The 461,373-nt window shown below is 30.4% G+C and carries 388 protein-coding genes, 15 tRNA genes, 2 rRNA genes, 2 other RNA genes and 1 pseudogene (1 of these 408 only partly in view); 168 read left to right on the top strand and 240 right to left on the bottom strand.

The annotated features are described in order from the left end of the window. Positions 1 to 139, bottom strand: the 5' end (the start) of a protein-coding gene (locus ECH_RS01995) for a glutamine amidotransferase-related protein (RefSeq protein WP_006011234.1). Its footprint begins 836 nt before the window's first position; the window shows 139 of its 975 coding nt (coding positions 1–139); it begins with the start codon at positions 137 to 139; the stop codon falls past the left edge of the window. Positions 140 to 445: 306 nt separating this feature from the next. Here ECH_RS01995 and ECH_RS01990 point away from each other — a divergent pair, with 306 nt between their 5' ends. Further along, on the top strand, positions 446 to 1,135 hold the full coding sequence (locus tag ECH_RS01990; protein WP_006011232.1) for a uroporphyrinogen-III synthase: 690 nt from the start codon (positions 446 to 448) through the stop codon (positions 1,133 to 1,135). Positions 1,136 to 1,505: 370 nt separating this feature from the next. Here ECH_RS01990 and ECH_RS01985 read toward each other — a convergent pair whose 3' ends face one another. The 16 genes from ECH_RS01985 to ECH_RS01910 form a co-directional block, all read right to left on the bottom strand. After that, on the bottom strand, positions 1,506 to 3,230 hold the full coding sequence (locus ECH_RS01985; protein WP_011452629.1) for an aminopeptidase P family protein: 1,725 nt from the start codon (positions 3,228 to 3,230) through the stop codon (positions 1,506 to 1,508). A 573-nt stretch (positions 3,231 to 3,803) separates the two neighbouring features. After that, complete coding sequence (locus tag ECH_RS01980; protein ID WP_011452628.1) at positions 3,804 to 4,322, bottom strand: retropepsin-like aspartic protease family protein; 519 nt, start codon at positions 4,320 to 4,322, stop codon at positions 3,804 to 3,806. An 82-nt stretch (positions 4,323 to 4,404) separates the two neighbouring features. Continuing rightward, complete coding sequence (locus ECH_RS01975) at positions 4,405 to 5,232, bottom strand: 3'-5' exonuclease (RefSeq protein WP_006011647.1); 828 nt, start codon at positions 5,230 to 5,232, stop codon at positions 4,405 to 4,407. Next, the gene (gene era / locus ECH_RS01970) at positions 5,222 to 6,112 is read right to left on the bottom strand and encodes a GTPase Era (RefSeq protein WP_011452627.1); all 891 of its coding nucleotides are present in this window, start codon (positions 6,110 to 6,112) and stop codon (positions 5,222 to 5,224) included. The genes ECH_RS01975 and era overlap by 11 nt, the downstream gene beginning before the upstream one ends. Positions 6,113 to 6,659: 547 nt before the next feature. Then, on the bottom strand, positions 6,660 to 8,006 hold the full coding sequence (gene ffh / locus ECH_RS01965) for a signal recognition particle protein (RefSeq protein WP_011452626.1): 1,347 nt from the start codon (positions 8,004 to 8,006) through the stop codon (positions 6,660 to 6,662). Next, on the bottom strand, positions 7,991 to 9,580 hold the full coding sequence (locus ECH_RS01960) for a proton-conducting transporter membrane subunit (protein WP_011452625.1): 1,590 nt from the start codon (positions 9,578 to 9,580) through the stop codon (positions 7,991 to 7,993). Before ECH_RS01960 ends, ffh begins: the two co-directional genes overlap by 16 nt. 616 nt (positions 9,581 to 10,196) lie before the next feature. Beyond that, positions 10,197 to 10,661, bottom strand: coding sequence for a type II toxin-antitoxin system RatA family toxin (locus ECH_RS01955; protein ID WP_006010958.1), 465 nt, complete (start codon positions 10,659 to 10,661; stop codon positions 10,197 to 10,199). A gap of 270 nt (positions 10,662 to 10,931) precedes the next feature. Next, positions 10,932 to 12,839 carry a molecular chaperone DnaK gene (gene dnaK / locus ECH_RS01950; protein WP_011452623.1) on the bottom strand — a complete coding sequence of 636 codons (1,908 nt, stop codon included), beginning with the start codon at positions 12,837 to 12,839 and terminating at the stop codon, positions 10,932 to 10,934. Positions 12,840 to 12,939: 100 nt separating this feature from the next. Beyond that, on the bottom strand, positions 12,940 to 14,760 hold the full coding sequence (locus tag ECH_RS01945) for an Rne/Rng family ribonuclease (RefSeq protein WP_006010962.1): 1,821 nt from the start codon (positions 14,758 to 14,760) through the stop codon (positions 12,940 to 12,942). A 130-nt stretch (positions 14,761 to 14,890) separates the two neighbouring features. Further along, positions 14,891 to 15,226, bottom strand: a complete 336-nt coding sequence (locus ECH_RS01940; protein WP_006010963.1) for a cation:proton antiporter subunit C — start codon at positions 15,224 to 15,226, stop codon at positions 14,891 to 14,893. 40 nt (positions 15,227 to 15,266) lie between these two features. Continuing rightward, complete coding sequence (locus ECH_RS01935; protein ID WP_044147973.1) at positions 15,267 to 15,686, bottom strand: Na(+)/H(+) antiporter subunit B; 420 nt, start codon at positions 15,684 to 15,686, stop codon at positions 15,267 to 15,269. Next, the gene (locus ECH_RS01930; protein WP_044148156.1) at positions 15,679 to 16,224 is read right to left on the bottom strand and encodes a DUF4040 domain-containing protein; all 546 of its coding nucleotides are present in this window, start codon (positions 16,222 to 16,224) and stop codon (positions 15,679 to 15,681) included. The genes ECH_RS01935 and ECH_RS01930 overlap by 8 nt, the downstream gene beginning before the upstream one ends. Continuing rightward, the gene (mnhG, locus tag ECH_RS01925) at positions 16,214 to 16,513 is read right to left on the bottom strand and encodes a monovalent cation/H(+) antiporter subunit G (protein WP_011452622.1); all 300 of its coding nucleotides are present in this window, start codon (positions 16,511 to 16,513) and stop codon (positions 16,214 to 16,216) included. Before mnhG ends, ECH_RS01930 begins: the two co-directional genes overlap by 11 nt. Continuing rightward, positions 16,510 to 16,818, bottom strand: a complete 309-nt coding sequence (locus tag ECH_RS01920) for a monovalent cation/H+ antiporter complex subunit F (protein ID WP_011452621.1) — start codon at positions 16,816 to 16,818, stop codon at positions 16,510 to 16,512. The genes mnhG and ECH_RS01920 overlap by 4 nt, the downstream gene beginning before the upstream one ends. 322 nt (positions 16,819 to 17,140) lie before the next feature. Next, on the bottom strand, positions 17,141 to 19,132 hold the full coding sequence (gene tkt / locus ECH_RS01915; protein ID WP_011452620.1) for a transketolase: 1,992 nt from the start codon (positions 19,130 to 19,132) through the stop codon (positions 17,141 to 17,143). 55 nt (positions 19,133 to 19,187) lie between these two features. Beyond that, positions 19,188 to 20,657: a carboxypeptidase gene (locus ECH_RS01910; protein WP_006011117.1), complete on the bottom strand. Its 1,470-nt coding sequence runs from the start codon at positions 20,655 to 20,657 to the stop codon at positions 19,188 to 19,190. 774 nt (positions 20,658 to 21,431) lie between these two features. Here ECH_RS01910 and ECH_RS01905 point away from each other — a divergent pair. Both ECH_RS01905 and ECH_RS01900 read left to right on the top strand, forming a co-directional pair. Further along, positions 21,432 to 21,929 carry an OmpA family protein gene (locus tag ECH_RS01905; protein ID WP_226988433.1) on the top strand — a complete coding sequence of 166 codons (498 nt, stop codon included), beginning with the start codon at positions 21,432 to 21,434 and terminating at the stop codon, positions 21,927 to 21,929. A gap of 307 nt (positions 21,930 to 22,236) precedes the next feature. After that, the gene (locus ECH_RS01900) at positions 22,237 to 23,529 is read left to right on the top strand and encodes an adenylosuccinate synthase (RefSeq protein WP_006011113.1); all 1,293 of its coding nucleotides are present in this window, start codon (positions 22,237 to 22,239) and stop codon (positions 23,527 to 23,529) included. A gap of 500 nt (positions 23,530 to 24,029) precedes the next feature. Here the strand turns inward: ECH_RS01900 and ruvX are convergent, their stop codons facing one another. From ruvX to ECH_RS01885, 3 genes are all read right to left on the bottom strand, one after another. Continuing rightward, positions 24,030 to 24,500, bottom strand: coding sequence for a Holliday junction resolvase RuvX (ruvX, locus tag ECH_RS01895; RefSeq protein ID WP_011452617.1), 471 nt, complete (start codon positions 24,498 to 24,500; stop codon positions 24,030 to 24,032). A 1,047-nt stretch (positions 24,501 to 25,547) separates the two neighbouring features. Then, complete coding sequence (locus ECH_RS01890) at positions 25,548 to 27,335, bottom strand: ribonucleoside-diphosphate reductase subunit alpha (protein WP_006011033.1); 1,788 nt, start codon at positions 27,333 to 27,335, stop codon at positions 25,548 to 25,550. A gap of 232 nt (positions 27,336 to 27,567) precedes the next feature. Continuing rightward, positions 27,568 to 27,640, bottom strand: a tRNA-Glu gene (locus tag ECH_RS01885). 275 nt (positions 27,641 to 27,915) lie between these two features. Here ECH_RS01885 and ECH_RS01880 point away from each other — a divergent pair. After that, on the top strand, positions 27,916 to 28,719 hold the full coding sequence (locus tag ECH_RS01880; protein ID WP_006011035.1) for a polyprenyl synthetase family protein: 804 nt from the start codon (positions 27,916 to 27,918) through the stop codon (positions 28,717 to 28,719). A 6-nt stretch (positions 28,720 to 28,725) separates the two neighbouring features. Further along, positions 28,726 to 29,634 carry a hypothetical protein gene (locus ECH_RS01875; RefSeq protein ID WP_006011037.1) on the top strand — a complete coding sequence of 303 codons (909 nt, stop codon included), beginning with the start codon at positions 28,726 to 28,728 and terminating at the stop codon, positions 29,632 to 29,634. A 273-nt stretch (positions 29,635 to 29,907) separates the two neighbouring features. Here the strand turns inward: ECH_RS01875 and ECH_RS04835 are convergent, their stop codons facing one another. From ECH_RS04835 to ECH_RS01860, 4 genes are all read right to left on the bottom strand, one after another. Beyond that, positions 29,908 to 30,048 (bottom strand): hypothetical protein, encoded by a 141-nt coding sequence (locus ECH_RS04835; protein ID WP_011452614.1) that lies wholly within the window; start codon positions 30,046 to 30,048, stop codon positions 29,908 to 29,910. A gap of 258 nt (positions 30,049 to 30,306) precedes the next feature. Beyond that, entirely contained in the window at positions 30,307 to 31,371 is a 1,065-nt protein-coding gene (locus tag ECH_RS01870; RefSeq protein ID WP_011452613.1) for an FAD-dependent oxidoreductase, read from the bottom strand. Between the two features lie 912 nt (positions 31,372 to 32,283). After that, positions 32,284 to 33,708 carry a replicative DNA helicase gene (locus tag ECH_RS01865; protein WP_044148160.1) on the bottom strand — a complete coding sequence of 475 codons (1,425 nt, stop codon included), beginning with the start codon at positions 33,706 to 33,708 and terminating at the stop codon, positions 32,284 to 32,286. A 540-nt stretch (positions 33,709 to 34,248) separates the two neighbouring features. Beyond that, the gene (locus ECH_RS01860; protein ID WP_006011887.1) at positions 34,249 to 34,677 is read right to left on the bottom strand and encodes a hypothetical protein; all 429 of its coding nucleotides are present in this window, start codon (positions 34,675 to 34,677) and stop codon (positions 34,249 to 34,251) included. A gap of 154 nt (positions 34,678 to 34,831) precedes the next feature. Here ECH_RS01860 and ECH_RS01855 point away from each other — a divergent pair, with 154 nt between their 5' ends. Beyond that, on the top strand, positions 34,832 to 35,254 hold the full coding sequence (locus ECH_RS01855; protein WP_006011890.1) for a nucleoside deaminase: 423 nt from the start codon (positions 34,832 to 34,834) through the stop codon (positions 35,252 to 35,254). A 63-nt stretch (positions 35,255 to 35,317) separates the two neighbouring features. Here ECH_RS01855 and ECH_RS01850 read toward each other — a convergent pair whose 3' ends face one another. Genes ECH_RS01850 through rpmF form a run of 3 tightly spaced genes read right to left on the bottom strand, consistent with a single transcriptional unit; the run spans position 35,318 to position 37,514 of the window. Further along, positions 35,318 to 36,277: a beta-ketoacyl-ACP synthase III gene (locus ECH_RS01850; RefSeq protein ID WP_011452611.1), complete on the bottom strand. Its 960-nt coding sequence runs from the start codon at positions 36,275 to 36,277 to the stop codon at positions 35,318 to 35,320. 9 nt (positions 36,278 to 36,286) lie between these two features. Then, positions 36,287 to 37,300: a phosphate acyltransferase PlsX gene (plsX, locus tag ECH_RS01845; protein ID WP_006011401.1), complete on the bottom strand. Its 1,014-nt coding sequence runs from the start codon at positions 37,298 to 37,300 to the stop codon at positions 36,287 to 36,289. Between the two features lie 28 nt (positions 37,301 to 37,328). After that, positions 37,329 to 37,514: a 50S ribosomal protein L32 gene (gene rpmF, locus ECH_RS01840; RefSeq protein ID WP_006011400.1), complete on the bottom strand. Its 186-nt coding sequence runs from the start codon at positions 37,512 to 37,514 to the stop codon at positions 37,329 to 37,331. 143 nt (positions 37,515 to 37,657) lie between these two features. Here rpmF and tgt point away from each other — a divergent pair, with 143 nt between their 5' ends. Beyond that, complete coding sequence (gene tgt / locus ECH_RS01835; RefSeq protein WP_011452610.1) at positions 37,658 to 38,848, top strand: tRNA guanosine(34) transglycosylase Tgt; 1,191 nt, start codon at positions 37,658 to 37,660, stop codon at positions 38,846 to 38,848. Between the two features lie 290 nt (positions 38,849 to 39,138). Here the strand turns inward: tgt and pstB are convergent, their stop codons facing one another. Genes pstB through ubiA form a run of 4 tightly spaced genes read right to left on the bottom strand, consistent with a single transcriptional unit; the run spans position 39,139 to position 42,139 of the window. Then, complete coding sequence (gene pstB / locus ECH_RS01830) at positions 39,139 to 39,900, bottom strand: phosphate ABC transporter ATP-binding protein PstB (RefSeq protein WP_011452609.1); 762 nt, start codon at positions 39,898 to 39,900, stop codon at positions 39,139 to 39,141. 19 nt (positions 39,901 to 39,919) lie between these two features. Then, entirely contained in the window at positions 39,920 to 40,723 is an 804-nt protein-coding gene (gene dapB, locus ECH_RS01825; protein WP_011452608.1) for a 4-hydroxy-tetrahydrodipicolinate reductase, read from the bottom strand. After that, a complete protein-coding gene (locus tag ECH_RS01820; protein WP_011452607.1) occupies positions 40,720 to 41,214 on the bottom strand; it encodes a flavin reductase family protein in 495 nt (164 codons plus the stop codon). The genes dapB and ECH_RS01820 overlap by 4 nt, the downstream gene beginning before the upstream one ends. Before the next feature lie 46 nt (positions 41,215 to 41,260). After that, positions 41,261 to 42,139 carry a 4-hydroxybenzoate octaprenyltransferase gene (ubiA, locus tag ECH_RS01815; RefSeq protein ID WP_080502263.1) on the bottom strand — a complete coding sequence of 293 codons (879 nt, stop codon included), beginning with the start codon at positions 42,137 to 42,139 and terminating at the stop codon, positions 41,261 to 41,263. Positions 42,140 to 42,432: 293 nt separating this feature from the next. Here ubiA and rpmH point away from each other — a divergent pair, with 293 nt between their 5' ends. The 3 genes from rpmH (at position 42,433) to ECH_RS01805 (ending at position 44,291) form a co-directional block, all read left to right on the top strand. Next, positions 42,433 to 42,567, top strand: coding sequence for a 50S ribosomal protein L34 (rpmH, locus tag ECH_RS04740; protein WP_011304695.1), 135 nt, complete (start codon positions 42,433 to 42,435; stop codon positions 42,565 to 42,567). Next, entirely contained in the window at positions 42,558 to 42,917 is a 360-nt protein-coding gene (gene rnpA / locus ECH_RS01810; protein WP_011452605.1) for a ribonuclease P protein component, read from the top strand. The genes rpmH and rnpA overlap by 10 nt, the downstream gene beginning before the upstream one ends. A gap of 69 nt (positions 42,918 to 42,986) precedes the next feature. Then, positions 42,987 to 44,291, top strand: a complete 1,305-nt coding sequence (locus tag ECH_RS01805) for an alanine/glycine:cation symporter family protein (RefSeq protein ID WP_011452604.1) — start codon at positions 42,987 to 42,989, stop codon at positions 44,289 to 44,291. Positions 44,292 to 45,340: 1,049 nt separating this feature from the next. Here the strand turns inward: ECH_RS01805 and ECH_RS01800 are convergent. The 31 genes from ECH_RS01800 to ECH_RS01650 all read right to left on the bottom strand — a co-directional run bounded on the left by ECH_RS01800 (position 45,341) and on the right by ECH_RS01650 (position 64,830). Continuing rightward, the gene (locus tag ECH_RS01800; RefSeq protein ID WP_006011144.1) at positions 45,341 to 47,365 is read right to left on the bottom strand and encodes a ComEC/Rec2 family competence protein; all 2,025 of its coding nucleotides are present in this window, start codon (positions 47,363 to 47,365) and stop codon (positions 45,341 to 45,343) included. Positions 47,366 to 47,796: 431 nt separating this feature from the next. Then, entirely contained in the window at positions 47,797 to 50,163 is a 2,367-nt protein-coding gene (pheT, locus tag ECH_RS01795) for a phenylalanine--tRNA ligase subunit beta (protein ID WP_011452601.1), read from the bottom strand. Positions 50,164 to 50,208: 45 nt separating this feature from the next. Then, positions 50,209 to 50,610 (bottom strand): 50S ribosomal protein L17, encoded by a 402-nt coding sequence (gene rplQ, locus ECH_RS01790; protein ID WP_011452600.1) that lies wholly within the window; start codon positions 50,608 to 50,610, stop codon positions 50,209 to 50,211. Positions 50,611 to 50,619: 9 nt separating this feature from the next. Further along, positions 50,620 to 51,690 (bottom strand): DNA-directed RNA polymerase subunit alpha, encoded by a 1,071-nt coding sequence (locus ECH_RS01785; protein ID WP_044147992.1) that lies wholly within the window; start codon positions 51,688 to 51,690, stop codon positions 50,620 to 50,622. Positions 51,691 to 51,767: 77 nt separating this feature from the next. Next, a complete protein-coding gene (gene rpsK / locus ECH_RS01780; protein WP_011452598.1) occupies positions 51,768 to 52,148 on the bottom strand; it encodes a 30S ribosomal protein S11 in 381 nt (126 codons plus the stop codon). 11 nt (positions 52,149 to 52,159) lie between these two features. Continuing rightward, on the bottom strand, positions 52,160 to 52,531 hold the full coding sequence (rpsM, locus tag ECH_RS01775) for a 30S ribosomal protein S13 (RefSeq protein ID WP_011452597.1): 372 nt from the start codon (positions 52,529 to 52,531) through the stop codon (positions 52,160 to 52,162). A gap of 58 nt (positions 52,532 to 52,589) precedes the next feature. Next, the gene (locus tag ECH_RS01770) at positions 52,590 to 53,255 is read right to left on the bottom strand and encodes an adenylate kinase family protein (RefSeq protein WP_011452596.1); all 666 of its coding nucleotides are present in this window, start codon (positions 53,253 to 53,255) and stop codon (positions 52,590 to 52,592) included. Continuing rightward, positions 53,240 to 54,538 carry a preprotein translocase subunit SecY gene (gene secY / locus ECH_RS01765; RefSeq protein WP_011452595.1) on the bottom strand — a complete coding sequence of 433 codons (1,299 nt, stop codon included), beginning with the start codon at positions 54,536 to 54,538 and terminating at the stop codon, positions 53,240 to 53,242. The genes ECH_RS01770 and secY overlap by 16 nt, the downstream gene beginning before the upstream one ends. Before the next feature lie 44 nt (positions 54,539 to 54,582). Then, the gene (gene rplO, locus ECH_RS01760) at positions 54,583 to 55,053 is read right to left on the bottom strand and encodes a 50S ribosomal protein L15 (protein ID WP_011452594.1); all 471 of its coding nucleotides are present in this window, start codon (positions 55,051 to 55,053) and stop codon (positions 54,583 to 54,585) included. A gap of 3 nt (positions 55,054 to 55,056) precedes the next feature. After that, on the bottom strand, positions 55,057 to 55,581 hold the full coding sequence (gene rpsE, locus ECH_RS01755; RefSeq protein ID WP_011452593.1) for a 30S ribosomal protein S5: 525 nt from the start codon (positions 55,579 to 55,581) through the stop codon (positions 55,057 to 55,059). Between the two features lie 17 nt (positions 55,582 to 55,598). Further along, positions 55,599 to 55,964: a 50S ribosomal protein L18 gene (locus ECH_RS01750; RefSeq protein WP_011452592.1), complete on the bottom strand. Its 366-nt coding sequence runs from the start codon at positions 55,962 to 55,964 to the stop codon at positions 55,599 to 55,601. Positions 55,965 to 55,985: 21 nt separating this feature from the next. Then, the gene (rplF, locus tag ECH_RS01745; RefSeq protein ID WP_011452591.1) at positions 55,986 to 56,522 is read right to left on the bottom strand and encodes a 50S ribosomal protein L6; all 537 of its coding nucleotides are present in this window, start codon (positions 56,520 to 56,522) and stop codon (positions 55,986 to 55,988) included. 11 nt (positions 56,523 to 56,533) lie between these two features. Next, positions 56,534 to 56,932: a 30S ribosomal protein S8 gene (rpsH, locus tag ECH_RS01740; protein ID WP_011452590.1), complete on the bottom strand. Its 399-nt coding sequence runs from the start codon at positions 56,930 to 56,932 to the stop codon at positions 56,534 to 56,536. Positions 56,933 to 56,953: 21 nt separating this feature from the next. Beyond that, positions 56,954 to 57,259: a 30S ribosomal protein S14 gene (gene rpsN, locus ECH_RS01735; RefSeq protein ID WP_011452589.1), complete on the bottom strand. Its 306-nt coding sequence runs from the start codon at positions 57,257 to 57,259 to the stop codon at positions 56,954 to 56,956. 8 nt (positions 57,260 to 57,267) lie between these two features. Then, positions 57,268 to 57,801: a 50S ribosomal protein L5 gene (gene rplE, locus ECH_RS01730; RefSeq protein ID WP_011452588.1), complete on the bottom strand. Its 534-nt coding sequence runs from the start codon at positions 57,799 to 57,801 to the stop codon at positions 57,268 to 57,270. A gap of 11 nt (positions 57,802 to 57,812) precedes the next feature. Then, entirely contained in the window at positions 57,813 to 58,142 is a 330-nt protein-coding gene (gene rplX / locus ECH_RS01725) for a 50S ribosomal protein L24 (protein ID WP_011452587.1), read from the bottom strand. Position 58,143: 1 nt separating this feature from the next. Next, positions 58,144 to 58,503: a 50S ribosomal protein L14 gene (rplN, locus tag ECH_RS01720; protein WP_011452586.1), complete on the bottom strand. Its 360-nt coding sequence runs from the start codon at positions 58,501 to 58,503 to the stop codon at positions 58,144 to 58,146. A gap of 13 nt (positions 58,504 to 58,516) precedes the next feature. Beyond that, complete coding sequence (gene rpsQ / locus ECH_RS01715) at positions 58,517 to 58,768, bottom strand: 30S ribosomal protein S17 (RefSeq protein WP_044233236.1); 252 nt, start codon at positions 58,766 to 58,768, stop codon at positions 58,517 to 58,519. Further along, complete coding sequence (gene rpmC, locus ECH_RS01710) at positions 58,737 to 58,940, bottom strand: 50S ribosomal protein L29 (RefSeq protein ID WP_011452584.1); 204 nt, start codon at positions 58,938 to 58,940, stop codon at positions 58,737 to 58,739. The genes rpsQ and rpmC overlap by 32 nt, the downstream gene beginning before the upstream one ends. Positions 58,941 to 58,952: 12 nt before the next feature. Further along, positions 58,953 to 59,363: a 50S ribosomal protein L16 gene (gene rplP, locus ECH_RS01705; protein WP_011452583.1), complete on the bottom strand. Its 411-nt coding sequence runs from the start codon at positions 59,361 to 59,363 to the stop codon at positions 58,953 to 58,955. A gap of 16 nt (positions 59,364 to 59,379) precedes the next feature. Next, on the bottom strand, positions 59,380 to 60,015 hold the full coding sequence (gene rpsC / locus ECH_RS01700) for a 30S ribosomal protein S3 (protein ID WP_011452582.1): 636 nt from the start codon (positions 60,013 to 60,015) through the stop codon (positions 59,380 to 59,382). A gap of 3 nt (positions 60,016 to 60,018) precedes the next feature. Further along, positions 60,019 to 60,363 (bottom strand): 50S ribosomal protein L22, encoded by a 345-nt coding sequence (gene rplV, locus ECH_RS01695; RefSeq protein WP_044148004.1) that lies wholly within the window; start codon positions 60,361 to 60,363, stop codon positions 60,019 to 60,021. Between the two features lie 14 nt (positions 60,364 to 60,377). Continuing rightward, complete coding sequence (gene rpsS / locus ECH_RS01690) at positions 60,378 to 60,659, bottom strand: 30S ribosomal protein S19 (protein ID WP_011452580.1); 282 nt, start codon at positions 60,657 to 60,659, stop codon at positions 60,378 to 60,380. 3 nt (positions 60,660 to 60,662) lie between these two features. Next, complete coding sequence (rplB, locus tag ECH_RS01685) at positions 60,663 to 61,493, bottom strand: 50S ribosomal protein L2 (RefSeq protein ID WP_011452579.1); 831 nt, start codon at positions 61,491 to 61,493, stop codon at positions 60,663 to 60,665. Positions 61,494 to 61,500: 7 nt separating this feature from the next. Further along, positions 61,501 to 61,791 carry a 50S ribosomal protein L23 gene (locus ECH_RS01680; RefSeq protein WP_011452578.1) on the bottom strand — a complete coding sequence of 97 codons (291 nt, stop codon included), beginning with the start codon at positions 61,789 to 61,791 and terminating at the stop codon, positions 61,501 to 61,503. Then, positions 61,788 to 62,405 carry a 50S ribosomal protein L4 gene (gene rplD / locus ECH_RS01675; protein ID WP_011452577.1) on the bottom strand — a complete coding sequence of 206 codons (618 nt, stop codon included), beginning with the start codon at positions 62,403 to 62,405 and terminating at the stop codon, positions 61,788 to 61,790. The genes ECH_RS01680 and rplD overlap by 4 nt, the downstream gene beginning before the upstream one ends. A 7-nt stretch (positions 62,406 to 62,412) precedes the next feature. Further along, positions 62,413 to 63,108 carry a 50S ribosomal protein L3 gene (gene rplC, locus ECH_RS01670; protein WP_011452576.1) on the bottom strand — a complete coding sequence of 232 codons (696 nt, stop codon included), beginning with the start codon at positions 63,106 to 63,108 and terminating at the stop codon, positions 62,413 to 62,415. Continuing rightward, positions 63,101 to 63,427 carry a 30S ribosomal protein S10 gene (rpsJ, locus tag ECH_RS01665; RefSeq protein WP_011452575.1) on the bottom strand — a complete coding sequence of 109 codons (327 nt, stop codon included), beginning with the start codon at positions 63,425 to 63,427 and terminating at the stop codon, positions 63,101 to 63,103. The genes rplC and rpsJ overlap by 8 nt, the downstream gene beginning before the upstream one ends. 7 nt (positions 63,428 to 63,434) lie before the next feature. Next, positions 63,435 to 64,622, bottom strand: a complete 1,188-nt coding sequence (tuf, locus tag ECH_RS01660) for an elongation factor Tu (protein ID WP_006011505.1) — start codon at positions 64,620 to 64,622, stop codon at positions 63,435 to 63,437. A gap of 43 nt (positions 64,623 to 64,665) precedes the next feature. Continuing rightward, positions 64,666 to 64,736, bottom strand: a tRNA-Gly gene (locus ECH_RS01655). 11 nt (positions 64,737 to 64,747) lie between these two features. Further along, positions 64,748 to 64,830: transfer RNA gene (locus ECH_RS01650), tRNA-Tyr, on the bottom strand. 159 nt (positions 64,831 to 64,989) lie between these two features. Here ECH_RS01650 and rlmB point away from each other — a divergent pair. The 10 genes from rlmB to hemH all read left to right on the top strand — a co-directional run bounded on the left by rlmB (position 64,990) and on the right by hemH (position 72,322). Next, positions 64,990 to 65,748, top strand: coding sequence for a 23S rRNA (guanosine(2251)-2'-O)-methyltransferase RlmB (rlmB, locus tag ECH_RS01645; RefSeq protein WP_011452574.1), 759 nt, complete (start codon positions 64,990 to 64,992; stop codon positions 65,746 to 65,748). Continuing rightward, positions 65,729 to 66,370, top strand: a complete 642-nt coding sequence (gene cmk / locus ECH_RS01640; protein ID WP_006011252.1) for a (d)CMP kinase — start codon at positions 65,729 to 65,731, stop codon at positions 66,368 to 66,370. Before rlmB ends, cmk begins: the two co-directional genes overlap by 20 nt. Positions 66,371 to 66,435: 65 nt before the next feature. Beyond that, positions 66,436 to 68,139: a 30S ribosomal protein S1 gene (locus ECH_RS01635; protein WP_011452573.1), complete on the top strand. Its 1,704-nt coding sequence runs from the start codon at positions 66,436 to 66,438 to the stop codon at positions 68,137 to 68,139. Between the two features lie 13 nt (positions 68,140 to 68,152). Beyond that, positions 68,153 to 69,019, top strand: a complete 867-nt coding sequence (gene sppA / locus ECH_RS01630) for a signal peptide peptidase SppA (RefSeq protein WP_006011248.1) — start codon at positions 68,153 to 68,155, stop codon at positions 69,017 to 69,019. Between the two features lie 5 nt (positions 69,020 to 69,024). Then, complete coding sequence (locus ECH_RS01625; protein WP_006011256.1) at positions 69,025 to 69,288, top strand: HU family DNA-binding protein; 264 nt, start codon at positions 69,025 to 69,027, stop codon at positions 69,286 to 69,288. Between the two features lie 44 nt (positions 69,289 to 69,332). Then, a complete protein-coding gene (locus ECH_RS01620) occupies positions 69,333 to 69,611 on the top strand; it encodes a DUF4164 domain-containing protein (protein ID WP_011452572.1) in 279 nt (92 codons plus the stop codon). Further along, positions 69,612 to 69,977, top strand: coding sequence for a cell division protein ZapA (locus ECH_RS01615; protein ID WP_006011247.1), 366 nt, complete (start codon positions 69,612 to 69,614; stop codon positions 69,975 to 69,977). A gap of 214 nt (positions 69,978 to 70,191) precedes the next feature. Next, the gene (locus ECH_RS01610) at positions 70,192 to 70,545 is read left to right on the top strand and encodes a hypothetical protein (RefSeq protein WP_011452571.1); all 354 of its coding nucleotides are present in this window, start codon (positions 70,192 to 70,194) and stop codon (positions 70,543 to 70,545) included. Between the two features lie 2 nt (positions 70,546 to 70,547). Next, positions 70,548 to 71,225 (top strand): hypothetical protein, encoded by a 678-nt coding sequence (locus tag ECH_RS04830; RefSeq protein WP_143485401.1) that lies wholly within the window; start codon positions 70,548 to 70,550, stop codon positions 71,223 to 71,225. 65 nt (positions 71,226 to 71,290) lie between these two features. Further along, the gene (gene hemH / locus ECH_RS01595) at positions 71,291 to 72,322 is read left to right on the top strand and encodes a ferrochelatase (protein WP_011452569.1); all 1,032 of its coding nucleotides are present in this window, start codon (positions 71,291 to 71,293) and stop codon (positions 72,320 to 72,322) included. A 911-nt stretch (positions 72,323 to 73,233) separates the two neighbouring features. Here the strand turns inward: hemH and zapE are convergent. The 5 genes from zapE to ECH_RS01570 all read right to left on the bottom strand — a co-directional run bounded on the left by zapE (position 73,234) and on the right by ECH_RS01570 (position 78,023). Beyond that, a complete protein-coding gene (zapE, locus tag ECH_RS01590) occupies positions 73,234 to 74,289 on the bottom strand; it encodes a cell division protein ZapE (protein WP_011452566.1) in 1,056 nt (351 codons plus the stop codon). A gap of 555 nt (positions 74,290 to 74,844) precedes the next feature. Next, positions 74,845 to 75,183: a hypothetical protein gene (locus ECH_RS01585; RefSeq protein WP_006011471.1), complete on the bottom strand. Its 339-nt coding sequence runs from the start codon at positions 75,181 to 75,183 to the stop codon at positions 74,845 to 74,847. Positions 75,184 to 75,609: 426 nt separating this feature from the next. After that, positions 75,610 to 76,467, bottom strand: a complete 858-nt coding sequence (locus ECH_RS01580) for an SPFH domain-containing protein (protein WP_011452565.1) — start codon at positions 76,465 to 76,467, stop codon at positions 75,610 to 75,612. A 249-nt stretch (positions 76,468 to 76,716) separates the two neighbouring features. Then, positions 76,717 to 77,139: an ankyrin repeat domain-containing protein gene (locus ECH_RS01575; RefSeq protein WP_006009970.1), complete on the bottom strand. Its 423-nt coding sequence runs from the start codon at positions 77,137 to 77,139 to the stop codon at positions 76,717 to 76,719. A 26-nt stretch (positions 77,140 to 77,165) separates the two neighbouring features. Then, positions 77,166 to 78,023 carry a hypothetical protein gene (locus ECH_RS01570; protein WP_226988430.1) on the bottom strand — a complete coding sequence of 286 codons (858 nt, stop codon included), beginning with the start codon at positions 78,021 to 78,023 and terminating at the stop codon, positions 77,166 to 77,168. Between the two features lie 128 nt (positions 78,024 to 78,151). Here ECH_RS01570 and ECH_RS01565 point away from each other — a divergent pair, with 128 nt between their 5' ends. Continuing rightward, complete coding sequence (locus ECH_RS01565) at positions 78,152 to 80,734, top strand: UvrD-helicase domain-containing protein (protein WP_011452563.1); 2,583 nt, start codon at positions 78,152 to 78,154, stop codon at positions 80,732 to 80,734. A gap of 424 nt (positions 80,735 to 81,158) precedes the next feature. Here the strand turns inward: ECH_RS01565 and ECH_RS01560 are convergent, their stop codons facing one another. Both ECH_RS01560 and ECH_RS01555 read right to left on the bottom strand, forming a co-directional pair. Then, complete coding sequence (locus ECH_RS01560) at positions 81,159 to 82,133, bottom strand: quinone oxidoreductase family protein (RefSeq protein ID WP_006009974.1); 975 nt, start codon at positions 82,131 to 82,133, stop codon at positions 81,159 to 81,161. Positions 82,134 to 83,073: 940 nt separating this feature from the next. After that, positions 83,074 to 84,816, bottom strand: a complete 1,743-nt coding sequence (locus ECH_RS01555) for a type I secretion system permease/ATPase (protein ID WP_044148162.1) — start codon at positions 84,814 to 84,816, stop codon at positions 83,074 to 83,076. A gap of 188 nt (positions 84,817 to 85,004) precedes the next feature. On the opposite strand from ECH_RS01555, the gene ECH_RS05010 reads away from it, so the two are divergent. Both ECH_RS05010 and folP read left to right on the top strand, forming a co-directional pair. Beyond that, positions 85,005 to 85,196 carry a hypothetical protein gene (locus ECH_RS05010; RefSeq protein ID WP_011452560.1) on the top strand — a complete coding sequence of 64 codons (192 nt, stop codon included), beginning with the start codon at positions 85,005 to 85,007 and terminating at the stop codon, positions 85,194 to 85,196. A gap of 5 nt (positions 85,197 to 85,201) precedes the next feature. Continuing rightward, positions 85,202 to 86,044, top strand: a complete 843-nt coding sequence (folP, locus tag ECH_RS01550) for a dihydropteroate synthase (protein ID WP_006009976.1) — start codon at positions 85,202 to 85,204, stop codon at positions 86,042 to 86,044. 492 nt (positions 86,045 to 86,536) lie between these two features. Here the strand turns inward: folP and ECH_RS01545 are convergent, their stop codons facing one another. Beyond that, positions 86,537 to 87,592: a hypothetical protein gene (locus ECH_RS01545; RefSeq protein WP_011452558.1), complete on the bottom strand. Its 1,056-nt coding sequence runs from the start codon at positions 87,590 to 87,592 to the stop codon at positions 86,537 to 86,539. A gap of 885 nt (positions 87,593 to 88,477) precedes the next feature. Here ECH_RS01545 and carB point away from each other — a divergent pair. Further along, entirely contained in the window at positions 88,478 to 91,708 is a 3,231-nt protein-coding gene (gene carB, locus ECH_RS01540; protein ID WP_011452557.1) for a carbamoyl-phosphate synthase large subunit, read from the top strand. A 464-nt stretch (positions 91,709 to 92,172) separates the two neighbouring features. Here carB and ECH_RS01535 read toward each other — a convergent pair whose 3' ends face one another. Together ECH_RS01535 and fumC are read right to left on the bottom strand one after the other, a co-directional pair. Beyond that, positions 92,173 to 92,487 carry a hypothetical protein gene (locus ECH_RS01535; RefSeq protein WP_011452556.1) on the bottom strand — a complete coding sequence of 105 codons (315 nt, stop codon included), beginning with the start codon at positions 92,485 to 92,487 and terminating at the stop codon, positions 92,173 to 92,175. A gap of 98 nt (positions 92,488 to 92,585) precedes the next feature. Further along, positions 92,586 to 93,971 carry a class II fumarate hydratase gene (gene fumC, locus ECH_RS01530; protein ID WP_006009983.1) on the bottom strand — a complete coding sequence of 462 codons (1,386 nt, stop codon included), beginning with the start codon at positions 93,969 to 93,971 and terminating at the stop codon, positions 92,586 to 92,588. Between the two features lie 449 nt (positions 93,972 to 94,420). Here fumC and ECH_RS01525 point away from each other — a divergent pair, with 449 nt between their 5' ends. Both ECH_RS01525 and ECH_RS01520 read left to right on the top strand, forming a co-directional pair. Then, positions 94,421 to 95,071, top strand: coding sequence for a phosphopantothenoylcysteine decarboxylase (locus ECH_RS01525; protein WP_006009985.1), 651 nt, complete (start codon positions 94,421 to 94,423; stop codon positions 95,069 to 95,071). A gap of 249 nt (positions 95,072 to 95,320) precedes the next feature. Continuing rightward, complete coding sequence (locus tag ECH_RS01520; protein ID WP_006009988.1) at positions 95,321 to 96,664, top strand: dihydroorotase; 1,344 nt, start codon at positions 95,321 to 95,323, stop codon at positions 96,662 to 96,664. A gap of 515 nt (positions 96,665 to 97,179) precedes the next feature. Here ECH_RS01520 and lipB read toward each other — a convergent pair. The 3 genes from lipB to ECH_RS01505 all read right to left on the bottom strand — a co-directional run bounded on the left by lipB (position 97,180) and on the right by ECH_RS01505 (position 100,363). Beyond that, positions 97,180 to 97,824: a lipoyl(octanoyl) transferase LipB gene (lipB, locus tag ECH_RS01515; RefSeq protein WP_006009990.1), complete on the bottom strand. Its 645-nt coding sequence runs from the start codon at positions 97,822 to 97,824 to the stop codon at positions 97,180 to 97,182. Between the two features lie 267 nt (positions 97,825 to 98,091). Beyond that, positions 98,092 to 98,718, bottom strand: coding sequence for a phosphoribosylglycinamide formyltransferase (gene purN / locus ECH_RS01510; protein WP_006009991.1), 627 nt, complete (start codon positions 98,716 to 98,718; stop codon positions 98,092 to 98,094). A 142-nt stretch (positions 98,719 to 98,860) separates the two neighbouring features. After that, positions 98,861 to 100,363 (bottom strand): leucyl aminopeptidase, encoded by a 1,503-nt coding sequence (locus ECH_RS01505; RefSeq protein ID WP_011452553.1) that lies wholly within the window; start codon positions 100,361 to 100,363, stop codon positions 98,861 to 98,863. Between the two features lie 405 nt (positions 100,364 to 100,768). On the opposite strand from ECH_RS01505, the gene ECH_RS01500 reads away from it, so the two are divergent. Beyond that, positions 100,769 to 101,443, top strand: a complete 675-nt coding sequence (locus ECH_RS01500) for a protocatechuate 3,4-dioxygenase (RefSeq protein ID WP_006010172.1) — start codon at positions 100,769 to 100,771, stop codon at positions 101,441 to 101,443. Positions 101,444 to 101,578: 135 nt separating this feature from the next. Here ECH_RS01500 and clpB read toward each other — a convergent pair whose 3' ends face one another. Next, a complete protein-coding gene (gene clpB, locus ECH_RS01495) occupies positions 101,579 to 104,152 on the bottom strand; it encodes an ATP-dependent chaperone ClpB (protein WP_006010174.1) in 2,574 nt (857 codons plus the stop codon). A gap of 346 nt (positions 104,153 to 104,498) precedes the next feature. On the opposite strand from clpB, the gene ECH_RS01490 reads away from it, so the two are divergent. Beyond that, entirely contained in the window at positions 104,499 to 105,227 is a 729-nt protein-coding gene (locus ECH_RS01490; protein ID WP_006010176.1) for an SDR family NAD(P)-dependent oxidoreductase, read from the top strand. Positions 105,228 to 105,883: 656 nt separating this feature from the next. Here ECH_RS01490 and groL read toward each other — a convergent pair. Then, entirely contained in the window at positions 105,884 to 107,536 is a 1,653-nt protein-coding gene (gene groL / locus ECH_RS01485) for a chaperonin GroEL (RefSeq protein ID WP_011452552.1), read from the bottom strand. A gap of 100 nt (positions 107,537 to 107,636) precedes the next feature. Then, the gene (locus ECH_RS01480) at positions 107,637 to 107,921 is read right to left on the bottom strand and encodes a co-chaperone GroES (protein WP_006010180.1); all 285 of its coding nucleotides are present in this window, start codon (positions 107,919 to 107,921) and stop codon (positions 107,637 to 107,639) included. 266 nt (positions 107,922 to 108,187) lie between these two features. Here ECH_RS01480 and radC point away from each other — a divergent pair, with 266 nt between their 5' ends. Continuing rightward, positions 108,188 to 108,880, top strand: coding sequence for a RadC family protein (gene radC, locus ECH_RS01475; protein WP_006010182.1), 693 nt, complete (start codon positions 108,188 to 108,190; stop codon positions 108,878 to 108,880). A gap of 541 nt (positions 108,881 to 109,421) precedes the next feature. Here radC and ECH_RS01470 read toward each other — a convergent pair. Next, entirely contained in the window at positions 109,422 to 110,216 is a 795-nt protein-coding gene (locus tag ECH_RS01470; RefSeq protein WP_044161111.1) for a phosphoribosylformylglycinamidine synthase subunit PurQ, read from the bottom strand. Between the two features lie 510 nt (positions 110,217 to 110,726). On the opposite strand from ECH_RS01470, the gene mnmG reads away from it, so the two are divergent. After that, positions 110,727 to 112,604 (top strand): tRNA uridine-5-carboxymethylaminomethyl(34) synthesis enzyme MnmG, encoded by a 1,878-nt coding sequence (gene mnmG / locus ECH_RS01465; RefSeq protein WP_006010186.1) that lies wholly within the window; start codon positions 110,727 to 110,729, stop codon positions 112,602 to 112,604. Between the two features lie 704 nt (positions 112,605 to 113,308). Here mnmG and glpX read toward each other — a convergent pair. Then, on the bottom strand, positions 113,309 to 114,232 hold the full coding sequence (gene glpX / locus ECH_RS01460; RefSeq protein WP_006010188.1) for a class II fructose-bisphosphatase: 924 nt from the start codon (positions 114,230 to 114,232) through the stop codon (positions 113,309 to 113,311). Between the two features lie 297 nt (positions 114,233 to 114,529). Between glpX and ECH_RS01455 the strand changes: the two genes are divergently transcribed. The 7 genes from ECH_RS01455 (at position 114,530) to folK (ending at position 121,749) form a co-directional block, all read left to right on the top strand. After that, on the top strand, positions 114,530 to 115,141 hold the full coding sequence (locus tag ECH_RS01455) for a murein hydrolase activator EnvC family protein (RefSeq protein ID WP_006010191.1): 612 nt from the start codon (positions 114,530 to 114,532) through the stop codon (positions 115,139 to 115,141). A gap of 321 nt (positions 115,142 to 115,462) precedes the next feature. After that, positions 115,463 to 115,918 (top strand): PAS domain-containing protein, encoded by a 456-nt coding sequence (locus tag ECH_RS01450; protein ID WP_011452546.1) that lies wholly within the window; start codon positions 115,463 to 115,465, stop codon positions 115,916 to 115,918. Between the two features lie 152 nt (positions 115,919 to 116,070). After that, complete coding sequence (locus ECH_RS01445; RefSeq protein WP_006009952.1) at positions 116,071 to 116,292, top strand: hypothetical protein; 222 nt, start codon at positions 116,071 to 116,073, stop codon at positions 116,290 to 116,292. Continuing rightward, positions 116,289 to 117,269, top strand: a complete 981-nt coding sequence (gene bioB / locus ECH_RS01440; protein WP_006009950.1) for a biotin synthase BioB — start codon at positions 116,289 to 116,291, stop codon at positions 117,267 to 117,269. The genes ECH_RS01445 and bioB overlap by 4 nt, the downstream gene beginning before the upstream one ends. 197 nt (positions 117,270 to 117,466) lie before the next feature. After that, positions 117,467 to 117,804: RNase P RNA component class A (gene rnpB / locus ECH_RS04720), an RNA gene on the top strand. A gap of 240 nt (positions 117,805 to 118,044) precedes the next feature. Continuing rightward, a complete protein-coding gene (locus ECH_RS01435; RefSeq protein WP_006009948.1) occupies positions 118,045 to 121,068 on the top strand; it encodes a phosphoribosylformylglycinamidine synthase subunit PurL in 3,024 nt (1,007 codons plus the stop codon). A 171-nt stretch (positions 121,069 to 121,239) separates the two neighbouring features. Beyond that, the gene (gene folK / locus ECH_RS01430; RefSeq protein ID WP_006009947.1) at positions 121,240 to 121,749 is read left to right on the top strand and encodes a 2-amino-4-hydroxy-6-hydroxymethyldihydropteridine diphosphokinase; all 510 of its coding nucleotides are present in this window, start codon (positions 121,240 to 121,242) and stop codon (positions 121,747 to 121,749) included. 770 nt (positions 121,750 to 122,519) lie between these two features. On the opposite strand, the gene ECH_RS01425 is transcribed toward folK, so the two are convergent. Next, positions 122,520 to 123,128: a hypothetical protein gene (locus ECH_RS01425; RefSeq protein WP_006009945.1), complete on the bottom strand. Its 609-nt coding sequence runs from the start codon at positions 123,126 to 123,128 to the stop codon at positions 122,520 to 122,522. Between the two features lie 84 nt (positions 123,129 to 123,212). Next, entirely contained in the window at positions 123,213 to 124,445 is a 1,233-nt protein-coding gene (locus tag ECH_RS01420) for a M48 family metalloprotease (RefSeq protein ID WP_226988429.1), read from the bottom strand. 283 nt (positions 124,446 to 124,728) lie between these two features. Here ECH_RS01420 and rsfS point away from each other — a divergent pair, with 283 nt between their 5' ends. After that, entirely contained in the window at positions 124,729 to 125,100 is a 372-nt protein-coding gene (gene rsfS / locus ECH_RS01415; RefSeq protein WP_006009941.1) for a ribosome silencing factor, read from the top strand. Between the two features lie 416 nt (positions 125,101 to 125,516). Next, on the top strand, positions 125,517 to 126,401 hold the full coding sequence (locus ECH_RS01410) for a PAS domain-containing protein (protein WP_006009938.1): 885 nt from the start codon (positions 125,517 to 125,519) through the stop codon (positions 126,399 to 126,401). 146 nt (positions 126,402 to 126,547) lie between these two features. Here the strand turns inward: ECH_RS01410 and ECH_RS01405 are convergent, their stop codons facing one another. Continuing rightward, the gene (locus ECH_RS01405; RefSeq protein WP_006009937.1) at positions 126,548 to 127,180 is read right to left on the bottom strand and encodes a histidine phosphotransferase family protein; all 633 of its coding nucleotides are present in this window, start codon (positions 127,178 to 127,180) and stop codon (positions 126,548 to 126,550) included. Between the two features lie 154 nt (positions 127,181 to 127,334). On the opposite strand from ECH_RS01405, the gene purM reads away from it, so the two are divergent. After that, positions 127,335 to 128,363 (top strand): phosphoribosylformylglycinamidine cyclo-ligase, encoded by a 1,029-nt coding sequence (gene purM, locus ECH_RS01400; RefSeq protein ID WP_011452543.1) that lies wholly within the window; start codon positions 127,335 to 127,337, stop codon positions 128,361 to 128,363. A 724-nt stretch (positions 128,364 to 129,087) separates the two neighbouring features. Here the strand turns inward: purM and ECH_RS01395 are convergent. After that, the gene (locus ECH_RS01395; RefSeq protein WP_006009933.1) at positions 129,088 to 130,023 is read right to left on the bottom strand and encodes a tyrosine-type recombinase/integrase; all 936 of its coding nucleotides are present in this window, start codon (positions 130,021 to 130,023) and stop codon (positions 129,088 to 129,090) included. Positions 130,024 to 130,214: 191 nt separating this feature from the next. Between ECH_RS01395 and ECH_RS01390 the strand changes: the two genes are divergently transcribed. Continuing rightward, positions 130,215 to 131,195 (top strand): NAD(P)H-dependent glycerol-3-phosphate dehydrogenase, encoded by a 981-nt coding sequence (locus tag ECH_RS01390; protein ID WP_011452542.1) that lies wholly within the window; start codon positions 130,215 to 130,217, stop codon positions 131,193 to 131,195. A 285-nt stretch (positions 131,196 to 131,480) separates the two neighbouring features. Here the strand turns inward: ECH_RS01390 and ECH_RS01385 are convergent, their stop codons facing one another. From ECH_RS01385 to ECH_RS01370, 4 genes are all read right to left on the bottom strand, one after another. Further along, a complete protein-coding gene (locus ECH_RS01385) occupies positions 131,481 to 132,896 on the bottom strand; it encodes a sigma-54-dependent transcriptional regulator (protein ID WP_044148019.1) in 1,416 nt (471 codons plus the stop codon). 272 nt (positions 132,897 to 133,168) lie between these two features. Then, positions 133,169 to 133,984 carry a cell division protein FtsQ/DivIB gene (locus ECH_RS01380; protein WP_011452539.1) on the bottom strand — a complete coding sequence of 272 codons (816 nt, stop codon included), beginning with the start codon at positions 133,982 to 133,984 and terminating at the stop codon, positions 133,169 to 133,171. A 644-nt stretch (positions 133,985 to 134,628) separates the two neighbouring features. Next, on the bottom strand, positions 134,629 to 135,576 hold the full coding sequence (gene gshB, locus ECH_RS01375; protein ID WP_006009923.1) for a glutathione synthase: 948 nt from the start codon (positions 135,574 to 135,576) through the stop codon (positions 134,629 to 134,631). Between the two features lie 398 nt (positions 135,577 to 135,974). Continuing rightward, the gene (locus ECH_RS01370) at positions 135,975 to 136,565 is read right to left on the bottom strand and encodes a BON domain-containing protein (protein ID WP_043881591.1); all 591 of its coding nucleotides are present in this window, start codon (positions 136,563 to 136,565) and stop codon (positions 135,975 to 135,977) included. Between the two features lie 417 nt (positions 136,566 to 136,982). Here ECH_RS01370 and aspS point away from each other — a divergent pair, with 417 nt between their 5' ends. The 9 genes and pseudogenes from aspS (at position 136,983) to ECH_RS01325 (ending at position 147,589) form a co-directional block, all read left to right on the top strand. Continuing rightward, on the top strand, positions 136,983 to 138,755 hold the full coding sequence (aspS, locus tag ECH_RS01365) for an aspartate--tRNA ligase (protein WP_011452538.1): 1,773 nt from the start codon (positions 136,983 to 136,985) through the stop codon (positions 138,753 to 138,755). A gap of 57 nt (positions 138,756 to 138,812) precedes the next feature. Continuing rightward, positions 138,813 to 138,965, top strand: a pseudogene (locus ECH_RS01360) (hydroxymethyltransferase); the annotation flags it as partial. A 170-nt stretch (positions 138,966 to 139,135) separates the two neighbouring features. Further along, the gene (locus tag ECH_RS01355; protein WP_006009915.1) at positions 139,136 to 139,768 is read left to right on the top strand and encodes an HAD family hydrolase; all 633 of its coding nucleotides are present in this window, start codon (positions 139,136 to 139,138) and stop codon (positions 139,766 to 139,768) included. Beyond that, complete coding sequence (locus ECH_RS01350; RefSeq protein ID WP_006009957.1) at positions 139,765 to 140,256, top strand: RDD family protein; 492 nt, start codon at positions 139,765 to 139,767, stop codon at positions 140,254 to 140,256. The genes ECH_RS01355 and ECH_RS01350 overlap by 4 nt, the downstream gene beginning before the upstream one ends. A gap of 410 nt (positions 140,257 to 140,666) precedes the next feature. Next, positions 140,667 to 143,288 carry a pyruvate, phosphate dikinase gene (ppdK, locus tag ECH_RS01345; protein WP_011452537.1) on the top strand — a complete coding sequence of 874 codons (2,622 nt, stop codon included), beginning with the start codon at positions 140,667 to 140,669 and terminating at the stop codon, positions 143,286 to 143,288. Between the two features lie 295 nt (positions 143,289 to 143,583). After that, positions 143,584 to 144,267: a hypothetical protein gene (locus tag ECH_RS01340; protein ID WP_006011217.1), complete on the top strand. Its 684-nt coding sequence runs from the start codon at positions 143,584 to 143,586 to the stop codon at positions 144,265 to 144,267. Between the two features lie 257 nt (positions 144,268 to 144,524). Further along, a complete protein-coding gene (locus ECH_RS01335) occupies positions 144,525 to 145,994 on the top strand; it encodes a proton-conducting transporter membrane subunit (RefSeq protein ID WP_011452536.1) in 1,470 nt (489 codons plus the stop codon). A gap of 280 nt (positions 145,995 to 146,274) precedes the next feature. Further along, positions 146,275 to 146,793 carry a c-type cytochrome gene (locus ECH_RS01330; protein ID WP_006011211.1) on the top strand — a complete coding sequence of 173 codons (519 nt, stop codon included), beginning with the start codon at positions 146,275 to 146,277 and terminating at the stop codon, positions 146,791 to 146,793. 13 nt (positions 146,794 to 146,806) lie between these two features. Further along, positions 146,807 to 147,589 carry an alpha/beta hydrolase gene (locus ECH_RS01325; RefSeq protein WP_006011209.1) on the top strand — a complete coding sequence of 261 codons (783 nt, stop codon included), beginning with the start codon at positions 146,807 to 146,809 and terminating at the stop codon, positions 147,587 to 147,589. A gap of 506 nt (positions 147,590 to 148,095) precedes the next feature. Here the strand turns inward: ECH_RS01325 and ECH_RS01320 are convergent. From ECH_RS01320 to gmk, 3 genes are all read right to left on the bottom strand, one after another. Continuing rightward, positions 148,096 to 148,168 (bottom strand) — tRNA-Val (locus ECH_RS01320). Positions 148,169 to 148,215: 47 nt separating this feature from the next. Next, positions 148,216 to 149,118 (bottom strand): bifunctional methylenetetrahydrofolate dehydrogenase/methenyltetrahydrofolate cyclohydrolase FolD, encoded by a 903-nt coding sequence (gene folD, locus ECH_RS01315; protein WP_011452535.1) that lies wholly within the window; start codon positions 149,116 to 149,118, stop codon positions 148,216 to 148,218. A gap of 535 nt (positions 149,119 to 149,653) precedes the next feature. After that, the gene (gene gmk, locus ECH_RS01310; protein WP_011452533.1) at positions 149,654 to 150,283 is read right to left on the bottom strand and encodes a guanylate kinase; all 630 of its coding nucleotides are present in this window, start codon (positions 150,281 to 150,283) and stop codon (positions 149,654 to 149,656) included. 419 nt (positions 150,284 to 150,702) lie between these two features. Here gmk and ccmC point away from each other — a divergent pair, with 419 nt between their 5' ends. The 3 genes from ccmC (at position 150,703) to ruvB (ending at position 153,570) form a co-directional block, all read left to right on the top strand. Beyond that, on the top strand, positions 150,703 to 151,407 hold the full coding sequence (gene ccmC / locus ECH_RS01305) for a heme ABC transporter permease CcmC (RefSeq protein WP_006010829.1): 705 nt from the start codon (positions 150,703 to 150,705) through the stop codon (positions 151,405 to 151,407). Positions 151,408 to 151,415: 8 nt separating this feature from the next. Beyond that, on the top strand, positions 151,416 to 151,988 hold the full coding sequence (gene ruvA, locus ECH_RS01300; RefSeq protein WP_006010827.1) for a Holliday junction branch migration protein RuvA: 573 nt from the start codon (positions 151,416 to 151,418) through the stop codon (positions 151,986 to 151,988). 592 nt (positions 151,989 to 152,580) lie between these two features. Further along, positions 152,581 to 153,570 carry a Holliday junction branch migration DNA helicase RuvB gene (ruvB, locus tag ECH_RS01295; RefSeq protein ID WP_006010825.1) on the top strand — a complete coding sequence of 330 codons (990 nt, stop codon included), beginning with the start codon at positions 152,581 to 152,583 and terminating at the stop codon, positions 153,568 to 153,570. 207 nt (positions 153,571 to 153,777) lie between these two features. On the opposite strand, the gene ECH_RS01290 is transcribed toward ruvB, so the two are convergent. From ECH_RS01290 to ECH_RS01235, 12 genes are all read right to left on the bottom strand, one after another. Continuing rightward, complete coding sequence (locus tag ECH_RS01290) at positions 153,778 to 154,986, bottom strand: multidrug effflux MFS transporter (RefSeq protein ID WP_006010823.1); 1,209 nt, start codon at positions 154,984 to 154,986, stop codon at positions 153,778 to 153,780. A 325-nt stretch (positions 154,987 to 155,311) separates the two neighbouring features. Then, positions 155,312 to 156,166, bottom strand: coding sequence for an FAD-dependent thymidylate synthase (gene thyX / locus ECH_RS01285; protein ID WP_044148026.1), 855 nt, complete (start codon positions 156,164 to 156,166; stop codon positions 155,312 to 155,314). Between the two features lie 387 nt (positions 156,167 to 156,553). Further along, positions 156,554 to 157,330: a succinate dehydrogenase iron-sulfur subunit gene (locus tag ECH_RS01280; protein ID WP_011452531.1), complete on the bottom strand. Its 777-nt coding sequence runs from the start codon at positions 157,328 to 157,330 to the stop codon at positions 156,554 to 156,556. 44 nt (positions 157,331 to 157,374) lie between these two features. Then, positions 157,375 to 159,171, bottom strand: a complete 1,797-nt coding sequence (gene sdhA / locus ECH_RS01275; protein ID WP_011452530.1) for a succinate dehydrogenase flavoprotein subunit — start codon at positions 159,169 to 159,171, stop codon at positions 157,375 to 157,377. A gap of 851 nt (positions 159,172 to 160,022) precedes the next feature. Then, on the bottom strand, positions 160,023 to 161,765 hold the full coding sequence (locus ECH_RS01270; RefSeq protein ID WP_011452528.1) for an ABC transporter ATP-binding protein: 1,743 nt from the start codon (positions 161,763 to 161,765) through the stop codon (positions 160,023 to 160,025). A 2-nt stretch (positions 161,766 to 161,767) separates the two neighbouring features. Next, positions 161,768 to 162,097 (bottom strand): iron donor protein CyaY, encoded by a 330-nt coding sequence (gene cyaY, locus ECH_RS01265; RefSeq protein ID WP_011452527.1) that lies wholly within the window; start codon positions 162,095 to 162,097, stop codon positions 161,768 to 161,770. Between the two features lie 158 nt (positions 162,098 to 162,255). Then, positions 162,256 to 163,518, bottom strand: a complete 1,263-nt coding sequence (glyA, locus tag ECH_RS01260) for a serine hydroxymethyltransferase (protein ID WP_006011337.1) — start codon at positions 163,516 to 163,518, stop codon at positions 162,256 to 162,258. A gap of 70 nt (positions 163,519 to 163,588) precedes the next feature. Continuing rightward, complete coding sequence (gene rplI, locus ECH_RS01255; RefSeq protein WP_006011335.1) at positions 163,589 to 164,215, bottom strand: 50S ribosomal protein L9; 627 nt, start codon at positions 164,213 to 164,215, stop codon at positions 163,589 to 163,591. Between the two features lie 18 nt (positions 164,216 to 164,233). Then, the gene (gene rpsR, locus ECH_RS01250) at positions 164,234 to 164,521 is read right to left on the bottom strand and encodes a 30S ribosomal protein S18 (protein WP_006011333.1); all 288 of its coding nucleotides are present in this window, start codon (positions 164,519 to 164,521) and stop codon (positions 164,234 to 164,236) included. A gap of 13 nt (positions 164,522 to 164,534) precedes the next feature. Beyond that, positions 164,535 to 164,864: a 30S ribosomal protein S6 gene (gene rpsF / locus ECH_RS01245; protein ID WP_006011331.1), complete on the bottom strand. Its 330-nt coding sequence runs from the start codon at positions 164,862 to 164,864 to the stop codon at positions 164,535 to 164,537. Positions 164,865 to 164,992: 128 nt separating this feature from the next. Continuing rightward, positions 164,993 to 165,613, bottom strand: a complete 621-nt coding sequence (locus ECH_RS01240) for a CvpA family protein (protein WP_011452526.1) — start codon at positions 165,611 to 165,613, stop codon at positions 164,993 to 164,995. 4 nt (positions 165,614 to 165,617) lie between these two features. Then, complete coding sequence (locus tag ECH_RS01235; protein WP_011452525.1) at positions 165,618 to 168,266, bottom strand: TRAP transporter permease; 2,649 nt, start codon at positions 168,264 to 168,266, stop codon at positions 165,618 to 165,620. A 501-nt stretch (positions 168,267 to 168,767) separates the two neighbouring features. On the opposite strand from ECH_RS01235, the gene radA reads away from it, so the two are divergent. The 5 genes from radA to ligA all read left to right on the top strand — a co-directional run bounded on the left by radA (position 168,768) and on the right by ligA (position 173,457). Beyond that, on the top strand, positions 168,768 to 170,120 hold the full coding sequence (gene radA / locus ECH_RS01230) for a DNA repair protein RadA (RefSeq protein WP_011452524.1): 1,353 nt from the start codon (positions 168,768 to 168,770) through the stop codon (positions 170,118 to 170,120). Next, positions 170,117 to 170,614, top strand: coding sequence for a DsbE family thiol:disulfide interchange protein (locus tag ECH_RS01225; RefSeq protein ID WP_011452523.1), 498 nt, complete (start codon positions 170,117 to 170,119; stop codon positions 170,612 to 170,614). Before radA ends, ECH_RS01225 begins: the two co-directional genes overlap by 4 nt. Before the next feature lie 226 nt (positions 170,615 to 170,840). Then, complete coding sequence (locus ECH_RS01220; RefSeq protein ID WP_006011371.1) at positions 170,841 to 171,062, top strand: BolA/IbaG family iron-sulfur metabolism protein; 222 nt, start codon at positions 170,841 to 170,843, stop codon at positions 171,060 to 171,062. A 5-nt stretch (positions 171,063 to 171,067) separates the two neighbouring features. Further along, positions 171,068 to 171,400 (top strand): Grx4 family monothiol glutaredoxin, encoded by a 333-nt coding sequence (gene grxD, locus ECH_RS01215; RefSeq protein WP_006011361.1) that lies wholly within the window; start codon positions 171,068 to 171,070, stop codon positions 171,398 to 171,400. A 26-nt stretch (positions 171,401 to 171,426) separates the two neighbouring features. Further along, positions 171,427 to 173,457 (top strand): NAD-dependent DNA ligase LigA, encoded by a 2,031-nt coding sequence (ligA, locus tag ECH_RS01210; protein WP_011452522.1) that lies wholly within the window; start codon positions 171,427 to 171,429, stop codon positions 173,455 to 173,457. Between the two features lie 307 nt (positions 173,458 to 173,764). Here ligA and ECH_RS01205 read toward each other — a convergent pair whose 3' ends face one another. The 3 genes from ECH_RS01205 to ECH_RS01195 form a co-directional block, all read right to left on the bottom strand. Then, positions 173,765 to 174,928: a ribonuclease D gene (locus tag ECH_RS01205; RefSeq protein WP_011452521.1), complete on the bottom strand. Its 1,164-nt coding sequence runs from the start codon at positions 174,926 to 174,928 to the stop codon at positions 173,765 to 173,767. 243 nt (positions 174,929 to 175,171) lie between these two features. Beyond that, complete coding sequence (locus ECH_RS01200; protein WP_006010666.1) at positions 175,172 to 177,316, bottom strand: sensor histidine kinase NtrY-like; 2,145 nt, start codon at positions 177,314 to 177,316, stop codon at positions 175,172 to 175,174. 166 nt (positions 177,317 to 177,482) lie between these two features. Further along, positions 177,483 to 177,749, bottom strand: coding sequence for a cold-shock protein (locus ECH_RS01195; protein WP_006010665.1), 267 nt, complete (start codon positions 177,747 to 177,749; stop codon positions 177,483 to 177,485). A 288-nt stretch (positions 177,750 to 178,037) separates the two neighbouring features. Here ECH_RS01195 and ECH_RS01190 point away from each other — a divergent pair, with 288 nt between their 5' ends. From ECH_RS01190 to ccmA, 3 genes are all read left to right on the top strand, one after another. Next, positions 178,038 to 178,856 (top strand): SDR family oxidoreductase, encoded by an 819-nt coding sequence (locus tag ECH_RS01190; RefSeq protein WP_011452520.1) that lies wholly within the window; start codon positions 178,038 to 178,040, stop codon positions 178,854 to 178,856. Positions 178,857 to 179,244: 388 nt separating this feature from the next. Then, entirely contained in the window at positions 179,245 to 179,808 is a 564-nt protein-coding gene (gene dcd / locus ECH_RS01185; protein WP_011452519.1) for a dCTP deaminase, read from the top strand. Between the two features lie 200 nt (positions 179,809 to 180,008). Further along, positions 180,009 to 180,662: a heme ABC exporter ATP-binding protein CcmA gene (gene ccmA / locus ECH_RS01180; RefSeq protein WP_011452518.1), complete on the top strand. Its 654-nt coding sequence runs from the start codon at positions 180,009 to 180,011 to the stop codon at positions 180,660 to 180,662. A gap of 334 nt (positions 180,663 to 180,996) precedes the next feature. Here ccmA and ECH_RS01175 read toward each other — a convergent pair whose 3' ends face one another. Next, a complete protein-coding gene (locus tag ECH_RS01175; RefSeq protein ID WP_011452517.1) occupies positions 180,997 to 182,031 on the bottom strand; it encodes a COX15/CtaA family protein in 1,035 nt (344 codons plus the stop codon). A gap of 316 nt (positions 182,032 to 182,347) precedes the next feature. Between ECH_RS01175 and ECH_RS01170 the strand changes: the two genes are divergently transcribed. Continuing rightward, entirely contained in the window at positions 182,348 to 183,088 is a 741-nt protein-coding gene (locus tag ECH_RS01170; RefSeq protein ID WP_011452516.1) for a DsbA family protein, read from the top strand. A 28-nt stretch (positions 183,089 to 183,116) separates the two neighbouring features. Here the strand turns inward: ECH_RS01170 and ECH_RS01165 are convergent, their stop codons facing one another. Beyond that, a complete protein-coding gene (locus ECH_RS01165; protein ID WP_011452515.1) occupies positions 183,117 to 186,431 on the bottom strand; it encodes a hypothetical protein in 3,315 nt (1,104 codons plus the stop codon). 190 nt (positions 186,432 to 186,621) lie between these two features. Then, positions 186,622 to 187,863: a histidine--tRNA ligase gene (gene hisS, locus ECH_RS01160; protein WP_006011310.1), complete on the bottom strand. Its 1,242-nt coding sequence runs from the start codon at positions 187,861 to 187,863 to the stop codon at positions 186,622 to 186,624. 186 nt (positions 187,864 to 188,049) lie between these two features. Between hisS and purC the strand changes: the two genes are divergently transcribed. Beyond that, positions 188,050 to 188,778 carry a phosphoribosylaminoimidazolesuccinocarboxamide synthase gene (purC, locus tag ECH_RS01155; RefSeq protein WP_006011312.1) on the top strand — a complete coding sequence of 243 codons (729 nt, stop codon included), beginning with the start codon at positions 188,050 to 188,052 and terminating at the stop codon, positions 188,776 to 188,778. A gap of 257 nt (positions 188,779 to 189,035) precedes the next feature. Here purC and ECH_RS01150 read toward each other — a convergent pair whose 3' ends face one another. The 8 genes from ECH_RS01150 to ECH_RS01125 form a co-directional block, all read right to left on the bottom strand. Further along, the gene (locus ECH_RS01150) at positions 189,036 to 190,574 is read right to left on the bottom strand and encodes a hypothetical protein (protein ID WP_011452514.1); all 1,539 of its coding nucleotides are present in this window, start codon (positions 190,572 to 190,574) and stop codon (positions 189,036 to 189,038) included. 550 nt (positions 190,575 to 191,124) lie between these two features. After that, positions 191,125 to 191,331: a hypothetical protein gene (locus ECH_RS04820; protein ID WP_011452512.1), complete on the bottom strand. Its 207-nt coding sequence runs from the start codon at positions 191,329 to 191,331 to the stop codon at positions 191,125 to 191,127. 402 nt (positions 191,332 to 191,733) lie between these two features. Next, complete coding sequence (locus ECH_RS01145) at positions 191,734 to 192,330, bottom strand: hypothetical protein (protein WP_006010896.1); 597 nt, start codon at positions 192,328 to 192,330, stop codon at positions 191,734 to 191,736. Positions 192,331 to 192,894: 564 nt separating this feature from the next. Further along, a complete protein-coding gene (locus ECH_RS01140) occupies positions 192,895 to 196,005 on the bottom strand; it encodes an ECH_0284 family protein (protein WP_044148036.1) in 3,111 nt (1,036 codons plus the stop codon). A gap of 1,293 nt (positions 196,006 to 197,298) precedes the next feature. After that, the gene (locus tag ECH_RS01135; protein WP_011452507.1) at positions 197,299 to 197,973 is read right to left on the bottom strand and encodes an ECH_0282 family protein; all 675 of its coding nucleotides are present in this window, start codon (positions 197,971 to 197,973) and stop codon (positions 197,299 to 197,301) included. Positions 197,974 to 198,649: 676 nt separating this feature from the next. Then, the gene (locus ECH_RS01130) at positions 198,650 to 199,078 is read right to left on the bottom strand and encodes a hypothetical protein (protein WP_143485398.1); all 429 of its coding nucleotides are present in this window, start codon (positions 199,076 to 199,078) and stop codon (positions 198,650 to 198,652) included. Positions 199,079 to 199,907: 829 nt separating this feature from the next. After that, positions 199,908 to 200,033 carry a hypothetical protein gene (locus tag ECH_RS05070; RefSeq protein WP_011452504.1) on the bottom strand — a complete coding sequence of 42 codons (126 nt, stop codon included), beginning with the start codon at positions 200,031 to 200,033 and terminating at the stop codon, positions 199,908 to 199,910. Between the two features lie 472 nt (positions 200,034 to 200,505). Continuing rightward, positions 200,506 to 200,937 (bottom strand): hypothetical protein, encoded by a 432-nt coding sequence (locus ECH_RS01125; RefSeq protein WP_011452503.1) that lies wholly within the window; start codon positions 200,935 to 200,937, stop codon positions 200,506 to 200,508. 77 nt (positions 200,938 to 201,014) lie between these two features. Between ECH_RS01125 and ECH_RS01120 the strand changes: the two genes are divergently transcribed. After that, a complete protein-coding gene (locus ECH_RS01120) occupies positions 201,015 to 201,557 on the top strand; it encodes a DNA-3-methyladenine glycosylase (protein ID WP_011452502.1) in 543 nt (180 codons plus the stop codon). Positions 201,558 to 201,637: 80 nt separating this feature from the next. On the opposite strand, the gene ECH_RS01115 is transcribed toward ECH_RS01120, so the two are convergent. From ECH_RS01115 to rnhA, 9 genes are all read right to left on the bottom strand, one after another. Next, positions 201,638 to 202,192 (bottom strand): hypothetical protein, encoded by a 555-nt coding sequence (locus ECH_RS01115; RefSeq protein ID WP_011452501.1) that lies wholly within the window; start codon positions 202,190 to 202,192, stop codon positions 201,638 to 201,640. Positions 202,193 to 203,077: 885 nt separating this feature from the next. Beyond that, on the bottom strand, positions 203,078 to 203,809 hold the full coding sequence (locus ECH_RS01110; RefSeq protein WP_011452500.1) for a hypothetical protein: 732 nt from the start codon (positions 203,807 to 203,809) through the stop codon (positions 203,078 to 203,080). A gap of 1,501 nt (positions 203,810 to 205,310) precedes the next feature. Next, entirely contained in the window at positions 205,311 to 206,045 is a 735-nt protein-coding gene (locus ECH_RS01105) for a hypothetical protein (protein WP_006010271.1), read from the bottom strand. A gap of 552 nt (positions 206,046 to 206,597) precedes the next feature. After that, positions 206,598 to 207,647 carry a hypothetical protein gene (locus ECH_RS01100; RefSeq protein WP_006010273.1) on the bottom strand — a complete coding sequence of 350 codons (1,050 nt, stop codon included), beginning with the start codon at positions 207,645 to 207,647 and terminating at the stop codon, positions 206,598 to 206,600. A gap of 320 nt (positions 207,648 to 207,967) precedes the next feature. Further along, a complete protein-coding gene (locus tag ECH_RS01095) occupies positions 207,968 to 208,618 on the bottom strand; it encodes a phosphatidate cytidylyltransferase (protein ID WP_006010275.1) in 651 nt (216 codons plus the stop codon). An 829-nt stretch (positions 208,619 to 209,447) separates the two neighbouring features. Further along, on the bottom strand, positions 209,448 to 210,005 hold the full coding sequence (frr, locus tag ECH_RS01090; protein WP_011452494.1) for a ribosome recycling factor: 558 nt from the start codon (positions 210,003 to 210,005) through the stop codon (positions 209,448 to 209,450). 22 nt (positions 210,006 to 210,027) lie between these two features. Next, complete coding sequence (gene pyrH, locus ECH_RS01085) at positions 210,028 to 210,762, bottom strand: UMP kinase (protein WP_006010278.1); 735 nt, start codon at positions 210,760 to 210,762, stop codon at positions 210,028 to 210,030. Positions 210,763 to 211,306: 544 nt separating this feature from the next. Continuing rightward, positions 211,307 to 214,294 carry a DUF3971 domain-containing protein gene (locus ECH_RS01080; protein ID WP_006010279.1) on the bottom strand — a complete coding sequence of 996 codons (2,988 nt, stop codon included), beginning with the start codon at positions 214,292 to 214,294 and terminating at the stop codon, positions 211,307 to 211,309. A gap of 117 nt (positions 214,295 to 214,411) precedes the next feature. Beyond that, entirely contained in the window at positions 214,412 to 214,852 is a 441-nt protein-coding gene (rnhA, locus tag ECH_RS01075; protein WP_006010281.1) for a ribonuclease HI, read from the bottom strand. A gap of 1,034 nt (positions 214,853 to 215,886) precedes the next feature. Between rnhA and ECH_RS01070 the strand changes: the two genes are divergently transcribed. The 8 genes from ECH_RS01070 to mfd all read left to right on the top strand — a co-directional run bounded on the left by ECH_RS01070 (position 215,887) and on the right by mfd (position 229,285). Beyond that, positions 215,887 to 216,681, top strand: coding sequence for a hypothetical protein (locus ECH_RS01070; protein ID WP_011452491.1), 795 nt, complete (start codon positions 215,887 to 215,889; stop codon positions 216,679 to 216,681). Positions 216,682 to 217,239: 558 nt separating this feature from the next. Next, positions 217,240 to 217,596, top strand: a complete 357-nt coding sequence (locus ECH_RS01065; protein ID WP_011452489.1) for a hypothetical protein — start codon at positions 217,240 to 217,242, stop codon at positions 217,594 to 217,596. Positions 217,597 to 218,475: 879 nt separating this feature from the next. Further along, positions 218,476 to 219,078: a hypothetical protein gene (locus ECH_RS01060; protein WP_226988426.1), complete on the top strand. Its 603-nt coding sequence runs from the start codon at positions 218,476 to 218,478 to the stop codon at positions 219,076 to 219,078. A 587-nt stretch (positions 219,079 to 219,665) separates the two neighbouring features. Beyond that, positions 219,666 to 220,682: a hypothetical protein gene (locus ECH_RS01055; protein WP_011452486.1), complete on the top strand. Its 1,017-nt coding sequence runs from the start codon at positions 219,666 to 219,668 to the stop codon at positions 220,680 to 220,682. Positions 220,683 to 221,175: 493 nt separating this feature from the next. Further along, the gene (locus ECH_RS01050) at positions 221,176 to 221,745 is read left to right on the top strand and encodes a hypothetical protein (protein WP_011452484.1); all 570 of its coding nucleotides are present in this window, start codon (positions 221,176 to 221,178) and stop codon (positions 221,743 to 221,745) included. Positions 221,746 to 222,312: 567 nt separating this feature from the next. Next, the gene (locus tag ECH_RS01040; RefSeq protein ID WP_011452483.1) at positions 222,313 to 223,407 is read left to right on the top strand and encodes a hypothetical protein; all 1,095 of its coding nucleotides are present in this window, start codon (positions 222,313 to 222,315) and stop codon (positions 223,405 to 223,407) included. A 1,418-nt stretch (positions 223,408 to 224,825) separates the two neighbouring features. Continuing rightward, entirely contained in the window at positions 224,826 to 225,431 is a 606-nt protein-coding gene (locus ECH_RS01035) for a hypothetical protein (protein ID WP_226988424.1), read from the top strand. A 449-nt stretch (positions 225,432 to 225,880) separates the two neighbouring features. Next, positions 225,881 to 229,285, top strand: a complete 3,405-nt coding sequence (gene mfd / locus ECH_RS01030; protein WP_006009994.1) for a transcription-repair coupling factor — start codon at positions 225,881 to 225,883, stop codon at positions 229,283 to 229,285. Between the two features lie 391 nt (positions 229,286 to 229,676). Here mfd and ECH_RS01025 read toward each other — a convergent pair whose 3' ends face one another. The 5 genes from ECH_RS01025 to ECH_RS01005 form a co-directional block, all read right to left on the bottom strand. Further along, a complete protein-coding gene (locus ECH_RS01025; RefSeq protein WP_043881596.1) occupies positions 229,677 to 229,889 on the bottom strand; it encodes a hypothetical protein in 213 nt (70 codons plus the stop codon). 767 nt (positions 229,890 to 230,656) lie between these two features. Continuing rightward, entirely contained in the window at positions 230,657 to 231,607 is a 951-nt protein-coding gene (locus tag ECH_RS01020) for a hypothetical protein (RefSeq protein ID WP_006009995.1), read from the bottom strand. A 269-nt stretch (positions 231,608 to 231,876) separates the two neighbouring features. Next, a complete protein-coding gene (locus tag ECH_RS01015) occupies positions 231,877 to 232,734 on the bottom strand; it encodes a hypothetical protein (protein ID WP_044170479.1) in 858 nt (285 codons plus the stop codon). Positions 232,735 to 233,399: 665 nt separating this feature from the next. Beyond that, on the bottom strand, positions 233,400 to 234,281 hold the full coding sequence (locus ECH_RS01010; RefSeq protein WP_011452475.1) for a hypothetical protein: 882 nt from the start codon (positions 234,279 to 234,281) through the stop codon (positions 233,400 to 233,402). A gap of 422 nt (positions 234,282 to 234,703) precedes the next feature. Continuing rightward, on the bottom strand, positions 234,704 to 235,180 hold the full coding sequence (locus ECH_RS01005; protein ID WP_011452472.1) for a hypothetical protein: 477 nt from the start codon (positions 235,178 to 235,180) through the stop codon (positions 234,704 to 234,706). Between the two features lie 213 nt (positions 235,181 to 235,393). Between ECH_RS01005 and ECH_RS01000 the strand changes: the two genes are divergently transcribed. Further along, positions 235,394 to 236,002 (top strand): riboflavin synthase, encoded by a 609-nt coding sequence (locus ECH_RS01000; protein ID WP_011452471.1) that lies wholly within the window; start codon positions 235,394 to 235,396, stop codon positions 236,000 to 236,002. A 252-nt stretch (positions 236,003 to 236,254) separates the two neighbouring features. Here the strand turns inward: ECH_RS01000 and ECH_RS00995 are convergent, their stop codons facing one another. Then, positions 236,255 to 237,658: an NAD(P)H-dependent flavin oxidoreductase gene (locus ECH_RS00995; protein WP_006010002.1), complete on the bottom strand. Its 1,404-nt coding sequence runs from the start codon at positions 237,656 to 237,658 to the stop codon at positions 236,255 to 236,257. Between the two features lie 639 nt (positions 237,659 to 238,297). Here ECH_RS00995 and ECH_RS00990 point away from each other — a divergent pair. Next, a complete protein-coding gene (locus tag ECH_RS00990) occupies positions 238,298 to 239,563 on the top strand; it encodes a M16 family metallopeptidase (protein ID WP_006010004.1) in 1,266 nt (421 codons plus the stop codon). A gap of 110 nt (positions 239,564 to 239,673) precedes the next feature. Here the strand turns inward: ECH_RS00990 and ECH_RS00985 are convergent, their stop codons facing one another. Continuing rightward, positions 239,674 to 240,396 carry a DsbA family protein gene (locus tag ECH_RS00985; RefSeq protein WP_006010005.1) on the bottom strand — a complete coding sequence of 241 codons (723 nt, stop codon included), beginning with the start codon at positions 240,394 to 240,396 and terminating at the stop codon, positions 239,674 to 239,676. An 80-nt stretch (positions 240,397 to 240,476) separates the two neighbouring features. After that, a complete protein-coding gene (gene secB / locus ECH_RS00980; protein ID WP_006010006.1) occupies positions 240,477 to 241,004 on the bottom strand; it encodes a protein-export chaperone SecB in 528 nt (175 codons plus the stop codon). Positions 241,005 to 241,116: 112 nt separating this feature from the next. On the opposite strand from secB, the gene ECH_RS00975 reads away from it, so the two are divergent. Next, positions 241,117 to 241,755 (top strand): Tim44/TimA family putative adaptor protein, encoded by a 639-nt coding sequence (locus ECH_RS00975; RefSeq protein WP_006010007.1) that lies wholly within the window; start codon positions 241,117 to 241,119, stop codon positions 241,753 to 241,755. A gap of 536 nt (positions 241,756 to 242,291) precedes the next feature. On the opposite strand, the gene ECH_RS00970 is transcribed toward ECH_RS00975, so the two are convergent. The 3 genes from ECH_RS00970 to fabD all read right to left on the bottom strand — a co-directional run bounded on the left by ECH_RS00970 (position 242,292) and on the right by fabD (position 245,423). Next, the gene (locus ECH_RS00970; protein ID WP_226988423.1) at positions 242,292 to 243,515 is read right to left on the bottom strand and encodes an MFS transporter; all 1,224 of its coding nucleotides are present in this window, start codon (positions 243,513 to 243,515) and stop codon (positions 242,292 to 242,294) included. Between the two features lie 72 nt (positions 243,516 to 243,587). Beyond that, positions 243,588 to 244,196 carry a dTMP kinase gene (tmk, locus tag ECH_RS00965; protein ID WP_006010009.1) on the bottom strand — a complete coding sequence of 203 codons (609 nt, stop codon included), beginning with the start codon at positions 244,194 to 244,196 and terminating at the stop codon, positions 243,588 to 243,590. A gap of 255 nt (positions 244,197 to 244,451) precedes the next feature. After that, positions 244,452 to 245,423, bottom strand: coding sequence for an ACP S-malonyltransferase (gene fabD / locus ECH_RS00960; RefSeq protein WP_006010010.1), 972 nt, complete (start codon positions 245,421 to 245,423; stop codon positions 244,452 to 244,454). Positions 245,424 to 245,598: 175 nt separating this feature from the next. On the opposite strand from fabD, the gene rpmE reads away from it, so the two are divergent. The 3 genes from rpmE to guaB all read left to right on the top strand — a co-directional run bounded on the left by rpmE (position 245,599) and on the right by guaB (position 248,211). Then, positions 245,599 to 245,826 carry a 50S ribosomal protein L31 gene (rpmE, locus tag ECH_RS00955; protein ID WP_006010011.1) on the top strand — a complete coding sequence of 76 codons (228 nt, stop codon included), beginning with the start codon at positions 245,599 to 245,601 and terminating at the stop codon, positions 245,824 to 245,826. A 56-nt stretch (positions 245,827 to 245,882) separates the two neighbouring features. Beyond that, positions 245,883 to 246,674: an NAD kinase gene (locus ECH_RS00950; protein ID WP_006010012.1), complete on the top strand. Its 792-nt coding sequence runs from the start codon at positions 245,883 to 245,885 to the stop codon at positions 246,672 to 246,674. A gap of 79 nt (positions 246,675 to 246,753) precedes the next feature. Further along, on the top strand, positions 246,754 to 248,211 hold the full coding sequence (gene guaB / locus ECH_RS00945) for an IMP dehydrogenase (protein ID WP_011452466.1): 1,458 nt from the start codon (positions 246,754 to 246,756) through the stop codon (positions 248,209 to 248,211). A gap of 508 nt (positions 248,212 to 248,719) precedes the next feature. On the opposite strand, the gene rrf is transcribed toward guaB, so the two are convergent. Together rrf and ECH_RS00935 are read right to left on the bottom strand one after the other, a co-directional pair. Further along, a 5S ribosomal RNA gene (rrf, locus tag ECH_RS00940) occupies positions 248,720 to 248,835 on the bottom strand. A 71-nt stretch (positions 248,836 to 248,906) separates the two neighbouring features. After that, positions 248,907 to 251,699 (bottom strand): 23S ribosomal RNA (locus ECH_RS00935). Positions 251,700 to 252,020: 321 nt separating this feature from the next. Here ECH_RS00935 and ECH_RS00930 point away from each other — a divergent pair. The 4 genes from ECH_RS00930 (at position 252,021) to trxA (ending at position 255,716) form a co-directional block, all read left to right on the top strand. After that, positions 252,021 to 252,827 carry an alpha/beta fold hydrolase gene (locus ECH_RS00930; protein WP_226988422.1) on the top strand — a complete coding sequence of 269 codons (807 nt, stop codon included), beginning with the start codon at positions 252,021 to 252,023 and terminating at the stop codon, positions 252,825 to 252,827. Between the two features lie 209 nt (positions 252,828 to 253,036). Continuing rightward, entirely contained in the window at positions 253,037 to 254,020 is a 984-nt protein-coding gene (pdhA, locus tag ECH_RS00925) for a pyruvate dehydrogenase (acetyl-transferring) E1 component subunit alpha (protein ID WP_006010516.1), read from the top strand. Positions 254,021 to 254,344: 324 nt separating this feature from the next. After that, positions 254,345 to 255,124 (top strand): P-type conjugative transfer protein VirB9, encoded by a 780-nt coding sequence (gene virB9 / locus ECH_RS00920; RefSeq protein ID WP_043881618.1) that lies wholly within the window; start codon positions 254,345 to 254,347, stop codon positions 255,122 to 255,124. A gap of 268 nt (positions 255,125 to 255,392) precedes the next feature. After that, the gene (gene trxA / locus ECH_RS00915) at positions 255,393 to 255,716 is read left to right on the top strand and encodes a thioredoxin (RefSeq protein WP_006010513.1); all 324 of its coding nucleotides are present in this window, start codon (positions 255,393 to 255,395) and stop codon (positions 255,714 to 255,716) included. A 388-nt stretch (positions 255,717 to 256,104) separates the two neighbouring features. On the opposite strand, the gene mtaB is transcribed toward trxA, so the two are convergent. Then, positions 256,105 to 257,343 carry a tRNA (N(6)-L-threonylcarbamoyladenosine(37)-C(2))-methylthiotransferase MtaB gene (gene mtaB, locus ECH_RS00910; protein WP_011452465.1) on the bottom strand — a complete coding sequence of 413 codons (1,239 nt, stop codon included), beginning with the start codon at positions 257,341 to 257,343 and terminating at the stop codon, positions 256,105 to 256,107. 583 nt (positions 257,344 to 257,926) lie between these two features. After that, entirely contained in the window at positions 257,927 to 258,115 is a 189-nt protein-coding gene (xseB, locus tag ECH_RS00905; protein WP_006010509.1) for an exodeoxyribonuclease VII small subunit, read from the bottom strand. Positions 258,116 to 258,160: 45 nt separating this feature from the next. On the opposite strand from xseB, the gene ECH_RS00900 reads away from it, so the two are divergent. Further along, positions 258,161 to 258,475: an ETC complex I subunit gene (locus tag ECH_RS00900; protein ID WP_006010520.1), complete on the top strand. Its 315-nt coding sequence runs from the start codon at positions 258,161 to 258,163 to the stop codon at positions 258,473 to 258,475. A gap of 495 nt (positions 258,476 to 258,970) precedes the next feature. Further along, the gene (locus tag ECH_RS00895; RefSeq protein ID WP_011452462.1) at positions 258,971 to 259,885 is read left to right on the top strand and encodes an AEC family transporter; all 915 of its coding nucleotides are present in this window, start codon (positions 258,971 to 258,973) and stop codon (positions 259,883 to 259,885) included. 414 nt (positions 259,886 to 260,299) lie between these two features. Here ECH_RS00895 and rsmD read toward each other — a convergent pair whose 3' ends face one another. From rsmD to gltX, 4 genes are all read right to left on the bottom strand, one after another. Further along, a complete protein-coding gene (gene rsmD, locus ECH_RS00890) occupies positions 260,300 to 260,851 on the bottom strand; it encodes a 16S rRNA (guanine(966)-N(2))-methyltransferase RsmD (protein ID WP_011452461.1) in 552 nt (183 codons plus the stop codon). A gap of 5 nt (positions 260,852 to 260,856) precedes the next feature. Beyond that, positions 260,857 to 262,044: a SurA N-terminal domain-containing protein gene (locus tag ECH_RS00885; protein ID WP_011452460.1), complete on the bottom strand. Its 1,188-nt coding sequence runs from the start codon at positions 262,042 to 262,044 to the stop codon at positions 260,857 to 260,859. A gap of 312 nt (positions 262,045 to 262,356) precedes the next feature. Then, positions 262,357 to 262,429: transfer RNA gene (locus tag ECH_RS00880), tRNA-His, on the bottom strand. A 96-nt stretch (positions 262,430 to 262,525) separates the two neighbouring features. Continuing rightward, the gene (gene gltX, locus ECH_RS00875) at positions 262,526 to 263,863 is read right to left on the bottom strand and encodes a glutamate--tRNA ligase (protein ID WP_193327833.1); all 1,338 of its coding nucleotides are present in this window, start codon (positions 263,861 to 263,863) and stop codon (positions 262,526 to 262,528) included. Between the two features lie 89 nt (positions 263,864 to 263,952). Here gltX and ECH_RS05090 point away from each other — a divergent pair, with 89 nt between their 5' ends. Further along, positions 263,953 to 264,483, top strand: coding sequence for an Erum7620/ECH_0207 family putative T1SS effector (locus ECH_RS05090; RefSeq protein WP_006011823.1), 531 nt, complete (start codon positions 263,953 to 263,955; stop codon positions 264,481 to 264,483). Positions 264,484 to 264,723: 240 nt separating this feature from the next. Here the strand turns inward: ECH_RS05090 and ECH_RS00865 are convergent, their stop codons facing one another. Next, positions 264,724 to 265,509, bottom strand: a complete 786-nt coding sequence (locus tag ECH_RS00865) for a thiazole synthase (protein WP_011452458.1) — start codon at positions 265,507 to 265,509, stop codon at positions 264,724 to 264,726. A gap of 164 nt (positions 265,510 to 265,673) precedes the next feature. Continuing rightward, positions 265,674 to 265,892, bottom strand: a complete 219-nt coding sequence (gene thiS / locus ECH_RS00860) for a sulfur carrier protein ThiS (protein ID WP_006011815.1) — start codon at positions 265,890 to 265,892, stop codon at positions 265,674 to 265,676. Positions 265,893 to 266,149: 257 nt separating this feature from the next. On the opposite strand from thiS, the gene ECH_RS00855 reads away from it, so the two are divergent. Further along, a complete protein-coding gene (locus tag ECH_RS00855) occupies positions 266,150 to 267,571 on the top strand; it encodes a hypothetical protein (protein WP_011452456.1) in 1,422 nt (473 codons plus the stop codon). Between the two features lie 607 nt (positions 267,572 to 268,178). Here ECH_RS00855 and ECH_RS00850 read toward each other — a convergent pair. Further along, positions 268,179 to 268,739 carry a NifU family protein gene (locus ECH_RS00850; protein WP_011452455.1) on the bottom strand — a complete coding sequence of 187 codons (561 nt, stop codon included), beginning with the start codon at positions 268,737 to 268,739 and terminating at the stop codon, positions 268,179 to 268,181. Positions 268,740 to 268,812: 73 nt separating this feature from the next. On the opposite strand from ECH_RS00850, the gene ECH_RS00845 reads away from it, so the two are divergent. Further along, positions 268,813 to 269,172 (top strand): DnaJ domain-containing protein, encoded by a 360-nt coding sequence (locus ECH_RS00845; protein WP_226988421.1) that lies wholly within the window; start codon positions 268,813 to 268,815, stop codon positions 269,170 to 269,172. A 525-nt stretch (positions 269,173 to 269,697) separates the two neighbouring features. Here ECH_RS00845 and rho read toward each other — a convergent pair. Then, positions 269,698 to 271,083, bottom strand: a complete 1,386-nt coding sequence (rho, locus tag ECH_RS00840) for a transcription termination factor Rho (protein WP_080502271.1) — start codon at positions 271,081 to 271,083, stop codon at positions 269,698 to 269,700. Positions 271,084 to 271,512: 429 nt separating this feature from the next. Further along, positions 271,513 to 272,154 carry a DUF1013 domain-containing protein gene (locus tag ECH_RS00835; RefSeq protein WP_011452452.1) on the bottom strand — a complete coding sequence of 214 codons (642 nt, stop codon included), beginning with the start codon at positions 272,152 to 272,154 and terminating at the stop codon, positions 271,513 to 271,515. Positions 272,155 to 272,512: 358 nt separating this feature from the next. Between ECH_RS00835 and rpmI the strand changes: the two genes are divergently transcribed. From rpmI to ECH_RS00810, 5 genes are all read left to right on the top strand, one after another. Beyond that, positions 272,513 to 272,713 carry a 50S ribosomal protein L35 gene (gene rpmI, locus ECH_RS00830; RefSeq protein WP_011452451.1) on the top strand — a complete coding sequence of 67 codons (201 nt, stop codon included), beginning with the start codon at positions 272,513 to 272,515 and terminating at the stop codon, positions 272,711 to 272,713. Positions 272,714 to 272,738: 25 nt separating this feature from the next. Continuing rightward, on the top strand, positions 272,739 to 273,113 hold the full coding sequence (rplT, locus tag ECH_RS00825; RefSeq protein WP_006010467.1) for a 50S ribosomal protein L20: 375 nt from the start codon (positions 272,739 to 272,741) through the stop codon (positions 273,111 to 273,113). Further along, the gene (pheS, locus tag ECH_RS00820; RefSeq protein WP_006010465.1) at positions 273,100 to 274,140 is read left to right on the top strand and encodes a phenylalanine--tRNA ligase subunit alpha; all 1,041 of its coding nucleotides are present in this window, start codon (positions 273,100 to 273,102) and stop codon (positions 274,138 to 274,140) included. Before rplT ends, pheS begins: the two co-directional genes overlap by 14 nt. Beyond that, complete coding sequence (locus tag ECH_RS00815; RefSeq protein WP_011452450.1) at positions 274,134 to 274,829, top strand: SDR family oxidoreductase; 696 nt, start codon at positions 274,134 to 274,136, stop codon at positions 274,827 to 274,829. Before pheS ends, ECH_RS00815 begins: the two co-directional genes overlap by 7 nt. Positions 274,830 to 275,096: 267 nt before the next feature. Continuing rightward, entirely contained in the window at positions 275,097 to 275,267 is a 171-nt protein-coding gene (locus ECH_RS00810) for a Trm112 family protein (RefSeq protein WP_006010460.1), read from the top strand. Positions 275,268 to 275,658: 391 nt separating this feature from the next. Here ECH_RS00810 and ECH_RS00805 read toward each other — a convergent pair whose 3' ends face one another. Then, a complete protein-coding gene (locus ECH_RS00805) occupies positions 275,659 to 276,927 on the bottom strand; it encodes an MFS transporter (RefSeq protein WP_006010458.1) in 1,269 nt (422 codons plus the stop codon). Between the two features lie 246 nt (positions 276,928 to 277,173). Here ECH_RS00805 and rpsP point away from each other — a divergent pair, with 246 nt between their 5' ends. Beyond that, the gene (rpsP, locus tag ECH_RS00800; RefSeq protein ID WP_006010456.1) at positions 277,174 to 277,437 is read left to right on the top strand and encodes a 30S ribosomal protein S16; all 264 of its coding nucleotides are present in this window, start codon (positions 277,174 to 277,176) and stop codon (positions 277,435 to 277,437) included. A gap of 1,299 nt (positions 277,438 to 278,736) precedes the next feature. Here the strand turns inward: rpsP and ECH_RS00795 are convergent. Together ECH_RS00795 and ECH_RS00790 are read right to left on the bottom strand one after the other, a co-directional pair. Continuing rightward, on the bottom strand, positions 278,737 to 279,780 hold the full coding sequence (locus ECH_RS00795) for a Fe(3+) ABC transporter substrate-binding protein (protein WP_006010454.1): 1,044 nt from the start codon (positions 279,778 to 279,780) through the stop codon (positions 278,737 to 278,739). Positions 279,781 to 280,151: 371 nt separating this feature from the next. Continuing rightward, a complete protein-coding gene (locus ECH_RS00790; protein WP_011452445.1) occupies positions 280,152 to 283,193 on the bottom strand; it encodes a collagenase in 3,042 nt (1,013 codons plus the stop codon). Between the two features lie 233 nt (positions 283,194 to 283,426). Between ECH_RS00790 and ECH_RS00785 the strand changes: the two genes are divergently transcribed. Then, positions 283,427 to 285,118, top strand: coding sequence for a hypothetical protein (locus tag ECH_RS00785; protein WP_011452444.1), 1,692 nt, complete (start codon positions 283,427 to 283,429; stop codon positions 285,116 to 285,118). Positions 285,119 to 285,230: 112 nt separating this feature from the next. Here ECH_RS00785 and ECH_RS00780 read toward each other — a convergent pair. Continuing rightward, positions 285,231 to 285,303, bottom strand: a tRNA-Ala gene (locus ECH_RS00780). 111 nt (positions 285,304 to 285,414) lie between these two features. Then, entirely contained in the window at positions 285,415 to 285,876 is a 462-nt protein-coding gene (gene nrdR, locus ECH_RS00775) for a transcriptional regulator NrdR (protein ID WP_006010521.1), read from the bottom strand. 127 nt (positions 285,877 to 286,003) lie between these two features. On the opposite strand from nrdR, the gene ECH_RS00770 reads away from it, so the two are divergent. From ECH_RS00770 to ECH_RS00760, 3 genes are all read left to right on the top strand, one after another. Beyond that, positions 286,004 to 286,297, top strand: a complete 294-nt coding sequence (locus ECH_RS00770) for an NADH-ubiquinone oxidoreductase subunit NDUFA12 family protein (protein WP_006010522.1) — start codon at positions 286,004 to 286,006, stop codon at positions 286,295 to 286,297. A 23-nt stretch (positions 286,298 to 286,320) separates the two neighbouring features. Next, positions 286,321 to 286,770, top strand: a complete 450-nt coding sequence (mlaD, locus tag ECH_RS00765) for an outer membrane lipid asymmetry maintenance protein MlaD (protein ID WP_006010523.1) — start codon at positions 286,321 to 286,323, stop codon at positions 286,768 to 286,770. 328 nt (positions 286,771 to 287,098) lie between these two features. Then, a complete protein-coding gene (locus tag ECH_RS00760; protein ID WP_226988420.1) occupies positions 287,099 to 287,404 on the top strand; it encodes a hypothetical protein in 306 nt (101 codons plus the stop codon). A gap of 278 nt (positions 287,405 to 287,682) precedes the next feature. On the opposite strand, the gene ECH_RS00755 is transcribed toward ECH_RS00760, so the two are convergent. Next, positions 287,683 to 289,158, bottom strand: coding sequence for a proton-conducting transporter membrane subunit (locus ECH_RS00755; RefSeq protein ID WP_006010524.1), 1,476 nt, complete (start codon positions 289,156 to 289,158; stop codon positions 287,683 to 287,685). 572 nt (positions 289,159 to 289,730) lie between these two features. On the opposite strand from ECH_RS00755, the gene lnt reads away from it, so the two are divergent. Then, positions 289,731 to 291,236 carry an apolipoprotein N-acyltransferase gene (gene lnt / locus ECH_RS00750; protein WP_006010525.1) on the top strand — a complete coding sequence of 502 codons (1,506 nt, stop codon included), beginning with the start codon at positions 289,731 to 289,733 and terminating at the stop codon, positions 291,234 to 291,236. 159 nt (positions 291,237 to 291,395) lie between these two features. Here lnt and ECH_RS00745 read toward each other — a convergent pair whose 3' ends face one another. Together ECH_RS00745 and ECH_RS00740 are read right to left on the bottom strand one after the other, a co-directional pair. Next, a complete protein-coding gene (locus ECH_RS00745) occupies positions 291,396 to 294,038 on the bottom strand; it encodes an AsmA-like C-terminal region-containing protein (protein ID WP_006010526.1) in 2,643 nt (880 codons plus the stop codon). A 174-nt stretch (positions 294,039 to 294,212) separates the two neighbouring features. Next, positions 294,213 to 296,489: an NADP-dependent malic enzyme gene (locus tag ECH_RS00740; protein ID WP_011452440.1), complete on the bottom strand. Its 2,277-nt coding sequence runs from the start codon at positions 296,487 to 296,489 to the stop codon at positions 294,213 to 294,215. A 289-nt stretch (positions 296,490 to 296,778) separates the two neighbouring features. On the opposite strand from ECH_RS00740, the gene ECH_RS00735 reads away from it, so the two are divergent. Continuing rightward, positions 296,779 to 297,486: an ABC transporter ATP-binding protein gene (locus ECH_RS00735; protein WP_006010124.1), complete on the top strand. Its 708-nt coding sequence runs from the start codon at positions 296,779 to 296,781 to the stop codon at positions 297,484 to 297,486. Between the two features lie 339 nt (positions 297,487 to 297,825). On the opposite strand, the gene ECH_RS00730 is transcribed toward ECH_RS00735, so the two are convergent. Continuing rightward, the gene (locus ECH_RS00730) at positions 297,826 to 298,755 is read right to left on the bottom strand and encodes a tyrosine recombinase (protein ID WP_006010126.1); all 930 of its coding nucleotides are present in this window, start codon (positions 298,753 to 298,755) and stop codon (positions 297,826 to 297,828) included. Positions 298,756 to 299,049: 294 nt separating this feature from the next. Between ECH_RS00730 and secG the strand changes: the two genes are divergently transcribed. After that, entirely contained in the window at positions 299,050 to 299,382 is a 333-nt protein-coding gene (gene secG, locus ECH_RS00725; protein ID WP_006010162.1) for a preprotein translocase subunit SecG, read from the top strand. A 5-nt stretch (positions 299,383 to 299,387) separates the two neighbouring features. Next, entirely contained in the window at positions 299,388 to 300,986 is a 1,599-nt protein-coding gene (locus ECH_RS00720; protein WP_006010128.1) for a CTP synthase, read from the top strand. Between the two features lie 445 nt (positions 300,987 to 301,431). Here ECH_RS00720 and trp32 read toward each other — a convergent pair whose 3' ends face one another. Together trp32 and ribD are read right to left on the bottom strand one after the other, a co-directional pair. Further along, positions 301,432 to 302,028 (bottom strand): T1SS effector nucleomodulin TRP32, encoded by a 597-nt coding sequence (gene trp32, locus ECH_RS00715; protein WP_011452439.1) that lies wholly within the window; start codon positions 302,026 to 302,028, stop codon positions 301,432 to 301,434. A 147-nt stretch (positions 302,029 to 302,175) separates the two neighbouring features. Next, the gene (gene ribD / locus ECH_RS00710) at positions 302,176 to 303,258 is read right to left on the bottom strand and encodes a bifunctional diaminohydroxyphosphoribosylaminopyrimidine deaminase/5-amino-6-(5-phosphoribosylamino)uracil reductase RibD (protein WP_006010135.1); all 1,083 of its coding nucleotides are present in this window, start codon (positions 303,256 to 303,258) and stop codon (positions 302,176 to 302,178) included. Between the two features lie 107 nt (positions 303,259 to 303,365). Here ribD and ECH_RS00705 point away from each other — a divergent pair, with 107 nt between their 5' ends. Then, positions 303,366 to 303,977 carry a nucleotide exchange factor GrpE gene (locus tag ECH_RS00705; protein ID WP_006010137.1) on the top strand — a complete coding sequence of 204 codons (612 nt, stop codon included), beginning with the start codon at positions 303,366 to 303,368 and terminating at the stop codon, positions 303,975 to 303,977. A 156-nt stretch (positions 303,978 to 304,133) separates the two neighbouring features. Next, positions 304,134 to 305,135, top strand: a complete 1,002-nt coding sequence (gene trpS / locus ECH_RS00700) for a tryptophan--tRNA ligase (RefSeq protein ID WP_006010140.1) — start codon at positions 304,134 to 304,136, stop codon at positions 305,133 to 305,135. A 734-nt stretch (positions 305,136 to 305,869) separates the two neighbouring features. Here trpS and ECH_RS00695 read toward each other — a convergent pair. Next, on the bottom strand, positions 305,870 to 306,820 hold the full coding sequence (locus ECH_RS00695) for a tandem repeat protein effector TRP47 (protein WP_044233223.1): 951 nt from the start codon (positions 306,818 to 306,820) through the stop codon (positions 305,870 to 305,872). Positions 306,821 to 307,064: 244 nt separating this feature from the next. On the opposite strand from ECH_RS00695, the gene ECH_RS00690 reads away from it, so the two are divergent. Next, positions 307,065 to 307,152, top strand: a tRNA-Ser gene (locus ECH_RS00690). Between the two features lie 327 nt (positions 307,153 to 307,479). Here ECH_RS00690 and ECH_RS00685 read toward each other — a convergent pair. From ECH_RS00685 to ECH_RS00680, 3 genes are all read right to left on the bottom strand, one after another. Then, positions 307,480 to 307,558: transfer RNA gene (locus ECH_RS00685), tRNA-Pro, on the bottom strand. Then, positions 307,549 to 307,929, bottom strand: coding sequence for a MerR family transcriptional regulator (locus ECH_RS04730; protein WP_006010146.1), 381 nt, complete (start codon positions 307,927 to 307,929; stop codon positions 307,549 to 307,551). The genes ECH_RS00685 and ECH_RS04730 overlap by 10 nt, the downstream gene beginning before the upstream one ends. A gap of 11 nt (positions 307,930 to 307,940) precedes the next feature. Then, complete coding sequence (locus ECH_RS00680) at positions 307,941 to 308,243, bottom strand: integration host factor subunit alpha (RefSeq protein WP_006010148.1); 303 nt, start codon at positions 308,241 to 308,243, stop codon at positions 307,941 to 307,943. Between the two features lie 425 nt (positions 308,244 to 308,668). On the opposite strand from ECH_RS00680, the gene ECH_RS00675 reads away from it, so the two are divergent. Both ECH_RS00675 and purE read left to right on the top strand, forming a co-directional pair. After that, entirely contained in the window at positions 308,669 to 309,118 is a 450-nt protein-coding gene (locus tag ECH_RS00675; protein ID WP_226988418.1) for a TlpA family protein disulfide reductase, read from the top strand. Beyond that, positions 309,105 to 309,608 carry a 5-(carboxyamino)imidazole ribonucleotide mutase gene (purE, locus tag ECH_RS00670; protein ID WP_006010150.1) on the top strand — a complete coding sequence of 168 codons (504 nt, stop codon included), beginning with the start codon at positions 309,105 to 309,107 and terminating at the stop codon, positions 309,606 to 309,608. Before ECH_RS00675 ends, purE begins: the two co-directional genes overlap by 14 nt. Before the next feature lie 187 nt (positions 309,609 to 309,795). On the opposite strand, the gene ECH_RS00665 is transcribed toward purE, so the two are convergent. Then, a complete protein-coding gene (locus tag ECH_RS00665; protein ID WP_011452437.1) occupies positions 309,796 to 311,319 on the bottom strand; it encodes a hypothetical protein in 1,524 nt (507 codons plus the stop codon). Positions 311,320 to 311,395: 76 nt separating this feature from the next. Then, the gene (locus tag ECH_RS00660; protein ID WP_011452436.1) at positions 311,396 to 312,718 is read right to left on the bottom strand and encodes a hypothetical protein; all 1,323 of its coding nucleotides are present in this window, start codon (positions 312,716 to 312,718) and stop codon (positions 311,396 to 311,398) included. Between the two features lie 240 nt (positions 312,719 to 312,958). Here ECH_RS00660 and ECH_RS00655 point away from each other — a divergent pair, with 240 nt between their 5' ends. From ECH_RS00655 to ychF, 3 genes are all read left to right on the top strand, one after another. Then, positions 312,959 to 313,669: an IspD/TarI family cytidylyltransferase gene (locus ECH_RS00655; RefSeq protein ID WP_011452435.1), complete on the top strand. Its 711-nt coding sequence runs from the start codon at positions 312,959 to 312,961 to the stop codon at positions 313,667 to 313,669. A gap of 87 nt (positions 313,670 to 313,756) precedes the next feature. Beyond that, entirely contained in the window at positions 313,757 to 314,278 is a 522-nt protein-coding gene (gene ispF, locus ECH_RS00650; RefSeq protein WP_006010158.1) for a 2-C-methyl-D-erythritol 2,4-cyclodiphosphate synthase, read from the top strand. Between the two features lie 787 nt (positions 314,279 to 315,065). Continuing rightward, on the top strand, positions 315,066 to 316,154 hold the full coding sequence (gene ychF, locus ECH_RS00645; RefSeq protein WP_011452433.1) for a redox-regulated ATPase YchF: 1,089 nt from the start codon (positions 315,066 to 315,068) through the stop codon (positions 316,152 to 316,154). Positions 316,155 to 316,541: 387 nt separating this feature from the next. On the opposite strand, the gene tldD is transcribed toward ychF, so the two are convergent. Next, positions 316,542 to 317,969, bottom strand: a complete 1,428-nt coding sequence (gene tldD, locus ECH_RS00640; protein WP_044233254.1) for a metalloprotease TldD — start codon at positions 317,967 to 317,969, stop codon at positions 316,542 to 316,544. A gap of 69 nt (positions 317,970 to 318,038) precedes the next feature. Here tldD and ECH_RS00635 point away from each other — a divergent pair. From ECH_RS00635 to pth, 10 genes are all read left to right on the top strand, one after another. After that, positions 318,039 to 318,122, top strand: a tRNA-Leu gene (locus ECH_RS00635). 31 nt (positions 318,123 to 318,153) lie between these two features. After that, positions 318,154 to 320,172: a hypothetical protein gene (locus ECH_RS00630; protein WP_011452430.1), complete on the top strand. Its 2,019-nt coding sequence runs from the start codon at positions 318,154 to 318,156 to the stop codon at positions 320,170 to 320,172. Between the two features lie 491 nt (positions 320,173 to 320,663). After that, complete coding sequence (locus ECH_RS00625; RefSeq protein WP_011452429.1) at positions 320,664 to 321,662, top strand: pyruvate dehydrogenase complex E1 component subunit beta; 999 nt, start codon at positions 320,664 to 320,666, stop codon at positions 321,660 to 321,662. 514 nt (positions 321,663 to 322,176) lie between these two features. Continuing rightward, entirely contained in the window at positions 322,177 to 322,611 is a 435-nt protein-coding gene (locus ECH_RS00620; protein ID WP_006010616.1) for a CopD family protein, read from the top strand. A 101-nt stretch (positions 322,612 to 322,712) separates the two neighbouring features. Continuing rightward, positions 322,713 to 323,294, top strand: a complete 582-nt coding sequence (locus ECH_RS00615; RefSeq protein ID WP_006010618.1) for a thioredoxin family protein — start codon at positions 322,713 to 322,715, stop codon at positions 323,292 to 323,294. A gap of 13 nt (positions 323,295 to 323,307) precedes the next feature. Beyond that, a complete protein-coding gene (locus tag ECH_RS00610) occupies positions 323,308 to 325,014 on the top strand; it encodes a cation:proton antiporter (RefSeq protein WP_006010620.1) in 1,707 nt (568 codons plus the stop codon). Between the two features lie 441 nt (positions 325,015 to 325,455). After that, positions 325,456 to 326,601 (top strand): succinyl-diaminopimelate desuccinylase, encoded by a 1,146-nt coding sequence (gene dapE, locus ECH_RS00605; RefSeq protein WP_011452427.1) that lies wholly within the window; start codon positions 325,456 to 325,458, stop codon positions 326,599 to 326,601. 4 nt (positions 326,602 to 326,605) lie between these two features. Then, positions 326,606 to 327,298, top strand: coding sequence for a ComF family protein (locus ECH_RS00600; protein ID WP_006010622.1), 693 nt, complete (start codon positions 326,606 to 326,608; stop codon positions 327,296 to 327,298). A 385-nt stretch (positions 327,299 to 327,683) separates the two neighbouring features. Beyond that, complete coding sequence (locus tag ECH_RS00595; RefSeq protein ID WP_011452426.1) at positions 327,684 to 328,316, top strand: 50S ribosomal protein L25/general stress protein Ctc; 633 nt, start codon at positions 327,684 to 327,686, stop codon at positions 328,314 to 328,316. A gap of 14 nt (positions 328,317 to 328,330) precedes the next feature. Next, complete coding sequence (gene pth, locus ECH_RS00590) at positions 328,331 to 328,927, top strand: aminoacyl-tRNA hydrolase (protein ID WP_006010086.1); 597 nt, start codon at positions 328,331 to 328,333, stop codon at positions 328,925 to 328,927. Between the two features lie 3 nt (positions 328,928 to 328,930). Here the strand turns inward: pth and ECH_RS00585 are convergent, their stop codons facing one another. Then, the gene (locus ECH_RS00585; protein ID WP_043881600.1) at positions 328,931 to 329,146 is read right to left on the bottom strand and encodes a hypothetical protein; all 216 of its coding nucleotides are present in this window, start codon (positions 329,144 to 329,146) and stop codon (positions 328,931 to 328,933) included. Between the two features lie 205 nt (positions 329,147 to 329,351). Between ECH_RS00585 and purF the strand changes: the two genes are divergently transcribed. Continuing rightward, on the top strand, positions 329,352 to 330,740 hold the full coding sequence (purF, locus tag ECH_RS00580; protein WP_011452424.1) for an amidophosphoribosyltransferase: 1,389 nt from the start codon (positions 329,352 to 329,354) through the stop codon (positions 330,738 to 330,740). A 423-nt stretch (positions 330,741 to 331,163) separates the two neighbouring features. On the opposite strand, the gene ECH_RS00575 is transcribed toward purF, so the two are convergent. Both ECH_RS00575 and ECH_RS00570 read right to left on the bottom strand, forming a co-directional pair. After that, complete coding sequence (locus ECH_RS00575) at positions 331,164 to 332,000, bottom strand: YgfZ/GcvT domain-containing protein (protein WP_006010091.1); 837 nt, start codon at positions 331,998 to 332,000, stop codon at positions 331,164 to 331,166. A 371-nt stretch (positions 332,001 to 332,371) separates the two neighbouring features. After that, positions 332,372 to 334,309: a heme lyase CcmF/NrfE family subunit gene (locus ECH_RS00570; protein ID WP_006010093.1), complete on the bottom strand. Its 1,938-nt coding sequence runs from the start codon at positions 334,307 to 334,309 to the stop codon at positions 332,372 to 332,374. Positions 334,310 to 334,703: 394 nt separating this feature from the next. Between ECH_RS00570 and ECH_RS00565 the strand changes: the two genes are divergently transcribed. Continuing rightward, positions 334,704 to 337,130: a valine--tRNA ligase gene (locus tag ECH_RS00565; protein WP_011452423.1), complete on the top strand. Its 2,427-nt coding sequence runs from the start codon at positions 334,704 to 334,706 to the stop codon at positions 337,128 to 337,130. A 264-nt stretch (positions 337,131 to 337,394) separates the two neighbouring features. Here the strand turns inward: ECH_RS00565 and smpB are convergent, their stop codons facing one another. From smpB to ECH_RS00520, 9 genes are all read right to left on the bottom strand, one after another. After that, entirely contained in the window at positions 337,395 to 337,844 is a 450-nt protein-coding gene (gene smpB, locus ECH_RS00560; RefSeq protein WP_011452422.1) for an SsrA-binding protein SmpB, read from the bottom strand. A gap of 25 nt (positions 337,845 to 337,869) precedes the next feature. Beyond that, the gene (gene ribB, locus ECH_RS00555) at positions 337,870 to 338,505 is read right to left on the bottom strand and encodes a 3,4-dihydroxy-2-butanone-4-phosphate synthase (protein ID WP_011452421.1); all 636 of its coding nucleotides are present in this window, start codon (positions 338,503 to 338,505) and stop codon (positions 337,870 to 337,872) included. A gap of 18 nt (positions 338,506 to 338,523) precedes the next feature. Then, positions 338,524 to 339,024 carry a transcription elongation factor GreA gene (gene greA, locus ECH_RS00550; protein ID WP_006010100.1) on the bottom strand — a complete coding sequence of 167 codons (501 nt, stop codon included), beginning with the start codon at positions 339,022 to 339,024 and terminating at the stop codon, positions 338,524 to 338,526. A 24-nt stretch (positions 339,025 to 339,048) separates the two neighbouring features. Continuing rightward, a complete protein-coding gene (gene atpA / locus ECH_RS00545) occupies positions 339,049 to 340,578 on the bottom strand; it encodes a F0F1 ATP synthase subunit alpha (protein ID WP_006010102.1) in 1,530 nt (509 codons plus the stop codon). A 12-nt stretch (positions 340,579 to 340,590) separates the two neighbouring features. Then, complete coding sequence (atpH, locus tag ECH_RS00540; RefSeq protein WP_011452419.1) at positions 340,591 to 341,148, bottom strand: ATP synthase F1 subunit delta; 558 nt, start codon at positions 341,146 to 341,148, stop codon at positions 340,591 to 340,593. A 323-nt stretch (positions 341,149 to 341,471) separates the two neighbouring features. Beyond that, a complete protein-coding gene (locus tag ECH_RS00535) occupies positions 341,472 to 341,726 on the bottom strand; it encodes a DUF1467 family protein (protein ID WP_006010112.1) in 255 nt (84 codons plus the stop codon). A gap of 5 nt (positions 341,727 to 341,731) precedes the next feature. After that, positions 341,732 to 342,982: a tetratricopeptide repeat protein gene (locus ECH_RS00530; protein ID WP_006010106.1), complete on the bottom strand. Its 1,251-nt coding sequence runs from the start codon at positions 342,980 to 342,982 to the stop codon at positions 341,732 to 341,734. Next, the gene (locus tag ECH_RS00525; RefSeq protein WP_011452418.1) at positions 342,979 to 343,755 is read right to left on the bottom strand and encodes a hypothetical protein; all 777 of its coding nucleotides are present in this window, start codon (positions 343,753 to 343,755) and stop codon (positions 342,979 to 342,981) included. Before ECH_RS00525 ends, ECH_RS00530 begins: the two co-directional genes overlap by 4 nt. Positions 343,756 to 343,766: 11 nt before the next feature. Continuing rightward, positions 343,767 to 344,999 (bottom strand): lipoprotein-releasing ABC transporter permease subunit, encoded by a 1,233-nt coding sequence (locus ECH_RS00520; RefSeq protein WP_006010110.1) that lies wholly within the window; start codon positions 344,997 to 344,999, stop codon positions 343,767 to 343,769. Between the two features lie 539 nt (positions 345,000 to 345,538). On the opposite strand from ECH_RS00520, the gene holA reads away from it, so the two are divergent. Further along, positions 345,539 to 346,447 carry a DNA polymerase III subunit delta gene (holA, locus tag ECH_RS00515; protein ID WP_230577154.1) on the top strand — a complete coding sequence of 303 codons (909 nt, stop codon included), beginning with the start codon at positions 345,539 to 345,541 and terminating at the stop codon, positions 346,445 to 346,447. 433 nt (positions 346,448 to 346,880) lie between these two features. Here holA and gshA read toward each other — a convergent pair whose 3' ends face one another. The 3 genes from gshA to guaA all read right to left on the bottom strand — a co-directional run bounded on the left by gshA (position 346,881) and on the right by guaA (position 351,904). Then, positions 346,881 to 348,176 (bottom strand): glutamate--cysteine ligase, encoded by a 1,296-nt coding sequence (gene gshA / locus ECH_RS00510; protein ID WP_226988417.1) that lies wholly within the window; start codon positions 348,174 to 348,176, stop codon positions 346,881 to 346,883. A 241-nt stretch (positions 348,177 to 348,417) separates the two neighbouring features. Then, positions 348,418 to 349,668, bottom strand: coding sequence for a citrate synthase (locus ECH_RS00505; protein ID WP_011452415.1), 1,251 nt, complete (start codon positions 349,666 to 349,668; stop codon positions 348,418 to 348,420). A 655-nt stretch (positions 349,669 to 350,323) separates the two neighbouring features. Further along, positions 350,324 to 351,904 (bottom strand): glutamine-hydrolyzing GMP synthase, encoded by a 1,581-nt coding sequence (guaA, locus tag ECH_RS00500; RefSeq protein WP_006010944.1) that lies wholly within the window; start codon positions 351,902 to 351,904, stop codon positions 350,324 to 350,326. A gap of 275 nt (positions 351,905 to 352,179) precedes the next feature. On the opposite strand from guaA, the gene ECH_RS00495 reads away from it, so the two are divergent. After that, positions 352,180 to 352,560: a hypothetical protein gene (locus tag ECH_RS00495; protein WP_006010942.1), complete on the top strand. Its 381-nt coding sequence runs from the start codon at positions 352,180 to 352,182 to the stop codon at positions 352,558 to 352,560. Positions 352,561 to 353,213: 653 nt separating this feature from the next. On the opposite strand, the gene ECH_RS00490 is transcribed toward ECH_RS00495, so the two are convergent. From ECH_RS00490 to ECH_RS00480, 3 genes are all read right to left on the bottom strand, one after another. After that, positions 353,214 to 354,320 carry a DUF3514 domain-containing protein gene (locus tag ECH_RS00490; protein WP_006010940.1) on the bottom strand — a complete coding sequence of 369 codons (1,107 nt, stop codon included), beginning with the start codon at positions 354,318 to 354,320 and terminating at the stop codon, positions 353,214 to 353,216. A gap of 176 nt (positions 354,321 to 354,496) precedes the next feature. After that, complete coding sequence (locus ECH_RS00485; protein ID WP_226988415.1) at positions 354,497 to 355,186, bottom strand: hypothetical protein; 690 nt, start codon at positions 355,184 to 355,186, stop codon at positions 354,497 to 354,499. A gap of 319 nt (positions 355,187 to 355,505) precedes the next feature. Further along, positions 355,506 to 356,522 carry a DUF3514 domain-containing protein gene (locus ECH_RS00480; protein WP_226988414.1) on the bottom strand — a complete coding sequence of 339 codons (1,017 nt, stop codon included), beginning with the start codon at positions 356,520 to 356,522 and terminating at the stop codon, positions 355,506 to 355,508. 45 nt (positions 356,523 to 356,567) lie between these two features. Here ECH_RS00480 and ECH_RS04815 point away from each other — a divergent pair, with 45 nt between their 5' ends. Then, the gene (locus ECH_RS04815; RefSeq protein WP_006010851.1) at positions 356,568 to 356,807 is read left to right on the top strand and encodes a hypothetical protein; all 240 of its coding nucleotides are present in this window, start codon (positions 356,568 to 356,570) and stop codon (positions 356,805 to 356,807) included. Here the strand turns inward: ECH_RS04815 and ECH_RS00475 are convergent, their stop codons facing one another. Then, positions 356,808 to 357,467, bottom strand: coding sequence for a hypothetical protein (locus ECH_RS00475; RefSeq protein ID WP_226988413.1), 660 nt, complete (start codon positions 357,465 to 357,467; stop codon positions 356,808 to 356,810). It lies immediately after the preceding gene. Positions 357,468 to 357,785: 318 nt separating this feature from the next. Continuing rightward, complete coding sequence (locus tag ECH_RS00470) at positions 357,786 to 358,802, bottom strand: DUF3514 domain-containing protein (protein WP_226988412.1); 1,017 nt, start codon at positions 358,800 to 358,802, stop codon at positions 357,786 to 357,788. 4 nt (positions 358,803 to 358,806) lie between these two features. Between ECH_RS00470 and ECH_RS04985 the strand changes: the two genes are divergently transcribed. Further along, on the top strand, positions 358,807 to 359,088 hold the full coding sequence (locus ECH_RS04985) for a hypothetical protein (RefSeq protein ID WP_162465261.1): 282 nt from the start codon (positions 358,807 to 358,809) through the stop codon (positions 359,086 to 359,088). Here the strand turns inward: ECH_RS04985 and ECH_RS00465 are convergent, their stop codons facing one another. The 10 genes from ECH_RS00465 to ECH_RS00430 all read right to left on the bottom strand — a co-directional run bounded on the left by ECH_RS00465 (position 359,089) and on the right by ECH_RS00430 (position 373,781). Then, positions 359,089 to 359,751: a hypothetical protein gene (locus ECH_RS00465; RefSeq protein WP_226988411.1), complete on the bottom strand. Its 663-nt coding sequence runs from the start codon at positions 359,749 to 359,751 to the stop codon at positions 359,089 to 359,091. Between the two features lie 556 nt (positions 359,752 to 360,307). Beyond that, positions 360,308 to 362,839, bottom strand: coding sequence for a DUF3514 domain-containing protein (locus tag ECH_RS04995; RefSeq protein WP_193327832.1), 2,532 nt, complete (start codon positions 362,837 to 362,839; stop codon positions 360,308 to 360,310). A 1,384-nt stretch (positions 362,840 to 364,223) separates the two neighbouring features. Then, positions 364,224 to 364,385 (bottom strand): hypothetical protein, encoded by a 162-nt coding sequence (locus tag ECH_RS04950; protein WP_011452404.1) that lies wholly within the window; start codon positions 364,383 to 364,385, stop codon positions 364,224 to 364,226. A gap of 278 nt (positions 364,386 to 364,663) precedes the next feature. Continuing rightward, positions 364,664 to 367,198, bottom strand: a complete 2,535-nt coding sequence (locus tag ECH_RS04685) for a DUF3514 domain-containing protein (RefSeq protein ID WP_226988410.1) — start codon at positions 367,196 to 367,198, stop codon at positions 364,664 to 364,666. 704 nt (positions 367,199 to 367,902) lie between these two features. Then, the gene (locus ECH_RS00450; RefSeq protein WP_011452401.1) at positions 367,903 to 370,044 is read right to left on the bottom strand and encodes a DUF3514 domain-containing protein; all 2,142 of its coding nucleotides are present in this window, start codon (positions 370,042 to 370,044) and stop codon (positions 367,903 to 367,905) included. Between the two features lie 80 nt (positions 370,045 to 370,124). Further along, complete coding sequence (locus ECH_RS00445; RefSeq protein WP_011452400.1) at positions 370,125 to 370,310, bottom strand: hypothetical protein; 186 nt, start codon at positions 370,308 to 370,310, stop codon at positions 370,125 to 370,127. A 292-nt stretch (positions 370,311 to 370,602) separates the two neighbouring features. Continuing rightward, positions 370,603 to 370,728, bottom strand: coding sequence for a hypothetical protein (locus ECH_RS05065; RefSeq protein WP_011452399.1), 126 nt, complete (start codon positions 370,726 to 370,728; stop codon positions 370,603 to 370,605). Next, entirely contained in the window at positions 370,716 to 370,907 is a 192-nt protein-coding gene (locus ECH_RS00440) for a DUF3514 domain-containing protein (RefSeq protein WP_011452398.1), read from the bottom strand. The genes ECH_RS05065 and ECH_RS00440 overlap by 13 nt, the downstream gene beginning before the upstream one ends. 309 nt (positions 370,908 to 371,216) lie before the next feature. After that, positions 371,217 to 371,402: a DUF3514 domain-containing protein gene (locus tag ECH_RS00435; protein WP_011452397.1), complete on the bottom strand. Its 186-nt coding sequence runs from the start codon at positions 371,400 to 371,402 to the stop codon at positions 371,217 to 371,219. A gap of 1,128 nt (positions 371,403 to 372,530) precedes the next feature. Beyond that, complete coding sequence (locus ECH_RS00430; RefSeq protein WP_011452393.1) at positions 372,531 to 373,781, bottom strand: pyruvate dehydrogenase complex dihydrolipoamide acetyltransferase; 1,251 nt, start codon at positions 373,779 to 373,781, stop codon at positions 372,531 to 372,533. Between the two features lie 369 nt (positions 373,782 to 374,150). On the opposite strand from ECH_RS00430, the gene ECH_RS00425 reads away from it, so the two are divergent. Together ECH_RS00425 and ECH_RS00420 are read left to right on the top strand one after the other, a co-directional pair. After that, positions 374,151 to 375,068, top strand: a complete 918-nt coding sequence (locus ECH_RS00425) for a class I fructose-bisphosphate aldolase (protein ID WP_006010218.1) — start codon at positions 374,151 to 374,153, stop codon at positions 375,066 to 375,068. Beyond that, positions 375,068 to 375,142 (top strand) — tRNA-Cys (locus ECH_RS00420). The genes ECH_RS00425 and ECH_RS00420 overlap by 1 nt, the downstream gene beginning before the upstream one ends. Positions 375,143 to 375,550: 408 nt before the next feature. Here the strand turns inward: ECH_RS00420 and secF are convergent. Beyond that, a complete protein-coding gene (gene secF / locus ECH_RS00415; RefSeq protein ID WP_006010216.1) occupies positions 375,551 to 376,432 on the bottom strand; it encodes a protein translocase subunit SecF in 882 nt (293 codons plus the stop codon). A gap of 355 nt (positions 376,433 to 376,787) precedes the next feature. Here secF and ECH_RS00410 point away from each other — a divergent pair, with 355 nt between their 5' ends. Continuing rightward, on the top strand, positions 376,788 to 377,156 hold the full coding sequence (locus ECH_RS00410) for a YraN family protein (protein ID WP_006010223.1): 369 nt from the start codon (positions 376,788 to 376,790) through the stop codon (positions 377,154 to 377,156). Here the strand turns inward: ECH_RS00410 and hemA are convergent. The 3 genes from hemA to ECH_RS00395 form a co-directional block, all read right to left on the bottom strand. Continuing rightward, on the bottom strand, positions 377,153 to 378,358 hold the full coding sequence (gene hemA / locus ECH_RS00405; protein WP_006010214.1) for a 5-aminolevulinate synthase: 1,206 nt from the start codon (positions 378,356 to 378,358) through the stop codon (positions 377,153 to 377,155). The two genes, ECH_RS00410 and hemA, sit on opposite strands and share 4 nt — an antisense overlap. Before the next feature lie 36 nt (positions 378,359 to 378,394). Then, positions 378,395 to 379,651, bottom strand: a complete 1,257-nt coding sequence (tyrS, locus tag ECH_RS00400; protein WP_006010212.1) for a tyrosine--tRNA ligase — start codon at positions 379,649 to 379,651, stop codon at positions 378,395 to 378,397. A 27-nt stretch (positions 379,652 to 379,678) separates the two neighbouring features. After that, positions 379,679 to 379,751 (bottom strand) — tRNA-Lys (locus ECH_RS00395). Positions 379,752 to 379,957: 206 nt separating this feature from the next. Here ECH_RS00395 and glnA point away from each other — a divergent pair. After that, a complete protein-coding gene (glnA, locus tag ECH_RS00390) occupies positions 379,958 to 381,358 on the top strand; it encodes a type I glutamate--ammonia ligase (protein ID WP_410517894.1) in 1,401 nt (466 codons plus the stop codon). Positions 381,359 to 381,553: 195 nt separating this feature from the next. Further along, positions 381,554 to 382,531 carry a polyprenyl synthetase family protein gene (locus tag ECH_RS00385; protein ID WP_006010208.1) on the top strand — a complete coding sequence of 326 codons (978 nt, stop codon included), beginning with the start codon at positions 381,554 to 381,556 and terminating at the stop codon, positions 382,529 to 382,531. 59 nt (positions 382,532 to 382,590) lie between these two features. On the opposite strand, the gene ECH_RS00380 is transcribed toward ECH_RS00385, so the two are convergent. The 5 genes from ECH_RS00380 to polA form a co-directional block, all read right to left on the bottom strand. Continuing rightward, positions 382,591 to 384,441 (bottom strand): ankyrin repeat domain-containing protein, encoded by a 1,851-nt coding sequence (locus ECH_RS00380; RefSeq protein WP_011452389.1) that lies wholly within the window; start codon positions 384,439 to 384,441, stop codon positions 382,591 to 382,593. 79 nt (positions 384,442 to 384,520) lie between these two features. Then, positions 384,521 to 385,237 (bottom strand): ABC transporter ATP-binding protein, encoded by a 717-nt coding sequence (locus ECH_RS00375; RefSeq protein WP_006010204.1) that lies wholly within the window; start codon positions 385,235 to 385,237, stop codon positions 384,521 to 384,523. Between the two features lie 11 nt (positions 385,238 to 385,248). Then, positions 385,249 to 386,046 carry an MlaE family ABC transporter permease gene (locus ECH_RS00370; RefSeq protein WP_044161081.1) on the bottom strand — a complete coding sequence of 266 codons (798 nt, stop codon included), beginning with the start codon at positions 386,044 to 386,046 and terminating at the stop codon, positions 385,249 to 385,251. Between the two features lie 622 nt (positions 386,047 to 386,668). Beyond that, positions 386,669 to 387,355, bottom strand: a complete 687-nt coding sequence (gene rpe, locus ECH_RS00365; protein WP_011452385.1) for a ribulose-phosphate 3-epimerase — start codon at positions 387,353 to 387,355, stop codon at positions 386,669 to 386,671. A 516-nt stretch (positions 387,356 to 387,871) separates the two neighbouring features. After that, positions 387,872 to 390,706, bottom strand: coding sequence for a DNA polymerase I (gene polA, locus ECH_RS00360; RefSeq protein ID WP_006010754.1), 2,835 nt, complete (start codon positions 390,704 to 390,706; stop codon positions 387,872 to 387,874). 326 nt (positions 390,707 to 391,032) lie between these two features. Between polA and ECH_RS00355 the strand changes: the two genes are divergently transcribed. The 4 genes from ECH_RS00355 (at position 391,033) to recF (ending at position 394,330) form a co-directional block, all read left to right on the top strand. Further along, a complete protein-coding gene (locus ECH_RS00355) occupies positions 391,033 to 391,437 on the top strand; it encodes a hypothetical protein (RefSeq protein WP_006010764.1) in 405 nt (134 codons plus the stop codon). A 167-nt stretch (positions 391,438 to 391,604) separates the two neighbouring features. Next, positions 391,605 to 391,775 carry a hypothetical protein gene (locus ECH_RS04945; RefSeq protein ID WP_011452383.1) on the top strand — a complete coding sequence of 57 codons (171 nt, stop codon included), beginning with the start codon at positions 391,605 to 391,607 and terminating at the stop codon, positions 391,773 to 391,775. Further along, positions 391,768 to 392,679: an ornithine carbamoyltransferase gene (gene argF, locus ECH_RS00350; protein ID WP_006010756.1), complete on the top strand. Its 912-nt coding sequence runs from the start codon at positions 391,768 to 391,770 to the stop codon at positions 392,677 to 392,679. The genes ECH_RS04945 and argF overlap by 8 nt, the downstream gene beginning before the upstream one ends. 532 nt (positions 392,680 to 393,211) lie before the next feature. After that, positions 393,212 to 394,330 carry a DNA replication/repair protein RecF gene (recF, locus tag ECH_RS00345; RefSeq protein ID WP_006010758.1) on the top strand — a complete coding sequence of 373 codons (1,119 nt, stop codon included), beginning with the start codon at positions 393,212 to 393,214 and terminating at the stop codon, positions 394,328 to 394,330. Positions 394,331 to 394,870: 540 nt separating this feature from the next. Here recF and ECH_RS00340 read toward each other — a convergent pair. Next, positions 394,871 to 395,656, bottom strand: a complete 786-nt coding sequence (locus ECH_RS00340; protein WP_006010760.1) for a uracil-DNA glycosylase — start codon at positions 395,654 to 395,656, stop codon at positions 394,871 to 394,873. Positions 395,657 to 395,670: 14 nt separating this feature from the next. Continuing rightward, positions 395,671 to 396,237 (bottom strand): peptide deformylase, encoded by a 567-nt coding sequence (gene def, locus ECH_RS00335; RefSeq protein WP_006010762.1) that lies wholly within the window; start codon positions 396,235 to 396,237, stop codon positions 395,671 to 395,673. 1,027 nt (positions 396,238 to 397,264) lie between these two features. On the opposite strand from def, the gene ECH_RS00330 reads away from it, so the two are divergent. Beyond that, positions 397,265 to 397,897, top strand: coding sequence for a lysophospholipid acyltransferase family protein (locus ECH_RS00330; protein ID WP_226988409.1), 633 nt, complete (start codon positions 397,265 to 397,267; stop codon positions 397,895 to 397,897). Between the two features lie 207 nt (positions 397,898 to 398,104). Beyond that, a complete protein-coding gene (gene rpsT, locus ECH_RS00325) occupies positions 398,105 to 398,392 on the top strand; it encodes a 30S ribosomal protein S20 (RefSeq protein ID WP_006010781.1) in 288 nt (95 codons plus the stop codon). Positions 398,393 to 398,872: 480 nt separating this feature from the next. Here rpsT and ECH_RS00320 read toward each other — a convergent pair whose 3' ends face one another. The 4 genes from ECH_RS00320 to ECH_RS00305 form a co-directional block, all read right to left on the bottom strand. Next, a complete protein-coding gene (locus ECH_RS00320) occupies positions 398,873 to 399,502 on the bottom strand; it encodes an MlaC/ttg2D family ABC transporter substrate-binding protein (RefSeq protein ID WP_006010780.1) in 630 nt (209 codons plus the stop codon). Positions 399,503 to 399,805: 303 nt separating this feature from the next. After that, complete coding sequence (locus ECH_RS00315; RefSeq protein ID WP_006010779.1) at positions 399,806 to 400,726, bottom strand: cation diffusion facilitator family transporter; 921 nt, start codon at positions 400,724 to 400,726, stop codon at positions 399,806 to 399,808. 26 nt (positions 400,727 to 400,752) lie between these two features. Beyond that, positions 400,753 to 400,826 (bottom strand) — tRNA-Val (locus tag ECH_RS00310). A 184-nt stretch (positions 400,827 to 401,010) separates the two neighbouring features. After that, positions 401,011 to 401,673, bottom strand: coding sequence for a heme exporter protein CcmB (locus tag ECH_RS00305; protein ID WP_006010778.1), 663 nt, complete (start codon positions 401,671 to 401,673; stop codon positions 401,011 to 401,013). 112 nt (positions 401,674 to 401,785) lie between these two features. Between ECH_RS00305 and ECH_RS00300 the strand changes: the two genes are divergently transcribed. Continuing rightward, positions 401,786 to 402,244, top strand: coding sequence for a TraR/DksA family transcriptional regulator (locus ECH_RS00300; protein WP_006010777.1), 459 nt, complete (start codon positions 401,786 to 401,788; stop codon positions 402,242 to 402,244). 732 nt (positions 402,245 to 402,976) lie between these two features. Here the strand turns inward: ECH_RS00300 and ECH_RS00295 are convergent. Beyond that, positions 402,977 to 403,939: a complex I NDUFA9 subunit family protein gene (locus tag ECH_RS00295; RefSeq protein WP_006010776.1), complete on the bottom strand. Its 963-nt coding sequence runs from the start codon at positions 403,937 to 403,939 to the stop codon at positions 402,977 to 402,979. 384 nt (positions 403,940 to 404,323) lie between these two features. Continuing rightward, positions 404,324 to 406,363: an ATP-dependent DNA helicase RecG gene (locus tag ECH_RS00290; RefSeq protein WP_011452379.1), complete on the bottom strand. Its 2,040-nt coding sequence runs from the start codon at positions 406,361 to 406,363 to the stop codon at positions 404,324 to 404,326. A 108-nt stretch (positions 406,364 to 406,471) separates the two neighbouring features. On the opposite strand from ECH_RS00290, the gene ECH_RS00285 reads away from it, so the two are divergent. Beyond that, positions 406,472 to 407,014 carry a phosphopantothenoylcysteine decarboxylase gene (locus tag ECH_RS00285; RefSeq protein WP_011452378.1) on the top strand — a complete coding sequence of 181 codons (543 nt, stop codon included), beginning with the start codon at positions 406,472 to 406,474 and terminating at the stop codon, positions 407,012 to 407,014. Positions 407,015 to 407,202: 188 nt separating this feature from the next. On the opposite strand, the gene mnmE is transcribed toward ECH_RS00285, so the two are convergent. Further along, positions 407,203 to 408,522 (bottom strand): tRNA uridine-5-carboxymethylaminomethyl(34) synthesis GTPase MnmE, encoded by a 1,320-nt coding sequence (gene mnmE / locus ECH_RS00280; protein WP_006010697.1) that lies wholly within the window; start codon positions 408,520 to 408,522, stop codon positions 407,203 to 407,205. Positions 408,523 to 408,983: 461 nt separating this feature from the next. Then, the gene (gene dapD, locus ECH_RS00275; protein WP_011452376.1) at positions 408,984 to 409,823 is read right to left on the bottom strand and encodes a 2,3,4,5-tetrahydropyridine-2,6-dicarboxylate N-succinyltransferase; all 840 of its coding nucleotides are present in this window, start codon (positions 409,821 to 409,823) and stop codon (positions 408,984 to 408,986) included. A gap of 192 nt (positions 409,824 to 410,015) precedes the next feature. Between dapD and ECH_RS00270 the strand changes: the two genes are divergently transcribed. After that, positions 410,016 to 410,681, top strand: coding sequence for a zinc-ribbon domain-containing protein (locus tag ECH_RS00270; protein ID WP_006010701.1), 666 nt, complete (start codon positions 410,016 to 410,018; stop codon positions 410,679 to 410,681). Further along, positions 410,678 to 411,844 carry an exodeoxyribonuclease VII large subunit gene (gene xseA / locus ECH_RS00265; RefSeq protein WP_006010703.1) on the top strand — a complete coding sequence of 389 codons (1,167 nt, stop codon included), beginning with the start codon at positions 410,678 to 410,680 and terminating at the stop codon, positions 411,842 to 411,844. The genes ECH_RS00270 and xseA overlap by 4 nt, the downstream gene beginning before the upstream one ends. A 468-nt stretch (positions 411,845 to 412,312) precedes the next feature. Here xseA and ECH_RS00260 read toward each other — a convergent pair whose 3' ends face one another. After that, complete coding sequence (locus ECH_RS00260) at positions 412,313 to 413,497, bottom strand: phosphoglycerate kinase (protein WP_006010704.1); 1,185 nt, start codon at positions 413,495 to 413,497, stop codon at positions 412,313 to 412,315. A gap of 716 nt (positions 413,498 to 414,213) precedes the next feature. On the opposite strand from ECH_RS00260, the gene ECH_RS00255 reads away from it, so the two are divergent. The 11 genes from ECH_RS00255 to ECH_RS00205 all read left to right on the top strand — a co-directional run bounded on the left by ECH_RS00255 (position 414,214) and on the right by ECH_RS00205 (position 425,274). Beyond that, positions 414,214 to 414,645 (top strand): hypothetical protein, encoded by a 432-nt coding sequence (locus ECH_RS00255; RefSeq protein WP_006010706.1) that lies wholly within the window; start codon positions 414,214 to 414,216, stop codon positions 414,643 to 414,645. Between the two features lie 261 nt (positions 414,646 to 414,906). Then, entirely contained in the window at positions 414,907 to 415,710 is an 804-nt protein-coding gene (gene dapF, locus ECH_RS00250) for a diaminopimelate epimerase (protein WP_011452370.1), read from the top strand. A gap of 87 nt (positions 415,711 to 415,797) precedes the next feature. Beyond that, entirely contained in the window at positions 415,798 to 416,277 is a 480-nt protein-coding gene (locus ECH_RS00245) for a hypothetical protein (protein ID WP_044148114.1), read from the top strand. A 74-nt stretch (positions 416,278 to 416,351) separates the two neighbouring features. Then, entirely contained in the window at positions 416,352 to 417,422 is a 1,071-nt protein-coding gene (locus ECH_RS00240) for a methyltransferase domain-containing protein (protein WP_011452368.1), read from the top strand. A gap of 436 nt (positions 417,423 to 417,858) precedes the next feature. Then, positions 417,859 to 417,947 (top strand) — tRNA-Leu (locus ECH_RS00235). A 19-nt stretch (positions 417,948 to 417,966) separates the two neighbouring features. Further along, positions 417,967 to 419,064 (top strand): GTP cyclohydrolase II, encoded by a 1,098-nt coding sequence (locus ECH_RS00230; protein WP_011452366.1) that lies wholly within the window; start codon positions 417,967 to 417,969, stop codon positions 419,062 to 419,064. A 140-nt stretch (positions 419,065 to 419,204) separates the two neighbouring features. Continuing rightward, positions 419,205 to 419,909 (top strand): virB8 family protein, encoded by a 705-nt coding sequence (locus tag ECH_RS00225; protein ID WP_080502270.1) that lies wholly within the window; start codon positions 419,205 to 419,207, stop codon positions 419,907 to 419,909. Next, a complete protein-coding gene (gene virB9, locus ECH_RS00220; RefSeq protein ID WP_011452364.1) occupies positions 419,893 to 420,714 on the top strand; it encodes a P-type conjugative transfer protein VirB9 in 822 nt (273 codons plus the stop codon). Before ECH_RS00225 ends, virB9 (ECH_RS00220) begins: the two co-directional genes overlap by 17 nt. Before the next feature lie 21 nt (positions 420,715 to 420,735). Next, positions 420,736 to 422,079 carry a TrbI/VirB10 family protein gene (locus tag ECH_RS00215; RefSeq protein WP_006010239.1) on the top strand — a complete coding sequence of 448 codons (1,344 nt, stop codon included), beginning with the start codon at positions 420,736 to 420,738 and terminating at the stop codon, positions 422,077 to 422,079. 15 nt (positions 422,080 to 422,094) lie between these two features. Further along, a complete protein-coding gene (virB11, locus tag ECH_RS00210; RefSeq protein WP_006010241.1) occupies positions 422,095 to 423,093 on the top strand; it encodes a P-type DNA transfer ATPase VirB11 in 999 nt (332 codons plus the stop codon). 36 nt (positions 423,094 to 423,129) lie between these two features. After that, on the top strand, positions 423,130 to 425,274 hold the full coding sequence (locus tag ECH_RS00205) for a type IV secretory system conjugative DNA transfer family protein (RefSeq protein WP_011452363.1): 2,145 nt from the start codon (positions 423,130 to 423,132) through the stop codon (positions 425,272 to 425,274). Positions 425,275 to 426,272: 998 nt separating this feature from the next. Here the strand turns inward: ECH_RS00205 and ECH_RS00200 are convergent. After that, positions 426,273 to 427,919 (bottom strand): tandem repeat effector nucleomodulin TRP120, encoded by a 1,647-nt coding sequence (locus tag ECH_RS00200; protein ID WP_011452362.1) that lies wholly within the window; start codon positions 427,917 to 427,919, stop codon positions 426,273 to 426,275. Between the two features lie 263 nt (positions 427,920 to 428,182). Here ECH_RS00200 and ECH_RS00195 point away from each other — a divergent pair, with 263 nt between their 5' ends. The 3 genes from ECH_RS00195 to ECH_RS05000 all read left to right on the top strand — a co-directional run bounded on the left by ECH_RS00195 (position 428,183) and on the right by ECH_RS05000 (position 429,267). After that, on the top strand, positions 428,183 to 428,560 hold the full coding sequence (locus ECH_RS00195) for a ferredoxin family protein (RefSeq protein WP_006010247.1): 378 nt from the start codon (positions 428,183 to 428,185) through the stop codon (positions 428,558 to 428,560). Positions 428,561 to 428,876: 316 nt separating this feature from the next. Continuing rightward, on the top strand, positions 428,877 to 429,026 hold the full coding sequence (locus tag ECH_RS05005) for a hypothetical protein (protein ID WP_226988407.1): 150 nt from the start codon (positions 428,877 to 428,879) through the stop codon (positions 429,024 to 429,026). Next, on the top strand, positions 429,019 to 429,267 hold the full coding sequence (locus ECH_RS05000; protein ID WP_226988435.1) for a phage portal protein: 249 nt from the start codon (positions 429,019 to 429,021) through the stop codon (positions 429,265 to 429,267). Before ECH_RS05005 ends, ECH_RS05000 begins: the two co-directional genes overlap by 8 nt. Positions 429,268 to 429,273: 6 nt before the next feature. Here ECH_RS05000 and nadA read toward each other — a convergent pair whose 3' ends face one another. After that, entirely contained in the window at positions 429,274 to 430,218 is a 945-nt protein-coding gene (gene nadA, locus ECH_RS00185) for a quinolinate synthase NadA (protein WP_006010250.1), read from the bottom strand. Between the two features lie 21 nt (positions 430,219 to 430,239). After that, the gene (locus ECH_RS00180; RefSeq protein WP_006010252.1) at positions 430,240 to 430,989 is read right to left on the bottom strand and encodes a methyltransferase domain-containing protein; all 750 of its coding nucleotides are present in this window, start codon (positions 430,987 to 430,989) and stop codon (positions 430,240 to 430,242) included. 313 nt (positions 430,990 to 431,302) lie between these two features. On the opposite strand from ECH_RS00180, the gene ECH_RS00175 reads away from it, so the two are divergent. Together ECH_RS00175 and ECH_RS00170 are read left to right on the top strand one after the other, a co-directional pair. After that, the gene (locus ECH_RS00175) at positions 431,303 to 432,484 is read left to right on the top strand and encodes a phage portal protein (RefSeq protein ID WP_006010254.1); all 1,182 of its coding nucleotides are present in this window, start codon (positions 431,303 to 431,305) and stop codon (positions 432,482 to 432,484) included. A gap of 124 nt (positions 432,485 to 432,608) precedes the next feature. Continuing rightward, the gene (locus ECH_RS00170; RefSeq protein WP_006010257.1) at positions 432,609 to 433,142 is read left to right on the top strand and encodes an HK97 family phage prohead protease; all 534 of its coding nucleotides are present in this window, start codon (positions 432,609 to 432,611) and stop codon (positions 433,140 to 433,142) included. Here the strand turns inward: ECH_RS00170 and ECH_RS00165 are convergent. Beyond that, positions 433,125 to 434,012 carry a hemolysin family protein gene (locus ECH_RS00165; RefSeq protein WP_011452360.1) on the bottom strand — a complete coding sequence of 296 codons (888 nt, stop codon included), beginning with the start codon at positions 434,010 to 434,012 and terminating at the stop codon, positions 433,125 to 433,127. The genes ECH_RS00170 and ECH_RS00165 overlap by 18 nt on opposite strands. Positions 434,013 to 434,435: 423 nt before the next feature. Between ECH_RS00165 and hemE the strand changes: the two genes are divergently transcribed. From hemE to ruvC, 3 genes are all read left to right on the top strand, one after another. After that, positions 434,436 to 435,440: a uroporphyrinogen decarboxylase gene (gene hemE / locus ECH_RS00160; RefSeq protein ID WP_011452359.1), complete on the top strand. Its 1,005-nt coding sequence runs from the start codon at positions 434,436 to 434,438 to the stop codon at positions 435,438 to 435,440. Between the two features lie 99 nt (positions 435,441 to 435,539). Then, positions 435,540 to 436,364, top strand: a complete 825-nt coding sequence (locus tag ECH_RS00155) for a cytochrome c oxidase subunit 3 (protein ID WP_011452358.1) — start codon at positions 435,540 to 435,542, stop codon at positions 436,362 to 436,364. Position 436,365: 1 nt separating this feature from the next. Continuing rightward, positions 436,366 to 436,836 (top strand): crossover junction endodeoxyribonuclease RuvC, encoded by a 471-nt coding sequence (gene ruvC / locus ECH_RS00150; protein WP_006011656.1) that lies wholly within the window; start codon positions 436,366 to 436,368, stop codon positions 436,834 to 436,836. A gap of 7 nt (positions 436,837 to 436,843) precedes the next feature. Here ruvC and plsY read toward each other — a convergent pair whose 3' ends face one another. Further along, positions 436,844 to 437,431 carry a glycerol-3-phosphate 1-O-acyltransferase PlsY gene (gene plsY, locus ECH_RS00145; RefSeq protein ID WP_011452357.1) on the bottom strand — a complete coding sequence of 196 codons (588 nt, stop codon included), beginning with the start codon at positions 437,429 to 437,431 and terminating at the stop codon, positions 436,844 to 436,846. Between the two features lie 93 nt (positions 437,432 to 437,524). On the opposite strand from plsY, the gene nadC reads away from it, so the two are divergent. Continuing rightward, positions 437,525 to 438,364, top strand: a complete 840-nt coding sequence (gene nadC, locus ECH_RS00140) for a carboxylating nicotinate-nucleotide diphosphorylase (protein ID WP_011452356.1) — start codon at positions 437,525 to 437,527, stop codon at positions 438,362 to 438,364. A 45-nt stretch (positions 438,365 to 438,409) separates the two neighbouring features. Here the strand turns inward: nadC and dnaJ are convergent, their stop codons facing one another. The 3 genes from dnaJ to ECH_RS00125 all read right to left on the bottom strand — a co-directional run bounded on the left by dnaJ (position 438,410) and on the right by ECH_RS00125 (position 442,585). Further along, entirely contained in the window at positions 438,410 to 439,552 is a 1,143-nt protein-coding gene (gene dnaJ / locus ECH_RS00135) for a molecular chaperone DnaJ (protein WP_006011660.1), read from the bottom strand. Positions 439,553 to 439,615: 63 nt separating this feature from the next. Further along, positions 439,616 to 441,727 (bottom strand): glycine--tRNA ligase subunit beta, encoded by a 2,112-nt coding sequence (gene glyS, locus ECH_RS00130; RefSeq protein WP_011452355.1) that lies wholly within the window; start codon positions 441,725 to 441,727, stop codon positions 439,616 to 439,618. A 15-nt stretch (positions 441,728 to 441,742) separates the two neighbouring features. Continuing rightward, complete coding sequence (locus tag ECH_RS00125; protein WP_006010413.1) at positions 441,743 to 442,585, bottom strand: glycine--tRNA ligase subunit alpha; 843 nt, start codon at positions 442,583 to 442,585, stop codon at positions 441,743 to 441,745. A 254-nt stretch (positions 442,586 to 442,839) separates the two neighbouring features. On the opposite strand from ECH_RS00125, the gene ECH_RS00120 reads away from it, so the two are divergent. Next, positions 442,840 to 442,914: transfer RNA gene (locus tag ECH_RS00120), tRNA-Gln, on the top strand. A gap of 75 nt (positions 442,915 to 442,989) precedes the next feature. Beyond that, entirely contained in the window at positions 442,990 to 443,499 is a 510-nt protein-coding gene (locus tag ECH_RS00115) for a hypothetical protein (RefSeq protein ID WP_226988406.1), read from the top strand. Here the strand turns inward: ECH_RS00115 and ECH_RS00110 are convergent. Beyond that, a complete protein-coding gene (locus tag ECH_RS00110) occupies positions 443,496 to 444,668 on the bottom strand; it encodes an FAD-dependent monooxygenase (RefSeq protein ID WP_006010412.1) in 1,173 nt (390 codons plus the stop codon). The two genes, ECH_RS00115 and ECH_RS00110, sit on opposite strands and share 4 nt — an antisense overlap. Positions 444,669 to 444,728: 60 nt before the next feature. Beyond that, positions 444,729 to 444,805 (bottom strand) — tRNA-Arg (locus ECH_RS00105). 298 nt (positions 444,806 to 445,103) lie between these two features. Here ECH_RS00105 and metK point away from each other — a divergent pair. Next, a complete protein-coding gene (metK, locus tag ECH_RS00100; protein ID WP_006010410.1) occupies positions 445,104 to 446,282 on the top strand; it encodes a methionine adenosyltransferase in 1,179 nt (392 codons plus the stop codon). 324 nt (positions 446,283 to 446,606) lie between these two features. Here the strand turns inward: metK and ECH_RS00095 are convergent, their stop codons facing one another. From ECH_RS00095 to ECH_RS00080, 5 genes are all read right to left on the bottom strand, one after another. Further along, positions 446,607 to 447,617 carry an aspartate-semialdehyde dehydrogenase gene (locus ECH_RS00095; protein WP_006010406.1) on the bottom strand — a complete coding sequence of 337 codons (1,011 nt, stop codon included), beginning with the start codon at positions 447,615 to 447,617 and terminating at the stop codon, positions 446,607 to 446,609. A 10-nt stretch (positions 447,618 to 447,627) separates the two neighbouring features. After that, positions 447,628 to 447,933, bottom strand: coding sequence for a YbaB/EbfC family nucleoid-associated protein (locus ECH_RS00090; protein WP_006010404.1), 306 nt, complete (start codon positions 447,931 to 447,933; stop codon positions 447,628 to 447,630). Positions 447,934 to 447,936: 3 nt separating this feature from the next. Continuing rightward, positions 447,937 to 449,415: a DNA polymerase III subunit gamma/tau gene (gene dnaX, locus ECH_RS00085; protein WP_006010402.1), complete on the bottom strand. Its 1,479-nt coding sequence runs from the start codon at positions 449,413 to 449,415 to the stop codon at positions 447,937 to 447,939. Between the two features lie 17 nt (positions 449,416 to 449,432). Beyond that, positions 449,433 to 449,525, bottom strand: an RNA gene (ffs, locus tag ECH_RS04725) — signal recognition particle sRNA small type. A gap of 90 nt (positions 449,526 to 449,615) precedes the next feature. After that, positions 449,616 to 450,425 (bottom strand): pyrroline-5-carboxylate reductase family protein, encoded by an 810-nt coding sequence (locus ECH_RS00080; protein WP_006010400.1) that lies wholly within the window; start codon positions 450,423 to 450,425, stop codon positions 449,616 to 449,618. A gap of 119 nt (positions 450,426 to 450,544) precedes the next feature. Here ECH_RS00080 and elbB point away from each other — a divergent pair, with 119 nt between their 5' ends. Further along, positions 450,545 to 451,210 carry an isoprenoid biosynthesis glyoxalase ElbB gene (gene elbB, locus ECH_RS00075; RefSeq protein ID WP_011452351.1) on the top strand — a complete coding sequence of 222 codons (666 nt, stop codon included), beginning with the start codon at positions 450,545 to 450,547 and terminating at the stop codon, positions 451,208 to 451,210. A gap of 275 nt (positions 451,211 to 451,485) precedes the next feature. Here elbB and gap read toward each other — a convergent pair whose 3' ends face one another. Then, complete coding sequence (gene gap, locus ECH_RS00070; protein WP_011452350.1) at positions 451,486 to 452,493, bottom strand: type I glyceraldehyde-3-phosphate dehydrogenase; 1,008 nt, start codon at positions 452,491 to 452,493, stop codon at positions 451,486 to 451,488. A 193-nt stretch (positions 452,494 to 452,686) separates the two neighbouring features. On the opposite strand from gap, the gene ECH_RS00065 reads away from it, so the two are divergent. The 3 genes from ECH_RS00065 to tsaE all read left to right on the top strand — a co-directional run bounded on the left by ECH_RS00065 (position 452,687) and on the right by tsaE (position 454,957). Further along, complete coding sequence (locus ECH_RS00065) at positions 452,687 to 453,700, top strand: hypothetical protein (protein WP_158298166.1); 1,014 nt, start codon at positions 452,687 to 452,689, stop codon at positions 453,698 to 453,700. 68 nt (positions 453,701 to 453,768) lie between these two features. Then, complete coding sequence (locus ECH_RS00060) at positions 453,769 to 454,470, top strand: Bax inhibitor-1/YccA family protein (protein ID WP_011452348.1); 702 nt, start codon at positions 453,769 to 453,771, stop codon at positions 454,468 to 454,470. Between the two features lie 19 nt (positions 454,471 to 454,489). Further along, complete coding sequence (gene tsaE, locus ECH_RS00055; protein ID WP_011452347.1) at positions 454,490 to 454,957, top strand: tRNA (adenosine(37)-N6)-threonylcarbamoyltransferase complex ATPase subunit type 1 TsaE; 468 nt, start codon at positions 454,490 to 454,492, stop codon at positions 454,955 to 454,957. Between the two features lie 286 nt (positions 454,958 to 455,243). On the opposite strand, the gene infC is transcribed toward tsaE, so the two are convergent. Both infC and thrS read right to left on the bottom strand, forming a co-directional pair. Continuing rightward, entirely contained in the window at positions 455,244 to 455,765 is a 522-nt protein-coding gene (gene infC, locus ECH_RS00050; RefSeq protein ID WP_011452346.1) for a translation initiation factor IF-3, read from the bottom strand. 24 nt (positions 455,766 to 455,789) lie between these two features. Then, positions 455,790 to 457,691 (bottom strand): threonine--tRNA ligase, encoded by a 1,902-nt coding sequence (gene thrS, locus ECH_RS00045; protein WP_011452345.1) that lies wholly within the window; start codon positions 457,689 to 457,691, stop codon positions 455,790 to 455,792. Positions 457,692 to 458,036: 345 nt separating this feature from the next. Here thrS and ECH_RS00040 point away from each other — a divergent pair, with 345 nt between their 5' ends. Continuing rightward, positions 458,037 to 458,522 (top strand): CinA family protein, encoded by a 486-nt coding sequence (locus ECH_RS00040; RefSeq protein WP_011452344.1) that lies wholly within the window; start codon positions 458,037 to 458,039, stop codon positions 458,520 to 458,522. Positions 458,523 to 458,780: 258 nt separating this feature from the next. Here ECH_RS00040 and rplS read toward each other — a convergent pair whose 3' ends face one another. The 4 genes from rplS to ECH_RS00020 all read right to left on the bottom strand — a co-directional run bounded on the left by rplS (position 458,781) and on the right by ECH_RS00020 (position 461,315). Continuing rightward, positions 458,781 to 459,158 (bottom strand): 50S ribosomal protein L19, encoded by a 378-nt coding sequence (gene rplS / locus ECH_RS00035; protein ID WP_011452343.1) that lies wholly within the window; start codon positions 459,156 to 459,158, stop codon positions 458,781 to 458,783. Then, positions 459,151 to 459,819 carry a tRNA (guanosine(37)-N1)-methyltransferase TrmD gene (gene trmD / locus ECH_RS00030; RefSeq protein WP_230577179.1) on the bottom strand — a complete coding sequence of 223 codons (669 nt, stop codon included), beginning with the start codon at positions 459,817 to 459,819 and terminating at the stop codon, positions 459,151 to 459,153. Before trmD ends, rplS begins: the two co-directional genes overlap by 8 nt. A gap of 22 nt (positions 459,820 to 459,841) precedes the next feature. Next, on the bottom strand, positions 459,842 to 460,369 hold the full coding sequence (gene rimM, locus ECH_RS00025) for a ribosome maturation factor RimM (protein ID WP_006010628.1): 528 nt from the start codon (positions 460,367 to 460,369) through the stop codon (positions 459,842 to 459,844). A 157-nt stretch (positions 460,370 to 460,526) separates the two neighbouring features. Beyond that, on the bottom strand, positions 460,527 to 461,315 hold the full coding sequence (locus ECH_RS00020; protein WP_410517895.1) for a ParB/RepB/Spo0J family partition protein: 789 nt from the start codon (positions 461,313 to 461,315) through the stop codon (positions 460,527 to 460,529). Positions 461,316 to 461,373: the final 58 nt, after the last annotated feature.

Here is a 461,373-nt window from a genome sequence, read left to right as displayed (position 1 = left end):
CAGTAGATATCAATCCAACTACAATATCCTTCTGATCATATCTTACACATCCCACTGATACTGATGTACACGGAATAAATAAGATAATAAAAAATAAAACTATAATTATAGCATACTTCATTCTACATATAAATTTCATACAATAATCTTTTTATAACATAGTATAAATTATTGACAAATAATTATTAATAAATTAATGATATACTTAATATAAGTGTTAAAGCTACTACTAAATTAATATAATGTAAAATGAAAACTAGATCTATAGAACAAATCACCTTACTACCACAATTAGCCAAATTTTCACATTATTAATCATAATATTTGTAATTTATACATTAACTTACACTCAATAAATTTCTAAATAGATTTCTTAAACTAAATATTAAGTTGATTGTCTACACATACTGAGATATTTTTTTTAATTAAGTACATAATCTATTCTATGAAATCTTTATTAGTGACTCGACCAAAAAAAGATTCTATCAAAATTAAGGAATATCTTAATAAGCAAGGTTTTAATGTCTACATAGAACCACTGTTTTCAATAAAATACCTGATAACTAAAATCAATATAAACGATTTCGATTTAATCATATCTACAAGCCAGCATAGCATAATCGCTTTGAGCAAGATCACTAAAAATTGGAATATACCCATTGTTACTGTCGGTAATAATACCATGAATACTGCACAAGAATTAGGATTTACATCTGTAAAATCACTCAATGGAAATATTGATAACGTTATATCTTATATAAAAAACCACAACAGAGCTAATATATTATACATAAGAGGCAAAGAAGTTACATATAACTTAAAAAAAAGTTTTAACCATTACCATAACTTTCAAGAGATTATACTATATAATACAATAGACAGAAAATACTTGAGTAAATGTTGTTATAATGCCTTATTACAAAACAAAATATCAGGTATACTACTTTATTCATCAAGAACTGCTAAAATACTTATAGAATTAATAGCAAAACACAATATTCAAGACAAAACAAGAGACATTACAATATACGCTATGAGTGATAAAATCGCAAGTACTGCAAAACAAGCTTGTTGGAAAGCCATAAAAACATCTGACCAACCTACTAACAAATCATTGCTTTCATTAATACCATAGTACATTTAAAAAAATCACCACGCTATAAAAAGCATTTTTTATTTTCTGGAAATATTTTTTATAGAAAGTTATAAAACAATGTCTCTGGTACATTACTTTAGAATATAAATTAGAACAAAAAGCTATATTATCATATGATTATACAATATAATTAAATTAAAATATTATTATATATATCAACAATGTGCATCATACCTACTAAAAGCACCATCATCTCTATATAAAAAGACAGATCTTTATATATTCAGCAAATCATAAAATATGTATATTACAATAGAATACAGCTATTATTTCATACATAAGGTTATGATTTAGATATACCTAAAAAACAAAAATATTCAAACATACAAAAAGTGCTTATAAAACAAATCTACTTACCTTTTAAACTCTGACATGCATGACATAACCAATGTTTTACTTCTTCACTTACATGTGGAGCAATAGTGTTATATACAAAATTATGATACTGGTCTATGTAATTGATTTCCTCATGATTTAACATATCTACATCTATTAATCTTAAATCTATAGGCACACATGTTAACTGTTTAAATCTTAAAAAGCCATTCATATATTCTTCAACGTACATCAGATTTTCAATCCTTATTCCATATTCACCATTTTTATAATATCCTGGCTCATTTGATAGCACCATATTTGGCTGCAATACAACATCATTCTTGTACGAAATAGCACAAGGACCTTCATGAACTGATAAAAAACTTCCCACCCCATGACCCGTACCATGTTGATAATCAAGTCCTGATTTCCACAAATACTGTCTAGCTAATATATCTAACATTCCACCAGTAGTACCTAAAGGAAAGACTGCCATCGCTAAAGCAATATGACCTTTTAAAACTAACGTAAAATTAGTAATTTGCTCAGATGTAGGTTCACCTATAGCAACAGTACGCGTAACATCTGTTGTACCATCAAGATATTGACCACCAGAATCTAATAAATATAATCCATTCTTACATATTAACTTATTTGTATCATTATTCGCTCTGTAATGTATTACAGCTCCGTTTTCTTGAAAACCAGAAATTGTAGAAAAACTTTCACCTTGAAACAAACTTTGCTGTTTTCTGAAATCTAATAATTTTGACTCAACATCCAGCTCTGTAATTTTCTGATTATTATCCAATTGCATATTTAACCAGTATAATAAATTAACTATAGAAATTCCATCTCTAACATGAGCATTAATTGCACCTTGTATTTCAACATCATTCTTTCTGGCTTTCATTAAAAGACAAAAATCTGCATCATTAACTAATACATCCTGTTGTTGTAAAGATAGAAAAATACTCATTGGTATAGTAGATGCATCTACAACTACTGATTTTACAGATTTCAAAACATTAAATAGATTATTCAAAGAACATATATTAAGATGCTCATATTTAACATTTACTGAGTAAACATCATCAATAAATAAATCAACTCTTCCATCCTTATATAAAATCGCTCTAGACAACACTGAAGGATTATAAAGAAACTTTTTATTACGTATATTTAACATCCATGAAATAACATCAGTATTTGTGATTAATGCAGCATCTTTGTCAGACAAATATTTTGCAACTTCACAAGACTTTGTATAACTCTCAACACCAGAATATTCTAAAGAATGCTGTACTATATCATGTTCTATAGCAAAATCACGAATCCACAACTTATCAATCAAAATTTGATCTATTGGTTTTAAAAAAATACCACAATCTTCATACTTTCTTATTTGACTCAAAGTAAACAATGCAGATTCATAAGCTACAACAGTATGAGATAGACAATTTTCTACACACCATTGCCAAGGAGTTAACTCACACACATTATGTATTTGATAATAACTACAGTCCAACTCCCTTGTTGCTTGTAATGTATATCTACCATCAGTAAAAAAATTCTGTTTACCTTCCCTTGATATTATCAAAGTAGCATTTGAGCCAGAAAAACCACACAACCATCTTATTCTTTGCTTGTTAATATGCACATACTCACACTGATATTCATCCGTATTCTGCAATAACAATACATCAATTTCATACTCTTCCATTAAACCAATTAATTGATTTAACCTATTTTTCATAAATTTCACACTTGATAAATAATAAAGATACATATTACTACATAATACAAGGCACAGCAGCCTTTTTTATCAACTACAAACTTACTACTAACAATCTTATATTTTTAAACATTATCCAAAAATCAACAACACAATAGATACAGTTACACATGTTAGCTATTCTTTTATCTAATTCCACATACTGAACAGATACATTTAGAATCAATACTCATGTAGTATTATGATCAATAATTTCCCCCTATCTGAAAAAATAAAACACATTAATAATCAACTAAACATCATGTATCATAACCATGTAAATATTTGCTAACATTCGAGAATCTTCTATACACAAAACTTACCTATTAGAAAAATATTAAGATAAACTCAAGATAGTCACCAATCCAAGTTAGACACTGACAAATTACTTGTTGTATCATTCCTTACAAAATTCACTACTAGAAACATTTATTTAAATCTGTAAATAAAGTACAGCTTAACCTAAAAATCACATGCCATAAGCAATCAGTTGCTTAATACTTATAATAAGTATTTTCGTAAAAATTTATCATTCGATTATATAAGTACTACAGATTAATAAGAATGTAATGTTAACTTATCTCCACTCATATTAAAATGAAAATATTGCAAAAAGCTCATTCCTAAAAGAGATGTACGCATCGGAGAAACATTTACACTAGCCTTTACATTATTAACAACAAATTTTCCAACCTGCATCTCAGATATTTCCACATACAAAGCCTTTACTGTACCATTAGCAGTATGATAAGTTTTCTTCTTATTTAGATATTTCAGATGATGTTTTAATCTCTTTGCATCTTCCACTGATAAGACTACATCAGTAGCTCCAGTATCAACTAAAAAATTAACTGGAATCCCATGTATCATAGCTTCTATATAAAAATGGCCATCCTTGGCTCTATAAAATTCAACTCCTCCTTCAACATAATTAACTTTGTTATTTTGAGTTGCAGCATTAGGAAAAAATTTATTAAAGTATTTATTGCCACCAATATCATCCTTTGTACCACTAAATAGCATGACTAATACTATAAAACCTAACCAAAATAATACATATTTTACATTCCGCATAATGGATTCCAAAAAACTTACTAATACAATAATGATATACTAGCAAATATATAAATTAATTAATTGAATATATTATATATGATTAAAGATAAAAATTTCCACCACAAGATTTATCCCACTCAATTCTAAATTGTTTGAAATGTTCTCTTCCACTGGAATCTAAATACGACAATAAGTCATTTATACTATCATTATAGCTTAGTGTTGTAATCCTATCCTGATAATGCATCATTCTCAAATACACCAAATAGGTATTTATTACATCTGTCTCACAGTAATCTCGAATTTCAGATATTTTACCACTATCATATAGTGCAGTAACCTTTGACCCATCAAGACCAAATTTACCAGGAAAATTTAACACTGAACACACTTCATTCATCTTTATTCTAGCAGAAGTACCAAAATCAGAAAGATAATCTAATAAGTCACAATGCCAGTCGATGCTATAGCGTTGAAAATAATTATTCCACTTATCCCCAATTTTATACAAACACCCTGCTTGTATACCATGTACCATAGCTCTATATTTTAACACTGGAAAATCAAAAGTACGTCCATTAAAAGACACAAATCTTGGCCTCAAAGATGAAACATATTGAAAAAATCCCTTAAGCAAATCTTTTTCGACAGAATCTATTTTTCCACCAGAACGTATTTCTTGCAAATGGAAAGATTCATATTCTCCCATCTTTTTAATATCTGCTTTAAGAAAACTAATTGCAACCACCTTATGAAAAGGTTGCCTTAAAAATGGATTTTTACCATCAGTAATATCTAAATGGTAATTTATTAATGCTTCCCTTTTCTCACTCAACTCAACTGTCTCATCAAAATCACTGAGGAGATTACGGCAAACATCCACATCTGGAATTGTTTCTATATCAAAAACCAATAAACTATTCAACATACCCTACACATTCATCTAAATGGTTTTGCCAAAATTCTCTAACTTTTACAAATAAGAAAAGATGTATCTTTAAATCAAGGATCTTTGCAAGATCAGATCTAGATTCCATGCTAATTTTCTTTATCATCTCTCCTTTTTTGCCTAAAATGATAGTCCTATGACTATCTTTAGTTACATATATTACCTGCTTAACAACTAAACTTCCATCTTCTTTTTCTTCTAATGCTTCAGTCACTACAGATAAAGAATAAGGTAATTCATGGTGTAAAGACAAAAATAACTTTTCCCGTGTAATTTCAGCCATAAAAAATTTTAATGGTGCATCACTAATCTGATCTTCAGGATATAACCAAGGACCATTAGGTGAAATTTCACATAGATAATCAACTAAACGACTTAACCCAATATCATGCAATGCTGATATAGTAAAAGTTTTACTAAAACTATGTAGTGAATACATATGTTCTATTGCTTTATCAACTGAAGATGTAGGAACTGTATCAATCTTATTCACTACTAAGATAGCATTGATATTAGATTGCTTGATTCTACTAATAATCTTCTCAATATGCTTATTCAAATAATTTTTTACATCAAGCAACAGTATTACATTTTCAATACCTTTAAGAGACATCCAAGCATGCTTTACAATAAACTTTTCTAATTTTGTCTTCGGAGAAAAGATACCTGGTGTATCTATAAATATCAATTGAACATTCTCATTATTCAATACAGCATGCATCCTAACTCTAGTAGTTTGCACCTTTGGCGTCACTGCTGCAACCTTTTGTCCTACTAGCATATTAATTAATGTTGACTTTCCTGCATTAGTTGTACCAACTATAGCATTCATAGAACATTTTTTACTTATATGATCCATATTCCCTTGCTAATACTAAGTAATTAAATATACAGTACATTCCTACATTTACAAAAAACATAAAAATTATACAGTATATACTTGAAACTCTTAATGCTACTGTGTAAAACTTTGGCTAATACAACACCAATTCCGTAAGTGAACATTATAAAACCAACTTTTACATTACACACCAAAAACATATAGTATGCAATAAAATTTTTTAACAATTTAAAAGGCTAACTTCAATCATTACAATAAAATTATATAAATATTTATAGACTACTAAAGAAAGTAATTTTCGCTAAAATCCATTATACAATCTTACAACAGACTCTTTATCACATAGATCCCTGATATAAAAAATTCACAAACTATACAACTCATATTATTATATACAATATATAACTATTTTACTAAGGATACTCTAAATCATTAATAAAAGTAATATGCTATAAATTCCCTATTCTACAGAACTTTATTGCACTTTAGCTTTCATATAAAAACTTAGAATTTACAAACACATATCGATAATACTTCTCTATAAATATATACCACCTGATAAAAACTATTCTTTGTTAAACATATTCATGAAGTCTGTATTTTTAATCTTACTATAGTCAACTTTACTAAATTTATTCATCAAGCTACTCATTTGATTAAATTGTTTTATAAGCATATTAATAACATTAACATGTACTCCAGAACCTTTAGCAATTCTAGCCTTACGTGCACCATTCAATATTTTAGGATTTTCTCTTTCTTTTTTTGTCATAGAATTAACAATTGCAATATACTGTTTCACTCTACTATCATTTGCAATTCCAGAAACTTGACGTTTAACATCAGCACCAAAATTAGGCATAAATTTTAAAATATTGGCAATACCACCCAGCTTATTTAACGCCTTCAGTTGTTGTACTAAATCATTTAAATCAAATTTACCTTTCTGAGCTTTTTTTTGCATCTCATCTATAGCATGCTTGCCTACAGCTTCTGTAGCTTTTTCTACTAGAGATACAACATCACCCATATTTAATATTCTTTTGGCAATTCTTTCTGGATAAAAATCATCTAGATCACTTAATTTTTCTCCATTAGCAATGAATTTAATAGGACTACCAACTGACATTTTCATAGAAAGTGCAGCACCACCTCTAGAATCACCATCAATACGGGTTAAAATAATACCTGTAATCCCTATATTATCATTAAATGACTTAGCTACATTTATAGCATCTTGACCTATCATAGAATCAACAACTAAAATTACCTCACTAGGAGAAGTAAGATCTTTTATAGCCCTTAACTCTTCCATCATCACTTGATCAACATGCAACCTTCCTGCTGTATCTAAAATTAAAACATCACAATTAGCCTGCTGAGCATTATCCATTGCTCTCTTTACTATATCAATAGGAGCCTGATTTTCAATAATTGGTAAAGTTTGAACATCTATTTGTTTGCCTAATATTTCCAATTGCTTTTGAGCTGCAGGACGATACACATCCAACGATGCCATTACTACTTCCTTTTTTTTATTTTTAAGTTTTAACGCTAACTTAGCTGTAGTTGTAGTTTTACCAACACCTTGAAGCCCTACCATCATAATCACAGACAAAGGCTTAGAAATATCTAATTCACACTTTTCAGATCCTAATACTTCAATTAAACAATCCTGGATCTTTTTTATTATCATCTGCGTTGGCAATACACCTTTTACAGTAGTGCCACCAACTATTTTCTCTTTTACATTACTAATAAAATCCTTAACTACAGCTAAAGAAACATCTGCTTCAAGCAAAGCAACTTTTACTTCTTCCATCGCAGCATCAAAATCCTCAGAAGAAATAACATGCTTACTCTGCATCTTTTGGATTACATTAGTTAAACTACTAGTTAAAGACTCAAACATAAATATACAACGACCATAATAATAATAAATAACATACCAAATATTATAGTAAATCCTAAAGGATCAATACTTGATATACCTAAAATTTTCCTACCATCTTTAAAATACAATAATATTCTTGTACTTAATACATTGTTTAACATTGTAATAAGAATATTATAAATGCATAACAAAAAATTATTGATAAACAGTATTACACTCATAAACAATACCCTATAGACCCAATCAATGTCCATAGTAAAATTAACTCTCCCTTTAAAAACTGGATGAAAACAGATAAAGAATAATATACTTCCAAATATTAATCCACACTGCAACACAATACTACTTAGCTTTTCACTATCTAGATCATGAAACAAATAGTAACTTCCAAATACTCCAAAAAACGTACAAACTAATGTTAATATCAACATCGATAACTTAGATGCTGCACAAACCTTTCTAACAATAGGACTTTCTATAGCTTTAGATATAAATGCATACCAAAAAAATTTTATTCCAACACTCACAAATAACAATATACTACATATCAAGAACAATTTACCCATCAACACACTTGCAAGATCTACATTGTTTATATTATGTGTAATTAGAAACTTAGAAACAAAACCACCAGTACCAGGTAAAGCTCCCATAGTAAATATAGCAATTGCAGAACATACTGCCTCTACTGGCATTTTATTGAATAACCCACCAATTTCACTAAGATTAAATTTTTGAGTACTATTTATCACAGAAATAGCAACCATAAATAATAAAGTTTGATAAATTATAGACAGGACTATCTGTAAAACGATTATACCATAAATATCAACACCATCATTATAAGAAAACCCTATCGCAGTGATAACCAACCCCATTTGTCCAACTAAATTATAGCAAAGTAAACGTTTAATATTATTTTCCAACATTGAAAAAATTATGCCATAAACAGACGTCGCTATACCTAAAAACAGTAATATTTTTTCTCCTTGAAAAAAGAACAATAATACATATGCTGAAACTTTAGTAGTAAACACAGATAAGATCAAAATACCATTATTCAATGCTGCAGAATAAGCATCTGTCACCCAAGAAGATAAAGGAAAGCAAGCACAATTGATCAATAAACCTATTAAAAAAAATAATTTATAATAATACTCACCATTAATTATCCCTAAAAACCCACCAGATGCCCCAATAAGTAACAGTACACCAGACAAAAAATGAATACATGAATAATGTATCACTGAATTTTTATTAGCTCCAAAAGAGTTTACAGCAACTATCATTAGAGCACTCAATGCCATAAATTCAAATGATATAACTAAAGACAATAAATTTCCTGAAGAAATAGCTGCTATACTACTTAAATAATATAAAAGATATAAAATCGTCTCATGCTTCTTTATATTCCAAATATATAAAAAAATTAGAACAATAATAAAAGAAAATACAAAAAATAATATTAGACTATAATTATATGTTTCAGTCCTTGTATCGTATAACAGGAGCTCTAATACAACAAATACTAAAAAAGCTAATTTAGGTATAAAAGATATAATAGAGAAGCGGTTAGCAAGATACTCAGTCATAATAACTCAAGTTATATTATTATTTTTTCAAGCATATATAACTAATACTAAATCGCATTAAAAATAGCTACTAAATATTAGAAATTAAAATGTACATCATACCAAAATAATTTATTCTTCTGTACAAAAATAATAACAAGTACTATTGCACGATATCATACTACAATTAATAAATAATTGAAACAACATCAGAAAAAATAGACAAGTATTCTTGAATTATTGATATTCATACTGAACATATATATCAACAACAATAAAAACTATTACATAAAAAGATTACACGCTCATTATGTTAATTAGAACTATCAAAGATTCTTTTCTTCCAATGAAGAAATTTTAGTCATTAAATCTACTACATGTAATGATTTATTTTCAATAAAGTATTAAGTTATTATAAAACATGTACTTTCCACTACTTATCTATTTTTTGCTGATACATGATCAATTATATCTTTTTGAATAATAACAAATTATCTTTCAGTTTCAGCACAACTAATACACAGGATTATTAAATATAATCTGTAAAAATAAAATTACAGATTCACCATTTATTTGTTGAATATATTAACTATCCTATGTAACTTGTAAAACATAGTATCAACATTAAATAGATACATTATTTTGGTAATAATAAGCTATTTGCTCTATTTTTAAAAGAAGACATTATCCTCTTATATGCAGTATCGCAAACCAAATTAAATGCGGACTGTAACATAGGTATTTTAAAAGCACAACTTATGTAAAACTGTACTAACGTTTGACTTTCTCCTTTTGGAATAAAAGTCCACTGATTATGTAAAAACTTAAATAATCCTTCTACTGCTTCTACCTTTATCCACCCTTCTTGATCCACAGTAGGCTCTTTAAACATAACATTTGAAGTATATTGACCACTTAATCCTTTAAAACTAGCTAACAAATCAGCTACTATTACATTTCCTCTACGCTCTTTTACGTAAACTGCTTTACACCATGGAAGAAAATCAGGATACTTTTCAACATCTAATACTATATTGAATAAATCAATAGCAGAAAAATTGATAATTTCACTATCATTTAAGTTATATTCATTGTTAGACATAACAAGATTCTGTAAGAAACACAAAACTATACCCCATATGGGGAGAAACCGCCATTGCCGTCTATGCTCTGAATATCCTGAGACTTAAGCTAAGGTGGGCACCATTTATTAGTCTCCATAACTAACAGTGACAGCTCCCTAAAAAAATCAATCGAGCTCGAGGAATTAACTTAACTTCAACGTACAATACAGAAACTCCCAATGCAATCCTAACACAATATAGTGGACCTATCAACTCTATTGTCACATAACTCAATAAGAGTAGTAGTACTATTTGCTATCCTTCTTATCAATCTCTTGATAATCAGAATCAACAACTTTAGAATCTTCTTCTTCGTTATTACTTGCTGTACTGTTCTCAGCAGATGAAGGATTATTAGCAGCATTACCATATAAAGCTTCACCTAGCTTCATTGATACTTTCATCAAATGATCAACTTTTTGCTGTAAAACATCTACACTTTCCATATCACTACTACTGAGACCATCTTTTACATCTCTAATAGCATTCTCAATTTCAAGCCTATCAGAATTTGGAATCTTATCTCCATATTCGTTTAAAGATTTTTCCGTAGAGTGCACTAAATTTTCACCATTATTTTTCAGTTCAATAAATTTCTTACGCTTCTCATCCTCTCCAGCTTTTTGCTCAGCTTCTTTTATCATTCGTTGAATTTCATCATCACTTAATCCTCCAGAAGACTGAATCTTAATAGCTTGCTCTTTACCTGAAGCTTTATCTTTTGCTGAAACATGTACTATACCATTAGCATCTATGTCAAAGGTAACTTCAATTTGAGGCATACCACGAGGAGCTGAAGGTATACCTTCCAAGCTAAACTGACCTAATAATTTATTATCAGCTGCCATTTTCCTCTCACCTTGGTACACCTTAATAGTAACTGCAGTTTGACCATCTTCTGCTGTTGAGAATACTTGAGATTTCTTTGTAGGAATTGTAGTATTCCTTTCAATCAATGGAGTAAATACACCACCTAAAGTTTCTATACCTAAAGATAGTGGAGTTACATCTAATAATAATACATCTCTAACATCACCAGCAAGAATACTTCCCTGTATAGCAGCACCTATAGCTACAACTTCATCTGGATTAACACCCTTATGAGGTTCTCTACCAAAAAATTCTTTTACCTTTTGTATTACTTTAGGAACCCTAGTCATCCCACCAACTAATACAACCTCATCTATTTTATCTGCAGATATTCCAGCATCCTTAAGAGCCTTCTTACATGGTTCAATAGTTCTTTGAATTAGATCATCAACTAAATTTTCAAACTTTGCTCTAGTCAATTTTAAACTTAAATGCTTAGGCCCAGTACTATCACTAGAAATAAATGGCAGATTTATATCAGTTTCCATACGGTTAGACAATTCTATCTTTGCCTTTTCTGATGCTTCCTTAATTCTCTGTACTGCCATAGAATCATTATGTAAATCTATGCCTGTAGTCTTTTTAAAATCATCCATCAAATAGTTCATAATAGCGTGGTCAAAATCTTCACCACCAAGCATTGTATCACCATTTGTTGCTTTTACTTCAAAAACACCGTCAGCAATTTCTAATATTGAAACATCAAAAGTACCACCACCTAAATCATAGACTGCTATTACTTTTTGTTTATCACTTTTATTTAACCCATACGCCAAAGCAGCAGCTGTAGGTTCATTAATTATTCTAATAACATCTAATCCTGCTATCCTTCCTGCATCCTTTGTTGCTTGACGTTGCGCATCATTAAAATATGCAGGTACTGTAATCACAGCCTTCTCAACTTTATGTCCAAGATGTCTTTCTGCTGTTTCTTTCATTTTTTCCAAAACAAATGCACCAATCTGACTTGGAGAATATTCTTTGCCAAGTACTTTTATCCAAGCATCACCGTTTTTAGCAGACACCACATCATAAGATGATTTTATATCTTTCACATCTTGATATCTACGTCCTATAAGCCTTTTACTAGCATATATAGTATTCTTAGCGTTTGTAGTAGCTTGACGTTTTGCTGGATCCCCAACTAACCTTTCTGAATCAGTAAATGCAACTATTGAAGGTGTAGTTCTAGCCCCTTCACTATTTTCAATAGCTTTTGCATCACCTCCCTCCATAACTGCAACACAAGAATTTGTCGTACCTAAATCTATACCTATAACAGCCATAAATAGCCCCCTTACATAAAAATCAAAACTATAATCACAGATATAATAACCAAATCATAAGATTACAACCCCATTTAACACAAGTTCATAAATTTATGAATTAAATATGTGAAAATATGCGGGTCAACCACTTCTTTATCCACATGTTTCCAGTAGGAGTTTTTTGTATTTCCTCTTTTAATTTATTATCTTCAGAAATTTTATAATCAACAGTAAATACATTAACAGCATCCTTACCTTGATTTAACATATCATCATTTTCAACACTAATATTAAAATCAGATACACTACTCGTATTTTGATTCACAGTTAACTTAACTGACACACTGAATTCTTCTTCAATCTCAGCAATATGTTGACGTTTATTATTAAAAAAATACTCTACCATTTGTCCAGCAACAGAAATGTTGATCAATTTATTACGATTCTTATTAGCACAATATCTAATATCACGTAATATATCTCCAGAAGAAGATTCCAAAGACCTAACCCTACCTACTCCTTTACAATGTGAACATTGTACCGTATTCGCTTCTAATATACTTTGCTTGACCCTCTGTCTTGATATTTCCATCAAACCAAATGTACTTATATAGCCAAACTGTACTTTTGCTTTATCATATTTAAAAGCTTCTTTAATTTCAGATTCAACTGACCTACAATAGCGATATTTTAACATATCAATAAAATCTATCACTATTAATCCAGATAACCCTCGCAGGTTTACTTGTCTAGCTATTTCCTTTACAGCTTCCATATTTGTTTTATAAGCTGTCTCCTCAATACTATCCTCTCCTGTCATCTTACCAGAATTAATATCTATTGATACCAACGCTTCTGTTGGAGTAATAACCATATATCCTCCAGAAGGCAAATTAACTACATTTCCATATAGTTCACAAATTTGCGACTCAATTTTGTAATAAGAGAAAATAGGAACACTGCCCTTATAAATTCTAAGACGCACCCTGTTCCTAAACATGAACTTAACACATTCTTTTGCTAACTCATATGCGTAGCTACCTGATACAATAATATCTTGCGTATTCTCATCACAATAATCCCGTAATGTTCTTTTTATTATATCACCTTCAACATATAACAATAAAGGCATAGTAACACTTATATAACTATTCTGTATACTTCGCCAAGTCGACTGTAAATAAGATAAATCCTGCTCTATTTCTTTCTGGTTCTTATTAGACCCAGCAGTTCTAATAATTATTCCTGATTCTTTCGGCAGTTTTATAGCACTTAGAAAATTCTTTAAAATTTTTCTATCATCAGCATCTTCAATACGACGCGATATTCCACTATTCTTATTACCAGAATTTGGCATAAATATACAATATCTACCAACCAGGGTAATAAATGTTGAAAAAGTTGCTCCTTTATTTCCACGCTCCTCTTTTACAATTTGCGCCATTAATTTTTGATCAAGCTTTATTACATCTTGCACTTTATACAATTTGTAAAAAGGTAATTTAGACTTACCATTTCGCAAATTATCTTTCTTCAATAATGTCAACTTGTCATTACAATCACTAACATTATCTTGATCCTTAGTATCACATGCAACAGAGTCATCTACAGATTTTACATCATCATCATTTTTTACATCAGAATCTTCATATAATACTTGATATAATTTTTCTTTCTCTTCTTCAGAAATATTATAATAATCTAATGATATTTCAGAAAAAGGCAAAAACCCGTGTTTATTTGCTCCATATTCAATAAATACTGCTTGTAAAGATGGTTCTATACGTTTCACTACAGCACAATATACATTTCCTTTTAAACACTTTTTATTCTTTGATTCTTGATCAAACTCTACAACCTGTCCATCACGTAATACTGCTACTCTAATTCCATCTTGATATACTGCATCAATTAATATCCTTTTATTATGATTTGACACTAGACTTACACCTAAAACTCACTTAACTATAGCCTTTAATTATAATAGTATAGACAAGATTTCAAAAATAAAAACACCTTATTTTATCTACACTCAAAAAATATAAACAAATAAAACATTAACTATTTGTTTATCTACGTATTTCCTTATTGTTTATTGAAGAAAATGCTCTTCTTATTTTTACAATTATTGACAAACCAACAGCTAAAATTGCAACCCCAACAACAATGGCTGTCAACATCAAAACACTAGGTAAAGGGTTAGTATACAATATTACTTTATCATTTAAAATTGGTACATTACCATCACTAACATAACCAATAGAAATATAAAATAACAATACAGAAGTTTGAAATATATTTAACCCTATTAATTTTTTTACAAGATTTTTATTAGCAGTAGTAACATACAAACCTATAACCATCAATATTATAGACACAATGTAATTAAAACAACTCAAAATCATATACCAGAGTTAAAATAAATAAAACTATTAGAAAACACATTTATTCTTTATAAGAAGATACAAAATTAAAAAAAATAGTCAACATAGAACTACACACAGTCATGCCCACACCTAGTTCTACAAGAAATATCCCTAACTTTTGTCCCAATACTGGATCACTAGCCAAAGTAGAATACGAGAGAAATTCACCACCAAGTAACATAGATGCAATACCAGTACCTCCATATATCAAAATACCAATACCACCAATTAATCTGACAATATAGGGTGATATCACTTTTAAAGTGACCTTTAATCCAAATAATATACCATGTAAAATAATTGCAGATGCAACAATAACACCAGCCTGAAAACCACCACCTGGACTATAGTCACCATGAAATTGAATATACAATCCATACAAAATTATAACAGGTATCATTAAAATAGATACTGTTCGCAACACTGGATCTTTAAACATGATGATTATCCTTAGCAAGCAATAAAGAAATTCCCAAAGAAGCAGTAAATATTACAACCGTTTCACCAAAAGTATCATATCCTCGAAAACTTGCTAAAATTGCAGTAACTATATTAGGAATTCCCATATAAGAGTAAGTGTTTTTTACATAGTAAGATGCAACGTGATTATTTGCAAAAGAATTAGCATCACCAAAAACAGGTAAATCAGGTATTACATACATCAAACTTACAAACACTCCTAATACAACAATAATAGGAAATATTTTTATATTACCACACGTTTGTTTCTCATCTGTATCAATTAATGATAAAGCAACCAACATTAGTATAGTACTTATCCCTGCCCCTACAGCAGCTTCTGTAATTGCAACATCTGGAGCATCCATTACTAAATGCAACAATGCCATCAAAAAGCTAAATATACACATCATTATCACATTCACAGTAAGACTTTTAAATAATACCAAACAAGATGACACGAATACTAAAAATAAAGATAAAATAACATTTATAATAAAATTCACATCAGTCAGCATCATCTTTACCTTTTTTCTCTTTGTAATAAGCAGAACGTGCTAATGCATAAGATGCCGTAGTACCAGTAATCCATAAAAAACAGATTAATAACAAAACTTTAATTGTAAAAATTGAAAACCCAGATCGCATAGCAAGTCCAATTAAAATTAAAGGTGCTCCTAAAGAATCTGTTATACCTGCAGGATGTAATTTTGTATAAAAATCAGGAAATCTCATTACTCCTACTACAGAAGTAATAACTAGAAATATTCCCAATGCTAGCACTACTATACTTATATATTCCATCATTTTTTTATATCTCCAAAAGAACCATGAAGAAAAAACCTCATAAACCCAATAGTAGAAATAAAATTAATACACGCATATACTAAAGACACATCTATCAATAAAGAAAATGTATCATTTATGATTCCGATAACAACAATTAAAACTATAGAATACGTTCCAAACAAATTTGCAGCAAGTATTTTATCATATATGGTTTTACTAGTAACCAAATATACCAACATCATCCCCATACAAAATAATAACACACAAGCTGTAAATACTAACATTTCATCCAACGATAACAATGATAAAATCAATATATACAAATATTATTAATACACAAACATTTAAATTATAGTAACTAAAACTTAGATTAAATCGTAAAACACATACATTAATACTTAGAGACTTAAAAACATACATCTATATTTTTTAAGAAAATGTATTTTTTATTATAACAACATAATTTTTAAAGATTTTTACACTCAAAACTGGATAAATTAAACATAGCAATATAATTGCTAAAGCTCTGTGAATTCTACATTATAATTCAATACTAAAAAATAGATTAAACCAATTAAAGTTTGTTCTACAATGCTTAAAAATTTCGTTTACAAATATTTAATAAAATTGATTACTTATATTCATCTAATTTGTATTAATTTTCAACTTATCAAGTATCTTGTTTACTAAACCTTCCGCAGTGATTCCAAAATGTTTATATAAATCCTTATATGGAGCAGATATCCCAAAATCCTCTAAACCTACAAAAATACCATTTTCTCCTATGTATCTATGCCATCCAAAAGAACTTGCAGCTTCTACCGCAGCTTTAATGCTTTTATTATTCAATAAATTGAATATATACTTTTTATCTTGCTGAACAAACAACTCCCAGCAAGGAATAGATACTACTCTTGTACCTAACCCTTTACTTTTCAAAATATCAGATGCTTTTAGTGCAATCTCCACTTCAGACCCTGTGGCAAAAATGGTAACATCTAAATCCTTCTCATATTCACGTATAACATATGCACCTTTATTAGATAAATTCTCATCAACAGATACACTGCGAACACTGCCAACATTTTGTCTAGATAGTATAAACACAGATGGAGAACTAGTTAACTTTAATGCAATTTCCCAACATTCTAATACTTCAATAGCATCAGCTGGTCTAAAAACATATAAATTAGGGATCGATCGTAAAGATGATAAGTGCTCTATAGGTTGATGAGTTGGCCCATCCTCTCCTACTCCAATAGAATCATGTGTCATAACATAAATAACTTGTTTTTTCATCAATGCAGACAATCTAATAGCTGGTCTACAATAATCAGAAAAAACTAAAAATGTTCCACCATAAGGAATCATTCCACCATGCAATGCCATACCATTCATACACCCTGCCATAGCATGTTCTCTAATACCATAATGCAAATAAGATCCATTAAAATTACTTCTGTTAATAATTGATATTAACTGTGGTTTAGTATTATTAGAATTAGTAAGATCAGCAGATCCACCTATTAATTTACTTGTATGCTTTGCTATAACTTCTAATACTCTACCAGAAGTCCTACGAGTTGCTTCACTTAAGTTTAAAGCATAAAGTTCTTTTTTAAATTCTTTCAAACCTAAAAAAACTGAATCAGGAACACCTTCCTTCATCATATCTACAAAATCATCAAAAGTTTTACTATATTTCGCAGACCTATCAAGCCACATGTTGTATTCATCTTCTGATCTACTAGAAACATTCTTCCATAACTGCAAAATTTCTTCTGGTATATTAAATGGATTACATTGCCAATTTAATTTCTCTTTCATCAACATTACTTCTTCTTCTGAAAATGGCCAACTATGTGCAGCACATGTATTTTCTTTTGAAGAAAGATGCTTTCCAATAACCGTCTTACAACAAATCAAAGAAGGTTTTTCAGATTTCTGAGCATTTTTAATTGAAGATTCAATCTGACCAAAATCATGCCCATCTATTTCAAAAACATCCCACTGATAAGACAAAAACCTAGCTTTAACATCATCTGAAACAGATAAAGAAATTGGACCATCTATTGAAATATTATTGTCATCAAATAATACTATCAATTTATTCAACTGCAAATGTCCTGCCAAAGATGCTGCTTCATGACTAATGCCTTCCATAAGGCATCCATCACCAACCATAACATAAGTAGTATGATTTACAATTTCACTGCCAAATTTTTCAGACAATATTTTTTCTGCTATTGCCATACCTACTGCACACGCTAAACCCTGACCTAATGGGCCAGTAGTAGCATCTACTCCAGGAGTGTATCCATATTCTGGGTGTCCAGGAGTTAAAGAATGAATTTGTCTAAATCTTTTTATTTCTTCTATATCTAAACATCCTAAAAAATATAATATGGAATACAGCAACATAGATCCATGGCCATTTGATAACACAAATCTATCTCTATCAAACCAATTAGGATCTTTAGGATTAAATTTTAAAAACTTTGCAAACAATACTGTAGCAACATCTGCCATTCCAAGAGGCATACCTGGATGTCCAGACGCAGCTTTCTGTATAGCATCTACTGATAACACCCTAATGGCATTAGCCATATTTACCATATCATTATATTCGTTGTCCATATTTCATTCTCATTAAATTAACAATACATAGCTTTAGCTAAACACATACAACGATCTACATGTTGAGATACTTATTTGTAAGATAATTTTTATAGAAATTAACATTCAATTTCTGACCTGTAACTTTTTTTAACAAATCCATGCTACTGTACTTCGTACTGTAATCACATACATTCTTATTTATCCACAGGATAAATGATGATAAATCCCCCTTTTCTACTTGTGACAACACTTGAACATCAGTATTCTTCATAGTAGAAAAAATCTGAGAAGCAATAATAGCAGAAATCATACAACAAGGAAAATATCCAAAAATACCACTCACCCAATAATCATCTTGTAAAAACCCTTCCAAATCATTCTTTGGAGCAACATTAAAATAGTGTTTCATTCCTTGAATCCAAGCATCTGGCAAGTCTTGTACTTGCAAAGAATCACTTATCATTTCCTTTTCCAAAGTATACCGCAGCATAATATGAGCTAGTAGAGTCACCTCATCAGATTTATGCATCAACAAATTAGGTTGCACTTCGTTAAAATATAACTGAATATTCTCATAGTGCCCAACCTTACCTCTAAAAGAAAATCGCTTCTTTAAATTAGGAGATATAAACTTTACAAACTCCTTACTCATCATTAAGTGATTCGATGTTAACAGCCCCAAAATTTCAGATAGAATGTTATTTAAGTTCCACCCTACAGGTTGTTTATGCCACTTCTCAGGTAAATTCAAAGCATACAAAGCATAACCTATTTTTCTGAATAAAGTTTTTAACCCGATTCTGTAATCATCTTCACTATAATTAACTAAAAAAGGTAAATCTTTCCCAAATGAATATCTATTATTTACATAATCACTATTAATAATATTACTGTTTGTCATACCAAAACTCGACAAAGCATCATAACCTAGAAGTATCTGTTTCTCTTCATTAATACCTTTTGGATAACAAATCTTATTGTGTTTCTGCTTATCACCCACCTCAGTGATAAACTGACGGAAAAAAGCTCCTATTTCAGTAAATATAGCATCTACTTTTCTTGTATTCAATTTACTATCTTGTAGTCCTAAAATAACATCATATTTAGAAATCTTTAAACTCTCAGCTTTAATAGAAGCAATATCACTTACCAATCTTACAACATCAGACAATAAAGCAACTATATCTTGTATAGAAGCATCACCATTACGGAATAATACCCAAGAATTTTTACACTTAACTTGCGCTCTATAAAGGTCTAATACCAACTCCACAGGAACTGCACTACTATTCTTATGTATCAGCTCAATATGGTTCAAGTTAGCAATTTCCCAGTCATTTAATTGTGCTTTATTAGCTACAGAATGTTGTATCATATCGCCGATCATCTCACTATTAAGAATCTCATGCTTAATTTCTTTAAGGGTACAAATGTGCTCTATTTTATCGCAAAAATTACCTTCACTAGTTTCTAAAACATTAATAATAGAATTAATATTTCCAATTTTACCAAAAACTTGCTCCAAAAATTTATAATGTTTCATATGTATAATATTCCGTAGGTTAAATTCACTTAGTCAGTTAATCAAAAATTCATTTAAATAATATCAATAAGCATGCTAGAACTTTTCTAAAATATACTAATCACACAACGCATACCAATATACACTACACCAGGTAAAACATTAATACAAAAATATTGATACAGAAAATCATCACACAATTTCCAATAATATAGTTGATAATGATAATTGATTATATTAGCGCAATACAACACAAAATATCAATATTTCTCTGTCTAAAAAATTTAAATAAATTCTATTAAACCAAGACAATAAATACAGTCATTGATTACACAACCTTTGCATTAAGCACTACGCTATACACTACATCAACATTATAAAAACATTTAAACACTCTCACAAAATAACTTGAATGCACGTTTTTTACTATTGATAAATTACAGATTTATCATAACAAATTTCATGTTAAATCCTTTTTAACGTTTTAAAATCAACCACTTTTCTTGAAATAAAAGAATTACTAGAAAATAAAAAAAACAATGAACGTGCAATAACTCAGATACTGAATTTTACAACATAATTTGTATATAAAATACTTGTATATCTCATAATATTTGCTTTTTAATAACATCAAAATTATCAATTTCTAACTAGAGTAAATTATTGTATAAATCCAGTAATATAGCTACAATTTGATTTTTCTCTTGACTTAAGATAATTTTAAGCAATGATCATGATAATCTTGTTTAAAACAATTGAGGCACTATGAAACATAAGTTGGTATTTATTAAATTCATGCTACTATGCTTAATTTTAAGTAGCTGTAAAACTACTGATCATGTTCCATTGGTAAATGTTGATCATGTGTTTTCTAATACGAAGACTATTGAAAAAATATACTTCGGTTTTGGAAAGGCAACAATCGAGGATTCTGATAAAACAATACTTGAAAAAGTTATGCAAAAGGCAGAAGAGTATCCTGATACTAATATCATTATTGTTGGACATACCGACACTAGAGGAACAGATGAATATAATTTAGAATTAGGCAAACAGCGTGCAAATGCTGTTAAAGATTTCATTCTAGAGCGTAATAAGTCTTTAGAGGATAGAATTATTATAGAATCTAAAGGAAAGTCTGAACCAGCAGTTTTAGTGTACTCTAACAATCCAGAAGAAGCTGAATACGCTCATACTAAAAATCGTAGAGTTGTGATAACACTTACTGATAATCTTATATATAAAGCTAAATCTTCAGACAAGGATCCGTCCTCTAATAAAACAGAACAATGATAGATAATTGAAATGATTTTTCATAAACAGTTGTCATTTCAATCTACAAATTTTTAACAATATGCATTACTTTCTACATATGTTTTCAGTATGTAAAAAGTAATGTATTATTGTTTATCCCATACAAAAAGCCTTATACATATAAGCTATGTATTGATTAAAATATTACATACATAATTTCTCAACATTGAAATCCAATACCAGGTTTCTGGGTTGATACTATACACATAGGACACTATGACTACTAAATCATTTGACACAATTTCTTTATTTTGTTAGTGTGGCTTGGGATTTATACAGAAAAGCTATGGTAAATATAGTAGTTGTAGGGTTACAATGGGGTGATGAAGGAAAAGGAAAAGTCGTAGATTGGCTATCCACTAATGCAGACGCTGTCGTGAGATTTCAAGGAGGCAATAATGCAGGACATACTATAGTCATAAATGATAAAGTATATAAGTTAAACCTTCTTCCATCTTCTGTTTTACAAAACAATAAACTGTCCATAATAGGAAATGGAGTAGTTTTGGACCCTTATGCACTTGTTTCAGAAATTGATAACTTGAAAAGCAGTGGTATTAACATTACTACTCAAAATCTTGCAATATCAGAATCTTGTCCACTAGTGCTTAGTGTACACAAACAAGCAGATATACTGTTTGAACAACTTAGACAAGATACTATAGGAACCACAAACAAAGGAATTGGCCCATGTTATGCAGATAAAATCAGCAGAAGAGCTATCAGAGTATGTGATTTACTAGATACAAAAGATCTGCTATACAGCAAAGTTAATCATCTTCTAATCTACCATAATCTATTAAGAAAAAGTCTTAATACCCCACCTATAAAGGCAGAGGATATAGTTAATGAACTGTTGAATATTGCCCCAAAAATTTTACCATTCGTACAACCAGTATGGAAAACCATATATAATTTAACACAACAAAATAAGACAATAATTTTTGAGGGAGCACAAGGAACATTCCTAGATATTGACCATGGAACATATCCTTTTGTTACATCAAGTAATACCATAGCATCACAAGCATGGGTCGGATGTGGTATCAATCCATCTAATAAGTCTTACATACTGGGATTAGTAAAAGCCTATACAACAAGAGTAGGTAATGGTCCATTTTTTACTGAACAAAACAATGATATAGGAAAAATCATGTTTAAAACAGGAAAAGAATTAGGAACTGTCAGTAATAGGAAAAGAAGATGTGGATGGTTTGATGCAGTACTAGCACGACAAGCAATAATGCTATCTGGAGTATCAGGATTAGTTATGACTAAGCTCGATGTACTAGATCAATTCAGTGAAATAAAGATATGTGTAAAATATAAATACGGAGATAAAACATACGATTACCTCCCTGCTTCACCTCACATACAAAGTAATTTAGAACCAATATATGAAATACTTCCTGGATGGCAAACAAGCACATTTGGCAGTGTATCGTATAAGGATTTACCACAAAACGCTATATTGTACATAAAGAAAATAGAAGAAATCCTAAAAGTCCCTATTCATTTGATTTCTACAGGCCCAGAAAGAAATTCTATGATTATACTCAACAATGATTTTCTACAATAGCATATATACTTAAAGATACTTAAGTTTTATTTGACCGTAGATCATAAGAACACAAGAAAAAGTCATGCTATATTACCTTAAATTGTCCATATAAGAGCCCTACTATACAATTTCACTTCATAAAATACTTTAAAAACAAGAAAATATTAAAATCATATTCAATTAATACCTAAAACACGTAGTAAAAAATGTGAATTATTACAAATGTACATTCTGCAAATTAAAAAGAATTATAATAGTCACTCTTACTAAAATAATACTGTCACTTAAATTATTGATGTGGAAATAAGTGATTAAAATCTAATATATCCATTCTTATAACAGAAAATTTATCATGTTATAAAACAGATTATAAAGCAGAAATTTAAGTATATTCATTACTATTGATCATTATAATACTCTTATTACCTTATATCCTATATATAGGTATACAGCATCATCTCTAATAGAGTGGTCACCACATTTACAATATCCACCTGTAAAATATTGATACTACTTTTCTACATTTGATAAACTTTTATTATATCAAGCACTTGTTGTAAAATTAATACAGCTGAAATTTTATCATCAATTGCTTGAGATTCTTTTCTTTTAATATTAGCTAATTTTGCTAGCCTTGTAGCCATAGCAGTGCTATACCTCTCATCATGTAAACAAATATTAATTTTATATCTTGTTATAATCCGATTTGCAAACATCACTACCTTCTGACACAATTCGTTTTCTACACCACTCAATTCAAGCGGCCAACCTATAACTATCGACCCTACATCATTCTCTACAAAAATACTATATAAGCTACCTAAATCTTTTCTACTGCTTCTTCTAACATACACACTGTAAGGTATTGCTATTAAATTTGTTCTATCACTTAACGCTATCCCTATCTTTTTCTCTCCAAAATCTAAACCCATTATTCTTTTTGTCTTATCTATAACCTTTATAAATTCATCAACATTTTTATACAACATACCACTTCCATTCATTCTAGAATATTATGCGTCAGTACATATATTGCTAAACATTACCGCAACATATAACAAACCAATTATGACCCGATATTATTGATATACTTTAGTAAAAAGATAGAAATTTCTTAAACTTTCATACATCCATAAAAATGAACTATAATAACGCACTTAATTTTTTAAGCTGATCATCTTTTTGTCTTATCTATATAACCTTTATAAATTCATCAATACTTTTATACAACATACCACTTCCATTCATTCTAAAATATTACGCGTCAGTACATATATTGCTAAACATTACCTGAACATATAACAAACTAATTATGACCCAATATTATTGATATGCTTTAGTAAAAAGATAGAAATTTCTTAAACTTTCATACATCCATAAAAATGAACTATAATAACGCACTTAATTTTTTAAGCTGATCATCTTTTTGTCTTATCTATATAACCTTTATAAATTCATCAATACTTTTATATAACATACCACTTCCATTCATTCTAAAATATTACGCGTCAGTACATATATTGCTAAACATTACCGCAACATATAATAAACCAATTATGACCCGATATCATTGATATACTTTAGTAAAAAGATAGAAATTTCTTAAACTTTCATACATCCATAAAAATGAACTATAATAACGCACTTAATTTTTTAAGCTGATCATCTTTTTGTCTTATCTATATAACCTTTATAAATTCATCAATACTTTTATATAACATACCACTTCCATTCATTCTAAAATATTACGCGTCAGTACACATATTGCTAAACATTACCTGAACATATAACAAACTAATTATGACCCAATATTATTGATATGCTTTAATAAAAAGATAGAAATTTCTTAAACTTTCATACATCCATAAAAATGAACTATAATAATACACTTAATTTTTTAAGCTAATCATCATAAATATGAAACACTAACTTTTCATTTATAACATGCACTAGTAAAATAAACGCTCAGTATGATATAGCAGCAGTATACTAACTGCAAATAATGAAGAACAGTAATTACTTAATAATAAGATCTACTACTGACAAGATAAACACTCATTATAATCAAAGTTTGTAATTTGCTTATATTGTTCAATTGATTTTTCTAATGCCCCATGAGATACTTTATCTGCACGTTGGATTGATTTTGATCTACAGTAATACAAACTTTTCAATCCTTTCCTCCAAGCAAGAAAATGTATTTTATGCAAATACCTTTTGTGAACATTAGCAGGAAGAAAAATATTTACAGATTGTGCCTGGCATATATATTTTGATCTATCGCTTGTATGCTCAATTATCCACCTTTGATCAAGTTCATATGCAGTTTTAAATATTAATTTTTCTTCTTCAGTTAAAAAATCCAAATGCTGTACAGATCCCTCATTAGTTGATATAGAAGACCATACCTGTTCATTATCTTTACCTTTTAGCTTTAACAATTTTTGCAAAAACTTATTTCTTACAATAAAAGAACCAGTTAAAGTTTTATGTGTAAAAACATTTGCTGCATATGGTTCAATACCAGGAGAAGTATTTCCAGCAATAATAGAAATTGATGCAGTAGGAGCAATAGATAACTTATTTACAAACCTCTCTACAATACCAGCATCTTGTGCATCAAGACAAGAACCTTTTTCCATAGCAATATTATAAGACGCAGCATCTGCATGTTTTCTTATATGAGAAAATATCTTTTTATTCCATATTGTAGCTGCTACAGATTCAAAGGGTATCATTTTACTTTGCAAAAATGAATGGAACCCCATCACTCCAACTCCTATACTACGTTCACGCATCGCAGAATATTTTGCTCTTTCCATTTCACTAGGAGCTTTTTCTATAAAATCAGTTAGCACATTATCAAGAAACCTCATAACATCTTCAATAAACAACGAATTGTCCTTCCATTGTTCATAATATTCAAGATTCAATGATGCAAGACAACATATAGCAGTACGTGACTTATTTAAATGATCATATCCAGTAGTGAGAGTTATTTCTGTACATAAATTAGACATTTTTATGTCTAAATTCAGTCTTTTATAAATTTCAGGTTTATTGTTATCAACTTGGTCAATAAATAATATATATGGCTCACCTGTTTCAACTCTTGTTGTCAAAATTTTTATCCATATATCACGTGCTTTTATAGTAAAAAGTACCGACTGATCTTTAGGGCTGATCAAATCCCATGGTTCATCATTTTCTACACATTTCATGAATTTATTTGATAATACAACCCCATGATGTATATTTAATGCTTTTCTATTAGGGTCACCACCTGTTGGTTTTCTTAAATCTAAGAATTCTTCAATCTCTGGATGCCAAACAGGCAAATATACAGCAGAACTACCCCGACGTAATGATCCTTGACTAATTGCCAAAGTTAAAGCATTTTGGACTACAATAAACGGTATAATACCAGAAGTTTTACCACTACCACGTACTTTTTCACCTATAGAACGCAAATTTCCCCAATAACTTCCTATTCCACCACCCTTAGATGCCAACCATACATTTTCATTCCATAAATTAACAATACCTCTTAAACTATCTTCTGTTTCATTGAGAAAACATGAAACTGGCAACCCTCTATTTGTACCACCATTACTTAGTATAGGAGTAGCAGGCATAAACCATAGTTGACTCATATAATCATACAACCTTTGTGCATGTTCTGGATTGTCTGAATAATATTCAGAAATTCTTACAAACAGTTGTTGATAATCTTCATTTTCAAGTAAATACCTATCAGACAATACAGCTTTGCCAAAAGCTGTAAGATTATTATCTCTTTCATAATCAACAATTACTGTCCCCATAATCTCTACCTTTCTTATTATTCAAACCCTATGCATAATAGGAATTATTGCTCACGCATACATATTGTATATATTTACTATATAAAGCACAATATATAGAAATGCAAAACATCTATTAAAAAAAATTGTACTGCAAAATCATCTAATAATTGTGATTAATATAACAAATGCCCCCAATAGGAAAGCAAGTTTTTATTTAAAACTACGAAAAATACAAAAGAAAGAACAAAAGTGACTCCCACGGGAGTCGAACCCGCGTTACCACCGTGAAAGGGTGGGGTCCTAGACCACTAGACGAAGGAGTCATGCCAGCTGATTATAAAAGTGAATATCAGCATAGTCAAACATTATTCTCAGCAATTTACTTATTATGTAAATATACATACTAAAATATGTTCATTATATAAAATATCTATTAAAAGAAATGACAAAATAGCTAAAAAATTAAATAAAAGATAATATAAATCTTTTATAACAACCACTATAAATTACATTGCATATTATTCTCAGACTTTTATAATCTTTGATACAAAGGAAACAACATATAGAGGGAAATTTGTACTGCAATATATCAGATTTAATGAAACATCATAGTAGCTTACTCGTCAAACAACTAGAAAGTATTCTACCAGAAAATAATCAAGATATATTATTAACATCCATGAGGTATTCTATGTTTGCACCTGGCAAGCATATACGTCCTTTTCTCGTTAATGCTTCTGCCCAAATATTCAACGTTAATGTAGATAGAATTCTACCTGTCAGTGCAGCTGTAGAAATTATACATGTTTATTCATTAATACATGATGATTTACCAGGTATAGATAACGAAAACATACGTCGAGGACAAGCAAGTTCCCACAAAAAATTTAACGAAGCAATTGCAATATTAACTGGTGACGCACTATTAACTCTAGCATTTGAAATATTATCAACAATTGATGAATCACCATTTATACGTTGCTGTATGATAAAAGCATTAGCTAAAGCTTTAGGTTATCAAGGCATGATACAAGGACAAATACTTGATACAGAAACTATAGCAAAAGACACAAATGATATACAAGCCATCCACGTGTTGAAAACAGCCCAATTTTTCTCTGTAGCATGTGAATTAGGAGGAATATTAGGGAATGCATCAAATATTGAATTAAATGCTCTAGCTAACTACGGATTAAACCTTGGACATGCTTTTCAAGTAAAAGATGACATTGCTGACGCAAATCAGGATAAATCAAAAAACAACATCCTCAATATATTAAATAACGAAGATGCTCAAAACTATCTTAATAGCTTGATAGACAAATCTATCGAACATTTAACTATTCTTTCACATAAAGCAGATATCCTACACAGTTTAGCTGAGTTTATAAGAAATTTATAAAAAAACATGAAGAAAATATTTTATAGATTATTATATGTCTGTCTTACCATAGTAGCTATAACACTTGTAGGAAAAGCATTAACAATATTATACACAAAAACAACACTCAACCAACATACAAATCTTTCTAATAAACCATACAAAATTAATGTTAATCATTCTCTGACACACATTATAGGATATGATTTATTAAGACCAATCATTGAATCTCGTATTGATTACTACATAAAAATAAATGGATTAGTTGATTACCTTGAGCACATTAAACATAAAACTATAAAACCAGATCTCTTTAAAATACACGATATTGTAGAAGGAAATGGTAAAAAAGCACTATGTGGACAAAATATTTCCGCAATAATACATAAATTCCTATATGATTCAGAAAGCAAAAACATCCTTTCTCAAGCATTAAAAAATATTCCACAGGAAGTAACATTTAAATTAGGAGAAAGTATTATAAAAGAACTAAATTATACAATAGCAGGTATGGAAGAAGAAGGTGAACGTATTATTATACTAACAGACCAAGAAGGCAACTTAAAAGAACAATACTATGTTAAATTAATATCCATTAATTCATCATATCCAGATGAAGTCAATGATATATTAATTTTTAACAATACTATTGAAAATTATGAAGGTACTGTCAATAAGATACACTGTGGAGATAGTGTAAGCGTAAAATATACAGTACGAGAATCAAATGGAAAAGTATTACTAGAAGATCAAGAATTAAAAGTAGAAATTGGCAAAAATGAAGCTCCTCTTGCGATAGAGTTAGGACTCATTAATATGAGATCAGATATGACACGATCCATGATTGTATCTCCTAAACTTTTTACTAATTTCGAAAAACCTGAAAATTTTGATGAAAATAGTATTAAAATAATTGATATGAACATTATTGAATAATATTTCCAAAAACTATTAGAACTATACATCACATAAAGTGACTATTAAAAATCAAACTCTTCTTATATAAAATTGTGGATTATTAACATAAAGATCAGATATAATATAGCTTTTTGCTTACCTTTTTGAAAAGCACAGAAATAACATTAAAATAATTAACACACTATCTAATGACACTCTAAAAAATTATTAACACCATAATCCACATTTAACTAAGAATCATAAACCATAAGTATATGATCATCTATAAAACAAAATCATTATTACTCTATACTAGCTAACCATTTCAATAATTGAAGAATGAGTATTCAAATTTCCATTAAGCAACAACACTATTTCTTCTACAACGACGGAGCTAATAAAAATACCTATGCCAATACAGACCATTAATCCTGATAAGATTATTATGAACATATATTTTAGGTAAACTATCAGAATATGACTACCTAAAACAAAATCATTATTACTCTATACTAGCTAACCATTTCAATAATTGAGGAATGAGTATTCAAATTTCCATTAAGCAACAATACTATTTCTTCTACAACGATGGAGCTAATAAAAATACCTATGCCAATACAGATATTAATCCTAATAAGATTATTATGAACATATATTCTAGGTAAATTATCAGAATATGACTACCTAAAACAAAATCATTATTACTCTATATTAGCTAACCATTTCAATAATTGAGGAATGAGTATTCAAGTTTCCATTAAGCAACAATACTACTTCTTCTATCAACGACGGAGCTAATAAATACCCATGCCTATACAGACCATTAATCCTAATAAGATTATTATGAACATATATTTTAGGTAAATTATCAGAAAAGGCTGCTCTACAATTCACTGACATATCTATAATTCTTGCTTCAGCAAAACCCTTATGCACTGAATAAGCAGCAGATAGTAACTCTAGTACAGATTGTACTGAAACTTCAGACATATCACAACTTTCTATTTCAGTAGCTCCAATAACAAATTGAAAATTCTGTCTAGGAACTATATATATACTATACCTGGGATGCACCATTCTAATTGGTCTGTTTAAATTAACTTGTGGAGCATGTAATAACAATACTTCACCTCTCACCCCTCTTATATTAGGCAAATCACTTTTTGCTCCTATACCTCGACAATCAAAAACAAAATCAAACCTATATTCTTTACCACTTTCTATAACCACAATTTCATCTATAATTTTATCAACAACAACATGTTCATACCAAGTAACATTATATTGTTCTAAAGTACGCATTATATTATAAAAGAGCTGAGAGCTATCAATTTGTGCCTCTCCTGGTATATATAATCCATAAGGAAAAGAGAGATCAGGTTCAAATATTTTTAAAGCATTCTCATCTATTATCTCTAAATTACTAACATGTGATTTTCTTTTTATAAGCATCATCATTCTTTCAAGGTCTGACATGTCATTTCTGTGAGCTACTACTATACTGCCAAGCATCTTAAAAGAAGTATTACCCAACATACTATTGAGAATTTTTGGCCACAAATTTAATGACTTTATACCTAAATCAAAAACTATTTGCTCCATTTTTTCTGATTCTGAATATAAAGCAAGCATACCTGCAGCAATAGCACCACAACTTCGTCTATCATTTTTACCAAATTTATCAAACAAAGTAACTTGCCAACCATCATGTAATAGCCTTAACGCTAATAATCTACCTACTAATCCTGCGCCTACAACCCCTGCTTTTTTATTCATGATCAAATCTAGTATAAAATTTCCAAACAATAATCTTTATAGTAACATAATTTCTCATTTCATACCTTAAAAGCATCTTAATAAAAACATGAAATCCTACATAAAAAGTACTTCATTACATTAAAACTAATATTTAAACACCAAACTCCACCTACAAATCACTTTTTCAAAAGTAAAACCACACTACATCTTAATATACTAATACAAACTCTCTTGTATTTTTCATGATAAAAAATTACCATGAAATCCTATATAAAAAGTACTTTATTATAAAAACTAATATCTAAACATTAAACTACACTTACAAATCACTTATTTAAAAGTAAAACTACACTATATCTTAAATATACTAATTGAACTCTCTCCTACCTTTCATTATAAAAAATTACCATGAAATCCTACACAAAAAAGTACTTTATTATAAAAACTAATATCTAAACATTAAACTACACTCACAAATCACTTATTTAAAAGTAAAACACACCACATATTAAATACACTAATTGAACTCTCTCCTACCTTTCACTATAAAAAATTACAATCATACAATTTTGAATATTTCACCATATACAAATAATCATCATTTATAGTAAGTTAGACACTTACTACATTACATATCCAGTGTATAGGTGAACATTTGATCAAATATTTTCATTGAGAATGAATTACATAGTTTTTGTTATTAGGAAAATTTCTACACATTTTAGTATACAAGACCAATAATGTATTAAACTGTTTCATACTGTAGAAATTCCTTTAAAAATATCTCACACATATATTTCTATTTATTATAGCAAAATTTCAACGTATATCTTGTACGTAAGATCACTACTACTACTATTTGCAAAAATAAACCTACTCATTTTATACAGTGATCTCTATCTAGAAAGCCACAGTATAAAAAAACGAATTTTAAAAATTAAAATCTGCAGGATTATATTTTGCTGTGTAATCCCTAAATCTACCTTTTTCTGCTTCAAAAAATAATTTAATATTTCCAATTGGACCATTACGCTGTTTTGAAATCAATATATCTGCAACATTACTTATTGAATTCATCCTTTCTTGCCATTCAACATGTTTAGCTGTACCTTCAGATGGCTGTTTTCTAAGTTCATAGTATTCTTCTCTATATAAAAACATTACAACATCAGCATCCTGTTCTATACTACCAGAATCCCTTAAATCCGATAACTGAGGCTTTTTATCATCACGCTGCTCAACTAACCTTGATAATTGAGATAAGGCTACAACCGGTATATTTAATTCTTTTGCAATAGCTTTTAACCCTTGTGTAACTTCTGATACCTCCTGAACTCTATTTTCCCCACTGCGTTTAGTCGTACCCTTGACTAATTGCAAGTAATCTATAAAAACAGCTTCCAAATTATACAGCTGATGCATCCTACGAATTCTAGTTCTTAAGCTACTTATAGAAATACTAGATGAATCATCAATAATTAACGGCAAATTACATACCTTCGTACTAGCATCAAGTACTTTTTTAAGTTCTTCCCCACTAATTTTTCCAGATAATGCTTTATAAGAACTTACATCTGATTCAATTGCTATTACCCTAGAAGCCAACTGCTCCGCTGACATTTCTAATGAAAAAAAACCAATATGTTGCCCATTGTACTGACTACTATTACTTAAAATTTTACATGCATTTAATGCCATATTTAGTGCTAAAGCTGTCTTACCCATAGATGGACGTGCAGCTAAAATAAGTAAATCAGACTTCTGTAATCCATTTAGCAGCTGATCTAAATCACGAAACCCTACAGACACACCTTGCAATGTCCCTTCATTATTTTTTGCAAATTCTATTCTTTTCTTAATATTTGCAACTAAAAGTGCAAATTGATGATAAGTTTTATCAGATTTTCCTTGATTGCCAAGTAAGAATAACTTTTGCGCAGCACTTTCTATTTGATAAACTGCAGAATTATCAACATCATAATTATATGCACCACTAATTAAATCTTGCCCAAATGAAATCAGGCATCTCCTCAAATAAGTATCAACAACTATATTTGCAACATTCTTAATATCAAAAATAATACTAGCTTTTGCTGCAATTTTTGCTAAATAGTCAACTCCACCAGATTCAATTAAATCTTCATCATTATCAAAAAACATTTTTAAGCTAACTTCATTAGCGACCAATCCACGCTTATTAATTTTTACTATTTGTTCAAAAATACGCCTATGAAGACTATCAAAAAACACATCACTTGTTATTATATCTTCAACCGCATCACAAATTCTATTATCACGCAACATTGAACCCAATAGTATTTGCTCAGCTTCAATATTACAGGGAAGCTCAGACATTAATTGGCCAAAATTCTTACTAGTGTTTGATTTTAATTCCAAAATACCCTCTCAAAATAACATTACTACAATTTAGATAAAAACTCGATTATAACTATTTATAACATCTTACAGTCACTAACAACTTAAAAAAACCCAATTAATATATTTCCAACTTCACATTACAATTTCTTCTCTAACACACTTATTTAGCAACAATAAGAATACATTAAATTCTTGTAATAATTAGAGTTTTATTTATAGCACAACTTCATGAATAAAATTTCTCTATAATTTATTGCTTGATAAACATACTAAAAATTACTATGCTTCATTACTCATATATTTAAAAAAATGAAATCTTACATTTGATAACATATAAATGCTACTTATATATCAACACTTACAAGTATGATAGTGTACAAACTTTCTCAATATAATAATTAAACAACCTTATTTATCAGACTTATAATATCACACAACATATGTATTATAACAACTATTATCGATATGTAGATTTATCGTTACTTTTAGATTTTATAAAGAGAAAGTACTGATTAACTATTTAGATCTTCCCCTATACTTTCCTTGAGATAAGGATCTCATACTAACAAACATTTGCCAAAAGCCTGTTTGCTCTTTATCAAACTTCAATCCAGCAAACCTTTGTAATTTCTCTGACATCACAAGCTTAGTCCACTGGCCTATTGGCTCCATAACATTAATAATTTTAATATTACTTTTATACTCTACTTGATCTCTAGCAACATCATTTATTAACATCTGATGTTTTATAAGCTCTTTTTGTTTTTTCTCTATATACCTTTTATATTTCTCTTCATCTGTTAGTTGATCTTCATCATAATCATTATCAACAAATATTTTAAAAATACTCTCACGTATATAACTTTTATAGAAGGTAAATAAAGCAATACAAATGCCTAAAATACCTAAAGCTAGGACTAAATAAATAAGAATATCAAAATACATAAAAATATATAAAAACTCTACGTGTATATTATATCACAATTTTACCACAATGGTAACCACCCCCTTTATCAAAATATATAAATACTAATCAACTCCTTTCTATTATATAATACTCCTTTAACTAAAAAATAAAACAGTGTTTAACTATACATACATGAAATTAGCTATATCAAAAGCACAAGAAGATCTGCTAGAAGTACCTGTAGGAGCAGTTATAGTACATAACAATGAAGTAATATCTTCTGCTAATAACTCAAACATACATGATATAGATCCAACTGCTCATGCAGAAATTTTAGCTATACGAAATGCATGTAAAATATTATCTACTCATATATTAAACCAATGTGATATATATGTAACCTTAGAACCATGTGCAATGTGTGCACAAGCAATATCATTTTCTAAGATACGTAGATTATATTTTGGAGCTTACAACAAAAAATATGGAGCAATTGAAAATGGAGCTAGAATTTTTCAATTTTGCCATCATGTCCCAGAAGTATATGGTGGAATATTAGAAGCAGAAAATACAAAACTTATAACAGATTTTTTTAAAAAACTAAGAAAAGAGTAATTTATAGATAACTTAATTTCCACTAATCAAAAATACATCACTGTTTTTAATACAATCTAACAGCTAAATACGTACTAAACATGTTCCCCAAGTAAAACCACCACCTATTGCTGCCAATATAGCAATATCGTGTTTCTTTAACTTTCCAGAACTCTTTGCATAAGATAGCGCTAAAGGAATTGATGCTGCAGAAGTATTACCGTGCCAATTAACACTAACAACCATTTTTTCATAAGGTATTTTCAGTCTACGTGCTACCAATTCAATAATACGGATATTAGCCTGATGTAAAACAAACCAATCAACATCATTTATTTCTAAATCATTTTGGTCTAAAATTTCAAGTATAGAAGCGCTCAATTTTTCAATTGCATGTTCAAATACAATAGTACCATTCATACAGATTGTCCCAGCATGACCATTATATGCAGTACCACCAGTGGTATACAATAAATCACAAAAAGCTCCATCAGAATGTAAAATAGTTGATATAATACCACTATCCTTTTCAGAATTGTTACCTAAAACTACTGCACCTGCTCCATCACCAAATAAAACACACGTTGATCTGTCTTGCCAATCTAAAATTCTAGACATAATTTCAGCCCCTATAACTAAAGCTGTATTTACCTGACCAGATTTAATAAAATTATCAGCAATAGATATTGCATATACAAACCCAGAACATACTGCTTGAATATCGAAAGCAAATGCATTTTTACATTCTAATTTATCTTGCACTATAGTAGCACAACTAGGAAAAGTTCTATCTGGAGTAGTAGTAGCAACAATGATTAACCCAATGTCATCCTTATGAACACAAGCATCAGTCAAAGCTAACCTTGCTGCATTTGCTGCCATATCTGATGTCATTTCATTATTCTCAGCAATATGCCTTTGCTTTATACCAGTCCTTTTTACTATCCACTCATCACTAGTTTCAACAGTTAAAGCAAGTTCATCATTTGTTACTATTTTTTTAGGCAAATATGAGCCTATTCCCAGTATAGTAGATCTTTTCATAGAATAACATTAACTTAATTCATGAATAATTTTAGCATTGATATCATTACGCACAGCATTTACAGTCACTTTAATAGCATGAGCAAAAGCTACCTTATCAGCATTTCCATGACTTTTCACCACAACACCATTTAGACCTAATAACATAGCCCCATTATACATTTTAGGATTAAACCTCATAAAATCTTTTTTCATCTGGGATTTTAGCAATAATCCTGCAAATTTTGATATTATAGAACTAGTAACGGACTTTTCAAAAACTGACTTAAAAGTATATGCAATAGACTCAGCTACCTTTAATACAATATTCCCACAAAATCCATCAGTAACTACAACATCAACTTTATCTCCTAGTATATCAATAGGTTCAATATACCCACAAAAATTTATCCTACCTTCAGCTTGTTTCAATAATAAAAATGCTTCTCTGATAACATCTGTGCCTTTAACTTCTTCTTGGCCAACATTTAGTAATGCTACTTTAGGGCTAGCAATATTCAACACAGCTTTTGCAAAAGCACTCCCCATAATAGCAAATTGAAATAAAGCATTTGAACTGCTTTCAATATTTGCACCCAAATCTAATAATACAAAATACTCCTCACCTCTAGAAGGAAGAGCAGTACAAATCGCTGGACGATCTATGTTAGGAAGTGTTCCCAACAAAAAACGTGAAATAGCCATTAAAGCACCTGTGTTACCAGAAGATACAACTCCAGAGGTTACACCACTTTTTATACTATCAATTGCACACCACATACTAGAAGATCGACGTTTTCTTAGCGCAAAGGATGGTTTATCATTTGCTAATACTACTTCTGGAGTATCAATAAATACACTATGTTCTTTTAAATCCTTATATTTATCTAATATAGGCAACACTTGGCTTCCCTGCCCGTATATATTAAAAGAAACATTTTGGTCATCTAATAAATTTGTTAAAGCAAAATCCAACCCGCTTACTACTGCTTCAGGAGCAAAATCTCCACCCATAGCATCCACTGCAATTGATATTATGCTCATTTACATACTTCCCAAAAAATTAAATTAACTATACATTACTACTATCTACTTCTAATACCTGTTTCTCATTATAATATCCACCTAAGCATACATGATGAGATAATTTATACTCCCCTGTTGTCTTATCAATACCAATATTAGGAACTTTCAATCTACAGTGTGAACGGTGCATATTACGACGTGACTTTGACTTCTTTCTTTTTGGTACAGCCATTAATATAACTCCAAAATTAAAAATACTAGCCTACATTATTATTGAAAACACGCAAATTAGCAAATATTTTTCAACTAACACCTAGCAAAAATTTAGAAAATAATTTAAATATTATCATTAACTACTGAATCTCTTACTTACTTATGTACAAAAATTTTAACTTCAAAATTATACATCAACACAATAACGCACGACTAGGTACCATACTTACTCCTCACGGTATAATCAATACTCCAGCCTTTATATTCTGTGCTACAAAAGCAGCTATAAAATCTGTTGATATATCAAAAATTAAAGAATCAAATACACAAATCATATTATCTAATACTTATCACCTAATGTTACAACCTGGTGAAGACATTATTGAAAAATTAGGAGGCTTGCATAAAATTACTGGTTGGAATAAACCAATGCTTACAGATTCAGGTGGATACCAAATATTTAGTTTAGGGTATGGTTCAGTGTCACATGAAATTAAAAGCGCAGGAAGAAAGTACACTTCAAAAACCCTAGTTTCCATTAACGAGGAAGGAGCTATATTTAAATCCTATATAAACGGTAGCACATATCACCTAACTCCAGAAAAATCTATACAAATACAACAAAAACTAGGAGCAGATTTAATTGTTGTACTAGATGAATGTACTCCATTCCATGTTAGTTATGATTACACAAAAAATTCAATGAATATGAGTCATAGATGGGCTGTCAGATGCATTGATCAATTTAAAAAAAATAACAATTATTCTCAAGCATTATATGGGATAATTCAAGGTGGAATTCATGAAGATCTTAGGATTAATAGCTGTAGCTTTATAAATGATATGCCATTCTTTGGACATGCAATTGGCGGTTCATTAGGAGCATGTAAACAACAAATGTATGACATCGTTTCATTAACAACAAGCAACCTAGATAAAAATCGCCCTATTCACCTATTAGGAATAGGCAATATTGATGATATCTTTCAAGGCGTAAAAGCAGGTATCGATACTTTCGATTGCGTATACCCAACAAGAATAGCTAGGCACGGTGGGGCATTAGTAAAACCAAACCACAGAAAAGAAGAAACCCGTACTAAAGAACATATAAATCTACGAAATGAAAGATTTAAAATAGATACAAACCCTATAGAACCAGATTGCTTATGTTTTACATGTTGTAATCATTCAAGAGGATATATACACCATCTTTTAAAAGCACAAGAATTATTAGCTTACAGTTTAATTAGTATACACAATATATATTTTATGAATAACTTAATGGAGTCTATTAGAAAAGCAATACTTAATAATACACTAGCAGAAGAACAAAACCAATGGGTTATAAAATAAAAACTCAGTCTTAAGAGAATTAAAAAAATTCTCCTTAATTAACACTATCAAATTACTTCCTACATTTTACTCACTATGGGTCTTGAAAAAATTTTTCGAATGATTTAATATCCTAATATATGCAATAATCCAGCTTCATATTAACATATAATTTATCTATTATTTTTGTATCTTATCCAAGCCTTCTAAGCCTTACTTTCATTAGCCATTACAGTAAAAAATGCTATTCCATTTACATCTTCATAGATACAATAAATCCCAAACTTACCATGTGGTTATATAAAATATTACTATAACTGATCTACTATATACCTCTGAGTTTTACTTGACTGTGGATTTTGAAAAATCTCTTGAGTAGTATTATATTCAACTATTCTTCCAGAATCAAAAACTGCTACTCTATCAGATATTTTCTTAGCTTGCTTCATAGAATGAGTTACTACAATAATGGTAAAATTTTTCTTTAAGTTTTGTATTAAATTCTCAATTACATTTGTAGCAACAGGATCAAGAGCAGAACATGGTTCATCCATAAGTAACATAGTTGGCCTCACTGCAATAGCACGCGCTATACATAAGCGCTGCTGTTGTCCACCAGATAATTCAAAAGCATTATCTTTTAATCTATCACATAACTCTTCCCACAAACCAACACTTGTTAAGCTTTTTTCTACAATTTCATCTAACTTTTTCTTATTCTTAGCCAACCCGTGTAGTTTTGGACCATAAGCAACATTATCATATATAGACTTGGGAAAAGGATTAGGTTTTTGAAAAACCATACCAACTTTTGCACGAAGAAGAACCACATTCGTATTAACAGAATAAACACCTATGTCATCAACATTTAAACTACCCTTAATTTTACAATTTGATATAAAATCATTCATACGATTAAAACATCTCAAGAAAGTAGATTTACCACATCCTGAAGGACCTATAAAAGCTGTAACTTCTCTTTTATATACATCCAAATTTATATCATATAAAATTTGGTTAGTATCATACCATAAACTTAAATTTCTAGCTGAAGCATGAATTCGTTGTGACATATTAACCCTAATTAAATAACTACTCTACAGCAGCCATCATATCTGACATTGTGTATACACCAGGAGGTTGCTTGACTAACCATAATGCAGCTTTTAAAGCTCCTTTTGCATAAAGGTTTTTATTTAACGTTCTATGATTAAAGTCTATCATTTCCTCATCACTGACAAACATGACTCTATGATCACTTAAATCAGCACCACCTCTAGATACAGAATATCCAATAGTATTCACATCTTTTCTAGCTTCCTGTGGAGTACCTCTCACATATTGAGCCATTTGGAAAGGAACATTTCTTCCCTTAGCTGCAGCTTTTCCTAAAATTAAAGATGTACCAGATGGAGAATCCTTCTTATATCTATGATGCATCTCCCATATTTCAATATCATAATCAAACAGCTTCTTTGCAGCCTCTTGAACCAATTTTGCAAGTATATTAACACCAAAACTTACATTTGTAGTCCATAAAAATGGTATACTCTTAATATAATCTTCAAAAACCATTTCTGTAGCAGCTGGACCAGTAGTACCACTTAATAAAGGCTTTTTCTTCTGTTCAGCCATTTTGATACACTCTAATAACATGTCAGGATTAGTAAATTCTATAACAATATCTGAAGTTTCAAAAAGATGTTCCAAAGAATCAGTAATTTTGACAGAACAATCACATCCTACAACTTCTCCTAAAATTTGCCCAACATGTGGATTTCCTGAACGAACAAGCCCCCCACTTACTTGAGCATAAGGACTCGCTGATATTTCACTAACCAACCTTCTCCCTTGTTTACCCAAACAACCAACTATACCTATATTTACTCGTGTCATAACACACCTCCTATAACCATATATTTACCTTTGTAGTACGCCAATGGTTTATCATCATTATTTAGTTTTGCACAATTTATGACCTCACCAACTATAATCTTATGATCTCCACCATCATATACATATTTCTTAGCACAGTATATATAAGACATGATCCCATTAATGATTGGAATACCATCCAGAACACTATAACTAAAATCTTCCCAATTTTGCACATCACACTCTGCAAAATTTTGAGATATACTTTTCTGTTTATCACTCAATATGTTCACAATAAACTTTGAACATGTATGAAATATTTCAAACCTAGAAGCAGATTTCTCAATTGAAAACAATACCATAGGCGGCACTAAAGAAACAGAATTAAATGAATTCACAGTAATTCCATGCATACTACCATTTTGACTCACTGTAGTAACAACTGTTATACCAGTAACAAACTCACTGAAACAAGATTTTATATGAGTTTTAGACCAATCACCAATCTGCATTTATTTAAATTACCCACCACACAACTACAGCACTATTTCACATTGCTTATAATATTCTACCAAACACAGTGCCTAAAAATAAAATCAACCCTACATATATATTTACTTTAAACATATACATACATTTTTCTGGGTTGTCAAAATCTGATTTTTTATACTGATAATAAAAAATTGCAGCAATAATCAGAATTGCTAGATAAAAAATAGGATGCAACACAGCAATTATTCCAGCAGAAAGCCACATTGTAACAGTAATCATATATAGCCGTCCAATCCATAATCGAATATCATTACCAAATTTTATTGCAGTAGATTGCAATCCTAATTTTATATCATACTCCTTATCTTGCGCAGCATATATAGTATCATAACCTACCGTCCAAAAAATACATCCTATATAAAGTAGTACACAACTTAATGTTAAATGACCAACAGTCATAGTACATCCCATCAATATTCCAGTATTAAAGACTATTCCAAGCAATAACTGTGGCCAAGCAAAATATCTCTTAGCTAACGGATATAAAACAATCAATACCATTGATACAATAGCAATTTTAATAGTATACATATTAGTCAACACAAGTAATACACACGCACACAATAAAAGTATTGCTAATATTTTCAATGCTTGAAAAACACTTAAACTATTATTTGCCAATGGCCTATTTTGTGTCCTTTTTACCTCTGAATCTATTTTTCTATCAAAAATATCATTAATTATACACCCAGCTGGTCTCATAATAAATGCTCCTATGGAACATAAAAACATATAACCACAAGCACGTAATACACTATGAGATACTAGGGCTATACTAGCTAAACTAGGAAATATCAATAATAAAATTATTTCTACACTATGTAACCTCAATAGCAAATGATATTTCCTGAAATTAGATATAATATCCTTTATTTTACACAACATACATCCTCCTAATATGACCAGACATAGAAGTAGCAACATGCGTAACTATACGCACACTACCACTTTAACAAAAATAAAAAAAATTATAGTACCATTACATTAGATGACTACTTTCTTTATCTTTTATAATTCACCATGAATTCACAGCTGTAATTTTAATATTTGAAAACAATTTCAACCAAGAACTAAATTTACAAATTATTATTTCCATTAATCAAATATCCTTCTTGACAAATATTACAACACCATGTAGCTTATAGACATGGTTTTGACATTTATTAGGAAATTCTGGTATGAAGGGGACTTTTCAGCCTAGTAGAATTGTACGCAAGCGTAGACATGGCTTTAGATCAAGAATGTCAACTAAGATGGGGAGAAGGATTTTAAATCGCAGGCGTGCTCAAGGTCGTCGTGTTCTATGCGCTTAAAGGGTGTAGTCACAGTAAAAAAAAGGAAATGTTTTTTATTTGCAAGGAATAATGGTACCTTTGTAGGTGGAAATGGGTTGTTTTTACAGGTCGCCAAAGAGCCTAATGGTCTTTTAGAGGATGGGTGTGTTAGAGTTGGGTTTACAGTCAGTAAGAAAGTTGGTAAGGCTGTTGTGCGTAATAAAGTTAAAAGACGTTTTCGCGTGTTAGCACAAAGTGTTCTTGTTAAATATGCTATTAAGGGATATTATTATATATTAATTGGTAATAGGTATACACCAAAGGTAAATTTTAAAGAAATGTCATTGAGATTAAAAAGTTATTTAAATACTCCAAGTTTATATTCTTAAGAAGTCTTGAAGTTTTAGGTAACTGGCTATTCCTATAAGTTTTTTCTTGTATAACGTGTGTGAATTACTATGAGTATATTAAATTTAGTATTATCTTTTCCAGCAGTTTTTCTGTTGCTGTTTACTGGTATTTACTTATCAATAAAATCTAAATTCTTACAAATTACAAAACTTCCAAGTGCGATTTCATTAATCACAATGAAGAAGTATCGTGACAAGTCTTTTTCTATTGGTGCATTATGCACAATAATAGGGGGGAATTTAGGTGTTGGTAATATTTCAGGCACAGCAGTTGCATTAAAATCAGGAGGCCCAGGATTTGCTTTATGGATGATAATCATAGTAACTCTCTGTTCAATTATTAAATATGTAACTTGTTATCTAAGTATAGAGACACGGGTTAAAGTCAATAAACAATATATTGGAGGGCCCGCTATATATTTTAAAAATGCATTTAAGTCAAAAAAAGCTGTCATAGTTTTCACCATACTCATGCTCATATGTTCTATTGCAATAGGTAATTTTGTTCAAGTTAACTCTCTATCAATACCAATGGAATTAATTAACAAACCACCAATAATAGCAGGATTATTCATGTGTGCAATGTTCTTTGCCGTTACAATATTAAGGTTGGAAATTATTACAGCATTAATTTCAAGACTTGTACCAGGAATGGCTATAGCATATATAATACTAGCATCTTTTGTACTTTATAAATTTAATGACAATATTATACCTTCTATAAAGTTAATGTTTGCTAATTTCCTAACTTTTGATAGCTTTAAATCAGGAATGATAGGGGCATTCATACTAGAAACATTTCATATAATTCAAGTAGGCACTTTTAGAGGTATATTTGCAACAGATATAGGATTAGGGTTAGAGGGTATGGTTCATTCCTCTATCAATAGTAATAGTAAAAACTTCAATACACATCAAAGTATGATTTCTTTAATTTCACCATTTATAGTAGTGATTGTCACATTAGTTACAACCCTAGTTATACTGGTAACTAATGCATGGTCTGGCCCTCTTGAAAGTACAAACATGTGTATTGCTGCATTTAAATCTGCATTCGATTCAGAATACATAAACTATGTTATCATACTAATCATGTTTTGCTTCTCATTCACAACTGTTTTCACATGGTTTGTTTGTGCTAAAAGCACTTTATATTGTCTTACAGATGGAAAAGATAGTTTACTTATCAAAATGTGGAAAATTTTATACACTATAATAATACCAATAGGAGCATTAGGAAAAGTGCAGCTTCTATGGGACATAGCTGACATTTCCATATCACTAATATTAATTAGTAACACTATTGCTATACTAATATTACTACCAAAATACAAAAACATATTTAAAGTGTAGCAGTAACAAAAAACTAACTAATATAGAAGAACGTTGTCAATACATGTTCATTTATTAGGTGATTTATTTAGAAACAAATCATGCTTAATAACAAAAATGTAATGTACCTAATAATAAAAATCCACGTATTTTACTAAAATACCTTATCAATTTTGTTCTTCTTATGTCACAACTTATATTTAAGTAACATTTTATGTTGACAGAGAAGAGCTCATTTGATCCAGGTGTTTAGAAACAAATTATGCTCAATAATAAAAATGTAGTGTACCTAATAATAAATCTACGTATTTCACCAGATACTTCATCAATTTTGTTCTTTTTTGCCACAACTTATATTTAAGTAACATTTATATTGACAGAGAAGAGTTCATTTTATCAGGTGTTTAGAAACAAATTATGCTCAATAATAAAAATGTAGTGTACCTAATAATAAATCTACATATTTCACTAGATACCTTATTAATCTTGTGCTGCTTTGTAACAACTTATATTCAAGTAACACTTCTTAGTCGAGAGAGAAGAGTGCATTTTATTAGGTGTTTAGAAACAAATTATGCTTAATAATAAAAATCCACGTATTCCACCAGATACCTTATCAATTTTGTTCTTCTTATGAACAACTTGTATTTCAGTACACTTTTATACTGAGAGAGCAGAGTTCATTATATTAAAATGGATGTACTATTAACGAGGTAAACTAGTTTTTTAACAATAACATAATATCACTAACAAGTATCAAGAATAAATATTCTGATTAGTATATATAACAACTAAAATTCATTTAAAATTGAATTCATTTTATACACAATAAATTACAGTACAATCATGCGGAATTCCATGATTTTTTATCCTTTCCTATCCCCCATCAATTTGCAATCTTAACTGTAGAGAGATATGAAAAGAGTAGAATTACTAACAACTTGATTACCGACACATTTCATTACTCGTATACCAACAATGCATAAATCATGAATAAGTATATTCCATACATTACAAGTAAACGGCAACTATTCTATCACTAAAATTTACTACTCCTAATTCATTACTCCTTATGTATTCCATATTCTGTTACCAAACATCCCATCAATCTTTATCTCATTATTTGTTATCCAAATAACATATGACTTACTAGTATTATTATAATTAATATGCTGTGTTAAACATTCACTCGGATACATAAACTTCTTAGCCTGTATAATTAAGTCTACATCCTGACAATTTTGCATTACATAATCAGCATTATAAGCAATCAAAACATTCCTTCCCAATTTGTTATATATACACCCTGCTCTCTCACAGGATAAGTATTGATTATTTCCAGAATAATGTTTTAACATTTTCTTCTGACCATTTTGTCTTGCCCATGTTAAATTTATAAAACTTGTCAAATGAGCCTTTTGATTAATTGCATATAATTTACCATTTAACTCTTTAACTACAATATTGTGTTGATTAAACATAATATCAGGAGTTACATAACTAATACCAACAAAAAATCCCAGTATAACTAATATTAATCCACAAAATCTCATATTTCCTTTCCATAAACACAAAAATAAAAATCCTAAAGTAATAATTAATATAGATACTGAAGAAAAAGCATGAAACAATACTACTAATCCATCTATTTTAGCAATATACTTAACTATATATATAAGTAAATTTACTGTGCTTTCTAGCATCCACGAAACACAAAATTCCAAATTGACAATACCCAATACAATATATAACAATCCCAATGGCATTATAAAAAATGTTGTAATTGGAATTGCAAGCAAATTAGCAAAAACTCCTGCTATAGAAAAATAGTTAAAATGATATACTACATAAGGAAGTGTAGCCAAACTTGCAATCAGCGAACTCAAAACAATTGATGAAAAATACTGTACTATATTATTCATAACTACTAATCTTAAAAAAATATTATGACTAGCAACAAGAGCAAGTACAGCAGCAAAGGACATCTGAAAACTTGGGCTTAGCAATGATTCAGGATTAAACAATAATATAATAAATGATGCAACCGCTATAGAACAAAAATTATTATGATTTCGATCAATCAATATACCAATAAAAACACAACTTACCATAATAAAAGCACGTTGACCTGAAACAGGCATCCCAGCAATTAACAAATAAATTAGGCTCACCACAATAGCTATAACAGAAGAGATTTTCTTTATGTCATAGCTTTCAGCAAATTTTGTAAACAATACTAATAAACTTCTTGATAAAGAAAAAAATAACCCAGCAATAAAAGATAAATGCAATCCAGAAATAGCAAAAAGATGAGCTATTCCTGTATTTCTAATAGTATCCATGATATCACTTTTAATACCTTCTTTTTTCCCTATTAGTAGTGCACTTAATATATTAGCACTATCTTCCGTTAGGCTACGCAGAAGCACCTTATATATATTCAATCTTATAAGTTCTATATATTCTGTAACTCGTCTACTTCTGCTTTTTTTGAATAAGCATATATTACTAACTGCAAAACCTACTGCACTGATATTTTTAAAATACGCTATACGAGAAAAGTCATAAGAAAATGGAGATACAGCAACTGATGGAGGATAAATAATTGCAGAAAATTGTACCATGTCACCTATTGTAATATTATCGTCTAATTTGGTACGAACTCCTAACCTAATACACTTTATTCCATATTTGCTACCTTTGATGTCACACACAACTAATCTTTTGTTTGACTGTTGAATACTTATTTCTTTAACTGTAGCAATAACATCTCTTACATACACCTGATGTCGTAATACACTACCTACAAAATAATGTGCTTTTATTTGCACACTAACAAATCCTAATAAGATAAAAAAAACTGATATAAATAAAATACTATACTTCCTTAAACAAATAAAAACCAAACCGACCAATAATAAGAAAGCAATGTATACTAATACATCATCCTGCGGTTCATTAGTCAAAGAAAAGTATATTATTATGCCAATTCCCTGTAATATTGGTACCCAAATTATAAGAACATCTCTATTATCGTTAAGATTCTTGCATAACAATAATGTTATTTTGCGGATAATTATACTAACCAATAGCATATAATTTAATAATAATTAAAATATTAACATATGTTAATACATATTATTTTATAAACAACCTAATCTTGACTACATATTCCCTTAAAAGACTATAACCCACAATAAATTGAGAATTTTATTTTCCTATCTTATAAAATTAGTCTGCATTAGAAAATGCTTATATATTAGATACTAAAAGTAAATCTGCTATTGTAAATAAACGAAAATTAATAAAATATCCACTTTACTCTTTTAAAACACATCTGATTAGATAATCACGGATTACAACTAATTACAAGGTAAACAACATCAGCCCATAGAAAAACAAAATTTTCATCTTGTTCACTTTAAAAGTAAAATGCACAATTATAAAAACTACATACTGACTTATGTACTGTAGTGATTAAATAACATCTAAAAAATATATATAAAACGAATAGCACACTACACACTTAAAAAGATCTAAGAACTCCACCTAGCTCCTGGGCAACAGCACTAATTATGCGATCAGATGCATCTTTTATCTCTTGATCATTTAATGTGTGGTCAACAGGCCTAAAAGTAACTGACAATGCAACAGATAATTTATTATCACCTATATTATCTCCTTCATATAAATCAAACACTACAACATTATCGATTAAAGTACTATTGCTATTTTTAGTAACATCTACTAAACACTGTACACTTATATTTTTATCAATTAGAAAGGCAAAATCACGTTTTACTAACTGATAACATGATTCAACAAACTCTTTACTTATCACATTGATTTGAGGAATTTTATATAAAAATACTTCAAAGCAAACTACTGGACGTTTGATTTCGTACAAATGTATAATATCAGGATGTAACTCCCCAAAATACCCTAGCAAAATATTGTTAAAATACACATCTGCAGATTTTACAGGGTGAAGATATGGTTTATCAGATTTTTTAAATTCTACAGCATCGGAATTAATATTCAATTCCCGTAATATGCTGATAACATCAGATTTGACATCAAAAATATCAACAGATCTATCAAGTTTATAAAGATTACGCGGGAAATTATTCCCATACCTAACACCACCTACTACATAACTATTGCCACTACATACATTATCAATATTGTAAATTTGACCTATTTCAAAAATAGCTACTTCACTACTTCCATATGCTTGGTTGTCAGAAACAACCTGTAGTAAATTTAATAAAACACTAGGACGCATTAAATTCAACTTGTCATTAATAGGGTTATCAAGTAGCAACAATTCTGAATCATATCCTAACTTTTTAGCAAATGTCATACTTGTAAATGACCAAGTAATAACTTCCATCAAACCTTCACTCAACAGTACTGACCTCAACCTATCATAAGAGTTATCAACTACATCAACATGAGAAATAGGTATAGGTTCTTCACATATTTTATCATACCCATATAATCTAAGTACTTCTTCAACAATATCAGAAGAATGCTGAATATCAGACCTCCATGAAGGAACAGTAACTTTCCACACATCTTCATTACTATTATCTACAAAAAAACCAAGCTTAACTAAAAAATCAAAAATTTGTTTTGTTGCAATATCAACATTTCCCACTTTTCTTACAGATTCTGGCAAAAAATCTAACCTTATATCATTAATTAGATAATTTTCATCAGAAACAACATCAAAAAATTCCCCTCCACAATACTCCAATATCATTTTTGTAGCTAAATCTAGCCCAGTCTGTAAAAACTTAGGGTCAACAAACCTTTCAAAACGATAACTAGCATCAGTAGACAATTTAATTTTTCTTGAAGATAAAACAATATCCATAGGGTTAAACCATGCAGATTCTAAGAAAATATCTTCTGTTTCCAATGAGCAACTACTTAACTGAGAACCTATTATCCCAGCAACACTATGAATATTATCATTTGAGTCAACAGCTATAATGTTTTCTGTCCCTAAAATATACTTCTTATCATTAAGAGCAGAAAATTCCATTTGACTATCTGCCTTCTTAAAAATTAACTTCTTCTTTATCTTACTTGCATCATATACATGAAGTGGTCTATTAAAAGACAGCATTATATAGTTTGTTATATCAACAACAAACGAAACTGAATTTATCCCACATACTAACAGATTATCCTTTAACCATTTAGGACTTTCACAATTTTTTATTCCCTTAATATATCTCCCCTTAACTATTCCTTCAGCTTGCATACAAATATCAACTGGAGAAGAATTAGAAGCAGTAGAATCATTAACAATATTATTATCTATGCATTTCAACTTCCCCATACCAGCAGCAGCTAAATCACGAGCTATCCCATATACTCCTAAACAATCCCCACGATTTGGAGTAATACTAACTTCTATAATTGGATCACAAGAAAAGAAAGTATTTCCTACATTATAAGCGGATGACAGTTCAATTATCCCATCATTAGAATTACTATGATCTACTATTCCTAATTCATCCTTAGAACATAGCATACCATAACTTTCAACACCTCGCAGTTTTACTACTTCAATCACAGATTGATTTTTTGGTATTATACTGCCAACACGTGCTAGTACAGACTTTATCCCAGCTCTTACATTAGAAGCACCACACACAACTTGAAAAGTTTCCTTTCCATCAAATACTTGACAAACCTTTAACCTATTAGCTGCATGATGAGGAACTACTTCCAATACCTCAGCAACTACAAAAGTTTTTAAGTGTTCACAATAATCTACGTTATCTACTTCTATACCAATATCACTAAGCTTATTAACTATTATATCTAAAGAAACATCTGTATCAAGATACTGCATTAACCACGAAAGTGTAAATCTCATAATAAGTCACTTGAGATAAAAAACATAATAATACTTAAAATAAAACTAGGAATTCTTGTTACTCTCAACAGTTATTATCTGCCTATCAACAAGTTCTATAATTGCCATAGGTGCACTATCACCTTTACGAAATCCATTTTTTATAATTCTAGTATACCCACCATTTCTACTTTTATAGCGCACTGATAATATACCAATCAGCTTATCAGCTATATCAGGATTTTTAATCTTAGAAATTAGTAATCTTTTCCCATAAACTAAGTTCTTTTCCTTATATACTTTACCAATAGTAATAAGTTTTTCTACATAAGGACGTATTTCCTTTGCCTTAGGCAAAGTAGTAGATATCCTTTCATGCTTAATTAAAGATATACACAAATTTAAAAGCATAGACATTCTATGAGCACTGGTACGAGAAAACTTTCTATGAGCAACACGATGCCTCATAATATAACCTCATTCTTCACTATATTGTTTACTTAAACTCTCAATGGATTCAGGAGGCCAATTCGCAATTTTCATTCCTAAATGCAAATTCATACTTGCTAAAAGCTCATTAATCTCATTAAGCGACTTTCTACCAAAATTTGGAGTTCTTAACATATCAGATTCAGTCTTTTGGACTAAATCTCCTATATAAGTAATATTATCATTTTTCAAACAATTATAAGACCTTACTGAAAGTTCTAACTCATCAACTTTACGTAACAGATTAGAATCATAAGGCAATGTATCTTTAGCATCAACTTTCTTATGAGGCTCATCAGTTTCATCAAAATTAATAAATGGTTGAAATTGATCTTGTAAAATTCTTGCAGCTAATGCTACTGCTTCATCAGGTAAAATAGACCCATCTGTTTCCACAGACATAATCAATCGATCATAATCTGTAAATTGACCAATACGACTACTTTCTACTTTAAAAGACGCCTTTTTTATAGGGCTATAAAGAGCATTAGTTGCAATGAAATTTATTGGTATATCACCAAGTTTATTAACTGACTTACGCTTTACAGCAGGAACATAACCTTTACCAGCATTTACATACATTTTTATATTAAAATCTACACCTTGATCTAAAGTGCAAATTAACAAATCCTTATTGAGTATAATGCAATCATCAGTGTCAGGTATCATTCCAGATCTTACTTCACATGGTCCTTTAACTTTAAGAGACAAAACTTTACTATTCATACCAGAAAGCTTTACTCTCATCATGCTAATATTTAAAAGAATATCTGTTACATCTTCTCTAACCCCAGAAATCGAAGTAAATTCGTGTAAAACATTCTCTATTTCAACACCATAAACAGCAAAACCACGCAAAGAAGACATCATAACTCTTCTTAAAGCATTACCTAGAGTTAAAGCAAAACCACTCTCAAGAGGTTCAATAATTAAATCTGCCTTATTTGGAGAAGCACCACTAGGAACTACCTTAATAGAAGAAGGCTTAGTTAATTTACTCCAATGATCACTCATTGATATATAACTCACTCCATTAGAATATGCATTTCCTACTGCCATATAACCCGAATCTTGTGCAATAGAATTAGAATCCTCATCGAAAATCACAATAGAACCTCACATAGTAACAAATATACTTAAACTCTACGTCTTCCTGGAAGTTTACACCCATTATGTGGAAGCTTTGTAGTATCTTTAATAGAAGTAACATTTAAATTGCAAGCTTGCACAGCTCTTATAGCTGATTCCCTACCTGCACCAGGACCAGAAACTTTAATAGATACTGTCTTCATCCCATTTTGTTCAACAACTGTTTTAACAGCATGACTTGCAGTCTCTTGTGCTGCATAAGGAGTAGCTTTCTTAGATCCTTTAAAACCACATGCTCCAGCAGAAGTACATATTAACGAATGTCCTTGCTGGTCTGTAACTGTTACAATGATATTATTATAGGTAGCATGAATATAAACTACCCCAACTACAACATTTCTCTTTTTCTTTTTATAAACTACACTCATAATATACCTTGTTATTTCTTTTTAGCAGCAACTGGCAATTTCGATCTACCTTTACGAGTCTTAGCATTAGTATGAGTTCTTTGACCACGAACAGGTAGCCCTCTCCTATGCCTTAACCCCCTATAGCACCCTATATCAGTTAAAAACTTGATATTCATGCTAACTTCTTTCCTCAGATCACCTTCTACTATATAATTCTCTCTAATAAAATTCCTAATTCTAATAATTTCATCATCACTTAAATTCACAACGCGAACATTATGATCAATATTACAACCTTCACAGATTCTATTAGCTAAAGAAAGCCCAATACCATATATATAAGTTAAAGCAATAACTATACGCTTATTTGTAGGAATATTTACTCCAGCTATACGCGCCACTAACTTTCCTCCACAAGATAATAAATGCTTTGTAATATAGCAAATATGCAAACTAACGTCAACCAATAATTAAATGGGCTATTTTGTCTTTTATATCACAAGTAACCTCTTCTATTGGCTTACCTGCATCAATGCACACAATCTTATCACGATAATAATTTTCTAATTTTTTAATCTCTCTATCATACTGATTAACCCTTTTTATGATAACTTCTACTTTATCATCATAACGATAATCTAACTGACTACTTTTACAAAACTTACAAACAATTTCATCTATTGCTCTATCAAAAAAATTTAAATTAGAAACTTGTCCACAATTTTTACACACAATACGTCCATATAACCTATTCTTTATCGTCTCTAAATCTAATTGCAACTGTATCACTATATCAATACGGCTATTATATTCCTCTAGAATTTCCGTTAAAAATTCTGCTTGACTTAAATTTCTTGGAAATCCATCCAATAAAAATCCACTCTTTACTCTACTAATAGACTTAGCAAACATCTTACACACTATATCATCACTTACTAAATCACCAGATTCAATAACCTGCCTAATTTTTCTACCATCATCAGTATCAAGTTTTGCTTCACTCCTTAACAAATCACCTGTTGAAATTACAGAAATAGTACTATAAATTTTTGACAAAATATGACATTGCGTACCTTTACCAGACCCAGGAGGACCAAAAATTAACATATTTATTTTATTTTCCATAACTCAGACTTTTTAATTAATGTACTATATCTGCTTGAATACAAATGTGTCTGCACCTGAGAAAACGTATCAATTATTACGTTGATTATTATCAAAAAACTAGTACCCCCTAAAGTAAAAGAAATGGAATAATTATACCTTATTAACTCAGGAATTATACAAATAACCGTTAAATAAATTGACCCTAAAACAGTTAATCTCTTTATTACATAATTAAAATACTCACAAGTACCATTCCCAGGCCTCTTCCCAGGAACAAAACCTCCATTTTTTTTTAATATCTCTGACGTCTCTTTTGAATCAAAAACAAAAGTCGTATAAAAAAACGCGAAAAATATTATTAATAATGCATAACACCCCATATATAGTAATTTACCAGATGAAAAATGCATTAATATAAAATCAGACCATGGAGATCCTTGATGAAAATTTGCAACTGTAATCGGAGATAATAATAAAGCATTAGCAAAAATAGGTGGAATTACTCCAGAAATATTAATCTTTAATGGAATATAAGTAGAACTACTACCATATAACTTATTCTTAACTTGTCTTTTTGGATACTGCACCAGTATTTTTCTATAAGATTTTTCAATAAAAATAATTAATAACAATAACGCAAAAAATACCAATAACATCAATAAAATTACAAATATTGGAACATTTCCATTTTTCCCTAATAAAAACATAGAAGAAAAAGAACCAGGTAATTCAGCTACTATACCCGTAAATATAATCATAGATACGCCATTACCTATGCCATTTTTATTAATTCTTTCTCCTAACCATAGTAAAAACATTGTCCCACCTAAAAGACTGCTAATACCCACTATACGAAATAACAGACCAGGCTCAATAACTACAATACTAGTTTCAGTATTCATCTTTTCTAATCCAAGCAAAATAACAAAACCTTGAACCATACAGAAAAAAATAGTCATATACCGTATATAACTATTAATTTTAATCCGCCCTAATTCACCATTTTGCCTCAGCTCATTTAATTTTGGAATAGTTACTGATAATAACTGAATAATTATAGAAGATACTATATATGGCATAACATTTAATGCAAAAACAGTCATTCTACCTAAAGCACCACCAGAAAATACATTAAAAATTCCTAAAACACCTACAGAATGTTTTGTAACTACTGCATCTATTACATCTGGATTAATACCAGGAATAGGTATATATGTACCCAAACGGTATATAATAAGACAAAATAAAGTAAACCAAAGTTTACCCAATAAATTATCCTTATTCCAAGATAGTAAATCCATTTTTTGTGACATAATATTACTTAACTATGAACTTAAATACTATTCTATTCTTTACTTGCTGATACATTACTTAACAAAGTAACCTGTGATTCTGCTGATTTTGAAATAAAATCATATTCTATTGCTACCGCAGTATTTAATTTACCATTTCCAAGAATCTTAATTTTTTCTTTAATAGAAGAAATAACTCCTAAATTATATAGAACCTCTTTTGTAATAGCAGAAACATCTTCAATCTTTTTACTATCAATCAACCTTTGAATCGTCGATAAATTGACTATTGAATACCTATGCTTAAGCAAGGAATTAAATCCCCTCTTAGGTAATCTAGTAAATATAGACTGTTGCCCACCTTCAAAACCATTTATAGAAACCCCTGACCTTGCCTTTTGTCCCTTGTGTCCACGACCAGAAGTTTTACCTTTTCCGCAACCTATACCTCTACCTAATACTTTAGACTTCTTATTTTTAGGTAACCCGCTAAATATATTATTCAATTTTACAACTGTATCCATAAATTACCTATTTTCAATAATATCACCTATCTTTCTACTCCTTTTATTAGCTACCTGCTTTGGCGATAGCATTTTCCTAAAAGCAGCAAAAACAGCATATACAACATTATGCGGATTTGAGGAGCCTATAGACTTTGCTACAACATCTTGCACTCCTAAAACTTCAAAAATTAAACGTATAGAACCACCAGCTATAATACCTGTACCTACCTTAGCTGATCTTAACATAACTTTACTTGAACAAAACTTAGCTTTTACATCATGATGTAAAGTTCTAGATTCACGTAAATGTACCCTGATCATATTTTTTCTAGCAGCATTAACAGCTTTAATTTTAGCTTCAGATACTTCAAGATGCTTTCCTATTCCACAACCAACTTTACCTTTTTCATCACCTATCACTACTAGAACTGAGAAAGAAAACCTACGGCCACCTTTTACAACTTTCGCAACTCTCCTAACAGAAACTATCAACTCAGAAAAATCATTAGAACCATGAACATTTCGTGATTTCTTTACAACATCCATATTATAAAACCTACTTATTAAAACTCAAAACCATAACTCCGTAATTCATTTGCAAACTCAGAAACTATCCCTGTATACTTATAGAGACCTCTATCGAAAATAAATTTCTTACAATTATCTAACTTATTCAATCGATCAGACATTAATTTTGCAACAATTTTTACAGAATCACTATTAACCCTCCTATTCGTTAAAGCAACAACTTCACGTTCTAAAGTAGATGCTGAAGCAAATGTTCTCCCACACTTATCATCTATTAATTGAACATAAAAATGCCTATTTGATTTAAAAATAGATAACCTTAGTAAAGATGAATTTCTCTTTAACTTTAATCTAACACGTTTTTTACGTCTTTCAAGTCTAGTACCACAATTATACACCATAACCTTAACTATTACCCCACTTTACTTCTTCTTATTAACTTCTTTCCTATGAACATATCTACCTTTAATAGAAATACCTTTACCTTTATATGGATTATATTTTCTAATTGAACATATATCAGATGCTACCATATATACTTTTTGCTTATCAAAACCCTTAACTAATATTTGAGTAGGTTTAACACACTGAATAACAATGCCTGTAGGAATTTTATACTTTACCCCATGACTAAAACCCAATGATAAAGATAAATATTCACCGTTAACTTCAGCCTTATAACCAACACCATTAACTTCAAGTTCAACTACTAATCCTTGAGACAAACCTATAGCATAATTATTAATTATACTTCTATAAGTTCCCCACATTACTCTTGACTTGATAGATTTATCATTAACATGCAACACAATTTTACCATCAGTAATATCACAAAGCACACCATAATCTAAAGTCAATTTCAATGAATTCTCATTATTCTTTAAGATAAGCTGATTACCAACCAAGTCTGCCTGAACATTACTAGGAATTGCTATAGGCATAGAGCCAACTCTTGACATTAATTAATCTCCTAAAAAACACCACATAAAATTTCTCCACCAACACCAGATTTACGAGCATTATAATCCGACATAATTCCTTTAGATGTAGATATTATATACAAACCTAACCCATTATAAAATTTCGGCATATCCTTAGCTGAACAATAACACCTTTTACCTGGCTTTGATATTCTAGCTATCTGACTAATTACAGGTGCACCATTATAATACTTAAGCTTCACTTCAAAAAATTTTATATTAGAACCTTTTGATTTTTCAGTAAACCCATCTATATATCCTTCCGAAAGTAAAATTTGTAGTATAGCATGAATAACATAAGAATAAGAAACTACTATTACCTTATTCATACTTAATTGTCCATTACGTATACTTGTTAAAAAATTAGCAATAGGATCTGACAAAGACACTACTAACCCCTCCTTTCAATATTACCAACTAGATTTAGTCAATCCAGGTATTTGTCCAATTGAACCTAATTGACGTAACACAATACGAGAAACTTTAAACTTTCTATAACATCCTCTAGGCCTTCCAGTAATCAAACATCTATTCCTAATTCTAATGTAAGATGAATCCCTAGGAAGCTTAGATAATTTTACCTGAGCTAAAAACCTATCATTCATAGAAATAGATTGATCTTTAATTATAGCTTTTAATTCCTCTCTCTTATTCTTTAATCTATTACAAATAGATATACGTTTTAGATTCCTTTGTATAACAGATTTTCTTGACATGAATACCCTTAATTAATAAACGGAAAACCGAATTCCATTAACAACAATTTAGCATCATTATTGTTAACTGCATTCGTGACAATATTAATATCTACCCCTAGTATCTTATCTATTTTATCATAATCTATTTCTAAAAACGAAATATGCTCCTTTATACCAATCGATAAGTTACCACAACCATCAAACTGACTCACAGATAATCCTTTGAAATCTTGTTCCCTAGGAAGAACAACATGAATAAGCCTCTCTAAAAACTCATACATTTTATTATTTCTTAATGTAACCTTACATCCAATAGGAAATCCTTTACGTATTTTAAATCCAGCAATAGATTTTTTTGCATAAGTTGCCACAGGCTTCTGACCAGCTATTAATGCAAGATCACGAACACAAGAATTCATAACCTTACTATCAGAACCCCTTATACCTAATCCTATATTTAAACACACTTTTACAATTTTAGGAACCTGCATCACATTGCTGTATCCAAGCTTAGTCTTTAAAGATGGCACAATATGACTTTTATATAAATCCTTTAACATAAAAAAACAACCTATTCTATAACTTTGCCAGAAGACTTCATAAAACGCACTTTTTTCTCACCTATAAATTTATACCCTACTCTTGTTTGAATTCCAAGCGTAGAATCAAATAATGCAATGTTTGAAAGATTTATAGGCTTTTCAACACTTATAATACCACCATCACTTTTTTGAGTTGCCTTAACACTCTTTCTACATACATTTACTCCTGAAACTATTGCAAAAGAAACATCTTTACCACAATGCTTTTTTTTCAAAACTTTTATTACTTTTCCCATCTTCCCTTTATCTTTGCCACTGATTACTATAACATCATCACCAGCAATAATCTTCATACCCATTTTATAACACCTCTACAGCCAAAGACATAACTTTTGAAAAAAGACCAAAAGGTAATTTCTTAATTGGACCAAATACACGAGTCCCTAATGGATCACCTTGATCATTAATTAATACAACAGCGTTACTTGAAAACTTTATAACACTTCCATCTAACCTACGTACTGCTTTCTTTACTCGAACAATTACTGCCTTATAAACCTTCCCTTTACTAACCTTTCCTCGCGGAGTAATTAACTTAGTAGAAACAACAATAACATCCCCAACTGAAGCAGACTTCTTACCATTTAACAACCCTATACACAACACTTTACGCGCACCAGAATTATCTGCAACATCCAATAAAGTATTCTTCTGTATCATAAAATATCACCTTTTAAATTACAATCCACCTTTTAGTAGCAGATATAGGTATATGCTCCTGTATCTTCACAACATCACCACACTTATATTGATTATGCTCATCATGCACTACATAATTCTTACGTTTCTTTACTATCTTCTTATACGTTTTATGCATTATCATACGAGAAACCATTACCTTTATAGTTTTATCACATTTTGCATCAACTACAATCCCTGTTAAAACTTTCTTATTAGACATGTTTTTCCTCTTTCCTTCTCTCATTTAATACTGTTAATACTCTGGCTATATCTTTTTTTATATTTCTACAATAAAAGTGGTTTGTTGATTTATCAACTTTCCTATTCAATACAGCATTAACTAATTCTTTCCCTAAATTTACTAATAGTTCGCGCAACTCATCATTACTCTTAGACCTTATATCAACAATATCCATAGCTCAATACCTTTACAATTCATCACTAACAAATTTACACTTCATTGGAAGCTTAGCTTGAGCTTTATTCAATGCCTCCCTAGCTAAATTTAATGGCACTCCACCTATCTCAAACAATATCTTGCCAGGTTTTACTTTACATACCCACATCTCAACACTTCCTTTCCCTTTTCCCATACGAACATCCATGGGTTTCTTACTAACAGAAGTATGACAAAATGCCCTAATCCATACTTTACCAACACGTTTTAAAGTCCTTGAAATACTTCTCCTTGCAGATTCAATTTGTTTAGAAGTTAATCTACTTGGCTCTAAAGCTTTCAACCCATGGGACCCAAAAGATAAAGTATATCCACCTTTTGCATTACCACTAATACGTCCTTTAAAATCCTTCTTATACTTAGTTTTTTTAGGTATAAACATAATCTCTACTCACTCATTATTCATTACTTGACTTCGTATCACCAAGGTAGACCCAAACCTTAACACCTATTATTCCATAAATTGTTTTTGCTTCAGAAAAACCATAATCTATATTAGCTCTGAAAGTATGCAATGGAACACTTCCTTCTTTATACCATTCAGTCCTAGCAATTTCAGCCCCACCTAATCTACCAGCACAGCTAACTTTTATTCCTTTTGCACCTATTTTTAAACAGCTTTGGACACTTCTTTTCATTGCACGTCTAAAAGATATCCTCTTTTCTAATTGCTGTGCTATATTTTCTGCTATTAAAACTGCCTTTAATTCAGGTTTTTTCACCTCTATTATATTCAATTCAATATTATTATTTATCATTTTAACAATCTGCTGTTTTACTTTATCAATATCAGCACCTTTCTTACCTATGATCACACCAGGCTTAGCAGAATATACATTAACCATAATTACATCTACTTTTCTAGCTATAACAACCTTACTAATTGAAGCATGATAGAAAGCTTTCTTTATAAACTTACGCAATAAAAAATCCTCATGTAACTTTGTAGTATAATCCTTATTTGCATACCACAAAGAATCCCATGTATTGATTATCTTTAACCTTAATCCAATAGGATTAGACTTCTGACCCATAAATTATATCCTCTCAAATAATTTTATGATAACATTACCATAATGCTTATACACCCTACATGCTTTACCTCGTGCACGAGCATGAATCCTACGTAAAGAAAAAGACTTACCAACTAAAACTTCTTTTACGTAAAGATTATCAAGATCAATATTATAATTAGCTTGCGCATTAGCAACAGCAGATTTTAAAACTTTACTGATATATCCAGCAGACTTTTTCCTACAAAATTTTAAATACATCATAGCAACAGACACATCTTTCCCTCTAATTAAATCAGCAACTAAATTTAACTTAGAAGGAGTAGACTTCAACCCCATACCTTTAGCTACTATCAATACTTTACTCATATAACCTAACCAATTTACTTCCTAGATACCTTCTTATCACCCACATGTCCAGTGTAACGACGAGTTGGAGAAAATTCGCCAAATTTACGTCCCACCATATTATCATTAACTTTTACAGGAACATAAGTCTTACCATTATAAACCCCAAAAGTTAAACCTATAAATTTATTTAAGATTACAGAAGACCTAGAGTGAATATTGATAATAGAATTTAATTTATTTTGAGCTATAGCCTTATTTACTAACCGTAAAACATGTGGCGCACAAAAAGGAGGCTTTTTTATAGATCTAGACATATTCTACCCTTTATCAGATACACGCTTAATATACTTATTACTAGACTTATTTCTCTTTCTAGTCTTCTTACCTTTTGTTGGCACACCCCATGGAGTAACAGGATTTCTACCACCAGAAGTTTTACCTTCACCCCCACCATGAGGATGATCTATAGGGTTCATCGCAACACCACGCACAGTGGGCCTAATACCTAACCACCTACTCCTTCCAGCTTTACCTAACTTTACATTTTGATTATCCAAATTAGATACTATACCTATAGTAGCACGACAATCAGATAATACCTTCCTTATTTCCCCTGAACTTAATCTCAATAAAACATACATACCATCTTTACTCATCAATTGAGCATAAGTACCAGCAGATCTTGCAATCACTCCACCATTACCAGGTCTTAACTCAACATTATGAACAAATGTGCCTACAGGAATTGATTTTAATAGAAGACAATTTCCAGGTAATATATCAGCTCCATCACCAGATATAACTACATCACCTTTCTTTAACCCATTAGGTGCAATTATGTAAGATTTTTCACCATCATCATAAGATAGCAATGCAATAAATGCTGTTCTATTTGGATCATACTCTAATCTTTCAACAGTTGCAGAAACCCCAACCTTATTCCTTTTAAAATCAACAACTCTATACAACCGCTTATGACCCCTACCACGATGGCGTACAGTAATAACACCACGAGAATTCCTACCTCCACGAGAAATTTTATAACTAACTAGAGACTTCTCTGGCTTACCTTTCCATAGCATTGATTTATCTAATAATACAGTACCACGCAAAGATGCTGTCACTGAATTCAAGTTTTTAATACCCATATTAATTCTATTTCATTCCCATATATTTAAAATTTTGATCTTTTGGCAAAGAAAAATAAACCTTTTTCCTATTTTTCCTACGTCCAAATACACCTTTGAAATACTTTTTCTTTCCTTTCTGATTCAAGATATTAATACGAATAACATCCAAACCAAATACTACTTTTAAAGCTTTTTTGATTCTTTGCTTATCAGCATCAACAGAGACATATACAGCATACTTATTAAATTTCTCATTCAACAATACTGCCTTCTCTGTAATAATAGAGGATTGTATAACGTTAAAATAATTAATCATAATAACCTTTCTTCTAAATATTTTACAGCTCCAACAGTTAAAATTATGCAATCATGTCTTAAAATATCTAAAACATTTGTTCCAATTTGCTTTAACAAAGTTACATTATGCAAATTTCTACAAGAGCAAACTACACTTTTATTATAATCCTTATCAATAATCAGAAACGACTTATGCTCAAAATTCTTAATAAATTGTAACACTTGTGTAGTCTTCACAAAATTAACATCAATACTGTCTAAAATCAATAATTTATTACAAGAATTCTTTAATGATAGAGCAACCTTTAACCCCAGATTGCGAACTTTTTTATTCAATGAATAAGCATGACTTCTTACTACAGGTCCAAAAATAACAGCACCACCTCTAAATTGTGGACTACGTAAACTACCTTGTCTTGCTCTACCAGTATGTTTCTGTCTATGAGGCTTAGCAGTTGTACCAGAAATATCACCTATAGTTTTTGCTTTATGTGTCCCAGCACGCCTCTTAGATAATTGCCAATCAACTACCATCTTTAATATATCTGGTCTATAATTCACAGAAAATATTAGAGGATTTAAATCAATCGTCCCAATCCTATCACTATTTACATTTATTATATTAACTTCCATATTGATCTCACACAACATTATCTAACTTTAAATCTTCAGCACATATAGGAAAAGAACCCTTTGGAACTGATTTTTTTACAGCATCTTTTACAAAAACATAAGAACCTTTCGCCCCAGGAATATTATTACCTCTTACACCTAATAAAGATCTCTCCTGATCAACTAAAATAACCTTAAGATTCTGTACTGTGACTTTACTATTCCCTAATTGACCAGCCATTTTCTTCCCTTTATATACTCTACCAGGATCTTGACACTGACCTGTTGAGCCTTGAGATCTATGAGCAATAGAGACACCATGAGATGCTTTTAATCCTTTAAAATTATGTCGCTTCATAACACCAGCAAAACCTTTCCCTAAAGAATACCCAGTAATATCAACATATTGATCCTTGACAAAATGAGTAATAGAAACTTTAGCTCCCTCTACTACATCACCTAAATTATCAACCCTAGATTCAAAAATCTTACATTTAGCAGTAATTTTGCTTTTCTCTAAAATCTTTGATTGAGGCTTCTTTAAATTAATAGAAGCTTCTACCCCTAATACCACTGCATCGTAACCATGAATATCTTTAGTCTTTTTAGAAATAATAAAAGAATCTCGTAAATGTAATAAAGTAATTGGAATCCTTTTACCTTCATTATCAAAAATTGCCGTATGGCCTACTTTTTCTAGAAATAATCCTATTCTCTTAGCCATTGCTGCCCCCAATCACTTTAACTTTTACATCTACACCAGCAGGCAATTGCAAACTCATTAATGCCTGAATAATTGTAGAATTAGCTTTTGGCAAGCTAATTAAACGTTTATGTGTCCTAATTTCAAACTGTTCTCTAGACTTTTTATCAACATGAGTAGATCGGTTAACAATAAATTTCATAATCTTACGAGGAAAAAAAATTGGGCCATTAACACGTGCCCCACTCCTCTTAGCAGTTAAAATGATACTACGTGCAGATCTATCCAGTAAACAACTATCGAATGCTTTAAGCTCAATATATATTTTTTGCGTTACCATAAAATACCTACTCCAAAATTTCAGTAATAATACCAGAGCCTACAGTTCTACCACCTTCACGAATTGCAAATCTCAATCCTTTATCAATAGCAACAGGCTTATCTAAACTTACTTCGATACTTATATTATCCCCAGGCATTACCATCTCTACCCCCTCAGGTAATTTTATACTACCTGTTACATCAGTTGTTCTAACATAAAATTGTGGCTGATAATTTGAGAAAAACGGTGTATGCCTTCCTCCCTCTTCTTTCTTTAATATATATACCTCTGCTTTAAATTTCTTATACGAATGTATTTGACCAGGCGCACTCAATACTTGCCCTCTCTCTACATCCTCTTTCTTTATTCCTCTTAACAATATACCTGCATTATCCCCTGCTTCTCCTGCATCTAATGCTTTATGAAACATTTCAACACCTGTACATACTGTGCTCTGTATATCTCGTAACCCTACTATCTCTATTTTATCTCCTACTCTAATTACTCCTCTCTCTATTCTTCCTGTTACTACTGTACCTCTTCCAGGTATTGAAAATACATCTTCTATTGACATTAAAAATGGCTTATCTTTTTCTCTTGTTGGTAAACTTATTTTTTCTAAGGCATTCATCAATTCCATTATTTTTTCACTCCAGACTCCTGAACCTGTTTCTTCTTCCAATGCCTTAACTGCAGATCCTCTTACAACATCTATATCATCTCCTGGATATCCATATTTTGATAATAATTCTCTTATTTCCATCTCAACTAATGACAACATTTCTTCATCATCTACAACATCACACTTATTCATCCATACTACTATATCTTTTACTCCAACTTGTTTTGCTAATAGTATATGTTCTCTTGTTTGTGGCATTGCTCCATCTGTTGCAGATACTACTAATATTGCTGCATCCATTTGTGCAGCACCTGTTATCATATTTTTTATATAATCAGCATGTCCTGGACAATCTACATGCGCATAATGTCTATTCTCTGTTTCATATTCTACATGTGCTGTTGAAATGGTTATTCCTCTTGCTTTCTCTTCTGGTGCTTTATCTATTTCGTCATACTTTACACTTTTATTACCTTCTCCACTCAACCTCTTCGCTAACACTGTTGTTAACGCTGCTGTTAATGTTGTCTTACCATGATCAACATGCCCTATTGTCCCTACATTTATATGTGGTTTCCTTTCTTCTACCATAAACAAATACCTTTAACATCATTAAACCATTTCAAAAATAAAGAGCGGATAGTGGGAATCGAACCCACGTAGCCAGCTTGGAAGGCTGGGACTCTACCATTGAGCTATACCCGCATAATCTCCCGTGGAGGAGGTAGGATTTGAACCTACGTACACGCTAGTGGGCAGATTTACAGTCTGCTGCCTTTGACCGCTCGGCCACTCCTCCTAAAAACACTAACGCTAACCTAACATCCTTGTATTAATTAACACAAAAAAACAAAAAATGATACCAAAAAAATTTAGATTAGAATTGATTTAACTAAATTAAAGATTACAATATGTCAATACCTAATTAAAAAAAGTCAAAATTAATAGTCACATTTTTATGGACAAAAACAAGATATGGATTTACGGTAAACACCCATGTACCGCTGCTTTACAGAATAAAAATAGAAAATGTCATGAACTTCTGGTAACAGAAAATTTTATGAAAAATAATAATGAAATATCCAAAATTTTAAGATTATGCAAACAAAAGAATATAAACTTAAAACAAGTTAATCCTAATTATATCAATTCAGTATTACCACATAACAGCAATCATCAGGGTATTGCTTTAAAAGCCTCAGTTATTGATTCAACAACAGTAGAAGAGGTATTAAATACATCCAAAGAAAGTTCAACAATAATACTTTTAGATCAAGTTACAGATATTCATAACGTAGGATCCATTATTAGATCAGCTGTGTGTTTCAATGTGGATGCAATTATATTACCTTACCACAATTCACCATCTGAAAACTGTGGTATGTCAAAAACTTCAAGTGGCGCTGTCGATATGATTCCCATTGTATATGTGATCAACATCGTCAACACAATAAAGTTACTCAAAAAAGCAGGATATTGGTGCTATGGATTTGATGCAAAAGAAGGAGAATTTCTACACAAAACAAAATTGGACAGCAAAAAACTAATTATCTTTGGATCAGAAGATAAAGGGATGCGTAAACTAACAAAAGAAAATTGCGACTTTTTACTAAAAATTGCAATATCAAAAAAAATTGATAGCTTAAACGTATCAAACGCAGCAGCTGTAGCACTATATTCCATTTTTATACAAAATTATGACCAAGCATTGCAATAATTTCGTTATAACAATTGATGGTCCTTCTGCTTCAGGAAAAGGAAGTTTAGCAAAAAAATTAGCAAATTTTCTTAACTTTCAGTATTTAGATACAGGAAAATTATACAGGATAATAGCTACAATATTTGGAACATCAGCACAAAACCATCTAAAAATTGACAATAAATTAGAGGACAAAATATTATCACTGCTCTTAGAAGATAATAATACTATATACAATAATGAAGACATAGGCAAAACTGCTTCAATTTTAGCAAGATATCAACACATTAGACTTGCATTATTACCTATACAGCGCAAACTTATCCATCTAGCAGAACCAGGTATAATCCTAGATGGCAGAGATACATCTTCTACAGTATTTCCTGAAGCAGACCTTAAAATTTTTATTACAGCACAAGCATCTATTAGAGCACAGCGAAGGTTTAAAGAAATGTTATATCACAAGAAAGAAATGTATAAAAAAATACACAAACAAATACTAGAAAGGGATATTAGAGATACCTATAGAAAATTTTCTCCTTTGGTAAAAGTAAAAGATGCCCTATACATTAACACTTCATACATGAATAAAGAACAGGTACTTTTATACATTAAAGAAAAAATAAAAACCTACTTGTAAAGTATGGTAAATAATAATAATATGATTTTTACCGCTTTTGCTAATTTTAAAATAGGCTATATTTTATGGAAGACCTTCAAACAAAAACAAATTTAGGATCAGAAAATTATTTACATAATATAAAGAAAATAAAATCCAACAAGTTTATTAGCCATAATCTTGAAGTAGAAGATTCCGATAATGATAGTAGCTCAGAGTTTCAGCATGCGTTAAAAGAATTTATTGATGACAGTGTCAAAGAAGGACAAATAATAGAGGGCACTATTATATGCATAGATAAGGGGTATGTAACAATAGACTCAGGATTAAAATCCGAAAGTATTGTTTCACTTAAAGAATTTGAGCTTGGTGATGATTATCAGAATATTAGTATAGGATCAAAAGTAAAGCTATACTTAGAGAAAATCGAAGGTCGTAATGGTAGTGTAGTATTAAGTAGAGAAAAAGCTATCAGAGATGAACTATGGCAGAAACTTGAAGAAGCTGCAGAAAAAAAAGAAGATGTTGAAGGAGTAATATTTAGCTCAATTAAATGTGGGTACACTGTAGACATAAAAGGTGTTGTGGCATTTTTACCAGCAAGCCATGTAGCTCTAAGACAAGTTAAAGACATCACTCCCCTATTAGGTAAAAAGCAAAAGTTCCGTATATTAAAGATGGATAAAAAGCAAGGTAATATTGTAGTCTCAAGAAAAGCTATATTAGAAGAATCACTTGCAGATGCTAAAAGTTTATATCTCAGCCAATTAAATGAAGGAGATATTATTGAAGGTAAAGTTAAAAGCATAACTAAATATGGTGTATTCATAGAAATACATGAATCTCCTTCAGTAGGTGTAGTTGACGGGCTATTGCATATAACTGATATATCATGGAGCCGTGTAAGTCATCCTTCAGCTGTTTTCTCATGTGGCCAAACTGTCAAAACAAAAATTATAAAAATTGACCGTGAAAATAAGAAAATTTCTCTTGGTGTAAAGCAATTAGAGGAAAGTCCATGGTCAAATATTGAGAAAAAATATCCTGTTGATAGTATCCATAAAGGTATTGTCACAAGCATTGAGGAATATGGGGTCTTTGTTGAATTAGAAACAGGGATAGAGGGGTTAGTACACGTATCCGAAGTAAGCTGGACAAAAAATTCTCTTCCTATAAACCAGTTATTTATGAGAGGTGAAGAAATTCAAGTTAAGGTATTAAGCATAGACACAGCTAAAAGTCGCATGAGTCTTAGTATGAAAAGGTGTCAAGATAACCCATGGCAGGCGTTTACACTAAAGTATCCTTTAGGTTCTATTGTATCAACAAAGATAAAAAATATTACAAATCTTGGTATATTTGTTTCATTTCAGGATAACACACTCAATGATGGCATTGAAGGGTTAATTCGTACTACAGAGTTAAGTTGGTCCTTATCACCAGAAGCAGCAATAAAAAAATATAACGTTGGAGATTCTGTAGAAGCAAAAATACTCATGATAAATCCAAATAAAAGCAAGATAGATCTTGGAGTAAAACAACTAGAGTATGACCCTTTTCTTGATTTATTAAAGAAAATTAACTTAGGAGATAAAATACCAGTTACAGTTACCAAAGTTGTTGAAGATACTGGTATATTAGTTGATGTATTCAATGGATCAAATAGTTTCAACTTACTAATTGAACAAGAATACCTACCTGATAATAAAAAATTCTTCCCAGGAGATAGGTTAGAAGCTGAAGTATTGCTTATTGAAACTTATAATATGATACTATCATTAAAGCACTGAATAGGTTTATCTCATGTCTGATCAATTACTAAAAATAGAAGTATTAAATTCTAAAGTAAAGTTATGGCGGGTTTTTGCATTTTTTATGATATTCGTATTGTTAATGTTAGTTAACTATATTGACATATCAAAGATTAGTAGTTTTTTAGACAATGAATATATTGCTAAAGTGAATATTGAAGGAAAAATTGAAACAAACGAAGAAATGGATGCATTACTGAAAAAGATTGCCGAAGACAATCATGTTACAGGGTTGATATTAAATATTAACAGTCCAGGAGGTTCAGTTACAGGCAGTGAAATTTTATATCAAAATATACGTAATGTTTCAAAAAATAAGCCAGTAGTCGCACTGTTAAATGATTTTGCTGCATCAGGTGGATACATGACTGCAATCGCTGCAGATTATATAATAGCGCGTCATACCACTATTACTGGATCAATTGGTGTGTTAATGCAATACATTGGTATTAACCCTTTAGCAGAAAAAATGGGTATCTCTTTAAAATCAATAAAATCCTCAAATCTAAAAGCAGAAACATCTCCTTTTGAAGAGTTAACAGAAGAAAAAGAAGAATCTATACGTCGTATTATTAAAAACTCATATGATTACTTTGTTGATATAGTAGCAGACCGCAGAAAAATGGAAAAGGACCAGGTATTAAAGATAGCAAATGGCAGTATATATACAGGGTCTGAAGCATTATCTATAGGGTTAGTTGATCAGATCGGTGGACAAGATGAAGCAATGAATTGGTTCCACTCACAAAATATTAGCACACAGAAAGTCAAAGTATTATCAAAAAAAAAACACAAATCTATAATTGAAAATGTAAGTTCATTTATATCTCAGGTTGTTCATTATTATATTAATAAATAAATATCATGTTAAAATCACATTTAATTCAGCACATATCAAAAAAAAATCCTTCTCTTAGTGAAGAGATAGTATCTAAGATATTAAATATATTCTTTTCATTAATTGTAGATTATTTAAAGAATGATTGTAGGGTAGAATTAAGAGGTTTTGGATCATTTACAGTAAGGAGTTATAATATAAAAACTGCTAATGCAAGGTTAGCAAAAAGTAAGTATAAGAAAGTATACTTTAGAGCTAGTAGTAAATTTATTAAGATTATAAATCAATAAGTTATAACCAAACTAAATATAGACTTATTAGAATGTGGTTTATTATGAATCAAATAAATAACAATTCAGAATTCCAACAGAATTTAGACAAAGCATTTGACAGATTAGAGTCTTTATTAATACAAAAACTAAACAATAAAAATAATATATCCCAATATAAAGCAACTATAGAATTACTTACTGAAGAAAAAAATAAGTTAGATCAACAACTTACAAACAAAACAAATGAATGTAACAGTTGGAAAGAAATATGTCATGAAACTATTCATCGTTTAAATTCTACAATAGAAAATATCAAAGCTATTTTAAAAAGGAGCAAGTAAGTGAATAACTCTAACCCACAAGTTATTGAAATTACTGTCAGAAATAACACATACAGAGTAGCATGTAATAAAACAGAAGAACCACACTTACGCAATTTAGTAGATAAATTCAATGCATTAGTTAACTCAATATCAAGTGCAGAAAAAGGCAAAGGGTCTGATGCTTTAATATTTTTACTAGCAGGATTAACACTAGAAGATGAGAAACACGAACTGAAGACTCAATTAAAAAAAACAAAAGATGAAATGTTAACGTATAAAAAATACTTTGATGATTATTTAAAAATAAAAAACGAAGTAAGTAATATATTATCACATACATTATTAAGAATAGAAAAATTAATTCATAATTTAGAAAAATCTTAGGATATGTACTATTACTTCATTTATCATTTTTTAAATATAGCAATTTAGTTCTTTAGGTATTAATACAATCTTATTATCACTACATACTCCAAATAGCATTGGGGGTTCATGTATGCTATTAATGATAGAAAATACAGGATAACAAATATATTAATATACTACTACAATAAATAAAGTATAATATAATAGTATTTTATCAACAGGAAACATTACCGTGCATACAGCAAAATTAAACTTTTCAAATTTTCATATTAAATTAAAAAACTCATTATTTTGTGGATTAAAGGGATGGACAACTTTTAATCTGGCAGCCATTAGTCTATTGGAAATGTCACTTTATGAGATGCATTATAGTAAACACATGACAAATTTCCAAAGAACAGTGGTTACAGATAATAAAGAGAATGCAAAACATCAAATAAGAAAGCACTTAATCCCATTTTTTGAAGCCATGCTTGTAATGCCTACATTATTTCTCGCAACACATTATTTTGGAAATAAAATATTTCCAACACTAAACCCATTACAAATGCACCTGATATGCTTAGCTGCATGTATTATCTTATGATAATGATTTGTCTAACTTTAAGAATACTAAGTATAAGAAAAGATTGTTGTGGTCCGATAAAACATCCAATATATAGAAACCCTAATTTACATAACAATGATTTTATTAACTTTAAACGACCTGGGTCTATCAATAAGCTTGAAGGAAGTTTTGTAGAATCTACTAACATTGCAGCATGTACTATAAAAACTATCCTTTTTTCTATGCTAATGACTCCTTTAATAGGAATAAAAGCAGCTGCAGAATTCATTCTTTGCATCATAGAAATATTAGAACTCCCATTTAGTTTCTTACTTGATTTATGCATTCTCCTGTATAACACACTAACACATTCTCAAATGGAAAAAAAGTTTTCACATTCTAAAGCAAATCTTGAGAACATAGCTAGTTTATTATATGCAGGAAGTAGAGATTTAATCGTAACATGTAGTTTTGGGATATTAAACGCTAAAATAATAAAACAGGAAGATGGTACTTCAAAATCCCCTATTTCATACCTTGACGAGCTATTGACAATAACATCTAAACAACCTAGATGTAGATCTGTATCAACACTTTTAAGAAGATCAAGTGACAGCTCTGAACATGAAGGATTACTAGAAACAACAAATGAGAGTAGTGTAAACCTTTTTGTAGAACAGCCTGTATCTCAAAGTACATCTTCTTCACAACATAAATAATATAAAGCTATACTGTTCTTTCTTCTTGATAATTAGCATTACATGTGTTATTTTGTTAGCTCATAATGAACAAACAATACGTGTCAAAAAAAGTAGCAGTAGTATTATTTAATTTAGGTGGTCCTCAGTCACTATGTGAAGTAAGGCCGTTCCTATTCAATTTGTTTTATGATAAAAATATTATAAACATATCAAATCCTCTAAGGTTTATATTGGCAACATTACTTTCATTCTTCAGAAAGAGAAAAGCAATAGAAATATATAAACATCTTAATGGACAGTCACCAATATTAAGCGAAACAAAAATACAAGCTTCATCTCTTGAACACATATTAAATAATCACAATGAAAACCAATACAAAGTTTTTATATTCATGCGACATTCAAAACCTTCAGCTAAAAGCACAATAAAATCTGTATGTCAGTATCGTCCAGACAAAATAATTCTAATACCTTTATATCCACATTACTCAACAACCACCACACTATCAGCTATCCAACACTGGAACTATCACATGAAAAAAAGTAGATTTCACTGCCCTACTTCAACGATTTGTTGCTATTATAATAATGAAAATTATATAAAAGCACACTGCCAGTTAATTATAGAAAAATACCGGGAAGCACAAAATTATGGATCACCAAGAATATTATTTTCAGCACATAGTTTACCACTGAGTATAGTACAACGAGGTGACCCATACCAACATCAAATAGAACAAACCGTATTATTAATTACCAAGTCTTTAAATATATCATCATTAGATTATAAAATATGTTATCAAAGCAAAGTTGGCAACATAAAATGGTTAGAACCCAGTACAATATCAGCAATTAATCAAGCAAAACAAGATGATGTACCTATAGTATTAGTTCCTATATCGTTTGTATCAGAAAATTCTGAAACTCTAGTAGAATTAGATATAGAGTGCAAGAAAATCATATCAAAAGAAAATATGTTCTTCAGAGTACCTACATTAAGCAACAATGAATATTACATCAAGTGCTTACAGGAAATGTGCACACAAGCACATCACAAAAATACATGCCCTGTGCAATGTAAAATGTGTTTTGAAACTTTACATTATTCCTCGTAAGCAAAGTTATAAACAAATACTAAAAAGCAATATCAAAAGATAACAGTAGTTACCATCACAATTAGATTCTTACAAGAAATATGCACACAAACCATCACAAAACATATACTCTGTTCAATGTAAAATGTGTTTTGAAGCTTTACATTACTCCTTGTAAGCAAGTTATAAACAAATACTAAAAAGTAATATCAAAAGATAACAGTAGTTACCATCATAATCAGATTCTTAAAAGAAATGTACACACAAGCACATCAAAAAATATATGCCCTTTTCAATGTAAAATGTGTTTTGAAGCTTTACATTACTCCTTGTAAGCAAGTTATAAACAAATACTAAAAAGTAATATCAAAAGATAACAGTAGTTACCATCATAATCAGATTCTTAAAAGAAATGTACACACAAGCACATCAAAAAATATATGCCCTTTTCAATGTAAAATGTGTTTTGAAGCTTTACATTACTCCTTGTAAGCAAGTTATAAACAAATACTAAAAAGTAATATCAAAAGATAACAGTAGTTACCATCATAATCAGATTCTTAAAAGAAATGTACACACAAGCACATCAAAAAATATATGCTCTGTTCAATGTAAAATGTGTTTTGAAGCTTTACATTACTCCTTGTAAGCAAGTTATAAACAAATACCAAAGTAATACAAAAGATAACAGCAGTAACCATCATAATTAGATGCTTAAAAGAGACTATATACAAGGACATAACAAAATCCATGTCCTATTTTCATTAAAATATATTTTTAAATTTTAATTACTCCTGTTAGCAAAAACTATATAATAAATCACCAGGACATTTAAACAACATAATAAAAATGATCTTATTTATCAATCTACATAAATGCTTACTAAACAATGCTAAGTATTTCTAACAATAAAAAACATAATTTATAACAACTTAAATATTATAGTAAGATGGTGACCGCATTTCCATTAAACGCGAAATAGTACGTTGAAAATCCACAGGTACCTCTTGCAAGTAATATAACAACTTAGGCTCTACAGCAAGAGAACAAAAAATTTTAACTTTGTTTTCATATAATTCATCTATTAAAATAGTAAATCTACGCATCTCATTTTGATTATAATGATTAAACACAGGAATATTTGCAATAAATATTACTGAAAAATTACGTACTATTTCCTGATAATCTGATACCCATAATGCTTTTCCACATAACTCATCAAAATCAAACCATGCAACATTATCAAAAGTTTTATTCACTTTAATATTTCTCCTACAAACATGTAATGTTACAGGTTCTACCCTCCTACCATTTGCCATTTCAAAAAACAATTGAGATAACTTTATATAAGAATCATCTCCTATAAAATATATATCACTTATCCCTAAATCCTTAATAGCCCGATAGTCTTGTTTACCAGATAAATGTACAACACACATTCTCTCAATTATTAATGATATTGTAGATTCAAAAGATTGCCTTTGAATACCATCCTGATACAGATCTACAGGAGCATAATTTGAAGTCATCATAACAATAACTTTCTGATCAAAAATAATAGAAAATAATCGACCCAATATCATAGCATCACAAATATCATATACCTGTATTTCATCTAGACATAATAAATCTACACCATGAACCATTGTTTTAGCAACTTTATGCAGTGGATCTTTGACACGAGATGATTTAAACTCATGTAATAAAGTATGCACTGTCTTCATAAACTGATTGAAATGTTGTCGTTTCTTCCTTTCTATTTTACAAGCATTATAATATATATCTGTAATCATAGACTTCCCTCTGCCTACTTCTCCATATATGTATACCCCAACCTTCTGTAGTCTCTTTTTTATAGGCAAAAAGCAACAAATTTTCTCAACAGATAAATATGGTGTTAATTCGTTTAATAGCTTAACTTGCTGCTCATCATAAGTGATTTTACCACTATCCACCATAGAATAATAGTGATCAAAAATTTCTTTCATTTTTTTCATTATTCATAAAACATTAGCACACTTTTTAAGAAAATTTATATAAAAAACCACATTTATTACTTTCAATACTTCATTCTATATTTAGAATAAAATAAAATCTCAACTTGCAGATTATTTAACAGCAAAATTAAAAGTTATACAAGTTGAGATTTCCATGTACGATATAACATAATAATCATTAACTTAGCACGTTGACAAAAATAAACTCTTTTTTAGAGTAAACTTAACCAATAGAATGATAAAAAGCAATATATACTATTACTAGTACTTACATAAATTACAAATCTTAACTTTCAGATTATTCAACAGCAAAATTAAAAGTTATACAAGTTGAGATTTCCATATATGATATAACATAGTAATCATTAACTTAGAACTTTGAAAAAATAAACCCTTTTTTATCATAAACTTAATCAATAAAATGGTAAAAAACCAATATATAACAAATATTAATTACTATCACTAATACTCATATAAATTAAAAATCTCAACTTGCAGATTATTTAACAGCAAAATTAAAAGTTATACAGTTGAGATTTAGTTTATCTAACCTCTAATTTTATCCTCATTTAAAATTTTATTATCTGAGATAATTCTCTTTGCTTTATTTCGGACACTTAAAGGATTATATCCCGCAAAATGACAAACAGTTATAAAATCTCTCGAAAAGTCATTAAGCCAATTAGTAGCTTTTATTTTCTCAAGCTTATTTTCCATCCTTCTATAATTAGATGTCGAATCAATTATTGCTTGAAGTATAACTGCTTTCCACATTGACTGATAAGATATATGTTCCTCTAACACTCCATTACTACATACATAATCTGCACAATCCACATCACATGTATCATAATATTCATAAAAATTTAATGTATCATAATTCATAATTAACCTATCTTGTTAAAATATTTTTATTCAAAACTTAGGAGAAATAAAAAGCAAGAGTTGGATAAATCATTTACATGTGTTATTTCTATGAAATATCTTTTATATATCTAAACACTATTCTAATACACTGAGATTAGTCACAGATTCTAAAGTAACTATTTTGAAACACAAAATTAAGTACTCATATGAAGAAAAATCTTATTAATAAAATTATTAGTAATACATATACTACTTAAATTTTCTGCATAATAAATAACAGGACTCTTGCATTACAAATTATATAACATATACGCTTTAAAGCTGATCACATTTTTAGCAACATTACAAAAAATGATATAGTATTTATGTAAACTTGTTCAGGATTATAAACTATTTAAAATGCATTACACACATTGAGTCTTATTGAAAATATACTAATACATATTATTCTATATTAATAGTAGGTTGAGTTCCTTGCTCTGAGATTAAAGATACTAAAAGGTTATTCACAAGTTTAACTTTTTGCTCATCAGAAAGATTAATTTGATATTGCAATTCAAAATGCTTTAATATCTCGTCTACCATAATGATTGCATTTCTTACTATATATCCTCTAGCATTAGTAATAGCTTTTGCTTGCTGCCTTCTTAACATAATTTGAGCTATCTCAGAAGAGTAAGCTAAATGTGATATTCGTGCATCCTCTACAATAACACCTACCAAATCTAATCTATTCTGTAACATATCACGTAACTTAGACGAGATCTTTGTCGAATTATTACGTAAAGATTCACTATTATCTTCAGCATCATATGGATAGCTACCAGCTAATTCCCTAACCGCAGCTTCATTTTGAATATTAATAAACTCTTGATAATCACTCACATTAAGACAAGCTTTTGCAGGACTCACAACTCGCCACACAACTACTGCAGCTATCTCTATTGGATTACCATTAAAATCATTTACTTTGATCTTACTTGTATTAACATTTCTCACCTTTAATGAAATTGACCTCATGCGAACAAAGGGAATAGTCCAAAAAAAACCTGACTTAAATATAGTCCCAATATAATTTCCAAAAAATTCAACAACTTTTGCTTCATTAGGATTATTCACAAAAAATCCACTTGGAATAATAAATGTACAAATTAACGACACTAGAGACATTGGTAACACAATAAAAAAATTTCCATAGTATATACCAGACAACAACAACAAAATAAAAACAATACACCAAAATATCATTGAAAATCCATTAATGTGCACTAATTTCTTATCACAAAATTCTTTACTATTCACAATACGCCTCCCATAAGCATTGAATATTGCTTTCAATAATCCAGTAAATATTGATGATACATAAAAACATCAACATAGTACACTTATGTATATCAAATTAACTAAGTAAAATTAATGACGTTAAACTAGCACATCATCAAATTGAATTATAAAATTCCAAAAACTGTTAAACATTATAAAAAACCTACATAATTAAGATCGAAACATACAGCATATATTAATGTCTGTAACAACTTATGTAGAAAACTTTTACTGCGCAACAAGTATAGCATGAGCTATGTCCATACTACCATTTTCTATAGATATACTTAAAGGAGTTTCATTATTATAATTTGCAACATTTGAATTAGCACCTATTGATAATAGGAACCTCACTATATCCAATTTTTTTTGTTTTACAGCATAAGTTAATAAATTATCTCCAACATCTAAAGTCCGTACTTCATATAGTATAGTTGATAAACTTACACCTAATTCTTGCAATTTATTAATTAAAGATCTCAATCCAGAAACATCACTTTGCATTATACAGTAAAAAATTTGTATGTAATAATCCTCAACAGTATATATTTTTGGAAGATGTTCATTCATTTCATCATATTTCGATCTTTCAATCTCTTCTATAACATTTCTTGTAAACGGCCATTTGTATGAAACATTACTTTTTTCCACTTTATTTTGTACTTGAAATGCATCTTTTAATACTTCAGGAGTTTTTTTTTACCATCAGTTTCATTTGTAGCATTCTTATCTGGAGCTTTTAACTGCTGATCTTTTGCATTACCAGACTTGAGTAAAGTCTTATCATCTACTTCTTGATTTTGGTCAGCAACATCTTGACCATACTGAGGTACATCATATTCCTCTAGGAATACATTTTTACCTTCATCGAGACTTTCATCATCAAGCAGTTCATCACCATCTACCTGACCATAATCATCTTCCTCATACAAAATATCATCATAATCCTCTTCTTCCTCATCCGGATCATATTGTTCATTGTCATCATACTGCTCATCTTCATCCGAGAATTCTTCCTCATAAGAATCCTCTATATCTTCCATTCTAGCAGTATAAATAGCACCATCTACGTTTTCCTGAATATCAATTATCTCATCTTCATAATAAATATCATCTAGATCATATTGTTCATCATCATCCAAGAATTCTTCCTCATAAGAATCCTCTATATCTTCCATTCTAGCAGTATAAATAGCACCATCTACGTTTTCCTGAATATCAATTATCTCATCTTCATAATAAATATCATCTAGATCATATTGTTCATCATCATCCAAGAATTCTTCCTCATAAGAATCCTCTATATCTTCCATTCTAGCAGTATAAATGGCATCATCTACGTTTTCCTGAATATCAATTATTTCATCTTCATAATAAATATCATCTAAATCATATTCCCCATCTTCATCATATTGTTCACCATTATCTGAAGATTCATCTTCATCAACATCTCCTATCCCAGCAGTATAAACATTACCATCAGCACGTAAACTACGAGCAAATCCAACTGTTGCATTGATAAAACTTATTATCATCACAAATAGAAACAACCTTTTCATCAAAGACTCTCTTAACTAATAAAATCTTTTACAACAATAATTACTGTTATTAATATAATTTTTTATTAACATTAAAAATAGAAATATTGTGGATTATACATCAAATGAACAACATTGCAACTAATCCTTTTTACTCGTTTATATGGATATCTGCATCAGCTGGAACAGGCAAAACAAAAATATTAGTCAACAGGGTCCTAAGATTATTAGTTACAGGCCATAAAAATATACTTTGCTTGACATTTACAAATACAGCAGCACATGAAATGACAGAGAGAATACATTCTATCATAAGCACTTGGGCAATATTAAAAAATGAAGAATTAAAAAAAGCATTAAAAGACATTATTCCAACTAATATAACTCCAAAAGAATACAAAAGAGCAAGGGAATTATTCAACAATTTACAAAATGTATCACTTTCAATAAAAACCATACATAGCTTTTGTTATCAATTAATATCTACTTTTCCCATAGAAACAGGAATTGCTCCTGACTGTAGTATTAAAGATTTCTCAGAATCCTTTACAAAAATTTTTCATAAATTATTACATGATCCAACAACAAAACATCATTTATCAGCTATTTCACATGAAATAACAGAAGCTACAATCTATGATTTATTATACAAGTTATTAAATAAACAGCATTACAACTTCAATCAAAATTCAATATATAAAAAACTCAACATTAATAATATTAATAATACAGAAACATACCAATTATTCCCCACTGATAACAACACACTGAATCATTTAACGAAAATTCTAAGTGAAGGAAGTATAAGGGATAAAAAAATTAGTGAGAACTTAGTTAAGTGGAGCAATTTATCACAAAAATATAAACTACAAAAATTAAATAAGTACGTAAAAATATTTATCAATTTACCATCCCTAGAAAAAAAATCTATATCATCAATAATTACAAAAAAAACGTTAACTAATTCTCCTGAAATAGAGAAAATTGTTTCAGATATACAAGAAGAAATACTAAACTTTATAAAAACCTTTCATACTAATAAAATAGCAGAACGCACTATCCATCTTATTGAAATTGCAAAATGCTTTACTAAGCTATACCAACAAGATAAACAAAAACTAAACTATTTAGATCATAATGACATTATAGACCTAGCGTTAAACTTACTAAAAAATCCAACATATAAAGATTGGATATTATTTCACTTAGACAGTAAAATAGATCATATACTCATTGACGAATCACAAGATAATAGTATAAAACAATGGAGTATTATTTTACAACTATGTCATGAATTCTTTTCTGGTATAGGTACGACAGAAGAACTAAGAACTCTATTCATCGTAGGAGACATAAAACAGTCAATATATGGTTTTCAAAATGCAAGACCTGATTACTTTAATCCTATGTGTCATTACTTTACACAACAAAGTACACAATATAAACATAAAGTATTACATCTCACACAATCATTTAGATCAACACCACCCATTTTAAAATTAGTAGATAAAGTATTTAATAATTTTTGCCAAGAAATATCTTTTAGTACAACAAAAATAGAGCATGAAATCTTTCGAAAAAACGATCCAGGATACGTAGAAATATGGCCCATAATTGATATTAAAAATAATAAAAACTTTTCATTGGATTTCGAAAATCGTACTGATTTAGATACCAACCTATTGCTTGCATCAACCATTGCTAATAAAATTCATTCATGGATAATTAATAAAAGAATTCTATTAGCAAAAAATCGTCCTATAACAGCAGGTGATTTTTTAATATTAGTTAGACATAGAACTTGTTTTATAGATCACGTTATAACTTCACTAAAAAAACTCGATATTCCAACATTGGAAAGAGATAAGTTTAAAATAATGGATTACACAATAATACAAGATCTTGTAAATTTAGGAGAATTCCTACTATTACCAGAAAATGACTTAGCATTAACAGGTTTATTAAAATCACCAATTTTTGAATTCAATGAAAAACAAATTTTTGATTTAGCATACAACAGAAATAACACATATTTATGGGAAGAATTACAATCAAAATTCAGTACTATATCAAATTACCTAAAACAACTGATTAGCGTATCACAACTCCATAGTCCTTTAAATCTGTATCACCATATTATATCAGAGCACAAGCACAAATTCACAAAGCGGTTAGGTCAATCAAACACTAAAATCATAGGAGAGTTCATTAATCTATTAATACAATGCGAATCCCACAATATCAATTCATTACAAGCATTTATACACTGGATAAAAAATACTAACCCAGAAATAAAAAGTGATATCAATCTTACAAAAGATTATGTAAAAATCATGACAGTACATAACGCAAAAGGCATGCAATCTCCTATAGTATTCCTATCAGATACAACCACCATTCCAAAAAGTGATACCCAATTAGTATTTGATGAGGAGTATACTCCATTTTGGATACGCAATGATATCAATGATTTCTGTGAAAATCTAAAATCTCAACAAAAGACTAATGAATACAATGAATATTTAAGATTGCTTTATGTAGCCATGACTAGAGCAGAAGATGAATTATATATTACTGGAATCTCACCAATACAAAATAAATCTTGGTATAGTATAATTCGCAATACAGATTATACATGTAAGAAAAAATTTATTGATTTACAACCAATGATACAAGAAAAGGCAGAAGTTTTATATCTTGATGAATAATCCCATTATTTTATGGTAAATACCATTATAATTTTCATCATTACCAATATAAATTGATGTAACAATGCATATTAATTTTAATATACACTAAAACAAGTTTAAATTTTTTACTATTTCTATAATCATATGCTATTACAAACCCAGTACAAACTATGTATTGTCCAAGTACAAAAAACATCAATTTTTAAAGAGATAACGTAAGTAATAATGTTTTAGTATACACATTATCAGTAATATTTCCACACAACACACATTAAAACCAACTTTTTATAGGAAAAAACACCCATTTCTTGACCGTATTGTTTCCCTATATAATCCTCAGCTAGAAAGTAGCAAATTACATATTCACTGAATTAATCACGCACTATAACTTTTCTTATCATAGTAAAAAGGTAAAATATCTTTTTGCTCACTTATAAAACATCTACAGTTCAATAATATTTGAACCAGTAAGTTTTCTATTTTCCAAATCCTGATGTGCAGTTACTATATCACCAAACTTATAAATCTTATTTATCCCAACTTTTATATAATTTCTTCTTATCACTTCAAAAAGCTCCATAGCTGTCATCGCCAAATCAAAACTAGAACGTTTATAGTGGAACACCAAAGGAGAGGTAAAAAACAATGATCTGGAACTTAGCATAGAAGCACTAACATTTGAAATAGGTCCTGATATCTGGCCATAAGAAACATAAATACCAAACATACAAAGAGATTCAAAAGATACTTTACTAGCTAAATCACCTATACAGTCATAAACTACATTAACTCCAGAACCGTGAGTAATTTCCATGATCTGCTCAACAAAATTTTTACTATTATTATTTACTACATATGAACATCCAGCACGCAAGGCAATATTAGCCCTATCATCAGAACTAATTACACCTATAACTTTACATCCTTTATAACTAGCCCACTGACATAATATTTGGCCTACACCACCTGTTGCTCCATGCACTAAAGCAAAAGTATTAGGACGTATAGCATAAACTAAGTGTGTAAGATAATGCGCTGTCATACCTTTAAATAATACCGCAGCTGCTACTTGATCAGTAATATCATCAGGTATTCTAACTAAATATTTTTGTTTAATAAGTCTTTTTTCAGAATAAGCCCCTCCAGATACAGTACAATAACCTACTCTATCACCAATATTAAACACTTCAACATCTTTACCCAATCTCTCTATAACACCTACTGCCTCAACTCCTAAAACAGCAGGAAGTTTTTTATTTTTACGCATACCATTACGGCACTCAAGATCGTAGCGATTTAAGCCAATAGCTGTATGTTTTATCAATACCTCATCATCTTTAGGTTCACCAATATTATGATTAACATATTTTAAAACTTCAGCACTACCAGTTTTATCAATAATAATAACTTTTACCATAACATCACATAATTAAATAGAACGTAATTACATTTAGAATACTTATCAAACAGCTAAATGATATCTTTTTAATTTAAGACATCAATATTAATTAATAACAAACAGCATTATACTTTAGTACATATATTGTAAAATTAGCATAATAATAAAAATATCATCAAAACCACCACAAATTTTTTAAACGTAACAACACAATCTCTTATCTTGACAACTAACTTTAACTAAAATCCAACAAACTACCATGATAAATCAAGATCACATAATTAAAATAATTACAGCAGTCAATATTTCAAAGTTTCTCTTACTGTTAAGTATATAACATGCATTTTTCCTATTTACTATGTAAGAAAAGTTATAGTGTGTGATTAATTCAGTGAATATGTAATTTGCTACTTTCTAGCTGAGGATTATATAGGGAAACAATACGGTCAAGAAATGGGTGTTTTTTCCTATAAAAAGTTGGTTTTAATGTGTGTTGTGTGGAAATATTACTGATAATGTGTATACTAAAACATTATTACTTACGTTATCTCTTTAAAAATTGATGTTTTTTGTACTTGGACAATACATAGTTTGTACTGGGTTTGTAATAGCATATGATTATAGAAATAGTAAAAAATTTAAACTTGTTTTAGTGTATATTAAAATTAATATGCATTGTTACATCAATTTATATTGGTAATGATGAAAATTATAATGGTATTTACCATAAAATAATGGGATTATTCATCAAGATATAAAACTTCTGCCTTTTCTTGTATTATTGGTTGTAAATCAATAAATTTTTTCTTACATGTATAATCTGTACTGCGAATTATACTATACTAAGATTTATTTTGTATTGGTGAGATTCCAGTAATATATAATTCATCTTCCTTGAAAACTTATTTATAAATACTATATCCTCTATAAATCAGAACAATATATAGGTACTTATATACTATGTATTTTCTGACTCTACTAACGGCTTGGTCTGCTGTTTAGGCTGAGAATTTGATGGAGTATAATTAGGAACAACTTTACTTAAAATTTCATCTCTAGCACCAACACCACTAACCATACCATCAGCCATCACTATAACCTTATCAACAGCATTAAGTAACTGTATTTTATGAGTCATAATAAAAGTAGTAATACCATTCTTTCTTGCATAAAGTAATGCATTAATCAAATTTGCCTCTGATTTTCCATCCAAATTAGCATTCGGTTCATCGAGAACTAAAAGCTTTACATTACCATAAAATGCCCTTGCCAACCCTAGCATTTGTTTTTGTCCTCCAGATAATACTACTCCATTAGAACCAATAACTGTATCATACCCATTTGGTAAGCTAAGTATTAACTCATGTACACCAGCAATTTTAGCAGCTTTTACAACTTCATTAGGATCAGGATCTGGCATCATCCTTGCAATATTAACTTTTACCGAAGCATTAAACAACTCAACATCTTGTGGAAGGTAACCAATATAACGTCCAAAATCTTCTCTATTCCACGTATAAACATCTGCACCATCAAGTCTAACAACACCTGATATCGGTTTCCATACTCCTACCAATAACTTTGCTATTGTGGACTTCCCAGACGCACTATGCCCTATAACACCAACGATATCCCCAACCTCCATTGAAAAAGATACACCCTTAATAGTCGGTTTATTGCTACCATAAGGAGTAAAGAAGACACGATCAAATACAACCCTTCCAGAAGGAGCTGGTAAAGACATGCTCTGTTCTCTCTTCGGAGAAGCTAAAAGTAATATCTGCAATCTTTTATAAGATATGCGAGCTGATATTAACATTTTCCAAGTATTAATCAATGCTTCAAATGGAGCTAATGCTCTTCCCATTAAGATTGATGAAGCAATAATACCCCCAGCAGTTTTATGACCAAGAATTGCAAGAAATCCTCCAATACCTATAACTGATATTTGTAATATTGATCTAATAAATTTAGTAATCCCAGAAATTAAATTTGAACGATTTTGTGCTTTTATTTGCATCTCTCTATTTCTATCATTCCTATCTGCCCAATCATCCACAATATAGTTAACCATTCCCATCGCTTCAACTACTTCAGCATTACGAGTTGCAACATCTATTGAGTGAATATTACGTACCCCTTCCTCACTCGCTTCTTGCAATATCTTTTTTGTTGCTAATTCATTCCAAATAGCCATACCAGTTAATAACACTATTCCTACCACAGCAATATAACCTGTCACACTGTGTATCATAAAAATAGTAACTAGATATAACACCGCCCATGGAGTATCAAACAGTGAAAATATACCAAATCCAGTAATAAAGTTTTTAACAACAGCTAAATCACGAAGTACTTCCCCACTTGAAGTAGATGACTTCACCGAAGTTAAGCTAATAGATTTCATAATAAGATCAGGGGTAACAACCTTATCTATCCAATCACCAACTTTAGCCATAACTAAAGATCTACAAATTTCCAATATAGAAGAACAAGCAAAAGCACCAACAGTAATAACACTTAACATAATTAAGGTAGAAACACTACCACTTGAAAGTACTCTATCTAATACCTGAGAAGTATATAGTGGTAAAAACAACATAAGCAAATTAATAGCAGAACTAAACCAGAAAATAAACCAAAAGACACTTTTACACTTTTCTAAACTTGTGTACAAAACACTCTGTTTCAGTTCCTTCATTGTTTGAAAGTTAAAATTTACTCCTTCCACATATCCCTCTAAATAATTAATATATTATACACATATTACAATACGTTCATCTAAGCAAACAATACAGATATTTAATAAATTTTCACATAAATAATTTTTTACTGAGATAAAGTTATACTATTATGATATAATGCAGTGTATTTTTATATTGTGTAAAAATGTTTAGTAATACAACATCGTTAATAGTAATTTCAGTTTTCGTGTCATTAACACTAATATCTTTGATATCTGGAGTAGTGTTAATGGCGATAAGTAATGAATTCTACATTAAACATAGAAATAAAATAATGATAATTAGAGTACTATTGCAATTTATATCATTAATACTCATAGCATTATTTTTCAGATAGATCTCATGAAATTCAATACGAAACTAGTTGGCATATTAAATTATACTCCTGACTCATTTTCAGATGGCGGGCAATTTTTCAGTATAGATAAAGCATTACAACAAGTTAAGCACTTAATCAACGGTGGAGCAGATATAATAGATGTAGGAGGAGAATCAACAAGGCCTACATACCTATATACACAACATGGGAACAATACAATATCTCAAACAGAAGAATGGGATAGATTAAAGTATATACTGCCTAAAATAATAGAAATAGCTCATAATCATAATGTTCAAGTCAGCATAGACACTAGATATGCAAAAACTGCTGAAAAAGCTATAGAATTAAATGTAGATTATGTAAACGATGTAAGTACATTATCAGACAAGAACATGCTTCAGGTGCTACAAAATAGTTCTGTAAATGTTGTAATTACCCATAGTCTAGGTATACCATTAATTAAAAACAATACTATTCCAAAAAACCTTGATCCAATTAATGAAATTATTATATGGGCAAAGAAGTACATTGATAAACTAACAAATGCAGGAATTGATAAAAACAGAATCATTATTGATCCAGGTATAGGATTTAGTAAAACCGCCAATCAAACATTTTATATATTAAACAATATCGATAGATTAAAAGTTTTAAATCAAAAAATATATGTTGGACACTCACGAAAATTCTTTCTTACTTCATACACATCAAATGATCCAACACGTGACAATGCTACACTAGCAATATCAATCTTTCTATTTCAACAAGGTATAGACTTTATTAGGGTACATAACACTCACTTACATAGCGAAGCATTCAACTTACTTAGAAAAATGCATCAAACACACCTAAATAATATTTAAATTTAAAAATTCTATAATTAAGCTTTCTATTTGATAATACAATAAATCTACTGATAATATATGCTATATTGATAACACATTTATTTAAGAATATAGATTTAAGAACACATAATGTTCAATACATAATAAAATCATTTAGAATTAAACAAAGAAGTAAAAAGACATACATGATTCTTTATAGACAACAGAAATTTCCATAATAAGTTAAGTAAAATAACATCAAAAGTAGACTTATAAAAACCTACACAACGATTGCTTGCAGTAATAGAAAAAAAGCACTCTGATATTTTATAAACATATCGACAAGCAATTGATACAGAGCACATTGTTAACTGGTTGATATTATATAATCAGAGAAATATAAAATGAAAGACATACAGACATATAACTTGTTGTTATAATAAAATAAATCATCAAACTTAATAATCATGTTACAATATAAATTGCATTTTTATCAGCTATATCTAATACAAATGACATACAAATAAAAAACTATAAATCTACACTTTCTTCAACAATATTAATACCACTGACATCTATATCCGTTAATAAGGTATCATGATTTTGACTCAGTTGTTTCTTTCCAATACAAATCAACGTAAGAGCAGTAACGGCTAAGAGCATATTAACAACACATATGCCAATAAACCACCAATCATTTTGTGTCTTAAATTCAGACAGCAACATAAATAATAACCCAAATCCATTAAATAGAGCTTGTGCTATAAACAAAGCTATTCCTAAACATATGAATGAATTGCCCTTAACATTACCCCGAGTATAACCAGGTGAAAAACAAGGTAAGTACCTTGCTTGCTCATTAGTATACTCTTTGCCAATAGACTGAGAACATTTATAAAGCATAATATGCTGCATTAATTCTATGTAATTATCTTTAGTTATACTAATTACATTAGTGTTTTGATGTGGAAAGAATCTCATTTCAACAAGAAATTGTACTAACTTAAGATCCAAAATTTCAAATATAAGAGCAAAACTGCATAAATCTATAACTTGTTTCAAAATCTGAGGATCTAAATCTAGATCAAAACAAAGCTTATCAAATCTCCCCATATTCATAGGAAGAAATCTATTCTTATTAATAAAATCCACTACATGCTTACACTTATATGCACTACGTTTTAAGGTTGCATTCCCTACAACCTTAGGAAGAATATCACTTTCTTTAAGAGCATAAGACTTACACCTTACTATTTGATCCAATAAAAGACTAACAGCTACTTTATACTCCTCCATTTTTTCTGCAGACAAGTGTTGTTTTTGATAAGAAATATCAATCTCAAACACCTTCATGAGAACTTTTTTTATTAGATCCTCCATTTCAGCAAATTGGCTATCACTAATTACATGTCCTTTAGCTTCTTTCCCTCTATATATCTTTAATTTCTTTTCTACAGTTCTTAAACTTTTAATACATTTATGTAATACATGTTTTACTGCATCATTTCGCTGATATATATCAAAATATTTACAAACTATTTCCACAGCACTATCGATCAGATTTTCAACCCCAAACTTTATTATCATAGCCATCTTACTTACCTATTTATTATTAAATTAGTATAGTATAATAATTTTTATACTATACAACTAAGAGTTGTAAAAATAACATTTTCTATAAATGTCATAAACATATAAAGTTTACTAATTCTTAATTATTTGTAATAATTTTTTAATATATTTAATTTAGTATTTAATATTGTATTAATAATATGAGAACTTAAAATATTACACTAGTCATATTCTGAAAAAATACAGTAATAATCAGGAAGTTATAAAATGACAATATTACTTTTAACACAAAGGATGCTAAAAAACATATTATATTAAATTCATACCTACCGTACAAAACATTCACATACTAAGCATAGCTTTTCAATATATTCTATTCATTTATAACATTAGCTATACTTTCCTCATAAAAAGAGATAAACATAACACCAATTTACAATCATAGTACTTCTCATCCTAATCAAGAATTTACTACTTTCAATAATACATTTCATATCAACAGTATACCAAGAACATACTCAGTACAGCAGGTATAAAATATCTTGTACCATTAAAGTTTTAAGCATCATGACACCTTTATAAACAGTAAAAATTGCAGTACTGTTATAGTTTAAGGCTTACCAATGATTGTCATTTAACATTATATAAAAATAGGCAAAATTCCTTATTAAATATTAGTTGTGACTTTTTTTATTTTGAAAAAGCTTTGAGTATCATAGCACTCATATAAATAATGAAAATTGCAGTACCGATTATAGTTTAATGCTTATCAATGATTCTCATTTTACATCATATAAAAATAAGTAAAACTCCTTATCAAACATTAGTTTTTACTTTTTTTATTTTGAAGACGAAGCATTAATAGTTATAGTATTAACAGCTAAATTCTTTATATACATCATGCCAAAACGTACAGACATAGAATCAATATTAGTTATTGGAGCAGGTCCTATAGTTATAGGACAAGCATGTGAATTTGATTATTCAGGTACACAAGCTTGTAAAGTTTTAAAACAAGAAGGATATCGAATTATCCTCATTAACTCAAACCCTGCAACAATAATGACTGATCCCGAAATTGCTGATTCAACATACATTGAACCAATTACATCAAACATTATTGAAAAAATCATTATAAAAGAAAGACCAAGCGCAATACTACCAACAGTAGGTGGGCAAACTGCTCTAAACGCTGCAATCAACCTATGTGAGTTAGGAATCTTAGAAAAATATAACGTAAAACTAATAGGTGCAACAAAAGAAGCAATTAAAAAAGCTGAAGATAGGAATCTATTCCGACAAGCAATGGACAAAATAGGAGTAAAATATCCAAAAAGTATAATAATAAGAAGTGTTGATGAAATAAATGACGCATTAGAATACATAGGATTACCAGCAATAATTAGGCCATCATTTACTCTTGGTGGCATAGGGGGTGGTATATCCTATAATAAAGAAGAGTTTCATAAAAATGTAAGCCATGGTTTAAACATTTCCCCAATATCTGAGGTACAAGTAGATGAATCCATCATCGGGTGGAAAGAATTTGAAATGGAAGTTATGCGAGATAATAAAGATAACTGCATTGTAGTTTGTTCTATAGAAAATCTCGATCCAATGGGAGTACACACTGGAGATAGTATAACAGTAGCACCTGCATTGACTTTAAGAGATGTAGAATATCAAAAAATGCGAGACATATCATTTTCTATACTTAGAGAAATAGGAGTAGATACTGGTGGATCAAACGTACAGTTTGCAGTAAACCCAAAAAATGACAATGATTTACTCGTTATAGAGATGAACCCAAGAGTCTCTAGATCATCAGCACTAGCATCAAAAGCAACAGGTTATCCTATAGCTAAGGTTGCCGCAAAATTAGCTATTGGTTATTCTCTAGATGAGATACAAAATGACTGTACAGAAGTCATTCCAGCATCATTTGAACCAAGCATAGATTACATTGTTACAAAAATTCCACGATTCAATTTTGATAAGTTCCGAGGTACAGAAAAAGAACTGTCAACCTCCATGAAATCTGTAGGAGAAGTAATGGCAATTGGAAGATCTTTTCCAGAATCATTACAAAAAGCACTGTGTTCCTTAGAAGCTGGATATTCTGGATTAAACGAGTATTTCGACCAAAACATAGAAATAGACCAACTATATAACTCCCTTGTAAAATTATCTCCAGATAGAATATTTATAATTGCAGATGCTTTACGACACAATATTAGCATAGAAGAAATCAATAAAATTACTGGGTACGATCCTTGGTTTTTAACCCAAATCAAAAATATTATACAATGTGAACAACAAATACAGAAAAATGGATTACCAAAAGAAGCAGAAGGGTTGTTATTACTAAAGAAAATGGGGTTTTCTGATATAAGGTTAGCATATTTAAGCAAGACTACAGTAGAATATATAGAAGATCTGAGGAAATCTTTATCCATAAAACCTGTATATAAACATATAGATACTTGTGCAGGAGAATTTAAAACCAATGCATCATATATGTATAGTTGCTATGAAGGTAATACTATCAATGTCACTGAATGTGAGTCTGTTGTAACAAATAACAAAAAAGTGATAATTTTAGGCAGTGGTCCTAACCGTATTGGTCAAGGTATAGAATTTGATTATACATGTGTACATGCAGCACATACCATAAGACAAATGGGGTATGAGTCTATTATGATAAATTGTAATCCGGAAACCGTTTCAACTGATTACGACATTTCAGATAAATTATATTTTTCTCCTCTAACACGAGAAAGTGTTCTAGACATCATATATAAAGAACAAGAGACAAACTCTTTATTAGGAGTAATAGTACAATTTGGTGGACAAACACCTTTAAAGCTTGCAAAAGTATTACAAGAGAAAAACATTAATATTCTTGGAACATCCTTTGATTCCATAGATTTAGCTGAAGATCGCATGAAATTTCAACAATTGCTTACACAATTAAATTTAAAGCAACCTTCTAATATCACTTGCAATTCAATACATGAAGTATATGAATGCATCAAAGATTTAGTATTCCCTATACTAGCAAGACCATCGTACGTACTAGGTGGACAATCAATGTCAATTATTCGTGATAGTAATGCTTTATCAAATTACTTAACTACTTATAAGAACATATTCGATCATGGATCATTATTGTTAGATCAATTTTTAACTCATGCAATTGAAGTAGATGTAGACGCTATCTGTGATGGAGAAAAGGTATATATAGCAGGGATAATGGAGCACATAGAAGAAGCTGGTGTACACTCAGGAGATTCTGCATGTTCTTTACCTTCATATAGTTTAACCTCAGAAATAACAGATGCTATAGCAGAGCAGACAAAAAAAATAGCACTTGCACTACAAGTCAGAGGATTTATTAATATACAATATGCAATACAAGATGGCGAAATATACATATTAGAAGTTAACCCTAGAGCTAGCAGAACTGTACCTTTTATTGCAAAAGCTACAGGTATCCCTATAGCAAAAATTGCAACAGAAGTATTACTAGGTAAAAAACTTCCTAACGCTCTTGAAGAGAAACTCACACATGTAGCTGTAAAGGAAGCAGTATTTTCTTTCTCAAGATTTCCAAACATAGATGTTTTATTAGGACCTGAAATGAAGTCTACAGGAGAAGTAATGGGAATCGATAAATCATTTGAAATAGCATTCGCAAAAGCACAAATGGCTGCTGGTTACGAATTACCAACTAAAGGTACAGCCTTTATATCTGTTAAAAATTCAGATAAACCACTCATTGTGAAAACAGCACAAATATTAAAAGATATCGGTTTTACTATATTCTCGACTAAAGGCACATCCACTTATTTAAATGAAGCAGGTATTACTACAGAACATGTAAATAAAGTAAGAGAAGGTAGACCACATATATTAGACTTATTACAAGATGATAAAATAAATCTAGTAATTAATACTTCAGAAGGTATCAAGTCCTTTTCAGAAAGTAGTAGCATAAGAAAAACTGCACTGATAAAAAAAATTCCATATAGTACCACAATACCTGGTGCAAGAGCTTTAGCACTTGCAATAAAAACATTAAAAAAGCAAGGTATTCACGTAGAATCTATGCAGGAATACACAAAAAAATAACGAGTTGTCAGAATATCACCGACTATCAAAAGAGCAACAAATTTCATACTTTATAAAAATATCGACAGTACGGCCACATACAATGAATTAAAAACTTATATTGTAAAATTAAATAAGATTAGATATAAATATATTTACTTCTTTGTTATAAATATAAAACTACAGGAACATTAACAAATATGTAGACTTCCCCAACTTTAGGATAATACTACATAAAGCCACTCAATTACTTATAACTTAGTAACAATGACTATACATAATTTCAATTAATAGGTAATCAACAAAGGATAGCCTTCATACAGGAACAAATATTAAATAAACAACTGAAAAACCCTGCTTAATAACACAAGAATAACTTACTCTCCCCTTACTACAGCTACCAATAAAAAAACCAGGTTATTGTAATAAAGAACCCCTATAAATAACTACCAAAAAAAAATATAAAACATATACTACAATAAATCTTATACTTCTTCTTTAGGTTTTAATATTTTACGTTCTAATCTTAAAATACGTTTTTTAATTACCTTAAGTTCCTCCATTAGCTCCTTATACTCAGTATTGCTAATAGATTCAGAAGTAGAAGATCCTATACGTTTTACCTGGTCTCCATTATCAATGACACCATCCTCGTTATTTTGAGCATTCGCCGCCATAACTCTTTCTTGAATTCTTACAACCGATTCAAACATCTGATCAAAGGTTTTGCTATCACCCACAATCTCTTTTACTGTATCTATATATTGCTTTATCACACCTTTGTAATCGTCTTCTGCCATAAAATCACTTTTCATTAAGAACATAATACTTCATGTTATAATAACACGTATTAACTGTCAACACTGTTAGTTATTAAACAAGTTGTATTAAACAATATTTAACCTGTAGGATATATCATATTTTCTGGATTAACGATTTTATCAAACTCCTCTTCACTTATTAAATTCAACTTAACTGCAGCATTTTTTAACGTTATTCCCTCATCAAAGGCAGTCTTTGCAATTTTTGCCGCATTATCATAACCTATATGTTTGTTTAATGCTGTTACCAACATTAAAGATTGACTCAACAAAAACGAAATACGATTTGTATCAGCTTTTATCCCCTGAACGCACTTGTGAGAAAAATTAATGCTAACGTCAGACAATAATCTAATAGATTGTAAAACATTATAAATAATCACTGGTTTAAATACATTCAACTCAAAATGACCATTTGACCCTGCAACAGTAACAGTTGTATGATTCCCCATAACTTGAGCACACACCATAGTAACAGCTTCACACTGGGTAGGATTTACTTTCCCAGGCATTATAGAAGATCCAGGTTCATTAGTAGGCAATATAATTTCCCCTATTCCACATCTTGGACCTGAACTAAGTAACCTAATATCATTAGCTATTTTCATTAAACTTACTGCAAGCACATTTAAAGCTCCACTAAATTCAACCAATGCATCATGTGTAGCTAATGCCTCAAATTTATTAACAGAAGCAACAAAATTAAAACCTGTTAATTTTTTTATTTCACTTGCAAAATGGACATCAAACTGTTTCCTAGAATTAATACCAGTACCTACTGCAGTACCACCTTGAGCTAGCTCAAGTAAATGACCTAACGCTGACTTGACCCTACTCATACCCTGTAAAATCTGATACGCATACCCAGAAAATACCTGCCCTAAAGTCAACGGAGTAGCATCTTGAAGGTGAGTACGCCCAATTTTAACAATATTTTGAAACGCTATAGACTTACTATGTAGAGCATCATATAAATTTTTCAAATTTGGCAACAATGAATTTTCAGTTTCAATAACAGCCGCAATATGCATTGCTGTTGGAAAAGTATCATTAGAGGATTGAGAATAATTCACATGATCATTTGGATGGACAGGATATTTACTACCTTTTTCTCCACCTAATATTTCAATTGCACGATTTGCTATTACTTCATTAACATTCATATTACTTTGAGTCCCAGAACCAGTTTGCCAAATTACTAAAGGGAACTCATCATCAAACTTACCATCTATAATTTCACTTGCAGCATTACAAATTGCATTACCTATTGTTTCACTAATATCACCATTTTTCATATTGACACGAGCTGCAGCTAATTTAACAAGTCCTAATGCCTTTATTAAAGGTTTAGGCATTTTCTCTGAGCCAATCTTAAAATTATCAATAGAACGTTGTGTTTGTGCACCCCAGTAATGGCATGCAGGAACATCTATCTCTCCCAAACTATCTCTTTCCTTTCTCATATTCTAAATTTTCCACCTACATGTGATAAATTATATTAATAAAGTTTTGTATTTATGTCCACCATAACTAACACAACTATATTAGTGCTACACTATATAAGCATCACAAGACTTTTACATATCAATTCTATCTAACATTTCATAACATCAATAATAACCAAGGCAGTACAAATCGAATTGTCCAACCAAACATATAACAGCACACTCAAAAATAGAACATGTACAATCACTTAAAAATATTTGAACTTTACAATTGCATATAATGAATATCCCAGTACACAACAATTATACTACCGCAACAGCAATTCCATATTCTTCTAGGATTAACTGTACAATCAGGTTGTTTGTAACAGTTAATCTAGTAAATATGCATACATAGTTGTTGAAGAAATTATTGTGAATTACTGTAATTTTGTACTAGAATAAAAATTTAAATATTTCAATACTTTATGGTTAATGTATTAATAACAGCTGGACCAACACAAGAAGCAATCGATCCTATCAGATATATCTCTAATAATGCATCTGGAAAACAAGGGTACGCAATAGCAGAATATATGAATAAAATTGGTTGGAAAGTAAACCTAGTATCTGGGCCAGTTACAATTCATAATCATAATATACAAAATATATTACATGTAAAAAACTGCAATGAAATGCTACAAACCTGCATAGAGTTACTGCCAGTAGATATTGCAATTTTCACTGCAGCAGTTACTGATTGGTGCCCTACATATTCTGTCAGAAAAATAAAAAAACATGAAATTACAAATATTAAAGTTACTAACAACCCAGATATTATTCATTGTATAAGTACTCATGAAAAGAGGCCAAAACTAGTCATTGGATTCTCATTAGAGTCAGAAAATGTCATAGAAAATGCAAAAATTAAACTTAAAAGAAAACAATGCGATTGGATTATCAGCAATACAACAACCATTAACAATGAACACGTTATGGGAAATGACTATAATAAAATTACTATCATTACTAAAGATCATTATAAAGAATTCCCTATAATGTCTAAAAAAGAAATAGGTCAATTAATTACAGAAGAAATTATAAATTTTTTAGCTAAGATAAATAATACTAAATCATAATCTAGCAATTCAAAAAAATTTCAAATTACAACTAGTAAATACAAAAAGGATTTATTAAAACTCAAAGCTTTAAAAAAATATCAACATTGCATTATAACTATAAAATAACATAAAAGAATGTATATATGATTTTTAATACTATACATGTTATACATAAATATTGACTATAAAACAATTTACAGATAGTGTTATAATAGATGTATTTATATCAGTTACTCATTTATTCATACTTTCTTAGGCATTTGAAAAATGTATAAACAATCTTGGGAATTGTTAGGCAATGGGCAACATGCAGATTTAACCGTTGCATATATTAATGCAAGAATCATTGACCCAGAATCTAAGTTAGATATCAGAGGTTCGCTACTTACCAAAGGAGATAAGATTATTGATTTTGGACCTGATCTATTTGCTAATGGTATACCAAGTACTATAGATGAGGTCATAGATTGCAATAATAACATACTGTTACCAGGTTTAATTGATATTCATGTGCATTTCCGAGAACCAGGCCAAGAGCATAAAGAAACCATCAATACAGGAAGCAAATCTGCTGCAGCTGGAGGTATAACAACTGTAGTTTGCCAACCCAATACTATCCCTACTATCAGTAGTGTAATCACTGCAAAATACATTAAAATGAGAGCTCTAGAAAGTGCTTATGTCAACATAGAGTTTTATGCTTCTATAACAAAATCAGATAATTCATTATCCGATATGGCACTGTTAAAAGAAGTAGGAGCAGTTGGTTTTACTGATGATGGCATGCCAGTAATGAACGCTTTAACAATGAGACAAGCACTAAGTTACTCAAGTATGTTGGATACCGTTATAGCACAACACGCAGAAGACCTAAACATATCTAATAACGGATGTATCAATGAAGGAATAATATCATATGAATTAGGATTAAAAGGTATACCTGATATTTCAGAATCTATAATAGTAAATCGTGATATTGCTTTAATGAAAAATATCAAAAATGTACATTATCACATTTTACATGTCTCATCCCAAGAGTCTTTACACATAATAAAACAAGCAAAAAGTCAAGGACTAAAAGTTACTTGTGAAGTAACTCCTCATCATTTCACTTTAACTGAAAGAGACATAATGACACATGGTAGTCTTGCAAAAATGAATCCTCCTTTGCGAACTGAAAATGATCGCCTTAGTATGATAGAAGGATTAAAAAGTGGCATAATAGATTGTATAGCAACAGATCATGCTCCTCATGATATCAATGCTAAGGAATTACCATTAGATACAGCTGCTTTTGGAATAGTTGGATTAGAAACAATGCTTCCAATTTCTTTAGAATTATATCATAATGGTACCATGCCTTTAATAGATCTACTAGCAACATTAACATACAAGCCAGCTGATATTATAAAGGTACCAAGAGGGCGTATAAAAAAAGACTATGTTGCAGATCTCATCATATTGGATTTAGATCATGAATGGGTAGTTGACATATCAAAATTTGCAAGTAAATCAAAAAATTCCCCCTTTCACAACCGTAAAGTAAAAGGTAAAGTTTTAAGGACTATAGTATCTGGCAAAACTACTTACAAAGCAGAAATCATAATCTAAAATACTTCTTACTCAGGTATTTATTATTCTTATTAAACTAATATGATTATCAACTTACACAAGTGATAAGTTTTCATAAATCATAAGGATTTTCAAGTTAATTTGTAATATTAAAGCATTTATAAGTAAAAATTAGTACTACCCTTTTCATTACTTTTTACGTTAAAAAAATTATACTAGCTTACATAAAGTAACAAATTTTCACAGAATTCCATATAGTACTAATAAAAACTCTCACCAAGCAAATTCACAACATAAATACTCATTAATAAACACTATCACCACTTATTCAATCATTCCCCATATTAAACATGATCATCAACTTATACAGAGTTATAAATTTTTATATAATACTTTCAATACAAAAGGCCCATCACACCCAACGTAACTACACCAATATGAAAATATTTTTCAGCATTTACCAACTCCAAATTTACATTGATTGCATTAAAAATGCTGCTATTACAAGATAGAAGAGTATATGCCACTTAATTTCAACATATTACAGTGTTCTTTCAATTAAAATTAGAAAAAATTTCATTAAACTTTTCTTGTAGTACAATATCAAATTCTTCATAAGAGATATTAATTCCCAACTTCCTAAGAGAAGTAATACCATAATCTTTAATACCACATGGTACTATGCCTGAATAATGAGAAAGATTTGTATCAATATTTATAGATACTCCATGATAAGTTACCCACTTCCTTATCCTAATTCCAAATGCAGCAATTTTTTTTTCAGTACCACCATGAGTTACCCATACACCTATCAAGTCAGGATTAAAATACGACTTGACTGAAAAATGACTTAAAGTTTCAACAATCCAATTGCCTAAAGTCTCAACATATAATCTAATATTACACTTGTTTCTGGTTTTCAGATTCAACATAACATAAGCAATCCTTTGCCCAGGGCCATGATAAGTATATTTACCACCTCTATTTGTAGCATATACAGGAAATAAATTATCAACTAGTAAATCTTCAACTTTAGCTCCAGTACCAGCAGTATACAACGGAGGATGTTCAAGCAACCAAACTAATTCCTTTTGCACTCCATTATAAATATCCTCTATCCTTTGTTGCATAAAGCATATTGCCTCTTGATAATCTATTTGTAGAGACTCTATTTTCCACTCTATTAAATCATATGACATAGACTTAATCACACATCAAAAAAATCATCATAACACTATACACTCAATAATAGACCAAAACTATTATATAACTTCGACAAAAATGCAGATGTAGTAAGCTAAATCAATTAAAAATTTTCTATTAAAATTCAGAACTAACAAAAATAAAAATTCTTACTAAATTTCAGATAACTTAAAAGTATTACCACACGTATATATAATTTACAAGCTTACTAGAATACATAAAAACAAATTTTTTACTCAGATTTTACGTAACATATAAAAGAATTAAATAGTTTCATCATAAAACATATGCAACAATTCCGCTGATGTGGCTAAATTTTCATTAAGTTGAAGCTGATTCAATGCAATCAACTTTACAGCTTTAGGATAACAAATATGTTCCATTTTTAATATCCTCTCGGAAAGATCTGTAAGATTATCCGATGAAAAAACAGGAACTGCTGCTTGTACGATAATGGGACCACCATCAACTTCTGGATATACATAATGCACAGTACATCCTGCAATTTTAACTCCAGCTTTCAATGCTTGAGACTGTGCATTCAATCCTTTAAAAGACGGTAAAAGAGAAGGATGTATATTAATAATTTTATGAAACCACTTATTAATAAAGCCCTCAGGTACAATACTCATAAACCCTGCAAGGCATATTAAATCTACTTGATGTTGTCTAAGTATACTATCAATAGAATCAAAATCCAATGGACGACCTTGTACTACAAAAGTCTTAATATTTTGTTTTTGTGCAATCAATAAACCATTTGCTTTAGGGTTATTAGAAATCACACAGGATACTTCTGCAGGGAAATCATCCTGTGCACAAGCATTAATTAATGCTTGCATATTAGAACCCCTTCCTGAAATTAAAATACCTAACTTAAGCGGCGTCATATAACTAAGTTACCCATAATATTAACCATGTACAAAGAGCATCGTAAAATAAATCATATTATATCCCAAATTGACTAGTACTCCAGAATCTTTATAAAATCATAACTATATAAATTTGTTAACAAAACACTATTACAATAGTTTAATTAGCCTCATAGTATTTTAAAATCAACCTATTCAGTAACCTTACACCAAACCCAGTTGCACCTTTAGGGCATATTTCATTACCTTCATTATCCCACGCCATTCCAGCAATATCCAGATGCACCCAAGGAGTCTTATTTACAAATCTCTGTAAAAATTGTGCAGCAGTAATGCTATCTGCACCATACCCTTTTGTTGAAATATTTTGCACATCAGCAATCGAAGAATCTATAAGTTTATCATATGCATCATCTAAAGGTAATCTCCACAATTTCTCACCGGACTCATTACCAGCAACAATTAATTGATTGGCAATTGCATCATCGTTTGAAAAAATCCCACCATATTGATTATTTCCTAGTGCTACAACCACTGCACCAGTTAATGTTGCTAAATCTATCATTAATTTTGGAGAAAACATTTTCTGAGTATACCATAAAGCATCAGCCAAAACTAGTCTACCTTCTGCATCAGTATTCAATACTTCAATAGTTTGCCCAGACATTGAAGTTACAACATCACTTGGTCTTTGCGCATTTCCTCCTACAGCATTTTCAACTAACCCTACTACACCTACAGCATTAACTTTTGCTTTTCTTGCTGCAAGAGTCCGCATAATACCTACAACAGACGCAGAACCAGCCATATCATATTTCATATCCCACATACCCCTAGAAGGTTTTAAAGATATTCCACCAGTATCAAACGTCACTCCTTTTCCAACAAATGCTATCGGACTGTCTGTTTCTTTTCCTCCATTCCACCTCATAACCACAAGCCTAGATTTCTTAGCACTACCTTGTCCTACACCTAGAAGTGCCATCATCTGATTTGCTTTCATATAATCTTCATCAAATATTTCAACTTTAACATCTACTTTACTTAATTCCTCATATATCATCTGAGCATAAATTTCTGGATAAAGAATATTAGGAGGTTCTGAAACAAAAGAACGAGCTAAAAATACTGACTCACCTTCGGCTTTTAAATTATCAAACAAAACAGCTGTTTTTTGAGGATTAGTTTTTGAAAAGAACTCTAACTTACGCACATAAGTTGCATTTTCATCTTTTTTCTGAACAAAATATTTATCAAACTTAAAACTGCGTAAAAATGCCCCATAGGCAACATTAGCCATAATATCACTATCATTACTACTTATAATTGAGGCCTCTGATATTTTCATCCTATTAAGTTCAGAATATATAACACCACCAATCCTTAAAGATTTGTTTTCATCAAACTCTTCAGGTTTACCCAACCCTACTACTATTACTATAGGATACCCTGCATCTAATCCAGTAATTGGCAATACTTCTGCAAACTTACCATCAAAAGACTTGTAACCTTCTACCACCTTCATAATTTGCTCACTACGCTCAGCTAAGGCACTATAGTCTTCCAAGTGATTACTACCTTCAAAGATACCCACAACTATTGCTGTTGTCTTTAAAAACAAAGATACCCCTGGCATTAAACTTGAAAACGATATATCTATCATATGGTTATCCTAAATTGGCATTTACATGTAATTTTTACTTTAACTCTTTTTAGAAACTTTTCAAGTAAAATTAAGTGAATAATAATTAATTATTTAATAAAATTTTATAGAATTAAATATTGTATTTATCATGAAAACCATATATTTTTACAATATGACTCATACAGAATAGAAATATGACCTATACAAATTCAAAAAAATTATAAATATATCTTTAAATAGACTACAATCTAGTTTACAAATAGTCACACAAAAAAGTTTTTTTAGGAATTACAATATTTAGTATTTATAATATGCTATAACAAGAAACTATTATGGGTAATATGATCTCTACGTAAGATTAAGTTAAATCATAATAAAAAGTTATCTTGTTTATGACTTAAAGATTTAAATTATGGTAATAAGATGAACTACTTAGCAAAATCATTGTTATGCTTACTCATAAGTATAACATGTACATACGATGCATTGGCAATTGATCCAATTCTCGTTCACTGCCAAAAAACTCCTGAAATCTTTGACCTTAACAATAAACCAAGTAAGTTTTCTTTATCAAACAATTTACGACGCAAGATGAGCAGCCCATTAGCAGCTGATGGAGAACTGATATATATTGTCGGCAAAGTCACTAACACAAATTGTATACCTATAGCAAATGCTAACGTCTTTATCTGGCACACCAATGCACATGGAATATATCAAGACAGCCAAGACGATAAACACAAATCAGAACTTATTCTAGAAGAATTAGATATGTATGATTATCAGTTCATTGGTTCAGGAAAATCAGTAACTGACAATTTAGGAAATTATAGTTTTATAACCATTATCCCTGGTATTAACAAGAAAAACAAAGTTCCTCGTATACATTTTTTGTTACAACATTCAGAATTTTCTGAATTTAATACAACAATGTTTTTCCCAGAATATGACAATTCAATTGATAATCAATTTCAAAACATAGACTTCAATTTACAAGACTTACTAGTAGCACGATACACCAAAAATACACTTGGGATAAAAACTTATTACTTTAACATTACAATTGAGGATAAAAATCCGTATAAGTCTTATAAATAATCACAAAAGTTGTTATCCGTATGTCTTAATAATAACTATTATGCACTACTACAAAGGTCAATAAGCATTTCACTATTGTACAAATGAAACTCAATATACTTTCAGCAAATTCCATATGATAATATTATTATTAATCTATAACTTATTAATAATTAAATCGTCATTCAACAAAACTACTTCTAGCTTATCTCCCTTACTAACTTGATTTGCAAGTATTAACTTTGCTAAACTATTTTGTATTTTTTGTTGTATTAATCTTTTCAAAGGTCTTGCCCCATATAACGAATCATAGCCATTATTCATCAACCAAGATTTTGCCTCCGAAGATAAACTAATCTCTAACTCTTTTTGAGCAACAATTTTCTGTAACAGAGAAAATTGTACATCTATAATTTTCTCTATATGTTCCTTAGTTAATCTATGAAATACAATAATTTCATCTAATCTGTTTAAAAATTCTGGCCGAAAATGATGTTGTAACACACTAGTTATAGATTTTTTTACTGACTCTCCATCAACATCTTCCTTATTATTAATCAGTATTTCTTGTCCTAAGTTTGATGTTAAAACCAGTATTGTATTACGAAAATCAACCAATTTACCATGGTTATCAGTTAACCGTCCCTCATCTAATACTTGCAATAAAATATTAAAAATATCTCCATGTGCTTTCTCTATTTCATCAAAAAGTATAACTTGATAAGGTCTCCTCCTCACAGATTCAGTCAACATACCACCTTGATCATATCCTACATATCCTGGAGGAGCACCTATTAACCGAGATACAGCATGCTTTTCCATAAACTCAGACATATCAAACCTCAATAAAGCAGATTTATCACAAAATAAAAATTCAGCTAATGTTTTTACTAATTCTGTTTTTCCTACTCCAGTAGGTCCAAGGAATAAAAAAGATCCTAATGGTTTATTGGCATCTTGTACTCCTGCACGCGATCTTCTAACAGCATCACTTACTGCTTTAATAGCACTTTCTTGACCAATGACTGTTTTCCCTATCTCTTCTTCCATACGCAGCAATTTTTCTTTTTCACTGCTCATCATGTTTTCAATAGGAATACCTGTCCACCGTGATACAATACTTGCTATATCACTTTCAGTCACTTCCCTTTTCAACATGTTACTACTAGGTTTTTCACATTTTTTTAACTCTTTTTCAAGTTCTGGGATAATTCCATACATCAATTCGCCAGCTTTTGCCAAATTACCAGACCTTTGAGCTTTTTCTAAATCATTTCTTGCATTATCTAACTTTTCCACACATTCTTGCATTTTTAATATCTTCATTTTCTCAGCCTGCCACTTACTATTTAATTCTGTTGCTTGAATACTTAATTTATTCAATTCTTCACTTAATTGGGCTAAACGCTGTTTTGAAGATTCAGTATTTTCTTTTTCTAAAACTCCAGCCTCAATCTTCAATTGAATAATTTTTCTATCTAATTCGTCAATTACCTCAGGTTTACTATCAATCTCTATTCTTACACGACTTGCTGCTTCATCAATTAGATCTATAGCTTTATCTGGTAAAAACCTATCTGTAATATAACGATTTGACAAAGTTGAAGCAGCAATAATCGCACTATCCATAATCCTAATACCATGGTGTACTTCATATTTTTCTTTCAATCCACGCAAAATAGAGATAGTATCATTAACAGTAGATTCAGAAACAAACACAGGTTGAAACCTTCTAGCCAATGCAGCATCTTTTTCTATGTGTTGCCTATATTCATCCAATGTTGTTGCTCCTATACAATGTATTTCACCCCTTGCTAAAGCAGGTTTTAACAAGTTCGATGCATCCATTGCACCATCTGTAGCACCAGCTCCAACTAATGTGTGTAATTCATCAATAAACAATATAACCGCACCATTTGACGCCACTATTTCATTAATTACATATTTTAATCTTTCCTCAAATTCCCCTCTATATTTTGTTCCAGCAACAAGCATTCCAAGATCCAGTGCCATTATTTTTGCATTTCTTAGTCCAACAGGAACATCACCTACCACAATACGCTGTGCCAATCCTTCAATAATTGCTGTCTTACCAACTCCAGGTTCTCCAATTAATACAGGATTATTCTTTGTTCTGCGTGATAAAACTTGCATTGTACGTCTAATCTCTTCATCTCTTCCAATAACTGGATCAAGTTTCCCAGCCATGGCAGATTCTGTAATATCTTTAGCATATTTTTTCAGAGCATTAAATTTATGTTCAGCATTAATAGTATCAGCCTTAGATCCATTACGCATATTAAGTATTAGTGATTCTAACTTAACAGGAGTTACTCCATGTGCAAGTAGTATCTTGTAAACACTAGTGTCTTTAACAACTGCAAGAGCTTGTAATAATCTCTCCACAGTTACATAAGTATCCTGATTCCTTTTTGCTAAACTAATAGCTTCTTCTAAAACCTGAGCCATTTCTTTTGATAAATGTATATGACCACTACCACTTCCACTTACAACAGGTAATTTACTTAAGGAGAGTTTTATATCACTGTATATCTTATCAATATCACATCCACATGAAGTCAGCAACAGCTCAATAAGCTCATCTTTAGTATCTAACATTACTTTAAGTAAATGCTCTGGTATCAAAGATTGATGCCCTGATGCAATTGCTGTAGTTTGCGCCTGCATTATTAAATTCTTTGACATATCAGTAAATTGATTGAGATCCATAACTAGCCTCACCTAAATGATCTAACTTACATATAAACATTATTTATAAAAATTAAAGGTGTTTTTATAATTTTATTACTAAGATATTTTTTTATTAATAACTATATGCCAATACAGATAGTATAAGTATCTTATAATAAATCCATCATCTTAATGTAAGTAATACATATAACTAATAACAATAATATATTAACATTTTTATAGAATATCTATCATAATCAAACATTAACTAAATTCTCTACTAGCAGTAAATTGAATATCTACAATTTACACGTTCTACTGTTTTGCTTGCCAACTTAATTGATACTGCTTATCATCTGAATATCAAAAGATGATAGGGTACTGTATGGAAAAACAATTAGCAGGTAAAGTAGCAATAATTACAGGTGCTTCTGGAAGCATAGGTTCAGCTGTTGCAAAAAGATTTGCTAAAGAAGGAGCTTGCCTTATCTTAGTAGCTAAGAATATTAATAAATTAAATGCTGTATATGACTCTATAAAAGAGTTAGGAGGTGATGCAATGTTAGCAGCAGTTGATCTTCAGGATTTCGATACAATAAAAAATTTTGCAATGTCTATAGGCAATAAGTTTAAAAATATAGATATATTAATATTAAACGCAGCAGTGGTAGGAGATCTTAGCCCTACACAAGATTATGAATATGATACATGGAAAAGGATAATGGATATAAATTTTATAGCTAACTGGCATTTAATAAAATACTTTGATCCATTACTTAAACTTTCCCCAGCTGGTAGGGTAATTGCTGTTACTTCTGAGGTCACACAATCACCATCTAGATATCCATATTGGAGCACATATGCATCAAGCAAAGCTGCTTTAGAAACAATGCTAAGAATATATGCTACAGAAACAAAGCATAGCAAATTATGTGTTAACATGGTATATCCATCACTAATGGACAATGATATATACGCTCAAGCACTACCAATAAAAGAAACTGCACAATCAGTCCTTCCAGAAAATTTTACTGACAAATTCATTGAACTATCATCTAATCAATGCAATGTTACAGGACAGATTTATAAAATAGGATCAGAAGATGAATGCTAGCTCTTTTTCCTAGCAAAATTAGCATTCTGTACAATACAATCAAGCATATATATAACAATCTTATTTTACAATATAGAATAGATTAAAGATAATATTAATTCTGGTTCGCTTTAGTAAATTAACCCTACTATACTTTATTTCATAACAATCAAGACAGATTTTCAACATGTCAATCAATCTCTTATTAAATAAGTTCTTATGCTAAACTAAGGTAAACGATCATATTTTTCTTTTACAGGAACAGAAACAGACTGTTACCATATATTTTGTATAACTATGCTAATCACTTATATTACACATAGTACAAATCTGAAAAGCTTATAATAATATCACACTATACTTTTACCGAATAATGTTTATTAACTAACATATAATCAAAAAGCAAGCCACTACCACAGATTAGGCGCAAGCAAAATGTTTATACTTTATGCAACGCTAAATAGAGAACAAATACAATTATAGAACAATAAGTTTAACGACATTATAAAAATAAAGAATAGCCAAAACATTTTACATATTTGACACAACATATAATAAACTATAGCAGTCTTTTTGTTATTACATAGGCAATATATTTGAAAAACATAAACTAAAAGAAGGGGGCAAAGTCTTAAAAGACTTTACCCCATTAGTCAATATAGAAGATTATCTATTAATTAGAATCCTCCCATACCTCCCATGCCTCCCATGCCTCCAGCACCAGCATTAGCATCATCTTTAGATGGTACATCTACTACAATAGCATTTAGAGTCATAAATACTGCTGCAAGAGATACAGCAAAATCAAATGCTATACGCACTACCTTCAGTGGATCAATAACCCCAGAAGTAAAAGCATTTGCAAAATTCATTGTATCAACATTAAAAATAAGCTCTTTATCATTTTGTTTTAACAAATGAGCAATAACACATGGAGCATTTTCTGATCCAGAGTTTTTAATGATACGTTTAATAGGAGCTTGTAAAGCGCGTTTTACAATATTAATACCTAATTGTTCATCATCATTTTTACTCTTCAAGTTTTCAAGAACTGATAATGTATATAATAATGCAGCACCACCTCCTGGTACAACACCTTCTTCAACAGCAGCTCTAGTTGCGTGTAAAGCATCTTCAACACGGTCTTTACGTTCTTTAACTTCAACTTCACTAGACCCACCAACTTTCAATACAGCAACACCACCTGATAGCTTAGCTAAACGCTCTCTTAATTTTTCTTTGTCATAATCTGATGTAGAAGCTTCAATTTGCATTTTAATTTGATTAATTCTACTTTGTACATTAGCAGAACTATTATCTACACTACCGATAATAGTAGTAGTATCTTTTGTAATACGTATATTTTTAGCAGTACCTAATTCAGCTAAAGTTAGATCTTCCATTTTTATTGCAAGATCATCACTTATTACATGTTTAGCTCCAGTTAAAATAGCAATATCACCTAACATATCTTTTCTTCTATCACCAAACCCTGGCGCTTTAACTGCTGCTACATGTAACCCACCGCGCAATTTATTTAAAACGAGAGTGCTAAGTGCTTCACCTTCCACATCTTCTGCAATAATTAAAAGAGGTCTTCCTGATCTAGCCACATTTTCCAAAATTGGTAATATAGGTTGTATGATATTAAGTTTTTTCTCTGTTAGTAAGATATAAGGATTTTCAAATTCCACTAACATCTTTTCTGAATTAGTTACAAAATAAGGAGAAAGGTATCCACGATCAAACTGCATACCATCAGTTTTTTCAACATCTAATTCTTTAAAGCCTTTACTTTCTTCAACTGTAATAACCCCATCTTTACCAACTTCTTGAACACATTGTGCAATCTTACTACCTATATTCTTATCTCCATTAGCTGAAATAGTAGCAACTTGTGCAATTTCTTCTTCAGACAACACTTCACGCTTCATAGACATTAATGCTTCCAAAACAGCCTCTTTAGCTTTTAGTACACCTTCTTTAATACACACAATATCTGCTCCAGCAGCTTTAGCTTTAGATACTTCTTCTATAACTTTTGCAGTTAAAATAGAACATGTAGTTGTTCCATCACCAACTTTATCATTACATTGAGAAGCACTCTGAGTAATTATATTAGCAATAGCAAGAGCCAATGGATCCTCTGGCTTTATACTCTTAATAACTTTATATCCATCTTTTGTAACTTCTGGAGCTCCATAAGATTTACCAATAGCTACAGTAAGTCCCTTAGGCCCAGCCGTACATCCTACAGCATCTTCTAAAATACGAACAACTTCTCTAATTGATTTATCAAGTTGTTCACCAGTCACAACTACATTTGCCATGTTATTTAATCTCCGTTTAATAAAAAATTAATTAAAACTACTTATACTTAGGCTATTACAAAAAAACACATGTATAGCATATTTAAACTCAATGTAATGACTATGCTTCTTTTGCAATGATATCACTTTCTTTCATAACTATGTATTTTTTATCGTGGAATTCAATTTCATTACCAGCCCACTGACGATAAAAAACTACATCTCCTACTTTAATAGTCATAGGAAGAATATTGCCACTATGATTGTATACACCTGGCCCAACAGCCACAACTTTACCTTGAGTAGGTTTTTTCTTAGCTGAATCAGGAAGCTGTATAGGAGAACTACTATTACACTCCTCCAAAGCCTCAATCAACACATTATCATGTAACATATTTAGATTCATACACTACCTCTATAAAAAAATAAATTATCAGTAGCATCAGATACTACTAGCTAAGATCATATATAATATCAAGAAATCTAATTTCAAGTATCAATCAATAAATTTTATAATACATATTGCACAAATGTTTACAAGGTTAGAACTTTATAGGACCCAGTAGAAATATTATATTACTCTGTAACAGTTTACATAACACATAAAAAATCAATTGACTTGATACTGAAAACATCGTTGATATTTAAGTAGTTAATTTTTTAAGTAAGTTAATGAATATCAAAGATGAACGCCAAAAACAACAAATTGGACATAGAAAAAGGCTAAGACAAAAATTACTATCTAAAGGAAACAAAGGGTTACTAGATTATGAAATTTTAGAATTAATTCTATGTTCTGCACATCCAAGAAAAGATGTAAAACCTATTGCTAAAAAGCTAATTGAACATTTTGGAACTTTTGCAAAAGTTTTTTTTGCTGATTACAGTCAACTCAAGCAAATATCCGGTATAGGAGAAGTTGCAATATCAGCAATTTTTTGTATTAGAGAAGCATTAAACAGAATTCTACGTGAAAATATTGATAAAGGCACAATTATTAATCAATGGCAAAAGTTAATAGAATATCTTAGGATAAAGATAGGTAATGGCAGTGTAGAAAACTTTCATATATTATATTTAAATACAAAATACAAACTCCTTGCAGATGAAACTCAAGATGTAGGCACTGTAAACCAAACTCCTCTATATGTAAGAGAAATAATAAAAAAATCTCTATTTTTAGAAGCTACATCCATTATTATTGCCCACAACCATCCCAGTGGAGATGCTAAGCCTTCTAAAGCAGATATTGAAATTACTAATCAACTTGCCAGAGCATGCAGTGATGTCGGAATAACACTAATAGATCATGTCATAGTTACATCTAATGCCCACTACAGCTTTAAAACCCATAACCTATTATAATAATTACATATCGTACAATAACAATTCACCATCACTACATTCCTTACACAATATTTCTTACACAATCCTGATCTCAAAATACAATAAATTTTGACTACATTCTACAATGTTCCCAATAAAAACATTGAAATTCTAAATAGCACATTCATAAATCAAAAATAGTTAACTAAAATCAACAAATATATCACTGCTTGTAGCTTATACATATTTCTCGATCCCACAAAAGTTTATATAAGCCTATACTGTATATGCAGTAATACCAAAAAAACATAAAAATGATAAACCTGATAAAAATCAACAACATTAAAACTTACAAAATACTTTTTAGATCATTTGCAAAAATATTTCACAGCATTACAAAAAATCTTCATTCCATCTCCATAAGTAGGATAAGCAATATTAGATCTTAAGCACTTATCGATCCCACAAAAGTTTATATAAGTTTATATTTTATATGCAGTAATACCAAAAACATAAAAGTAATAAAATGATAAACCTGATAAAACTCAACAACATTAAAACTTACAAAATACCTTTTAGATCATTTGCAAAAATATTTCACAGCATTACAAAAAATCTTCATTCCATCTCCATAAGTAGGATAAGCAATATTAGATCTTAAACATTGTTCTTTTATCTGTGTCCAGTTATCCTGCTGTGTGAAAAACATTGCTCTCTCTGGATGTGGCATCATAACCAATACTTTACCACTATTGTCAGACAGTGCAGCAATATCGGCAACTGACCCATTAGGATTACAAGGAAATTCTTGATTCGCATAATTACCTTCATTGTTAATATACCTGAACGCAATATTCTTCTCAATAGAAGAAATGACAGAGACATTTTCTACAAAAAACCTTCCCTCTCCATGCGCAACTGGAATATATAATTCATTTAATCCTTTTAACCATGGTGAATTATTTGATAAATTCACTTTCACTTTCACCCATCTACACTGATATTGTCGAACAGAATTATTTAAAAGTGTTATACACGCAAAATCTGATATTAATCTCATCAGTATCTGACATCCATTACATATACCAATTACTAATTTATCACCAGCCAAAAACTCTGATATTTCTTCTCTTAAGTTATGAAAAATTCTCAATGCGAAAGCATTTCCAGCACCAGTATCATCTCCATAGGAAAAACCTCCAGGAATTGCAAGTACATTATAATCTCGCAACAAATTAGGACATGATATTACTTCATTAATATGCACTATTTTTCCCTGCACATCACATGACAATAACTCTCCTGCCTTAACAAAAGCAAACAGGGTTTCTTCTTCACAATTTAAACCATATCCAGATAATACAATGACCTTCATTTTTTTCATCAAAATATATAAACTATTAGCTTAACACAAAAAGTAAACACTTAAACTCCATTTATTGAAAATCATGTAAACAAGTCCTCAACTTTTAGATATAACATCTACTAACTACATCTAAAAAAATTCATTTAAATTCTATGTAACAAATAACCTTATTAATCTACAACAACATATCTAATAAACTTACATAAACAAACACATAATTAACTATATATTCTTCAACCCAAAAAAACACTTAATATACTGAATACAAGCTAACAAAACCACTAAACAATGTTTATATCTAATCAGCAATATCACTATTATAAAAAATTCTTTTCTGAGAATATGTTTAGATATTAAGCTAAAAATACTATTTGCAATCAATTTAAAAAAATACAATAAATTATTTAATATCTTTAAGTAACTTATGATATAAAAACTTTATATTAGAATGCAACTTTATTGACAATTTTAATAAAATTACTACCATTATCTTAGTATTCAACATATTATACTGCTTATATGGATCATTATGATGTAGTAGTTATAGGAGGAGGCCACGCAGGGTGTGAAGCAGCTGCTGCTGCAGCACGTATCGGTGCAAAAACCCTGTTGATTACACATTCTACATCAACAATTGGAGAAATGTCTTGCAATCCAGCCATTGGAGGAATTGCAAAAGGTACTGTAGTCAGAGAAGTTGACGCTCTGGATGGCTTAATGGGAAAAGTCATAGATAAAGCTAGCATTAATTCTAGTATATTAAACAGGAGCAAAGGGCCAGCAGTATGGGGACCAAGAGCACAAGCAGATAGAAAAATATATAAAAACACTATGCAGGATATCATACTAAACTATCCAAATTTAACAGTGTTAGAAGCATCAGTAGAAGACTTTACTATAACAGAAAAAGATGAAAAATTCACCGTCGAAACTGTAATTACATCTGATCAGCAAGTAATATACACAAAAAAATTAATACTAACCACTGGTACATTTTTACAAGGAACCATACACATAGGAAGTTATAATACTCCAGCAGGTAGATTTGGTGAACAACCTTCCATTGGTTTAGCAAAAACGTTAGAAAAATATAATTTTAAGTTAGGTCGCTTACGTACTGGCACTCCACCAAGACTTGACATAAACAGTATAAATTTTTCAGGATTACAAGAACAAAAAGGTGATTCTGAACCATCACCTTTTTCATATATGTCACAATCAATAGATTTACCACAAATTTCATGCTATTTAACTGCAACTAATACTAGAACCCATGAGGTAATAAAAAATAATTTACACAGAGCAGCAGCAAGTAATTCACTAAAAGATATAAAGGCTCCTAGATATTGCCCTTCAATAGAAGAAAAAGTAAGAAGATTTTCAGAACGTAATAGTCATCAGGTATTTTTAGAGCCAGAAGGCTTAGATTCTAACATTATCTATCCTAATGGAATTACCACTTCATCTCCACTCGATGTACAATATGAAATGTTGAAGACCATACCAGGACTAGAAAAAGTCAACATAATCAGAAGTGGTTACAGTGTTGAATACAATTTTATTGATCCAAGAGAACTATATCATACTCTTGAAACAAAAAAAATAAGTGGTCTATACTTTGCAGGACAAATAAATGGTACCACTGGGTATGAAGAAGCAGCAGGGCAAGGGATCATTGCTGGAATCAATGCAGCATTATCTCTCAACTCAAAGTATGAACCTTTCATACTAAAAAGAAGTGATGCATATATTGGTGTGATGATAGATGATTTAGTTACCTTAGGAACATCTGAGCCGTACAGACTTTTCACATCTAGAGCAGAATATAGGTTAAGGTTACGTTCCGACAATGCTGATTTACGTTTAACAGAACTGGGATATCAAATATCAGTTGTATCATCCAAAAGATATACCATTTTAAAGAACAAAAAACAGGAAATAATAACTTTAACAAATATTTTAAAAAATATCATAACAACCCCTACACAACTTGCTAGGCATAATATACCTATATCTCAAGATGGGGTAAGGAGGAGTATTTTCGACCTTCTAGGTCACCCAAATATAAATATGGAAATCGTATCAAGAATATGCAACACAGTAAAAGAATTTAACAAAAATGTTGCAGAACAAGTGGCAATAGAAGCAAAATATGCACCTTATTTTGACAGACAAGATGCAGATATTAAGGCTTTTCTAGAAGAAGAAAATACACATATTCCACACAATATAGAATTTTCACAAATCCATGGCCTATCAAAAGAAATTCAAGAAAAACTAGAGTATATCAAGCCACTTTCCATTGGCTCTGCAAGACGTATACCTGGAATAACACCAGCAGCAATTACTAATATTTTGATCTATTTACGTTATTATAAAAGTAAAAAGACTTCATAAGCTTAACCAACAAACAAAACTAAGCTACATATCAACATGTATAAAAGCATTTTCACCACCAGTTGTTAGTTTATGAAATATGTTTCATACTCATGTATCAGATACAAAAAACCACTTCAGAAGGTTTTACCAATAAACAATACATTTTTTTATGATAAATATATTCTAGATAATTCCTCATTATAAAAGTAAAAAGACTTCATAAGCTTAACCAACAAACAAAACTAAGCACATATCAACATGTAAAAATATTTTCACCACCAGTTATTAGTTTATGAAATATGTTTCATACTCATGTATCAGATACCAAAAACCACTTCAGAAGGTTTTACCAATAAACAATACATTCTTTTATGATAAATATATCTAGATAATTCCTCATTATAAAAGTAAAAAGACTTCATAAGCTTAATCAACAAACAAAACTAAGCTACATATCAACATGTATAAAAGTATTTTCACCACCAGTTGTTAGTTTATGAAATATGTTTCATACCTATGTATCAGATATAAAAACCATTTCAGAAAATTTTACCAATAAACAATACTTTCTTTTATGATAAATATATTCTAGATAATTCCTTCTAATTACAGACTCAACAGCTTCACACTTTTTATAAAAAATTTTCAAATTACACTACAAAGCTCTATTATACATCTCCACAATATTTACATAAGATTGCAATAAGCATTAAAATAACCCACTATACCTCAGGAACAGTATTATTAACATACATAACACTAGCCGGTTTAATGATTATAGACTCTATAATAAAAGACCCTTGCGAATATCTAATACCTTTAACCAAAGCACTATCAGTAATACCAGTAGCTATAAAAATTGATTCAGATTTCACCATTTCTTCTATAGAGTAAATTTTATTTATATCTTTAATTCCAAATTGTTCTGCTCTTGCTCTTAAATACTCTGTATCAAAAATTAGTTTACCTTCCATGTATCCTCCCATCGATGACAAAGCAGCAGCTGCAAGTACACCCTCTGGAGCTCCTCCAGTTCCAACATATAAATCATGAGTTCCTTTCATCAGTGATACTACAGCCGAAACATCCCCATCATCTATAAGCTTTATACGAGCTCCACATTCTCTAATACTTTTAATTAATTCTAAATGTCTTTCTCTATATAAAACCATTACAATCAGTTCATTTACATTACACTTTCTGACCTCAGCTAAATTATACAAATTAGTTTTTATATCATATTTTAAAGAAACCACACCTTTAGGAACATTAGGACCTACAGCAATTTTTTTCATATAAACATCAGGAGCATTTAAAAATTCACCTTTTTTCGCTATTGCGAGAACAGACATAGCTCCATTTTTATAATGAGCACACATAGTAGTACCTTCAAGTGGATCAAGAGCAATGTCAACATCAATTCCTCCAATACCCACTTTTTCTCCAATATATAGCATAGGAGCATTATCTCTTTCCCCTTCTCCAATAACAACAGTCCCATTAATTTCTAATAAGTTTAATGACTTTCGCATAGCATGAACAGCAACACGATCTGCTTCTTTTTCATTACCCATACCAAGACATTTATAAGATGCTAAAGCTGCAGCTTCAGTAACTGATAATAATTTAAATATTAAACTTTGCATTATTAAAATCCATATTGTTATAATACAAACACATCATAATACTATAAATATATTTATAGCAAATTATCATACTACACTTACATTAATACATAACTATACAGACTACAACAATCAAGTAAGTGTTCCTTCAATCTACTTAATAAAAGCACATTCCAAAAGCATCAAAATGTTCTGACAAAATTATTTTCAGGAATTAATTACTAATAAAAATGAATTTTGCATTGCCAAATTCATATAACAGAATAATATATAAAATTAATAGTATAGAACAAGAATATCTAATATTCGTAGGTACATGTGACAATAAGAAAAACACTATTGATTGTCTTATTATGTTTTGGTTGTACACAAAAACCTGCCCCTTCTTTTTTACGAGGAGAAGAATTTCATGGTAAAAAAGAATTAGACGACATCAATGAATATCACCTTGTAAGACATGATGTTAAAAAGGACGAGAACATAGAATCACATACAATTCAAGATAATCATCAAGTAATGAAAGAAATAAAAACCATTGATAAAAAGTGCAATTTTATTATGCCCATAGAAGGTATCATAACATCTAAGTTCTCTATAAACAATCAAGATAGAAATTGTAAAGAGGGAATTAACATCAAATCTAATGGAGCACAACAGGTTAGAGCATCATCTTCTGGAAAAATACTATACGTAGGCAAAGGATCAAAATGGTATGGTAACATGATAATAATAGAGCATAACAAAAACACAATTACTACATATTCTTACCTAGATAGTATAGATGTAAAAATAGGTGATAAAGTAACACAAGGCCAAGCTATAGGATCTATCAAAAGTATAAATTCCCAAAAAAATAAATCATACTTATGTTTTGCTATGCGTAAACATGGACAAGCAGTCAACCCATTACTATACATCAATTGTAAGTAATCAAGAAGCTTGTAAGACATAAATAACTCTTCTTTGAGTAAAACATGTTCCATGTTTTCATACTTAAGCCAACATACACCAGCAATAATACTGTTATATCCGAAAAAATGTTTGTTTCCATTAAAACAGTATTTTTTATTCGCTAAACAATCTTATAGAAGACATAAAACTATCGGTCATTCCAAAACAAATATTATAAAATACCATATTATAATAGAGCAATATACACAGCTTATAATTAAATAAAAATTAGAATAAGTAAGAAAAAATAAAGACATTTACTGTAAGTTTTTTATGTTCATCACAAGATCAAGGTTATAGATGTCAGAATATGTATCAGAAAGAAGAGCAATAAAAATACTATTTGCATACTGGAATCAGTTACGTAATGATAGAATGTTTCCTAAGATAGAAGAAATTGAACAAGAAGAAATCAGGGAAATCTGGCCTAACTGCTTTATCATTGAAGTAAAAAATGATACAGATAACCAAAAATATAATTGCATATATATTGGAGAAAGAGCCATGGAACTGTATCAATCAAATATTAAAGTTTATGCTGAATCCCAAAACATTAAGCTCTTTTTTCCACAAGTCATAGAGAATCTATTTGATTATTTAGAATCAGTTGTAGAGAATCAAGAACCAATTATGGATGAATCAGAAACTGAAAGTGCTGATGGAAATTACATAAAGATAAGACAATGTTTATTACCTATTGGTGAAAACAACGAAGTAACTCACATAATAGGAGTAATAGGAGGAAGAATATATTAAAATATTCATCTTATAACAATCTATAGTCAGTGCTGCAGGTTATCAAAATATTTAAAAAATTAGTTGACTGTTTTACTAAAATTGCATAGCATTTCCTCACCTAGTGAGAGCAAAACATTTGTAAGTTTCATTTAGTTGTAGACAGGTAGTTTATGAGATTTTTTTTACATGATATCTCAAAGATGAGTGTATCGCTCTTTGGAATAGCTATAGGTACACTTGGTATTACTAACAGAGTAGTTAAAAAGTGTTTATCTGCATACTTAAGAAATAGTGGTTTTGTTACTCAAGATGAACTTGACACTTTAAGTAGCTCTGTAAGAGAAATAGCATCAAAACAAAACGAAATCGAAAAACAGTTATCACAAAAATGAATACATGTACTACAATAAGAAACAACTGGCAATTAGATGAAATATTAGAGCTTTTCAATACTCCATTTAATGACTTAATATTACGATCTCATTTAACACATAGACAGTTTTTTAATAACAATGAAATACAACTTGCTGCATTATTAAATATCAAAACTGGTGGATGTCCAGAAAACTGTAGATATTGTTCACAAAGTGCACATTATAAAACAGACCTACAAAAAGAAGCTCTACTTGATGTTGAAAACATAAAAAAAGCTATACAAACAGCCAAAAATAGCGGAGCAGACAGATTTTGTTTCGCAGCAGCATGGCGTCAATTAAGAGATAAAGATATAGAATATATTTGCAATATCATCAACCTAATAAAAAGTGAAAAACTAGAGAGCTGTGCTTCTTTAGGCATGATAACTTTGGACCAAGCAAAAAAATTAAAAAATGCAGGTTTAGATTTTTATAATCATAATATTGATACATCTCGTGATTTTTATTCCAATGTAACTACTACACGCAACTACGATGATAGGCTAGCTAGTTTAAATAACATATATGAAGCAGGAATTAATATATGTTCTGGTGGTATTCTAGGACTTGGTGAAAGTATTGAAGATAGAGCAAAGATGCTATTAACTTTAGCAAATTTAAAGGAACATCCGCGTTCTGTACCAATCAATAGGCTAGTTCCAATAAAAGGAACACCTTTTGAAAATAACATAAAAGTAGATAACATAGATTTTATCAAGACTATAGCTGTAACTCGCATTTTAATGCCAAAATCATATGTACGTCTTGCTGCAGGAAGAAAAGATATGTCAGAAGAAATGCAAGCACTATGCTTATTTGCAGGAGCAAACTCTATATTCTACGGAGAAAAGTTATTAACAACTCCTAATTCTAATTGTGATGATGATAAAAACCTATTATCCAAGCTTGGAATTAAAACAAAAGAACCTGTACTTCTCAATTCACAAAATTAACGCTTCTTACACAATTAAATACGTTTATCTGCAGCAGAAAAACCTAACATTTTGTCAAAAAATTATTTTTTAATTTTCTGCATTGATTGTAATCATAATAGGAAACTGTTATCCAAACTTTCAAACAAAGAGAACCATATTTTCAATCCATATAAATTAATTATTTACTTAATACAATTAGAAATTATAATGGCTTGTCAGGTAAAAAAGTAGTTGCTGTATTGTAAAGTACAGAGGAAAGTCCGGACTCCAAGGGAAAATGGTGACAGGTAATCCCTGTCGGAGGTGACTCTAGGTAAAGGGCTACAGAAAATAACCGCCTTGTTACAAGGTAAGGGTGAAAAGGCGTGGTAAGAGCACACCGTACTTATGGCAACATATAGTAGCTAAGTAACCACCACCAGGAGCAAGACTAAGAAGAGGTATTTGTGTTTTCCCTCACAATTACCCAGGTGAGTCGCGTGAGGTAGGTAGCGATATCTATCCCAGATGAATAACTACATAAACAGAATCCGGCTTATTTTTACCTGGCAAGCTGTTAAATATCTATCAGAAATATTGAAATTATCACTAATCATTATAATGATAAACATATTGCAAGCAAAACCTTAATGGTTCCCCCTATTCTATCCCTATAGATAGAAATAAATTATACAATAAGACCAGTCTATTACCTACTGCAATTATGAATAATTACCAGAAATATTAATAATATATTTGAAATTACACCTAATTATTATACAGTGTAAATATATTACTTAATTAAAAATTACTTATGATTATACGCATCGGCGTAGCAGATAAAGTACTACCAAAAAGCTACAAAAGTAATGATGTCACAGTTTATACAATTAATGTTCAACATAACTTAAGCACAGCAATTATAAAAAAAATAGGTTCTCTGCTAACTAATTCAATAACACAACAATTTTTTGCATTCACATATGATACTACAGAGCAAAATTACAAAGATGTTAGTACTAATACTAACTATAATCTACTCGATACCTTTAAAGCAGACTGGTCATTAGAAAAAGGGTTCTTACCTAGAGTTACTGATAATGTTGGCAATACTACAAAATGCATAATAAATGAAATGCTTGGATATAACACAGCAACAGATGTATTAACGTCCAAAGTAACATTCGGACAAGGACCAATACCACAAGAAGAAAATATTCTGCAGCTATTCAATCCGTTAATAGAATATTGTAAATTGTCCTTTGTAACAGGAAAAACATTCAAAGTAAAATTTTTTGGAAATAAACAGATATCAAACCTAAACAACATATATGCTGACTCTTCTACATGCAGTAGCATATTCATAATACCATATGTCAAGTATGAGGATCTTTTCCCACAAAACAAAAAACAAAACGTTACTGTTACTTCCATAGATCTAAATATTCAAGATCACGAATTAATTCAAATCAGCAAACATGGAATTAATGGTCGCGGAGCTTTAAACTTATCATTAGAGGCAATGAAAGCCATTCAAGCATACTTTAAAAAAATTCAACGCAATCCTAATGATATTGAACTTGAAACACTAGCACAAACTTGGTCAGAGCATTGCAAACATAACATCTTCTCCTCACCTATAGATGAAATTACAGATGGACTCTATAAACATTACATAAAACGTGCAACATATGAAATAAACTCAGAAATATGCGTATCCACATTTTCTGATAATGCAGGAGCAATAGTATTTGATGATAACTTCATTATCGCAGATAAAGTAGAAACACACAATAGTCCTTCAGCACTTGACCCTTTTGGAGGAGCAATTACTGGAATATTAGGAGTAAATAGAGATATAATTGGATTTGGAAAAGGAGCAAAACCGATATTAAATGCTTACTATTTCTGCTTCTCCGAATCAGACGAAGAATTATACAGAGACAAGTCCTGCACAACAAAAGTATTATCATCTAATACAATAATGGATGGAGTAATAAAAGGTGTAAATTATGGTGGAAACTGTTCTGGAATACCAACAAGTCTAGGGTCTGCATACTTTGATAATAGATTTCGCAGTAAACCACTGGTGTTTGTAGGATGTACTGGTATTATGCCACGTACAATTAATAAATCCTTATCACATGTAAAAAATCCCAATAACGGAGATTACATAGTAATAGCAGGAGGCAGAACTGGAAGAGATGGTATACATGGTGCTACTTTTTCATCTAACGCATTAACAGAACATAATAGCAGCAGTACAGTAGTACAAATAGGAGATCCTATTACTCAAAAAAAATTATCTGACGCAATAATAAAAGAAGCTAGAGATTTAGATTTATACAACGCAATAACCGATAATGGAGCTGGAGGATTATCTTCTTCTATAGGAGAAATGGGTAATAATGGTTTTATAGTAGAATTAGATAAAGTGTTACTTAAGCACGATAATATGTCACCATGGGAGATTTGGGTATCAGAATCCCAAGAAAGGATGACCTTTGCTGTTTCCCCTAATAAATTCTCAATATTTGAAAAAGTGATGAAAAAACATGATATTGAAATTAGCATTATCGGAGAATTCAATAATAGCAATAAAGCAGTAGTACTATTTAAAGGGTCTGTTATTATGGATATAGATGTAGATTTTCTACACAATGGTGTTCCAAAAATCCACTTACATACTAGTCCATGGTCAAAAACTACAGAATCAATATTCCCTAAAAAGCACAATAAACCATTAGAAATTGAGTTGAACGAGATGATACAAAGAATGAACATATGCAGTAAAGAATTCATATCTTTACAATATGATCATGAAGTACAAGGTACATCCATAATCAAACCTATTCAAGGCAAAGGAAGAGTCAATGGTGATGCAACAGTTATTAAACCAATATTATCATCAAAAAAAGGAATAGTGAAATCACACGGACTAGGATCAAGTTATGGAGAAATAAGCACATATCACATGGCAGCCTGTGCAATAGACACTGCCATACGTAACTATATTGCAGTAGGAGGAAATTTCAATCACTTAGCATTATTAGATAACTTCTGCTGGTGTGACTCAACAAATCCACAAAGATTATGGCAATTAAAAAATGCAGCACAAGCATGTTATGACTATGCTATAGCATTTAGAACACCTTTTATTTCTGGTAAAGACAGTATGTTTAATGACTTTAAAGGGTATAATAACAAAGGCAAAGAAATTAATATTTCCGCACCCCCTTCATTGTTAATTTCTACTCTTGGAATCATTGAAAATGTTGAGAATGCTGTAACACTTGATGTCAAAAGCCCAGGAGACTTAATATACATATTAGGTACAACTTATGATGAGCTTGGAAGTTCTGAATATCAAAAATACAGTGGTCTAGGAAATAATAATGTACCACAAGTACACGCCGAACATGCTAAAAAATTATACATATCTTATAACAAAGCCATCAATACAAATCTTATAGCATCAGCAATTGCAGTCAACTTAGGAGGCATGATAATAAGTTTAATAAAATCACTTATTGGAGGACAACTTGGAGCTGAGATTAGCTTATCAGCAATACCAACATATAATATTGACAACAACACTTTAAGAGAAAAAGTCATTTTATTTTCAGAATCACAAAGCAGGATCTTAGTAACAATAGGAGAACACAATAAGCAAAGGTTTGAAGCAATATTTAAAGAAGTTCCATATGCAAACATAGGCAAAGTAACCTCTACAAACACTCTTATTATAGAAGATATATGTTCTATTGATTTAAACATACTTGAACACAATTACAAGAAATTCAGTAATATGAAAATACAATCATACACAAATATATGATCAGTAATATATAAAAAAAATAATAATATTATTTAAGTAATACAAACAAAAAAATTAAACCTATAAACAATCCCTTTAAAATTTTTTACATAACACTTTAATGCACCACAATAACATTGAAATTACTTTCAAAATGAAATACCCTGTAATTTTAAACAACTAAAAAAAAATATGTTTAACGATGTTGTAATGTTAGCGTTAGGAAGTAACTGCGGCAACATGCTGGCATATATTAAATCCGCAATTAATATGTTACCTTTACATAACAAAAATTATTCTTATCTTTATAAAACTCCAGCTTTATTACCAGAAAATGCAGCTGATCATTGGGATACACCTTATTTAAATATGGTAGTATCAGGATATACAAACTTGTCTTCATCTGCCATGTTAGAAAGAATTAAATCTATAGAAAAAATGCTTGGTAGAATTAATCATCAACGTTGGGCACCTAGACCTATAGATATTGACATTATATTGTGGGGAAACAAAGTTGTGGATTCACAAACGTTATCTATACCTCATCAACAAATGCATTGTAGAGATTTTGTATTAGTACCATTATGTGATATCTATGCTAGGTTCATTCATCCAGTATTACAAATACCAATATATGAAATGCTTCTAAGTCTAAATAATATTAACCTAATAAAACAAAATTCACATGTATTGCAACAGTAATATTATTTTCTGCTGATATTCAAAAATACACAAAACTACTATAACACCAGTAAATCACACAACTTAGGATGCTGCTATATTAAATATTAACACAACCTAACACACAGAATCTTTTGTATATCTCCTACATCTCACCAAAACACTCATATTCAGAAATATGAAAATTTAATACAAGCACATCCATAACTCATACAATACATGCAATGTAATCTAACACACAGAATCCTTTATGTATCCCCCCATGTCTAACCAAAACATCCATATTCAGAAATATGCAAATTTAATACAAGCATATCCATAATTCATACGATACATGCAATATTATATCAAATATCAACACAATCTAACACATAGAATCCTTGTGTATCTCCTACATCTAATCAAAACACTTATACTCAGAAATATGAAAATTTAATACAAGCACATCCATAACTCTACAATACATGCAATGTAATCTAACACACAGAATCCTTTATGTATCCCCCCATGTCTAACCAAAACACCCATATTCAGAAATATGCAAATTTTTAAACAAGTATATCCATAAAAAGATAAACTTTACATAAATAAAAACTAATCTGCCCTACAGAATCAAAAAACGTAAACTGCACATGCTCATTTATCATAAAACTAAAAAACTTTCATAAATACAAAACAACCACATCAATACTATACTAACAAGGTAATGACAACTTTCATTAACACTAGAAATACAAACTATTTATAAAATTATTCATTAGTTTTATTTATACAATAAAGGTAGAAAATAATTATTTATTTTTATCACAAAATGCTACACACTGTTTATAAGTAATTATTTGTCCACCACAACTAGAAAAACATAAATCATAATTATTTGTACATAATCTATCACATTTATTACTACTGCATAAGCTAATAGAATTTTGTTTTCTTACTGTGATGTTTGCGCTTTTTTTATCTATACTTGAAACAAAGTTATCGTATTTGTCATGACCATTAAAATTTTGCTGAGCATTACACATATCCATATACATATCGCATTGAGTCTTACACATAATATCACTAGAACAAGACTCCTTACATTTTATGTTCTCACTTTTACATGGGTGACCATTATTATTCTTCAAGTTATTATTTTGTTTGTTTCCATTACTATTTATTATACTCACAAGTGGTTGAGAACGCTCTTGAGCATTGATCATTTTTTCAGTTAATTGACAATTTGTCATATCAACTTGGCACTGCCTATAACAGTCATTTCTTACGTAAGCACACTTTACTACACAAGCTTTTCCAGATTCATTTTCCGGTCCTTTATATTCTTTTTTAATACCATAAATAGGGCTACAGGAAGCTTGCAGCATTAGCAAAAAAAATATAGCATTTTGTATCTTCATTAAAATTACCACACCTTAGCATAAGGTAATAAACTACTACATATTTATTAAAATATAAATAATATTATTAGTAATTTAAATAACTTATGTATTACTTAATAAATTTATCCTTAGATCACGCATACGTTCTAAGTGTACGCTATCTTTTGGTAAATACTTTCTTGCTAAGCTAAAGTATTTATCAAAATCTCTTCTATTATTTTCAAAAAAAGATTTATTTGCCAGTGAAAAATACGACATTCCCAAATCCCCTATTTTACCATAAGCTACAGCCAATTGCTTCCAAGCAAAAACATTATCTGGTTCTTGGTATGTCACTTGTTCCAAATAATTTACTGCTTCCTTCTGATCATACAATAACAAAGCTTGTGATGTTTCAAGTTTTATTAAAACATCATCGAAAGAAAACTTAAGCGCTAATTTATAATTTTCTACAGACTTTTTAATGTCACCTGCCTTATACAAAATTTGTGCTTTCAGCTCATAAAGATAAGGATCTTCAGGGGATTGTAGTATTAGATTATCAAGTTTTTCTAAGGCTTTTGAAACATCAGATTGCTTATAAAAAATAATAGATTGTATGTATGGAGATAATTGATTTATATCATTTTTATCATTAACCAAACGTTCTACTGGGTTAAAAAACGCATTAATTTTTTCTACTACTCGCTTAAATTTCTGTACATCTTCATCAGAAAAACCATGAACCTCATTACGATTGCGATAATTTTGTATTTGCAACAGCCTATCATAACTAAGAGGATGCGATAATAAGTATTGATCAATATTTCCTCGATATTGTGCTTCCAGTGAATAAAAATGCTTAAACATTTTAATTAATCCATCGTTGCTATACCCAGCTTCATCTAAATATCTTAATGCACATTGATCTGCAGACGCCTCCTGTAAACGACTATAAAGAAAAAACATTTTTTTACTAATATCATTAGTAGCAAGTGCTATTGCCTGTCCCATATCAGGATTTACTGTAATTGCAGTAATAATACCTAGAACATATCCTATCCCAGACAAAATCATAGAATTTTGTACTTTACTTCTACGGAATAACACATGTTTTTGAGATATATGACCAACTTCATGGGCTAAAACCCCAATAAGTACACTAGGATCATTTGAAAACTCAAATAACCCATAATTCAAAAACACATCATTATTATTACCATCAACATAAGCATTTACCATTTTATCATTAACAATAAACACTCTAACAGTCTCAGGATTAATTTTAGCTGCAATAAATATTGGAAATGCTATTTTCTTTATTACAGCCTCGACTTCACTATCTCTAAATATCATGTAACCATCTTGACAAAATGATACATTGCTATAAAGCAAAATACTTAGAAATAATATCACGCTTTTAATATTCATAAGTTAACCAACTTCCATATTTACTGAAATATATTATACATATTGTAGATCACCTTCTAAGAAAATTAACAATCCACTACATCATTAGCAACTGTTAATAATATAGACAAGTTTTATCATAAACACATTTCTTTTAACATTTTTTAACTGTTTGTATTACATCCAATATGTAATACAATAGATATAGTATACTAAAGAACGATGTAAAATGAATCTCAGTAAATCTAAAAAACCATTTAGTTCTCCAGAAGAGCTAAAAGAGCTTATAGTATTTATCCTTGATAAACATAAAGCTAATAACATTGTTACAATTAATATTAGTAATAAAAGCAACTTAGCAGAACATTTAATAATTGCTTCAGGTGAATCAAGCTACCATGTTAAATCACTAGCTGAAAGAATTAGGAAAGAAATTAAGCCTCATAAAAAACTATCCATTGAAGGCTTAAAAGATGGCAACTGGGTAGTAATAAACTGCTATAACATATTAATACATATCTTCAGACCTGAAGTAAGAGAATATTATCAACTTGAAAATCTATGGAATTCTCAAGTACATGAAGAAAATGAAAAATTGTGATATGTCAACCATAACACAACATTTTTAATACAACGAGTATTTATTAGGGTTAATTAGATAGACCCAATACACGTAATTTTTAACACATTTGATCGATTTCATATTAAGCAGTCCTATTTAAAAATAAATCTTAAAACTCACAAGAAGAGTACAGCATGCAAGGCTCATCTCATTTCTATATTAGTCCTACCCACCAAAATAATAAGCTATATCCTAACTTTTTCTAAACTATACCCATATAAATATTTAAATAATTACATAATAAAAAACATACCAGAACTCATTATGTAATAAAAATACCTTATGAATAATTCATTAACTACAAATCATGAATAAAATAACAAAGAAAAATTTTTATACAAATGGGACAACAAACAGATTTTAATGCAATGTTTAATTGATAAAACGAGAAAAACATGAATCACTTCGTGGTTGCAAGAAGATCTGATGACTCTGTAATATCAGTACAACAAAACAACACTTTGCAAAATTTAACAATTTCTAACCTGAATAAACCAGCAGAAATACTCTTAGAATATACAGTAGAAGAACTTTCTAATAAACCATTATCAACCATACTACATAAAAATATTGTGGAAAATATAAATAGCTATTTAGAATATACAAGTGATGGAACTGACTTATTTGACATTTTATCAAAAACACGCAATTGTTCTTTTATTGGGAAAAATAACAAAGCAATACCAGTCACACCAAAAGTTTTTAGAGTCATAGCTTCTAATCAAGATATAATAAACTATGAAATCCTAATACGAGATATTAGCATATCACAAAAGTTGGATATATTTAAAGAATCAGTAATTTTCAATACAAAATACAATATGCACCCTACTTTTAATATAATGGATGAAGCATCCACAAAGACAGAAGTACAGATCATATTAGATTTTCTCCATAAATATAATACACATGCCGTTATAAGTATGATACAACTAGACCCACCACATAATAGCTCCAATATAGACTCTTTAACACAACAAACTATTAATTTATTACATAAAAACATTAGAGAAAGTGATATAATTGGGTATATAGGGAACCATAAGATTATTTGTATTTTATTAGGATGTAAATCTGAACATGCATATTCAGCAATATCTAGAATACATAAGAACATTAACAATAACCTTCAAGATTCACATGCAAAGATCTCAGTAGGCTATGCTCAAATGTATAACGAAATTGACTCAGTACAACTCTTAACAAATATAAGTAATGTACTATTTATTGCACAACAAGAAGCAGGTGGAGGCACAATTAAAAGTACTAACATTTCATAAATACACTTACTAAATTTTTCATTTAGTAGCTGATACCTTACTTTTATAGTTTTTCTATATTTTACAAAGATAAACTGTACCCCAAAGTTACCATAACTTACATAAATACTGCACAAATGCCTAATGTACTAACAGTAAGTTTATCACTAAATAAATATAGAAAATTTAAATATAGTATCCTGTATTTCATATGTCATTTTTGCATTATAACTCTTTAAAAGCATCATCAGAAAATTTACTTGAACATTTTTTGTATTTAACTCCTGATTAAACATATCTCCATCAAGAATACTTTGAATACTCTCATGTATTTCTATTTTTTGTGCAAAAGCTATTATTTCTATCAAAAAATCATTATTATTTGATTTAGATAATACAACTTTCACTTTAGTTCCATTTATCATAAAGAACATTAATATCATAGTTACATTAATAAGTAACTTATTGATTTTCTCAACCAATTCAACATCAAAAATTTGTGCATTAATATCCCACTCAAGAACGATTTTTTTTCTTTTTAGATAATTTTTTATATTATGTTCAGTAGTATTAAAATCACCATTATCATCAGAAATACTATAAGCTTGCTTCAATAACTTAAACTTATTCATTACATCATTAGCCGCATCAGAAAGTAAAGGTACCATATCTTCAGATACACTTTCATCTTCACTCAAACATTCTATATAATTTACTATTGCTCCTACAGATCCTGCAAGATCATGTAACAGCCTTGCAGATACTAATTCTATATTTGATAAAATATCACTATTTTGCATAAAAACCCTATATTCAACATCACGTTTTCCAATTTTAATATATCAAAAAAAAATAATCTCACTAATTAGTAAACAATTTTTTATATGAAGTTCAAATATTTAATGCTATGCTGTTAATTAAGTGTAAAAATGAGTTTCACAAAGTAAGGCATTTATGAAAACATACTCAAGCGCTGGTGTCAATATTGAATCTGGAAACAGTCTAGTAGAAAAAATAAAACCAATTGCATCATCAACATCTATACCAGGGGTAGTTGACAGTATAGGGTCCTTTGGAGCACTTTTTGACATATCAAGAATAAAAGAATACAACAAACCCGTCCTAGTATCTTCAACTGATGGAGTTGGCACAAAGTTATGTATTGCACAAGGAGTAGATAATCATAAAACTATTGGTATAGATCTCGTAGCAATGTGTGTTAATGATGTTTTAGCACAGGGAGCAGAACCATTATTTTTCCTAGATTATTTTGCAACAGGTAAAGTAAACCATGATACTGCTTTAGAAATCATTAATAGCATAGCAGTAGGATGTAAAAAAGCAAATGTAGCATTAATAGGTGGAGAAACCGCTGAAATGCCTGGAATGTACAGTGACAATAAATATGATTTAGCTGGTTTTGCAGTAGGCATTATCGAAGCAGACAACATTTTACCAAAAAGTCATAATATTAAAGTTGGAGATAAAATACTTGGCTTAGCTTCAAGTGGATTACATTCCAATGGTTTTTCACTAATCAGAAAAATTATCAGTGACAATAAAATTAACTATCATGATGTATGTCCTTGGTCTAATCAAACATGGGCAAACTATTTGCTGACGCCTACACGCATCTATGTAAAATCTTTATTATCTACTATTCCATTAGTGAATGGTTTAGCTCATATTACTGGAGGAGGATTCACATATAACATACCACGTATTATTCCTAGCCATTTGTCAGCAACTATTGACTTAAGTTCTTGGAAAATGCCAGAAATATTTCATTGGCTTAATACTGAAGTACAAATACAGCAAACAGAACTACTCAAAACATTCAATTGTGGTATTGGTATGATACTGGTCACTTCACAAGAAAATGAAGATCAAGTATTGTCACTCCTCAAAGTTACAGATGAAGTTGTATACAAAATTGGAGAAATCACAGAAAGAAATACTGAAGATCAAGTAATATTCAAATAAATACAATTGTATCAACTTTTAAAGGTCTGATATATAAAATTGACAATACTACATGAAAATATACAGAAGATTATGCAATATTTTAATAAGTATTGTGTCAAATATTAAAAATACTAACGATTAAAACACATTAATTCTAAATAACGCAATCGTATCAACTTTAAAAAGATCTGACATATAAAATTGACAATACTACATGAAAATATACAGAAGATTATGCAATATTTTAATAAGTATTGTGCCAAACATTAAAAATACTAATGATTAAAACACATTAATTCTAAATAACGCAATTGTATCAACTTTAAAAAGATCTGACATATAAAATTGACAATACTACATGAAAATATACAGAAGATTATGCAATATTTTAATAAGTATTGTGCCAAACATTAAAAATACTAATGATTAAAACACATTAATTCTAAATAACGCAATTGTATCAACTTTAAAAAGATCTGACATGTAAAACTGACAATATCACATGAAAATATACAGAAGATTATGCAATATCTTAATAAGTATTGTGTCAAACATTAAAAATACTAATGATTAAAACACATTAATTCTAAATAACAAATTTATGTTAGTAATACCAAGCATATAACTAAACTACATAAACTAAACAATGTAACGCATTTTATTACTAATATAAGATACAGAAAAAACTTGTTCCATAATCACTTTTATCAAAACCATACTCTCATTTCTCGACTTGTACTTATCAACTATTCTTTTTTATAACTTGAGGATGGAAATTCTTATAATGATCTATAACACTTTTATGATCTAAATGAGTATAAATTTGCGTAGTTGATAAATTAGCATGGCCTAACAATTCTTGTATTGATCTAATATCCGCACCACCTAGAAATAAATGTGTTGCAAAACTATGACGAAATGCATGAGGAGTTATAACATCAGGCAACCCTATTTCTTTACAAATCTTTTGTATTCTATTTGCAAAATAAGTCCTTTTAAGTTTTTTGCCTCTAACTCCTACAAAAACATATTCATTTTTAACTGAGTTCAATTCCATATGATATGGACAACACCTTACATACTCATCTAAACTTTGACGTACTATAGGCAAAATAGGTAAGATCCTTTCCTTACTTCTTTTCCCAATAATTAAAAGCTCCTCTCTTCTAATATTCTGAAACTTTAAATTCACTGCCTCACTAATTCTCAAACCACATCCATAGAGGAGCACAATTAGTGCAAAATCACGCTTGACTATCCAATCGGTATCTAATAACGCATAATAATCTATTATTTTTTGAATGTGAGATTGAGTTAATGTTCTAGGTAAAGTACTTTTAAGTTTTGGTCTAGATAAACAAAACACTGCTTGACCATCTATATTATAAGTACGTGACAAATACCGAAAAAAATTTTTCAATGCTGACAAAGATCTTGCATTTGTTACAGCTTCTATATTAGCCTGGTATCTAAATGCAAACCATTTCCTTAAATCTGCAACTTTTACACCAATAATATCCTCTAAAGTAACAGGACGCAAAACACACATATACAAAAACTCAATAAACTTATTAACATCTCTTAGATAAGAATCAACAGTATTAGTCGCATATCTTCTTTCTTTTTTTATCCAAGACACCCATTCATTTACAACAATACACAGCTTTTGATCTTTCATATGCTAAAAATTTTAACCTATAATAGACGCAAATTATAAAAACACAAAATGTAGAATATTAAATTATCCCTGCTAATATTTTAAATGTTTATTACCAATATTATAAATTAACCCCCAATTCAGTTCTTAACACCACATAATATATAATATATAATCGCCTCTAACTAAGTTCTTTATAAGTAGACAAAAAAATGAAAACCACTATTTTAGGTGCAGGATCATTTGGTACAGCAATAGCATTTGCATTATCTTCTAATAGTACATCAGTCAACCTATGGGGGCGCAATCATACAGATATGCAATCTATAGCAATTAATCGTAAAAATCTTAAATACTTGCCAACGTGCAAATTACCAGAAAATATAATTGTAAGCAGTAACATAGATGAAGTACTATCAGATTATAGCACTTGTATTATTTTAGCAGTACCTACACAACAATTACGTACATTATGTCTGTCTATACAAGACAAACAACATATATTTGAAAAAACACCTCTACTAATTTGCAGTAAAGGAATCGAAAATATATCTCTCAAATTCCCAAGTGAAATAGTGAAAGAAATCTTACCAAACAATCCAGCATTCATACTATCTGGACCAAGCTTCGCAAAAGAAATTGCAGAAGATCTTCCATGCACCATAGTGCTTGCAGGAGAAAATGAATCTTTAGGTACATCAATAGCACAAAAGATAAGCAACAAGACGTTTAAAATAATCTATAGCCAAGACATATTAGGGGTACAAATTGGAGCCGCATTGAAAAACATCATCGCAATTGCCTGCGGGATAGTAACAGGCAAGAACCTAGGAAACAATGCTATAGCCACTGTTATAACTAAAGGAATGGAAGAAATAAAGACTTTGTATGCTGCAAAAAACCAGAACATTAACCTCTCAACTTTAATTGGTCCATCGTGCCTAGGTGATTTGATATTAACTTGTACAACAGCACATTCCCGGAATATGTCTTTTGGAATAACAATAGGCCAGGGTGCAGATATAAATAAAATGTTAAATAATAACTCAAAAATTATAGAAGGTGTTAGTACTGTAAAACCATTAATATCACTAGCAAAAGAACTTAATATAGAATTACCTATTTGTACATCTATATATAACTTACTTTATAAAAATATACCGTTAGAGAAAACAATATCAGACATATTATAACACTCAACTTGTGCTAAGCTATTATAAAAACAGAATGCATATTTTAGATAAAAAACACATGACTAATAAAATTACATATTTGTATACTTATCTTCGGCGTAAGAACATCACTGAAAATAATATCAGCTATGACATACTAATTTTAGAAACTAGTAAAAAACTACACAAATTATTTAATAAGCTACACTATAAGATGCAGTATTCTTGGTTATATATAACTTATCGTCTTAATTAAAACAACACATACACAGTTAAAAAACTAATTCTAACATCACATAATATAAGTTACTCAGATATACTACACAATCCTAAAACTTTCAATTTGCGATGAAGTGCGGAACGCTCCATACCAACAAATTCAGCAGTTTTTGACACATTACCTCCAAAACGTGACAACTGAGTTTTCAAATACTGTCTTTCAAACTCCTCACGTGCTTGGCGAAGAGGAACAGATATGACTTTAGCACTCAGAACATCATTGATAGGAGAATTCGATACTATATCTACCGGCAAATCTTTTGCAGTAATAATTTCTTTAGGAGATTTCATAATTAATATCCACTCTATAACATTACGTAATTGACGTAAGTTACCTGGCCATTCATAAGATTGCATCGCTATTAAAGCTTCATCACTCAATATATGTGTACACAATCCTATTTTCTTACATATGCTACTCATAAAATATCTACACAGCTCTGGAATATCAGTACAATACTCTACTAGAGACGGTACTCTAATTGGAAGAACATTCAATCTATAATATAAATCCTCACAAAACTTCCCAGCTCTTACTTCATTTTCTATATCTTTTGAAGATGAAACAATAATCCTCACATCTACACTTACAGGAATTTTGCTATTCTCTCTGTATATTTTTCCTTCTTGCAATAACCTAAGTAATCGTAACTGAGTATCATATCTTAAATCTGTAACCTCATCTATAAAGAGTGTTCCATGATTTGCTTGTTCTATTATGCCAATATGAGGTGGTACCCTATGAGACAAAATGTTACTGCTTTCCTCACTACCAAATATATTAACTAAGTAATTATTTGCAGGCAACATAGATGAATACATCGATATAAACGGTGTATCATATCCTTTTGATTTTTTATGTATTAATCTAGCAACTACTTCTTTTCCTACGCCAGGCGATCCAGTGATTAAAATGCGACTGGACGTTGTAGCAGCTTTATTAATCATACTCCTTAGATTTTTTATTACAGGAGAGTTGCCAACTATTTCGTAATCTTCAAATGTTGATTTTAATTCGTCATTTTCTCTACGCAATCTACCAGATTCTATCGCTCTCTTAACTACTAACTTTAATCTACCTTCTGTAAAAGGTTTCTCTATATAATCATAAGCTCCCATGTGCAAAGACTTCACAGCAGTAGCAATATTACCATGTCCACTAATCATAATCACAGGTAAATATGGATACCTTTCCTTTAGTTTCTCTAAAACACTTAACCCATCAATATCTGATCCTTTTAACCATATATCTAGTAAAACAACATCTGGTTCTTTCTCATAAGCCATCTTAATAGCAGACAACCCATCAACTGCTAATTTTGTGACATAATTATCATCACTTAATATATCCTTTATTAAATTCCTAATATCAACTTCATCATCAACAACCAATACTTCAGAAATATACAATCTTTCTTTGGACATTTCAAAATTCTGTGCCATAATTACCTACAATACTGATGAAACACCACAAAACACAGTGTACTCTATATAAGTACACTTAATAATACTACTATACACATTAATGATCAACAACCAATATATAAAATTCGTTATTTTTAATCTATAAATTTTAAACATATAATAAAAATTTATTACAATTATCATTAATTTATCAAACATAGGATTCCTATACATCCAAACGGATAAACAAACATAGCAATATATAATTTATTATCAATTTTATAAATACATTATAACTAATCGTTAATAAATTATTCTATTATATTAATTTGACTAGGGATACGCATATCCACACTCTTCCAAATTAAAAATTCATTAGAAGCTTCATATATACTCAGTAAACTATTCCAAGCATTATGAGGATTTTCCTTAGGTAACTTAATGTTTACTCCGCTAGATAAAACAATATCCCAACGACCACCATCAACATAAGACATAGAAGAAATCATATTACTGAGAACACTATTCTCATTAAGTAGTTTTTTTATGAAATGTAAATCTTTCAACGCTTCATTACCATATATTGATATTAAATCATCTTCTTCTTCTTCACTATCAACAATAACATGTCCTGTATCATCAATAATTGAACTACCATAATTATGATACCAATTCGCAAAAGGCAAATATTCTAGAACTTTTATCTGTAAAACATTAGGTAATAATCGTTTCACTGAAACATCTTTAATCCATTTATTATTACTCTTTATCTTCTTCTGCAATTCACTTAAAGATATAAATAAAATAGATTTATCAATATCAATGAATTTTTCTATATAGTCTGAAGTAACAAATTTATTTCCATCAATAACTACCCTTTCAACAGCAAACCCATAATTAACTAACTGATTCGATAGAACCACAGCACAATTTTGTAACCCATTAATTATTTTTCCTTTAAAAAAATAAGTAAAGAACATACTAAGAATAATGATCACTAAGAAAATAAAATTCTTACGTATAAAAAAAACCCTGGTCGACTTAAGAATATTAAGGCTACTGATACTATTAACATTGCTTAAAGACTGATAATTAACTATATCTTTAAGATTACTAATTTCACTCATAATAACACCATAATTCTTTTAATTAAAGATTTAACAACTTAATTTAAAGCATTAACTATTAAAAGCAAATCATGCCAGATAAAACTTCAATAATAAAAATTAATATATGCATGAACAATCGTTTATACAAGAAACTCAACTCCTAAAAATATCAATAGAACATTTCAGTGATTAAAACATTTATATAAACTTTTCAAGTAATAAATACTATTTATGCAATTAAGGTCAACACAAACCACTACAGACTACACATTACATAAAGCTAAATTATGTACAATATCAAATTAAAACATAACCCTTTACTAAGAGATAATAAAAAATAATACCACAAATATACTTATCTAAACTTGGAATTTTTATAACATAGCAAAACAATCGATATTTATCTTTGATATAAAAAAGTTATAATAAATTAGTATGAGAAGTAAAAATTTAAAGTAATATGTTAATAAAGACGGTATAGAAAATTTTTTAGAACTAATTTCAACTTCTTGATATCAAATAACCATCATCAAAATAAATACACAACATTAAACTAAATGCATTTATCCCTATAGTCAGAAAATTTTTATTAATACGTTATTATATTCAATTCAAATAATAGAAGCACTATTAAAGTTACTAGTTTTTACAAACAGCATAATCTATATACTATTATGTTTTTCATAAAACTTCTCTTCAAAACAATCCCAACATTTTTTTTCTAAAGACACACCATACAACTCATTAATTTGTAAAATACCACATGGAGAAGTAACATTTATTTCTATCAAATACCCATCTAACACATCAATTCCAACAAATACCATTCCTTTGCCCAACAACTCTTGTTCTATAGCTGAACATATAGCTATATCTCGATCTGACAATGTTGCAACTTCTGGAACTGATCCCATTCGCAAATTAGTTCTTATTTCTTCATTAATTCCATTAAATGATATTCTACGTTTAAAAACTCCTATAGGCTTACCATCCAAAAGAATAATTCTCTTATCGTTACTGACATTTGGTATAAATTTTTGAGCAATTATAGGGCATCCATATTTTTCTGTCATTAATTTCGCTATAACCCCAATATCAACATTACTATGCATTCTAGTAACATCATTTCCACCATAACTATATAAAGGCTTTAACACTATATCCTTATGTTTATTATAGAAATCCTGCAACATAATATAATCTTCAGTAACTATAGTATCTGGTATAAATTCAGGGAATGAAAGTGGTAATAATTTTTCTGTATGATCTCTAAGACTTTTAGGGTTATTTATCACAAGTGGTCTTTTTAATCTTTCTAAAATATATGTACTTGTAATATAACGCATGTCAAATGGTGGGTTTTGACGCACAAAAATTATATTAACATCTTCAAGCAACAATTCTTGTACATCAGCAAATCGTAGTTCTTGACCTTCTATAGTTACCAAGCATGCTCTGGCAATTGGCATGTTATCTTTTACTGCTAATTGATTAGGAGAATAAAAGAATACAGTATGCCCCCTATTTTGCGCTTCTTGTATAAATTTAACTGACATATCCTTATCAACAACAACATCTTTATCCATTTGAAAAGCAACAATTAGTGCCATATATTACCTCTTATATTTCTCTACTAAGCCGATAGCTTCTTATAACCCTTACTTTATTGAATGAGAATAACAAAATTCTTAAGATATCGAAATATAAAAGATCATGACGTAAACAACATACTAGTTCATATGCTATCTTATATTAAGCATTCACAAAAAAGACCTTGATTCAGCAAACTAGCATAAAAAACTTGGAAGATATTAAACACAACATTTAAAACTTAAAGACATACTTATATTAAATGAAGAATTAATCACATATTACAATACAAAAGTACATTTTAAACATGTATTAATTATATGTCATACGTATGTAATTCACACATTTATTTATAGTCCTACAGTAATGTAAAATTACTTATTGTAAAAAACAGCGTATATAAAATTGAAGTAGATGATTAATCACGTAACTTGCTATCCTTTAATCTTACATAACTAATAACTTGTTTTACTTTTTTGACTTTTTGCGCTATTGATACAACCTTATCCAACTCCTCCTGATCTTGAGCTATACCCATTAAATAAACAGTCCCATTTATTGTATTAACACTATAATTCATAGACTTAACTTTACTTTGAGAAAGGATCCGTGCTTTTACCTGAGCACTAATCATAGTATCAACAGCTGTTTCTTTTATATTAATTGCATTTTTATCTACAGTTATTTCATTCACCACTTCTCTTACATCCTTCTGCTGCCATGCAACTTTTTCAGCTTTTATTTGATCATCCAATGATTTCACGTGTCCTATCAATAATATACGCCCTTCACTAACCTTAACAGTTACCTGAGGAAATAACCCTGCCTTAAATAGCTCTTTATTAATTCTAATCAATATTGCTGTATCATCTATAGTATCACCAACTGATTTATCTTGTAATGTAATAATTGCACCTGTAGTAACAGCAAGCCCAGCCATTATCCCTGAACAACCAGACTGGCTTATAATTAAAAAAATTAGCAACAAAAAATTTACTAGAAAACGCATATGGAACAGTAAAAGCATAAAGCGACAGGGTTATGCTATACAACTTTTTATAGTGTGTAAATAGTAAAATATTTTATACCTTTTTAAAATATAGTATACTTTAACACTTTAGTAATTATAAGTTTCATTGAAAATTTAGTAAGAACCACACACTAAGGATTACAAAACACATAATAATCAAACTCACTAACTAGATTTGTAGAAATCATATGTTGATTGTAATATTTATAAATACAAATTTTATACTTTAAATACCAATTACAATTTTACAGCAAATACATTTCCTGAAGATTTAGCTTTCTTAAAAAGGAAAACTAAAACACAAATCCCAAAAATTATTTAATAACAATCTTCCAAAAATACTTTTAATGTATGCATTATTGTATAAAATAGATTGACATTAAAAATATAGATCTTATGAACATATATAGAACACATCTATGCGATCAGCTAAGGAAAGAACATATAAATCAGGAGGTTACTCTTTCTGGATGGATATACAGAAAGCGTGACCATGGGAAAATTATTTTTGTAGATCTACGCGATCATTATGGAATTACACAATTAGTATTCAATGAAGCTGATAATCAAAATTTTCAATTAATTACTCACTTAAGATTAGAAAGTGTTATTACAGTAAAAGGAATAGTAGTAGCCAGAGACAGCTCTACTATAAATACCGCAGTCAGTACTGGATTTATTGAAGTTGTAGTAAAACATGTCATTATTGAAGGAGAAGCAGACCCTCTACCATTAAACATTACATCAACACAAGATTATCCTGAAGAAATAAGGCTTAAGTATAGGTTCCTGGATTTAAGACGTGATAAAGTAAAAAACAATATTATTTTAAGATCTAAAATCATTTCAGAACTACGGAAAAGCATGGAAGCCATGGGTTTCATTGAAATACAAACTCCTATTTTAACATCATCATCTCCAGAGGGAGCAAGAGACTATTTAGTGCCAAGTCGCATTCATCATGGAAAGTTTTATGCTTTACCTCAAGCTCCACAACTGTTTAAACAGATATTAATGGTTAGTGGATTTGATAAATACTTTCAAATAGCACCTTGTTTCAGGGATGAAGATGCAAGGTCAGACCGCTCACCAGGAGAATTTTATCAATTAGACATTGAAATGTCTTTTGTTAGTCAAGAAGATGTATTTAATGTGATTGAACCAGTATTACTTAATGTATTTAGCAAGTTTTCAAACAAAACTATTGATAAGGAATTTCCAAGAATATCATACCATGATGCAATGTTACATTATGGATCAGATAAACCAGATCTACGAAATCCATTGATAATTCAGGATGTTACTGAAATATTTAGGGATTCTCAATTTAACATATTTAATTCAAATATAAAACAAGGAATGGTAGTACGAGCAATACCAGCACCTAATACAGCAACCAACCCGCGAAGTTTCTTTGATAATAAGATTGAATTTGCAAAAACATTAGGGGCACAAGGACTAGGATATATTACTTTTAATGATGATTTTTCTGCAAAAGGACCTATAGCTAAGTTTCTAGACGAAGAAAGATTAAATAGAATCAAATCTATTTGTAATTTACAACCCGGAGATAGTGTATTTTTCGTATCAGAAACAGAAGATAAAGCTACAGAACTTGCAGGAGAAGTAAGAACTCTATTAGGAAAAGAACTTAATCTAATTGAAAAAGACACCTTTAGATTTTGCTGGATTATTGACTTCCCATATTTTAAATATGATAAAAAGGAAAAGTCTATTAACTTTTTCCACAATCCTTTTTCAATGCCACAAGGAGGGTTAGAAGCTTTAAATAATCAAAATCCTCTAGATATACTTGCATATCAATATGACATAGTTTGCAACGGTATAGAAATCTCAAGCGGTGCTATTCGCAACCATAAACTCGACATCATGTACAAAGCATTTTCTATAGCCGGGTATACCAAAGAAATGGTAGACCAAAAATTTAATTCCCTAACTCGTGCTTTCAAATTTGGTGCACCTCCACATGGAGGGATTGCCCCAGGAATAGACCGTATGGTAATGTTACTAGCAGACGCAACAAACATTAGAGAAGTAATTTGTTTCCCGTTAAATCAATCCGGAGAAGACTTACTCATGAGTGCTCCATCAGAAATAGATAAGGAACATTTAAAATTACTATCACTAAGCATTACAAAGAAGTCTTAATATTACACAATATTTCCATGTGATGTAGTGTACCATTAGTAGTACATAATCACAACGCCACTAATGCATGTTATTGTTGCTAAAGCTGTAGCATTTGCAGAAGCATTGAAGCCTGAGTTTAAAGATTATGCAAAACAAATAATAAAAAATTCTAAGGCTTTGGGTGAAGTGTTTAAAGAAAGAGAGCTTGATTTTGTGACAGGTGGTACAAAATGCTACACTAATGGTAAGCATATTATTTGTTTTATAAGCAATACACTACATTTATAATTATGATTCTTGTAATTAATGTTCAATTAAACATTGAAAATAATCCTGACTTTCATAGAATCTTAATACATGTATTACAAGAATGGTAATTTTAGAAATCTAAATAAACGATGAAACAACCAACAGCAGTAATATTCGATTGGTACAATACACTAATTGATACCAGTATTAATATCGATCGTACAACTTTTTACCAAGTATTGGATCAGATGGGATATAAAAATATAGATCTGGACTCTATTCCCAATTCTACAATACCAAAATATCTAATCACATTACTAGGGAAAAGGTGGAAAGAAGCAACCATCTTGTATGAGAACAGTCTAGAGAAATCACAAAAATCAGACAATTTCATGCTGAATGATGGAGCTATTGAATTATTAGATACACTAAAAGAAAATAATATCACCATGGCAATTGTAAGCAATAAGAATGGTGAACGTTTACGATCTGAAATACATCATAAAAATCTAACACACTATTTTGACTCTATCATCGGCTCTGGAGATACAGGAACTATAAAACCATCCCCTGAACCAGTATTAGCAGCATTGACAAATATAAATATTGAACCAAGCAAAGAAGTATTTTTCATAGGAGATAGTATATCAGATATACAAAGTGCAATTGAAGCGGGATGCCTACCCATAAAATACGGTAGCACCAATATTATAAAGGATATTCTTTCTTTTAAAAATTTTTATGATATTCGTAACTTTATCTGTCAATTAATAAATATATGACTATAAAAAAAACTAAAACCGCAAATATAATAAAAAGGGTATTGGCAAGCATTATTGACCATGTAATTCTATCATTACTTAACTACCCCATTGTACTGTTAACAAACGATATAACAATTATACCATTTATTTTTAATGTATTAAGTAGTTGTTACTATTACACATATTTTTTATCCTCCAAAACACAAGCATCTATTGGACAAAAAATATTAAACATACACACTATACGTTGTGATCATAAAAAAATTGATATTCGGCTAGCATTTGATAGATCATTATCAGAATTTCTCTGCCCTACTATCCTGATGATGAGCATACAAGCAATAAATATGAACATTAATAATATTTTTATAGTAAGTATTATATTTTTGATTACCATGGTAACATTTGTAACATCAACATGTTGGTATTTAATTGCGTTATTTTCACAAAAGAATCAAACCTTACATGATATCATGTTTAACACCATGGTAGTAGATAATGAGTAACCTCTGATATACTACTCTGTCAACAAAAACATACAAGTCATATCATACTAGTATTATAGTACCATATACAACACACTAATCCTTACACCTACTTAGATTATCATAATTGATAAAGAACACACTTGTTATTTTATATCATTACCACAAGTACAGTATTTATAACACACATGTTACTTTATACGTTTACATAACCTTCACTACCAACGCGTTACTCTTCATAAACACTATATACAAAATATAGCATTTATTGATATACATGAAACATCACTGTTTATTTTGACATTACACATACTTAATTAATTATTTCACAATAGTTGCACTATGGAGAATTAGGTTTTATAGTATATTCAGCGAATGTAGTATAAATGACTATTATAGCATAAAAACACAATTTTTTCGGTTCTCTTCATATGAGTGAAAAATTAATATATTATTTTAGTAAAACAAAGTGTGATGGAAGTCTTACATTAAGTCATATCCTAGGTGGTAAAGGCGCAAATCTAGCAGAAATGTGTAATATTGGTGTAGATGTACCACCTGGGTTTACAGTATCAACAGCTGTATGCAACTATTATTATCAACACAGTAAGTTACCTGATAACATATTCAGCTTGGTAGAAAATGCTATTGAATTTTTAAATAATGAAGTAAATTTAAAATTTGGTGATAACGATAATCCTCTTCTATTCTCAGTAAGATCAGGAAGTGTTAGCTCTATGCCGGGAATGCTAGATACAATATTAAATGTAGGATTAAATGATAACACAGTAATAGGGTTAGCAAAAAAAAGTGGTGAATTCTTTGCTTATGATAGTTACCGTAGACTCATACAGATGTATGCACATACAGTATTACAAATAGAGAGTAATTTATTTGAAGAAGTAATATGTAAAAAAAAAAGAGAAGCTGGTATCCCAGTAAATAGTCAAATATCAGACCCCAATATACTAAAAGAAATAATAATTGAATTTAAAAAAATAGTCAGTACTCATACTAACAAAGATTTTCCTCAAGATGTTCATGAACAACTATATAATTCAATAGACGCAGTTTTCAGATCATGGATGAATAAACGAGCGGTTATATATAGAAAAATACACAACATACCGGATAATTTAGGAACAGCTGTTAACGTACAATCCATGGTATTTGGTAATATGAGTCAAAATTCTGCTACAGGCGTTGTATTTACCCGTAATCCATCAACTGGAGAAAAAGAAATCTTTGGAGAATTTTTAGTAAACGCACAAGGAGAAGATGTAGTATCTGGAACTCATATTCCATTACCACTAAATAAAATGCAGGAATTAATGCCACAACCTTACAGTGATTTAGAAAAGGTATGTCAAAAACTAGAACTACATTACCGTGAAATGCAAGATGTAGAATTTACAATAGAAAACGGTAAGTTATGGATTTTACAGTCTAGACCAGGAAAACGCAGTATTCAATCTGCCGTCAAAATAGCAGTAGACATGGTAGAAGAAAAATTAATTTCAAGAGAAGAAGCAATACTAAGAATTGATTACAAATCATTCAGTAAGTTATTCCATCCAATACTTGAAAATAATACAAATATCAATATTATCGCACGAGGGCTACCAGCATCTCCGGGTGCAGCAACTGGATATGCAGCATTTACCCCTAATGATGCAGAACAATTCAGAAAAGACGGAAAAAATGCTATACTAATACGCCAAGAAACCAATCCAGAAGATATAAATGGAATGAACAGTTCTGTAGGTATTATCACATTAAGAGGTGGAATGACCTCTCATGCAGCAGTAGTAGCCAGGGGTATGGGTAAGCCCTGTATCTGTAGTGCAAATGGGATATTTATAGATAAGAGTGAGCAATTTTTTTATACGAACACAGGACTTAAAGTACATAAGGGTGACAACATCACAATAAATGGATGTAATGGAGAAGTAATTCTAGGAACTATAAAAACAGTCACCCCTAAATTAAGTGAGAGTTTTTACAAACTAATGCAGTGGGTAGATGAAATAAGAATACTCAAAGTAATGGCAAATGCTGATACCCCAGAAGATACAGATATAGCTATGAACTTCCAAGCCGATGGAATAGGATTATGTCGCACAGAACATATGTTTTTTTCTGACAAGAGAATAAGTATTGTACAAGAAATGATTGTATCTGATACAAAAGAAGAGAGAATAGCAGCACTAGAAAAACTTGAAGTTATGCAGAAAGAAGATTTTAAAAAAATCTTCAAATCTACAATCAATAAGCAAGTGACCATTAGATTACTCGACCCTCCATTACATGAATTTCTTCCAGATAATGACAATGCAATAAATGAAGTTTCAGTAAGAACTGGTAAATCTTTAGAGAAATTAAGGAACAAGGTTCTATACTTATCTGAAAAGAATCCAATGCTGGGACATCGTGGATGCAGACTTGCTATATCATACCCTGAAATATATGAAATGCAAGTTAGGGCAATCTTTCTCGCAATAAAAGAACTACAAGAAGAAACAGACATAACAGGAATAGTGCCTGAAATAATGATACCCCTAGTTATGAATGAAAAAGAGCTTGTTATCATTAAAGAATTAATTAGTAATGTAGCACAGCAATTTAATAATCCAAAGTATTCAATAGGGACAATGATAGAGTTACCCAAAGCAGCTCTAATTGCAGATAAAATTGCTCAACATGCTCAATTTTTTAGTTTTGGAACAAACGATCTTACTCAAACTACTTTAGGAGTATCTAGAGATGATTCTGCAAGCTTTATTGAAATATATAAGGATTTAGAAATAATAAAACAAGACCCTTTTGAAACCTTAGATATTGAAGGAGTAGGTAAATTAATATCAATTGCTGTAGATTTGGGTAGGAAATCTTCTCCGAATATTAAAATCGGTATATGCGGAGAACATGGTGGGAACTTTGATTCCATACAATTCTTTGCAAAACTGAATCTAAATTATATTTCTTGTTCTCCATATAGAATTCCAACAGCAAGGTTAATAGCTGCACAAGCTGCTATTATGAACAGAGTGTAGAATAATAGATGGCTATGAGTTTATCCATACCTACTAATTAAGAGACTTTTTTGTGCGTATTTCTACCAGAGACGAAAGTTCCTTTTTCTTTCAATACCATGATATGTTAAAATACAATTACATTTTATAGATGACACTGTAATTATAAAAAATCACATAACTATTTTTTTAATCCTCATTCTATTATCATTGCTTTAATTGTAATACAAACAAAATTTACTTTTTAATCTAAATATTTCCTAAAACCATTCACTGTAGTAACGTTGACACATGTTATCATTCAAGGTAAATAAAAATGCTCATGTTTGTTGCCGATAAAATCATACCACCATATATTCCAGCAGTAGGAACAGGAAGAGGATATAGTACAGATGGCATTGCAATCCCTAGAAATTCAAAAGAAATTTTAAGAAGTAAAATTACTCCAGGCACAAAACCTTTAGTAATATTTATTGGGGGAGCATTAGATGATACAACAAGACTTGTATTACACTTATATGCCAAATATTACACACAGAACCATAATCACCAAGATATAGCATATGCAACTTGGGGATCATCAGCAATAATCCCAATAATAAAAGCCTGGTACGAAGCACAGCAAAAAATTTGCCTTGTGGGACATAGTTGGGGAGGAGACACTGGATACAAAGTCATAAAAACACTTAAAACAAATACCATAGATTTATTATGTACAATTGACCCAGTATCACGTGTAGGAATTGGTGGCAAATTACCTAAACCCCACAATTTAAAAAAATGGTACAACGTTGCAATAGATTATAAAAAAGTTAAATCTTCTATTAATAATATAATTGCACAATTAGGAGGCCCGTGGTCTGATTGCATACATGCAGATAAAAACTTCATAATAGACACAGTAGAAATCGATGGACACCTAATTTCAGCAGATCATGCAATGGCAGAAGTGTTATTCTACATATACTTTAATGAATTTGTAAAAAATTTTGCTATGTAACAAACAATATAGGAACAACTAAACAAACTACATAAAAATATAGATAAACTTATATAGCTTCAAGAATTATAAAAGTAACTAAATTTATTTATAATTTATAACTAATTTTCGTATACATACATGATTTACTACACACAAAATGTTTTCGATGAGATTCCGAGATTAAAATTGATATTGAAAGAAAATACTATATAAGATACTTTACTTTAAAAAGCTTTATTGTTATCTATAGTCTAAATACAGCAATAATAGAATCAATGCATTTTCTTAAGGATTTAACATCAGGATTTTCTTTACTATCTATAGTTTTACTACCATTTACATCTGCTTTTTTAATATTAATATTAAAGAAAACTAAATATGCACAAGAAGTTATAAGTATATTTTCCTCATGTACCTTATTCTACTCAGTATTTGAAACATATAAACTGCAGCTCATGAATAATAATTCAGAGTTATGTATAAAATTATATGAATTCATTGATCCTCAGATACAAATTGCATTAAAAACTGAAACATTAAGCATAATATTTGGCTTGTTAGCTTCATTTTTATGGGTAATCACTACCATCTATAGTATCAGTTACATGAAAAAAAATGATACAAACAACAGCAAACAACCCATATTTTATGCATGTTTTGCAATGAGCATTGGATGTACAATGGGTATAGCATTTTCAGCAAATCTACTCACACTATTTATATTTTATGAATTATTGACCATAAGTACATACCCACTCATTACATACCATATCAACACTCAGTCACAAATTTCTGGCAGATACTATATAGGAATATTATTAGGAACTTCAATGCTGTTATTTTTACCAGCAATTTTAATAATATATAATGTAAGTGGCACACTAGATTTTACCACAAATGGTATATTACCAACAAATATCTCCAGCAGTTTACTCATGGGGTTATTACTACTATTAATTTATGGAATTGGAAAAGCCGCATTAATGCCTACACATTTATGGTTACCACAAGCCATGGTAGCCCCTACTCCAGTTAGCGCATTATTACATGCTGTAGCAGTCGTAAAATCCGGAGTATTTACCATAATCAAAATCCTATTATACATTATAGGATTAGAAAAGTTAAACACACTTGTCCAAGAACACAATAATATAATTATGTATATTTCAGGAATCACAATTATATTAGCATCCTTAACAGCAATTAAACAAACTAACCTAAAAAAGTTACTTGCATATTCAACAATATCACAACTCTCATACATAGTAATGGCAGCATCATTATATACAGAGTATGCAATTAAGGTCTCTATATTCCAAATGATATCGCATGCTTTTGCAAAAATCACATTATTTTTTGCTGCAGGAGCAATATACACAAAAACAGGGAAAAAATACTTATATGAACTTCATGGAATAGGTATATCAATGCCTATTACTATGGTTGCATTTTCTATTGGAGCCATTGCAATGATAGGTATACCTCCTGCTCCTACATTTTGGGGAAAGTTCTTTATTCTCTCAGAAGCATTAAGTCAGAATAATATCACAGTAGCATTAGTATTAGTATCAAGCACTGTATTAAATACAATATATTTTCTCCCTATTATATATAATGCATTTTCTACATCTTATAATTTTAAGTATGCAGAAGCCCCAGTACCAATGCTTATATCTATAGTTACAACCGCAGTATGCACACTATTACTATTCTTTTTCCCGGATATGATTTTTGATATTTTTTAAATAAAAGTCATATACATGTAATTTCACGTCACTACACAGCTAGAGTTATTATTTATATTATAAAGCTATCACTTAATTTAAGTTAACTATAAAACTTAATAAAATTTTAATATGATATAGCATAGTAATTAAAGTACTGCACATTAAGCATATGCCGCTTATAGATTAAGATTATCATCTATATTAATAAAGAAATAATGTTATTTATTGACTACAGTTAATGATTATATTACTCTAAAAGTGTACAGTATATTTCTTATAATCTAGGAATGCAATAGCCATGGACGGATTCCACTTAAACAAGATATTTACAGCCATTTTATTTGCATCATTTATAGTACTGTTTATTAGCAATGTGGTAAATTTATTATACGATCCCGATCCACATGCTGAACAGACAAAAGGTTATAAAATAAATATAGAAGAACATATTCCAACAGAAGTCAATAATACTGAAGAACAAATCGACATTGAATCTCTAATAGCACAAGCTAATATTGCAAAAGGCAAAGATCTCACAAAAAAGTGCATATCTTGTCATACTTTTGAAAAAGGAGGAGCAAATAGAGTAGGACCAAATTTATGGCACATTGTAGGCAACAAAAAAGCACATCTAGGGGACAGCTTCAATTACTCGAAAGCAATGCTAAGCAAGGGCGGCACATGGGAATATCAAGATCTATTTCAGTTTTTAACAAAACCTCAAGCTTATATTAAAGGTACACGCATGGCATTTGCTGGTATTTCAAAGCCCCAAGACGTAGCAGACTTAATTGCATACTTGAAATCTTTGGAATAACTTCAGGTAAAATATGTCTGACCATTACAAGTTAGTATTATCTAATCCACAAGGTTTACACATTACTTATAGGCAATTGCTAGGAAATAAAGCATCCATTATATTTTTCGGTGGATTTAATTCCAATATGCAAGGTACTAAAGCAACTGCTTTATACGACTACTGCAAATCACATAACTTAGGGTTAATTTTATTTGATTACTTAGGGCATGGACAATCAGATGGTCAATTTACTGACTACAACATTAGTGATTGGTACAAAAACTGCATAGAGATCATAACACAATTAACTCCTACTAATAGACCCAAAATTATCATAGGGTCCAGTATGGGAGCATGGCTTATGTTATTAGTAGCAATATCTCATCAAGACAAAGTATCTCACTTAATCAGTCTAGCTGGTGCCCCCGACTTTACTGAATCTTTAATTTTTCAAAAATTAAATACACAACAAAAAGATGAACTATATAAATATGGACAAATCACTCTATCTCAAAACAGCAATAACATGTATTCTTATGTAATAACTCGTAACTTAATAGAAGATGGACGTAAGCACTTATTATTAAATCAAGAATCTATCAACATTACTTGCCCTATCACCCTTATTCATGGAATGAATGATGACACAGTTCCATATCAAACTTCCATAACTGTAGCAGAGAAAATAAAATCAGATAATGTCAACTTACACTTAATAAAGTCAGCTAACCATAACTTATCAGATGATACTTCATTAAATATTATATTTAAGTACATTAAAGAAGCAGTAGAGCAGAGTATACAGGTAAAATAGGAAAATGAAAGCATTAACTATATGCTGTATTCTCAATAAGTACATATTAAATAATCATTTTATTAATACATAACTAACAGATAACACTCACCTCTTTACTAACTTATAAGAATACATACTAATTCAATACATAAGAATTCTCATTATCAATAGTTAAACGTTAGAAACACGTTCACATAAAAATAACTGGAATAAGATCTTACCTCTTTATAAAAGTTTTATAGGCAAATTTGTTCAAAATCATTATCTTTCTTTTCATAAAAATTTTTAAAATACCTTCACAGTATTTAACTTACTATATTAAGTAAATTCCTATAAGTCTTTCATATAAAACTTCCCATAAAAAGTACAGTCATAGTTATCTCTACATACAAAAACATAAGAAACTAAATAATATGTTTCAACTTTTTGATATTAATTTCTAATATACTTACCATTATAGAATAAGAGAAAGTACTACATACCTCTACACAAGACTTAAATAAAACAAAGAAAAAAGAATGGAGTGGGCGATAACAGACTCGAACTGCTGACCCTCTCGGTGTAAACGAGACGCTCTACCAACTGAGCTAACCGCCCTTATTATTTAGTTATAAACCATAAATGAATTTACTGCAATTAAAGAATTACAAATCTAAATACTTTTCAACAAAATTCTCAATACCAGCTTGATTACATGCTGCTATTACAGTATTAACCATTAAAAATGCTATGGTCATAGGTCCTACACCACCAGGAACCGGAGTAATAGCTGAAGCTATATTTCTAGCTTCAGAAAAATCAACATCTCCTACAAACTTTTTAACTCCACCTTCCTCTATAGCATTAATACCAACATCTATAACAATTGCTCCAGGTTTAATCCAAGAAGACTTAACAAAATGAGGTATACCAACAGCAGCTACCAAAACATCAGCTTTAGAACAATAATCAGGTAAGTTACGAGTAGCTGAGTGAACTGTTGTAACAGTACAATTTTCCCCCAACAATAAACAAGCCATAGGTTTACCTACTATATTTGACCTTCCTATAACTACAGCATCACTTCCAGATAAATTACGAGTTACAGTTTTAATCAAATAAAGACATCCTCTAGGAGTACAAGGTATTAGACAATCTTTCTTTTGTCCAGTAAACAACCTTCCAACATTTTCATTATGGAATCCATCAACATCCTTCCTTGGATCAATAGTATTAATTATTAAATTCTTATCAATATGCTTTGGTACAGGAAGCTGCACTAAAATTCCATGAACACTATCATCATTATTTAACCTACGTATTGTATCAATTAAACTGCTTTCTGATGTTGTGCTTGGCAATAACATAGTTTCAGATCTTAGTCCCAACATCTCTGCTTTACGCTGTTTATTGCGCACATACAAATGACTTGCAGGATCATCACCAACAAGTATAACTATCAAACATGGTGTTACATTATGCTGTACTTTTAAATCATTAATACATACAGCAAGTGTACTAGTAATATCCTCAGCGATGACTTTTCCATTTATAATATTCTCTTCCATTAGAGTCCAAAAATTGTGATTATCATTTACAGACTAGTACATTTCACATAAAACTTCAACAAACACTAATAACTAATACCAACTGCAACAATAATTTATATAACTTTTCAAACTATTTTCTTCATATCCATTTTCAACTTAATGCAGTTTTACTCTCATAAATGCCATTTTACATTTACTATCATTTACTTATTATCATACAAAATGTTCCTGATTTACTACATACAGACACAATAATAATTTACATAACTTTTCAAACTATTTTTGTCATATCCATTTTCAACTTAATGCAGTTTTACTCTCATAAATGCCATTTTACATTTACTATCATTCACCTCTTATCATACAAAATGTTCCTGATTTACACACAAATATCAATCAAGTTCAAAATTTCAGAAATCATGTTTTCCTTTATCTAAAAAAACACTACAAACAGAACAAATAATTAGGATTTAGTAAATAACATTTTTTATTTTATCATCTACTTAATAAAATAAATAATAACGTTAGGTTATAAATTTATGATGAGTTACAATCATCTGATACAATTATCAATAAATTGTTTTAGAGATACCCTACGTTGCGTTTTCAATTTTTCTGAAGTAAAAATACATTTAATCTGATAAACACTTTGTTCAATATCATGGTTAACAATAACATAGTCATAACGATAACAATGACTAATTTCAAAAGCAGCTTCTCCTAATCTTTTATTTATTACATCGCTTTCTCCACTACGATTATATAGTCGCCTTTGCAACTCTTCCATAGATGGAGGTAATATGAATATACTCACCACATGTTCTCGCATAATATCAATTAATTTAAACGCCCCTTGCCAATCAATACTAAACAATACACTAACACCATTAGCAATATTATCGGTAACAAACTTACGGGGTATACCATAGTAATTCCCAAAAACTTTTGCATACTCTAGCATCTGATTTGTATTACACAAATTGATAAACTCAGGTTCAGTTACAAAAAAATAATCTTTACCATTGATTTCACCATCTCTAGGTTCACGAGTAGTAACAGAAATTGACCTAACAAGATCATTTTGTAATTCATTAATTAACAAATGAGATATTGTAGTTTTACCACCTCCAGAAGGAGATGATATAACTAACATTATTCCCCTACTTTTTAAACTATCATTCACCTTACATTTCCTAAAAAAAATAATAATTATAATATTGTATATAACTCAACTTAATAAAACTCCATTATATAAATATTAAACAATGTCACTTTCCACACTTATGTAGCAATAATTTTATAAAATAAAATCATTTGTAAGACTTCAGCAATTATATAAAACCTATAGCAAATTTTTCAATACAATAAAAAAACATATTACTGATAAGCACTATAATAGTACACAAAAACACAATATATATTTGATATATAATAAACTCTTCTTACCAATTAATATTCCTTACAAACAAAAAACTATACTAAAATATAAAAATACCAATAACTTATATTATACAATACATCCCATGACTCACTTCTATCATATAGATTGCCTAATGCTGTAATTTATGGTACGTTAAATGATCATGTAATGACTATATACTTATGAGTAAGTTCATCCGTTACACAAGATCGGTTTTACCATATACAGTATTCTTATTCTTTGTTCTTTTAGTATGCAGTTTATACATGATATTCATTTCATCTCCTGCAGATTATATGCAAGGAGAACTTGTTCGTATTATGTATCTACACGTACCAGCAGCATGGATTTCACTTGGCTCATATACACTAATGGCAGTTTTTAGCTTTATAGCACTAATATGGCGAAATATGATTTCAGCAATTATATCACATGCTATTGCTCCACTTGGGCTAACGTTTACATCTATATGTTTAATTACTGGTAGCATATGGGGTAAATGTACTTGGGGAACATGGTGGGTATGGGATGCACGTCTAACATCAATGTTAGTATTGCTTTTTCTTTATTTAGGATATATATCCTTATGGAACTTCTTTGATAATGAAGCCAGATCTATGAAAGCTGCTTCAATATTTGCTATATTCAGTGCAATCAACATTCCAGTAATCAAATTTTCTGTAAATATATGGACAACATTACATCAGCCTGCAAGTATACTACGTACAAATGGAACTACCATTGATATATCAATGCTAATACCTCTTTTTACAATGTTTACTACACTTGGAGTGCTATTCTGTATATTGTTAATACTTAGATCACACACACTAATCAACCTACGTAGAATCAATTCTAAACTTATCTTGTTAAATAATATTTTCTGAGGAAAACGTTGATAGGTAGTCTTACAGGTATTATAGAAGAAATATACAATAACTACATCATATTAAACGTAGGAAACGTTGGATATATAATTTACGTTTCACATAAAGTATTACAAAGTTGCAAAACTGGAAATAACATTAAACTTTACATAGAAACCTATGTAAACAGAGATAATCTAACTCAGTTGTATGGATTCTTAGATAAACAAGAACAAGATTACATGAGAATGCTAGTTACAATAAATGGTATTAACCATAAAACAGCTATCTCAATATTAAGTAAACTATCACCAGAACAAATCTTTTCTGCAGTAGTAAGTAACAACAAAAACGCATTTAGGGGAAATGGTATAGGAGAAAAACTTGCAGGACGTATTACAACTGAACTTCAATATAAGATTAGTAAAATGCCAATAGAAGAAACCCTCATAATAAAAGAAGATGATTCGTTAGCTGCTCTTATAAGTTTAGGGTATGACAAACTAAAAGCTTTCAATGCAATACAAGAAATAAAAGCCAATTTTCCTGATGACAGCATACAAGAAATTATACGAAAAGCATTGCAAAAACTTTCTCAATAGACATAAATCACAAAAAATAAACGATATAAAAATTCCTATACATATAAATATAGCTGGGATTTTTTTTTATAATCATCTCAGATTACAAAAACGCTAGAAACATCAAAAAAACACTTTACTATAACATAAATCAATTATTACCTGACTTGATTACTATAGCTATTATAGAGTTAAATACAGTAAGCAATACACCATTCTAATTTCTATCCATTAGTTTAAAGATATATCCATAATAGTATTTTTCCATATTCAATAATAAAAGTAGCAAATATCGTTTAATATCACTTCAATGTCTTACTTTCAAGTGGAATAATCATCATATTAAACCCAGAAATTTTTGATGCTTTAGCTGTATACAAAAAGTATAAAGATATCATAATTATTTAGAAAAATTACATTTCTTAATATATAAATGTATTAAACACTCATGCATTATGCATATGCTGATACTGATTTCCTATGTCTTTACAGCATGAAAAACATAATAGTTATTACTCTTTTAATTATAAAGTACAAATTTATCTATAATAGAGTATTATACTCTTACACTTTAAGAGAAAAAGTCATATAGAAAAATAATAAAGAGCACTTTATGAAAAATATATTGCAAAGTACCGAATGTTTAGAAGACCAACAAAATGTCTCAATGAGACCTAACCTATTAGATGATTTCATAGGACAAAGCAGTGTAGTTAATAATCTTAAAATTTTCATAAATGCAGCTTATACACGCAAAGAACCAATGGATCATGTATTATTATATGGACCACCAGGACTAGGAAAAACAACACTAGCACACATAATAGCTAAAGAATTAAAAGTAAATTTTCGATCAACAGCTGGACCATTACTAAGTAAAGCAGGAGATTTAGCTGCAATACTTACTAATCTTCAGGCAAAAGACATATTATTTATAGATGAAATACATCGCTTAAATCGCAATATAGAAGAAATATTATATTCCGCAATGGAAGATTTTTGTCTAGACATAATAGTAGGAGAAGGATGTGGAGCACGCACATTAAGAGTAGATTTACCGCCATTTACATTAGTTGGAGCGACAACACGAATTGGGTTATTATCAAATCCATTACGTGATCGCTTTGGCATTCCAATACATCTAGAATTCTACTCAACTGAAGAACTTACAAAAGTAATACAACGTGCTGCAAAAGTTATTAAGACAAATATTTCTAATAGTGGAGCACAAGAAATTTCTTTAAGATCTCGTGGTACACCTAGAATTGCGCTCAGATTATTACGCAGAATACGAGACTTTATGGAAGTAACAGAACATAACAAAATCATCACAGATACATTTGCTGATAAAGCACTACTACGTTTAGGTATTGATAAACTAGGATTAGATAGACAGGATATTCAATATCTCAAATTCATATACGACTCTAACAACCCAACTGGCATAGATACTATATCTTCCGGATTATCAGAAGATACAGGTAATATAGAAGAAACTATAGAACCATATCTGATAAAAATAAATTTCATACAACGTACACCACGTGGTAGAGTAATTACAGAAAAAGCAATCTCTCATCTTAGAGAACAAGAATATATTTAAGAACAAACTAATTAAACATTACTTTTATAAACCTTTTTTAAGTGTAAAAAAACTAAATATTTATTAGTATACAACCTTACTTTTTACTATTAAAACCATAAAATAAGCTAAACATATATTCACACAAATCTACCATTTTTTCCTATTTTATAAATAAAAAACACTTAGAATCACAATTTTACTTCCTATTGTTAAACAGTACAATAATCATGCACTAATGAATTCAGATTTATTATTTTTATCTTTCCTTAAAAGAATATATATCACAATGCAAATTGTAGAACAAATTATTGGAAATAGTATCACTGGAATCAGAGTACCATCATAAAAACATCCTAAAATATAAATACCAAGTGCACCAAAAATTGTTTGCAAAAACAGAATAAAAGCAGAACCTATACCTGGCTCCCTAATTTCAGAAAACGCAGCAGTCATATTATTTCCAAGAATAAAAGCAATACCCATACCAGATGGAAGCCACATAATTTCTGCCAATAAAGGAGTAATTTCAACTATTTGATAGAGTATTAGGACACTTACATCTGATAAAGTAGTTAAAATTAATCCTAAAAGTAACATATTATTTATTCCAAATCTCTCAACAAATCTTTGATTTAGCATTGCACCAACAATATATGCAGCTACATTAATAGCCACAAAATAGCCATAATAACCAACAGGTACACCCATATCTTTTACAAAAATAAATGGTAAATTAGCTATACATGACCAAATCCACATAATAGTAAAACTTTGAATTAAAGCAAAACCACAAAATCGAATATTTAAAACAAGCTCTTTATACTTCCGCATAATTGACAAGCAAGAGATATTACTATTAATTTTCTCAAGAACAATAGTCTCTTTCAAAAACACAAATAGACATATTAGAACTATTATTGCCATTATTGATATTGCTATAAACAGCATATTCCAATGATAACCATGTGCTATAATGGCACTACCTAAAATCGGTCCCAATACTGGAGAAAATGCTACTGCCATATTTACTATAGAAATATTTTTAGCACAGTCACTTCCAGAGTACATATCTTTGATAATAGCATAGCCAACAACTCCAGCTACACCTGCACCAAATCCCTGAATAAAACGCATAATAATTAACACAGTAATATTGCTAGCAAAACAACATGCTACACTTGCTAATGTAAATATTCCCACACCTAACAACATAATAGGTCTACGTCCATAATAATCAGACAGTGGACCATATAATAACCCTGAAATAGATATTCCAGCTAAATTCAAGCTAATTGTTAGCTGTGCGATAGCATAATCTACAGAAAAAAAATCACTAATTTTCGGTAGTCCAGGTAAATATATATCTGAAGATATATCAGATAAAACAATAACGGCAATAATAAGAATTAAAATATTTCTTTTTAAAATTTTCATACACTAAAATGGAATCCTTAATTAATAAACACATTGCTAATATAACATCTCATATAAAATTATCGTAGATAATTAAATAGAACTAAATCTTTAAAACCAACATTTGAAAATATATTTTACCTCTAACTATGATTTATGAAAAAATACCTGAGTTTATAAAATATATAAAACCTGATCAGTAAAAAATACTAATCATATATATTCTATAAATTAATATACAGGCCTATAAACTAAAAATCTCAAGTACTTGAAAACTATAAAGTATTAAACCTTAACAGACGTTTACATAATAACTAAGAATTTACTGATACTAATCCAAAAAAACTCATTCAGGCTTTAAAATAGCCATCAGTTCCCTCCACTCTCTTTTTCCAATATTAGTATCTTCTTGAACTACTTTTTCTCCAACAATTAACTTCTTTACAACATCTAATGCACTTCTTGAAAAGTTTTGCGATTTTAAACAATACTCAACAAAAGCTGCATAAGTTAATGGAACCCATTTTTTTACAATATCCAACATAGTTTCTGCATATACTCTAATTTCATATTGAGCATTCATCTCAGACCTTAATTTCAAGAAGTGTAATAAATTATGTAAATCTATTTTCCAATACCATTCAGTATAATAATTCAAAGTAAGGTTAACACGTGCTATCTCTCTAGAAACACCTTTCTCCAAAAATTTATTATAAGTTTCATATACCATATCAGAATCACGTGTTAAAAGATCAGCAACATACTTTGCATCCTCATCAGATAAATTATTCCCCCTACCCTGAGCATTATCTTCAGACTGCATTGCCACTTGACTATGCTCCGGAATATAGAATTCATGATCTAACACAGAATACCTTGCAGAATATTCATTTACATTTGCAGTACGATGACGTACCCACTGCCTTGCAACAAATATAGGTAACTTAATATGAAACTTAATTTCACACATCTCAAATGGAGTAGTATGTGAATGTCGCATCAAATAATTAATCAATGCAGCATCTTGACTGACACTCTTAGTACCCCTGCCATAAGATATCCTAGCAGCCTGCACTATAGATTCATCAGATCCCATATAATCAATCAACCTAACAAATCCTTTGTCTAAAACTTTATATTCCTTATAAAGGATTTCTTCCAACTCAGGGACAACTATACGTTTTGTAACTGCTGATTCCATAATTCCCTACATTTTAATTACTCATACTCAATACTAGCAATTGTCTACATTAGATCAAGCTTTTAAAATTCTCATTAACTATTCACATGGGAAAAAAGCATACTACAAAATTTCAAACTATTTCACACTATAGATTAACTCAAAATCTCTTGAATAACAGCAAAAATTATTTCAATCTCAATAAAATTCCTCTCAACTGTACTGTAAATCCTAAAAACATTTCCATTAATACAGTGAATTGATGGACTCATAATGTAGAATCAAATATACTTTTACACTTTCCCTTCTCACAATACATGTCAAAAATACAATTGTGCAAACCACATATACCAATAACTTTATTTCACTATGAATTGATTAACCATTGAAATATAACTTTAACGGCATTTATCTTCTTACCATCATTTGTTTTATATGTGCAATTGCTTTTGCCGGATTTAACCCTTTAGGACAAGTTTTAGTACAGTTCATAATAGTATGACAACGATACAATTTAAATGCATCATCAAGTACATCTAACCTACTATCTGATGCTTCATCCCTACTATCAATAAGCCATCTATAAGCTTGCAATAAAGCTGCTGGCCCTAAATATTTATCTGAATTCCACCAATAACTAGGACAACTAGTACTACAACATGCACACAATATACAGTCATATATTCCATCTAACTTGCTTCTATCTTCTATTGTTTGTAACCTTTCTTTATTATGATTAGGTTCTTCAGCTTGTATCCACGGAGTAACTGATTCATATTGTTTATAAAAATTACTTAAATCAGGTACTAAATCTTTTATCACATGCATATGTGGTAAAGGATAAATATTTACATCTGATTTAATATCTGATATTGCTTTTGTACAAGCTAAAGTGTTAGTACCATCAATGTTCATCGCACATGAACCACATATACCTTCTCTACATGATCTTCTGAATGTTAATGTAGAATCAACTTCATTTTTGATCTTTATTAAAGCATCAAGCACCATTTGTCCACATTCATCAAGATCTATAAAGAATGTATCAATCCTTGGATTTTCATCATCATCTGGAGACCATCTATATATTTTAAAACATTTTACATTTTTTGCCCCTTTACGAGCATGATGAACCTTACCGTTCTTATTAACTTTAGAATTCTTAGGTAAAAAAAATTGAACCATAGTCAAACCTTTTAAATAACCACCATATAACTATATAGATAGTATTAATATACTCTTTTTTGTGGAGGAAAATACTGAACATCATCTGTTAAAGTTGCTTTAGCAACATCTTTATACTTTATATGTACAGAACAATCTGTAGAATTATACCATGCTAAGCTATGTTTCATCCAATTCTCATCATCACGATCAGGGAAATCTTCACGTGCATGAGCCCCTCTACTTTCTTGACGATTTGCAGCACATTCCATTGTTACGACTGCTTGCGGCATCATATTAGTTAACTCTAATGCTTCAACCAAATCACTATTCCATATCATACTTCTATCTTTAACCGCAATTTCAGACAGAGACTCAGCAACACTTCTTATCTTTTGCTTGCCTTCTTCAAGCACTTCTTCTGTACGGAAAACAGCTGCATGATTTTGCATTACATTTTGCATGTTACTACGTATTTCTGATACACGTAAACTTCCTTTTGAAAACCTTAACGCATCAAACCTATCAATTATCCACTCTTCTGATGACTTCTGCACTGGAGCATGTAACATTCCGGGTTTGATTAACTCTTTTGCTCTAATTGCTGCAGCTCTTCCAAAAACTACTAAATCAAGCAATGAATTAGACCCTAAACGGTTAGCACCATGTACAGATACACACGCTGCTTCTCCTATAGCAAAAAGCCCAGGTATTATCTGCTCTGTATTATTGCTTAAAGTTACAACTTCACCATGATAATTTGTAGGGATACCCCCCATATTGTAATGAACAGTTGGTAAAACTGGTATTGGCTCCTTTATAACATCTACTCCAGCAAAAGTACGTGCAGTCTCACGAATACCTGGCAATCTTTCACTGATAACTTTTGCACCTAAATGAGATATAGACAAATATACATGATCTTTTTTTGGACCAACACCACGACCTTCTCTAATCTCTAAAGTCATTGCTCTACTAACAACATCACGAGATGCCAAATCTTTAGCTTTTGGAGCATAGCGCTCCATAAATCTTTCTCCCTCAGAATTAATTAAATATCCACCTTCCCCTCTGCAACCTTCTGTTATCAAACATCCAGCACCATATATTCCAGTCGGGTGAAATTGTACAAATTCCATATCTTCCAGCGGCAAATTAATACGGGATACCATACCTCCCCCATCACCAGTACAAGTGTGTGCACTAGTAGCAGAAAAATATATCCTTCCATAACCACCTGTAGCAAGAACAACAATATGAGCACGAAATCTATGTAACGTACCATCACACAAAGACCATGCTAATACACCCTTACACTGGCCTTCTTCATCCATTATTAAATCAATAGCAAAATACTCTACAAAAAACTTAGCATTATACTTTAAAGATTGCTGATACAATGTGTGAAGTATTGCATGACCTGTTTTATCAGATGCAGCACACGTACGTACTGCTGGCTTACCTTTACCAAACTCTGTAGTCATACCACCAAAAGGACGCTGATATATTTTACCATCACTAGTACGAGAAAAAGGAACTCCATAACGTTCAAGCTCAATTACAGCTTCTGCCGCATTTTTACACATATATTCAATAGCATCTTGGTCTCCAAGCCAATCTGAACCTTTGACCGTATCAAACATATGCCATCTCCAGTCATCTTCAGAAACATTACCTAACGCAGCACTAATACCACCTTGAGCTGCTACTGTATGACTTCGTGTAGGAAAAACTTTAGATATACATGCAACTGATAAACCAACATTAGTCATACCAAAAGTTGCTCTTAAACCTGCTCCTCCAGCTCCTACTATTACAACATCATATTCATGATTTATAATATCATATGCAGAACCAGACATTACAATAAATAATACTTAAATAATAAATATAATTAGGCTACCACAATAACACAATGAGTCAATATAATTCCTATGTTAAATAACTTCACAATATAACTTGCAATCTTATTAAAAAACTAATTACAGACAGTATTAACATTTGTTAGTAAAAAATGACTAAAATCTTTACAAAATCTAGAAAATTAATAATTGTAAATTGCTAGTCGCACTGTACCTATTGCCACTACACCTAACAATTATGGACAGATAACATTCTCCAAAAAACATCATCTATGAAGCTAAAAATGTCTTAATAAGTAGTTCCTTCATCGTATAAAAATTCTTATACATATTTTACAGACATCTATAGATTTCACTCCAGTTTACAATACTATTACTTTTAGACCTTATATTTCATATATAAAATAAAGCTAATACTATCCAGCAATAATAATCCAACTTTTATCTTGCAAAAGCATTCTTACACCTAAGATTAAAATATATCTACCCTCAGGTAAAGCAATAGAGTATATTTCTTTCACTTCTATGCTTCCTTTTTTACAAACATTTTGAAAATATATCTATAAATTAACTACATATAAACTTTGTAAAAACAATTCCTACCATTTTAACAAAAACAACTCCTACAAATTTATAGCACAGAAAACTAATGAAAAAATATACTTTTTTTCATACTACTCATTCTAAATGCATCCACTAGATTACAATACCAATAGCACATATACACCACTAAAAACAAACTTTATAAGTCTAAGCATAGTAAATTAAAATATAATTTCTACAAACCATAACAGCCTTATTCATCAGAAGGTTTTAGAATATCACCCCCCAACAGAAGTCATCTTTACTAATTAAATATCCTCTGAAAAACTATCATTTGATAACTGCAATTTTGCTAATTTCGCATACAAACCATTTGGCTTCTGCATTAATGACTTATGAGTACCTATATCATCAATACATCCATTATTAAAAACAATTATCTTATCTGCCTTAAGAATAGTTGACAACCTATGGGCTATAACAAGTATTGTTCTATTATTCCTTAAATTATCTAAAGCATCATGTATGAGTTGTTCATTTTTCGAATCCAAAGATGATGTTGCTTCATCTAATACAAGGACACCTGAATCCTTTAAAACAGCTCTTGCTATAGCAATTCTTTGTTTTTGTCCTTCAGATAAACACAACCCCCTTTCTCCAACTAAAGAATCAAATTTATCTGGTAAACTTTCTACAAAATCAAGAATACAAGCTATTTTTGCTGCATTTCTTACATCTTCGTATTCAGCATTAGTTACCCCATAAGTTATATTATCCCATATTGTTCCGGAAAACATTATATGACTTTGAGGAATAATGCTAAATAGAGAACGTAAATTCATTAAGGATAATTTCTTTATATCCATACCATCAATAGTAATATTACCTATATTCACATCATAAAAACGTAACAATATATTCACTATTGTACTCTTACCACTACCAGATGGTCCAACCAAAGCAACAACTTGACCTTTCTCAATAGTAAATGATACATTTTTTAATGCAGGATTATCAGGTTTACTAGGGTAATAAAAAGTGACATTGTTTATTGAAATTTTATCTTGTACTTCCTGAATTTTATATGGATCTTTTACTTCAATAATATCTGTCTGCATCAACAACATTTTAGAAATATCTTCTGAAATTTTCACAGCTTTCTGTATATCATTAAAATTATCTCCCATATTATTCATTGAACTAGCAGCTATTATTGCATAAAATATAAAAGAAAAAAGAGAACCAACAGTCATATTACCATTCAATACTTCTCTTATTCCAAAAGATAGGACAAATCCTATAGAAAGCATTGTAAGCGTTATAACTAATGTAACTAGTAATGCACGTAAAACAATATATCTATTTGTCATACTTAGTGTATTAGCAAGCAAATTTGAAAACTTTTGCTTTGTTATATCTTCTCTCGAAAAAGATTGGATAACATATATTCCACGACATGTTTCCTCAACAAAAGAAGTTACATTATCCAGATTTACGCGTACCTTACGTAATAATACCTTCACTTTTTTACCGAAGAAAGCTAAGATTATCAGAATAATAGGAGTAATTATCACAGTATACATAGTCAACTTAACATTGGTATGTACTAACATCACAACACTACCAAGCAAAGTTGTTGTATTCCTAAGTATTGTCGACATACTAGTACTTAAAATAACTTGCAGTGTTGCTGTATCTGCCATTAATCGTGTAATTAAACTTGATATACTATTATTTTCAAAAAACCTGGGAGAAAAATGTATAATTTTATTATACAATTTTATTCTAATATCAAGAATAACTTTCTCACTCACATAACCAGTAAGCCATAACCGCAAAAAGGATGATAACCCTACTATTAAAACTATACTAAACAAAAACAACAAGGCATTATTTATGGCTGCAACATCAGAAGTTGCAATACACAAGTCTACTAAATTACGTAACTCATAAAAAAATGCTAAAATTGATATAGAAGAAACAGCTACAACTAAATACGCAAATATAAAGTATAATAAATGAGGTCTTACAAATTGAAATAACACTTTCATTTTTATATCACAATATTAAACAATACTTTCATTTCAGATTTAAACAAATCAAACAACTCATCATTTTTATTACTTATCCACGTACCCGAGCATCTATCATAATTAAATCTTACTGATCCACTAATAGGTGAAGCAATCCAAATTTGCATAGAAGGATCATGTTTGTTAATAACATACACATTACCTTTACTATCGGATATTTTTACTAATCCGTCATAATTTTCACACTCCAACACTCCATCAACATCTACTTTATCTACCATTGCAGTTAAAGTATTTAAGAGATTACAAGATAAATTTTGAAAATCAGATATACATAAAGAATGCGACATGCCCCCTACCATTCAGCTTATAGCAACGTTACTTATATAACATGAACCTTTCTAGCAAATCAAAAATATAGCTAATTATATGTTAATCACATTTAAAAAAGTATGTAAATAAAAACTAAATTATTTACATTTTTAAATATCATTTTACATTGACTTAACTAAATAAAATTAGAAGTTAATTCCTTAACTCTTTTTATTATATCTCTTTCAACAGATAATCTAACACTATCACTAGCTTTTAAACTATCAATAACATCACAAACCATACTGCCAATTTCCCTAAATTCTGATTCTTGTAACCCTCTGGAAGTCTCAGCAGCACTACCAAAACGTAAACCAGAAGTTACAAAAGGCTTTTCTGGATCAAAAGGAATAGCATTTTTATTACAAATAATTCCTAGTTTTTCTAAAGCAAGAACTGCATCTTTACCTGTAACACTTTTTGAACGTAAATCAAGAACAACCATATGAGAATCTGTACCACCTGTCACAAGATCAAGCCCTCTTTCTTTAAATACTTCACCCAAAGCCTTAGAATTTTTTATTATTTGTTTCGCATAATCTTTAAACTCAGGTTTCAATGCTTCTGCAAATGCTACAGCTTTAGCAGCAATAACATGCATTAACGGACCACCCTGCATACCAGGAAAAATAGAAGATTGAATTTTCTTATGGATATCTTCATAATTAGTCATTATCACTGCTCCCCTAGGGCCACGCAATGTCTTGTGAGTAGTAGACGTAATAACATGAGCATATTCAACAGGCGAAGGAAATTCTCCAGCAGCAATTAACCCAGCATAATGCGCTATATCAGCTAGAAGATATGCTCCCACTTTATCAGCTATTTCCCTAAACCTTTTAAAATCTATTACACGAGGATAAGAAGATGAACCAGCAATAATTAATGATGGATTATGTTCAACAGCTAACTTCTCTATTTCATCCATATCTATTAAACCAGTATCACGATCAACTTGATACTGCACAGCATTAAACCACTTTCCAGAAATACTAGGAGCAGAACCATGAGTTAAATGACCACCACAATCAAGTGACATACCAATGACAGTGTCACCTGGCTTTAACAATGCAGCAAATACTCCTTGATTAGCTTGTGAACCAGAATGCGGTTGAACATTTGCAAATTTACATCCAAACAATCGACATAAACGTTCTATTGCCAAATTTTCTACAATATCTGCAAAATGACATCCACAATAATATCTTTTTCCTGGATAACCTTCAGCATACTTATTTGTAAATATAGAACCCTGAGCTTGCAATACTGCCTTACTCACAAAATTTTCTGACGCTATTAACTGTAGTCCAGAATTTTGTCGATTTAACTCTCCAGAAATACAATTAAAAACCTCAGCATCAACTTCCTGTAAATCATCATCTAAGATATACCCAACCATAGAAAGAACCCCGTAATAAATTATAAAAAACTCTTAACAGCGCTATTACAATTAGATACAACTTAAAGTGTTATTCAGAAACGCTATCCTGTTTCTCACTCTCATTACTGTCTACATTACCGCTATTTATATCATTATCAACGCTACCAAGTTCTAAACTTTCACCCTCAGTACAACTTCCTTTTTCAACTTTCCCTTCTTCTATCTTTCTTTTCTTTTCTGCATGCAACTTTTGTGCTTGCATAGCTCCTAAATCATTCTTAACTACATAAAGTGTAATAGGAAGAACTAAATCAGGATGTAATTCTAAATTAACTACATATTCACCAATGTATTTAATTACAGAGTAAAAAAATATATTACGGTAATGTATATTATACCCCTTATCAGATAACAACTTAGATATACACTTTGGGGTTACAGAACCAAAAAGTTTCCCATCATCAGCTGCTTGCCTAGTTATAATTAAGAACTCATCTTCTAAGGATGCTTTTAAAACCTTAGCTGCCTCTAACTTTTCTAAATTTTCTTTTTCAATAAATAAGTACTGCTCCTCTAAGCTTTTTAAATTCTCCTTAGTTGCTCTAACTGCTTTTTTCTGTGTCAGCAAGTACCTAGCATACCCTGGCTTAACTTTAAGAACCATCCCTGCTTTACCAAGATTTCTAACACTTTCTTTTAGAATAACTGATAACATATTAACCTATAAAAAATATCAACAATAAGGCAATAAAGCTAAGTAACGAGCTCTTTTTACAGCAGTAGACAATAACCTTTGTTTCCTAGATGAAACAGAAGTAATCCTACTAGGTAATATGCGCCCATATTCTGAGGTAAATTTAGATAGCAGACCTTTATTTTTATAATCTATATCTTCATTAGGACATTGTTCTAACGGACAAGCCTTAGACCTCTTAAAGTACGGTCTTTTGAGATAAGCTAATGGAGAATAAGCAGTCGCTCCCGAATTATTAGAATTTGCTTTCTTATTTTTTTTCAACATAATAAATATCCAACTATACTTGACTTGCTTGTATCATCAAAGAATCACCTTTTGGTAACTTATCTTTCTTAAGACACAGAAAACGTAAAATATCTTCATTTAACCTGACTTTACGCTTAAACTCATCCATGCTGCTAGGAGTTGCTTTTATATATATCATGCAATAATGCCCTTTATTCATCTTATCTATGGTATAAGCAAAATCTAAAAGCCCCCAATACTCATACTTAAGAAGCTCAGCACCATTTTTTGTTAACAAGGACGATAACCCTTTAACCAACCCTTCTAACTCATACTGAGTCAAACCTTGTTGTGCTATAAAAGTAAATTCATATAAAGGCACGTCTTCTCCTTAACAAAAACTAACTACGCCATTATATAAAATATTACATTATAATCAAGTTAATTATTTTTCTAATCAAATGTTTTTATTATTTGACATACACTAGATAATGCTATCAGCTAATAAGCTTATATTTTCTTAGTCATATCCCTTTCTACACGTTTGTAGTTCTTCTTTTTTACATTACTAGCAGTATATTTTTTCTCAAGAATATCCTGCACTGCAGATTCTACTTCTTGAATCTTCTCATGAGTAGATTCTGGCATTATTTCATCTACATAAGTATTAAAGATATAAAATATATTATAATAATATGAATTCACAAACCAAGTAGGCAATACTTCATCATCTTCTTTCTCTGCAGCAGGTAATAATGCATAACAAGAGGTTTCTATGATAAAAAATAGAAAATAAGAAAAAACTACTCCTTTTATGAACCCTATTAACAATCCACCAAATCTATCAATCACAGTACATCTTGCTGAAGATAAAAGGTGCATAATCCACCCATTAACAACAATAATAGCAACAGTGATCAAAATAAAAACAGTAATTGTAGATAAAATCTCCGATATAATGTCAGAAACAACATATTGACCATACAAGCCAGAAAAATAACTTCGATATCGCATAGTCAACAATATTGATACACAGATACCACATAATCCAAATATTTCCTTAATAAAACCCCTAAAAAGACCAATTACAACTGACAATAATATAATCCCAATTACTGCTATATCTAGCATAAACCTATTCCTGTCTTATAAAATTACTCTTTCTAGTTTGTAAAAAGATCACTGTAGTTAGTAATATAACAGCTATCAAGTAAACATAAGTAACATGATAATGCTTTTTTAACGATAATGCTAATTCTACAATGGAATAACTATCATCCATATCAGATGGTTCTATATAACTCCAACTTGCTATCTCTTTAACTCTTAGATAGCCATCAGACGTGTTATTGAGATCAACAGTAATACCAACATTTCGGCTTAATAAATCAAATAATGTACCGCGATATTCAGAATCTTCTATCTTATCTTTTAATGGAATAATTACTTCTTTCCTTACTTTATCAGGTTGATTACTCGCTTCTACAGTAAGTCTCACAGAACTATCTTTAAAAACTACTAAGGTATCATTTAATTTAGAAAATGGTACAGTATCATAAGGAGATACAAATAATTTAGCAATATAATTAGGCATAATCAGTATTATCCCCAACATTAAAAGCATAATAGACTCGTATAACTTATTTTTCCTAATAAAGTACCCTTGCATTGCTGCAGAAATACTTAATATACCAACCAAAGAGACAAAAATTACAAATATATTATTCCAGATATTTGTAATATCATATAAAATGAGCTCATTATTAAATATAAACAAAAAAGGAACAATCATTGTTCTTATATTGTACAAGAAAGATTGTACTCCTGTTTTAAATGCATTACCTTTCGCAATAGCAGCTGCAGCATAAGAAGCTATCCCTACGGGAGGAGTTACATCTGCCATAATTCCGAAATAAAACACAAATAAATGAATAGCTATCTGAGGAACATACAAACCAGTCTTATGTATAACAGAAGTTAAAATTGGAGCCATAAGCGTAGATACTATAATATAGCATCCTGTTGCAGGCATGCCCATACCTAATACTATACATATTACTGCTGTCACTAACAAAGTAAGGAACAAACTACCATGAGCTATAGAATCAAGTAAGCCACTAATTGATAAACCAAATCCAGTTAATGATACCGCTCCTACTATTATCCCTGCTGCACTAGTTGCCACTGCAATAGCGATCATATTTTTAGAAGCCATGACCATAGCTTCATATACTTGCTTAACACTTCCACAAAATACAGAACATAAGCTTGATAATTGCTTATTAAACAAAGTATATATTACATCTCTAGTAAGCAAGATAAATATCAAAAATAAATTCGTCCAAAAACAAGCTAAAGCAGAAGATAATTTCTCAACAATTAAGCACCATATTAAAATAAAAATTGGAATAAAATAATGAATACCATACTTAAAAGTTTCTGATAATTTTGGATATTTCTTTTCCTCTTCAACACCTTCAATATTACTTCTCTTACCCTTGAACTGATAAAATAATATGGCAACATACACAGACACTATAACCAATGATATACAATATATACTTTTATCTAAAAATATTGCTTTAATACCAGGTACATAGAATCCATATATACTAATCCCTTCTATTAGTACATAAACGATACACGAAAAAACAACCAAACAGGCAATAGCTATAAGAAATCTTAAAACACTTAAATAAATAGATCTTGCTTTAGTTAGGTCAAGTACAGGACGCATATCTAACTTACATGCTTCTAAGTGTACAATATAAAGCAAAGTAACATATACCATAACTGCAGGAACAAAAGCATACTTTACAATAGTAGCATAAGGAATAGATAAGAATTCAGACATTAAAAATGCTGCTGCACCCATAACTGGAGGCATAATTTGTCCATTAACACCAGCTGATACTTCTATCGCAGCTGCCTTTTCAGGACTAAGACCCATTTTTTTCATTAAAGGAATTGTAAAAGAACCTATAGTAATGGTATTAGCAACTGAAGAGCCAGACATCATACCCATAAAACCAGAGGCAATAACTGCAGCCTTAGCTGGACCACCAACAAATCTACCAAGTAAAGCAAAAGAAAGTTTAATAAAAAAATTTCCAGCTCCTGCTTTATCCAGAAAAGCGCCAAACAAAACATATAAAAATACAAAGTTAGATGACACAGCAAGTGCTACACCAAATACTCCTTCAGAAGATAACCACTCATGAGATGCTATAGCAGAAAAATTATGTCCTTTATGTGCAATAATATCTGGCATATATTTTCCTAGATAAGCATACACTAAAAATGCTATAGCAATAATAGATATAGGAATTCCTATCGCTCTCCTTGCTCCTTCTAATAGAAACAAAAGTCCAAAAAATGCTACAATCAAATCAATATCATTAGGCATTGCAATCCTAAATGATAGATCTTCATAAAACGCAACAATATATAATACCGTTACACATGATAATATTGAAGAAATCCAATCTAATGCTCTAAATCCTCGATTAGAATTCTTAGATATTGGCAAAAACAAAAATAATAAGGAAAAGGCAAATGCTAAATGAATAGCCCGAGATTTAATATCAGGAAGTACTGCCCACTCCAACCCACAATTTACTAACCAAAAAGGTAATGGAGATGCTATAAATAATTGAAAACAAGCCCATAAAAACGCTATAAAACTCACTGTATAACCAGTAATTTTATGACCTTCATCAATTGGTTTAGAGGAATCCAACTCTCTATCTATTAAATTTTGTATATGTTGTGCTTCCTTTTTCATTATATAATTAATTCCCTTCATGACACTTTATCAGTTAATAACACTACATACTTTTCACGTCAATAAAATATGACCTCTAAGTAATATCCGCATTTTCCTAAAATATACTTAATACAAAAAAAGTATATGTATATCTCAATTAATCTAAATTAAAACCATTTAATAAATTATGCTACAGTTTTAGTAAAAATCTTTGTTTTTTCCTCATGCATTGATATTTACTTAACTATTTTGGAAATTGCTTTAATGTATACTATATAAGTGCTATTTTAATATTTCACAGGTATTAATTAAAATTATACTTTTGTTGATGTACATCAAAAACACTGTCCACAAACTGTTAATACAATAAGATAATTTAACCTAATAATGAAATATCTACTCTTCCTATATATCCTAACCAAAAGCATAAAATCATATAAAAAAAACTTACAGTAGCGAATATACTTTTTATTTGTTAAGATCAATGTCAAGGACAACACAACTTTATAATCTATAGGTATGTCTACAAAAACCTTCTATGTCTGCCAAGTTTGCGGAAATCAAACACATAGGTGGACTGGTAAATGCAATGCATGTGGTAACTGGGATAGTATTATTGAGGAAACAGGCACAGAACATTTAATCAATACACAACATAGTTCTGAAGTAAAACTGAGTTCATTATCTGACAAAAATACACTAGCTCCATCACGCTTTATTACTAAAATAAGTGAATTAGATAGAGTATTTGGAGGTGGTATAGTATTAGGGAGTAGCACCCTTGTAGGAGGAGAACCTGGTGTAGGAAAATCAACACTTTTATTACAATTAACGGCAATCTTAGATAAACATTTTTCCACATGTCTTTATGTATCAGGTGAAGAATCCATAGATCAGATCAAAATTAGAGCAGATCGATTACAAATCACCCAGTCCAACATTCAATTATTATCTACTTCATCATTATCAGATATTATCTTTTCCCTTAAAAAAAACAAAGATTTTAAATGCGTTGTTATTGATTCAATACAAACTATATATGATACTAGGATATCATCATCACCTGGAACAGTAGTACAGATACGTATGTGTACTCACGAATTAATCACATTCACAAAGCAACACAATATAATACTATTCATACTCGGACAAATAACAAAAGATGGTCAAATAGCTGGACCAAAAACATTAGAGCATATGGTAGATACAGTATTATATTTTGAAGGAGAAAATAATAATCAATTACGTATTTTACGCACAGTAAAAAATAGATTTGGACCTACTAATGAAATAGGTGTATTTGAGATGTCTGATAAAGGACTAATACCTATAAAAAATCCTTCATCTCTTTTTCTAGCTAGGTCACAGAACAACAATATAGTTGGTAGTGCAGTTTTTGCTGGCATTGAAGGCTCAAGACCTATATTAATGGAAATACAGTCACTAATTGCAAATACAAATATGGTCACCCCAAGAAGAGCAGTAGTTGGGTGGGATGTTAATAGGCTAGCAATGATCATTGCTGTATTAAGTGCAAAATGTAACATATTTCTAGGAGATAAAGAAGTATATCTTAACATTGCTGGTGGATTAAAAATATGTGAACCAGCTGCAGATTTAGCCATTGCAGCATCCTTAATATCAAGTTTTATTAACATAGCTATTCCATCTTTAACAATAATATTAGGAGAAATTGCCCTGTCAGGAGAAGTAAGAAATATATCAAATATTGATGCACGCTTAAAGGAAGCCCACAAACTAGGCTTTACAAAAGCTATTATTCCACTTAATAATAAACATATCTTTTCCGATATCAATATCGTAGAAATAGGTCATATAAAAACATTAAAAAAATATCTTATTGAACTATGAGAATAATTGCTACAGCTTTACTAGTATGTTTCTTAACCTTTACCGTGATACTCACAAAAGTTTTATTAAACCAAAATACTATCACTGATACTACAAACAGAGTAGTACTACCTATACTTTTTACAGAAGATCAAGTATTTGATACAAACGACTTAATTGGACAACCATACATACTCAATGTATTCGCCTCTTGGTGCACGACATGCCAAGAAGAACACAGTTTATGGTTAGAAATTGCTGAGAAAAAAACAATAAAAATATACGGAATAAATTACCTTGATACTGAATATAAAGTACAAGAATGGCTAAAAAAACATGGAGATCCATATACCAAAATAGCAAAAGATTATTCAGGTAAAACTGGAAATGTACTAGGAGTAACAGGAGTACCTGAAACTTTTATATTTGATAAAAATGGCAAAATATTACTACACATACACGGTAGTGTATCTAGAGATACATGGGAAAATCAAATACTAAAGATTATACAATAATGCTATGCTCAATGTATTTATGATATTACTCATAAATAATAATATCTTAATACCCAAACATAATATGTACTTTCACAAATTAACAATAAGCATAGCTCTCAACAACTATAAAAGTCATAGGACCATCATATATTACATACAATAGCTTTGCTTTAAAACTATTTACCTCTACACTAAAACATGTTATAGTAAAAAGTTTTATATCAATCTATGATCTTGTTAAATAATGACTGTTACGCAATCTCAGTTGGAGCTTCTAATAAGGAATGCTTTTCCAGAAGCTGAAATAACTGTTACTAGCCTTGTAGGTGATAATAATCACTACTCGATTAAAGTAATTTCAAGTCAGTTTCAAGGAAAGTCAAAATTGGAACAACATAGAATGATATATAAAGTACTAGACGGATTAAACATACATGCAATACAAATACAAACAGGATGTAAGTAATAACTATGACAAATGATATAATGGATAAAATAAAACATGATATAGAAAATAATGATGTAGTTTTATACATGAAAGGTGATGCTGATTTTCCACAATGTGGATTTTCTAGTGTAGTAGTTAGTATCTTAAAAAAAATGAATGTTAAATTCAAGAGCATTAATGTATTAGAAAGCTTAGAATTACGTGAAGCTATAAAAGAATTTACAAACTGGCCTACTATTCCACAGCTATACGTTAAAGGTGAATTTATTGGTGGGTGTGATATAGTTAAGGAAATGTATCACAATGGAGAACTACAAGAATTACTTAGTAAAAATAATTTAATTGTAGCTCAATAGCACAAAATTGTTTATTTATACTAATTATGGTCGACCAGGAAAAAGCTAAATTAGAGTTAGATAAATTAAATAAGCAAATACAGCACCATGATGTTCTTTATTATGTACAGGACAATCCAGAAATCAGTGATGCTGAATATGATGAGTTATGTCGCAAAAGAAATTTAATTCTTAACGCCTTTCCAAAACTCACACAAAGTAACGATTACCAAAACAATATAGGTAGTTCTCCAGACACAAAGTTTGCTAAGGTTAAACATGAAGAGAAAATGTTTTCCTTAGATAACGCTTTTAATCAACAAGATGTAGAGAAATTCATCACAAGAACTAAAAAGTTCTTAAACATCAATGACAATCAATCAATACCATTATCTTGCGAATTAAAAATTGATGGACTATCATTTTCCGTCATATATAAAAAAGGAGAAATCTATCAAGCATCCACAAGAGGTAATGGATATTTTGGTGAAAATATTACAACCAATGTCAAAACTATAAAAAATCTACCACATATTATTCACAATGCACCAGATCTTCTAGAAGTCAGGGGAGAAATATATATAGATCGCTGTGATTTTATACAACTTAATAATGATGGGAATAATTTTGCAAATCCACGCAACGCCGCAGCCGGATCTGTAAGACAACTAGATCATAACATTACTGCCCAACGTAAACTAAAATATTTTATGTATACAATAGTCAACACTGCATGTCTAACACAAGAAGAATTATTATACCAATTAAAAATCTGGGGCTTTTGTGTAAATGAACATACTATTACTACAGATAATATTGAAGAGGCTTTTAATTTTTACAATCAAGTTTATAACAATAGAAGTAATATCAACTATGATATTGATGGTATAATATACAAAGTTAACGATATCAAATCACAACATATCTTAGGAACAACAAGTAAATCACCAAGATGGGCTATAGCATATAAGTTTCCTGCTGCAGAAGCAAAAACCCAATTAAATAAAATTTCCATACAAATTGGCAGGACTGGTGTACTTACACCCATTGCAGAACTTTCTCCTATAAATATTGGTGGGGTCATAGTTACAAGAGCAAGTTTACACAACAAAAATGAAATAGAGCGTAAAGATATACGTGAAGGCGACTATGTTATTGTAAAAAGAGCAGGAGATGTAATACCTCAAATCGTGGATGTAGATAAAAATTTAAGAACTCAAGAACTAACAAAATTCGTTTTCCCAACAACATGTCCATCATGTGGTAGTAGTGTATATCAAGCAAAGCAAGAAGCATCAATATACTGTACTGGTGAATTATTTTGTAAAGATCAAATCCTGGAAAAAATAAAGCATTTTGTTTCAAAAGACGCTTTTAACATTATTGGATTTGGGAAAAAACAGCTCTTATTTTTCTATGAACAAAGATTAATAACAAATATTACCGACATATTCACATTAGAAGAAAAAATAAGTAATAGTGACGTAAAATTAGAGTCATTACATGGGTGGGGTGAAAAATCCATGAGTAACCTATTTTCTGCTATAAATAACAGTAAAGTAATCAGCTTGGAAAATTTTATTTTTGCGTTAGGAATAAGATTCATAGGAAAGTACATAGCAAAAATACTAGCTAACCATTTTTCATCATATGAAACATGGTATAATGAGATGCTCAAGTTAGCACAGAATGAAGATTACTCGCTAAACATACAACAGATAGGGTCCAAAACTATTGGTTCACTCAAAATGTTTTTTAGTCAACCACATAATTTAAATATGATTAATGATTTAGTAAAACACCTAACAATAACAGATACACAGTCTAGCTCTTATCTATCACTCATTCATGGAAAGATCATAGTTTTTACTGGAGAATTATCAAGTATGTCAAGATCTGAAGCAAAAATAAGGTCAGAAACTGCAGGAGCAAAAGTTTCTTCATCATTATCAAAAAATACAGATTTCCTAATTGCAGGAAACAATCCAGGATCAAAATATAAAAAAGCACAATCTCTCAATGTACAGATTTTAACTGAAGATTTATGGTTACAATATACCCAATCAAGTGAAAATTGAATTTCACTCAAACACACAATTTTTAATAATAAGCAATCTCACAAAGTCTTTATAATATATTTGACCGCAACACAAATACTTATTTTACAATATATTATCCCTTTTCAACACGTAAAACAGTAAATTTTACATTACATGAGATTATACAAGATAATGTGGATTTTTCACCATGACACACAATAAACTTTCAACTACTCTGTAACTAGAAACACATACATTTTTTTATGCTATTACTGCACTAACATACGTTTCTCCAGTAATTACAGTATCCTATAATATCTATCAGAGTTCTTACTTTACAACAAGTCTACATTTCCGTCAAAGTAGTTACAATATCCATACAATCATTATCCAGTACTTGTGCTGAGACTATAATCTTAGATTTTCCTTGCATAAATTTCTCAACTTCGCATCCAAAAAATTCATATCTCCAACCTTTCATTACATAACTAAACTTACCGTTAAGAAACCTAATTAGGCCACCTTTAGATGCAACTAACTTCTGTGAGATATTATTTTTGTAACACATATTATATAACAATATAAGCAGCACATTTAAAACAGACTTATTATAACTATTAACACTTACATAATGTAACTCATCAATATTAACAGATTGATTATTATCAATAACTTGTAAAAGATCAGACACTGCATCACATGATAAATATTCTTTCTTTATATACTTACCTAAAGTACTAATATCACTTTTTTTTATAAAATCTCTAACTAAAGATAGCATTACCTTGTTTTTTAATATAAATTCGCGATTAAGATTAAAAAACTTTGCTAATCTTTCTCGCCATTCAATTACAGATCTTACAACAATAATCTCCTCTTTTGTCATATCAGAACCAAAATCAGGAATATCACAAACATCATTACAGTTAACTTCCTGTAACACTATATTATTCATCTCTTCCAAAAACCAAGGTAACTTTCCAGCATCTAATAAATTGTTATATAATATTTGATAAAGCTCATACAAATATATAACATCGTTAAGTGCATACTGGATTTTATCAGCAGATAATGGTCGAAGCGCCCAATTAGATCTTTTCAAGCTCAGCTTATCTAATGAAATACCTAAAAATTGCTCTACTAACTTAGAATATCCAACTGCATTATCATAACAACAACAAAACATGGCAGCAATTTGAGTATCAAATATAGGGCTAGGAATTTCTGGAAATTTTGTTAACAATGCATCTATATCTTGTCTACAATCATGAAAAACTTTTATTATACTTTCATTATAAAAAATATGTCCTAAAACTGATAAATCCATATCTTTCGCTAAAACATCAATAACAAACTGTTCTTTACCATATGCAATTTGAATTAAACATAATTTAGGATAATATTCACTACTACTTCTTACAAATTCAGTATCAACTGCAATAAATTTAGGTTGCAATACAAGCAGCTGATTACACAAACGCTCTAATTCTTTGACAGTATCAATTAACATATACTTATTTTCTTCTTCACAATTTAAACCTTTATAATTTCAGTGCAAAAATACTTAATATAAAATCTTTTTATATCTATTAAAAATAACCAATAAAATACTAACATTTTCACGCATATTATCAATTTATATTAGACCATTATTTCTCTTGAAAACTATCTAAAATTGACCTGAGCAAATTAATATTAATCGTATCTTTAATGATAAACAAAACTGCTAATAATAGGATATTATAAATTTACATTAAATATTTTCACAATCCTGACATTTTACAAATGTCAACTTAACCAGACCACCATCTTCTATATTATAGAAACTTATTGTTGCATTATGTTCATCTAGTATCTTTTTTACTATGGATAAACCTAATCCTGTTCCTTGGACACGAGTTGTAACATAAGGTTCTGTAAGCTTTTCCATAAGTTCTTCTGGAAATCCTACACCATTATCCTGAATTTGCACATTAACACAATCTCTATCATCAACTACACTAATTTTTATCAGTCCCTGTATACTATTAGACTTCATATCAATTGATTCACATGCATTCTTGAACAAGTTAATAAATACATGATTTATCTGATTTTTATCTAATACAACAAAAATTGGATAACTTGGTATATCTAACTCATAATGCACAACACCACGACTAAACTGCCCGGAAAACGCCAACTCTTTTACTACACTACAAATATCATGTTTAATTAACACAGGATCCGACATTTTCGCAAATTTTGCAAACTCATCAACAATACACCTAATACTCGTCACATGGCGAATTATTGTATCAATATATCTTCCAAAACTTTCCTTATCAGAAATAATTTCATGCTGATACTTGCTACTTAATCTTTCAGCAGCAAGATATATTGGAGTAATAGGATTTTTTATTTCATGAGCTATTCTTCTTGCAACATCAGACCATGCAGCTGATCTCTGTGCATCAACTAAACTTGAAATATCATCAAATGTAATAATATATCCTTTATTAACACTACCAAGCAATTTTATTCTCACAGATAAAGTGAAAGACTTTCTATTTCTCAAAACAGTAATTTCATCATGCATTTTAGAGCTTTTAATCAATTCAGATATTTCAGGAAATACATCATCAAGTTCTGCATGTAGGATATCATTAGGAGCTAATAATTCCTTTGCTTTATCATTCATTAAAGTAATTATACCAGCACAGTTTACTGCTATTATTCCAGAAGAAACACCTGACAAAACAGCTTCTATAAATTCTCTTCGTTCATTCATATCTTGATAAAGTTTTATCAATTGTGAACGTTGGCTACTAAGCTGTGACGTCATTTGATTGAATGCACGTGCAAGCGTAGACATTTCTTCTCCAACTCGTCCTTCTTCTATCTTGAAAGATAAATCACCCTTTTGAACTTTACGTGTAGCGTAGAATAAATCCAACAGTGGACGAACTATGTCACCAGAAAAATTAATTCCGTACCAAATAGCAGTCAATAATAACAATAACGATATTAAAATAAATATCATAGAAAACTGTATTTGTAGTGATGATATCTGTGATTGCAGATCTCTATATGATTTAACTGCTCCTTTCGTTGCTGATAAATGAGAAATAACTTTTCTATCTATAATACGACTTACCATGATATAAGTAGATGAGAATCTATCAAGTAAAAGAAAAGCACGTATCATATTTTCTTTTATTATAATAACAATCCTATCATTATCCACTCTATCTAAGTCATTCCATGGGACCATATCAAAATTTAATACAAAACTAAACTTATTACTTGCTACTATCCTACTTGGTTCAAAAATTATTATTTCAGCCAATCCTAATAAATCTGCCCTAGATTGCACAACATTTTGCAATGCTGCTGTATCATAATTTAATATTATCTTGTGATCAGATATATAATGTGAAATAGCTAAAATATCAGAACGAATATTTCTCTTATGCTCCCTTAAATAAGCCTCTGCCACTTGGATAGACTCATGCATTACAGCTTCAACCCTTTTATTAAACCAAGCTTGAATACTATAATTAAAAAACAAAGTAGAAAAACCTGAAATCACAATTGTTGGAATAACAGCTACTACTGAAAACATTAGAATAATCTTTGTTTGCAAATGAGAACCTAAATGTCCCCTTTTTCTTCGTATCCACATATTAATCAACTTATGAGATACACTAGCAATCAACAGTAGAAATAATATCAAATCAAAGAATACTAACTTTATAGCCCTACTATGATCAGGCCCAAGGGGATCATCATGATGAAAAACAACACAGTATGTTATAATCAAAAACAAGAAAACAGATATTGCTAAGAACGAAGCAACGATTTTAAAAAACTGAAATCTACTTATATTACTGTATACCTTTATAAACCAGCCTTTCATTAGGATATCACATGCTGAAGAAATTATTCATAACAAATGTAAAAGATCAGCCCTTATGCTTACATAACCGATAATAATCTAAAAGAACCTACATCTAAAATATTATAAAAAGAACGCTATAAACTTTTCTAATATAATAAAAATATTTATAGCGCATTACATGATTCTAACCTTCTAACAACTCAAGATTAACTGCTGAAAACTTACCATTATTTTTATCAAGCTGATACTTTACCTTTTGGCCTTCTCTTAAACCATCAATTTTGCTTCTTTGCAATGCAGTAATATGAACAAAAATATCCTTAATATCTTGACCAATATTCCTTATCTTATTATTACCTTGATCTTTACAAATAAAACCATAACCCTTTTCTGAACTAAACCACTTCACATATCCAGTGTAAGTTGAATCATCCACTAACCGTTGAGACATTCAAAAATCCTTAAAAATTAAAATAAACGCATAGACTATACTGCTAAGAACATACTAGTTAATAATAACATGTACTAAAACATACAATACCATGTTAGATCAAGGTTAGAGGTTAATATATTTTTTGCAAGAAAAATATTAATTTTTGCACTAGATCAAATATATATTATACAGTTTTTATTACTAGCCAGATGAAGTTATATATTAACGTTAAATAATATATAATAATTCGATTGATTTTTGTTAAAACCAAGTATATAAGCACATACTTTGTACTCAGTTTAAATTATGCATTTATTTTGTTTTGGATATGGATATACAGCTAGATTCCTCGCACAAAAACTTCTGCCCCTAAAATGGAAAATTAGCGGTACATTATTTAACAAAGTAGCACATACAGATAATAAAGATGTTCATTTATTAGATTACAATTTTCCATTACCAGAATCTGTATTCTCTGATGTGACACATGTACTAATATCAATCCCACCAGATGGAGACAATATTCTCCAAAAATACTACAATTTTTTAAAAGAAATCAAATGGTTAGGATATTTATCAGCAACAAATGTATATGGTGACCATAATGGCAATTGGGTTGATGAAACATCTTCAACAAACCCATCAACTCCTAACGGTATTAATCGTCTAAAGCAGGAAAAAATGTGGCATAATTCTAACCTTCCCTCACATATCTTTAGACTCTCAGGTATATATGGTCCAACTAGGAACGTATTACGCAATTTAATACAAGGTAACGTTAAATATACTATTAGTGATACTATATTTTCTCGCATACATGTTGATGATATAGCAAATATTTTATTTACATCAATACATAATCCTAACCCCGGCAGCATATACAACTGCACAGATGATTTACCATCACCATACTCAAACGTAGTTAAGTATGGAGCTGCACTATTAAATATTAATACACCAGAACCAATGGACTTTGAAGATTTATCAGACAACATGAAAAGATTTTATTCTGAAAGAAAACTGGTAAGCAATTTAAAAATAAAAAATGAATTAAACATATCATTACAATATCCTAGTTACATACAAGGGTTACAAAGCTTGATAAAAATCGAAACACTGTTGTAATACCCAACATAGCTAAAGAATTGTAATCTATAACTATCCACAGAAAAAAATTATTGAAAAACCAAATTACCATGCTTATACAAATAAGCACGCCAAAAATTACAGGTTAATGATCTTACACAAAACTGTTAAAATAATAACAACCATAATCAATAAACACAGTGAATTGTTTACCTATATGCATAGTATCTTGCAATATTAATATTCAATATATTCTGACTTTCTAGCATTGAGTATTATTATATAACATTCAAATTATTATTAAAAATCATCTTCGACTACATACACACTATTATAATATACATAAGTAATTTTAACTTGCATTAATCAATGATTAATTGTAAATGTTTTATTCACCATTTAACAAGTGCTATACGAGGAACTAAACATGTCAGTCATGCCAGATCATTGGATCAAAGATAAGGCTATTAAAGAGAAAATGATTGACCCATTTATCGATTATAAGAGGAGTAGCGGAATTTTATCATATGGGTTATCATCATATGGATATGATGCAAGAATAGATAATAAATTTAAGGTATTCACAAATGTTAATTCAGTAACAGTTGACCCTAAGAATTTCCCACTAGGAAGTTTCATAGACAAGGAAGAAGATGTATGCATCATTCCACCAAACAGTTTTGTATTGGCAAAAACTGTTGAGTATTTCAAAATACCAAAGGACATACTTGTAATGTGCGTTGGTAAATCAACTTATGCAAGATGCGGAATTGTTGTAAATGTAACACCCCTAGAACCTGGATGGGAAGGATATGTAACCTTAGAATTTTCAAATACCACACCTCTTCCAGCAAAAATCTATGCTTTTGAAGGAGCGTGCCAGTTTATTTTCTTAAAAGGAGATAGCCAGTGCAACTTATCCTACAATGAAATGCAGGGAAAATATATGAACCAATTAGACGTAACTTTACCAATAGTAAACAACAGTTAGGAATTATGTACCAGGATATAGATTAGAACTCTAATCTATATATCTAAGCCTTTTATCATAGTATATAGCAACCTACTTCTAATGTTTTATAAAATGGCCATAAACATATAATATTTAGTGTTATGATATAATTAATCTACTTGCAAAAATTTATTGTTGGAAGTATAAGTGTAACTTTTAAGTAACACTTACGTAAAAACATGCTAGAATGTACTGACCTTGCTTGCATTAGAAATAATAGATATCTATTCTCCCAGCTTAATTTTAGTACACAACAAAACTTACTAACATTAGTTATAGGGAATAATGGAAGCGGCAAAACAAGCTTACTTAGACTATTTGCAGGACTAGTCCCCATAACACATGGAAACATAAAATATAATGGAAAAAACATCCACGATTCCAATACATATTTTACATCTCTTACTTATATAGGGCACAAAAACTTTTGCAATGACAATTTCACTGTCCTAGAAAATATCCAACTATGGGCTAACTTAAAAAATACCCATGAGTTAATAGCAGCTACAATATGCTTTTTTAAATTACAACCAATACTAGACATAAAATACAAGGATTTATCATCTGGGTGGAAAAGAAGAGTCGCACTATCCAGATTATTAATATATAACACCAACATATGGATTATAGATGAGCCCTTTGCTCACCTTGACATTAATACAAAAGAATTAATATTAGAACTCATTTTTACAAGATTAAAACAAAAAGATAGTATAGTAATTATATCTGACCACAGCGAAGTAAAAACATATGGAGAATGTCAAGTTATCAACCTTGAAGCTTTTAAAAATCAGCAATCTAATAGTTTACAGCATGATCTCTATCTATACTGATTGTAACTTAAAACACCAAACTATACCCTCAAAGCTATATTAAATAATTTAAATTATATATCAATCAGTGACTAAATAACACACTAGAAATACCATAAAAATAGTCAAAAACACATAACAATTTTTAATCTTAGAACTCACAACATATATTTATGCCTTACCCAACAGGAAGCCTATTATTTACTCAATACTTCATCATTACTCTAAAAAACTTCAGAGCTATCTGTACAACAAAAAGTACAAAACTAACTTATAACATATATAACAACTTACTTAATTCAAAGATATGAAATTACAAGCATTCCTTGTATCATCTATCAAGCACACAAACCTCCTATTTAACATATTGTAACTTAGATAATTTCATATAATGTAACAAGTAAGTATTAACAGCAAATAAAATAAAAGCTGTTACTTGATGTAAAGAAGCAAGAACTATAGGAACATTATATATAAATGTTAGTACTCCTAATGTTAATTGAAGACACAAACATATTAATAGTAAATATGCTGGAAAAAGATTCAATCTTAATATTAACAAAGTTATAATAACTACTAAGAAAATAAGAGTTGCTATTAGCTCATGTATAAATTGTACCGTAACAGGATTCTCAAAAATATTATACCACAATGGCTTTATGAATAACAAATCTTCTAACATTAATTTTCCTGCTAAAAAAGGAATAGTTTTATCCAACAATCCAGCATTTAATCCAGCAACTAATGAACCAAATGTTATTTGAGTAACAATTAATACACTAATTACAGAAAAAATTAATGTTCCATTGACTTTAATGTTATAAGTTACTTTAGAAATAGTAGATAATAAAAATTGTCTCCACAAAAGATAGAAAATCAACAATGCTAACAATAAATGAGCTGTTAATTTATAGTGACTTACATGAGGACGATCAATTAAGCCGCTTTTTACCATAAACCATCCTACAACTCCCTGAAACAGTATTAACAAACAAATAACTATGAAATTTATTATCAAATTTCTATGTAGTTTTTTTTTATATGTAAAATATAAAAACGGAATTAAAAATGTTAGTCCAACAATTCTCCCAAGTAATCGATGAAAATACTCTATCAAATATAACTTCCTAAATCCCCGAAGTGTAATATTAAAATTTAGATATTTAAATTCTGGAGTAGCCATGTACTTTATTTTTTCTCTAATCCATGCTCTTTCTCCAATTGGAGGAAATACTCCAATAACAGGATTCCATTCAGTAATCGACAAACCAGAATGAGTAAGACGTGTTATCCCTCCAACTAACACCATAAGCAATATCCCTATACAACATATACATAACCAAATTTTCACACCAACACATACTTCTCTATTATCACTAGCAATTTTCATCATAAACCTATGAATATATCTTCAACATTATAAACAAAAATGAGACTCTTCCTTATAGAATTATGTAAATTTACACAAAAATTTATAGCATTATGACGTAATTTTCACGACTTTAAAAATTACCTGACACTATCTGAACATTTGACGATAAAAGAACCCAATTTACCGATGTATAGTTTACTTATATTACAACTGACAAACATTGAAAAACTCATTAAATATTTTATGATTTACACTATATTTTCAGCTATTTCTCCTATTGACTTCATCAAAAATTTATAGTAGCTTTAGCATTCTATGATTTTTAGGGTTAATAATGCTAAGGATTTTATTTTTATTAAGTTTAGTTATACTAGTAGCAAGCTTTCCGTTAATAAACAATTGGTTATCTAGCAAATCTGGTAAAACTATAATAGATAAAGATACAATTATCTCAATCGTAGAAGAATATATTGCTAATTACCCTCAAAAAGTCATTGACCTCCTAACTAGAGGGCAAGCACAAGCAGAAAATGAAGAAATGAGTAAAAACATAAAAAAGTATAAATCTGAACTTGAGGATAGCTCATATCCTTCTGCAGGAAATAAAGACAGTAAAATCGTATTTGTAGAATTCTTTGATTACTCTTGTGGTTATTGCAAAATGATGTCTGAAGATATGAAACAAATAATACAAGATGGTAAAGTACGTGTCATATTTAGAGATTTTCCAATACTTGGAGAAGCATCACTGAAAGCTGTTCAAGCAGCACTAGCAGTACATCTAATAAACCCAAGTAAATACATCGAGTTCTACCATGCTGCACTAAACCATAAGCAGCAATTTAACGATGAATCTATACTAAGTCTAGTCAAATCAATAGGTATTGCTGAAGAAGATTTTAAAGTTTCATTAGCCAAGAATTCCGACACTATAGAAAAAATGATACAATCTACTAAAGAATTAGCTCAAAACATTAACATAAGGGGCACCCCTGCCATTATAATAGGAGATACATTTATTGGTGGAGCAGCTGATATATCTACTTTAAGAAGTAAAATAGATGAGCAAGGATAAAGGCTTTTTTAAAGCAGAATGTGACTTTCTAATGTGTCTTAGGACGTGTATTAATGTCTACTGGAAAAATTGTTGCATCTTGTGTTTCATTTACAACTTCATTATTTAGTATGCGTTGCGTATCATCATCATGACCTTCATTACGTCCATTTAAGCTACGGATGTTTATACATGTCATAAGAAACATTGATATTGATATAACAAAACAAGTCATAGATAAAGCGATACATGCTATTCGTGCTCCTTCATCATTTACCGCAAAAGCCATTCCCATTAATGTAAGAGAAACAGCAAGTATAGCTGCTGATATTGCAGATGCATAATTACAAATTGAAGACCTCTTCTCTTTAAAAATGTCACTAGTACTTGATTGCACATCACCAGGATCACGTGCGACATAAGAATCTTCATATCTCTGAGTTTGATCTTCTATTGCTACTGTTTGAGTGTCCGAAGTTTTACATTCCACCTCTACTTCTTGGACGTCATCTTTCATTTCTACTATCTCGCTGACTTTATCATCACTAGGACCTACTTCTTTTACATCTGTCTCACATTTCGCATCCACCTGAATTTGTATCTGCAATTTACCTACAGTCGCAGAAGCACTCTCAATACCTGATTTATCTAATAAACCAGTACTATAAACGAGATGAGAAAATGACACAGGTCCTTCCGGATCATCTAGAGCTAATGGATTTGATAATACCGGTAGCAAAACTTCAGATAATGACACAGAATCGATAACAACTGGACTAACTTTACCTGCACAATCAGCATCATCAACATCTTGTATAACATCTTTATGTACTAAATTGTTCGATTTTATAATCCATAAACATGCTGCCCTAAGTATTGAATCTTCAACATTAATACTGCCATCTTCGTTAACACATGATCTAATAAAATTTTCCATAATAACATTATTACCTTGACCAGTCATTATATCGATAGCTTCAGCACTAGATGTCCTAGATCCCCCTATATTACTAATACGATTAAGAAACGCACTTACAGCTTTCTGAGGTGAATAATCTTTCTTTGTCGAAGATTCATAACACATATTTATAAAATTAGCAGCAAATCTAGGAGAGACCAAAATAATAGAGAATAAGAACTGTGGTGAAGATAACTTCGCAGACAATAACTCCTCTTTTATCTCACTTGAATTATATAAATACACATAAGATGCAAGCATCTGTACCAAGGCCATGGACTCTGGTTTACTTATGCCATCACAAGGATTAACTTGCAATTCTGGACCAGATTGCTCACCATGTGGTAATACCGCATTACTAAACAGCTCAGCAAAGCTAACACTAAATCTTGAATTTCTTGCCCTAATAAGATCATCTTGAGATACATTTAACCTACTTGCATAGGATGATAACATATTGTACATTTGACTGTATACTGCACAACTATCACCGTCTAGTCCTGCCACCACTTGCGAACTATAACACATAGGTAAAGAACTACCTGCATATCTGAATAAACTCAAACAAACATCAGCACAAGACATGAAATCTTTCAATAACTCATTGTACATATCCTGTACAGCACCCTGCATTTTATAACGATCACAAGCTACACAAGTAATATCTAACAACTTTAAAATCAGGTTTCTTTCTACAAAATTACCAAAAAGCAATTTTAGAACTATTGCACCCAAGTTTCCTACTTCATAACCATCTACAACACCATTAGATCCCCTGAATGCCTGACACATCATCATTGCTGCTTGCTGAGCTTTTACTTCATTCACTGGTTTACATAACTCAAATATATCAAATGCTAATTTTGAGTCCTCAATCTTTTCTTGCGCAACTTCACCTAATAATAAATGTTGCACTAATATCAAAAGTGTTTCTTTCTTAAAAATAACGTCTGAAGGATTAATTCCAGTACAATGTAATGCTGCTTGTGCAGCATTAAAAGCATCCCTATAACTTTCAATGGCTAACTTACTTCCTGCAACACTTCCTACATTTACCTTATCACCAAGATCACCTAATTTCCCATAACATATATTAAACATTCCTCTAACTACACTCAATGGCTGTCTTGCAACAAAAACAGCATAGTAACACATAGACAGCAACTCACATAACATCTCAAGTCCAGAATTAGGCTCTCCTTTATCTTCAAAGGAAAAATTCATCCTACCTAATCCCGATACAAACAAACAGTGTAAGTCTGATGGGTTCCCTTCTAATGACATCTTGTACATTTGTGTCATAGATTCCAATTTCAATACATTATCAAGTTTTGGGTGATGAAATATCCCATTAACTGCCAAAGTAGCGTCATAATAAGCAAAATGAGTCATACGAGAAGAAAACGGATTGTATGGTACAGGCTCATTAGCAACAATAGCTAACGATCCTCTTGTTGCCAGACATACATCATTAAATACAGATATGTTGTACCTAATTTCATCACCATAACAATCAGATATACTTCCTTGATGAAATACAGAAAATAAATTCTTATAAAAAAGAACAAGTGAAGGTGCCATGCCCATACCAAGACGACTTCTACATGATATAGGTAATTTGTCTGTACCATCACAAATAAATCCATGGAGAACAGAGTAAGCTTTTTTCCTCAATGTTTGGCTGAAAAAATCAGGATTTATGTTCATAAAACAACTTATAGCACTCTTATACACAACAAGAGTAACTAGTTTCATAAGCGTTTCTTTGTCTTGTACTTTATCTAAGCCTTCTATAACTTGTAAGTAACTACCTCTAACACTACAGATCATACTATGCAATATACTGTGCATACTATCCATATCCATAGTCTGTATTCCAAAAAGTCTCTGGACAAACTTGTCACCATACACCTTTAGTGCTTCTGCATTTTCAGGAGTGACTGAACTTGTTTTTCCCCGAGTCATAATAGACATACAAGTTCGACTTAGATCAGATAACAATCCTTCCACTATTTCGTCATCAGTATAATGCCGTGTGGACAGTACATATTGAGCAGCAAGAGAGTGAAGACGCAACAGTAAATACATTTGAACATTCCACAAACGTGTCATAGATGCTAACTCAAGGTGACCTTGAGTCTCTAATTGTTGTGATACATGGTCATAACATCTATAGTTCCTATGATCACAATCTTTCACTACAAAATCTATATGATCATTGCTTTCAACATTACATCTGTCCAAATCATATATCAGGAAAGAAGCTGCGTTTTGATGGAAGGATTCTAGTATTGTCAATAATCCTAATGTGTCTTCACTAGACAATCCCATACTTCTACAAAAATATGCTAAATAACTCATGTTATGAGCCATCACAGCACTTTGTTTAAACTTATTAGTTAACATGCTATACCTCCCACTTTAGAATTATTGAAAAATAGAAAATGATTACATTGTGTCTATACAATACATAAATTCCCAACCAAAAAGACACTCTCTTCTTTTTCAGATGTACTTTAAATAATAACACATTTAAATAAAAATAGAAATTTTTTAACTAAATCCTTACGCTTTTTTCATAACTTGACAAACACTGTTAAATTTTGTTACACAATGTGTCCAATAAATCACATCTAACTATTTCTTGTTGTTCACCAGTTTTCATATCTTTGACTTGTATAGTATTATTTTTTAGCTCTTCATCTCCAAAAATTAACACTATATTATCATCACCTACTTTCCTTAATGCATTTCTCAAATTAGCATTTTTATAATTCCAGTTTACAGAAATACCATTACAACGTAACTCATAAGCAAGCTTCAAAGCATAGGATACTGCATCTTTCCCTATAGGTATCAATACTACACTCCTAGGTTCTTGATGTTTATAATCTATCAACGCACTAACTCTTTCAACACCCATAGCAAAACCAACAGCAGGAGTATCATTTCCTCCCATAGACTTCACTAATCCATCATATCTACCACCAGCAACAACTGCATTTTGTGCTCCTAATTTAGACGTTGTAAACTCAAACACCGTATTACAATAATAATCTAAACCTCTAACTATACTATGATTTACTTTATAAGGAATACAGAGCTCATCTAACCCATATAGAACCTCTGCAAAAAAATCATTAGAGGATTTACTATAAAAATAAGAAATATTAGGAACATTCAATAAAATTTCACGATCTTCTGGAGCTTTTGAATCTAATATTCTTAGAGGATTTGTAATAAGCCTACGCTGACTATCTTCTGATAAATCTTTCTTATATTTGTTTAAATACTCTATAAGACTGAGCTTATATGAGTTCATAGTTTCCTTATCACCTAGAAAATTAATCTCTAACGTTATATCATCTAACAACTTCAACTCATCCAAAATATGATAGCCTAATGCTATCATTTCAATATCTGCAAGAGGAAGATCACTTCCAAAAAACTCAAAATTAACTTGATGAAATTGTCTTTGACGACACTTTTGAGGACGTTCATAACGAAATACTGGTCCACTAGAAAATAATTTGACAGGAATAATTAAATTTTTATTAATTAATACCCTCACAATAGCAGATGTAAATTCTGGCCTTAATGTAATATTTTCACCACTTTTATCCTGAAAATTATACATTTCCTTCATTACAATATCTGAATCATCACCTAAAGTCTTAGTAAACACTTCAGTAAATTCAATGATTGGAGTATCAACAGCTATAAATCCATATCTATGCGCTATTGACTGAGATAAACGATGTATATATTGAAACTTATAAAGTTCAATCCCTAATAGATCCTTGGTACCCCTTACTTCTCTTAACTTATCACGCTGCATAAAACTCTACCTTACATCAATCTACTCGTATTATACTCGAACTACATATTACCATATTAATTAACACACATTTTAAATATTCTAGAATAATGATAACACTATACACTTACTTAAAACTTAAAAAGCCAATTGCTAAATTAACTACAAATATATAAAATGAAAGTTTAATAGACTTTGTAATATATAATGGAAAATAAAGAAAAAATCTATGAAGGAAAAGCAAAAATAATATTTGCAACGTTAAACCCTCTAGAAGTAATACAACATTTCAAAGATGAGATTACCGCTTTCAACAATAAAAAAGCAGCTATTATCCATGAAAAAGGTATATTGAACAACTATATAAGCAGTTTCTTAATGAAAAAACTTATAGATAAAGGTATCAAAACACATTTTATATCTTTATTAAATCAAAGAGAACAACTAGTAAAAAAAATAACAATAATCCCAATCGAGGTTGTAATAAGGAATTTAGCAGCTGGTAATTTTAGTAAAAGATTTCAAATAGCAGACGGTACCCCTTTTAAATCTCCCATCATTGAATTTTATTATAAAAATGATGAGCTATCTGACCCTATGGTAAGTGAGGGACATATTCTGAGCTTCCAATGGCTTACAAATCAAGAGTTAGAGAAAATAAAAATACTATCTCTAAAGATCAACAATATCCTCAGTGAGCTTTTTTTCAACGTTGGAATCAAACTAGTAGATTTCAAACTAGAATTTGGCAAATTGCACAACGATGAACAATCAGATTTATTTTTAGCAGATGAAATAAGCCCAGATACATGTAGACTCTGGGACATATCTACTAACAAAAGACTTGACAAAGATCGTTACCGTTTGAACCTAGGAAATGTAATAGAAGGATATAGAGAAGTAGCACATAAATTAAATGCCATACCAAATCTTTAGTAGCATTTAGCACTAACAATTAAAAACACCTACTTTTAAGAGATAGCAAATTTTATCTACAAATACCTTATATCCCTGATGATTTATTCTATCAATTCTTTACACAAAAATTTCCAAACTTATTATTTACATACTTTCATAATATGATTCACAGTATTCAAAGTCATTATACCTTAAAACACATATCCTATAACACTAAAGTTGCACTAACTCATATCACAGAATTATAAACTTTAAACATCAAAAGATAATCTACTTCATACAATACAAGAACCAGCTCTAACACATCTCCGGGATATTAACATGTTCAAGCTTTCTTCTAATTTTTGTATTTGACTATCTATAACACCTAAATCCTCTGTCAGAATTGTGGCTACACTACTATTTACTCTCTCTCCTGACTTTAAACTTTTCTTTAATTGTGTAATATTATCACATTTTAATAAAAGATCTTCATTACTTACAGGAACATCATGAGAGACAAAATCAGCTACAATATCTTGGTACTTAGCAGCAGAAATAAGTAACTTTTCAACATTAGACATGTGATCTATAATATCATCTCTTTGCACACAAAGGCTCATTATTACAGATTTCACCCTTCTATTTACAAATAACAAATCAGCACAACAACAATCTGCTTCTATTATTGAATAAATTGATTTCAATTGGCAATCATAAAGAGATCTAATAATATCCTTTTTCTTAAATTCTTCAACCTCACCTTTTTCATTACCTATAAATACTGCTATTAATAAGTCCTCTATTTCTTTACTTATCATATTAAAACGCAATGATAATGTGTAATAAATCTCCGTATACATATTACATATATCTTCTGCTGGCATAGAAACCTTAACAAGATTCTTACATATTACACCAATTTGCTCATGTAATTGCACTTGATGTATATCACTACTAGACGACCTAGATTCTCGCACATCAACAAAATTTTCAGCAATTTTACAATAGATATTCTTCAAACAATTTTTTAAGGCACTGAAAAGGAAATTCACCTTTATCACATCAACACTATTTCCCAAAATAATATACTTAAGTAGCATTTCCAATTCTATTGCATCAACACGCGAAATTTCAACAGCACTCCTTATGCTACTACAAATCTCACTACTTCTCAAAACATCACTAGCATCAAATATTTCTGATAAAGAAGGAATACATTTCAAGAAATTAAAACCTTGCTGCTGATCCTTCACTTCAGAAAAAATTCTAACCTGTTCTGTATAAGCACCAAATAATGCTTCATCCATTTTATCATCTTGAGAAACTATTTCCTCTTCTGTAAGATTTTGTATATCTAAACTTTTTCTTTTCTTATTTATATCATTAATAACTTTATAACAAATTTCCCTCGCATACTCTTCTTTCTCAACCCACAACTTTTGAGCTTGCTTTTTATCTATAATAAATCCTACAACTTTATTCACCATACAATTAATAAACTTCCTAGCAAAAGCATCATTAAGCAACACTTTTTTATTCTTTAGCAAGGTAGTAATACCCCTCATTTCAATATGTTTCTGTAAAGTTTGTCTTGACCCATAGTTATTTCTTAACACTTTAAAAAATAGGATGAGCAAACTGTAAAACTGTAAACTATACTCATACATTATTAATGATGTTCTAGCCTCTTCTAGTTTTCGTCTCTCTAGAGTTAATGAATCCACCATTTTCTTTATATATCCAGGCCTTACCAATCTATGATCAACACAAGATGAAATTCCTAAAAATGCACCAGGTTTTAACCTATCACTTCCACTCCTATTCGTAATCATGACTTTCTACCCACATGTTAAAATTTTCTATAATAAATCCATCATCTCCCCAATACACACTAACTCAGGATTAATCTTTGATAAAACTTATAAAAAGGTCTCTAATATATTAATTTTTTTATCTATATTAAAAACTCTTAAAATAAATTTACATATATTAAAAATCTTCTGCAAGAAATTTACTACTAGAATATATGCTTTTTTAATCAACAGAAATCCACAACAATATTAACAAATGTAATATCAGAACTAAACTTTATCTAAATACATATTAATCTTTCTTCAAAAATATTGAAAAATAACATCTATATGCTATAATATTATAATCAACAAACCCCTAAAAACAGTCTATTCAAACAATACAAACTTTTTCCTATATAACGTTATTGAAAAAAGAAAATTAATTTCTATATCCTAGATATATACCAATACATTTCTATCTCTACTTGCTATTGTAAAAGATAATAAGTTAAATACTTGATTTAATAAGAATGTTATATGTTTAAATTTTCAGAACACATAGATAGCATAACAAACAGCATAGCACACCCTAGTTTCTTTTAGCACCACACAAACTGTGTAATTCTATGCTTAAATAATAAGGCTTTCTTTTTGAAAAATTATCTTTGGTTACTTTCCGACCTAAATAACCAGACTTCAACTCCGTACTATGGCCTATCTCTTCAAGAACATTATTATTTTCTTTATCACTTGTCATCCTTCTTGCAGCATTACTACTATTAACATAACTAGACAAACCTTTCGCTTGCGTGGATCTACTATCCTAAAACATTTCTTCTAGTGATTAATAGTTCACACTCACACATATGAGAACTACCAATCCTGCTAACAGTACTACTATAAATGGTACTACAAAAAGAATACTTGAGATCTTTTACATACTGTATGCATAATATTACCGCATAAACATAAAATTAATATATTAAATTCTAAAAACTTTTCATTAACTATTTCAGATCTCAAACTACACATAAATATGATCTGCTATTTTATTTCTACTTAAGTATAAAAGCACTAACACTTTGTTTACAGAAACATTTACATACATACCAAAAACAGTTGTTATTTAGTGCTCTGAGACTATAAAGTATTGCAAGTCATATTAAACGACTTTAGAACACATCCCTCAATATTAATTCTATCTAAAACAAATACTAGATTGTGGTTCTACTGCTATGACACCATTATTACCAACATTTACCATGTGCTGATCTACTGAATGTAACTCTTCTTCCTCATCACCACTTGTTCCTCCTTCTATCACATCACTACCAATACTATTATCAGTATCTATATCACTACCAGAATCAGCACCATCAGTACCCATATTACCAGCACCATCAGCACTCATATTACCAGCACCATCAGCACTCATATTACCAGCACCATCAGCACTCATATTACCAGCACCATCAGCACTCATATTACCAGCACCATCAGCACCCATATTACCAGCACCATCAGCACTCATATTACTAGCACTATCAGCACCCATATCACTAGCACTATCAGCACTCATATTACTACTAGAATCAATACTATTAACAACTCTAGGATTACTAACACCATTGCTCAAATTTCTTTCTGGTGCTTGTACTGATTGTATATCTTCACCTTCCCCAACTGTAATGGCAGCAGTCATATAACATTTTTTACTCATTACATATATCAACAAGGATAACATTATCATTAACAGTATTATTATTACCACTTCTAATAGATTACAATAATTCATAAACTCACTACATAAATATAAAAACCAATAATCTTTATTAATATCTGGCTCAAACAGAAATGTTTACATATCAAATTATCAAGCACATTAACTTAAAAACAGTAGATCATTTGATCTAGTCAACATTATGCTATCAATTACATCAGATTAATTTTAAAAAGTATTTCCACTACCTTAATTAAGATGATGTATAAATAGCACCAGTGATTTACTTTAACCCTGATTTTAAACCACCATAACTAATTCAATATTAGAATTTAACCTCTACAACTATAGAATCATTAAGTCTTTCTAACTAACACTTACTACAAAACATCACTAGATATCAAATAGGTAAACGTACGATAATATAACCTTCAAACCACCACAGACATCTACAATATACTCTGCAAACATCAAAAGCCTAATAATTATTAAATTAATAATTACTTTATTAATAAATTAATCGTAACATAAAAAAGCATCAAGATCTATATAAAAATTTACTTTTTATAATAAATATAAAATATTATTAATAAAAAGTATCATTTTTAAGATCTGATGCTTTTATAATATCTAAAATTATTAACTAAAACTCAGTTGTCCTGCATCAAGCCCACTAACATTTGGTCTACTATTCAATACATGAATTGCATATCTAGCAGCAGTATTAGGAACAGGAGCATTAATTACTGTATCTATACAACAATGCCTAATATCACCAGGAACAATATCAACTTTACATTTTTTCAATTGTTCTTTTACTATTTCCTTAGATTTTACTTGCAGTTGTTTCTTAAAAAATGTACCTAAATCATTTATATGAGTTAATATTTTAGATTGCAACTTACTCTTATGGAATATAGAACAACTCTTTACTACTTGACCTTCCAGCTCTTCTCTCGAACATTTTCTCATTCCTTTAACAATTGACTCATGTGCAACAGACACTTTATGAAGTATAGTAGATGATACCTCAGTAAAAATCTCATCACATGCATTTTTTAAGAATGTATCTCTCACTAAACAAGCAATTTGGTTTTTGACATTGTTCTCCACTTCACTACGTATATCCTGAAGTTTTGCCTGACAATCAAGAGAAGTTTTACCTTGATCTATATAAATCTTCTTAAAAACTTTCTCCAAATCCTTCATACACGCAGTAACTACTTTTTTCCCATGTTTATCCCACAGTGTAGCTCTCTGCGTTAACGCCCATTTATCAACAGCCTCCTGTATAATACTATCTGCATGTTTAATGCGTGAATGTGCTATATAATATACCTCTTTGCATCGAACAACAGCATCTGAATTCTTACTGTATTGTGACAATGAATCATGTAGTACTCTAAAATGTTTACTTAATGTATCATGTAATGTTTCATTAGTCCCACAAATCACTACTTGGCTTACAGTGTTTTCTAGTGGAATAGCAATTTCATTTTCTAACCAGCGCTTATCTCGCCCTTTTTCAGTATCTATAGCATCACTTTTAGTCCTCCTAACGCTTACCCCAGTTTTAGCAGCTGCAGATCTCTTTCCTAGAGTAGCCATACTTCTAGCAGATTTAGAACTTTGCTGATGGACAGAAGATACACTTCTCCTTAATGCTATATCATGACGTGAATCCTTGTGACAAACATCTTCGTACTTATGTTTCACAACATTAGGAACATTCTCCAGAGAACTTCTTGTTACGCTGCTAGGCTCTACACATTCTTGTGTACTACCATGCCTTCCGAGCACAGCTTCACCTTTCCCTGTATCTTGAAAAACCACTCGTTTTTTTCTTAGTGCTACCGTTACTTGCGGAACTATACGTCTAGGCTCACAAGGTTTAACTGAGACATGATCACTACTTTGAGACTCTTTATGCGCTGCCACCCTAGTATGCCCAGGTTCATAAGGTTTGACTGATACAGAACCACCGCTCTGAGATACTCTACGTTTAGTTACATCAGCACGATTAGACTTAGGAGACTGACATAGCATATAATCACCACTTTTAAACTTATATCCAACCAGATTAGGTCGATCATCTGCTGCTACTGCTTGTAACTTTCTCACACCTAAACCTTGACTTTTGGACGTGACACTTAAACTACTTTGCTTAACATCCAATCTTTTCTTCGTAACTACTCTACTTGACTCACCAACCTTAATTGGAATTCTAGATTTGCGAACAACAGAACTACTAGTACTCGGCTCATGCACTTCTGCTTGTACAACTACTACATTTCTTGATGCAGCAGATGTCATCTTCTTATCCTTAGATACACCTTCTCCTAGCAACAATCCCGCACTGTCCTTTCCTTCTTGACATAGATAATTAACATCTGTATTAGCTCCATCAGAAACATTACTAGCCCCTACCATCTGTGCCATAGCTGAAACTGTTGCACAAGACGTACTACTTTGTTCCATATTACGCGTTATCTGTTCAACTTCATCATCAGTCATCTCATCCAAACAAAAATCAGATAACAAATCCATACTATCTTGAATAATCTGAACACTACTTGCAAACATAGCATCCACATCTTGACTAGCAAACACCATTCTAGATCCAGAAGGAACTGCATCCTCCACTACACTAACACCTGTTCCTTGAACAATCCTTTGTGAATTCTCTTCAGTACATTCAGATCCACTTGTTAAACCTACAATCTCTCTAGAACTAGAAATTCCAGGTTTAACATCACTGGGTAAAACATTAGAAATATGATCTTTCATATCTATTAAATCTCCTTGATTAACAACAAAAACTGTATCCTTCCTTAATTTCCCACAAGTTCGTAAACCCAAAATGGCATCCTGTGATATTAAACTGTTAGCACAAGCATGACTTTCTATACCATAAACTCCAGAACTAGGTACTCCACCCATTCTACCTAACATATCTTTTTCAAAATAACTAAAACAGAAGGGATCTATCTTACCAAATTCTGCATATATAGTAGGACTTATTATCAACTCTGAAAAACTAAGATTAGAACTACTTAACACAAGTTTACTACTGGAACGTAATGGGAAACCAAATGTATAAGATGTCAGATGATCACCTTCTCCTCCTAATGAATTTAACCTTATGCGCCCATTTGGCATTACACGACTGACATTTACAGTACTTACATCAGAATTATCAGTACGCAATACCACAAGTTCATGATTAGGATTACTTTTTCTATTCTGACAGTCATAATCAAGCAACATACTACTTTTAGTAGACATATCGTCATCTGAAACATCAGAACATGAAAAACATTCATCAGAGAATTCCCTACTACTAGATTCTTCAATCCATCCAGTCTTTTTTTGCATAAATGTAGGATTATAAGTCTTAGGTATAGCACCTAAACTACAGTGTCCTTGATTCATTGAACTACTATCATCGTGTATCTCAAGGCTATCCGTTTCAAAGTCATCACAGTCACTCAAGTATTGCATTGTATCATCGACTTCCTGTTCCTCATCTACAGATTCACCTTCAGAAAGCGTACTATCGCTCTGAGTATGACACGAACTAGAAGATATGCTACAGTGTTCTTCAAAATCATATAAGACAGGATCTTGTTGATCATCTACTAAACTAGCATTCCTGTTCTGACTACAGATTATTATGAGGCATAGTAACATCACACAAAAAATCAGTAATACTACTATTATCATACTAATTATTAACACATTCGATGTCATAACTTATAAACCTTTTTATGCTATAATTAGCATATATACTACATTTATTAAAAATGCAATATAAAATATGTTGTATATAGCATATTTTAACTAAAATTTTAAAATTATTCTTTAAATAAGAAAAAAACTTACTTTTATAGCAAGATATATCTGTAGTAAATTATCCCCTCTGCAATAAGTATTTTCGTTAATAATTAATTAGGTAAAACAATATACTCAGCAATAATTGTTAATACAAAAAATTACACACCAATTTGAGAAATACGTAACTTAAAATTCGCTGCAACAAAAAGAGAACAATAAATCTATAGGTAAAGACTGGTATCTATCAAATAATCTTTGGCTGAACCAACAAAAAAAGAATGAGTCTATATAACATTAACTACCAGAATATATCCCTAATATTCAATCCACAACAAATACATACGATTTATCTCAGAACAGCAAACCTTAGATACATCCCTTAATAAGAAAAATACAATATACAAGCAGTAATATATTATACTATTAGCTATTTTCAGATACATGCTAACCAACAACCAATAATACACTAAATAAAATCTAATCTATAAGCTAACATTCGTATATAATATACAACCTAACCAATATTTACTTTATAAAAGTACCTCAAAATAGATAAAAAATACCCTTCACAATAAGATACAATGACGATATTAGGTCTGTATTATGAATTATAAACACTCCTTGAGCATTAACACTCTACACAACAGATAACATTAACCAATACGTAATCTATTTTACGTAATCCATTTGTTTAATCATACATATTTCAGCTAACATACCAACCATATATTGAATCTGATTTAATAGCAAATTGCTCCTAATACAATATACAGCAACATACAGTCCCTTATAAATTTCAATATACTAAACACTTTTAAACAACTAATTTATCTGTTCATGCTACTTGCTCCCTGACCATATGAACACGCGAGCCTTCTTCTGTAGGTAACATCTCGGTCTTTTATTGATGTCAAAACAAATAATTTTTAGCTAGATTCAGACATAATAAAAGGTACAACATACAATTCCAGATCTGTATTATGAATTGTAAACACTCCTTGAGCATTAACACTCTATACAACAGATAACATTAACCAATACGTAATCTATTTTACGTAATCCATTTGTTTAATCATACATATTTCAACTAACATACCAACCATATATTGAATCTGATTTAATAGCAAATTGCTCCTAATACAATATACAGCAACATACAGTTATTCTACCCTTATAAATTTCTATACTAAATACTTTTAAACAACTAATTTATCTGTCCATGCTACTTGCTGCCTGACTATGCGAGGCATCTGTAGGTAACCCTAGGTCTCTTATTGGTACCAAAACAAACAATTTTCGTGTAGCTTCAGACATAATAAGTTGAATGCTCATAGTATATGCTGCAACTGTTGTTCTATTCACTTCTATATCAAATATTGAGTGAATACATGCTTCTATTTCCTGTCCAATGTTACACAATGCTTCATAATTACAAGTTACACACGCAATATCTTCTGCATTAGCCATGTCTAATGTAAATTGTCCTATGCTACTTAGCCTATCCTGTATTTGCTCATCAATCGTTTGAGCTCTATACATCAATTCAAGTATTTGTTCCATTATTTCTGGTTGCAATGTATCTTGGTCTTCTTGGATGAGACTAGATAATATATCTCTATAGCACCGAATAGAAGATATTTGAAACTTCATATCTCGTACAATAGAAACCATATTAGCTGCTGTTTGACGTTCAAAATCCATCATAATAAATGAACGCAGATCTCTTTCTGGGTCTACATTTGTCACCACACCCGTTGGAAAAAGATTTGACCTTACATATAATTCAGGCCTTAAAAACGTCCTGAATAAAACATATAATACAAGAGCAATAAGAATTAACAAAAGTATTGCTATAATTATACCAATAATTGCTCCAGTACCCATACATGCCCTAATATAAATTAATATTGATATTATAAGTAGAAATACCACACACTTAGAAAAATCCTGCTATTATATCAGTATTCTCCTGCTCCTGTACATATTAAAAGTATATAACTTAAGTATTAAAATTAAATATACAATAGAATACCTACTATAATCACAAAAGTCCACAACATTTAGTACTTATAAATGCTTCATTATTTAAGAATAATCTCCTTTAATAATTAACAATTAAAATGCCTTTTAAATTTTGAGAAACGTTACATACAACTTGTTCATAGATCTTATTAGTCTTATGGTAAATACCTATTAACAAGTTCCGGAAATGTAATAAGCATATCACAAATTACATACCGGTAATACTTGAGCATCACAACATACTTTACTAGCAATAAATAAACTTGAAAATATTTAAACAATCATATACCCTCAATAACTTCAAATCTTCACTTTCTAAAATTCCTAAAACTCACTATAGAGCTCAATAATGTCGAATTATATTAAATAATTCTCTATTTTTCTAACTTTAACAAAAATAAATATGTAAATTTTAATAAAATAATACCACTACAGCAGAAATCAAATCTCTCAACTACATATTCATAAATTTGATTATTTAAACAGTCAATACCTTACCCAAATACTAAACATTTGGATTTACATATGCTAAAACTCATTAAGCTGCTTGTTTCTCTTGACCACAACAAGACGCTACTGATGTACCTTCCACTTGAGGACTTGGGCTTTGCTCAACCTCCTGTAGATCTTCTTGTCTTTCCACATTAGCTGCAGGTTGTCTAGCAACTTGGTCTGCTATTATTCTCAGGTTAAACAGATGGTATTGTGCTCGCATGCGTGTAATATAGTCAGATTCCAACTTGTTCTCTACCATCAGTTCGTCAAGAGTCAGAGACACAAAAAACATCCAATCCAAACACTCTTCATAAGTACGGTCATTTGTCACCCTTTCTTTGTCTAACATCCGACAAGCAAGCCTTAATTCAGCAACACGTTGTTGTAACTGGAGATAATCCATCTCTTCAAAGTGTTCAAGCACACCTTCGTATTTTGGAATATTTTCACCTTCAAATCGCTCATAGCCCATCTTGCCTGATTTGCTACAAGGCTTAATACAATAATGATAGAGCGCAAAAATAAACAATAGCAAGAGTAAAAAAACTTGTAATGCTATTACAACAATAAGACCCTCTGACATAATCATAACCCCCAATATATTAAAACACACTAATCAAAGAAACTTATGTATTACTTAGATATCTGTTAAAAAGTATTCTTTATAAGAACACTAATAAAGATATATTGAATATATGACGTACCCGAAAGAACGATACTAATTAATTATAGAATAACTTGACACCAAAAGCAACTATTATCAATATTTTAATATTACCACTGCTCCTAGTCAAACACATGACTTATTAACATAAAATAATTACTAACAAAAAACAAATTTGTTTGTCATGATGCATTTTTATTATTTCCACATATAAAAATACAACACTTATGTATAAAAATTTCCCACATTTTTTATATCATTAGTTAGTCAATTCCTAATTCAGTAGACAAACTATTATTATCTAGATACTTTTAGTTGGACATTCTAGCATATAGTATTCTTATTAAATACAATATCTTTCTATATAATAGATAATGTCTTGTCCATGCATTCAATATCAGAACTTACACAAGGAGGATGATTTAATAACACCACACTTATTCATATTATTCACCATATCAAAAAAATCTTTATAAGCCTTTAAAGTGATCTACACTGTAACCATAATGGGCTTATAGAATTTTATAGTTATTATCGTATTCCTAAATCTTCAAAAAATTTCTGCATTATATTACTTTACTCCTGTAGCATTATCCTATAACACATTATTAACTCTTTGCTGGCACGCTAGAATTTATTATATCAATAGTATATCTTCACTTAATGCTAAGCCTTGTTCAGCAAAATTGGTATAAGCACTTTCTGTAACATTTACCATACCACATTGACCAGAACCAGATTCACTATTATTTCTACAATACATCAACAACTGAGGATTTGTTACTCATCATAAAAAAAAACAATAACTTATACTGAAATGTTATTATTTTATTAAATTATGCTAATTATAGCATAATTTTTTAAATAACACTACAATACCAACTGTTATTGTGTTACTTATTATTGACAGTACTCATTTCTCATAAACTACACAGTACAAAACAAGAATTACTACCTACTATCTTAAAATTCCAACAGTAATACAGATATCACACATAATAAACACCATGCTAATACATTAAATACATACTCAATATCACAATATTTACGTGTATATTACATTATCCTACCACCAGTTAGCATACTATGCTTATAACAGTTATATAGAATGTACAAATATCTTATAGTAAAAAAATAACATTCATCATATTAACAAAAATAAAATATTCATTTCAAAATAATCAGCAACATGCTTAATACCAAAATATCTACATTCTCAACATATAATTATAAAATTAAGAACAATAAAGAGAGACAACTCCATCCTTCCATTTGATAAGAATTTCAACTATCAGGTTTGATAATTTAACCAGATTATCCCCATTAAGAATCAACAAGATAATATTAACCAATAAAAAAATCATATGCCAATATAGTAGCTGTTTATTCCTACGCAACCAAAAATTAAACAACCTCTCCAACAGAGTATTATTAATATTCTTCAATTGATTGATTTTTTCAATGATTTTTACCTCTTGTACATTAGTTAACTTCAAATAATCTGTAGTATTATCAACAATATAAGAAAAACTAACCTTATACTCCTTAAGCTGTAAACTTAAACTCTCCCCTACAATAAATTGTGCAACCTTGGATACCGCATTATGAACTTTTTTTAATTTATCCACTTTTTTACCACTGGTATCTGTTTTTTCCTGATCACTCATTCTGAAACCTCATTATTGACAATATAATATATACTATTAGTATAGTATAAATAAGCCGTTTCTAGTAAAAATACACAGTGCCACATTATATACTAAAAAAGTCTTTTTATGAACAATCATCACTTACTGTTGCAGGCAAGTTACTAGGAAAAAAATTACTGTTTAATCAACATCAAGGTATTATTACAGAAACAGAAGCATATATAGGTCAGGATGATCCAGCTGCACATTCCGCACGTGGCTATACAAAACGCACTTCTGTAATGTTTGGTAGCCCAGGATTTTCCTACGTTTATTTTATTTATGGAATGTACTACTGTCTTAATGTTGTTACTGAACAAGAAGGATTCCCTGCTGCAGTACTCATTCGAGGAATAGTATTATTATCTGAAAATAAACCTAATACTATTATTAATGGTCCAGGAAAACTATGCAAAATTCTACAAATAACAAAAGAACATAATAATACAGACATTACACAAAAATACAATTTCTGTATTTGTAACACAGACATTAATATAGACAATTATATATGTACTCCTAGAATAGGAATCAGCAAAGGAAAGGAAAAATTCTGGAGGTTTGTAATACCAGATTTAACATTTCTACTTAATGTCTAAATAAAACATGAATTCGAATTTCACATAATATAAATAACAATTATATACTATTAGACTTACAACAACAAAAATAATATACATTAAGTATATCCTAATGTAGGAGCTAATAAACACTGAATTTGTACATATTCTGTTTTTTCTTTATTAATAGATTGCATACCTTCTTGACAAATTTTATATGCTGCTTTAATGCGGCACAAAATCCACTGTTCTTCTTCATAATACACAAATAAAGTATGACCCCGCACTAAACCGTTAATACAAGAAACTACAGACTGTAGTAACCTAATAATATCATATTGCAAAGACTCTGTAGTATATTCTATACCATCTCTGTACATACTCATTCGTAAACTTGATAACTCATCTTTTTCCTCTGCACTGAAGCCTTCCTCATTTTGATACAAACCCATTATACGTGCTTTTGCCCTCACACAAAACATACTCAACATTGCACATTGAACTCTCAAATTATGTGGATAAGAACACCGTAATAACATTATTTGGTCTCGTATATAATTTATTGCATTAGTAATTTTTAAGAAATCTTTATTATGTGACGGATCAGCTCCTTGAAGTTTCATATCAAGCATAACACTTACCTCTTTCTGAACAACTGGATAAATTTTTGACATGCTTCTACTAAAACATATATTATAAGAAACTATCAGTATTATTAAAAGCATTACAAAAATTGCTATCAACATCAAAACCGCAGTAAAAAAATCGATTTTTTTCAAAACATTACTATCAAACTCACTGATTTCTTTTCTAAGAACATAAAATAACTTTGAGAAAAAATCTATAAATTATTTCTTTATTAGCATTTTTTATTAATATTTATACCTTTATTAGCACACACTATTAAGTAAATTGGCCTTTTATATTCTATATCGAAAAATAAAGTTGTGTAGCAGCAATATTTACTTTAAAGTCCAAATTAGGATTCATTTACATATAATTCAAGTTACTGTAATTTCTCTCAAAGATCTTAAAGACCTAAAATCAAATTCTACAAGCCACCCTCCCCCCCTATAGACTTTCTCTTGAACTCATTAAAAGTAAACATACTACATCAAGTCATGATACTTGATATGAACTTAATACTAACGATGCCCACATTCACAAATATGACTACTATACAACTTATAACTTCCTGTACTTATAACATAGACATACACAACCTCTATATGCCTTTACAAAAAAACTACACAACTCACAGTCGCATGTACAATAACTTTCTTAAATTTCCATCATATTACCCATCACATCAAAATAACTCTGATTAATGTTAATTATGTAATTTATACACCATACAACTTTTCTTTCAAATCATGATATACATATCTAATATTAATAATTTTTATTAAAATAAAAACTATTTACTATATGAGACAGTACCCCTTACATACAGAAATATATTAAAATCTTTACTTGATTATAGAATTCACTATACTAAATAGTTTTCAGAATAAGTCAACATCCCATTATCAATCAATATATCTTAAAAAATCTACCTTTTAATGTGTATAACCTTCGATACTTTTTAAAGATATTGAAGTAAAAGTTAAATAGTCATCATCATACAAGAATCCATCATCACATAGTTCTCGAATACTATCAAATTCATCTAACACTCCAACATCCTTCATAATAAAACCAAGTCCTTTAGCAATAAAAGCTAAACCACAATCTAATTTTGCATGATATGTTTTCATTAACTCAATCTGATCTTTTACTTTTATATCTTTTACTAGATTAAATATATTTCTTAATGAAATACGAGCGTACAATATGTTTTGTAATTCACATTTTATCAAAGCATATCGGTATTCACTGTACGCAAATATTAAGTTTTCAGATTGAGAAATAACATTACCTAACAACAATGCTTTCTTATAAATATCATCATTCTGAATTTCACTAATAAAACAAGCCATTTGATGCTGCACATACTCAAATCCAACTTTAACCATCAAAACACCATATTGAGCAGACTCAGCTTTTATACATTCAACATTATTTCTATCACAAAAATCCTTTAACTGTTCTTTCAATTTTACTTTTAAGTAACAAAGAATAGAATTATGTAATCTACTATTAGAAATACTATAGACATGCTTAGGTAATGTATCAACTCCATTTAGTACTGCTCTAGAAGTTCTACACTTTTTCAATATACCATATAACATTAAAGCAAAAATAATACATATCAAAAGACTAGCCATAGCTAAATAAGTTCCGTATTTCATAATGCAAACTCATAAGTTAATATAAGTAAACTTACACACTACTAACGTTAATAACTACACTAAATGATATATACTTAATATATTAACTAATAATATTAAATAAAATTTAACAAAAAATACCCTGTTATTAAGTGCTATCAGTCACAAAAACATATGCAGAAATTATTAGATAACAAGTTATTACATTGCTCCATATCATCCTAGAAAATACTATCCACACATATTCATAACTAGTTTTTCATAAAATTTCATAACTGATTAATAATGATTAATAATAAGAATTATTGTTTATGTTTAGTAGTATCTAGCAAATTTTACATTTTACACACAATATCTCAGATTATTTTTATACAATAATCAACTTTATTTTCCATTGAGCAGAATACAAAATCACAGATTATAATCCACCAGTAATATGAACACCTACTTCAGCAAAAATATTGAAAAAGTTACAAAATTATATTACATAAAGTCATACAATAATAATAAAACATTAAAATACGAAAAAGTTGCTTAAACCTAGAAATAAAAGAAAACACATTCATAAATCTTTTGTTCTAAATTCCATTTCCCTTTAGAATAACATGTCTAAGACAAGTCTAAAACCCATGATTTTAAGATAAAACATATAAACATGTTTTACGAGAATATTTAGGATAAACTATACATTTACAAATTCATGCAGCTTACTAATAGAACAATTACTTAATACTTCCAGATTTTTAACAAATATACTATTACACTGAGTAAGTATGTACTAAAATTTTCAAAAAGTTAAAAATTAATAATATAGAACAACTTTTACACTAAAGTCATAAGCATTGCTACAAAAATCCAACGGTTCACTTTAGAAATCTTTTATGTAATTCTTCAAACTATTAAAATATCATAAACTATTAATAGAATTTACCTTATAAAAATTCTTCTACCTAATTTAAAATCTAATAAATTTAAATAAAATTTATAAATACAAACTATAATCATTTATAATTTAGTCTTCAATCGCCCATTTCAACTAACACTTAAGCAACATAAATGCTTTTTTAAATTTACACTAACTAACAATCTAGCTACTAAACAATCATACGTTATCTTACTTTACAATCTTTTACATTAATTTAGAACATGTTAAAAATATTAGTATAAGGGTGCTTTAATATTGAAAAATTCAATTTATGTAATTCTTACTACAGGTTAACGTACTTAAAATTATTCTTAATATCTAAATATATCAAATACATAAATAAAAGGTGCTTGAAATTACTATAGTTACTACAAATAAGGACATTTATAATTTAATTCAACCTCACTTTATAATTATCATCAAGAGTATTCATAGTTTCTTAAGCACATTTTCTTTTATACACATCAAATTCGTCTCAAATAATGAATATGAATCATATAAAATTATTCAATATAAATTATATTTCTTATGATATTATTCCTGTTAATGGAGCTTTAGCCCCATTAACAATTCATGTATGGTATACAAAACAATGTTTTAAGCAGCACTTAAACCAGGATTAGAAACTCCATCAACACTAGTATTACATAAACCGTTCCGCTTTGCTGCAGCAATTTCATTTTTTAACATAATTTTAAGCTTTTTTATACAAAACTCACTATTATATTTCACCACTTTACTTGCGTCATGCATTTTTAATACTCTCTCACAGACTTCAGAGCCCTTAACATCCGCATAAATGGCATCAGCTTTTCTCATGAAATCAGAGCTATTTTGATATAATTCTTCGAATAATGCTATAGTCTTTTTTATTTCTTTAATACTATCAGCAGAATCACAATCTTCTTGACCACTACGTATAGAATTACTAACAAATGCATAAGCTCTCATTATAGAACCACGACTTATGACCATCTTCGTAGCTAGTTGTTCTAATGCGCTCAAATGTTCTGAATCATGATAATTACCTATACTATAATGCTCTGTTGTAATACTATATAATGAACGCATAATAAGAGAAGTTGCATATCGAAACCTTAGTCTTTCACGACTATCATGTTTTAACGTATCTTCACTATATTTACTTAACACCCCTTGAACATATCTATTCGCTCCCCTACTAATCTTGCTTCTCTCTTTTTGTACAGACACAGCTTTATTAATTTTTTCACTTAACTTAATATATAAAAAAACTGGTAACATAATAGGAAAAAGTATAATAAAAAGAATTATATTTAAGGTTTTTTCCATTTTACTTAGATTGTCAGCCATAAAACACCTAAAAATTAATAATAAATATTAATATATTTTAGTACTATTTAATTTTTCTTACAAGATATTAAGAAAAAGCTTAAAAAAAACATCTTTTATTACTATTCTTTTACAAAAATAGTATTGATATTATGGTTAGATCATATAGTTATATAATTTAGGTTAACTTTTTTACATAATTTACATTTAAATATCAGCTAATTAGTAATACCCACTTTTTTTAATTAAAATATTTACTATTTGCTAAAATTAACACTATACTTAATATGTAAAATCACCAATAAACTCTTCATCTATGCAAAATTAAAAACAAATTACTAAAGAAAAAGTTTTAATACAAAAATATTTTATATACTACTATTTATATTTTAATAATTTTATTAAAATACTACTAATCATATATTTACAAAACAGTAACCATATAAAATTACAGAATATTTATTTTGAAAATGCATAAAAACAAAAGGCTTAAATGTTGTAATAATCTTTTAGTAATCACAAAATTAGTACTAATAATTACATAAAAAAAGTGTTTCATTACCTGTCAACATATTACTTATTTTTATCTGCACTACCCAAAGAAGTTATCAATTCTTCATCACTACTAGATAAAACAGAATCTGGACTATAAACCCTCCCTTGAGCTTCTTGATCACAACCAGACAACTCTCTTAAACCTATATTAGAGGAAGTACTATAAACAACACCACCTTCAGCTAAAGAAACTATAAACTTATTATATAAAATAAAGCCATCTTTTAGATCATTAATGCATGCTACTCTCCCACAATTTAATATAACTAATCGTGATCCTTTAGAGAAAGGCTGCCTATACTCTTGAGTAGATATCATAACAGATTTGAACAAAAGTGATATATCATATCCATATCTAAGTCCCAAGTCAGTAAGAGATTCATCATATACTGGAACTAATTCAGATATAGCTTTATCCTTCAAATCACATAAATAACGATTCTTATTAAAATCTAAGGGTTCTAATATATTAAAATTTTCACTTGATATTTTTGCTCGTTCTGTAGCAGGAACACTTGCCATACTCATTGACCTACACGGCTCTGATATTGCAGATTTTATATCGTCAACGTACTCCTGTATATTATAAGAAAAAAAATCAAGATTATGAACAGCAAGAGACATATGCAAAAAATCATCTCTTGCAATTACATTACTATACTTTATTAATTTCTGGCATAAACATCTCATCCTATTTAAAGTGTTTTTCACCTCATGTAATAACAATTTTGCAGAAAATACTAAATCATTTGTTTGTTCAGGATGAATACGCATATCAATAACACTATTATATACCTTAATTAAAGAAGTTATAATATTCAATACATCAAATTTTATAATTTCTACAACATCTCGATCTAAATTTACACGTTCCACCACAGCTTGGTCACTTAAAGCATCACAAGCATAACTAGCAAGTCTTAACAATGCTCCTGCATTTAAAGTAAATGGTCTATACAGCTCTGGTTTCTCATCTAATCTAGCACAATGCATACTGTATAACCTTCCACTTATCTCACCCAACTTTGAATAACAAGAGAAATATAAAAGGTTAGATATATTACGCATGAAAACCTCATAAATAAATTTCTAATACTTAAAAAATTAAGTAATTTATCTAATAAAAACATATAATTATAATAAATGCTAGAAATTTATTTAAAAAATTAACTGTATACAGGAAAAAACCTACATACTAACATCCTGCACTACTATTAATTAAATGAAGTTAAGCTTGTGATTTGATCACTTAAATAACCAAACAGTAAAAGGGGAAATATATATTAATTGGGTACATTTATATATGCTATAGTATTAACTAATACAACTAGAATACATGCAAAAAAAAACGTAAAAATTGTAATAAAAAATTAAAAAACTGGCAGCTATTATGCTAGAAAAAATTTAGAAAACTTCTGGACATAATAAGCAACCAACGGTGCAGTAAAAATAAAACTATCCATGCGGTCAAGAATACCCCCATGTCCAGGAATAAAGCTCCCACTATCTTTTACTTTACATAAGCGTTTTACATAAGATTCTGTAATATCACCAACTTGTGCAACAAATGCTATAAGAATACCTGCGATAAATGCATGGAATACAAAAAATATTCCAAAAATTACAGATATAACAACACTAATAAACGCTCCAGCAACTATACCTCCAAACAACCCTGCCCATGTCTTATTAGGACTGATCATAGGAACTATTTTTTTTTCGCCAATATTTTTACCAACAAAATATGCAGCTACATCTGTTCCCCAAATAACAAAAATCAACCATATCAGGATTATCTCTCCATGTAATAAATTATAAATATATACCAAAGATGCATAAGGTATTACTATCATAAAAAATGCAGGAATATAATATAATCTTCTACATTGCATAATATTAAACAACTCAACAGAAGAAACCATAGCAAGAAAAAAACACAAAATATAAAAGGCGATTCCTCCAAAATACAAAGATAAAGATACAACAGCACAAATCAATATAGAAGACAATGACCTTATAAACAAATTACCACTTACCATTGTTTCAACCAAATTATTATTAAACTTATACAAGATATTCTCTAATAAAAACAACCAATTATATCATAAATACAATTTAGTATAATGTTAACTAAAATCATAGAAAAACTAAATACATTTTATTTGTCTTTATTACATAATATTAAATTTATACAGACTAATATTAACGAATATTGCATTAAAAAATATAAAACTTTATGCTTATTATCCTCTATACTAGAGCGTACTTAATATATATTATTTTGTGTTGCAAGTTTAATAGTATGCAATTATTATTACAAAAAGTTCGAATTGATGTTTTTATTTAGACATTAATTAGAAATGTTAAATCTGGTACTATAAACCCTCAGAACTTCTTCATTTTTCTCCCTTCACTGATTCCTCTCAGGAGTGCACATATAACTGTATATTGCCAATACGCTATTGTTATAATAAGAATTATTTTAAAATACAGCTTATACCTTTCTTAAATAAAGAATATATTACGGAGTTATGGAAAAAACTCATGAAGTCTGGTACTACAACCCTCAGAATTTCTTCATTTTTCTCCCTTCACTGATTCCTTTGCAGGAGTGCATATATAACTGTATATTGCCAATACGCTATTGTTATAATAAGAATTATTTTAAAATACAGCTTATACCTTTCTTAAATAAAGAATATATTAGGGGTTATGGAAAAAAAAACTTATGAAGTAAGGATTACATATAAATTCAGATTAAGATAGTACTTCCTAATACTCAAAGTCATGCATCTATCAACTTTTTAAAAATTTATTCTTTGAAATATCAAAACAAAGCAACTGACTTCTGTAAAACCATAATTAGAATTAAACATGTAACAATTCCTTCTCCTTCGAAGTAAAAGCATCATTTACTTTTTTCATAATATCATCTGTGATCTTTTGTATTTCTACTCCAGCTACACGTAAATCATCTTCAGAAATCTCTTTACTATCTTGCATGACCTTTAATCTATCCATGATATCTCTACGTATATTACGGATAGAAACTCTACAGTCTTCTGAAATTTTACCCAATAACTTAACCAAATTTTTTCTCATATCCTGTGTCATATCTGGAACAGTCAATCGAATTGTTGTTGCTTCACAAGAAATCCCAAATCCAAGATTCGAATTCATAATTGCAGTTTTGATAGCCCCTATGTTGTTAGAATCCCATACTTTAATCATCAAGGTTTTATTATCAGATACAGATACACTTGATATTGTATTCAATTTTACACGTCCACCATAAGTTTCAACAACAATTCCATTCAATACAGAAGTTCTTGCTCTTCCAGTTCTAATACCATCAATATCACTTAAATATACAGATAAACTCTTTTCCATTCTACTTTTAGCATCTTGTTTAACTTCACTTATCATTCACTTATACCAATACTTTAACTTAATTATATATTGTCGTATACAAACCATCTCCACGGATTATATCCGCAAAACTACCAGGTTGACCCAGATTAAATACAATAATAGGTACTGAATGCTCTCTAGCCAAAGAAACAGCAGCAACATCCATAATTTTAAGATCTAACGATAATAAATCACGATAAGAAATTTTATCATATCTTACCGCATCAGCATTTTTTTTAGGGTCAGCAGAATATACCCCATCAACCTGTGTACCTTTAAATATAGCATCACAACCCATTTCTATACCACGTAACGCAGCTGCAGTATCTGTAGTAAAGAATGGGCTACCTACTCCGGCAGCACATATAACTACTCTCCCTTTTTCTAAATGACGTATAGCACGTCTTCTAATGTATGTTTCACAGACAGCAGTAATAGGAATAGCTGACAAAACTCTAGATTGAACATTTACTTTTTCCAAAGCATTCTGTAGAGATAAAGCATTCATCATAGTAGCTAGCATTCCTATATAGTCATTACTAGCTCGCTCAAATCCAAAAGATGCTGAGGCTGATGCACCACGGAATATATTTCCACCACCTACAACCAAACACAGCTGTACTCCAAAACTATGGACTTCTTTGAGATCATGAGATAGCTTATCCAGCACCTCTATATCACACCCAAAGCCTTTTTTTCCCATTAACGCTTCACCAGACACTTTTAGTAAAACTCTAGAATACTTAACTTTAGTAGCAGAGGCCTCACTCATTAACTTTCCTTTTCTTAGCTAGTAACTAAAATATAGCAAACACAGATACGATAAATTATATCTTAGCTACAAAAAGATGCAATATACAAATTCCCAATATCATAAATTTATTATGATCAATAGTAGGCACATAATTGCTATTCTTATTTTTCTTATCAGCATTTAATTTATCTTTATCAATCAATTTAAATATCGCAAAAAATCATTTCACATATATACAAACAGAAAAATCAATTTTTCAAATTCTTTTCATATCTATAAGTTCACCATAATAATATTTTCCTACAATCAATTACTTAACTACATGAATTCAGTAATATGTATTTTACATCATTTAATATACTAAAATCCGTTCCCGCATGTAGTTTAGACATCATTCCGCTGATTATTTAATAGTAAACTTTCAATCACATGAACTTTTCCTAATAACATGACACGTCGTTTATATACAACACATATTAACTATGATCTTATATATGAAATTATACCGAAATCTATATAAGTGCTACTAATATTAAAATTAACCTAAACAAGAAAAAATTTTTTATGATACCATTCTCACCTGATTATTTACCTTATTAACAGATGATCTTTTCTTGACATGCTCTTTTTTTAACAATTTACTATCAAATATTTTTAATACCCTTTTTAATAAGTTAGGTGTCAAAATAGACATCAAATTGACTGATAAATCATGATCTTTATCTGTACCTTTTACCTTGTAATCTATAGCGATAACACCACGACTTTGTCCTCCGGTTAACAACTTTCCAATAATTGGAGTTTGCCATATAATTTTATTAATCACATATGCAGGAATTATTTGTCCTTTTATGTTAAACATCTTTGTATTTAGATCAATTTCCCCACCTAAACTAATACCTAACTCAGAACCCTCTATCCAAGACTCATCTATACTTATTAAGTTATCTTGATAAGTAAATGGTGCATTCAATGCATTGAAATATATTCCTTTACCATTTAATGTATTAACTACTCCTTTTAGTGAGGATAATGTTAATATTTGAGCCAAAATGGAAGCATTTACAAGATGAAAATTTGTTAATGAAAACATACCAGAAGTTATTTCACCAGCTTTTACCGGATACATATAGAAAGATAATTTTCCTTTATCTACAACTTTTAAAATATCTATCGCACGAAGAAGTTCCCCTGCATTATCAGTATTTATTTCTAATCCAATAGGCCCATACTCTAAACTAAAATTACTATTATCTAGAAAATTTCCTGTCAATTTTATTTCATTACAAACAGTATCATAACAACTTAATTTGAAATCTACATTATTAGCTACAACATTATTTTTCATCATAACGCGACTTACATTGACATCAATTTTAGTTTGTTGCATCGGAGATTCCCCTTTCATCATCTCAGAAAAATCAACAGTACTTAAATCTAAAGATTCCCCGAATACTTTTACTGTAATAGAATCATTACTCCGCTTTAACTCAGCTGTAATATCTGTATCTTTCAATTTTACCTTATTTAATAATAATTCTAAATTGGCTCCCGTTTTACCACTGAGTTCTATATCTACACCTTTACCAACTATAGATGCACTATCTATTTTAATTTCTTTCTTATCCTGAAATGAAGCAGAAAACTTTACTACACTATCAAAATTATTATGTGTTAATCCATCAAAGTGAATTTTTAACTGAGAAAGATCAACATCCCCTGTAATGACTGTATTATTGGCATTAATATCCCATTGAAGGTTTGACTTCATTACTCCTGAACAATCTCCATATTCAAAAATTCCTAACTCCTTTATATTGTCCGCTGAAATATACCCTGCAAATTCATAGTGAAATTTATAATTATCTTGCAAATTTCTATCCACTTTCAAAGACATAGGAAAGCCATTCATATAACCCTGAGTATTTATATTCACATCGTTATCATGTAATGTAACATCAACCTTAGCATCATAAACATCAAAAGTATTCAAAATACTACCAGCTTTAAAAGATTCAATTTGTGCATGTATATAAGATACATAATCTACAATATCGTCATTTAGTAAATTAAATATCTTAAAATCAAAGTTAGTATGAGACTTACCAAAAATTTTGTTATTATCTAACAGTATAAATTCATCTTTATTTACAGCTTTATATAATTGCTTTACGTCACCCACAGAACTACCACTAATGGTCATCACTGCATTTTCATCTTTTAAATTATCTATTTTTAATATTCCATCTTGAATAACTACACCTTTAAAATCCGAATTATCAGAAGTAATAATAAATTGATTATCACGTAAATATAATTTACCATGCACTATACGCACTGGATCAAAATTATGGTTGAATTTTATCGAAACATTTTCTATATTTGCACTAACATTATAGTTTGAAAGATCATTATAGATGAACATACCATCGCGTTTTCCTTTAATTTGAAGTTTCAGATCAGTAATTTTTCCGTCTGTCACATTAGTACAATACCAACGATTTAAATCAGGATATAAATTAACAAACCAGTAATCACACAGCGTCTTTGGAAATATAACATCAAAATTAAAAGTCAAGTCCACATTTTCGTTATCAATCATTCCAGTAGCAACTATTTTACTTTGATCTAACAATAAAAAAAAATTTTTCACTGATAGAATATCATTTTGATATACTAATCTAGTCCTAAAATCATGGATGTAGCATTTACGAGAAGAAACACAAGGAACAACACCTTTTATTCTTTGAATATTTACATCACCATATGTAATTTCATCATGTTCATCAATTCTCAATACAATATCACCACTAAAATTTAAATTATCATACAGCGGAAGCTTTGCATTTAAATTACCTAAATATCCTAATACCTTAGTATTAAAATTACCATATGATATCTCAAAAGACATTATACCTTTGTAGTGTTCATGCACTGTCATACTGATGAAAGAATTGTCATTTTCGACATTAAAATCAATAGTATTTTTATCATACCCTTTATTCATTTTGACACTAAGTTGTTTTATCATTAGATCTTCCTTACCATGTTTAGCAAGAATAGCATTACTAATAAATACTGGTATATCGAGTTTGATTGCCTTTAACAGCATATCTTTAAGAATTTTTACAGAATTCTCTACAAGATTTATTCCAACTTTTTTTTGAATGTCATAGAACTCAATACGGATTTTAGGAATATCAATATAAGAAAAATCACAATTTCCCCACAAAAATAATATCCCAACTCTAGAATATAACAGGAACTTAGGTATTGTAATATTTGCCCCAAGCTTAGGGCTTTTAATAGTAAGATTTTGTGATGATAATATAAAATTTTCACTCTTATTTTGCCAAGTTAACGTAGTACTACCTATATCTATCTCAGAACCAGGAAAAACCGTAGCAAGTTTATGTTTTACATAAAAATTCAAAAATTTTGCATTAATCTCTATAACATCTCTATCACGAACATACAGGTAGGATACACTACACACAATAGAGATCATCAGTATAAAAAATAATCTTATAAACTTTTTTTTTTTTAGCATAATAAACACTAAATTAATACACAGCGGTGTTATCTATACATATTACTCAAAAGATATATTTACTTTACTACACTGATCTAATGTTCTAGAAATGTAAACATAAGGACATGATAAAATTCACCTGACAATCTGACTACGTGCAAGCATATCTGCTTTCTGATTATACAAATCCCCTACATGAGCTCTAACCCAATACCAAGTAACTTTATGAAAATTAGCGAGACTATCTAATTCTAACCACAGTTCCAAGTTTTTCACTGGCATCTTATTAGCAGTCTTCCATCCATTAACCTTCCATTTCCTGATCCACAATGTAATACCATCTTTAACATATACGCTATCAGTATACAAATCAACATTATATGCTACTTTTAATAACTTCAGTGCCTCAATAACCGCTGTTAACTCCATCCTATTATTTGTAGTATCGGAATCATTACCACAGATTGTCTTTTCATTATCATCAAACAGCAAAACTGCTGCCCATCCTCCAGGACCAGGGTTACCAGAACATGCTCCATCAGTATAAATAACTACTTTATTCAGTTCATCTTTCATGTTAAATATATACAAAACAATCCTGATCTTAAGGATAACATCTAATATTGACTATATCAACACTGAAAACAAGCATCTATTCATACAATAACAAATATACTCTTCCTTATTAAAATTTTATCAGAAAATTTCTTTAATTAGGCAACATAATATAATTATGAATTAACTGTTCTTTAAAAAATATTTTTAAAACATAATTACACTACGTATTCAATAACAACATGTTAAATAATATAACAATCTAAGAATATATAAATTTTGTAATCACATTTTTATATCTCAATACTAAATCTAATGAAAAAATGCTATAAGCTCATGTTGAATTTCATGTCGAAATAAAAAATAACCGCAAAATCAACAATGATTCATCTTACTCAGCATAAAAAACTTCACTTAATTCAACACAAATTAAGCTCTTTGTCAAAAAACACTTTTTCATACCATTAAACTTTAGTAACAAAAAATGTACGCTTACGACATAAATAGTAAGCATTACTTACATGTACTAAAACTAAGCATTATCCTCAAAATCAATAATGTTATCATTGACTATGAATATCTAACAAAACGAGTATTACTATCAAAAAATCAATTTTTACGAGAAAAAGTTTTACTTTAAAAAAATACTAATGTATAATTAATAAGAGGTGTAGGGTTAATTAAATTTAGCCCAAGTAAGCATACTTTAAGTATTATAAATAGCAATTAGCTTATACAGCTAAATACTAAGTAGTGTTTGTTATAGTTTCCTTTAATAAAATTCAGTGTATATCTATAACAAATGCTACTGGTGTTTTTATAGGTAGTTAAAACATTTGGCATTTTCCTAGTACATAATGTTATGCATGAGGTTAAATTAAGTAACTAACTAGCTTTCAATTCAATGAAATCATATTATTTTAGGGGTATGTAGTAAAAATAATCTAACAAATCAAGAAGGAGTTTGCGATTACATACTATTACATTATTATCTATCTAGCAGACCAAAGTTAACTTTACATACTGTGTAATTCTTTCAATTCATAGGTAAAAAAATGCCAACAACACTAGGGACTGTAGCTAGTAGTATTTTAAATACTACTAGTAACACAACAAACGGTACAATAACAGCTACTGCAGAAAGTACCAGTTCTATTCTAGAATCAACAACAAATACCGCATCAAATATTTATAATACAACAACCTCTGCAGTAACCTCAGCAATAGAAACTACAGCCAGCAATGCTTTTAATAACGTTACTAACATAACAAATAGTATAATAACAACTTCCACAGAAAGTATCAGTTCTTTTATAGAATCAGCAACAAGTACCGCAAACAATATTCATAATACAATATTCTCTGGAATAACCTCACCAACAGGGAATATCACAAATACTACTAGTATTACTAATACAACATCCAATGATAACAAACAGGAGACCACCTTAGCGCTCATAGGCATATTCTTTTTTTCCTTATTATTATTAGCATTTATTATCTGTATTCACTCAAAACATACAAGAGCCAATCAACGTCATCAAGACGAAGAGATACCATTAACAGAAGAAAATTCCGACAAAAAAAAGGGATACAAAAAACATGGTGATGTTATTAGGTTTGACGATGGTAGTGTGCTACCAGTATCTGTAAGATGCGATGAGAATACAGATGTTAGGCACGGTCGCTCACCACGTGTTATAGAAACAAACGACTCGGTTACACCTGTGTACAATTTTTCAAACGGACCTAGCTCTCGATTAACAGACCTACTAGATGACTTTGTTCAGAGTGTAGATTATGGTATAGCTCACGCTCGTCAAGCATGTGGTAGATTTTTTCGCAGATAAAAAGAACCTTTTTTTCTCTATAACTATTTACACGAAATATTCTTTTCAAACGACCCACCTAGCTCTCAATTAACAGACTTATTGATGACTTTGTTTACGGTGTAGATCATAGTATAAAGTTAAGCTCGTCAAGCATGTTGTAGGCTTTTCACAGATAAAAAGAATCTTTTTTCTTTATAGCTATTTACAAGAAGTATTCTTTCAAACGGAACACCTGGCTCTCAATTAACAGACTTATTAATGACTTTGTTTACGGTGTAGATCATAGCATAAAGTTAAGCTCGTCAAGCATGCTGTAGGCTTTTTGCAGATAAAAGGAACCTTTTTTAACTATTTACACAAAATACTCGTGATGTGCATTACATACTATTGCATTGTAATATCACAACATTAATCATATACTTAGTCGTTAACTCATTTCCTAAAGTACCAACAAAACAAAATATACCCATAATTAAAAAAAGTTCACTACAGAAGGATTTTTTTATATTTAAATATTGAATTTAATTTATTAACCTATATAAATAAAAATATAAAATTAAGTTTTTTAATATAATTATGAATAATACGAACATAACTAATTCTACACAAAGTAACAATAGTACTAATAGTGATAACTCAGTTACAATCTATGCACCCATTATAGCAATAACGTGTTTATTTATACTGATGATTATTATATGTCGCCGTATGCACAGGAACAGAGAAAATCAAGTAAGTACTACTGCACCATCTCGTAGTACTAGTTTTGAGATTAGAAGACATACTAACTTTACTAACTATGTACTATATGACTCATTTTATGAACCTGAGCTAACTGACAGAGAAGTTATGGCATTAGTAGATGTAGATGCACCACACAATAACACTAGAAGACATAATAATAGTAATTCTACTAACGCTTCAGGAAGATAAGGTAGATAATTTTATTCATTCTGTTCTTATAATGCTTCGATGAAAAATGACATCACAAGTATGATTAACGACAAGCTTATAGATCATTGTAAATGCTAGTTATATAAACAACATAGTAAATACTGTATGATACATATTACTTAGTTTCTATATAGTTAAGGTAGTAAAGACAATTTATAGTTTTATACAGTAACATTATACATACATTCATACAATAAATATCTATTCTATGGAAGGAGTATAAGCGAATTTTTTATACTATCATACTATAGGTTTAATCAGATTATCTCTAATGTTACACTTATTCTCATTATCTTCTATAAAGATCCTTTTGTTGATTTGATGTGTATATTACACATCAATTCTATTTTTTAGAGTACTAAAAATTTTATATATCAATAATAAATCTGATAACATAATTATAAAAACACTAACTAATAGTATGACAGCATGAAAAAATTCACTTGTACTCCTTCCATAGAATAAGAATAGAGATCCATTGTACTATATGACCACTACAAATGCAGATTCTTTCTAAAAATATTCTCCTACTCCTATTAGTTAGCATATATTCCAGTTTCAGCAATACAAAGTAAGAATTACATTTTATAAAGCATTACATGCTTTTAAGTAAAATCATCTTTTGAAGCTTCTATTAAAAGAATTACTTTAATAACTTTTCTATAATTATAGAATTACACACGCAAATCAGGATTCAACACAAATCTTGTTATATCACCAACTCATATGAACTGAAATAAAAAAATTGACTAACAAACAGTACTAACCTACAATCAACAGGTGTACTTACATAAATCTAGAAAGTACATCTCTCTTTTATCAATTAAAGTATATAATCATTATTCAGGTAAGAAAACTATGGTGAATAATACAACAAATGCCACGACAACTACACAAGGCACTCCTACTAATACTTCCCCATTAAGCACAATTGTAAGCAGCGTTCAATCCACAGCAGAAAACCTAAGCTCTGCTATCTCTTCTACAGTTACTGATATTGTCAATGCTACATCAGAAGCTGCAAGTACAGCATTTCAAAATTTTACTAGTAGTGTCACACAATCTACAAGCAGTCCAACATCTTCCACTACAGCAGGCACTTTCACTACAAATAATTCTACATCAAGCAATATTACTGAATCTATATTTAATACTACAACAAATGCTGCTAATACGACAACAAATCAACCAGAACAAGATCAAACATTTCTTATTACTTGTTCTATAATAATGTTGTTAGCAGCAATAATAGTGATGATATATCACTGTTGTTATTTACCTAATGCACATCGTCGACACAGAAGGCTGCGGCACAGCAGCGATGGGACATTAGAAGAATCACTATCGCAGTTCGAACTGCAACTCCATGACTATGATGATACAAACAACGAACTCACCCCCCCCCCCCTCTTCACAACCAGAAGGTCCAATTTTACGTACACCACATTCTCACACAACTGACCAAAACAATGAGAGTGATATTTTCGCTTCATCAGACGAAGATGAGCACGAAGAAATAAGCACAGTATTACAGGCGGTCAACACACAACGGTATCACGATAATAGGGCAAGTAAATCCCAATAATTAACATATATTTCTACAACAGTTCAGGAGGAAGTAAACTACCTAGTGCTCCCTCAGGATGTAGAACATATATAGTTCTAATATATCCCTATTATTATTTAGCTGTTTACCACGAAAAATTTGAGTCAACAGATACATATAAACCTATCTACTAAAACACAATAAATTATCTTTTTTTTTTCAACACTTCAATGTTGTAAATAACTAACAGCTTCTACCAATTTAATTTCTCTTATCAAAAGCTATATATGACAAATAATTTTCCATTAAATCTTACTATAGTTAACTCATACTCACTGAAATAATAAAAAATTGACTAATTAAGTAATATCAACTTATTTATTAATAGGTGTTTTTATCCTAAACTGGACAATGTTTCACTCTTATTAATTAAGTCATTAGATTTATTTATATATATTTTATGGTCAATACTACTACCCCTCCCTCAATAACCACAAATCCTATGAACAGTACAACAAGTAGTGCTACAGTAACCACATCATCTACAAACAGTACACTTCTTAGTTCTACAATAAATGCAGTATCAAGTAGTACTCAATCTATAATGAACAACACAACAAGTGCTATTAGTGAGACAGCGCAAGCTATAGCAGATACAACAAGTAATATCGCTTCTACCATAACTTCTACAATAACTAATACTACTAACAACATAAGAGAAGGTGTGAATTACACATTAAATACAATATCAAATAGTATTATCAACACTACTATAGAAACCACAACAGCATCCACAACAAATTCTACTACACCACTCACTTCTAACACTACATATCCTACAACAAATTCAACAAACAGTACCCTTACACTTAACACTACAAGCAACACATCCTACCTATTCAAAGAACCCTCTGACTACTTTAAGACTGGATTAATGTCATTCCTATGTTTTGTTTCAATAGTCTTTGTACTCTATGTCCTATTGAGTGCCCTATTTAATAATAACCAACAACAAATAAGGCAAAATCCATCAATTGATGAAGGGTATGTATCTTGTAATTCTTCAGCGTTAGCATCAAATAATAGTACATCACATTCATCTAACCTTGATAGTGAAAACAATGAAAATGATGCTCATTCTACTTCAGGTGAAGATGATGAAGAAGCTAGTATAAATCTATCTTTATTAGCCAACAATTCAGTACAATTTCATAATGAAAATGATGCTCATTCTACTTCAGATGAAGAAAATGAAGAAGCTAGTATAAATCTATCTTTATTAACCAGCAATTCAGTACAATTTCATAACGAAAATGATGCTCATCCTACTTCAGATGAAGAAAATGAAGAAGCTAGTATAAATCTATCTTTATTAACCAGCAATTCAGTACAATTTCATAACGAAAATGATGCTCATTCTACTTCAGATGAAGAAAATGAAGAAGTTAGCACAAATCTATCTTTATTAGCTAGCAATGCAGTACAATCTCATGGAGACAATCAAGTCACTAAATTATAATAACTAAACAATTAAATACAATTGCGTCGTATTATAGGTTAAAATTTTTATATCCGTTACTTTTATCCAGCTTAGTAATTTTTAATAATATCACACAGTTTTTAACCAGATGAAGAAAACAAATTAACCCAATGTTCTATAACATATGATTATGTAGTCTTTTTAGAATATAATGCTACTAACTATCACTTTTTTATTTAAGCCTTCATTGATCCAGCTTTTATTGCAAAAAACTTGAGTAATATAGATATACGCTATCTTTTTCTACCATAAACAACCAAATGCAATAGAAAGTTATTGCCCTTGTTATATTATCAGCTCATATGAACTAAAATCATAAAAAAATTGACTAACTAACAGTATTAAGTTATCATTTGCAGGTGTGCTTATCTAAAAATGGAATACATTTGTATTAATCAAGTTATCCATAAGTCACTAGCATAAATAATTCTAGTAAATAGACCTCTTAATTCATTCAATTAAGTAAAAGATTATGACAAATGAAACAAACTTAACAACAAATCCTACTGGAGCACTGACAACAACACAGGGAACATTATCGAATATTACCACTCCTTCCAGCGATACTGCTGAAGACATGGCAACGACGATATTCTATAGTATTATTCTTATAGTTGTTTTTATGATTGCTGTAGTAAAGTTGTTTTTTCCAACGCGCACTGATCCTTATAATAATTTACTTCTTGATAGTGAAACTGAAACTGAAACTGGATATAGTGATAGTGATACCGACCTTGACAGTGAAGAGAACATACCACTGTTGGAGAATGCACATCTTACACTAATAGATGACGAAGAGGAAGAAAACATAATCTCACTTATCAACTTAACAGAGGTTCACGTTACAAACACACACGGACGCAACACAGATACTAATGATACTGAAAGTAATAATGGCCTTGATGATGATGATGAAATACCACTGTTGTTGCATGGAAGTCTTAGACTGATGAATGAAGAGGATAATAATGTAAACCCATCTGTAATCTTAACAGACGTTTGCACTACAAATACACAAGAGAGCGGCTCTATACATAAATAACGAAACTAATGTACAGCTATCATATTATTCAAAATGAATATAACTTATATTACACATTTTTCAAACCTAGCAAGAAATAAACTCTTACTATATTAGAAAAAGAGCAGTATCAAGTAGTACTCAATCTAAGTATGGTAGCTATTATGTTTTACAATAACATGAAAAAGCTCTTTTAGAGTATGATAATAACGATATTTTTTGCTCACAAACAACATGTAATTCACATCAGCATATTTATACTTAGGTATCAACTTACAATGTATTTATTACATAAATACACTATATGATTTACAAAACACACCTATCTATTAATAATAATTTGAAGTACAATAAAAAATTTTTTTCAAAACCAACTCTTTTTCTTACGATATAAGCTTTACATAAGCTTATAATTACAGATCAAGTCACCACAATTATTACACAAACATAAGCTCAATCAAATCAACTAGATAATCATAACCATATAATATATACGAAATACAACTCTAACAATTTTTACTTGTTTTTTAATCAGTAAACGGTTTATAATTAAATAATTTCTATCTATCTTTTTCATGGAGAATAACAGTGAGAAGCATAACAGATCCACGTATTGTTGTACAACAAGAAGCAGATCAACAACAAGAAGTTCAACAACAAGCAGACCAACAACAAGCAGACCAACAACAAGAAGTTCAACAACAAGAAGTTCAACAACAAGAAGTTCAACAACAAGAAGCAGCTCAACAACAAGCAGCAGCTCAACAACAAGCAGCACTACTACAACAAGCACTACAACAAGAAGAAATGCTACGACAACAAGCAGAACGACAAGAAGTAATACTACAACAACAAGAAGCAGAACAACAACAAGGCGGTAGTCCGGTTCCGGGAGGCCGACCATCAACAGTATTTAGTAGACATGCAAAAAACTTGAAAAGAGCTATACTTAACCAATGCTTGATGTTAGTCACAGATCTCTATCTTATACTATTTGTACCAGTCATAGTTGTCGGTATAGTAGTAATGATGCTACGTCAGTTTATGATGATATTCAATGAGACATTTATTCTTCCTTGGGCTCTATCTTGTAATTATGCACGCAGTACTAATCAGGAACCTTTACCAGAAGAGCCAGAATATGATGATATATCTGTTTATGGAGACTCTGATGTAATCTTCCCTTCACCTAGCGTAAGAAATCCGTTTCGCAGACTTTCAGATTCTGCTAGGAATCATCTACAGTATGTCAGCAAAAAGCTATCAGCTGCAGCTCTATGTTTTGTTATAATTATGCTATCACCAATATTCATAGGAATTTTAGCATGTACAATGGTATACCGTCTTGCTACAATATTGATTAACATTGTGGCATTCCTTTTTGCTAAATGTTGTAGTTGCATTGCTGATGCGTATAATAGCAGACAACAACAACAATATATTCCTGTTCCACAAGAAGAAACTTGTGATTCTACAAGTCACGGAGAAGAATGTAGCAGTAGCGATACATATGCTACGCCTTCAGAAGGACACTCTTCAGGATCACAAGAAGCAACAACATCACCACACCCGACAGAACAACCAGAGCCACTATCTACATTAATAACACAACATGGACCAGTAGAATCACTTATACTTAACGCAGCTGAAATCGCACATAGTCGGAGAATAATTTATCCATAATACTGCGCGAAGGTTTGTTGATAACTTTGTAATTTATTGTGTTATGATACATAGTTTGCAAAACGTAATTTTTACTAATAACAAACTTCAACATATAAACTGAAAGATTATGAAAAAAGTTTTATTATTAGCTAATTTTACTCAACCTCTCCTTTTATAAAGCCATTTTTATACAAGTTTAATTTAAATCAATACCTACACCTCATGCATAACTATAAGACTATCAATTAAATACATAAAAGACAAATTTTATATGTACTTAAAATGCATTAACATCACAACAGTAAGCATTACACTAACGGTCATTATGTCATTTTAAAATTACGTATTTTATACATTATCAATAAAAAATATATTTAGAGTACAAGGTTTACAAATTCCAATAACAGTAAGAGGACGTAGCATTACTTAAAACCTTAATAAGTTTTTTAGGTTGTGTGCACAATGTCATAAATAAAAGCAGTATTACAAAACAACAAAGTTAATGCTCTTTTCTTGATTATTTCTTGACTTAGCAATATTTACATCACTCGCTGTAACAGCTGAATAGGTCTTATGCGTATTTAAATAAAAGCAGTACTAAAAAACAGCAAAGTTGATGTTCCCTCTTGATTATTATTTTCTTGACCTAGCCAATATTTGCCATTCGCTGCAGCAACTGAACAGGGCTTATGCGTATCTAAATAAAAGCAGTGCTAAAAATAATAAAGCAGATATCCTTCTCTTGATCATTATTTCTTTAACCACACAATACTTAATCATCCATCATTGTAACAGATGAATAAGGCTTATGCGTACTTTCAGACCATGTTGCACACTACAATACTCACTTGCCTTTTAAAACATGTCATTTACTTATTACCACCAAATAACTTGGAACTAGAGAACAGTTAGCTAACCAATAAAAACTAATGGAAAAAACTTCAAGTATTTGCACACATGGAGAATATATTATCACTTCACCTAATATCAGCACAACAGATATCGATTATACACCATAACATACACGAGCAAGTTCCTGCACAATAGTAAAATCAAATTAACCAACACTCACTAAAATAATGAATACTTCACCATTACAATAGGTAAACTATTACTAGTATTAGCAACTCAGCCAATATACTTTATAAATTAATTTCAGAACAATAACAAAACTCTAAACTTCATCCAGAGTTCATTCTAAGCAATTCAAAATTCTTCTTATTACAGTTAACATCAAATCAATTAACATACATACTTTTTTCTGTATCCATTATATAGCTCATGACTACAATTTGTGAAAATTACCAACAGCAAAAATTCTTAAAATATAAGAATTTCTTGTACAAATCTTACACTTGTCAACAATATATTAACACAATATAATCACAAACATTATACTTGACAGTATATATATAGTTAAAAAATTGAGGGATAAAGTGAAAGATTTATCAAATAATAATAACTCACGCAATTCCAATCCTATATGGAACATATTGCGTTCAATATTTACCACGCTAGGAAACTGGGGAAACATGTTAGCAAATGTATTACCTAGAATACTAATATCAGGAATAGTACCACCAATAATACCAACCAATGCAACGAACAATAACCCCCAACACAATGAAAACAGCTCTACGACGCATTCTAATGAGAACACACAAAGTTCAGACCATAATAACATGGAGCAGCATACCAGCCAAAGCGAGATTCCAGTTTTGCAATCTAGTGCTAACTTAGACAGTCTCAGTGATATAGAAGAAACTCCAAGACGGAATAATGAAGACGAGATTCCAGTTTGGGAATCCAGTACTGACTCAGATGGTATTAGTGATACAGAAAACATGCCAATAGATAGTCATGAACAACATGATTCAGATACGGTAAGTAACGACACTAATTCAGACATAGAATTCATCTCAGAGGAAGATGTCCTAGAAGCATCAGGTTTTTTTATAGTTGATATATGTGATAATCCTAATAGTAGTGTTACACATATAGACTTGCAATCAGGATCACAGGATATGGTATATCGTCCTTAAAGATTAGAAAAATACCTTATTATTGGATTTTCAAACGTAGTTCAAACACTTATACATTTATTAATTCAATGAAAAAAGTATAGGTCTTTATTAGTGGAAAGTTGTAAACTGGGATTTACAAGTGAATTACTTTTGAATATATGTTCAATATAAGGTATTTTTACTAAACAAAAGATACTTACTTATAACTTAAATCAATATAAAACTTTTATGTTATACTGTTATAATGTTAATCAACATTCAAGCTTTTATTTAACCATAAACTTAGAAATTACAATGAAAGAACAATTCCACACAATAAAATTTGATGTATACTACAAATGCAATTCACAAATATAAGTCTTATTATATCAACTATACATGTCTTTGAAATATAGACTTCTTAATACATTTTTATAGACTATATTTTCTGCTTACAATATCAACTATTAAAATCATTAAACTATCATATGAATAATATTAATAAAATCTTCAATATTCCACAAACGCTAGAACCACTTGTCATAATAAAAATGTATATAAAAAAACTAATTCATTCTGCAATATATATAGTCAATCAAGAAACACAACTACATAATCTAGCATCAATATTTAAGTTTTATGTTCCAAATCTTGAAATAATCATATTTCCTGCATGGAATTCAATACCATATAAAAAAAATTCTCCACATAATTCAGTTATGGCAGAAAGAATTAAAACTCTATATTCCCTAATCACTAGACATAATGATAATCCCTATATTATTATTTCAACAATTAATGCAATTACTCAAAAAGTATTACACCAAAATATCATATTACAATCAGTATTAAAAATTACATCTCTACAGAATATTACAAAAAACCATATAGAAGATTACTTAACCAATCACGGATACAGTCAATACTCAATAGTACAAGATATAGGTGAATTTGCCACTTACAACAACATCATTGACATTTTTCCTACAACTTATAAAAATCCCATAAGGATTCATTTAAATAATAATCTTATACAATCAATTCACTATTTCAATCGCCAAACACAATTAATAGATAATAACTCTTCTTTAAATGAGGTTGTTATTTATCCCACTTCTGAAATAATAAAACAAAAAAAAAATATAGATATTTTTTCTAAAACCTATAAAACAAAACCAAACCAAGATCAAAACCTATTAAACACAATAATCTCTGGAAAGAAACACATAGGAGAAGAAAATTTCTTGCCTTTATTTTATAAAGAAGAATTACAAAATATTTTTAACTACATATCACAAAACACAACATTAATATTTAACGATAAGCTTATAAATGAAATAAAAGAATATAATAATCAGATATACCTAAATTACAGATCTCAACTATCCTACCAAGTGCCTCCACCTCAACTTTACGTTGATTCTGAAGAATTTAAAATTATAACTAAACAGTTTCATAAAACTATATTCTCACAATCTGACAACACTAGTAATAATTCAGCCTATACCGATAGAAATATACATACTTCTTCCTTCAACATTACAGAAAAGATACAAAACGTCCCAAATTTTAAAACATTAGTACAAAACAAACAAATCGACATATTTGAAATATTGACACAATATATCAAAACTACATGTCACACAAAAAAATTAATAATAGCTTGTTACTCTACTGGCTCTTTAGAATATATCCAAAATAGACTTAGAACATTAAATATCAAACTATGCAAAATAGAAAACTATCAGGAAATATGCTCTTCATATAATATTGCTATATTACCAATATATCACAGCTTTATCTCAAAATATACTATTGTCATAGCAGAACACGATCTATTATATAAACAAGAAACAACTAATAAAAGTAACATTTCAAATATTATTAGCAATGATACTAACCTAGATATTGGAGATATAGTAATACACAAAGACTATGGTATTGGGAAAATAGTAGCACTTGAAACTACTAAAGTATTTGATAGTTATCATGATTTCATCAAAATAGAGTACTATAACAACGACAAACTATTCTTACCTGTAGAAAATATTAATCTTATATCCAAGTATGGACAACAAAATGTCAATGTTACCCTTGATAAACTAGGCAGTACATCATGGCAACAACGTAAAACTAAAATAAAAAACCATATCAAAAAAATTGCAAAAGAATTATTAACTATAGAAGCAGCAAGAAGACTCTCTACTGGCAAATCATTTTTCCCTGATGAAAATTATAAACACTTCTGTAATGAATTTTCTTATACTGAAACAGAAGATCAATTACAAGCCATAAAAGACATGGAACATGATCTATCAAGTGGTAAAATAATGAATAGATTAATTTGCGGAGACGTTGGCTTTGGAAAAACGGAAATAGCTTTACGAGCAGCATTCTTAGTAGCAAGTCAAAACTACCAAGTAGCAATTATAGTACCAACAACTCTACTGTGCAGGCAACATTTTATTGTTTTTACTGAAAGATTCAAAAAATTTCCTAATATAAAAATCAAACAATTATCTAAAATTGTTGCGAGATCCGAAATAAAAAAAACTAAAGAAAGTTTATCATGTGGACAAGTACATATAATAATAGGAACACATGCCATATTAGCACAGGACGTTACGTTTGCTAACTTAAGCCTATTAATTATAGATGAAGAACAACAATTTGGAGTAAAGCAAAAAGAATTACTAAAAAAAATCAAAACAAACGTTCATGTAATTTCACTATCTGCAACTCCAATACCACGGACACTGTACATGTCACTATGTGGAATAAAAGATTTGAGTTTAATAAAAACACCACCAAAAAATAGATTAGCAGTTACAACTTATACAACATATTATGAAGAAACTATAATAAAAGATGCTATAATACGAGAGCATAATAGAGGCGGTAGAGTATTTTATGTTTGTCCACAAATTAGTAATATAAAAAGCATCAGCGACAAGATAAGAAAATTAGTACCAGAAATAAAAATGAACACTGCCCATGGACAACTTTCCCCTACCCAACTTGACACAATAATGAACGATTTTTTTGATGGCAAATTCACAATATTACTTACTACATCAATTATAGAATGTGGATTAGATATCCCTTTTGCCAATACAATCATAATACACAATGCCGATATGTTTGGATTAGCTCAACTCTACCAATTAAAAGGAAGAGTAGGACGTAGCAGTACCAAGGGTTTTGCATATTTTATATTATCTGAAAAAGCAACCAATAAATCTGCTATAAAACTGGAGATAATACAATCAATAGATTCTATAAATTCAGGATTTAATTTATCATTACATGACATGGATATCAGAGGATTTGGTAATTTAGTGGGAGAAGAACAATCAGGTAACATAAAAGATATAGGCATTGAACTATACCAACAAATGTTAGAAGAAGAACTTAACATTTATAGTGAATATCCTAAAGATCTTGACCATATAAATATCAATATCAATGTTAATATAAGAATTCCTGAGCATTACATTCAAGATATAGGATTAAGAATGCGAGTATACAAAAAAATTGGCAGTCTTAAAACAAAAGAAGACATAGATAATTACTATATAGAGTTAACCAATAAGTTTGGTAAATTGCCAAACGAAGTAGAAAACTTATTGAACACCATATATATAAAACAACTGTGTGCAAATATTGGCATTTATGAAGTCGAACAAATAAAAAACAGCATCCTTTTAAAAATAGATAGCAATACAACTCTTAAACAAAAAATTCTTAATTATTTTATCAATAACCCTCTAACTTTTAAGATACAAAACAATAGTATACTTATGCTAATTAACAACAGTTCCAATTGCATTATAAGTTTTATTATACACCACATTAGCAAAATAAACCTATTAAACAAGAAAGCAATATTATAAATTTATTATTAAAAATATCAGGAAAGTTAGTTAGAAGCTATATATGAATAGTATTAATCTTTATTTCTGATATTAATTTCTTGATATCAAAATTCTAAACGCTAATAACACACACTTTGCATTATTATGAGAGTAATCACTATTATACATCGATAAAATATAGATAGACTATACAATATCTACTCATTACCTCATCTTATAAAAAAGACAATTTTACAGTAATATTCATAATGTAATGAAATGCATACATACATTAATCAATAAAATATTTTATATTTTTAATTTGAGATAAAATTTCACAATAACATCATCTTTTTCAAGTGTACCAATGTTAAAACACACATATTTTGGTAGATATACTGCTGAAAAATATTAGAGCAAACCCACAACATCAAAACCTCAGCTTCTGCTGCTGGGCTACTAATACAACATCATCACTAACATTTTCTAGATCATCTAATTCTGAATTCACATTATTATCCTGTTGATTCGTATTATCCTTTACAGCACGATGACATATTGAAAATAATGGGAAAAAAAAGAATACTAAAGTTACCAATACTATCATACTAATTATGGTAACAACAAATACTTTATCATTCATATAAACACACACTATTATTAATATTATTTAATTTCTCTAAGCATTGCTCCTTTAATGCAAAACAACAATCATAAATAATATCTACAAATAATCCTCCTCAAAGAGAGATATTTACACTATAACTTCTAATTAGCAGATACAATCAAGAGTAGCACTTATATTTACAGTCATATCAAGAGATACAGCCAATATTTTCTAACAGGAGTTAATATTCTTATTATTTACACAATCATAACTTGCATCATTATCATCAAAAACTACTAAAATCAAATAAAGTATAATAACCTTTTAAAATTTGTTATGTAGAGTAGCTTTTAATAAATATACCATTAACCACATCTATGAGATACCTCCCAACTATTATGTCTACCTATTGCTTGACATGTAAGTTACCAAGAAGAAGCGGCAATTCACCTGTATTATTATTACATTGTGACACCTCTATGTCCATACATTTTACACTAGATGATTAAAGTATACAAGTATGACACAAAGCAGTATCATTGACATAATTATTGAACAATGCTCAATGAAAGCACTATTTTTTATAATGGCACTGTATTACATTTGATAGTGTATAGGTATAAACAACATACAGGGTTAATACCCTTTAAATACAAAACAAATTTATATATTAATTACTTGATAAACTTATAAAAGACTTCATAAATTATATACATAACAATATATAAGAAGTACCAAGCCAAATAATATTCTGGCTTTCATTCATAAGTTGAGTATTATGTATTACATCTATTCTATTCAAATTACCTAGGGAATATTCCCTGTAACCTAAACACAGGTCTAACTTGCTCAGCAGAATCAGCAGGATCTTCTTGATGATCATGCTGACACAGCAGAAAAGGTCTATTTTCAACGTTTGAACTTTCAGTCACAACACTAACTTCTCCTATCACATCTAATGCTATCACAGCATCACTCAAATTATCAGGAGGTCCCCCCCCCCCATGCTCTCGTAAATATGCCATCTGTACTCTATGTCTTCGAATATTGCTTCTACAGGTTTGAACACTACGTACACATATCATCACTGAAAACATTAACAGAAATGTACCCATTATCATTATAAATGCTGCAATAAGTGTACTATCATGGAGACTATTATTCCTAGTACTACTAGTAACCGTATTATTTAATACAGGAAAAATTGTTGTAGCATTACCAACACTACCTTCTACTGTACTACCAACAGCACTATTCAAAATATTAGTAAATGTACTATTTAATACAGAAGAAATTGTTGTAGAACCACCCCCATTTTCCATTGTACTGCTAACAGCACTATTCACAATATCACTAACCGTATTATTTAAGATAGAAGAAATTGTTGTAGAACTACTCCCATTTTCCATTGTACTGCTAACAGTACTATTCACAATATCACTAACCGTATTATTCAAGATAGAAGAAATTGTTGTAGAACTACTCCCATTTTCCATTGTACTGCTAACAGCACTATTCACAATATCACTAACTGTATCATTTAATGCAGAAGAAACTGTTGTAGTATTACTCCCATTTTCTACTGTACTACTAACAGTATCGTCCAAAACACGAGTAAACAGATTGCTTAATGTAGTTGTTGTAAGATTTCCATTTCCTATACTTGTAGTACTATTTAAGACATACGATATACCATGATTAACACTAGACACAAGAGAAATTAACACATCCCCTAACCAATTGAAAAGCAACATAAATAAAAAATGGATAACACACTAGGTTAATTATATCACAATTTTTATGAAAATTTAGATCACACTTTACATAAATTACACATACTATTGGATATTACGTATTGTCTATATAATTTCCAAAAGCATCCAGCAATCTCAAAATCAATTTAATTTAACCAGTAAATATTATCCCCCCCCCCCCCTTGATCATTACGTCAATAAACAAAAAACTTATTTGATACTTTCTCATTCATAAGTTGAGTATCACGTATTGCATCTTCCTAGTCAAATCATCTAGGGAATATTCCCTGTAACCTAAACACAGGTCTAACTTGCTCAACAGGATCATCAGGAGCTTCTTGATGATCATGCTGACACAGACAAGGTCTATTTTCAAGGTTTAACTCGTCAGTTACCACTTCAACGTCTCGTACTATATCTAATTCCATTGCAGCATTATTTACAGTATCAGGAGGGTCGCCTCCATGTTCTCGTAAATAGTTGAGTCGCGCTCTAGCTCTTAGAATATCAGTTCTACATCTTTGAACACTACGTACACACATCAACAACGACAACATTAACAGAAATACACCCATCACCATTATAAATGCTTGTAAAAGTGCATACTCTCCTCCACTAGACTGACCTGTAGTACTACTAGAGATAACAGTAATCGTACGATTGAATGTAGAAGAAATTGTTGTAGAACCATTACCACTCTCCATTGCACTGCTAACAGTACTATTCACAATATCAGTAACCGTATTATTTAAGATAGAAGAAATTGTTGCAGAACTACTCCCACTTTCCATTGTACTGCTAACAGTACTATTCACAACATCAGCAACCGTATTATTTAAGATAGAAGAAATTGTTGCAGAACCACTCCCATTTTCCATTGTACTGTTAACAGCACTATTCACAATATCAGTAACTGTATCATTTAATGCAGAAGGAATTGTTGTACTCTCATTTTCTACTGTACTATCAACAGTATTGTTAAAAACACGAGTAAATATATTACGCATAGTTGTCGTAACATTTTCACCTCCCATACTTGCAGTAGTATTTATGACATGCAACATACCATGGCTAACACTAACAATAATAGCAGCCAAAGCACATCTTACCCTATTGAAAAGTAACATAAATAAAAATGGATAACACACTAAGTTAATTATATCACAATCTTTATGAAAGTAGTATTTACGGTACGCGATATACCATAGCTAACACTAACAACAATAGCAGCCAAAGCACATCCTAACCTATTGAAAAGTAACATAAATAAAAAATGGATAACATACTAAGTTGATATCACAATCTTTATGAAAGTAGTATTTACGGTACGCGATATACCATAGCTAACACTAACAACAATAGCAGTCAAAGCATATCCTAATCTATTGAAAAGTAACATAAATAAAAAAATGGATAACATACTAAGTTGATATCACAATCTTTATGAAAGTAGTATCTATGATACGCGATACACCATGACTAACACTAACCACAATAGCAGTCAAAGCACATCCTAATCTATTGAAAAGCAACATAAATAAAAAATAGATAACATACTAAGTTGATATCACAATCTTTATGAAAATTTAAACTCCACTTTATATAAACTACAAATATATGTATGTTGTTGTGGCTTGTGTTATCTTATGTATGATATGTCATATTTGTTACCATTTTATACAAGGAGTGTAAGAGGAAAGACGTATTGCATGTGAATTTAGTAATCGGATGAAATGTAACTTCCCTATCTCTTGAGAATAACTGCTAAATATAATAGCAAATCACAAAATATCTAAAAAGACATACTTTCTTCAACACATTCTGTTTCTTCTTCAACTCTAGACATAACATCTAATTCCATCCCTAAATCACTACCAACACTATATACAGTACTTCTTCTATGACACAATCGAGCCATCCAATGTCTCAACCTATGGCATACATTCTGTGGTACGTACTCAAGATCAAGCTGAGTAGCAACACCCCCCTCCCCTTCTATATTAACTCTACTCTGTTGTACTTCAACATCTTCCCTAGAATCACAACAAATAGATGCTCTTGACATACCTGTAATATTAACATCAGAAGACATCCGAGGTTCTCTTATCTCACTAAACTCACGTGCAATACGCCTAACACGTCTTTCCCCTTGCACTCCTTGCATAAAATGGTGACAAATATGACGCATCATACATAAAATAGCACAAGCCATAACAACATACATAATAGTATTTATATGATAATTAGAAGCTGCATTATCCTGACTAACTATGCTGTTATTGGTAGCCATTCCCACACTATCAGTAGTGCTACTAATGTTAGAAACTGTATTACTAGTAGTAAAAGTGCCGTTAAAGATATCATATAGCATTGTAACATTACGACGTGTAACATCTAGTATACTATCTACAGTACTGTTTAATATAAACGATGTATAATTACCAATCCTACTAGTAACTATTCCTATACTATCAGTAGTACTACTAATATTAGAAACCACATTATTAGAAATAGTAGTCAGTGTGTTGTTAAGTATATCATGCAGTGCTGTAACATTACGACGTGTAACATCTAGTGTACCATTTACAGTATTGTTCAATATAAAAGATGTATAATCACTCACCCCAGCAACAATAGAAGTAAGTACAGACTTTAACAAATCAAGCCATGACATGAGTAGAAAAAAATCAAGATATGTTATCAATTATATAATAATTCTCGTCTAAATCAATATTCATAACAAGGTAACCTACCAAACAGCAAAAATGAATCATATTTCAATTTATTGTATTTTAGAAAATTGCTATCCTACATATACAAACACAATAACAAAAAATAACATTTTTACATAAGCAAACCTCTTTACCTAAGAATCATCAGTTTTACAGTTATTATGGGGTATATACATTATATTCCGGGAAAGGGATTAAAGCATATACTAACTTTACATGTTTGCAAAGCTTTAGCAAAAAAAGCTACTACTCCCTATCCCACTTTCTGCTATACATATATGTTTGCACATCTGTCAGATTCATTTAGGCAACAAAATTCTTAATACAAACAAAAATACATAATTATACATATCAACTATTGCACTTACACAACATGAGAATAATGTAATGAACATTCTTTTGATTGAATTGAAGCAACATGCTGTTGATCCAATACTTTTGGAATACATTCACTTTCTTCCTTTGATTCTTGCGGATTAATATCGTCTGAAACAATTAGCAAAGAAATTTTTTCTTCCACATGACTATCAGAAGAGTCTGTGTTTTCTAACATAATAGAAGCCTTAGAAGTACATTTTGTATAACCATTTTGACGCATAAGATCACGATTTCCAATCCAATAAATAAGTCCTCCCACTACAACTACAACCAATACATAAAACGCAATGACACCAGCAGCTAGCAAATCATCCCTACCTGTCCCTATGTTGTTAAAACCTTTAGGAATCAGTGTATCATTACCAGTAAAATCATCAGAATGGTCAAAAATTCCATCGAATACACTATGATTACTCACATTACGTCCAACGTGTAATATTGAAGCATTAAAATTATTTAACATACAAATAAGTCCTTTCTTTCATATAAAGTATTACAAAATTTAACATATATTAATAATAAAAATATACTTTTTAATAAAAATTATAATTATTATGCAATAAATTAATTTTTTAGATATTTGCTAGCAGACTTACCTTACACATTTTTTTCCTATTGACATTTCTTCATTCATCATACTAGAATTCCGAATCCACAATTCATGATACAATATTGGATGTTTAAAGGCATAATAGAAGATATCGGTACTATTATCCAAGTAGATTACACAAAAGGCCAGGATAGAAGACTTGTAATAAAACCCACCAATGCTAATTTTTTAAGTGAGACGAAAATAGGTGATTCCATAGGATGTTCTGGCATTTGCTTAAGTGCAGTAGAATTAGACAATGAGTGTTTTTCTGCTGATGTTTCCGATGCAACTCTATCTGTTACTAGTGCTGCACATTGGAAAGAAGGAACAAAGATTAATCTAGAATTACCCTTAAAAATGACTGACCGCTTAGATGGACATTTTGTACAAGGACATGTTGATGGAGTAGGAAATATTATCTCAATTACTAACGTAAACAGTTCTCACAACATAGAATTTCACATACCAGATGCGCTATTAAAATACATGATAAGGAAAGGATCAATAGCTATAGATGGAGTATCATTAACCATTAATTCCATATCTAATAATATATTATCCGTAAACATTATTCCTCATACCTGGAAAAAGACAACTTTTCAATACAACAAAGTAAATGACAATATCAATATAGAAGTAGACATGCTTGCAAAACACTTAGAACGTCTATACGAGCATAATATTAAAGTATAGTTACATATTACAATAAATTTCACATAGATGCTTATACATGCTAAACTTCAAATTAATTTTACTAATAGAAAAGCTACTACACTTTCAGCCAAACAAAAATTTCATAAACACATATTATATTTACTAAAAACTAGCAGCAGCAAATACCACAAAACCTATAAAGTACAGGAAGAATTTCTATGTGATTAATAATAAAAAATACTTTTTACTTCAGACACCTAACTATTGTTTTTATTTACAAATAAAACAATATCAATATCCAGTCAAAATTCTATCAACAAGCTCCTTGATTGTAGGAATATAACCATCTCTATAAAACTCATCTTGTACAAACTTATATGCATTATGGCCAGAAAACATAAGCTCATGTTCATGGTCTACCCCAGCAATAATATTTTGTAACGTTTTCTGAATACAAAAACTACGAACATCTGGTTTAATACCTGTAGTATAATCCCCGTGATCTTTCCAATTACTAAATTTGCAATGACTTAGACATCCCATACAATTTATTTGATCTTCCCTAATACTTCTTGACTGACTCTGACTAACAAATATTAAAGTATTATCGGGAGTTTTTAAAGCATCTGTATAACCCATTGCTACCCAAGACTCGGACAATTTTTTATCCTTAGGATCTACATATACTTTTCTACCTCTACTACCAATAGAAAGCTCTGCACTGCATTTTTCAGTCATCTCATTTTCAAATGCAATCTGACGTGTATTACGTGCTTGTAACTCTTTTATAAACTCATTTTCAATCGCAGAAGAATAAAACCCTGTAGGACTAAATCTATTTAAAAACACATCACCAGGTTTCAAAGACATCAACTTCTTTTTCCACCCAGGAGAAATTGGACTTTCCTGAGTTAATAAAGGTCTGGTCCCGAACTGAAATGCTATTGGACCAATTAAATCATTATCTAACCATGATTCCCAGTCCTTCAAATGCCAAACGCCACCTGCCATAATTAATACAACATCAGATAATCCAACTTCATTCATGTATGCGCGAATTGCTGCAACTCTTTCAAAAGGATCTTGTGGATGACCAGGAGATTCACTATTACTAAGTCCATTATGTCCACCAGCTAACCAAGGATCTTCATATACAACTCCACCAAGAAGTGTTTTTGAAAATTTCTGATAAGAACGTTGCCACAAAATTTTAAATGCTCTCATTGAAGAAACAATAGGATAGTAATAAACTTGATATTGAGCAGCTATTTCAACTAACTTATATGGCATACCAGCACCACAAGTAATACCATGGATTAATCCTTTTGCCTTATCAAGCACACCATGAAGTACCCGCTGAACACCTCCCATTTCCCACAGTACATTCATATGTATTCTTCCCAATCCCTTTGATATCTCATGAGCCATTCTAGCCTGACTCACTGCTGCATCAATACTATAGTTTATGAGCTCATTATGGCGTTCTAACCTAGTCTTTCCACGATATATTAAAGGAACATGCTCCCCATTATCATCAACTAATCTAGCACATGCTCCAGAAAAAGTACCTACAGCAGAAGCAGCAGCAAAAGCACCAGCAGTTCTACCATCACTCGCACCTATACCTTTACCACCTTCTATAATTGGCCAAACACTTTTACCGGAAATCAATACCTTCTTAATTTTTTTACGCAAATTAAAACCTTAATCTATTGACAATACTATACATTTTCTACTATAGCTGAGAAACCTAACCTGTCACTTTTATCATTTTTTTTGCAATTTAACAAGCAATATCAATATCACAATACGCTATATAACTTCCCACTTTTTATGGTAAAAACCACAAATACCTATAATTTACTAATGCAAATCAATACATGACCACTAAATATTAAATTTTACTCAAGTAATAAAATTAACCCAATATACACTATATAGGATAATACCAGCTAAACTTACTACTCCGTCAATCCACCACAAATCCTTGCCATGTTAACACCTTAGCTAACATTACACAAATAATATTGTAAAATAAGTAGCATTTATATGAAAATTACGAATATAATAATTGCTCCTTATTAAACAAGCCGTACAACCAACACTACCATTTACATACCACAATGTACCATTAAAAGTATATATAAAACAAGTATTTAGATAGTATTGTATGTACTAATGTATCAAGATCATAATTAATTAACAAAATGTAGTTATGAAAAATCTTCAAAATTAGGTTAAATCATGATTTTCATACACTGATATTTTATTATATTTGTTGCTGTCATATCATTAACCGTATAAACTTAAGACATTAATTCCTTATTTAAAGTCATGTCACCAAAAATTACACAACTTAGCAACAATTTCACTATAATAACTGACACAATGCCATATGTAGAATCCGTATCTATCAACATTTGGGTAAACGTCGGAAGTAGGTATGAGAATATAAACATAACAGGTATCTCTCATTTTTTAGAACACATGGCTTTTAAAGGCACTAAAACTCGCACTGCACTTGATATAGCACAAATTTTTGATGATATAGGTGGAAATTTTAACGCTCACACAGACAGAGAACATACTGTTTACCATGTAAAAACACTAAAAAGAGACATTAAAATAGCTATAGAAGTACTTGCAGACATAATACTAAATTCACAATTTCCGGAAGAAGAAATATACAAAGAAAAAGGAGTAGTGTTACAAGAGATATATCAAACAAATGATTCTCCTACTAGTATAATTTTTGATAAGTATATAGAAGCTGCGTATCCTAATCAAATATTTGGTAAATCCATTTTAGGTACCCCAGAATCAGTAAATAGCCTATCTAAAGCAGATTTACACATCTACATGAGTGAATATTATCACGCTGGCAACATGTTACTATCAGTAGCTGGAAACATATCACATGAAGAAGTCATTGATTTAGTATCTCAGTATTTTTCTCATATGAAAAAATCACAACGTAAAATAGCAGATCCATCAATTTATCGCAGCGGAGAATATAGAGAAATAAGAAACTTAGAACAAGTACATCTTGTCATAGGATTCCCTAGTGTTTCATATAAAGATGACTTGTTTTATACTATACAAATTTTAGATTCAATCTTAGGAAATGGCATGTCATCACGTCTTTTCCAAAAAATCCGTGAACAATTAGGATTAGTCTATACTATTTCATCTTTCAACTCAAGTTACAGTGATAACGGCATTTTCTCTATATATGCAGCAACAGATAAAAGTAATTTAAGTCAATTACTTTCCACTATAGCTTCTGAAGTAAAAAATATCATAACAAACTTACAAGAAAACGAGATAACAAGAGCAAAAGGTAAATTAACATCTGAAATATTAATGTCAAGAGAAAGCACTACTGCACGCGCTGAATCCTTAGGGTACTATTATTCCCATTACAATCGGTACATTTCAAAAGAAGAATTAATAAAGAAAATATCTACAATTACAGTCACAGACATTCAGAACTGTATTAATAATCTACTAGGTAGCAACAACAAAATAACCTTAGCAGCTATAGGTCAAATTGAAAACCTACCTTCTTATGATGATATAGCCCAAATGTTTTACATATAACAGACTTACATTTAGAAGTAAAAAATACTACAAAAAAGTTCTTAGTTGCAATTCTTATACCTTAAATAGACAGACAATACTTGAACATAGAATCGATAAATTCTACAGATTTAAGGTTTACTACCTACTAACGAATAATTTGGATGCAACATAATTAATTCATCAATTGTTTCAGAAAAGCTTTCAATATCATGGGGCTTATCATATTTTCTACCATTAATAAAAAACACAGGTGTAGCATTTACCTGTAATTTTCTATTTGCAACAAACTTCTCCTGCACAATATAATTCATTATATCTTCATCATTAATACACTTCTCAAATCTTTCATCAGTAACATTACTAATTTTTGCAATATTAGACAATACACCCAAATCCTTATAATTAGTTACTAACGCTTCTATAGAGCTAAATACTGCCTTAGTATAAGTAAAAAAGCTACTAGCAGTATTGTAACAAATTCCTAACATTGCAGCTTTTAATGATATATAATCTAAAGGAAAGTTCCTAAAAATATACAACACTTTACCTGTTTTAATATACTTACGCTCCAACTCTGGAAAAACATTTAGTGTAAAATGTGCACAATGCATACATGAAAAAGAAGCATATTCTATTATGATAACCGGAGCTTTTGTATTACCTATAAAACGGTCATTAGGCAACAAGCTCAATAACTCTTGAGCAGTGATATCATCATCTAATTTTACAAGAGTATCAGAATAAAACTTTTGTTCAGGCTCTTGTTTGTTATTATCAGAACAAAATGCAAAATTAAAGAAGAAAACTACTACAAACAAAAAGAATAGCTTACTTATCACTAAACATTTCATAATACAAAAACCTGTATTAACTTAACTAATCAAACTATAAGCTGTCCTAACTAACAAACTAAATTATCCTTAACAAAACCCTATTTTTCTGGATCCTGACTATTATCATTCTGTCCAACACCCTGCTTCATCTGAGATTCATACATAGCTCTAAAATCAACAATATCAAGCATTAACGGAGGGAATCCCCCTGTAGAAGTAACTCTAGAAATCAACTCTCTAACAAATGGGAATAGGATAGTTGGAGCAGAAATCAACAATACATCTCTTATATCTTGCTGACTTAATTCCTCTATACTTACATCATCACTTTCAATAGAGAATACACCACAATATTTAATTTCGCAAATAAATGCTACTGTAGTACCAACTCGAGCTTCTGCATTAACCTGTAGAGTAACTTCATATAACGGCTCTACTTTATTATCTGAAGGCTGTTCACTACTCTGATCTTGTGCTTTTACTGGAAGACTTACAGAACTAACATTAATAGAAATATTAATCTCAGGTGGGGTTTTACTAATCATCAAAAAAATTTGTGGAGAATTCGGATTTTCAAATGAAAGATCCTTAATATATTGACCCTTAACTTTCAATTTACATGACATACTAACAAGCCCCCAAGTAAAATAATGTAATTAATTATTGATTAACGTACACTAAGCTATAATATATTGAGTATACACAGTATATGTTTTTGTCAATAAAAATTAGGATTATATGGTTGAATTAGCAATATATGCATTTTTAGCAGCATTCATCTTTTTCCGTTTATATCACTCTCTTGGAAAAACTTCAGGGTTACAATCAAACAGTCATTCACAAACCATAAGTATCATTATGGAAGACACACAAGAACATGACACTGCCGATATTGACATAGATTCCGTAATGGAAATTTGCAACGAAAATGATAAATCAATCATCAACCATATTAAAAAGAAAGACAAAGAATTTTCTCTAAGACATTTCATGGATGGGTCAATAAAGGCATTTGAAATTATAATAAAAGCTTTCAATGAAGGAAATATACACATATTATCTATGCTATTAGATACTAATTTATATAATTCATTCGTAGAAGAAATAGAAAATCGTAAAGCACTTGGTCAACTATATGAAGATATTATTGTATCAATAACATCCCACAAAATAACAAAGTTAAGTCTTTCTGGTAATATAGCATACATAACAGTAAAATTCATTAGCGAACAAATAAACTTTGTAAAAGACAAGGACGATAATATCCTACAGGGTAGTACTTCAAAAATTAACAAGATTGAAGACACATGGACCTTTAGGAAAGATACAACACTTTCAAATAAAAAATGGTATCTCAGTACTATTCAATCTGTATAATCTGACATACCTATCTTAGAATTTACAAAAAGTTTTGTTGTAAAGTATATTATATTAAAATATACATAGAACTCATGATACACCATTATGAAATTATCTGATAAACACTAGAAACAAAATATATAACTTTACTGCTGTAAATTTAAATTATCCTACTAAATTCACATCTCAAACAGTCAAAAACTAATACAACTTTAATTGAAATCATCAGATTATTAACAATAGCAAAAACTGGAACAGAGCTTTATTATCTTAACTTTAAAGTTACAATCTATGTTCTAATACTTTAAAATCAAAGTATATAAAAAGTCGCATAGCTTATATTAAATTATTGATTACTAAAAATAAGAAGAAAAAAACTATTTGTTGTAGATATTAGCTTTTCTACTTAGAACACATAAGTAAGAACAAACTCTATACTTAAACTTAGAGTGACGTTTTAAATCACAAAAAACTATACAAACTAATATCGTTTTATCAAAGCACACAGTTATATATAATCGATACATGATTATATATAACTGTAGTACCATGTGTTACTTACCCTCTTTCTTATCCAAATATTTCAGGTAAATAAACCCTATTGCTCCTATAAGCAATCCACCAGGAATAAATAACATAGATTTTAGCATTAATGCCTTAGTATATACTGGCTCTGAATCTACAATTTTTCCATCCCATAACAAATCTATTACACAAGATATAGCAGTATGAAAGAAATAACCAAAAGCCATAGCTATCATGTTATTTACAGCAGTAGCTAATGCAACTACATTATTACTAACATAACTTAGTACCTTACAAGTTGCTATAATCTGATATGATGAAAAAAACCCTATCATAAAAAATGATATTGTGACCAATATAACCGAACTACTGATATATAACATCAGGAAAGGAAACAACATCCCCAAAGCAGATGTGATAAGTATATTCCAACTATTAAATGATTTCTTCTCCAACATATATGGTAAGACAAACAATCCAAAGCACATACCAATAAATATTGTAGAAGGCAATAAAGCAGCTACTTCTTTATCCATATTACTAACTGCCTTTAAAAATGAAGTAACCCATCCATCAGCAAAACCTTCCAAAGGTCCAATCATAAAGCCTGCAAGTAAGCTGATCATAACAATGTACTTATTAAATACAATCAACTTAATTTTATCACAGAGACCTTTATTATCTTCAACATTGGAGTCTTTATCATAAGGCAACATAAACAAATATAGCAACAGCGCTATAACAGCTCCTATAATAATAAATACTAAGAATAAACTTTCCCAACCAAATTTATTTAACAAAGATAAAATTGGCAGTCCTCCATACATTGCACCTAGCAGTCCTATTATAACAGAAATACCAGACATTCTAGCAAATCTGTTGCCATAGTACATACTAGCAACTTTAAAAAGGCCAAGAGCAGAACCAGCTGAACCTACACCTGTAATTATTCTCCCAATTTGAGCAAATAACCACACATCTGATATTAGCAATGGCACTAATCCAATAAACGTTAGAGCTGCACAAATTGGTAATACTATCTTAGGCCCATATTTATCTAAAAGAATACCTAGCGGTATATGTGCTAACGTATATCCAATATAATATAAACCAGAAAATTGACCAAATGCCATAGCACTAATTTTGAACTTCTCCATAGACACAGAGACAATAACATTAGGAATTACTCTCAATATATACTGATACGCATAAAACATTGAGACTAAAAACCATGCTAAAAATTTTCTATTCAAAACATCCCCCATGATTAATTTAAAACCATTAAAATTATAAAAAAAAACAAGGTGTAGATCCTACACACAAATTCATACCATTTGCAATACCTTTATTACTTCCAAATGTACAAAGTTAATGTCATCAATATCATAAGTTTCACTCTTATCAGTAATTACATGACAACGATGCGGATTTTTTTTTGCAATGTCATAGAAGCCATCTCTGACTCTATAATAAAATTCCATATCAGCAAATTCATATCCATTTTTACAAGATCTAGACAATGATTCATTAATATCAACATCAATAATAAATGTAATATCAGGGTAAACATCAATAACAAGATCATTTAACTGATCTATCAAACTACAATCAATACCTTGTCCATAACCTTGATATGCAATTGTCGAATCGATAAATCTATCACAAATCACTATTTTTTTTTGCATTAAAGAAGGTTTTATAATTTTAACAAAATGCTCCCTACGCATAGCAATAAAAAATAATAATTCTGATAAACTATCTAAACCTTGAGCTTTAAATAATAAGTTGCGCACTGATTCATTTAATAAAGTACCTCCAGGTTCTCTAGTTAACACAACATTATTCACACCATATATTTCAGATAAATATTCCGCCAACAAATGTGACTGTGTAGTTTTACCAGAACCATCTATTCCTTCAAAAGTAATGAACATAAATTACCTTACATTAGATACAAACAACTTTATTACTAATTACTCAAGTACATGCAAGTAAAAATACCTAAGTCACTTATACCTTATAAAGTAAGCAATAATAAACTCACTTTTTACAAAACTTATGCAGATCATTACCTCAAATAGCTTAAAAACTTTAGTAACCTAAAAATTTCTAGCTAAAACTACTGCACAAAAATATAATTAAAAACTGTAGGAGAAAATAACAAAGATAGTTACAAGTATATACTATATCTATGCATCAACAAGATCCGTACTTACCGTGAAATGTCGCGTTATAGAATCTATACAATCTGCCGTGTTAATGCTAACTGCAGAAACATCCGAACTAATCCTCTTCACCAAACCTGACAACGTAGTACCAGCACCAACTTCAATAAAGTGAGTACAACCTTGACTTATCATGTACAAAATACTTTCACGCCACCGAACTCTACTTACTAGTTGTTTCGCTATTAAATTCTTAATCATGAAACAATCAGTATATTCTCTTGCAGATACATTAGATACAACCTTAACTGACGGCATTTTCATATTTCTAACACTCTCAATAAATTCCTGTAGTTTCTCACACGCAGAACTCATCAATGATGAATGGAATGGTCCACTAACTTGTAACTTTATAACTTTTTTTATACCAGTATCTTTAATTAAATCTGGCAATTTTTCAAGAGCGGCTTTAACACCACTAACAACAACCTGACCATCACAATTATCATTAGCAATTTCACATATTCCATACTCTTGAGCCATTTTCACAACATTTTCTACATCACTTAAGCTGCCACCTATTAAAGCACACATCCCTCCATATCCTAGAGGCACTGCATCATACATAGCTTGGCTTCTTACAAGCAAAAGTTGTGTAACTTCATACAAAGTTAATGCTCCAGATGCACACAATGCTACACATTCACCTACCGAATGCCCTGCCATATACTTTATATTATTAAATAAATGTACTGGCTTACCTAAAACATACTCTATAGCACGTAATGTTGCAATAGAAGTAACCATCAATGCCAACTGTGCATTATCTGTTGAAGTTAAATTTTCGATAGAACCTTCAAACATTATTTTAGATAACTTTTTATTCAATATGTCATCTACTTCATGAAAAACATACCGAGCAACAGCAAAGTTGTCATATATATTCTTCCCCATAGACACAAATTGAGACCCCTGACCAGGAAACATAAAAATCATCTGTATATATCCTCGACTGTCTACCTATTTTTATGATATACTGTTATGGTAAATTAGTCAAAAGAATTTACATAACCATTAAAAGCCCTATATATAATTGACAAATAGCATACATAAATGTTACAACAATAGGTTTGCTAAACGACATAATTACAAAATTCAAAAAGGTTCAAAAATGAAAAAAGGGATACATCCAGAAACCAATGACATATTAACCATATTTACTAATGGGGAAGAAAGAAAAATGAAGTCTACTTTGGGAAAAAAGAATGAACTAATAAAAATTCACCTAGAAAGTGACTGCTTTAACCATCCAGCATGGAATCCAAACTTAAGAACTGTTAGCAAGAAAAATAGTAAAGCTGCAAAATTTATGAGTAAATTTGGTGATTTAGATTTATAAATCTTATTTTATATACTATATAACATATGTATGTATATTCATTCTTGTAGTTGCACATGAGTAAATATAAAAACATTGGGTATGTTTTTACTGATGCTTTTGATAAAACTGCAGCCATTGCATTGGAAAAGCAATATGGTCTTATAGACATCAAAAAAAATGAGGATATAGCTATTGATCTATTAATAGTAATAGGTGGAGATGGGTTCATGCTTCACAGTTTACACAATTACGTTGTGAATAAATGTAACAATGTACCCGTTTATGGGATAAACTATGGCACCATCGGATTTTTATTAAATCAATATTCAGAATATAATCTTATAGATCGTATCAACGAAGCAATTCCAACCCAATTAACCATATTAAATATGGTTGCTACCGATACTGACAAAAAACAGTACAATGCAATTGCTATAAATGAAGTATCTCTATTTCGTAGCACTCATCAAGCTACAAATTTACAGATAAAAATCAATAGCAAACTAGTAATGGAAAAGCTAGTATCTGACGGTGTTTTAGTTGCAACACCAGCTGGTAGCACAGCTTATAATTTTTCTGCAGGCGGATCAATATTACCCTTAAATTCTAACGTCTTCTCATTAACTGCAATTAACTCATTTAGACCTAGACGATGGAGAGGAGCTATATTAACAAATTCTACTATAATAGAAATAGATGTAATTAATCCAAAAGTACGTTCTGTAGCAGCAGTTGCTGACTATACAGAATTCCGAAATATTACAAATATAAAAATCAAGAAAGACACTGATACTACTATTACATTACTATTCGATAAAGAACGCAATTTGGAAGAACGAATAACTAATGAACAATTCTCTGCTTAAAAAGATTATATTTAGTAATACTATTGCATGAATAACTAAAAGTTCATATACTCTATAAGTAATCTTTTATGGAAAAAAAGTGGAACTTTCTTATGCTTTCGACGATATATTGATCATTCCATCAGAGTCCGATGTATTGCCTTCAGAAACAAATGTTAAAACTTACATTACAAATGAGATAGAACTACGAATCCCTATCATTTCTGCAGCAATGGATACAGTAACAGAAGCAAAACTAGCAATAGCATTAGCACAACATGGTGGCATTGGTTGCATACATAAAAATTTACCTATAGATACACAATTACTTGAAGTCAGAAAAGTAAAAAAATACGAGAGTTGGATAGTATATAATCCTATTGCAGTATCTCCTGATGACAGTCTAGCAGTAGCACTTTCAATAATGCAGGAATATAGCTATTCAGGAATACCTGTAGTAACAGATACAGAAAATGGCAAGCTTTTAGTAGGGATATTAACAAACCGTGATGTAAGGTTCGTTGAAAATAAAAATTGTAAAGTATCTGATATCATGACTAAGGATCACCTTATTACAGTCCCAGAAGGTATAGAACGGTCAGACGCAATAAAATTACTACATCAATACAGAAAAGAAAGACTCATAGTAGTAGATAACAACTATTGTTGTGTCGGTCTTATTACAGTTAAAGATATAGAAAAATTTAATCAATTTCCAAATTCCTGCAAGGATAGTGGTGCAAGATTAAGAGTAGCAGCTGCAGTAGGTACAGGTCCAAAAGATGGGATAGAAAGAGCTGAAGCATTAATTGCAGAAGATGTTGATATAATAGTTGTAGATACAGCTCATGGACATTCCCAAAAAGTTTTAACAACAATTAAAGAAATTAAAACCCTATTCCCTTATTCTCAAATAATTGGAGGAAACATTGCAACAGCAGAAGGAGCTCATGCATTAATTGAAGCAGGAGTTGATGCTGTTAAAGTAGGAATAGGACCAGGCTCAATATGTACAACAAGAATTGTAACTGGAGTAGGTGTACCACAATTTTCAGCTATTCTCAATGTTGCAAATGCATGTAAAAATAAAAAAATTAAAGTCATTGCAGATGGAGGTATTAAATATTCTGGAGATATAGCAAAATCTATAGCAGCAGGAGCAGATGTTGTGATGATAGGTTCTATTTTTGCTGGTACAGATGAAAGTCCAGGGGAAATCATAATATGCAACGGACGGGCATATAAATCATACAGAGGTATGGGATCAGTTGGAGCAATGAAACGTGGATCCGCTAGTCGCTATTTCCAAGAAAATAATCACAAATTCATTCCAGAAGGAATAGAAGGAAGAGTTCCTCTTAAAGGGCCAGTTGCAGGAGTAATACATCAATTAGTAGGTGGATTAAGATCTGCAATGGGATATACAGGAAACAGAAATATAAGCGAAATGAAAACAAATTGTAAATTCACAAGTATTACATCAGCAGGGCTACGCGAAAGTCACGTTCATGACGTAATAATCACCAGAGAAGCATCAAATTACGACCCTATCTCTTAATAAAAAATCACAAAACATTTACTTAATAAAAATCTAACAATAAGAAACCTAAAGCCTATTACATCTTTCTCTTATTTTCATTAAAAGGATTTTTTACCCCATAATCATATGCTTTAACAGAATAATACTTTTATTAAAAAAGCAAAACCTTACATATTCACCTGAAAAATAGTGTACATATACCTTATAAGAAAGAAAATCTATAAAAATGCTAATAAAATCAACAAAAAACGCAATAATCAGATACGAACTGTTTTTTACCGTTTACTAAAACTTTCTTAAAAATATAATTTTGACAATAACATTATACACAAATTTTAAAGTTAAATTAATAAAGCTTATAGTTTATAGCACTGACCTAAACAGTCATATATCAACACAAAACATCATCAATTATAAAAAGATATACTTACAACAGGAAAAGTAAATAAGGGAGCTTAACTAATAAAGAGTCCATCTTACAAAAGACTTTTTTAATCAAATAATATCAAGATTTATAGCTTAATAAGGGTGGCAGTGACTTACTCTCCCATGTCTTAAGACAAAGTACCATCAGCGCTAGAAGGCTTAACTTCCAGGTTCGAAATGTAAGCTGGGTGTACCACTTCCGCTATTACCACCAACCCAATTAAACTATAAATCCCAAGTAAGCAAAAAGATGAGTTTGCAGTTTTAACACTACATATATTTACAAAATAAGTAAATCAATCGGGCTATTAGTACTGGTTAGCTACATATGTTACCATACTTACACACCCAGCCTATCAACGTGATAGTCTCTCACGGCCCTAATGGGGAAATCTAATCTTAAGGAAGGTTTCTTACTTAGATGCTTTCAGTAATTATCCTATCCATACTTAGCTACCCAGCGATGCTGTTGGCACAACAACTGGTACACCAGAGGTATGTCCAACTCGGTCCTCTCGTACTAGAGTCAGATCCTCTCAAATTTCCAAACGCCCACGGAAGATAGAAACCGAACTGTCTCACGACGTTCTAAACCCAACTCACGTATCACTTTAATCGGCGAACAGCCGAACCCTTGGGACCTACTTCAGCCCCAGGATGTGATGAGTCGACATCGAGGTGCCAAACGGTGTCGTCGATATGAACTCTTAGACACCATAAGCCTGTTATCCCCGGCGTACCTTTTATCCGTTGAGCGATGACCCTTCCATGCGGAATCACCGGATCACTATGACCGACTTTCGTCTCTGCTCGGTCTGTCGACCTCACAGTCAGGCAAGCTTATGCCATTGTACTATAAAAGCTGATTTCTGACCAGCTCTAGCTTACCATCGCACGCCTCCGTTACTCTTTAGGAGGCGACCGCCCCAGTCAAACTACCCACCATACAATGTCCTAACCCCAGATTCTATGGGGCATAGTTAGATATCAAAAATGTAAAGAGTGGTATCTCAAGGTCAACTCCACTAAGGCTAGCGCCCCAGCTTCAAAGTTTCCCACTTATCCTGCACATTGCATTCCTAACATCAATGTAAAGCTATAGTAAAGGTGCACGGGGTCTCTTCGTCTACCCGCGGGTACCCCGCATCAGCACGGGGAATTCAATTTCGCTGAGTCGATGTTGGAGACAGTGGGGAAATCGTTACGCCATTCGTGCGGGTCGGAACTTACCCGACAAGGAATTTCGCTACCTTAGGACCGTCAGTTTTACGGCCGCCGTTTACTGGGGCTTCGAATTGGAGCTTGCACCCCTCATGTTAACCTTCCAGCACCGGGCAGGCGTCAGACCCTATACTTCCACTTACGTGTTTGCAGAGTCCTGTGTTTTTAGTAAACAGTCGCTACCCCCTATTCTGTGCCACCTACATATGGTTGCCCACACATAGGCCACCCTTCTCCCTAAGTTACAGGTGTAATTTGCCGAGTTCCTTCAACATCGTTCTCTCAATCGCCTTAGTATACTCTACCTACCTACCAGTGTCGGTTTACGGTACGGACTTATAAACTTAAGCGCTATTTCCTGGGATCTTTTCAAAGCATGAGCCAATCCAATAAGGCTCACACTAACACAAAATCCGTCACGCTTAAAAGGTTCAGGAATATTAACCTGATTTCCATCGACTACTCCTTTACGGCCTCGCCTTAGGATCCGACTAACCCTGCGCAGATTGACTTAACACAGGAAACCTTAGGTTTTCGGCGAGAGTGGCTTTCACACTCTTTTACGCTACTCATGTCAGCATTCTCACTTTTGATACCTCCAGCAATCCTCACGAATCACCTTCACAGGCTTACAAAACGCTCCGCTACCAGACCTAATATAATTAGGAATTCGCGTCTTCGGTACATGGCTTGAGCCCCGTTACATCTTCGGCGCAAGAAAACTTATTTAGACAAGTGAGCTGTTACGCTTTCTTTAAAGGATGGCTGCTTCTAAGCCAACCTACTAGCTGTATTGGTTTTCTCACTTCCTTCCACACTTAGCCACAATTTCGGGACCTTAGACGGCGATCTGGGCTGTTTCCCTTTCCACCACGGACTTAGCACCCATAGTGTGTCTGCTGTATAACTACTTATTGGTATTCGGAGTTTGATTGGATTTGGTAAGAGGATGAGTCTCCCTAGTCCATTCAGTGCTCTACCCCCAAAAGTATATAGTACAACGCTCTACCTCAATAGATTTCGCGGAGAACCAGCTATTTCCAAGTTTGATTGGCCTTTCACCCCTAACCACAACTCATCCAATACTATTGCAACAGTAACAGGTTCGGTCCTCCAATGTATTTTACTACACCTTCAACCTGGCCATGGTTAGATCACTTGGTTTCGGGTCTAATCCATTAAACTAAACGCCCTATTCAGACTCGCTTTCGCTATGCCTACACCTAACGGCTTAAGCTTGCTCAATAGATTAACTCGCTGACCCATTATGCAAAAGGTACGCTGTCACCTCAATAAATACATATTAAGATTGCTCCCAAGATGTAAATATAAGGCTCCAACTGGTTGTAAGCATTCGATTTCAGGGTCTATTTCACTCCCCTCCTGGGGTTCTTTTCACCTTTCCCTCACGGTACTTGTCCACTATCGGTCGTTAAGGAGTACTTAGGCTTGGAGGATGGTCCCCCCATCTTCAAACAGGATTTCACGTGTCCCGCCCTACTCAAGGATCTATAATCTTTTTACTTATACTGGGCTATCACCATCTATGGCTACTCTTTCCAAAGTATTCTAATTTTTAACTACAGACCACTGGCCTGGTCCGCGTTCGCTCGTCACTACTAACGGAGTCTCTTTTGATTTCCTTTCCTCTAGCTACTGAGATATTTCAGTTCACCAGGTTTGCCTTGCATACCTATGTATTCAGTATGCAATAATCAATAAATTGATTGGGTTTCCCCATTCAGAAATCTGCGGATCAAAATTCGTCTGACAATTCCCCGCAGCTTATCGCAGCCTACCACGTCTTTCATCGCCTCTTAACGCCAAGGCATCCATCAAATGCTCTTTATTATTTACTCATTTGCTATATATGCAGTATTAAAACTGCATTTATTTATTATACTCTTAGCTAATTGAATTGATTGATGATTAATACCATCAATCTTACCATTTAATTAATTCTTTTTGCTTACTTGTCAAACAACAAAGATACATAAATACATTATGCATCCCGTGAGATATAATTTTTAACGGCATATGCATTCTATGTCAATACTTATTTTTTATTATTTTGAATCTTATTTTAAAAATGCATAAAATATCATTTTAAATCAACTTATAATAATTAATTTATGCTACCCTATACATTAAATATAAGTCATCTCCAAGAAAAATTTATAATGCACTATAATTATACTAACAGTCCCAGCAGTAATTATTTAATATGTGTTCATGGTATAACAAGAAATTCTCGAGATTTTGACTATTTAGCAAATATCTTATCATCTGACTATAAAATAATATGTCCAGACATTGTAGGAAGAGGAAAAAGCTCATGGCTAGAGGACTATAGCCTGTACAATTACTTAACCTACTGCAAGAGTATAATATACCTACTTAAACATTTAAAAATTGATAAAGTAGATTTTTTAGGCACCTCAATGGGTGGAATAATTGGCATGTATTTAGCTGCATATTTCCCTAACTTAATCAATAAACTCATTATTAACGATATTGGACCAGCTATTAAAGTATCAGCTTTAGAAAAAATTTCTAAACACATAAACATTAATCCAATATTTAACACAATTACTGAAGCAGAAATATATATAAAAAAGCTATTATGTAATTTCAGTATAGATCAAGAAGATCACTGGCAACACATTATTAAGCATAGCATTATACAAAACCCCAATAAGACTTACTCATTAGCAGTAGATCCTAAAATAGGTATAGCTTTTAATAAAGAAATTAATTGCATAAAAGATACTGATGCATGGACTATATGGGATATATGGGAAAAAATACAGAGCAGGATATTAGTAATACGTGGAAGCTTATCAAACATTTTAACAAAAACTACATTAAACAAAATGCTTCTTTCAAAGCAATACATTGATTTTATAGAATATCCTAATATAGGTCATGCTCCAGCACTTATGAGTAATAACCAAATCCAGGATATAAGAAATTGGTTGTTAAGCTAGTTTACAACAAAAACTAGCTACATAAATAAACTAATACGTACCACTAATATCAGTATCTATTTTTATTATACTAATGCGTATGAATATTTAATACATAATTAGTTGTTGCGATATACTAATAAATAAGTTAGCAATATTTTGATATAAAACAACTAATGTCACTGATTAAATATATCAGGTATTAAGCTCATTAATATTTTAGGTAATACATGACAAAAAAATATTCACATAATCTAACAAATGAACAGCTAGTAAATTGTTACTACAGCATGCTATTAATGCGCAGGTTTGAAGAGAAGTCCGGTCAACTTTATGGAATGGGTTTAATAGGAGGTTTTTGTCATTTATATATAGGACAAGAAGCCATAGCAACAGGAATACAAAATGCTATTATTGATGGAGATTCTATTATTACTAGCTATCGAGATCACGGGTTCATGCTTTCTGTAGGAACAGATCCAAAATATGTAATGGCAGAATTAATGGGTAAAAGCACAGGTTGTTCCAAAGGTAAAGGTGGATCAATGCACATGTTTAACATAGAAAAGCATTTTTTTGGAGGTCACGGTATTGTTGGAGCACAAGTACCTATAGGGACAGGGATTGCTCTCGCCAACAAATACAAAAAAAATAACAATGTCGTATTTGTATGCCTTGGAGATGGAGCAGTGAACCAAGGTCAAGTATATGAATCTTTCAATATGGCTGCACTGTGGAAATTACCAGTAATATATGTAATTGAAAATAATGAATATGCAATGGGTACATCTGTATCCAGATCATCTTATATAACAGACTTATATAAGAAAGGAGAAAGTTTTGGTGTACCAGGACATCAAGTAGATGGTATGGACTTATTTTCTGTAACACAAGCTGCAACAGATGCAGTAAATTACTGCAGAGCAAACAATGGTCCAATATTATTAGAAATGAAAACCTACCGCTACAGGGGACATTCTATGTCAGATCCAGCTAAGTATCGGTCAAAACAGGAAGTAGAAGAAATAAAAGAACATAAAGATCCTATTACCAATTTAAAAAACTATCTAATATCTAACAACATTATATCTGATGATGAATGCAATAAATATGACAAAGAAATACGTAACATAGTAAAAGAATCCGTAGATTTTTCACAAAACAGTAGTGAACCTGATGCTAAAATGCTGTATACTGACATTTATAAAGATTGATATATTTAAGTATAGTAACAACTTCTCTAGGTAAATTTTACATACTGAAGTACTAAAATCAGGGTAAACTCATCTACTATTTCAAGTCTGTAAATATCGAAATTCTATACACTAATTTGCAAAATAGAAAAGTGCCATTTGTTAAGCTACAGTACAAACATCAATGAAACTACCAATAAAATGTCTAAAAGACCTTTTCTCAAAAGCTTAACAAATTTTTAACAGCAGTATTACTAATCTTACATACTAAATTCGCATAGATTTGTTGCAAGTTCCAATATTGATGTTAGAATGAAACGTTGTACATTTTACTACAAACTACAGATGAAAAACGTAGCAATAATTTTTGTGTTGATTTTATTCAGCAGTACAGTCTGTTTTGCTAAGCAAGAAGTACGTTCTATAGCACAAGATAATCATATCAAAGTTATTACTTACAATCCCCATGCTGTACATAAGTACACAGGGTTTTACGGCTACCAATCTAGTATAGTGTTTGACGATGGAGAAGATATCGACACCATATCTATGGGTGATTCAACAGGATGGCAACTAATGCCAAAAGGTAATAGATTATTTATTAAACCTGTAGCCGACAAAGCAGATACAAATGCAACAATAATTACAAACAAGCGTGTATACTACTTTGAATTTTTTGCAGAAGAAGCACAAGGACTCGATGATCCAAGATTAGCCTATGAAGTAAGGTTTGTATATTCTTCTACTGAAGACTTTATTTCAGAAGATAGTCCTGGTATGGTGTTTCCAGTTAACCAACCTGCTATACCAGACTTAACTGACAGTGATGTTGCAAAAAAAGGACTAAATTTTGATTATTTAGTATCACACAATAGAGGAAGTCAACGAATTGTTCCACTCAAAATTTTTGACGATAACCAATTCACTTATATGCAATTTGCTCAAATTAATGCAGATTTACCATCAATATTTACTGTAGATTCTGAAGGATATGAATCATTGATTAATTTTAGAGTATCAGGTGATTATGTTATTATTGAACGAGTTAGTAGCGCATTCACTTTACGCTATGGTTCAGACACAGTATGCGTATTTAATAACAAATACAAGAAAACAAAAAGGTAGGGTTTATCATTTTCTATTTAAAAATTTGCATATTTAGTGCTATATTAACTTTGTATACATATGTTCACTATTGACCTATTAAAAGACAGTATGGACTTATATTTCATCATACATGCTGTTCACAAAAAGCTGATAAGTCAATTATAGTTTAAAATATATTTAGCAAATTAACATTTCATTGAACAAATTATATTTTTATCATTATTCTTGCGATAATTTATAACTGTTTTACAATACATTAGATAGCTTTATAAAAATGGGACAAGTAATGATTGAGCAAATTGGAGACAGTGAATTTGATAACAAGGTTACATCTTGTAATGACAATATTTTAATTTTAGTAGATTTTTGGGCTCCATGGTGTGGACCTTGCAGGAGTTTAGAACCCCAACTTGAGAAACTAGCACAACAATACACTGAAAATGTAAAGATATACAAAATAAACATCGAAGATAACCAAGACGTAGCTACTCAATATGGAGTCAGTGCAATACCAACTATTCTAATGTTTAAAAATGGGAAAAAGTTATCACAAGTTATTGGAGCTGATATTTCAAAGATAATTAGTGAAATAAATAACAATATAAACTAGGGTTTTGTAGATAATACAGCAATAACTAAATGGCAACTACAGAGAACTTAGTCGTGTGTATTTACTTTTCTAATTTGAGCACACCGTACAAAAGTGTAGCATTAGCAAAATTGTAGTTTTAAAGTACAGTACACAACTTCATATTAGCTTTTTTATGCATAAATCATCAAATAAACATAACTAAAAAAGCTACGTTATATTCTTATAATTTTCAATACCTACTTAGCTTTAAAATATAACAATTATATCAATGTATAAATTTAGATTCTACTAATAAGCTTTCATCAAAGCTTCATCACAATAAAATTAAGTTTTATTTTTATAGACACACAAAAAAAGAATTAGCACAGTATACATTTAGAAGCTTTAGTTTTAAAATTAGACATTACTAAACAAATACCTGACCTACTAAATAATTGCCTTCTACTCTTTTTATTTCCACTTCAACAATACTTTGCAATTGAACATTATCATCCAAAAATTTCACCAAAGCAAAATTTTCTGCTCTACCAGTTCCTGACTTTTCAACTACAACACTTTGCTTTGTATGTAACAGAGTACTATAAAAATCATGCAATCTTTTCTCAGCAAACTCTAATAAGTGTTTTACACGTCTTTTCTTCACTTCTTGTACAACTTGTGGCATTCTAGCAGCTGGGGTACCTTCTCTCTTTGAATATGGAAAAACATGTAGATAAGAAATATTTGCTTCTTCTATCAATCTCACTGTATCATTAAACATCTCTTCAGTTTCCGTAGGGAATCCTACTATAATATCAGCCCCAAATACTACTTCTTTCCTTTTACTAGTTATTTTATTACAAAACTCTATTACCTGCTCTCTACTATGTCTACGCTTCATTCTTTTAAGGATTAAATTATTTCCTGATTGTAAGCTTAGATGTAAGTGTGGCATAAATCTAGGCTCATTAATAATAATATTAATAAGATCATCCTCTATTTCTGCTACATCTATGGATGATAATCTCAATCTACGCAACTGTGGAACGGCACTCAATACTCTTTTTATCATTGTCCCAAGAACACGTTGTCCATAAATATCTAATCCAAAATCACTTATATCTACCCCAGTAAACACAACTTCATTATACCCATTATCAACACAAGCTTTAACTTTAGTGATAATGTCTTCTATATATAGAGAACGGTTATTACCTCTTGCCTTTGTAATTACACAAAAAGTACATTCATGATTACATCCATTTTGAATTTCAATTAATGCTCTAGATTTGCCAGAAAATCCTTTAACTGAATCTTGCACAACTTCTTTTGAATTCTCTATCTTACTTACAATAATTTTATCCTTAGCAAGATAACTCTCATATTTAAGTTTATCCTGATTACCTAATACCTTAATTACTCCTGGCATATTAACATATAACTCAGGATTTAATTGAACAGCACAGCCTGCTACAATAATTTTAACATTAGCATTATCTCTATAAAGTTTACGTATCCTAGACCTTACTTGACGTTCAGCTTCATTAGTTACAGCACAACTATGAACAACTATAACATCATCCAACTGAGCCTTTTTTAAGTTATTTTTTATAACTTCACTTTCATAAAAATTTAATCTACATCCAAAGGTAATTACGTCACTCATTACGACTCTCTAACTCATATCAACCAGCATACCCTATATAACTATGATATCTTCTAATTAAAAATCAAGACAACTAACAAATACGTATTAATTGCTATTTTTTTTGCCAATTATCCCTAAAATAAATTACTATTTACTCTATAGAAACATTAATTAAATAACCAAAAGCACCATAAACCTTGCATCTAGCAATAACTAATTTAACAATGTAACAAATGAGTAGCTTTTCTACAAATTTCATCATTTATAATAACAGGAAGTCCTATCAAAGTAAAATCTATCCTAAAAAACCTATAAACTATCATTGATGACACATATTCCAAATAGAACCAATACAACATCCAATGTTCTAATATTTTTAAAACACAAATTTTTTTATAGTTTAATACAACAAGAAATTTTTTCTTATACAAGATACTTGATATAACTTTAAGAAGTTCTAATTAATTTTCTAAACACACTAAAGCATTATACTCACAAATTAAATTCATGATAATTAGGCATACACTATTTTTATTATAACAACACAAACATAGTTACATACATAACAGAATTAGAGACATATCCTTATTCCTCCTTGTCCTTATTCCTTGATTTCTATCTTCAGTTCTATATCCTCAATGATTTTATTACAATACTCATACAGTTCTTTACCAAGACTATATAATTCAACACTTCTAGCCAAAGTTACTTCGTCAGATTCCAATTCTTTAACTATATATTCTAGTTGCTCTATAGCAGCTTCAAAATTATACTCATCATTAATAGACATAAGTTACTATTTACTGTATATATTTAACATAATAATAGTTTTTTTATGCAAGAACAAGTGTCGAACGTGCGTGCTAGAATATATAAACCAGCAAAAAGTACCATGCAATCTGGTCATAGTAAGTTAAAAGCGTGGAAACTTGAATTTGAACCTTCATGCACTCAATACACCGAACCACTAATGAACTGGACTGGGTCACATGATACTAAACAACAGGTCTGCCTATCATTTACAACTAGAGAACTAGCAATTGCATATGCAGTAGCACATAAAATTGATTATACTGTTTTACAAGATAACCCACGCACCATAGTTCCAAAATCTTACGCTGATAATTTTACAAAACCCAGAGATATGTAAGAAGAAGTTAACCCTATTTTCACACTATAAACATCGACTATAAAATGTACAAGCTAAAGCTCAAGTAATAAGATTTCAAATTAACACAATCAGCTTATAATAGTCCACCACTAGAAAACAAATCAAGAAATAAGTAAATTATTACTTAATAAATAACATCAGTACAACACAACAAATCATTTACGCATACTGATCTATAAAAGGGTATCATCCTGTATAAAAATACAATATGAATAAAAGATAAGACAAACCTCAGAAAATTACTATACTTATACTTTCCTATAGTTCCCACACAACTTGCAATAATAAGAAAATTATTAACTACTATTTTACTCCATTTATCCTTATATACCCTTTATTATGTTACTAAATAAATGACCTATACTTGACAACTAAAATTTTACTTATAAACACATTTTTCATGATTCTATAGTTGTAAAGTAATTCACACTTATGTTACAGTATTTCATACACTAATAGCATGCTACAAAAATTATGTTTTTTATATTACTATCTAAAATTTTACCTTTATATATAACAGTACTTTTAGGGTTTATCGCTGGCAAATTTCTCAAAATAGATAGTCCTAGCATAGCTAGATTGCTTTTTTACATAATGGGTCCAACCGTTATATTTTCTGGAATTTCACAAACAAACATTAACTCAGAAGTCCTATCTCTTCCTTTTTTAACATGGCTTGTCTGTTGTATCATGTCAGCTGTAGTATACTATACTTCTTCTTTCATATTCAGAGATAGCACAAGAAATATACTAGCATTTAGCTCAGGTAGTTCAAGTATGGGTTTTTTCGGACTACCAGTAGCATTAGCAATGTTTGATAATCACACAGTATCCATATACCTTTTCTGTTATGTAGGTATGTTAATGTTTGAAAACAGTTTTGGTTTTTACATTGCTGCTCAAGGAATATATACTCCAAAAAAATGCATAATAAAACTAATAACATCACCTGCAGCACATGCAGCTGTAATGGCATTATGTGTCAACTACTTTAAAATACCTATTCCTTCATTTGTACATGATGTTGCAAGTAATATTAGAGGTGCTTACGTTTCATTGGGAATGATGTTATTAGGGATAGCAGTTGCAAACATTAAAACTTTCTCCATCGACTGGAAATTGATTTCTATTACCTTAATAATAAAATATGTACTGTGGCCAGTGTTAGTACTTGGGTGCATTATATTAGACAAATTAACCATACAATTATATAACAATGATATATATAGAGCACTAATATTACTCGCAATAATCCCAATGTCAGGTACAGGTATAATATTAGCTACGATGTTAAACAATAACCCTGATAAAACAGCAATCATGTTATTAGTAAATACAATTATAGGACTATTCTATGTCCCAATAATGATTTCAATACTACTGTATTAAAGAATATACACAGATGTTTATATCTATTAATATTATAAAAATACAGAAGTTTTATACAGTATAAGATCAAAAGTATATATATTAACACTAGTATGTAATATTAGATGCACGCTAAACAATTACACCATTATTCAATATCAATTACTAAATACTATACCATATTACAAGATATATACTAACAATTGTAATATGTTACCAACAATAGTAAGCATATAAATATTATCTACAACCCTAAATAATATAGATGTATATTACATGTTGATTGACACACTATTAATTATACTAATGATTTTAGTACTATTTATATGAACAAGTTATACCAATAGTCATGCTTAAAATTACAAACTTGCAACCCATACACAATAAGCATAAAGCTCTGTATAGCAGTTCAATAAACTATATTAATATAACCATCTAAAACTCACGTTGCAGCATTATTACTTTTGAAATACCATAAGTACGCTCAACCATTATTCTATATCCTATAGGACATACAAAAACCACTTTCTTTCTGATTCTAACTACAACTATACTACTGCTTTTCACCCAGTTTAATTTTATTAGTACATTAAGAGTCATATCAACTAAATTAGGATTGGTATATGGAGGATCAACAAAAACAATATCATATTGATCAGTTGCAAGAGGTAATTTTTCGACATCACAACACATAAGAGTTACATTATTTACTACTCCCAAATACTCAGATGTTCGTTTTACTAGACTTAAGTTATAGTGGTTTATATCAACCAATAACACACTCTCTGCACCTCTAGATAATGCCTCAAACGATAATGATCCACTACCACAAAACAAATCAAGAATTTTACACCCTTGAATACTCATGCGAGATAATATTATATTAAAAATAGACTCTCTAATTATAGACATAGCAGGACGAGCACTAAGCAGTTTATCAGAAAATATTCTCCTACCACGATATTTCCCTGACGTTATACGTAACATGACAATTAATTATATTTTTCTATTAAAGCATTCTTTTTTAAAGTAGATAATAAATATTCACTTTGCATAGACAATTTTTCCATGTATAGCCTTTGTTTGATAAAATCAGCATTATCTACCACATCATCAGCTTTACCTTTTGTAACATTACATAACATAATAACGTCAACTACGTTATTATCAGTCACTTCAACTACCTTCCCAACATCACAAGATTGTAAAACATTCTGTATTTTTACAGATAAATCTTTCACTTTTATTACAAAACTTAACGGCTCAGGTAATCCAAGCTCTTTTGCTACACTATTAAAATTTTCACACGTAGCTTTAGTTTTTAATATACTAATTTGATCCAAATACTCCTTACCCTGCTCAATATTTAAATGCATTTGCCTTAAATCAACATTACTATTTGCAAACTCTTTGTTTATATCAGACCTATGTATCAACTTTATAATTAAAGTCCCATACTCACTCTTCATAGGACCTATCACATCCCCAATCTTAGCATTAAGTAACTTATTTGCTAAATTCGCATCAATATTTTTAACATTAACACTTGCTTCTTCAAACAACACATCTTTCCTATTAGCTTTTATAGTTTCAACACTTACTCCACTTTGTAACTCACTAATAATACTACTTATTATAGACTCATTGTCATTCATGCTAGCTGGTAGCATTACTTCTTGAATATGCACAGATATATCTAGTCCATTACCCACCATATTATCCCTACTATCTTGTACTTCCTTATCACTAATAATAATATAAGGCGCTATTTTAAGCATTAATATTTTATTCCAAAGCAGCTTAGATTTCATATGTTGTACAAACAACTTATAATCTAACCCTTGTGCTTCAACATAAGACTTTAAATCAATATTACCTAAATTTTTTATCACTAAAAACTGTTTAATAGCTTCTAAAAGATCTCTTTCAGTAACTGTAACTTTAAGTTTTCTAGCTTCTTGCCTCCATATAGATTCATCAATCAAAGCATTTAAAGCTATTTCCTCTGCTGTATTACCTTCAACTTTATAAAAAAACTTATTTATAGCAATACGCTTTTCTAAATCTAAGTTAGAAATTAATTCATCATTCACCATAGCTACTATCTTTACACTAGCAAAAACATTACTACTATATAAAATAATAAATAAGACCAACAACCTTACTGCATGATTAAACATATGAATTGTATTTAATAAGTTACTTAATCAACTTTATATAAAAATACAACAATGTCAAAGACTCTTTAACAGAGTAACACTTCTATAAGGAAAATAGTAACTGGCTTAAAAATAAACATATTAGTTAGATCACTAATGATAAAAACCCTAAGCAAAAATTTGAACAATTTAAAAAGCGACTATATACAATAACATAGTAGACGTAAAGACACTATTTCTAAACTTTCTAAATATAAAACTACACACACATTCTTTAGCACAAAAGTACTTTTATAATCAAGAGTGCAGTTTATAAACCACTAAAAAGCTATGGGCGAATGACCAGGATTGAACTGGCGACCTTCAGTGCCACAAACTGACGCTCTACCAACTGAGCTACACCCGCCATCGAATTAAAGAAATATCTCTTACTTTTATCACAATAAATGATCAAATACAACATAGAAATACATTATATTAAGACACTCAGTAATAAAATAATTTATTGTACTTCAGAATAACTAAGTCTACGTACAATTTCCACCCTACCAATCAAAGGCAATAACTTTGCAAGCTCTGGACCTGTAGATAATCCAGTCAACGCTAACCGTAAAGGAGTAAATAAATTTTTAGCTCTACGATCAGTATGCTGCTTTATATTAGAAATCCACAGATTCCAAGTATTATCACGTACTTCTCCCTGAGGGAGCATATTTAGTGCTAACATGATAAAATCTTTATCATCTTGCCCAATCACAGGTATCATATCCCCACTACAAATTTTTGCCCATCCTTCAATATCAGAGAATTTGTCTATATTCCCACATACAAAATTCCAAAAACTTGGAGAAGTTATATTAAATGACTGTAACCTATTTCTTACATCATCAAAAGACATACTACATAATACCTTGGGATTTAATTTTAATACATCATCTATATTAAATTTAGTTGGAGCTTGACTAAAAGTAGTAATATCAAAAGAATCTATTAACCCACACATTCTCGTGTGTACACTAACTGGATTAGAAGTACCTATTTTAGCAAAATAACTATTAATAGCCATAGGTTCTAACCCATAAGATTGCATATCTTTCACACTAGAACCACCAACTCTTTTAGATATTTTATTATCATCAGAATACAGTAAAGACAAATGCGAAAATATAGGTATACTAGCTTTCAAAGCATGTAACATTTGTATTTGAACTGCTGTATTACTTATATGATCTTCCCCTCGTATTATGTGAGTAACATTAAAATCCATGTCATCTATTATAGATGGCAGCATATAAGTATATGTTCCATCAACCCTCCTAATGATTGGATCGCTAATATTCTCTGAGTTAAATGATACTTTACCACGTACCTCATCATTCCAGCTTATTAACTGATTCTGATCTATTTTAAATCTAAAATATGGAGCTCTTTCAGAATACTTATCTTTTTCCGCTTGAGTTAGATTCAATGCACTTCTATCGTAAATAGGCGGTAAACCTAACTTTAATTTCATTTTCCTTTTAAATTCGAGTTCTTCTTTGCTTTCATAGCAAGGATATATCAACCCTTCCTTCAACAGATAATTAAACACATCCTCATAGCGGTCAAATCTAGAAGACTGTCTAAAACTAGAGTCCCAATTTATATTTAACCACACTAAATCATTCTCTATTTCCCTTATATACTCGTCTTTCGACCTCTGAGTATCAGTATCATCAAACCTTAACAAAAACTTACCATTTTGCTTACGAGCATATAACCAACAAACTAAAGCCGTTCTAACATTTCCAACATGAAGATATCCTGTCGGACTCGGAGCAAAACGTGTAATCATAACCAAGATCTCCTAAAATTCAACACTACACAAATAAATAATATGAACAAGATAAATTAATTGACACAATCAAATCACTAATACTCTATTTTTAAATGCTACATATTACACAAAATTCTGATAACATCGTACACAGTTTTTATATAGCTATACAAAAATATTTTAAATTTACTAACTTAAAAAAGCATTGCAATACTTTTAGGTTTACTAACTTCTATTTTAATCATACTATTAAATGTAGAGCAGCAAACTATATAATTTATATGCAATCTTTCATTATATATAAACACCCAAAGAAAATTAATACTTCAGATGGCATAGTGTTTGTGCAAGACGAGTTCTCATTTATGGCATTTATATTTTCAATTCTTTTCACATTTTACAACAAGCTGTGGCTTTTATCATTTATTTCAATTGTGATACTTAGTGGAATTTATATAATGTACAACACACTAAACCTTATTAACTTACCAATTTACTTATCAGTGAATTTGCTATATTCACTTTATATAGCTTCATCTTATCCCGATTGGTATCAAGCAAAATTGAAAAAAATGGGATATAAGATACACGATGTTATATTTGCAGAAAACCTAATTTCCGCAAAACTAAAGTTTAAGAGATAGGTACATTCAAAAGCCTACATAATATAGTAAAACATCACATAATAATGAATAATACTAAACTATACTCCACCTCAATATTAATCTACTCTTTATAATGTATGATTTTATAACAAAATACCTACATATATTCTCAAGTATTATTATAAACATTGATTTAAATATGCCAATTTCTTGATCTAACTAAGCACTATTACTAATAAATGCTGCAACATATAAACAAAAACGTCAATTTTACAATATTTAACTAGAAGTGTTATACCAAAAAGGTGTATCAATCAGTGGTGTACTAGATACAGCAAAGTCTTTTTTAGGAATAATTCCAGAATCATAAGCTATACGTCCAGCCTCCACAGCATATTTAAAAGCACGAGACATATCTTGAGGAACAATAGATTTCGCAATAGCAGTATTAAGCAGCACAGCATCAAAGCCAATCTCCATTATCATAGCTGCATCAGATGGCCTACCTATACCAGCATCAGCTATAATTGTTATTTCTGGAAATCTATTTCTTAATAACTTTAAATTGTACATATTGAGTACACCACATCCAGAACCTATTGGAGATATTCCTGGCATTAACACACGACATCCATAATTTACCAATTTCTTACAAACAACTAGATCATCTGTACAATAAGGAAATACTTCAAATCCCTGACTAATTAACTCCTTTGTAGCTTCACATAATAATACTAAATCCGGATATAGAGTATACTCATCTCCTATTAGCTCTAATTTCACCCAATTAGTACCAAAAATTTCCCTTGCCATTTGAGACATAAGTACAGCATCATTTACTGTACAACATCCAGCAGTATTAGGTAAAATACGACATCCACTTTTTTTTACTATATTCCAAAAATCACTACCACCATTTTCAGATGGCATTTGCCTAGATAAAGATACTGTTACTACTTCAGTACCAGACAGTTGAATTGATTCACGCAAAATAGCAGGAGATGGATACATAGCAGAACCCAACAGGAGCCTACTTTTTAATAATACACCATACAAATTCAACATATATTCTTATTTTCTCCATCAAAACTAACTATGTTTACACCCAAAATTCTTCTTAACATCAATAAATTCTTCGACTCAACAACATACATATCACACAATTAATTTATTCTTGCTTAAGTAAAGTATAATCGACACTTCATAATATTAAATAAGGACACTAATCTTTATCCACCTTGCATGGGATACACTATATCTACAATATCTTCATCATTTAAGTAAGTACTGTCATATTTATTTCTTACTACTAAACTCCTATTCACTGCAACAGCAAATGGTAAATCAGTATCATAATTACACTCATTTAAAACTTCACTAAGTGTTAGTCCTGGTTTAAACAACATTTTTTTCTGATTCACAACAACAGTAATTAATACATCACTCATACTTGAATTTTAAAAATCTAAAAAGTATTACAATATATATCATCAAAATTACATTAATAAATATTATTTCAAAAACTCATGATAGTATTTCTAAATTATCACTTATTCAACATTTCAAAGAATATCAAGACTTAACAACATCAATAAATTTTTTCCTTAGAATAATAAATTAACTTATTTATACTATTATAAATATAACTTAACAAATAAATTAATTCATGATATTGGATACTTAATATATTTATTACTATTAAACAATGCCTAAAAGTAAACATAAAGTCAGAAAATACAGTACACATTCACGATTAAGAAATGAAATATTCGAAATACTATCAACTGATCCTTTAAAACTATTATTAGTAATAGTACCAGAAGTCTGTGATGTTCCTACAGCTGATAATGAGAATTACCGCTACCATAGCATCATACAATTTTACACTAATACATCACATAAAACTATACAAGACAAAAAAAAAGCTAGACTCTTACTAAAACTATGGTTCAAGGAACTAATCAATAAAATCTCAGATAGAGTAATAATATTCCCTGAAGATCAAAAAATTATAGACAAAGCATTAAATAAATTATTTAGTAATTTCAAAAATATAAGCATCACCCAACAAACTAAAGATACACTTTTTAAAACATTTAGAAAAATAATTCTCAAATCAGATATAAATCCAGAACTAAAGGAATTTTTCCGATCATATGCACTTGATATGTCAAGTTTAACAATGTACACAAGGGAAATAATAAAGGAAATAACAAGCGAAATAACATCAGCTATGAACAATCCAGATGCAACTTTACTAATAGCATGTCATGGAATCACTGGACCGTATAGTAACAATTATCCTAATATACCAATATCTCAACAAATCAGATACTTATATCAACATATAATGAAAATACCACCGATAAATCCAAAAACAGCACTTAACCTTTTTCCTAAACAACATATTGTTTTTTCAATACAGAACAAGCTTATCAATACAAGAATAAAATTAAAAGATCATCAGAACAAAACAGAAAAACTTTTAAGACATCCATATCCATGGTATTCAATAATTAACAAACTTAAGCAAATTATCCATATTTATATTGTTAAACCAAGGATTACAAAAAAAACAGAGATTATAAAACAAATAGAAAACGCATTTACAGAAAGTATAGCCTATGGTGATACTACACTTTTCTTCAAACAATTACAAATAATACGTCACAATACTAATATATCGTGGAATCCTTACTATAAAGACATTAAGATAACAATAAGATCCCTAAGTAATATGGAACCATCTGCACAAGATACAATGACTATTAAAGAGTTTGTCAGCAATATGAAGTTTTATATAAAACATGAACATGTTATATATCCTACCAGAAACACAACAAAACAACATTTACCAAGTACTTCATATACAATAAGAGAACCCATAACAACAGGACACAATAAATCACGCAAAAGCAACATTATAAAAAACACAAAAAAAGCCATATTGCACATTGCTAAAAACTCTACAAAATCAATTAAAAACAAACTAAGAAAGGTAATACGTCACAAAAAAACAAAATCATATGAAAAACTTATCACTCCTTCAACAAACTTTACGTTTCTTGATTCAACATCTTCCATAAAATCTACACATACTCAGCCTAGCACCTCCACTAGTCTCTAGTATAAAATACAGTATTAAACAATGTTAGGACTTAAGTGTATACCAGACTTATTCTAAAAAATGCAGATCTTTCATAATTCTATCATTCATTGTATATTCAAAAGTCATATCTCAATACTCTTAACAAATACTATAGATGTACTATTAAAAACATATCTTATAAAAAATATTTCTTCATTAATGGTAAATTTGAAATAAATATAGCAAAATTTAATATCGTTTCTATTAGAACTCCATACTACAACACATCTTATATACCAAACATAGAACTTTCATCAGTGCTTTCAGGATATCAAAAACAACCATTACCAACAGGTTATTACAAATAGAATTAAAGCCCTTCATACATGAACTTTAACTATAACAAATTGCAACACTTATATAATAAAACAAACTAACCATGTAGATTATGTAAATACAATAGACTCACTACATAAGCTTTATCTACATAAAAACATCAAATAAACATTTTTTAGTATATAATAAATGAACCCATCCCCTGCAAAGTTACCGCTAGTAGAATTAAACGCTTATACAGATAATCTTATAGACTTAAAAACTTAAAAAGTACTTTCCAACACAACAGCAAAACTAATATATTCTATTTCTACTGAATACTCTCTACACCTTGTATATCCGGAATATAATAGCTCAACATATTATATATACCTTCTTTCAGAGTAATTGAGGCACTTGGACACCCTGAACATGCTCCTCTCAATTTTACAAAAACAATACCATTACTGTATCCTTTAAACTTTATATCTCCACCATCTTGGATAACAGCAGGTTTTACATAATTATCTATTAACTCTTTAATTTTACCAACCATTTCAATATCTTTTTCATCAAAAAACTCTTCCAGTTCTTCCTGATCAAAACTTTCAGTAGCATTATCCGAATTAAGTGTTAGAAATTCCATAATTACTGTCAAAATTTCTGGTTTCAAAACATCCCACTCAATATCATCAGATTTTGTTACTGAAACGAAATCACCTCCAAAAAATACACTTTTTACATATTCAATTTTGAATAATGCTGTTGCAAGAGAAGAACCTTCAGCTGCCACACTATCAGCAAATTCACTAACCTTACCATTATTAATAGGCATACCTGGCATAAATTTTAAAGTATTAGGATTTGGAGTCTCCCCAATTTGTATAAACATAATAAACCATTTGCAAAAAAATACTTTTAACTTGTATAATATGTAGATACCTTACTTAAATCAAGTCATTTATATGTGGTTTATCTTTCTAGTAATATTCTCTATAATAGGCGTTATATTTGTATTGCCAATTGTTGCATTGCTTATACTTCTACTATTAAAAAGAAATAGCATAATAAGTATTAGTGAAATAATGACCTCTACTTTAAATAAAGTTATAAATGACGCAAATGTATATAATAGTCCACAAAACACAAGTAGTAGCTTATCTAGAGGAGAAGCATTAGAAATATTAGGACTAGATAAAAATGCAAGCCAAGAACAGATTAACACAGCTTATCATAAGCTCATGAAATCCATGCATCCAGACAAGGGAGGATCTCCTTATCTAGCACAAAAATTAAATGAAGCACGTGACACGTTATTAAATTAACAAAACAGGATACAAGGTCTTAACACATTTTTCATTTAGCATCACCAGTACTACAACTCCTAACAACTTTTTTCCTATTTCCTAACATTGTACCACTGCAATCCACAATTAAATCACGATGATTTTAATGTAAATCCTTAGCATCAAATAACTCATCATATACTGTAAATTTATTCCTTTCATAAAAATATACAGACTACATCACAAGTTCCCAATTACCTCATTTGAACAGCAATGTATCCCATATCAAAAACATAAGTACAGTTTGGTATCTCTTTTGTCATAAACACAATTAACTCTGAACTATTTTCTTGTAATAATTAAGCAGTGACTATACATCATAGGTTTCACAATTAAGCAATCTACAAAAACACAAGTCACAAATATAGAATCAAAGGGATTTCTCTTAAAATACCACTAATTATACAACATTCATTCTTTTTATTAAATAGCTACATATAGTTCTACAGTTATAAGTATTTCGCTTATACATTCATTATAAAGTTCTTATTTTCTATACCCATATTAACTATTCATCATATCAAAGAATTCATTATTGTCTTTGGTTATCAACAATTTATCCCTTAAAAATTCCATTGCTTCAACAGATCCCATCGATGACAATAGCCTTCTTAATAACCATACTTTCTTCAAACACACACTATCTATCAACATATCTTCTTTCCTTGTACCAGATTTTGAAATATCTATTGCTGGATATACTCTTTTATCAGATATTTTTCTATCTAATATTATTTCACAATTTCCTGTACCTTTAAATTCTTCAAATATCACTTCATCCATTTTTGACCCTGTTTCAATCAGTGCCGTTGCTATTATTGTCAATGATCCTCCATTCTCTATATTTCTTGCCGCTCCAAAAAATCTTTTTGGTCTTTGTAAAGCATTAGAATCTACTCCACCAGTTAATACTTTTCCTGATGACGGTATTACTGAATTATATGCTCTTGCTAATCTTGTAATTGAATCAAGTAATATCACTACATTCTTTTTATGTTCTACCATTCTTTTTGCTTTTTCTATTACAATTTCTGCAAGTTGTACATGTCTATATCCAGGTTCATCAAATGTAGAACTTACTACCTCTCCTTTCACAGATCTACACATATCTGTCACTTCTTCTGGTCTTTCACCTATAAGTAAAACTATCAATTCTATATCTGGATGATTTACAGATATTGAATGTGCTATTTGTTGTAATATTATTGTTTTTCCTGCTCTTGGTGGAGCAACTATCAGCGCTCTTTGTCCTTTACCTAATGGAGCAACTATATCTATTACTCTCATGCTTATATCTTTTTTACTCACGCTGATAGGATCATTACATTCTAATAATATTCTTTCTTCTGGATACAAAGGTATTAAATCATCAAAGTGTACATATCTTTGTAACTTTGCCATATCTGTAAAGTTTATACTATGTGCTTTTACTAACGTAAAATACCTTTCTTTCTCACTTGGCGCTCTTATTTCACCACTTACTATATCACCTGTTCTTAAATTAAACTTTTTTATTTGTCCTGCAGAAATATATACATCATCACCACTTGCAGCATAATTTGCTTCAGGAGACCTTAAGAATCCAAAACCATCAGATAATATCTCTACTACCCCTCCTCCTATTGCTGCACCTCCATCACTTACTACTTTTTTCATTAAGTGAAATATTATTTCTTGTTTCAGCATTCTACCATTACTAACCACTCCAAGGTCTTCTGCTATTTTCAACAAATCTTCTATTGTCTTCTTTTTTAGCTCACTCAGATCTAACACTTTTACTTCTTGTTGTTCTGGTACTTTCTCTTCTTCTTTCTCTTCTATTATTTCCTCTTGTACCTCTACTACTTCTTTCTCTTCTTCTTTCTGTACAACACCTGTCACGGGCTGCATTCCTGCACTCTTATTAGCATTTTTTTTGCTAACATACCTTACTCTCTTCTTTTTCCCATTTAACACTATACACCTATAATTTAAATCAATACAAAAAATCACAAATATGCTTAGTCGCAATATTAAAAAATTAATACTTAAGCATTTAACAAATGCAACATTAATTTCTGAAACTCTATGATAATTTTATTCACCAATTAACACTAACTTAACAACACATAAAGCTAACAAAAATATACTTCAATTAAAACATAAGGCAAAACAGCCTAATAAACATCACTGATTATAAAACAACAACACTTTGGTATTTTAGTAAACGTAATGATTTGTACTATCTAGATAGTATAACAGTAACACTTAAAGGAAGATATACCATGTTAAATTATAGCAGTTACTCTCGTTAAGTAAAGATTTATTAACACAACAATTTTACACTGAATCAGACACAGAAAAATCATTAGCCTTGATGTTTTTCACTCTTCTTTCTCTTTCTGCAACTATCTGAGCTTTCATAATCGCTTCATCTAGATCCACTTGAGTACACAAACCAAGTAACACAGGATCTCTAGGTTTAATGTTACTCGAATTCCAATGTTCTTTATTTCTAATAGCAGCAATAGTTGATTTCGTAGTACCTATCAACTTAGCTATACATACATCTTGCATTTCAGGACAATATTTTAAAATCCATGCCACAGCATCAGGCTTATCTCTACGACGTGCTACAGGTGTATACCTAACAGTCCTTTTTTTACTTTTTTTAAAATTTCTATAGCTAATTAATCTAGGTACTCTAGTAGGATCATTCTGACAATATTCAATTTCTTCCTTTGTAACCTGTCCCATTGTAATTGGATTACATCCAACCACACCTTTAGCAACTTCACCATCCGCAATACCTTTAACTTCTAACAGGTGCAAGTTACAAAATTTTGCTATTTGCTCAAAAGTCAATATAGTATTATCTACTAACCATACCGCAACAGCCCTAGGCATTAAAGGACCAGAGTCTTCTAACGTGGAAGAAGATTCCTTAGGGTTATGAGCTAAAGGAACATTACTATTTGACATACAGATTTCTCCAAATTCTCAATATAACTAAATAACCATGTATTCACAAAAATAAATAAAATATAAATATTAATAATACATTACTACTAATGCATGTGTATCACTTATAAATTATTGCCATAAATTTTGCAATAACTTATGTAATACTTTCAACAAACTTAATAAATCGTGAAGAATAATAATGTAGCAGGTTATTTTAATCGAGAAATATTTTTCATCTAAATTTTAGTACACCATATTATAAAAACTATTAACATACAGTGTATAAATTATTTAGAGTAAAATTTAGAAAATGTACTTGACACTCTGAAAGCGAATAGATTAAGATGTAACTTTCTGCAAAAATTTTAGGATAGAGATGCCAAAGTTAAAAACTAAGTCTTCTGTTAAAAAGAGATTTAGTGTTACAGCAACAGGTAAAATAAAGTCTACTCAATCTGCAAAAAGACATGGTATGACTAAAAGAAGTAAAAGGAGTATTCGCGTTCAACGTGGTACTGCTATTATGAATTCTTCTGATTCACGTATAGTTAAACTTTTTATGCCTTATAGCAGGTAGGAGTATTAATAGATAGAGGTTAAGAATGGCTAGAGTTAAGCGTGGTGTTACGACAAGAGCACGGCATAAGAAGGTTATTAAGCTAGCAAAAGGTTATAGGGGACGTTCCAAGAACTGCTATAGGATAGCTTTGCAAAGAGTAGAAAAAGCATTACAATACGCTTATCGTGATAGACGTAATCGTAAGAGGTTTTTCAGAAGCCTGTGGATTATGCGTATTAATGCAGCTGTAAGGCAACATGGTCTTCTGTATTCAGACTTCATTCACGGTTTATCCTTAGCAAATGTAACATTGAATAGGAAAGTTCTAGCAGACATGGCGGTTAACCATAAGGATCACTTCAAGCAAATTGTAGATCTTATTAAAGAAGCTTTAAATAAATCTCGTGTTGCACAGTAATATATACAACTTACAAGCAGAAGCTACTAACAAGATACTATCTAGCTCTTCCCTTGAAGAGTTAGAAAGCATAAAGCTTTACTACTTTGGTAAGTCAGGCACTATAACAGCATGTTTAAAAAGTATTGCAACAATTAGTAATATAGAAGAGAGGAAATCTGTTGGAAGTAGTGTAAATGCTATATGTGCTGAACTAAAATCTTTAATTAATTCTCAAAAAGAAAAATTACATAAAATACAAATCAATGCTCAATTGATGCAAGATAGGGTTGATATTAGTTTGCCAGTTCGCCCGAAACAAATAGCTAAATTACATCCGATTTCTAAAACTTTACATGAAGTAAGACATATTTTTTCATCTTTAGGGTTTAAATTATCTGATGGACCAGAACTTGAGGATGAATTTCACGTTTTTGATGCACTTAATACACATAAAAACCATCCAGCAAGAGAAGAAAATGACACTTTTTATTTAAAAACATTAGTAAATCAAAAAAGAGTTGTGCTACGAACTCATACATCTTCTGTACAAATCAGAGTAATGCAAGCTAACAAAGGAAATTATCCAATTAAAATTATTGCCCCCGGGAAGGTTTATAGGAATGACTGGGATGCAACCCATAGTCCAATGTTTCATCAAATTGAAGGTTTATATATTGATAAAAATGTTAATATGGGACACCTAAAATATTGTATACATTACTTTTTAAAAAAATTTTTTGGAGAAAATATCCAAATAAGATTTCGTAATAGCTATTTTCCATTTACTGAACCATCAGCAGAAGTTGATATAAAGTGTGGGGAAAAAGATTGGATAGAAATTTTAGGATGTGGAATGGTCCACCGTAACGTTTTAACAAATGTAAATATTGATCCAGATCAATATAGTGGATTTGCATTTGGCATTGGTATTGAAAGAGTTGCCATGCTCAAATATAATATTAGCGACCTGCGTAAATTCTATAGTAACAAATTACAATGGTTAAATCATTATGGTTTTTGTTTTACCCATCTCGTATCATGTTGAAAACACATAAAAAAGGAGCATTAATTACAGGCGGTGCACGTAGGTTAGGCAAAGCAATAGCAATGTTCTTAGCTAACAATGGATATGATATAGCCATTCATTATAACATTTCTGAAGCACATGCGTTACAAACAAAAAATACTATTGAAGAATTATACCACCAAAAGTGCATTCTCATACAAGCTGATTTAATAGAATTTGATTCACTAAGTCCTATAATAGATAAGACTTTTGAATTCATGCCCTATTGTAATTGCATTATTAACAGTGCTTCAGTGTTCTACAAAAACACACTGATGAATACCTCTATTAAAGATTTTACTGATCACTATAATTTGCACATACGTGCTCCTCTATTTTTAACGCAATATTTCGCAAAAAAATGTACCACTACAGGAAATGTTATTAATATGATTGATGCAATGATTACGAAAGATAGTACAAAATATTTTATATACACAATGTCAAAAAAATCACTACTAGATTTAACAAAATTTACAGCTGTAGAATTATCACCAAAAATAAAAGTCAATGCTATTGGCCCCAAAATGATTCCTCACCACTTTCTAGATAACATAAACCATCATAATATAATGGATAACATAGAAGTTAAGACTATCCTTACCAGAATAGCAGAACTATTAGATGATAACAACAATGAAACTGGCACTGTAAATTTTATACAATAATTAGAAACCCTTGTTATGGTATAAATAGCTTTTTGCACTTTAAATGTAACATATTACAATAACATCCAAATAAAGGCCTATAGTATTAGGTTATTTAATAATACATCATGTGTCTTTTATAAGTTTATTAAGCTTCTTATAAAACTTAAAAACACACCAACTACAGACCCATATTTTTAACAATTTACTACATTAAAAAAATCTACAGTTCATGTTTTCATAATAAATGTTATAATCTAATCAACTAACTTTACTTTATTGTCAAATATGTTTGACCATAGAATACTTGAAATACTCGTTTGTCCATTAACAAAAGACAAGTTACAATATAATAAAGACACTAACGAGTTAATTAGTGAAAAAGCCAAATTAGCATTTCCAATACGTGATGGCATTCCAATTATGCTGATCGATGAAGCCAGAAAACTAGAAGAGTGATTCCTCTACTGATTACAGAGCTGTATAACATCAAATTAATAAAGTTGTATATACACTTAATGTTTATAGCGCAGGTTTTCTCCTTCCTTTCTGTTCGTCTTTCTTAATAGGCGTTATTTTTTAGTATTTTGTGACGTATTATGGCCCCTATAATAATTAATAGCTAGATAAGACAAGCAGTAGGTTGCCATCCATAAAGCATATAGTAAATTTAGATAACACCAATCAAAATTTATAATAGCTGTACACATTTCACACTTAATGCAATATCACTAAACAACCACCTTAAAACCAGATATAACAAAATATCCACGCAAAAACCCTATTCATTCTAGTGAGAATATCATTTTAGCTACTACATTAGATCAATGCACAACATTTAAATAGTAGATTACCAATCAGCATAAACATCTTTTTTTCTGATCTGACACAATGCAATAACTCCAACCAATGCCCAAAACATAACATATACTCCAGGAATAAACGAAAGCCCTGTTGCCCTTATAAGCCATGTACATACTACAGGAGCCATACCACCAGATATAGCTGAAGCAATGTTACGCGATAATCCAAAACCAGTATATCTAACTTTTGTAGGGAACAATTCAGACATTGCACCACTTGCTGGACCTAAAGTTGCAGAAAACGGAATTACAAATATTAAATATGCAGCAATCAAAGAAACATAGCTATCTTGACTTAATAACCAAAATACTGGTATTGCAACACAAAACAATGACACAGATGCAATTAACATTACTTTTCTACGCCCTACATAATCTGAAATATATCCAAAAAATACATTCAAAATACCACAAATCATTATATTAAAACTTTCAATAATGCTTATAGTATTAGCATTTAAATTCAGGTGAATATTTGAGAACTCCTTAATAAATGTAATAAAAAACACCATAAAAATATGAAATGAACAATTTTCTACACAGTCAATACATGTTGCCAAGACTAAAGGGCGCTTATACTTTTTTAACAATTCTAAGAAAGGAGATTGAGAAAGATTATTATTTTCTTTATGAGTATCATACGCAGGACTTTCACCAGTAATACGCCTAATATAAACACTAATTAATCCCAATAATAAACCAATTACAAAAGGTATTCTCCAACCCCATACTTCAAAATTTTCTCCTGTAAAGTACTGAGATAACAAGATCATAAATAATGCAATAATAGAACCAAGCACAGCACTAAGGGTCTCAAAACTACCAAAAAAACCAATGTTTTTTCCCTTTTTAGAATGCTCTATTAAGAAAGTAGCATTACCAGCTTCTCCACCTAGAGATATCCCCTGCATCAACCTACAAATAATAAGTAATATAGGAGACAATATTCCTATTTTTTCATAGGTAGGCAATATTGAGATAAAAGTAATAGGGACAGATATTGCTATAATCGATAAAGTCAGTGCAGCTTTTCTTCCATATTTATCGCCAATGTAACCAAAAATACTTGCCCCAAAAGGACGCATTAAAAATCCAACTGCAAAAATACTGAATGTCATAATAAGACTAAAATATCTATCTTCTGCTGGAAAAAATAATTTACTGATTACACTCACCAAATTCCCAAATAACACATAATCATACCATACTAAAGTATTACACATGATTGTCGATAACACAGCTCTTCTTAAATTCATATAACTTAAATATCCTCCTATTACATATCCTTTTCAAAAAGGACATCTTTTCACTTTTTCATAATTTGAACAAGCTTGACTAATTAATCATATTGCTTTTAACAACATATTGCAAATTTCTTATTTTCCTCAAAGAACTTAAAGATAAGATTTTAAATATTTAAAAATGCATTTTTCAATTTGACTCACCATACTATTATGTGTATGATTTGAAAGTATTCAACATATTTTAAAGGTTATATTCTCATGTCTGTAAAGATAAGGTTAGCAAGGTTTGGAGCAAAAAAGCGTCCTTTTTATAGAGTAGTTGTTGCTGATTCTAGGGTTGCAAGAGATGGGAAGTTCATTGAATCTTTAGGTTTTTACAATCCAATGCTCCCTAAAGAGCATGAACTGTTTGTTAAAGTCAAGGTTGATAGATTAAAGTATTGGTTAAGTGTTGGTGCACAAGCAACTGACAGAATATCCTGGTTTATAAAGAAAGGTATTATTAATATAGAAACAGCTTAGTGTACTTTTAACGCTACGGTTTTTACTACATATAATGTGCTTTTTAATAAGAGTAATGTTTATAGTGCAGGTCTTTCTTCCTTTTTGCTTCTCTTTCTAATAGGTGTTATTTTTTAGTATTTTGGACGTATTATAGCCTTATATAATAATTAACAGGTAAATAAAAAACAGTAAGCTGTTATTACAAAGCATACAGTAAATTTAGATAACACTAATCAAAAGGTTACAAAGATTAAGCAGACAGCAAATATCTATTTGCCTTGCTTAATAGGTGTTATTTTTTGGTATTTTGTGACGTATTACAGCCCTAGATAATTAACAGGTAAATAAGACAAGCAGTAAGCTATTATTACAAAGCATATAGGTAAATTTGGATAACACTAATCAAAAGGTTGTACAAAGATTAAGCAGACTAAGTAAATATCTGTTTGCCTTGCTTAATAGGTGTTATTTTTTGGTATTTTGTGACGTATTACAGCCCTAAATAATTAATAGGTAAATAAAAAACAGTAAGCTGTTATTACAAAGCATATAGGTAAATTTAGATAACACCAATCAAAATGGTCGTACAAAGATTAAGCAGACTAAACAAATATCTGTTTGTCTTGCTAATAGGTGTTATTTTTTGGTATTTTGTGACGTATTACAGCCCTAAATAATTAATAGGTAAATAAGACAAGCAGCAAGCTATTATTACAAAGCCATATAGGTAAATTTGGATAACACCAATCAAAATGGTTGTACAAAGATTAAGCAAATAATTCTAAAGTGCAAGTAAGCATATAAGTATTACGGTTTACTGCATAAGACTAATAAATGGACGATAAATTAAATAATTTTCTCTTCCTACCAATAAATAAAAATGCTATAGCCCCAACTAAATAAATAAAAACCACAGCTCTTACAATAAAATAACTAAAATTTGATATTAAGAAACTAAGGAATCCATAATAAATATAGGAAGTAATAATATTTTGACCGAGATTAGCAGCAAATATAGGTTATGCAACAAAAAGCTCATTATCTTAATAACCAAACAGGTCACAAATACAGTATCATAAAAGATTTCAGCCCCCATAGCGAGCATACAGAAATACATGTTTTAATAATACCCAATAATCATTAAGAAACATACAGTATGTAAAAACCTACCCTAATCAAGTTAATGTACAAGAAACTAAAATATAACCTTTTAATAAAAGCTCTGTATGACGTAAAGAACTTTTTGATAATAAATTAACTCTAATAAACACTAGACTAAGAAGTAAACTTATATACAGAATTCAATTTATTCAAAAACTATCTCCACCCACACTCATCTGCCATTTTAACAGCTTCAGTCAAATGTTTCTCTAATTCTTGTAAAGGCAAATTGCTCTCCTTAAATGAACCAAAAGTCCCTAAAATCTCTGAGAGCTCTACCCCTTCTACAACAGGATATTCTTGATTAACTTGAGCATAGACCTTTTGTGCTTTCACGCTAGTTAAAAACTCTAACAATCTTATAGCATTCTGCTTATTCTTTGCATTCTTTGTTACAGCACCACCACTAATGTTAATCATAGTACCTGTGGTTTCCTGATTAGGGAAAAAGATACCAAGTTTTTTAACTGCAATCTGATCACTCTTCTTATCAGAAGCTGCAATCCTACCAAAATAATAACTATTAACTATAGCTATACTACCTTCATCTGCTGCAACAGCATAAATTTGATCTATATCCCCACCACTAGGCTTCCTAGCCATATTTGAAACTAAACCTTTAACCCAAATCTTAGTATTTTCTATACCATTATTTGCTATCATAAAAGCAATTAAAGACTGGTTATATGGACTGCTAGAAGATCTTACTAAAATTTTATCTTTCCATTTTGTATTTGCAAGGTGCTCATATGTACTTAAGTCACTCTTTTCAACTAAATCTTTGTTATATACTATCACCCTTGCACGCTTAGTTAACCCAAACCAAAACCCCTCACTATCTCTATACTTACTAGGAATTGCTTGATTCAACACTTCAGATTGAACAGGTTGCAACAATCCTTTCTTTTTAGCAAGAATAAGATTAACAGCATCTGCAGTTAAAAATACATCAGCTGAAGTAGCAGTACCCTCATTTTCCATTCTATTAATAAGTTGAGCGGCTTCGTCATTGATGTATTTAACATTTATACCAGTTTCTTTAGTAAATTGTTTAAACAAACTATGTAATAATTCTTCCTTGCGAGATGAATATACTCGTACTTCTTGTGTTAAATCTTGAACCTGCTGCTTTTTAGTAAAAAAACTAAAGGCTAGGATAACAACAGCTATAATACCAAGACAAGCAATTAATCTCATCATATCGTTTTAATCCATAAATATTCAAAACCCTACTATTATACAAGACAACAGAATAAATGCAATATTGATATAATTATAGAACTACTTTAAAGCACACTTATAATTATAAATATACTTTTCATAAATTAAAAACGTATAAAAATATTCATATAAAACACTATGAAAATAACCAAATATACATTAAAAAACGTTTTCATAATCTATATAAAACACTACTTTTTTAATCTACCAAAACTATACATGCAATGTAAAATCGTAGAATTATTCACAACGTCATATAAAATTCATTTATAGTGAAATATACACACGGAAAAATGACTCTACACATACAAGAAAGCAGCATTCATTGAACGCTGCTTCTTTTTTAAAATCTATTGAAACTCATTAATATAAGGTGAAATAGTAGACACAGTATCAACATTATCTAATACATCAACAGGTGAATTACTTCCTTTAAAATAAAAAACAGTTTTGTCACTATAACCTACATCAGTATCAAGATTGGCTATTTCATCACCACTTCCTACATCATATCTTCCACTATATACCCCATTTTCTAACGCTTCAATATTGACCTTCTGAAAATATTTAGACGAAAGAAAATCACTGTGGCTATAATTAAGGCTTGCAGCAACAAAAACATCTCCCTGAAATTTATTTACATTATCAGATAACATTCCAATAACTTTATCATCATATACCAGGTCAACTTTTGTTTTATAAGACACATTATTAGGTCTAATTATATTACCATGTTCATCCTTATTAATATGATAATCATCAGAATAATACTGTAATTTAAACATAGTTCCTTCTTGATATTTATCAAAATCTACCAAACCAATGCTAACACTATTTTTAGAATAGCTTTGTTTCTCAAATGTGTGAGCAAAAATAGGATCAATATATCGATACTCATCTGTTAAATTAGATGGCATACCATCAGGGTGCTCATTACCATCTGCAGTACATGGTACTAATTTTTGATTCCCATCAACATTTACTAACTTTAAATGAGTAATTGTTTTAGGAAGTTGAAATCTAAGATTTTTCCCTTCATCAGCAATAAAGAAATCACTACCATAAGTTCCAGCACTATCTGTTGATGGCTCACTTATGTAAAAAGAAATACTTTTAAATTGATGTAGTACTTGATCATCATGTTTAATCACTGCTTGATGAATGTCATCACTCGTTGTAACAGTTCCTTTGTCATCCAACAGATCTCCCCGTACAATTACTGTATCATCATGATGAAACCTTGTATTAGCAAGATGGGAATAATCCTTAAGTGAAGCATCATTTAATAATACCTTTTGATAATTTGGATATAAATGATTAACACCAGGATGATTAAACTGATTATCCCATATAACATTTCCATGCTCTGTCTTTTGTATATCATCAATTAGAGCAGTAGTAAATTCACCATCTTTTTCACATACAACCATGTATGCTCTATCTTGATAACTACTTGCTATGTTTCCAACAGCATTGCGGAATACAAAATTCACATTATTAGTATCAAGATCCTTCACACAATAACCTCCTTCAGTAGATAATTCAGCGACTTTTTGATCACCTACATACAGAGATATTCCACTTGCATCTCCCTTACCTAATATAGCAGTACGCAACATTACATTTGGATCAGATACAATGCTTTCAATATTAGAACCATTTACTCCTATCACATCACTTAAATTAATATAAGTTAAATCCATCAATAGATTTTTTATTGTAGAATCAACACCTGATTCACCAGTAAACACTTTTTTGACTTCAGATTCTCTAAAATCTTCAAAAGCTTTTTTTACTATATGCATTTTTATAACACTAACCTGCTCTGGGTCGCTCATTATTACTTGCTTATAATTTCCATAACCAATTTTATCTAAGAACTGATCCAACAACAAATCTGCGTTAGGAATTTTATCAAACACTTTATCAGCATCTGAGTAACGACCTCTAATATCTAAAAAATCACCATTGATACGAAGATTCTCATCATATTTTTTCAAGATATTAAACGCATATTCCACATAAGATTGAGTATTAAAATACTCATTACCATCCTTATCACAATATACATATGCAGACTTACCAGATGGAGTACTAACCAATTTTAGAAAACTATACTCTGGTTTTACTTCTATCATATCAGTACTCGCAATATTCCAAGTACGAATAGTATCCTTATCGGCATAATGCACCACAGGAGATATTTTCCCTACTACTTCACCGTTCATAGTACAAATGTTTTCACAGTAATATTCATTTCTTACATTCTTATTTTCAAAAGAAACAGCGTTTTTAGCAGAAAACATTTTTTCTCCTAAATCTATCTTTAATACATTCATGCCTTCTAGATACAAAGAAATGTCTTTAGACTGTACCCACGGTTCAAAATCTGCATACTTATTCATGCTAATTATTTCTCTAGCATGCACAGCATTACCTTCCCTCAATGCTGCAAAGTACTCTGAAATCACACCAGGATAATTCTCCTGTAAAAATGTTACAAATGCGTGTCCTATACTATAACTCAAATGCTGATCCTTAGCTACTGCAGCATCACTGACTTGATCTATATCTTTAGAAGAACCCTCCTTCAATACACTTGATGTTACTTCTTTATCTCTTAATTCTCTCATAATAAAAGTACCATCATTTTGTATATAGTCAGCCAACCCTTCTGTAAATATATCATGATTTATTTTAAGCTTAGACAATGAGTGTCCAGACGCATAATTCTCTAAAGCATGAGTTAACTCATGTTTTAAATTTAATATTTCACCAAACTGATATACATAAATTTTATAAGGAACATCAGCATCTCCATAAAAAGTCATACCACCAGCTCCATTTATTCCTAGATTATAAAGCCGTCCATAATGCTCATATTGTTCTTTATCATCAAAAAGATATAATTCAAAAGTAGTATCTTTTTCATTGGGTTCCAACCCAAAATTATCTTTAAATCTTATTATTGAATCATCAAATCCTTTCTTAATCTCCTGTAATCTTCTATCAGATAAATTTCCTAAAGTGTGTATTTCTAGATTTAATTTCAACTGATCGTCTCTTATAGTATGCGTATTACAAAAAACATTAGATTTAAAATCTACAGAATTACCCTTACCTGAATTACCATCAGCACCAGTTTCTACAGCAGGCACAACAGGTAGAGTCTCATAACTATCATTATAAGGAAGAACAGTATCTGTTCTATTGTGCTCAGCATTATTTCTCATAAAGGACTGTTGTACATGCCCTTGTAGATCACCAGCGTTATAAGTATTATATACATAGGTAGAAGAGTCCTTATCTTGATCTGTTCTACCTGCAGTATTGCGTTTCACTACTTCCTTAGTGTTAACTTTACTGCCATTATATTCGAAAAAAACTGTCATATAATTCATTTGTTAATAAATATTAATTTAGATCGGTATCATACACAAGATATGTTAAAATGTCAATATAAAAAAGTTAATAAATTAACTTATTGATTGCTTTTTAGATATAATATATTGACATTTTTATCTAAAAATATTAATGAATTTATTAATTAATGTTTTTTACAACATAAAAATTATAATTAAGTAATAATTATATAAAATATTTAATAATTATTAAGAGAGGGAATATGAACAACAACATACCAATCACAACAAACCAAGCATCTTCTTTTAAATTAAAAGTAGGAGAAAATTTACACGGTTTTTGTAACAGGAATATATACACTGTTAAAATAACAACTGAAGATAATACTGAAATAGTTATGCCATCAAAAAATTACTTCTTTGTAGGTGATAAATTTTATGTTCCATACAACAATTACCTACATGACAGCTATCTTAACATACCTTCTGAATACCAATACATAAAAGTAGAACGTACACAATACACTACATACAGTAAAGAAACTCAAGATTTTTACAACTTAGTCATATGTGATCAAAATGGAGAAGCATACCATTATAATTATCAAAAATTCTATATTAGACCAGAAAACATAATTGAAAAACCGGAAACAATAAACTTAGAAGAATATTACAATGTACAAAAGACCAGAGGAGACAGCCCACTATTTAAAATATCCTCAGAAGAACCATACAAAAACACAGAAACATCTCCTGCTATACTTTTAGACTTACATTCTAATGAAAAGTTTGCAAAATTAAGTCCAGAATCTCTACAATACAAACATTACTCTTCTGCAAATCATGATACTTTCATATTTAACTATTCTGATATTAGTAAACACCACATCAATGATGATAAAAGCATTCACTTACACAATATCAGAGATGATGTAATCCAAGAGGAAATGGAAAATTCTCCAATTTTTCTTGTAATACAAGACGGAAAATTCTTCTTTACAGATATAGAACAAGAGGGATCATTAGTAAAAGATTATAATACAGCATTAAGAGTGTTAAATTTTGCTAATTTTCAAATACAAGACATACCGAATGACAATCGCTACGTAAATATGCATGAGAAATTTATTTTCAAAGTTGTGAAGAGCGATTTACAAACAGAATATGGCAAAAATTTTGCCAGCGTAATACTAGAAGATAAAGAAATAGCATTAATTCCTAATGATGATAATACACATCTTTTCTTTGATGGAAACTTTTCCTTTGAATATTGCAATAATGTTAGAGAAGTCTTTAAGTACGATGAACCCATTTCTGGATTTACTAAATCTTTTGCAGCAATCTCACAAGAGAAACTAGACTCAACCAATATTTATATTACTATTAAATCTGATGAAGGAGATCACACCCAAACATATTTTTCCGACAAACAAGGAAATCATATTCTTGATCTTCCAAATACAGGACTAACAGAGTACTTATCAACTATTTTACCACTAGATTATTCTCAGAATGAAACACACAACATCTCTGCAAGAGACATAACACATCAAGCAAGTGAAACAATACAAGAACACAACGTTTTAGATCAAAAAGAAGATAACACAAGACCAGAAAAGTTGATAGATAAAGAACATCATACCAATGAAGGTAATACCTTTGATCCTATTACAGAGCAAGATATTGATACTATATATTTTCCACTATCAAAAGAACACATTAATATAGGTGATAACATAGATCAGGATAAACATCACATATCTTTTGATTTGACATATGAAGGATGGCTAAACTTCTATGAAGCTATAAAAGAAAATTACAGTTATGATCAAGTATGGAGTGCATACAACAATATCTTTAAAGACTATGGAAAAGAACAAGAAAATGATAATGTCTATATTAATCAAAATAACCACATATTTATCGACAATTATGATTTCGGGTTAGTACAATAGAATATTTCTGTAGTGCATAAAATAGGTAACATTAGGATTTATAGTAGTTATTTATTTTATTGAAAATAATAAACTTACTAAAAATGCGATCTTATCTTTTAAAACAGGAAAGTGGAGGTAAGCGGAATCGAACCGCTTGCCTTCTGCGTGCAAAGCAGACGCTCTACCAAGTGAGCTATACCCCCATAGAACCACAGCGAGATAACGTTACTACTAAATAACCTCCAAAATACATAGCACAAGCTTATTAACAATTCAAGAATAATAATCAATCATAATATAATTATTGAGATGCATTAAGGAGTCTTTTCACTAATTATTTTCGCAATTATATTACTAAAGTCATTTATATTTCTAAAATTCATATATACAGAAGCAAATCTAACATATGCTACTTTATCTAACTTAAAAAGATTATCCATAACCATTTTTCCAATAACATTAGTCGGAATAGCATTTTCTTTTTTTCCTTCAAGCTCATAAAAAATATTATTCACCATCATATTTATCCCTTCATGACTTACAGGACGTTTTTTTGTCGCTATCAAAATCGAAGAAAGTAACTTTTGTTTATTAAATAGTTCAGTTTCACCATTTTTTTTTACAACCATAAACGATCTAAGAAGTAATTTTTCAGTTGTTGTAAACCTAGAGTGACATACAAGACATACTCTTCTTCTTCTAATCAACATGTCATTTTCTATAGACCTTGAATCTTTAACTTGAGTATCAGTACTATTACAAAAAGGACATTTCATAATTACTTACATATTATCACTTTAAGCTAATTATTACATAAAATATTAACTAAATATCTAGTTAATAGTTGTATTGTATTACCATAACTATTATACTGATGTAAAATAAATTACCAATTATTAAAATATGAAACTCTTTCTCAATCTACAATTCCTAGTAAAAAGGAATAAGAAATTAGTTGGTAAGGATATTTTAGGTAATCGTTACTATATTACAACAGCAAATGGAATTGAAAAAAGGTGGGTAATATATAATGGTAAAGCAGATCCAACAAAAGTTCCTGCACCGTGGCATATATGGCTACATTATGCAGATAATCAGGTGCCAAAATCTTCACAAAGTTTACACCTTCCAAACTTAACTGGAACTCAATATGCTTACCATCCAAATAAAACTTTTAGTTTTTATAATACAAAATAACGTCAAACATCATTGGTAGTTTTATGCGTCGATCTAATGTAATTGAAATTTTCGCAGGACTTATTGTTCTAGTAGCTGCAGTATCTATTGGAATTATAGCATTTAAGAAACTACCTCTTAACACTACTTCACATAATTGCTATATAGTCAAAGCACATTTTCCAAGTGTAGACGGATTAGATATAGGAGACGATATAACATTATCCGGAGTCAAAATAGGCACAGTAACGTCAATATCACTCGACAAAAATTATAGTCCTACAGTTACAATGTGTATACAAAAGAATATTCTATTACCCTCAGATAGTTCAGCATCATTATCTCTCTCTAACCTACTAGGGAGAAGACATATTGATATTGCCCTAGGATCAAATGAAGATGTTATTCCTGTGGAAGGATTTATTGAACACACAAGTTCAGACTTAAATTTGAATGTAATACTTACAAAACTAGTGAACAAATTTGTTAAATAACACTATTTCAACTAATAAAAATTTATTTTTAACTAAAATCTTATATTGTATATGTTTTTTACAATATAAAAATTATTTATTATATTCTCTATTGGATTACTATTTAAAACAATTGCTTATTGAATGTAATTCTTACAAAATTAGCAAACAAATTTGTTGAATAACACTATTTCAACTAATAAAAATTTATTTTTAACTGAAATCACATATTGTACATATTTCTAATACAAGACAAGAATTATTTATTATTTTTCTCATTAAATTACTATTCAAAACAATTGCTTAATGTTATTATTAAAGAAGTGTGTATTAACAAAGTAATATGGTTATGAGTTATTTTGATTATATTTTATCTTATATTATTAATAATCCAAAGTATACTGCTTTACTTGTATTAGTGTTGTTAGCAGGTATAGCTTACTTATTTAAACGTAAAAAAAGTAAATCTAAATACAAAAAATCAACGACATCATACACGAACAACAATAGTAGTAGTAGTACCTTTACACCTAAGCCACATAATAAAAATTACATACCAGAGCACAGTACTCAACACAGTCAAGGAAGCAACTTTTTTGTTGTTGAATCAGTATCTCAAGTATTCGAAAGCAAAATGCAAGGAAGAAGCAGATAATTAATTTTTCACTAAAATATTAAATTATTGTTTAGTACAATCTTTTAAAAATGAATAATTGTATAATATCTAAACAAATTTACTTTAATTTTAATAAAGCTGCTGCTTTATTTGAGAAGAAAACAAAAGTAAAAATTGTGGTTGTTCAATGGTTTGCAGGAATTTAAGTAACAGGATTTTTATTAAATACCTTGAAGATATAAAAGTCAATTCACGAAAAATATATCAAGGTATCCCTTCCAAAAATTACAAATGCACCAAAAACTTTACCCACTAATTTAATATAACAGTGATTCCGCTATTTTATTAGAAATCATCATTAAAGGTACTGGATATAACCCAAGAATAATAGATGAAATAGCCATTACCCAAATACATAACACCATAACATTAGGAACTTCAAACAATTTCTTCACTTGTTTATCAGATGGCTTAAAACATGTTGCTTCTATTATATTCCACACATACACCACAGATAGACCTGATCCTATAAGTAAAACAATTACACCCAACCAAAAATTCGTTTTAATTGCCGCATCAAAAACATACCACTTAGAAATAAATCCTGAAGTTATTGGCATTCCAATAAGGCTTATACATAAAATAACAAATGGTAACGCAATCTTTGGCATATTTTTCCAAATATTTGTACAATCTTTAAGCTCAAGACTACCACAATTGTAAGAAATACTACCCATGACCATAAATAATGCTGATTTCACTAAACTATGGTTAATTATATAAGTTACAGCAGCCACTAAACCATAGTAAGTATTCAAACCTACAGCAAATATAATATATCCTAGATGTGCTACACTTGAGTATGCAAAAATTCTCTTCATATTACTACTCAGCATTGCAAGAATAGATGCAGAAATCACTGATAATGCAGCAAAACTCATAAATACAATATTAAAAGGTAAAGTTAACAGTACTAATTCAGCTTTAAAAACATCATATATTACTTTTATTATAAGGTAGATCATTACTTTAGTAGAAACACCAGAGAAGAATACCGAAATAAAAGTAGGTGCATAATTATATGCTTGAATTAACCATTTATGAAATGGAAATAGTGCTGCTTTAATAAACAAACCTAACATTATGAACAACAACCCAACTTGTATAGCCCTATTTGTCGTTAAAGATTTATCTTGAACTATTAAAAACAAATTTCCAACATTTAAAGTTCCAGTAATAGCATATAAAAACCCTACTCCTATTAAATAAAACGTTGCACCAATGGTACCTATTACTAAGTAATCAAATGCAGCTATCAATGCATTCCTGTTATTACCCATTGCAACTAAGATATATGAAGAAATTGATGATATTTCTAGAAAAACATAAATATTAAAAACATCATTTGAAACTAATATTCCTAAAAAGCCACTAAAACATAACAAAAATACAGAATAAAAACTTGGTATTGTACGTACATTTATTTCTTTGGTATTAGGGTAGATACCATATACAATACTCATCATAGCAACAAACCCAACTAAAACAAGCATCATCGAATTAAAGACATTTACCTTAAGTTCTATTCCATAAGGTACTATCCACCCTCCTATGCTATATTTAATAACACCACCATGATATACTTGAAAAAATAGCACTACTGCAATAGCGGAAGATATTAACACTACAATAGCTGATATAATCTTGACTAATCTAGCATCTTTTAACAATGCACATCCTATCGCAGAAAGTAAAGGTATAACAACCTGTAAAACAGGTAACGAACTAATCATCACATATACCCATAAATTCAATAATATATGATTGACAAACCTACTAAAATATTACCAAAAAGGCAAGCGCCTTTATTGTAAAATAGCAATAATTAATTGATTTACATAAAAAATGTAATAAATTATTGGTCTCTACCTTTAATATGTTAGTTTATCATTCAAAACAACAGATACAAAAAAACTAACATTACAATATGTCCTATATAAATAAGAATATTAAAGAAATACTTTGCTACTTTAAATATATAAACCATATTTATATTAAATTGTATAATTCTTACATATACTCCAATGGCACTAGCGAACAATATAGTCTACTCCAACTTCGCACTATAGGCCTTAACACCAAACCTTAATAATAAAAACTTGTTCATAATGAATTCACAGACCCATTTAATTATCTCACCAACATTCAAGACTCAAATACTAAGCTTTTCAATTTATAAAAAATCATAAGGATCCTGAAAATAAATTATAAAGTCTTATGCTTTACATAACATAAAAAATATTTACAATAGTCAGCGTACTAGTCTTTACTTGGTACAGTTGAATGTTAATGTAGGGCAAGCGAGTTGATAGAAGGAGATTTTTACAGAAAATATAACTATACTTTAGCAATGATATTAGGAGTTGCAGGCGCTATATCTATGGCACCTTTCCATATGTTTATTGCTTTACTAATAGCATTTTCTGGATTTTACATTGTATTATCACAAGTCAAAAATACAAGACAAGCTTTCTTCTGTGGATGGTGGTTTGGTTTTGGATATTTTACAGCCAGCTCATACTGGGTTAATGTTCCACTAATTATCCAAAGCAAAATTTTTTGGCCACTAATACCTCTTACCCTCATCCTTTCAGCATCTTTATCATTATTATTTGCTGCAGCTGCAGCTATTAGTTATACGCTTAATTACAAGAAATTATTCGGTTTAATAACTTTCTCACTGTCTTTCACTATTGCCAGCATGTTGTTAGGATATATAGTACCTTGGAATCTATTTGCATATTCTTGGTCTTTCTCCATAGAAATGTTGCAAACTGCTTCATTAATTGGAACATATGGCATGGAGTTTCTTGCCATATTCTGTAGTACAGCTGCTGGAGTGTCTATAAGAGACAAGAGTACCCTTCCATGTATCACTGCACTATTAATATTAGTAAGCATGTTCATTTATGGAAATGATCGCCTATCAAATAACCAAGAACAGAAATATAATCAGAAGATAGCTATACGTATAGTACAAGGAAATACTGAAAGTCATTGGGACGGAAATGAAGAGCAGGAGTATGATAGATTTCAAACATATCTACGCTTAACCAGTAAATATGGATTAAATTCAAGAACACATGTAGTTTGGGGAGAAAATTCTTTCCCCTTTTTAACAGACACAAACAGTAGATCAGTACAAAATTATCTTAAATTTATTATACCAGGATTTTTAATTGCTGGAGGTACAAGATTTGAAAACAATAAGTTTCACAACACATTATTTGTTATTAATGATAATGGTCAAATAATAGATTTCTATGATAAACTACATCTAGTACCATTTGGAGAATTTATACCATCTATATTAAAAAATCTAATCCCTAAAAGTATTGCAAATAGGCTTAATTATAGTCCTGGAACAAACAAAGAAAAGTCTATATCACTAAATAATCAAAGCCCTTTTATACCATTAATATGTTATGAATCTATTTTCAGTAACGAAGTTACAAGTAGGTGTACAAAAGGACAATGGATTATTAATATTACAAATGATGGCTGGTTCGGTATAAGTTCTCAACCTTATCAACACTTAGAAATTAACCGTGTAAGAAGTATTGAAAACGGGCTTCCTACTATAAGAGCAGCAAATAATGGTATTTCTGCAGTAATAGATAGTTACGGAAGAATTATCAACTCTTTACCTATAATGACAGAAGGTATCATTGATTCATACTTACCCTACCATATAAGTGAAGGTACTATATATTCTAAACATTTGAACAAATTCATTACCATTCAATTCGCTATACCGATAATGTTAATATTAGTCTTATTAAGATTTATATTATCTAAATTCACATCCTAAGTTAACTTCTGCCCCAACTATAATAAATATATATATCAATCTACCAAGGTTCCAATAAGCCACAAATAATCTGTCAAAACAAAACCTTAGTATTTCTAACATTAACAAAAAGGCATGCTTCAATGTATGAACTATTATTTCCTATATAATTATGCAACTTTAATCTATAAACTCTTCATCATGTGCCGAAACAGATTGACTACCTCCCTTCACAATCTCTTCATACAGAGCATTTACATTAAAATTTATCCTAGGTTGCCATAATTGACCATTTAATGACATATCTACATTAGATGGAGAAGACACATTAGGACGTATAAATGATAACCTAATTTTAGACATCACAGCAAACTGTAATAAAGAAATATTTGCAGATGCCATGCCACTAGCATTGTCAATTGCAAATTGCAAGGAAGATATAATATTACCCCTTCTTATATTAGCTCCAGCACTAATAAAATTAAATACTGTATTATTTTCATACAATCCAATCTGAGTTAACGCAGCAACATCTGATTTACTCTGAACATCTAATAAACTTATAATAAATTTATTAAAATCTACTCCAACAACATTCACACCCTTAGCAACTACTTCCATTTTACCATCTAAAGCATTAATCCAATCAACTAAAGTCTTACCCTGGGTTTGAACACTACCACTAATACTTACATTTCCAGTAATTCCATCAACATTTATATGCTTAAGCAAATTATTCAATCCAATATTGGCTATAGACAGAACAGCAGATAATGAATAAGTATTAGAACCCATACCTATTTTACCACTAGCTGATACAAACCCATCATCTACCTTAAACATAAGTTTGTTAACAGACATTAAATTATCTTTTAAACTAGATGATAATACAAAGTCCTTTAATGAATTATCTTTAGAAATAAAATTTTTAATATTAATATCAATATTACCATCTACATGCTCTAATCCATAAAATTTTAGATCTTCATTTGACCATTTTATATTAGTGACTTTATTTGATCCATCAAGGACATAACGTATCAAAGAAGGAAATTTTATGAATGCAGTATTATACTTATTACCCTTAAGACTAACTAATATTTTTGGCTTTAGATCCTGAGATCCAATGTAAGCTTTAATAAATCCACTAAGATCAGATCCATCAGCACCATTAAAGCGTATTTTATCAATGGCAAACTTACTTTGCATTACATTAACTAAAAAGCTTAGATTACTCACCTGCTGTTTTTGAATAATAAAATCACTAATATTAGTATCAACATTTATTTTATACTTTATGTCCTTTAACCATTTCATCGGCATAAAGTCTTCTATTTTCAATTTTTCATTTATCTTGTACTGATCAAAATCAATATTATGTATTTCTATATCCCCAACAACAGCACTACCTTTCCTATCATACTTTATCCTTAATTGCCCTTTTACGTCTCCAAAACTGTCAGTTAATACTTCAATATGAGATAAAGAAAATACTCTAGGAGCTACGTATAAATCACTTTGTATAGAAAATTTATCACTAGATTTCGATTCAACTTGTATTGGAAATAACCACTTAGCAAAAGAACAAAAGTCATCCCCATTTATCTTCAGTTTTCCATGAAAACTAGAAATCAAATCATTACTGCCAACATTACCTTCAACATGTAATACATTATTATTACCAGGTAACATAATTGTCATTTGATTGATGCTAATTTTTCCCTTGGATACTTCTAAATCCATTATTAAATTACTAGAGACTTGATCATGGTACTTTATTTCTTTAGCACTAGCTTTAATGTTATAGTTTAAATTTTCAGATATTAATGTATTCAAGTAGTCAAGGGTACGAGAATCTTTTCTATAAACATCACTTTCATGTTTAACTCCATACAAACGGTCCACATCAATTCTCGAAAAATCAATATTAGCACTACATGATGCATAATTTGAACAGATTACTTTTCCTATCCCCTCCATACTATCAGTAGACAATTTGAAATCATTTAATTCAAAAGTTTTATCTAATAATTTTATATTAGTGGATAAAGAAAACTCTTCATGAGAATTAATGAAAGAAAAGATAGAAGTTTTATTGGTCTCAGAAATATCATTAATAAACTGTGAAAAATCACTCCCATTAGTTAATATCACACCATCAAATGCATTACCAGCAGCTACACCAGACAAAGTTACCTTTGTTGATTGAGAATAAATATTTGCATTAATTCTATGCTCTTCATTTAATGATATATCAGCAACTACATTATAATCATTTTTACCGATACTTAATAAACCATTTATTACCTTCATATCACTAACTGTTTTTATAGTTCCACTTTTAATGGATATAGGCTTACTATTAAAAGATGTACCATCATAACTTGTATTAACAACACTATTAAAAACATTAAACGTTTTTATATTAAAATTTTTAGATTGAAATGAAGAAAATAGATCAAGAAGATTACCTAATGGAATATTTAACCCATCTATAGTAATTGCATTAACTTTAGGAGAAAACAGTAATAAAGATAACAATGATATCTTTAATTCAAGTCGGCTAATTAATATTGTTGATTTATGATTTAATAATTCGTTGCCATGACCTTCTATATATAAATTATTGATCACAATTTTAGGTAAGATTAATCTCCCGGTAACTTTCCCCACACCCTTTACAGATACATCACCTGATATATCCTCTATTTGTTTAAGCACATGAGACGCATAATAAGAATTCCAATTAATAAAAAAAGGAGAAATTATTAAAAATAATAAAAATACTAAAATTGTCCCACCAGAATATATCAAAAGTCTCATCGACGAACCAAAAAAACATCTACTATTTGTTTATCATAAATAATATTAATCATGTATAAAAATATCAGGGAAAGTATAACCCAATAAATAGCGATGCTTAATAAATAATTAATACAGTTATATATATTAATACAAATTCATAATCTTATATACACGCAATTATTTACAAGAAGATTAAAAATTAGTATTATTCACTAAAGATGCAAGTACAGTAAGATTAAGAATCTCAGACACAGAAGAAGACATTTGTACAATTTGTACAGGCTTTTCCATTCCAATTAAAATAGGACCTATTACAGATACTCCAGCAGCCCTCTGTAATAACTTAGAAGATATACTAGCACTATGAAGAGTTGGCATCACTAAAACATTTGCTTCACCAGTTAACTTACAGAAAGGGTATAATGTTAACAACTCTGGATTAAGCGCAGTATCAACAGACATTTCTCCATCATATTCAAAGCTAACATTATAACTATCCAAAATTTTTATAGCTTGTCTCATTTTCTTAGCATCTTCTTGAGAATGACTACCAAAGTTTGAAGAAGAAATAAAGCTAACACGAGGTTCATACCCCATTTTCTTAGCTTGAACAGATGCCTGAATTGCTATCTCAGCAATTTGCTCTGGAGTTGGAGATTCATGTATAGCAGTATCTGCAACAAATATAGTACGCTCCTTCATAACAATTATTGATAATCCAAATACGACACCTTGAGAACCTATGACTTTCTGTACATCATTAATAGAAGCATAATACCCCCTTGTCATTCCAGTAATCAACACATCACCATCACCACATGCAAGCATACACGCAGCAAAAACATTACGATCTGTTTTTACATCTCGTACACAACTCCTGTATAAATATCCTTCACGCTGTAATTTCTTATATAAATAGTCTGTATACTCATTATTTCGTTGAGAAATTGCTGCATTAGCAATCTCTATACCTTTTGTATCTTTAATACCTAAACGGTCAAATGCTTCTTGCACTTTGTCGATACGCCCTACAAGTATAGGTAATCCATATTCTTGATTACGCCACTGTACAGCAGCCTCAATAACTTTTTCTTCTTCTCCTTCCGAAAAAATAACTCTTTTAGGATCACATTTAACAGCACTGTACATCATACTAAGGATATTAGAAGTCAATGATAGTCGTGATGCTAACTGTTTAGTATATTCATCCCAATTCTCTATATTTTTTCTAGCAACTCCAGAATCAATAGCAGCTTTTGCAACTGCAGGAGATACTACAGTAATTAATCTAGGATCAAATGGAGTAGGTATAATATAATCCTTCCCATAATTCATTTTACGACCACCATATGCATCAGACACTTCATCACTAACATATTCACGCGCTAACATAGCAATTGCATTTGCTGCAGCTATTTTCATCTCATTGTTAACTGATTTAGCACGTACATCTAACGCACCACGAAATATATAAGGGAATCCCATTACATTATTAATCTGATTATTATAATCTGATCTTCCCGTAGCTATAATAGCATCAGGTCGAATCTCATGTGCAACATTAGGATTAATTTCAGGATCTGGATTTGCTAGAGCAAAAATGACAGGATCTCTGTTCATAGACAACAGCATATCTTTACTCAACACATCCTTAACTGATAACCCAAGAAATACATCAGCCATTATCAATGCATCTTTCAAAGACCTATTTTCTGTTTCAATCGCATGCTTTTCTTTCCACTCATTCATGCCAAGTTGTCTACCTTTATATATTACCCCATTTTGGTCACATAAAGTTATATTCTCAGCAGGAACTCCTATTAACTTTATCATTTCAAGACATGCAATACCTGCAGCACCAGCACCATTTATAACTATTTTAACATCTTTAAAACTTTTACCTGTAATATCAAGAGCATTAATAAGTCCAGCAGCCACAATAATAGCAGTTCCATGTTGATCATCATGGAACACTGGAATATCCATTATTTCACTCAATCTTTTTTCAATAATAAAACACTCAGGAGCTTTTATATCTTCTAAATTTATGCCTCCCCAACTTAGTCCCAAATATTTTACAGTATTAACAAATTCATCTACATCAGAAGTGTTAACTTCTATATCCACTGCATCAATATCAGCAAACCGTTTAAATAAAACAGCTTTACCTTCCATAACAGGTTTAGATGCTAAAGGCCCTATATTACCTAATCCAAGCACAGCTGTACCATTTGAAATGACAGCAACATAATTTCCTCGCGCAGTATATTCATATACTAAATCAGGATTTCTAGCTATTTCTAAACAAGGTACTGCAACACCAGGAGAATATGCTAATGATAAGTCTCTTTGTGTTAATAGAGGTTTAGTGGGTAACAGAGAAACTTTTCCAGGTTTTAAATCCTTACAATGGAATTCAAGAGCTTCTTTTCTCTTTTCATCAAAACCGTTATTTTCAAGATCTACCATAAAACATACTCAATAAACACTTCTATTAAAGCCTCACTTGTATACTGCCAGATAACACGCTATGTCAAGCTTTTAACAAACATCATGATACATTATTAATCTTTATAAATACATACTAGCCATATCCATAATTCCACAGATATACATAAAAACCTCGCTATTCATCATACAATTTACACAACACTCACATTATTTAAAAAAATTTTACAATATATGACTTTCTTATAAACAGATATAGTTTTAACAACATATACATGCTAATATCATTAAAACTGCAAAAGGATGAAAGATGTCTACAGTATTTGCTCTAGCTAATATTTACAAATCTTTTGGTAGGAATAAAGAAGTACCAGTTATAGTAAATGCAACTTTACAAATAAAAAAAGGAGAAATTGTTGCTTTAATAGGTAAATCAGGATCAGGCAAAAGTACATTATTACACATTGCTGGATTACTAGACACTCCATCTTCAGGGAGTATATTGCTCAATAATATAGAGTGCACAGATAAAACCTCAGACAAAGATAAAACATATTTACGTCGCCATTTTCTAGGATTCATTTACCAATTTCATCATTTACTACAGGAGTTTTCAGTATTAGAAAACGTGATGTTACCACAAATCATTACAGGTAAAAGTAAGTCCATTGCAAAAAAAAATGCTATGGAAATTTTAGAACGCGTAAGACTACAAGATAAATTGTCAATGCCAATATCACAGCTTTCTGGAGGAGAAAGACAACGCGTTGCAATAGCAAGAAGCTTAATCAATTGTCCTCTGATAGTTCTAGCAGACGAACCAACTGGTAGTCTAGATAACAATACTGCACTTGAAGTATTTTCTTTGCTACAAGAATATGCAAAAGAAAAAAATATTGCTATACTCCTTGCAACACATAACTACAGCCTAGCTCAAAAAGCATGTCGTATCGTTAAAATAGATTCAGGTATACTGAGAAGTTATAGCATTGATGAATCAGGCTTCAACAAAATATAATAGGACTGACATTTCTAAGTATATAAAAATTAATACCTTTATCACTGTACAGATCAATTAAACATAACAAATAAATTTCTAGAAGTAATACTTCTAACTTTCACTAATCTTTTATGGCTTTTAAACTATTTATCTCAAACTGCACTTGAATGCGAAAATCTATATGTCTACACCAAAAACACAAGCTTATACATGTAATATATTGTTCAATCTATGCAATACTATAATCCAAATTCGCCAACTTTCTATACCATTCCAAATTCGCCAACTTTAACTAAACCAACAACTCTTATAGCAATACAAATAATTTGCTTATATCATTAAAATATGCATACACCCTTATTTATTACGTAAAGGATGAAATTTTAGTAGTATACTCTTTAATCTTTCACTCGCAACATGAGTGTATATTTGTGTAGTTGCTAGATTAGCATGTCCTAACATCTTTTGAATAAAAACAATATCTGATCCATTATTCAACAAATGTGTCGCAAAAGAATGTCGAAGTTTATGAGGAGAAACATGAGTAACATTGATACCAGCATTCATAGCTAAATTCTTTAGTAATTGACCTACCCTTTGTCTTGTTACAGGATTATCAAACTTTGTACCAGGAAACAACCACTGTGACATCTTATATCCATTTGGAATAAAATATTCATAAACTTCCATATATTTTTGTATACTTGTTACAGCAGATGAATTTAACAATATTATCCTCTCTTTTTTTGCTTTCCCTTGAATTTTCATGTGACATATTTCTGTATCACCATCATCTAAAGCTTCTCTCACTTCACGGAATTTCAAATACACTAACTCAGAAATCCGTATACCTGAAGAATATAATATATTAACAATAGCATTAATCCTTCTTCCATCAGGTGAAACATCTAAAGCAGCAACATCAAGTAATATATTTACTTCTTCATAACTTAACGTTTTCGGAAGAGAACGGGACAATTTAGGAGAATCCAAATACACAGTAGGATCATTCTCAATGATATTGTCTCTATATAAAAACCCATATAAATTTTTAATAGCTGATATTTTCCTCGATACAGTATTTGCTTTATATCCCTTCTCATACAAAAACCTAATATAATCTTGCAGTTCGTGTATACTAGCATCTGTCAACAAAAGGTCATTTCTATCAATAAATTTGCAGAGTCCCAGTAAATCAGTCCTGTAACTCTGATAAGTATTATGAGATACATGTTTTTCTGCTACTATCGCTTCAAGAAAAATATTTACATATCTTTGATTATCCATACTAACTAATCATTTGCATATCCTCGAATTCTAACACATAACAAATCTATTGCTATTACAAATAATGCAACAATCTCTTCATGATTATTAATTCTCTACAAGAATAAATACATGCTCAGTTAAAATCTGCAAATCAGACATACTGTACTCTATAAAAATTCAATTAATAAGCATCCATTTTTAATTTGTTAGTATAAAAATTATATTTTTTATAACTTCTGCAATCCTTGACTTTAAACAATAAACAATGTATAACCCAATTATGTATGTACTTAATAGCGTTATTGTTTCTATATGGTTTTAACAGTTATACAATTAGTCTTAGTATTTTTCTTGGTGATTCTTATATTATTACAACCACCAGAATCTGACAACTTAAGTGGGTTTGGAAGCACACAAAGTAATTTAGACTCAATGTTTACAACTGGATCATCTTCTAATTTTATTACAAAACTCACAGTTATTATTGCTACTGCTTTTATTATCAACACAGTTCTATTAGTGGGCATAAACGCTAAAAGCGTACACAAGGAGTCTATTGTTAAAAAAATTGCCGAGATGAGTAAGGCACATAACCTACCCCCTATGGAACATAATAATGAAGATAGCGTACCATTTAATCAGTAAGGTATATGAATCAAGCTTCAACTAGGTTTATCTTTGTTACTGGAGGTGTGGTATCTTCTCTAGGAAAAGGATTAGCTGCAGCTAGTATAGGTGCACTATTACAAGCTAGAGGGTTTAAGATTTGTTTAAGGAAGTTAGACCCTTATCTCAACATAGATCCTGGAACAATGAGTCCAATTCAACATGGTGAAGTTTTTGTTACTGATGATGGAGCAGAAACAGACTTAGATTTAGGGCACTATGAACGTTTTACTGGAGTTAAAACAACGAAAAACGATAACATAACTACTGGTAAGGTATATCATAATTTGCTAAAGAAAGAAAGAAGAGGAGATTATCTAGGACAAACAGTACAGATCATCCCTCATGTTACCGATCTCATTAATTCTTTCATTTTACATGATACTGATAAATTAGATTTCGTTATATGCGAAATAGGTGGAACTGTAGGGGATATTGAAAGCCAGCCATTTCTTGAATCTATAAGACAAATTGGTTACAAACTCAGTAAAAATAACACTATATTTGTTCATTTAACTTTAGTTCCATACATTGACGCAGCAATGGAACTAAAAACAAAGCCTACCCAACACTCTGTGAAAGAACTAAGTTCTGTAGGCATACAACCAGATATAATACTCTATCGTAGTAAAATACCTTTATCAAAAGAACAAAGAGATAAGATCGCAAATTTATGCAACGTTTCATCAACAAATATTATTCCTGCATTAGACGTTAAAAATATATATGAACTCCCTATCTCTTATCACAACTACAATTTAGACACACAGATATTAAACCATTTTAATATTGATTCACCTGAACCAGATCTACGTAAGTGGGAAAATATACTAAATATTTCTCACGCAGTAACAAAAACAGTAAATGTAGCAATAATAGGAAAGTACATAAAACTACTTGATGCTTATAAGTCATTAATTGAAGCTCTAGAACATGCATCAATCCATAACAAGGTAAAGTTATCAATAAAATGGATAGATTCACGTTCACTAGATAGTAATGAGATAAATATTTTCGACAAAGTTGATTCTATATTAATACCTGGAGGATTTGGTGATGATGGGATTCAAGGAAAGATGACAGCAATAACCTATGCACGTCTCAATAAGATACCATTTCTAGGTATTTGTATGGGAATGCAGCTTGCTATAATTGAATTTGCAAATAATGTGGCACATTTAGAAGATGCTAATTCCACAGAATTTAACTTATATTGCAAGAATCCTGTAATACACCAATTGCCAGAATTACAGCAAAATTTCTTAGGCGGAAGCATGAAATTAGGTTCATGTCCATGTTATTTAGAATCAGGTTCTAAAATCTTTTCCATATATCAGCAATCAATAATACATGAGAGAAGAAGACATAGATATGCATTTAATTTACAGTATAAAGATTTACTCGAACAACATGGGTTAATCTTTACAGGCAAATCAAATAATAACAATGATAGTTTAATAGAAGTTATAGAACTGAAAGATCATCCATGGTTTATCGGAGTACAGTTCCATCCAGAATTTAAATCAAGTCCTTTTCATTCTCATCCATTGTTTATATCATTCATCAAAGCTTCATTAGACTAAAAAAGAATAGTCAACTTCAGAATTACATAGTCTATTGAGCTTTAGTATTTAATGAAATTTCTTTTTCTACACATCTATATCATTAACTAAAATTGTATTCAGTTATTAGAAAAAAATTTATAAATGCAGTACAGCAGTTTCTTATTTTCAGAACTAAAAAATTATAAAGCGATTAAAATACTGATCTACACATCAAATCATACAATCTATAACTAAAACATTAAAATTATAGATCTCACATAAAAGTAAAAAAACAACTACTATAAAAAAGTTACTCTCTAAAATACTTATGCTGCTTTATATTAAGTCATGTTTTTTAAAGACTGAAACGTTATAGAGAAAAATAGTAAAAACAACTCATATCCTTATAACACTATAAAACAGCATAAAACATATAAAACTACACCTTTTGTGAAGTCAACAACCATTTATATTTCTAAATATCCTACTCTAAACTACTTTCACTACAGTGATGACAATAATCTGGAGTAACATAATCAAAATAATAATAAGGATTATAACAACAATAATGATGATAATAATACGGTGTATAACCAGACAAATAATTCATTGTACTAAAAACACCACCTAACAATAAGCCTAATTCAGATAAACTAACATGGTCTTGTCCATATACTACATTTTTAGCATCATCTTCGAATTGAACTTCTTCTTTGGAAGGACCAGGTAACTCAACAAAAGAAGACTCGTGTAAATCAGAATTAGAAGATTGTTGTAGATCACTCTCCAATTGAACTTCTTCTTTAGAAGGATCAAATAACTCAACAGAAAAAGACCCGTGTAAATCAGAATCAGAAGATTGTTGTAGATCATTCCCCAATTGAACTGCTTCTTTAAAAGGATCAAATAACTCAACAGAAAAAGACCCGTGTAAATCAGAATTAGAAGATTGTTGTAGATCACTCTCTAATTGAATCACTTCTTCAGAAAGACTAGGTAGCTCAAGATGAGAAGGCTCATGTGAATCAGAATCAAAAGGCATTTGTATATTACCCATATTATCTTCAGAGAATTGTGACATATTTATACCCTATTTAACATAACACACAGGTACATGATCAACTAATAAGCAGTTATAACCACATACCATTATCATTATATATTAATCATATATAAATATAAAGTTCTATTAAACTAAGATGTCACAGTTAAAGTATATTTATTCGGTTTATTCGGTACAATGCTCTAAAATTTCTACAATATCATCCTTAAAATATAATGTATCTACTGCTCTGAAATTATAACCACACTGTAGTGTCAAGATATCCAAATCACCAATAGATGGTATTGCATCATTGCCAAAAATTTTATTTGATCTACACCATATAATTCTATCAATCAACTGATTTTTAAGCAATTCTGTAATTAAAACACCACCTCCTTCAACAAATAACCGAGTAATACCTATTTTTACAGAAAGCATTTTCATCGCACTTCTTAAAAAATTATCTTTATCATCAACTACTAAACAACTGGCTTTACCCAACTTTGTTTGAGGAACATCATTTGTCAAAATATACGTAGGGATAACATCAGAAGTTTTTATGATATTATGATAGTCACAAACTTTACCAAAACGATCAATTACTATCCTTACTGGAGAATAACACTCTAAACCAGGAAGCCTAGTATTAAGCATTGGATTATCTTGAACAATAGTATTACTACCAACCATAATTGCATCATACATAGAACGCTGTTTATGTACCCAATTACGAGTTAACTCATTTGTAATCCATCGACTATTACCATCTTTTAACGCTATTTTCCCATCTAAAGTAGATGCTAACTTCACTGTAATAAAAGGTCTATTCTTGATTTTACTATAAAAAAAACCAATATTTAATTCTCGTGCCTCTTCATACATGACACCACACTTTACATCTATACCCGCATTACGTAATAATTCTATACCATTTCCAGAAACACGCACATCAGGATCCTTAGCAGCTATTACCATCCGTTTAACACCAGCATCTATTAACTTTAATGCACAAGGGCCTGTTTGCCCATAATGGGAGCATGGCTCAAGAGTTACATATACAGTAGAACCTTTTGCTAAATGCCCAGCATTATTTAATGCAATAACTTCTGCATGTGGCCTACCACCAACTTGTGTATATCCACGTCCTACCACCATTCCATGATTCACCACAATACATCCAACAGCCGGATTAGGAAATACATTACCAAGACCACGTCTTGCAATCCTTAATGCTAAAGACATAAATTTCTTATCGTAACGTATCATAAAATATTAACAACACAGAAAAACCACACTAACAAAGCTTATAACTCTTGATATTTTTTCATAATGTTACTATATATTTCTTAGAGTTTATAAACAAGTTCAGAATTATGAGTGATAATGGTGACAACAATACAAAAAGTCCACAGCATAACAACCCTCAACCCAATGAAAAGTCTGACGGCAAGGTTCAACCTGGTCAACCTCAAGTCAATCCACAAAGAAAATTTACAGCAGGAATAAACAAGAAGAAAGAAAAATTGAACGAAGATTTGTCAGAACTAGACAAGCTAAGACAACAATTAATACATTTCCAGAATCAATTCCGTTTAGCAGTTGCTGATAAAGAAAATGTTAAACGCATCATGCAAAAAAATATAGATGATACTTCCATATATGCAATTTCTAACTTTGCTCGTGATTTATTAAGCTCTTGTGACAACTTAGAAACATCATTAAAAAACTTAAAGGAGGGTGACAGTATTCATGCAGGAGTACTGATGACATATAAAGAACTGTTAAACACTCTAGAACGTCACAACATCACTAGAATAGACCCAATCGGAGAAAAGTTTAATCCTCAGTTTCACAAAGCTGTATCCCAAATGGTCGACGCAGAAAAAGATGACAACACCATCTTACATGTTGTACAACCTGGGTATATAATAAAAGACAAATTATTACGTGCAGCTTCAGTAATTATATCTAAAAAGAGTGACTAGATATAATTTAATTAAACTCTCATACATTCATCTCTCTACTATTCTGACACATACTAATATCAGTTGTATATTACGTGTTTTTGCAGTGTAGAAAGTACGTGCATAATCAGATAAGTTATTGTAAAATACACCACCAATTATTTGAGGATAATAATTATGTCTATACCTATTGTTTTATCTGGTATACAACCAAGCGGTGGTATACATCTTGGAAACTACTTAGGTTCTATACGTAATTGGGTGTCTTTGCAAAGTTCATATAAGTGCTTTTTTTTTCTTGCTGATTTACATACCTTAACATCTAATAATTATAATTCAGCTGAATTAAAGCAAAATTCTATAAACACATTAGCAACATATTTAGCATGTGGTATTGACCCAAATAAATCAGTTTTATTCGTTCAATCATCCATCCATGCACATGCAGAATTGTTATGGATATTTAGTTGTATTACTTCAACAGGGCAATTAAATAGAATGACTCAATTTAAAGAAAAAAGCCGTAACAAAGTATCAACAGCTTGTTTAGGTCTATACAGCTATCCAGTATTAATGGCTGCGGATATATTAATATACAAAGCAAATATTGTACCAGTAGGTATTGACCAAAAACAACATCTCGAGCTAACTAGGGATATTGCTATGAATTTTAATTCTACATATAACACGCAATATTTTCAAATCCCAGAACCATTGATTATGCAGGAGTCAGCAAAGATTATGAATCTGAGGAATGGAAAGAAAAAAATGAGTAAATCTGACTCATCGGATTACACTCGTATTAACTTATATGATAGTAACGATGTAATTTCAAAAAAAATAAGCAAAGCAACCACTGATTCTATAGTAGGATTCAATTTTAGTACTTTAGATAGTAGGCCTGAAGTTAAAAACCTTGTTAGCATATATGCTACACTTTTAAACATCAATATAGAACAAGCATGCACTAACATTGAAAATTTCAGTACAAAACAATTCAAGGAACAATTAACAGAATTACTCATTGATAATATCGCTCCAATACGACATAAAGTAACAGAATTCCTTGAAGATAAAGAACATCTTCATAACATAATAGTATCAGGTAACAATAAAGCAGCATCTATTGCTAATAAGCACATATTAGAAATAAAAGAAATCATAGGGTGTTGGTCATAATCATAATACTTTGTTAGCAAAAGATTAATTTATACACTACTACGTCATTTACTATTTAACATGATGCCTAGCATTGCTAGTGAGGTATATATCAATCAACCAAAAAACCAATTTTAATACAGCACATTACTACTAGTAACAAAAGTTGCTAAGTATGTACTGTGCTATATTCACTATCAGGTGTAATTTTTATCTGATGGCCAATATCCTGATTTTAATTAACGTCTTAAAATTGGCAGATTACTAGTTAACAGTTTATAAGGTTTCCGTCTGCTATATAAAAAACAAAACTTATCATTACAAACTTAGTGTATTTGTAAGATCGCTTTTTACAACGATAACTAATCTAAAAAGATGAATAACCTTTAAATTCATAATGCTTAACTTTCTATCTTTATACTTTATAATCTTAAGGCACAACGTGATAAAAAATATCAGTAAAACTTATAAAGTGAAATGTACTAAAACTCTAATTTCAAGTTCATCATACAAATAATACAGTATTATTTCCTAGAATTAATACAAGTAATAATGAAAGTAAATAAGAAAGTGTATTCATTAACTAAAAGATTAAATCATCACTTGACATTATACATAAATACAAAAATAGTATACTTATAAGACTATAACGTTTTTATTAACATACCAAGGTTTAACTTCTATCACCACAGAAGCTAAACCTTGATTATCAGTTTACAGTTTTATAGCATTAACATGCTATATTATGGGTTTATTTAGAAATAAAAGTATCTATTACCAAATTGAGCAGCCATATCTTCTTCATTTAACAAAGAATCTCTAGATTGTGGTTGAGTTGCAGGAGTTTCTTGGCTTACAGCATTTACTACTGCATCTCCTTCAGATACACTAGCTGCAGGAGTTTCTTGGCTTACAGCATTTACTACTGCATCTCCTTCAGATACACTAGCTGCAGGAGTTTCTTGGCTTACAGCATTTACTACTGCATCTCCTTCAGATACACTAGCTGCAGGAGTTTCTTGGCTTACAGCATTTACTACTGCATCTCCTTCAGATACACTAGCTGCAGGAGTTTCTTGGCTTACAGCATTTACTACTGCATCTCCTTCAGATACACTAGCTGCAGGAGTTTCTTGGCTTACAGCATTTACTACTGCATCTCCTTCAGATACACTAGCTGCAGGAGCTTCTTGGCTTACAGCATTTACTACTGCATCTCCTTCAGATACACTAGCATTTCCTTCAAGAACTGGAACCACTATACTGTCACTTAAAGATAAGATTTGACTTATTGCAGAACCTACACCTTCAGCTACAGAGCTAGCCGCACCTCTTCCGTGTGCATCATGATCATGTTCATTGTGATGAACACAATCAGAACCACATTCATTTGCAGTGTGCATGTTAACGACGAAGTGTGGATGCTGACTGTTATCTAATTCTGTAAAAGGTGCCATAGGATCAACTAAGAAAGAAGCTCTTAAATTGTGATTTTTTATATCAAATACAAAGTTTTCAGCTTGTACACCACGAAAATCTGATATAACATGACCATTGTTTTTAAATAAAATATGATAACCATGATCAGGTTCACTTCCAACATCAACCTGCATGTCACCACTTGTAACAACAAATCTATTCCCACTATAAATATTTAAATTATTAGAGAAATCAATATCATTAATTTCTGTTGTTAAATGAAGCATACAATAACCATTAGTAAAATAGCATGCTCTAATTATACAATTTAGTGTATTAATTTTGTTTTAAATCAACTTTCCCTGCACAAAAAAAGAAACATTATTATTAGCTAAATAATTTATTTGTGATACCATTACCTGTTTTTTCTCATTTAATATTATCTCATTAACATATTGTACTATTCTTAATTTTTAACAATCAAACTAAAGAGATATTGCACGATTTTTAATATTATGTTACAAATAAATTGGATGGATGGCCGAGCGGTTTAAGGCACCAGTCTTGAAAACTGACGTACGTTAATAGCGTACCGTGGGTTCGAATCCCACTCCATCCGCACCTTCTTATATGTAGTTAAACGTATCCCCTACTTTTTATAATACCTATAACTTGTATTCAAAAAACCCTAAATAAAAACTGTAATGTATTTTAACAATGTTATTAAATAACCCACTTCAAAAAAATACTATAACACCTGTGCACACACCATATTAGATAAATGCCATTATATTCAGAACATTATTACTAACTACTTATATAAATCACGTTTATAACTAACAAAGTAATTAAAATTACAAGTATACAACCATATTATCAACATAACTTCACATGTACCACTTATAATATGAACTAAAGATCATATAGTATTAAAGACAGAGTTAATTGGTCGGAATGATGGGATTTGAACCCACGACCTCCAGTCCCCCAGACTGACACGCTAAACCAGGCTGCGCTACATTCCGTTAAACTTCTTTAACAAACTATCCCTTAAGCTTAACATATCATCTAGCAAACTAATTAAATCTTTTCTATAAACACTTTGTTCTGTATCATTAGTGTGTTTATTAATATTAGCAGGTTTCCTACCTAATTCTTGCTGCACACCTTTAATCTTATATCCCTTATCATACAATAAATGCTTAATATGCTTTAAAGTATCAACATCAACTTGTGAATACAATCTTCTACCACGACGTTTAATTGGATTAACCTGAGGAAATTTTTCTTCCCAAAACCTTAGTACATATTGTTCAACATCCAGGTCTTTTGCAACCTCACCTATTGTTTTAAGCTTACTACTATATTCATCGTGTAATATTTTCTTTTCACCCATGAATTTTACCTCTACTCTGTACTATCATCACTATTAATTGAATGCTTAATAAGTATTGATGGGTAAAATGACACAGTATAACGCTCTTTAATAACAAATTCCTCAGAAGTTTTTGGATTACGACCCATACGAGCCTTCTTTTTATAAGACTTAAAAGTCCCAAAAGAAGATATTTTAAGTATACGATCTTTTACCAATGCATTCAGCATTTCATCCAAAATCTCCCCAACAACAGACGAAGCATCCTCACGAGATAACCCTACATCTCTATTAATAACTTCTGCTATCTTCGATTTAGTAAGAGTTTGAGTCATATTATAAATAACTTAAAATTTAATGCTTTTTATTCTATATCATTAGATTAAAAGTTCAAGACTATATTCTAAATATATTCAACACATATGCAAAAAATTATAACAGCATACAAAAATACACCACTTATCATTAACTTTCTTACATGACTATTTTAATTTACATCTATTTAATTTACAAATTTACAAAGACATTAAACTACTTTAAACTACAGCTTAAAAATAATCCCTACAGGTTAAAATTATCTTTTAGTAAGCAACAACACAATATATAGTAACACTCTAAGTACCTGTTAAAGAACCCATAAAAACACAAATAGGTAAATTTTATGAATAACAAACACTTTATATTTTTTACTTGTATTATTTTTTTATTTATTCTACTTACTATCAACAAGATATCTTCCTACTATCAAATACAACGTAATATGCCAGATACGCTATTACAAATCAAAGAAATAAATTCAGACAAAGCATTATCTGAGATGTTCACAATCAAAGATTCAAAGGTAAATATTTTAGTAATTTATACATCTTGGTGTAGCAGTTGTATAAAAAAGCTTCCAGAAATTAACAAAGTCATTGCTAATAATGAAAATATTCATCCTATTATTATCTCGTTAGATGAAAATAAAAATAAGTTGTTATCCTTCTTATCTAAACAAGGTACTCTATATTTTACTCCATATAATGTACCACCAAATCATATGAAAAAACTATTGTCACATTTAACTAATAAAGGTATAACTTTTGATCATCACATCCCATATATAGCAGTTTTGTACAATGGGATGAACCCAATAACTAATATAAATAGTGTATCACAGTTAAAGTCAACCATTAAAGATATTATAGAGAAATATCATGTCAACCAATAAAAACATTGCAGATGTTGCTGTTATTATGGGAAGTCAATCAGATTTTTCAACAATGAACAACTCAATATCAATACTAAAAGAGCTAAACATAACTCATGAAGTAATGATCATATCTGCTCACAGAACACCAGAAAGGCTTTATACATTTGCAAAATCTGCAGAAGACAATGGTTTTAAAGTTATTATAGCAGGAGCAGGAGGAGCAGCTCATTTACCAGGGTTAGTAGCATCCTTAACACACATACCAGTCATAGGAGTACCCGTAAAAAGTAGTAATTTAAATGGAATAGATAGTTTACTATCAATAGTACAAATGCCTAAAGGTATACCTGTAGCAACAATGTCCATAGGATCATCAGGAGGATACAATGCAGCCATAATGGCAGCATCTATTCTATCCTTAGAAAATGATGAAATCAGAAAAAACTTAAAAATATGGAGAAAGAACTTGTCTGATTCAGTAAAATTAATTCCAGATATACCGCTATAAGTTTTATTAAAGCATGCAGACTTTTATACTGTAAAATAAGTTATACACCTTTGTATAAGGCTACATAAAAAGTACAATGCAACGTAGCAACATATAAAAAGTCCATACAAACAGTTCAGTTCTATACTTAAAATAGATCACAAACCTTAACAAACATATTTACCCCATCAATACCTATGATACACATCTACGGGGTATGTGTATGTGCATTAGGATCAACACCACCTACAGCACCTAAAGCACTCAGATCTTCCACACTCGGAGCATCAGTAGTACCCATAGGAGGTGTTGCAAATTCTGCACCATCATTAGTACCAGCTGCAGGTGTCGCAGGTGTTGCAGATGCTGTAGGTGTTACAGATGCTGCAGGTGTTACAGATGCTGCAGGTGTTGCAGGCGTTGCAGATGCTATAGGTGTTACAGATGCTGCAGGTGTTGTAGGTGTTGCAGGCGTTACAGATGCTGCAGGTGTTACAGATGCTGTAGGTGTTACAGGTGCAGCTGCAGAGGCTGCAGAATCAGGAATAACCTTTGTTCCTGTACTACTACTTCTATCAGCAGTTCCACTTTCAATAAAATCTTTAACAGATGCGCACACATCTTCAAACATACAGGCACGTTTTGTAGCCATCAAACGCAGTATCATTATTTGTAATAATGGTACTTCTACTAATCCAATATTAACAAACTGTCTTTTATCAGAACCATTATAATTGTCTATTTTAGCTCTCATATCACCCAAGAATTTATGCAATGCATTTACTAATTCCTGACAAACAGTAATACATCCATCAGGACTGCTATCTTTATCTAGACCTAACAATGCTTTTAATAAATTACTATGTAAACTCCATAACATGCTATTAAGACTATTAAACGCAAACCTTACTTTTGGTATCTCATTTTCTATTCTTTCTATAATAATTTTCATCGCAGATTTTGCATCACTTACATCAATATTCTGCGATAAAGTACCTTGTAAACCGTCGAGAAAGCGCACTCTATGCTGTAAACCCAAACCTTCTAATCTCAGTTGCTTTACGATGAACTCCCTAACATCCTCTGATGCATCCATTAACTTCACATGAGCAACAGACATTTCAGCTATCTTTGCTTTTAAATCTACAACTAGAGCTTGTACCTCTGAAATGTTATTATCTACAACACTTGTAGACCTACGAACCAATGCACCAAGTGCTACCTGCTGTTCTTCTAGAGATTGTAGGCAACGACTACATTTTTTCACAAAATCATCATGTTTAGCCGCTAAACTTCCGTAATGACCTACCAACGCCTCAACTTGACACGTATTTTCATGTAACTTCTCTTTCAAAAACTCACAAACTTCTCTAGCAGACCCTATAAGATCATTAGTCCTCTCTACAACGTGATCCGTTATATCCTGAGTTGCACATATCTTATAAATTAAAAAGAACAACAATATAAAAGATGGTATAGCAACAATTAATGCTATTGAAAAAACAACAGGTATATTCCCACCAAATAATTTGTCTTTTCCACTAAATATTGAATTAAAGCATCCACTATGGTGATACAATGCCACAATAGAGAATACACTCACTAGCGCAGTTAAATATATACTACTGCCTAATAAAAAGTTATACTTTGACTTCAACTTATTACGCTGATAAAGTGTAGAATAACTATTAAAAGCCTGACTTAAGTGTTGAAATTTTTGATCAATTAGCATATTACTTCACAATTATTAATAAAAATTAAAATACATTATTTCTAGATAATGAAAAAAATAGCAAAAATACAGTACATTATGTTAACATTATACCAGAACATGATACACTCTGCAAGTTCTGGACAGCAAAATCAGGATTCTCTTCACTATCAATAGGCCCATTTGAATTTTCACTGCAAGTTTCTGTATGAATGTCATATGATTTATTCCGTTGCATAATAAACAACAATTTTAAAATTATACTTTGCAATTGCACTAACCGTAAAGCCACAATAGAATCCTCCTCTGACATAGTATGTTCAGATGAAGTTGCTTCGCTTCCTTGTTCTTGTTTTACTACATCAAGTTTACGAACAGCAGATAATATACCTGAAATAAATCTCTGTACTTGTTTACCTTTTTCTTGAATTAAATTTTCAGCTTTTTTATATACACTCTCCTTTGCCATACATCGCATACTTGATAAAAAAGAACCTATATTCCACATAACATTACATAACATTTCAAATGTAGGATATTTTATCTCTTCACCATCCAATTCTTCTAAGACACATTTAGTATTAACCAAAATACGGATTAATTCTTTCACTTTACTATCATCTTCACTAAAAAGAGAAACCTTTTTATTTTCTACAGAAGAAGACTGATGTAACTTCATCATCTCAATAATACATACTATTTTAGCTAATATTTCACTACAGTAACCCTTCATCAGGAGATTAATTTCATGTTCTTTTTGACTCATTAACTTACGTCTTTCAGATAGAGACATCAACCCTGCTTCATTCTCTTTAAAAAAACTAGGATTAAGTAATATTCCACTCACTTCAGACATATCAACAGTCACACCCTCTAATTCCCTATACATTTTAGATATATCATCCTCACAATGCTTAACAAAATTTCGCAATTGTTTCTCAACATCAACCCTAGAAGCAGATATTCTCTGAGAAGCATGCTCAATAAATACACCTTTCTCATCTATGGATTCCAACTCATGTGCTAAATGTTGTAAGTGATGAACTTTATGGGATAAATTATCCAACAATTGACGGTCCTGTAGTAAAGATACAAAAGACTCAGCATTTGCATGCATTGATTCAAGATGTCTTTTATTCTTCTTACTGACTGTATATCTAACATAGAATAACAACAGAGATACAACAGAGATTACAGCTATTAAAGCTGCTAATGTTAAGATAGTATGCTTAGGCTTTTTCTGTAAACACATAGCATCAAACAACATTATTAAAAATGATGCATGAATTACAGACACAATACCTATACTAGTATTTAACAAAAATAATTTCTTTGTTAACGACTTTATACTATTATGAGAAAGTTGATGCCTTCTTATAGGAACATAGTCATTAGGAGTTTGAGTATTTCCACCTATCATATACAATTACAATTTAGTGCCATAAATATTAATATAATATTTTTACTTTATTAAATAGAATAAAAATATTAATTTATTATATCAAAATTATTAATTATTACAAGCATTGAATTTTAACTAACAACTAAATACGCCACTGATCTTAATTAGTGCACTAAACCATAGAACATTTATGTTGTACAATTACGATAAGACTTTTAAAATGATAATCTTAGTTAAGATCATGCCATACAAAAATTTATGCACAAGTTCACACTGTTAATTGTTGCAGCTGGTAACAGTAATAGATTTAAATGGAGTGCTATTCCTAAACAATATTGTTCATTAGGTAATCATAATATACTTTGCAGTACAATTAATAATATGATCTCACATCCTAAGATTAATTACGTCAAAGTAGTCATTAGAAAAGAGCACCAACATTTATATGATAATTGCTTACAAAAAATACAAAATGATAAACTATTACCTCCTACCTATGGAGGAAAAAGAAGACAGGATTCTGTACGTATGGGATTAGAGAGCATTCAAAATATAAATCCATATTTTGTCATAATACATGATGCATGTCGCCCATTTATAGATTTAAAGATATTAGATACAATGGAATCAATACTAACTCATTATGCAGGGGTTGTTCCAGTACTTTCAATAACCGATACTATTCATGTAGTACATGAAAACAAGACTGTTATTCAAAATGTTGACAGGAACAGTATTAAATTAATCCAAACACCACAAGCATATAAATATAGCGAAATACTACTACATCATAGAATTGCATATAATACTGAACCCAACAGAGAATTTCCAGATGAATCATCTCTTATGATACATTACAACATACCAATAATGACAACTGAAGGAGATTACAACAATTTTAAAATTACAACTATAGAAGATTTACATAGAGCAATCTTATATACCAAACATATAGATCACAATTATTAAACAATGCACTTAAACAACGTATATCCATTCCTATAAAAATACAGTATAAAAATACCAGCTCGCTTTTTATTGAAATAAAACTGTTCTATGAATCAACATCCCAATAAACCAATATTTAAGGTCGGAATAGGCTACGATGTACACAAATTTGATAATACATGCTATAATGATGCTAATACATTTATCACAATATGCGGAATAAAAATCAACTACCATAAAAAGATTATTGCTCACTCAGATGGAGATGTAGGGCTACATGCATTAACAGATGCTATACTAGGAGCAGTAGGATGTGGTAGTATAGGCCAACACTTTCCAAACACAGACAATACATGGAAAAATATTAAATCTGATTACTTTTTAATAGAAGCACAAAAAAAGGCACAAGAGAAAGGATATTCTATTTCAAATGCCGATATAACTATTATATGTGAACAACCAAAAATTATGCCACACGCATTAGAAATGCAAGAATACATTGCTAATCTTATATGCATAGATCCATCGTGCATTAACGTGAAAGCAACAACCACAGAAAAACTAGGATTTCTTGGTAGAAAAGAAGGAATAGCTGCTCAAGCCATAGTTCTATGCTGCTTACAAAACTAGTATTAGCACTGGTTCTTGATCAGCATTAAATAAAATACATTTATATCATATCCAACACGTAACAATATTAATAACACATATATTCATGTTAATTTACAACCTAAGTAAAATTCATAAATACAGACACTAATATCTAACAACTGATAATACTGAACAAATAATAAGAATTTATAATAAATACTATATAGATTCTCCCTAACTTTTCAAATATGTTATAAATACACTATAAACATATAAACACTTTCTCACTTAATTTATAAGTATCACAAGAGCATCACAAGCAAGTAATTAATGATACAATCCTAATTTTACAATTACTGATCATTATTATGGGGTTAAACTGCGGTATTGTTGGACTACCTAATGTAGGAAAATCAACTCTACACTACAAACATATAAACACTTTCTCACTTAATTTATAAGTATCACAAGAGCATCACAAGCAAGTAATTAATGATATAATCCTAATTTTACAATTACTGATCATTGTTATGGGGTTGAACTGCGGTATTGTTGGACTACCTAATGTAGGAAAATCAACTCTACACAAACATATAAACACTTTCTTATTTAATTTATAAGTATCACAAGTAAGTAATTAATGATACAATCCTAATTTTACAATTACTGATCATTATTATGGGATTGAACTGCGGTATTGTTGGACTACCTAATGTAGGAAAATCAACTCTACACAAACATATAAACACTTTCTTATTTAATTTATAAGTATCACAAGTAAGTAATTAATGATACAATCCTAATTTTACAATTACTGATCATTATTATGGGATTGAACTGCGGTATTGTTGGACTACCTAATGTAGGAAAATCAACTCTATTTAATGCATTAACACAAACTATGGTAGCAGAAGTAGCAAACTACCCATTCTGTACAATAGAACCAAATATAGGCAAAGCAATAGTACAAGATCATAGGTTAAAAACTTTAGCAAACATAGCATCTTCTAAGAAAATTATATACAACCAAGTTGAATGTGTCGATATTGCTGGATTGGTCAGTGGAGCAAGTCAAGGTGAAGGATTAGGAAATAAATTCTTAAGTCATATAAGAGAAGTGGATGCTATTATTCATGTATTACGATGTTTCGGAGATCAAAACATTAGCCATGTTAACCAAACTGTAGACCCAATAAGTGATGCAGAAATTGTAGAAATGGAGCTGATTTTAGCTGATATTGAAAGTTTAAAACGTCGCTTACCTGCAACAGAAAAAGCTGTAAAAGCTAATAAAGAACCCAGAAAGAAATTAGATACTATATTAGAAGTATTAAGTGTGCTAGAAGCTGGCAATTTAGCAAAAAGTGCAAAACACCTAGGCGATGATTTAAAACAACTACAACTCATTACAACAAAACCTATGATGTACGTATGTAATGTAGAAGAATCGAATGTAACCACTGGAAATGCTTTATCAGAAAAAGTAAAACTTATGGCAGAAAAAAAACATAATAAGTTTTGTTGTATTTCAGCAAAATTAGAAGCAGATGTATCAAGTTTAGAAACAGAAGAAGAAAAACAAATTTTTCTAGCTGAGTTTAATTTACAAGAATCTGGTACAACATCTGTAGTAAAAACAATGTATGATCTGCTAGATATGATTACATTTTTTACATTAGGTCCACAAGAAGCACGTGCCTGGCCAATAAAAAGATTCTCTACTGCTAGCAGTGCTGCAGGCGTAATACACACTGACTTTGAAAAAGGGTTCATAAAAGCAGAGCTCATTAGTTTTGATGACTATATAAAATACAATGGAGAGGCAAAGTGCAAAGAAGCTGGAAAAGTCAGGTTTGAAGGCAGAGATTATATCGTACAAGATGGAGATATAATACACTTTAGGCATAATAAATAAATGTTTATTCTACACCCCCTAACACTATGAAATTAATATACACAATTTTCCCTATGTTCTTTAATTAGTACCCTATTTACATAACCTTATACTATTATGCTATACTTCCAATACTGTTGTAATAACCTTTTATTCTTTTCTTCTAAATTGTATATTATACATCCCACATTGCACCTTCCATAGCAATTGTTCATTCTATTTTTGCCAATCATTAACATATTACATTATTTCTATTTCTTCTAACAACATTACTATATTAGTACTTATGATTTTTTCTTGACTTTGATAAATCTGTCTTTTTTAGTAACAACATGTTAATAATACAATCCCCATACTAGTAATTTACTCGAACTAATATTGTATACAACTGTAAACAGATCTTTTAAATTAAACTTCTGTACCACCAACAATAATACTGTCTATTTTAAGAGTTGGCTGCCCTACTCCAACAGGTACATCTTGTCCATTCTTAGAACAAGTACCAATTCCAGGATCAAGTTTTAAGTCATCTCCAACCATTGATACTTTTGTCAAAACATCAGGACCATTACCTATAATTGTAGCACCCTTAACAGGACATGTTACCTTTCCATCTTCTATCAAATAACCTTCAGAAGCTGAAAATACAAACTTTCCAGATGTAATATCTACTTGTCCTCCGGAAAAGTGAACTGCATATACACCTTTTTTAACACTTGCAATTATTTCCTCTGGACAATAACTACCTGGCAACATGTATGTATTTGTCATTCTTGGCATCACAACATCTTGATAACTTTGTCTACGACCATTACCAGTAGAAGTAGTACCCATAAGGTTAGCATTCATTCTATCTTGCATATAATTCACTAAGATTCCATCTTGAATCAATACATTATACCCTGAAGATACACCCTCATCATCTATATTAATAGAACCTCTACGTCCCGGTATAGTACCATCATCAACAACAGTCACACCTTTCGCCGCTACTTTCTTACCTATAGAAGTTGAGAAGGCAGAAACTTTCTTTCTATTAAAATCCCCTTCCAACCCATGACCTACAGCTTCATGCAATAATACTCCTGGCCATCCAGGGCCTAAAACTACTGTCATTTCACCAGCAGGAGTAGGAACCGATTCCAAGTTAACTAACGCTTGACGTAATGCTTCATCAGCCACCATCTGCCATTTACCATCACCAATAAACTCCTCATAAGAAGCTCTACCACCATGACCTGAAGAACCACTCTCCTTTCTTCCATCTTTTTCTAAAATAACACACACATTAAATCTTATAAGCGGTCTCACATCATAAACTCTATCACCAGTAGGTAAAATAATATAAACTATTTGCCATTGACCACTTAAAGAACTTTTTACTTGCCTTACATATGGACTTTTACTATGTAAATAATCATCAACTTGTTGTAGAAGCTTCACTTTAAGATCAAAATCCATCTTCTGTAAAGGATTAGTCTCAGGATATAAAATAGGTTTTGCCTTATTTAAATGTACAATTCCCCCACTATTACTATTATTAATAGATTTTACTAAAGCTGCAGCATTTTCTATTTCTTGCTCAGTAATTTCAGAAGAACAAACAAAAGCTGTCAATTCCTTACAAAAGGATCTCAAACCAAACCCCTGATGTGAATTAAAATCTGCATACTTTAAAATTCCATTTTCCAGTCCAAGGGATTCTGACACACACATTTCTAGAAACAATTCACCACCATCCGCCACACACAAACAATCACGAACAATACGATTCACAGTACTCTCATTAACTTGATTATGAGCAAGAAGCATCTGTTCTACATTGGAGATATTCATAACCATACAGATTTAATTTGATAAAATTAACATGTTATAGTATAATTGTTAATAAATCAACTACTATATGCCCGAATGGCGGAATGGTAGACGCGCTAGCTTCAGGTGCTAGTAATTATTACGATTGTGGAAGTTCAACTCTTCTTTCGGGCACTTGCTTTTTTATAACTTATAATCAGTTTATATGCTTACATCTCCAGAATTACAAGAATCTAACACTATCAATCCAGACAATAGTATCGTTATCGCAGCACTAGGGGAATCAATTCTCCCAGAATTTTCACATAATATATCACACAAAGTACATCAAGACTCACTGAAAATATCTTACACATTACATCATGTAGAAGAGAACAAGCCTATTACTATAAGTAGAATTTCGCAAGCTTTGTGCAACTTTTTAGAATTTTATGTTACAAAAAATTTTATTCTTCCATATTATTCAAATTCAGCTGGTGACGCGCCATCACTAACACAACAACCGTTACACTTTAAAATACGTGTCAACAATACAACAGAAAGCGAAACAATACTACCATCTACAATTTTATCACAAACTTCTTTTGATAAAATAACAATTACAAGTGCATTGAAATCTATTATTAGCAGCCTTCTATCTAATGAACTCAGTAAACATCCTATAATAGGACTGAATCAACAATTAACTTTATCTTTTGATACAATATTTAATATACCATTCGACATAAATACATTAAACAATAACCTAGCTACTAATTTACCTACTGTAAAGGGAATATACAAACTTTATTCTATCATAGAGTTATACAATAACTCACCAACAACTACATTAATTCCTGATTCTCAACCAAAAGACTTGAAGCTAGCTGTGATTCATGTTAAAGACCCACAAAATAAAAAATCCAACGCATCAATATCAGCATGCATAACAACATCTGATCCACAATGTAGAACATCAGCTACAGACTTTATTAAACGATTATGCAGCACTCAATATAATTATCTAGATCTCTTTACAATATACAAAATCGATTCTCAAGCATTTAACACATTACCCGACCCTCAAGAATGTTCTTTAACATGTCACAAACAACCAACAGCATCCAGCGATGCAGTAACTTATAAAATCACTTGCCATAATTTAACAGAAGAAACGTTTTGTAATCAAATACACAACTATATATTTACTTTTAGTACCTTATACGGTACGCAACACCTAGCACTATCACTAGAATTTTCATTAAAAAAAGATATAACTATTACACATAACACTACACTAGAACCAAGGTTCGAATTTCCAGATCTTAACACTCATACTAACATCAAAAAATTATTATGCACTGTATGTAACATATCTTACCATTCTGTTTCCAGAGCATTTTCCAAAAAGAACACTTCGGATATAGTTAAAGCATGCCTCAATTCATACGATATATATTTACATATAATTCCCAGTCAGAATATATCACAACAAATAAGTACAGTAAATTCAATATCTTTTGCTACACAAGATGATCAAATAACTACTCCTGAATCTACACAACATCCTGAATTAATAACAAGACACAAACTCACGAAACACACATCACAACCAAGCTTACAGACCACAACACAACTACAAACAACAGACTTACTATCACATCCTACCACTTCAAGACCTAGTCAAATACAGCCTCTAACCCCTATTTCAGATGACATTACACCAACAACAGAGGATACATCACTATCTACTACCACTCCAACACTTAGTCAGGTACAAGCTTCTACTTCAGGTGCTACATCATCAACTATAGAACCAGACATACAAAGACAACGGGAATTTCTACCATCTATTGTCCAAGACAATAGTTACATAGCAAGAATACAAGAAGACATATCTGCATTAAGAAAAACTATAAAACCTGTAAAACGTACACAAATATATAGGTCAACAAATATACAGCACTCAAAAAGAAATCTCATTATTGCATACATAACTATCAGCACATTGACAATATGTAGCATTATAGGAGTTTTATTTCCTCTTCGGTGTTATGTTAGTAGCGAGATGGAAAATATAAAATCAATAACAGTAATTAGTATTTTTTGTATTGCTGCAATAGCATTTATAGGGGCTATGTTGTACTATCATATTAAAACACCTAACAACCTTGTTGAAACTACTGTAAGCAACCCAACAGACATAGCAGCAACAAGAAATATGCCAGGAACATATACTTCCTAGGAAATACAACTAATACATACTAGATTCTTTATTCTATAGCATTATATACTTATATCTTAGCTATTTTGTGATAATTACAAACTCCAAACCATTTTTCAATATGCAATCACTGGTACACACCATGTATTATTATACAAGTCATACTAACTGAAAACTCTTCATCATTTTTAATTATTAATAAACAACACAGAAAATGTATTATACGTTTACTTCAACTTTCATATCGTAAAATATACCCACAATCTACCACATCTAATAAATAAAATAGCTCAAGTATATTAATTAAACTACTAGGATTAAATTTATTGATAATAAAAATTAATTACTTAACATAGCAGAATATGTATTACATATAACTCAGAGTAAATTCTATTAGTCTTAACTTTTTTACGCTTCATCCTAGTAAAATAAATACAAGTTAGTAAATTGTATTTGCATATGTGTTTTTTTACATATAATTTATTCAAGATTGTTATCAAGATTGCCAAATTATGAGAACTTTAACTGTACGAGAAGCACTATGCGAAGCAATACGTGAAGAAATGGAACGCGACCATACAGTACTAATTATGGGAGAAGAAGTAGGTGAATATCAAGGTGCATACAAAGTGACCCAAGGATTACTTGAACAATTTGGCCCTGATAGAGTCATAGATACTCCCATAACTGAACATGGATTTGCTGGGATAGGGGTAGGTGCTGCATTTGCGGGACTGAAACCTATTGTAGAATTCATGACTTTCAACTTTGCTATGCAGGCAATAGATCAAATTATTAACTCAGCAGCTAAAACTAGTTACATGTCTGGAGGACAATTGAACTGTCCTATTGTATTTAGAGGCCCCAATGGTGCAGCAGCAAGAGTAGGAGCACAACATTCTCAATGTTATGCTTCATGGTATGCACACATCCCTGGATTAAAAGTAGTATCCCCATATTTTGCAGCAGATTGTAAAGGTCTATTAAAGGCAGCTATAAGGGATTTAAATCCTGTTGTATTTCTTGAAAATGAGATCGCATATGGACATAAGCATGAAATACCAAATGAAGTATCAACATCAGACTATATAACCGAAATTGGGAAAGCAGCTATAGTCAAGGAAGGAACTGATATCACAATAACAGCGTTTTCCCTACAAGTTAAATTCGCACTAGAAGCAGCAGAACTTTTAGCAAAAGAAGGTATAAATGCAGAGGTTATAGACTTAAGAACGCTACGCCCTCTTGATACAGAAACAATATTACGTTCTATTAAAAAAACAAACAAAATTATTAGCATAGAAGAAGGATGGCCATATTCAGGCATAGGATCTGAAATAGCAGCATTGATAATGGAATATGCATTTGATGATTTAGATGCACCAATGATAAGAATAACTGGAAAAGATGTACCATTACCTTATGCTACAAACCTTGAAAAGTTAGCATTACCACAAATTGAAGATATACTAGAAGCAGCACGTGCTTTATGTATTCGCAATTATAGATAATTATGACTATCAGAATCTTTAACACTTTAAAATATTCCAAGTTCTTTCATATTTATAACTGGATTCAAACATTAGAGTCATTGGACTCATAACAAATATACCTTATCATAATAAACCACACAATAAATCTTGTGTTTTTAATCAGTGCTTTTATATAACTATTGATATTTTAGTCATAATCTACAATAATTATATTTTAAGTTTATTATAGCAATTTTATTAAACAAAACTCTTTACCCAAACACATAAATTTGCATTTAATAAGCATATTAAAAATATTTTAGCAATATAGTTTATTATTAAAAACTTGCATCAACATTTTAAACAAAATATCACTTACCTTTTGAACAATATAAACATTCAAAAACTATTCTTAAATGTATTCATTGAAAAAGTCATGATGTTATGAAATAATATAAAAACTTACACATTTATTATAAATATTCTAATTGTATTCTGAAGAATATTACATATAATGTATACTTAGAAGGGTTTTCATATACTGGTTCCTACAATGATAGACTATGAACATTGGGTTGAAGCGTTCCACATAATATCAATTATTACTTGGATGGCTGGTATGCTATATCTGCCCAGATTATACGTATATCACGTGCAAGTTGCTCTACATTCTGATAGCTATAGTTTACTTAATACTATGGAAAAAAGGTTATTATTCTATATAATTAACCCATCCATGATTTCTAGTATAGTTCTTGGTGTAATTTTAGCTTTTATGACAGAAGCATATCACTTCTTATGGTTTAAGATAAAAGTAACATGTGTTATATTAATGTGTATAATACATATGATGCTATTTAAACATAGAAGAGATTTTGTCACAAAAAGCAACACTAAGTCCTTATTATACTTTAAATGTCTGAATGAGTCTGTAACTCTACTAATAATAGTTATTGTGATTATGGTTGTAGTAAAACCTTTTATGTAATTTTCGCAAATTCAGTATAATTAAATTTGACTTTAAAAGATTGTATTTTAGAATAAAGTAGTGCATAAAGTTTTGTTGTTTATAGTTTGAGAAATATAGTTATGGTAGCGCTTAATACCCCTCCGGTAAATAAAAAGTTTATCGCTAAAGACTTTTTATTGAAATCTATAGATGGCAATTTATACAACCTAAGCAGCTGTCATAAAGGTAATGGTTTATTGATAATGTTTATATGTAATCACTGTCCTTATGTTAAGGCAATAATAAACAATCTGGTGTATGATGTGAACACATTAAAGAACGATTATAATATTTACACTGTAGCAATTATGCCAAATGATACTATTACTTATCCGGAAGATTCATTTGATAATATGATCAATTTTGCACAAGAACATAGTATTGACTTCCCATATCTAATAGACGAAAACCAAACAGTTGCAAGGAATTATGGTGCTGTGTGTACACCTGATTTTTTCGGATTTAACAATAAATTAGAATTGTGCTATAGAGGAAGATTTGATGCTTCAGGGAAAAACCAGATGAACAGTAAACAAGAAGACAGAGATTTATTTAATGCTATGAAATTAATTTCAAAAACAGGTGAATCACCTGAAAATCAAAAACCAAGTATTGGTTGCTCCATAAAGTGGAAGTCTCAGGATTATAAGTTTGTAACCTAATTAAGAGCTTTCTATGCACGATTCCAAGTATTTACTAGACATCATCACACTCCTTTCAGCAGCCATAGTAATAGTTGTACTATTTTGGAAGTTGAATATTAGTCCCGTATTAGGATATTTCGTTGCAGGAACCCTTATTGGATCAAATGGTTTAAATTTAGTAGAATCATCTGTCATTATACAGAATCTCGGAGAATTTGGAGTAGTTTTTCTACTATTTCTAATAGGTATTGAGCTCACATTTGAAAGATTAATTGCCATGCGATTGCATGTCTTTGGCTTTGGGACATTACAGGTCATAGTAACAGCATTAGCAATATGGTATATTTCAAGTCAGTTTGGTGTAGATTCCAAAGGATCTATTATTATAGGAGGAGCCCTAGCCCTTTCTTCAACAGCAATAGTACTACAAGTATTACAAGAAAAAGGATATCAATCTACTCAAGTTGGTAGACTATCAATAGCAGTTTTATTATTACAAGATTTTGCAGTTGTACCATTAATTGTATTATTACCACTGTTAACAGGGGAATCACATCATAGTATCCCCATATCACTATTATACTCTTTTGTAAAAGCAGCAATTGCCTTAACTTTAATCTTCATCACAGGGAGGTTATTGCTTAGACCTCTATTCAATACTATTGCAGCAATGAAAAGCAATGAAATTTTCATAGCCACGACATTGTTGATTGTTTTAGGAGCAGCTTTTATTACAGAAAACTTTAATTTATCAATGGCACTGGGAGCATTCGTTTCAGGACTTCTTGTTGCAGAAACTGAGTATAGACATGACGTAGAACAAGTTGTCCTCCCATTTAAAAGGCTATTACTAGGGTTGTTCTTCATGACAGTAGGAATGTCAATTGACATTAAGTTTGTACTGAATAAACTCCCTATAATAACATTAGCCTCTATATCTCTCATAGCACTCAAATCTTTTATAATTTTTATATTATGCAGGTTCTTTAGATTTCAACTTGCAGCAGCAATACAGGCTGGGTTATTATTATCTCAAGGTGGAGAATTTGCTTTTATCTTATTTGGTCTTGCAGCAGAAAAAAACGTACTATCCAGCGACCTAGCGCAAACTCTCATGATGATAACAACAGTTACTATGGCTTTCACCCCATTACTGGCAACATTAGGGGATTGGATATCAAAATTAATTACTAAAAAGAAAATATCTTTAAATTCTCAAGAGCTTATCTTAGATACAAAAGACTTAGACCAACACGTTATAGTAGTAGGTTTCGGCAGAGTAGGACGCATGGTTGCAAAAGTACTAGTTGCAGAACACGTAAACTATATTGCATCTGACATTCAACCAAAAATTGTTAAAGATGGAATAGACGAAGGATTCCCTGTATACCTCGGGGATTTGACAAAACTAAATACTTTACAGTCTATGGCAATATCACGAGCTAGAATGATCATCATAGCAATCAACAACGAAGTTACTATAAAAAAGATTATTTCCCTTGTTGCAAAGAACTTTCCACATATAATAATCATCGTAAGGTTGCCTGACTTAAGCAATGTTGAAATATACAAAGAGCTTGGAGCTCACTATTTAATCCCTGAAACATATGAAGTAGGATTACAATTAGGTGCTGTAGCATTGAGTAACAACGGGTTTAGTAACCATGCTATTTCTTTATTGAAAGACAGATTTAGAATGGTAAATTATGATGCTGTAAAAAATAAAGAAGATGAATAATCTGATTTAGAATGAGAATAACGATACCCTACACAACTCTCAAAAAAGCTTGTAATATATGTTTTGAATAAAGCATAACTAACCACTTACATATAATAACTTAACAGTTAATTCTAATGTAAAAGTTAGAGCATATAAAACTATAAGCCATTCCATATAACACAATGTCCACCACAACCTCTGCCACACAAACCAACAAATGTTACATAATAATTCAACAACTAATATAATTTAAAGAGTAAAATATAATTATATTTCACTACATAAAAATTGAGTTATCTATATATAAACAAACCAATAATCAGCATATTATTAAAGAGTAGTTTATAACTACATACAAAATCATAGCAACATTTACAACGACCTAAACTACGAAGTAGTAATATTGACAGTGTATTACAACAAGAATACAATAAATATATATTCTATATAGGTTTATCTATGGCTATTGACCCAGTAATATTATCCCAAGAATTAATATCCTTCCCTAGCATTACTCCAACAGATAACGGTGCCATAGACTTTCTATCAAACACTCTATCACAATATGGATTCACATGTAATGTTTTAACTTTTGGAAATGATGAAGTGCAAGTATGTAATTTATATGCACAATTAGGAAATGGTCATCCTAATCTATGTTTTGCAGGACATACAGATGTAGTCCCAACAGGAGACTTAGAAAAATGGAAATTTGACCCTTTTTCTGGGCACATAGAAGATAACATTCTATATGGGCGTGGAGCTGTTGATATGAAATCTGCCATATGCGCCTTCATAGCAGCAGTATCAAGAATAGATTTCAATCAAGTAAATGGTGCTATTAGTCTAATGATTTCTGGAGATGAAGAAGGTAACCATTTTAAATATGGGACACCTGCAATATTGAAATGGCTAACCGATAATAATAAAAAAATTGATTACTGTTTAGTTGGAGAACCAACAAGTAAATCCTCTGTAGGAGATACTATAAAAATAGGTCGTAGAGGGTCAATCAATTTCAAGATAGTGTGTAATGGTGTACAAGGGCATGTTGCCTATCCACACCTTGCACAAAATCCAATAAATGATATGATCAACATTTTACATAAAATAAACAATACAGTTCTCGATGAAGGGAATGAATATTTTCAACCTTCAAATTGCGAAATTACATCTGTTGATGTGGGAAATACAGCAAATAACGTTATTCCAGGCACAGTTACCGCTCATCTTAACATTAGATATAATAATATACACACCTCTGAATCATTATTTAATATAATCAACAATATTTGTGCTGAAACAACACAAAAATACCAAATATTTACATCATTATCTGGAGATCCATTCATTAATTACCCTGACAAATATTCTGATATGCTATCTGCAGCCATAAAAAAGACAACTGGGGAAACTGCAGTAATAAGTACATCTGGTGGCACATCAGATGCAAGGTTTATAAAAGATTTTTGTCCTGTGATTGAGCTAGGATTAAAAAATGATACCGCACATAAAATAAACGAAAATACATCTGTAGATGACATAAACAAACTGGCTAACATATACGAAGAGTTCATAAAGCAGTTTTTTAATATATCTCAGTAGCTAAGTGCTAGGGAAAATTTTTAACATAATTTTTCCTAAGACATGCGCAAATTGTGAATGTGTAATTTCTTCTAACCACGACTTATGCAGTACATGTAAAAGTAATATAAATTTTTTATGTGACAACTATTGCATTGCATGTGGGTGTAGTCTACCAAATAAAGTATCAATATGTGGAAAGTGTGTGCCTAATCCACCAAAATTTACAAAATTAGAATCTGTATTTTCATACAATAAGCACAGTAAAAATATGATTCTAAATCTGAAATTCTCTGACAATACATTACATGTCAAAACTTATGGGAAGTGGATGTACAATCAGAATCCAGATTTATTTAACAATGTTACTACTATAATACCCATACCTGTACATAAAAAAAGGTTACGACAAAGAAAATATAATCAAGCTACTCTCCTTGCTAGGGCCCTAAGTAAATATTGTAATATACCTATAGAAACTTTTGTATTGGAAAGGATCGTAGATACAATCCCACAATATAATCTATCTAGTAAAATGAGAGAAAAGAATATTACAAAATCTTTTACAGTAAAAAATCAACATTTAATTAATAATAAAATTATACTACTTGTTGATGATGTCATCACAACCGGAATAACAGTCAGGACCTGTACACATAAACTCATTGAATCAGGCGCAAAAGAAGTTAGAGTTATTACATTAGCTAGAACACTATAACAATTTTATAAGCTAAACCTATACATCTTATAGTAAAAATCACTTTATCCAATTTTTATTACTTATTCCATTTCACAGTTTAACAAAATTCCATGTTTTTGTAATTAACATCTACTCACTAGTAATATAAGATTTTTCTACTTATGTTTATCTTCGTATACAAAAAATCACCATCCTATAGCATTAATTAAATATAAATCACTCTTCGAATATGTGAGCCTTAGAATTATTAATTTTTCACTACACAAACTATACATTTGATAAATTGCCACTAAAAATTCAAATATCTAACATAGCAATTTTTATATTGCAATATCATCTTAATATGGTAAGAATATAAGATTCAGAAGTATTAAATCAAAAAAGTTTTCAAAAGGATTTTTTAATGACAGATCAAGGCATAGTTAAAATTAATGCAAGTTTAAGGAAAAATGTAGGCACAGGCCCTTCACGTGCACTAAGACTTAGCGGAGAAATACCAGCAGTAATATACGGTAAAGGTCGTGATTCCCTTAGCATATCTTTATCTAATAGAGAGTTTGTAAGCAAATATAGATCTGCTGCATTGTCAACTCACTTGATTGAACTTGAAATAGATAACAAGAAAGAATATGTATTAATGCGTGATGTACAAAAGCACCCAGTAACTGATAGAATACAACATGTAGATTTCCAGTTTATTGATTATGGTACAGAAATAAAAATAGAAGTGCCTTTAATATTTACAAATGAACAAAAATGTATAGGCATTAAGAGGGGTGGAGTATTAAACATATTACATCGTACTTTATCTATAAAGTGTTCCCCTAAAGCTATATTGCAAAATATAGAAATAGATTTATCTGGTCTAACTACAGGACATTCTATACATGTAAGCGATTTAAAACTTCCTCCAGAGGTGAATGTGACTATGAAAGAGCATAATCCAGCAATAGTAACAATCTCTAGTGCAAGTACAGAAAAAGAAGCTGAAAGTAATCAAGAGTCTACAAGTACTACTCCATCATCAGAAAGTTAGTGACTTAAACTCTTATGTTTTACCTGTTAGCTGGGTTAGGTAATCCTGGTAAAAAGTATGAGCTAAGCCGTCACAATGCTGGATTTATGATTGTAGATGCAATAGCAAGTGAGTTTTACTTTCCAAGCTTCAGAGAAAGGCATAATGCACTGATATCAATTGGGAATATTAAATCACACAGAGTTATTCTTGTTAAACCTTGGACGTTTATGAACAATTCAGGTGCTCCTATCATGAGTATAGCCAGTCTATACAAGATTCCATTAGATAACATAATAATTTTTCATGATGAAGTAGAAATAAACTTTTGTACCATAAGAGTAAAAAAAAGTGGTGGCAATGCTGGACACAATGGTCTCAAATCAATTGATAATCTACTTGGTAAAGACTATTGGAGAGTAAGGTTTGGCATTGGTCGTCCCATAAATAAAACAAATCTCAAGATAGATCTATCATATTATGTCCTATCACAATTCCATAACATTAAAGCAGTCAATAACACTATACTCAACATAGTAGAACATATCACATTACTTTTAGAAAAAAAACCTTCAATGTTTATGGAGAAAGTCAAAAACCTTATAAAATATGAAGATATTCCAACAGAATAGGCATTACATAATACTATGACGTCCTATCAATATTAGTAAGGCAAGAATACCAGTATTTTCAGGAGATCTAGAGTTATAATTTGTAAACAGTGCATCATTAAATGATACTTGTATCCTATTTTCATTTTGTAATGTTGCAATAACTTTTTGATATATTACATGATTTATATTTTTGTTTTTGATAGCTTTATTAAATGTAGTGGAGGATTGAAAACACATGATCCAAACTATCAATAATCCCTTAAGTTCATTTATAATGTATAGCTACACTGTCAATATTTCACACCTAAAATATCTTTATATCCTAAAAATTTTACTACTTATATAACAATACTATGACAAGCATAATAATCACAGATAATTTATTAAAATTTCTGTATTTCTATGCTAGAATATTAGCTAATAGTTCTATTCTCGACTAACTATGCAGTTTAATGAAATATATGAAGAATGCGGAGTATTTGCCATACAAAATAATAATTGTGCTGCTATTAATTGCATCCTAGGGCTACATGCACTTCAACATAGAGGCCAAGAATCATTTGGCATAGTAACGTCAGAAGATAACAAACTTCATTTTCACTATTCAAATGAACAAGTCAACAGCATATTCAATCAACAATCAAAAATAGACTCTTTACTAGGAAACACTGCAATTGGACATATACGTTATTCTACAAGTGGAAGTAAAGTTGGTGTTCAACCAATAACCTTAGATTGTAAATTTGGGAAATTAGCAATAGCACACAATGGTAACCTCACTAATGCAGCACAAATAAGAAAATCACTTACTGAAAGGGGATGTATATTTTCATCAGATATCGATACAGAAGTCATTGCTCACCTAATTGCTATTAATACTGAGAATACTCTCTTGGACAATGTTATTAATGCATTAAAAACCATTAAGGGCGCATATTCTTTAGTTATATTAATAAACGGTACTATAATATGTTGTCGCGATCCAGCTGGAATTAGACCACTAGTATTAGGTATGTTAGATAATTCATATATTGTAGCTTCAGAAACTTGTGCTCTAGATATAGTTGGAGCCCAATTTATAAGAGATGTATTACCAGGAGAATTCATCACAATTGACCAAGGTAACACTTTAACAAGTTCTTTTCCATTTAAAAAACAAAAATCAAGTTTTTGTATTTTTGAATACGTATATTTTGCACGACCAGATAGTATAATAGACAATAAGTCTATATATGAAATACGCAAAAACATAGGTAAAGAATTAGCAATAGAAAATCCTATTCCAAAAGATACACACATGATAGTACCAGTACCAGATTCGGGAGTACCAGCTGCATTGGGGTTCGCAGAATACACAAAAATACCTTTTGAATTTGGCATTATTAGGAACCATTATATTGGAAGAACTTTTATCCAACCCAACGATCACATTCGTAGTATGGGAGTGAAGTTAAAACACAATGCTAATTCTTCCATACTAAAAGACAAGGTAATAGTTTTAATAGATGATAGCCTAGTTAGAGGCACAACACTAAAAAGTATAATAACACTACTACACAAAGCAGGAGTTCAACAAATACATTTAAGAATTTCTAGCCCACCAACTATAAATTCTTGCTTTTATGGAATAGACACTCCAGAAGAATCAAAATTAATAGCTAACAGGTTATCACAGTTAGAGATCAAAAATGCTCTTGGTTGCGATAGTCTACACTTTTTAAGTATAGATGGTCTCTACAAGGCAATATGCAACACAAAACGTAATAATAGTATACCTCAATACTGTGATGCCTGTTTTACTGGGGATTATCCAATAGGAAAAATAGAATAAGTGTGATATTGAAAAATAAAGTTTACAGTCTTCAACAGTCAAACACATGTACTATTGTCGTAAAACCATAATAAATAACTCTTTACTTATAAAGTTATCATATTTTGAATGAAAATTACCGCCCTAACATAAAAGATGTTGAAAGATAAAAGTGATCTACACTATATACACATTCTTATAGGAGAATAATCTTACAAAACCAGCTCACTTCTATAGTAAAATAAATATAACATTTCCTATAAAAATTACAGTTAACTTATACATAAGAAATTTCTATAACAAAAAATTCAGTAATCAGTAACTAGCATATTTACTTAGAACAGAATCATAGAATAGCCTAAAAAATAAAAGTTATTCACACTGCAACAGGATAATTCGAAAGTTATACATCTTAAGTAAAAAGAAATTAGATAAAGACCTATATTAATTAAGTAGTATTTTAACTTTAGCACCACCAATTTTTAAATTGCAAAAATCATGCTCTGAACTAATATCCAACAAACATAATCCTATATTACCAACATTAGACAATAATCTACCTATTTCCTGCTGAGCACACATAACTTTCGTATCACAAAAAGACTGATGTTCAGAAATTATAGTATATATATTTTTCTTCACTCCAGCACGATACATACGTGCTACAGTTTCTTGCCCTATATAACAACCTTTATTGAAATCAATCGCATGGAATTGTGCCATCCTGAACTGCAAAGGAAATGAGGTTCCTTTTATCATATCTTTTCTACAATCTGGAACAGTATTATTAATTCTCAATATTTCATAATCTTCATATTTTCCAACATCATATTCTATGTTACTAAATACTTTTTGGGATTCATTAAACATAACACGTAAACCTAATTTAGATAACCTAGGATCTTGAAAGAATATAGTATCACCTTGACAATAAGTATATCCACACTCATTCCTATCATACTGATCCCCAATAAACACACCAACTTTATAGTGTTTTTTTTCCTTAATTACTATTTTTAATTGTAATTTATACGACAAAAACTTTTGTATAATTTCCTCTTTTTCTGTACTACAGCAATCTAACAATACATATTTACCATATTGCACAATAAAGAAGTCATAAATATATCTACCACTAGGACTCAAAAGCAAAGAATAAATAGCTTTATTTTGACTTAAATTTAAAACATTATTCGTTGTAGTTTGATTAAGTAATTGCTTAACATCTTGTCCATAGAAGACTATAATACTTCTATCAGGCAAAATTATAAACTTGCTCATACTCCTCCATACTTTTATTACTTAGAATGTCAACCTAATTCTGCCTATAAAAAGTGATCATGCAATTGTTATTCCACAATAAATACACATTATCAATTTGCATTATTACAAAAATTTGGTATACACTTGCTATATCAATTTAGAATAAAAATTGTTTTTTATATATCATCACAAACTTAAAAATCAACTATGTCAACATCAAGCTCTTGCAGTTATAGAAGAATAATATTACCTTACTTACAGCAACATAGATAGCATGTAATAACAACACTTTGATTCTATGTAATATTTAACACAATTCTGCTTTGAATAACGGCAGATTTGGTGATATACTTGAACTTCCATACTTACAACACGTCACTCCATATTTTTCATGTACAAGAAGCACCATTGGTTTTTGATGTTTCAAGTACTAAAGATTTCTTTGTAATAATATGACTAGATAACAATCCTATAACGCCACCAAATGCTACTAACAAAAATCCCATCCATATTAAATTTATATAAGGTTTATAATACACTTTTACTGCTATACCTTTCACCTTATCTATATCACCAATTACAATATAAATATCAGATAGCCAATGTCGATATATAGCACTTTCAGCATTTCTTACTCCCTCAACTACATAGAACCTATTTTCAGGAAATACTTTACCCAACACTTCACCAGATTTTACTATTAAAAATCTTCCACGAATAGCATCGTAATTTTTATTTTTTACAAAAGATAATCCAGATAAAACAACTTGAAAGTTTTTTACATTAATCAAACTATTGTCCTTCATATAAAGTTCATAGGTTTCACCCCATACAATAGAACCAATGATTCCAAACATAAATACAGCAACACCCATATGTGCTATTAGCATAGAATAATATTTTTTAGAGCAAGATTTAGCCAATTTTATAGTTTCAGAAAATGACACTGTAAATATTTTTATTTTTCTATAGTATGCTTCCAACACTGATAAAAATAAAAAAACTGATAATAAAAGTATTAAAACAATAAAAAAATTATTATCTATCATGAAAGGAAAAATCAATAAAACTACAAATCCAGAAAACTTGAAATTCTTTATTAAAATTTTATTTCTTTCCTCATCCAATCCTAAAGTAATTATCATTAATATTAAAGTACAGAATATCAAATAATTAAATAGAGTATTATAATATGGAGCTCCTACAGCAATAACATCTCCAGTGATAAACTCTAATATAACAGGATATATAGTACCAATAAACACTATAGCAAATGCTGTTAACAGTAGAACATTGTTGAACAACAACATTGTAACTTTCGATAACAATAAAAAATCATATTCTCTTTTCTGAGTTTTCTTCGTAAAACAAATAAAACTTATTATTCCACTACTAATTATTATTCCAATTAACATTAATATATAGAATCCATGTTCTGGATCATTAGCAAAAGTATGAACAGATACCAAAACACCAGACCTTACTAAAAATGTACCAATTAGACTCATTACAAACGAACAAATTGATAATAAAACTGCAGAATTATAGAACAGGTTAAATTTTCTCACTAAAGGCAGTAAATGAATTAAAGCTGTACCCAGTAACCATGGCATAAGTGATACATTCTCAACTGGATCCCAAAACCAAAATCCTCCCCAACCTAATTCTCGATATGCCCACCAACTACCTAATCCTATTCCTAAAGTCAAAAAAGACCATGCAACTAGAGCCCATTTATTTATAATCATTGCCCATTCTACACTATCTTTTTGGAGAATTATCCCAGCTACAGCAAGTGAGAATACTACACTAAATCCTACATATCCTAAATATAAAATAGGAGGATGCACCATTAACCCTGTATCCTGTAATATAGGATTAAAGCCCAATCCTTCATATTCAACAGTAGGCATCTTCATAAAAGGATTAGATGCTACCAAGGTAAATAACAAGAATCCAAAGTTAATTACATGTTGTATTGAAATGGATATTCTTTTGAAATCATCTTTATCAAGTAAAATCTCTAATAATAAACTATATAGACTTATTATCCACACCCACAATAGAATAGAACCTTCATAATTACCCCAAATACCAAATATTTTATACAATAAGTGTTTAGTCGTATGTGAATTATAGTATACATTACAAAATGAAAAATCATCAACAATGTGTATATACAACAACAATCCAACAGCAGAACTTGTCAGTATAAATATCAACATTGTCAGTACTTTCGACCAACAGAAAGATATATTAACAACAAATGGATAAACTACTGAAAATACACACGCCATTAAAAGCGGGAGCTCTATTAAACTAACCATTATAACTTCTTAATAATATTCAAAAAATAAGAATTATCTATTATAAGGCTTTAATTAAAACTTGCAAAGTGTAGCTTTATAGAGAACCAATAATTGATATTATGTCAGAAAACAATTATAGTAAATAAATATTTCAAGGTATATTATAAAATATAGCCCAAGGCGTTCTTCTTATACACAATATAATAACATTAGCATCAACAACACATTAAAAACGTACCAACTTTAGATAAGAAAATACAAAAATCACCTCAGTAAAATGACAAACAACATCTTTGAATATAGGTTCATATCAACAAATATAGATTACGTAGTATATTAATAAAATTATCATTGTTTCAACAATTGCAATTCTCTATACTTGAGCAGGAAAAGGTAAGCAGAATATTTTACAATGCAGTCTATTTTTAATAACAAATATCAATTTAAAAATATAGAAACAAAATACAACACACACTGGAATATAACAAAACTATATAAATGGAAAAACTCTGGAAATAATCAGTTTATAATTGACACTCCCCCTCCAACAATATCTGGACAACTACATATTGGGCATGTCTTTAGCTATTGTCATACAGATTTTATTGCAAGATATCAGCGCATGCTTGGAAAAGATGTATTTTATCCTATAGGATTTGACGATAACGGTTTACCCACAGAAAGGTTAGTAGAAAAAACAAAAAAAATACGTGCAACAGATATGAGTCGCAAAGAATTCAATACAATATGTACACAAGTATCAAATGAATTCAGAATACAATTTAAACAACTTTTTCAATCTATTGGAATTAGCTACGACTGGGATCTAGAATATCACACAATTAGCAAAAATATACAAAAGATATCTCAAACATCATTTATAAATTTATACAATAAAGGAAAATTATACAGAAAACTACAACCTATATTCTGGGATTGCATTGATAAAACAGCTATAGCACGTGCTGAAGTTGAAGAAAATGAGATATCATCGTTCATGAATACAATAACATTTTCTACAGAAGCAGGAATACCAATCAACATTGCAACAACTCGTCCAGAACTTATGCCAGCTTGCGTTGCTGTATTTTTTAATCCTTCAGATACAAGATATCAGCATCTCCTTGGGCAAAATGCGATAGTGCCAATATTTGGCAACAGAGTAAAAATATTACCAGATGATCAAGTAAAAATAGATAAAGGGACTGGTCTTGTAATGTGCTGTACATTTGGAGACGAAATGGATGTATACTGGTGGAACAAACACAATTTAGATACTAAAATCATTATTAGCAAATCAGGCACTATATTCAATCTAAGTAGTGATACCACTCAAGGAAAAAGTGTATGTAACCAATTACATGGGCTACCAATAACAAAAGCTAGAGCATTAATTCTTGAAATATTAGATCAAAACAATTTACTAAAGCATAAACAGGAAATTATTCACAATGTAAAATGTGCAGAAAGGTCAGGAGCACCTATCGAAATACTATTAAGTCATCAATGGTTTATCAAAGTAGTAGAAATAAAGCAGGAATTATTGAAACAAGTACAAAAAATCAACTGGTATCCAAAATCTATGCGTAAACAAATAGAAATTTGGATAGAAGGCTTAAATTGGGATTGGTGTATATCACGTCAAAGATATTTTGGCGTACCATTTCCAGTTTGGTATTCTAAAAAAGCAGATGGTGAAATTATCTTACCTGATATCAACAAATTACCAGTAGATCCAATTAACGATTTACCGGAAGGATACCAAGACACAGAAGTGGAAGCAGATACCGATGTAATGGATACCTGGGCTACTAGTTCATTGTCCACTCAATTCCATAATATATCTACAACTCATGCTGACTTACGAGCTCAAAGTCATGAAATCATAAGGTCTTGGGCATTTTATACTATTCTACAGGCCTATTACCATAATAATGATATTCCATGGAAAAACATTATGATCAGCGGGTGGTGCCTTGCAGAAGATAAAACAAAGATGAGTAAATCAAAGGGAAATACACTAACTCCAAATAAATTGTTAGAAGAATATGGTGCAGATGTAGTACGTTATTGGGCTGCAAACTCCAAATTAGGAGCAGATACCACATTTTCCAATGACGTTCTCAAATTAGGCAAAAGGTTTACTACTAAACTTTGGAATGCAAGTAAATTTGTTTCAATGTTTATTGGTCAATATTCAGAAATAGATTTACAACACGTAACAGAAACAATGGATAAGTGGATACTTTCAAAACTATATAAAGTTATCATCAAAGCAACAGAAAGTTTCAATTCTTTTGAGTATTGTATAGCACTTAACTACATAGAATCTTTTTTCTGGAAAGATTTTTGCGATAACTATCTTGAATTGTCTAAAAAAAGAGCATATGGAGAATCTACAAGTAAACAGGAACACTTAAGTGCAGTACACACTCTATCCTTTATATTAAGAGAGTTACTCAAAATGTTAGCACCTTTTATGCCATATATCACAGAAGAAATATACAATACACTTTATAACAACAAAAATTCAATTCATAGCCACAATAACTGGCCTATTGCAAATATAAGTCTATACAATGCATCAGATGAGCTATTAGGAGAAGATTTTATAGAAATTCTTAACCAAGTACGTAAAATAAAAGCCAATGCCCAATTATCAGTAAAATATAAAATAGATAAGCTAATCATAAATAGTCAAGGCTGTAACTTTCCTACTTCACTAGAAAATGACTTAAAAGCTGTCTGCAATGCTGAACATATAGTGTACACTACTCAACCAGTAATTGATACAAATGAAGAAAAATTTCTAGTTTCATTAGAATTCACTAACCAGTAAATTTTATAAAGTTGAAACATTATCACATCTCTCCTATTTTTGTAAGTAACAGGAGAATACTTTACAACAAAAATGAAGAAAAATTTCTAGTTTAAGTAGAATTTACTAACCAGTGAACTTTATAAAGCTGAAACATTACCACCTCCTATTTTTGCAAAGTAATAGGAGAATGCTTTACAATAAATATGTATTGATATATCTACTTTAAACCAAACTCTGTATCACAACAAAGTTAAGTCTATAAACTATTTTCTCTATATCAGATTAGTTTCCGCCACGTAGTATACGACTTTTTTCTCTATTCCAATCTCTAGTTTTTATTGTCTCTCTCTTATCATGCAACTTTTTACCTTTTACAATAACAACCTTAACTTTTGCTATCCCCTTATCATTAAAATATAAACACAATGGTACAACAGTAAAGCCATCATTCTTTATATTTCCAGATATTTTATATATTTGCTTTTTCCGCAATAGTAACTTCCTAGGTCTGGTAGGATTATGATTTCTAGTACTTGCCTGATTATATTCTGAAATATGTAAATTACATAGCCACAATTCCATATTCCGCTCAGTAACATATGCCTCAGCTATGCTGACTTTTCTCTGGCGTAAAGACTTGACTTCACTACCAATTAATACAATACCAGCATCAAATTCCTGAATAATAAAATAATTAAACCTTACTTTACGATTCTCAACTACGATATCCACAGAAAAATTGCACTCCCAACATACACTAGTTTGCTTTTACATATTGAATAAGTTTATCTATACTAGTAACTTTAATGTTATAACGCTGGGAAAACTCTATAATATCAGGCATCCTTGACATTGTTCCATCAGGATTCATCAACTCACATACTACAGCTACTGGAGCTAACCCTGCAATTCTTGCAATTTCAACACTCGCTTCTGTATGACCAGATCTCTCTAACACTCCACCTTTTTTAGATACAATAGGAAAAATATGCCCCGGTGTTACAAAATCATCCTCTGTAACATTTTTATTAACAACTGTAAGTATAGTATGGGCTCTATCATGAGCAGAAACACCAGTTGTAATACCATAACGAGCATCTATAGAAGTTGCAAAAGACGCACTATTACAATTAACATGCCTCTTTGGTATAAACTCCAACCCCAATTTATGCATTAAATCTTCTGTAATAGATAAACACACAATACCACTACCATGAGTTATCATAAAGTTAATTACACCACTTGTTACCTTTTCTGCTAAAACTACCAAATCACCTTCATTTTCCCTTTGTTCATCATCAATCAAAATAAACATTTTACCTTGTTTAGAATCTTCAATAATATGCTCTACAGGAGAGATAAAACTCGAATTTTCTGATACAATAATACCCATTAACCCTATAACCTTCTTTTATATAAATTCAATTTTTATAATTTTATATATTCTATAATCACCCTTTGGAGTTTTAACTTCTACAACATCACCTTCTTTTTTCCCTAATAATGATACAACTAAAGGAGATTTTATTGAAATCATTTGTTTAGAAATATCAGCTTCATACTCACCAACAATCTGGTACACTACTTCATCAGTATTACCAGTCTGTTCATCATATATAGACATAGTTACAGTTGCCCCAAACATAACAGTGTCCCCAGATAAATTTGAAACATCTATAACTTCTGCTCTAGATTTTTTCGATTCTAACTCCATTATTTTACTTTCTACTAACCCTTGTCTTTCACGAGCAGCATGATACTCTGCATTTTCAGATAAATCCCCCAACTCTCGCGCCTCAGAAATAGATTTTATAATTTTAGGCCTTTCATGTTTCAATGACTCTAGCTCTAACTCAAGTTTTGCAAACCCATTTTTTGTAATAGGAAATCTCGCATTCATATAGTCATTCATAAGTCATACCTACATAATACAGAACTATTCAAAATTAGAAGTAACCTTACCTATAATTTCTAATAATAAGTCTTTTACATCATCAGTAAAATTATTCAATATACTACTTAAAACATCTGGATAATTTTCATTAAGCTCTTTAAGGAGCATTTCTTCAAATCTACTGATATCACTTACACTAACACCATCCAAACAACCACTTGTACCAGCAAATATCACAGCAACTTGCTCCGGCACAGATAATGGAGAATATTGTTTTTGTTTCAACAATTCCATCATCCTTCTACCTCTATCTAATACCTTCTGAGAATGCACATCAATATCAGACCCAAATTTTGCAAAATCTTCTAACTCTCTATATTGTGCTAAACTCAACTTTACAGAACCAGCAACTTTTTTTACCGATTTAGTTTGTGCAGCAGAACCTACCCTTGAAACAGATAACCCAACATTTACAGCCGGACGTAAACCTTTATAAAAAATTTCAGATTCAAGGAAAATCTGACCATCAGTAATTGAAATAACATTAGTTGGAACATACGCAGATACATCACCAGCTTGTGTTTCAATTATTGGTAAAGCAGTTAATGAACCACCTCCTTCTTTGTCAGACATTTTAGCTGCTCTTTCTAACAATCGAGAATGTAAGAAAAATACATCACCAGGATATGCTTCACGACCTGGAGGACGTCTTAACAACAAGGACATTTGTCTATAAGCAACAGCATGTTTTGACAGATCATCATATACAATCAAGCAGTGCATTCCATTATCCCTAAAAAATTCTCCCATTGCACAAGCAGCATATGGCGCAAGATATTGGAACGATACAGTATCTGAAGCCCCAGCAGCAACAACAATTGTGTATTCTAAAGCTCCACTTACACGTAATTTATCAACTATTCTTGCAACAGAAGAATTCTTTTGTCCTATTGCAACATAAATACAGTAAACTTTTTCCTTTTCTGACACTACATCATTATGTGCTTTCTGATTAATGATAGTATCAATTGCTATTGCAGTCTTCCCTGTCTTTCTATCACCTATAATTAACTCACGTTGCCCACGTCCTATTGGTATTAACATATCTATAATTTTAATACCAGTCTGCAGAGGCTCAGTAACGGATTGTCTAGCGATAATACCTGGAGCCTTAATCTCCACTGGCAACCTAGTTTTACTATCAATGCTGCCAGCTCCATCAATAGGATTACCTAATGCATCAACTACCCTTCCTAGCAACTCCAACCCAACAGGAACATCCATCAATTTTCCTGTACATTTTGCAGTATCACCTTCCCCAACACTTCTTTCATCACCAAATACAACAACACTAGCAGTATCACAATCTAACCCTAATACTATACCTGTAATACCGTTAGCAAAAACTACTACTTCTCCAAATTTTGCTTTTTCTAAGCCATATATTAAAGCTATACCATCTTTAATAGATATCACTTCACCAACACTATCAGACTTTACTTGGTTATCAAAATTCTCAATACGCTCCTTAATAACTTTTAACACCTCACCTGGAGATATAGTATTATTCATTACCGTACCCTACTATTCACTTATACTACTACGTATAGCCATTTTACTAAGTTCTCGCAAACTTTGTAAATAACTATTTAAAGATACATCTATTACGTCAAAATTCACCCTAATAATAAAACCACCTAAAATACTAGGATCTATATTGTTTGTTATACTGACAACTTTTCCATATTTCTCAAATAATGCATCACATATACCTTCTTCTTCTTGCTTTGTTAATACAGCACATGAAGTAACAGAGATACTAACTTCCCTATTATGTTTTTTTACTAAATCAAGAAAGGTATTCAAAATCTGCAGCAATATATTTCCTCTATTATTTTCAATAACAACCATAATAAACTTGACTAATATAGAATCAATATAATCCCCTATTACTTCAACAAGCTTTACTTTATCTTCCCTTGACACCCTAGGATTAGATAAAAATAAAGAAATATCATTACAATTCTCAAGAACACTAACGACAAACTCTGCATTTTTACAAATAGAGTTCACATTACTTGACACACTAAATAATGCTTGAGCATAACAAGATGCTATATAGCCACCTCTATATTGAATCATATGCTTTTAAAGGAAACATAAAACAGCAAAATGTTATACCATTATAACAACACCAGTCAAGTATTTTATATCTTAATAAACAATATAATAGTGCTACTTTGTAAACAATTATACCAACAACACATCAATAATTTTTCACTTAATAACGATACTCCAGTACTTGTAAATATTCTATAAGTCCATAAATAATGGGTATATTATATACCATCAAAATATACCAATTTTACTTTTAACTGAATAACAACTCACCACACACTCAAATAACTCCTCAACTTAGACACATATAAACTAAAAGTTACAGTGTAAATTGATTAATAACCTTTCTATACAAAAGTAACAAGATCATATATACGTTCAAAATCTATGTAACCTTTAATTTTCAAATAAATATATAATCCAGTAAGTAACATTGATGTCACAGTTGCAATTATTGATTTAACAAGTAAATAAGATTTTACCGGAGCACTACTTGCAGTACCAATTACTGGACTATCAGATACCTCAACTTTTATAGGCAGTATTAAAAATAAAACAACCCACCAAGATATTATAAAAAATACAACGTCTTCAATACCCATATAACTTAAACCCAAATTATGGTATTAAAACTTTTACAACCATCACACTCATAATGCCAACAGGTAGGGGTATATTTACACTTTGTACAACTCCAATACTTATCTGCTATAGCATCTTTTGCAATTTTATCTGTCCAATACAAAAGTTCATTATAGTTTTGTGATAATACTTTTAGTTTTAACACTAAAAAATACAAAGAAATATAAGTTTTAGTTTTGAAACTATGATTTAAATATTTCATTGCTGTATCATATTCACCTGAATTTATAGCATCCTGTGCTATAAGATATATACTAAAGTAATATCCAGTATTAAAACTATATAATTTATGTATAGCATGACTACTATGCTGCATAATATCTAAATAGAAATTTGCAATATCAGGGTGTGGATTAATACGGTATTCATGTTCAAGAATATTCACCGCTTTACGTTTCTTATCAGTATCTATATAAAATTTAGCTTTCAACAATGTAACAGCAGTACTACACTGTTGAGAACAATTCTTAATGTTATCAAGTACTCTTAAACCATCATCATACTTTTGAATATCATAACATTGTTTTGCTAATGCATAATAAAACACATTAAGCATCTCTTGTGTATTATAAGGTAAAGGCAGATTTATTTTTAACTTTATTATTTTTTTCATTTCTTCAATTGCATTACCCCAATCTCTAGAAATCCGATATATAGTTAACTTAAAAATAGCTGACCAAGATTGTTTAAAAAAAATCTCCAGCATTTTCCTCAATAAACTCAGCTGTTGAATCTGATCTTCTATCTGCATAATAACATTCAACAAGTGTATACCCAACGAAGCATCTATAACTGGTACAACTTTCACAAATTGCGTAAAATACTTTTCAGCCAATATGTATTTTCCAGTATCAAAATAAACCCTTCCCTTTAACAAAAATAAAGATGGATGATCAAAATTTCCTATCTTTACTATAATCTTTTCTACTCTTTCAACATCTCCACAATTTAAATACATGTAACCCTGTTCCAACAAGACCATTTTCTTATTCTGTAAATCTCTTTTATATCGATACACACATCGAGAAAAACAAAAAATGAATCTTACTAATAGAATTAAAAGAAGGAAAACAACAGCAATGACAAACAACGTAAATAAGATATTTACTTCTATATCATAGCCTAACCAATCTATTCTGATGATACCATCGCAATCTATTACCCATAGCCCTATAGTAAGTGCAACAATAACAAAGATTAAAACGCTTGTAATCATGAAACACCAGGTAACTTAATTATATATTTTGACAATTGATCATATATCAATGATATGTTTTTCTCCATAGATACTACATCTTCTAACTGTTGTATCCATAGCTCTAGTTCTGCAACAGATGATAATTCCTTCCTAGAAAGATCTAACGCATCACTCCAAAGATTATCATCAAGGTAGATTTCTACTTCTTTTAAATTATGAAGTAGTGCATCTTGTTGATTTTTTACTACAACCCATTTAAAGAAAACTTTTTGAACCATATTAGACCGCGAATAATGCAACTCACGAGCAATTTTTTTGAACGAAAATTTTAACCTATTAAATGTAGTTAATTTTTTACTATCTAATCTTTCAATCTCAGCTACAGCCTCATTAATTTTATAATCATCAAGTTTAAGTAACATAGGTTTTATTGAGTAGATTATACTTTTTACTGATATATCTCCCAAAAATGCTTCTCTTAAATTAATGACAGACAACAAAAGCTTTGCAAGCCATTCTTCATTAGAACAGCTTATGATATCATTATTCTCTGATGTAATGATACGCTGTACAGGACAATTTTCCTTTTGTTTACTTAAATATGAATTAAGCAAGTTTTGATTTACCTGCACTAAAACAGACCGTACATCATTTTCTATGACTTTTCTATATTGCTGACTAAATACTACTAGATCCTTTTTTACATCTAAATAAGAAAAAACAGCACATATAGAGCAAGAAGTGGTTATCAACATCATAAAAAACCATCCCCAAACTTCTTTTGCTAGCATATTAACCCCTACTATTCATGTCGTAAAACATCTGCTGGATCTTGACAAGCAGCTTTTCTAGCAGGAAGAATAGCTGCAACTAAAGATAGAAATAAAGATAACAAAGATATTTTTACCACATCCTCTACTAATAAAACAGAAGGCAAAGTATCAAAAAAGTAAATTACAGGATCAAAAATATTACTATCACTTATTTTCTCTAACATATTTTTTATTCCATCAATATTCAGAGAAACTACTATGCCTAATACACAACCTAGTATTGTACCTATCAATCCTATAAAAAACCCACACATACAAAATATTCTGAGTATACCACAACGTGTTACACCTAACGTACGCATTATAGCAATTGCTCCTTTTTTATCTTGTACTAATATAGACAAGCTTGAAATAATATTAAATGTTGCAACTATTATAATTAAAGTCAATATAAAAAACATTACATTACTTTCGATTTTTAATGCATGAAAATAACTTCCCTGCTGCATTTTCCAATCTTCTCCTTTCATATTTGTCTTACTTTCTATTATCTCTAACATTTCTGATGATTTATTAACATCAAGAATTGACACCTCTATACTTTTTACTCGATTATCATAATGGAAAAACAATTGTGAAGCATGCAAAGGCATATATACCAACGTACTGTCATACTCATACATTCCAACATCAAATACTGCAGCAATTTTATAGGTCTTCATACGTGGTATATTACCTATAACCGTAGATATACTTTCTGATGATACAATAGTTAGTTTATCTCCATAATTGACATGTAGAATTTCAGCCAATTTGATACCTATAGCAATACCGTCATTAAATTCATCAATACTACCTCTTACTATATTATTTACTATTATATTATTACGCTCTATATCTTGTTTTTCTATACCTCGAACTACCACTCCAGATACATTACTATTAGATTTAATCATAGCTTGATTTTCAGTAATAGGCACAGCATCCTTTACTCCAGAAATACCCTTAATTGACTCTGCAATACTACGGTAATCGTAATCAACACTATCATTAAAATAAATTACTATATGACCATTTAACCCTACTACACAATTTAATAGCTTTTCTCCAAACCCATTCATGACAGACATAACTACAATTAACGTAGCAACTCCTAACGTAATCCCTACTAAAGATAACATAGTAATCATAGAACATAAGAATTTACTACTACTAGATCGTAAATAACGCAGTGCTAACATTAATTCAAATTTAAGTAACATCGCATTACACCAACAGAACAAAATAATGTCACTAATTTATCATATCAATATGATATTACAAAACTACATTGCTAATAATTATAAACATTTATAGATAAATTATAGCCTATACATATAATATCTCGACTTTAAAATTCATCAATTTAAGTATAGAACAAAATATTAAACATTTAAAAATGAATCCTGAAACCATTTCTACACAATAAAGAAATACCTACAAACATGCCATTAATTACATTTAAAACAAAATAGATTGTGAGAAACCCCTACTAAATGCTCTTTACATTACCTAATCACTAGGATCCAAAAAAAAATTTCAACCCACTCTACTGTAATATTTAAGTTCATACAAACATCCATTGAAATTATATTAAATAGTAAAATAGATTGTCAAAACATACCTTATTAAGATATCTTTTTATTTAATTAGTAAAATAAATGTTGTGAAAATTACATCATCAAAATTACATTCCTTTTTCAACAATCTACAACTTACAAACAATATACTCATCTACGGCAACGATTATGGAAAAATTAGCATGTACAAGAAAAAAATCATTAATCATGTTAACACAAACTCTGAATTTGCTATAAGCAACATTGACTTTTCTACAGTAAACAAAAATCCCAGCACATTATTTATAGAGCTGACTACCATATCCATGTTCTGTCAAAACAAATTGATTATACTAGCTAATGGAGAAAAATCTATCTCCCAGGAACTAAAGCACGTCTTAAGTAATAACATAGGTAATAACTATATAATTATAACTTCTGGAGAGTTATCTCCTGATTCTACCTTAAGACAATATTATGACAATTCACGAAATGCTGCTTCCATAGGATGCTATAAAGATGATAATGACAATCTTTCATTCATAATATCAGATTTCCTAACAAAGAACAAAGTACAATATAATGCTACAACATTGCAGTATTTACACAATGTCTTATCACAAAACTGTAATGCATTACAACCAGAACTTGAAAAACTTATACTATATATAGGAAACAACAAAAACTTGACAATTCAAAATATTCAAGAAAGTTTACTGACAGAAATAGACCCTATTTCAGAAGATTTATGTGTATCTGTCGCAGAAAAAAATCTAGAGAACTTTACAAAATTTTCTGACGTATTACTCAAAAATAAATTTACTCCAATAGCTTTAATAAGGATCCTTATTAAATATTTTTCAAGGCTAGAATATTTAATAAGAACCATAAAAAACGGTGAACCAATAAATCAAGCAATAAAATCTATACATCCTCCTATATTTTTCAAATCAATTCCTACAATAAAAAAACATGTATCTGCAATCCCATATGCCGAAATCAACAACATAATAAAAAAACTAGTAGAGATAGAAATACAGTGCAAAAAATCAGATTCAAACCAAGAAGTAATATTTAAGTATTACCTCACAACAATGATTACTAGGAAGTAATTAACTAAGATCTTCAGTATTAATAACATTGTACAAAACCCTGTGTACAAAGACTATAAAACTTTGATGTAATATATGAGTATACTCCCTTCAACAGCACATAAAGTATTTGGATGCTCACTTGCTTTACATTATCAGAAAAGATACAGGGATCCCATACTTATGACTACACTGTAATAACACATTATAGATTCTATGTTAATCAACAGATATGACTATAAAACCTTGATGTAATATTATGAGCTTATACTACCTTCAATAGCACATAAAGTATTTGGATGCTCACTTGCTTTACATTATCAGAAAAGATACAGGGATCCCATATTTATGACTATACTGTAATAACACATTATAGATCCTATGTTAATCAACAGATATATTTACCAACTTTTGTATAATAATATTGTCAAAAACAACACATAAGATTAGCAATTTAACTTAGTAAGCAATTTTGCTCCATTACATTAACATTTGATATCTCATGCATCTCAATTGCAGCAGCTAAAACAGCTATTTTTCCAATTATATTCCAATACAATATGTCTTGCTGTTTATAACTTATATCTATAAAGTCACAGCCTACAGAATTTAAATTAGAAAATCTATCCTTTACAGAATGATACCTGTATAAGTAACATGAAGGAGTATGCCCTATAAAATAAACTAATGGCTCAGCTACATAACCATTAAAGATCTCTCTAGTAGTAATACCTTCCTGTATTATTACACTACTGACAACATTACCATCTTTAATCTTTTTCATTTTATTACGCTTTTTCCTATTAAGCATTAAGATATCATCTCCACAATAAGCTACTAATATTCCCATACCATAAGTTCCATTATCAGCTTTCACAAACACATATGGCTGTTCCTTAATACTATATAATTGGAATTTATTACGTATTTTGCTAATAACTACATCCACTTCATTAGCAATATCATCAATTCCTTGACTGTTGAAAAAACAAATATTACTACAACTAGAGAAAAATGCTGAAATTAACCAAGGATCAATATTAAAACTCTCACAAAACTCTTTGGATAACTTTTTATAAATAGAAAAATGATTAGATTTACTTCTATTAAACCATCCCAAAAATAAAGATGGCATAATACTTTGATATTTTAAACCTTGTAGTACTTCAGGAATCCCACTAGTCATATCATTATTGACTAAAATAAGATCAGGAATAAACCTACATCCAGCACGAAGTACACCATTATCATTAGTAAGACATAAACAATTTATCACACGTCCTGTTGATGAAATCAGTTCTATATTTTGATTTATATTACATATCCCTACTTCAACAACAAAACCTGCATTATTAACTATATTTTTTAAAACAATCAAACTATCAATATATTTTAAATTTCTTGTATGATTCTCTGCTATAATTAAAATTTTGCTACAGTTCGCATAATTAACTACATATTCCCTTAACAATCGAGAAGCATAAATTTGGGATTGCTCAGTAAAATTATTATAGCCTGCAGGAAAAATATTAGTATCTACCGGAGCAATCTTATAATCAGATACTCTTAAATCAACCGAAATATTCAAAACCGGGTTATACTTAGTAAATTTATTAAAAAACCAATTCTCTATATCTAACTTATATTTTGTTAATATATCATTTAATGTATCAATAATTACCGTCATTAGTACCAATAAAACATTGCGAGTAAACTCATAGGACATCAACACTTTAAGATAATTATCCATAGTTAAGCATAAAAAATTTTTACTTAACGTAATATTACAACTACAGTATATAACTTCATTTTTAACTTATATCTATGTTTATATCCTAAGATTACCCTCATATATTAACACATATTTCTAATTATATACACTTCTAAATAATTTTTATGGTTAACAAGATATACATATACAAATCCACAATTAATATGCGCATAATTATCAATAATATTAAAACAATAAGCAATGATAATTCAAAATTATGTTAACATTCTGCAATATTACCAGTATACAACTGACGTGGACGACATATTTTATAATTTTCTTCTGCTACCATCTCATACCATTGAGCAGACCAACCAGACGTTCTAGCTAATGCAAATAATGTAGTAAACATCCTAACCGGGATTCCAATAGCTTTTAAAACAATTCCGGAATAAAAATCTACATTAGGATACAAATTACGATCAATAAAATAACTATCTTGTAATGCTATATTTTCTAACTCTAATGCTATTTCTAATAATGGATCATTCACATTTAAATTATTTAATACTTCTCTACAAATTTTATACATTATTTTAGCACGTGGGTCATAATTCTTATATACTCTATGACCAAACCCCATAAGTCTAGTACTCTTGTTACCATCTTTTACCTTTTGAATAAATTGCTTTACATTACTTGGCTTTTCAATTGCCATTAACATATTAATCACAGCTTCATTTGCTCCACCATGAGCTGGCCCCCACAAAGTCGCTGTTCCCGCCACTAAACAAGCAAATAAATCTGCACCTGAAGAACCAGATAATCTAACAGTAGCAGTAGAAGCATTCTGTTCATGATCAGCATGTAATACAAAAATAATATCCAAAGCCTTAGCAACAACTTGAGTGAACTTATAAGAAGAAATATCAAACATCATATGTACAAAATTTTCACTGTAAGATAACTTTGTATCAGATTCGACAAAATCTTGATTGGTTATATATCTATAAATCAGTGCTATTATACTTGCAACTTTAGCAACTGCTAACTTAGCACACTTTAATTGATCTGCACTATTATCCTGATTATGATAACATGATGCTAACGCAGAAAAACATGCCATTAATATAGACATAGGATGTGAATCTCGTGGGAATGATTTTATAACATCATGAACTATCTTAGGAGGGTTATATTCCTGAGAAATTTGCGATATAAAATTTTGCAAATCCTCAAGACCAGGGAGAACACCATAAAATAACAAATACACTATTTCTATAAAACTTTTATTATTATTTACTAAATTTACTATATCATGTCCCCTATAACATAATATACCTTTATTCCCATCAATAAATGTAATCCTAGATTCACAAGCAGCAGTAGACATAAATCCTGGATCATAAGTTAATATTCCTGTATTTTTATATAAAGAAGTAATATCTACAGCCTTATTCCCATGAGTATCATATAACACCGGCAATTTTATTCTTTGACCATCCAATTCTAATACTGCTTCTTTAACCATAATCCTACCCAAATTAATAATAACCCCACACATATCTTGCTTATATAACATAAACAGATAAAAATAAGAAACCAAACACTTCAAATCTTATCAGAAGTAATGTAATCCCGTGTATATTGCACTCAAAATTTTATGTTTTTTAAAGGCATTCACACACAAAATTTTACATAACATTATCAATACTAATTTTTAACTTTTCGTAAAACAAATCACTTATTCATATATAAATTTTTATAAACCTATAATATCAATTAAGTCATAATTCTACTTTTTGTATACTATAACCAGTAACCACAATTTCTACTATATTTTTTTATATTTCTCAAAGTTGTTAGTTAATATATTTTTTCCTATTTGATACATATTTAAAAATAAAAATTTAACATTAATTATTAACAGATAGTCACATTATATTAAACTTATTAAATATGTCGATTGTTAAAAACTAATAAAGTTTAAATCTCTATAACTGTATAAGCCTAAAATCATAATACTACAAATTTATAACATTATTAGCGGCACAAACTTAAATTTATCAGTTTTACTAAGCTATTCAAATTTTCCTTGTAAAACTTAAATACTCATAAAATGACTCAATCAAACTCTATGACACATTAATCAAATAATAACACTCCAACTTATAAGTGTTCAATATCTATTCCCATTCAATTGTAGCTGGAGGTTTAGATGTAGTATCATATACCACTCTATTAATTCCTTGAACATTATTCACAATAGTATTACTAACATCCTGTAGAAACTCATAAAAGATTATCTTAGTTTCCAAGTCTACACCAAATGGGAAACATTCTGCAGTCATACCATCACTAGAAGTAACTGCTCTTAAAGCACAAGTATAACCATAAGTTCTACTATCACCCATTACACCCACTGTTTTCACTGGCAATAGCACTGCAAACGCTTGCCATATAACATCGTACAAATTATATTTTTTGATAAGATTAATATATATCTCATCGGCAGCCTGCAACATATTAACCTTCTCTTGAGTAATTTCACCTATTATTCTAATTGCTAAACCAGGTCCTGGGAATGGATGACGCATTAATATTTCATCTGATATACCAAGTTTTTTCCCCAACAATCTCACTTCATCTTTAAACAAAAGCTTTAGTGGTTCAACAAGCTGTAACTTCATTATATCAGGTAGTCCACCAACATTATGATGTGATTTGATAGTAACACTTTCTTTCCCAACAGAGCCACCAGATTCTATAACATCAGGGTATATAGTACCTTGCATTAAAAATTCTACGTTCCCTATCTTATTCGCTTCTTCTTCAAATACTTCAATAAACGTTTTTCCTATTATTTTTCGCTTTTGCTCTGGATCAGTAACAAATTGAAGTTTATCTAAAAATACTGATGATCTATCAACAATAGTTACAGGCATTTGAAACTGATCAACAAACGATTGTCTTACTTTTTCTGCTTCATTATAGCGCAGTAAGCCATTATCAATAAAGATACAGTGTAATTGATCACCTATTGCTCGATAAGTCAAAGCTGCAGCAACACTAGAATCAACACCACCACTAAGAGCAGCAATTACTTTTTTATCTCCCACTTGTTTCTTTATAAGATTCTCTTGCTCATCTAAAAAGGATTCCACTGTCCAGTTATTGTCACAACCTGCTATTCTGACAAAATTAGCAAGTAATTTTACCCCATCCGGAGTGTGATATACTTCAGGATGAAATTGTACACCATAAATTCTTCTTTCCTCATTGCTGATCATCGCAATTGCATTATTCACTACACTACATGCTATGACTTCAAATCCGCATGGAGTATCATATACACTATCTGCATGACTCATCCACACATAGGGTTGGTCTCCTACTTTCCACACATCTTTTATCATTTCTGATTTTTTGACAACATTTAGAATAGCTTTCCCAAATTCCTGACCACACCCATGTACAATTGTCGAGTTAAAATAATTACTTAAAAGTTGTAATCCATAACACACTCCCAATACTGGAACGGAAGTTTTTTTATTCAATTCAATAATATCGTGAACTATTGGAGGCATTCCTGTAAAATCCAGAACCGACTTAGGACCTCCAGATAAAATAAATGCTTTACTATCTTTTATGTAATCAAATGCTATATCATGCGGAAAAATTTCAGAATAAACATTTAGTTCTCTTATCCTTCTAGCAAGCAATTGTGTAAATTGCGAACCAAAATCAATAATTGCCACCCTTGACATTTATATTACCTTTATAACTGTACAAAATAAAAGTCCATCATTTGTTTTGATAATATCCACTATTAACATCAGAACTACAACTATAGTAGCTTTGTAAAGACTACAACCTATAAAATAGTACTTAATTGTGTTATCATTAACTATAATAAACTTACAATTCATTACACAAATAATGCGGAGTATTTTTCAACAAACTCAAAACATTATCGATCTTACATTGAGCATTCTAATCTTAAGAACAATAACACAGACTTTCAAGAACCGTATCAAATGTAATGACTATACCAAAAAAATCAACTCTCAACAAGAATTATGATTTTATTAATAAATATATAATAAAATTTAAATCAGTAATAATTTTAGGTACAACCATCATGAATGAAGAATTATCGCTAGATAAAAGTTTAGATAACGCTATGAGCTATGTTGAAAAAGGGTGTAATACAACAATAGATCCAAAAATGAAAGCATGTATAAAAAATGAAGTGAAGTCAGCAATTCCAGAGTTAAACAAGGTACTAACACCTTTAATTACTTCTGCACTTAATGCAGATCAAAAAACATTATCACAAAATCAGCAGGAAGAATTAGTGAAGAATTTCATAGAAATTATGATGCCACACATGCAAAAAATTATGCTCACATCTGAGCAATAAACATATATTCCCATAAAATTCAATATATAAATACCAATATCTTATAGATATTAACCCCCAGTAATAATGCAATATTATTGATAGTCAGTTTCTATAAGCATTGTAAATCTTTAACTTTTATAATGCTTATAGCACAAATATATACTGCTTACATTTGGCAAAAATTTTAGAATAAGTTTTTATCTGATTGCCTACTAAGCAATTTAACAAACTGTGGTTAAAACCCCCAATATTCATTTCTCACAGCAGAAGATAAAAATCTATTAGCTTCTAATAACTTAAATATAAGATAGAGAATTCTTACCTAAGGTTATTAAAATATTTTCAAGTTTATCCATTTCACAATATGTTAACGTTAGATATCATATATCACTATTAATGAATACTTAAAAATCTAAAAGCACCTTTACAGTGCATAAAGAAATGTACTATACCTAAACTGATCAATATAAGATTCTACTTAATAAAACAACAGTAACACAATCTTACTGTCTTGATTATCCAACTACAGAAAAACTATTAAAATGCTCTTTACTATATCATTCTGAAACGCATAAAGATTACGTTACCAGCAACCATTGATTAAACGTACTTTATAGAACATTGACAATACAACACAATACCTAAAACATAATTTAAGATAACATTCAAATCTACAATATATGATAAGAAGAATCTATGTCAGGCCCCATAGTACTATATCTACTACTCACTATAGCGCAATATGTACTTATATCTTCTCTTATATAAACTTCTTCACGCGGATGCAATAATAGCTTGTCAATATGACGCACTATATCAACAACAAAAACATTAAAACTCATTTTTTCTGCGTTTATACAATGTTCAATTTTTGTAAAAATTCCTCTATGATTTAGTCGAATTAGACTATGCGGAATGTTTAACCCAGATACTGTACGTACAGGGTTTTTATCACTTGGAGCATATAAATGCCTAAACGCTTTTCTTACATGATAAGCATACCTACCAAAAAGTAAAGAACGATATACTAGATACCCTACACTACATTCTTGGGATACAAGTTTCCGTATATCACTTTGCTCATCTCCAATAGAACATTTGACTTTTACCATCATGTGATACATTTGCCCAAGTTGTATACTACAAGACAACTTCATAAAATCACATAATTCTTGCAATTTTACACCCTTACCCCTTGCATGAACAAAATCATAACACATACCTAATAATTCTGAGTAAAAACCACTATTATGTAGCTTAAAAACACCTGCAATACCATGTTTTCCAACACAATAAACTATATTACTACGTACTTGATATGACATCCTTGAAAAATCAGAATATGACGCACCATATAACCCAATAAGTATCGAATCTATAACCCTTGGATCATGGTAATGACTTGCACAATACTTTATGCTGTCAGAACCATAAAACCTGCAAAGCCTACTCATAACGTGGTCTACTATTCCTATCTTAATCACAAAGGCACACAGCCTTATATTACTGGTTATTTTTGATAGACACTGTTCAATTTCAGACTTCAACATAATCCTTCCATTCCTTACAACGAACGTATTATGCAGCATATGATACATATAGGACATATGCATTCTTGCAAAACACGTTATAGATTCCCTAAACTCTTTTATTTGAGATTTATATTCCTCTATCGAATAATGCTTCACATGCTTGTAAACAAGTCCTTTAATTACAACATGCTTAGCAGAAATAACGCTTGTTGGAGCTACCATTCCAGGTACTGCAGTATGTTGCATACTAGCACTTAATGTTTTATCAACTTCATCTTTTAACCCAGAGGCTTCTTCAATTTTCTGGCCAGTGCATGCTTTTTCTACACCCTCTTTAACAGAAGATATCTTAGTTCTAGCTTTTTCAGCATAACTTACTGGGTAAACAGTTGAACCAGCTTTTGTAACATTACCAACAGGAATTACAACAGTAGTTTTTTCTTGACTAACATTCCTCTCCCCCCCCCCCCTTCTTTCACATCTTTTTTAACAATAGGTATTCCAGTACTAGCTTTTTTAGCATAACTCACTGATTGTTCAACAGTTTGTCCTACACGAACTTTTGGCTTTGCACCTTCTTTTAAATACTTACTTTCCAAATTTTGTGTGTCTACAGTAGTGCTTTCACGATCTAGCATACAAGAAGCACCTTCTACATGACCAACATTATATGTACCACTAACCTTTGCAGCATAACTTACTGATTGAGTAGTAAAACTAGCACTCCCCATATTTCTTAATGTTAATTTCCCAGAGCGTCGACTACGTGGTTTGATTGTACCTCCCAATAAAACATGAGATATTCCCCCGTCTTTTTTTTCAGTCAGATGTTGTACATCCTGACCTTTCGCTTTTACAATATCCTGATCACAAGATTCAAGGTGCATACTAGAAAGTTGCTCTGATAACAGTCCCGTTCGTTCTTCAGTATCAATACTCTGCTTGCTTTCAATAGTTATTGTTCTAGTTTCTACTTGTTTTAATGGACTACCTGTTTTTTTATTTTTCGACTTTTTCTTTTTACGAGGTGACTCTTTTGCAGCTTCATCACCACTCATTAACATTAATGTTACTGCAGGAATAACAACCGCAGCAACTACAGAAATTAGCATAAAGACACACTTATTCGATGTAATGCAAATTAAAAAAGATTTAAATTCTCTATAAATAATATTACTATATTTTCAATATGTTAGCAAGAAATTACAACCTTTTTTCCATTGACCACAACATTTAAGATATATACTCAACAAGACAATAACAATAAAGTCTTACCTTCTAAATCTCCAAATATAGAAAATCCTTAAAATAACAAGTAATTGAATATATTCAGTAATTATTCCCTAATGCACCTTATAGAACATTGATAATACACACAATCCTACACATGACTTAAACAACATTCAAAATGAAACACATTTAAATCTACAATCAATGAAGAGAAGAAGAAGCTATGTCAGCTCCCATAGTACTATATCGATTACTTACTATAGTGCAATATGTACTTATATCTTTTCTTACACGAACCTCTTCACCTGGACGATACAATGTATCTTTGACAAAATGTACTATATCATCAACAAAAACACTAAAATCCATTTTATTTGCCTTGATACAACTCTCAACTTTTGGAATAATTTTCCTACTACTTATTCGAATTACACAATACGGAACGTTTAACCCAGATATTGTATGTATAGGGTTTTTATCATCTGGACTATACAAATGCCTAAATGCATTTCTTACACGACAAGCATACTTACCAAAAAATACAGAACTATATATCAGATGCCCTATACCACGTTCTTGTAATAAAAGTTCTTGCAGATTATCTTGTTCATTTCCAGTAGAACATTTGGTTTTTAGTATCATGTGATACATTTGCGCAAGTTGCACAGTAGAAGACAACTTTATAAAATCACATAATTCTTGAAATTGTACACTCTGATTACTCTTTGCACGAACAAAATCATAATACATACTTAATAATTCTGAGTAAAAACTACTATCATGTAGCTCATAAACATTTGTAATCTTATATTCCCTAACACAATTAGCCATACTGTTGCGTACTTGATATGACATCGTTGAAAAATCAAAATGTGATGCATCATGCAGTATAACAAGTATCGAATCTATGAACTTTGGATCACGGTAATGACTTGCACAATACTTTATGCTGTCAGAACCATACATTCTGCAAATCCTACTCATAACATGCTCTACTATTCCTATCTTAATCACAAAGGTACACAGCTTCATATTACTGGTTATTCCTAATAGACACTGTTCAATTTCAGGCTTCAACATAATCTTTCCATTGTTTACAACGAACGTACCATGCAGTATACGACGTATATAGGACATATGCATTTTTGCAAAACACATTATAGATTCCCTGAACTCGTGTACTTGAGATTTATATTCCTCTATCGAATAACGCTTCACATGTTTGTAAACCTTCCCTGAATTACAAGATGCTTAGCAGGAATAATGCTTGTTGGAGCTACCATTTCAGGTACTGCAGTATGTTGCATACCAACACTTAATGTTTCATCAACTTCATCTTTTAACCCAGAGGCTTCTTCAATTTTCTGGCCAGTACATGCTTTTCCTATACTCTCTTTAACAGGAGATCTCTTAGTTACAGATTTCTCAGCATCACTTACTGGGCAAACAGTCGGACCAGCTTTTGTAACACTACCAACAGGAACTACAACAGTAGTTTCTTGACTAACACTCCCCCCCCCCCCCTTCTTTCACATCTTTTTTAACAATAGGTATTCCAGTACTAGCTTTTTTAGCATAACTCACTGATTGCTCAACAGTTCGTCCTACACGAACTTTTGGCTTTGCACCTTCTTTTAAATACTTACTTTCTAAACTTTGCATGCCTACAGTAGCGCTGCTCTGGTCTGGAATACAAGAAGCACCTTCTACATGACCAACATTAGATGCACCACTAACCTTTGCAGCATCACTTACCGATTGAGTAGTAAAACTAGCACTCCCCATATTTCTTAATGTTAATTTCCCAGAGCGTCGACTACGTGGTTTGATTGTACCTCCCAATAAAACATGAGATGTTTCCCCGTCTTTTTTTTCAGTAAGATGTTGTACATCCTGACCTTTCGCTTTTACAATATCCTGATCACAAGATTCAAGGTGCACATTAGAAAGTTGCTCTGATAACAGTCCCGTTCGTTCTTCAGTATCAACACTCTGCTTGCTTTCAATAGTTATTGTTCTAGTTTCTACTTGTTTTAACGGACTACCTGTTTTTTTATTTTTCGACTTTTTCTTTTTACGAGGTGACTCTTTTGCAGCTTCATTATCACCCATTAACATTATTACTATAGGAATAACAACCGCAGTAACTACAGAAATTAGCATAAAAACACACTTATTCGATGTAATGAAATCAAAAAAGATTTAAATCTTCATAAATAATTCTAATATATTTTCAATATGTTAGCAAGAAATTACAACCTTTTTTCCATTGACCACAACATTTAAGATATATACTCAACAAGACAATAACAATAAAGTCTTACCTTCTAAATCTCCAAATATAGAAAATCCTTAAAATAACAAGTAATTGAATATATTCAGTAATTATTCCCTAATGCACCTTATAGAACATTGATAATACACACAATACCTACACATGACTTAAACAACATTCAAAATGAAACACATTTAAATCTACAATCAATGAAGAGAAGAAGGAACTATGTCAGCTCCCATAGTACTATATCGACTACTTACCATAGCGCAATATTTACCTATATCTGCTCTTATATAACCTTCTTCACGTGGATACGATAATAGCTTGTTGATATAACGCACTATATCACGAACAAAAACATTAAAATCCATTTTTTCTGCGTTTACACAATGTTCAATTTCTGCAAAAATTCCCTTACTATTCAGTTGAATCATAACATATGGAATGTTTAACCCAGATACTGTACGTACAGGGTTTTTATCACTTGGAGCATATAAATGCCTAAACGCTTTTCTTACACGACAAGCATACTTACCAAAAAATACAGAACTATATATCAGACTCTCTATATTACGTTCTTGTAATAAAAGTCCTTGCAGATTATCTTGTTCATTTCCAGTAGAACATTTGGTTTTTAGTATCATGTGATACATTTGCGCAAGTTGCACAGTAGAAGACAACTTTATAAAATCACATAATTCTTGAAATTGTACACTCTGATTACTCTTTGCACGAACAAAATCATAACACATACTTAATAATTCTGAGTAAAAACTACTATCATGTAGCTCATAAACACTTGTAATGTTATATCGCCTAACACAATTAGCCATACTGTTGCGTACTTGATATGACATCGTTGAAAAATCAAAATGTGATGCATCATGCAGTATAACAAGTATCGAATCTATGAACTTTGGATCACGGTAATGACTCGCACAATACTTTATGCTGTCAGAACCATAAAACCTGCAAATCCTACTCATAACATGCTCTACTATTCCTATCTTAATCACAAAAGTACACAGCTTCATATTACTGGTTATTCCTAATAGAAACTGTTCAACTTCAGGCTTAAACATAATCCTTCCATTGTTTACAACAAACGTATTATGCAGCATATGATACATATAGGACATATGCATTCTTGCAAAACACGCTATAGATTCCCTAAACTCTTTTATTTGAGATTTATATTCCTCTATCGAATAACGCTTCACATGTTTGAAAACCTTTCCTCTAATTACAAGATGCTTAGCAGGAATAACGTTTGCTGAAGCTACCACTCCAGGTACTGCAGCATGTTGCATACTAGCACTTAATGTTTTATCAACTTCATCTTTTAACCCAGAGGCTTCTTCAATTTTCTGGCCAGTACATGCTTTTCCTATACTCTCTTTAACAGGAGATCTCTTAGTTACAGATTTCTCAGCATCACTTACTGGGCAAACAGTTGAACCAGCTTTTGTAACACTACCAACAGGAACTACAACAGTAGTTTCTTGACTAACACTCCTCCCCCCCCCCCCCTTCTTTCACATCTTTTTTAACAATAGGTATTCCAGTACTAGCTTTTTTAGCATAACTCACTGATTGTTCAACAATTTGTCCTACACGAACTTTTGGCTTTGCACCTTCTTTTAAATACTTACTTTCTAAACTTTGCACGCCTACAGTGGCGCTGCCCTGGTCTGGAATACAAGAAGCACCTTCTACATGACCAACATTAGATGCACCACTAACCTTTGCAGCATCACTTACCGATTGAGTAGTAAAACTAGCACTCCCCACATTTCTTAATGTTAATTTCCCAGAGCGTCGACTACGTGGTTTGATTGTACCTCCCAATAAAACATGAGATGTTTCCCCGTCTTTTTTTTCAGTAAGATGTTGTACATCCTGACCTTTCGCTTTTACAATATCCTGATCACAAGATTCAAGGTGCATACTAGAAAGTTGCTCTGATAACAGTCCCGTTCGTTCTTCAGTATCAACACTCTGCTTGCTTTCAATAGTTATTGTTCTAGTTTCTACTTGTTTTAACGGACTACCTGTTTTTTTATTTTTTGACTTTTTCTTTTTACGAGGTGACTCTTTTGCAGCTTCATTATCACCCATTAACATTATTACTATAGGAATAACAACCGCAGTAACTACAGAAATTAGCATAAAAACACACTTATTCGATGTAATGAAATCAAAAAAGATTTAAATCTTCATAAATAATTCTAATATATTTTCAATATGTTAGCAAGAAATTACAACCTTTTTTCCATTGACCACAACATTTAAGATATATACTCAACAAGACAATAACAATAAAGTCTTACCTTCTAAATCTCCAAACATAGAAAATCCTTAAAATAACAAGTAATTGAATATATTCAGCAATTATTACCTAATGTATCTTAGAACATTGATAATACACACAATCCTACACATGACTTAAACAACATTCAAAATGAAACACATTTAAATCTACAATAAATAAAAAGAAGGAGATTCAGGTTCTATATTAGCTACTTATTGTACACAAACCTCTTCACCGGAGACACCGCAATTACCTATCATTTGCATATCGGTTACTTACTATAGGGTAATGTCCTTTGTCTTCTCTTCTACACAAACCCCTTCACCCGGAGATACCACAATTACTTATCATGTTGTATATCGGCTACTTATCATAGAGTATATGTTCTTTGTCCTCTTTTACACAAACTTCTTCTCATCTGGAAACGCTACAATTACTTATCATATTGTCATATCGACTACTTACTATAGTGTGATATGTTTTTATGTCTTCTTTGATACAAGTTCTTTCACCTGGACGATACAATGCATCTCTGACAAAATTTACTATATCATCAACAAAAACACCAAAATCCATTTTATTTCTCTTAATATAACTCTCAATTTTTGGAATAATTCCCTTACTACTTACTCGAATCATACAATACGGAACGTTTAACCCAGATACTGTACGTATATGATTTTTATCATCTGGACTATATAAATGCCTAAATGTGTTCCTTACATTACAAGCACATCTACCAAAAAGTAAAGCACGATACATAAAATCCTTTATTGCAGGTCCTTTTGCAAGTCTTTCAGATATACATTGTTGTGCATAATCTTGCTTGTCTCCAGCAGAATATTTTACCTTTAGCATCATGTGATACATTTGCGCAATTTGTATACAACAAGATAACTGAACAAAACTACATAGTTTGTGCAATTCTATGTCTTTATTACTTACACCCATAAAGTTACAACACACACTTAATACTTCTGAATAAAAGCTACTATCATGTAGCTTAAAAACATTTGTCACATTACGTTTCTTAAGACAATCAACTGTATCATGACGTACTTGTTGTGACACCTCTGAAAAACTAGAATATGATGTACCATAAAACCTAATAAGAATTTCATCTATAATTTCTGAATCATGGTAATAGCTTGCACAATATTTTATGCTATTACAACCATAAGAATTGCCAAGCCTAGCCATAACTTGGTCTACTATTCCTATTTTAATTATAAAGGTACACAGTTTTATATTACTGGTTGTTTTCAATAGAAACTGTTCAATTTCAGGTTTCAACACAATCTGTCCATTGTGTACAATGAATGTATTATGCAATATTTGATACGCATAGGACATATGCATCTTTGAAAAGCACGCTACAGATTTCCTAAAATTTTCCACTAAAGATTGGTATTCTTCTAACGAATAACCCTGCAAATGTTTGAAAACAGCTACTCCACTTACAATATGCCTAGCAGGAATAATATTTGTTGGAGTTACCATTCCAGGTACTGCAGTATGTTGCATACTAGCACTCAATGTTTCATCAACATCATTTTTAAATCCAGAGGCTCCTTTAACTTTCTGGCCAGTGCATGCTTTTCCCACAGCTTCTTTAACAGAAGATACCTTAGCCTTTTCAGCATAACTCATTGGTTGTCCAACAGCTTGTCCTGCATGAACTTTTGACTTTGCACTTTGTTTTAAATATTCACTATTCAAATCTTGTTGACTCACAGTTCTTTTCAAATCTATAGGAAGAAGTGTCTTTCCTAGATCATCAGATAAACCAACCTTAACCTTTTCAACATAACTTACTGCAGTATGTTGTACGCTAGTATCATAAACATCATTTTTACATTCAGAGACTTCTTTAACTTTCTGATCAGTACATACTTTTCCTACAGTCTCTTCAACAGAAGATACCTTAGCTTTAGCCTTTTCAGCACAACTCATTGGTTGTCCAACAGCTTGTCCTGCATGAACTTTTGACTTTGCATCCTGTTTTAAATATTCATTATCTTCTAATACTGGATTAGATTTTCTTTCTTCTCTAGTAACAACATGTACTTTCCGATCTTCTACCTTTACAATATTTTGATCACAAGATTCAAAGTGCAGGAGTTGATGTGATAACGGTATTCCCTGCCCTTCACCAGCAATATCCTGCTCATTTGCACTAGCTACTATTCCCGTCTTCACTTGTTTTAACGGACTACCTGTTTTTCTATTTTTTGATTTCCTTTTTTTACCGTACTCATCAGATTCTTTTAAAGTTCCTATTGAAAGTTGATCCGATGATCCTATCATATCCTTTGATATAGGACTAGATTTCCTCCTCTTCTCTTTAGTAGCAACACATACTCTACGATCTTCTGCCTTTACAATATCTTGATCACAAGATTCAGGATGCAAATCAGAGAGTTGCTGTGACAATGGCATCTCCTGCTCCTCACTAGCAATATCCTGCTTATTTGTACCAACTACTATTACCGTCTTTACTTGTTTTAACGGACTACCTGTTTTTCTATTTTTTGATTTCCTTTTTTTACCGTACTCATCAGATTCTTTTAAAGTTCCTGTTGAAAGTTGATCCGATGATCTTATCATATCCTTTGATACAGGACTAGATTTCCTCTTCTTTTTTTTAGTAACAACACCCACTCTACGATCTTCTGCCTTTATAATATCTTGACAAGATTCAGGATGCAAATTAGGGAATTGCTGTGACAACGGCATCTCCTGCTCTTCACCAGCAATATCCTGCTCATTTACACCAACTACTATCCCCGTCCTCACTTGCTTTAACTGATATGTCTTTCTACTTCTTAATTCTCTCTGCTTATTGTATTTACCAGATGATTTCGATAACTTTCTCTTTTCACCATTATTCATCAACCTTATCATAGCAACAACAGCCGCAGCTGCAGCAACCACAGGAATTATCATAGAAAGTACCTTTTATTTATTAATACATATTTTAAGAAATATTTAATTTAATTTATAATAATATTAATATATCTTCAACATTTCATCAAGAAATTAAACTTTTTTACTAATTATATAAATAATTAATAATATAGCCCTACTTTCTGGTTTTTAAAATATGAAGAAAGTCATAATAAACTTGCTAAGTAAGCAGTAATATTGAAATGTATCAAAATTATGCAATTAGTAATAATGTACAGAATTATTACCTACAGTTTTTACACTTTATAGGATATTGATAAATATATACAGTTAATAACATGTTAGATACATTTTAAGTACTAACATCCAAAACCAACAATACATTAAAATTTATGGTATAGGAAAAGGTACATTTGGTCTAATAGTATTTTGTCATCTATCAGATTACGATATATTTTGGGTCTTTTTTTAAAAAGAAATCTTGTCGTTGGACTTGATAGCAACCTCATTACATAACGTAGTATATCATCAAAAAAACAGTAAAACCATAGTGCGTCGATACAATATTGTATTTTCTTCCTAATTGTTTTACTACACATTCGAAGCATATTTTTGGCTACAAGATCATCCTTTTTACTCAAATTTCTTTTGAAATCTTTATTAGCTATTGGTTGAACAACCAAACCAGTTTTTACAATATCACCAACAGGAATAGAAGAAGCAACATCAAATACTTTTTCCTACTTCGCTTCCTTCTTTTCAAGCCTTTCTAGAAACAGATACTTCTATGTTAGTTTTTTTAGCACTACCTACTCTTGTTTGAAACAAGTTCTAGTACCAGAAACCTTTGGCTTTACACCTCCCTTAAATATCTACTTTCTCAACTTTCTGCTTGAGTAACAACTCGTCCAGAACTTGCAACACAAAAATCTTTCTTTTTCCTTACATAACCAATATCACCCAAACTCGTCTTATGATCTTCTAATGGTCTAACCTTGAGGCCTTTTAATGCTAACTCACCTTCAGACTCTTGTGAATAGTGATTTCAGTATATCTTCCGTACAGAAGTAGGCTTCTTTTCTTCTTTTTTCCTTAGTAACATTACACTCTGTTTTCTATCCCTACAGCTTGACTTCCATGCACTTTTGACCTTGCACACTCTTTTAAATATTAACCTTCTAAATTTTTTGTGTGAACAACAGTTAGTTCAGAGTTATAAGTAGCCTCTTCTTTTTTCGCATAACCAACATTATGTACACCATCTACATCACGACTTCCCAATGTACCAAGAGTATATTAACTCTTGAGACTTTTTAACACTAACTTTTTTCAAGAGGTCTTCTTAAAGAGCGGCCCGATAGTTTTTCTATATCTTCTGATACAAAACTAGATTTTTCTTCTTTCTCAGAAACATCTTGCCCATTTACATCAACCAATGCCTTTTCACTCTCACTTGCCTTTTTATTCTTCGATTTACCAGACTTCTAAGATGATTTTGACGCTCCTTTTGCAGTCCTACACCATTCATTAACGTTATCACAACAACAACAGCTGCAGCAACAGTAGTAACCACAGGAATTATCATAACAACACACTTACTTGATAATGAAAGTTTAAAAAATTAAATTCTTCATAATTAACATTATTATATTCTCAATATTTTCACAAGAATACAATAATTACTACTAGACATATGGAGAGCTACTTAATAATATACTGCCCTAACTTTAAAAATTTTTTTAAAGTCTAAAACAAACAACAATTTCAACACTTATTCAACAATAAGTACAAAAATCTCTCACATGCTTATATTACTTATCACACACCTTTAAAATATTGTTAACATATATAAAGTCTGTAAACCTATAATGAACAAACCTGGCTATCAGGTCCTATTGTTTTATATTTACTACTTATTTTTGCCTGATATATTGAAATGTCTTCTCGTACTAGAAACCTTGTATGTCGATTCACCATGAATCTCTTTACAGAACTTACCATATTATTAACAAAAACACTAAAGTCCATTTTATTTCTTTTAACATGATCATCAATGATCTCAGCAATGTCCTTACTACATACTTTCAACATTCTAGATGGAACATTTAATCCAGCTACCGCACACGCAGTATTTTTATCAGTTGGAATATACATATGTCTTAATGCTTTTCGCATTGCATAACAGTAGCCACCAAAAATTCTAGCACGAAAAATAAACTGTTTTACATCTTTTCCTTCAGACAAGTCTTTTTCCATTTTCTCTATATTCATACCCTCAACAACCATATGTTTAGACTTACCAAGTACATGATACATTTGTCCAAACTGTAAAGCACAAGATAACTCTACCAAACTACACAAAGTTTTAGATTGTTCATCATCAACTGATGCATGCATAAATTCACAGTATAGGCTTAACACTTCACTGTAAAAAATACTATCATGTAGCTCAAAAACTTCAGCGTCATAACCTTTAGTACACATAGCAAGATTATATCGCAGTTCTTGTGACATTGTTATACAGTCAATACGTTTTTTACTCAAAATCTGAATAAGTAAGTTATCTACAAGACTTGGATTACGAAAATGACTTGCACAGTACTTCAGGCTATCACTAACATAAAACTTACAAAGTCTACTCATCAGATGATCTAGCATTACCATTTTCATTAAAAAGGTACATAGATCTATATTGTTAGTTATTTTTAATAGAAGATCTCGAATTTCAGGCTTTAGTAAAAGCTTTCCATTTTTCACAAAAAACATATAATTTAGTGAGTCATGAACATATGCCATATGCATTTTTGCAAAATCCCATATTTTCTCTTCTCTAAATTGCTGTATAGCAAGACTATAGCCAGCTTTAGAACCATATGACAAATGTTTGTAAATAACAGGACGACTAACAATGTGCTGAGCAGGCACAACCTGCACTGGAATTAATACTTGAGGAACAGGTTGTAAGTCATCATTTACTGATTTACCACTAGTACTAAGAACAATAACATCATCAGGATCTTTTGACTGCTTCTTTTCACTAGATATTCCAACTTTACCTTTTTCAGCATAACTTAATACAGCAGATCGAGCAACAGCTGCCTCCTTTTCTTTACTAGATATCCCAATTCTAACTTTTTCAGCATAGCTTAAAGAAGGTCGAGCAACAGTATCCCCTTCAGTAGGGCTTTTTAACACACCAGGAACACTACCTGTCTTAGTGTCTTCCAATACTATTTTCTTTAGGGGTTTCCTTGAAGGTTGATCTGATGGTTTTACTACACTTTCTGATATAGAACTAGATTTAATCTCTTCTTGTACTTTTAAAGGCTGAATACCAGAAACTTTTGGCTTTGCCCCTTCCCTTAAATACTTACTTTCTAGATCTTCCTTCTGAACAACATATCCCTCTTGACTTCCCTCCTGACTAACCGTATGAGGACTTTTTTTCTCCTTTACACCACTACTAGCTTTTTCAGAACAAATTAATTCAGTAGGTTGACTAACAGCTGCCTCCTTTTCTTTACTAGATATCCCAATTCTAACTTTTTCAGCATAGCTTAAAGAAGGTCGAGCAACAGTATCCCCTTCAATAGGGCTTTTTAACACACCAGGAACACTACCTGCCTTGGAGTCTCCCAATACTAATTTCTTTAGGGATTTTCTTGAAGGTTGATCTGACAGTTTTACCACACTCTCTGATATAGAACTAGATTTACTCTCTTCTTTTACTTTTATAGGTTGAATACCAGAAACTTTTGGCTTTACCTCCTCCCCTAAATACTTACTCCCCGGATCTCCCTTCTGAACAACATATCCCTCTTGACTAACCGCATGAGGACCTTTTTTCCCCTTTACACTACTACTAGCTTTTTCAGAACAACTTAATGTAATAGGTTGACCAACAGCTTTCCCCTTTTCTTTACTAGATATCCCAATCCTAGCTCTTTCAGCATAACTTAACATAGTAGGCTGACCAGTAATTGGTCCACCAGTAATATCAACTTGAACTTTTTCACTAGAACCTTTAAAGCCACTATAAAAGTCTCTTAACACTAACTTCTTTTTAACAGCTTTTTTCTGAGATTGATCCCCAGACTTTACGTCTTCTTTTTTCTTAACAACCTGCTCCTCCGTTTGCACAATGTCTTGATTAGAAGACTCAAATTGAGAATCAGAGGGCAGTTGTACTATTTCTTCCTGTTGAACAGTAGGAGCCTGCTCACCAGCACTAGTTACTGGTTCTAGACTCTTCTGTACCTGACTACTTGTCTTACTACTTTTTGCCCTTCCTTTTTTACCAGATGACTTCGATGCTGCTTTTTTAATTTCATCACCACTCATCATCATGACTACAGCAATAGCAGCTGCAGTAACAACAGCAACTATAGAGAATAACATAATAACACACTTAATCTATATGATTGGAAAAAGAATTTATTAAATTTTTATCAATATATTATCATATTTTAACACTTTTTACAAGAAACAATAGCGCTTTTTACACCAATTATGATGCAACAGGAACTACCTAATAAAATGAAATAACACTATTCTAATTCACCAATTACAGGAATTTACAAAAAATCCCCTGAATTCTTAAAAACAGCAATCTTAAAACATATTACGATCAAACACACAAATGAATAACACAATAAAAATTATAAAAGTATTTTCTATAAAAACTTATTTACATAGTCATCACTTTTATGATTTATATTAAGATCTAACCCACAACTTTCACACATGCTTTATTGCCTGAATTCTTACAAACAGTCATTCTAAAATATATTACGATCAAACGCACAAATGAATAACACAATGAAAATTATAAAAGCATTTTCTACAAAAACTTATTTACATAGTCATCACTTTTATGATTTATATTAAGATCTAATCCACAACTTTCACACATGCTTTATTGCCTGAATTCTTACAAACAGTAACTTTAAAACATATTAAAATTAAATGCATACATGAATAACGGTATTTTCTACAAAAACTCACTTACATTAATTATTACTTTTATGATCCTATTAAGATCTAATATACAACCCTAATACATGCTTTATTGACTGTACAACCAAATAAAAACAAATGGAGTTTTACCTTTGTGGCCCTTTCTCCTCTTTAGAACTACGCATTACCTGATTATATATGCCCTCATATCCTGCTATCTCATCTTCACAAGCCATTACATTATATCTATCCACTGCCGCACAAACACGTGCAGCACAATCTCCCATAATAACATGAAATCCCATATTACCAGAAGCCATATTCCTTTCAACCACACCATAAAAATGTTCAGAACACCGTTCCACAACTATTTTCGGCATAGCAAGACCACCCACATTTTTCACACCATTATCATTTACACTATACATATATGTCATACAATTCAAAAGACCATAACACACTAGTCCAAGCTGTCCACAACAATGTCTTGTTGATCCCATATTTTCTACTACTGAAAAAAAGCTCATGTTATCTATATTCACGCCTTGCATTTTTGTAAAACTTTTATAATTATTATACACAGTACCCAACAGTTGTGCAGCACACACTATCACACAGTCTAATACATCAACTGGACATTCTGGATCACTAACTCTAGCAGAAACAAGATTACACAACAATCGTAACACATGACGATAAAAACCAGGCGGATGGGGCACAGTATTTTTTGAAACATAGCTAGTATAACTATTAGAAAACACACCAGCTATTTTAGTAATAGATAGCTCTGTATCTTGTGCATATATAACGATATCTTGCACACATTCTTCTAATACTTGATCATCTATCTCGTTATAGAATAAGCTATGATAGAATTTAATAATATTGGTCACTGACATACAATGCCCAAGGCAAGCAACTTTAAAAATAAGAATGCAGAATTCAGGATTTTCTATTCTATTGCCTATAAAAGATAGTAGATCTTTCTTTAGACGTACAACACCACACTCCAAACAAAACATTTTTCTAACTATAAAGCGAGCATGTTGTAAATGCATATCTGTAAAATCCCAGAGCTGTAATCTATATTCTTCTTGTAACACACGATATTTTCGACCAGATAACCTTTTTGATTTACTCCCCCTACCAAACTTCGGAAAATACGCTACATTAAAAACACTTGAGCCTTTAGATACTAACACACTTTCGAGACCCGTACTAACTTGACTACCTCCTACCTCTACAGCACCTGAAGCTTCATCACCTTGAATTTGCAACCTTGCAAATCCTTGCTCAACATCACCTGCACTACCTTCAACTACACCCTTACTTACAACAGCGTCATCTTTTTTATGCTGTACACGTTGCAATATTCTCACAGGATATTGCGGTGTATACATTTTAGGAAAACCAGGCTCTCGCATTGTTAAAGCCTCTGCTCTTTGTAGTGAATCTTTATCAGTTCCAGCATCAGACTGTTGAGATTGTAGACGTTGCTGTTCTTCTTCAAGTCGCGCAAACCTAGGAATAAAAGGTTTGGTACTAGGCTTTGATGGCTTAACCTTAGCAACATGTTTTTTCTCTGGTTCACAAGCTTCTCTTTTTCTTACTACACTTTCACTAGTTCCAGCATCAGACTGTTGAGATTGTAGACGTTGCTGTTCTTCTTCAAGTCGCGCAAACCTAGGAATAAAAGGTTTGGTACTAGGCTTTGATGGCTTAACCTTAGCAACATGTTTTTTCTCTGGTTCACAAGCTTCTCTTTTTCTTACTACACTTTCACTAGTTCCAGCATCAGACTGTTGAGATTGTAGATGTTGCTGTTCTTCTTCAAGTCGCGCAAACCTAGGAATAAAAGGTTTGGTACTAGGCTTTGATGGCTTAACCTTAGCAACATGTTTTTTCTCTGGTTCACAAGCTTCTCTTTTTCTTACTACACTTTCACTAGTTCCAGCATCAGACTGTTGAGATTGTAGATGTTGCTGTTCTTCTTCAAGTCGCGCAAACCTAGGAATAAAAGGTACTCTTACACGATAAGGTACTCTTACACGATATTTATCTTTTTTTGAAGACTGAGTTTCTACTTCCTCAGTAGTAGATACTACAGGAACCGTTGCCTGACGCATAGAGCCCTGAGCACGTTTTTTTGGCTTTGCACCCTGACGTAAATATTGATCTTGTAACTCAGATGATAGTGTATCACTATCACCAGTTTCAGGCTTTAACTGACTAGATTCATATGTACCAGGTACATGTTGCAATCCAGACGCTCCATCTACTCCCCCCACCCCCTTAGCTTTCTCTTGACCATCATCAGACCCATGTTGTATATCTTTTTTTTCTTCTACCTTTGTGTCAGATGAAGCTCCTACATCTTGCTCTTTAGCTTGTTCTTGGCTTGATTTCTCAGCTTGTCGTGTCCTTCTTCTATTAGGCCTTGCCTTCTGCTCTTCCTCTTGTTCTTTTTTACCACTTTATCAGAACCAGCCATTAAACCAAATAATGCTGTAGCACCACCAACAATAGAAGTAATAACAATAAATAGTTCAAACACAATATATTATAAAACTCGTAATAAACACAAGTATAACACTAATACAACTCATAGTTTAACTAATTTTTTTAACATATTACTTTACATATAAACTATATTAGGGAAACTATAATTCCTATCTATTAAGAAATCACAGCTTTACACTACTACAATCATAAGTCTACTTATTCTATCTTATCTTCGTCAAAGACATATAAAAATTACAGTAATATAGCCATAACCAAAACAACTTTGAGTATTTTAAAACACTATTCATTTCTGAATTCCAATAAGATTTATTGATACTAAATCCCTAAAATATAGAGTAGCAATTCAGTTTATAATCCTCTAGCTTGATCTTTTTCACAGAGCATATTACTTCATCATACAACGCACAATATGCTTCTATGGCTTCCTCACAAGCAGCTACACTAGACATATTATATTATGAACAACACGTGAAGCTAAATCTTCTATAAGAACACTAAAATTCATACTATTATCGACTATACTTTGCTGAACCCTAGCAGCAAAATTTTCATCACATCTTTCTAATGTGATACGTGGCAATGGTATACTATCTACACATATTACTCCATCATCATTTATAGAATACATATATAGAAAGTTAGATAATAGAATATGACACTGCTAACCTCCTGGCATAATATCCTTTGCGATTTCGTATACTTCCACATCATTACACACAAATTTCTTGTATCTGATGTACCATCTGTTCATTTAGAAGACATCTATAATTATTACACGTAGTACCAAAGATCACAAAAACACTTACTATTGCTAAATCTAGTCCGTTGAAAATCCTGGATCACTCGATCTAAGAGAGGTAAGATTACACAACATCTGAAACAATTGTCGATAAAACCCTCCATGATGTATTCTACCAAACTTCATGGATGCACCATCTCATTCATTTAGAAGACATCTATAATTATTACACATAGTACTAAGCATCATAGAAACACTCACCATTGCTAAATCTAGTATTTCTGTTGAAAATTCTGGATCACTTGATCTAAGAGAGATAAGATTACACAACATCTGAAACAATTGTCGATAAAATCCTATATGATGTACTCGACCAAACTTCATGGATGATGTATTAGAAGGATTAGCTAATAAGCCACTTATCCGTTAAAGGTACAGATTATCCCCTTTGCATACAGAAAACAATCCGTGCAGTACACGTATTTAATGCTCCTGGGTTAGAGTACGCAGATGTACTATATATCAAGTTATGAGATAATTTAGGTACACATAATATTGCCGTACAATGAAAAATACAAGCACATTCAAGATTCCAATCAATAAGCCACTATTCTCTACTTTCTGTTGAAGAATAGATAGCATTTCTGGTCTTAAATGTAGAATACACCCGTACAGCAGAAGGTAATACGTAAAATATTCCTGTACAAACATCACAAATATACTTAAAATGTATTCCTTTAAAAAAACTAATATTTTTCTAAATTGTTCTTGCACAATATAATATCCTGGCCCATCATTCTTGGATTTCTTGCATAACCTCTATAAAAATTTGATAAGTGTTGCTGCACCCACAACAAGATCTGCAACTTTCAATACTTCTGCAGATTCTATACATCCACTAAGAGGAGGAATCTTAACTTCTCCAGTTTGCATCACAGAAACTCCTGCTGCTTCATCCTTTTTACACCATAGTATTGAAAAAAAATAAGGTAAATTAGCCCTCCTACAACACTATTCTTTATTAATGGCACTTTTGCACACTAACATCATTCATAACACATAAAGAACTATTCGCAGATAGCAACAACAGAATGTATTCTCTATCACAACAACATTATCATTAATCCTATAATCATTTATAGGTACGATAAGCAATCTGAATCAAATCCCACAGGTACATCAAATTCATAATCTGCTCAACAGAACTAGGTCAATACATAGCAATAATCTTTCTTATTCCCAAATATGTTTCAAAGTATTACTTACAAATCTCAGCTCAAATTTTTACGAGAAACTTAATTGCAAATATAATGAATGTATCCCAACTTACATATACACCTGTATTTCTGTAAATTTTTTTCTCTGAACAATATGACTGAACAACTATGGCCTATACACATTAATAATAAACAGCACAACAAAGTAAAAAATAAGGTAAGATAAATATTATTGTAGAAATAGACTTTGCCAATCAAAAAAGGGGCATGAATTTAAGAAAAACTTATAAACTGTTTATATCAACATTAAAAATGGTTTCTCTAGATAAGATTTAAAGCAATTTAAAAATTTTGCCGCTAGTACACCATCAATAACTCTATGGTCTACAGATAATGTTACTGTCACAACATTTGAAATACATATTTGCTCATTAACAACCATTGCTCGTTTTTCAGAGCATCCAACAGACATTATACAAGACTGTGGAGGATTAACAATTGCGTAGAATTCTTTAATACCAAACATACCAAGATTAGAAACAGTAAAACCTCCGCCTTGAAATTCTTCAGGTTTCAATTTTCCAGATTTAGCCTTACTAGCTAATGCTTTCACTTCTCTTGATATTTCTAACAAAGATTTCTTATCTGCACCAAAAATAATTGGTGTGATAAGTCCATTATCAATAGATACAGCAACAGAAATATCAATACTAGGAAATACAACTATCTTATCATCAGACCAAGATACATTAATTTCAGGAAATTTCTTAATACTCATGGCAACAGCTTTAATGATGAAATCATTCACTGTAACCTTAGTATCAGGATTTTCAGCATTTATTTCTAACCTTAATTTTAACAAACTATCCACAAGACAATCTATTGAAACGTAAAAGTGAGGAATTGTTTGTTTTGAATACACTAAACGTTCTGCTATTACTCTACGCATACTACTAATTTCAGTAAAAGAAGCATCCTCAGGAGAGTTAGCAATGTGACCATGCTGATTTATAACATCCAATATATCAGCTTTTATAATCCTACCGTACGGGCCTGTTCCTTTTACCAAATTTACATCAACACCAAGGTTCGAAGCAATTTTTTTTGCTAAAGGACTCACCTTAACTCTTTCAGAAGAATTAGATGAATTAACCAATACTTCGCTAGCATTCACAATTTGTTGATTCATTTGCAATACAACTGACTCATCTTGAGCAGGTTGACTATCTTGTAACGCAACTAACTCATTTTTTACAACATTATCACCTTTTTCATATGAATGAACTTTAGCTAAATCCTGTTCATCTACAGCAATCAATGCTATCAATTGATTTACCTCTATATTTTTGCTTCCTTCAGCAAAAAAAATTTTACCCATGATACCATCTTCATCTGTATACTCACATTCCATAACAGCTTTATCAGTTTCTATATCAGCTATTACATCACCTGATTTTACTACATCCCCTTCTGCTTTATACCACTTTCTTATAGTGCCACTTTTCATAGTTGGAGAAAGAGCAGGCATCAATACTTCTATTGGCATTACTTAATATCAAAAAATCATTTTATAAACCATTACAGTATTAAACATTCATTGTCAATTCAATTATAGACATTGCTCTCTTCTAAAGAACAGAAAAACACTTATTTCAGGCATCTTATTCTTAATCACAAAACATTAAATTTTAAAAATTATCTCCTTCTACAATAACTCCATCACCTACTAATATACACATTAATACCCTTAATCTCATGATACAACGAATCAACTATTAAACATTTTTAGTAACATCTTACTTGCATGGTTTTATTAATAACATCTCAATTATCAAAGTAGTAGGTAAGCTATTGTAAACATATTTTATTTCTTGTAGTAGGCAAAAAATTTGCTAATATTATTTATATTTGTTTAATGTGTAGAAACTTTGTGCTAGCCAACAACCGTATTCAGGACATTCTAGGATTCTATGAAAGTGAGAACCCAGGAGTAAAAGCAAATTTGATGAGAATGCTGTTACACGGTAAAGTAGCTGGCAGTGGGAAGTTGTTAATATTACCTGTAGACCAAGGAATGGAGCATGGACCAACTAAAAGTTTTTCAAAGAATCCTCAGTCTTATGACCCACACTATCATTTTCTATTAGCTATTGAAGGAGGGTTTAGTGCATACGCAGCTCCACTTGGTATGCTTGAAGCTGGAGCATCTACTTACGCTGGTCTGATACCTCTTATACTAAAACTAAATAGCTCTACACTGCTTTCCCCAAAGAACAGTTTCCCTGATCAAGTGGTAACTTCTTCTGTAAAAGATGCACTAAGGTTAGGATGTTCAGCTATAGGAATCACTATTTATCCAGGTTCCCACAATTTTTTCTCTATGGTTCGAGAAACAAGAGAGCTAATTGCAGAAGCAAAAGCAGCAGGTTTAGCAGTTGTAATATGGTCATACCCACGTGGAAATGATATTTCAAAACAAGGAGAAACAGCAGTAGACATAGTAGCTTATGCTGCACACATTGCAGCATCGCTTGGAGCAAACATTATAAAGGTTAAATTACCAACAAGTAATATAGAAAGAGATTCTATACCTTATGATATTACATCTTTAAAACAAAGGATAGAGTATATAAAATTATCTTGCTTTTCAGGAAGAAGATTGGTTGTTTTTTCAGGTGGAGAAGCAAAAACCGACGAAGAATTATTGCAAGAAATACAATCAATAAAATTAGGTGGAGGAGATGGATCAATTATAGGTCGTAATTCCTTTCAAAGACCAAAAAATGATGCCATATCAATGGTAGGAAAAATAGCAAAAATTTATCATAACTAGGCTAGGTGGCAGAATGGCGGATGCGCAGGACTGCAAATCCTTACATACCGGTTCGATTCCGGTCCTAGCCTCCAATAGCAAAAACTAATCGCTATAAGTTCCATTTATTAACAAGTTTTCATAAACTTACTTATCATTGAAGATTTTTAAAATGCTCAAAGTATATTTCTTTAAATAAAATACAACTTACCTATCGGAACCCTATGCTAAAAAACCAATATAATTCTTTAAAACCTTATCAATTCAAAATCTAACAAAGTTTATCCACCAAGCACACACCAAAGAATTACATATACCATCACCAGAACCAGATAGTAAAAAACTTCAAATACTAAAATTCATTATTTTCACACACATAATACAACGGGTATTTCAGATCAAATTTTTCTATAGTCACAAAACAAGATACTACACCTAACAATTTTGCTAAACATTAAAAAGCTTTTTTACTTAGGAAAAAAGTTGTTCTGTACTACTAAAATCTAGGTTTTGTTAATATCATTAGATAAAGAAGTTGTTGCTATAAATATTGAAGAATATGTCCCAACAGCTATACCAAAGAATACAATTATGCTTAATTCTCTAACTGTACCCTGACATAACAACATTAAAGGGACAGACGCTAGCATAGTGGTACCAGATGTCAATATTGTCCTTGATAAAGTAGCGTTAATACTGATATTAATGACATCAGACAGTTTTTTTTGCAGTTTCTTTTTAAGCAATTCCCTAATCCTGTCATATATTACCACAGAATCATTTACTGAATAACCGATAACTGTTAAGATTGCTGCAGTTGAAGAAAGATTAAATTCAATATTACATAAACTAACCAACCCCAATGTTAATACAACATCATGTATCAGAGCCAAAACACCACCTAATGCAAATCTCCACTGAAATCTTACCCACAAATACAAAAACATTCCTAATAATGAAAATATTATTGCACACAATCCTTCAAAAATCTGTTTATACCCTACTTGTGGTCCAACATAATCTATTTTTAAATAAGTTACTTCACCCAATATTTTATTTAACACTCCTTTTATTTTCTCAACAGTATCCGATTGATCTGAATCTTTTTCATTTTTAAAACGAACCATCAGTTCTCTATCATTATTTTTAAAACCTTGAACAGAAAAACCTACAAAACCATTTTCCTGCAGTTTTAAATTAACACTCTTAACATCTACTTGATCTGCACGAAGTTCAATTATTATACCACCTGCAAAATCTGTACCAAAGCATATGCCTTTTAATAAAACAAGTAATATTGAAATAAGCATGAGGACGCCACTACAAGATAGAGCACATATCCTATATTTAGAAAAGTCTATATTTATATCACTAAGAAAAACCACGACTAAAAAACTATCAAATTCACTTACTAAGCCTATGTTATTTCTAGCACTTATTCAAGAAAAAACACCTTTTCATAATGTAACAAACATTAAGATATATACACAACCATTTTCCCTTCATTAAAAATTTAATATACTAATCACCATTGGTAATCTCTATTATACAATACTTCTGTCACAACATTAGGCTGCAGATATAGCAAAACCCAACCTTAATCAAAAAGCATTATACTTTTTATAATATAGATACAAATGTCCGCGAAGACAAATAAATGCATTAAACATAATAGAATTATCTTTCTCTATATAAAAAACTTTATATACTAAACTGATTTTACTGACAATATCACCATACATGTTTACAAAAAAGAATTACAAGCGCGTTATTTATAACATTGTAGGGTACTTAGGAGAAATATTAATAATCTGGTTTTTAAAATGTAAAGGATATTATATCATAAAACATCGATATAAATGCATTCTAGGAGAAATAGATATCATTGCCTGTAAAAATAAATATTTAGCTTTTATAGAAGTTAAAACCAGTATATTTGGATCAGAAATTCCTATTACTAATAAACAACAAAGATCAATTATTAAAGCAGCAAAATCCTTCATTACTTATCATACAAAATTTGAAGAATACAATATAAGATTTGACTTATACTTTTTTTCACTTTCAAAAGGATTAATACACATTCCTCACGCTTGGCAAGAATTTTAATTTTGCTTATTCATTATTTTAAACCTACACAAAACATCAACCAACGCTTGGGTTAATTTATCTATCATTTCATCTGTATGATAAGGTGTTGGAGTAATCCTTAATCTCTCTGTACCTACAGGCACAGTAGGATAATTAATAGATTGTATATATATCCTATATTCCTTAAGTAACACTCGTGAAATCTCTGTACAAGCCACTGAATCACCTATAATTACAGGAATTATATGTGTATCCGTTTTGACAAAGTCAATACCAGCCTTAGAAAAAGATTCTTTTACTTTGTTAACAACCTCACGTTGCTTTTCTCTCTCAATAGAACTATTCTTTAAATGCTCAACACTTATTCTAGCAGATGATGCAATAAGAGGTGATAATGCTGTAGTAAAAATAAAACCAGGAGCAAAGCTTCTGACAACATCTACCACATTTTTTGATCCAGTAATATATCCACCCATAACTCCAAAAGCTTTGGAAAGAGTTCCTTGAATAATTGTCACTCTATCAGATATATTTTCTTGTTCTGATATACCTCCTCCACGACTTCCATACATACCAACTGCATGTACTTCATCTAAATAAGTTATTGCATTATATTTATCAGCTAAATCACAAATTTTTGCAATTGGAGCTATATCTCCATCCATAGAATACAAGGATTCAAATATTATGATCTTAGGTACAGATATATCAACAGATTTTAACAAAGTCTCAAGGTGATTAAGATCATTGTGCCTAAATATATGCTTTGCTCTATTAGTAGATCTAATACCTTCTATCATAGAAGAATGATTTTTCTCATCTGAAAAAACTACAATATCTGGTATTACAGAAAGCACTGTACTAATAGTAGTCTGATTTGCAATATAGCCACACACAAAAGTCAGAGCAGCTGGTTTTTTATGTAAATCTGCTAATGATTTTTCAAGCTCAATAATCTCCTTTGTAGTGCCAGAGATATTCCGTGTACCACCAGCACCTACACTACTACTATAATTTTTGATAGCAAGAATCATATGTTCATTTTGTCCCATACCCAAATAATCATTGCTACACCATAGAGTAACTACGTTATTTACATCACATTCTATAGCATAAGGAAACTGACCAGGAATACGTGAGAATCCTGTAAATTCTCTATATCGACCTTCATCTTTTATACGCTTAATCTTGCTACAAAATATCTCTTCATAATCTATCATAATTACCTCTATCCTATGTTTTAATATAAAACCCTATCAAAAATCACTCTCTAACATTACTTTTAAATGACGCTTCTTCCCACAACTTAATTTAACATAGGATGTATTGTAAAAGTCTTTTAAGGATAACTTATAATTCATATCTAATACAACCACATCATTAATCTTACATCCCTTATCATTAATCAGTCTTCTTGCACTACTACTACTTTTTTCCATTTCACACATTTGAAGTAATTTTATTATAGGCAACCCTAATTCTACATCATATTTCTTTACATAAAAAACTGATAATCCAGAATCATCATTGCACTCAAAAACTTTAAGTGCATCATTAGCAACACTTTGAGCAATTTCTTCTCCATGACATATCCTAGTTGCTTCAGTAGCTAATATCTTCTTCGACTCATTAATCTCATGTCCTTGCAAAAGTTCTAAATTTCTTATTTCATTAAGCGATAATTCCGTAAATAACCTCAAAAAACGACCTACATCCTCATCCTTAACATTACGAAAATATTGCCAATAATCTACAGGACTATACATATTTCCATCAAGCCACACTGCACCTTGTGCAGTCTTACCCATCTTCTCACCTGAGCTTGTAAGTAGTAAATTAGTAGTAAGACCAAAAAGCTCTGGTAATCTTAACTTTCTGCCTAATTCTACTCCACTAACAATATTACCCCATTGATCAGATCCACCTATTTGTAATAAACAATTATACCGTCGATTTAATTCAACAAAATCATATGATTGTAATAACATGTAATTAAACTCTAGAAAGCTAAGATTTTGTTCTCTTTCTAAACGCAACCTTACACTATCAAAAGTCAACATATTGTTAACAGAAAAATGTTTACCTATATCTCTTAAAAATTCTATATAATTTAAACCATTTAACCATTCAGCATTACGTACTAACAATGCATCATGAGGTCCATCACCAAATACAATAAATTTCTTTAATACCTCATAGATACCTAATGCATTTTCCTCAATTTCACTAGCAGATAACATAGCTCGAGATTTATCTTTACCAGAAGGATCACCTATCTTAGTTGTACCATCTCCCAGTAGTATTATTGGTTTGTGACCAAATTTTTGAAGGTGCCTTAAAATCATAACTTGTATTAAACTACCAACATGCAAACTTTTGGCAGTACAATCAAACCCGATATATGCATGTACACATTGTTGGCTCATTAATTGATCCAACATACTAATATTAGTGCATTGACTACAATACCCTCGAGAATACAAAAAACTTAAGAATTGAGACTCTAACTTCATTTTAGAAACAGATCATTAAAAAAACAGTGATCCCGGCGCGAATTGAACGCGCGACCTGCTGATTAAAAGTCAGACGCTCTACCGACTGAGCTACGGGATCTCAATCAAAGGTATAAAATTACAATGCATATATTGAATCACCTTCCTGAAATTAAGTAAAGATTTTTCTTGAAGATAATCACTCAATTAAATACATAGCATTCTAACTAATTCCCTAACAAATTATAAATCATGATGTTGCAAAACCATAAGAAACTTGATATCCTATTTGTTTTTAAGCTTGGTAATTTCATCATGTTCCTTTCTATAGAGGATACTTTAAACTACATAAAAAAAAATGCAATAAATTTTATTGATCTAAGGTTTACAGATTCTAATGGTAAATGGCATCACATAACACGTAGTGCAGAAACTATAAATGCACAAGTGCTTTTAGCAGGAGTTAACTTTGATAGTTCATCAATTCCTGGGTGGCAATCAATAGAAAAATCAGACATGATATTACTACCAGATGTTAGTACAGCTTTCATGGATCCATTTTCTGCTCAATCAACATTGGTTATATTGTGTAATATAGTAGATCCTTATAAGCAATCTCAGTACTCTAAAGATCCACGGTATATAGCACAAAAAGCATATAAATATATGCTATCTACAGGTATTGCTGATAAGTGTTATTTCGGCCCAGAAGTAGAGTTCTTTATATTTGATAACGCACAGTTTTATGCAGGAATGTATAACTCTTACTTCAAAATAGATTCTGCAGAACACGATATTTTATTTCAAAAAAGAGAATTTTCCAACAATAGCCATCGCCCAAAAGTTAAAGGTGGTTATATGCCTACTCCTCCTATTGATTCGTTACATGACATTCGATCAGAAATGTTAACAATGTTCAAAGAAGTAGGTATTATACCTTTAATACATCACCATGAAGTTGCTGCATCACAATGTGAAGTTGGATTTCAACATGATGAATTACTACTCAGTGCAGACAATGTGCAAAAGTGTAAGTATATAGTACATGGAGTTGCATCATCTTATGGTAAAACTGCAACCTTTATGCCAAAACCAGTTATAAAAGATAACGGTAGCGGTATGCATTGTCATCAATCTTTGTGGAAAGACAACGTTAACATTTTTGTCAATCCTGATGGTAGTATATCAGAAACCTGTTTATACTACATAGGTGGAATTATTAAATATGGAAAAGCTATTAATGCATTCACAAATCCTTCAACAAATAGTTATAAAAGGTTAGTACCTCATTTTGAAGCTCCAACTTGGTTGACTTATTCATATGAAAACAGATCTTCTGCCATCCGCATACCGTATGTACCAAAAAATGACCTCAATGCTAAAAGAATAGAAGCACGGTTCCCAGATCCACTGGCAAATCCATACCTATGTTTCTCTGCACAGCTAATGGCTGGGTTATACGGAATACAAAATAAAATTCATCCTGGACCAGCAATAGACAAAAATCTGTACTCACTAGATAAGGAGGAGCTACAACAATTCACTTCTGTAGCAAGCTCTCTTGAAGAGGCACTGGACTCCCTAGATAATAATAGAGAATTTCTGCTAGTAGGAGATGTGTTTACCAATGATCAAATTGATGCATATATAAATCTCAAAATGCTAGAAGTAAAGGACCTACAGCTGCATCCACACCCTATCGAATTTATAAATTACTATAGCTCTTAAGCAACTCAACACTACACTGCTTACAGCTGTTTTATATATTACACTCGCTTAAAATAAAATCTGGGCGTAAATACAATATAGTGAGTTTATTACCTACTACTATATTTGTATTTATTCCTTCATGATGTATACTCAGATAAAAATAAAAACCAACTCAATAACACAGTACATAAAAATTCTGGAGACTTATTAAACATGACAAATGACTTTAGTAATACATTTCTACAATTAAAATCACTAGTTCAACAAGATTTAGATTCAATGGAATCTTTAATTTTACATCAAAATAATAAACATATCACTTTAATCACAGAAATCGTACAACACTTAATTAAATCCGGAGGTAAAAGAATACGTCCTATAATTTTTTTTATCATATGCAAGATGCTAAATTGTAACAACGAAAATAAAGTACCAATTGCAGCAGCTATTGAGCTGATACACAACGCTACATTGTTACATGACGACGTGATAGACGAAAGTGAACTAAGAAGAGGAGAAAAAACATCTAATGTTATATGGGGAAACAAAGCAAGTATCCTAGTAGGAGATTTTTTACTCGCAATATCCTTTCAATGGCTTATAAAATGTAAGAACCTGAATATATTATCCATACTATCTCAAGCATCTAAGGATGTCATAGTAGGAGAAGTACAACAAATGATATCTAGTCATAATATAAATATTTCTAAGGAAAAATATATAGAGATCATTTCTGCAAAAACAGCTGCTCTATTTAGCGCAACATGTGAATCCGCCGCCAATTTAGCCCAAACAAGTAATGAAGAAAAAGAAGCATTAAAAAACTTCGGAAATAATTTCGGCATTTCTTTTCAAATCATGGATGACATTTTAGACTATACAGCTTCAGGAGAACAATTTGGTAAAAAATTAGGAAATGACCTTTTAACAGGCAAAACCACCTTACCTGTTATCATTGCGTATCAAAATGCAACGTCAAAAGAAAAAAAATTCTGGGATCAAATATCTGTCAATCCAAACCTAGAGCAGGCAATATCTTATATTAAAGTTCACAATGCGATTGAAAAATCAATAAGTATAGCAACAACTTACATAAATCAGGCAAAATCATGTTTAAATATTTTTGCAGAATCAAACTACAAAACACACCTAAACAAACTACTAGATTGTATTTTATATAGAGAATGCTAACATGGTTTTATAGAGGATATTCAAACCCAACAAACTTTTAATTCAACATAGGCAAAGTTTTAACCTTCTCTTCTTCTCTGACTAGTATCTGTTTCTTGAACATCTAAATGTGATAATAATATACTTCGTGCATACCCTTCTTCCTCGATTATTAGCTTCTTATCAGCAACATCAACATATTTAGCATATACAATACAAAATACACAAATACTCACAAAGAAAACCACAGATATCGCTGAAAATAATACAGATCTATATAAGCCTTGCTCAATACCTAAAATAGATCTTGTTTTAAAATGTAAAACGGTATTTAGAACACACAAAGCCATTAACATCATAACAACAAGCATACTTAAATACCTGTTGTTACCACGCTCATTTTCAATCTTTATGCATCTCATTCTAGAATCAGAGATCTCAGAAAACTTATAGGATATCAAGTCATACATACGCTTCACATGCGTATACAATACATGTCCATATCCACTTTTACCAACAACTCTATATTTATTTGAAAAACATAAATTCACACATAGTTCATGCTGTGAATCAATCCTACAATCATATATAGGTAATCTACTGCTTGCTTGGGAAAAATCTTGCAATAAAGCCTCAAGACGCTCATTGCCTATGTTGCTCATACTAGCATTCATTATATCATATACAGTATGCCCTGCATTATTTCTTACTTCAAATATCTGCCGCAAAGGCACCATAGTGAGCAACAATTGATAAGTTCCTACACTCTCATCTACGTAAGCTTTAAGTTGTCTTGATAAGGCTTCATCATTTCTTCTAATTGACATAACTCTTTCTCTCATCTGAGAAAGAGGCAACCCACGATCTACAACCTCCTTTAAAGCATTCATATTCTCTCTATATGTAATGTTATAAGATGACAGTATTTTTGCAAAATTAACAAAATATACATATGACATAATATGTAATGGAGTATCTCCATAGCAATTCTGTTGTGTCATCATTGCAGGAAAATTTTTTACTAAATACTTTAAAATTTGATAATTCATGTATGGAGCACATGCTGCATAATGCATTAGATTATTGCGAGATGCATCCACCTCATTAACTATTGAAACCCGTTCATATATTGATGGCTGTATCATCTCACACAAAAAACTTTCTTGCCTTTCCGGACTACACATGTTTACAGCATAATGCATAGAATTCCTACCTTGACCATCCAACTTATATCGGCCAAACTTCATCAAGAATGTTTTTACCAATGAATACGCTAAATCTGTAAGTTGAGGATCATCCGTTAAGGAATATAACTTAACCAAAGCACTCATAGTATCAGGAGCAATAGAATCATGAGATTCATTTGTACAAGACAAGTATTCAGAAACTTGTTCAGGCGAAACCTTACCCTCCACAACAGCTGTATTAAGTTTATCAGCCAATATTTCCACAGCTTGTATTACATACTGAAACATTTGTAACCTGCGTTGTAGATTACTTTGCTGTGTAATATTTGAGTCTGTCTCCTCTTGCAGAGTTTCATTACCCAATGCACTTATTAAAGTTCTGCATACTCTATTAGAAATGGATTGGTATGCAGATCTTAACCTATCTCTAATTTCTCTTATTTCACTAACTTGAGAACCTACAGCTCCACTTTGATCTGAATTAGATTGCTCAATTGCATCCAACAAAACCCTTTTAAGGCGTTCTCTTATAGCACCACTAGAATCATTTTGAATACCAGATACATCATACAATGACATGATTAAATAATAAAATACCGAACCAAGTTCATCTTTTAACAAGAGGATGTCTTCTGCTTCTAAAGATTCCAACATGTTAATAAATGATGGATCAAAGTTTAATATTTTACTAAATATAAGGGGCTTAGTATACCTTGCTATAGCCATTCTACGCATTATTAACATACTAATACCCAACTATATAAAGCTACTACACATATAATAAAAATCATCATTCTATCTAACAATGAGACCAATCTTAACTCTAATTTCGACATATAAAGTTCCTAACATACTGATTATCTATATTTTTTATATCTTGCACAGATTCACATGCAACAATTTTTCCGTCATACAATACAGCTATTTTGCTTGCAATTTTAAAAGCACTATTAATATCATGGGTAATAGTAATAACTGTTAAATTAAATTCCTTGTGACATTTTATTATAATTTCATTCACAACATCAGACATTATCGGATCTAAGCCTGAAGTTGGTTCATCCAATATCATAATTTTAGGTTCACTAACAATAGCTCTAGCTAGTGCTATTCTCTTCTTCATACCTCCAGATAATTCAATAGGATACCTATCTAACACATCACTACTTAACCCAACCAAATTCAATCCAGAAGCAGCAATTTTCCTCGATAATTGTTTATCACGATTGAACCTATAATGTAAGTTAAAAGCAATATTTTCACACACTGTTAAACTATCAAACAACGCACAATTTTGAAATAAAACTCCAAAATTTTTAATCAAACTCTTATCATGTCTAATATCAACACCACTTACAATAACTTTACCAGAAGTAGGAGCTATTAACCCCAGTATTGTTTTCGTTAACACAGACTTTCCACTACCTGATTCTCCAACAATAACCAAAGATTCCCCATATGCAATATCAAGACTTATTCCCTTCAATACTTGATGTCCATGAAAGTCTATATGCAAATCAGATAAAGAAATATAATTCATAAAATCAACTACTATGAATAAAATACAGTAATAATATAATTGAATAAGATGATAAACATGGATGACACAACAACAACATAAGTAGTAGCCAATCCAACACCTCTAGCTCCACCACTACAATAATAGCCACTATAGCACCCCATAAAGGATATTATAAAGCCAAACACCGTAGCCTTAACCAAACCTAAAGCCACATCTTTAGCATGTAAAAATTTTATTACTCCTTTAATATACATTTCAGAAGTATACCCCAACTGATACGAGCCAACAATGTATCCACCATAAGCACCAATTAAATCAGCACACAAAATCAATATAGGCATAGCAACCATTGCAGAAATAATACGAGGAACGACTAAATATTTGAATGGATTAGTATCTAATGTAAACAAAGCATCTATTTGTTCAGTAATACGCATAGTACCTATTTCAGCAGCAATAGCTGCTCCCACACGTCCTGCAATAATCAGACCAATTAATACTGGCCCTAGTTCTCTTACGATCGCAACAACAACAACTCCTGAAACAAAATCACCTGAAACATTATTATGTATTATCAAAGAGTTCTGTAAAATTAAAACCGCACCAGTAAATATAGCAGTTATGCCAACTATAGGAAGTGAGAAAAAGAATATCTCTATAAACTGTTTTAATATAACCCCATAGTAATAAGGAGGCACAAAACAATTATATACAAACTTCACAAAAAAAATAAAAGAGTGTCCTACATTAAAAATGACATTTATTACATATCTACCAATAGTTTCTAACAACCAAAACGGCACCAAATGTAAACACAAAAATCGCATAATAATACACCAAATACTTTTAAGCAGCACACATAAATAAACTGTCTATCAATCCATTACAATCTACTGCTCGCAACAATAAAACCTTTTATTTTAACAGGTATAAAAATACTTACACTAATATCAATGCATTAAAAACTATAGTGTAACCCCTTTCAAATTTTACAATATTTACTCTAATTAATATATTAAAATAATATTTTAAGATTTAATAAAATATAACAAAAAACTTACTCTTATGAAATTATCATTTTATAAATTACAAACATCCAAAACAACTTTACAACACCAAACTCATAATTCAAAATTACGCTAGCAATCTATATTATACCTGCTAAGACTACATTATGTAATACACTAATATAAAAAATTTAAGATTTCATAAAATTACTCACATTAATATGACGTGTTACAATATAATAAAATTCTGTTTTATGATTATATCAAGACATTACATAATATCTTAACTTTTTAAACTGATAATTCGGACATACAAGAATTATACAGCATCAAAGGTAACTATTAACTCTATATTACAGTTACATATAAATACATAAGAAAAGGCTATAATATCATTAAAAGGAAAATACACATCAGCATTCAAAAAACTTCACTAACAAACCTAGAAAGAGGACTTAAGTTGTTGTACATAATCTAACATGTTATTTGCATTAAAAATTGCAGATCCAACAACTAAAATATCTGCACCAGCTTCAATTACACTTTTAGCATTCTTAATATTAACACCACCATCCACAGCTATTTTAGTTTTCAATGAATATTTTTCTATTAGATTACGAACACATGAAATTTTATCTAACTGAGATGTGATAAATTGTTGACCGCCAAAGCCAGGATTTACTGTCATAATCAACACAAGATCAAGCTCAAAAATAATATATTCTAAAATATTATAGTGAGATGTTGGAACAAGAGATAATCCAGCACTTTTCTTATAAGACTTAATCTTCTGTATTATACGATCTAAATGTATATCGGATTCTGCATGAATAGTAATCATATCTGCTCCTGCATCAACAAAAGCCTCTATATAATTACCAGGAGAATTAATCATGAGGTGCACATCAAATGGGATGGTTGTATATTTCTTTATTGCAGAAACAACAACAGGTCCTATAGTGATATTAGGCACAAAATTACCATCCATCACATCCACATGGATATAATCTACACCCGCATCTGTCAACATTTCCACTGACTTACCTAAATTAGCAAAATCTGCTGACAATATAGAACTAGAGACTTCTACAACTTTTCCTCGATTAAAACTATTTTTTTTCGTTAACACGTGAATCTTGATAATGAAATATATAACTTACAGTCTATTGAATTTCACATAATTTTCAAGTACGCAAAAAACAATCAACATTTTTAATCCTTTTCATAAAACTAATATCATACATATTGCAAATTTACCAAAAATCCCTTGCCTAAAGAAGTTACTTAAATTGTAAAAATAAAAACATATATAACCACTATACTAACTCTAAATTGAAAATATTAAAAAAGTGCTTTTCTGTAAAATTAACATTTTCTTTTTCAAGTGCACAAAATTCACTAAACCACACTACTCTACATTACATTTATCTAATAGTAACACTATACTCTTTATTCCCTATATCCTAGCTCAAATTTTTAACACAGCATTTTACATGTCTACAGTTCATAATAATATAAGTACCACACCAAATCAGTACAACCAAGCTTGTTTAACTACAGGAACTATAAACCAATCCAATTCCTTTCTGTACTCACAACTTTATAATACTGATTATTCCGCATCACTATTATATAACTGAGCTCATCATTTTTTACTATATGGAACTAAATCAGCCCAATTAGTTCCTATACGAATATCAACTTTTAATGGTACTGATAATTTAACAATACCTTCCATGACTTTTGTTATGACCTCCACCGCATAATCTACATACTCTTCTAAAATCTCAAACAATAGTTCATCATGCACTTGAAGTATAAGTGATCCATGTGTAATCTTATCAAACAAATGAATCATTGACATCTTTATTATATCAGCTGATGTTCCTTGTAAAGGAGCATTAATAGCTGCCCTCTCAGAAAAATTTCTAGCTGCAGCATTACTGCTATTAATATCTCTTATAAAACACTTTCTACCAAAAATAGTCCGTGTATAACCATAAGTTTTTGCATAAATTTTAATATTGTTCATATAAGACTGAATTTCCGGATAAGATTTAAAATAATTATCAATATATGCATTTGCTTCTGATCTAGAAATACCAAGCTGTTTAGCCAAACCAAATGCACTCATACCATAAATAATACCAAAATTTATTGATTTTGCTTTTCTCCTTAGATTTTTATCCAGGCTTTGAGTGCAAAATATTTGCTCTGCAGTTATCGAATGTATATCCTGATCTAAAAAAAATGCATCTTTAAATGCCTGTACACCAGCTATATGTGCCATTATTCGTAATTCTATTTGTGAATAATCAGCAGAAACTAACTTATATCCTTTTCGTGCAACAAATGCTCTCCTAATAGCATTTCCCTCTTCACTTCTAATTGGAATATTCTGCAAATTCGGATTACTTGAACTTAATCTTCCAGTAGCAGTCGATATCATAGAATAGAAAGTATGTATTCTACCGCTATTACTATTTATCTGTTTTCCTAAAGCATCAGTATAAGTACTTTTTAATTTTGTAAAATGACGCCACTGTAATATTTTATCCGCTATTTCAATTTCATTAAATACCAGATCATTTAAAACTTCAGCATCAGTACTATAACTACCTGAACTCAATTTCTTACTTTTTTTTATACCCATCTTATCAAATAAAACAGTTCCCAACTGCTTTGAAGATGCAATATTAAATTCTGTTCCTGCAAGCCTATATATTTCATTTTCTAGTACACTAACTTTTTCTGAAAAAGTAGATGATAATGTTTTTAAAATATCAATATCAATCAACATGCCTACCTTTTCCATGCTATCTAATACACGAATTAGCGGCTTCTCAACTCTCTCATAAATAGTATACAGTTGATTTACAAACAGATTTTTCTTTAACAACTTATGCAATAATAATAAAGTTATTGCTGTTTTTACATTAACAACATCCTGTTTAACATTATAGTTAATTATCTCTTGTAGTGAATGATCATGTACACTTGGGCTTAAAATATATGACATTATCATAATATCGTCAAATGCTACAATTTCCACATCAGGAATAACTTTTAATAATGTCTTTACATCATATATTACCTTTAACACATAATTTAAACCAAGTACTGGCTTAATAAGTTCTAGTGCATCAGTCACATGATCCTTGTCAATATAGAGTAAAATATCATCCTTATATGATAAAGAAACACTATCAATAACGTTATCAGCCATTTCCATATAAAATGCCATTATTCCTTCACCTTTACAGTTTTCAAGAAACACCTTAAGTGACTCAGTGGAGTAATGTATAACTTCACTACCACCCATAGTTTTATCACTACTACTGGCATTTTGATTAACAGTTGATGAGGTATTACCTACTTCGAAAAATTTATCAACCTTATTCATCGAAGATTGAAGTTCATGATGTATAACTTTATCACCACCCATAGTTTTATCACTACTACTGGCATTTTGATTAACAGCTGATGAAGCATTACCTACTTTGAAAAATTTATCAACCTCATTCATCGAAGATTGAGGTTCATGATGTATAACTTTATCACCACCCATAGTTTTATCACTACTACTGGTATTTTGATTAACAGCTGATGAGGCATTACCTACTTTGAAAAATTTATCAACCTTATTCATCAAAGATTGAAGTTCATATTTTTTTAAGAATTCTACTAACTCTTGTATTCCAGAGATCTGAAAACTATATTTTTCTATATCCCCACATATATCTACCTCATCACATAAAGTTACTAACTGACGGGATAATATTGCTTGGTCACTATATTGAGTAATAGACTCACGACACTTATTTGTTTTAACTTCATGTACATGTAGCAACAAATTATCTAACGATCCAAAATCATTAAGTAATTTTGCTGCTGTTTTGACACCAATACCTGGAATCCCAGGGACATTATCTGATGCATCACCTGTTAAAGACAAAAAATCCAACAACTGATTTGATGATATACCAAATTTACTTTGTACATCTTCTTCTTCAATATATTTATTTTTTATTGGGTCAAATATACAAATGTTATATTTTAAAAGTTGCAACAAATCCTTATCTGACGTTACAACCGTTACTTTAACACCTTGCAACTTACAATACTTCTTACTTAAAGTTGCTATAACATCATCAGCTTCGTACCCTACAACTTCTTCAGAAGCTATATTAAAAGCATTTACAGCTTCTCTTAACAATGAAAATTGAGGTATTAAGTCATCAGGAAGTTTAGGACGATTACCTTTATATTCTGGATATATATTATGACGAAAATTCTTACTACCAGTATCAAACACAACAACTAAATAATCTGTTACATGCTTCTCTATATACTTTAAAAAAATATTGATAAAACCATAAACCCCACCAATAGGTAATCCATAGGATGTTCTCAGATTTGGTAAAGCATAATATGCTCTAAAAAGCAACCCATAAGCATCTATAATTGTAAAAACACGCATTATTTTAACATGTTATATAAAACTACAAATTTTACACTTTACAACCCTGTTAGTATAGATAATTCCATAATCAAATGTATTATAAAAATTTTTAGTAATTTTTTTACGTACCTAAAACATAGCAAGGATCTGATACGATCACAATCACCAACATCTAAACAAAACCTCTTACACCCTCAATATTCAATAATATATTACAAAAAACATGTACACACACATACAATATAAAACTAATTAAGAAACGTTTTTTTGACAGCTAAATTATCTATTATTTAATAAAATAATATTAACATTCTTAGGTTAAGTACAATTATGGGTATACTAATATGACAACAAAAAACACTCCCAAAACACAAAAAGGAAAAAATACAACAACCAAACCCAAAACCAAAAAAGCAACTACTACAAGTACAAGTGAATTTGGAAGTACTAATACTAATGATACCGTTCAAGATACATCATTAACCGCACAAACCCATAGTACTAATACTACTACAAATAACAGTGAATTCTGGGATACTAATACCAACAATACTACCCAGACTACATCACCATCCACACAAACATCATATGGTACGGATCCTACGCTGAGTGATATGGATTTAATTAACCTTAAGAAAGTAGAATCCAATGAAACAGAAATCATATATGAATCAAATACTACAAAACAATCCAATTTTTTCAAAGATTTATGGTATTCACTCAAAGGGTATTTCTCATCAGCACAATAATTCAAGTTATTTTATACTCTACTTCACAACCAAATCAAAGCTTGTGTATACGTAAACACTTAATGGTGCAAAAAACTTCCACAATGATGCCTTGAACAGTAAGTATAAAGTATACACAAGCAAAAACTATTGACATCAAACATATTTTATGTTGAAATGCCCTTGTCTTGAGATTATCTCGTTTACATAAAAAGGCATTTTCCAGTGAAGACGTCAAGCAACAAGAAAAGCAAAAATTACATCTTATTATTTCTACTAATAATTCTAGTAGCAATATTGTTTTTCACATCAATAGTAAAAGTCAAATTCTAGAGCCAGGTTATAAAATGTATGAATAAAGCAAATATTTGTTCTTTTACAGATCTTAATTTACATACAAAAGAGGAACTAAGAACAATCTTAGACTATAGTTCTATAATCAAAAAAAAACCTAACCAATATAGCAAACACCTATTGAATAAAAATATAGCTTTAATATTTCTGCAGCCATCAACCCGTACAAGGATATCATTTGAAGTTGGAATAAACCAACTAGGTGGAAATGCTATTATTCTTAATGAAAAGGATACTCAATTGACAAGAGGAGAATCCATCTACGATACAGCTAAAGTTTTATCAAGATATGTTGATTTAATAGTAATAAGGATATTAGAACATAATTCTCTACTTGAATTAGACAAACACAGCACAGTTCCAGTCATTAATAGCCTCACACAACATAGTCACCCATGTCAAGTCTTAGCTGACATTATGACTTACGAAGAAAAGACAGGCCCTATAGAAAATGCTACAGTAAGTTGGATTGGAGATTTTAACAATATGCTAGTGTCTTGGATACATGCTGCAACAGTATTAAACTTCAAACTAAACATTTCAACTTTAGAATATTCAAAAAATCTTGATTTACTGCTTAAGTCAGCACAAGAGAAAGGTAATAATATCACATATGATGCAAATCCTCATAACATCATTTCAGACGCAGATATTATTACTACAGACTCTTGGATTTCAATGGGTTATGAAAATAATATCAAAACCGAGTTTTTCAAATACCAAGTTAATGCCAAACTTCTTGAAAAAGCTAAACCTAACTACATGTTTTTACATTGTTTACCAGCACACAGAGGAGAAGAAGTAACATCTGAAATAATAGATGGACCAAATTCATATATATTTGATGAAGCAGAAAATAGATTACATATTCAAAAGGCAATCATGTTATGGTGTTTAAATCTGCTATAACACAAACTTGCATGTCACACATCTTCAGAGTTCATACACCTCTCAAATAAATTTTTTAAATACAATAATCCATTTAAACAACAAATTAGGATTACACCTTACACTCTAAATAATTTTAAGTCTTAGTTTTGTTCCCTACCAGGTCACAAGCTTAATATATGATGCTAATTCATAAAGCTCATAAGCATAGACCTCAGACACTTTAAATACATACACAATCTTCACACAACTTTTCGAAATTACAGATTCAGCACTATATATTAAAAAACAACTTTAAAATCCTATATATCAGATGATTCTCTACCACATTATAAATTATAAATTTGATATGAAATTTATTATTATATTAAAAAGCTCATTACTGATTCATAAATCAGTCACAAAATTATACATTTCATATATAAAGAAACTTTCAACTTTATAATTAATACAAGACTTTCGTAGTATTCAATATAATAAGTGAGTAGTTCTTGCAGAAAAAATTGATATAAGTATAAAATTTCCATTCTAAGTAAAAAAGGAATATTATTAGATGTCATCTATAGAAAAATCTTACATAAACAATTTGCGACTAGTAAACTTTCGTAACTACATAAACCTTGAGCTAGATACTTCTAGTAAATCAGTTGTATTACTTGGAAAAAATGGTGCAGGAAAAACAAATATCTTAGAGGCAATTTCTCTACTATCAAAAGGCACTGGCATTAGAGGAGTGAACACAGAAAGCATGCAAAACAGTCTTTCAAATTCCCCATGGAGTGTTTCATATCAAATGCATACACAAAACGGTATTTATCCTATTGCAATTTCACGGAATCACAACAAACGCGCTATATTAATTAGCAATAAAAACCAAAGCTATACTACATTACATAAAATTACAAGCATCATATGGTTAATACCACAATTAGATCATATTTTCTTAAAATCACAAAGTGAACGATTAAGATTTTTTGACAGAATAGCACACATTTTCGATACAAAATACGCTATACATATTATAAAATATAACAAAGCAAAGCAGGAAAGAAGCAAGTTATTATATAACAACTCTATAGATAACTTTTGGTTATCTAGCTTAGAAAGCATAATTGCAGAAAATGGCATAAACATTGCTCGTATAAGATTTAATGTTTTACAAACATTACAAAACACTCTATCTCAAAATAGCAAATCTCATGCTTTTTTTAAAGCAATCATAAAAATTCAAAGCCAAGTATTCAATTTATTAGACCAAGAAAATTCTATTGAGCTATATAAAGAACATTTAAAAAACAACAGAAGTAAAGATTCACTAAGTAATTTAGTCAATTTTGGAGTTCATAACGATAATTTTCAAATATTCCATTCAGAAAAAAACTTAATAGCAAATTACTGCTCAACCGGAGAACAAAAAATTCTACTACTATCATTAATTTTATCTTCTGTTTTTGCAAAACAAAACATTGGAGAATACCCTATCCTATTATTGGATGACGTTATGTCTCACCTAGATGCATATCATCAAGAAAAATTATTAGAAATCATCAGAGATATAAAATGTCAAGTATGGTTAACAGATATCGACCTTACGCAACAAAATTTTACAAAACATAAAGAATATTTTAAATTTTTTCATGTAGCAAATAATACAGCAACACTCTTGCAATAATATCCTTGATGAAAAGTTCTCGCTGTAAAGATTAACAACGCAATTAATTTCGATAATCCAGCATTAAAAATAAGTACAAGCTATTACAACTACTATTAGATTTCCAGTAGTAATAAAAAAACTTTTATATCCTTGTACATTTTTTAACATTATACAAAACATCAAACTTATATTAAAACCATTGACCAAATTAATAAATAAATTTGCAATATACTATTAAACCATATAGAAAAAATTTTTTTACTGTATTACGTCTAATTGCCAACTCACTTATCAACACATGCAATACACACCAAGCATACTCATTTTATACATGCCTAAATAATATGTATTCTCAAACTTACATTCGCATAATAAAGCTAGCATTAAACATATAAAGTATAAAAATAATGCTTAGTTTTTTAATCCTTCTAAGCAACTCTTCACTACACAAGCTCTCCCTGGTTTACAGAGCTATTTATACAACACAAATCAAACACCCGTGAACACATCTCAAAGCAATATTCATTCTTAAACTTACATTTACATGCTAGAATAATATTACAAAGTATCAAAATAACGCTTAATCTGCTTTAAATCCTCCCAAGCAAGACGTTTTTGCATTGGTTGGCGTAATAAGTATGATGGATGAAATATAATACCCGTAGTAATACTATGCTGAAGAAACTGATTACTATATGAATGAAACCTCCCTCTAAGTCTAGATATAGGGTTCTTAGAATCAAGCATAGCATAACACGCAGTACTTCCCACTAATACTAACATTTGAGGCACAATTAAGGCTATATGTTTTTCTACGAAAGGCTTGCATACTGCTATTTCAAAATCTGTTGGTCTTCTATTACCAGGAGGACGCCAAAATACAGCATTACTAATATATACAGTAGTTCTATCAAAACCTATTGCCTGCAACATTTTATCAAGCAACATACCACTAGCACCACAAAACGGTATACCTTTTAAATCTTCATTCGCACCAGGAGCTTCTCCTATTAACATGACTCTTGCTTTAGGATTCCCATCAGCAAATACAGTATTTGTTGCTAAATTTTTTATATCACATCCATCAAAAGATTCTACAGCACTTTTTAATTGCTCTATAGTATTACATTGTTCAGCAAGACTTTGAGCTTTTAACAGATAATAATCCTCCGTATTTTCTTTAATACTTGCCTGTTTTTCTTTCATACAATACCCTGTATCACTACTATTTTGCAAAGATAGATTTTTACTTGTAAAAACATTATACTGCACATCTTCTAATGTACAATCAATACCATTCTCATGATAAAATTTCAACACTTCCAATAGGTCCAAGTCACTCACATCAATACCAACAATTATATAAGATCAGTTCGTTCTTTCTTTTTCACTTTTTCTATTGCAAAATCACGTTTAAATTTAGATAGATATTTTAAAAATACCGTTCCATTTAAATGGTCAATCTCATGTTGCAAACATCTAGCAAGCCACCCTTGAGCTTTTATTATACATTCATTACCATTATAATCTAAATATTGAACAGCAATACGCTGAGGACGTACTATATAATCAAAATAACCAGGAACAGATAAGCAGCCTTCTTTTAATTTTACTTTCTCTTGAGATATATCAACAATTTTAGGATTAATTATACAATAAGGACCTCCATATAGTTCATAACCTTCTATTTTATCCTCAACATTCTCAATATCCTCAGAATCTTCAAACTCTTCTGGAACATTCATAACAAGAATACGTTTATGAACACCAACCTGAACAGCAGCCAATCCTAACCCTTGATTAGCATGCATTGTTTCAAACATATCATCAACTAGTTTTCTTATAGATTGATCTACTTTTTCAACTTCTTCAGAACATAACGACAATCTTTTATCAGGAACAGTAACAATTGACAAAACTGACATTTATTTCCTTACAACTGTTTGTATAAAACCTACCAATCATATTATATGAAACAAATATTAATTCAAGATTTACAATGTTGCTGATAGCGCATCAGTACTTCATTCACAGTACCATAGACTGTTATACTTTGACTAATTAACACACCTACTTATAGAAAATGTCATACTTACTCATTTACAAAGTTATTAACAAATCAGACTGCTAATTACTTAAATTAAAAGCCATTATGATCATTATATTAGAACATGAATTCAGGAACTTTAATGTCATTTCCAAAATATATATTTTCCGAAATCAATATAGATATCATACTTCTATTAAAATCATATCAAACATATAACAACCTATATTTGAGCTTTTATTTAATGTTTACTCCCATAAGAATTTACAAATGAACTTGAAACAAGAATCTCAACAGCAAGCAACTTACTGATTAAAGAAGCTTTAAAGTAAAGCACAAGACTTTATTTCTAAATATTTATTGTAAAGTATAAACTTTTTCTAACCTTCCTACATTAAACAAAATCACACTAAGGCAACACACTATAAAAAACATTTTTTATTACAATCTTCACAGAAATATTCTATGAATTACTTTTGCTTTTTACATATTCACTATCATTGCGTATCACTAAAAGAAGCGATTGTATTGAATAAAGGTATTAAATGATCCAAATACATGTGTGAGTCTGACACAACCATACAAATTAAGCACTGTATCCTATATAGTTACACTTATACTATACAAGAAAATAGATAATAACTTACGCAATGATGAGCCTCTACATATTCACATTGCATGATTATCTACTACCTTATTACTACAGATATACAATACTTACAAAAATATGAGTAATAAATAGAAAAACTAATATAATATTAAAAATAGTTTATCGTTTAGAACTATAGGCTATACTATAGCAAAACTAATATAAATGTCAGGTCATAATGCTGTTTTACATATTGTCAACACTTTTTACAGTACTACATGCTGTGATATTTTTACCATTATATTTGATATTCCCAATGTCATTAAAAATAAAGTGTTCAGTTCATGGCATAAAAGTAATACTATCTTTCTGCAAAATTATAGATAAAGTAGACTATGAAATACGCGGCTATGAAAATTTACCTGACAATTCCCCATATATCATCGCATCAGAGCATCAGTCTCCTCTAGAAACGTTAATACTATTCACTATATTTAAAGACCCAGTATACATTCTCAAGAAAGAGCTAAAGCATTTTCCAATTTTTGGTATATACTTTATGCTACTAAAAATGATATTTATTGACCGTAAACAAAAAGTTCAAGCTCTGAAACACATATTAGCAGCAACAAGTTTACGTGTTCAAGAAGGTAGAACTGTCATAATTTTTCCTCAAGGTTCAAGAATAATACCAGGAGAAAAAGTAACTATAAAACCAGGTATCGCAGCCATGTATAATAAGTTATCAATTCCCGTAGTACCAATAGCAGTTAATACTGGTTTATTTTGGCCAGCTAGTATTTTTCCCGCTAAAAAAAGACCTGGAAAAGCTATTTTACAAATTTTAGCTCCTATTTATCCTGGACTAACAAAACAAGAATTTACAAATGAACTTGAAACAAGAATTTCAACAGCAAGCAACTTACTAATTAAAGAAGCTTTAAAGTAAAGCACGAAACCTTATTTCTAAACATTTTCTGAATTATGTTAATGTATCGTTTGCAGGAAGTTAAGCATATTATAAACAGCAGCATAACATTTAAACATTACTGTCTTCTTTAACTTGCTAAATCATCACAAATATATAAAAGCTCTTGCATTGATTAAAATTTACTTATAGAGTTATATAGTGAAGGATAAGATAGGTTATTTAAATATGGCAAATCACCCAAGTGCTAAAAAGATGATTAAAGTAATAAAGAAACGCACTATGGTCAATCGCATGCGGAAAAGCAGAGCACATAACTACGTAAAAAAATTTATGGCTGCCTTAGCTGCAGGGAACAAAGAGCTAATGATTGAAACCTTTAAAAAGGCTGAGTCAAATTTACACAAGTGTGTTAACAAAAAAATTATACACAGAAATACTGCAGCAAGAAAAATTAGTCGCATGGCTTTAAAGTTAAAAGCATTTGATTTACAACAGCAGGCAAAAGCTGTATAGAATTTACTTCATTAAAACGCAGTACTTTTTTATTCACAGTAGTAGGTTTTTGTAGTATCTATTTTCCTACAAAGGCTCACTAATTTTCCTTAAGGTATCCTCATAAGAGTGTAGTACAATGCTTTGCACTCCGTGTGTATGCTCTTAATTAAAAAATCGCAGTTATATTGAATATCTAACGAACAGGTTAGCATATTTTATAATGGGTTTATACCATCCCAAAAAATATAAACGACCTTACAATGTATTCACCCTAAGCCACAGTTTTAGTTGTAGACATAACAAAACCCTGGTCTAATAAAAATGCCTCTATTTATGACACTTACATTACAACAGAGCAAAACCAATATTTAATACAGTATCTTGAGTACAACAACATAAATTATCACTTGAAAAGTTAAAACAACAAATAACCACAATCGTAGAAATGATAATCTGTATTGAATACAAAAACTTTCTTTAACTTAGATATTCACAAGATTAATATTTAGCAGAAGCATTTTCTAATTGGAAATAAGATATCATTCCATCAATACCCTGTTTACTTATCATATTCTTAATCATAGAACGTTGAGTAATAGAAAAACTAATTGCACTATTAATTTTTATATCAGACAACAGAAATCCATTACCAGTATTAATTAACTTAAACTCAACCATCAAAAAATTATTGACATCTTTCTCATGTGATAACCGAGTATTAATTAAGTAATGATCTGCTTTTGGACTCTTAATAGACAAAATATTCATATCATAAACAGAATACTTGCATAGCTGTTTGCTATACATTCGTTTAATATATTTACTGTATTCACTAATAAACTTTTCTTGTTCATCAGCAGACATAGTATTCCAATACGATCCTAAAACAAATCTAGAAATATCTTTTATATTAAGTACCCTATCAACTATGGATTGAATACCGGCATACATTTTAGCTTTATCTTTTATGTCTCTAACAGTAATTTCAACTTGATTTTTTAATGCAACAATAAAATAACATGGCCTAACATGCTCTCTACATGCTTCAGTAGCATCATAGGCAAAAGCATTGTTAAACAAAAAAAGCAAACTAATAACAAATAACCTACAAATATAACTATTAATCATTTTATTTACTTACTTATACTATATAATAGGCTGCTCATCTTACTGTGAACGATAATGCATAATACACATCACCATTTACAATGAATACTCTATAAAATATCAAGTTCTCATGATTTTACAGGCTATATCTATAACATAAATTAATAAATATACATTTAATACCATTGACTTTTTCATATTATGCTATACGATGTGACATTACCACCGTTTAACATTTTAAAGATCTCAATCAAGAAAAACATAATAAAGATACTAACCTATCAAATAATTGTTAGTCACTTAATTACAGTCCATACTGTTAATTTAATTATGAGCTGTCTTAATCATAACACTATCATCAGCACAATTATCGTATTCAGCTTCAATAGTAACATGAATAATACCAAAATCTCTGCTCAGTAATTTTTTGATAGATACTAATACTTGACTATACTTTAAATTATCAGTTACAGCTGCCTTATCAAGTTTAACATGCATTGTCATAATTGGATGATCTGTAGTTAATGACCAAATATGAATATGATGTATATCCAAAACTTCAGCAATGTTTTCAGAAACAGTTTTTCTAATCTTATCCGGATCTATATTATCTGGAGTACCTTCAAGTAAAATGTGACCAGAATTCTTAATAATCCTATATGCACCACCAAGTATTATAATACTGACAAATACTGATAAAAGAGGATCCACTATCTGCCATGAAGTAAACATAATCACAACAGAAGCAACAATCGCTGCAACTGACCCTAACAAGTCACCAACAACATGCAGAACTGCACTTTTAAGGTTCAAATTACTCTCATTTTTTCTATACAGTAGAAAAAATGATACAACATTTGCTATCAATCCTAATATTGCAACAGACATCATAATTTCCCAGCAAACTTCTTCTGGAGAAAAAAAGCGCTTTATCGACTCCAAGATAATTAAAATGGCTATACCAAACAAAGTGAGTCCATTAATAAAAGCAGCAACAACTTGAAATCTATGATAACCATAGGAACGACATGAATCTGATTTTTTCATAGCAACTTTATATGCTAACCAACTTAATAACAAAGAAATAAAATCAGTAAACATATGTCCAGCATCTGAAAGCAATGCCAAAGAATTTGATATTATCCCCCCAACTACTTCTACAACCATCGTAATGATAATAATAAAAATAGCATATATTAGCTTATTTTCATGGTTGGAAGGCTTATTTTTATGAATAAGCGACATTTTATAACCAAATTACGTCAGACCAGTGGGCAATACTGGATTCGAACCAGTCACCTCTTGCACGTCAAGCAAGTGCTCTAACCAAATGAGCTAATTACCCGCAAGTTAACATAATAAGTAATATATTGTAAAAGTCAATCATACTCAACAGACAGTCTAACTACAAATATCACACTAACAGTAATTAACTAACATATTAATTCAAGTAACTAAAATCTTCCTAGCGCATACTATTTTTCAAATTGTTAAATATAAAATCAAACATCAAAAAATATTTCGTATAGCTAATCATATTCAACAGCAACTCTAATTGCAAATGATACAAATATCACACTAATAGGAACTACCCCAGCAATAATTAATCCAAGCAACATTAAATTTTCTCTGTATACACCATTTATTATACTATCAAATACAAGACTAAAATATACTAACACCGGTATCATAATAGGTAATGTCAAAATCTGAGCTATTATTATGCCACTACCTCTACCCAATACTAACGCTTCACCTACAGCTGATATAAAGCTAATTACTAGCAAGCTAATTCCTAGAGACAACCCTAATCCTAGAGTAGTATATATGTTACTTTCCAGAATTATAAAATCTATAAACATAGAAATAATACTTACTGGTATTCCTACACAAATCCAATGCGATAAAATCTTAAAAAATATTATCAACTCTACCATACTTTCCTGTATCAACATTTGCTCTAAAGAGCCATTAGCATAGTCATTTTCAAATAAATGACACATAGACATATGTACAGCAGAAATACTACAAATCCATAAAATAGTTGGAAGTACTTTTATTATTTCAACATTTTTCATAGTAAACAATGCTGTACTAATTATTAATATAAAAAGAATAATTGCATTTAAAAGATTACCTTTCCTACTCATCGATAACTTTAATTCATACATTAATGCACTACTATTGCCCATACTCAGCCCACAACTGATAAAAACATCGTCATTATATCACATATCATACACGAATTCTTAATCAACTATATTTAAATTATTATTTTAGTTGTATCACAAATAAGGAATACAAATGTTGAAAAAAAACCATAATACCGCATTTCCTGAAGATGAAGATGATAGCAATTACATGAATCATAAACAATTAGAATACTTCAGACAAAAACTGATTAAATGGCGAGAAGTACTACAAAAAGAATCTGAAGAACTAGCTACGGAATTACTACGTCCACAAGCTGATGCAGACTTAACAGATATGGCAACAAAAGAACACAATATCGTGCTAATTTTAAATACTAGGAAAAGAAATGAAGCATTAATAATAGAGATAAACAAAGCTATACAAAGAATAGATGATGGATTATATGGTTATTGTGAGGAAACAGGAGAAAAGATCGGCATCGCAAGACTTGAAGCAAATCCAATAACATTATACTCCATAGAAGAACAGGAAAGGAGAGAAAAACAACAAAAACTTTACAGTAATGATCAAGAAAATGATTATAATAATAATTTTTTAAATGATAATTAAACATAGGTATACTATCGTAACTTATATAGTAATAACATTAAGTTGCGGACTACAAACTATTGATGAAAGCTAAGCAAAAACTAGTATTTATAAAATAAAACAACTCTTATAAGTTTGTAACATTCAGGATTATATATTTCAGGTAATTAAAAATTTATTCCGTCATTTCACCTATTAAGGAATGAGAGATACTACCACACCTTTAAAAAATTACATCTAAACTTTTTTAAAATAAGCATCAAATACAAACATATAGCTATAATACTAAAAACTCTTACAAAGCTTTAAATATTTAAGGAACTATGTTTTCAACAGTTAAAAATTTTACTCCTATTTCTTCCTATAAGTCCGCAATATTCAGGATTTATATATTTCAGATAATTGAAAATTTATTCCATCATTTCACCTATTTAAGGAATGAGAGATACTCCACATCTTCAAAAAATTACATCTAAACTTTTCTAAAATAAGCATCAAATGCAAACATATAGCTATAATATTAAAAACTCTTATAAATCTTTAAACATTTAAGGAACTATGTTTTCATAGTTGAAAATTTTACTCCAACCTCTTCTTATAAGTCCGTAATATTCAGGATTATACATTTCAGATAATTGAAAACTTATTCCGTCATTTCACCTATTTAAGGAATGAGAGATACTCCACATCTTCAAAAAATTACATCTAAACTTTTCTAAAATAAGCATCAAATGCAAACATATAGCTATAATACTAAAAACTCTTATAAATCTTTAAATATTTAGGAACTATGTTTTCAATAGTTGACAACTTTACTCCAATCTCTTTTAACTCATTCATAGGGTATATATCATGAGATTCGGTCATATCTTTAATAAATTTCACCTGATCTCTTGTTAAAATTGGATCTGTAGTTCCAGTAATAAGTTTCAAAAAAATAGAAATTATTCTCAGCTCACAAAAAAAAGCTAAAATATTTGTTACACCAAAAGAAATATTAATAAGCTTACTTTTTCTATTTGTAACGTTCAGGATAAAACTTAATAACTCTTTAAATGAATAAGTACAAGGCCCACAAACATTATATAGCTTATCTGTAATCGAATTTTCAACAATACTAAATACAAACTTAGCAAGATCATCAACATAAATAGGTTGGAAAACTGCACGTCCACCGCCTATAACCGGCAAAAATGGAAAAATCATTGACAGCTGTGCAAACTTATTAAAAAACTTATCTTCTGGTCCAAAAACTAAGTTTGGCCTTATAATCACTGCATCAGGGAAAGCAGATTTCACAAGATTTTCCCCTATCAATTTACTTTTCGCATAGTCAGATTTTTGTGTTTCAGTAATTCCCATTGCCGAAAAATGAATCATCAACTTTACTTTACACCTTTTTGCAGCTTTAGCTATATTTTCTGCTGCTTTAGCATGTATGTCATAAAAAGTAGATTTCTTTGCACTATATAAAACACCAAGTAAATTTATAACAATATTACAATCACGTATATGCTCAATTACTTCTTCACTATTAGCAACATTACCACTTATAACCTCTACTTGACCCAAATTCCCACATAACTTTAATTGCTTTGCTTTTTCTGGATATCTAGTAACAATCCTAATCACATACCCATTCTCAGCAAAGTACTTTACTAAGTATCTACCTATAAAACCACTCCCCCCAAACATAACGACACGCTTTATAGACATACTAATACCTCAACTTCACAGTAACAACAATTACAGAAACAACTTCATAGTTTTTATACAAAAGCCTGAGAAAAAATAACTCCTACAAAATTAAGATCACTTTTTATATAAGCAGAGCCCTAATACAATTTTTGTAACTGTACTTATAATAATATCAAAAACTACAAAAAATAAAATTAACATTATTCACGAGAACATAACTCTCTACTAACAAAATCATTCCTGAATCACTAAAAATTACATAGAAACCATCTAAGCATAACTTTTATTCTAAATCTTGTAATATTATAGCCAGAATTTTCTATTCAAAACTTAAACTGATATACTCTTCTCTAAAAATCACTACCACTTGAAATTTATCAAAATCCCTTACTCACATAAAAACTAATAATTTATAGTAGAAACATCATAACCAAACATGTGTAACAATTGATTAAAATGATCACCTAATTCTGTCTTATTCGCATCCAGAATTGCTCCTGCCTGTTCAACAGCAATAGAAATAAGGCCTTGATCCTTATAAATATCTGCAAACTTAAAATTTGATAATCCTGATTGTTTTATCCCTAAAACATCTCCACTACCACGCAACAACAAATCCTGCTCAGCTATGTAAAAGCCATCTTGAAATTTACGCAATATACATAGCTTTTTATATGCAATCTTACTTAACATATTCCCATGAAGTAAAATACAAAAAGAAGATTTATCACTACGGCCAACTCTACCACGTAATTGATGAAGCTGTGATAGACCAAATTGTTCAGCATTTTCTATAATAATTATAGTAGCATCAGGTATATCAACTCCTACTTCTATTACAGTAGTTGCAACTAGTAACTTAATATTTCCATTATAAAAAGACATCATGACTTCATCTTTTTCAATCTTAGGCAAACGACTGTGTATCAAACCTACATCCTTACCAAACACTTCTTGTAGAGTAAAAAAACGTTTTTCTGCTGCTGCTATATCTAATAATTCCGAATCTTCAATATAAGGACAAATCCAATATGCCTTATTACCTTCTTGCAAAGCCAATTGTAATTTTGCTATAACTTCAAACAAGCGCTCAATATTCACAATACTAGTTTGTATAGGCAATCGATTGTGAGGCTTATCCTTAAGTCTTAAACAATCTATATCCCCATATACTACTTGCTCTAATGTTCTAGGAATAGGCGTAGCTGTCATAAAAAGCACATCAGCCATATTACTTTTATTAATTAGCCTCATCCTCTGTAATACTCCAAATCTTTGTTGTTCATCAATGATAATCAAATTAAGATTATTAAAATCAACACCATCCTGAAATAAAGCATGAGTTCCAATAACTACATTACATTCACCAAGTTGCAATTTCTTTTTAATATTCTGTTTCTTCCTTACCTTACTTGTTAACAACTCAACATCAACTGAAATATCAGATAGTATCGCCCGTATCCAACGATAATGTTGTTCTGCTAATATCTCAGTAGGAGCCATAAAAGCTACTTGACCTCCATTCTCTATAACATTTAAAATAGCAAACAAAGCTACCACTGTTTTCCCACTACCTACATCTCCTATTAATAGTTTTACCATCCTATTTTCTGATGCTTGACTCTTTGTAATCTGAGATATTACTTCTTTCTGTCCTTCTGTTAACTTAAAAGGCAGTTTATTTAAAATATCATTATAGTATAGCTGCTTACTTACAATAGAGACACCTTGTTGGTAATCAAATTTCCTGACCATTTTTACAGAGATTTGATGACTTAATAATTCATCATACGCTAACCTTGCCCTATGTAAATGCACAGCTTCAAGTGTATCTGGGTGATGTATTTTTATTAAACTTTCCTTCCAACTATTCCATCTATTATCTCTTAACAATTTTTCATCTATCCATTCAGGAAAATCAGGTAACAACCTTACACTTAACTTTACTAACTTTGAAATTCTCTTAGAAGTTAATCCTCTAATTAGTGGATAAATAGGTTCTATGATACTAATATCCTGGAACTTTTTAATATCTGTTACAATATAATCCGGATGTGTAATTTGCAAACATCCCAAAAATCTTATCAGAGTACCACTTACTACACATGTTGAACCTACCTTTAAAACACTTCTCAGATATTTCAACGAGTAATTAAAAAAAATTAATGATACTTCACCAATACATGTATCAAGCACAATTTTATACTGGGATTTTCTTTTCCTACCAATAAAACCATGACACTTCACAGTACCAATAAAAGTTACAATTTTACCTACAGAATCTTCAGATAACGCAGTTCTTCTATCCACATAACTTTGTGGTATATGAAATAACAAATCTATAATTTTATCACCACCACATAACTTTTTTAATAAACTCCCTACTACATTATTAACTCCTGGCAACATATACATGCTAGAAAATATGCTTAAGTTGTGCATTAAACTATAATCCTACATTAAACTAATACGTCAAAGTTATTATAAATATTAAACTTTGAATATACAAAAATATATGATAGAAATTGAATGTTTACCTAGTTTTATCCTATGAAAATTTTATTAGTAATATCAGGAAGCATAGCAGCATATAAATCTTTAGATTTGATAAGAAAACTGCAAGAAAATAACCATACAGTTACTAGCATAATAAGCAAATCTGGAGAAAGGTTTGTTACCCCATTATCAGTAGCATCATTATCTGGAAATTCTGTGTATACTGATGCAGATCTTTTTCATGCCCATAAAAGTATGCATCACATATCATTAACGCGAAGTTCTGATATTGTACTAGTAGCGCCTGCAACATTAGATATAATAGCAAAAACAGCACATGGTATTGCTGATGAATTAGCTACAACTGCGTTAATTGCTTCAAACATTCCTATCATCATGGTCCCAGCTATGAATCCTGCAATGTGGAATTCAAAAGCAAATCAACGTAATATTCATTGTTTAAAAAGTGATAACGTAACAATAATTGAACCTAAAGAAGGGTTAGCAATTTGTAACGAATACGGAACAGGTAAAATGGCTGAAGTTCAGGAGATAGTCTCATTCATAGAAAACTTTCACAAAACTGACAAAAAATAAAATTGCTGCATATGTAATTACCAAGCAAAATACATTTGCCAAATTTTTTGACCATAGAATTACACTTTTATAACTTGAAATAAGCTTATCAAAATAACTCCACAACAAAAAATCACTATATGTATTTTATTAATAAAATTATGAATCCAAGAACTTACACACATGCCCACTAATAATCCAGGTAAATATCATTTACCTATACAGAATTTACCAAATACATTATCTAATATATCATCATCACTAATAACACCTACCACTTTCCCTAATTCCCTTACAGACAATCTTAAATCCTCTGACACTATTTCCATAGGTAAACTTAAATCTACAGACTTTATAATATTCAAAGTATTTTGAATATGTTTTCTCTGCCTTTCAGAAGTAATAAAAGGGTCAGTATTACAAAATTGAAAATCTTTTTCTACTTTTTGTTTAATTAAATTCAATAAATTTTCAATTCCAATGTTACAATATACAGAAATCGGAATAAAACTAAAATCAAACACAGGTATTAATTTCTGATCTGTAATATTATCAGCTTTACTTAAAATGCATATAGACTTATCATCTATCAAGCTCATAATTTCTCTGTTAAAAATATCTCGTTTCTCGTAAGGAAGCATTACTATTTTGAAATCAGCATTTTCAGCCTTTAACTTCGCACGTTTGATCCCTTCTTGTTCTACTGGATCAGTACTCTCTCTAATGCCTGCAGTATCAATAATAATAATTGGATATCCAGCTACATCTATATGTGCTTCTAGAGGATCTCTAGTAGTACCAGCATATTCAGAAACAATTGCAATATCTCTTTTTGCTAAATGATTAAATAAAGTAGACTTACCAGAATTAGGTTCACCAAGAATTGTAACATAAATACCTTGACGTAACCTTTCACCTCTTCGGTCATCATTAAGATGACTTTCTAAAGATTTCTGCAAATTATTTAATAGATAATCAATATTAGCTATAGCAGAACTATTAACTTCTTCCGGAAAATCAATATAAGCTTCTATATTAGATAATATATCAATCAACTGCTGTCGCCAATTTTGATACAACTTTTCCAAAACCCCAGACATTTGTCTTATAGCTTGCTTAGCCTGCATTTCTGTTTCAGAGTTTATAAGATCTACTATTGCTTCAGCTCTAGTCAAATCAACTTTATTATTTAAAAAAGCACGCAAAGAAAACTCACCTGGCCCAGCAGGAACAAAAATTTTTCCAAGCTCAGCTAATATCATTTTAATAACAGCAAAACTACCATGAGTATGAAACTCAACTACATCTTCTCCAGTAAAGCTATTTGGTGCAACAAAATACACCACTATCGCTTCATCTATAACTTCACCATCTTTGTCGTATAAAGGAGTAAACGTTGCAGTTCTTGGTTTAATACTACTATTAATTCCAAAATGCACAAATGCCTTTGCAGCATCTTCACCAGAGATTCTAATCACAGCTACTCCAGACCTTCCCCATGGAGTACATAAAGCAAAAATTGTAGTCATTTATTCCAAATAGTAGAAGTACTCTAGAATTTTATCATCATTAGAATAAAACTCACTATATTATTAAATAGAAAATTATATTCCATTAAACAACATAAGCTTTCTTAAGTACAAAAAAGTTAACATATAACGATGATCTATATATTGATCTTTCTTATTCAAGTAACTATCAACAAACTCACAAAAACAAGACAGAGAACTTTTTATATTAAGAACTTGTATCATAACTATTATATCACTAGTTAGAATATATACACTCTTTATAAGTTTCCATATTTCACACTAAACTTAATTTTTGGCAATTAAAACCACCTCAACTGAGTGACACATTACCAAGTAATTGACTAGCATATTTTAGCAAAAAATATACGATACAACTTAGCTAAAACGCTTACTTCACCTATAAAGTACATTTGTTTTTTATATTCTAAACTAATGATATATAGATTTATAGTTATGTATTAAGAATCATCTCTTAAAAGTTCATTAATAGATACTTTACTTCTAGTTTTATCATCAACTTTTTTGACAATCACAGCACAATATAATGATAAATCACCACTACCATAAGAACCAGGCACTACTACAGAATATGGAGGAATTTTTCCGTAAGATATTTCACCAGATGCTCTATCAACAATTCTAGTAGAAGCCCCAATATAAACACCCATAGCAATTACTGAACCTTCACCTACTACTACACCTTCAACAATTTCACTACGAGCACCAATAAAACAATTATCTTCTATGACAACAGGTCTAGAACTTAATGGTTCTAACACACCTCCTATCCCTGCACCACCAGAAATATGACAATGCTTACCAATTTGAGCACAACTTCCGACAGATGCCCAAGTATCAATCATAGTACCTTCACCTACATATGCACCTACATTTACAAAACTAGGCATCAATACTACATTAGGAGCAATATAAGCAGACTTACGAACCATTGACCCAGGTACAGCTCTAACTTTTGCTGCTCTAAAATCATCAGCACTCCATCTACCAAATTTCAATTGCACTTTATCAAACCAACATAAGTTACCAAGCATTGAGTCTGCACTGCTAATTTCTGCAAGATTCATGTCATACACACGGAAACACAGTAATATAGCTTTTTTCGCCCATTCATTAACTACCCATTGATCTCCTACTTTCTCACATATGCGGATCTTACCCTGATCTAAAAGATCCATAACATCATCAACAACTTTTTTAATTGAAGTATTACTAGAAAGATTAGCTAAATTATTCCACGCATCTTCAATAGCGTCTTTAAAATTACAAAAGTTTTCCATATTTACAACTAGTTTTTCATAAAATTTCATGCTAACAAAACGGACAATAAAATACAAGTATTTTATTCCATTACAACCTATACCATAATAGCCCCAGTTATAATATCAGATGATGTAAATTACATACATTATAGACATGTTGAGAATAATACACTATATATGTTATAATACATAATCAACAAACTTGTGTTAATGCGGATAGAATGCAAAAATTGTAACGCAGTTTATAGGGTAGATAGCAGTAAATTCCCTACTAGCGGTAAAAAAGTTAGATGCACAAACTGCAATAATACGTGGATGCATGTCCCCTCACAAGATAACATAGATCATCCTGAAAAGGACTACATAAATAAAGAACATGCAACAAATCCCAACTTACAAAGCAATAAGAACACTATCCTTAATAATTCTACTAAGAGTAGTTTTCTTGTAAAAAAAATATCATCAATAGTTGCAATGATATTATTAGTATTTTCACTTTCTGTTATGCTGCAAAATAACATGCCATATAAAATCAGGAAGATTTACCGTATAATAGAAATGTACGACACAACAAATATACAGCTCGCAAATTCTCAAATAAAAATTTTAAAGAATAACAAAGATAGCATTGCAATAAAAGTTGAAGGAGTGATTAAGAACCAATCTGATCAAGAAAGATTTATACCCGGCATACATTTTGTATTCTACAATAAACAAAAAAAAGCAATTTCTTCAGAAAAATTAAATAAACACAAAACTGATATTATTCCTAGTAAAGAAGATTATAAATTTGAACATATAATACAATATGTACCAAAAGAAACTGATAGCATACAAATAAAGATAGGAAACTTGTTTGAGATAGCTTTTTTATGACACCAGAATTTACTGTTAGTGAAATCACTAAAATTTTCCAAAATTTTGTACATGAAACGTTTACTCATATAAAAGTTAGAGGAGAAATCAGCAATTTATCACAACCAAAATCTGGGCATACATATTTCACATTAAAAGATGATGCTGCTGTACTCAATGCAATATGCTGGAACAATACCAAAGTTGAATTTGATTTAAAAAATGGATTGGAAGTCATATGCTCCGGGTTCCTAACAACCTACCAATCAAAATATCAGCTAATAACAGAAAACATGTTGCTAGCCGGAATAGGCAACTTGAAAATAATGCTTGAACAAAGAAAAGCAAAATTAGAAAAAGAAGGACTTTTTGATCAATCAAACAAAAAACCTTTGCCTTTACTACCTAAAATTACAGGTGTAATCACATCTACTACTGGAGCAGTGATTAACGACATACTAAACAGAGTGAAAAGCCGCTTTCCAAGTCACATAGTTATATCTCCAGTATCCGTACAAGGCAATGAATCTATCAACCAAATTATAGATGCAATATCAAAACTAAACAACGCCGATACAAATAAACCAGACGTAATCATTATCGCCAGAGGAGGAGGCAGTATAGAAGATTTATGGATTTTTAATGATGAATCAATAGTAAGGGCAGTAGCTAGATCTAGCATTCCTATAGTTTCTGCAATCGGTCATGAAACTGACTTTACTTTAATTGATTATGCAGCAGATGTACGTGCTCCTACACCTACAGCAGCAGTAGAAATTGTTTTGCCAACAAAAACCCAACTCATAGAACATATAAACAGTAAATTCAACAAAATAAAGACAACTTTACACTATAAAATAAATAAAAAAAAAGAGAGGCTGTTTTATTTACACAACAACTTAATCAAAACTAAACATCAAATTAAAGTACTAAAACTTCAACTATCTGAATACAAAAACAAAATAGAAGTATTGCTAAAAATACTGCTATTAAATAAGAAACAATCCCTAAACGCGCTATATAATAAAATCAATAAATTTAACAAAGAAAAAACTTTAGAAGCAGGATATGCTGTATTATACGATACAAACCGTAACCACATCAGCAGTATAAAAAAACTAAAATCAAATGATATTATATCAATTGAACTAAAAGATGGTATAATAGAAGCTATAATAAAATAAGAAATTATAACCCCTGCTTGTCAACATACCAATCTGACAACATCAAATCAATTAACAACTGTTCAATATAAGCTCTTTAATACGCCATAAGCAATTACTACTCACAACTCAAATCAATGTATCCATATTCTAAATCACAACAAACAAAACCATTTCTAAGTAACATATGATAAAAAAATTCATATCTATTACATATTTTGTGCTTTACAATACAGAAATAGCTCTTTGAAAAAATTAAACTAATATCAATCAACATTATTCTTTATAAATACAGATTTCGGATACATATGTACCAAATACTAACAAAATAGAAACTCTCAATGCTGTAGCATATTAAGAATAAAAACTGATATTGCTTCGTTAAACTACTACATTAAAGAAAACACATTTTAAACTGATTACCAATAAAACTCTGTCATATTTAGACAATACATACACTTTAAAGTGAACTTTATATTACTTTTAAAATCATGCGATACTCAAAAAATGCAATAAAGCTCCTCCTCCTGTAGAAATATAAGTAAAGTCTTCATTTGAAAGTCCAGATAATTTTATTGCACATATACTATCTCCACCTCCAACAATACTTTTTAGCTTTCCTACCTTAGTCAATTTTGACAACAAGTTCGCAACACTAAATGTTCCTTTAGAAAAAGGTTCTTTTTCAAACATACCACACGGACCATTCCATAGCACTGTTCTACATTTATTTATCGTAGCAGCAATCATGTTAACAGTTTGAGGTCCTACATCTAATATCATATCATCAGACTCTAAAGTGTCATTGTCTTTTATTGTACTATCCCCACAAATGTAATTTTTAGCCACTACGTAATCAACAGGGACAATTATCTTACATTCATATCTCTTAGCAAGATCTACAATTTCTGTTACAAGATCTTTTTCTAACTCTTCGTATAACGACTTACCTATTTTTAAACCTTGTGATAACAAAAAATTATTCGCAATGGCTCCTCCCACTATCAAAAAATCTATTTTTTTAATCAAATTTTTTAACATATGAACTTTTGTTGATATTTTTGAACCACCAACTATAACAGCTACTGGCTTCTCACTATTTGAAACAACACAACTCAAATATTTCATTTCTTCTTGAAAATTAAAGCCAATAAAAGACGGCATAACTCTAGTAATCGCATCTATAGAAGCATGCTTACGATGTAAACAAGAAAAAGCATCATTAACATATATATCAGCCAACAACGCAAGTTGTTTTGCAAAATTCAAATCATTCTTTTCTTCTTCTGCGTAAAATCTCAAATTTTCTAGCAGCAATATAGTCCCTGCTGGAACAGATTGAATAGTCTGTTCTACATAATCTCCAATTACACCATCTATAAATACTACATTTGTTGCAAATATTTTATTCAAATACTCAACCACAAACTTTAAAGAAAATTCTTTATCATAAGATTTAGGAGATCCATAGTGCGACATTATGACAATTTTCGCATCATTACTCAATAAATATTTTATAGTTGTAGTTAATCTAACAATCCTAGTATCATCCAAAACTATCCCATTATCTACTGGAACATTTAAATCCGCACGCAGCAATACAGTTTTACCACTACAACTAAAATCTTGTATTTTTTTCATATTACGAAAAGTAAAATCATGAGGCTTTAACATATAAGTTACCTTGTTTAACAATTTAATAAATCACTAAAATAGTTAAATATCTTTATAAACTACAGAAAATTTATTAAGTGTTTTTTATTATAAAATCAAATTTATTCTCATAGTAACACAAAACTTTGTCATCATATTACTTGGCAAAATTAACATATAAATAAATACAGTCCAAGACTATACTATCAGTAATAAAAAATTAAAAAATATTAATACTTTTATACTTGTTAATTTATTAAATAAAATATTAATATCTTTAACGCTATGCCAATCATTAACACCATTAACTACATTATACACATAACAAACATTCGAAAGGCTATAATATTCCTTTGCACCCTCTATTTTAACAATGCCATAAAATATTTAACGAAAATACAATGCTAGAACCCATTACGTCTAGCACTACAATAAAAATTGCAATATTTTCAATAAAATTTGACAAATATCTACACACGAGTTGTAACTTGAGCAGAACTATTTAATTTCTAGTAAGATCAACTACAGCAATTATAACATTCATTTGACGCATTCAATAATCATTCAAGTTAAAATATTTATAATAAACAGTACCACCATAAATAAAAAACAACATTATAGGCTTATTAAACAAATATATAACTCTTTACTATCAACATTAAAACAAATGCCATTATTATACATTATTTAACTATCAGTATCTATAATATCGTAATTGATTCTCTTAGGTTAAAGAAATGTCAGATATGCCATTTATCAATAATAAAAATGACACAAAATCCACTAAAATAACATGGGAAATAATAAAAAATCAAAAATATAAACAAACACACTTATTACAAATATCATGCTTATACATAATAACAATACATTCTAAAGATTACAACATATCCTTACCAGAAGATCAAATCATCAGCAACATACTATTAAGAATTAATACAACAATGGAATCAGTACTATTAAATAAACTCCTCAATATTGAAATATTAAAAGGCATTTCTTCTTATAAATTTATCAGCAAAAAAAAGAATAATGTAGCAAGATTACAGGACATATCTCAATTTTTCATCTCAAATTTCAATATCAAACTTCCAAAAAACATAGAAGAAAGTTTTATTGCTGAACATAAAGAAGCAGTACAGTTATTAAAAAACTCCATAAGTATATAAAATGTTAGAACCATTACATAAAAAAGATCTACACTTCTACACAAGTATTATGTAAAACTTATTTACTGTTGTAGTAATTTATATTTTTTTATAAATATAACAGCCTTAACAACGTTGGCATATCTAGGATCAATACATTATTTACATAGCATTTATTGCTGTTAGCAGTAATAGACTGTATCTATCTACAAAAATAAATATTTGAAAACTCGTTAAAATCGATCACAATAATTACGTTACCATTTTTTTCTTAATATTGTAATGATAGATTTTATAAAAATGCATGGAACCTCTAATGATTTTGTAATCATAGATTGTAGGAAAAAATCTTATAGTAACATTAACTATAAAGCAATTGCCAATAGAAAAACAGGTATTGGTTGTGACCAAATCATTATTATAACAGAATCTGAAAAAGCAGATTGCTTTATGCACATATATAATGCAGATGGAAGCAAAGTTGAAATGTGCGGAAATGCTGCAAGATGTGTTGGATACTTATTAAGCAATGAAAAACAAGATAATAATATAACAATTGAACTATCTGACCGTATATTATCATGTTTAAGGACATCGGAAAATAGAGTACAAGTCAACATAGGAGTAGCAAAATTCCATTGGACAGATATACCTACATCTCAAGAATGTGATACTTTGCACTTACCTATAGAATTAGAAATGTTAAGCGATCCTGTAGGAATAAATGTAGGGAATCCTCATGCAATATTTTTTGTTGATTCCATAGAGACAATTCCACTAGATAAACTAGGACCAAAACTAGAAAATCATCACCTTTTCCCCAAAAGGGCAAACATTAGTATTGCTGAAATTGTATCCAGAGATAAAATAAAACTTAGGGTCTGGGAACGCGGAACTGGGGAGACAGCCTCATGTGGCAGCGGAGCATGTGCAGCATTAGTCGCAGCAATAAGACGTCAATACACCAACAAGACAGCAGTCGTATGTTTACAAGGTGGTGATTTATTAATATCATACCAACATGATAACACTATTTTAATGGAAGGGATGGTATCATATATATTCAATGGCATTTATCGTGTCTAATAAGTCACTATTTTACTTTCTTAGACCAATAAACTTTTATACAGTATATAGTTATGCTACAATGTCAGCAGTAATAAATGGGTTTTTATGAAACTAAAAGAAGCAAACATAAATGGACTGTTGGTTTTTTGTTTTGTACCTATAATGGTATTATACCATAAAATGAAGATGCTTTGTGCAACAGGAGTTTTTTCCTTAGAAGAAAGCGAAGAATCAAACTATCTACGTTCTGTAATGATTGGTTGCTTGAGTGTAGTACTATGTTGTGTAATATATATAATGATACTCATTCATTTCAATATTAAGTTAATGCTATTTTTACTATCAAAAATCACTGGAAAAAATTTTAAGGTCCTCAATAATGTAATTTCCCGACTTATAGACACGCAAATAATACATTTTATAATATCACACATGCATTTGAGTTTCTTAAAACATATATCTCATAAAAATGAATTAAATAAAAAATACGGAATGTATAAAGATCTTGCACAAAAAACTAATATAATAATTCAATCAATAGAACACCACAGAAAGTTATATGAAAACTTTATTTTACCAATTTAACAATATGTTTATGTTTATTCATTATAACATATTTATGCTATATTAGTATTAAACAAAAATTTGACGAGTGGCATATGAAAAGTAACTTCTTCATAACAAAGCGTAATGTATCGTCTTTAATATCGAGTATTAATAAAACTATACCGAAACCACAAGATATTTCTCAATCTATAAAAAACAAAATCACTTCCATAAAAAAGGAAGCCATTCTATTACAAAATAAGCTAAAAAACTTACTTGAAACTAATATAGATCTTGGTTTATACCACTTTTACAAAGGAAATATATCTGATGCAAAATTCAGATTTCGCCTTATTAGTATCTTTAAACCTAAATTACCAGTAGTATATTATAATATTGGAAGATGTTACTTTACACTACAAAACTTCAATAAAGCACAACAAAATTTTACACGTGCAATAGAATTAGATAATAATTATGCAGATGCTTTATACTACTTAAACAAAATAACAAATCCAGAAAGTATTGTATATGTGCCTGAAAACATTATAAAGCAATATTTCGATTACACTAGCGAACATTTTGTAGAACATTGGCTTATAGCAAAACAATACAAAGCACATGAATATGTTAAGTCTCTAATAATAAACTTTTTTGGAAATAAATCTTCATACTTAAATATTTTAGACCTTGGATGTGGTACTGGTATATGTGGTCAATTTTTAAAAATGAAAAGTATAGGTAATCATATAACAGGCATTGACATATCAAACAAAATGATAAATATAGCAAGAGGCTGTTTTGTAAACGGTAAACAAGCTTATAATGAATTAATAAATATAAGCATTTTTGATTTTCTTAAGAAAAACCAAAACAAGAAAAAATACAACGTTATCATTCTAACTGAAGTACTACAGTACACAGGCAGTTTAAATCCTATTCTTAAATTACTAAAAACAATGTTAGAGACAGATGGTATTATTATCGGACTTGCAAGAAGAAAGAAAGGATCAGGTTTCCAATTTATAAATGAAGGAGATTTCTTTTGCCATTCAGACAAGTATATAAAATCATCTATTATAGAATCAGGATTACAGTGTAGCTATTCTAGCTACTGTAAAATATATGGATCACAAGTCGAAGGAATACTTTTTGTTGCACAATCTAACAAAATTGAAGTTTAAAACCAGCACATGTAATACATCACCAATATAATACCTTAACATTAAAGTACATATCAGTTAGTTAGTTATAAATTTTACAATCTAAAAAAACTTCTACACCAATTCAACAGCTTAAGATATACATGACCATCTTTATACAAACTTATAGAGTATTATAATTTCGCATGTTTAGCACAACTTCGTGTATTATTTAATCATATTAACATTTCCCATATGCCCTATATTAAAGTTCATCACATGTATTATGTTCACAATATTAAAGTAATGGGACCAATCTATACTCATAATAAATTCTTTTACAATAAATCTAATCTCAATTATAATAAGCATTGTATTATAGAATATCTTTTAAAAATCAAAGAAAGTTATTAATTTATAGTTAACAAGCTACGTTGACACACGCAGTGAATTTATTTAGGATTAAAGGCTATGAACCGCGGTTGTGGTGGAATGGTAGACACGCAGCGTTGAGGTCGCTGTGGTTTGATAAAAACCTTGGAAGTTCGAGTCTTCTCAACCGCACCATGTAATATTTGAGCATAATATGGAAAATTTATTTAACAGATTTCACTCCAACAAGTATATTACAGAAAAGTCTATCGCAGAACTAAGATGTGGTATCCCAGTATTGCTATATAACAGCAATGATAGCTTACTCATCTTCCCCAGCGAATTAATAGATAATCAATTACTAAACACATTGAAAAAACATTTTAAAGATATCAACATATTAGTAACCGGTAATAGATTAAACTTCATCTTCCAATCTTCAGGAAACCAACTCTCAAGAATCAAAATTAAAGAATCTCATGATCTAGAATATATATCCTCCCTACTAACAGGTCAAGAATTACACAAAGGATCTCTTGTTATTGATAATGTGACAGTAAGTACAAACTCTTTAGATATAACTGCTATTTCCCTAATAAAATTAACAAAACTATTACCCTCAGCAGTTGTTGTTGATATCAATGATTCTGATGTACTACATTGGTGTACTAAAAACAACATCACACCTATAAGACAAGAAATAATCGAGAATTATAATAAAGAATATGAAATTCAGGAAGTATGTAGTTCACCTTTATTTCTAAAAGACTGTTCCAATGCTAAAATAAATGTTTACAGATCACATACTGGGGAACTTGAACATTACGCAATTATTATAGAAAATCCAGATTATAGCAATCCTATCATTAGGATTCATTCTTCATGTTACACTGGTGACCTACTTAACAGCTTATCTTGTGATTGTCGATGTCAACTACATACTGCCATAAAGTTAATGATAGAAAATAAAGGTGGAATAATTTTATACTTAGCCCAGGATGGTCGTGGTATAGGGCTAGCTAACAAAATAAGAACATATCAACTACAAATAAAACACAATTTTGATACTGTAGATGCTAATAGATTCTTTGGATTTGAAGATGATGAAAGGGTATTCATCCCAGCTATAAAAATACTACAGAAATTGGGAATTTCAAGATTGCAATTATTAACAAACAATCCAAATAAAATTTCAGAAATTCAGAATCACGGCATACAAGTTACAAAAATATTACCTATTTTTGTTGACACAAATCAACATAATATTAATTATATCAATACTAAAGCTAAAAGGTTAGGTCACGTTTGCTAGAAGTATTTTTTATGCTATTTTTACATATGAACGTTAATCTGATGTAAATAAATAAGGTATACACTCTGCAACGACTATCTGATTAACAGAAATTTTTATTTTTGTAAGTATAGCTTAAAACTATAAGGTTGATGATACGTATGTTTAATAAATTCAGAAAGAAGAATAATAAAAATGATAATAACAAACTATCAAACGCAAATTTAGAAACAACATACAGTTGGCACGTCAGTCGTTATAACTCAGTTGTTATACAAAGAAATATGCTACTGTTTTTTACCATGCTAGCATTAAGCGCAGTAGGAATCAGCGTTTTCGTCATTTTTAATATAAGCAAAAACAGAACTATTGAACCATTTGTAGTAGAAATAGAGAAAAAATCTGGAATCACAACTTTAGTAAACCCTGTATCAGTCAAACAATACTCAGCAGACGAAGTTTTAAATAATCATTTTATAATAGAATATGTAAGATCTAGAGAGCTTTTTGACCCTAATAATTTTCAATATAACTATTACACAAAAGTTCGTCTATTTTCTAACCAAACAACATACAGTGAGTTCCGTAACTGGATAAGGCTAAGTAATCCTGCAAGTCCTTTAAACTTATATGCAAATGTAACATCAGGATATCTTAAAATCAGATCTTTACAGCATTTGCGTCCAGGAAGTGTACAAATCAGGTTCTCCTTAGAATTTAACCATCCAAGTGGCATAATAAAAAAAGATAGAATAGCTACATTATCATTTCAATACGTAACTCTTGAAATGAATGAACAAGAACGGCAAATTAATCCTTTAGGATTCCAGATAACTTACTATAGGGCAGATGATGAATTTCTATAAAATCTATACAATACTACTATTAGTTTTAGTAATGATGTTTAACAGCAGTGCATATGCCATCAACAGGGTTGATAATCCTGTAACAGTAGACAGTAGGATTAAAACTTTCGTATACAGTAATAATGAAATCTATAATGTAGTTTTTAACTATGGTTACCACTCGTACATTGAATTTTCAAAAGGTGAAACTATCAAAATGTTAGCAATGGGTAACACTGTAAGCTGGAAAGTAAAACCAGTTGGTAACAAACTATTCATAATGCCATTAGAAAAAAACGGAAGAACAAATATGTTAATAGAAACAAACAAAGGAAGAAGTTATGCCTTTGACCTTATATGTCGTAGTGCAAATGAATCTAGTGATGACAATAATGACCAAGCAGGCTATTCTGATCTAATAGATTTAACATATATAGTACGTTTCTACTATCCAAAAACCGAAGAAGATTTCGAACTAAATCAAGTAAAGCTGCCAGACATTTCTGTGCCTAGTGCAGTACAAAAAATAAAAAAGCATGTTGTAATAAAACCTAACAATACAAGTAATCACTATATTTTAGAGACAAAATCAGAAAATCAAAACATACTACCTGTAGAATTATTTGATGACGGAAAACTTACATATTTTAAGTTCTCAAATGATAACCAAATTATTCCACAAATTTTCATATACAATAACTCTGAGAAAAAAGTACCTTGCAAAATGTTATTATTACAAAATTATGTAATAATAAAGGGTGTACATAAGAACTTATATCTAGAATATAAAAGTGAATCTGTAAAAATTACTAATAAAAAATTATAATAAAACTTACCATGGTACACTATGTCAGAAGAAAATCAAAACAACCAATACACAGAAATTGAAGAGAATGTAAACGTTGTTGGAGTAAATAAAGGAAAAAAATTTATCACAATAGGAGTGATGTTAGTTGGACTAGGGTTTGCTTATTATTATTTCTTCACAGGCAAAAAACCAGATGATAGTCTCAACAAACCACAAACAACAGAAGAAGCAGACATAGAAAAATTATTAAAAGAATCTGTACCACCAACCCAAGAAGTATCTCCACCTATAAACATTCCACCTCAATTACCGGAGTTACCACCTTTAGTATCACCATCTTTACCATCAATTCCGACAGTTGAAAAACCTAAAGTACTAGAGATACCCAAAATACCAAAAATTAAACCAAAACAACCTGTTGAAATTAAACCTAAACCGCAGCCCCAACCTGAACCTTTACCAAAAATACCTTTACCCGTTCAAAATAAAATAGACATAGCTGCTCCTATTGCACCTATAACAACAGGATATGACAAAGAAAGAAGAGCTACATCAATGTTAGCAGTTTCAGGAGGACAAAATGTAGCATCTGGCACTTCTGAAAACGGAGAGAGAGAATCAAATATTGATACTACAATTAACAAGATGAATTCCATTATTTCTTTACAAACTACATCTTCTCCTAATGTAGTAGCAACAAAAGTGAGTAATTTAGAGTTAACAATTTTACAAGGAAAAATAATTGATGTCGTCTTAGAAACTGCTATTAATTCAGATTTACAAGGTACACTAAGAGGAATAGTAGCAAGAGACGTCTATGCTGAAGCTAGCAATACAGTAATGATTCCAAAAGGATCTAGATTAATAGGAAGTTATTCTTTTGATGCTAGCCCCGGAAAAACTAGAGTTCAAATATCTTGGAATAGAGTTATCCTCCCTCATGGTATTGACATAACACTTGACTCCAACGGAACAGATGAATTAGGAAGACAAGGAGCTTCAGGTGTTGTTGATACAAAAATAGGCAATATATTAACTTCAACAATACTGTTAGCTGGTGTATCTATAGCAACATCCTATGCTACATCAAAAATCCCTGAGATTAACAACTATCCTATTTTAGAGTCAGATAGCAAAGAAAAAAAGGATAAGGAGAAAGATGACACAGGTGATAAGTCTAAATCTACAAAAACTACATTACCTGTAAAAATTTTATCTCAGGCAGTAGATGATTTTTCAAACTCTATAAAAGATATAATAAAGAAATATTCTAATAATAATCCTACAGTATACGTAGACCAAGGTACTTTGCTAAAAGTATTTGTTAATAAAGACATTGTGTTCCCAAAGTCAGCAGTTCGTGGAATAGACATTGTTAATTAATTATAAAGGATTTATATGACAACAAGCTATGCCGCCTTAGATACGTATCTCGAACCACTACAATCCATCTTTCATGAAGATGGGGTAAATGAAGTATCTATTAACCAGGAATGTGAAGTATGGATAGAAAACAGAGGAAATATACGTTGTGAATCCATTCCGACCCTAAATTTATCGCATTTAAAAGCATTAGGCAGACTAATAGCACAAGCTACAGAACAAAAGATAAGCGAAGAAAATCCATTATTATCAGCAACTTTACCTAATGGCTATCGTATACAAATCGTATTTCCTCCAGCCTGTGAAGCAACCACAGTAGTCATGTCAATTAGAAAACCATCAGCAATGCAACTTTCATTAGATGACTATGAAAAAATGGGCGCATTTAACCAAGCTGTAACAGAAACTCAAGAAAATAATACAGATAATCAATTAAAAGAACTATTAAAGCAAAAAAAGATCAAGCAATTTCTAGAACATGCTATAATAAACAAAAAAAACATAATAATTAGTGGTGGTACATCAACAGGAAAAACAACTTTTACCAATGCAGCATTACGAAGTATACCTCAGAATGAAAGGCTAATAACAGTAGAAGATGCAAGAGAAATTGTTTTAAGTAATCATCCAAACAGAGTCCATTTAATTGCCTCAAAAGGAGGACAAGGTAGAGCTAAAGTCAGCACTCAAGATTTAATAGAGGCATGTCTAAGATTGCGTCCAGATAGGATAATAGTAGGAGAATTACGTGGATCTGAAGCATTTAGCTTTTTAAGAGCAATTAATACAGGCCATCCTGGTTCCATATCAACGTTACACGCTGACACACCAATGATGGCACTAGAACAATTAAAATTAATGGTTATGCAAGCAGGACTTGGCATACCTCCAGATCAAATAATTAATTACATCACTAATATAGTAGATATTGTAATACAGTTAAAAAGAGGATCAGAGGGTAAAAGGTATGTATCAGAAATATTATTCACTAAATCTTTACAGAAAAATGGTTAAATGATACGTAAGTTTTATAATTAAGTTGTTATTTTTATGGATAGTGTAAGTGCAAACCACATACGTAATATTTTATTCCTGGTCTTAGGAGCATTCTTCGGGTTGGAATTTTGCTTTTATCTATCAGGGGTTTTATTTATCTTAATGGTATGGGGACCAGACTATCTAGATTTCAACGCTATAAATCCTAGTTTCAGCGACTTTCCAGACAGAATTTGGCCTACTGTTTTTAATTACGTAGAACACTGGTGGCATAATCCTTCTTCATACGATGCAATACTATTAGTAAAGTTAATATCATCACTATGTATACCAATAGGTATCCTAAGTATAGTATTGTGGAATTTAAGAAACATACTATTCGATTGGAGACCATTTAAAAAGAAAGAATCATTACATGGAGATTCAAGATGGGCAACAGAAAAAGATATTCGAAAAATAGGATTACGTAGTAGAAAAGGTATACTACTAGGAAAAGACAAAAGAGGTTATCTTATTGCTGATGGATTTCAACATGCTTTACTATTTGCACCAACCGGATCTGGGAAAGGTGTAGGTTTTGTAATACCAAACTTATTGTTTTGGGAAGACTCTGTAATAGTACATGACATAAAATTAGAAAACTATGATCTCACAAGTGGATGGAGGAAAAAAAGAGGACAAGAAGTATTTGTGTGGAATCCAGCTCAACCTGATGGGGTAAGTCACTGTTACAATCCATTGGATTGGATAAGCTCTAAACCAGGACAAATGGTGGATGATGTACAAAAAATCGCCAATCTAATAATGCCTGAACAAGACTTTTGGTACAACGAAGCACGTAGTTTATTTGTAGGAGTAGTATTATATCTACTAGCAGTACCAGAAAAAGTAAAATCCTTTGGAGAAGTTGTACGAACAATGCGTAGTGATGACGTAGTCTACAACTTGGCAGTTGTATTAGACACTATAGGGAAAAAAATTCACCCAGTTGCATATATGAATATAGCTGCATTCTTACAAAAAGCTGATAAAGAGCGTTCAGGTGTAGTATCAACTATGAACTCATCTTTAGAATTATGGGCAAACCCGTTAATAGATACAGCAACAGCTTCAAGTGATTTTAATATTCAAGAATTTAAAAGAAAAAAAGTAACAGTATATGTTGGATTAACACCAGACAACTTAACTCGTCTTAGGCCTTTAATGCAGGTATTCTATCAGCAAGCAACAGAGTTTTTATGTCGAACTTTACCATCGGATGATGAACCTTACGGTGTATTGTTTTTAATGGATGAGTTTCCAACATTAGGAAAGATGGAGCAATTTCAAACTGGTATTGCATATTTCCGTGGATATAGAGTTAGATTATTTTTGATTATCCAAGACACTGAACAGCTTAAAGGTATATATGAGGAAGCAGGAATGAACTCATTTCTGTCAAATTCTACTTATAGAATTACTTTTGCAGCAAACAATATTGAAACTGCAAACCTAATATCACAGCTAATAGGCAATAAAACAGTTAATCAGGAATCTTTAAATAGACCTAAATTTTTAGATTTAAACCCTGCCTCTCGTTCATTACACATATCAGAAACACAAAGAGCGTTATTATTACCTCAAGAAGTTATAATGTTACCTAGAGATGAACAAATACTTTTAATAGAGTCTACTTATCCTATAAAATCAAAAAAAATAAAATATTATGAAGACAAAAACTTTACAAAAAAATTATTGAAAAGCACTTTCGTACCTACTCAAGAACCTTACGATCCTAATAATGTAAAAATAACAAAAAAAGAAAATGAAGACCCTATCCCTAGTATTGAAAGTGATATTCCTGAAAACAAACCTAACAACACTGAAAATAATCTAACAGAAGAAGGTGCTATATATAACAGTACAGAAACAAATTATGAAGATGATGAAGACGAAGATGATGATTTTAACTTCGATGATTTAGATGAGTACATAGATGAAGATGAAGAGTACAGCGAACAGCCTGAAGAAGACTATGACTATACCGATGAAGAAGATGAAGATGAAGAAGAAGATGAAGAAGACAACGATTACAACAATAGTAATGAAGATGATGACTATGAAAATAATAATATAAGCAACTCACACCATGAAAATGATTTTGACAATCACAATGAAAAACCTGTCAAGGATCAAGATATAAAAAATGATAAACAGTAATTTTCTTATAAGACGCAAGCTGTGATTAAAGTGTAATTAACCAACATTCAATTCACACCATAGGTAAGTTTACTTTGTCACTTTTAACATACGTAAATACATTATAACAGCGCAGAATAGCATTTAATTCTTAATTACCAACTACACCATAGGTAAGTTTACTTTGTATACTTTTACATACATAAATATATTATAACAGCGTAGAATAGCTTTTTATTCTTAATTCCCAACTACATCATAGGTAAGTTTACTTTGTACACTTTTACATACATAAATATATTATAACAGCGTAGAATAGCTTTTTATTCTTAATTCCCAACCACGCCATAGGTAGGTCTACTTTGTCCACTTTTACATACGTAAACATATTACAGCGCAGGATAGCACTTAATTCTTAATTACTAACCGCACCATAGGTAAGTTTACTTTGTATACTTTTACATACATAAATATATTACAATAGCGCAGAACAGCTTTTTATTTTTAATTCCCAACCACGCTATAGGTAAGTCTACTTTGTCCACTTTTACATACGTAAACATATTACAATAGCGCAGGATAGCACTTAATTCTTAATTACCAAAACTCAAACCTTAAGCAAACACTTAGATATTATGCACACACCAATTTTCCGCCTTTATACTAAATTGAATAGCTATATACGAAGACTTATATTCCTATCACCGTTTATTATCAATTACATTAACAACAACTATCACTCTGTTTTAATCATTTCAGCAAAGTTCTTCTGAAAAAGGCAAAAGACTAATGGCTAACTCACTAATAAAATTCAGCTACTTTTTAGTACATATCACTAACTATATACATTTTTACTTCAAAAAATTGCTTATAACCTATAATATCAGCAAAATTCCACTTTTACTTTCAATCACTTAATATATGATTTCTCCCATATAAAAAGCAGGTAAATAAACAAAAAAATAGCAAGCAATACTTAATAAAAGCATCACTTGCTATCTCAAGACTAAACCTTACAATTATACAATATCATTTACTACATTGTGATTAATATTCTCATGGTTAGTAAAGTAATTATGTTCCATAAAATAAAGGCTAACATTACAACACACAGGAACATTACTTAATAAACCACCTAATAAGTCTTTCACATCTTGAAATCCATACATATACATTTCATACCCACAAACATACTGTCCAGGTTTTGACATAGGACATAACATTCCACTTTCAAATATTGTTGAAACTATAGAATCCATACTTTCTAAGCATTCGATAGGTGATATTATATCTTCACTACCTTTTACAGTCTGTGAATCCTTTACAATCTCAAATTCTTGTTCGCAAGTTTCACAAACTTTATCTTCCTCCTTTATAACGATTGGATTAAATGAAGGTGCAAACATTTCATCTTTCTCTACAACAACCGGAATCACTTGACCTAATGGCAAATCTTCTACTAGAATTTCAGGGTTAGTTTTTTCTTGTTCAACTTTAGAAACTTCACTTTCTGCAACAAATGGCTCTGATGAAGGTTGAGATACTATTTCATCTTCTTTCTGATGAGATTCAGTTATTCCACTTTCTTTTTCTGTTTCTCCTTGATGGGATTCAATTTCACTTTCTCTCTCTGTAACAACTTGAGCTGGCTGATCTGATACACCAGATTCATGACTCGCAACATCTTGCAAATCTTTTATTAAAACTTCAGGGTTAGTTTCTTCTTGTTCAACTTTAGAAACTTCACTTTCTGCAACAAATGGCTCTGATGAAGGTTGAGATACTATTTCATCTTCTTTCTGATGAGATTCAGTTATTCCACTTTCTTTTTCTGTTTCTCCTTGATGGGATTCAATTTCACTTTCTCTCTCTGTAACAACTTGAGCTGGCTGATCTGATACACCAGATTCATGACTCGCAACATCTTGCAAATCTTTTATTAAAACTTCAGGGTTAGTTTCTTCTTGTTCAACTTTAGAAACTTCACTTTCTGCAACAAATGGCTCTGATGAAGGTTGAGATACTATTTCATCTTCTTTCTGATGAGATTCAGTTATTCCACTTTCTTTTTCTGTTTCTCCTTGATGGGATTCAATTTCACTTTCTCTCTCTGTAACAACTTGAGCTGGCTGATCTGATACACCAGATTCATGACTCGCAACATCTTGCAAATCTTTTATTAAAACTTCAGGGTTAGTTTCTTCTTGTTCAACTTTAGAAACTTCACTTTCTGCAACAAATGGCTCTGATGAAGATTGAGATACTATTTCATCTTCTTTCTGATGAGATTCAGTTATTCCACTTTCTTTTTCTGTTTCTCCTTGATGGGATTCAATTTCATTTTCTCTTTCTGTAACAACTTGAGCTGGCTGATCTGATACACCAGATTCATGACTCGCAACATCTTGCAAATCTTTTATTAAAACCTCAGGGTTAGTTTTTTCTTGTTCAACTTTAGAAACTTCACTTTCTGCAACAAATGGCTCTAATGAAGGTTGAGAGACTGTGTCATCTTCTTGCTCTTGCTGATAAATTTCAGAACCCAGATCCTGTGGTTGCACAATATTCTTATTACCAAAACCTAATATACGCATAATTATGTCTATCAAGCCATCAGTATTACTCCGTATATCGGCTGTACTTATGTTACTATTATCAATATCCATAAAAATCTCCTTTAATTTTAAACGTATTGCCAAATCCAACTCCACAATCAATTCTCTATCATAAAATAACATACTCTATAGAATTGATAGCTCATATACGTATTAGGATGTTACCTAAACATTAACCAAACTACTTAACTCTACGATGTATAAGTTTAACTACAACTCCACATCTATACCTTGTAAAATAATAAATACTAATTGAACTTGGCAAGAAAAAACATTACAATAAAAACCGTTACATTATTATTAATAACCCTGTAATGACACACTTTATAACGGATAGGTGCATAAGATGCAAATACACTGATTGTGTTGAAGTATGCCCGGTAGATTGTTTCTATGAAGGAGCTAATATGTTAGTAATAGATCCTGATCAATGTATAGACTGTGGTGTGTGTGTCCCAGAATGTCCCATCGATGCAATCGTCCCAGATGATTTTATAAGAGACGTATTAGAATGCAATGATAGCGCATTAAACGAAGAACAGAAAAACCTTAAAAAGTTTTATGAAATAAATAAAAAATTCTCTAAAGAATGGAACAACATAACTTCTGCTAAACCTCCATATTCAGACGCAGAATCCCACAAGTACACAAAAAATAAGTTTATTTATTTTGATGAAAATTTAAGTGAATAGCATTACGCTTTCTATGTAATATAAACTTGCTATTAGCAAATCTATACCGACCTAAATGTTCATGATGTATCAAGCTGCATTTTTCTAAATTGTGACTATGACACAATTTTATACTGAACAACAACTTATACGATATTTTTTATTACAGTACAGTAATTAAGAATTTATACAAGACAATTCTCACATATTCTCAGTCCCCACACAACTATTTACAGAGGCTGTATGGAAAAACAGAAGCTATGCAAATTTCGCAGAAAATGGCTACATAAAAAACGTAAATTATTATATAAATACAAAATAGAATTATCTGCATTAAATGGATCTATCTACATCACCAGAAACACATGCACATCCTATTCACATGATTGCATCAGCTGCAGCATCTGTTTCTTTATTACTAAATAAGACTATCAAAAACAACACATTCCAAATAAAAAAACCATCCTTTATTAAAATTAATATCTAAACCAAACAACACCACCTCAAAATCAGAATTCATCGAAGGAATTCTTACTTATAAACTTATTAGCGGTAATGCTTATATTTTGACAATAGAAAATCATGATATGATTCCCAAAGAATTACATCTTTTGCGACCAGATAGAATTGAGATTACTCCAGGAAAAGATAATAGGCCATATTCATATCGCTATTCTATAAATAATTATCACTATGACTATAAGATTAATAAATCAACAATATCGTAACAAAGATTAACTCATTTTAAGCATGGCATCCAAAGACCTTTTAGCCATACTACTAATTTCAGGATCAAGGGTAATTTCAGGATAACCATTTTTTAAACATAAATACAATTTTTCTAAAGTATTCAAACGCATATGTGGGCATTTACTACATGAAACACATCCACCACTATCTGAAGTTTTTACTATATAAAAAGTGCTTCCAGAAGAAACTTTTTTCATTTGATGAATAATTCCTTCTTCAGTCAACACTATAAACTCTGAATTAGGATTATCAGAAGAAAATTTTAATAACTGAGTTGTCGATCCAATGAAATGAGCATATTTTAGTAAATGCCCAGGACATTCAGGATGAGCTAGAACATATGCTTTATCATGTCTAACCATCATATCAATTAACTCTCGTTCAGAAAAACTTTCATGCACTATACAAGTACCAGGCCATAAAATCATTTTCCTATTCGTTTTCTTTTCTAGAAAAGCTCCCAAAAATTTATCTGGAGCAAATAGAATTTGTTTTTCTTCTGGTATTTGTCTTATTATCTTTTCAGCACTTGAAGATGTACAAATGATATCAGAATAAGCTTTAACCTCCGCTAAAGAATTTATATATGTAATTGATACACAATCTTTATGTAACTCACGAAATTTTTTAAAACTCTCTGCATCACAAGAATCAGCTAAAGAACATCCAGCATTTAAATCTGGTAATAAAACCTTTTTGGCAGGATTAATTATTTTCGCAACTTCAGCCATAAAGTACACACCACAAAATACAATAACATCAGCTGTTGTGGTGGCTGCCTTTCTGGAAAGTTCTAAAGAATCACCAATAAAATCAGCAATATCTTGTATCTCTGAATCCTGATAGTAATGAGCAAGAATTACAGCATTACTTTCCTGAGCCAAATGACGTATTTCTTGCAATAGTGTTATGACATCAAGTTCTTTCATTTAATCATTATGACAAAAAAATTACTTTTTAACAACCAAATACATAATGTTCCACGAGTTAAAAATACAATTCTGCAAAGAATATAATTCCTTATAAATCTTGCTTATTTCAAATATATTATATTGTTCATCACTAACTTTTTTTGTATATACACCTGTCAATTTCATACTCAATAAGAAAGCACGAAATGACTTATGATATTGACGATAATTACAACAAAATGCATATTGTACTTTAACATTAAAGGAATTTACTATATTTATAAATTCATTCATTTTATAAAATTGACTAAAAGATCCTCCTACTTTTTCAATTACATTATTCAATTCGATTAGAGTTCCAAATATTGGAATTGCCACATACAATATACCATCAGATTTCATGACTCGAAACAATTCCAATAAAGAAATGCTAACATCACGAGACCATTGTAAAACCATTGAGGCAATAATAACATCAAAAAAATTTTCATAAAATGGCATTACATCCATATGGCAATTTACTGACAATGCATTATTCTTTTTCTTAGCTAAAACACACATTTCCCGAGATAAATCTACTTGAATCAAATTATGATTTGCAACATTTAAGAATTTACTCATATTTCCAGTACCACACCCTACATCTAATATGTTTCTCTTATCACAACTTTCTAACACCACAGTGCTACATAATTCACGCAAAATCACGTCTTGTATATGAGAGTATTTATCATACGAACTTGCTGCATTATCGAATGCTTTTTGTATTTTTTGAGTAATAAGACCCATATTGTATAATTACTAACAACAAAAACAATATTCATAAATAAAGGCAAAATAGCAACGTACATTAAAGTCATTACAAATTATACAAATACTTATCAGCTCAGAAATTAAATACACACCCTATAAAAACAGCTTCCACATCTATTAACATAGGATGTATTATATTAAGTCTAACATAGCTATAAGACAAACACATATTACTTGTTACAGACTCACATAGAACCTGTACTACATTACCTACAAAGTTTTACACCTTTAGTATATTACTAAATCAATTCAACTCAATAAAATTTATATATATCAAAGAGTTTTATCAATGAATTTCTTTAAAAAAAAGTCAATACAAGACAATTCTTACACATTCTCAGTTCCCATACAACTATTTACAGAGGCTGTATGGAAAAACAGAAGCTATGCAAATTTCGCAGAAAATGGCTACATAAAAAACGTAATTGCTTTTAGATCTATTCACATGATTGCATCAGCTGCAGCATCTGTTTCTTTATTACTAAATAAGACTATCAAAAACAACACATTCCAAATAAAAAACCATCCTTTATTAAAATTAATATCTAAACCAAACAACACCACCTCAAAATCAGAATTCATCGAAGGAATTCTTACTTATAAACTTATTAGCGGTAATGCTTATATTTTGACAATAGAAAATCATGATATGATTCCCAAAGAATTACATCTTTTGCGGCCAGATAGAATTGAGATTACTCCAGGAAAAGATAATAGGCCATATTCATATCGCTATTCTATAAATAATTATCACTATGACTATAAGATTAATAAATCAACAAATTATTCACAAATCCTACACATAAAAAACTTTCATCCACTTAATGATTATTATGGATTATCCCCTATAGAAGCAGCTTCATACAGTATAGATCAACATAACCAGGCTGGATCTTGGAACCAAGCAATGCTACAAAATGGAGCTAGACCAAGCGGGGCATTAATTGTAAACGCAAAAAGTAACAACAATGGTAATTTAACACAAGAACAATACACTCGTTTAAAATCACAAGTAGATGAATTCTATTCTGGTCCAAGAAATGCTGGAAGACCAATATTACTTGAAGGGGGATTAGATTGGAAAGAAATGAGTTTATCCCCTAAAGATATGGATTTTATCGAATCAAAGCATAGTTCAGCACGTGACATTGCATTAGCATTTGGTGTACCACCCCAATTGCTTGGTATTCCTGGAGATAATACCTATAATAATCTTATCGAAGCAAGGCTTTCACTATGGGAACAAACAATATTACCTCACTTAGACAATATTATTTCACATTTTAACAATTGGTTAATACCCAGGTTCGGAAGCAATATGTTTTTATCATATGATAAAGATTCCATCTCTGTATTAACAGAAAAAAGAAAACAGCTCTGGCAATACGTAGAAAATGCAACTTTCATGACTATCAATGAAAAAAGAGCAGCTTTTGGGTTACCACCAATAGAGAATGGAAATACTCTATAAAAAAATATTATCACAATTTTAATGATTTCTGAGATTTCGCAAATTTTCAATAATTAGACATTACATGATATATCTCAGCACTCATTGTCAATTTTATTAACAAATAATTAGTAGAAGTTTTTTTATGCAACAAAAAACATGTAATTTATTTTTATCTGAAAAAAATATAAAACAATCTGGTACTTTTTCAGGATATGCAAGTGTGTTCAACATCGTTGATAAACAAAAGCATATCATACTACCAGGGGCCTTTAGTAATTCTGTAAAAAATTCACACAAAATAAAGCTATTATGGCAACACAATTCGACAGAACCCATAGGCAACATCACAAGCTTGACTGAAGACAATATAGGACTCTATATAACAGCAAATTTACTACTAGACTTACAAAAAGGGAAAGAAGCGTATTTAATGATTAAAAATGGTATCATTAATGCGTTGTCAATAGGATATAGTATAATAGATGACTACATAGATGCAAAAACAGGTGTAAGGGTACTAAAGAAAATATCCTTATGGGAAGTTAGTTTAGTCACATTTCCTGCTAATATATATTCAAAGGTCACCAATGTTAAAGATACACATGAAGATTTAGCAACATCTTTTATAAAAGCTAAACTCACACTAGATAGATTAAGCTCAATAATCGATTTTTAAGTCAACTTTTTTTACATCACTTAAATCAATAACTATTTTATAAATACACCTATCATCAGCCTCTTTAATGGAAAATACAGCTCCACTTTTATGTTTAAAAACTTCATTTGTCATAGGTACTCTACCGATCATAGATAAAATGAGTCCACCTATTGTTACATAATCATCTTCTTTACAATCTCTAAAATCAATATTGAAAATTTCTTCCAAGTTTTTAACTAATACCCTGGCATTTACTTCAATTTTATTATCAGAGATATTAACAATACTTGGAACAGTGGGAACATCGTGCTCATCGTCTATATCACCTACTATTTCTTCAATAAGATCCGCCATAGTCACTAATCCTTCTGTTCCACCATACTCATCTACTACTACAGCAACATGTATGTGAGAAGATTGCATTTTTATAAATAAGTTGACTGCTTTCATAGATGGAGGGATATACATAACCTCACGAATTATATTTCTCACATTAAAATCATTATGAAAATTTGAAATTATGTCTTTAATGTGAATAAACCCTATTATGTTATCCAAATTGTTCTCATATGCTGGAATTCTGGTGTACTGCCCGCTCACTACCTTATCTATCAAGTTTTTGCTATCAGGTACATCTGTAATGTCTATGGCATAAATTTCTGTTCTAGGAATCATTACATCTCTCACCAAGCAATCATTGAACTTTCTAAGATTATAAAACATGCGGGAGTTGGTGAAACACTCGTTATCATCAATCAAATTGTTTTCGACAACCCTTTTTAATTTAGGCATTCTCTCTATCATAAATGAAACTAACTTAGCGCTTAACGACTCTTTTAAAGATAACCTATCTTCACTATCACTATTATCAGAAAGTTTATCACTCATATACAATTTGTAATTCTTTATTATCACTCAAGTATACTATTCAAAACTTTATTTTCTATATAAAGTTTGTGTTAATAAGTTTGTTAATAACCCGATACGAAATGTGTTAGTAAAAGTTGTCCACATTCTGTTACATAGTTATCCACAGAGTTATTAGGAACATGAAGTTCGCAATAACTGTCGTATCAGGTGTTGGTTAAAACTACAGTTATCAACATAATTCACATATTACTTATACACACATATTATAGCAGAAAATCAGTATAATATACACTTTATTAACAGAGTTATTCACAAAAAAACATCAGTAAAATCTACTCACATATTTTGCAAAAATAAGTTTTATTCACATAATTCACAGAGATAAACTATAAAAACTATCTGTAAGGATATAATATATATAATTTCTATAATGGAGAGTTTATGTTAAAGACTATAACAAGCAGGGCCAAGCAAAAAGAGATTCCAGTCTGGTTCATGCGCCAAGCCGGTAGATACTTACCGGAGTACCGCAAGGTGGCAGAGGAGGCAGGAAGCTTTCTAGAACTGTGTTATACACCAGAGCTGGTAAAGGAGGTTACATTACAACCAGTAAGGAGGTTCGGCTTGGACGCGGCGATAATATTTTCAGACATACTGGTAATCCCTGACGCCTTAGGTTGCAAAGTAGAATTCACGAAAGAGAAAGGACCCGAGTTGCAGCTAATATCTAACCACTCAGAAATAAGCGTTCCCGAAGAAGCTGCATTGGATCATCTTAAAAATGTTTTTAGGGGTATAAAAGAAGTAAGAAAGTCCTTACAAAGAGACAAGCCATTGATAGGGTTTGCAGGTGCACCTTGGACTATAGCCTCTTATATGATAGGAAGAGATAAAAATTTCTCAAAAATAAGAGAGATGTGTTATTCACAAACTAAAAACCTAGAAAAAATAGTAGAAAAAATTACAAAGGTGACAACCTTATACTTAATAAAACAAATAGAAAGCGGTGTAGACATAATACAAATTTTTGATAGCAATGCAGGAATTGTACCAGCCGGCGAATTCAAAAAGTGGATAATAGACCCAACGAAAGAAATAGTCTCGTCTATACGTAAACTTTATCCAGAATTCCCCATCATAGGATTTCCTAAGGGTGCAGGAGTGATGTACAAGCAGTTTTCAGAAGAAACGGAAGTTTCAGTCACAAGTGTCGACTATAATACCCCAATGTCTTGGGCAAAAAGTAACATTCCGTCAGTACTACAAGGAAATATAGATCCATATCTAGTAGCGTATGACAAAAGTAAGGCAATATCCCAAACGAAAGAACTAATCAATATAATGAAGGACAAACCTTTCATATTTAACTTAGGTCATGGAGTAATACCAAGTACCCCTATAGCTAATATTGCAGCACTTGTAGACACAATAAAATCTGTTGTTTAATACATTATTAAAAACAACACTGTAAAATATGAACTTGACAATCTATTGCTTTGACTATAGAAAATTAATAAATAAAAATAATCTTTAAAGGATACCATAATGAAAGGGAAGCTACATGATTATCATCTAGTAAACCCTAGCCCATGGCCATTGTTATTCTCTCTCACAATATTGATAACAGCGTTAGGAGCAGTCGGAACAATTCATGGATCACATATCAGCAAAATTGTACTTGCATTTGGTATGTCTTCTGTAAGTATAGTCTTGTATAAATGGTGGAAAGACGTAGTTACAGAAGCAATTAGAGACAATTGCCATACTGAAATTGTAAAGAAAGGAATTAGGTTGGCTATGGCTGCCCTTATTCTTTCAGAAACAATGTTCTTTTTTGGCTTCTTTTGGTCGTTTTTTAAAGCTTGGTTATTTCCTGTATACATGCTCGAAAATCTAGTACCGAGCAAACTATTATCTTGGCCTCCATCTGGCATTACTAAACTTGACCCTTGGTCTATACCTTTATTGAATACAGTTATTCTCTTATTGTCAGGTTGTACTTTAACTTGGTCTCACTATTCATTGATAAACGATGATAACAAAAACACAGTAAAAATGTTAGGGATGACTTTATTGCTTGGTATTACATTCTCTGTATTTCAGGCTATAGAGTATCTACATATAGGATTTTCCTTCCGTGAAACTGGGGAAAAAGCCATATATTCTTCAAATTTTTATATGATGACAGGTTTTCATGGAGTACATGTAATAGTTGGTACACTATTTTTAACTATATGTTGGCTTAGAGCAAAAAGAAATCAGTTATCTCCAGAAAACCATATAGGTTTTGAATGTGCAGCATGGTATTGGCATTTTGTTGATGTCATATGGTTATTATTGTTTTTTTTCTTGTACTGGATAAGTTCATAACATGAAAATAATGGGTCTTGACCCTGGCTTAAATTGTACGGGATGGAGCATATTATCTGTTAGCAAGGATATAAAACTTATAGATAAGGGTACTGTAGTAACCAATAGTAAGGAAGATACTGGTCAAAGGTTAAGAAAAATACACACGGATGTTCTCGATATCCTTAGGTTGTATCAGGTAGATAGTGCATCTATGGAGGAAATATTCATAAATAAAAATCCTAAATCTTCAATATCACTATGTTATGCTAGAGGTATTTTACTATTAACTTTAAGTACTAAGGATATACCAGTGTTTGAATATTCTACAAACTATGTCAAAAAGTCAATTACAGGAAACGGCCATGCCAAGAAAGAACAGGTGTCCTTTATGATAGAAAAGATTCTTAATGTCAAATGTTCAGGTACTTATGATATTTCTGACTCAATAGCTGTTGCTCTATGTCACGCTTACTCTAAAAAAAGCTTTTAACATTTTACTACAATCCTATATTTAACTTGTTTTCTTTTCCACTTAGCATTCGTGCTATGTTGTCAGCATGTTGTGTAATGATTAATAGTGACATAGCTATAAAAACGGCTGTGTCATTCATTGTGTAATACATGTACACTAGCAACGCTACAAAAATAGTCGACACAATAGATGATAATGAAGAGTACTTAAATATTGCAAAAAGTGTAATCCAAATAAATAAAAAGCATATTACAAACTTATATTCAATAAGCACCATTGATCCTAAAAGTGTAGATATTCCTTTACCACCCTTAAATAATAACCACACAGGAAACATATGTCCTATTATAGAAAACATAGCAGATATAAAAGCAAATGTCTGATCCGTACTATAAATTTTAGCTAACAAAACTGATATTAACCCTTTGACTGCATCTAAAAGTAAGGTCATCACAGCTAGTTTTTTGCTTTTTCTAAAAACATTCGTTGCTCCTATATTCCCTGATCCTACTTTTCTAATATCACCTAGCCCTCCAATGTAAGATAATATTAAGCCAAATGGTATAGATCCTATTAAATAGGATAATACTATTACAACAGCATGTATGTTCATATTATTTTGTAATAAATTCATATTGGAATAATATAAGATTTTTACATTACTTCAATGTTGTTATAATATAGTGTACAAAAAGACGTAATAAATATGAAAATCTCATTTTCAGAAATTATACATAATGCATTAAAAGAAGATTTAGGAGACAAAGGTGATATAACTACTAATAGTATATTAATTAATGAAAAAGTAAATTTTGCAATAAATACAAGAGAAAATTTAGTAGTTTGTGGAATTCCTATACTAGAAGAAGTCTTTAATATGAATAAAGAGCATGTAAAGTATGAAATTCATAAGAAAGATGGAGATATAACAGGAAAAAATAGCACCTTAGTAAGTGGAGAAGCATTAGCAATATATTTACTGCCTATTGAAAGAGTTATTTTAAACTTCATTCAGCATGCTTCTGGTATAGCGTCAATCACTAGGCAATTTGTCGATGAAGTATCTGGAACAAAAGTTAAGATTCGTAGCACTAGAAAAACTACTCCTGGTTTAAGAATGTTAGATAAATATTCTGTATGTATTGGTGGTGGGGAAAGTTATAGAGACAATTTGTGTGATGGTGTACTTATAAAAGATAATCATATAGCTAGCTGTGGAAGTATTACCTTAGCTATACAAAGGCTTAGAAAAAATCTAAAAAATGAATATATTGCTATTGAATGTGACAATATATCTCAAGTTGAGGAATCACTGTCTAATAATGTAGATATGATATTGTTAGATAATATGAGTATTAGTGAAATAAAAAAAGCGGTTGATATAGTTAATGGAAAATCAGTTTTAGAAGTTTCTGGATGTGTGAACATAAGAAATGTCAGAAACATTGCACTAACAGGAGTAGATTATATTTCTATTGGGTGTATAACTAACTCTTTTCAAAATAAAGATATAGGACTTGACATAGAGTACAACAATAATAAGTAGTTTTGTTGACATATATTATAACTCTATATTAACAGTTATTGGGGTTCAGTTTGACCTGATATCTTTCCAAAAACTTTTTACTTTCTGAAAAAAGCCAGTCGACTGAGGATTACAATCTACGTTAGGTTCATCATCAAACTTTTGTAATAATTCTTTTTGCTTTTTAGTTAACTTCACAGGAGTTTCTACAGTTATCTGTATGTACATATCTCCTCTTTTTGATGAATTTATAATTGGCATTCCTTTTTCTTTAAGTCTTAATTTATCTCCGTTTTGTGATCCTTCTGGGACTTTCACTTTTGTCCATGTTCCATCTATAGATGGCATTTCTATATGTCCTCCTAGTGCAGCAAGTGTCATTTTTATGGGTACATTGCAATAAAGGTCAGATCCATTGCGTGTAAAGAATTTATGTTTTTGTATATTAGAATAAACATACAAATCTCCACTTCTTGCACCCCTATATCCTGCTTCTCCTTTTCCATTTAACCTAATTTTATTACCACTTTCTATTCCTTTTGGAATTGTAACAAGTAAGTTTACTTCATCTCTTACACGACCACTTCCAGAACATTTTTTACATTTATTTTGTATTATTTCTCCTTCTCCATTACATACATGACATGTTCTTTCTATTGTAAAAAACCCTTGTTGTGTTCTAACATTACCTACACCATGACATGTACTACACTGTACGGATTTTGCTGATCCTTCACTTCCAGAACCGCTACAACTTGAACATTTTACGTAAGTAACATAACTTATAGGTACTTTCTTACCGTTAAATGAATCCTCTAGTGTTATTTCTATATCAAATCTTAAATCTGATCCTACAGCTCCGCTATCATGTCTTCTGGATGATCCTCTTCCTCCTCTAAATCCTCCACCAAAAAGATCATTAAATATGTCAGAAAAATCACCAGAAAAACCACTATTAAAATCAAATCCTCCTCTTCCAGAGCTATCAAAAGCATTGTGTCCATATTTGTCATATGCTGCTCTCTTATCTTGATCTATGAGAACATCATAAGCTTCTGATAATTCTTTAAACTTTTCTTCTGCTTCTTTATTGCCAGGATTTTTATCAGGATGGTACTTTAGTGCCATTTTTCTATAAGCTTTTTTTATTTCTTCTGGTGTTGCACTTTTACTTACACCTAATAGATCATAATAGTCACTCTTACTCATACCAATTCTTCTTTATAAGTATCAGGTAAAATATTTATATACGATTTTAAAAAAATTCAAGACTTACCTATGTGTATTTTTAATCTTACTAAAATCTGTAACTAAGTCAAAAATATAAAATGCATTTTTAACAATAGAAAGCCTGTTTTTATGTAATTCTTTATTTGTTTGATCATTTACTTTTACGTTGTCCATAAAACTGTTTACGCAACAACTCAATTTGTAAAGATTATTTAACGATTCCTCAAACTTGTTGTCCTTTATCAATCTTTTTATATTATTTTTTTGGTAAGTTATTTCTTTATATAGATCAGTTTCTTCTTTTATTGTGAATAATTTTTTATTACACTTGTACTTTGCTGTATTGTTTACGTTTTCTCCCTTTGTAATTATATTACTAAGTCTTTTATATGCCTTTATTATTTCAACCCCATTTTTGGTAAAAATATAATTGTTAAGAAACTTAGCTTCTGTTTTTATTAACAATAAATTACTGAATTTTCTGCTTTCAAATACGGCATTTATTATATCTTCCTTTATGCCGTCTTCTTTTAGGATAATTTTAAATCTATTTGAAAAAAATTCTATTACAGATGAAATAATTTCTTTTTTTCTGTTTGTTCTTGATATTACATTCTTAAGTTTGTTAATAGTAGTTCTTTCTGTAATTGCAAATGAGTACAGTGATACAGATTTTTCTATTAAAAGCCTTATTGGTATGTTTAAATTGTTTTCGATTATTATTCTAATAATTGATATAGCCATTCTTCTCATGGAAAAAGGATCACGGGAACTGGTAACTTGCTCTCCTGCAACTATCATTCCAACTAAGTTATCTATTTTATCAGATATGGATACAGCTATTGATATAGGAGAAGAAGGACATTCTTTTTGTGGGTTTGTTGGCTCGTAGTGATTAACTATAGATTCTGAAATTTCTAATGATTCATTAAAGTAAGAGGCATAATATCCTCCCATTATTCCTTGTAGTTCTGGAAATTCTTTTATAGCTAGTGTTGATAAATCAAACTTGGATAATTTTGCTGCTCTTTCTACCTTTATCAATGAGGAATGAGGTATCCATATGGAAATGTATTTTGATAAAGCTATTATGCGGTTCACTTTTTCAAAAACAGATCCAAGTTTTGCATGAAATACTATTTGTTTGAGTTTTTCTATGTAGTAATCAATATTGTATTCTTTGTCTTTTTTTACCAAAAAACTTGCGTCTAATAGCCTGGCATTTAATATGTTATTGTGTCCTTTTATTATATTATCATTTGATATAGTAGATATCGTAATAAAGTTTGTAATTTTGTCTTCTTTAAAAACAGCTAGGTATTTTTGATGATTGTGCATCACACTTAGTATTAATTCCTTTGGTAACTCAGAGAATTTTTCATCCACTGATCCCATGATAACTATTGGATATTCTAAAGTTCCATTCAATTTATTAATTAATTTTTGATTATCCTCACATATTAAATTACTTTCTTCTGTTATACTTTTTATTTGATGTAATATAAAATTGAGCCTTTCTTTTTGGCATAAAATTACATTATTTTTTTTTAGTTTTGAATTATAAGAATTAAAATCTGCAACTTCAAAAAATTCTTTATTTGTGAATCTGTTACCACATGATTTGTTATTTGCTTCTATATCTGCAAACTTTATTGGTAGTACTTTTCCATCAAGTATACACATTATATTTAGTATAGGGCGAACCCAATATGTTTTTCCACCTCCCCATCTCATTTTTTTATCCCATGGAAAGTTGTTTAACATGTTTTCTATAATTGATAGGATTATATGTTCTGTATTTGTTTCTTCATTATGATTAAGCTCAGCATAGTAAAAATCATCATTACCGATTTTGCATGTTATAAGGTCACTGAAATTTTTATTAACTTTCTTTAAAAAACCTTCTATTGCAATCTTATCTGCTGATACTTTAGGTCCTTTTATCTTTAATGTATTATTTGATAAGTTATTGATTATATTTTTTACATACAAGGTTAATCTATTTGAAGTTACAAATACCTTTACAGACTCAAAACTGATGTTACAACGACTTAGTTCTTTTCTTATATAAGAATCCATGTATGCATATGCACTACTCTGCATCTCAGGAGGTGTTTCTTCTGATAAGCATTCAAATAATAGTTCTAAAGGCATGTCGTTTTACTTATTTTAATGACACTGAGTATATAAGCTACAACATAAATTTGCAAGTTTACGTACGCGTAATATATAAGACGCACGTTCGTTAACTCCAATGACTCCACGAGATTCAAGCAAATTAAGGATATGACTAGCTTTCGTGCAAACATCATATGCTGCTAATGGTAGTTTTTTTTCTATTAAAGAAATACATGTTTGTTCAGCTTCATTAAACTGCTTAAATAGAATGTCTACATCATAATAATCTAAAGCTAGTTTAGAAAATTCATATTCGCGTTGTTTGAATACGTCTCCGTAAGTTGTTCCATTATCATCCCATAATATTTTATATATATTGTCAACATTTTGAATTATCATCGCTATCCTTTCCAGGCCATATGCAATTTCTCCTGGAACTAAAGAACATTCAATACCACCTACTTGTTGCATATAAGTAAATTGAGTTATCTCCATACCATTACAGGTTACTTCCCATCCTAAACCCCAAGCACCAATGCTTGGATTTTCCCAATCGTCTTCTATAAATTTTATGTCGTGAGTTTTGATAGATATTCCTATTCTTTCTAAACTTTTTAAATAATCTGATTGTAAATCGGTATTAGAAGGTTTGATTAATACTTGATATTGATGGTGCTGATATAAACGATTTGGATTATCACCGTATCTTCCATCACATGGCCTAATAACAGGTTGAACATAAGCCAGTTTTGATGGCTTTTTTGATATAGCTGTCATCGAAGTTGCTGGATGAAGAGTTGCTGCTCCTAATTCAGAAGTATATGGCTGAAATATTGTACATCCATAGTCTTCCCAATAACTTTGTAAGTTTCTTATTATACTTTGAAAATTCACAAAAATATAACCAATCCTAATTATCGCTATTATAGAAGAATAATATGAAGTTATACAAGGTTTATTTTTTTATTAAATATATAACTTATTAAAAGTTATAATAATAAAATCTATTTATTAAATCTAAAAAGTAGCATATTATGCTTTTATTTTTAATGGTTTTATTTTTCCTTGCATTTTTGTGCTATCAGTATAATCTTTGTTAATCATGAGGTAAGATTTACTAATTACTATATAGTTGTTTTTGGTATAGATGGGATGTCGCCAAGTGGTAAGGCAACGGTTTTTGATACCGTCATTCGGAGGTTCGAACCCTTCCATCCCAGCCATTTTAAAAAGTAATTTCATATAATAACCTTATGTTTTTTTATAGGTACATGTTATTTTCCTTTATATTAAGGAAAATGAAGAATCTTCTAATAAATCTGTTGTTTTTTGCAGTGTTTCTTTATTTTTCTTCTTTCATATTTATTATGATGAAGGAAGGAATTAGATTTGCTTTTGAATATAGAGATCCTAAGAATGTTGCTATTTACATTTATAAGTATTTAAAGTGGTGTTATTATAACTCTGATTCGCTAACTTATTCTGTATTTTTTAAAGCAGGTGTATCATTAGTTATACCTTTTTGGGCTTATTTGAAGATTTCTAAGATTAATTGGAATGAATTTTTTAGATGTATGTTTGAATACATATGTTCTATGTTTAAAAAGAATAGTTATGGTGGAGAAAATTTAGAATTTCGTGATAAAACTGATATTGATTTTAGGCAAGCTGATTATCGTGAGGAAATGTACAGAATAAAAAGGAATGCAATGATGGAGATAGAAAAATCAATCAATAAAATGACTGTAGAGATTTTGTGCATGAAAAATAAAAAGGAGGATTGTGATAATGTAATTGACAAGAGTTAGTTAAATTTTCCTATTCCCATAGCATGTTTTATCATATAATTTTTTATGCTTTTTGAATTTTGAACAATAAATAATCCAAATCTTCTTGCAATTTTTGCTGTACAAGATTTTTTAGTAAATATTCCATCTATGAGTGTAGTAAGAATTGCCATAGATGAGTTATCAAAGTATCTGTCATAGGAAAAATTTTTTAATACATAGTTGCTACCTATATCTATACCATATTGCTTTGCTGATTTTATATGGTTTACTAGTTTATCAATGTCTCTTATTCCTAAATTTAACCCCTGACCTGCTATGGGATGTATAGAATGTGCTGCATCACCTATCAATGCAAATCTGTTCTTATATAAATGTTTTGCAAACATCAAATGTAATGGAAAACACTTTATTTCGCTATCTAGTTTTATATCGTTTACATAAGGTGCACATTTTTTTTCTAACTCTGCCATAAAATCTTGTTTTTTTAGTTTCATAAGCATTTCACTAATTTGTGTTTTATTTGTCCAGACCACAGAAGACCTGTATCCATCATACATAGGTAATATTGCAAATGGTCCTCCATGAAAAAAATGCTCTATGGCTAGATTATTATGGTGATTTGTATGTTTTATATTACAAATAATACTGCTTTGAGAATAATCATGATTGATAGATGGTATATCAAATATTTGTCTTAGGGTTGAATTTTTACCTTCAGCAGATATTAATAATGATGTTAATAATATTGTATTGTCTGTTAGTTCTATTCTTACTAGATCATTTGTAATGTTTACTGATTTGTATGTACATTCTGAGTACAAGTTTATTTTTTTTATATGTTTTTTAAAGGCATCACATAGAAATTTGCTTTCTACAATATACCCCATAGGATTATCGCTTATAGATTTATGGTCATAGTGTGTAAATATTGAACTATCTTCGTCTTTTATTAAGATGTCTAATATAGGACAATGCTCTTTTATATTGTTCCATATGTTAAACTTATCTAATATTTCCTGGGATCTTCTTGATAAGGCAAATACTCTATCTTTTGGTATTGATAGTAAAATTTTGTTTTTATCTATTAAAGCTGTAGAGATAGACAGTTGACTTAATGCTATTGCTGTAATCATTCCATTGATCCCTGCTCCTGAGATAACTACGTCATAGTACTTGCTATTGTTCATGATACAAAAATACGCAAAAGTATAAAAAAGTGTATTAATAATTAAAAATTGTCAATTTTATGGTGTGCCCGAAGGGATTCGAACCCCTGACCCACAGCTTAGAAGGCTGGTGCTCTATCCAGCTGAGCTACGGGCACATTGTAAATATAAAATGGTACTTTAATTAACACATTTGTCAAGTTTATAGGTTTTTTAGGATTATCTACATTTTGTAAGTTTGAAGAATGGGTATAAATTGATGAGATATGTTGTTTTATATTAGTGAACTTGTCTTCTGTATATTATTTATATTTTTGAATTAGTAATGAAGAATGTATTATTAGCGAGTGTGATGACATGAAAGATATTAATGTATTAAAAAGTGGATATTATTTATATATTGTTTAGTTATTTCAGATTTGATACTATAAGAGTCTTTGGGTTTACGTTTTTAACATGTTTTATTATAAAAATTGTTTATCTGACCACATCATAACTAGTGAATCTGTTTCCAATGGACATCCTGATAAAGTTGCTGATCAAATATCTGATGCCATACTTGACTATTATATATCATTAAATCCACTTGTACATACCGCTATAGAGACTTTAGTAACGAAAAATAAGGTAATAATTAGTGGTGAAATTTGTGGAGTTAGTATTAATAAATTTGATATAGAGTGTATAGCTCGTCAAGTTATAAAAGAAATAGGATATGAACAAGATGGATTCCATTGGAAATATGTTGTTATTGAAATTTTAATACATGAGCAATCTCCAGATATTGTTGTTGGAGTTAGTTCTGGTGAAAAGCAGGGTGCTGGTGATCAGGGTATAGTGTATGGATATGCAATAAATGAAACTGAAACTTTTATGCCTGCATCAATTTTTTATTCTCATTTAATTTTGAAGAATATTATTTCTGCAGTGAAAAATTGTGAGATACCAAATCTTGGTCCAGATGCAAAAACACAGATTACATTGTTGTATAAAAATAATGTTCCTGTTAGAGCGTCTAATATTGTACTTTCTATACAGCATTCTGAAGATTTGTCAAAAAGTCAGATAAGAGACATAGTTTATCCTTATGTTAAGGAGTCTTTGCCTGAAGGGTGGATGTGCCCTGATAGTGACTTTTTAGTTAATCCTGCAGGTAGGTTTGTTGTAGGTGGTCCAGTTGGGGATTGTGGTTTAACTGGTCGTAAGATTATGATAGATACATACGGAGGACATGTACCTCATGGTGGTGGGGCTTTTTCTGGAAAAGATCCAAGTAAAATAGATAGATCTGCTGCTTATATGGCTCGTTACTTGGCAAGGAATGTTGTTTCTGCGAAATTGGCTGATCAATGTTTAGTGCAGTTGTCATATGCTATTGGTGTGTCTTATCCTATTTCATTTTATGTGAATACTTTTGGTACTGGATTTGTTGATGATGATATAATAAAAAATTTTATACAAGATAATATAGATTTATCTCCTTATGGAATTTGTAAACACTTAGTATTACTTAATCCTATTTATAGGATTACATCATGTTATGGGCATTTTGGAAGAATACCTGATGAAAATGGAAGTTTCTCCTGGGAGAGAGAAGATCTTGCTTTAAAATTAAAAAATGAATTTCATATTTAACGTATAAGTTGCTTATGAATTGTTATCATGTTTATAGATTAATCATAAAATAAGAGAAATAGTTGATCATACATTTGTATGATATACTTGCAATAAGAGTGGCTTTACTTGTGTGTCTTAATGTAAATGATGCTGTAGTAAACTCTAGTTATCCACATAATTCAACATCTATATTGATGTGTTAATAAAAAGATTTTTTCAAGTTAGACCATTTTTTAATAGGAAGAAAGGAATTACTCGTGTGCATTATAAAAATAAGCGGTGCTGAAATAAATCTGGTAATTCATATAGTGTTACAATATTTGCTATTTTAAAAATATCTTTTTAAAGGTAATCATTAACAAGTATTTCTGCTATTTGTACTGCATTTAATGCTGCACCTTTTCTTAAATTGTCACTTACTAACCACATATTAAGACCATGTTTTACTGTGTTGTCTTTTCTTAATCTTGATACATAAACTTCGTCTTCATGTACACTGTCTAATGGTGTTGCGTATCCACCATCTTCTCTCCTATCAAGGATTATAACTCCTGGAGCATTTTCTAATGCTTCATAAGCTTCTTCTTCTGAAATCTCAGATAAGAATTCAACGTTTAATGATTCAGAATGTGATACAAATACTGGAACCCTAACACATGTTGCACTTACTTCTATATTATTATCTAATATTTTCTTTGTTTCTACGGCCATTTTCCATTCTTCTTTTGTTGAACCATCTTCCATAAAAACATCTATGTGTGGAATGCAGTTAAAAGCAATTCTTTTTGTAAATTGTTTAGGGGCAATGTTTTGGTTCATAAACGTGCCCTTGGTTTGTGAATAGAGTTCATCCATTGCAGATTTTCCTGCACCAGAAACTGATTGATACGTTGATACTACAACTCTCTTTATTTTCGATATTTTATGTAATGGATTTAAAGCTAAAAGCATTTGTATAGTAGAGCAATTTGGATTGGCAATAATGTTATGTTTATAATATTGAGCTATGTCTTCTGGATTGATTTCTGGAACTACTAATGGTATTTCATCTTCCATACGAAATAAGGAAGTATTGTCGATAATTATACATCCTTTATTTGCTGCTGTTCGTGCGTACTGTTGTGATATTGAAGATCCAGCTGAAAAAATTGCTATGTCTGTATTAGTAAAGTTGTAACTGTCTAAGTCTTGGGATTCTAATACTTCATCTCCATAACTTAATTTTTTACCTATAGACTTTTTTGATGCTAGCGCTACAACCTCTTTTGCTGGAAATGACCTGCTTGCCAGAATGTTCAGAATAACCCTACCTACATTTCCTGTGGCACCTACTACTGCTATTTTATAACTCATGTCTTTTCTATTATATGCCAAATGATAATAAAGAACCTACAAGATTTTTATTGTAATCGGATGACTTTTTTAAAGCATCGTTCAGTGCTGCTTTAATTAAATCTTCTATTAAAATGGCTTTTTCTTGTAGAAGTGATGGGTCTAATTTTACTTCAACAACTTGATAGCTTACCATATTGGATACACTAATTTTTACAGACACTTTTCCACCAAGTGATGAACCTTCAAATATTTGAGATTTTTGGTGTTCTTGAAAGTCGGAAAACTTCTTTTTTATCATCTCTTGTAAGTTAGATAATTGATCGCTAGAGTACATAGCTCACTCCTTATTGTTGTTCTTTTTTATGTTTTCTATATTTATAACTTTTGCTCCATCGAACTCTTGTAATATATTGCAAACAGTTGGATCAAGATGTTGATTATAACATGGATTACTACTTTTATTTATATCAAAATTTTGTTCAATGGGTACATTACATTTTTTATTTGTTGAATTATTGAAAAAATTTAGTGAATCCTCATGAAAATCTTTAGATAATGCCTGGTTAGTTTCTATATTTAATGCTTCATCTTTATAATTTTTTACTTCTGACTCAGATTCGTAAATTTGGTTATATAAGTCTTGCATGTTATTACTTTTTAACAATTCAAGTAATGCTTTACGGTTAATATCTGATGTGTTGTTTATTTTTCCTTGAATCTTATCTATTATTTGTTTTGGAGATGGTAAAGATGACAAATAACATAACCTTATGATTAGCATATTTGCAGCCTGCTTTATACAGCTAGATGACTTTACTTCCTGTATACCTTTAAAAAGCATTTGCCATAACCTTGATAGAAATGTAGGAGATAAAATCTTTTCGTTTTTTATATATGTTATAATACTGTTATCAGATGTAGAGTTGTCTTTTTTTGTTATAGAGAAGTAACATATTTCATAAATAATCTGCAACATATTATCTAAAATTATAACAGAGTTATACGAGTTACATGCTTCTTCAAATTTATTTAGAGCTTCTGTAGCATTCCCTATAATTAATGGTTCTATTATTTCTAGTAATGTATGTCTACTAACATAACCCAGCATTTCTTTTGTGATGTTTTCAGATAAGATTTTATTACTGTATATAGCAGCTTGCTCCAATAAAGATAGAGCATTGCGTATAGATCCATCAGCATTATATGCTATTAATTTTATACTTTCTTCATCGAAGGATACATTTTCTTTTTTTGCCACGACTTTTAGATGATCTACAAGTTTATCTGTGGATATCCTTTGAAAGTCAAACCTCTGACATCTAGATATAATAGTTACAGGTATTTTTTTTACTTCTGTTGTTGCTAAAATGAATTTTACATAAGGTGCAGGTTCTTCTAGTACTTTCAGTAGGGCATTAAATGCACTATTAGATAACATATGTACTTCGTCTATTATGTATACTTTGAATTTTGAACTAATTGGCATGTAGCGCGAATTCTCTAAAATCACTTTAACATCTTCTATGCTTGTGTTGCTTGCTGCGTCTATTTCTATTACATCTGGATGGTTGAAATTTTTTATAGATATACAATTTTGACATGTATTACATGGATCAGACGTTGGTCCAGAAATACAGTTTAAGCACATAGATATTATCCTTGCAGCGGTAGTTTTTCCTACACCACTAATACCTGTCAAAAGTATAGATTCTGGTATTTTATTTAAGTGAAATGCATTATGTAGAACACGAACTAAAACCTCTTGCCCTATGAGATCTTTAAAATTACTAGGTCTATACTTTAATGCAAAACTCATTGTAGAATGGTAACATAAAAAATGGGCAATACAACCCAAAGAAACAATGCTACGGCTGCTTTATTCCTAACCTGACCGGCTTCACAAGCCCTTTGCTCATATTACCCTTTGCATTATAATTTAACTTAAAGAAATATCAAATAAAATTTTTAGTTTATTTTTTCTAAAAATAACTACTAATAAGTGTTGCGTAACACTTATTATTTATTTTTATCTAATCCTTTTAAGTATAATAGCCTTTCCATGGCTGCCTTTAAACATGAACTAATTGTTTGAGGTAAATGTAAATTTAACACCTGCAGTGCAGCTTGTGTTATTCCGCCGCGGCTTGTTATAGATGATATAAGATGACTTATAGTATTTTGTCTTGTTTCTAGCAATTTAGCACTTCCTATAAATGTTTGAGATACAAGTTTAATAGCATCTTCTTCATTGATACCTGCAGCTATAGTATTTTTTACTAATTCTTCTGCAAGAGAAAAAAAGTATGCAGGACCAGAACCAGTAATAGGAGATAATTTGTCAAAGATATCTTCTTTTTGTATCCAATATATAAGTCCTGTGTTATTAAAAATAGTTGATACTTTTTGTTTTTCATGTGGTAATTCTTCTTCTATATAAGAAAGGTTTACACTTTTGCCTAGTGACATGGCAATATTAGGCATTACCCTAATTATTGTTGCTGTAGGACTTAAGCATGTTTTTAGAAAATTAATATCAATTCCGGCACATAAAGATATAAAAGATGCAGATTCACTATAAATTCTGTAGTTTGGCATAACATCAGACACCAGTTGTGGTTTTATTGCAATTACTACAATTTGAGGTATAAAATCTTTATCTACTTCCTCATGACTTTTTACAAAGACTACCTTAGTTATATTGTTAAAAGTATCCTTTTTTGATAAGCTAGGCTGTACTACAGTCACTTTTGATATTTGATCACTATGTGACCATTTATTTAATAATATACTTCCTAAGTTACCGCATCCTATTAGTAATATGTTCATTGTTTATTAGGTAAACGATAATAAATACAATTGTGTAATATTATAATACTCAAATAAATTTGTAAATTATAAATAGTTTTTATAAAATTAGCATTTATTCCAGAAAAGGGTATTTAATTATGGCATTAAATTCTGCTGTTATTTTAGCTGGTTGTGGTCATATGGATGGTTCAGAGATCAGAGAGGCTGTTTTAGTTATGCTTGAACTTGATAGGCATAATGTAAATTTTAAATGTTTTGCACCAAATAAAAATCAAAAACAAGTTGTAGATCATAAAAAGAAGGAATCGGTAGGAGAAGTAAGAAACATTTTGGTTGAATCTGCAAGAATAGCTAGAGGTTCTGTATATGATATAGAACAAATTAGAGTAGAAGAGTTTGATATGTTAGTAATTCCTGGTGGCTATGGAGTAGCAAAAAATTTTTCTAACTTATTTGATGAAGATAAGGAAAATGATTATATACTACCTGAATTTAAAAATGCTGTGCGTGAGTTTTATAATGCTAAAAAACCTATAGGGGCAGTTTGTATATCACCTGCAGTAGTAGTTGCATTATTAAAAGATATTGCAAAGGTTAAGGTGACAATAGGAGAAGACTCTAATGGTTTAATAGATAAAATGGGAGGAGTTCATGTTGATTGTCCTACTATTAAATCTGTTAAGGATGATGTAAACAGAATATTTTCTTGTTCTGCGTATATGAGGAATGATAGCCTTTATAATGTATATCTTGGGATACAAGACATGATATCATCCATGGTAAATTATCTAAAAAGTAAGTAACTATAAAACTTATTTTTTTTTATAATACCAAATTTATTATACTTAAAGTGTATAGTATTGTTACAGTGGGTAAGAATTCTGTACTTGTCATTTAAAAGTATTTAGTAGTTGAGCAATATATGTCTATGTTTTTTGTTGCATACCTTTATAACAGGTTATAGGTGTTATTAAGCTTTGCTTTGTACTTATAAATGTGTTTTCGTGGCCAGGTATTTTATAGGTAAAGATAGTTATAATCTTAATTTCTTAAGTAATACAATCCTTACCTACATTTTTTAAATATGATTTTCTGATAATAGTAATACTATATCTAACATTCTCATAGCAAAAGCCCACTCATTGTCATACCAAGCTGCTATACGACACAGATTATTATTGGTAACATATGTTTCATCAGCATCTACTATTGAACTATATGTACTGTGACAGAAGTCTATAGATACTAATTTCTTATCTGTTATGTTTATTACTTTGGAGTTTTGTGAAGAATTTTTTATTATGTCGTTTATTTCATTAGCAGTAGTTGATTTAATGGAATTAAAAACTAAGTCTACCATGGATACGTTTGCTGTAGGTACACGTACAGCGGTTCCATTAAGTTTTCCTTTTAATTCTGGTATTATTAAATCAATAGTTTTTGTTGCTCCTGTTGTAGTAGGAATTATAGACATCATGCATGCTCTTGCCCTTCTTACATCTTTGTGATTGTTATCAACTAAGTTTTGGTCATTTGTGTATGAGTGTATAGTTGTCATAAATCCATTATTGATTCCTATAGTATCATTCATGATTTTTAAAATAGGTGCTATGCAGTTTGTTGTGCATGATCCAGCTGAGATAATATTGTGCTCTTTTTTTAGCATTTCATTATTTACACCATATACGATTGTTGCATCAGAATCTTGCATGGGTGCTGATACTAAAACTTTTTTTACTGTAGAGTTTATATGTTGTTCTGCTAAAGATTTTTTATTAAATTTTCCTGTACATTCTAGTACGATATCTACGTTATGTTTTTCCCAAGGAATGCTTTTAGGTTCTTTTTCTGTTGATAATGGGATTTTTTTATCATTTATTATTATATATCCTTCTTCTGATGTTACATTATGTGGAAATTTTCCATGAACAGAATCATATTGAATAAGATGTGCATGTGTTTCTGGTGATGTAGATCCATTTAATGCAGATAATTCTATTTTGTGTTTATATAATAATTCATTTTCGTATATGGCTCTTATTAAGCATCTTCCAATACGACCTAATCCATTTATTCCTATTTTCATATTTTTTCTTTTTTTATATAAAATAATTAATAATAATGTTTTGCATTTTTATACCTTTTTTAGTATATTAAAAAATATTTATATTATCAGAGAGTAAACAAGTTAATGGTTTTGTTTTTTTTTATAGTTATGATATAATATAACTGTAGAACTATCATTTGATTCTAAAAGTAAGTGTGTACTTGTTGTGAGCGTGGAGGGTAGAATGTTTGGTGAAGATAGAAGACAACTTGAACAATATGAAGGCATTAGTCGAGGTGATATACAAAGGAAACTATACAATAGTATGTTATTGAAGTTGGATCGTCAAGATCTGATTAGAAAGAAAATAGTTATGGTTACAAGTGTTCTTTACTTTGTAGTTTTTGTTTCATTTGCTGTCATGCAATCAGGGGTTCTGGATTTAACGCAAAATCAGTTAACACTTTTTGCTAATTTTATGGATTATTTAGCCTTGTTTTTGTGTGTAACTTTTCTTATAGCAGGTTTATACAATGTTCTATATTTAGAAAGGGAAAAAAGAAAAGTAAATGAAAAATTGAAAAGAATCAGTCAAGATCAATTTGATGAACGTGTAAATCCTACTAGTATTAAATTTGCAAACTTTTGTGAGACGCATGCGAATAAGTTTGATCTTGCAGGTACATTTTGTACTACTATTATGCAAGCGATTGCTGTTTTTAGTTTGACACTTCCAGCAATTTTTGATGTCAGTAAAATTCCTGTTGATACTGCGTTTAACTTGCAGGGAATTGTAGATACTGTAGGGAATATACTTTTCACAATAGCTGCAGGTATGTTTTTATGTTCTTACATGATTAAATGTAATAAAAATAAGAATAAAGATGGTAAGTCTACATACAGTGTTGCTCAATCATTAGTTCTTACTAGTCTATTTTTTGGTACTTTTTTAATTTTAGCTGGGAAAGTGTTGCTTTCTTTTGAGACTAGAGGTGGTGCAATGTATACAGGAGTTCTTGGTCCTCTTGGTATGGATGCGTTTCCAATGGCATTAATAGTTCGTGCTGTTGGTATGGCAATATTTTGTTTTGGGTATGGACTGATGCTATATATGAGTACACAACAACATGATAAATTATCTAATGAAGTACGTAATGGACTACCTAAAGGTGCTAGCGTTAACTCCAATATGCAGGATGTTGAGCAAATTTGTTGTGAGACAAGACATCTTTTACAAGATTCATGATAAATTTGTATTGATATTTTTATATTTTTTTGCTATAATTCAGTGGTTTTTTCTGAAGTGGAGTATTTATGGATAATTACAGTAATGTACAGCAAGGTGCTTACTATAGCGCTGGACTGAGGAATTATCTAGTAAAAGTATATAATTACATGGCTATGGCTTTAGGTTTGACTGGTATAGTAGCATTTTTTGTGGCTTCTTCTCCTGCTGTTATTTCTATGGTATATAATACTCCTTTACACTGGGTGATTGTTTTTGCACCTATGGGATTAGTTTTTCTAATGTCGTATAAGCTGAATGTTTTAAGCTTTCAAGCCATATTGATGATATTCTTTAGCTTTGCGGCATTAGTTGGGGTATCTATTTCTTATGTGTTTCTAGTATATACGGCAGCGAGTATTGCAAAAGTGTTCTTTATTTCATCTTCCATGTTTGGTGTAATGGCATGGTATGGTAATGTTACTAAAAAGGATTTGTCTCAGTTTGGGACTTTCTTATTTATGGGTGTTATAGGGATAGCTATAGCTTCACTGGTTAATTTGTTTTTAGGTAGTGGACCATTACATTTTGCCTTGTCAGTTGTTGCGGTGGTTGTATTTACTGGTATGACTGCGTATGATGCTCAAAGAATTAAGGATATGTATTATAAGTTTAATGATGGCACTGATTCTTCTGTGAATAAGATGGCTATACTGGGTGCAACTACTTTATATTTTAATTACATTAATATATTTATAAGCTTGCTAAATTTGCAAGGCGAACGTAAGTAATTTTTTTTTCAAGAAGAATGTGTTGCAATTTAAATATAGTTCTGTAGATTTAGTATTTTTGGAGAAATTGGCACGTTTTATTGCTTTAGGTTTGAAAAAAGGCGACAGTATATCTTTAGTTGGGGATTTAGGTGTTGGCAAAACTACTTTTGTTAGGTTTTTAGTTCATGCATTAGCTCCATGTGAAGATGTGGGTAGTCCTACTTTTAGTATTATTAATGAATATCATTCTAATAAATTTACGATATATCACATTGATTTGTATAGAATTAATTCCTTGCGTGAGGTGTATGATTTAGGAATAGAATCCATTTGTGATGATGGAGTGGGAATTATAGAGTGGCCTGACTTATTAAATGACATATTGGATTTTAACCTAAAAATAAATATAAAGTATTCTACGAAAGAAAATCTTAGAGATGTTGAAGTTTTTATTAAAGATGATGATAAATGTGGTATTTTTGAAAGTTTTGTAAGCAGTAATTAAAGGTAATAATGCCCTGTGCTCCAGAGCAATAACATTGATATATTGTCAACTAGTTTTATATTTACAATTTTTTAATTCTTATTGTAGCCATGATATAATTGATAGTAATTTTTCCTGGTATGTTGTGTCGATTAAAGTTTATAGTATGTTTTGTATTCTATTATACGCTGCTTGAATTAGAATGTCTTCACTTCACTGTGAGTATTGTTAATAATCAAACCAATTCTTGGAAGTTAGAGCATTACAACTTAAAAATGCTATAATGCTCTGGAGTTATATAAAAATTTTATTTTGCAGTTAATACCATGTTAATTATATTACCTTCCTTTTTTGGTAAATTTTCAGGTTTTGCAATATCAGCGGTGTCTCTTATTAACCTTTCTATAATCTCCATTCCGACTTCTGGATGAAGTATTTCCCTTCCTATAAATCTTAGCGATATTTTTACTTTATCACCTCTTTCTATAAATCCACGTAACATGTTCAATTTTACGTTATAGTCATTATCTCCAATATTAAGCTTAAACTTAAGTTCTTTTACTATGATGGTTTTTTGTTTCTTTTTTGAATCGCTTATTTTCTTCTTATGGCTGTACCTATATTTACTGTAGTCAAATATCTTACATAAAGGATATTGATCATCATGTACTATTTCAACTAAGTCTAAATTGACAGCTTTAGCTCTAGATAAGGCTTCTTCAATGTCTACAACTCCAATCATAACACTATTTTGATCAACAAGCTTTACTTTTTTTGCTGTGATCATTTCATTAATCTTGTTTTTATTAGAGAACTTTTTTGTTTTCAATCTTACACTCCTGACTAAAATTTACTAGATGCTAGCACAAGTTAATAATGTTTTCAACGCTTTATCAATAGGCATAACGTGCTGCTTATTGGACTCTAAATAACGTATAGATACAGAATTTTCTTCAACTTCTTTTTTACCTACTATCCAGAACACAGGTACTTTCTTGTGGATATGGTTCCGTATCTTATAATTTATTTTTTCGTTTGTAGTATCTAGTTCAACTCTTATATTATGTTCTTCGGCTTTTATTTTCAAGGAATTAGCATAGTTAATGGAATCTTCACTGATAGTTAATATTGATAATTGTATAGGAGCTAACCACATTGGAAATTTGCCTGAATGATGTTCAATTAATATTCCTATGAACCTTTCAAAAGTACCTAAGATAGCACGGTGTAGCATTACTGGATGATGTTTTTTCCCATCACTACCTATATAGTAGGCACCTAACCTTTCAGGTAATACGAAATCCATTTGTAGAGTTCCACATTGCCATTCTCTGCCAATAGCATCTTTTAATGTAAATTCTAATTTTGGTCCATAGAATGCTCCATCTCCAGGGTTTAAAACATAACTTAAGTTAGCAACTTCGACTGATTTCTTTAATGCTGCTTCAGCTTTATCCCATATTTCATCGCTACCAGCTCTGTTCTTTGGACGATCTGAAAATTTTACTAGAATATCGGTGAAACCAAAATCTTTGTAGATTTCTATGAGTAAATTACAAAACTTTAGAGCTTCAGATGTAATTTGGCTTTCTGTACAGAAAATGTGAGCATCATCTTGAGTAAAACCGCGAACTCTCATTAACCCATGTAATGCTCCTGATGCTTCATACCTATGACATGTTCCAAATTCTGCCATTCGTATTGGTAAATCTCGATAACTTCTAATTTTTGAGTTAAAGATCTGTATGTGGCATGGGCAATTCATTGGTTTTATGGCTAAAGTTTTATCTTCTGCTTCACTTAAAAACATGTTTTCACGAAACTTATCCCAATGTCCTGATTTTTCCCAAAGTTCTTTGTTTAACAATATGGGGGTTTTTACTTCTATATATCCATTATTTTCTAGTTTTTTTCGTATATAATTTTCTATAATACGATAAATAGTCCACCCTTTTGTGTGCCAAAATATTTGACCGCATGCTTCATTTTGAATATGAAACAACTCTAATTCCCTACCAATTTTTCTGTGATCTCTTTTTTCTGCTTCTATTAAATTATTTAAGTAAAGTTTTAATTCTTCTTCATTACGCCATGCTGTACCATAAATTCTTTGTAATCTTTCATTATTTGAATTGCCTTGCCAATAAGATCCAGATACTTTTGTTAATTTAAATGCTCTTGATGTTTTTGTTGAAGGTGCATGTGGTCCACGACATAAATCAGTAAAACTTCCCTGCTTATAAACAGTAATATTCTCATTACTTGGAATATTAGATATTATTTTGACCTTATAGTCTTCTCCTATACTTGAGAAGAATTTTATAGCTTCTTCTCTAGACCATACTTCCCGTATAAAGCTTTCATTTTTATTTATAATTTCTATCATTTTCTTTTCTATTATTTCTAGGTCATCACTAGAAAAGTTATGATTTGTTGCGAAATCATAATAAAAACCGTCTTTAATAGTTGGTCCAATAGTTATTTGAACATCTGGAAACATTTCTTTCACGGCTTGTGCCATGATGTGAGCAGTATCATGACGTATAATTTCAAGACCTTCTTCGCTGTTTATCGTTATGACTTCAAAAGTGCAATTTTCTATGATTTCTCTTGATAAATCGTATAATTCTCCGTTTACTTTTGCAGCTATTGTTTCGTTTTTTAATTTTGGAAATAGGTCATTTACTATATCATGTCCTTTAATTCCACGATGAAACTGCTTGCATAAATTGTTACTAAAGTGGATGTTTATCATATTATATTAACCATAAGTTACTATTTAATCTTTAAAGTCACAACTTTATTTTGCTATTATATCTTAATTTTGAGTGTGTTACATTGTATTTTTTAACTCAATTGCTATTCTTAAATAATTTTGTATGGAGAATTTGAGGAGCTACACTTTTTATAACTTAATAACTGTGTTTTTTGTTGTAAGTAAAGTTAGTAAACATTTATAAGATATTACTTCTATTATTAATAGTATATGGATTTTTTGACTTAATATATTTATGTTTTGTTATTTTGTTGCTAAATTTTATTGTATGATTTGCTTTGTAGTGATTATATGAATTTATTTATAATTTGATAGTGTTATTACATGATAATAGAACAAGAAATATTAAAAAAAGCTGAAACTTGTGTCTCGAAACTAATAGAAAACAATTCTAAAATAGTAATAGCTGAATCATGTACAGCAGGATTAATGTCTTTTCTATTCTCTTGTATCCCAGGTGCATCAAAAGTGTTAGATTCTAGTTTTGTAGTGTATTCAGATGAATCTAAGGCTAAATTTTTAAATATTGATAAAGATCTTATTAGTAAATATGGAGCTGTGAGTTCAGAAGTATCTGTTTTGATGGCAGTTGGTGTTTTAGAAAATTCAAAGGCTAATGTGTCTGTCTCAATCACTGGGTTTGCTGGTCCTAGAGTTGGTGATGAGCAAGTAGGTTTGGTTTATATAGGTTATGCTTCAAATATAGAAAGAGATTGTAAAAAATATTACTTTAGTGATATGAATAGATGTAAAGTACAAATGTCATCAGCAAGTGCAGCTATGGATTTCCTGTTACATAAAATGAAGTAAAGTTTTATAGCCAAAATCTAAATACTAACTACACAGTAAGTGGTAGTACTTTTAGCATATATGCTACTAATTACTCTTTACTATGAAAGGAATTTATGTGTTCAGCCCTTTTAAAGGTACAAGCAATTAGAGAAAACTAACTGAAAAGCTTCAAATAGGTAAAACCTTAAAACTTGTAATAAACAGCACCTACATGTAAATTTTCAATGTGTGATAAATAATAATTACAAAATTGAGATATACTGTATGAAATTGTAATTAGGATAGCTTTTTTGTCCTATCACTACGTTCTTTTATTCTTGCAGATTTACCAAATAGACTGAGCATATAATAAAGCTTTGCTCTACGTACTCTACCGAATTTAATAACCTCTATAGACTCTACTATGGGAGAGTATAAAAACACCTGTAATTGAATACTTTCATTGTAACTTATTTTTCTTAAAGTGAATGAAGAGTGTAACCCGTTATTTTTTCTTTTGATACATACTCCCTCGAATACCTGTAAACGTTCGCTTACTCCATCAAAAATTTTCATGCTTACTCTTAGTGTATCACCTGAACTAAACTTTGGTATTTCTTTGTTGGACAACAATTTCATTTGTTGTTCATTGAACTCCTTAAGCAAATCACTCATATATATCTCCATCTATGGTACCAGTCAATTCAGGACGCCTTTGCTTGGTTATACAGTAAGATTGATTGGCTTTCCAAAGGTTAATCTTTTTATGATTTCCAGAGAGTAAAACATCAGGGACCTCTAATCCCCTCCATTTTGCTGGACGTGTGTACTGAGGGTATTCTAACTTATAGTCTAAGGTAAAACTTTCATCACGTATACTTTGTGTATTACTAACTACCCCAGGTATAAGCCTGACACAAGTCTCTATGAGAACCATACAAGCAACTTCTCCACCAGATAATATATAATCTCCAATACTTATTTCATGAAAATCATAAAAATCTAAAATTCTCTTATCTATTCCTTCAAAGCGACCACATAGTATAGTTATATTAGAAAAATGTGTTAATTGTCCAGAAATATCTTGATTTAATTTTATTCCACTGGGGGACATGTATATTAGTTTTGTGTTTTTGTTTTTACTTAATACTTCATCTATTGCTGAGCCTATAACATCTGCTTTCATTATCATTCCAGGTCCACCGCCGTAAGGCCTGTCATCTACAGTTTTATGTTTATCTTTTGCAAATGATCTTATATCGATAACATTAAGGTTCCAAAGGCCTTTATTTAGGGCTCTACCTATTATTGAATGGCTTAATGTTCCTGGAAACATTTCTGGAAATATGGTTAAAACGTTAACGTTGAATGTCACTGTTATTTCCTATAACTTCTGGCAATGTTATTATTATGTATTTTTCTTTGACATTGACATAGGGGAATATATCTTTTGTAAAAGGTAACATAGTGCTTTTTTTTGAATTAGAAAGACGTATTTCTATAATATCACATGATCCAAAATTGTGGATTTTCTTTATGTTTCCATAAACATTATTGTTTTCTAAAACAACGTTTAGCCCTATTAAATCGCTATAATAGAATTCATCATCATTTGTAGGGTTAGGTAATTTGTTTTTCTCTACAAAAAACTTTTTGTTTCTTAGTAAATCTGCATCGGTTCTTGACACTATGCCTTTAATTTGTGCAATTATTATGTTTTGTGATATGATAGATATTATTTCTACTTCGTACGTGTTTATCCCATCAGTTAATGTTCCGTAAGATGTAAAATCTTCTGGGTTTTCTGTAAAAGTTTTTATTTTTACATGTCCGCTAATCCCGTGAGATGATGTAATCACACCGAGGCATATTAAATCATTTTCCATTAATATACGTAAACCATAATTTATATTATAATATATGCTATGTATAATTAGCTCAATTACAATTTTATATATAGTGATTTTTAAGAATTACTTTTGCGTAAAAAAAAAACAGTAATTGTATTCGAAAGTTACATATCTTTGGTGTTATATTGAAAGTCTATGTTTGAGTTACTTTCTTGAGCTTCTCTAGTATTGAGTTAAGTTGTTGTGTATTGTTATATTTTATCACAATACTGCCTTTGTTTTTTAAACCGTTTATTTTAATTTGTAAATTTAATATTTCAGATAGTGATTGCTCTAGTTCTGTTAAGTTTTCTTTGGATTTTTTCTTATGTGGTTTTTGTAAATTTTTAATTAATAGTTCAGTTTGTCTTACGTTTAAATTTAAAGAAATAATTTTTTCTGCTATTGCTTCTGGATTTTCAATATTTATTAAAGCTCTGGCATGTCCAAATGATATAAGTTTATCGTTTATCATAGACTTTATAGAAGTTGGTAAAGATAATATTCTTATCATATTTGTGATATGACTACGGCTTTTACCTATAATGGAAGCTAAATCTTCATGTGTATAAGAAAAAGTATTGATGAGGTTAGAGTATGCTTCAGCTTCCTCTATAGGTGTTAGATCTTGTCTTTGTATGTTTTCTATGATTGATAATTCTAAACACTGACTATCACTTATTTCTTTTACAATTACAGGTACTGATTTTAATTTTGCTAGTATGCTAGCTCTCCATCTTCTTTCTCCTGCTATTATTTCATATCCTTTTTTATGTGGATTTTTTCTGATGATTATTGGTTGTATTATGCCGTGTTTGGAAATAGATTCTGCCAGTTCCTTAAGACATTCTTGATTAAAAGTTTTTCTTGGTTGTGATGTACTAGGGTTTAATAAATTTATCGGCATTGTAAGGTGGGTATCAGTACTGATGTTGTTGTTAATTTCTAATGTGCTATTCCCTATTAACTCAAAAATGCCTTTTCCTAGTCTTTTTGTCATT

Source organism: Ehrlichia chaffeensis str. Arkansas (assembly GCF_000013145.1).
Classification (GTDB): domain Bacteria; phylum Pseudomonadota; class Alphaproteobacteria; order Rickettsiales; family Anaplasmataceae; genus Ehrlichia; species Ehrlichia chaffeensis.
This window is presented reverse-complemented; position numbering and strand designations above follow the sequence as displayed.

What these genes read in the sequence shown, in the direction of transcription:
- ECH_RS01065 (WP_011452489.1), top strand. Translation starts at nt 217,240, where the DNA reads ATGAATAATACGAACATAACTAATTCTACACAAAGTAACAATAGTACT.
- ECH_RS00885 (WP_011452460.1), bottom strand. Translation starts at nt 262,044, where the DNA reads ATGTTTAATCATGCAGTAAGGTTGTTGGTCTTATTTATTATTTTATAT.
- ECH_RS01195 (WP_006010665.1), bottom strand. Translation starts at nt 177,749, where the DNA reads ATGTCTCAACGGTTAGTGGATGATTCAACTTACACTGGATATGTGAAG.
- ECH_RS00530 (WP_006010106.1), bottom strand. Translation starts at nt 342,982, where the DNA reads ATGATTACAAGCGTTTTAATCTTTGTTATTGTTGCACTTACTATAGGG.
- ECH_RS01055 (WP_011452486.1), top strand. Translation starts at nt 219,666, where the DNA reads ATGAACAGTACAACAAGTAGTGCTACAGTAACCACATCATCTACAAAC.
- ECH_RS00705 (WP_006010137.1), top strand. Translation starts at nt 303,366, where the DNA reads ATGAGTGATAATGGTGACAACAATACAAAAAGTCCACAGCATAACAAC.
- rplE (WP_011452588.1), bottom strand. Translation starts at nt 57,801, where the DNA reads ATGTTAAAGGATTTATATAAAAGTCATATTGTGCCATCTTTAAAGACT.
- ECH_RS01975 (WP_006011647.1), bottom strand. Translation starts at nt 5,232, where the DNA reads ATGTTGAATAGTTTATTGGTTTTTGATATAGAAACAATTCCAGATGTG.
- ECH_RS01870 (WP_011452613.1), bottom strand. Translation starts at nt 31,371, where the DNA reads ATGAATAAAAAAGCAGGGGTTGTAGGCGCAGGATTAGTAGGTAGATTA.
- folK (WP_006009947.1), top strand. Translation starts at nt 121,240, where the DNA reads ATGTTTAACGATGTTGTAATGTTAGCGTTAGGAAGTAACTGCGGCAAC.
- rplQ (WP_011452600.1), bottom strand. Translation starts at nt 50,610, where the DNA reads ATGAGGCATCGTGTTGCTCATAGAAAGTTTTCTCGTACCAGTGCTCAT.
- ECH_RS01955 (WP_006010958.1), bottom strand. Translation starts at nt 10,661, where the DNA reads ATGTCTAACAATGAATATAACTTAAATGATAGTGAAATTATCAATTTT.
- tmk (WP_006010009.1), bottom strand. Translation starts at nt 244,196, where the DNA reads ATGTTCATTACTTTTGAAGGAATAGATGGTTCTGGTAAAACTACACAG.
- rplI (WP_006011335.1), bottom strand. Translation starts at nt 164,215, where the DNA reads ATGTTATCAGTTATTCTAAAAGAAAGTGTTAGAAATCTTGGTAAAGCA.
- secG (WP_006010162.1), top strand. Translation starts at nt 299,050, where the DNA reads ATGGTTTTAACAGTTATACAATTAGTCTTAGTATTTTTCTTGGTGATT.
- sppA (WP_006011248.1), top strand. Translation starts at nt 68,153, where the DNA reads ATGTCTGATCAATTACTAAAAATAGAAGTATTAAATTCTAAAGTAAAG.
- ubiA (WP_080502263.1), bottom strand. Translation starts at nt 42,139, where the DNA reads ATGTTGTGTAAAATAAAGGATATTATATCTAATTTCAGGAAATATCAT.
- rplF (WP_011452591.1), bottom strand. Translation starts at nt 56,522, where the DNA reads ATGTCAAGAGTTGGCTCTATGCCTATAGCAATTCCTAGTAATGTTCAG.
- ECH_RS01370 (WP_043881591.1), bottom strand. Translation starts at nt 136,565, where the DNA reads ATGCGTTTTCTAGTAAATTTTTTGTTGCTAATTTTTTTAATTATAAGC.
- hemE (WP_011452359.1), top strand. Translation starts at nt 434,436, where the DNA reads ATGTTAAAGACTATAACAAGCAGGGCCAAGCAAAAAGAGATTCCAGTC.
- tkt (WP_011452620.1), bottom strand. Translation starts at nt 19,132, where the DNA reads ATGGACAACGAATATAATGATATGGTAAATATGGCTAATGCCATTAGG.
- rpsT (WP_006010781.1), top strand. Translation starts at nt 398,105, where the DNA reads ATGGCAAATCACCCAAGTGCTAAAAAGATGATTAAAGTAATAAAGAAA.
- tuf (WP_006011505.1), bottom strand. Translation starts at nt 64,622, where the DNA reads ATGGTAGAAGAAAGGAAACCACATATAAATGTAGGGACAATAGGGCAT.
- ECH_RS00620 (WP_006010616.1), top strand. Translation starts at nt 322,177, where the DNA reads ATGATAGACTATGAACATTGGGTTGAAGCGTTCCACATAATATCAATT.
- ECH_RS01930 (WP_044148156.1), bottom strand. Translation starts at nt 16,224, where the DNA reads ATGCTGACTGATGTGAATTTTATTATAAATGTTATTTTATCTTTATTT.
- ECH_RS00485 (WP_226988415.1), bottom strand. Translation starts at nt 355,186, where the DNA reads ATGCTAATTTCTGTAGTTGCTGCGGTTGTTATTCCTGCAGTAACATTA.
- rplN (WP_011452586.1), bottom strand. Translation starts at nt 58,503, where the DNA reads ATGATACAGAAGAATACTTTATTGGATGTTGCAGATAATTCTGGTGCG.
- ECH_RS01960 (WP_011452625.1), bottom strand. Translation starts at nt 9,580, where the DNA reads ATGACTGAGTATCTTGCTAACCGCTTCTCTATTATATCTTTTATACCT.
- ECH_RS01820 (WP_011452607.1), bottom strand. Translation starts at nt 41,214, where the DNA reads ATGCAGATTGGTGATTGGTCTAAAACTCATATAAAATCTTGTTTCAGT.
- purC (WP_006011312.1), top strand. Translation starts at nt 188,050, where the DNA reads ATGGAAAATAAAGAAAAAATCTATGAAGGAAAAGCAAAAATAATATTT.
- ECH_RS00430 (WP_011452393.1), bottom strand. Translation starts at nt 373,781, where the DNA reads ATGCCAATAGAAGTATTGATGCCTGCTCTTTCTCCAACTATGAAAAGT.
- ECH_RS00575 (WP_006010091.1), bottom strand. Translation starts at nt 332,000, where the DNA reads ATGAGCAAGTTTATAATTTTGCCTGATAGAAGTATTATAGTCTTCTAT.
- ECH_RS01380 (WP_011452539.1), bottom strand. Translation starts at nt 133,984, where the DNA reads ATGAGTGAAATTAGTAATCTTAAAGATATAGTTAATTATCAGTCTTTA.
- ECH_RS00240 (WP_011452368.1), top strand. Translation starts at nt 416,352, where the DNA reads ATGAAAAGTAACTTCTTCATAACAAAGCGTAATGTATCGTCTTTAATA.
- rplS (WP_011452343.1), bottom strand. Translation starts at nt 459,158, where the DNA reads ATGAGTGATTTGCTTAAGGAGTTCAATGAACAACAAATGAAATTGTTG.
- hemA (WP_006010214.1), bottom strand. Translation starts at nt 378,358, where the DNA reads ATGATAGATTATGAAGAGATATTTTGTAGCAAGATTAAGCGTATAAAA.
- era (WP_011452627.1), bottom strand. Translation starts at nt 6,112, where the DNA reads ATGGATCATATAAGTAAAAAATGTTCTATGAATGCTATAGTTGGTACA.
- ECH_RS01490 (WP_006010176.1), top strand. Translation starts at nt 104,499, where the DNA reads ATGGAAAAACAATTAGCAGGTAAAGTAGCAATAATTACAGGTGCTTCT.
- ECH_RS00900 (WP_006010520.1), top strand. Translation starts at nt 258,161, where the DNA reads ATGCAAGAACAAGTGTCGAACGTGCGTGCTAGAATATATAAACCAGCA.
- gshB (WP_006009923.1), bottom strand. Translation starts at nt 135,576, where the DNA reads ATGGCACTAATTGTTGCTTTTCAAATGGATAAAGATGTTGTTGTTGAT.
- rplB (WP_011452579.1), bottom strand. Translation starts at nt 61,493, where the DNA reads ATGGGTATTAAAAACTTGAATTCAGTGACAGCATCTTTGCGTGGTACT.
- ECH_RS00300 (WP_006010777.1), top strand. Translation starts at nt 401,786, where the DNA reads ATGTTGAAAAAAAACCATAATACCGCATTTCCTGAAGATGAAGATGAT.
- ECH_RS01450 (WP_011452546.1), top strand. Translation starts at nt 115,463, where the DNA reads ATGTCAGAATATGTATCAGAAAGAAGAGCAATAAAAATACTATTTGCA.
- rimM (WP_006010628.1), bottom strand. Translation starts at nt 460,369, where the DNA reads ATGGAAAATGATTTAATATGCCTCGGTGTGATTACATCATCTCACGGG.
- ECH_RS00380 (WP_011452389.1), bottom strand. Translation starts at nt 384,441, where the DNA reads ATGTTAATAATGCGTAGAATGGCTATAGCAAGGTATACTAAGCCCCTT.
- ECH_RS00570 (WP_006010093.1), bottom strand. Translation starts at nt 334,309, where the DNA reads ATGGTTAGTTTAATAGAGCTCCCGCTTTTAATGGCGTGTGTATTTTCA.
- folD (WP_011452535.1), bottom strand. Translation starts at nt 149,118, where the DNA reads ATGGAAGAGAATATTATAAATGGAAAAGTCATCGCTGAGGATATTACT.
- ECH_RS00815 (WP_011452450.1), top strand. Translation starts at nt 274,134, where the DNA reads ATGTTGAAAACACATAAAAAAGGAGCATTAATTACAGGCGGTGCACGT.
- ECH_RS00770 (WP_006010522.1), top strand. Translation starts at nt 286,004, where the DNA reads ATGAAACTCTTTCTCAATCTACAATTCCTAGTAAAAAGGAATAAGAAA.
- ECH_RS01335 (WP_011452536.1), top strand. Translation starts at nt 144,525, where the DNA reads ATGCATTTTCTTAAGGATTTAACATCAGGATTTTCTTTACTATCTATA.
- ECH_RS00985 (WP_006010005.1), bottom strand. Translation starts at nt 240,396, where the DNA reads ATGAAATGTTTAGTGATAAGTAAGCTATTCTTTTTGTTTGTAGTAGTT.
- rpsC (WP_011452582.1), bottom strand. Translation starts at nt 60,015, where the DNA reads ATGGGTCAGAAGTCTAATCCTATTGGATTAAGGTTAAAGATAATCAAT.
- recF (WP_006010758.1), top strand. Translation starts at nt 393,212, where the DNA reads ATGTCATCTATAGAAAAATCTTACATAAACAATTTGCGACTAGTAAAC.
- dcd (WP_011452519.1), top strand. Translation starts at nt 179,245, where the DNA reads ATGTCAGTCATGCCAGATCATTGGATCAAAGATAAGGCTATTAAAGAG.
- ECH_RS01010 (WP_011452475.1), bottom strand. Translation starts at nt 234,281, where the DNA reads ATGTCATGGCTTGATTTGTTAAAGTCTGTACTTACTTCTATTGTTGCT.
- dapB (WP_011452608.1), bottom strand. Translation starts at nt 40,723, where the DNA reads ATGACACGAGTAAATATAGGTATAGTTGGTTGTTTGGGTAAACAAGGG.
- fumC (WP_006009983.1), bottom strand. Translation starts at nt 93,971, where the DNA reads ATGAGAAAGGAAAGAGATAGTTTGGGAGAGATAGATGTTCCTGCATGC.
- ECH_RS00585 (WP_043881600.1), bottom strand. Translation starts at nt 329,146, where the DNA reads ATGTGTTTTCAATCCTCCACTACATTTAATAAAGCTATCAAAAACAAA.
- grxD (WP_006011361.1), top strand. Translation starts at nt 171,068, where the DNA reads ATGACAAATGATATAATGGATAAAATAAAACATGATATAGAAAATAAT.
- elbB (WP_011452351.1), top strand. Translation starts at nt 450,545, where the DNA reads ATGGCATTAAATTCTGCTGTTATTTTAGCTGGTTGTGGTCATATGGAT.
- ECH_RS01985 (WP_011452629.1), bottom strand. Translation starts at nt 3,230, where the DNA reads ATGAAAAATAGGTTAAATCAATTAATTGGTTTAATGGAAGAGTATGAA.
- rpmH (WP_011304695.1), top strand. Translation starts at nt 42,433, where the DNA reads ATGAAGGGGACTTTTCAGCCTAGTAGAATTGTACGCAAGCGTAGACAT.
- ECH_RS00295 (WP_006010776.1), bottom strand. Translation starts at nt 403,939, where the DNA reads ATGTCTATAAAGCGTGTCGTTATGTTTGGGGGGAGTGGTTTTATAGGT.
- ECH_RS00525 (WP_011452418.1), bottom strand. Translation starts at nt 343,755, where the DNA reads ATGCTAGCAAAAGAAGTTTGGGGATGGTTTTTTATGATGTTGATAACC.
- ECH_RS00385 (WP_006010208.1), top strand. Translation starts at nt 381,554, where the DNA reads ATGACAAATGACTTTAGTAATACATTTCTACAATTAAAATCACTAGTT.
- rpsN (WP_011452589.1), bottom strand. Translation starts at nt 57,259, where the DNA reads ATGTCAAGAAAATCTGTTATACAAAGGAATCTAAAACGTATATCTATT.
- ECH_RS01190 (WP_011452520.1), top strand. Translation starts at nt 178,038, where the DNA reads ATGCATTTATTTTGTTTTGGATATGGATATACAGCTAGATTCCTCGCA.
- ECH_RS00315 (WP_006010779.1), bottom strand. Translation starts at nt 400,726, where the DNA reads ATGTCGCTTATTCATAAAAATAAGCCTTCCAACCATGAAAATAAGCTA.
- ECH_RS01620 (WP_011452572.1), top strand. Translation starts at nt 69,333, where the DNA reads ATGAATCAAATAAATAACAATTCAGAATTCCAACAGAATTTAGACAAA.
- ECH_RS00090 (WP_006010404.1), bottom strand. Translation starts at nt 447,933, where the DNA reads ATGTACTCTAGCGATCAATTATCTAACTTACAAGAGATGATAAAAAAG.
- rplO (WP_011452594.1), bottom strand. Translation starts at nt 55,053, where the DNA reads ATGGATACAGTTGTAAAATTGAATAATATATTTAGCGGGTTACCTAAA.
- ECH_RS01855 (WP_006011890.1), top strand. Translation starts at nt 34,832, where the DNA reads ATGAAATTAGCTATATCAAAAGCACAAGAAGATCTGCTAGAAGTACCT.
- ECH_RS00695 (WP_044233223.1), bottom strand. Translation starts at nt 306,820, where the DNA reads ATGCTTCATTTAACAACAGAAATTAATGATATTGATTTCTCTAATAAT.
- ECH_RS01350 (WP_006009957.1), top strand. Translation starts at nt 139,765, where the DNA reads ATGACTATAAAAAAAACTAAAACCGCAAATATAATAAAAAGGGTATTG.
- ECH_RS01850 (WP_011452611.1), bottom strand. Translation starts at nt 36,277, where the DNA reads ATGAAAAGATCTACTATACTGGGAATAGGCTCATATTTGCCTAAAAAA.
- cyaY (WP_011452527.1), bottom strand. Translation starts at nt 162,097, where the DNA reads ATGTCGCATTCTTTATGTATATCTGATTTTCAAAATTTATCTTGTAAT.
- dnaJ (WP_006011660.1), bottom strand. Translation starts at nt 439,552, where the DNA reads ATGAGTAAGAGTGACTATTATGATCTATTAGGTGTAAGTAAAAGTGCA.
- ECH_RS00425 (WP_006010218.1), top strand. Translation starts at nt 374,151, where the DNA reads ATGTGTAGAAACTTTGTGCTAGCCAACAACCGTATTCAGGACATTCTA.
- rho (WP_080502271.1), bottom strand. Translation starts at nt 271,083, where the DNA reads ATGCAGCCCGTGACAGGTGTTGTACAGAAAGAAGAAGAGAAAGAAGTA.
- ECH_RS00565 (WP_011452423.1), top strand. Translation starts at nt 334,704, where the DNA reads ATGCAGTCTATTTTTAATAACAAATATCAATTTAAAAATATAGAAACA.
- ECH_RS00290 (WP_011452379.1), bottom strand. Translation starts at nt 406,363, where the DNA reads ATGCACAACTTAAGCATATTTTCTAGCATGTATATGTTGCCAGGAGTT.
- ECH_RS00225 (WP_080502270.1), top strand. Translation starts at nt 419,205, where the DNA reads ATGTTTAATAAATTCAGAAAGAAGAATAATAAAAATGATAATAACAAA.
- tyrS (WP_006010212.1), bottom strand. Translation starts at nt 379,651, where the DNA reads ATGAAGTTAGAGTCTCAATTCTTAAGTTTTTTGTATTCTCGAGGGTAT.
- ECH_RS00285 (WP_011452378.1), top strand. Translation starts at nt 406,472, where the DNA reads ATGAAAATTTTATTAGTAATATCAGGAAGCATAGCAGCATATAAATCT.
- ccmC (WP_006010829.1), top strand. Translation starts at nt 150,703, where the DNA reads ATGAGTAAGTTCATCCGTTACACAAGATCGGTTTTACCATATACAGTA.
- nrdR (WP_006010521.1), bottom strand. Translation starts at nt 285,876, where the DNA reads ATGAAATGTCCTTTTTGTAATAGTACTGATACTCAAGTTAAAGATTCA.
- ispF (WP_006010158.1), top strand. Translation starts at nt 313,757, where the DNA reads ATGAATCAACATCCCAATAAACCAATATTTAAGGTCGGAATAGGCTAC.
- ECH_RS01070 (WP_011452491.1), top strand. Translation starts at nt 215,887, where the DNA reads ATGCCAACAACACTAGGGACTGTAGCTAGTAGTATTTTAAATACTACT.
- ECH_RS00740 (WP_011452440.1), bottom strand. Translation starts at nt 296,489, where the DNA reads ATGGTAGATCTTGAAAATAACGGTTTTGATGAAAAGAGAAAAGAAGCT.
- polA (WP_006010754.1), bottom strand. Translation starts at nt 390,706, where the DNA reads ATGCGTGTTTTTACAATTATAGATGCTTATGGGTTGCTTTTTAGAGCA.
- xseA (WP_006010703.1), top strand. Translation starts at nt 410,678, where the DNA reads ATGACACCAGAATTTACTGTTAGTGAAATCACTAAAATTTTCCAAAAT.
- mnmG (WP_006010186.1), top strand. Translation starts at nt 110,727, where the DNA reads ATGGATCATTATGATGTAGTAGTTATAGGAGGAGGCCACGCAGGGTGT.
- ECH_RS01800 (WP_006011144.1), bottom strand. Translation starts at nt 47,365, where the DNA reads ATGCTATTGGTTAGTATAATTATCCGCAAAATAACATTATTGTTATGC.
- glpX (WP_006010188.1), bottom strand. Translation starts at nt 114,232, where the DNA reads ATGCAAAGTTTAATATTTAAATTATTATCAGTTACTGAAGCTGCAGCT.
- ECH_RS00655 (WP_011452435.1), top strand. Translation starts at nt 312,959, where the DNA reads ATGCACAAGTTCACACTGTTAATTGTTGCAGCTGGTAACAGTAATAGA.
- ECH_RS00095 (WP_006010406.1), bottom strand. Translation starts at nt 447,617, where the DNA reads ATGAGTTATAAAATAGCAGTAGTAGGTGCCACAGGAAATGTAGGTAGG.
- radA (WP_011452524.1), top strand. Translation starts at nt 168,768, where the DNA reads ATGTCTACAAAAACCTTCTATGTCTGCCAAGTTTGCGGAAATCAAACA.
- ECH_RS00895 (WP_011452462.1), top strand. Translation starts at nt 258,971, where the DNA reads ATGTTTTTTATATTACTATCTAAAATTTTACCTTTATATATAACAGTA.
- pheT (WP_011452601.1), bottom strand. Translation starts at nt 50,163, where the DNA reads ATGAGATTTACACTTTCGTGGTTAATGCAGTATCTTGATACAGATGTT.
- ECH_RS01500 (WP_006010172.1), top strand. Translation starts at nt 100,769, where the DNA reads ATGAACTACTTAGCAAAATCATTGTTATGCTTACTCATAAGTATAACA.
- trmD (WP_230577179.1), bottom strand. Translation starts at nt 459,819, where the DNA reads ATGTTTCCAGGAACATTAAGCCATTCAATAATAGGTAGAGCCCTAAAT.
- secB (WP_006010006.1), bottom strand. Translation starts at nt 241,004, where the DNA reads ATGTCATGTAAATTGAAAGTTAAGGGTCAATATATTAAGGATCTTTCA.
- rplC (WP_011452576.1), bottom strand. Translation starts at nt 63,108, where the DNA reads ATGGCTAAGAGAATAGGATTATTTCTAGAAAAAGTAGGCCATACGGCA.
- ECH_RS00790 (WP_011452445.1), bottom strand. Translation starts at nt 283,193, where the DNA reads ATGACAGTTTTTTTCGAATATAATGGCAGTAAAGTTAACACTAAGGAA.
- ECH_RS00195 (WP_006010247.1), top strand. Translation starts at nt 428,183, where the DNA reads ATGACACACTTTATAACGGATAGGTGCATAAGATGCAAATACACTGAT.
- purE (WP_006010150.1), top strand. Translation starts at nt 309,105, where the DNA reads ATGTCAACCAATAAAAACATTGCAGATGTTGCTGTTATTATGGGAAGT.
- ECH_RS00355 (WP_006010764.1), top strand. Translation starts at nt 391,033, where the DNA reads ATGACAACAAAAAACACTCCCAAAACACAAAAAGGAAAAAATACAACA.
- ECH_RS01990 (WP_006011232.1), top strand. Translation starts at nt 446, where the DNA reads ATGAAATCTTTATTAGTGACTCGACCAAAAAAAGATTCTATCAAAATT.
- ECH_RS01980 (WP_011452628.1), bottom strand. Translation starts at nt 4,322, where the DNA reads ATGCGGAATGTAAAATATGTATTATTTTGGTTAGGTTTTATAGTATTA.
- ECH_RS00370 (WP_044161081.1), bottom strand. Translation starts at nt 386,046, where the DNA reads ATGCGATTTTTGTGTTTACATTTGGTGCCGTTTTGGTTGTTAGAAACT.
- ECH_RS01900 (WP_006011113.1), top strand. Translation starts at nt 22,237, where the DNA reads ATGGTAAATATAGTAGTTGTAGGGTTACAATGGGGTGATGAAGGAAAA.
- ligA (WP_011452522.1), top strand. Translation starts at nt 171,427, where the DNA reads ATGGTCGACCAGGAAAAAGCTAAATTAGAGTTAGATAAATTAAATAAG.
- ECH_RS04685 (WP_226988410.1), bottom strand. Translation starts at nt 367,198, where the DNA reads ATGTTATTCTCTATAGTTGCTGTTGTTACTGCAGCTGCTATTGCTGTA.
- ECH_RS00720 (WP_006010128.1), top strand. Translation starts at nt 299,388, where the DNA reads ATGAATCAAGCTTCAACTAGGTTTATCTTTGTTACTGGAGGTGTGGTA.
- lipB (WP_006009990.1), bottom strand. Translation starts at nt 97,824, where the DNA reads ATGTCATATGATTTAATAGAGTGGAAAATAGAGTCTCTACAAATAGAT.
- purN (WP_006009991.1), bottom strand. Translation starts at nt 98,718, where the DNA reads ATGACGCCGCTTAAGTTAGGTATTTTAATTTCAGGAAGGGGTTCTAAT.
- ECH_RS00245 (WP_044148114.1), top strand. Translation starts at nt 415,798, where the DNA reads ATGAAACTAAAAGAAGCAAACATAAATGGACTGTTGGTTTTTTGTTTT.
- purF (WP_011452424.1), top strand. Translation starts at nt 329,352, where the DNA reads ATGCAGTTTAATGAAATATATGAAGAATGCGGAGTATTTGCCATACAA.
- ECH_RS00660 (WP_011452436.1), bottom strand. Translation starts at nt 312,718, where the DNA reads ATGATAGGTGGAAATACTCAAACTCCTAATGACTATGTTCCTATAAGA.
- rpsR (WP_006011333.1), bottom strand. Translation starts at nt 164,521, where the DNA reads ATGTTGAAAAAAAATAAGAAAGCAAATTCTAATAATTCGGGAGCGACT.
- ECH_RS00805 (WP_006010458.1), bottom strand. Translation starts at nt 276,927, where the DNA reads ATGAATTTAAGAAGAGCTGTGTTATCGACAATCATGTGTAATACTTTA.
- ECH_RS01100 (WP_006010273.1), bottom strand. Translation starts at nt 207,647, where the DNA reads ATGCGTAATATATCTAACCTTTTATATTTCTCTTGTTATTCAAAGTTG.
- ECH_RS01005 (WP_011452472.1), bottom strand. Translation starts at nt 235,180, where the DNA reads ATGTTAAATAATTTTAATGCTTCAATATTACACGTTGGACGTAATGTG.
- ECH_RS01395 (WP_006009933.1), bottom strand. Translation starts at nt 130,023, where the DNA reads ATGAAAGATCAAAAGCTGTGTATTGTTGTAAATGAATGGGTGTCTTGG.
- nadA (WP_006010250.1), bottom strand. Translation starts at nt 430,218, where the DNA reads ATGAAAGAACTTGATGTCATAACACTATTGCAAGAAATACGTCATTTG.
- ECH_RS01125 (WP_011452503.1), bottom strand. Translation starts at nt 200,937, where the DNA reads ATGAGTGATCAGGAAAAAACAGATACCAGTGGTAAAAAAGTGGATAAA.
- guaA (WP_006010944.1), bottom strand. Translation starts at nt 351,904, where the DNA reads ATGTCAAGGGTGGCAATTATTGATTTTGGTTCGCAATTTACACAATTG.
- ECH_RS01420 (WP_226988429.1), bottom strand. Translation starts at nt 124,445, where the DNA reads ATGATATTTAGAGATAGTGAAGTCGAGGCTGTAATAAAGAAAATAGCA.
- ECH_RS01290 (WP_006010823.1), bottom strand. Translation starts at nt 154,986, where the DNA reads ATGAAAATTTTAAAAAGAAATATTTTAATTCTTATTATTGCCGTTATT.
- ruvB (WP_006010825.1), top strand. Translation starts at nt 152,581, where the DNA reads ATGAAAAATATATTGCAAAGTACCGAATGTTTAGAAGACCAACAAAAT.
- ECH_RS01165 (WP_011452515.1), bottom strand. Translation starts at nt 186,431, where the DNA reads ATGTTAACTAATAAGTTTAAACAAAGTGCTGTGATGGCTCATAACATG.
- ECH_RS01220 (WP_006011371.1), top strand. Translation starts at nt 170,841, where the DNA reads ATGACTGTTACGCAATCTCAGTTGGAGCTTCTAATAAGGAATGCTTTT.
- ECH_RS01340 (WP_006011217.1), top strand. Translation starts at nt 143,584, where the DNA reads ATGCTCATGTTTGTTGCCGATAAAATCATACCACCATATATTCCAGCA.
- ECH_RS04950 (WP_011452404.1), bottom strand. Translation starts at nt 364,385, where the DNA reads ATGATAATTCCTGTGGTTACTACTGTTGCTGCAGCTGTTGTTGTTGTG.
- ECH_RS00255 (WP_006010706.1), top strand. Translation starts at nt 414,214, where the DNA reads ATGTCAGATATGCCATTTATCAATAATAAAAATGACACAAAATCCACT.
- ECH_RS00495 (WP_006010942.1), top strand. Translation starts at nt 352,180, where the DNA reads ATGACTATACCAAAAAAATCAACTCTCAACAAGAATTATGATTTTATT.
- carB (WP_011452557.1), top strand. Translation starts at nt 88,478, where the DNA reads ATGCCAAAACGTACAGACATAGAATCAATATTAGTTATTGGAGCAGGT.
- ECH_RS01330 (WP_006011211.1), top strand. Translation starts at nt 146,275, where the DNA reads ATGGACGGATTCCACTTAAACAAGATATTTACAGCCATTTTATTTGCA.
- pdhA (WP_006010516.1), top strand. Translation starts at nt 253,037, where the DNA reads ATGACAAAAAAATATTCACATAATCTAACAAATGAACAGCTAGTAAAT.
- trp32 (WP_011452439.1), bottom strand. Translation starts at nt 302,028, where the DNA reads ATGTCACAATTCTCTGAAGATAATATGGGTAATATACAAATGCCTTTT.
- ruvC (WP_006011656.1), top strand. Translation starts at nt 436,366, where the DNA reads ATGAAAATAATGGGTCTTGACCCTGGCTTAAATTGTACGGGATGGAGC.
- ECH_RS01555 (WP_044148162.1), bottom strand. Translation starts at nt 84,816, where the DNA reads ATGAAGGAACTGAAACAGAGTGTTTTGTACACAAGTTTAGAAAAGTGT.
- rplX (WP_011452587.1), bottom strand. Translation starts at nt 58,142, where the DNA reads ATGGGTATGAAGATTATTGCTGGTGATGATGTTATAGTAATCAGTGGC.
- dapF (WP_011452370.1), top strand. Translation starts at nt 414,907, where the DNA reads ATGATAGATTTTATAAAAATGCATGGAACCTCTAATGATTTTGTAATC.
- ECH_RS00595 (WP_011452426.1), top strand. Translation starts at nt 327,684, where the DNA reads ATGACAGATCAAGGCATAGTTAAAATTAATGCAAGTTTAAGGAAAAAT.
- ECH_RS00230 (WP_011452366.1), top strand. Translation starts at nt 417,967, where the DNA reads ATGGAAAATTTATTTAACAGATTTCACTCCAACAAGTATATTACAGAA.
- thrS (WP_011452345.1), bottom strand. Translation starts at nt 457,691, where the DNA reads ATGATAAACATCCACTTTAGTAACAATTTATGCAAGCAGTTTCATCGT.
- zapE (WP_011452566.1), bottom strand. Translation starts at nt 74,289, where the DNA reads ATGAAAGAAATTTTTGATCACTATTATTCTATGGTGGATAGTGGTAAA.
- rlmB (WP_011452574.1), top strand. Translation starts at nt 64,990, where the DNA reads ATGGACAAAAACAAGATATGGATTTACGGTAAACACCCATGTACCGCT.
- ECH_RS01635 (WP_011452573.1), top strand. Translation starts at nt 66,436, where the DNA reads ATGGAAGACCTTCAAACAAAAACAAATTTAGGATCAGAAAATTATTTA.
- ECH_RS00810 (WP_006010460.1), top strand. Translation starts at nt 275,097, where the DNA reads ATGTTTGACCATAGAATACTTGAAATACTCGTTTGTCCATTAACAAAA.
- ECH_RS00440 (WP_011452398.1), bottom strand. Translation starts at nt 370,907, where the DNA reads ATGTATTCTATAAATGATGATGGAGTAATATGTGTAGATAGTATACCA.
- virB9 (WP_043881618.1), top strand. Translation starts at nt 254,345, where the DNA reads ATGAAAAACGTAGCAATAATTTTTGTGTTGATTTTATTCAGCAGTACA.
- ECH_RS01585 (WP_006011471.1), bottom strand. Translation starts at nt 75,183, where the DNA reads ATGAATTATGATACATTAAATTTTTATGAATATTATGATACATGTGAT.
- ECH_RS00745 (WP_006010526.1), bottom strand. Translation starts at nt 294,038, where the DNA reads ATGAGACTTTTGATATATTCTGGTGGGACAATTTTAGTATTTTTATTA.
- rsmD (WP_011452461.1), bottom strand. Translation starts at nt 260,851, where the DNA reads ATGTTACGTATAACGTCAGGGAAATATCGTGGTAGGAGAATATTTTCT.
- ECH_RS05090 (WP_006011823.1), top strand. Translation starts at nt 263,953, where the DNA reads ATGCTACATATTACACAAAATTCTGATAACATCGTACACAGTTTTTAT.
- ECH_RS00215 (WP_006010239.1), top strand. Translation starts at nt 420,736, where the DNA reads ATGTCAGAAGAAAATCAAAACAACCAATACACAGAAATTGAAGAGAAT.
- pyrH (WP_006010278.1), bottom strand. Translation starts at nt 210,762, where the DNA reads ATGAGTGAGGCCTCTGCTACTAAAGTTAAGTATTCTAGAGTTTTACTA.
- secY (WP_011452595.1), bottom strand. Translation starts at nt 54,538, where the DNA reads ATGGATTTACTATCTTGGAATAAGGATAATTTATTGGGTAAACTTTGG.
- ECH_RS00080 (WP_006010400.1), bottom strand. Translation starts at nt 450,425, where the DNA reads ATGAACATATTACTAATAGGATGCGGTAACTTAGGAAGTATATTATTA.
- ECH_RS00950 (WP_006010012.1), top strand. Translation starts at nt 245,883, where the DNA reads ATGAGTAAATATAAAAACATTGGGTATGTTTTTACTGATGCTTTTGAT.
- ruvX (WP_011452617.1), bottom strand. Translation starts at nt 24,500, where the DNA reads ATGTTGTATAAAAATGTTGATGAATTTATAAAGGTTATAGATAAGACA.
- dapE (WP_011452427.1), top strand. Translation starts at nt 325,456, where the DNA reads ATGGCTATTGACCCAGTAATATTATCCCAAGAATTAATATCCTTCCCT.
- ECH_RS00410 (WP_006010223.1), top strand. Translation starts at nt 376,788, where the DNA reads ATGTTTACAAAAAAGAATTACAAGCGCGTTATTTATAACATTGTAGGG.
- ECH_RS01280 (WP_011452531.1), bottom strand. Translation starts at nt 157,330, where the DNA reads ATGGTTCAATTTTTTTTACCTAAGAATTCTAAAGTTAATAAGAACGGT.
- ECH_RS00320 (WP_006010780.1), bottom strand. Translation starts at nt 399,502, where the DNA reads ATGATTAATAGTTATATTTGTAGGTTATTTGTTATTAGTTTGCTTTTT.
- ECH_RS04730 (WP_006010146.1), bottom strand. Translation starts at nt 307,929, where the DNA reads ATGGGTGAAAAGAAAATATTACACGATGAATATAGTAGTAAGCTTAAA.
- ECH_RS01140 (WP_044148036.1), bottom strand. Translation starts at nt 196,005, where the DNA reads ATGACATCGAATGTGTTAATAATTAGTATGATAATAGTAGTATTACTG.
- ECH_RS00990 (WP_006010004.1), top strand. Translation starts at nt 238,298, where the DNA reads ATGTCACCAAAAATTACACAACTTAGCAACAATTTCACTATAATAACT.
- ribD (WP_006010135.1), bottom strand. Translation starts at nt 303,258, where the DNA reads ATGATACGTTACGATAAGAAATTTATGTCTTTAGCATTAAGGATTGCA.
- glyS (WP_011452355.1), bottom strand. Translation starts at nt 441,727, where the DNA reads ATGCCTTTAGAACTATTATTTGAATGCTTATCAGAAGAAACACCTCCT.
- argF (WP_006010756.1), top strand. Translation starts at nt 391,768, where the DNA reads ATGAATAAAGCAAATATTTGTTCTTTTACAGATCTTAATTTACATACA.
- ECH_RS01205 (WP_011452521.1), bottom strand. Translation starts at nt 174,928, where the DNA reads ATGTTAATTGATACTGTCAAAGAATTAGAGCGTTTGTGTAATCAGCTG.
- ECH_RS00165 (WP_011452360.1), bottom strand. Translation starts at nt 434,012, where the DNA reads ATGAGTGATAAACTTTCTGATAATAGTGATAGTGAAGATAGGTTATCT.
- gap (WP_011452350.1), bottom strand. Translation starts at nt 452,493, where the DNA reads ATGAAAATAGGAATAAATGGATTAGGTCGTATTGGAAGATGCTTAATA.
- ECH_RS01940 (WP_006010963.1), bottom strand. Translation starts at nt 15,226, where the DNA reads ATGATTTTGAGTTGTTTTAATTACATTGTGTCTATAATATTGATGGTT.
- ECH_RS00375 (WP_006010204.1), bottom strand. Translation starts at nt 385,237, where the DNA reads ATGAATTATATTTCTTTATCTGATTTGCATATAGACTTTCATGGACAT.
- rnhA (WP_006010281.1), bottom strand. Translation starts at nt 214,852, where the DNA reads ATGAAAGATGAACTGAATAAAGTAGTTATTTATACTGATGGAGCATGT.
- frr (WP_011452494.1), bottom strand. Translation starts at nt 210,005, where the DNA reads ATGATAAGTGAAGTTAAACAAGATGCTAAAAGTAGAATGGAAAAGAGT.
- ECH_RS01410 (WP_006009938.1), top strand. Translation starts at nt 125,517, where the DNA reads ATGAATCACTTCGTGGTTGCAAGAAGATCTGATGACTCTGTAATATCA.
- ECH_RS00040 (WP_011452344.1), top strand. Translation starts at nt 458,037, where the DNA reads ATGATAATAGAACAAGAAATATTAAAAAAAGCTGAAACTTGTGTCTCG.
- plsY (WP_011452357.1), bottom strand. Translation starts at nt 437,431, where the DNA reads ATGAACATACATGCTGTTGTAATAGTATTATCCTATTTAATAGGATCT.
- ECH_RS00060 (WP_011452348.1), top strand. Translation starts at nt 453,769, where the DNA reads ATGGATAATTACAGTAATGTACAGCAAGGTGCTTACTATAGCGCTGGA.
- rpmE (WP_006010011.1), top strand. Translation starts at nt 245,599, where the DNA reads ATGAAAAAAGGGATACATCCAGAAACCAATGACATATTAACCATATTT.
- tgt (WP_011452610.1), top strand. Translation starts at nt 37,658, where the DNA reads ATGTACAAAAATTTTAACTTCAAAATTATACATCAACACAATAACGCA.
- ECH_RS01570 (WP_226988430.1), bottom strand. Translation starts at nt 78,023, where the DNA reads ATGATAATAAGTTTTATCAATGCAACAGTTGGATTTGCTCGTAGTTTA.
- ECH_RS04835 (WP_011452614.1), bottom strand. Translation starts at nt 30,048, where the DNA reads ATGTTCATAATAATCTTATCAGGATTAATGGTCTGTATTGGCATAGGT.
- ECH_RS00270 (WP_006010701.1), top strand. Translation starts at nt 410,016, where the DNA reads ATGCGGATAGAATGCAAAAATTGTAACGCAGTTTATAGGGTAGATAGC.
- virB11 (WP_006010241.1), top strand. Translation starts at nt 422,095, where the DNA reads ATGACAACAAGCTATGCCGCCTTAGATACGTATCTCGAACCACTACAA.
- gshA (WP_226988417.1), bottom strand. Translation starts at nt 348,176, where the DNA reads ATGGATAATTATCTTAAAGTGTTGATGTCCTATGAGTTTACTCGCAAT.
- ECH_RS01115 (WP_011452501.1), bottom strand. Translation starts at nt 202,192, where the DNA reads ATGTCAAAAATTTATCCAGTTGTTCAGAAAGAGGTAAGTGTTATGCTT.
- ECH_RS01910 (WP_006011117.1), bottom strand. Translation starts at nt 20,657, where the DNA reads ATGAAACATTATAAATTTTTGGAGCAAGTTTTTGGTAAAATTGGAAAT.
- ECH_RS00755 (WP_006010524.1), bottom strand. Translation starts at nt 289,158, where the DNA reads ATGATTAGTTCGTTACCTGTTTTACAGGTTGTTATACCTTTACTTTCT.
- rnpA (WP_011452605.1), top strand. Translation starts at nt 42,558, where the DNA reads ATGCGCTTAAAGGGTGTAGTCACAGTAAAAAAAAGGAAATGTTTTTTA.
- ECH_RS01270 (WP_011452528.1), bottom strand. Translation starts at nt 161,765, where the DNA reads ATGAAAGTGTTATTTCAATTTGTAAGACCTCATTTATTATACTTTATA.
- ECH_RS01355 (WP_006009915.1), top strand. Translation starts at nt 139,136, where the DNA reads ATGAAACAACCAACAGCAGTAATATTCGATTGGTACAATACACTAATT.
- dnaX (WP_006010402.1), bottom strand. Translation starts at nt 449,415, where the DNA reads ATGAGTTTTGCATTAAAGTATAGACCTAGTAATTTTAAAGATCTCATA.
- ECH_RS04815 (WP_006010851.1), top strand. Translation starts at nt 356,568, where the DNA reads ATGCTTGTTGGAGCTACCATTTCAGGTACTGCAGTATGTTGCATACCA.
- ECH_RS01625 (WP_006011256.1), top strand. Translation starts at nt 69,025, where the DNA reads ATGTTAAAATCACATTTAATTCAGCACATATCAAAAAAAAATCCTTCT.
- ECH_RS00610 (WP_006010620.1), top strand. Translation starts at nt 323,308, where the DNA reads ATGCACGATTCCAAGTATTTACTAGACATCATCACACTCCTTTCAGCA.
- ECH_RS00465 (WP_226988411.1), bottom strand. Translation starts at nt 359,751, where the DNA reads ATGCTAATTTCTGTAGTTACTGCGGTTGTTATTCCTATAGTAATAATG.
- ECH_RS01535 (WP_011452556.1), bottom strand. Translation starts at nt 92,487, where the DNA reads ATGGCAGAAGACGATTACAAAGGTGTGATAAAGCAATATATAGATACA.
- mtaB (WP_011452465.1), bottom strand. Translation starts at nt 257,343, where the DNA reads ATGAGTGACGTAATTACCTTTGGATGTAGATTAAATTTTTATGAAAGT.
- xseB (WP_006010509.1), bottom strand. Translation starts at nt 258,115, where the DNA reads ATGTCTATTAATGATGAGTATAATTTTGAAGCTGCTATAGAGCAACTA.
- ECH_RS00200 (WP_011452362.1), bottom strand. Translation starts at nt 427,919, where the DNA reads ATGGATATTGATAATAGTAACATAAGTACAGCCGATATACGGAGTAAT.
- ECH_RS01200 (WP_006010666.1), bottom strand. Translation starts at nt 177,316, where the DNA reads ATGAAAGGCTGGTTTATAAAGGTATACAGTAATATAAGTAGATTTCAG.
- rplV (WP_044148004.1), bottom strand. Translation starts at nt 60,363, where the DNA reads ATGAGTAAAGTATTGATAGTAGCTAAAGGTATGGGGTTGAAGTCTACT.
- ppdK (WP_011452537.1), top strand. Translation starts at nt 140,667, where the DNA reads ATGAGTGAAAAATTAATATATTATTTTAGTAAAACAAAGTGTGATGGA.
- rpsS (WP_011452580.1), bottom strand. Translation starts at nt 60,659, where the DNA reads ATGTCTAGATCTATAAAAAAGCCTCCTTTTTGTGCGCCACATGTTTTA.
- ECH_RS00490 (WP_006010940.1), bottom strand. Translation starts at nt 354,320, where the DNA reads ATGCAACATACTGCAGTACCTGGAATGGTAGCTCCAACAAGCGTTATT.
- ECH_RS01080 (WP_006010279.1), bottom strand. Translation starts at nt 214,294, where the DNA reads ATGCTAAAAAAAAAAAAGTTTATAAGATTATTTTTTATACTGATGATC.
- ECH_RS00520 (WP_006010110.1), bottom strand. Translation starts at nt 344,999, where the DNA reads ATGTTACTTAAATTTGAATTAATGTTAGCACTGCGTTATTTACGATCT.
- ECH_RS01525 (WP_006009985.1), top strand. Translation starts at nt 94,421, where the DNA reads ATGGTTAATGTATTAATAACAGCTGGACCAACACAAGAAGCAATCGAT.
- rpsK (WP_011452598.1), bottom strand. Translation starts at nt 52,148, where the DNA reads ATGAGTGTAGTTTATAAAAAGAAAAAGAGAAATGTTGTAGTTGGGGTA.
- ECH_RS01170 (WP_011452516.1), top strand. Translation starts at nt 182,348, where the DNA reads ATGCTAAGGATTTTATTTTTATTAAGTTTAGTTATACTAGTAGCAAGC.
- trpS (WP_006010140.1), top strand. Translation starts at nt 304,134, where the DNA reads ATGTCTATACCTATTGTTTTATCTGGTATACAACCAAGCGGTGGTATA.
- ECH_RS00835 (WP_011452452.1), bottom strand. Translation starts at nt 272,154, where the DNA reads ATGTCAAATAGTAATGTTCCTTTAGCTCATAACCCTAAGGAATCTTCT.
- ECH_RS00855 (WP_011452456.1), top strand. Translation starts at nt 266,150, where the DNA reads ATGCCTAAAAGTAAACATAAAGTCAGAAAATACAGTACACATTCACGA.
- ECH_RS01865 (WP_044148160.1), bottom strand. Translation starts at nt 33,708, where the DNA reads ATGTCTGAGCTTCCCTGTAATATTGAAGCTGAGCAAATACTATTGGGT.
- pth (WP_006010086.1), top strand. Translation starts at nt 328,331, where the DNA reads ATGTTTTACCTGTTAGCTGGGTTAGGTAATCCTGGTAAAAAGTATGAG.
- ECH_RS01050 (WP_011452484.1), top strand. Translation starts at nt 221,176, where the DNA reads ATGACAAATGAAACAAACTTAACAACAAATCCTACTGGAGCACTGACA.
- ECH_RS05005 (WP_226988407.1), top strand. Translation starts at nt 428,877, where the DNA reads ATGGATCTATCTACATCACCAGAAACACATGCACATCCTATTCACATG.
- ECH_RS01905 (WP_226988433.1), top strand. Translation starts at nt 21,432, where the DNA reads ATGCTACTATGCTTAATTTTAAGTAGCTGTAAAACTACTGATCATGTT.
- sdhA (WP_011452530.1), bottom strand. Translation starts at nt 159,171, where the DNA reads ATGTCTGGTTCTGCATATGATATTATAAATCATGAATATGATGTTGTA.
- trxA (WP_006010513.1), top strand. Translation starts at nt 255,393, where the DNA reads ATGATTGAGCAAATTGGAGACAGTGAATTTGATAACAAGGTTACATCT.
- ECH_RS00845 (WP_226988421.1), top strand. Translation starts at nt 268,813, where the DNA reads ATGTGGTTTATCTTTCTAGTAATATTCTCTATAATAGGCGTTATATTT.
- ECH_RS00730 (WP_006010126.1), bottom strand. Translation starts at nt 298,755, where the DNA reads ATGGATAATCAAAGATATGTAAATATTTTTCTTGAAGCGATAGTAGCA.
- ECH_RS00930 (WP_226988422.1), top strand. Translation starts at nt 252,021, where the DNA reads ATGCACTATAATTATACTAACAGTCCCAGCAGTAATTATTTAATATGT.
- virB9 (WP_011452364.1), top strand. Translation starts at nt 419,893, where the DNA reads ATGATGAATTTCTATAAAATCTATACAATACTACTATTAGTTTTAGTA.
- ECH_RS00680 (WP_006010148.1), bottom strand. Translation starts at nt 308,243, where the DNA reads ATGACTCAAACTCTTACTAAATCGAAGATAGCAGAAGTTATTAATAGA.
- rpmC (WP_011452584.1), bottom strand. Translation starts at nt 58,940, where the DNA reads ATGGATATTGTTGATATAAGGTCTAAGAGTAATGATGAGTTGCGCGAA.
- ECH_RS01020 (WP_006009995.1), bottom strand. Translation starts at nt 231,607, where the DNA reads ATGTTGCTTTTCAATTGGTTAGGGGATGTGTTAATTTCTCTTGTGTCT.
- rplD (WP_011452577.1), bottom strand. Translation starts at nt 62,405, where the DNA reads ATGGAAGTTAATATAATAAATGTAAATAGTGATAGGATTGGGACGATT.
- holA (WP_230577154.1), top strand. Translation starts at nt 345,539, where the DNA reads ATGTACAAGAAAAAAATCATTAATCATGTTAACACAAACTCTGAATTT.
- thiS (WP_006011815.1), bottom strand. Translation starts at nt 265,892, where the DNA reads ATGAGTGATGTATTAATTACTGTTGTTGTGAATCAGAAAAAAATGTTG.
- ECH_RS00735 (WP_006010124.1), top strand. Translation starts at nt 296,779, where the DNA reads ATGTCTACAGTATTTGCTCTAGCTAATATTTACAAATCTTTTGGTAGG.
- ECH_RS00615 (WP_006010618.1), top strand. Translation starts at nt 322,713, where the DNA reads ATGGTAGCGCTTAATACCCCTCCGGTAAATAAAAAGTTTATCGCTAAA.
- metK (WP_006010410.1), top strand. Translation starts at nt 445,104, where the DNA reads ATGTTTTATTATAAAAATTGTTTATCTGACCACATCATAACTAGTGAA.
- ECH_RS01130 (WP_143485398.1), bottom strand. Translation starts at nt 199,078, where the DNA reads ATGGGCTATGAGCGATTTGAAGGTGAAAATATTCCAAAATACGAAGGT.
- rplT (WP_006010467.1), top strand. Translation starts at nt 272,739, where the DNA reads ATGGCTAGAGTTAAGCGTGGTGTTACGACAAGAGCACGGCATAAGAAG.
- ECH_RS01880 (WP_006011035.1), top strand. Translation starts at nt 27,916, where the DNA reads ATGAAACATCATAGTAGCTTACTCGTCAAACAACTAGAAAGTATTCTA.
- dnaK (WP_011452623.1), bottom strand. Translation starts at nt 12,839, where the DNA reads ATGGCTGTTATAGGTATAGATTTAGGTACGACAAATTCTTGTGTTGCA.
- ECH_RS00155 (WP_011452358.1), top strand. Translation starts at nt 435,540, where the DNA reads ATGAAAGGGAAGCTACATGATTATCATCTAGTAAACCCTAGCCCATGG.
- ECH_RS04830 (WP_143485401.1), top strand. Translation starts at nt 70,548, where the DNA reads ATGATTTGTCTAACTTTAAGAATACTAAGTATAAGAAAAGATTGTTGT.
- mlaD (WP_006010523.1), top strand. Translation starts at nt 286,321, where the DNA reads ATGCGTCGATCTAATGTAATTGAAATTTTCGCAGGACTTATTGTTCTA.
- ECH_RS01470 (WP_044161111.1), bottom strand. Translation starts at nt 110,216, where the DNA reads ATGAAGGTCATTGTATTATCTGGATATGGTTTAAATTGTGAAGAAGAA.
- ECH_RS01325 (WP_006011209.1), top strand. Translation starts at nt 146,807, where the DNA reads ATGTCTGACCATTACAAGTTAGTATTATCTAATCCACAAGGTTTACAC.
- ECH_RS00260 (WP_006010704.1), bottom strand. Translation starts at nt 413,497, where the DNA reads ATGTTAAAGCCTCATGATTTTACTTTTCGTAATATGAAAAAAATACAA.
- greA (WP_006010100.1), bottom strand. Translation starts at nt 339,024, where the DNA reads ATGAATGACTATATGAATGCGAGATTTCCTATTACAAAAAATGGGTTT.
- rpsJ (WP_011452575.1), bottom strand. Translation starts at nt 63,427, where the DNA reads ATGGTAACGCAAAAAATATATATTGAGCTTAAAGCATTCGATAGTTGT.
- ECH_RS01110 (WP_011452500.1), bottom strand. Translation starts at nt 203,809, where the DNA reads ATGAAATACGGAACTTATTTAGCTATGGCTAGTCTTTTGATATGTATT.
- ECH_RS01890 (WP_006011033.1), bottom strand. Translation starts at nt 27,335, where the DNA reads ATGGGGACAGTAATTGTTGATTATGAAAGAGATAATAATCTTACAGCT.
- ECH_RS01405 (WP_006009937.1), bottom strand. Translation starts at nt 127,180, where the DNA reads ATGCAAAATAGTGATATTTTATCAAATATAGAATTAGTATCTGCAAGG.
- ECH_RS00505 (WP_011452415.1), bottom strand. Translation starts at nt 349,668, where the DNA reads ATGGTTAAAGAAGCAGTATTAGAATTGGATGGTCAAAGAATAAAATTG.
- ECH_RS01385 (WP_044148019.1), bottom strand. Translation starts at nt 132,896, where the DNA reads ATGGCACAGAATTTTGAAATGTCCAAAGAAAGATTGTATATTTCTGAA.
- ECH_RS00205 (WP_011452363.1), top strand. Translation starts at nt 423,130, where the DNA reads ATGGATAGTGTAAGTGCAAACCACATACGTAATATTTTATTCCTGGTC.
- clpB (WP_006010174.1), bottom strand. Translation starts at nt 104,152, where the DNA reads ATGGATCTCAATCAATTTACTGATATGTCAAAGAATTTAATAATGCAG.
- ECH_RS01390 (WP_011452542.1), top strand. Translation starts at nt 130,215, where the DNA reads ATGAAAACCACTATTTTAGGTGCAGGATCATTTGGTACAGCAATAGCA.
- ECH_RS04995 (WP_193327832.1), bottom strand. Translation starts at nt 362,839, where the DNA reads ATGATAATTCCTGTGGTTGCTGCAGCTGCGGCTGTTGTTGCTATGATA.
- ECH_RS01560 (WP_006009974.1), bottom strand. Translation starts at nt 82,133, where the DNA reads ATGGTAAAAGTTATTATTATTGATAAAACTGGTAGTGCTGAAGTTTTA.
- mfd (WP_006009994.1), top strand. Translation starts at nt 225,881, where the DNA reads ATGAATAATATTAATAAAATCTTCAATATTCCACAAACGCTAGAACCA.
- dapD (WP_011452376.1), bottom strand. Translation starts at nt 409,823, where the DNA reads ATGGAAAACTTTTGTAATTTTAAAGACGCTATTGAAGATGCGTGGAAT.
- ECH_RS01480 (WP_006010180.1), bottom strand. Translation starts at nt 107,921, where the DNA reads ATGAATCTAAATATGTTACATGATAATGTGTTGATTGAGGCTTTGGAG.
- rpsP (WP_006010456.1), top strand. Translation starts at nt 277,174, where the DNA reads ATGTCTGTAAAGATAAGGTTAGCAAGGTTTGGAGCAAAAAAGCGTCCT.
- ECH_RS01145 (WP_006010896.1), bottom strand. Translation starts at nt 192,330, where the DNA reads ATGAATTATTGTAATCTATTAGAAGTGGTAATAATAATACTGTTAATG.
- ECH_RS00785 (WP_011452444.1), top strand. Translation starts at nt 283,427, where the DNA reads ATGAACAACAACATACCAATCACAACAAACCAAGCATCTTCTTTTAAA.
- ECH_RS00435 (WP_011452397.1), bottom strand. Translation starts at nt 371,402, where the DNA reads ATGAAGTTTGGTCGAGTACATCATATAGGATTTTATCGACAATTGTTT.
- ECH_RS01425 (WP_006009945.1), bottom strand. Translation starts at nt 123,128, where the DNA reads ATGAAGATACAAAATGCTATATTTTTTTTGCTAATGCTGCAAGCTTCC.
- ECH_RS01505 (WP_011452553.1), bottom strand. Translation starts at nt 100,363, where the DNA reads ATGATAGATATATCGTTTTCAAGTTTAATGCCAGGGGTATCTTTGTTT.
- rplP (WP_011452583.1), bottom strand. Translation starts at nt 59,363, where the DNA reads ATGTTTATACCTAAAAAAACTAAGTATAAGAAGGATTTTAAAGGACGT.
- ffh (WP_011452626.1), bottom strand. Translation starts at nt 8,006, where the DNA reads ATGTTTGAGTCTTTAACTAGTAGTTTAACTAATGTAATCCAAAAGATG.
- fabD (WP_006010010.1), bottom strand. Translation starts at nt 245,423, where the DNA reads ATGATTTTTATGTTTCCTGGTCAGGGGTCTCAATTTGTGTCTATGGGG.
- ECH_RS01805 (WP_011452604.1), top strand. Translation starts at nt 42,987, where the DNA reads ATGAGTATATTAAATTTAGTATTATCTTTTCCAGCAGTTTTTCTGTTG.
- ECH_RS01175 (WP_011452517.1), bottom strand. Translation starts at nt 182,031, where the DNA reads ATGAAAATTGCTAGTGATAATAGAGAAGTATGTGTTGGTGTGAAAATT.
- pstB (WP_011452609.1), bottom strand. Translation starts at nt 39,900, where the DNA reads ATGTCACAACGAATTCATGCTTCAGCTAGAAATTTAAGTTTATGGTAT.
- ECH_RS00535 (WP_006010112.1), bottom strand. Translation starts at nt 341,726, where the DNA reads ATGGGTATTGAAGACGTTGTATTTTTTATAATATCTTGGTGGGTTGTT.
- ECH_RS00180 (WP_006010252.1), bottom strand. Translation starts at nt 430,989, where the DNA reads ATGGGTCTTATTACTCAAAAAATACAAAAAGCATTCGATAATGCAGCA.
- folP (WP_006009976.1), top strand. Translation starts at nt 85,202, where the DNA reads ATGAAATTCAATACGAAACTAGTTGGCATATTAAATTATACTCCTGAC.
- ECH_RS05065 (WP_011452399.1), bottom strand. Translation starts at nt 370,728, where the DNA reads ATGTCTAGTGTAGCTGCTTGTGAGGAAGCCATAGAAGCATATTGTGCG.
- ECH_RS00630 (WP_011452430.1), top strand. Translation starts at nt 318,154, where the DNA reads ATGCTTACATCTCCAGAATTACAAGAATCTAACACTATCAATCCAGAC.
- ECH_RS00475 (WP_226988413.1), bottom strand. Translation starts at nt 357,467, where the DNA reads ATGCTAATTTCTGTAGTTACTGCGGTTGTTATTCCTATAGTAATAATG.
- ECH_RS00170 (WP_006010257.1), top strand. Translation starts at nt 432,609, where the DNA reads ATGCAACAAAAAACATGTAATTTATTTTTATCTGAAAAAAATATAAAA.
- ECH_RS01875 (WP_006011037.1), top strand. Translation starts at nt 28,726, where the DNA reads ATGAAGAAAATATTTTATAGATTATTATATGTCTGTCTTACCATAGTA.
- ECH_RS01225 (WP_011452523.1), top strand. Translation starts at nt 170,117, where the DNA reads ATGAGAATAATTGCTACAGCTTTACTAGTATGTTTCTTAACCTTTACC.
- ccmA (WP_011452518.1), top strand. Translation starts at nt 180,009, where the DNA reads ATGCTAGAATGTACTGACCTTGCTTGCATTAGAAATAATAGATATCTA.
- glyA (WP_006011337.1), bottom strand. Translation starts at nt 163,518, where the DNA reads ATGGTTGGGTATATCTTAGATGATGATTTACAGGAAGTTGATGCTGAG.
- ECH_RS01015 (WP_044170479.1), bottom strand. Translation starts at nt 232,734, where the DNA reads ATGTTACTTTTCAATAGGGTAAGATGTGCTTTGGCTGCTATTATTGTT.
- atpH (WP_011452419.1), bottom strand. Translation starts at nt 341,148, where the DNA reads ATGATTCAATATAGAGGTGGCTATATAGCATCTTGTTATGCTCAAGCA.
- ychF (WP_011452433.1), top strand. Translation starts at nt 315,066, where the DNA reads ATGGGATTGAACTGCGGTATTGTTGGACTACCTAATGTAGGAAAATCA.
- rpsQ (WP_044233236.1), bottom strand. Translation starts at nt 58,768, where the DNA reads ATGAGAGAAGGAAAGAGGAAAAACATGTCTAATAAGAAAGTTTTAACA.
- ECH_RS00850 (WP_011452455.1), bottom strand. Translation starts at nt 268,739, where the DNA reads ATGTTTATACAAATTGGGGAGACTCCAAATCCTAATACTTTAAAATTT.
- ECH_RS01025 (WP_043881596.1), bottom strand. Translation starts at nt 229,889, where the DNA reads ATGAATGATAAAGTATTTGTTGTTACCATAATTAGTATGATAGTATTG.
- ECH_RS00110 (WP_006010412.1), bottom strand. Translation starts at nt 444,668, where the DNA reads ATGAACAATAGCAAGTACTATGACGTAGTTATCTCAGGAGCAGGGATC.
- ECH_RS01680 (WP_011452578.1), bottom strand. Translation starts at nt 61,791, where the DNA reads ATGATTAATTATTTTAACGTTATACAATCCTCTATTATTACAGAGAAG.
- ECH_RS01565 (WP_011452563.1), top strand. Translation starts at nt 78,152, where the DNA reads ATGAACAACATTGCAACTAATCCTTTTTACTCGTTTATATGGATATCT.
- rpmI (WP_011452451.1), top strand. Translation starts at nt 272,513, where the DNA reads ATGCCAAAGTTAAAAACTAAGTCTTCTGTTAAAAAGAGATTTAGTGTT.
- hisS (WP_006011310.1), bottom strand. Translation starts at nt 187,863, where the DNA reads ATGCAGCGTGATAAGTTAAGAGAAGTAAGGGGTACCAAGGATCTATTA.
- hemH (WP_011452569.1), top strand. Translation starts at nt 71,291, where the DNA reads ATGAACAAACAATACGTGTCAAAAAAAGTAGCAGTAGTATTATTTAAT.
- bioB (WP_006009950.1), top strand. Translation starts at nt 116,289, where the DNA reads ATGAATACATGTACTACAATAAGAAACAACTGGCAATTAGATGAAATA.
- ECH_RS01240 (WP_011452526.1), bottom strand. Translation starts at nt 165,613, where the DNA reads ATGCTAGATATAGCAGTAATTGGGATTATATTATTGTCAGTTGTAATT.
- ECH_RS01235 (WP_011452525.1), bottom strand. Translation starts at nt 168,266, where the DNA reads ATGAAAAAGGAAGCACAACATATACAAAATTTAATAGATAGAGAGTTG.
- ECH_RS00675 (WP_226988418.1), top strand. Translation starts at nt 308,669, where the DNA reads ATGCCAGATACGCTATTACAAATCAAAGAAATAAATTCAGACAAAGCA.
- ECH_RS00625 (WP_011452429.1), top strand. Translation starts at nt 320,664, where the DNA reads ATGAGAACTTTAACTGTACGAGAAGCACTATGCGAAGCAATACGTGAA.
- plsX (WP_006011401.1), bottom strand. Translation starts at nt 37,300, where the DNA reads ATGAGCATAATATCAATTGCAGTGGATGCTATGGGTGGAGATTTTGCT.
- mnhG (WP_011452622.1), bottom strand. Translation starts at nt 16,513, where the DNA reads ATGATGGAATATATAAGTATAGTAGTGCTAGCATTGGGAATATTTCTA.
- ECH_RS00330 (WP_226988409.1), top strand. Translation starts at nt 397,265, where the DNA reads ATGTCATTAAAAATAAAGTGTTCAGTTCATGGCATAAAAGTAATACTA.
- ECH_RS01785 (WP_044147992.1), bottom strand. Translation starts at nt 51,690, where the DNA reads ATGGCAGTAGGAAATGCATATTCTAATGGAGTGAGTTATATATCAATG.
- ECH_RS01150 (WP_011452514.1), bottom strand. Translation starts at nt 190,574, where the DNA reads ATGATTACGAATAGGAGTGGAAGTGATAGGTTAAAACCTGGTGCATTT.
- ECH_RS00760 (WP_226988420.1), top strand. Translation starts at nt 287,099, where the DNA reads ATGAGTTATTTTGATTATATTTTATCTTATATTATTAATAATCCAAAG.
- atpA (WP_006010102.1), bottom strand. Translation starts at nt 340,578, where the DNA reads ATGAATAATACTATATCTCCAGGTGAGGTGTTAAAAGTTATTAAGGAG.
- ECH_RS01135 (WP_011452507.1), bottom strand. Translation starts at nt 197,973, where the DNA reads ATGGGTACTGGAGCAATTATTGGTATAATTATAGCAATACTTTTGTTA.
- def (WP_006010762.1), bottom strand. Translation starts at nt 396,237, where the DNA reads ATGTCAGTTTTGTCAATTGTTACTGTTCCTGATAAAAGATTGTCGTTA.
- ECH_RS01545 (WP_011452558.1), bottom strand. Translation starts at nt 87,592, where the DNA reads ATGATAATAAAGTTTGGGGTTGAAAATCTGATCGATAGTGCTGTGGAA.
- mnmE (WP_006010697.1), bottom strand. Translation starts at nt 408,522, where the DNA reads ATGACTACAATTTTTGCTTTATGTACTCCATGGGGAAGGTCTGGAGTA.
- ECH_RS00175 (WP_006010254.1), top strand. Translation starts at nt 431,303, where the DNA reads ATGAATTTCTTTAAAAAAAAGTCAATACAAGACAATTCTTACACATTC.
- rpmF (WP_006011400.1), bottom strand. Translation starts at nt 37,514, where the DNA reads ATGGCTGTACCAAAAAGAAAGAAGTCAAAGTCACGTCGTAATATGCAC.
- ECH_RS01445 (WP_006009952.1), top strand. Translation starts at nt 116,071, where the DNA reads ATGAGATTTTTTTTACATGATATCTCAAAGATGAGTGTATCGCTCTTT.
- aspS (WP_011452538.1), top strand. Translation starts at nt 136,983, where the DNA reads ATGAACATATATAGAACACATCTATGCGATCAGCTAAGGAAAGAACAT.
- ECH_RS00665 (WP_011452437.1), bottom strand. Translation starts at nt 311,319, where the DNA reads ATGCTAATTGATCAAAAATTTCAACACTTAAGTCAGGCTTTTAATAGT.
- ECH_RS00975 (WP_006010007.1), top strand. Translation starts at nt 241,117, where the DNA reads ATGGTTGAATTAGCAATATATGCATTTTTAGCAGCATTCATCTTTTTC.
- tldD (WP_044233254.1), bottom strand. Translation starts at nt 317,969, where the DNA reads ATGAATATCTCCAATGTAGAACAGATGCTTCTTGCTCATAATCAAGTT.
- ECH_RS00865 (WP_011452458.1), bottom strand. Translation starts at nt 265,509, where the DNA reads ATGTTGAATTTGTATGGTGTATTATTAAAAAGTAGGCTCCTGTTGGGT.
- ECH_RS00795 (WP_006010454.1), bottom strand. Translation starts at nt 279,780, where the DNA reads ATGATGAGATTAATTGCTTGTCTTGGTATTATAGCTGTTGTTATCCTA.
- ECH_RS00115 (WP_226988406.1), top strand. Translation starts at nt 442,990, where the DNA reads ATGAAGAATCTTCTAATAAATCTGTTGTTTTTTGCAGTGTTTCTTTAT.
- ECH_RS01935 (WP_044147973.1), bottom strand. Translation starts at nt 15,686, where the DNA reads ATGTTTAAAGATCCAGTGTTGCGAACAGTATCTATTTTAATGATACCT.
- thyX (WP_044148026.1), bottom strand. Translation starts at nt 156,166, where the DNA reads ATGGAATCAGCAGTTACAAAACGTATAGTTGTCCCTGAGTTGGAAGAA.
- ECH_RS01860 (WP_006011887.1), bottom strand. Translation starts at nt 34,677, where the DNA reads ATGTATTTTGATATTCTTATTTATTTAGTCCTAGCTTTAGGTATTTTA.
- groL (WP_011452552.1), bottom strand. Translation starts at nt 107,536, where the DNA reads ATGGCAAATGTAGTTGTGACTGGTGAACAACTTGATAAATCAATTAGA.
- ECH_RS01520 (WP_006009988.1), top strand. Translation starts at nt 95,321, where the DNA reads ATGTATAAACAATCTTGGGAATTGTTAGGCAATGGGCAACATGCAGAT.
- ribB (WP_011452421.1), bottom strand. Translation starts at nt 338,505, where the DNA reads ATGGGTATTATTGTATCAGAAAATTCGAGTTTTATCTCTCCTGTAGAG.
- ECH_RS01770 (WP_011452596.1), bottom strand. Translation starts at nt 53,255, where the DNA reads ATGGAAAATAAAATAAATATGTTAATTTTTGGTCCTCCTGGGTCTGGT.
- ECH_RS01105 (WP_006010271.1), bottom strand. Translation starts at nt 206,045, where the DNA reads ATGGCTGACAATCTAAGTAAAATGGAAAAAACCTTAAATATAATTCTT.
- ECH_RS01435 (WP_006009948.1), top strand. Translation starts at nt 118,045, where the DNA reads ATGATTATACGCATCGGCGTAGCAGATAAAGTACTACCAAAAAGCTAC.
- purM (WP_011452543.1), top strand. Translation starts at nt 127,335, where the DNA reads ATGAAAACATACTCAAGCGCTGGTGTCAATATTGAATCTGGAAACAGT.
- rpsE (WP_011452593.1), bottom strand. Translation starts at nt 55,581, where the DNA reads ATGGATGTTGTAAAGAAATCACGAAATGTTCATGGTTCTAATGATTTT.
- nadC (WP_011452356.1), top strand. Translation starts at nt 437,525, where the DNA reads ATGAAAATCTCATTTTCAGAAATTATACATAATGCATTAAAAGAAGAT.
- rsfS (WP_006009941.1), top strand. Translation starts at nt 124,729, where the DNA reads ATGAATCTCAGTAAATCTAAAAAACCATTTAGTTCTCCAGAAGAGCTA.
- ECH_RS01095 (WP_006010275.1), bottom strand. Translation starts at nt 208,618, where the DNA reads ATGGTAAGTGGTAATTTGTTTATAAGGTCATTGTCTTCTATATTGATT.
- cmk (WP_006011252.1), top strand. Translation starts at nt 65,729, where the DNA reads ATGACCAAGCATTGCAATAATTTCGTTATAACAATTGATGGTCCTTCT.
- radC (WP_006010182.1), top strand. Translation starts at nt 108,188, where the DNA reads ATGAATATCAAAGATGAACGCCAAAAACAACAAATTGGACATAGAAAA.
- ECH_RS01000 (WP_011452471.1), top strand. Translation starts at nt 235,394, where the DNA reads ATGTTTAAAGGCATAATAGAAGATATCGGTACTATTATCCAAGTAGAT.
- ECH_RS00305 (WP_006010778.1), bottom strand. Translation starts at nt 401,673, where the DNA reads ATGGGCAATAGTAGTGCATTAATGTATGAATTAAAGTTATCGATGAGT.
- ECH_RS01750 (WP_011452592.1), bottom strand. Translation starts at nt 55,964, where the DNA reads ATGGTGTATAATTGTGGTACTAGACTTGAAAGACGTAAAAAACGTGTT.
- ECH_RS01060 (WP_226988426.1), top strand. Translation starts at nt 218,476, where the DNA reads ATGGTGAATAATACAACAAATGCCACGACAACTACACAAGGCACTCCT.
- ECH_RS05070 (WP_011452504.1), bottom strand. Translation starts at nt 200,033, where the DNA reads ATGTATTGTAGAAATAATAGTGAATCTGGTTCTGGTCAATGTGGTATG.
- ECH_RS05010 (WP_011452560.1), top strand. Translation starts at nt 85,005, where the DNA reads ATGTTTAGTAATACAACATCGTTAATAGTAATTTCAGTTTTCGTGTCA.